We start from the raw sequence: 461,373 nt of genomic DNA, 5'->3' as shown, positions 1-461,373 counted from the left end.
GTAATTTGTTTGGAATTTATTGATGATTTTTTGCAATGCATTGCTTTTTTGCAAATGATCTGATAATTTATATATAAATTTTTGTGGGATTGACATGTGGATGAGTTTATAAAAAATAAAGTTTATTATAAAATTTTTGATAAAAGCTTCAAGCAATCTAGTCATGTTTATAGTAAAAAAAATAAGTCTGGTGTTTCTAATAACTTAGAAATTGTCCAAAATAATAGGTTAGCAGTAGTTAAACATTATAGTACAGAAGATATTGTTATTTTGCAGCAAGTGCATGGCACCCAAGTTGTTGATGCTGATTTAATTACTGATAATGACATTGATCCGGAAGCTGACGGGGTTGTTACTACCAAAAAAAATCTAGTACTAGCAATACAGACCGCTGATTGTGCTCCTGTTTTGTTTAGTAGTAAGGATGGCACGGTTATAGGGGCTGCTCATTGTGGTTGGCGTGGGGCTAAAGCTGGTGTCATTAATAATGTGGTAAAATTAATGCAAAAGAAAGGAGCAACAAATATTAAAGCTCTTATTGGCCCTACTATTCAACAATATTCTTATGAGGTTGATCAGGAATATTATGATAATTTTACAAATCAGCAGCCTAATTACTCAAGATTTTTCATTAGATCTTCGAAAAAAGGACATTATATGTTTGATTTACCAGATTATGTAGATTTTCAATTAGAAAAAGCTGGTATTAAAGACATGACCATTATAGTAGAGGATACCTATAGTAGACCTGAGAGATATATAAGTTATCGACGTTGCTACCACACTGGAGAATTATATAACACCACCATATTATCTACTATTGTAATTAAAAACTAAAAATATAATTTAAGGAGATATCATGAAATCACATAGTTTTACATCTGATGATGCTATACAAAGTTCGGATAAAAATTTACAATTTATAGCAGAATGCTTTGATCCTAAATATGACAAAGATTATAAAAATAAGGCTGAAGTACAAATTAGATTTGACAAGGATATAAAACGTAAAGCAATATTTTATATTGAAACTGCAGACGGAAAGCTAGTAGACCTAGTAGCTCAGTGTAAGGTAGGTAAAGATGATGAGTATGAAGTAACCTATCAAGACATGCATAAGACATTAACCAATGATTATAACTTGTCAGAACAACAAACAGAATATATTTTAGCAGCAAATTATCAAGCTGGTATAGCTGGTGGTATAGCTGGATTTAACAAGTTGAAAACAAAAACATACGATAATTGCTACGATACGGATAATACGAATGTTATAGAGAACGAATGGCTAAGAAATGGTGTTGTGTCTAAGATTATCATAGATAAAGATAATAATCTATCATATGTCGCTGAACAGAAAATTATGTTTGATTGTAGTATGCACGTTTTTCGTCCACATTCATATATCAGAGAGATGGTGGGGACAAAATTTGATAGCCATGACTTTATGGCGGTAAATATTACAGCTACATTAGGAACAGTAGGAGAAGCTGAACCGGCACAGCAAGTAGTAATTGATGTAGCTGGTACTGGAAAGGTCGCTAGTCAAATTATTGATGACCTAAAAACAATAGAAACAAAATGTCCTACCAAAAATCCAACATCAATTATTGAGACTAATGGTGCTTTATCAAAGCAATTAGTAACTGATCCTCTTAATGCTGAACAATATAAAACAGCTGTAACAGAAAGAGTTTCAAAAATTTTACATTCTGAACAAGACGAGACTAAAACAATAACAGCATTAAAAAGACTAGATGGTGTTAAAGAGGCTTTAGCTGATTTGTTAGTAAAACAAATTGACCAAGCAATCGAAGCTCAAAAAGATAAAAAAACCGATAAATTAAGTGCAGAGTCAATTAACGATATTGCTAAAGAAACTGCTAGGCAGTTAAGTAAGTTTATTGATCAGCCAGACGAATATGCAATGAAGAAATTTTCTAAACAGTTAGTAAAAGATCGAGCTGCCTCATCGGGTGTGATAGTTCCTAGGAAAAATTTTATTAAAAAAATTTGTGGATATTTAAAAGATAAATGGCACGGATATTCTGCTGACAAAAGCAAACTACCACTTGAACAATTGCATGACAAAGCAAAAATTGTAGGACAGGCAGCAAAATCACATATGTCATCTAAAATATCAATATCACCACCTCCACATAATAAAAAAGAGGGGGCTAGGACAATTTAGGAAGATATATGTGAGCGTTTACAAAAAAAAAATTTACAAGACGTCTATTAGCGAGAAGGCATGAGCCGACGAAGCAATCTATTTTTGATTGCTTTTATGAATTGCTTAGTCGGTTCAAGATTCCCTCTCTAATAGATGTTGACCACATACGACTTTCTTTCGATAATTGCAGTCTATAACCTCGTACGCATAGTCATAAAACCTTGAGGCATAGGATTGTTCTCGACAAACTCTAGAATTTGTTTGGCATTTGCAAAAGCTGTTTTTGAGGTAGTATCAACTGTTAAATCATATTCACGCAAGCTACTTGCGTGAACTCTGTCTATTTGATCATTCGATAAACCTATAGCACGATCACACCGTAGGATTTCTCGCTCTTGCATCACTGAAAGATCACAAAAAACTCCAACAAAATAGACAATATAGCTACTCAAGGTTTTTATGTAAGATTTGAGGCAGGAATCATCAAATAAGACTTCATCAATAATAATATTATTCCCTCGGCTTGCAAGCAGATTGGCAAAATCTGGCATTACACCAAAAAGTTGTTCAGCTTTTGCTCCACTCTCAACCCGCATGGTTGCAGCACGGTCATTACTTCCTGGCACAAAGGTAAAATATTCACTAGATACTTTATCATTATATGAGCATGGCATCATATTGATAAAACTATCTACACCAAAAGTAAGCCAAGAATCCTTACTTAAATGTTGTATTGATCTTGCGATAGATGTTTTACCGGCAGAACCACATCCATTTAAAAATATAATCTTACTCATATGGTACCTTTGTGATATTCGTCATTGCTACAATAACGCCAAGGTGGAACAGCCAAAGAAACTGGTAAGTTTCTTACAGTAATAACTGTATCTGCTAATGAATAATAATCATCCACCCTAATTAAAGCTATTGCCATGTTCTGATAAGCTGAACATACCACGCCAATTTTTGTATTATTGGCGATAATTTCATCGTCTTTCGCGATATCTAAACTACCAGTATTACCGGAATCTATGTTAATGGATAATTTAAATATTTTTTTTCTTACAACTCCTTGGTATTTTGTTCTGGAAACAACTTCCTGCCCAATATAACAACCCTTACTGTAACTTATAGCATTTAACTCCTCAGCCCCATATTCGATGGGAATAGACCTATTGGCAATTAAATCATCATAGCCATCAACTATGGCAAAATTATATTTATCCTGCTGATATAAGCCTTCTATTCTGGTGGTTGTTAAAAAATCATCTTTATTAATAATTGAACGAAAACCAAGTTGGTTATAACGAGGGTCTTGGTAGCTATTGAGTGGCAATTGCTGCTTTGAGTAAATAACCTGATAGGCGGTAGTTAAGTCATTCACTTCAATTTTAGCACGTAACTTGTACTGCACTAAGTGATTTTTAAATAAATCTGATTGATTAATATTTATATCAATAAAAAACCTCGTTGCCGATAATTTCAATACGAAAAAATCAAACAAATATCTCCCTTGGTTAGTTAGAGCATAGCTATAACAATAATCGTTATTTTTTATATCATTAGTGATCAAATTATGCAAAAAATTCATCGCATCATCACCAGAAACTTCAATGATTGATCTATTTGTTAATATTTCATACATAACTACCAACTATTACATTTTAATTGACTTTGTAACTTTTATAACTACTATAGTATAATGAAGCAACAATTGTTTGCCATAAATTATTTATTATATGAGATGCACTTCCTACTGTACTACTTCTGAATACAAAATGAATGATTTAGTAATAAACCTCAATAAAATCGGTCTTGAACCTAAATATTTCGATGATGTACTATATATTCAAAAAGAACAAGGGGAAAATTTAAATCCTATCGATGTTTTCTTTTTCCCTTTCGGTTGCGTTACTATATGGGGAGCTGAAGAAAGCCAAGAAAAAATGCTCCTTGCAGAAATAGCAGCTCTTAAAACTAATCAAAATGACGAGCTAGTTTCCGACTTTATTTATTTTGATTATGATGAAATTACTGGTAAAACATTTATTGATGAAGAAAAAAACCAAATCATTCTTGCCGATAAATCAACTTTTATAAAATTATCTATCTCGCATGCTTTAGCTCAGTCAGTTAAGCTTAGTGTACTAGAAAAATCGGTAAGTAATCTAATTGTAAAAACCACTCCAATTCAACAAGAACTAGCCAGTACAGGTAGTGTATCACTTTCCAAAAAAGAAATATCTCAACAAATTGGGATATTATTTAACGAACGATATTCAATTAATTTACACAGCGATATATTGGATACTCCTGAATTTTTTTGGCGTCGTCCTAGTTACGAACCTTTATACTTAATGACTGCAGAGTTCCAAGATATTCAAATTCGTCAGAATATTCTTAATAATCGACTAAATATGATTCATGAACTTTACAATATTTTGTCAAATGACTTAAACTGTAAACACTCTACTAGACTTGAATGGATCATTATAATATTGATTACTATAGAAGTTGTGCTATCCCTTGCTCATGACAATCTCTTTTTCAAAATCATTGACTATTTTATAGATAAGATTTGAGATTTTGGATAGAATAAAAAATAACTGATACAACTTATCTACAAAAATAAAAATATTCATCTTTTTATAAAAAAAATATAATAATTACTTAGTGATAACTTAATTTTGAGTTATCATTTATATTATATAAAGTAATATGGTAATTTTTATGGAAATTCTCGATCAACAGTTAAAGTATGAAAACTGTCAATATGCTGATAGGCTACTCAAAAAACTATCTCAGCTGAACCAACAAGTAAGTTCACCAATAGATATTGAGGAGATTAAAAAAGGTATCTGTTACGCAAAAAAATATCATGGTAGCCAAATGCGACAATCCGGTGCCCCATATTATTCTCATCCAATAGAAGTAGCATATATGGTGGCTGAATATACAGCACAAGAAATGCCTGAATTGTTTAGGACTGATATGATTATTACCAGCTTACTACATGATACTATTGAAGATACAATACTTACTGAAAATATTATTGATAAGGTTTTTGGTACGCAGATTGCCAGTCAAGTGGCAGATTTAACTAGGATCAAATCTTATGGGAAGATCAGCTCAGCAGAAACATTAAATTTATTATATAGTCAAAAGAAAGATGATGTTTTATTGATTAAGTTATTTGACTGACTTCATAATATGCAAACTATTGGATATAAATCCCCAGAAAAGATTAAGAAGATAGTTGATGAAACAGTACAGAGTTTTCTAGCTGTATGTATTTATTTTGGTTATATAAAATTGGAAGAGTATTTATTCAAATTATGTTGTAATTCTACATCTGTAGGATATAATATAAACGAGCTAGAAATTACTTATTAAATTATTAATTGCGTAACTTCTCCAACATTTCAAAATGACGCAAGGCAAATCCATACGCCACAAGGAAGGGTACAAATAATATTACTATACCCCAATTACCAAAAAAATCTATTAAATAAACTAATCCAAAAGAAGTAACAATAAACATTATCGCACGTACCACAGCAAATGAGATACTGACACATCTAAAACGTTTAAATACAGGAAACTGCTTATAAAATATTGGAGTCGCTGGAAATACCCTTGGTCCAAATATCACTATAAAGAACTGCAATAATAATAAATGGACAGAAGATTGAATATTATTCAATAAATACGGTAAGAATATAATAGTACTAGCAAAAATTACTAACCTTGTCTTTGAAATTTTTAATGGAGATATCTTATAACTTAAATAAGTATATGCAATACCAATAAGTAGATATGTTATTGCAATAATCAAGTTATGAGCAATAATTTGCTGAGAAGTATAATTGAAGATGGTTTTAAGTATAGTACTACAATGCATATACAGGAAATAAAAACAAATTGGTCCAGTAGACTCAATTGATAAATAAGCCAATATAGTTTTTATATTAATTTTTTCATTTAACATTTCTTGATTAGTAACATCCTTTTTCTCTAGACCAAAAGCGTTAAGTTTCTTTACCAATCTTTTGGTTGCATCAGCAAATTCTGGAGTTTCTCTAAGTCGTGTCCTTGCTACAACTCCAACCATGGCAATCACTGCACCAAACAAAAAAGCATATCGCCATTTAAATCTATATGAAGTAACAAGCGTTGCAACACCTAAAGCGAATACTGCTCCTAGATCAGCAAATATCGAAATGGCAGCAACAACAGGATATTGTATTGGTGGTTTGGTTACTTCTGTTAAATATAATTCTGCCCCTACTACTTCTCCTAAAGATGACATGCCTTGCACTATCCGACAAATAGTGATTAATGCAGAAGCGGTAATACCAATTTGTGCATAAGTGGGCAAACTAAACATCACCAAACAACAAAACGCCATCATGAAAGTTGTGATAACTACCGTAGCTTTGCGACCTACTTTATCACCTATCCAACCAAATAGCACCGCACCAATTGGTCGGAAAACAAAAGTAGCACAGAAGGCGAAAGCCGACAAAATACTAGCTGTATGCGGATCACTTTTGGGAAAAAATAACTCGTTCAACAATACTGCCATATGTATATAAAGCATCAAGTCAAAATACTCTAAAAATGTACCAATTGACAGCAACCCAACCGCTTCTGCTTGCTCCCTAGTTAGATTTCTTTGTTTTCCTTGATATTTTATTCCGGCAGAAACCATAATATTTTACTCCATCAAGTAAGGCTAGCTAACTTTGTTTAATTTTTACATCAGCTAGTCTAATATATAATGGCTCGATAGAGTTAGAAAAATTATACTTTCTAGCTATTTTATCAACTATGTATTGACATATATGCCACGCCTTAATTCTGGTGAAACGCGGTAAGATTATTACATTTTCTAAATCCTTAATCTTGTCGTATATCATCTCTAACCCACTACCAGCACAGACTTTAATAATATTATCTTCTGTATTTAATAACTGCCCAACTTGGTCATAATTTATCAATAAAGGAATAGATGACTGTCCATCTTGATCAAAAACCTGGCTATATAATTGCTCTCTATATGCATTAAGAAAAATAAAAAACTTAAAGGTAACCTTTTTATTATGGTTACTTACTTGTCTAGTGGCTCTCCACCAGGAATACTCAAAATTAGATACAGTAGTACCTATGATATTGGTACTTAGCAAAATGCCTTTTGCTACTGACAACCCTACCCTAATACCGGTAAAACTACCTGGCCCATTCGTAACAGCTAGGTAATTTAAGTCATGATAAGAAAGCTTTGCTATTCTCAGAGCTTCTTCAATCATTGGTACTATTGTTTCAGCCTGCATAGAGGGTCTTAAATCCTCAATATAGGCTAAAATAACTTTGTCTTCAGAAATCGCAACAGATGCACTATTATTTACCGTATCCAATGCTAAAATTTTCATTTATACTATCAACTCTTTAAATCACTTAATTATACCTCTTGCATAACCTAATCTAATTGGTAATTTTGTTGTCAAAACTCGTCTCCGTTCCTCACGTACATCTTAGTACGCTGCGGTACTCGACTTCGTTTTTCCTAAAAATTCCTCAATTATCTTTAGGTTATGCAAGAGGTCTATTATACTAAAATAGTAATGACAATGGAAATAAATAGAGCAATTTTTAGATTGTACGATATTCGTGGAAGCAGTCTGCTGGATATTAATACAACTATTGCTTATAAAATTGGATTTTGTTTTACTAAACTGAGTATATCTAAACAAGGGAACAAAATATTGATAGGGCGGGATGGTAGATTAAGCTCCCCTGCCCTTTACCATGCTTTGGTTAATGGCATTATCTCAGCTGGTGGACAGGCTATCTCAATAGGAGTCGCCCCCTCCCCTGTTTTATATTTTGCTGATAAGATATTTAAGCCACAAGCTAGTATAATGATCACAGGTTCACATAATCCCAAAGATGATAATGGCTTTAAAATGTTATCACAAGGCAAGTCTTTTTTTGACCAACAAATACAGCATTTACTGAATAACATTCTAAGTACTGATTGGTCTAATATGCCTGATAAGTTTGTAGCATCATCTATAGTCAATTCAGGAGAAGTAGATAGCAGGAGCGATGGAGCGACGCCTATAAGTAATAGGCGAGTGACGAGTGACGACGTCACCAACTTCTCATCAATTGACTATATAGTGAAAGAGCTGGATATCACAGCTCTATACATAGATAGGATTTTACAAGAAATAACTATAGAACCTAAAATAAAAGTAGCATGGGATCCAGCTAACGGTGCGGCTGGCAGTATTATTAACTTATTAACGTTAAGGTTACCTAACCAAAATATCGTTATCAATTCAGAAATTGATGGTAATTTTCCTAATCACCACCCAGATCCCACTATTGCTAAAAATCTAGAACAACTAATAGAAGTAGTTAGAACCCAGGATTGTGATATTGGTATTGCATTTGATGGAGATGCCGATCGTATAGCCATTATAAGTAAGAAAGGACGAATAATTTTAGGCGACCAGATTCTTTGTATATTAGCAAAAGATATAATTGATCAAAATCCACAAGCAACTATTATCATCGATATTAAATCAAGTAGTGCCATATTTAATCAGATTAAGTCATATGGCGGAAGACCGATAATGTGGAAAACAGGTCATTCCTTTATTAAAGACAAGATGCAAACAACTAAGGCATTACTGGGCGGCGAAACTAGCGGTCATATATTTTTTGCTGATAAATATTATGGATATGATGATGCAATTTATGCTGCTCTACGGTTTCTTGATTTACTATCAAGATCAGAAAAAACCTTGGACGATATGATAGATGAGCTACCTAAATGTCATAACACCCCCGAAATTAGTATTCCGGTACCAGATGATCTCAAATTTGATATTATTCAGCAAATAAAAAAGGATTTAATCAACCAAAATATCGCTTTCAATGACATTGATGGTATAAGGATTGACTCATCAACTGACTCTAATGCATGGTGGTTACTCCGATCCTCTAACACTGAAGCCAAAATTATCGCTAAATATGAATCAGATAGTTTGGAAGGGCTGAATAGTATAAAATCCGAACTTGCATCTTTACTAGCCAAATATGGTTTAAAGCTAGGTTAATAATATATAGCACTAACCTAATTGTAAATAGTAATAATAGTATAACCAAGTCCTAGGCTCTGTGAACAAAATTTAAATTACTAGATTTCGACTCTTTTTAGCTGCAAATTATAAGATTTTTTTGAAATAGAACTAACTATTCCGGCAAAAATCTTATTAATTTTCGCTTAAAAATACTCAAAATCTAAACAATTAAAATTTTGTTCACAGAGCCTAATAAATAGGATATAATAATGTCATTATGACACATTCAATAGATTTTCGAAAGAAAGTATTTTAAGATATGGCTAATCCATCTCTTCTTTCAACAGTCCCCTAATAGACGCTTGATGAGCAGATTTTTTTCATCATAAGAAAATAGCAAAAAAACCGTGAACGCTCACGTATACAATCGCTGAAACACTAATATATATTAGACTTCCTGCATAAGTCAAAAAAGCCCTCGGGATTTTTATAAGAAACGAAGCCGAGTACCGCAGCGTACATAAACGATTGTTACGGAGCGGAGGCAAGTTTCAACGAAAAAATCACCAACTAGATTGACTTATGCAGGAAGTCTATTGATTAGACAGAGAGTTTTGGACTACAGCTTGTAATCCTTAAAGTTAGGTGGTAGCGAGGGAGGGACTTGAACCCCCGACAAGCGGATTATGATTCCGCTGCTCTAACCAACTGAGCTACCCCGCCATGATGGAAAGAGCTTCAATACAAAAAAAGTAAGCCTCTGTCTTCCTCGCAATGACGCTAACCACATACGATTTTTAAAACGCCCTAGGAGGAGGCTGCCTACGATATAGTCAATTAACCTCTGAATTAGTGCCGAATAAGCACCCATCGTGTTGTCTATTAGCGAGGAGGCGTAAGCCTCCGAAGCAATCCATTGTAATCATTTTTTTGGATTGCTTCATCGACCTACGGTCTTCCTCGCAATGACGTTGACCACTAAAATGTATGCCTAGTATCTTTAACGTTTAGAGAACTGAGTACTTTTTCTAGCTTTATGCTTACCATATTTTTTCCTCTCCACAACCCTTGAGTCTCTGGTTAAGAACCCAGATTTGCGTAGAATACTGTGAAATTCTGGGGCAATTTTATCAAGAGCTCTAGCAACGCCATGTAATACAGCTCCCATTTGTCCTGATTTTCCGCCACCTTTGACAGTACATATTATATCATATTGTCCAGAAGTTTTGGTTACAACGAACGGCTGTAAGAGAGATTTGGTATGAGACTCACGAGTAAAATATTGCTCCACATCTTTTTTGTTAACAATTACCTTACCGCTACCACTTTTTAACCAGACTCTAGCAATTGCATTTTTTCTTCTGCCTGTACCATAAACCTTGTTATCACTGTTTTCTGCAGATGGTTTTTGCTTAACTAACTTACTCTGAACTGGACTGTTCTTAGTGTTTTCACTTTGAAGCTTCAATGTTGTCATAATTCACTATTTTTTATTCTTGGTATTTTTACTTGCAAAATCATAAATTTCTGGCTGTTGAGCTTTATGTGGGTGTTCATTCTCTGCGTAAACATATAGATTACTCATCTGCTTTGATCCCAGAACATTTCGTGTAATCATCCTTTTTACAGAGAGTTTAACGACACGCTCAGGGTACTTACCAGCCAGGATTTTTCCAGCAGTTGTATCTTTTATTCCACCCGGAAAACCAGTATGACGATAATAAATTTTGCCATCTTTAAGAGCTGATTTTTTACCTGTCAAACAAATATGTTTGGCATTAATTATTACTACATAGTCCCCACAATCTAAATGAGGAGTGAAAGAAGGCTTATGTTTACCGCGTAAGATTTTAGCTACTTCACTAGCAAGCCTACCTAATACAAGATCTTTAGCATCTATAACCCACCACTTCTTTTGAATTTGCGATGGTTTTGCAGAATAAGTTTTCACGTTATATATCTTTATTAATTACAATTATACTTGGAAATAGCAAAAAATTGCTGTTTCCACTACCAAATTTCCACTATCCAAGCAGTGAGCTATATTAAATAGCATTATAACCAGTATTTTGTCAAGACAAATTACAATAAATTATACCATAATATAGTCTCTGGACTAATCTACCAATATAATTTTTTTATCAGTAATAACATACATAGCACCACAACAGGTTTTGCCCTGATATTCAATATTTTTAATAATTTTACTAATCACCGGGATGGTACTTAAATTACCATTAATATCTGATTGGAAACTATATAATTCACCTTTAGCAGAGATAATATTTAAACTCCAATCTTTTTCCTCAGTTGTTTTACCAATTATCGGGGCTAAAAATGATGAAGCTTTAACTTTCTTGACATCTTTTTTCCCATCGTTTAGATCTGCTACAAACTTAACTTTACCAAATTCAGTGCTTATGGCAGCCACTTGTCCAGCATTATTTGTTATAAATAAACTATTGCCAGCTAAAGACATTGATTGCACATCATAAGCTTTAGTTTGCCAGAGGATATTAGCAGTCATAATGTCTAGCTTTATTAGCTTACCAGCACTATTAGCTATATATATATGAGAGTTATTGATAATAGGTTTGCATAATATAAAAGCTGCCTCAAAATTTGGTAAACCTATTTCTTGCTGGCTAGATAAATCGTTAGTCCACAAAACTTTGCCGCTATTAGCTTCTAGAGCAATAATTTGCCCTGAATTATAATTTACTATCACATAACCATTTTGTACTATTGGAGCAACATGATAACTTGATGACAAAGTTTCAATTATACCTTCATGTTGCCAAACAAAATTTAATTTCTCAATATTAATCGCTAATATTTGATTAGTTATTGTTTGAACTATAATAGTATGATCATTAATTAATACTGGTTTTATTCTAGTAATATCAGGTAATTCTTTTCTGATTATTTCATGCCCTGACTTACTATCTAAAACTACCAAGAATCTTGAACCATAGGTAACGTATAGTTTATCATTATGGTGTAAGATCCCACCACCAGAATAATAGTCACTTTTGTTAGTACTTATATTGTATGACCACATAATAGATTTGTCTTTCATAGAAAAGGCGGAAACATTACCTTTATTATCTATGGTATAGACAACAGCTTTCTTAAAAATTGGCTCGGCTATTATTTTATGTTTTGTAATAGTATATTCTTTATTTCGAAGCATTTCAGGGCTAAATATATTTGTCTTTACCGTAGTAGAATCTATTTGAATTGCTTCATTACTTTCTACAGATAATCTAGGAGTTAATTCTACAATATTTTTAATTCTTTTAGCTGCAAGATTACAAGAAGTTAGAATCAAAGGTAGTAAGAAAATAATTAATCGTTGTTTTATCATAATTTAGACCTTGTATTATTGTAAGTTTAAAAGTAAAGCTTTAGCCTGCTCTTTAACTACTTGAGTTGTACTTTCTAGTGAGATCAGTTTTTTCAAAGTATTTTCTGCTAAATCTTTTGAGTTGTTTCTAATATACCAAGTTGCTTTGATAATATTTGCTGTACCGAAAAATGGTTTATTTTCATCATCAAAATAATTTAAATATTTCTCGATTTCATTAATGTTTATATCAGATAAATTTGGGTCGTCTATCATTAAACTCAACCAAACTAAACAGGCATATGCACTTGTTAATTCGTCATAATTGTTGTTATCGATAACTTTTTTTAATAAAGTTCTTGCTTCAATAAAATCTCCTTGGTGTATTTTGATACTAGCTTGCTCGATAGCAGCTAAACCACTTACTTTATTATTACTTGTTGTCATTAAATTATCCAAAGACTTTATAGCAAGGTCTTTGTTATCATTAATAAGGGCTATAGATTTAGCTAAAATATCACCTGTCTTTTGGTTATTCTCTATTGCCTTTCTATCACGCCAATTATTTATTAACATAAACAATATTACTATAAGTGTAAGGATTATAGTAATAGGAAGAATTTTTTTAAAGTAATAAAGTTTTTTTTCTTCATTTTTATCACTTAAAACTTCTTGCAAAATGTCAGTCATGATTATTTACCAATTATTATTCACCAACTATTATTCATATATCCTAATGCTTACAAGCAAATTTAATTCTTGCCTCCTTAGCTCTTTTTATTGAGGTTGCTGATCTATTTGGAAACTCTGCTTCAAGTTTATCAAGAATAGAACATGCCTCTTGTATTTTTTTTAGCTCTCCAAGAGATAATGCTAATTTTAGCAGGGAGTCAGAAGCTTTACTCCCTTTTGGCGATTGTTTATAACCTTTTAAATAATTTATTGCGGCTTTATCAAACATCTTACGTCTAAAAAAAGATTCACCATACCAAAAATAAGCATTACTTAACAAAGGACTCTTAGAGTAGTTTTTTAAAAAATTTGCAAATTTTTCTTCAGCATCTGTTAATTTATTATCTTTTAAAGCGGCAAGTGCTAAATCATAAAGTTGTTTATCTGCTGCCACTCCCGAAATAGGTTTTACAACATCAGTAGCAACAACTTCTTTCTCTACTTTTTTAGTAGATGGTATATCAAAGACATCATTAGCCACAGAATCATCTACTAAATTTTTTGATGTATCGCTACTATCTTGGGAATTTGTTACCTCTTGTTTTGTCGAGTTTAAAAATTTCTCTAATTTAGTAATAGTATGTTCTATTATTTCAATTCTGCCGAGTAAATGTTGATTTTCTTTTTCTAAAACATCTAATCTTTCTGCACAATCATTAGATGAATCAAATTTCAAGCTTTTTCTAGTAATTTGATTTTCAGCAAATACTGGCGTAGCAATCAAAGTAATTAATAAATATATAAAAATTGTTCTCATACATTAATGTTTGATTTAAAGGTTATAAAACCAGCTGAGTATACTAGAATTTTTATAGTAATCTATAACTTTTCAGTTCAGCTTGATTTTTTATAGCTAACTCCACCTTACGCATAGCATTTAAGTCATAGGAAAAATAACCTAGCGTCATTGCGAGACCACGTAGTGGTCGTGGCAATCCATTATTTTTGGATTGCTTCGTCGCTACTAAAGTAGCTCCTCGCAATGACGGTTGTGAGGTTAGATTGCCACGCTCATGTACGTTCGCTCGCAATGACGCCAGAAGGTGGATTGCTGCAACCTACTTGCGTGGTTTCGCTAATAGACAACATTAATTGAATTAGTTATATTTATAAATATAGCAGATTTTTTTGCTCCACTAATAGCTGTTTTCATTATTTTTGCGATATTGCTTATTTTTTTATTATTCCCTATTAGGAGGCTGCCTACAATTCTATCAAATTAAGGTGTGCTAATGATAAAATTCTTGCTATAATAAATCAATATATGTGAACGGTAAATGAATAGCTGGATTACCAGAATGTTAATTAATAATATAGAGGTTAGATTAAGTTTTCATGTCTAAAGATAAAATTACAGTGGAAACCTTGGAAAAACAACTCCTTGAAATCCTGCAAACTAAAGATCAAGCTGTTGGTGATAAATTAGTGCCTGTGATTGATAATTTTGTTCACAGAGCCTAGCGGTGGTAAAGAAGGTATACAAACAAAAAGACTTGAAGCAGTAAAAAAAAATTACTCAATCTGACTTAGAAGTAAGAAGGCTAAAGCAAACAGGTCGAGGATAACCCTAATAGACGTCTTGTCCTTTAACTTTTTTTCCGTGAATACCCACACTTAATTCTTATAAAAAAAATACTAAAGATGCTTAGTGGAAGGATTATCACATGCTATAATACACTTTTCATCTAACTAAATATAAGTTAAGTAGTAATTATGGCTAATATATTTAATCTACCAAAAGTGCAAGTTTTTATAAAAAGGCTGCACAAATTTATAGCATATTTTTTGTACAGAAAAAATATTATTATCCTTATAGGAGACAAAGGTACATTTCTTTGTGCTTTGGTTCACAATAAAGTTGTAGGTAATTTATTTGTATCTGCTGAAAAGCAAAATGAATTAGACTCCTATAAAGAATTTTTTGCTAAATTCAAGAAACATTATGTTTTCTTCTTATTAAGCGGTTCTGAATGTCAATTACGTCATGAGCTAGTACCTGTACTACATTCAATAGTAAAAACCAATCCTGTGGAGAAGTTTATTGAGGAGTATTTTCCCCCAGATTATATAGTTGGTTACAATGTTTATAATATTAATACCAGACCTAGTGAAGTGTGGAATACTCTGATTGTATCTAGCCCTTATACTCCACCTTTAAGTAAACTATTGGAGAATCTACTAGCAAGTAATACCCAAAAGTTTGGAGGGGTTTATTTTTTATCTTTAGAGTTGCAAACAATTATCGATAAAATTATAAAAAATGTTGAGAATAATAAATATAGTGAATATTTACAAATTTTTGTATGTATTTTAAATACCAGTGGTATTAAACTTGTTGTTAAACACCAAGGTAATATAATCTCAAAACAAACATTGGACTATCCAGCTGATAAGTCAGATTCATATATTCAGGGTATAATCGAACAAGAAGTGGAAGATTGTTTGATATCTTGTAAAAATTATATTGATAATCTAGCCCTTAAAGTTTGTATAATTTTCATAGTAGACCAAAATTTAAAGTTACTGTTAGAACAATCCAATTTTGCTGGACATCCAGTAATATGTATAGTCAATTCAGGGGAATTTGATAATAAATTTTCAGATGGGATGATCGTTAAATTATTTAATGAACAAAAAAGCTTTCTAGCCTCTAACCAATATTTAGAATCGATAGCTAAACTCAATATTATCAGCTCTTTAGTTTTTAAACCACTTATTACTATAGTAATAATATTGATATTTGCCGCATCTGTTATCAAAGTTAAAACCATAGCAAATTACAAAAAATTGGATCTTTTAAATTCACATTATTTTAGTACTGAACAAGATTATTATAATGTTAAGCAAACTTACCCATATCTTCAAAATACCACTAATTTAGCTGACTTATATGTCTTTGAATCATTATTGCAAATGCCTGTACCAATACCATTTGATTTGTTAGAAAATTTTTTAACAAGTTTGCCACCTGATCTGCACCTAGAAGAGATTAAATGGCAAAGGTTGGATATAGATAACACGTTATCATCATCTAATCAATATATACAAATCGAGATGTCACTAAAACTTATCGCTAATAATATGTTAATTGAAGAGGCTACTAAGCTTTTGGAACAAAAAATTGTGAATTTTAGTAAAATATTTAGCAATAGAGATATTAATTTTACAATATTTACTGAACAAATATTAGATTTACCTAATAGAGTGGTAATACCGACATCGGTTATTATTACTAAAAAGAAAGGATAAAAGATGCTTAAAAATTTTATTATTCACCTAAAAAATGTTATATTTTTTAAGTTTGTTATATGTTGTTTGTGTATTTCTACGATTTTATGGTTGTTGCAAAGTCTTAATAAAGATTATATAGAGTCGATTGCCAAGAATCACAATATTGAAGAATCTCTAGCTCAAGAAATGTTAAAACTATACTCTATAATAAATTCAAAAAACAAAATACTAGAGACATACGCAAGATATTCGAAATTATTATCTATTTCTGCTAGACAAAATTGTTTAGAGCGAGCAAGATTAATAACAAGAATTGATAGCTTGTCAAAAAAACACAACCTAAATGAGCCGATTACTATCTCAATTAAACAAAGATTCTTAAGCGGTGTTAGGTCAGATATGGGAACAAAACAAGATACCATAAGGATAAAGAACTATGATGTTTATATAAGATTTGCTACTAAAGATTTTATAACCTTCTTGACAATTATAAATGAAATATACTCTTGTATGCCGGAAAATACTATTGTACTATCTATAGACGTCAAAAAAGAAGATGTATTAGAGCCCAAGGTTATTTATAAACTATCAACAGAAAGAACCCCTGATATGATCTTTACAAAACTTAACATGCGTATAAGAGAAATAACGGTAAATAAATAAGATTATGGACATCTTCAACAGTATAAATATTTCTATATGCAGAAAAAGCATATGTGAAGAGTTAATTAATAATATAACAAAGCAAGCATGTTTAACACTTGCTAATGTAATAGCTATTGATTACGAAATTAGACTTAAATCAACACCTGAAATTAAGGTTCATATAAATAATTGTATTGGTAAATTACGGGCTTTTTTTGGTCAGAAAGTTATTACCGATGATAGTTTTTCAACAGTATTAATGTTATTTTCGGTAGCAATCTCTGCGGATGCAGTAGACTATCAGGATAGAGATAATATTCTAAACAAATCAGAAGATATAGTAATTGATACAATAATAAATACAAATTTTGGTGAGGCAAATTCTGAAGAAAAGGGAGTAATAAAACAAGTGGTAAAAGATTTATTGGCAGCAAAAAATAGTTATGAATTAACAAATTTTATCCAAGTTGAACCAGAAATATTTCGTACAACGGTAATGCATGCGGTAAAAAAATATCAAAACCCCAAAGAAGTAAGTGATAATATTCAATTAGAAATGAATAGAATAGTAACTGTTACAGCAAAACATAATAAGAAAATGGAAATATTTAAACAAGCAACCAGCAAAATTATAACTGCTATTAGTATTTTAGCAGTTGGAGCTATTAGTGTTGCAACAGCTGGTGCCACATTTGCTTTTATGGTAGTCCCAGCTTCTATTATAGCAATAGAATATGCTCCCAAAATAGGCGAGAAGATTGGTGGGATGATTCTCAGTGCTGATAAATCGATGAGTGAGCAAGAACAAAAAATTACTACGCTAAAAACTAATTTGTCAAAAAATAATAAAGAATTTTTGACCAAACAGCAATCAGTAGAGTATAATATTGCCAAAGAACATCTATTAAATAGTGATATAAAGTCTGTAGCTAATCAAAAATATAACAAATTAAATATAATAAAAACTCAGGTACAGCCTAACTTGCCTAATAAAATATCTTCGCAAAATAGCAAATCTTCAGGACAAATTAAACAAAGGTAACAATATGTTAGCAACTTGGATTCTCCTTATATTTGCCGGATTATTTGAAATAGGTTTTTCTATATCGTTGAAATTGTCAGATGGTTTTACCAAAATAAAACCTATTATAGCTTTTATTGGTTTTTCAATATTAAGTTTTATTTGTCTCAGTAAAACTCTGGATAAGCTACCTCTTGGTACTGCTTATCTTCTATGGACTGGTATCGGAGCGGTAGGAACAGTAATAGTAGGAATAGTGTATTTTAATGAGCCATATTCTGCTATGCGAGTTTTCTTTATTAGCACTATGATAATTTCCATGATAGGTTTGAAGTTATCTTAACCCATTTACCTTAATGGATTGCTTCGTCGGCTTATGCCTCCTCGCAATGACGTTATCTGTCATTGCGAGACCACATAGTGGTCGCGGCAATCCACACTTATTGGATTGCTTTGTCGGCTTGTGCCTCCTCGCAATGACTTTGAGCAATATTACTTATAATAACTATGATCAGGCTTATTTACCCTAAATTTTGGCAAAGTAAAAATATTATTGCCTACTTATTATTACCATTAAGCTGGTTATATCTTTTTGCTAGTTATCTACGAAGGGTCACATCTCGCCCAATAATATTTCCTTGTAAAGTAATTTGCGTTGGTAATATAAGCATCGGGGGTACTGGTAAAACTCAAATAGTGATCTTCCTTGCTAAGCTATTGAAGGCTGTTAATATTGATTTTATAATTATCAGTAAAGGTTATGGCAGTAAGCTTCAAACGGCATTGTTAGTTGAAGCACATCATACAGTAGCAGATGTCGGGGATGAAGCAGTAATGCTGTTAAAATATGGTAGAGTCATTGCTGCAAAGAAAATTCAAGATATAGGTTATTTTATAGAAAAGATTAAGCCAAAGGTGATTATAGTAGATGATTCAATGCAGAATCCTAATTTTCATAAGGATCTTGTTATTCTATCAGTTGATGCTAATAGGTTATTTGGCAATGAATTCTTAATTCCAGCTGGTCCTCTGCGTCAATACCCCAAACAAGCTATTGACAAAGCTGATATAGTTATTTCCGTAGGATCTGATTCTTTTCCCTCATATATAGCTAACCTAAATGTTAAGTCCAACTTACAAACGTCATTGCGAGAAGCTGCTTTAGTAGCTACGAAGCAATCCAGGAAAGTGAATAGAAATGGATTGCTTCGCTCTAGCTTCGCACCTCCTTGCAATGACAGCAATTTACTATGGCTAAGTGCTAATCATATTAGCTCTAAAGAATGTGCCTTTTTTCAAGCTCAAATAGTTCCCTCTATAGACATAGATAAGACAAAAAACTATTTTGCCTTTAGTGGTATAGGCAATCCTGAAAGATTTCTCTCTACCTTAGAAAATTATGGACTGCAGTTAGTTGGTCATAAAATTTTCCCGGATCATCATCAATATTCTACAAAAGATTTAGAATATTTAAAAGAGCAATCAAAAAAATCTAACTCTCTTTTAATAACAACCAGAAAAGATTACGTACGAATATGTGATACTGACTTATCAGTAATATGTTGCGATGTACATCTATTATTAGATAATCAACAATCATTAGTAGATTTAATATATGAAAAAATTATTTAATAATATTAAATACCTACTAGAGTATTTTCTTGTTTTAATAATAGTAAAGATACTAGGAGCATTGGGTATTGACAAATCTGTAAATATTTGTCGATATTTAGCAAGGAAAATAGCCCCTTTGTTACCAGTCAATAAAGTTGCAAAAGAAAATATTCAAAATATTCTTGGCAATAATCTATACACAAATGAAGGGTCTATAAATTCTCAAGCAATCGTTAATCAAGTATGGGAGAATTTTGGCAGTTTTATAGGAGAATTTCCATATGTTAATAAGATGTCAGAGGAAGAATTATCTAGACGAATAGAGATAAGTGGTCTTGAGAATATAATAGAATTCCAGAAATCACAGCAACCATTCTTATTCTTTACCGGACATTTTGCTAATTGGGATTTTGCTCTTAAAATTAGCAATAAATTTTATCATAAATTTGCTATTATCTACCGCAAATTAAATAATCCTTATGTTGACAAACTAATTAACGATACACGTATAAGTAATGATATAAAGCTAATTCCCAAAGGAGCACAAGGTGCAAGAGAGCTAATATCTGCTATCAAATCAGGATATTCCATTGCCATGCTGGTAGATCAAAAAATGAATAATGGCATTGAAGTGCCATTATTAGGACAGCCCGCCATGACTGCTCAAGCAATTGCCAAAATTGCCTTACAGTTCAGCTACCCAATTATACCATTACAAGTGGTTCGCACTAATAGTAATAGCAGTTATTTTAAAGTTATTATTCATCCGCCAATAGAATTACAAAAAACTAATAATAATCAAGCAGATTGTTATAACATAATGGTTACTATTAACCAAATTTTAGGTAATTGGGTTAAAGAAAACCCAGGTCAATGGTTCTGGTTTCATAATAGGTGGAAGAAGAATAATAATAAACATTCAAAGATTAAGTAATTGCAATTACTTAATAAATATGTATACTCTCCTGCTTTGAATGATTGATACCGCAAATATATAGTTAATTCAGGAGAATTTGGTGCTAGGAGCGATGGAGCGAAGCCTATATGGAATAGGCGAGCGACGAGTAACGACGTCACCAATTTCTCATCAATTGACTATACCTGTGGGGATATTCGCCTGCGTACCCCCTTTTACAGTTAAATGCGAGTCGTAGGTAAAACATGCATTTTTATAAAAAAATTAATAAAAAAAGAATGTTATGACAAGGGTAACACCTCCTCAGAAAATTATATCTTTCGCTGAAAATAAATCTGACTTAGAGAAAATTACTCAATTTATTACGGATGGTTGGACAATAGTAAAGTTAATACCTTATGGTAATTATTTTATTGGTGTCATGGAAAAGATGCAGCATGACCACACTATAAATGACCAAGATAGAACTGTTTATATACCTCCAAGAAAAAAGATCATTTTTACTTGAGAGTTTTCTATTTTCTAGACTCTGTGAACAAAATCTAGATAGTCCCTCCGTCATTGCGAGAAGCTACTTTAGTAGCGACGAAGCAATCCAAAAGGATACAAATAGATATTAAGACTTGGATTGCTTCGTCGGCTTACGCCTTCTCGCAATGACGTTTTGTACTTTAACTTTTTTTCGGTGAACGCTCACTATACTGAGCTGGAGAATAATTCTCATCATGTTTGGTCAACAACTCACGAGCTATAAATATGTCATCTGATAGTTTACCTACAGCTATTATTCCTTGATTCTCACGAAACAAAGCTGGTAAAACCCCTTGGTAAGATATTTCTAGGTCTTTAATATCATCGGTAATGACAAAATGCACTTTATCGGCAGTAATTTTTTTAATTGAACCTACTTTAACTAACCCCCCTACCCTAAATTCCTTGCCAAGTTTTAACTCATTAATTTTTGATGGAGGATAAAAAAATACTATATTATCCTCAAGATTATATAATATCATATATACTCCCCCAGCACTGCATAATAGGTAAAATAATATAATTTTTAATCTATTTTTCACCTTTTTTTGCATTAACTAACCTAACCTTAATCTTCTTATAACCTAGCCAACTTGTTACTAACAATAAGCCAAGAGCTAAGAAAGCAAACAGGTATGAAACTAGTAAATAATTCATCTTAATATCTTTTTTGATTTTGTTCCATTATTCTAATAAATTCTATAATCTCTTGAGCTGAACTATCTAAGTAAAAATGCTTTACATATTTCCCTTGTCTATCCATCAGATAAACAAAAGACGAATGATCTAACATATAATCTTCACTATTAGTATCTATTTTAGCATAATACACCTTAAACTTATCAGCCACTTCTTTAATCTGTTGTTCGTTACCTGTTAAACCAATAAATTTAGAATTAAAATGCTTTAAATATTCCTTAAGGACAACCGAAGTATCACGTTTGGGATCGATAGTAATAAAAACAAATTCAACATCAATTTTATATTTATCAAGAGTATTAATGACCTCCATTATCTTTTGCAAAGAAGTAGGACAAATATCAGGGCAATAAGTGAAACCAAAATAAATTAAACTCAATTTTCCTTTCAAACTATCACTATTGAAAATATTACCATCTTGATCAGTTAGCTCAAACTTTCCGCCAATTTGCACATCATCATTATACCCCCCTCCTCTACCAGCAAGAGGCTTCTGCGGTGTATCAAAGGATAACCACAGATAAAATGACACAATAGTTATCAATAACCCCACTGCTATAATAATTCCTATGATAATATTAGACTGACGTTTCTTTTGCATTATATTCTTCTTTATGTTACTTATTTTATAATATTGATAGATTGTCTATTCAATATTTGTGCTACTTCCAATGCTGCGTAAGTAACAATGTTACTAGCCCCAGCACGCTTAAAACATAATAACGATTCTATCAAAGCTGCTTGCCAATTTAAGGCATTGGCATCCGCAGCAAGTCTCAACATAGCATATTCGCCGCTGACCTGATAGGCAAATATATTAGTATTAAAGCTATTTGCCGCCTGAGCTATGATATCCAAAAACATCATACCAGGTTTAATCATAATCATATCCGCCCCTTCAGCCAGATCATGTTCTATCTCTAACATAGCCTCTCTGCTATTGCGTACATCCATCTGATAGGTCGCTTTATCTAGATAAATTGCCTTATTACTGCTCACCGCATCTCTGAATGGCGAATAAAAATTTGAAGCATATTTTGCGGCATAAGATAGTATATTAACATTAATAAAACCTTCTGAATCTAGCATTTGACGTATTGCCATAATCCTACCATCCATCATATCAGATGGGGCTACGATGTCTACCCCAGCCGTTGCTAAAACTAAAGCTTGTTTACACAAAGCTTCAACCGTCTTATCATTATCTACATCACCATTATGTAAAATACCATCATGACCATGCGTAGTATAAGGATCCAGTGCAACATCACATATTACACCAATATCAATGTTAGCCTTTTTGATACTTCGGATAGTCCTACACATTAAATTATCTAGATTATACGCTTCATCCGCATTGTCACTTTTTAACTTTGCCTCTATACAGGGAAAAAGTATTATGGCATTTATGCCATTCTCATAAGCCTGCCTAGCCGTCAATACTACTTGATCAATAGACAACCTATATATACCAGGCATGGTGCTAATCTCCTGACGTTGGTTTTCCCCTTCAACAACAAATAATGCTAGCACCAAATCATTAACGCTAAGCCTATTCTCTGCCACTAATTCTCGTAACCACCGAGTTTTTCTATTTCTTCTTAATCTTACTGTTGGATACATCATATTTCCAATTTTTTAAGTTTAATACACAAATTCAAGATAACTTTAATTGTCCTGAATGCAGGTTATTGACGAATAATGAACTTTTCCATCCTCTCCATAAAATTCTTCAATTATATTTTCATTATTTAACTTCAAAAGACAAAAACCATTTTGTACCCTTATATCGTCATTCTGTACTGGAGTATTCTCATACCAAATCACTTTACTATTAGCAGCATAAGCTGCAGCATTGCCATAAGGAATTGCTGCATGTCCCGACAAACGCACTTTTACATTATCAATATCTTGATAAACTGCAGCACAATGCAGATGCCCATAATACCAATATTTTAGATTATTACCTAAAGCATCCTTAACTTGATTCCAGATAGGCATTGTATCATTATTAACATAATCAAAAACAAAGTGGTGAGTTAAAACGATAGTTCTCTTATTTTTAACAGCAATTTGCTTTAAAAATAATATTTGACTGTCATTTAATCTTCCCTCCATGTAAAAAGTCTTTTTATCGGAAAAATACGCAGAATCAAGACCAACAATAACCCAATAGTTATTTTCTAAAGCAAAGTAACTATTTTGTTGTTGTTCAAAGATTTTATTATCTAAAGTAGTATTAAAATATCCTCTTGCTCCATCAAACATTTCATGATTAGAATTAAGTGTGAAATTACCTTTCGTGCCAATTGGCCATAGTGATAGTAATTTGTCTCTTGATTCTCTAGCAGTTCCTGCGTAATAAACATCTCCTAAATGTATAGAATAGCATGGATTAAGATTTTTAATATTTTTAGAAATAGTTGAAGCAACTGTACTACCATCCCAATCTCCAGTACCAAAATCACCAAAAATGCTTATTGTAGCTTCTTCTGACATTGGTATTATTGCTGGGGATTCTCTAAAAAGAGCAGGATCATCTATATTTTTTAGAAAAGTAATTATAGATTCTGCCCACCCAATATCAAGTGCTTCATATTTACCAAGACCAATAATTTGACCATTAGATCTTACTCGAAATGATTTATCTTTACTTTCTAATATTCGATTAATTTTTTGTATATGCTCGGTATCTTTACCATCAATAATAGACTTAACCAAAGAAAATTCACTTATCTTCTCAACAGAATCAGGTTGTTCAATAAATTCTAAAAGATGATTATTATGCTTTGTCAATAATTCTTTAATATTAGAACCTTCTCCTATATTGCTTAATAATTTTTCAAATCTTATTGCTGTTTCAGCTATATTAACCATAACTTTACCACAACTAAAATTCTCATCTTTTACACCATTCTTTCTTTAAGTTAACACCTATCGCAACAGTAACGGAAAAGCTATCTAGGCTCTGTGAACAAAATTTAAATTACTAGATTTCGACTCTTTTTAGCTGCAAATTATAAGATTTTTTTGAAATAGAACTAACTATTCCGGCAAAAATCTTATTAATTTTCGCTTAAAAACACTCAAAATCTAAACAATTAAAATTTTGTTCACAGAGCCTAGGAGGCTGCCTACGATAACTAATTAATTATATTTTGAGCTATTTTTCGGCGAGAATAAATATGATTTTTCAAGAAAATCATGTTTATTCACAGCTAAAAAGAGCCAAATATAGAATTACTTTAGTTATTGCAGGCAGCCTCCTAGAGCCTTAACCGGTTAGCTATAGTCTATTACCTTTTACTATTTTCAAGCAATATATCACAAAAATTTCTGCCACTAAGTAAAAAAATGTTTTAATTGCATAAAAATCCAATATTTTACATAAAATTAATAAAAATTATCCTTTTTGATATAAATCCGCTTGACTTATACAATAAAATATCATAAATGTGTTAAAATAACAAATATAGGATAGATTATGAAAGTTAATGTGCCTAATCTCAGATGGCATGAAGAGAGAATCTTAGCTCAAAAGAAATAGTAATATTACTCTTTGGTCTAAATTAGTACCTAAAAATTTTAAAATTTCTAATAAAGAGTTAGATACTTCACTTAACACTGATAATTCAGTTCTTTTTAGTCTTTAAAGACTCTCCTACTCTTAAAAGATCTGATTTGTCAAGGCCTCTTTGCTTCTTGCTTTTTGCCTGTCTAATTCTATCAAAGCAGTATCTTTCAACTTATAAGCTGAAGCATAATTAGGGTCATGTTTAATTGCCTTATCAAATTCTGTAATTGCCTCTGGTAATTTATGTGACAGCAGCAAAATTGAACCTTTAGCACAGTAAAGTATAGCATTAAGTTTAGCATTATCAGGATTATATTTAATTGCTAAATCACATTCCTTAATTGCTTCCTGCCATTTACCTAAATGCATTAAAACTCGAGCTCTATTAGAGTGAGACATAAATATTTCAGGTTGATATTTAATTGCTAAATCATACTCTTTAATTGCCTCTTGCCATTTGTTTAAGCCTACCAAAGCGATAGCTTTATTATAATAATTAACAGGATTCTCAGGTTGATATTTTATTGCCAAATCATACTCCTTAATTGCCTCTTCCAACTTACCTTCCTCTGCTAAATTATACCCTTTTTCCCAATGTACACAGCCATCAAGACTACTGGTAACTATTTTATTACGGTTAGCACACCCACTAAATGTTATTAACACTAAACCAATAAAAATTATTAGTTGTTTTATATTAATCATTTTCATAATATTTCCTCTTGTTTGCTTATATTAAAATGTATTTTAACATAAATTTGTTGATATATATCAAAACCAGCTGGATTTAGTTTGTAATCAATTTCTGCTTGCTGCAAATGTTTCAATGCCTTAATGCAATCCTCTAATTTAAGCTTATTTACAGCTTTTTTAAAACTTGCCACATATTTATAAAAAATTGGTGGAGATAGTGATTTTACCGCTACATCTATATCAACACCTGTTTCTAATTTACTCAATACGGTGTATAAATTTAGATAATATCTGATTAATGCTCTGATAATTAGCACTTCATTAATATTTTGTTGTTTTAATTTATTGAATTCTTGTAAAAAATTATCAGCATCTTTTGAGGAAAAATAAGCACATAAATTATCCCCATTTCCCATAAAATCATCACTAACTACCTGCCGTGCATCATCTAAAGTAATTTGCTCTTTATCAAATGTAAAATATACTAATTTATCAATTTCACTAACTAACATTTGGTGATCACCTTTTAGATGAGCTGTTAAATATTTAACAGCATCTTCTTTTATGACCTTACCAACGCTATTACATTTATGCAAAATTATCTTAGCAATTTTTTGTTCATCATCATGATAACAAGCTAGAGAAGCCAAATAAGTTTCAGTTTCAAAGAATTTACGTGTACTAGAAGCAGTCGATAATTCATCAGCAATAAACACTAAGAAATGTACTGAATCTTTACTAAGAGCAAGTTTTAAAGATTTATCTATAGATTCTCCAACTGATCTTACAGCAATCAATTGTTTTTGCATAAAGAAATTTTGGGTATTCACTAAAGTTTCAAGCGACCGAGATTTAATCTCTGAATATTCTATAGAGGTTTTTAGTAAATCAAATTTCTTTACTAAGGCTTTACAAACTTTATCTATATACCCCTTATCTGGACCATAAAGTAACAGAGCCTTAATTTGTCCATTTTCCACCTTATCAAGTAGCTGAATAATTTGTGATAGGTAAAACTTCATCCTTAATGCTGTTTTGTTTAAAATATAAAATTAATCTTTCCAGTATCTCATTCGCTCCTTGTTTTGTAAGGTCTTCCAATGCCTTATCATTATCTACATAACTATGATAAGGTGAAGAAGCTGTACTATAAGAGGTCACATGACGGAATGTTCCTGAGGTAAGATGTTGATTAGTCACAATATCAACTAACCTATATTGAATAGTTTGGCTTACTGTTTCTCTTAACACATCAGAATTTTTTTGAATAATAAGCGGTAAAATTTTGTTAGTAAAATTTACCTTTAATAAATACTTTATTGTTGATGTTGTATATTTTGGTAGAATACTAGACAAATAGTAACAAAATTCTGCCCCAGCAATAGAGTCTATTGGCTCAACTTCAATAGCACTTAATTGGCTTAATTCTTGTAAACTATATTTATTACTATATACAGGTCTTAAACTACAAGAGGTACATAAAAACAAGTAAGTGACGATTACTAATAAACTAAAGCTACTCTTTATCAACTATTACCCCCCTCCTGTTTAGCTAATTCCTGAGATTGCCCATTATCAGCCACTTTGTTTTTATTATAGTTACGCCCTCTAGGGGGACGAGTATAACTTGATTTCTTATCAATATATTTACGATTTGACTTAATGGTATCAACAACATTTTCATTGTCCAACTCAGTTACCACTAATGCCTTATCAGTTTCTTGACTAGAATTAACTTCCTCCTTATCAATTGTTACTTCTACATTTTTATTTAATTCACTGCTAGTTTCTAACTTATCAGATGTTTTCCATTTTTGCTTCTTCTTATTAGGATGAGAAGAGTCTTTATTATTCTTTTCTTCTTGATAATTAGAGGACTGATTTTGAATTAATGGTTTACTAGTAGCCCCAGCATGGCTAGATTTTTTTGGCAATTTTATTTTTTCAATTGAATAATTATCAGAAGTGGCAGATGGATCAACGTGAAATCTTAACTTTAAATTATATTTTTCTTCAATTAGAGATATTTCTGAACGCTTATTATTCAGTAAATAGACGACTGAATGAATATTAGCAAAAACATTTACTAGATCGATATTTTCATTAAAAATTTCATTCTCTATCGTACGTAAAATTAACATAGCATTTGACTCATCTGCTCTAACAAGCCCTTTGCCATTACAATATGAACAAATCGATGAATTCAATTCCAAAAATGATGGTCTTAATCTTTGCCGAGACATCTCAAGCAAACCAAATTGGCTAATATTAGCAGTTTGAATTCTTGCCCGATCTCGACTTAGAAATTCCTTAAAAGATCTCTCAATAATTCTACGATTTCTAGCATCATACATATCGATAAAATCAATAACTACTAAGCCTGATAAATCTCTTAATTTAATCTGCCGAGCAATTTCTCTGGCAGCTTCCAAGTTGGTCTTTAATGCCGTTTCTTCAATATTTCTTTCAGAAGTTGCTTTTCCTGAATTAACATCAATTGAAATAAGTGCTTCTGTTGGGTTTATTACTATATACCCACCAGAAGGTAAAGCAAAAACAGGTTGATATAGCTTAGATAGCTGCTCTTCAACAACAAATTTTGTAAAAATTGGTACTTTATTTTTGTATTCTTTAAGCTTACCAATATCGGTAGGTAATATATCCTTCATGAATTTTACAGCATTTTGATAGGCATCACTACCTTGTATTATCAACTCTTTAACAGTATGATCACACATATCCCGAATGACCTTTTGAATCAGCCCATCTTCTTCATGTATAAAACACGGGGCTATAGATTTAAGGGTACTCTCTCTAATTTTATTCCATAATCTTACTAAATAATCATAATCTCTTTTTACCTCTAAAGTAGTACAACCAGCACCAGCAGTGCGAATTATGATGCTTGACGCATTACTACTATTACCTGAAGTTATTTTAGCAACAATATTCTTAAGCCTTTTTCGTTCATCAGCATTGGATATCTTACGCGATACACCATTCTGCAAAGGAGTATTAGGCATTAAAACGCAATATTTCCCAGCAAGAGACATAAATGTAGTAAACGACGCCCCTTTATTACCTCTTTCCTCCTTGGTAACTTGCACAAGCAGAACCTGACCTTTTTTTATTACTTCTTGAATTTTATATTGCTTTTGTTTATCCTCTTCCTCTTTATCACTTTTTTCTACAGTTATTGTTTCAATATCATTATCTAAAACATCTAAATTAAATTCTACCTGAATTTTTTCGTCCACCAATCTTTCTATAGCATTTAAATCAATTTCTTCACTATCTATTATCAGATTATAATCTCTCTTTGCCTCCAATTCTACAAGATCATCTTGGGTAATATCTGAAAGAGAAATTTCTTGTAACTTATTTATAGAAGGCAAAGATTTAAGGTCAGATGCTGGTATATTATAATAATATGGATGAATTTCAGTGAAAGGTAAGAATCCGCTCTTGTCAGGACCATAATCTATAAAGGCAGCCTGCAGGGCTGGCTCAACCCTTATAACTTTTGCAAGATATATATTACCCTTATTTTGTTGTTTTATGGTCGTTTCATATTCAATATCCTCGATATTGTTATTATGATTTAGTAAAACCACCCTTGTTTCATTAGGAAAGTTAGCATCAACTATAATTTTTTTACTCATTAATTTTTTACTCGTAAATTTTTAGGTATACTCAAATAATTTGTAAACCTAGCAATATTAAAAAATATCTATTTATTATTACAATATTTTAAATTTAATATTAAGTTTTAAATTAGACCTCTTTCAAAACTCGTTTGTGCTGAGGAATTTGTAGGAGACACTTCACCTAGAACCGCAGCGTACTCAAATGTACGTGAGGAGCATAGTACCGGTATCACGCACAAATTACCAACAAAAGCGAGTTTTGAAAGAGGTCTATTGAAAAAACATTTATATTTAAGTACACTAACCTAACCTAACAAATAACTAAAGAAATCTTTACTTAACATGGCTTGACAAAAATAACTAAAACTTAGAAATTTTTAACTACTTATACAAATTCGCTGTTCTATAAATCTAAATTTTATTCATGGTCATAATAAAATTAATTAGACAAATTTTAATGAATAAGCTAATGTACTCTTGGTTACACAAACTTTTTAAATGCCTCTCTATTTAAAAATTTATATACGATGTAATCTAGTTTAGCAAACAATTATTTATGACCAAAAATAATCATTTAAAAACAGCTTTGCTATTGTTTGTTAGTGTATTTCTTTTTGCATGTATTACTTACATCAATGTACTAGTAATACCAGCTTTTCTAGTAAGTAAAGGCTTATCTGGAGAGCAACTAGACCATATCGAATCAATCGAAATGTTAGGTTATATAATAGCTGGTTTATTCTTAACTCCCTTAATTAATAAAATCAGTGATAACAAAACTACTATTGTTAGTTTAGTCTTACTTATCATAGGTATATTAAACCTACTTATGATTAATGATTACACCCTCCTTAAGATCAATTTTATTGTAATGGCATCTGCCTACTACACTTACATAACCACAACTATCATCAAAATAGTGGAGTTAACCAATAACTATAAATACTATAAATATTTTGCTCTTATTATCTTTTCTTGGTTATGGATAGCTGGACAGTTTACTGTCGATTTACTAGCCGAATTTCTAGAATCAGCTATAAATGGGTTATTATTATGTACATTACTTTATAGTTTCATTATTATAACTTGCTTACAAAGAGAGAATATTAACAAAAATACAACTTTAGTTTCTAGATTTTCATTCTTAATTGAGAATATAGAATTACAGATCCTAACAGGCTTTATGGTATCTTACATTACTTTTGATATATTATGGTATTATGAAGAATTTGCTTTAGAGAAAAACTTCCCTGTATCAAAGATAGATACTATTACTCATTATACTCTTATAAGCATATTTTTAATGATATCACCTGTTGTGCTATCATTAAAAATAATCAACAAATATCTTGCTAACTTAATACTGATGATTATCCTCTTAGCCAGCTTTATTCTTTTACCCCACTATGGGGTCACTTTAATAGGCAACATCTATCTCCTTTCTACAATTAGTGTATGTTTATGTGCTATTTTTATTTGTAATATATTAATATTATCCGGTAAATTTGAAGCCCAAGATTTGAGAACCGCACTGGCAATATATTTCACTATGTGTGCTATTGGTATTTATTCTGGATCTTTATCTTCTTATATAGCCCATGGACTTTATGATGGACAAGGTTTTCTATTTTCTACATATACTGTTGTTGGGACTTTTGTACTTTATTATTCTTGGTACTTTTTTAAACGAAAATTATACAGATTTCCTACTTAGAGCGATTAAATAAATCTCTACTGACTCTTTCCGGCTAGAAGATGGTTTAAAATGCTTAACCTTATGAAAATTAAGTTTAATTCTGTTCAAGGCACTATTTTCTGTACCACCTCGAAAAATTTTAGCAATAAAATGCCCTCCCGGCTTTAAAATTTTTAAAGCAAAGTCAATCGCATGCACACATAAGTCAAGAGTCCGAATATGATCAGTTTTCGCATGACCAGTCGTGTTCGCAGCCATATCGCTCATTACAATATCAGCACTGCCATTTAGCATTTTTATAATAGTCTCTTCAGTATCTTCAGCATAAAAGTCTTTTTGCAAACAATCTACATCAATGATTGGCTCAATCTCAAGCAAATCAACGGCAATTATCATACTATTATTACTAGCAGATTCATCAGATTTAATAATTTTGGCAGCAACCTGGCTCCATCCCCCTGGGGCAGCCCCTAAATCAACTAATTTCATCCCTGGTTTTAACAAATTAAATTTCTCATGAATTTCCAGCAACTTATAAGCTGACCTGGATCTGTAACCATCAAGCTTGGCTTTAGCAACGTAAGGATCATTTAATTGGCGTGCAAGCCACTCTTTTGATGAAGTTTTTCGCCTTTTTGCAGTTTTAACGGCAACAAATTTACCTCTAAAACCTAATATGTTAGATGTCATGATCGGCAATCTCTTCAAAATTTTCGCTAGATATTTTAGCAATTCTATCCAATACAGAATTAACAAAACCAACCTCGCCCTCACTCAACATATCATTTGTAATGTCGGTGAATTCATTAATTACCACTTTATTCGGTACATTTGGAAAAAATTGTAATTCACAGATTGCCACACGCAGAAGAGCAAGAAGCAGAACAGGTAAGCTAGTAATTTGCCATTCAGCTGTTAAATGCCTTGATATCATCTTATCAATTTGAGGTAGATTTATAACTACAGACTTTACTAACAATTCAAAATGGCTTATACTTAATTTTACTTTTATTGGTTTATTTAAACTAGCTGTTAGATTGGTTGTTAAACTATTAGCCGCTCTCTCATCTTGATAGAATTGAATAATTTGCTGTATGATTTTTTCTATGTTGTGCTTAGGATCTTCCGGTTTATACTGATAAATTGCTTGTACCGCAGCAATGCGTGCTATCGTTTTGGTGTTAATTTTGGCTGAGGTCATAAAATTTTCAATTATTTGCTACATTATAATCAATTCAGGAGAATTTGGGGCTAGGAACGATGGAGCGACGAGTGACAACGCATAGGCATCAGTTTAAGAAAATAAAGTCATTGCAAGCCACCGTAGGTGGCGTGGCAATCCATTTCTAATAACTTTTGTGGATTGCTTCGTCGACCTTAAGGTCTCCTCGCAATGACGGTTTCTCAATTATTGTTTTCTTAAACTGACGCTTATGAGTGACAACGTTCCCAACTTCTCATCAATTGACTATAGCTATAGCAAAAAAGTATAACTTAGTAAACCTCTTAAAAAAATAATGAGTTGTATGTTATCAATATTTGGATTTATTCTAACCATCAGCCTATTAGTATTTGTTCATGAGTTTGGTCATTATTACGTAGCTAAAATGTTTGGGGTAAAGGTTGAGGAGTTCTCGATAGGTTTTGGCAAGGAACTATTCTCTAAAATAGACAAAGATGGCGTAAAATGGAAAATTTGCACCATACCCTTCGGTGGTTACGTTAAAATTTATGGATTTGACTCTGCAACATTTGAAAAACCCAAATCTTGTAAAAATAATAGACCTCTTCGGAAACTCGCTTATGCTGAGGAATTTGAAGGAGACGCTTCACCTCGAACCGCAGCGTACTCTAGCGTACGTGAGGATTCGAGTACCGCATCATTGTCCAAATTACCAGCAGAAGTAGAGCATCCGAATCCGGCACATTACGCCTTTCTTAGCAAGCCCCTCTATGCCCAATTCTTAATTATAGCCGCTGGACCTATAGCTAATTACTTGTTAGCCATTCTAATATTCACAACTATTTATTTTTCCCACGGTCAAATAGAGATACCACCAATAATTGGTGAAGTGGTAGCTAATTCCCCTGCAGAGCTAGCTGGACTTGCAAAAGACGATAAAATTATTATAGTGAATAATAATAAAATTAACAGTATCGTCGATTTACAAAACAACCTATTAACCAATGGAATCAAGCCTCTCCATCTTTTAGTTGACAGAAATGGTGAGGTTATAGATATTTCTATAATTCCGGTAGAGAAAAAACTAGATAATCATCCTAATCTAAAAAGACCTTATATAGGAATTATTGCTAAAAATGAGCCTATTTATATTAAAATGAATATTTTTCAAAGTATCTATCAAGGATCTGTAGACGTTATTTATATCTCAAATTTAATTTTAGGACATTTTGGACAAATGCTAATGGGGACAAGATCATTAAATGAAATTGGTGGACCAATTACCATTGCCAAAGAATCAGAAAAATCTTTAGAACAAGGAGTAGCAAGCTTTGCCCTATTTGTTGCCATGATATCAATTAATCTAGGTTTACTTAATTTGCTACCAATTCCAGTTCTGGATGGTGGACATTTAGCATTTATAATATATCAAATAATTTTTGGTAAAACACTTAGTGGGGCAATAAAAAATGTTATACTAAGATTAGGTATAGGGATAATTATTTTTCTTATTGTAATTTCTCTGTCAAATGATATAAAAAACTTAGTTTTTAAATGATTAAGTTAACCCGAATAAGTTTTAGACATCCCAGGAGTCATTGCGAGGAGGCATTAGCCGACGAAGCAATCCATTGATTGCTTCGTTGCCGTAAAGCGGCTTCTCGCAATGACGCCAATACTAAATAACTAATCGAGTTAGCTATAAAATCAAAATATTTATTAAAGAAGGTTCTTGTGAAAACAAACGTCAAATCAACTATTAAACTAGCTATTTTGGCAACAACTATTTTATATAATATCTCCGCTTTATCAGCTGAGTATGTTAAAAAAATAACTATTCAAGGTAACAAAAGGATTGAAACCTCAACTATTGAAAATTACTTAAAACTTCGAGTTGGAGAAGAATATAGTTCGTCAAGAGAAAATGAGGCAATCAAAAATCTTTACGCAACATCTTTATTTGAGAATATAACTATTAGACTAGTAAGTGGTGGCAATTTAATAGTTACTGTCTCAGAAACTCCTTTTATTGCTAAGGTAATATTCAAAGGTAATTCTAAACTCAAAACCTCTGTATTATCGAAGGAAACAATTACCATGTCTGGCGAATCAATGAGTCGGGCTAAAATCCAACTGGATGTCGAAAAGATTAAGGAGATGTACAAACGTTCCGGTCGTTATTCGACAACTGTCACCCCACAAATCGAAAAGCTTGAGAATGATCGAGTAAGAGTTACTTTTGATATTGCAGAAGGACCTAAAACAACAGTTAAACAAATTTATTTCCAAGGAAATAATAATTATCGTACTAATGAACTGCAATCTGTTATCCTAACCAAACAATCGAAATGGTTTAGTTTTTTAGAAACTAATGATACCTACGATCCAGACCGTTTGGAGTATGATAAAGAATTACTAAAGGAATTTTATCAATCAGTAGGATTTGCCGATTTTCGCGTTATTTCTGTTACAGCAGAACTGAATCCAACCAAGGAATATTTTACCATTACTTACTCCATTGAAGAGGGAGCAAAATATAATTTTGGCAATATTACTATTGACAATAAATTACCTAACATTGATCTAAATGAAATTAAAAAATATATTAATGTTACCTCCGGCGAAACATTCAATATTAATCGTTTAAATAAAATAACCAATAAACTAACTGCATATTTTGCCAGTCAAGGTTATCCAGGAATTAGTGTTTACCCTGATACAAGCAGCAAAAATCCGGATTATACGGTTGACGTTAAATTTGTTATAGATAAGGCAGATAAAGTGTATATTAATCAAATTAATATTACTAATAATCTCAAAACTGAAGATAAAGTTATTAGGCGAGAATTTAAGATTTCTGAAGGGGATATATTTAATCGTTCTTATATCGAGAAAGGTGATCGAAATTTACGTAATTTAGATTATTTCGAAAAAATATTTATTAGCATCACACCAACTACACGAAAAGACAAATATGATATTAATATTGATGTTGAGGAAAAATCAACATCATCAATTAGTTTTGATGCTGGCTATAACACAGCAGGTGGATTATTCGGACGTGTATCATTCTTAGAACGCAACTTAATTGGTACCGGGAAATTGTTAAATGCTGGAGTACAAGTAGGAAAGAAAAGTATTAGTTACTACGGCGGCATAACTGAACCTCATTTTCTCGATAAAGACTTATCACTAGGTTTCAATGCTTTCAAGAATCATAGTGGTCGAGGCACTTCATTTCTTTCACAAGGAGATCAAAATTATACGTTAAAATCTATAGGACTCAAAACCTCTCTTGGTTATGATATTGCAGAAGATTTAAGTCATGAAATTGACCATACTATTAAAAGAGAAATATTAAGCTCTCCAGGCAATTCGGGTTCTATATTCTTAAATGAACAAATGGGAAAATTCGTAACATCTGCCATTGGGCATACTATCACTTATGATCAACTTGATAGTAGGATTGTTCCTAAAAATGGTTACATTATCAGCGGTACCCAAGAATTTGCTGGTGTTGGGGGAAATAACAGATATTTAAAACATGAACTAGACGGTAAGTATTTTAAATCTTTTATTAATAATAAACTCACTGTAAAACTTTCAAGTAGTGTTGGTGATATTAGGGGCATAGGAGGAAAAACTGTCAGAATTTCTGATCGCTTTAATTTGGGTGATTATAGCCTTAGAGGATTTGCTCCCAGTGGAATAGGTCCTAGAGAAAAAGCAACAAATGAAGGACTTGGTGGAGAAAAATATTATACCGTTTCAACAGAACTTAACTTCCCAACTGGTTTACCAGAAGATTTTAATGTAACTGGTGCTGTTTTTATGGATGTTGGTAGTCTGTGGGGTGTAGGACTAAATTCTAAAAGTGCTTATAGAGCTAATAGTTTTTATAATGATAGATCGCTTCGTGCTTCTGTTGGGGTAGGTTTTATATGGGTCACTCGCCTTGCCCCTATCAGAATGGACTGGGCTTGGCCAATTAAGAAGAAACCTTATGATGATAAGCAAACTTTCCATCTAAAGTTTTCTACGCATTTTTAATACGGAAAAAGCTATAGACGCAATTAGTATTTATCGATGCACTACCGTCATTGCGAGGAGGCGTTAGCCTACTAAGCAATCCATAAAAATTCATATAATATGGATGCTGCGTTGCTACAAAGCGGCTCCTCGCTAATAGACGCTTGGCGAGCAGATTTTTTATTCGTCATAAGAAAATAGCAAAAAAACCGTGAACGCTCACAATTAAAGATATGAAACATTATATTTGGTTAACAATAATAAGCTGTTTAGTAATTAACTACTATTCAACTACTCATGCGTCTAATACAAATGTTGATAGCAGCCTTATGATCCGTAGTCATAGAGGCAATAGCCATATTGACAACAGATTTGCTGCAAGAGTTGCTATTGTAGATATACATTCTATTATAGAACATTCTGTAGCAATCCAGTCTATAAGAAAGGCTGTAGAGCAGATAGGTAAAAAAATTCGACAAGATTTATCAAAGAAGGATGTAGAACTTAAAGGAATAGATAATCTATTAATGGAAAAACGTAACTCTTTAAGTGAATCAGCCTTTGAACAAGAAGTTGATGCTTTTAACAAAAAAGTAAACATAGTACAAAAAGAAATACAAGATAGGAAAGTACGTCTTGAACAGGCTCATTCTGAAGGTTTAGGCAAGGTACACGAAACAACTATAAAAATTATAAATGATTTAGCAGAAAAATATAATCTTGATTTGGTTATACCTAGTACTCAAATTTTATTTGCTAAAAATACCTTAAATATTACCCAAGAAGTGATAGTGGAGCTAAATAATCAATTAAAACATGTTATAATTAAATACGAATAATATAACTAGTATAGGTATATGCATCTCAAGCGTCATGGCTCAGAGCCGCTTTGCGGCGACGCGGCAATCCATATTATATTAATTTTTATGGATTGCTTAGTAGGCTAACGCCTCCTCGCAATGACGTCAGTTTGATACGAATGAATGTTAATCTAATTTGATAGAGGCTATAATGAAAGAATTCAAGCCTATTACAGTGGCTTATGGTGATGGTATAGGTCCAGAAATCATGCAAGCGGTATTATATATTTTAAAGGAAGCTTCTGCTAGAATACGTATAGAAGTAGTGGAAGTAGGAGAAAAATTATACCAGAAGCATTATACTTCAGGGATAGCACAAGATACTTGGCAATCATTGGCAAGAACTAAGATACTTCTAAAGGCACCTATTACCACCCCTCTAGGCGGCGGGTATAAAAGCTTAAATGTAACTCTTAGAAAAGCCCTATCTCTTTATGCTAATGTTCGCCCTGCTATTTCTTATGCTCCTTTTGTTAAAACACTACATCCACATCTAAACGTAGTGATAGTACGGGAAAATGTTGAAGATTTATATGCAGGAATTGAATATCGCCAAACTCACAATGTTTATGAGTCTCTTAAGCTAATCAGCCGAGTTGGTAGCGAAAGAATTATTAGATATGCCTTTGAGTATGCAATAAAAAATAATCGTAAAAAGGTCACATGTTTCAGTAAAGATAATATTATGAAAATGTCTGACGGGATTTTTCATAAGGTTTTTGAGGAAATTGCTAATGAATATAAGCAGATTCAAGGTGACTATTATCTTATAGATATCGGTACTGCCAGGCTAGCAGCCCAGCCAGAATTATTTGATGTCATTGTAACTTCAAATCTGTATGGTGATATTATATCTGACGTATCTGCAGAAATTTCTGGTTCAGTAGGACTCGCTGGCTCTGCTAATATAGGGCAGAATTATGCTTTATTTGAAGCTGTACATGGCTCTGCCCCGGATATTGCCGGTCGTAATATAGCTAATCCTTCTGGTTTGCTTAACGCCGCAATTATGATGCTAGTTCACATCGGACAACATGATATTGCTGCATTAATAGAAAATGCCTGGAAAAAAACCATTGAGGATGGGGTTCATACTGGAGATATCTACAATGACAAAATATCTAGCAGAAAAGTTGGTACTACGGAATTTGCCGATGAAGTAGTGAAAAGGCTAGGTACTGAACCTTCTACCCTCAAAGCAGCCGCATATTCCTCAGTAGTTGCTCAACAACAAACTATTGAACAGATATATTCGATTAATAATAAAGAAGTTAAAGAATTGGTAGGTAGTGATGTATTCATACAGATGGTGGCATTGACTGCCCATGAGGTAGCAGAAAAAATTCAAACTATCAGTTTAGGTGACTTAGAATTAAAAACCGTATCTTCCATGGGACTTAAATTATGGCCCAGAGATGAGAGATTTGAATTATTATCTGATCATTGGTGTTGTCGCTTTATGGCAAGGAAGGATGGAGAAAGAATAACCCATTTATCTATAGCCCATTTACTTGAATCTTTAAGCAAGGCAGAAATAGATTTTATTAAAATTGAGAATCTCTTTGAATTTGATGGGAAAGCAGGGTATTCGCTTGCTCAAGGAGAATAGCTAACCCTGGCTAGTTAAAGATTTAATTTCTGAGGATATTTATGATATTTGTTATTGGTTATGGATTAACCCTACTTGGAATTATAGCAATATTTTCCGGCATTGTTGGGCTTTTTCGATTTCCTGACTTTTATACAAAAATTCATGCTGCCAGTGTAATTGAATGTTGTGGAGTACCTTTATCACTTGTTGGGCTTGCTTTTTTACAACATGATTTTACTAGCTCTTTTAAATTAGTTTTTGCAGCTATATTGATTTTAATATTAAATCCGGTATCTACTCATGCAATTGGCAAGGCTTCCCTATTAAGCCCAAATAACTCAAAAGAATTAAAATGATTGATCGCTTATTTGTTATACCAGACATAATAAATTTCCAACTAGCTAGCTGGTTGCTTGTGGGAATCTTGATATTACTTGTTGTCGTATCAATTAAGCTGATATTTTGTAACTCTTTATTAGAAACAGTAATAATAAACTCTATGTTTAGCTTACTTATTGGTTTATCTTATCTACTGATGGATGCTCCCGACGTAGCAATGACTGAAGTCGCTCTTGGTGCTTGTTTATCTAGCTGTGTATTTTTAGGATTTCTAAGCAAATTGCCAGCCGTACAAAACGACAATCTTAAACCAACACGAGTAATAAGTTCATCAATTATATGCATAATTTTTATAGTAGTACTCGCCTTCGCAGGGATTGATTTATTAGAATATGGAGCGATAGATTCTCCATTGCAAAACCATCTAACCAAATATTATATTGAACATACTAAAAGTGACATTGGCATTCCATCTTTTGTTGCAGCCCTATTAGCTAGCTATAGAGGGTATGATACTCTTGGAGAAACTGCCGTCATTTTAATTGCTGGAATATCGGTATTATTACTATTCTCACAAAAAAATACTAAAGATGCTTAAAAATTTTGTTATTATAAAATATATTACTCTTTTTATCTTACCCTATATATTTTTATACGGTCTATATATTCAAATTAATGGTGATGCATCACCAGGGGGTGGATTCCAGGCTGGTACTATATTTGCTTCTACGATAATTGGTTTTGATTTAGTTCATGGTCAATTTAAATTACGGCAATATTTCTCTACTGATTTACTAGTTGGTATGGCTACTATCGGAGTATTGATCTATGCCTTAACCGGTATGGTATCAATATTATTTGACGATAATTATTTAAACTATTATTCTTTGGCAGATGATAAATTGCTAGCTCAACATATTGGTATTTTTACCATTGAGATTGGTGTTGGACTTTGTGTTGCATCGGTTATGTGTTTGATATATTCTATTATTACTGCAAGTAATATTAGAGAATAATTATATGGAAAAATTTACCAATTACTTAAGAGAACAATTACAAAACAAGGCAGAAGTTACGGAGTATGTGAATGCTGCTTTAGAACAATATTTTCTAGATCGTAATAGGGAATTATTTTTGTCTACTTTAAAAGAAGCTATAGTTAATTTAGGAGAATTGGGTAGTAGGGGTAATTGTAAATTGTCATTCCCGCCCACTATTGTCATTCCCGCGTAGGCGGGAATCTAAGATCCCGCACTGAAGCAGGGATGACACTAAGTCTGATAAGTGACGACGTCACCAACTTCTCATCAATCAATTCTACTATAGTTATATGCATAAACTAATACAACTGATCAAATGGGAATATTTAATTCAAAATCGTATTAATAATCTTAGTAAATATCTATTTATATTCTTTTTATTTTGTATTTTCAGTACTGCTTTAATTAATGACCAAACAGATATTAAAAAATTTGGAATTATTTTTTCAATAATTGTTTTACCGATAGCTCTAATTGGCTTTTCTAGTCTAATATTTCAGCAAGATGTCGAGGACGGAAGTTTAGAGTTACTATTATCTAGCTTCAATGAGAGTGAAATTATTGCCGCTAAATTAATTACCATAATTTTTAGTTCCCTCACCAGTGCTTTATTAAATATACCAATAATTTATATTATCTTCGATCTTGACATGCTAATAGTAAGCTATCTTTTGATCAATCTAACTCTATTATTAATTTTGTCCAGTAGCCTATTAGTTTTAATTGGAGCTGTTCAAAGCTATTTTAGGTCAAATACTAATCTGTTAGCAATATTAATCATGCCGCTACTAATACCCAACATCATACTTAGCGGTCTTGTTTTACAAAATTTTGATAATATCAATCTAATTTTTGTTATGATTGGTATCAATATGCTCCTTGTACCAATAATATTTTATCTCTCATCCTATCTAATTAAGAATATTTACAACATTTAATTTTAATTATACACTATACTGACCCTTGCACTAATAAAAAAATTGTTATTTTTTTACAATTCATGTAATTTCTACTCGTAGATTTTTTAACTATTTTTCGGTAATTATATATATGTGGCAAGCTTTAAGAAGACTAATAGCAGCTAACCCTATGGGAATGTTTTTGTGGACTATCATAGCCAAATGGTACGTTATGATAGCTGTTGCTTCTCTGGTAATATTATTTTGGGTAGCTAAAGGACTCGAACAAATTGGACTTATCAGCTATATAACAACTGCTACCACTGAAATTCTTGATACGTCAAAATCAATTGCTCAACACTGTACTCCAAAATTAGGTCCCAACTTTGAAAGTTTAACCAATTTTTGGAAATGTTTAGGAGATCCACCAAAATATGAGGTTAGAGAAGAAACCGGTGAGAAAGCTTTAGAAGACGGATTAAAGAAGTTATTGCCTAAAGATGGAACTGTACCGGAAATGCTCCCTTACCGCAATCCTTATGACTCTCCTGACAATTCTAACGATAGCGATGGTAAATCAACTGATGGCAAATGAGAATAATATAAGTATAAGTTAGGGTAATCAATAAAAATTAGTATGTTAAAGGATGGATACATTAATGATTTTGCAACAAACAAAGCTGTAGATTTAAAAAAGCCTGAAGAAAAAGTACGACAAGAATATGAAAAGATATTGTATGACGACTATTTTTATGACAAAGAGCAATTAGATATTGAAGTTTCAATACAAATGGGTAGTGCTGTAAAAAAAGCAGATATTGTAATATACAAAGATAAATCAAAAAATAGAAATCAATATAGCGATATACTTGGTATTGTTGAGGTTAAAAAGAAAAGTAGAAAAGATGGTTTAGAACAACTGACGAGTTATATGCAAGCTACTTCTGCTTTGTTTGGAGTTTGGACTAATGGAGAAGAAATTGAATATTTATATAAAAATTCTAAAGGAGAAGTAAAGAAAGATTGTCTATTTAATATACCGAAAAAAGGAGAAACGATAGAAGCAATAGGTAATATAACAAAAGATAAACTAAAACCTGTTAAAAATCTAAAACCTGTTTTTAGGCGTATACTAAATACTTTATATTCTAATACAAATATTAGTAGGAAAGAAAAGCTTGGAAGCGAAATGATTAAACTAATCTTTTGTAAGATTATTGATGAGAAATATGAACTTAATAGTTTGCCAAATTTTAGAATAACAACAGAAGAAATGGAGACAATCAATAATGATAAAAGTGAAAATGAAGAAATTAAAATAGCACAATATGGTAAAGTTAAAAAACGAATACAAAAATTGTTTATAAAAGTAAAAGAAGAATTAGAAGATGATGGAATTTTTATTACAAATGAAGAAATAACACTTGATGCAAAATCAATTGTTTATGTAGTTGGGGAACTAGAGCAAATCGCATTACTAAAAACTGAAAAAGATATAGTAGGGGAGGCTTTTGAAACTTTTGCAGAAAGTAAATTAGTTGGTGAAAAAGGTGAATTTTTTACACCTAGAGAAATTGTAAAGCTTGCAGTGCAAATTTTAGATCCATCCCCAAATCAGACCATTATAGACCCTGCTTGTGGTAGTGGTGGTTTTTTAATATATGCACTTGAACATGTTTGGAAAAAAATGGATCATGATCGAACATATAAAAATTCAACAGATATAAATAGGTTAAAAAAGCAAATAGCCGAAAAGTGTTTTTATGGATTAGAGAAAGAAATAGATTTAGTTAAGATATGCAAAGCATATATGACAATTATAGGTGATGGTAAGAGTAAAATTGTTCAAGAAAATACATTGCCTCCAATTCATGAATTCCAGGTAAAAACAAAAGAATTAATTACAACTCAAAAAGACGGTGAAATTGAACTAAACACTTTTGATTTTGTTGTTACAAATCCTCCATTTGGTAGCAAAATCAAGATTCTAAAAGAAGACTGTAAATATTTTGAATTAGGGCATCAATATAAAAAAGAAGGTAATTCTTTTATAAGAACTAATAAAGTAAAAGAAACTGAACCTCAAGAGTTATTTATAGAAAGATGTTTGCAATTATTAAAAGATGGAGGTAAACTTGCAATAGTCTTACCAGAGACTTACCTTCACGCCCCTTCTAAAAAACACGTTCTAGATTTTTTAGTTAAAAAAAATAATATTATTGCAGTTATAGACCTACCTCATAATACTTTTAGACCTTATTGTAATGCGAAAACTTGTTTATTAGTATTAGAAAAAGGCAAAAGACAAAATAGTGATATTATTATGGCTGTTGCAGAAGAAATGGGGCATGATCATACTGGAAGATTAATTTATAGGTACGATATACAAATGAGGTATTTACAAAAGAAATTTGGGACGATACAGAAACCATAAGAAATGAGTTGTTATCTAAAAAATTCAATAAAAATACCTTTATAACTTCAAGTTCTGATATCACCAATAACGTTTATGTACCACGCTATTACTGGAAAAAAAAAGAAGAAGAAATAAAAGAGATAGCTAATAATCAAAAATTTAAACTTATTACAATTAACGAATTATTAAAGCAAAATATTTTACAAGCATTTAACGGACACGGTTCACCGCCAAGCGAGTATAAAGGGACTGGAACAGTACCTTATGTTAGAGTGGCTGATATAATTAATTGGGAAATTTACAAGAACCCAACTGCATTAGTACCAGAACATATATATCATAAAATCAAAGGTAAGAATGGTTTGTCTTTGCGACAAGAGGATGTAGTCTTTGTTCGTAGAGGAAGTTATAGGATAGGATCTGTTGCAATGATTTCAAAATTTGATACGAATGTTTTATTAACCAATGAAATTACAACTTTTAGAATTATTAATCAACATAACATTTACAATATTACATCGTATTATTTTCTATTTGCTATGTCTCATTCAATTACACAAAAACAGCTATATAACAAAATATTCATAGACACAACTCTACCAAATATAGGAGATAGATGGAAGGAACTTTTAATACCTATTCCGTTAGATAGAAATAAAACTTTAGAGATTTCAAATAAGATTAAAGATACATTTACTCAAAAATGGCAAGCTTTGGACAAACTATCTTTTTTAAGGGATGAGTTTGGTGATATTGTAACATAATTGAATCCATTTCTGAACACTTTTTGGATTGCATCAATGCTACTAAAGTAGCTCCTAGCAATGATGCAATGGCTAAAAACTGTCATTGCGAGACCATGTAATGGTCGTGGCACTAGGCTTAATCCTCCTCGCAATTACGTCTTGTACTTTAGCTTTTTTCCGTGAACGCTCACTAATAAAGTATATAATGCTTTAATCTTAAGCTATCCTTGATTTTTTATTACTTTTATAGTAACATATTACGTAGATATCTATAAATTATACTGAATCAGTTTATGTCAAATACTAATTGTTATGATAAAGCAACTCGTAGAGATTTTATAACCTTAACTGCTAGCAGTATGGTTGTGGTTGGAGCAGCGTGTGCCACCTATCCTCTTGTTAATTCATTTAACCCTTCAGCAGATGTTCTTGCCCTATCTTCAATAGAAGTGGATTTATCTCAAATCCAACCAGGGCGAACTGTTACTGTTAAATGGCAAGGCAAGCCGGTTTTTATTACTAATAGAACTCCAGAAAAAATTGCTGAAGCAAGAAATGTAAATCTCGCCGAGCTAATGGATCCTGAGCTTGACCAAGATAGAGTTAAATCTGGGCATGATAAGTGGTTGGTGACTATAGGCATTTGTACACATTTGGGTTGCGTACCACTTGCAAACCAAGGCGATTATAACGGTTGGTTTTGCCCATGCCATGGCTCTCAGTATGATTCATCTGGTCGGGTTCGCAAAGGACCAGCCCCTTCAAATTTGGCTGTTCCACCATATGAATTTATTTCCGATACAAAAATTAAAATCGGATAATTATTTATGAATGAAAGTAATTATCCTGAGGAATCCAATCCAAACAAATCCAATCCGATCATAGAATGGATCGACTACCGACTCCCTATTTTCTCGTTCTTTAAACATCTAGGCGAATACCGAACACCCAAAAATTTGAGTTACCTATGGAACTTAGGGTCAATAGCTGGTATTGCCTTAGTAATTCAGATAATCACTGGCATTATTTTGGCTATGCATTATACCCCTCACGTCGATTACGCCTTCGAGAGTGTTGAAAAAATTATGCGTAACGTCAATTATGGCTGGCTAATACGTTATATACACTCAGTTGGGGCATCAATGTTTTTTGTTGTCGTTTATCTACATATCTGTAGAGGGTTATATTATGGCTCGTACAAAAAACCTAGAGAGTTATTATGGCATATAGGCATAATAATTTTTCTTATCATGATGGCTACTGCCTTTATGGGATATATACTGCCTTGGGGACAAATGAGCTACTGGGGAGCAACTGTAATCACCAATTTATTTTCAGCTATACCTATCATTGGCAAATCGATAGTTACCTGGCTTTGGGGAGGTTTTTCAGTTGATAACCCTACACTTAACAGATTCTTTGCTTTACATTATTTATTGCCTTTTATTATAGTAGCTTTAGTCTTACTTCATTTAGTAGCCCTACATGTTCATGGTTCAAATAACCCCAAGGGTATCGATGTTAAATCCCCTAAAGATACTATTCCTTTCCATCCATATTATACTGTAAAAGATTTTGTTGGATTTGGTGTTTATTTTCTAATATTTGCTTTTTTTGTCTTTTTCAAACCAAATTATTTAGGACATCCTGACAATTACGTACCAGCTAATCCTTTGGTTACGCCAACTCATATAGTTCCAGAATGGTATTTTTTGCCATTTTATGCTATTTTACGGGCAATACCGTCAAAGCTAGGTGGGGTAATATTAATGTTTTCTAGTATTTTGTTATTATTTGTTTTACCTTGGCTTGACAGCTCAAAAGTTAGAAGTGCCAATTATCGACCAATGTTCCGTATAGCTTTTTGGCTGTTCATAGCTGATTGTTTGGTACTTGGATATCTTGGAGGAAAACCAGCCGAAGACCCTTATATTACCTTAAGTAGATTTGCTGCTACTTACTATTTCTTTCATTTTCTCGTTGCAGTACCACTAATTAGCAAGTATGAGAAAACTTTGCCATTACCGGATTCTATATGAAAGATAATAAAATTACCTCTTATATCAAATTTTACCTGTGTTTGTTAATTTTGTTAGTATCCAATACTATCACTGCCAACGAAGCATTACCTACAAAAAAGATTACTTGGTCATTTGACGGAATTTTTGATAGCGTTGATAGAAAAGCTGCACAACGTGGCTTTCAAGTCTATAAAGAAGTATGTAGTGTGTGTCATGGTCTTTATAATTTATATTATCGTAATCTTAAAGATATAGGATTTTCAGATGAAGAAATTAAAGAAATAGCCAAAAATTATACGGTGCAAGATGGACCCAATGATGCAGGAGAAATGTTTGAAAGACCAGCTCTACCATCTGATTCATTTGTTCGCCCCTACTCTAACGAACAAGCAGCAAGAGCAGCCAATAACGGGGCAGACCCACCTGATTTATCATTGATCGTTAAAGCAAGACCTGATGGGGCAAATTATGTATATTCTATACTTACTGGTTATACTAATCCTCCTGAGAATTTTAAATTAATGCCAGGATTAAGTTACAATCCATACTTTCCGCATAGTCAAATTGCCATGCCAGCTCCACTGACAGATGGACAAGTACAATATATAGACGGAACAAACTCATCGGCAGAACAAATGGCTATGGATGTTACCGTATTTTTACAATGGGCTGCTGAACCTGAAATGGAAAACCGTAAATCTATGGGTTTAAAGGTAATGATATTTTTAGTAATTTTTACAATTTTCTTTTATATTTCTAAAAATAGAATTTGGCAAGATGTCAGGGAACCTAATGAAAAAAGTGGATAAAACTACAGAAAAAGGTAAGCATTCACAGTTTTTTTGCTATTTTCTTATGATGAATATCTCTCCACTACTGTAATATATGGCAAAAGTTTCCACTGGCATCAGATCGATTTTTAGGTTCTTATATCTTGAAAATGTGATATAAGATCCTAGGCTCTGTGAACAAAATTTAAATTACTAGATTTCGACTCTTTTTAGCTGCAAATTATAAGATTTTTTTGAAATAGAACTAACTATTCCGGCAAAAATCTTATTAATTTTCGCTTAAAAATACTCAAAATCTAAACAATTAAAATTTTGTTCACAGAGCCTAGTTAGTAACTGTAAAATTATTATTGACCAAAGCTAATTTTAGCACTTCATCTACAGTTGATACTGATAAAATTTCTAAACTATTTTTTATATTCGGTGGAATATCTTCTAAGTCTTTAACGTTATCTTGAGGTATTATCACCGTTTGTATACCACCTCGGCTAGCGGCTAATAATTTTTCTTTTAGTCCCCCAATTGGTAATACTGTCCCCCTTAGGGTAATTTCTCCAGTCATTGCTACAGTTCTGTTTACCGGTATTTTGGTCATAAGTGAAACAATAGTGGTAAATATTGCACATCCAGCAGATGGACCATCTTTTGGAATCGCTCCAGCCGGTACGTGCAAATGGATATCAAGATCTTTATAATCTTCATACTTTAATCCAAAACTACTAGCTCTAGAACGAAAACAGCTATAGGCTGCTTGAGCAGATTCTTTCATTACATCCCCAAGTTTACCAGTAGTTTTAATATCTCCTTTGCCACGGAATGACAAGGCTTCGATGGTAAGTAATTCTCCGCCAACTTCTGTATAAGCAAGTCCCGTAGTACTACCTATTTGATCTTCTTTTTCAGCTAGACCAAAATTATATTTCCTAACTCCTAAATATTCTTCAAGATTGGCAGATGATATTGATATGCTTTTTATTTTTTTGTTACTCAAAATTCTTTGCAATACTTTTCTTGTAACAGAGCCAATTTCTCTCTCAAGCGATCTTACTCCTGATTCTTTGGTGTAATATCTAATTAATTCTAAAATTGCTCCATCATCAATAGTGAGTTCATTTTTCTTTATTTCATGCATTTTCAATTGCTTTGGTATTAAGTAGTTTTTGGCAATTTGTAATTTTTCTTCTTCAACATAACCAGAAATGTTAATGATCTCCATACGATCAAGTAGAGCTCTGGGCAGATTATAAGAATTAGCTGTTGCAATAAACATTATCTCTGACAGATCATATTCTACTTCTAAATAATGATCAACGAAATTACTGTTTTGTTCAGGGTCTAAGACTTCAAGTAAAGCAGAAGCCGGATCACCTCGAAAATCAGAACCCATTTTATCAATTTCATCTAATAACATAATGGGGTTATTAGTTTTAACTTTTTTTATTAAATTCATAATTTTTCCTGGCATAGAACCAAGATATGTTTTTCGATGTCCCCTAATTTCCGATTCATCTCTAATACCGCCAAGAGCAAATTTAGTATATTTCCTATCTATTGCTTCAGCAATGGATTTGACCAATGAGGTTTTCCCAACTCCTGGCGGACCGATTAAGCATAATATAGGTCCTTTAATTTTTTTAGAACGTTGTAACACTGCTAAATATTCAATAACACGCTCTTTGACTTTCTCAAGACCAAAGTGATCACGATCCAAAATTTCTCTAGTTTTATTTATATCAGTTTTATTATTATCAAATTTCCCCCATGGCATGGCTAATAATGTATCAAGGTAATTACGGACAACTGATGATTCACCTGACATTTGATTCATAAGCTTTAGCTTTTTCAGTTCTGCTTCAGCTTTTTCTTTTGCTTCTTTTGAAAGTTTTAAGGTTTTAATCTTTTTTTCTATATCAGAGAAATCAGATTTATCATGTTCGAGTTCTTTTTGTATAGCTTTCATTTGTTCGTGCAAGTAATAATCACGCTGAGTTTTCTCAATTTGTTTTTTTACTCGCAATTGTAAAGCTTGCTCTGCATCTATTTGAGCCATACTAGATGTTAATGTATCTATTATAGTTTTAATTCGTGATTGAGGTTTGGTCTCCTCTAACAAAGTTTGTTTTATTATTAATGGTACAGTCAAATAAGAAGCTAGTACATTAGTGACATAACTAAAATCTGTTGGATTTTTTGCTATTTCACCAGTTATCGTTTCTATTATTTCTGGATTAATTTTTTTATGAGTCTTAGTATATTTTGTAAATAACTCGATAACATTTGCTGTGGAAACTTTTAAAGATTCTACATCAATTACCTCTTCATCATGTAGTATGCTATATTCAGCTTCAAATATTTCTTTATTAGTGATGTTATGTAGGGTAACCTTATTGATTGCTTCAACTAGAATTTTGGCATTATTCTGTAACCTTACTGTTTGTATAATTTTAGCAATTACTCCTGTAGAATGAAGATCTTGAATATCTGGAGTATCTTGATCTTGTTGTTTTTGTAATACTAATAATATATATCTATTATTATCTATAATTTTAGTATTAAACAAAGCTTTTAGAGACTTTGACCTACCGACAAATACAGGAGCGATCATAGCTGGAAATATCACCATGTCTTTTAATGCGAGTAAGGGTAATTTTTCTTTATTTGTCATATTAAAAACCTTAAGAAATTTATATACTAAAGAGGATGGTAGCTATATAATACCGTCTTACTATGATTTCAAGCTACATTTAGTTTTATATATGCCTTCATCACCTCAATCTTCCAATATCATATCAATAGCAAGCAATAGGGTAAAACAATATCTTCATTTGACCCCAATAGTTCAATCTGAAATTTTAGATAAAATGCTCGGTCATAAAATTTTCTTTAAAATAGACTCGTTACAAAAAACCGGAGCATTCAAGGTTAGAGGGGTATTAAACCACTTATTAGAGTTGCAAGAACAAAATTGTTTACCAAATAAAGTTGTTGCATATAGTACAGGTAATCATGGAATTGGTCTTGCTTGGGTAGCAAAAACCCTTAACCTTAAGGCAAGAATTTATTTACCAGAAAATACCTCTCCAATTAAACAACAAACAGCAAAATATTATGGAGCAGAGGTTATACTAACTAAAACTAGACAAATGGCAGAAGATAAAGCAAAGAGTGACATAGAAAATGATTTTTACTATTTGCATCCTTCCGATAGTGATTCTAGTATAGCTGGGGCTGGTACAATGTGTTATGAAGCATTGCAACAACTAGGATTCAGCCCAGATGCCATTTTTGCTTCTTGTGGAGGTGGGGGGGTGCTTTCTGGATCATATTTAGCGAAAGAATTACTATCTCCATCTAGCTTGCTGATAGGTTCAGAGCCGCTTAATGCCAACGATGCTTTCTTATCGATTAAGCAAGGTTCGATATATAGGTTTACTGATTCACCAAGTACTGTAGCAGATGGTTTGCGTACTTTAGCAGTTTCACCACGTACATTTAATTATCTAAATAAACTCGATGATTTCTTTCTTGCTGATGAACATTCTATATATTATTGGACCGCTTGGTTGATTCATTTGCTACGAATTGCCTGTGAACCATCATGTGCTTTAAATATGGTCGGAGTAGTAAATTGGTTAAAGAAACAGTCAAAACCTAAGAAAGTTTTAGTGCTTATATCAGGTGGGAACATTGATCCTATTATTTATCAGGAGCTTTGGAAGGGAGAATATCTTGCTAATTTGCCTAGGCTCTGTGAACAAAATTTTAATTGTTTAGATTTTGAGTATTTTTAAGCGAAAATTAATAAGATTTTTGCCGGAATAGTTAGTTCTATTTCAAAAAAATCTTATAATTTGCAGCTAAAAAGAGTCGAAATCTAGTAATTTAAATTTTGTTCACAGAGCCTAGGTTATTATAATTACTTATTGTACTCAAATCATTTGAGTATATACACTCTAACAGAAAAGCTATTTAGGTGAGTATGGAGTCCCCCAAGACGTTAATTCTCTATAACGCCAATATTCTTTGTAAATATCGTCTAATTGTTCTATCTGTGCTTTTTCCACACCCCCAGCCCAAGGTTTTGTTCCTGAATAATGTAAAATAAATTTTGTATAATAATTTGTATTGGTTGTGCTTGATCTATAACTAGGTGTATGATTCCATTTATGTGAAATATGGTTAATTCTATCGTTAAAAGCTATATTTATTATATCTTGTTCAAACATTGAAAGAGAACATACAGTATTGTTTAATGAATTTACTAAACAATCTTCCGTTTTATTATTTCTCATATTTTCTAAATTAAACCACATAACACCGGCATTTATATAAAAATACGGTAAAGCATGATTACACCCAAGTTCGTTATGACCAGGATTACCGGCATCATAGCTGCCTGCCACAAAATAATCCGTCATATCAATAGTTTTAAAATAGCTTAAATCTTTTAAAACTATTAAATCAGCATCCAGCGATAATACCGAGGTTAAATTTGGCAAAATTTTACTAAAAAATGGTCTATAGCTTATTAAAAGAGGCCAATCACAATTTTTAAATTTACTTTTTATTAATTCTATCGGCAATAAATTATTATCAACATTTATAAAATTTATTTTGTAAGGCTTTATATCCTGCATAGATGATAGTTTTTCTTGCGATTCTATAGATATAGGGTCTTCCTGATCCATAATAAAATAAAAATCATAGAAGCTATCTAAGTCTGAATTTAACAAAGCTGATGCAATGGTAGTTGCAGCATGTACTGCATACTTATCATTTATAACAAGAGCAATATTAGTAACATTATTAGCATCTATTCCACTTAAATTCAAGGCTCGTTGATAGTTAGCAACGGCTGTCTTAAGGTCTATGTTCGCTTTCTCTAAAACAGAAGATCGACCTAATATATTAATCATGCTAAGCCTATAAAAAGCTTTAGCTGATAATTCAGGAATATTTAATGCTATCAGCTTATTAAGAAAAGCTACTTCATCTTGCATGTAACCACTAAAATATTTTAGTAAATCTTCTTCTTTTAAGTCTTTAATAAAAGAAAAAATCTGTTCCTTATGATCTTTAATAATAATATGAGCTAAATTAAGGGCATATTCTGATTTATATAATAAATCTAAAGAATAGCTGCTATTTTTTATGCCCCTATATAATTCAGCTTTTTCCTTTTTTAAAAGCTGTAAACGTGATAAACAATTGTAACCTTTGGCAATTGATACCCTATCTACCGCTTCTTCAATTTGGAAAAGACAAACCTTTTCAATATAGTCTTTTCTTTCATCAGTTAAAAAATTATTATTTAGATCATTAACCACCATATCAAATTCAAAACGATTTTTTCTTAAATTTGAGTAAATACGAGAGTAAGCATAATCACTTACTCTTTCAACAACTGATATTTTCCCATTTTGAATATTATCATTATTTTGCAGTGACACTAAGTCATTTGAAAATTTTTTTATTTTTATTTTGTCATAAGAATAACCTTTTAATACACATAATATTATTATTAGAAGAGATAATGCATATTTATATTTTTGTAATATTAATTTTTTATTCACTATTTTTCTCAATTTTATTTAAGTGTTCAGACCATATTCAATATAGAATTTGGGATAGCTAAATTAGCCTAAATTCGGTTATATCTATAAGTATAGCAGATTTTTATGCTCCACTAATAGATGGTTTCATTATTTTTGCAGTATTGCTTATTTTTTTTCATTCCCTGACTCAGTAAACATACTATAGTCAATTCAGGGGAATTTGGTGCTAGGAACGATGGAGCGACGCCTATAAGTAATAGGCGAGCGACGAGTGACGACGTCACCAACTTCTCATCAATTGACTATACCCTATAATTTTCATTCTATAAGTATTAAACAGCATAAAAACGTCATTACGAGGAGTGCGGAACCATAACTGTCGAAAATTAGAAGAGGAAGCGGTTTTAGAGGGCATCATGGTAGCTTAAAAGTTGCAAAAGAATAACCGACGTCATTGCGAGGAAACTATAAAGTTGACGAAGCAATCCATAAATTGTAATTTCCACCCACTATTGTCATATATGGACGAGTGAATTTGTCAACCTTACAATTACTTCATTGCCACTAAAGTGCTTCCCCACAATAACACGTATGCCTAATTAAATTTTCACTATAAAATAAAAAGTATATGTTAGCATGAACCGCATTAACGTACAAACTACCAACAGAAGTAGAGTTTTATAAAAACCCTATTGCAACTGAGCCTTAGCTTGAACCACTATATCTGCAAAACCTTGCGGGTTGTTAACTGCCAATTCAGCTAACACCTTACGATCAATATCTATTGCAGCTTTTTTAAGCCCACCCATGAATTGTGAATATACTAAATCATGCTCACGCACTGCTGCATTAATTCTTTGTATCCAAAGCCCTCTAAAATCACGTTTACGATTTCTACGATCCCTATAAGCATATTGTAGAGCTTTTTCAACTTTCTCAATTGCTACCTTAAAGCAATTATTAGACCGCCCTCTATAACCTTTAGCAAGTTTGAGAATTTTTTTATGACGATTTTTTGAAATTTTTCCTGATTTTACGCGTGACATATCTCACCTATTTCCTTGGTTAAATTGTTAAATTCCATATGGAAGGAAGAATTTTTTTAAGTTCTTTGCATCTTGAGTACAGAGAATCGTTGTTCCTCTAAGGTTACGAAGTTGAGCTTTTGTCCGACGTCTCATGAAGTGTTTTTTACCAGCTTGAGTGGCACAAACTTTACCAGTAGCGGTAAGCTTAAAGCGTTTTTTTACAGCTGATTTTGTTTTTAACTTAGGCATTATTAGTTCCTTATATTTGGTATTTTAAGACTGTATAGCAAAAATTAGGCATACCAAAGCCATATTGCTATATGGTGAAATATAATATTTTTTATGAATTATTGCAAGTTAATTTTTTATGCAACACTAGGTTCTGTGAACAAAATTTAAATTACTATATTTTGTTCACAACGCATAATTATTATACAGAGAAAGAGTTACCACACCCACACTTAGTTTTTGCATTGGGATTTCTAATTTCAAAATAGGAACTGCCTAACTCTTCGATAAAATCTATTATACAATCAGCCATGAATGGCTGTGATATTGCATCAATAACCACTTTAGTATTATCTTTCTCTATAACACAATCATCTTTTGTTATGTCATTACTTGGCACGAGGGCGTAATTATAAACAAACCCAGAACATCCACCACCATCAACAATTATTCTAAGAACTAAATTGGGATTATCTTCCAATTTGATTAACTCGCCCACTCTTTTAAAAGCATTATCGGTAATTTCTATTGACATGACATGATTATATTATTAAAGACCCTTAAAATAATCCTAAAAAGCTAATTTTGCAACAGCTTCATTTAAAAACCTTGAAAAGCTTAGTAGGTGATTCTATACTATAGTTAATTCAGGAGAATTGGGGACTAGGAGCGACGAGTGACGACGTCACCAACTTCTCATCAATTGACTATATAGCTAATCCGGTTAACATTATGCCATTAATATTAGCAAGAAGTAGCATCGCACGACAAAGTGATCCTGTCTTGTGTCATCCCCGCGAAAGCAGGGATATTAGATTCCGCACCGAAGCGGGAATGACAATAGTGGGAGGGAATGGCAATTTATGGATTGCTTCGTCGCCTTCGGCTTCTCGCAATGACAAAGTAGCTACCCCAAACGTCATTGCGAGAAGCCGAAGGCGACGAAGCAATCTCTTGTTGCTTTTTGGATTGCTTCGTTGCTACTAAAGTAGCTCCTCGCAATGACAGATGAGGTTATCTAGAACATAATATTAGGAGTTAATATATGCTTGCTTCATATGCAGTAGACCCCAGCAATAGTAGGGGAAGATTGTTTAACGAATATTCTACAGCTTACAGAAATGAATTTGAACGAGATCATGATCGTATAATCCATTCAAAGGCTTTCAGGCGTTTGCAATATAAAACCCAGGTTTTCATTAATCATGAAGGAGATCATTATCGAAATCGTCTTACTCACTCAATTGAAGTTTCTACGGTTGCCCGTTCTATTGCTAAAACCCTTAATTTGTCAAGTGATTTGGCAGAAACTATAGGTCTTGCTCATGATCTTGGACATACTCCTTTTGGTCATGCAGGAGAGGTAGCTCTAAATAAGTGTATGCAAGACTATGGTGGATTCTCCCATAATGCTCATTCATTAAAGATTATTACTAAAGTAGAGAAAAGATATGCAGCTTATGATGGATTAAATTTGACATGGGAAGTGCTAGAAGGAATTGTCAAACATAATGGTCCTTTAATAAATAATATACCTGAATATATAGTAGAGTATGATTCACAACATAATCTTGACTTAACTCATTACTCCTCAGCTGAAGCCCAAATTGCTTCGTTAGCTGATGATATTAGTTATATTTCTCATGATTTAGAAGATAGTGTTGGTGCCAAAATTATTGACTTTAATCATCTAACGGAAATTAAATTTATTGATCAATATGCTTTTGAAATTAAGTCCCAGTTTAAAAACATAACAACAACTCAGCTTATATATGAAGTAGTACGTAAATTAATCAGCGATTTAATTGCTGATTTACTAGTACAAACAAATAATAATCTACAGAAACAGAAAATAATTACAACCGATGATATACGCCATCTTGATTATCAACTTGTTGATTTTACTGATGAAGCAAAAGAGCGTATAGTAAAAATTAAACAATTCTTGTATGATAAAGTATATAAGCATAATAAATTGACCTCGATGCTTTTAAAGTGTCAAAGAATCGTACAAGAGTTATTTAAGATATATATGGATAATATTGATTTACTACCATTTAGTTGGAAAGAATTAATTATACCAGGGAATACAAAATCCAAAGCTGGTATAGTAGCAGATTATATAGCCGGCATGACTGACCGGTTTGCTATTCAAGAGCATCAAGATATTTATTCCTTCAATTCTAATAATATTTAATTTATGAATATATTTAATAAATTACGTAACGATATCATTAGTGCAGGCAGAAAAATATGCGATAATGATGATGTGTTACAATTGGCAGCTGTTGAAATTCCTAAAGATAAGTTCAATGGTGATCTTTCAAGCAATATAGCTATGATTATCGCGGCAAAACAAAATATTAATCCTAAGGAACTAGCTATTAAATTTAAGGAGATATTAACGCCTCTACCATATATTGCCTCTATAGAAGTTGCCGGTCCAGGGTTTATTAATTTTACTATTAAAGCTGATATGTGGCATAACTCTATTAATGACATATTGCTAGATAAAGAGGAGTTTTTTAAGGTTAATTTTGGTAATAATCAAAAGGTCAATATTGAATACGTCTCTGCAAATCCAACTGGCCCTCTGCATATTGGTCATGCTAGAGGAGCTGTGTATGGCGATGCTTTAGCCAAGGTTCTAGATAGTACTGGCTATATTGTTACCAAAGAATATTACCTTAATGATGCTGGTTCCCAAGTGGATGACTTAGCTAACTCAGTTATGTTACGCTATAAGCAAGCATTAACAAAAGAAGATATCGTGATACCAGCAGGGCTTTATCCTGGAGAATATTTGGTAGATATTGGGCAAAAGTTGGTAGAGAAATTTGGGGATAAATTATTAACAATGCCGGATAACGAACGTCATGAACTCGTTAAGGATTTTACAATAGAAGAAATGTTACTGATAATTAAACAGGATTTAAAGGAGCTAGATATTGAACACGAGGTATTTTTCTCGGAGAAATCACTGCATGATAGTGGTAAGATTGAGGAAGTTGTTCAGTTGCTGAGCGTAATGGGGCTAATATATGAGGGGCAGTTACCTCCACCTAAAGGCAATGCAGATGAGCCTTGGGATTCCAGAACTCAGAGATTGTTTAAATCTACTGCTTTTGGCGATAATCAAGATAGACCAATAGAAAAATCAGATGGTAGTTGGTCATATTTTGCCTCTGATTTAGCTTATGCTAAGGATAAAATAGATCGTGGGTTTAATCATTTAGTTTATGTTCTAGGGGCAGATCATTGTGGTTATGTAAAAAGAATTGAGGCGATAGTTAAGGCTCTTGGTAAAGAAAAAGTTAAAGTTGATGTTAAAATTTGCCAGTTAGTAAACTTCGTTGAAAATGGTATTGCTGTAAAAATGTCGAAACGTAGCGGCAATTTTACTAATGTGCGAGATGTAACAAACGAGGTAGGTAAGGACATAATAAGATTTATAATGCTAACCCGTAAGAATGATATTACTCTTGACTTTGATCTAGCAAAAGTAAAAGAACAATCAAAAGATAATCCAGTGTTTTACGTACAATATGCTCATGTTAGAACTATGTCTATATTGGAAAAAGCTAAAGAATCTATGCCAGAAACATATAATAAATTCTTAGAAAAAGAGTATGATTTGTCTTTACTTTCTACTGAAGAAGAAATAGAAATAATTAAACTGCTTGCTTTATGGTCAAAAATTTTAGAGACTTCAGCAAAATATTTTGAACCTCACAGAATAGCTTTTTATTTGATTAATTTAGCTTCAAAATTTCATGCTTTATGGAATTTTGGCAAAGAAAATAATGATTATCGGTTTTTAATTGAAGATAATATAGAGTTGACTGTTGCCCGCCTTGCTTTAGCAAAATCTATTCAAAAAATTATAAAAGTTGGTTTTGATGTTATAGGGGTGACGCCTATGAATAAAATGTAGTATAACTAATCTGATTATAGTCAATTCAGGAGAATTTGGGGCTAGGAGCGATGGAGCGACGCCTATAAGTAATAGGCGAGCGACGACGTCCCCAACTTCTCATCAATTGACTATAGCATTATACTCAAATGATTTGAGTATACACCAAATTCACAAACGTCATTGCGAGCGAACGTACGTGAACGTGGCAATCCATGAAGCTTATTATATGGATTGCTTCGTCGGTCTTATGACCTCCTCGCAATGACGCCAGTTTACTATGGCTAAATGCTGATCGGGTTAGCTATACGTTGTCTGATAAAGTTATTTATAAAAATATGGTTAACCGCATTTTGTTTCGAGTTCTTATTCTTCTCTCAATACTTAGTGGCATTGCATATTTAGTGTATACTAATTATAACCAAGATAGTGGTCAGATAGTGACAATTTACCATGATCAATTGCCGACAAAAATTAAACCACAAGATAGTGGAGGGATAGTAATACCAAACGCCAATAATATAATTTATGAGAACTTACAACAAAAAAAGATTAGCAAACCTATAATATTACAACCTGAACCGGAAAAACCATTAAATATCACTAGACAACAATCAGCACAAAGTGATGAAGATATTGACTCTATAGATACAATTTTATTTGGTATAATAGAAACTGATCAGGTTAAGTATGAGAAACACAAACTAAGTAAAAATGAAGAAGGAACGGAAATAATTTTACCTAATATAATAAAAAATGAGTCTGTACAACAAGAGAATTTAGTAGAACAAATTCCTATTCCAATAGCTCAACAACCTAATTCAAATAAGGCGGGTCTAAATATAATAAAAGTTACTGAATCGCGTCGTAAGATCGATGATACGCAGTTATTAAATAAGTCAAATCAAGGAGGATATAAAATTCAGATAGCTTCGGTAAAATCTGAATCAGAAGCTAACCAAGAGGGGGAAAGAATCAAAAAAAAATATGCGAGAATCCTTAATAATACGGTAATAAATATCAAAAAGATACAATCTGATAAAGGGAGTTTTTTCTATTTAGTCTTAGTAGGTAACTATCAAAATATAAACCAAGCTAAAGCTATATGCAAAAAACTCTCTGATAATCAGCAAGGCTGTATAATCACCAATCGTTGATAAAATTTATCAGCAAAGAAAAAATCAAGGTTTGTGATATTTCTCAATCATCCAATCTACAAATGTATTATCAACAGACTGCTTTTTTAGAGCATATTCATATATTTCTTTTATTAGTGCTGTAAGATTGGTAAATGAAAAGTTTAAATTTTTCTCAGTCAACATATTAATAGTTACACTAGTGGATTTGCTAAAGATTTTCATCTGATCAACAGTCAGCACCTCAAGGTTTACTTCGTTATCAACAACAAGAGCTTCCAAATTAACATCTAAGGCTTTGGCAATTAATTGTAAATTAGTAGCACTAGGGTTTTTTGAACTACCGTACAAAATACTATAAACAGTATTTCTACTTATTCCAGTTTTCTTCTCTATCTCTACTGCATTGATATTTTTTTGAATCATTAATGAGTTAAGTTTGATTTGTAAGTTTACCATAAATAAAGCTTTGTCTATAAAAATTAATATTCTAAATATTAAGGTATATTTATTAAAAAGTAAACAACTAATAATTAATTGTTTTTATAGTCAGACTAGTTTTTGAACCTTAAAAGGTAAAATATTAATTCTTGCCACTTAATAATATTTGGTTTTGTAACTTAAATAGATCAGAGGTTACACTTCTTACCAATTGTAGCATAGCATAAAATTGTTCTTCAGAAAAGGGGTTTTTTTCAGCTGTACTTTGAATTTCTATTATATTTCCGTTACCTGCAAAAACAAAATTGGCATCTACTTCAGCATTGCTATCCTCTAGATAATCAAGATCAACTATGGGCTGCCCTTTATATATACCACATGAAATGGCGGCTACTTGGCTAATTAAAGGGTTAGTTTTAAGAACTTTCCTAGCAATTAATGATCTAATTGCTAGATGAAGTGCAATATAACTACCAGTAATTGCTGCTGTCCTAGTTCCACCATCGGCATTAATTACATCACAATCAATGATAATTTGTCTTTCTCCTAAGGCTTTTAGATCAATTGCCGTACGCATCGATCTGCCAATTAGCCTTTGAATTTCTTGCGTCCTACCTGACTGCTTTCCTTGAGTTGATTCACGTTTCATACGCTGGTGGGTTGAACGTGGCAACATACCATATTCAGCACTTATCCATCCTTGATTTTGCCCTCGTAGAAATGGCGGAACATTTGTTTCATAGGTTGCACTACATATTACATGGGTATTGCCGAACTTAACAAGACACGAACCATCAGCACTAAGCAGAACTGAAGGTTCAATTGAAATGTTACGTAATTGATTATTTTTTCTATCAAAAGCTCTCATAGTTTATTACTTAATTAAAATTGACTTGAAAATACAAAGCTTTACACTATATGTTAAGAAAGTAGATTTTTGCAAGAAAAAAGGCTGTAAATATGGAAAAACAACAAAAGAACAATAGTAATAATCAAGAAATTGATACTGATGCTGAGGAACAATTACTAAATGAAGTAGAAAACCAACCTTCTGATACTCTAATGTTACAAGATAGCTTACAAGAAATTGTTAGTTTGAAAAATCAAATTGAGATTTTGCAGGATAAGTTGCTAAGGACAATAGCCGAATCTGATAATACTAGGAAACGTCTAGAAAAATCAATTGAAGAGGCAAAAGATTATGCCATTGTTTCTTTTGCTAAAGATCTGCTCAGTGTTAACGATAATCTTTCTAGAGCTTTGGAGCATAAGCCACAAAATATGGAAGGTGATCTAGCTAATATTATTACTGGTGTAGAAATGACTAAAAGTGAGTTGACTAGCATACTACAAAAACACGGTTTAGAGTCAATAGAACCATTATTAGGGGAAAAGTTTGATTACAATATACACCATGCAATTTCACAGATAGTATCAGAGGAATATGATCAGGATAGTGTCATAGCGGTTATGCAATCAGGGTATAAGATAAAAGATAGGTTACTTAGACCTGCTATAGTACAAGTATCGAAAAATGGGTGATTTGCTTTGTTGCTACTATAAGTACTCACTTTACGCATTCGTTGGATTGCTTCCAGCCACTAAAGTGGCTCCTCGCTAATAGCGTCAGGTTGTTTTCCCTGTGACTTTTAATGCCATGCGTAAAGTAAGGTACTGAGTCAGGGAATAAAAAAATAAAATATCGCAAAAATAATGAAAACAGCTATTAGTGGAGCATAAAAATCTGCTATATTTATAGATATAACCATTTGTAAAAAATAAATATATAGTTAGATTTATGTCAAATATTAGTCCTAGAGTCGATATTGCCTTTAAAAAAATCTTCGGTGTTGAAGAGAATAAGGATTTGCTTATTTCGCTAATCAATTCGATTGTATCTAGAGAAGATCAAGTGGCAGAAGTACAGCTTCTTAATCCATATAATCCAAAAAATTTCAAGAGCGATAAATTGTCAATTTTAGATATTAAAGCACAAGGAAAAGATGGCAAAAGATTTAATATTGAAATGCAAATTACTGATGAAGCTGATTATGATAAAAGAGCCTTGTATTACTGGGCAAAATTATATACTGAACAATTAAAAATCTCTTCAGGTTATGCTACTTTATCGAAAGCCATTGGTATTCATATATTAAATTTTACTTCTATTCCCAATGAAAAAAAATATCACAATGTATTTCACATAGTAGAAAAAGATAGTGGTTTGTTATATTTCAAAGATTTAGAATTGCATACTATTGAGCTAAATAAATTCACTAATAATCCAAAAGAACAGCTGACGGACATAGTAAAGAAGGTAAAAAACTCTCTTGACATGTGGAGTGCCTTTTTAACAAGACACGATTTGCTAAACAAAGATAATTTACCAAAAGAACTGAATGATGCTAGCCTAAAAAAAGCCCTGACAGTTCTGGATGTGATGAATTTCACTGAGGAAGAACGTGAATCATATGAAGATCATCTAAAATGGATACTTATTGAAGCTAACACTATCAAAAAATTTGAGGATAAAGGCAGAGAAGAAGGTATCCAAATTGGTAAAGCTGAAGGTAAAGTTGAAGGTAGAGCAGAAGGTAAAGCTGAATTAATAAAAATGATGATAGAAAATGGCAGTTCTATTGAGGAAGTAGCGGAAATAACCAAACTATCTGTTGCTAAGATCACTGAACTACTGAAAGTCCTAAGTGGCGGATTATCAGATAAGTTATGATTACTAATTAAAATAAATATAGAGTTAGATTTATGTCAAATATTAGTCCTAGAGTCGATATTGCCTTTAAAAAAATCTTCGGTGTTGAAGAGAATAAGGATTTGCTTATTTCGCTGATCAATTCGATTGTATCTAGAGAAGATCAAGTGGCAGAAGTGCAGCTTCTTAATCCATATAATCCAAAAAATTTCAAGAGCGATAAATTGTCAATTTTAGATATTAAAGCACAAGGAAAAGATGGCAAAAGATTTAATATTGAAATGCAAATTACTGATGAAGCTGATTATGATAAAAGAGCCTTGTATTACTGGGCAAAATTATATACTGAACAATTAAAAATCTCTTCAGGTTATGCTACTTTATCGAAAGCCATTGGTATTCATATATTAAATTTTACTTCTATTCCCAATGAAAAAAAATATCACAATGTATTTCACATAGTAGAAAAAGATAGTGGTTTGTTATATTTCAAAGATTTAGAATTGCATACTATTGAGCTAAATAAATTCACTAATAATCCAAAAGAACAGCTGACGGACATAGTAAAGAAGGTAAAAAACTCTCTTGACATGTGGAGTGCCTTTTTAACAAGACACGATTTGCTAAACAAAGATAATTTACCAAAAGAACTGAATGATGCTAGCCTAAAAAAAGCCCTGACAGTTCTGGATGTGATGAATTTCACTGAGGAAGAACGTGAATCATATGAAGATCATCTAAAATGGATACTTATTGAAGCTAACACTATCAAAAAATTTGAGGATAAAGGCAGAGAAGAAGGTATCCAAATTGGTAAAGCTGAAGGCAAAGAAGAAGGTAGAGCAGAAGGTAGAGCAGAAGGTAAAGCTGAATTAATAAAAATGATGATAGAAAATGGCAGTTCTATTGAGGAAGTAGCGGAAATAACCAAACTATCTGTTGCTAAGATCACTGAACTACTGAAAGCCCTAAATGGCGGATTATCAGATAAGTTATGATTACTAATTAAAATAAATATAGAGTTAGCCTTCAAAAAAATCTTTGATGTAGACAGTCTCCTAGGAGTGATGGAATAAAGCCTATATGTAATATGCGAGCAACGAGTAACAACGTCACCAATTTCTCATCAATTGACTATGATATAAGGAAAAGCTATACTTTGCAGTAATTTATAAAAGAAGAGGAACCATCTTGGATAAAACTATTTTTTGGGTTATTGTTGTTGGCACTATTATAGTAACTTTGACTCTGATCTCTAATATATTGATGCCATTTTTTATAGCTGGGATAATATCATATATATTACAGCCTATAATCGATAATCTGTCGTTACGATATAAATTATCTAGAACTATAGTAGTTTCAGTAATTTCCTTTCTATTTTTTAGCATTTTTGCTATAGTAATTGTAGTGTTGCTGCCTATCATATATCAACAAACAACTTTGCTAATTAGTAAAATTCCAGCTTATAAAGATTATTTACAAACTGAATTAATACCTGTTATTACGGCAAAATTTTATTCAATAGATCCAGATATTGCTGATAATATAAAAAATTCTATTAGTAACTTTGTTAATGGTATATTTTTGTTGATCACAGGGCTTGCTAATAATATTTGGCATGTTACTATGGTAACAATCAATTTATTTGTGTTGATTTTATTAATACCACTTATATTATTTTATTTTTTACGAGATTGGTTAACAATGTCAGAAAATATAAACCTTTTACTACCTTTGAAAGGTAAAAAGAAAATTCTAAAAATATTATCAGCCATTAATACTTCCTTGTCTGCTTATATAAGGGGACAGCTAAATGTTTGTTTATTATTATCAATCTATTACGGAGTTTCTTTGTCGATTCTTGGTGTAGATTTAGGATTATTGTTAGGGGTTTTATCTGGTTTTTCAATAATTATACCATTTGTTGGCATCTTAATATCCTTTTCTCTTACCATGATTGTTAGTTATTTTGCTTTTGGTATGGTCAGTACCTTATTTTATATAATCATTATTTATTTGGTTGGCACAATAGTTGAAGGATATATTTTATCACCGAAAATTATAGGTGATAAGATCGGTCTACATCCTCTTTGGATAATATTTGCAGTTCTCGCATTAGGTAATATATTTGGTTTCTTGGGTATATTATTTGCTATACCAATTGCCAGTATAGTAAAAGTTTTGTTTTTATCTGCTATCGATTTTTATAAATCTAGTAAGTTTTATAAGACTTAAAGATGAGAGATTCCCAACAATATGTATTACCATTATTTGGTAATGATCGATATGTTCTAGATAATTTTATTAATTCACCTTCTAATCAAATCGCATACAATTCAATAAAAAACTGGTCGAGAATTTGGGGCAGTAAACCCTATGAGTTTACAATTTTGCTTTATGGGTCTCCTTCCTCTGGTAAAACATATCTTAGTAAAATATGGCAAAATTTGTCGAATGCATTTTTTATAAAAAAAGATTCAGATATACTTAGTACAGAGCATGTTATGAAGTATAATGCTTTTATTATGGAAGATATAGAATTTTGGCAGGAAAAGAAGGCTCTCCATTGTTTTAATTTAATAAGTGAGTATCGTAAATATTTGTTGATGACTACAGGAAGTTTAGCTAATAATTTTGCATTACAGGATTTATCCTCAAGAATCAATTCTGTTTTAAGATTAGAAATAAAACAGCCAGATGATGAATTGATGAGCAAATTAATTTTTAAGTATTTTTCTGATCAATCGGTTAAGGTATCTGACTGTGTAATTGGATATTTATTAATTAATTTGCCAAGGCAATTTGATCAAATGATAAAATTATTAGGGGCAATAACGCATTATGCATTAGTGCATAAGCGAGCTGTTACTATCTCTCTTATAAAACATGTACTTAAATAGGAAAATTGTATAGTTTTGATTATGTGGTAAAAATGTTATAAAAATTAGTTGATTTCTTTTATATTAGCTATTAACCTATAATTTCAATAATTAGTTTTAGGAAAAATTGATGTCTATAGATGTTCTTGTGGTTGATGATGAAGCAGATATTAGAGATTTAGTCTCAGATATTTTAAAAGAGGAGGGTTTTACTACCAAAACTGCTGCTAATAGCATGCAGGCTTTAAAAATACTTCATGAAAAAACCCCCTCAGCAATTATTTTAGATATTTGGCTGCAGGGTAGCGAGCTTGATGGACTTGGGGTTCTGGAGATAGTAAAAAAACGTTACCCGCTAATGCCTGTGATAGTTATCAGCGGGCATGGTACTATTGAAACTGCAGTAAATGCTATCAAAATGGGGGCCTATGATTATCTAGAAAAACCGTTTAGTCATGATAAGCTAGTGATCTTGTTAAAAAGAGCCTGTGAGGCAACTAAGTTAAAGCGTGAGAATCTTGATCTAAAATCAAAGGTTATTAATAAAACTGAGCTTATAGGTAACTCTCACATTACCGCCAAACTTAAGTCTGATATTGAAAAAGCTGCTTTAGCTACTAGTAGAGTATTTATTCAAGGCAAAATTGGTAGTGGTAAAGAACTAGCTGCTCGGTTAATTCATAAGAAATCAAAAAGGGCTAGTGGATCTTTCGTAATCTTTAGTCCAGTATGTATGGATCCTGACCGTATTCATCAAGAATTATTTAAGGGAATAGATAACCAGGATATTAGACGTCCTTCGATATTAGAAATAGCAAATAATGGCACTTTGTACATAGATGAAATTAGTGGTTTACCAATTTCGGCACAAGTACAATTACTTAAATTTTTGCAAGACCAAATGTTTCATAAGCCAGGAAGTAAACCAATAAAACTAGATATAAGGTTTATTGCTGCAACTTCTAAGACTATACAAAAAGAAATAAGTAAAGGTGAAGTTTTGGAGGATTTATATCATCGATTAAACGTTATTTCCCTAAAAATTCCATCTTTATATGAGAGAAAGGATGATATGTCTGCATTAGTGAAGTATTTTGTTAAGCAACTTTCTAAGTTTTCTGGTTTAAAAACACGTGAGTTTTCTGATGAAACAATTGCCGCTTTTCAAGTTTATAGTTGGCCAGGTAATATAAGGCAATTACGTAATGTAATAGAGTGGACTTTAATTATGAATCCGTTATCTTCAAATAATAATCAAGTGATAAAACCAACTATGATACCACCAGAAATTTTAGTTAATGGTTCTAGTCCTGCAAAGCAGGAAGATAATGTTGATATAATGATCATGCCGTTAAGAGAGGCAAGGGAGGTTTTTGAAAAACAATATTTAGCTGCTCAGATGCATAGGTTTAATAATAATATTTCTAAGACCTCAGCCTTTGTAGGTATGGAACGTTCAGCATTACATCGCAAATTGAAATTACTCAATTTACATATTCCTAGTAATAAATTTAATGACGAGGATTTTTATGACAATTATGAATAAAACAACTTTACCAAGCTCGATAGTGAATAACTATCTGTTAATTGCTAAAGTAATAATGGGGGTAGCAGCTCTTTTTGCTGGGGCACAAATTGTTATTCCTATCCAGCCAGTAGTAATAAACATGCAAACTGTAGTGATTTGTATTATTGCTGTTACTTATAGCCCAAGACTTAGTTTTGCTACGGTTTTAGCTTATATTACAATTCGTGTGATAGGGCTACCAATATTTGCGCTATCAAGTGGATTACATGTTTTGCTTGGTGCAACAGGTGGTTATCTGATAGGATTTTTAATTGCAACTCCTGTGATGGGTATACTTAACAGTAAGTTTTCTGAAAGATTTACTGGAACATACTCACGTCATTTGAGTATATTTTGTACTTGTCTTATAGGGCATCTTATAATTTACTTTTTGGGAGTTAGTTGGTTAGCAACAATTATAGGAGTTAAACAGGCTATTTATAGCGGATTTATAGTATTTATACCGAGTGGCTTAGTAAAGATGCTAATATTTTCTTCTTTATATTACTACTATATAAGAGGTAGAAAGAACACTCTTTAAAATATATATTAGTGAAAGTAATTTTATTTACCTTTGTAGGTATGGAACGTTCTGCTTTACACCGCAAATTGAAATTACTCAATTTACATATTCCTAGTAATAAATTTAATGACGAGGATTTTTATGACAATTATGAATAAAACAACTTTACCAAGCTCGATAGTGAATAACTATCTGTTAATTGCTAAAGTAATAATGGGGGTAGCAGCTCTTTTTGCTGGGTCGCAAATTGTTATTCCTATCCAGCCAGTGCCGATATCCATGCAAACTGTAGTGATTTGTATTATTGCTGTTACTTATAGCCCACGACTTAGTTTTGCTACGGTTTTAGCTTATATTACAATTGGCGTGGCAGGGCTACCAATATTTGCAAAACTATCTAGTGGATTACATGTTTTGTTTGGTACAACAGGTGGCTATCTGATAGGATTTTTAATTGCAACTCCTGTGATGGGTATACTTAATAGTAAGTTTTCTAAAGAGTTTAATAACAAATTCTTAGGAGTGTTTTTTAGCTGTCTCATTGGTCACATTATAATTTTTTCTTTGGGAGTTAGTTGGTTAGCGACAATTATAGGATTTAAACAAGCTATTTATAGCGGATTTATAATACTTATACCAAGTGGCTTAGTAAAAATCCTAATATTTTCTTCTTTATATTATTACATAAAAGGCAGGAAGAATGTCTTATAAAATATTCAAATGCTTCAAGTTATTTGAATATTTTATAGCTAATCTGATTAATATTACTCCAATCCTATGTCATTTCCACGTAGGCGGGAATCTAGAACCCACACTGAAGCAGGATGACATTAGTAACAGGGGTGGTATAGTCAATTCAGGAGAATTGAGTAGCAGAAGCGATGGAGAGACGCCTATAAGTAATAGGCAAGCATTGAGCGACAACATCACCAACTTCTCATCAATTGACTATATCATTTCCTCACTAATAAACATTAGTTTGCTACGGATAAATACTACTCGGATTAGCTATAAGCTAAAATCCTTGATTCTAGCTTCGCTTTTAGTCCTTACCGGATGTTCAGATTCTTCAAGAAATGCAGATGGTTTGTTATCTAATAGTCAAAGTCTTGTTATTAGGAATTATATAGCAGAGCAGAATAAAAATAAGCTACCAGTAAATATTAAAAATAAATTTGGTGCAAATCTTAGGGGGTTAAAGTTAGTAGGTGTTAAACTAACAAATGAGGATCTTTCTGGTGTTGACTTAAGTTTTTGCGAAATATCACGAGTAGATTTTTCAGGAACAAATTTTGAGAATGCAATTTTAACAAAATCTATAATTCAAGAAAGTGATCTTTCTAATACTATATTAAAAAATATATCAGCTTATGGTGCAGATTTTCAAGCATCGATGTTTGAGAATACTCATTTGAGAAATAGTAATCTTATTCAATCAAATCTTGAGGACACTGACTTTGTCAAAGCTAATTTAGACAATATTAATTTTGAAAATGCAAATCTTACTAGAGCTGTATTTGATGAGGCTATGATCAGTAATTCTAATTTTCAAAAAAGTAATTTAGCAAAAGGTAGTTTTAAAAAAGCAGTTATCTCAAATTCTATTTTTTATGGTACAGATTTACGGCAAATATTAGCTAATTACCTCAATATGACTAATTGTTATTGTGAATCTGTGGATCTAACTGGGGTGGACTTTACTGGAGCGGTGATTAGCAATTCAGATTTTACTCATGCTATTATTAATCAAGCTCAATTAAAAAATATAAAGCTTACTAACTCGTTATTTTCTTTCTCTTCTTTTCAGTCTGCGGATTTTACCAACACAATTATTGAAAGTTGTAATTTTAAGAATACCAATTTTAATAATGTACAATTAAAGCAAGTACAAATTCAAAATAGTGTGATGGATAATGCTCATTTTAATGACACTAACATAAAGGATTTATCAATAAAAAATTGTAATAGCATTTTGCTTAAGTTAAATAAAATTAATATTGATAATGTTGATATTGAGAATAGTAATCTTACTGGCATATTATTGAATAATAGCTATGTCAAGCAAGCAACTATTATTAATTCTGATTTGACCAATAGTGAATTAATAAACTCTAATTTCTCTGCTACTAAATTTAATACGGTAAATTTTACTAAAGCACTGATACAAAATACTGTTTTAAATGGGATAAAATTTGTTGATAGCCATTTTTATCAGATAGCTATCATAAATTCAGATTTATCAGAAGTCATTTTTGATAGTTCGCCAATCATAAACTCTCAATTAAATAATGTGAGATATAAAGATAATAATTTTATTAATTCAGATTTCAATAGAAATATTGTATTAAATAGTCAGGACTTTTATAAGTTTAAATCAGTAAATACTATATATTATATAAAAGATTTAGAGCAGGTGAAAGATTTATCAAATATCAATTTACAAGGTTTAAATTTGTCAGGTCTGGCATTTAACCAAACTATTTTCTCAGGCTCTGTTCTTAAAGGTATCGATTTATCTAATGCTATAATCCAGAATTGTATATTACAAAATACTGATCTAACTATGGCAAATCTAAGTAACACAGATTTTAGCAAATCATCTCTTATTGGGAGCAATTTAGAATCTGCTAAACTTTATAATACAAATTTTAATGATACTGATTTAACAAATGTTAATTTTATTAGAGCTTTTGTTAGTAAAATATCTTTAGTTAATGCAAAGCTGGATGGCACCAAAGGTCTTGATGGTCAGGGCAGTAAAAATATAGAATAACTATTGTAAACAATTATTAGGGAATTTTTACTTACTATGGCTCTGTGAACAAAATTTAAATTACTAGATTTCGACTCTTTTTAGCTGCAAATTATAAGATTTTTTTGAAATAGAACTAACTATTCCGGCAAAAATATTATTAATTTTCGCTTAAAAATACTCAAAATCTAAACAATTAAAATTTTGTCAACAGAACCTAGTATTTTATCGACACCAACATTACTATTATCAAAAAACCTGTATGTCGCTTTAGTCTCATGCCACCCCCTAAAGCTGCCATTAATACTACTGCTCGGTCTATCAGAAAATTGCGATAAAATTTTCTTGAACCGTGTGTTTAATCTCTCATCTCCCAAATCTACACATTCTACTTCACTTTCTACCCATTTATTCATATCAATACCAACTTTATGATTTCCTTAGCTGATATTATTACACTATTCCCCCCTCTTGCAACTTGTGGGTAAAGATATGACTCAAATGTACGTGAGGAGCAGAGTACCGGTATCACGCACAAATTACCAGCAAAAGTAGAGTTTTGCAAGAGGTCTATTGATGTTTTTATGCTATTGTGACACTTATATAACAAAAATTGTAGGGTACTATGCTTAAAAAATCCAATAAAAATAAAATTATAATTTACAAGATAGGTAAGTATCTATAAGATCATTATGATTATATAAAAGTTAAATAATATTAAGTATTACTTGTATGTAAAAGAACAATATATCGCTATTTACTGATAGTGGATTAGTTTATATGGCAATAAACCTATTTTAATTGTTGCCTTTCTAGGTTAGATAATATATGACAGTAATCTTTGCATTTGTTAATAATATATATTTGCAAAAATTTAATAATTCATTCATAAGGGAGTTAATTATGGCACGAAAGAATGACTTTATCGAAAAAGCTGACAAATTTATAGGTGAGAAGATCTATTCTTTAAGGCTTGCCAAGGGATTGTCGCGTCAACAACTTGCAAGGGTAATAGTAGTAACACATCAGCAGTTACAAAAATATGAGAAGGGTGTCAATAGAATACCAATGGGTAGGCTAATTCTTATTGCTAAAGCACTAGAAAAAAATATCGATTATTTTTATAATGGTTTAGAAGAGGCTGATAATGTTGAACCTGTACATACTCAACATCAGCGTATGTGTATAGAAGTATCAAGGAATTTTATGAAAATTCGTAACCCTGCACATCAACAAGCTGTTAATGCATTGATACGCTCTTTGATTAAAGAAGATTAGGTAAAATAAAACAGAATGAAAATATTGTAAGATTAAATAGATATCTAAACAATTTAGTGAGCGTTCACGGAAAAAAGTTAAAGTACAAAACGTCATTGCGAGAAGCTACTTTAGTAGCATTGACGCAATCCATTCTTGGTCATTTTATGGATTGCCGCATCGCCGTAAAGCGGTTCCTCGCTAATAGACGCTTGGCGAGCAGATTTTTTATTTATCATAAGAAAATAGCAAAAAACCGTGAACGCTTACCTTCTGGCATTTTTTATCCCGATGATCGTGTTATGTAATTTACAAAACCATAATTAGGCTGCAAAAAATTTTTTATATTGACCTATCAGTGGATGGTTATATAATTCACGGTTTCTATAAAGATAAAATGTATAATGAATAAATTACCAAAAATATTATCTATAATTTGTATATATTTCTTGTTTTTTACCAAAGCTCAGGCAGATGAGATTGAGGCTGATCAGAGATTTTTTTATATTGGGGCGGAAGCCAGCATAGTAGAGCCGGTGGTGAAGAAATTTCGCCATGATTCGGGTACTGACTTTACCTTAAAAAGGTCTAAGATGTATAGCGGTAAGATTGGTTACAGCTTTTATCCGCAAATGGCTATTGAGTTTTCAGCAACGCATCATCCACAATACCAGCTAAATTATGTTTTACCCAAACAAGAGGTTGCCGGTTTAATTATACCACAAACTCCAGGCACCACTAAGATAATTTCCAATTTATATATGCTTAATATTGTATATGATTTTGACAAAATTAAAGAAATAACTCCTTTTATCATATTAGGTGCTGGAATCGCCCAAGTAAAAGTTAGCTCTGCTTCCTCTCGTTGGAACTTAATGGATGTAGAGTATTTTAGAATTAGAAATACTCGTAGTAATTGTTTTGCTTGGCAAGTAGGTCTTGGACTTTCTAAGGAGTTATCTAGTAATTTTAGCATTGATATAGCAGTAAAATTACAAGCTGCTCATTCAATAAAGATTAATTATGATACTTTAGATATGAAAACCCAGCAATTTATACCAGCGACTCCTATCAAAAAAACTATAGGGGTTGGAGAATTTGGTATAGGATTTACTTATAGATTACCAATTTAATGTAAAAAGACTATTAGTGCATTAAGTTTTTTAGTATATAATGCATTTAAATTTAGTGTGGAGAACATATGACTACTAATTTAGAGCTTACCTCAGCTCCTCATAATACATACGATGAACTACCTTATGAAAGCTATCCGTATGCTTTAACCGATCCGTACCACCTACAAACACTTGCTGTGTTATTTGGTATGAAACCACCGGCTGTTGAAACTGCTCGAGTTTTGGAGCTAGGATGTGCTGCAGGCGGTAATTTAATACCTCATGCTGTTAATTATCCTAAAGCACACTTTATTGGAGTCGATCTATCTAAAGTACAAATAGATGAAGCTAATAAACATAAAGAAGGATTAAATCTTAAAAATATAGAATTCCGACATTGTTCTATTACAGATATTGATGAATCATTTGGTAAATTTGATTATATAATTTGTCATGGGGTAATCTCTTGGGTGCCAAAATTTGTTCAGGATAAAATTTTTGAAGTAGGTAATAAAAATTTATCAGATAATGGTATTGTGTATATTAGTTATAATACCTTACCCGGCTGGAATATGATTCGTACTATAAGAGATATGATGCTTTATCACTCAAATACCTTTAATAACATTCAAGATAAAATTGCTCAATCTAGATTATTACTTGAATTCATTAATGATAGCTTGGAAGCTTCCAACTCTCCTTATGCTCAAGTGTTACAAACTGAAGCTAGTTTGCTTGCCAAACAAAATGATCATTATTTGCGTCATGACCATTTAGAAGAAGATAATGTACAATATTATTTTCATGAGTTTATGGATGAGGCTAAAAAAAATAATCTACAATATCTGTCTGATTGTAGTGTCTCTACCATGTATTTAGGAAATATGCCAGCAAAAGCAGTGGAAAAATTACAAGCAATAAATGATATTGTTAGAACAGAACAATATATGGATTTCATTACCAATCGTCGATTTAGGTCGACCTTACTTTGCCATAATAGTGTTAAATTAAATAGGTCTATCAATAACGAAGATATTACTAAATTTAATATGACATTTAATATAGTGCCAGAAAAGCCTTTTGTTGATATAGATCTTAATTCACTTGAACCAGAGAAATTTTTTTATAATGGTAATAAGGATAATAGTTTATCAACATCTTCTCCTTATATGAAAGCGGTACTCTATACTTTCTCTGAGAATATCAATAACCCGATGAGTTTTGATAAAATTGCTGTAAGTAGTAATAAAAAGTTGCATGGAGCAAAATTGAATGAAATAAAGACTGAACTTTTAGCTAACGCCATGAAATTAGTATTACAAGGATATATTAATATAACATTACATAATACTAGGAAGGAAGTAAATCTTGATAAACCTAAAGCATCAAAGCTTATTTCATATCAGGTAACTCATACATCCAATATGTGGGTAACAAACCAAAGACATGAAGTGGTAGCTATCAATCTTTTTGAGAAATTTGCTCTACGATATATGGACGGTAAGCACGACCACAAGCAAATAATTGAATCAGTCATGCAGCATGTTACTTCTGGTGAGATGACCTTAAGCCGAGATGGTAATAAAATAGAGAATATTGATGAAATCAATAAAGAATTAGCATCATTCTTGCAGCCTACATTAACTAAGTTTGTCGCTAATGCTTTGCTGATTTAAAGATAGGATAGTGCTAGGTTCTGTGAACAAAATTTTAATTGTCTAGATTTCGAGTGTTTTTAAGCAAAAATTAATAAGATTTTTGCAGGAATAGTGTATCTATTTCAAAAAAATCTTATAATTTGCAGCTAAAAAGAGTCGAAATCTAGACCCAATTAAAATTTTGTTCACAGAACCTAGTAATATTGCTTAGCCAAATATAAAAAAGATAGCTTTAATTATACAGGATAATGATAGCACAAATATTAGCCCCACTAAGTATAAAATTACAAACCAAAGCCATTGTTTGGATTTCTGAGAAATAAAAATTTTTCTCAATTTACTAATACATTGGGTGATGAGTTGATTTTCCACGGAATATATAATAACAATAAATTGTATAACCTAATATTATCGGTAAAAGTAACGCAGCTCCTACCAACATCAGAGATTGTGATTCGGCTACTGCTGCCGATTGCCATAAAGATATTTGATATGGTACGGTAAAAGGCCAAATGCTTAAAATTAGCCCTAAATAGCCCAGAGTAAAAAGTAAAACTGAGTAACAAAAAGGCTGGTATTCTTTATTTTTATAAAGAGTGGTGAATAACATAAATAAGGTAAAAATAGTTAAAATAGGAATGAATGAGAGATATGCAAAATTAGGCATAGTAAACCAAAATATACGAATTCTCTCGTTTAAAAATGGTACCCATAAACTTACTAGCCCCATAAATAACATAACATAAATTAATACATATGATGCAGATTTACGAGCCCATATTTGCGTATCTTTGTCAGTTTTCATGATCAGCCAAGTACAACCAAGCAGGGCATAACCAAATACCAGAGCAACACCGGTCATCAGAGAAAAAGGGGTGAGCCAATCAAAAGCATCGCCAGCAAATACCCTGCCATCCACTTTAACGCCTTGGATAAAAGCTCCCAGCATAATTCCCTGAAATAAGGCGGCAATGATAGAACCAAAATGGAAAGAATAATCCCATATGTAACGATCCTTTGGAGTCGCTTTAAATCTAAATTCAAAAGCTACCCCGCGGAAAATTAAGCCCAAAAGCATTGCGATAATTGGTATATAGAAGGCTGACATCAAAATTGCATAAGCCAGTGGGAACGCAACAAATAATCCACCACCACCTAAAACTAACCAAGTTTCATTACCATCCCAAAATGGTGCTATGGAATTCATCATTTTATTGCGGCAATCTTGAGTAGGAGCAAATGGAAATAATATACCAACCCCCAGATCAAAACCATCTAGTAATACATACAGAAATATTGCTATGACAATTAGTCCACCCCAAACTAAAGGTAAATCTATATAGGGTGCAAAATTAAGCATGGTTGTTGTTCTCCTCTATTGGATTTCCTAAACTGTGGAAACCGTATGTCTCTTCTTTTGTTATTATAGTAGGTCCTTTCTTTATTAAGTCTATAATATAATAAGTTGCACTGCCAAATATAAAAACATAAACTATCACAAAGGCAATTAATGAAGTAAAGATATATTGCCCTAGTACTGGTGAAGATGCTTCAGATGTTCTGATTATATTATATACTATATAAGGTTGCCTACCAATTTCCGTAACAAACCATCCGGATAGCACGGCTACAAAGCCAGTTGGCGTCATCAACATACACCAATATTGGAACCATTTAGTATCAAATAATCTTTTACGTAAATATAAGACTACGGCAATTACCCCAGTAATTATCATTAACATACCGATTCCTACCATTATTCGGAAACATAAAAATACTATTAATACCGGGGGGCGATTTTCTTTTGACCATTCTTTTAGCCCTTGTACTTCTCCATCTAAGCTATGGGTCAGTATTAAACTAGCAATTTTTGGAATATCTATCGTATATTTTGTTGTCTCTTCTTGAGCTGATGGCCAGCCAAAGACCCTAAGGGCAGCACCTTTTTCTGTATCCCAAATACCTTCCATAGCAGCAATTTTTGCAGGCTGATGTTCTAGAGTATTTAACCCGTGTTGGTCACCAATAAAAAGCTGTATTGGAGCAACAAATACTGCCATCAACATTGCCATACCAAACATGATTTTAGCATGGGCAACAAATTTTTTCTGTACAAGATACCAAGCAGCGACGCCACCAATAACAAAGGCTGTAGTTAAGTATGATGCAACAATCATATGGCAGAAACGATATGGAAATGAAGGATTAAAAATAATTTCTAACCAATTTATCGGATATAAAATATTATCGGCTCGTACTTCATAACCAGTAGGAGTTTGCATCCAGCTATTAGCTGACAGAATCCAAAAGGCAGAGATAATTGTACCAATTGCCACGATTAAAGTAGCAGCAAAATGCATTTTTTTACTAACTTTATTCCAACCAAACAACATCACTCCAAGAAAAGATGATTCCAAAAAGAAGGCAGTAAGCACTTCAAAACCGAGAAGTGGTCCAAGTACATTACCTACCTTATCAGAGAAACCTGACCAATTAGTACCAATTTGGTAAGACAGAACAACGCCGGATACTACCCCCATACCAAAGGTAATAGCAAAAATCTTAATCCAAAATTTATATATTTCTTGGTAAATATTATTGCCAGTTTTGAGCCATAACCCTTCTACTACAGCCAGCCAGCTAGCAAGACCAATTGTGAAGGACGGGAAAATTATATGGAAGCTTATAGTAAAAGCAAATTGTATACGAGATAGTAGATTAGGATCGAATTCCATATGATTATTTCAATTGATATTACAGGTGCATACGTCATTGCGAGAAGGCATAGCCGACGAAGCAATCCATTTTTGGTCATTTTTTGGATTGCATCAATACTACTAAAGTAGCTCTTCGCTAATAGACGTCTTGTTACTTTAACTTTTTTTTCGTGAACACTCTATCCACATCTTTATAGCTTTAAAAATCTTCCCAATCGGATAATTGAAAATTAATTTCTTTAGCTAATTTCCTAATTCTTATAGCTGCCATTTGGACACTAATCAATATCTTTTACGAGACTTACTGGTACTATTTTTGCAGTTACTTTACCTCTTTTGGTAATTAATATTTCTTCACCTTTGCTTGCCCGATCTAGTATTTTAGAAAAATGAGTTTTTGCATCAAAGGCTGACATTGATCTTTCCATATAACCTACTAGTTTATTATAATAGTTTTGATAAAAAAATCTATCTTTAATAATTATCGTAGGCAGCCTCCTAGTATATATAGTTAATTCAGGAGAATTTGGTGCTAGGAACGATGGAGCGACGCCTATAAGTAATAGGCGAGCGACGAGTGACGACGTCACCAACTTCTCATCAATTGACTATAACTTTCAACTTCATCGATAATTCCTTGTATTTCTACTGTTAAACGAGATAATTTCATAGAGATAATCCTAATTTGATATTGATAATTCCGATAATACAATAAGACAAAATCCCCCGGTTGATATTTGATAAAATTTGCCGGCATGATAAATCTTAAAATTTTAGTTTCAGTAGCAGCATTTTTTAGGATTAACTGCCCTAATCTTTCAGCTTCCAGATAAGATAGTATAATAGGTAGCTTTAACACTGGAATAGCTCTATGTGAAAAATTTTCACTATTTATTTGGCAAAAGCCATTATTATAATTATCATATCGATCGATGAAGTTTAGTCCTAGTTTACTGATAATGCTAGTTTTAGAAATCTCCATTTGTTCTAAATAACTATTGCTTGATAATTTAACCAATATTTTTGAACTAATATTACAGAGAGGTGAATATCCACGCTTGGCAAACTTAATTTGCTGCTGATAAGCTATGATATCAAAGAAATATATAATCCTTAGGGAGTTAATAATATCAATACAAGATAAGGCTTTGTTTAATACCAGCCCTTCTACAGATTCATCAACAGTTGATACATCAATATTGTTTAATGGAATACCGCATCTATAAGACAATTCAAGAATTATTGCCGATAAACTACAAGCCCCAAACTTATTATTCACCCAATGTCCTTTTGCCCATAAGTTACCATCTCGCCAAATATTATTATGGGGCCAAGCTGGATAAGGTCTGGCATCCCAAGTCCATAAAAACATTTGTTCGATATATTCTTGTGTTTGCCAATATTCAATAAATCCCCGTATAGCTTTACACTGAATGGAAAAATCAACTTCACCAGTAGAATATTTTGGTACTCCGCCATCAATACATAAAGGATCAAAGAATATATTAGGCTGATTAGTTGCTTTATCAATGGAAGGGAAACCAAACTCTGTAAACCAAATTTTCTTCATTTTTGGTTGCCATTCTGTTGTTATCCCATCAGGATTGCGGTGATAATTCTCCCACCAATGTCTTAAATTCTTCCAAGCATAATCTGCCGATAATTCATGTTGGCTACCATTTTCATCTATAAAGTAATCATATCCTTCACCTGATTGCCAGCCTTTAATGATTTCTTCTGGTGATATGCTGGAATTTACCGTTCTTGTTACAGGAAAATAAGCATCAATACCGACAAAATCTATATATTCTGAGGCAAATAACTTATCTAAATTATGCCATCCGTCTTTTGTATGGTGATATTCTGACCAATCTGCGGCATAAGTGACAAGTACATTGTCACCAACGATATTTTTAACTAATTTTGCTAGTTTTATCAGTTCCATAACAGCAGGAAAATTATTATGTTGATCTCTGATACTAGTTAAACCTATTAACTCAGAACCGATTACAAAACTATCAATATGATCCTTAACTAATTCAGCGTAATGCAGGATAAAATCATTATAACCTTGATCTTTATTAAAAAAATCTACTACCGAACTTACTGAACCTGTAAATGACCCCGCCATGGTTTTTGCCAAATATCCAAAAAAAACATTGGATAAAACATGATTTTAAAGTTTCTACGTTTTAATTCCTGTAAGTAACGTATGATACTCGCATCATTAACAGTACCGCCATATTTAGGAAAATTATCAGCATCTCGTGATACTAGTCTTGCTGTATCACGTAAATATTTACCAACTTGCCATTGTTCCGAATATTGGGTATGCGGATCATTAAATTCTACGGCAGGCTTAATAGTACAGCTTTTAATATCCAAACTATCACCAAACCAACACACCACTGGTGCAATCCATTTGATGTTAGGGCATATAATTTTCATTTGATCCAGGCTATAAACACTATCAGCAATGTTACGATAATTATTGGAATTTATTGGTTTTTTACTGATGATACCATCCAAGGAGTTGGTGATAATCTTATACTGCACCAGGCAATCATAAACAAATTCCCCTGAACCTGGGATAATGTCAACCGCCTCAACCAAATCCTCTACGCTTTTACTTTCAATATTATCAGGAATATTAGCTTTCCTGGTTACTTCAAAGGAGAAATTTGGTATAGAATTATTAAAATCAGCTAATGGTAGCTCTTCAAATACCGCGTAGCTTAATCCTCGAAAAGCTGGCACTTGACCTTGAGGCTCAGCTGCTGCAATTAAGGGATCGGCTATTTGTTCTTCTGATCCTAAATAAAACCTGAATTTATATTGTTCAAGATTGAATAGCTGATCATTAGCCCATACTCTACTAATTTCAGCAATTTCACCTTCACATATGCCAACTGCAAAGGATAAATAATATTCGCATTCTGTTAAATTATGTATGGCGGCAGTTCCTTGAGTATCTGATACGCCTCGCTGTGCAACGCTGGTAATTTGTACTTCCTTAATTTGGTTTGCCCAAATTATTTTACCATTGATCCTTGCCGTACCAAAGACTAACGCTATTGGATGTCCATAAACAGCTTTTGATAGAACAAAACTTTCCCTAATATTTTTAAAATGATAATATTCCTCAGGTTCATGATTTAAATATTCTAAATAATCACCTAATGCCTTACCTGCAAATCGCCCAATAGTCGATAATATCCCACCACCAAAAACACCACCTATGCTACTTCCTATGTTACCTAGAATCTGACCAAACATATTAATATCTTATATTTTTTAGTTAATATAAGATACTATATCACATAATATCTCTGCACTAAGTGTATCGACTCATTTAATTTGCAAAATAAATAAAAATCTGAATTGCCAAGTATCATTGCGAGACCATGTAATGGTCAAAGCAATCCACTTCTAATAACTTTCCTGGATTGCTTCGTCGACCTATGGTCTTCCTCGCTAATAGACGTTGACCACATATGACTTTTAAACTCCTCAGTCTCTCCTGTTTATTTTTGTATAACAGCTGCCACTTCGTCTGCAAAATTTTTATCTTCTTGTTTTATACCTTCACCTAGTTCATATCTTATAAACTGAGTAATTTTAATCGAAGCTCCTAATTCTTTTGCCGCATTATCAATAACTTGAGAAATTGTTAATTTATCATCAAATAAAAAGTTTTGTTCAAGCAAAACAACTTCTGCTAGAAACTTACGTATTCTACCTTCAACCATTTTTTCAATGATATTGTCAGGCTTACCAGAAGCTTTTGATTGTTCAAAGAGTATATCTTTTTCACGTTCAACTAAAGTCTGATCCAAACTTGATACATCTAGACTATAAGGATTATTTGCTGCTATATGGGTGGCGATTTTTTGCCCTAATTCTAGAAGTTTAGCTTTTTCTTTGCTAGTTGACTGTAAACCAACAAGGACAGAAATCTTACCTAGCCCCTCAACCACAGTGTTATGTACATAAGATGCCACCACACCTTCTGAGACCTGTAAGGCATCCACGCGACGTAGATTTAAATTTTCACCAATTGTAGCAATATTGTCTAATATTTCTTCATCAACTGATCTGCCTGTTGATGTTTTTGCTAATTTTAGTGACTGTAAATTTAGTGCTTGTAAATTACTTTGCTGCAAAGCTAATGTTGCAATATTTTTAACCAATTGCTGAAATTTATCATTTCTTGCCACAAAATCTGTTTCTGAATTTACTTCTATAATAACTCCAACATTATCTTTAATGTGTATGGCTGTTAGCCCTTCAGCAGCAACTCTATCTGATTTTTTTGCGGCAGCTGATAATCCTTTTTTTCTTAACCAATCAATAGCTGTTTCAAAGTCTCCTTTTGTTTCAAGCAAAGCCTTCTTGCAGTCCATCATTCCTGCACCAGTTCTCTCTCTTAATTGTTTTACAAGTCCAGCATTTATCATATTATTCTCCTTATTAAGGTTATAAGTTGTTTTAATTGGATTTGGGAAAGCGATGGCATACATCCCTGACTTAAGCAGGGCAGTTAAAAATCGCAGAAAAACAGTCTAAAAACCCAAAATGTCTATTAGCAAGGACGAGCATAGGTCAACTAAGCAATCCACTTCTGGTCACTTTTATGGATTGCTTTGTCGACTTACGCCTCCTCACAATGACACTAGCCGTTTTTCCTATGATTTTTAAACAGACATGACATCTTTCCACCCCGTAAGTACTCTTGTGGTTTGGAGTATACATATCTAGTTATTTTGTTGTTGTAACCACTTCTGTAATTTTCAAAGCTGTGTCAAACTCTGATTTTGCTGCCTCTTGATTATTTAACTCAGAAGTTTTAGAGAATTTCTTGGTTGGTTTTAACTTAGTAATAGCTTTGACATTGGTATTTTTTTCTTCATGAGTAGCTATGCTTCCTAAATCAACACCAGATGCAGCTAAAGCTTCTTCTATACCAGCCAGTACAGCATCGGCAAACAAGCTACAATAAAGTCTAATAGATCTGATTGCGTCATCATTACCAGGGATAGGGTGATCTATATTGTCTGGATTAGAGTTAGTATCAACAATAGCAATTATTGGAATGCCCAACTTTACTGCTTCTTGAATTGCCAAATGTTCTTTATTAGTATCAATTACCACCAGCAAGTTTGGTTTTGTTCCAATATGTCTAATACCACCTAAGGATTTAAGTAATTTATCCTTTTTACGGGTCATTTCCAATATTTCTTTTTTGGTATAAACGGAATATTCTTCTTCGTTTTCTAGAATTTTCTCAAGATTATCCAGCGTTTTTATTGAAGCAGAAATTGTTCCCCAGTTAGTTAACATACCTCCAAGCCATCTGTGGTTAACGTAATATTGCCCACATTTCTCTGTATATTCAGCTATTATATCACTAGCTTGGATTTTAGTACTGACAAATAATATTTTACCATTTTTCTTAACAGTTTCATATATTACATTGAGAGCCATTTGCATTAGGGCAGCAGTTTGTTGTAAGTCAATTACATGAATATCATCCCTGATGCCATAAATGTAAGGTGCCATTTTGGGATTCCAACGTGAGGTTTTATGACCAAAATGCACTCCGGCATCAAGTAATTCTCTGACATTAACAGCTTTTAGTTTAGACATTATTTAATCTCCTTGAAATGTTAGTTATGTACCTCTACCTAATTAGTAACAGGTACTCCTCCGCAAGAGTTGATACCAAAAAAACTGGACTAACAATTAGGCTCTTACGTGTGAATTTTGCTTATTATATTTTAAGCAAAGTTAATTATATATTTAATCAATATATTTGCAAGGAATATAGTTCTTTATCAGCAATTATACTGCTGTTTGATGACTTAAGTATCTTGATAAACATCCTTTCGATGTTTAATAGCAACAATAATAACTGTTTTTATTTCTGACTCAATATCTATATACGACACGATAATCACTCACTCTAAGGCTTCTAGCACTCAACAATAGATTTGGAATGTGTTTTTGTATAACTTCTTTTAGATAACATATTTGGTATTTTATTTCCATGCGTCATCATGATCGTAGGTTTTAACCCCGTCTCTATCAATCTTCTCAGCTACTTTACATAAATAAAATTCTTCACGCATTTCTAGTGCTTCAAGGGCTAGTTCTTGCACTAAACTTGCTACAGACTTGTGTTCTTGATGAGCTAAATAGGAAAGCAAACCTGAGGTTTTTTCTTCAAAAGTGACATTAATTTTTGGGTTTTTAGTTGCCATTATACGTACCTCTATTGAAATTCAACATAAATATAATGTAATACTTTTACATCACTTATGTCAAAGCAACAATTATAAATTCAAAAGACTCATTAATCAACCTTTTCGCCAATTAGTTAATCCATCTGGCTTATCTTCTAGAATAATGCCGTCTTGCAATAAATCTTGGCGAATTTGATCAGCTAATAGCCAATTCTTTTGTAATTTTGCTTGTTGTCGTTTGGCAATCATCTGGAGAATTAGTTCATCATTCATTTCACAGTGGAACCACCTACTCGCTGGCTTGGTCATTAGACCGATAAAATTGCTGCAAGAAAGCAAGTAGGATGCATAGGTGTATTTATCTTCTTCTTTGGTACTGGCAAAAACCAATTTGGCATAATCGTTGATTATTTTAATGGCAAGAGGGGTGTTCAGATCATCAAATAAGCTTGACCAAAATTCTTCTGGGACATTCTGAACATCAAGCTTGTTAATATCTAAATTTTCTATCGCTCTATACCAATAATTTATTGTTTTCTTAGCATCTTCTAAAGCCTTATCGTTGTAATCTAATGGTTTGCGGTAATGGCTGCTCATTAGCAATAATCTAATCACGTCACCTGGGATTTTCTTATCTATCAAATCTTTTACCGTAATAAAATTATTGAGCGACTTACTCATTTTTTCACCATTACAGGTTAGAAACCCATTATGCACCCAATATTTAGCAAAGTAAGAGTTCGGGAAAGCACAGGTACTTTGTGCTATTTCATTAGTATGATGAGGAAAAATTAAATCTGCTCCACCACCGTGAATATCAAAATTTTCTCCTAGATATTTATAGCTCATCGCTGAGCATTCTATATGCCATCCTGGTCTCCCTCTTCCCCAAGGACTATCAAAATTTGCTAATATTTCTTCATCTTTATTGGCTGGTTTCCATAAGACGAAATCATGGGGGTGCTTTTTTGATGGATTATTTTCAATACGTACTCCTTCTAGCATCTCTTCAAGATTACGATTTGATAAATTGGTATAATCTGGAGCCGTAGAAATATCAAAATAAACATGGTTATCTGCAATATAAGCATGGTTTAGGTCAAGTAATTTTTGAATAATCATAATCATATCATCAAGATGCGTGGTAGCTTTTGGCTCGATATTAGGAGACTGGCAACCTAGATATTGCATATTACAATGAAATTCTTCTGTAATTTTAGCTGTTAAGTCAGCAATAGTTATTTTGAGCTCTCTGGCTCTATTTATTATTTTGTCATCAATGTCGGTAATATTACGAACATATTTTATATGATTTTTACCAAATATTTTACTTAGTGAGCGATATAAAATATCGTATACTACTACGGACCTAGCGTTACCAATATGGGGGTGATCATAGACAGTTGGACCGCAAACATACATTTTCACTAGATTATTATCTAGCGGTACAAAAACCTCTTTATTGCGAGTTAGTGTATTATGTAATAATAATTTCATGTTCTTTATCGTTGTATCGGGTTAACTCTAAGGAGCATAATTATATAATATTTATTATTGTTTTATAGTTAATTTTTATGGATATCTACCTAAAATGTCAATTCAAAGAAATTATTTTGAAAAACTGAAAAAACTACCGATTACTTTAATTATTCTTATTAGCATAATTTGTAGTATTGGTTTTGTTGTACTATATTCCGCTTCGGATAGTAATATTCAACCTTGGGCATATAAGCAGATGATGATTTTTTTCCTGTTTATACCAATTGTGATAATTATTACGATTATTGACATAAAATATATATTTAAGTTTTCATATATATTTTATATTGCAGTTATTATCTTATTAGTTAGTGTTGAGCTTTTTGGCTCTATTGCTATGGGAGCAAAACGTTGGATAGATTTAGGAATTATCCGCTTGCAGCCTTCTGAACCGACAAAACTAGCCATAGTGTTAATGTTAGCTAGGTATTTTCATCAATTAAAAACTGATGATTTTACCAGATTTCATAAGATTTTATTGCCTATAATAGCTGTGATAGTACCAGTTTTACTGATAATAAAAGAGCCGGATTTAGGTACTGGAGTGATTACTATCATTATTGCTAGTGTTATTTTCTTTGCTGTTGGTTTTAGAGTAAGAAATTTTATGATAATTGGTATCATCGTTGTTACTTGCGTACCGATTATTTGGCAAGTGATGCATGATTATCAAAGAAAAAGAGTCATGGTTTTTTTGGATCCTGAGAAAGACCCGCTTGGAGCTGGCTATAATATTATCCAATCAAAAATCGCTATTGGCTCTGGTGGATTATGGGGTAAAGGGCTTACCAAAGGTAGTCAAAGCCATCTAAATTTTTTACCAGAGCATCAGACCGATTTTATCTTTGCTACTTTTGCTGAAGAATTTGGTTTTGTTGGTAGTTTGTTTCTATTAATTCTTTATTCGGCAATTATAGTAATTTCATTGATGATTGCTACTAATTGTCGAACAACATTTAGTAAATTGATGGTAATAGGCATAACATCGATCCTATTCAGTCATGTATTTATAAATATAGCTATGGTGATGGGATTATTACCAGTAGTGGGCGTACCTTTACCATTTATATCTTATGGTGGTACAATGATGGTATCAATGCTTATTGGCTTTGGATTAGTAATGAATGCTCAAATACACCAGCATAGTAGTAATTTTTAATTTATTTTTTAGAGGAAAAACAAGAAAACACTAGACCCTAGACAAAAGATTTGTTATAAGGGTAAGGTAAATGTTCCTCGGTAGCTCAGTGGTAGAGCAAACGGCTGTTAACCGTTCGGTCGCTGGTTCGAGTCCGGCCCGGGGAGCCATTCAAGACGAGTAGTAGTTTTTTCGAATATATCAAACGGGAAACGCGGCTTTGTTGCATGAATCGGAATTTGGAGTAAATCGAGTTTTTGAATAAATAAAAAAAGCAGTGGAAATAGTAAAGTTAAGGAGTTAAGATACCCTCTTTTTTTAAGGTAAATATGCCGAACAAACACCAAGATCCTTATCGTCATAAATTTGCCCGAGCTAAATACAAAATCAGTAATTCACGTGAGTACGATCAATCATTAAAAAATCGTGGTAGTCTAATAATTTGGTTTTCAGAGGAAGCGGTAGCAAAATGGAATAATCCCGTATCCGTACATAAGAAGCGCGGCGGTCAAGCGATCTATTCCGATCTTGCTATTGAGACATGCGTGATGCTTGGATTAGTATACAAACAGCATTTACGGCAAACCGAATGTTTTGTAGAATCGATTATAAAACTGCTGCATCTCGAGCTCAAAACGCCTGATTATACTACTATTTCAAGAAGAACAAAAAAACTTAAAGTGTCACGGCGCCGTAGGCCAAATCGTGATCCCGTAACGCTTTGCGTCGATAGTACCGGTATAAAGATTTACGGCGAGCAGGAGTGGCAGGAAGAAAAATACGCGCTGAAAGCAAGGAAATCGTGGAGAAAGCTTCATATCGCCTTTGATGAAAACGGATATATTGCAAGCTCTGAATTAACGACTCACAATATTAGTGATTATGCTACGATAGGCGCATTACTTGAGGAAATTGATAGTCCAATAGATACCGTACTAGCTGACGGAGCATATGACCAACCCTCTACATACAAAGCATTAATCGCCCATCAGAATCAACATGGTAATGAAATTCCTATAAAAGCAGTAGTACCGCCAAACTTAGGGTTCAGAGCAGAAATGCCCGATGACTCTAAATTAAGATTAGACAATATTCGTCTTATGGAACAAGGACGAAAGCGATGGCAAAAACATACCAACTACGGCAGGCGAGCCAAAGCAGAAAACGCTATCTACCGTTACAAATCAATTATAGGAAACAAATTAAAATCTAGAACTTTTTTAAACCAAAAAACCGAAAGTAAAGTAGCTGCTAATATTCTTAATATCATGACAAAACTTGGCATGCCGGATACCAAAAAATTTGCCTGATTTTTGACAAAAATTAAACAACACGTTCAAAATCTGATTCATGCAACAAAGCCTATATTGTATGTATAGGTCGTTGAGATATTGTTGTGATTCAGTGTAATGCATAGATTCTAGGTATTTATTTACAAGTAATTATACTGCATACTAATAATTGTAGCATAACTTACCCTTCAATTCTAACGTACCATCTCATGTTTACGATAAATTAATACCAAGTCAGGCTTAATGTGACAATCTCGACAATTTCTTAATTTTCAACAGGCAAATATTCCATGGTTAAGTTAATCCTTAATCATCTCAAGATTATATTTTGTGTTGCCAAGAGCAGTTTTAGATTATATCAATACCTGGGAGCTCCTCGCAACGACGTGTCGAGTGGTAAGCGCTGAAAGCTTCTTTCCATCATATTTGCCATAATGTATGCTATTATGGCATTCCTGACAAACAACCAAAGTTTTACGATTTCTAGCTATCATCCGCTTTTGCCACTCAGTTTTAATTCTTCTTTTTCGCTCAATATCTGTGAGTTTCCTTATGTTGATGTATAGTAAAAGCAGTTAAGTTATGTTACAGCAAAGAATGCACAAATGGTGTTATACAATTCTTGTGAAAGCCCGATTTTTTGTTTAATCCACCTTTTCATATTAGCCCAAAATTTCTCTATTGGATTTAGGTCAGGAGAGTAAGGTGGTAAAAATATTACCCTACATCCTACTGATTCTATTAAATCTTTAGTCTTCTTAGACTTATGAAAAGCAGCATTGTCTAAAATCACAACTTGACCAGCTATAAGCTCTTTTATCAAAAATTGCTCTACCCAATTATTAAATAGTTCGGTATTACAGGTGCCATTGAATACAAAAGGGGCTATAGATTTATTACCTACCAAACCTGCTATAATATTCGTCCTTTGGTAATACTTCCCACTCTTCTTTGCTTGTAGTGTTTGACCTTTCTTTCCCCAACCTCTATCTTGGGTAATGTTCATCTCTATTCCGCTCTCATCTATATACACAAGCGCATCTGTAGCTAGATCTTTGATATCTTCTAAATACTTACATCGCTTTTCAGCATTAGCTTCCACATAGGTAAAGGCTTTTTTTTATAACTAAATCCCAATTGTCTTAGCCAATATCTTGCCCCACTAGCGCTTATCCCAAATTTCTTACCAATATCTTCCGTTTTGCTATTAGGATTTTCTTCTACATACTTGATAAAATCATCCATTTCTATACTAGGCTTTGCTCCTTTATACTTCCTTGCTTGATAATGACCTTCTTTCTTATACCTTACATGCCATGTATTTACTGTTGTAGGGCTCAATTGAAAAACTCTAGATGCTGACCTTTGACTATTTCCTGCTTCTAGATATTTTATTACTTTTTCTCTTAAATCTATACTGTATGGGCTAGTTGACATTTTTCATTTTATATTATCACAATCACTAACATAACTCAACTGCCTTTACTATACTTCTATTTTTTTGCGAACCGCATAGCTCGCATTCTTGTGCTTTAGTACTTGATGAAGCTGTTAAAACTGAAAAATAGTATAAAAATATATTTTGAAAGTAAATACTATAAGTGTAAAATAAAACGGTAGATATATAAAAATAGTATTTAAATGAACCTTATTACATTCAGCAAAGCCCTACCGGAACATAAAGAGATGATTTTCTCATGGCTTGATGAGCCACATATGCAAGAATTTTGGGACAATAGCCAAGAACATCGTGAGGATATTATTACCTTTGTAGATGGGCGAAGAATGTCTTCGAGTTATTTTGATGGTGTCTTTACGTATTGGATCGGGTACTATGACAATACGCCTTTTTGCTTAATTATGACAGCAGAAGAGTGCATTGATCAAGAAAATTCTGAGCTTAAGAATGCTAATATCTCCAAAACTGGTAAAACTTTCAGTATCGATTTTGGTATAGGTAATAAAGATTTGCTTGGTAAAGGTCTTGCAAGTGATGCACTTACTGCATTTTGTGAATTCTTTAAGTCTGCAGTTGAACCATTGGTAGATAAATTTTTAATTGACCCCGACGAAAACAATCCGCGTGCAAAGCATGTTTATAAGAAGGCTGGTTTTAAGGAAGTAGGGAGCTTTGAAATGCAAGGGGGCTTCTTTGACGGGCATAAATCCTACCTCATGATAAGAGCCTCGTGACGCATCAATCTTTTTCATTATTTTTCTACCTGGAGTTATTTTAGTCTTTTCATGAAGCTAAGAAACGCTGAAGTCAGCTTATAAGAAGTGTGTTGAGCTAATTTATCTAGCACTTGCTGCACTTAGGGTTTATGTTTAGAACATAATATATAAACTGTAATTATGGCTAGAAGCAAAAAGATGGTTTTCTTCGTATATCCTATATCTTATATAGGCTTTGTTGCATGAATCGGAATAGATCGCTTGACCGCCGCGCTTCTTATGTACGGATACGGGATTATTCCATTTTGCTACCGCTTCCTCTGAAAACCAAATTATTAGACTACCACGATTTTTTAATGATTGATCGTACTCACGTGAATTACTGATTTTGTATTTAGCTCGGGCAAATTTATGACGATAAGGATCTTGGTGTTTGTTCGGCATATTTACCTTAAAAAAAGAGGGTATCTTAACTCCTTAACTTTACTATTTCCACTGCTTTTTTTATTTATTCAAAAACTAGATTTACTCCAAATTCCGATTCATGCAACAAAGCCCTTTTTTTCATGAGCCGACCCTAATATTACTTGCAAATTTTTTATATTAATATAGAATCCCTTAATATTGATGTATAAGTGTTTGCATCACTAATAGTTTTATGTCAAGCGTGGTTCTGAAATTGTCCACTACGGCGAGCCATTTTAAATATAATTTAAATTAAGTTGTAATGACCAAAGAAGAGCTAATTAATTTTGAAGGGGTTGTCCTTGAGATTTTACCTAACGCAACTTTTAGAGTGAAGCTAGAAAATGGTCATTTTATTATCGCCCATACTTCTGGTAGGATGCGTAAAAATCGCATTAGGATACTTGTTGGGGATAAGATAACAGTGGAAATGACTCCTTACGACTTAACAAAAGGTCGTGTTATCCATCGTCATTAAGATTTTTCATATTTATGTCAAATATAGAAGGTACTTCTTTAAAACAGCATAATATAGATGTAATTCTAGCATCACAATCGCCGGCAAGGCTTGAATTGCTAAAAAGAATCAAAATATTTCCCACCCAAATTATTCCTGCTAATATCAATGAAACAGAATATTTACGAGAATTACCAAATCAATTAGCGACAAGATTGGCACAGGAAAAGGCAAAAGTTGTTGCCCAACAAATAACTTGTGAAGCTATAATTATAGCAGCTGATACTGTTGTAGCTCGCGGCAGAAAAATATTACTGAAAGCTTTAACAAGTGACGATGTTAGATATTGTCTTAACATTTTATCTGGAAGACGTCATAGGGTTTATACAGGTGTTTGTATAATAAAAAAAACTTCCGAACAACTCCTAACACGACAAAAAATAGTGCAAACTATAGTCAAGTTTAAAAAACTGAGTCATCAAGAGATAGAATTTTACTGTAGCCTAGATGAAGGAATCAATAAAGCAGGTGGCTGCATGATTCACGGCTATGCTGAAGCTTTTATTCCTAGCATATACGGATCGTACTCCAATATTATGGGATTACCACTATTGGAGACCATGCATATGCTTACTTCTTTGGGTTTTAAAAATAGTTCTAAACCTCAATTGTGAACGTTCACGGAAAAAAGTTAAAGTAGAAAACGTCATTACGATAAGACGTAAGCCAAGAAGCAATCTAACCTCACAACCGTCTATTAGCGAGGAGCTACTTTAGTAGCATTGATGCAATCCATAAAAGTGATTAGAAATGGATTGCTTTATCGGCTTACGCCTCCTCGCAATGACGGTGGTATAACTAATCAAATTAGCTTATTAACCTAGCAGATCATTTAATACATTATCACTATTTTCACTCCAAGTAGCTAATATTCCTCGGGCATCCTTGTCACTAGAATTGTGCCATAATATATCCCACTGTTTTTTGAGAGTGCTATTATTTAAAATATCTCCTGTATAATGAATATTAAAAGTCAACATAGCTGATATAGTATCATCCTCTAATAAGCCTAGATTTGAGTTATCTGCTTTTATAATTGGATAACCAAATTTCTCAAGTAGTTTCTGTACTTCTTCAATCCTATTTTTATCCTGTTTTGTTTTATCATTATAAGATATTATAACTTTAGGATTTTCTTTTCTTGAGATAAAAGAATAAAAACCAAGAGATGCTTTAGCAAACCTCTCCCAAGGGAAATATATACCAGTATCTATTTTTCTACCTGGTGCCCAATCACTGTGACCTATTATTAATTTGGGGTTTATTCCATATTTAGATACTAATGTTTTAACTAGTCCAATACTGGCATCTATTTGCTGATTAGTAAAAGGCTCTGTGCCAGAAGCAACGTGTTCAATACCAATGGACCAGCTATTCATGTCATTATCAAGTATTGAACTCACAATATGAGGATTAAGCATACTATTTTCTTTTAAATTATTGGCTTTATCGCCTGATCCATAGAATCCACAGAACCTTGAGTTTATAAGTCCTGGATCAAGGTCACTATCTGGTTCTAATTTTCCTCTGCCAGCATGCCAAGCTCTATACTGATCTGGTACAAGTCGATAAATGGTACCATCAGTATTTATCACATAATGGGCTGAGACATTTGATGTATTCCTGGTAAATACATCGATAGTTTTAACAAAATTACACTCTGTATAATGCATCACTATCCATTTAGCAGCACCATTATTCTTTCTCAAGTTGTAATTATTACATTTTCCTGCTTCAGGTTTCGCTTGAGGATCAGGTGGGATATCATAATTTGTACGTAAATAAGTAGTGTTAATATTGTTATCGCTCATACTGATATTCCTCTTACTAAGTTAATTAGAACAGTGGATGCAAGATTTGTAGCATCTGTACACTTCTATAGTTTGGACTAAAAAAACTCAAAATTGTTGGCTTCAAGTTCTCCATATTAGTATACAATATTTTATGGCTTCACTAAGTGATCTAAAAAAATAATTATAGATTAAGCTGAAATAACAAATTTCTAGTTGCAACAATAGCACGGTCTCAATACAGCACGAAAGTTCTACACTAACTTGAAAAAACAAAAAATAGGGATGTAACTTAAATATAACAAAATAATTATTATTTCAACAAAAGAAAAAAGATGTCTTATTGATTAAATTATTTGACCGACTGCATAATATGCAAACTATTGGTACTAAATCGCCAGAGAAAATTCAAAAGATAAGAAAAGAAACTTTGCTATCTTTTTTTCTTTTCTCACAGTATTTGGAAGCACTTGTACTACCGCCATATAGTCCGCAGTTGACCCCTCAAGAGAATATATGTAGTCAGTAAAGAAAATTTAATTTTTAGACATTGTGCCGCATACTAATCCCGTCTCGTAGCATAATTTTTGCTCCTCTCCATCTGGAAGATAAGTCACGTACTCACGTACTAGTTGTACGCTCCGCTCACTCACCCCTTATTTTACGTTCCAATTCTCCAAATGAGTATACTTCTGAAGTCTCCCCGTCAAAAAACTGCTATGAAGAGCTATATCCTCTTCAAAAAGAATAAACTTTTTATCAAGCAAATTAAGTTGTTTTTTCTTTTCCTCTTTAGTTAAGAAAGAATATTTAATACTATTATAGACGACTTGTTTTAATTGATCATAAGATGGCTTATAACGACTAATAAATAATAAATATTCTTGAGTTAAATTATTGCGTAATACTCCTGCATCATAAGTGCAGATTGCGATTGGCACCCCATAACGCATATATAGCTTGATAGGATGATTATCACCTACGACTTCTAAAATAAATTCATTACTACTTAAATTAATTTCAACAGGTATATTCTTTTCCACTAATGTGCTTATTAGTTGGTAAGGATTAGATTCATGCATAATATCTACTCCATGACCAATACGATTTGCCCCGGCTATAAATATGGCATCCCGAATATGATGACGTAGCCCTTCTGGAGGAACTAGCCCTAATGCTAATTCACCAGCATGCAAAGATAATTTAACATTAGGAAATTTTTGTTTAAGAAAACGAAACATTTTCATATGTAGTATATAATCTTTGATCGCAACAACTGAGTTTTCTGTACCGACTATATTCACCCCAACTATTTTAGGATTATTTTGTGCTAAAGAAAAGGCTGAATACAAACCAGAAAATACCATAGATGGCTTACTTTCACGGAATACATATGGTTGAAACCGCAGAGTAAAGTGATCATTGTCAATATCTTTCGAGGCATCTGTTACTATTGTTGAACAATGAGTAATAGCTTGGTTTATAACTTTATCCTGCTCTAATAATAACGTAGCTTTTGCTAAAACCTGATTAATAGCAAGATCATCTGTATTACTGGTTAACTTATTAATCTCATCTAAAGCAACGTTTGTACTAATAGGGACAAAAGGAAATATAGTTTCTACATATTGTACATTTTCTGCTTCTGCCCTATTCTTCAAATCTATCAAACCATCTTTAATAATATAGTTTTCTAACCAAGCAAAATAGTTAAAACAATCAAAAAATCTGGCATCTGGTGATAATTATTTGTGATAATGATTGTTAAAATTTTCTATTGACCAAAGTGACACGAGCTGATTATATTTGTGTACATCAGCACGTATCTCATCTACAGTCATACATTTTTTCGTAGGTTTTTTAAGAATTTCATAACTGTTAGGATCAATATAAAAGCCTTCCTTCTTAACATAATCTAATAAAATTTCGGCATAAATAGCACCGATAAAATGATGATGAATATCACCACCCTTGGGCAATATATTTACCAACATACCAAGCTCTCCTATAGGGAGAGAATTAGAGGTGATTAAACTATTGTAATAATCACGTGTAATGAGATAATGATTATTTTCATTTGTTTTTACAGTGTCTGCGTGAGTTTGCATATTAAATATATAGTTAATTCAGGAGAATTTGGTGCTAGGAACGATGGAGCGACGCCTATAAGTAATAGGCGAGCGACGAGTGACGACGTCACCAACTTCTCATCAATTGACTATACTAGTAATTAATAATAGTAGAGTAATGAGTCTTAGTGAAATTATGGATTTTATGAAATTTAACATTATTTTCATATGATTGTTCCGTAGTAAAGTGGCGTCTATTAGCGAGGCAGCACATAGGCGTCAGTTTAAGAGAACAATAATTTTCTTAAACTAACGCCTATGCGAGGCAAATGAACCAACAAAGCAATCCATTTCTAATCACTTTCTTGGATTGCATCAATGCTACTAAAATACTTCCTCGCAATAACGTTTTGGGATTTATAACAATACTATTAATTTTAATAATATATATTGTAGCATAATTACTATTCAACACGAACTATATTTTAATGAATTTGCTGTAAAACTATAAAAAAAGTAATATAGACAACTACAAATAAAACTATATATAGAGTGTAATTAAATATGTAGCCTGTTTGCGATCTACTTACCAAAATCCCAAAGTAATTTACTGTTTTGGCAAAACTACTTGGACCAAATCTATCAATGACTCTTTGGTCGATCAAATTCAATAGCTTACTTAAGTTGGCAACTAATCTTACTATCAGCAAGTCATACACTTCATCAAAATAATATTTATGTATCAACAATTTCCTCATAAATGTTATTTTCGCTTTATCAATAATATTCTTATAAAAATAAATACCCAAAACAATACCCATTAATCCCAAAACCATTGGCAATAATTTTATATAAATAGGTGGATGATTTGCTAATTTTTGATAAATATGAATATTGAATATACTATCAAGGAAACAACCATTTGGTTTGTCAAGAGCAAAAATATAATGACCTATCATCCCAGAAACAAGACTACCTACCACTAAAAGATTAAGTGGCAGATTCATGATATTAGGTGATTCATGAACGTGATTAAATTGCTCTATAGTTAATCTAGTTTTTCCATGAAATACTAATAAGATAATTTTCATAGAATAAATAGCAGTCAGAATTGCCGCCACAATTCCAAGAATAAACACTGTAGTACCTATGACCCCACCGCTACTATATGCTAGCTCTAAAATAGCATCTTTTGAATAAAATCCAGCTAAAGGATAAATACCGATCAGTGCCAGTGAGCCGATTAAGAAATTACAGTAAGTAACCGGCATTTTATCTTTCAAACCACCCATCTTAAAAATATCTTGCTGATGACAAGCGTGAATAACACTACCAGCTGATAAAAATAATAAAGCTTTAAAAAATGCATGAGTAACTAAATGAAAAATACCAGCATTATAAGCTGATACACCGCAAGCAAGAAACATATAACCAAGCTGGCTACAAGTGGAATAGGCAATAATTTTTTTTATATCATTCTGAACTATGGCAATAGTTGCCGCAAATATACAGGTAATACCGCCAATAATAGCAATAAAGCTCAATACCCCTACACTATATTCAAATAAATAAGAACACCTAGCTACTAAAAATACTCCAGCTGTTACCATAGTTGCAGCATGAATAAGTGCTGAGACTGGTGTTGGACCTTCCATGGCATCTGGTAGCCATATATGCAAGCCAATTTGAGCCGACTTGCCTATACATCCAAGGAATAATAGCAAACAGACTATGTCAATTATCGATACTGTAAAACCCCATATACTCAATTGTATATTAGACAATAATTGGGCTTTATCAAATACACTAGCAAAATCAACTACCCCAAAATAAACAATAATGGTAATAATCCCCACTATAAAGGAAAAATCCCCTATCCTATTGACGATAAAGGCTTTAATTGCTGCTTTATTTGCCGTTTCTTTTTGATACCAAAAACCAATTAATAAGTACGAACATAAACCAACACCTTCCCAACCAAAAAATAATTGAACAAAATTATCGGCTGACACCAAAGCTAGCATAAAGAAGGTAAATAATGATAAAAATGATAGAAATTTAGGTAACCCCTCATCATCTGCCATATAGCCAAGAGAATAAATATGTACCACCGCTGAAATCCAAGTAACCACTATAAACATAATAGCGGTCAGCTGATCGACATAAATTGCCCAATCGATCTTCATCTCACCAATTACTAGCCATTTTGCTAAAATTAGATGAATAATGGCTTTGTTTATTGCCACATTATAAAATATAAAGCTAGCGAATATTGCCGCTAAACTTATTGCAATAGTGGCAATGCAAGCTGCTTGCTTCTTGCTAAAACACTGACAAAACAAACCATTAATCATACCAGATATTAATGGTAACATTACCATGAATATTGCTAATGCATTTACCATACCAATTCCTAAAATTACCCTTTCATCTGATTCATATCACTTAGTTCTATCGAACCTTTATTTCTAAAATAAACTAATAATATTGCAAGACCTATAGAGGTTTCGGCAGCTGCTATTGTTAAGATTATTATACTAAAAATTTGACCCGATATCTCATGGGCATAAGCAGAAAATGCGACAAAATTGATGTTGACAGCTAGCAGCATCAATTCAATCGACATCAGAATTGTTATGACATTCTTACGATGCATAAACAAACCGACCATTCCTATACTGAAAATCAGTGCCGACAAAATTAAATAATGTTCCAAAGTAATAGTACTAATCATATTGAATTTCTTCCACTCCTTCACTTAAACGCGGTTTAACCATTAATATACAATTATCCTTGTTTTTAGCATGTTGCTTGGCAATATCCTGCCTCTTAACTCCACTACGATGCCTAATAGTTAGAGTAATACAAGATATCATTGCCATAAATAGAATAATACCTGAAATTTGGAAAGGTAAAATATATTCAGTATATAGTACCTGCCCAATAGCATGAGTATTAGAGTCAATTGATGAGAAGTTGGGGACGTTGTCGCTCATCACTCGCCTATTACTTATAGGCGTCACTCCATCGCTCCTAGCCCCAAATTCTCCTGAATTGACTCTAGTATGGTTAGCTATCTCTGAAGAGCCCATATTATCTAAAACTATACCTTGTACACCTAAGCAAATTATCAAAACAAGATCAGCAAACATAATGAGTGCTACAGCCATACTGATCAATAAGTTTTTTTTGAATTGTACAATAATATCCATAAAACGAATATTCAACATCATTATAACAAACAAAAACAATACTGCTACTGCTCCAACATATATTACAACCAACATCATTGCTAAAAATTCTGCTCCTAATAGAATCATTAGCCCTGAACCGTTACAGAAAGTAAAGATCAGCCATAACACAGAATAAACAGGATTTTTACTCATGACCACCAAAACACTACTTATAACCATTAGCCCGGCAAATAAATAAAAAAACATTTCCATAATTATCTACCAGTAATTATTTATATTTATAATCATTATGTAGCTTAATTGCTAATTCTTGCTCCCACATATCACCATTCTTCAATAATTTTTCTTTATCATAAAGCAATTCTTGATGACTAATAGTAGCAAATTCAAAATTAGGACCTTCCACTATCGCATCAACTGGGCATGCTTCTTGGCATAGACCACAATAAATGCACTTAGTCATATCAATATCATATCTAGTAGTACGCCTACTACCATCTGCTCTTTCTTTTGCCTCAATAATAATAGCCTGAGCTGGGCAAATTGCTTCGCAAAGCTTACAGGCAATACAACGCTCTTCACCATTAGCGTAACGCCTTAATGCATGTTCACCCTTAAATCTTGGGCTTATCCGCCCCTTCTCATAGGGATAATTTATCGTTACTTTAGGTTTAAAGAAATACCTCAAAGTTAGACTAAGCCCTGATAGTATTTCAAATAACAAAAAAGACTTCAGGTAATTAATTATTTTCATTTCATTATACACCAAAAATTTGTAGCACTAAGTATGTTTTACAATTTATTTTCTTGTTAGTTTGTTAATTTAACTACGAAAGATATCCAGGGTCATTTTAAATTTTCAATAATTCATTAATTTTAGCTATAGATAGTTTAGTCATTCTCGCTATTTCTTCAATAGAGCTACCATTTTCTATCATCATTTTTATTAATTTAGCTTCTCCCCTAGCTTTGCCAATTCGGATACCTTCTTCTCTACCTTCTTCTTTGCCTTCCCTCCGTGCTTTCTTGAGAGTGTTAGCTTCAATACGTAGCCATTTCAGGTGTTCTTCATATGAATCACGTTCTTCTTCAGTGAAATTCATCACATCCAGAACTGTCAGGGCTTTTCTTAGGCTAGCATCATTTAACTCTTTAGGTAAATTATCTTTGTTCAACAAATCATGTCTCGTTAAAAAAGTACTCCATCTATCAAGAGAGGTTTTTACCTTTTTTACTATGTCCGTCAGCTGTTCCTTCGGATTATTAGTAAACTTATTTAGCTCAATAGTATGCAATTCTAAATCTTTGAAATATAACAAACCACTATCTTTTTCTACTATATGAAACACATTATGATATTTATTTTCATGTAAAATAGAGGTAAAGTTTAATATATGAATACCAATGGCTTTCGATAAAGTAGCATAATCCTCTGCATTCTTTAATTGCTCAGTATATAACTTTGCCCAATAATACAGAGCTCTTTTGTCATAATCATCCGCGTCAGTAATTTGCATTTCGATATTAAATCTTTTGCCGTCTTTTCCTTGGGCTTTAATATCTAAAATTGACAATTTATCGCTCTTGAAATTTTTTGGATTATATGGATTAAGAAGCTGCACTTCTGCCACTTGGTCTTCTCTAGATACAATCGAATTGATCAGCGAAATAAGCAAATCCTTATTCTCTTCAACACCAAAGATTTTTTTGAAGGCTATATCAACTCTAGGACTGATATTTGACATAAATCTAACTCTATATTTATTTTAATTATTAATCATAACTTATCTGATAATCAGTCATTTAGGGCTTTCAGTAGTTCAGTAATCTTAGCAACAGATAGTTTGGTTATTTTCGCTACTTCCTCAATAGAACTACCATTTTCTATCATCATTTTTATTAATTTAGCTTCTCCCCTAGCTTCGCCAATTCGGATACCTTCTTCTCTACCTTCTTCTTTGCCTTCCCTCCGTGCTTTCTTGAGAGTGTTAGCTTCAATACGTAGCCATTTCAGGTGTTCTTCATATGAATCACGTTCTTCTTCAGTGAAATTCATCACATCCAGAACTGTCAGGGCTTTTCTTAGGCTAGCATCATTTAACTCTTTAGGTAAATTATCTTTGTTCAGCAAATCATGTCTCGTTAAAAAAGTACTCCATCTATCAAGAGAGGTTTTTACCTTTTTTACTATGTCCGTCAGCTGTTCCTTCGGATTATTAGTAAACTTATTTAGCTCAATAGTATGCAATTCTAAATCTTTAAAATATAACAAACCACTATCTTTTTCTACTATATGAAACACATTATGATATTTATTTTCATGTAAAATAGAGGTAAAGTTTAATATATGAATACCAATGGCTTTCGATAAAGTAGCATAATCCTCTGCATTCTTTAATTGCTCAGTATATAACTTTGCCCAATAATATAGAGCTCTTTTGTCATAATCATCCGCGTCAGTAATTTGCATTTCAATATTAAATCTTTTGCCATCTTTTCCTTGGGCTTTAATATCTAAAATTGACAATTTATCGCTCTTGAAATTTTTTGGATTATATGGATTAAGAAGCTGCACTTCTGCCACTTGATCTTCTCTAGATACAATAGAATTGATCAGCGAAATAAGCAAATCCTTATTCTCTTCAACTCCAAAGATTTTTTAAAGGCAATATCAACCCTAGGACTAATATTTGACATAAATCTAACTCTATATTTATTTTAATTAGTAATCAGTTTGGTAAATTACCAGTAAACATTAAAACACTTGATACTAACACCACCCAAAATAAAGTAAAAGGTAAAAATACTTTCCAACCTAAACGCATTAACTGGTCGTAACGATATCTAGGTAATGTCGCTCTTATCCATAAGAAACAAAATAATAACAACCCAACTTTTACTATAAACCAAATAAAGCCTGGTATAAAATTCAAGAATTTAATGCCAAAAGGCGGAAAATAACCACCTAAGAAAAATGTTGTGGTCATACCGCTAGCTAAAATCATATTAGCATATTCACCAAGAAAAAATAAGGCAAAACCCATCGAAGAATATTCAACATTATAACCAGCAACCAACTCAGATTCAGCTTCTGATAAATCAAAAGGCAATCTATTAGTTTCTACAAGTACTGATATGAAGAATATTACTGCCATAGGTAACAACATCAAATCAACCCACCAAGGCAATAATTGTTGCCTTTCTATGATTTCTGAAAGATTAAGAGTTCCAGTTGTTAAAAGTACAGTAACAATCACCAACCCTATAGATACTTCGTATGAAATCATCTGAGCCGACGAACGAATAGCCCCAAGGAAAGCATATTTCGAATTACTTGCCCAACCAGCTATGATTATACCATAAACCCCCAACGATGAGATTGCCATAATATATAAAACACCAACATTAATGTCAGCTAACACTAACTTTTTATCAAAAGGTATCACTGCCCAACCAATTAAACTAAGCACAAAGGTAACCATAGGAGCCAAGGTGAATAATATTTTATCAGCTTGTCTTGGTATAATTGTTTCTTTAAATAATAGTTTAACTGCATCAGCAATTGGTTGCAACAACCCAAAATATCCAACGACATTTGGACCTTTTCTTAACTGCATTAAACCTATTACTCTTCGCTCAGCATAGGTAAGATATGCTACACACAGCAAAAGAGGAATAGTGATAGATAGGACTTTCAATGCCACAATAATTAACGGTAATAGATATTGTTGAAATAACGATATCATGCAACTTTTTCCCTTTCTTGTTTTGATTCCAAACACTTTGCCATAGTAATAGATACCCTACTAATTGAATCTGTCATGTAATAATTTATTGGTTTAGTAACTATATCATAGTTAAGTAATTTATCTGTAGAGGTAAATTTTATAAAGTCACCACTCATTATTTCAGAAATATTGGCAAATACTGGAAACTCTGCTGCCAACTTATTTCTTATTTCAACTAAATTATTCATACCAAGATTTAACCCTAAACTACTGGCTAGGTTATTTATAATAAGCCAATCTTCTTTTGCTTGCCCTACTGGACTAGTTGCTGCCCTAGCATATTGTGGTCTTCCTTCAAAATTTAGGTAAATAGCATCTTTCTCTGTATAGCTACTAGCAGGAAAAATGACATTTGCTGCATTTGCTCCATTATCACCGTGATGCCCTTGATATACGACAAAAGATGATTTTATTTTACTCATATCAATCTCATCACTACCTAGTAAATAGACAAATTTGATATCACCTATTTCTGCCTTTTGTAAAATTTCATAAACCCCATTACCACCACCCTTAGCACTAGAATTTTTAGGGCTAAAACCTATATCTAAACTACCAACCATTGACGCATGATTATGCAATATATTAAAACCATTCCAATTCTCTCTAACTATCTTATATTTATCCACCATCTGATGAATGAGTGCCAAAATAGCATAACCATCCTCACGAGAATATACTCCATCACCAATGATTATTATTGGATTTTTTGCAGCTAACAACTCCTTAGAAAATTGATGTTCTCCTGATATTATTGCCTTAATTATTTCAGGGCTAGCCCCTAATTCATTGATAGAATAAGTTTGATCGCTAATATTACCAATTCGAGCTATTTTTAACTTACCCTCTCTTTGTAATATACCAATACTAGCATTAAGGACTGGAGCTATTTGCCTAATATTTGCACCAATTAGCAAAGCAAGATCAGCTTTTTTAAGTCCAGAAATCGTTGTGTTAAATAGATAGTTTCCCCTACTAGATCGGTCTATTTTATAATTAAATTGATTACTATCAAAATTATTACATCCTAGCTTCTGTAACAATGTTTTTAATAAAAACATTGATTCGGTACAGGCGAGTGTTCCAGCGATTGCCACCATTTGATCACCGGCAAGCGATTGTAATTTTTGTGCTACTAGAGCAATGGCATCACTCCAAGAGGCTTCAACTAATTTACCATTTTGTCTGATATACGGAGAATCTAACCTTTGATATTTCAAACCATCATAAGCAAATCGTGCTTTATCGGATATCCACTCATCATTAATGTCATCATTAACCCTAGGTAATATCCTCATTACTTCCTCCCCCCTACTATCGATCCTGATATTACAACCTTGGGCATCAAATACATCTATTGATTCAGTTTTCTTTAGTTCCCAACTACGGGCTTTAAAAGAATAAGGCTTTGAATTTAATGCTCCAACTGGACAAACATCGATAATATTGCCTGACAACTCTGAAGCAAGACTACGCTCAAGGTAAGAGGTAACTTCCATATGCTCTCCTCTATAAAGAGCTCCTATTTCCTCAATTCCAGCAATATCAGTGGCAAACCTTATACATCTTGTACATTGTATGCATCTAGTCATTTGGGTTTTAATCAAAGGTCCCATATATTTATCTTTGACTGTCCTTTTATTCTCCAAAAATCTAGAACGTGCTCCACCATATTTAAATGCTTGATCCTGTAGATCACACTCACCCCCTTGGTCACAAATAGGACAATCTAGAGGATGATTGATCAATAGAAACTCCATTACCCCTTCACGAGCCTTTTTAACGCCAATAGTATTAGTATGGATCACCATACCTGGGGCAACAGGCGTAGCACAAGAGGCGATAGGTTTGGGAGATTTTTCCATCTCTACCAAGCACATACGACAATTACCAGCAATTTTCAAACGTTCATGAAAGCAGAAATGGGGGATTTCTATACCAAGCTTGCTGCAGGCACGAAATACGGTTGTACCCTCTTCTACTTCAATTTCAATATCATCTATAGTAAGTTTTATCATTGATGTTCATATTATAGTTTTATATTACGTCGAAATTATATATTCTTCTATAGTCAATTGATAAGAAGTTGGTGACGTCGTCGATCCTAGCCCCAAATTTTCCTGAATTGACTACAAATTTGAAGAATTGGCTTCGCAAAACTTCGGGATATTCGTGTGTGAGACAAGGTTTATTCCGCTATGCGATCTCCCCTTGTTTATTACCCTTATAATTCAAACTATTTGAAGTATACCATATTATATACTAGTCACTAATCTAAATTTTTCAATTTTACAAAAATAACTTATAACTAAAAATATTTAGCAAATTTTCTACATTATCAGTATCAGCAAGTTTATTATTTTTATATTCTCGACATTTAAGACATTTATGGGTTAAGACCAAACCTTTTTTACCATCTATTTTATAAGAAATTGGTTGCATTAGCCCATTACATCCAGATGCCCTATCCCCAGGGTTAATATCTACATGCTTACTGTAGAAACATATTGAACAATGGTTAGTATAACCATTGCCTTGGATAAATTCACCACACATCTCGCAATTAAAATCTTCTTTATTTCTATAAAACTTTTTTGCTACCATTAACTTAACTTATTATTTGGATATATTTCTTTATCATCCTTTTTACTGAATCATCCAGCAGGAGTTCTTCATAATTAGAAGCAAAATCTAGCCATCTTAAATCATGTGATTCGGCATTTTTTACAAAGCAATCGTTGCAAACGGTTTTTAATAAAAATCTCACATCATAATGATAATGCTCCTGCTCCTTAGCATTACTAGGAATAAAATGAACATCTATATCGTAAATTTGTTTAGAAATTGGCTCAATATCTAAAATTCCAGATTCTTCTTGAGCCTCTTTAATTGCTACAGCTAAAAGATCATTATTACCATCACAATGCCCTCCTGGCTGCAACCATTTACCCAACTTACGATGATGCATCAATAAGAATTTTGTTTTATTAGAATTAAGAAAAAATCCTGAACTAGTAAAATGCCCTTCTTTTGTCTCTCTACTAAAAGGATTTTCACAATTATCTAAAAAGTCTAACATCCTTTGTTTATACTCATTTTCTTCTTGAAAATTGCTGACATAATTTTTTATATTCTCACGCAAGTTCATAATATTTCTTTCCGTCCAATCTCGGTCATTTCTACTACCAGCTGCTTTATTTTTCTTATTTCTGACTTATTTGCGATCAGTAAGGCATCTTTAGTATTAATAATTATTATATTATCCATTCCTATTACCGCAGTAAGCTTATTATTAGAGCTAATATATGAATTGGTGCTATCAATGTTGATCACATCACCTTCACAGTAATTATTGGTTATATCTTTCTCTTGCATTTGCCATAAAGAATGCCAATTACCAATATCATTCCAACTAAAATTGGCTTCTATCATAATCATTTGCCTAATATTTTCGATTATAGCATAGTCTAAAGAAATTGGTGTAATATGTAGATATGGTTCTAAAGCAAGAGTTATATTGTTATAATTTTTAGTTGCAAAATAATATGCTTTATATGCATGTTTAAATAGTTCCTTTTGCCATAATTTAGCCTGCTCTAAAATAAAATCTATATTAAAAATAAAAATTCCTGAATTCCAAAAATATTTGCTATTTTTATATTTGTCATTTTCTTCTAAATAATTTTGTGCCTGTTGAATAGTAGGTTTTTCTACAAATTGTTCAGTTTTATAAATTCTATCTGCTAATAACTTCTTTATCTTAATATAACCATATTCGCTATTTGCAAAACTAGGTCTAATGCCAATAGTACAAATACCAAATTTTTCCAAATAATTCAAAGATTTATTAATAGTATCTAAGTAGTTATTAACATTGTGTATATAATGGTCAGAAGGCAGTAATATAATCGTATCGTAGCCATTATTCTTTGCTTGAATAGCTGATATAATCGCACATGATGCTGTATTTTTAGCCACAGGTTCTATTATTAAATCTGCTTCTATATTTAGCTCTCTAAGTTGCTCCTGTGCTATTGCTTCATAATCCTTAGCAATTATTAAAGTTGGTTTACCTAAAGTTTTATTGGTAATCAAAGTTTTTTGGATTAAACTAAAATTATCAAATATTCTGATGAATTGTTTAGGTTGCATTTGTCTCGATAATGGCCATAATCTTGTTCCTAGACCACCAGCCATAATTACTGGTTTTATTTTCATCGCTATTAATTGTATTAATTTTCAACTAATTCAATTAATAGTATAAAATATATGACAAGTCTACTAAAAATAAATATAAGAAACCTGTATGCACAAAAAAAATAAAAAAACTAATAAGTTTTTCTTTAAAGTAGTTGGGATAATTATAATTATCTATGGTTTATACCGAGGTTATGTAGAGTTTTATGATCACCAATGGAGGTATGTAACTCCTACCGACCAACAAGTACAGAAATATACAATTAGTGCAGATACAGCCTTAAACTTATATCAATTAATGAAAGATACCCATGAAATATTAACTAAGCATAACATAAATTATTGGATTGAGAGCGGTACGCTTCTTGGAGCAGTAAGACACCAAGGTATTATACCTTTTGATGATGACTTAGATATTGGCATAATGCATGCTGATGAAATCAGATTACAAGATATATTAACGGATTTCACAGAGTTAGGTTATAAAGTTCGCCATCAAAGTTTTTACACGATATGTTCTAAGGTTTGTATAGATATCTTTATCTTCCGGCAAAAAGATGACAAGTTTTTATATAGTAATTTTAGAACACTATATAGATTTCCCAATGATTTCTTTTATATAAATGAATTATTTCCACTAAAAAAATATCAATTTGGTGAGATTGAAGTTTATGGTCCTAATGAATCTAAAGGAAATTTAGATAGAGCTTATCCGGAATGGGATAAATATGCTGTAATTCAACAACCGCATAATTTTCATGTTACCCTTTCACCTATTGAACAAAAGACTAAATTTATTTTAACTCCGAAATTATTAGAACCAGCTAAACCAACTGGCCCTTTAGAAAATCAGGTAATTCCCAAACCATTAATTAAATAGTAAATTTTCAAATGTTTTATACTATATTATCATAAAACAATTCAGCACCCTATAGAGCGTTATCAGCTTGTTTCATCAAAATCTGAAATTGATATTGAGTTAGTTGAATTCAACAGAATCGAGGAATTAGAATAAACACGGTTAATATTTGATGTTATAGGATTAATATGTTAGACTATACTTAGTTGTGGATAAAACATCAAAATTTGAAGGCTTAATGAAGTTTCAAAAAGAGTCGGTTATTTTAAATAATGAACAAGACTCTATATTGTTTGCACAAACTATCGCTAAAAATTTAGAGTCTAATAAAATTATAACTTTTTCAGGTGATTTAGGTTGTGGAAAAACATTTATCTGTCGAGAGATTATAAAGCATTTTTGTGGATCTGATACTAATATCAGCAGCCCTACTTTTAATTTGCTACAAATCTACAAGACTTCAAAATTTATGATTTATCATTTTGATCTCTACCGTTTAAATTATTTAGAAGAAATTTATGAACTAGGTATAGAAGAAGCCTTGCAGGGCAATATTTGTCTAATTGAATGGCCAGAAATAATTGAAGAAATATTACCGCTACCTATAACTAAAATTCATCTACAAATACTCGAAGATAATAAACGCTTTTGTAGTATTTATCATTTCTCATAATCTAATACTACAGGGATAAGAATAAGCTTTTAAAGAATGGGTAATAGTAATGTACTAAGTTAGGGAATGAAAAAAATAAGCAATATCACAAAAATAATGAATACAGCTATTAGTGGAGCAAAAAAATCTGTTATATTTATAGATATAACCTAATTCAGGTTATACGAAGTATGTTTGAGTTTCAATTCAACAAAAAATAATTAGTAATGACCATTGATAATATTATTGTATTACTATATTTGATATCGATACTTGTTATTGGTATCTACTATAGATCTAGACTTAGAGGTTTTGCCAATTATGCTACCGTTCAAGACAAGATTAAAAATAGCAAGATATTATTAGTTGCAACTATTTTTACTTCATCGGTTGGCGGGGCTACTACTTTGGGTATTGCGGAAAAAGCTTTTTCTGGTGATTTATCGTATAGTTATGGACTGATACTCTCTCTGCCAGTCGATATACTAATAGCTATTTATCTTGTACCCCAAATAACTAAACATTATGGAGCAGAAAGTGTCGGCGATATAATGGCAAAATATTATGGGGAAACAGGACGTTTTATTGCCGGTATCACAACTATTATGGTATCTATAGGCTTTGTTGCTGCCCAAATTAGTGTTAGTGGATATATTTTTCAATATATTTTAAAAATTAACTACTTAGAAGGAACTTTATTAAGTTATGGGATTGTTATTATCTACACAACTATTGGTGGGTTACAATCAATTATGTTTACTAATTTACTACAATTCTTCGCGATGATAATTGCTTTGCCAATTATTGCAATATGTGGTCTTAATAAAATTGGTATTAGTGATTTTATCAACCAATTACCTATTGAAAAAGTATATTTTATCCATCATAATAATTTTGCCAGTGAGCTATTTATTAATACGATAACCGCTATGCTAGGATTTTATGTAATGAACTTATATCCTATTTTTATTCAAAGAGCTTTAATTAACAATAATGCCAAAAAGACTAGTAATGCTATATATATAAAATCAAGTATATATGCTGTATTTTTAATATTTATAACCTTAAATGGGTTAATCGCCTATAATCTTTACCCCGACTACTCTTCTAATTTAGCATTGCCACACCTAATTGATCAAATAGTTCCTTCAGGGTTACAAGGCTTTGTGATAATTGGCTTACTTGCATCAGTCATGTCTACTGCTGATTCTGATTTAAATGTTACCTCAATAGCTCTAGTGAAAGACTTGTTGAACCCTATTTTTAAAATACAGAATCAAAAAAAATTATTGCTAATTACTAGAATTACTAATGTTGTAATCGGAAGTTTTGCCATAATCATTGCTTTAAAATTTGATAATGTAATTGATCTAGTAGTGTTTATCACCGGGTCTTGGGGACCAATAATATTAGTTCCTCTAATATTTGCCTTTTTCAACATCACTATAACACAAAGAATGATGATTCTATGCGGATTAAGTGGAGCCTCCTCTTTCTTCATTTGGACATATTTTTTTGCTAGTAATTTTCGACTAAAGGGTGTCTTTATTGGTACTATGTGTAGTTTGTTAGTTTTTTGCATAGGGTTACTTAGAAAAAGGCTAGGTTATGTTACAAAATTCTAAACTTATAGGTAGTGATTTAATAAAATATCACCTCGAGAATGCACCCAGCCTGCCTGGAGTTTATAAAATGCTGAAAGCTGATCGGCAAGTTATCTATGTGGGCAAAGCTAAGAATCTAAAAAAACGTCTTACTAACTATATTAAAACCGATCTTGATAATAAAACAATATTAATGATCTCTCTAACGCATTATTTAGAGTATAATGTTACTAATTCTGAGGTTGAAGCTTTATTGCTCGAAGCCCAGTTAATTAAAAAATTTCAACCTAAGTTTAATGTATTACTTAAAGATGATAAGTCTTTTCCTTATATTAAATTACGCTTAGATGTTGATTACCCGCAATTAATTAAATATAGAGGAAAGAACTTATCTGGTGGTGAGTTTTTTGGCCCATTTGTTTCCTCAGAGCAAGTCGATACTACCTTAAAAGAATTACAGAAAATTTTTAAATTACGATCTTGTAGTGATAATTATTTTAACAATCGCAAACGCCCTTGTTTGCAGTACCAAATTGGTCGATGTTCTGCCCCATGTGTTGAGAAAATTAGTAAAGAAAATTATAGTGAACTAGTATGCCAAGTAAAAAATTTCTTAAATGGTAAAACTAAAGAATTACAAAAAACTTTATCTCACAAAATGGAAGAATTAAGTATACAATTACGTTTTGAAGAAGCTGCCGAAATACGAGACCGAATAAAAGCACTAAGTTATATCCAACTAAAATCAACTTTATCTAGTAATTCTATTAAAAACGCTGATGTTATAGCTATTGTTGAAAAGAATAATTATTATTGTATTCAGCTATTTGTATATAGATTTGGTCAGTCTTATGGGAATATAGCGTACTTTCCGTTTCATACGGATGGTAGTAATAAATCAGAAATATTGACACAATTTATAAATCAATTTTATCAAAATGCTCAAATTCCGAGTGAGATAATTATAAATCATCCTATCATTGATCTAGAATTAGTAACCAAGGCTATTAGACAATTGAGTAGGAATAGTAAATTTAACATCAGACTATACTCGAATGATCTGGAGAATGGGGACAATAAACAAGGGGTGAGCGAGCGGAGCGTACATGCGAAGTTTTGCGGAGCCAATTCTTCAAAGCATTCGAGTATAAGATTATTAGAGAATGCTGAGTTTAATGCCCAATTATCACTTAATCAGCATTTAAAACAATTTGCTAAAAATCAAATTATCTTTCAACAAATACAACAATTATTCGATCTGCCTACCATACCAGATAGAATTGAAGTTTATGATAATAGTCACATTATGGGAACATTTGCCGTAGGTAGCATGATTGTTGCTAACCAATCAGGTTTCGATAAAAAAGAATATAGAATTTTTAATATATCTATTCCCCAAGGGAATTCCCAGGGTGATGATTATGAGATGTTAAGAATCGTCTTAACAAGAAGATTTACTAGATTAAAAAAAGAACATCTAACAAATGAGCAGGCAAGTACCAACTTCTCATCAATTGACTATAAAACTTTAATGATTATCGATGGAGGCAAGGGGCATCTATCTGTAGTACAAAAAATAATGAAAGAATTTGATCTTAAAATTCCAGTTGTTTGTATGTCAAAAGGACCTGACAGAAATGCTGGATGCGAACAATTCCATATGCCTGATAAAGAGGCTTTTACAATTGATAAGAGTCTTCCGGTCATGAAATATTTACAGATTTTGCGGGATGAAGCCCATAATTTTGCTATAAAAAACCATAGGCTACGCCGTTCCAAAGCCATTAAAGTTTCTAGTCTAGATGACATAAATTCAATTGGTGTCACCCGAAAGAAAGCCTTGTTACATTATTTTGGCTCATATAAAGCAATATGTGATGCCACTATTGATGAATTATCTAAAGTCAATGGTATAAGCCAAACCATTGCAAAAAACATTTTTACATCGTTACATAATAAATAATAGACCTCTTGCAAAACTCGCTGTAAGCGTTCACGGAAAAAAAGTTAAAGTACACGACGTCTATTAGCGAGAAACTACTTTAGTAGCATTGATGCAACCAAGAGTAATGGATTGCCACGACCACTACGTGGTCTCGCTAATAGACGTTTGGCAAGCAGATTTTTTATTCATTATAAGAAAATAGCAAAAAACCGTAAACGCTCAATAATTTTAAAATTTTTGCTTGACCAATAAAACAAAATATGTCAAAAAGATCATATATTTTATAGAATCTAAAACTATGCCGCTATAGCTCAGAGGTAGAGCACACCATTGGTAATGATGAGGTCGTAGGTTCAATTCCTACTAGCGGCACCACCTACCTCAAAGCTTTTTCATTATATTGCAATAATCTGCTTTTTTATAAAAAATTTTTATGCTGTATATATGCTGTAAAAATAGCAGTATAATTGTCCTGAAAATCCTTCTATAATGATGTTTAGAAGGAATCTATATGCTGCATATATGCTGTAACTTATCTAAGTCTGCTACCAAAAGTAGTAATAATACTGAAACTATCTTCTACCATTTCGTTGGTAATTTTGTGCCACCTGAATGGAGTGATCTTTCTTCCGATAATGGTAAAGTTTTAAGTAAAACTGCTAAGCAGCTCCTATCTTTGATCGTATTTCGCTTACAAATCTATCATAATAATAGCTTATATGAACTTCAGGAAACTTATAACTTCTTTGAACAATCTCTAGGGGTTTGCCAAGAACGGGTTAGACAATGCTTATAGTAAAAGCAGTTAAGTTATGTTACAGCAAAGAATGCACAAATGGTGTTATACAATTCTTGTGAAAGCCCGATTTTTTGTTTAATCCACCTTTTCATATTAGCCCAAAATTTCTCTATTGGATTTAGGTCAGGAGAGTAAGGTGGTAAAAATATTACCCTACATCCTACTGATTCTATTAAATCTTTAGTCTTCTTAGACTTATGAAAAGCAGCATTGTCTAAAATCACAACTTGACCAGCTATAAGCTCTTTTATCAAAAATTGCTCTACCCAATTATTAAATAGTTCGGTATTACAGGTGCCATTGAATACAAAAGGGGCTATAGATTTATTACCTACCAAACCTGCTATAATATTCGTCCTTTGGTAATACTTCCCACTCTTCTTTGCTTGTAGTGTTTGACCTTTCTTTCCCCAACCTCTATCTTGGGTAATGTTCATCTCTATTCCGCTCTCATCTATATACACAAGCGCATCTGTAGCTAGATCTTTGATATCTTCTAAATACTTACATCGCTTTTCAGCATTAGCTTCCACATAGGTAAAGGCTTTTTTTTATAACTAAATCCCAATTGTCTTAGCCAATATCTTGCCCCACTAGCGCTTATCCCAAATTTCTTACCAATATCTTCCGTTTTGCTATTAGGATTTTCTTCTACATACTTGATAAAATCATCCATTTCTATACTAGGCTTTGCTCCTTTATACTTCCTTGCTTGATAATGACCTTCTTTCTTATACCTTACATGCCATGTATTTACTGTTGTAGGGCTCAATTGAAAAACTCTAGATGCTGACCTTTGACTATTTCCTGCTTCTAGATATTTTATTACTTTTTCTCTTAAATCTATACTGTATGGGCTAGTTGACATTTTTCATTTTATATTATCACAATCACTAACATAACTCAACTGCCTTTACTATACTTGAGTTGCAGAAAGCTGGCTTTATTGATCTTCGTAAAGCAACCATAGTCAAATATGGTATTAAGTGCCGTAATGTCCCTTGTATTAAACTGGCAAGAATTTTCCAACCTCATTCTCAAAAAATTTCTACTGAAGATGAAAAATTTTTGCACTCAACTCAAAAAAACTTTGGGGCTAACCCAAAAGAATTTTTGGCTCAACCCCAAAAAAGTTTGGATCACTCTATATATATAGATAATAATAAAGATATATCTAATAAATCTAGATATGACAAATCTAAAATTTTTCAAAATGAAAAAAATCAAGTTGATGGTGATAAAATTGATAACCAGCAACTACAACAACAAAAAATTGAGCAAATTTTACAATTTGAACAAGAATTATCAGATGAAGCACAAGTTGAAAATCCTATGAGAGATGCCTTGCCACTCAGTACAACATTACAAAAAGTTGTTCAGCAAGTCTCACAGAAACGTCAGCCAGTAGGAGAGTCAAATTGCTCCAATAGTTCAGGCATTCCAGTTGTAAACCGTAAAAATAGCTGGTTCAAAAGAAAAAGATTAGCAGATTTTTATCCTCTAACTCAAGAAGATGCTGATTTATTGCAGATTAAATCAAATCGTGAATTTAACTTAGACTTTATTAACAAGTTGCTATTAAAGCTAGCTGACGAATATTCAAATCATCATTTTGGTCACAAGAAAAGTGCTATTGAGCTATATGGCTAAAGCTTTAAGCAATGAACTACGAGAAACTACTCAAGCTAATTCTGGCAATTTCCAATTTAAATCCAATGATGAAAATAAAACTAAAGATCAATACTTACAGGAGATAGAATATAATACTGATACTAGCCAGCAAGCTCAATTAAAACGTAAAATTTCTGGTGTTTTCGATACTGATACAACTTATCAATTACTAACTTCTTGTGCATTTGGTAAAGTGCTAGAAGAGCAAATTCAGCTCAAATTATTAAAAGATATTGCCTTATCAGAACATGTTAAAACTAAAATATTACAGCAAGTACAAATAGTGTATGGTAATAAAATAACAAAGTTACAAATTATGCCATGTAAGCGATCTATGCCAGCAACACAAGGAAATAATACTAAACATGAAAATCAAGCCTATTTGCTTGAGCTAAGTAAGCAATTAAATCCTAATTCGATATGGTATAAAGCTAGAAAACTTTTAATTGAACGATACAACAAATATGTTGATATCGCTACATTCAGTAAATTAATAGTGGTGCAAGAAGATAACATCAATAAAAAAGTAACTCTTAAACCCACTTCAGCTTTTTATGATTATTACATCAGAGATCGTTATGTGCAAGATTTACAAGCCGCCTTTCAAGCTCAAAATTGTAGCTTAGAATTAATTAGCTGGAATGATAATTACAATGTTATTAATTAAAAACTAATAATTTGTAATAATTACTTCATAAGAGGTTTTTCTGTGTTGTAGCATGGAATAGGTAACTTGGATGACATTAATGTTAAAATCTTGGTACAAATTTTTAATAAACTCCGTATCACTATTGGAAATCATAAACTTAACACCTTTACTATCTAATTCCTTAGCAAAATCTCTTAGTCTCATTTGGTCTTGTTCATCAAATGGCAATCTAGTATAAAATTTCTCACCGGACTGGTGATAAGGTGGATCGAAATAGACAAAATCATTTTTCTGCGGTTCAATAAAAGAAAAGTCTATAGCACAAATAGATGTATTAGATAACAGACTGCTACATTGTTGTAATCTAGTAGTAATGTCAGATTTATGATAGTTTCTACCAGAAAAGCCTTGAGATGGCTCACCATTGATATTGATACGATATATTCCTTTAAAGGAATATCTATTAAGATAGATAAATCTTGCAGTAATTTCATTAGGATTGTTACTATTATTATCACTTCTAACTTGATAATAATATTCTTTGCAATGATTTGCTTGATGTGAATCAAGTAACTTACTTATTGCTTGTGGATTCTTTTTAACCGCATTATAAGACGTCACTAAGTCAAGATTAATATCAGATAGATAGCATTTATTAAACATGTGTCGTACTTGGAAAAATAATGCACCACCGCCAAGAAATGGTTCATAATAATTACTTACTCCTGAAGGAATATGTTTAATTAATTGATCAACAATTTTTCTTTTACCACCAACCCATTGGATGAATGGTTGGGTTTTTTCTATAGTTACTGACATAAAGTTATTTATTAAATATTCTATTATAGATTATATCTAAAATAGTCTTAGATGCCAGATAATACTGTAGTTTTAGGTTTTTTTAGTGTTATTATTAGTATAATAAACACTATATATTCTGTTTATTTTTATAATTAAGAATTGCTTTTATTAATTAGCACAATCTAAGTGTCTCATTTGTGCAGCTCTTTATCAGGTTGGACAAAAATCTGTTAAAAACTTGGCAAATCCTCTGTACTGTCAAGAATTATGGCGATATCTGTGTGAATGATGCTGCTAATTAAGGCATGCATCAAGCTCAGAGGTTAAATTTTACTATGCAGGTTTAACCCTTTAACCTCTAGCTTTCTATTTCCATCACTGAAAACAGCAGAGGTATGCTATGACAATTAATAATGAAAATCAACAACAAAATAATTCAACAAATGGAAAAATAAATAATATCATTAATATTGCTGCACAAATACTTAGAGAAGTTTTGCAGAGCAATAATATAACTTATATAGAACTTATCGACGTTCGTATAGGTTTAGAAGAAATTGAAATACTTGGCAAAGTTTTAGAACATAATGAGCTTATAACCGCAATACGTCTTTGCAACAACGATATTGACCTTGAGGGGCTAAGTCGGCTTATTGAACTGTTAGAGAATAATCATAATGTGATTAATATAGATATTGGGTATAATAATATAGGTGTTCAGGGGTTAATCATACTAGGTTCTGTTGACAAAAATTATAGTTAGGCAAGAGGAATAAAAAGTTGCCATAGTAAGAAGAAATGGTAGTTTCTAGTTATCAAAAAAAGGAACTACCAATATGAAGTATTACATAGAAGAACAAGCATGGGAAGTAATTTTATCATTTTTTAAGGAAAGAAATGGTATACACAACAAGAATGAAGAAAAAACGAGACATTTTATTGAAGCAATATGGTTTATTGTTAGAACAGGTTGCCAATGGCGTCTTCTACCTGATGATTATGGTTGTTGGTACAGTATTTATCGCAGATTTAAGAGATGGGTTGACAAAGGTATATGGGAGGATTTAATGGATTATGTTAAAGTAGATGCAGATATGGAATCAATTATGATTGATGCAACTATTGTGAGAGCACATGCTTGCTCATCTGGATATATCAAAGGTAATCAAGAAGAAGCGGCTTTAGGTAGAAGTAGAGGTGGTTTTAGTACTAAAATTCATGCCCTTGTTGATGCCCTTGGTAATCCATTAAAGTTTATACTAACTGCTGGGCAAAGAAATGATATAACTCAAGCGGGAAATCTTACTCAAGATGTTCAGAATACGACTGTGATAGCCGATAAAGGATACGATAGTAGTGCATTTGTAGAAAGTTTAGAAAATAAGGGGTGTGAGATTGTTATACCACCAAAATCTAACCGTAAAGTACAACGTGAATATGATAAACATACTTATAAGGAACGATATTTAATTGAGTGCTTATTTGGTAAAATCAAACATTTTAGGCGTATATTTTCTAGATTTGATAAGGCTCCAGCCACTTTCTTAGCTTTTCTAAATTTCGTTGGAACTTTAATATGGTTACGTTAAAATTTTTGTCAACAGAACCTAGATGAATTTCTAGAAAATGATAAAACCATAAAGCAAATAAGTCTTATAGGCAATGATATTGGTGATGAAGGGGCAGATATACTGGCGGGAACTCTAACAAATAATAAAATTGTAAAGCAAGTGAATATTAGTAGCAATAATATTACTGATAAAGGAGCAATCATACTAGCAAGATTGCTAAAAAACAATAACACTATAAAGAAAATATCTCTTAGTCATAATGATATTGGTGATATTGGAATTGTCCAGCTTGTTAAGGCTTTGGAAACTAATAGAACCATCAGCCAAATAGACCTTAGCTATAACAATATTACTGATAAAGGAGCAATAACACTGGTGGAACTTCTAGAGTCTAATAATAAAATTACAAGCAAAATAATAATAGAGTTCATAGATTTTGACAATGAAAATATTAGTTATCAAGTAGAAGAGCTGTTAACTGAAACTCTAGAAAGCCACAACAAAAAACAGGGGTATAATTTTAAAAATATTCATCTAACTCTTTAATCTGATCAAATTTCATTATTACTATAATATTCTATTATAAATTAGATCTAAAAATAGGCTAAGATGTCAAAGAATAGTGTAGTTTCAGGTCTTTTTTAGTATTATTATTAGTATAATAAACACTATTATTCTGTTTATTTTTATAATTAAGAATTGCTTTTATTAATTAGCACAATCTAAGTGTCTCATTTGTGCAGCTCTTTATCAGGTTGGACAAAAATCTGTTAAAAACTTGGCAAATCCTCTGTACTGTCAAGAATTATGGTGATATCTGTGTGAATGATGCTGCTAATTAAGGCACGCATCAAGCTCAGAGGTTAAATTTTACTATGCAAGTTTAACCATTTAACCTCTGGCTTTCTATTTCCATCACTGAAAACAGCAGAGGTATGCTATGACAATTAATAATGAAAATCAACAACAAGATAACAATAAAATAGAAAATTCTACAGAAAAAAACTGGATTTTACATCTAGCTCCGACAACTGTCACATTAATACCATCAGATCAAGTTGCTCAAATAGCTCCACAAGGAAATTATGTTGATATTATTAAATATAGAGAAATACAACTAAAATTGCAAGAAGCACAAAATAAACTAAAAATAGATGAATTAATGAGAATAGATTTAATTCGCAATATTGGTTATAGTATAGAAGTGCCTTGCAGTGGGATGTTTGCCCTAATAACCGTTCTTTATGAAGTAGAGCAAGACACAGAGAGAAAGCATTATCTAAAAACTATAGTAGATTGTGCTGAAATATTACTTGATTATTCGCGTCATATTCTAGCCTTTTTAAGGCAGAATGCTACAGTAACTGCCATAACCTTAGAAAAATTTAACATAAAAGAATTAGTCAATAACACGATCACTAAAGCCAAGCCAGCATCGATAAGTAAGGGCTTAAATCTTTCCTGTAATTTTCAATATGACATAGCAGAGCATATCATTGGCGATCATTCGAGATTGCAGGCAGTATTAGATCAATTAGTGGGAAATGCTATTAAATTTACTAAAGAAGGTCATGTTATTGTAACAGTTGGGTTATTTCCACTTTTAACTGAAGGAAAAAATACAAGAAACAAGATATTACAAATTATTGTGCATGACACGGGGGGTGGTATCGTTGAGGTAAAGCAGCGAGATATGTGTAAAGAATTAGATGATGCAAATACAATTGCTAAATGTAATAAGGGATTAGGCTTAGGACTAACATTTGTCAAACAACTTATCAATGAAATGGACGGTGAGATTACAATAACCAGCAAAGAGGCTAAGAGTACAACTATTACCTGTCAAATACCAGTGAAATTGTTAGCTAATTAATTAGCAGCAAATCCCAGAATGTGATAAATTACGGCTCTTTATTGAAGCTATATGGTATATGGCTAGGTCTGGTTGCCAGTGGCGTCTTTTGCCATCATATTATGGTTCATGGAGGGCGATTCATAAACGATTCAAGCACTGGAGTGATAAAGGAATATGGTAGAAGGTTACAAAATATTGATATGGAGTGATTACATTGACCAAAACTATACTTGTGTGTAAAGCTAAGCCATTTATGCCTATTCTATATCTCTGTTGGCTTTTAGATAAACTTCCCTTGCGGTTTTAACCGACCTAATAATCAAAGCAAAAGGTAGGTTGACATTATGTTATGTAATTTGTTACTATTAAAAGTAAGCAAATCTTTAACACAACTAATTATAGGAGCAGAACATGGAACAAGAAGCTGTAGGTCAACCGGGGACACGTTCTCTTAATCTCATTTTAAAAAGTAGTATTAAAGAAGATGATCCTTTTAAAGAATCTAAAACAAAGCAAATTACAAGATGGATTTATAGAAATTATGATATTAGTGATCATTTTGAAAATGCAGTGTCAACTGCGATTTCCGAGGATGATTGCTGGATTAATGATAATATCTATGGAAAAAGATTAGATACAAAAGTGTTTGTTCAAAAATTAATAGAGAATAGCTCAAAAAATAATTATGAAACTTTAAGTGCATATTATTGCTATAGTCTAGCTTGTTTAAATTGTTTAGATGAAAAACTAATTTGTGATTTGTTTGAATTAAACAAGGAAATAGGTAAAAGGGTTCATAATTCATCTGAAGATGATGTTTTAGGAGAAAGCTATAGAATATTAGAAAGATTTTGGGGACATTATATTACTAATAAGCTCGAACGAATTCAACAAGAAGATTTAGAATGTAAATATTATGATCGTAATCCAAATATTTATGGATTTAAATCAGCTTACTATGACCATGAACGTGAAGCAGTTGCATTTTTTTATAAAAGACTATTAGAAGATCAAAGTATTTCTGAAGAGAGTAGATTGAATTTACTTGTTGAAGCGGCTTTATATTCTGCAAGTGGTACAGCCGGTAATAGTGGTGTTGATACAGTTATTTTTTGCTTACAGGAAGTAATGGATAATAAGCAGCAATTGGAATTCTTTCTTATGAAATTTAGTAATCCTCGTGGTCCATCAATACTTTATCGATTAATTGCAGAAGGTTATTTTGATACCGTATATAAATTATTTCCGATACAAGCTCAATTTTTCGATATAGAAGAATACAGCAGCTTGTTATCAGTGATTAGTCGTATAGGGCATATTGGATTTCGAGAAAAACTATTAGATGGCATTATAGAATTAGGAAGGAATAAATTTTGGCAGGAATTGCCTGAATTTGATAGTAATGAGTTTTATTTCTTACTGAGAAAGTTTACAGAACATGGTTGTAAGAAAGCTTTTCAAGAACTATGGAAAGCTTATAGTGATGACCAGCGTCAATATGTTTTTTTTGATGATGGTTCTGATAATATAGGTAGAAGTATTTGTAATATTCTTTATAAAAATGGTGACAAAGAATCATTGAAAGAATTTTTATTTTGTTATGCTAAAAATAACAAAGCAGTATTAGAAGATATTAACCAGTTCATTAATAATATAGATATTTTAGTTAATAATTATTATCCCATCGGTGATGTAGATATACAACAAGATAAAAATAATAAATTTATCATTATAAACGATAAGATTAAAAAAACTTTACCACAGTTAATGGAAGTTTTTAATGAAAAAAGAATTATCCAGGATACAAATACTTCTCCTATTTCATCAAATGATGGTAACGATACTATAGGTGATGCAATAGAATGTCTAGGAAGGCTTGATGTTGTAGAATAACAGTAATACTATGTGTTTCTAAGTAAAATGGAGACAAGAAGATCATGAATTAATTATCAAAAATAGGTAAGATATGCAAAATTCAGATAACTCAACAAGTGAAAGATATCCTGAATTAATTGAAATGTTGTTGTCAGGTAAAATTAATGACTTTCAAGAAAGGCTAATGTCGTTTATTAGCCAATTACCAGATAATAAACGTTCAGTTAATAAGCAAGGTTTCTTTCCTTTATTTTGTTTAGGTGGGTTTTTAGTTTTACCTGATACTGCCTTAGGAGAAAAGCTAGGAGTTAAGGAAATATATCTTCGTGTTGAAAAAGCAGGTAGTGTTAAAGTAGTAAAATTAGCTATATCTATCAAAGAACTATCAAAACCTCCAGAGAAGCTAATATTTATAGCATTTTCTGATCATCAACCACCTATTCAATTTACAAAAGGAGAAATTGATCATGTTAATACAGTTCTTCACCATCTTAGTAAAAAAGTCTATTCAGTTGTAATAGATTACCCACAAGAAGTCAAAGTGGAAAAAGTGCAATATAATGATTATTATCAGAGAATACCTAACGCAAAAGTAGACAATACTCCTTTTTGTATAAAAACAAGAGAAAGGAAGAATATAGATAGTTTGATTTATAAACTTGCTGTAACAGAAAAAGAAAAAGTTAGAGATGCTGCTGAAACAATACTTCAATATTTTAGTAACAAAGTTTCCACATATTTAACTCAAATCAATTTTACTAAAGAGTATGAATATCATGCATTGGTATCTGGCTTTTTTGTAATGTTGTTTAAGTATACACATAACCTTAAATGCTATCTAGAATTAGCATTAAGTGAAGGTTTTGCTGATATTGTTGTGTTAGTACGTTCACCTGAGCGATTACCTAATGCTATCCCCATAATTATAGAACTTAAAAAGGGAGGACAAGATATTTTACAAAAAGATAAGGATCAGGCTAAGAAATATGCTGAAGCATTTTGGTATGGACCACAACGAATGATCACAAACAATAAAGATATTGTTTATTCAGTATTGAACTGTGACTTGAACAAGGATAACAGATTGTGGATTCAAGCAGAAACAAAAAATATTGATCATCAACCTTTTTTACAGCTAGCATTACAAACAATTGATGAAACAAAAATAAAAGAACAGCTAAAATATATTTATTATGCCATACCGAATGAAGCTTCAGATTATTATTCTTATACTGTAAAGGCATTATTGGGACAATCTATGCTTGTCAGAACCAAAAATGAACTATGGGAAAGGCATATGTTTGAACATGGAGAAGAAACAGAACGTATTAGCCGAAAAAAACCAATCAAATGGCATGTTTTAGAAGATATAGCAACATTTGGGTTTGTGAATTATAAAAAAAATAAGTTAGTATTGTTTAACATAATTAAAGATAATGCTGACGAGAAAATACTTGCAACCATAAAAGATAAAAAAGTTAATATAGAGAATTTAGTTGGAGAAAATAAAAACATAAAAATAAATGAAATTAACTTAAACCTTAAAAAAGAAAAAGCAAATAAAGGTCACTTTGAAGATTGGTGTAGAAATGTTAAAGTAAACTCTTATGACAATTTAGATGCATATAATATATCTAAAACAGAAGATTTTTCAGGGCAGTTTATTAGACTAGATGTAGATATAAATAAATTAAAAAGTATATTAGCTGATGTGGTGGCAGTGAGGCAAACTACTATACATGCAGAAGATGTTGAACATTACTTGGAGCTATTTAAAAATATAAGTCCAGACTTATTTAAATTTAAAAAATTATTTAACTATGAAATAGATTTTCAAGCTGTGTTACAAGGATTGCTTACATATTATAGTGACTCACAATTTTATGGTGCTAATGGAAGTGGTACGCGTGTTAGCATCATCCCAGAGATGCAATCTGGTGGAGGAGCTCGTATTGATATAGGCATAGCAGAGAAAGATGGATTTATAGCGATAGAACTTAAGTTTGATAAAGACACAACAGCAAATATATTATCAGCCAAAGCTCATGAGGCTGAAGAACAACTAAAGAGATATAAACAACAACCTAATAACATTAAGTCTGTAATAGATAGTGAAACAGCAGCAATAATTTGGGCTGTATTTCATAAAACCGCTGATGCATTAATTGAAGTACGAAATAAATTTGACATTTTTCCAGTAGTTCATAGCTCAATGCATATTATACCAAATGTCTAGCCAGAAGATATCCTAGGACAAGTAGCCCATATTTTCATGGAATAAGGATAACTGAATATATGAACACAAAAAATTCAAATTATGTGAATTCGGGATAAAGAATATAAAAAAGCTTGATTTTTTAGAGGTACAGCTAAGAATAAGGTATATATTTCACATACAAAAATTAGGTTATAGAAACGAATAGCAGTCATCGCAAGCCACGAAGCGGCACAGCTGTCGAAAGTGAGAAGAAGGAGTTTTAAACTGCCATGAATCCCTATATCTAAAGTGATTATAATACAGCTTATCCTGAATTCACGTATAATAGATGCTTATCTTTTAATTCTTGATCAAAAATATCTTTACCAATTTTAGTCCATTGGTTTTTGATATGTGGGGAGTCTGTTAATGCATTTTTTAAAGAAACTAATGAACCAAATAAACTATTAGTAGGTAAGTCATCAAGCTTTGCTTTAGCGATCAATCCTCCCAGTTCAATTAAGCGACGAGTATGCAGTTTTCTTTCTATAATTTTAAGTTTAGCTTCTTTAGTAATAATTTTGGCTTTCTGTTGTTGTAATTTTAATCTTTGTTTTATGACATTATCCATATGAGTAAAAGTATTTTAGATATTATTGTTTACATGTCATGAATGCACAATAAATTTAAGAAGTCCAACATATTTATTTAAGTAGCAATAAAAAATCCTTCATATTTTTTTCTGAACCAGATAATTGATAAACCAAAAGACTACAAGTGATAATAAGATAATAAATAGATAAGAAAATTTTACAACCCCGTTGCCCACCAAACCGTAAAATCAATATAAAAATATAAACAAAGATAATTGTCATTATTGTAAGTAGCAGTGGAAAAGCTACGGAAGAAGGAGGTTATTAACCTAACTTTAGATTAGGTTAATACGCAATATATAAACTAAAGTTTATTGCTTTTTTTGCTGGTTCATTTGATCTGGATTCTGCTCGATGATTTAAAATTTGTATGTTAATGTAATGCAAGATTGAGATAATGAACAGTAAAGAATTATGGCGATACAATTTGCAAGGATCGAGATAGTAAGTAGAAGCTCAGGAGGAAATAGCTGTTGTAAAGCTGCTTATAATGCGAGGATGATTATTAAAGATCAGCAGACTAATGTTACTTATAATTTTGCTAAAAAAGGAGATAACGTTTATCATACAGTTTTACTACCTAGCTATGTAGATGGAAGATTTAAAGACCCTGAAATATTGATGAATGAGGTAGAATGTGCAGAAAAAAGAAAAAATAGCCAGTTATTAAAAGATGTTGTTATAGCCTTGCCTGATGATAAGGAGCTAGATTTACAAGATAGAATAGCCATTACCCATGAAATAATAGAAGAGATGGCATGGGTAAAAAATGGTTTAGGAGTGCAAGTAGATATACATAAACCCCATAATGGAGAACGAAATTGGCATGCTCATCTGCTCGTTACTACTAGGAGATTTACAGAAGACGGTAAGAGTTTAGGAGCAAAAGCAGTAGATTTAAATCCTGAATTTAAAAAAGTTAACGGTAAAGCATTTATTATTCCAGAATCACAGATGATTCATCAGAGAGCCAAAGAAGTAATAAACAGATATTTTGCTAAATTAGGTTTAGAAAATAGAGTGGACTCAATAAGCATGATGCCACAACAACATCTTGGTCCTGTGAGAATGAGAGGCATCATTAATGAAATAGCAGAGCAAAATGATCTACACAAGCTAGCTCATTTAAAAATTATTAAAGATAGTGATGGGGTATTAAATCGTATTATAAGACATCAAGCTATTTTTACTAAACAAGATGTAGTAAGAGCGGTTAAAGAAATTCAAGGGAAAGAGGAAAAGCAAAAGTTAATGCAAGGCGTATTAAATTCAGACAGATTAGTAAAACTATATAATGAAGATGGCAAAGATATTAAATATTACACTACTTGCGACATTCGAGAAGAAGAAACGCGTTTACTTAGAATAGCTAATAAAATTCATGATAATATCAATTATCATATAGTAGGTAATATAGCAAGCTTAAAATAAGATATAGCAAAACTTTATAACATTAGTGAGTCTCAGAGAGAAGCACTACAACATATTTTGCTACAATATAATGGGATAACAATGCTGCGTGGTAGAGCTGGTACTGGTAAATCACAAATACTGGCTACTGCCTATAAACTCGTTACTTACCATGGACAAAATATTATAGGACTTAGCCCTACTAATAAAGCTGTATCAGAGCTAAAAAGTAAGGGTTATCAACAATGTTATACGGTAAAGGGATTTTTATTTAAATTGTATAATGGTAAAATTACTCTGCCAAATAATAGTTTACTAGTAGTAGATGAAGCAGGAATGGTAAGTAATAGTGATTATTTAGAATTATTTAAGATAGCAAGAAGCTCTAACTGTAATTTAATATTAGCAGGAGATGAGAAGCAACTAACCTCAATCGAGCGAGGTGGAATGTTTGAAATATTTGCCAGTACATTTGGTTCATATGTACTCAGTGATATTAGAAGACAAAGCCAGCAGTGGGCAAGAGAAATGGCTTTATGTTTTGCCAAGTCGGATATTGCAGCTGGGCTACTGTTATTAGAGAGGCATAATGGGTTAAAGATTGATCATACTTTGGAAGAATCAATGGCAAGATTAATTAATGATTGGAATAGTAGTAGATTTAATCTGCAAGAGCGTTTAATAATTACTGTAGGTAACCAAGAAGTAGATAGTATTAATCAAGGAATAAGAGAATTATTAAAAGCAAGTGGATTACTAACGGGTAAAGAATATCGTCGCTTTATTCTAGAGTCAAAATCAGATAAGCAATATGAAGATTATATGGTAGGAGATCGTATTTTATTTAAAGTGACTGACAAAGAGCTACAAATAGAAAATGGTGAATTTGCTACCATAGTTTTAGTAAGTGACAATAAGTTTGTAGCTAAAACAGATCAAGGCAGAGAAATAGCATTTAATCCAGAAGAGATAAGTTTTAAACACGGCTACGCTTCTACAGTCTTTAAAACTCAAGGAGCATCAATTAAAGATGTATATGTTTTGCATAATCTAGCTGGTAATGTTCGGAACTCTTATGTTGAGATGACTAGGCATATAGAACAAGTAAAGCTATACTGTAATAGGCAAGCTACAAGAAATATGGCAAGTTTAATATCACAACTTGCTAGAATAGATAATAGACTAGCAAGTATGCATTTTAAAACTTTAGAAGATTTAAACAAAACACATGAAGATAAGAATCCTACTATCATCAATAAACTAGGTAATTGGTTTAAATATGTAGCCAATGACATAGAGGATAGATTGCATAATAATAAGCAATATTATCAACCTAAAGTAACAGCAGAGTCACTTGTTAAAGTAGTAGAAGTTTTGCAGCAGACTAGCATGAATCTTGCTCAAAATAATCAACTGCAAAAGGGTTAAATAACTCTTGTCAAATGTTAACTAATAGTAATAAACAAGAACCAAAAATAAATACTAAATCACAAGAAGATATTATGACAAATAACACTTTTACTCAGGATAATATAAAAGATAAAAATATGACAAATAACATCATTAATTATGATTTAATTAACAAGCAAGAGAGTATAAAGTTAAAGCAATTACTATCTTTAAAAGTTGAAGACATAGCACATAGTCTTCTTGGTAGACCAAATGAGCTTTTATCCAATAATTATATATTACGCTGGGAGAAAGATGGTAAAATAGCAATGAAGATTAAAGGCAGCAAGGCTGGGATATGGTATGATTTTAGTAAAGATGAGGGTGGGGATTTATTTACTTTAGTACAAAGAGAAAGAAAATGTCACTTTGTCGAAGCCAAGAAATATTTACAAGAAATAGTTGGTATGCCAACTGTCCATAAACAAGACCTGCTAGCAAATTTGCCAGCAGATACGCCTTACAGGCAAACTAAAACCCAAAATCAACAGGAACAAGACAAAGAAGCAGCTAAGATAAAACAAGCGGAAGGATTATATGAAAAATCAAGTTCTGTACTATATTCTAGCAATAATAATGTAGCTAGACAATATTTAGGTAAGCACCGTGGAATTAAGACAATATTAGAAAAATTGCAGTTAAGCGGGGATATTAAAACTAACATGATGTGGGATAATGGCAGCAAACAATATTATCCAGCCTTAATTGCCTTCGCACGAGATCAACAAAGTAGAATCACTGGTGGACAATCGATCTATTTAGATAAAGAAACAGCTACTAAAGCTGATATTGCCGTTAATAAACGTTCATTTGGTAAAATTAGTGGTTCTTTTGTAAAAATTCAACAAGATAATCAACAGGAGAATAAGTTAAGGAGTAATATAACAATTATAGCAGAAGGAGTAGAAACAGCTTTAAGCGTGCAGGAAGCAGGTATTAAAGGTAAAATTATCTGTAGCTTAGGGATAAATAATATCAAAAATTATCAGCCTACAACAGGAGAGAAGATAATTATTGCGGCAGATAATGATGGACAAAGTAGCATATCAGTTAATACTGTCACTAAAGCTAAAGAACAATTAGCAAATAAAGGGGCAGTAGTATTGGTAATAATGCCGCAAGATATAGGAGATTTTAACGATATGCTCAAAACTAAAGGGGCAAAATCCATAAAAAATCTTATAGAACCTGAAATAGCAAAATTAACAACAAATGAAACACTAAACGAAAAAACAACTAAATTTACTGAGTCATTAAAACCAATTGACAATAGTAAGACTGATAATAATCAGTCACAAATCACATCTGTAGAGTTAGAGCTTAGAAAATCAGCAAGTAATAATATGTTACAGGAGTTTCAACAGCAGATAAAATCATTGGAAAGATTTACTACCAAAGAGAATATAAATACAGCCTTACAGATATATAAGAAAAAAGGTATAGAATCTTTTATTATCTATAGTAATGATAGTTGTTCTAAAGCTATTGAGCAGAAAATAACAAAAGATTTGCAAATAATGAAAAATAAATTTGATCCTAATTATAATCTTAGTGCTGTTAAATTTTATGATATAGTAATAGATGATTTTAAAGGTAAAAGCTACTTAGTAGCAGAAGATTATTTGGTTGCTATAGGCAAAGATAAACAAGTGATGCAATATATCAACCCACAATCAATAATAGGTAAGGAAATAAAAAATGAATTACAAAATGCAGCAGAGACGCAGAAAAACCAAGTAATAATAGTTAAAGGTACTATATAGATTATATTAAAAATAATAATAATTAACTAATTAAGAATATGTCAAATCAACTAAAACATGATGCATTATTTAAAAAGATAATGGTCAATCAAATAGCAGCTCAAGAATTTTTGGAGCATTATTTACCAGGAGAGGTTAAGGAAATAGTTGATTTAAGCAAAATAACAATAGAGAAAGAATCATTTGTTGAGGATGACCTAAAAAGAGCTCTTAGTGATTTAGTCTATTCTGTTAAGACTAAAGATAATGAGCAAGCCTTTGTTTATGTTTTGATTGAGTCGGAGATAAGACCAAAATATTGGATGGCACTTAAATTATGGAAATATATGTTGCTATTAGCTGAAAGACATAAAAAAGGTAGGAATAAAATACCGTTGATAGTACCAATGGTGTTTTATCATGGTACTAGAAGATTTAATGTGCCAAAGAATTTGTTTGAATTATTTAGCGATCCCAAACTTGCAAAGCAACTAATGTGTGAGGATTATAAGCTAATAGATTTACAAGCAATTTCTGATGATGAGATAAAGCAGAAGCAACATTTCGGTATGTTAGAATTTATGATGAAAAATGTACAGAAGCGAGATATATTGAAGTTGTGGGATGAACTTTTAACAAATTTTAAACCATATATTAGTATAGATAAGGCAACAGGATATATTTACATAAAATCATTTTTATGGTATAGTGACGCTAAGATAGAAGAAGGTAAGCAACAAGAACTAGAGAGGCTAATAGCTAGTCATTTAACTGCAACAGAGGAGAAAGATATTATGAGAACTATTGCTGATAAGTATATTGATGAGGGTATAGAAAAAGGTATAGTTCAAGGTATCCAGATCGGCGAAGCTAAAGGTAAAGCTGAAGAGAGAGTTGAAATAGCAAAAAAAATGTTAGTTCAAGGCTCTGATTTTGCCTTTATTTCTGCTGTAACTGGTCTTGACAAATCTTTTATTCAATCTCTTGCTCAGAAAAAATAATTTATTTTTAGTAATATTTTTGATAATCCAAGAAAAATCTTTATGGTTACTAATAGATTATAAAAAATAAATCCAAATTAGCCGTTTTAAGGGGGTTTATAGTGCAATTCTTTCTTTTTATGCATTTTCTACATGAAATCATTAAAACGCCCTAAAAATGTCTTAAAATAGTTTTTGACATTTTAATGAGTTTGCAAATTCATTGTTAGTTTAGTAATAGGAATATTACCAGAAAGCCTAACATAACAGGTAAGGTCTGGTAGGTTCATAATTTCAGATGGCATTACTAATAATTTCTTTCTCTCTATGTTATTCATGTTTACTCCATCCCGCATAGTGTTAGAGCCATAAGAAAGATTTTCTTGTGTTTCAATGATTTCCTGCTCACCAAGCATTAAAGCAGTTCTATGGGCTGTTTGTTGGTCACTAACTCGAAAAATAAACTTACTGCTAAATAAATCAAGCATCGAGCTACTGCCGGCAGAACCATATATTTCCTCTAGCTGATAAATATTCTGCATACCAGCAACAAAACATCCGCCATATTTACGGGCTTCAGCTAAAGCAACTGGTAAGGCAGGTATTTTTTGTAAGGTTGGTAGTTCATCTACAATAAACCACATATTGTTATTACCACTGGTATTCCTATCCATTAGAGCTTTGATAGCAATACTTATCCAAGCAGCAATTAATGAACGCAATGTTACTCTTTGATTAGGTGTGCTAGTTATAAATAACCAACCTGTTTCAAGTGGATTACTAAACCATCTTCTAATACTAAAATTACCATTAGGCTTTAAATGTTGTAAAGCAGCAATGTTTTTGCCAATAGTTGCCTGAATACCAGAAGATGTCTCAGGTGCATTATTACTTATTATACCTGCTACTGCAGTATTTTTAAAAATTCTAGCAAATTGTCTATTATCGGAATAGATAATGCTATCAATTAGCTTTTTTATATCTTTACTATCTTGATATAATTTTAATCCTTCAGCTAAGACTAGCTCAGCATTCTTAGCAAAAAAATCATCTAACCTAGGATTATAGCCGCTAAAACTACTTGCTATATTATCAAAATCAGCAATCTCATAACAATCATTCCAAGGCAGCCAATGCTCTGTGCAATCTGCAAAGGGGTTAAGTAATTTATCACAACTAGAGTCAAAAAATCTATCAACAAAGCTACCGGTCAAATCAACAATAATTGCTCTATCTTGTTGTCTTCTAATTTGTGGTAGCAATTCATTTAGCAGATTAGTTTTACCACTGCCGGTAGTTCCAGTAATTAGAATATGTTGCCTCTCACTATTTTTAACTAACGGTAGACCAGCAAATTTAATTTTTGAGGCTTTGTTATTTTGATGCAGCATTTTAGCCAACATTTTAGCTTCTACAAAATCTGCTCCTCTAATTTTATCTTTACTAATTGTTTTCTTGCCTTGGTAGATAAAGAAGCTTATGGAAACTATTACCCCAATAGTAAAGATAATTATTCCTTCTAACCAAGCTGAGTGTAATAAAAATTGCCCAATTGTCTTAATCTTTGCTCCGTGAGGTGTAATATACCAAAATTTATGGATAAATTTCTCAGCATTACGATAAACCCAAGCTTTTTGTTCTACATAATAGAATTTGATACCTATTTGATTAGCAGGATAAAAATATTGTCCTACTGCAAGTTTTAACTGAACATAACGTTCTATTATAAAATAATACAAACTAATTAAGGATAATTTCTGATATATACGCCACATTAGCCAAGTGATAGTTAGTACTAACCCAACAATAACAGCATTTATACTTCCTTGCCCAAACATTCTCAATTGATGAGCAAAGATTTGTGAGCCTCGAGTAAAGTTATTTTGATTATGCTGGTTCACGGTGTTGTATCTTTATTTTGCTCATCTCCCTCATCACCAAAATCCTTCGACAATTCCGCCTCCAATTCTTCAATGGTTGGCAGAGCAGTTTTAATATTTTCTGGCAAGTTTTCAGTTAACCTATACTCAGCAAGCCCAATTGGTTTACTCATGTCCCGCAGTGCGTATTCGGCTAGCACATTATTCTTGGACTTACATAAAATAAGCCCTATGGAAGGCTGATCGCTTTCATGTTTTATTAGATCATCTACAGCAGAGAGATAAAAGTTCATTTTGCCAGCATATTCCGGTTTAAATTCCTTATCTTTGAGCTCTAATACCACAAAACAACGTAACTTTAAATGATAAAACAAACTATCTATGAAAAAGTCCTGATTACCTACTTCTAAACGGTATTGTCTGCCTACGAATGCAAAACCATCTCCCAATTCAAGTAGAAATTTTTCTATATGATAGATTAGTGCTTTTTCAACCTCTCTCTCATGAGCTTTATCACCTATGCTTAGGAAGTCAAAAATATATGGATCTTTTAGAGTATAATGGGCTAAATCTGACTGTGGAGATGGCAGTTTATCTTTAAAATTTGTGATAGCCTGTCCTTGACGCTTATGTAAAGCAAACTCAATTTGCATAACCATTATGTTTCTTGACCAACCATATGCAATGGCATGTCTAATATAAAACAAACGAGTTTCTTTATCTGCAACCTTATCTAAAAGAGTCAAATTATGATACCAAGTTAATTGTGCAAGTACCTCTTGCACAAATGCAGAATCAGGATATTCTTCCGCAAATTGCCGCATATATTTCAGATTTCGAGTGCTAAATCCCTTCATTTCTGGAAAAGCAGATATTAAGTCACAACTAAGTTTGTCGATTACTTTTGCACCCCAACCATATTGTTGTTGGCGGTGTAAAATTTCACTACCAATATGATGATATAAGATTATTAGTTCTTTGTTAACTGATAGAGCTGCCTTATAACGGCTTGTAGCTACACGTGCTTTCAACTGTTCTAAAAACTCTTTATATTCTGTAGTGACAATATTTTGATCCATGCTACTTCCTGTAGTTTACAAATTATCTTTTAATATCTTTAATTTCTGTTCAAATTCATCTGCCATACGATTATTATCTAATTTCCTTAGACCTATAATTGTTTTTTCATATTCTTCTATAAGATTAGGTTTATATTTAACAGCCAAGTTAAAATTCGTCTTAGCTTCTTGATGTTTTCTCAAAGATACCAAAGATATACCTTTGTCTAAATAGCTTTCGGCAAAATCAGCTTTATAGTTAATAGCTAAATCATAGTTTTTAATTGCTTCTTGATGCTTTCCTAATTTTTCAAGAGTCACGCCTTTGTTATAGTATGCTTGGACATAATTAGGATCATATTTAATAGCAAGATTATAATTTTCTATCGCATCTTGGAATTTTCTCATATACATTAAAGATATTCCCTTGTTATTATAAGCTTCTACACAATTAGATTGGTATTTGATCGTTATATCACAAATTTTTATTGCCTCTTGATATTTTCCTAAATACAACAAAGATACCCCTTTATTGTTATAGGCATCTGCGTAATCTGGTTTATATTTAATAGCAAGATCATAATTTTCTATTGCTTCTTGGTGTAACCCTAAGTACATTAAAGATATACCTTTGTTATAATAAGCTTCTGGGTAATGTGGGTTATATTTAAGAGCAATATCAAAATTTTCTATCGCTTCTTGATATTTTTTTAATATGTTTAAAATATTCCCTTTATTATTATATGCATCTGCAAAATTAACTTGATATTTAATAGCTAAATCATAAAGGGTTATGGCTTCTTGATATCGTTCTAATTTTCTATAAGACACTCCTTTGTTATTATATGCTTCTGCAATATTTGGGTTATATTTAATAGCCAAATCATAATTTTTAATAGCTTCCTGGTGCTTTTCTAACTCGTTCAAAGCTAACCCTTTATTACAATACGCTTCTGCATAATCTGGTTTATGTTTAATAGCTATATCATAATTTTTGATAGCTTCTTGATATTCTCCTAGTTTAAAAAAAGACCTGCCTATGTTAAAATATTCTTCTGCTAAAATATTCGAATCTTTAATGTTATCTTGTTGTTCTTTCTCATGTTGTTGCTGTTTTGTCTTAATATCTTGATCTAATAACTTATTTGTTTCTGCAATAACAATGCTAGAAAGCATCAATGGTAAAATAGTTATAACAATTAATTTTTTGGTATTTTGCATAAATTTACCCTCAATTATTTTCATTATCCTTTTTATATCCTGGTAGCTTTATATTTCTTTGCTTAATCTTTTCTTGACTGACTCCAAGATTATCTGCTACTTGCTGAGCAGTTCTAACAATAGTAGAGTCTGGAATCTTATTAAATTCATCCTGAACCTGCTGAGTTTTATCTTTTATTTTATCAGGTAACTGATTAAGAGTTTTTATTTTTTCTCCTTCATATTCAGTTGTATTATTTATCAGCACTTGTTCTACACTCTTATCATAAATGTCATTTTTTCTATTATCAATAATAGCTTGATCATTTAATTGCTTGGTATTTTTATCAAAAGTTGATCTTAGCTCTTGTTTAGATGGAATATTGCTACTACTGTTAGAATTAAGAGTTTTAGGTACAATATTGTTAATTTTAGCTATATCTAAAGCTATTTGTTCTGCTTCTTTTTGGTGCGTACTTGCCCATTTAGCTGCCTGTTCTTTGCTGGTAACCCCAGGAATATTTTTTGCTACTATGCTATCCAGTACTGGTTCATTTAAATTACGATCAATAGTAGCAGAGTTTTGTGATACATAATTGATATTATAACTAAGTTGCTCCATATTTTGTTTAGTTTTGGCTATTTCTTGTCCAACAGATTGTTGTTCGGAGAAATTACTATTAAGATTATTACTTAGTGATTGCACATCACTATTAGATTGATTAAGTCTGCCTTCTTTACTAGCACTCTTAATTTTAGATAATGCTTCATTATAGGATTGTTGCTGATTTACTGATTTGCCTTGGTCAATTATTTTTGTCTTTTCTGATCCAACTTTAATTCCTGCACCTATTCCAATATTTCCACCTATGCTTATCTCCGTGCTACTGCTAGTTCCTTTTCTATCGCTACTAGAAGTATGTTCTGTAGCAGACTCGCTATCTGAATTCGTTTGCTGCAAGGCTAAATACTGACTATCAGTAATGCCTATAGATTTAGCTTCCTCATAACTTAATCTTTTACCTATCTCAGTTGTTAAAGATTCTCCTGTTGTTGTCAGATCACTGTACCTATCAGTTAATCCATCAAGATAGCTTTGTGAGTTGGTAAACTGACTTTGATAGCTATCTTGTAATAATTTGGAGGAGCGGTAATTATTGACCAGTGAATCTACTGCTTCAGTAAGCATTTGCTTGCCACTATCGGTGCTGGTAACTCTCATGCCTCCATCATCTATAATACCTCCTGCCATTTGTAGAGTTGGGGCTAAACTCTGCTGGGCAATTGTTCTATTGCCAATATTATAGTTATCCATAGAAATATTATTATCAGCAATGTTTGCTCCTATGCCACTTGCCACTGATATTGGGGAAAATTGGTTAGCAAGCGTGGTGGTAGCATGGACACAGCCCTTTAATACTGCCCAAGATAACATTGGTACTGATGCAGCTAACATCTGGAAGGTAGCGTAACTATGCAGGATCGTTTCAGAAAAACTTCCTTGGGATAAGATATTTAAACCAGTTAATCCACTAGAGCTAGATTTACCAGCTAAACTAATCATCCCCAAACAATGAATGATAGTAAAAAATACCGACCAACTAGCAACCCAGATTATCAATAATAACCAGGTTTTTAGGATATTAAAGCCACCCGGCAGCATTGACATTGGAAATACTATAAAGATCATGCAGGTTACAAGTGCAAAAAATACTGACTGCAATATTGGCATAATACTTGCTGCCATTTCTCCTGCTACTAAATAGCTAAATGATTGTTGAAATAATCCACGAGTAGCATTCATACTAACTAGTTGCGGATATATTCTAGCTAGCGAGAACTTTTCCCGCCAATCATCATAGGATTCACGATTAGCATTTAATAACATTGCTTGTTTCATCCACTGATGAATATCTGTTTGTTCCTTTTTGAGATATCTCAGAGTATCGCTGGTCATAGCTTTTAGTCTATGGTTTAACTGTTCTGGTCTGTCAGATTGTACCCCTATGCTAGAGGCAAATTTAGTTAGTAATCCCTCATGTAACTCTTTATTAATAGCTGCCTTGATTAATGGCGTTACTTGCCTACAAGTTTTAAAACTAATAGCAGAATTACTTGGATCTTTATAATAAATACCAAAATTATTTGGCATGTTTTGTTCTATAAAACCAATTATATCGTCTGTTTTTTGTGCTGCTCCTTTTTTGCCTAAAATATTACCGATAACATAAGGTTTCATAAAACATTGTCGTAAGAACTCTTTACTATTGGTTAAAGTTATTGGATCATCTATTTGGATATCTTTGATTTTACCTACAGCTTTAGCACCAAACATAATACCATTTTTTCTATTAGATAATCCCTCATCTGCAGGCAAAAGATGCTTTTCTAGCATCTCTGATAAAGAATAACTGATTTTCGATGCACTGGAGGCAAAAAAAGCAATCCCAATTGGAATATTATCAATTTTAACAGGAGCATTCATTGATACCTCATCTTTTAACCATATAGTAGCTTTTGGTGTAAATAAGAAGATAAAAATAAAAAAAGATGGAAAAAACCACTCCATGGCAAAAATACCAATATTGCCTTTAAAAATAGCTCTAGTTGCAGCCCAAATACCTCCCAAGGTTAAAGCAAACTTACCTACTGGCATAAAATATTCACTATCAGAAGCAAATACTCTACCTATACCATTAAATATATGCCATAATATATCTCCTCCACCAAATGTATGTATTACGTAATCCATTTTTTGTACTTCTATCTATTCTTGTTTCTAGTGCTACGTCATTGCGAGAAGCCACTTTAGTAGCGACAAAGCAATCCAAAAAAGTGAAAGAATGGGTTGCTTCGGCGGTGCTTCGCACCTTCTCGCAATGACGGTTGAATGTACATCTCTAAAAGCATACTAGCTCCTTTCCTTAGCCATTAAATGTTGTTCTATCAGTCTAGCTCTTCTATCTATCTGATTGCTACTTGTCAGCATGTTACTCCATTTCTCTTGAGCAAAAAGTTGCACACGATCCAAGGCTTTTAAATATTCCACTAAATGCTGGTCAGATACTTGCTTTGCTTTTAGTAAAGTTACTGCCTTCCTCACCTCAGAAGTGACTTCTTTTAAATGTTGCAGTAATAATGTTGCAGTAATGTATAATTAGCAATTAATTCTGATGAACTATCTAAAATAGTTATTCCTGAAATTGATTCTAAAGTAATATAATCATAAATAGGAAATGCCTCACCTATTGAGGACAAGAACATTATATCTACGTTGTTAAACTCACTATTACTTGCTAATTTGCTTTTTAGACCATCCAACTTGGTTTTTGCTTTACCTTGATAAGATTGCTCAGGTAGAATACTAATATTCCGCTGTAATGTTGGATTCAAACAACTACTATTATCACAAGCATAAATTGACGCAGATTCTCCACCTTTAAGATGTGTAATCCAACTTTTCTCATCTTTTGCCAATGAATCAAAGAAATAGACATTTTTATTTTTAACGACAATAGTACCAGTCATCGACATAATTGAACTACGCATATCTACTGGAATACCAGCTTTTTCTGCTGCTTTAATAAAGATATTATAATTATTTAGCATTAATTCCGGGTCTTTATTTTGTGCTTGTTGTAAAGCTTGTTTTTGCTCTAAGTCATTACGACATCTCTTACCAGCAGCAAAATAATCCATACCAGATTGTGCTTGCATATCTTTACAAACTGATTCACGCATGGCTGAATCTTTTGGCAGAATAGAAGCAAAAATCGCTTTAGTTATCTCGCAATCACCCTTAGCAAATTGGTTCATTTCCATCGCTAAATTCCGTAAATCTTTTAAGGAATTCTCGACTTGTGGGGCAAATGTTTTCATACCTAATGAAAATGCATACGCCTTAGCCTGCGTGCCAATATTTTTCATCAACTGTACCAATTCATCTCCTGAAATAATAGAAAAGCTGCCAAGGTAAGCATCTATGCCATTACAGCTCATAGTCAAAGATGGTGCAGTCATGCTAATTGGGTTAAACGATGTTTTGCTGGTACGCATTGATAATCCTCCTGCCGCATAATAACCAGCTGCTTGGTCTTGGTAAGAACCTGGCTTAGTAACATTAGTACTCATACCTTGAAACACATCCCCAATATTCCACGCCAAAGCAGTTGATACCTGAATCAACAATATTATGACTATAATACTAAAATATAAGCCACCACTAATAGTTAAAGTGATATTTTTTATCATTATTTTCATTTTTTACTAAATTTTGATAATGTAGATCAATAGTCACGATATGCTCAATAATCTTATCTTCCGAAATTATTCCTCTAGCTACCGGATATATTCTTTTACCACTACTATCAACCAAATATAACATTGGCACAATATTCTCGGGATTTAAAGCTCGTAATAATCCAGTATCTTTGCTAGTTTTAACATTCTGAAAATTCGTACCATTGTTAGAAACCAACAATAACTGAAAACCATATTTGCTGGCAAATTGCTTAGCAATAGGAGCAAAAGCCTGACAATAAGGACAATTGTTACTCACCTGTAAAATCAAACCCCAATCTTTGGCTAAATTGACTAATTTGTTATTATTTACCTGTTCAGTTGCCTCCTGATATAATTTTTTATGTAAACTATTACTTGGTTCGTTGTTATTTATTAAACTATGATCAATTAAAGTTGCTAATTGCCACATAGCAGCAAATTTTTGTGACTTCTCCATTATTATTTTTTGCCATTTTTGAGCCTTGATGACATTCTCTAAAGTTGGATTATCAAGTGCCTTGCGTTGAGACCTATTAAATTGCTGCTTCAGTGTTTCTATTCTTTGATCATGAGGTTCTTGTTTGACTTCCAATGATAGTTTTGACCTAGAATGTGATGGTGATTTTTGCATTTGTTCCTCATTATACCACAAAAATCCATGCGGTTCTTGCCATGGATTATTAGTAAGATTTCCTGTCTCTGTTCTGCTCATATCGGTAGCTCTTTCCTTGGTAGTAACAGCAAATGATTCTGTTTGCCAATAATTGATTAACATTAAAGTTGTTACTATGGTTATTACTCGACTTATTGTTACACACATTATTACCCACTTACCTTATGCGTGGCATTTAAAAGTCACAGGAAAAACAGCTCGGCGTCATTGCGAGGAGCTACTTTAGTAGCGACTAAGCAATCCAAAAAGTGAACAGGAATGGATTGCTTAGTCGGCTTACAGCCTCCTCGTAATGACGATTAGGAACTTATAATAATATCAAGAACCTATTCTAGTTAGTTATAATTACCCGCTTTAACCACTCAATATGATAAATTATGGTTATTATTCCTGCTATTAATCGGCATTTGCTTCTGTATTACTGGCATTTGATTATTCAACTGTTGTGGAAAACTTTTACCCATCTTATTTTTAGCTTCTATCAATAAATCAGCAAATAATTCTTCCAAATCAAACTTTGAAAAATCTATTCTTTGTAATTCACCTACGGTAAATCCACGACAATTTGGATATTCGCTTGAGCCAAAACCAATACTAAGCTGTCTTTTACCTTGCTCTTGAAAAACCCGTGCCAGCTTGGAATTAAAACAACAATAGGTGGATTTTTTAGTTAAACATTTATTAAATATTGGATCTCGCTGACTACAATAAGTGCCAACAAAATGGCATTGTCCTTTCTCTCGCTTTAAGGCAAGAGCTTTTTCGACAGCTTTGCATCGACTTAATCCCAAATCTTTCCCCCAACCTTTCATAGAAGAACAACAATTAAGGAAATTAAAAATATTCTTCCTACAACCGTTTGTTTCTCCTTTAAATACATAAATTGGATTAGTTTGCATATCTTTCTTCATCTCATTTAACATGGCTAAATAACCAACATTTGATATATCATTATTCTGCTCAATTGTTGGTGTATGACAATCTCCACCAAGACAAAACATCGTGGCACCTGCCAAAGAAGAGCTTAAACTCTTCTTCTCTCCAAAACATGTGTAATTTTTTTGCCATAATAAACAGATATTACCGGTTCTTTTTAAACAATTACTATTTTCCAACTGGCATCCTTGGGATTTTAAATGTTTACAACCATCTTCTGGTTCAGAGTAACATTGATAGCTAATTTTCTCCTTCCAACATGGGCGGCTTATAATATATTTGTCAAAAAATGTCTTATTGCCACTTTCAAGACATCTTCTACTTATTTCATGGCACTCATTTTCTTCTACAACTTGTTCTGACTCCTCATTAATAACTTGCCAATATTCGCCTTTTTCTTTAAATTCTTTTATTTTTTCTCGATACTTATAATTAAGTGCCGTAGCAATAGGCGTGGTTATACTACTAAATAACATGCGGCTCTTCTTATCACTATAGCCAACTTTTACCTCACCAATATTTTCGAGTAAGATATGTTGTCGAGTTGCAATCATCGCTCTTAATTGTTGTTGTACAGTATCATCTTCTTCCTTTATTCTATGATATTCTGCTCTCCACCAATTATCTTTATCGTAATAATATTCCTTAGTTTTTAGTTCAGTCCAAGTATTATCAATATCACCCTTGCTTATCGGCATACTTCGATCTTTCCACTCTCCCCATCCTTCAAATAATCCCCATTCTACGACTAATTGCTTGATAATATCTATCTCAAACTCAACACCTTCCCTGCAGCTCTTACTAATCTTGGTTTTGCTAATTGTTTCACTGGAACTAAAGCTACTTCCTTCAGTATGTATTAACGGATCAGCTTCAATTTTCTGTGAGTTAATTAGTAAAGGATTGTTAGTGTTCAAATCATGTTGTTGCATGGCATTAATTTTTTTTATCTCCATCTGCTGCAACAGCTTACCTTCTTCACTATTATTTAACATATTTCCACCTTTATTAGTTAAATCATGATCTTGCATGTTAGTTAAGTTTGATACATTAGCATCTTTATCAAATATTACCTTATTACCAGTTTGATCAGGATTACCAATCCTTAAGCTATTTCTATATTGCTCTGCCTGATTGTAACTATTTTGCATGCCATATGCTAAAGTACAATTTAAATCTTTGATTATTGACCATAAAATAACCATAATAACTATTAACCAATTACGACAAGTTTTTCTCAATAATTTTCCTCCATGATCTCCATAGCTTTCAGTAAAGGTATATGACCTGTTAATTTTTTGATCAATCCCTGACCATCATCAACTATTATTGCTGGTACAGAAGTAATTTGATATTGCTCAAACAAATTTGGTTCAATGTTGAAACTAATACCAAGTTTATCAACCTTTGATTTAGTTTCAAAAAATGAATTATCTTTTAATCCTCGCATTACTAAAATAGCCCCTATTTTTTGTGCTTCTAAATAATAACTTTTCAGCGCTTGGTCATTCATAGAGAATGATACAAAAATATAGATTTGGGATTTATAGGTTTGAGATTGTGCTACAACATTAAAATTACTTAATAATAAACCCAGTAATGTTAGTATTATAAAATGTTTCATAATACTGCCTCAAACTCCCTTAATCAAAATAAACAGCAGTCTCTACGACGCCAAATCAAGTAACCAAAATCCTCACCTTTAATGGGAAACTCTTTGCCAGCTTGCCAAGTAATTTCTGTTTCACCAATTTTCTTACAAGAAACTACTTCTGGTATTGGATAAGTCATTTGCAATCTATATTGGCTCTTTTTAATTATTGGCATTGGATATTTACCGCATAATCCTTCCTGACCATAATAACCCCACAACATTAACTGCCTATGTAACTTTGCCATGAATTTGGAGACTATCAATACTGAAGTTCCTACCCCGCCATTATGATGCCCTGTTGTTCCAGTAAATGGGTAGATTGAACCCTGACAACCAGCACACCAAAACATTCCATCATTTGATAATTGCCCAGCACTACAACTAATACAATCAGCTATACAAGCTGATTTAGCAATAATATTACCAAATATTAATGCTTCTGGATTTAATATGGCTGACTTCATATCATCTCCCCACAATGGGTCAAATTCAGTGAGGTATGCTACATCTACTGCTAACATCTCTAAACAAGCAAAATCAAGTAAGATTTCTAACCAATACATTACTGGATAAACATACCAATGGACGTGATAAAAGGCTGTACCTTCTATATCATCTCTTACCCCTCTTTGACTACTTGTTCCCAATTGAATGCCACCAAGACTAACCATACACATTGGTGATTTAGTAACATCTACTAGTCGTACTGGCTCCCAAAAACCAATTGGAATACCTGGTACTGGCACAGGGATACCTGGTCTTGGACAAAAACATACTATATTCCTTGGTGACTTTATATCAGCCATAGGACTACCAGCTATTTTTACTCCTGCTATGGTAATGGGGAACAAGCATTTCCAACAAACATCAGTGATAGGATTGACAAATCTTCCTACGCAACCAACTGTTGCATAACAATTGGTCGATGTTAAGAATAATAAAACTGTTATTAATCTTTTAGTCATTTAATTTTATATATATTCAGTTAATATTAATTTCCTTAACCCTGAGTCTTTTACCATCTTGAACTACAATTGCTGGTATTGCTTCAATCTTAAAACGTTCAATTAACATTCCCCCTTGATCAAAGTAAATATCCTGACCTAGCTTTTTACCTAATTCCATAGGACTACCATTGGTTAACACTATTATTCCTTGTTGTGATTTAGCCCAAACTACCTGACTTTGATCATCACCATCAATTAAAATTAGTGGTTCACCCCAACTTACACTATCTAATGGATTAACACTTGTGCCTGCTGGCACTATTATTCTACCATTTTGGTCTTTTATGCTGGTTCTTTGTGTAAAAGTTGGATCATAAGTCCAGCTTCTGTCCTCAGTTGCTTTATGTAATCCTAATACAGCCGCAGGTCTTGCTATTTTCTTCTTTACTTTTTCTTTAAATTCATCTTGCATTTTATCTAATAAACCCTTTTGTTTTGCTAATGTAAGTTTTGTCATAATAACCTCAAGTAGCGATTGTTCAATGATTGGAAAAGTATGACCTCTAATCCCATAATCTTTTATTATTGTTCTATTATCCTCTGCTAAACTATTAGAAGCAAGTATAGTACTAAAACCAAAACTCAAGATTAGTCTCCTTAAACTAAAACTCACAAACCTATATACTCTTTTGCTTTGAAGAATTGTTTTTTGAAAATATCAAGAACTCGCGTGTTCATGTGCTTTTTGTACGCTCCGCTCGCTAGTCTCTCATTTTCAAATCCAATTCTCCAAATCATTCGAGTAGCCCTCTCTCGGTTAAAATATCATTAATTGCCTTCGTGACACTCATTCCTTGCTGCATACGATCTTCTATTGCTTGATAGTCCCTAGCATTAGTTGAAGTCAGTAACAAGGTAAATGGATCAATTATCAGTCTAGCTATTACTCCTTGGACATTAGGGCTATAGATAGCAGCTTCACTATAATGCGGTGGATTTGAGTGAATAGATTGCAACAAATTTATCTTCCAATCCTCATCAACAAAACCTGATAGCTTAGGATTAACCCTCATTGCTTTAAAAGATTCAGGATTTTGTTTTAAGATTATTTTATGTGAAGAATTTTCAAAGGCTTTTTCTGAAGCTGATCCCTCTTGTCTAAAATAGTCGGTTAGTTGTTGAGTGGCTAGAGTAATAGAACCGTTATACTTTCTAGCAATTCTACCAGCTTCCTCAATAAACTCACCTGAACGCTTGCCTGCTAGTAATTTCCATGCCTCATCAATCATAATCAGGAATGGTCTGCTCCTATCACCTTTTACCATTGTCTGATTAATGTGAACTATCATGATTTGCACTATTACTGCTAATAACTCAGGGGCATTACGCAAATGATCAGTTTCAATTACTACTATGTCGGAATTTAGTGACAGTTTAGCTTTGCCACTAAAGAATTTACCGTGTTGCCCCTCTTTGGTAAATGGAAAGAGCATGTTACCCAATTCTTGGGCATACGATTCTTCTCGTAGCAACAGCCAGTCAGCAATATCAGTGATTTCTGCACTACTACCCTTGGCTTGCCAAACTGCAATTAAGGCTTTTTGTAGCATTGGTTGTTGCAAGTCACTAGTGCCATATTGCGGGGCTGCCATGGTCGCTAATATCGATGGAAAACTTGATAAAAAGTCAGATCGGGCTTCATTTGATCGTTCATCATCTCCTTCTGGTACTTCTGAAAATGGATTAATAGAAATTGGCTGCTTAACATCAAATTCTATATATGTTCCACCTAAAATAAGACAACTCCGCTTAAATGACCTACCATAATCAAGAACAAATACTTTACCTCCTACTCCTAAGACTGAGAGCATTAATTCCTGCATAAATACAGACTTCCCTGAACCGGGTATTCCTGCAATACAAAGGTTAAAATTCTCATTAGGAGCTGTACTCTGTGATTTTATTGTAGGTAATAAGGCAGAACCAAAAGGAGACCAATACATAATCTGACCTCGTCTACCAGTCAGTAACATACCGGGAGAACTTAAATCACCTTTCCATTCACCGACTATCGGTAGCAACACTTTACTTTCTGATGAAATAGTTTTTTTACCTCGACCAAGAGAGCTTAAGGCTACTCCTAATCCTCCTATTCTTGAGCCAAATATCTTATTAAACCTATTAGTTATGGAATATGGCATTTCCTCTACTAATTGCATTGGCATTGATGCTAGCACTACTGCTAAATGATCATATTTACAAGGAACAAAATACCAACCACTACGGCGTAACTGAGAACAAAACTGAGATGCTGATTGTTTAGCTTTCTCCTTTTCATCCCACATAATAGCATTCAGATGAATATTTACTACCCGGTCACCACTTTGTAAAGATGCTACCACACCACACATATCATCTGCTTCATGAACTAAATCAGGAAAAAACTTACCCATACCACTAGCTATATTTCTCTCTAATGCTTCACGCTTAGTGACGGCTGTGGTTTTTGCCATTGTTTGGTTTGGTAAGATTTGTAAGCCAAAATGAATTAAAAAATTTGATTTAATATATTCACCACGCCGCATCTCATTGCCTAAAAATAAATCCATAGATGATAATCTCCACTCTAGTGGTCTTTTACTGGCTTCTAAGCTAATGAATGTTTGCTGTTCATTAAGACTTACATAATCTTGTTTTTCACACAAAGAAAAGTTACTTGGCAAAATCTGCTCTGCTAATATCTCATAAGGATTTAATTCTGGTTGTTCGTTTGCAGATAAGCCAAATATTATCCGAATAAACTTTAACAATATTTTTGCATCAACATTTTCAGTTATTAGACCAATTGACTTAAAAGTATCTTGTAAACCTTCTCTTCTCCTTATCATCTCATTGATCTCAATATTGTGCTTTAAGGTAGGAATAGTAACTGAGATTAACAACACTACATCTTTTACAGTTCCGTCTTCTTGTGCTTTTTTCTGTAAAAACTCAGTTCTCTTTCTAGCTAGTTCAATAAAAATTTCACCTTTCCTATGTAATTGCCAACTAGTTAAAAAATGCTCAATATCATCAGAACCAATCATTAATACTTGCAAACTACTGCCATCCGGTAAATTTTCATCATTCTTCAGAAACTCAGCAATTTCTCCTTGAGCTTGTACATTAGTACCAACTAGTGGCCAGCCCAGTAAGACAAACCCTACTGAACCACGATTGAAGAATAGCCCAGAATCTTCGTCATATGATTCATAGACAAAATGCTTCGCTAATCTTTCTCTACTAAAATCTTGGTGTATTATCTTAGCTTTCATTGGTTATTTTCCTACTATTACCATGCTTATTACAACATCTATTTGGCTGATCCTTTTTGTTAGATTTTTCATTATTGCTATTATTAGGATCAAACATTCCCTGATCGGTCATTTTATTTATTTCATATAAAGATTTACATTTTTGTCCCTCAGGAATTGGGCAATCAAAATCACTTTTATAGGGCATTAATGCACAACCACAAATATTAATGCCTACAACGAACAGTAACAAAAAATTAACTAGCTGATTGTTAATACTACCCATCAAAAATTACCTTGCTGCTGTGATGATTGTTCTGATTGCTCCTGCAAATTATTTAGGTTATTATTTTCATATTCCTCCTGTTCATTTTCCTTGATAAAATGCTCTTGTAGTTTAGAGGGTGCTTTAGAAAAATTTTTAACCTTATTAAAATTATTATAATGCTGATTATTTGTTGTATTTTGTGAATAATCGGTAGTAGTTGGCGGTAATAATCTTATATTTTCCTCTACTTCATCTTGTTTTAAATAAAAACCTTTTATAAACACTACATCTACTACTCTACCGGAAGCCACAACAATTACTGGACTCATCGATTCAACACGTTTAATAGCAAAGTCAGCTAATCTATCTAAAGCATTACCAGTGCCAGCATATATGCCTCCTTTTAATGATTCCTTAGGCTTTAGAGCATGCTGTTGACCAGTAATCGGTGATATTGGAAACATACCACTGGTTGCCTGATTCTGAAGAAATTGAGCCATACCACTAAGAACACCATTTAACACCGCCATCCTTGCTACATCAGAGGCTCTATCTACCACCATTCCTTTTATACCAGGTCTGCCATCTTCTCCTATTAACCAACCCTTTACTGCCTTTTCAACAATATCACCATTATGATTCAGCAACGAGATAGTATTTAAGTTACACTTAGCCCTTTCTGACGAAATATCTCCTCTACAATAACCAGTTAATATTGCTTCTTTTATTTGTTCTGTCTTATTTCCTTTAGAAAAAATAGCTGTATCTACTAACCTTAGCATAATAGGCTCATCTTCTGCAGCATTGTTAGTGCCAGTTCCTACTACTGCACCAGTTAGCAAAACATCTCGTGCAAAACTGCCAGTGGTGATGTAATCCTTAACATTTTTTTTACTTGATATCCAGTTCTCTTAAGATAACCAAACCGCCTTTTTATTGGTAAATCTGCTATTATTTGTTCCTTTTGCTCATTTACTAAATCTTGTACTTGCTGATTATTATTTAAATTATTACCATCATATAATATACTATCCTCATTAGGCTTACTTTCTAATAATTCCAATTTTTGTTGAACATCATCAATTTTATTTTTAGTTTCTAAATATTTATTTTCTATTAAACTCTCTAAACGATTTTTCATATCTTTTACTTCATTTAACACTTCTTCTGTCCATCTGACTCTCGGATCTATTGCCTTCTCTATTCCGGACATCTCAGCTCGTGACTTACGATCTTTTGCAAGGCTTGCTAGATTCTCTACTTTACTTTCAGAAACACAATAAAATATTAAGATGGTTATTATTCCTATGCAGGACAAGGAAATTATAGGTTGCTTGCTAATGATATCTATCAATTCTGATAATCTTTTATTACACTCAGATGGTAGCTTACTATCAGCTAATTTACCCTCTATCTTTTCCTGTTTGTCATTTAGCTGTTGATTTTCTTTCATCATTACTTATCTTACTTCAAGACTTTACTAACTTTTTATATGCAGTTATTTATCTTACTTGATTTATGCTTAATTAATCTTCATACCACTAGAGACCCAGTCTAAATAAAAACCTAGAATAATACCAATAGAGACAATAACTCCTGCTAGCCTAATATTACCTCTTGCTACTGCCCAAATAGACGATAGGATAGTTGCTCCTGATATACCAATAGTTTTGACTTTACCGCTAGAGAGTCCACCAATCCGATCTAATTGTCCTTCCAAACTAGCTGCCAATACCATTTCCGGCAAAAAAATATAAGCACAAACTATCATCAATATTACAAAGATAATAAATTCATTAAATTTTTCAGTAGTTGACGTTTTGTACTGGTTGTTATTGATTATTTTTGTATTACTTAGTCTTAGATGCTTGTTTATGCACATCTTTCTCCTCTTTTATGTTAGTTAAATCTTGATTTAAGTCATACTTGATAAGCCTTACAGGGCTTGGGCTCTTGCTAGCAAAACGTAATATTACATCTTGCACCGTACCATTTTCACCGATCAAAGTTAAATACACCTTACTATTACCAACTTGTGGTAAAATAAATAAACAACCTGAATCATGTACTACTACTTCAGCTGCTTCCTTAGGGTAAATAAAAATATCATTAATCTTTTCTCCTTCTATATTAATCCTAGTGGGTGCATCTTTAGCTATCTGTAATTCTAACAAGGAATCATTATGTAACATGTAACCTATAGCATAAGCATTATTAAACCAAAAATTTGATAATAATAGCATTATAGAAAAGACTAGATATTGCTTAATCCTTAACTTGACCACTATATTATTTTGCTTGTTGATAGTCATATTTCTCTCTGGTTAGTTTCTTCCTTAATGCCAGTAAGTAATAATAGGTGATTAGCACCTCGCTTATAAGTTAAAAGATAAGTCTTATCAGTTGCAATATGCTTATTATCACCAAACCAATAACGAAACGTCCCTTGAATTAATACTCCATCATCAGTTACTTTTGCTTTTTTGGAGAAAAAAACAGAAGATACATTAGAACCCTTAACAAATTGTAAATGTTCTTGAAAAAATTTATCTAACTGTTCTGTACTGCTAGAGACTACTTGCATATCAGCTATCTGTCTTTCTACCTCTTCTGGTGAAGTGGTAAATAAACCTTTCATCACAAATATTGCCCATTCCTGTAAGTAAGTTTCATGATAATTTTTTGATGATACTATCATGCGACGATCTGGCTCTATGGCTGGAATTAATAACCATTTCTCTTCTTTACTAATAGCTTTAATTGTTGCAAGTAAACTAGTAACTGCCAGCAATACGGTCACTAACAATAAATGTTTGTTATATTTAACTAGTTGCTGAATTGATGCTTGTTTAAATAACTGATCCATTATTTTCCTACTATTTTACCAAGTAATATAGGGTAACGTGCAGGAGCAGGCAACCACTTCTTTGCTACTAAAAAGCTTTTTAGTAAAAAATATTCTGAAACACGCTTAAACTTCTTAAATGCATAACATAAAGCAATACCAACTATCATGCATGCTAAGCCTAGCTTAGCATTACCACTATTAAGCAATATTATACCAGGTACTACACCTACTAAAGTGATCCCCCACTCGTCTAAACTTAAGCCCATATATTTTAATGGCTTTGATAATGACCAATATAATCTTTGATTTTGATTCAAATTTTGCATAATTTTATTTAACAATCTTTATATTTTGCTAATGTTCTTTATAGCTGTAACTAACCTAATGAATTAAATGCAATATGATACGAGCTTAAAGAACAAATAACTTTAGTACAGTACTCTAACAACTGAGACACTAATAGTTTTATTGTTATTTTGCCAATGAATCATTTATACTAATGGAAGAAATTCTGCAGATAATATAAAACTGCGATAATCGGGAGACATACTGTGTTTATTGAGAAATTAATTATTGATTAATCTCTTGAGGTTTGCTAATGTTGATGAAAATCTAATAATTATAGTAATGTTATGTTTACAAGTGATATAGAGTTAAAAATGGAGTGTTTGAAACTGGCGATTCAATCCAATTGTAGTTGTGATGCGGTAGGTGTGGCAACGAATTATTATAATTTCCTCATAGGACAAAATGATAATATACCATTTGTCCTAGCTTTAACTAATAAAATGAATTTTAATTGAATTGATGGTGCTATTAAGTTTTTATAGCTATAACAGAATTTACTGCTTTATTCATGTATTCATTTAAAAGTTTACCAATGACATATTGGTTTTCTCCAGTCATTGCCATCCAACTTGGTATTGTTCTTCTTGGATCATGTATCCTTAAATCTTGTATTCCTGCTTTTTGACAAATATTAGGGTTCATTAACTTGGTATTGTAATTCCATATTCTTACCGCAAAAAGCCATAGAGATTTTGAGTATTTGCTTAACATATTGATACTGTCTTATTTTTATATCATATTGTTTATCTATAATCTGCTTTAAGCCTATTTTAGCTACTGAGGCTAAATCTTCAGAAGGTTTAGCGATTTTATACTCGATAATCATAGCTTTGTCACCTTTGCCAGCTTTGGGGATCATGATTACATCAGGGCGTCCATCACCTGATTCTTGCTCACTTGATATTATATAGCTCGGTGCTAGCATATTAACAATCCCTAGCATAAAGCCGCTATAAAATAACTCTGCCTTTTTCTCCCCTACCTGATGAAAACTAGTGCTACTGTGCAGCAACTCCCGCATTCTTTGTTTAAACTCCTCTATTTTACCAGCTGGCAGTAAGCTCATTAGCGGATAATATAATGAGCTATCCATTTGTAATTGTTTGCCAAGCCATTGTAGTAATCGAGTTTCATAAATAAATTTTACTTCTTCATTTGGTGCACTTAATTCAAAAATATTTCTTGTTGGCTCAACAGCGGTAGGATTCAAATAACCACTAAATAATAATAAGCTAAACAAACCTGAACGTGAACTAATATCAGCAAAACTTATCTGTTTCATAATAGGAGCAATAATAGCTTTACCAGCAGCTAATAGCTGAATATCCTGCTGCATATCATCAGACAATAAGACATTATCAATCCAACCAGTTCCACCACTGTCAATCCAATAATAATCTAGCTTACCTTTACTTGCCAAGCATCGCATAATAGACCAAGGATTATAGATAATTTCACCACCAAAGCTATAACCATTATACCAACCCTTAACCTCTGCTGGGCTAATAGTAAGTGGTACTTTGCTCAATAACTCTTCTACTTCTCTTGCCGTGAATCCGTAAACTTTGGCAAATGGTTCATCTAACAAACTATATTCACTAACATTATTTAGCCCAGAAAATAACTCAGCTTTGCTAATACGCAAAATTCCTGTAATAACTCCCCGTTCAACTGGCAATTCTTGATCGCCAGTTTCCCTTTTAAAGGTAGATTTCATGATTCCACGAAAAATTTCTAACACTTTCTGAAATTCTGCCTCATTAGTACCAAACCATCTGTAAGCACTATTAATGGGTGTATCATATTCATCAATCAATACCCAAGGTTTTCTATTATAATGTTTGTAAAGCAAATGGCTTAAAATAGCCAAACTATTTTTGATATTGTCTAGAGTTACTTCCTCAAATAAATAGCGATTGAAATCTGCACGTTCATCTGATGCAAGCTTATCACTATTAGCTAAATATCTATGTGACTGAAATAATTTCCGTAACTGGCTTTTTACACCTTGTTCAATATCGTGATAGCTTGAACCTTCCACACTTTTAAAGGTGATGAATATTACGGGGAATTGACCTTGATATTCCACAATAATATATGGATGCTCAGCTATTTTGAGCTTTTGAAGTAATTTTTTTCTACCAGTTGCAAGTCCTAAATCTATTTCTCCACCTGTAAATAATTTGATATTGTTCTGATGCTCTAATGATAAGGGATTGCCATGCTCATCTATTTCTATTTCAAAGAATCTCCTAATCATATCCATGTTCAAGCTCTTACCCCAACGTCTTGGTCGAGTAATTAGAGTCACCGCTCCATTATCCTCTAGCAATTCTTTGATCATTAGGCTTTTGTCAACAAATACATCACTGTTTAATAATAATGTTTTAAAGTCATCAGTGCCAACAAACATCTTTGGCTGATAATTACCATTATTCTGAGTTTTTTTCTGTCATTGCTTTTACTGTTTTCTACTAACTATATAATACTATTATACACTTTTTTATTGTACACTAATAGCAATTAGCAAAATTTTTGCTAATTATAGTAAAGGCAGTTGAGTTATGTTAGTGATTGTGATAATATAAAATGAAAAATGTCAACTAGCCCATACAGTATAGATTTAAGAGAAAAAGTAATAAAATATCTAGAAGCAGGAAATAGTCAAAGGTCAGCATCTAGAGTTTTTCAATTGAGCCCTACAACAGTAAATACATGGCATGTAAGGTATAAGAAAGAAGGTCATTATCAAGCAAGGAAGTATAAAGGAGCAAAGCCTAGTATAGAAATGGATGATTTTATCAAGTATGTAGAAGAAAATCCTAATAGCAAAACGGAAGATATTGGTAAGAAATTTGGGATAAGCGCTAGTGGGGCAAGATATTGGCTAAGACAATTGGGATTTAGTTATAAAAAAAAGCCTTTACCTATGTGGAAGCTAATGCTGAAAAGCGATGTAAGTATTTAGAAGATATCAAAGATCTAGCTACAGATGCGCTTGTGTATATAGATGAGAGCGGAATAGAGATGAACATTACCCAAGATAGAGGTTGGGAAAGAAAGGTCAAACACTACAAGCAAAGAAGAGTGGGAAGTATTACCAAAGGACGAATATTATAGCAGGTTTGGTAGGTAATAAATCTATAGCCCCTTTTGTATTCAATGGCACCTGTAATACCGAACTATTTAATAATTGGGTAGAGCAATTTTTGATAAAAGAGCTTATAGCTGGTCAAGTTGTGATTTTAGACAATGCTGCTTTTCATAAGTCTAAGAAGACTAAAGATTTAATAGAATCAGTAGGATGTAGGGTAATATTTTTACCACCTTACTCTCCTGACCTAAATCCAATAGAGAAATTTTGGGCTAATATGAAAAGGTGGATTAAACAAAAAATCGGGCTTTCACAAGAATTGTATAACACCATTTGTGCATTCTTTGCTGTAACATAACTTAACTGCTTTTACTATATACTATTTTTTCTCAATATTGAAAATCAAGCCTTAACTTTTGTATTCTAGTCAAAATTAATTTATATGTCCTTCTGTGCCTAATAGAGGTGGACTCTCATTTTAGGTATTATTATATTTTTAGATATTAATTCGTTTTCTTTATTCATTCTATAAAATTTAGGATTTTCAATAATTATTCAAGGACTAGGTAAATCCTGATTTGTTGTAGATAAATCAATATCAGCAAGCAAACTCACATCTATATCAATATTATCATTTTGTAAAGCTTGTGTAGCATATTTTATAGCTAGATCATATTGCCTCTTAGCTTTATAAGCAATTCCTAGGTTATGTAAAGAAGCCGCAATATCTGGGTGGGGTTCATCTTTATAGATGAGTTTCCTCATTTCTAGACTTTCCTGATACTTCTCAATCGCCTGATCATATTGCCCCTTAGCTTGATAAGCATTTCCTAGGTTATTTAAAGAATCCGCAATATTTGGGTGGGGTTCATCTTTATAGATGAGTTTCCTCATTTCTAGACTTTCCTGACACTTCTCAATCGCCTGATCATATTGCCCCTTAGAGTCATAAGCAATTCCTAGGTTATGTAAAGAAGCCGCAATATCTGGGTGGGGTTCATCTTTATAGATGAGTTTCCTCATTTCTAGACTTTCCTGATACTTCTCAATCGCCTGATCATATTGCCCCTTAGCTTGATAAGCACTTCCTAGGTTATGTAAAGAATCCGCAATAGCTGGGTGGGGTTAATCTTTATAGATGAGTTTCTTTATCTTTAGGCTTTCCTGATACTTCTCAATCGCCTGATCATATTGCCCCATAACATAATAAGCATATCCTAACATATGCATTAAACTTAAATGCTTTTGTAAATTATTTTGACTTAATGGTGTTTTTAATGCCTCTTCTAATTTGCTTTGTGCTGCTTTATATTGCAGCAATCTGTAATGGACAAGCCCTTGATTACCTAGATTATTTTCATAAAAATTATCTTTCTGAAAGAATTGTTGTTTGCTTGTTTCATCTAATTCTTCATATTGGTCACAGAAATCCTGTAGTCTGCTATGCAATGGTAGGGCAGTATAAGAATATTGAAACAATCCACCGTCTTCTTGTAAATCGTCTTCAGGTAAATGGAATATTTGTTTTGCTTGCTCTTTAATTGCCGATTCATTTTCAGCAGGTTTAGCAAATATTGACATATCTTCTATTTGAGCTTGATGGTGCAGATAGGTCTTTAGTCTTAAAGTAGTAGCAAAACTTATCGCGTTCTTTAGATTGCTTGCTGCTTCTACACTGATCACTCCTTTACTTGCTAATTTATCTACCGTATCCCAGCTACTGTCCCCTACTATACCATAATATAAACCAAGATTGTACACCATCCGATCAGGCAATCTATAGATTTCCTGTTTAACGTCAAATAATCTGCCTTTTGCATCATATAAGTTAGGTCGGAATTTATCTAAATCACCTTTAAACACACTTTCTTTATATTTAAAACTAGATGTTTGTGAAAGATAGTCAATTTCTACCTTACCTTCCTCTAGTAACTTCAAGGCTCTTATCTGACAATTTAATTTATCTTGTGAGTCATCTACATTTTTGTTTAAAAACTCCATTATGTTATTTTGATAATTTTGTACTATTTGTTCATCACCATACACATAGCAAACTTTTTCTAATATATGCGGCAGATTTTTATCTATATGACTTACCTAATTTTGCTCATTACGTACATAAGTCATCATCCCATCTATTGTTTGTACTAAATCATATTCTTTATCCTGATCTATTCTGCCAAGTGGGGTTTTGCCGCCTAAATCCAAGTTCACTGCCCTATGTACTAAGTGGCTCATATCCAAACCATATCTATTAGTTGGAATTATGCTGTCTCCTAAATTGATTACCTTAAAATTTACCAACTGGCTTAGGTTTTTGAAATACTCCCTAACCTTAGGATCATCACTTTGTTGATAATCCTCATTATCGGTAAGAACAGCAAATTCTAAATCTGAATATGGCGTCATTTGCTGCAATGCCATCGAACCAAGTCCTATGACTGCATATTTACAAGGTGGTGCTATAGCCATTTCTTGTTCACTATCACTATATAACTTAGCCAAAAATTTTTTCATTCCATCAGCTGTGTCTTCAAAGCATTTTCTTGCGGCATTTACATATAACTCCTGATATTTTTGTTTTTCTTGTTGATTATCAGTCTTTGCCTTTTGTTGATAATTTTTTTCTATCATTTCCATATTTAGATCAGCTCTGAGTCGCAATTTGGATAATAGAAGTTTATTAGTCGCTGCTTCTTCCCTAACAACAGGCATTTTCTCTTTGTCTCCACCAATTTCTGAAAATATCAACTCTTGTAGGTGGCTTAATTGCTGATATGGGTCTACCAGTTCTTGTTTGATAAATGCATTTTTACTCTCAGCACCTAGCTTTTTATCCAGTATAGTAATGATATATTGATAAAATACTGCCGCCTCAGTGTAATATTTCAGCTCACCACTTAACTCCCCTAGCTTGGTGGTTAAATACCCTAAATCTGTCAGGACTATTACTAAATCCTTTAGATATTCTTGAGTTTTCTTATAAGCTAGTTGTCGAATAAATGGTTTATAATGTCCTACCTCTATTTGTTTTAATTGAGCAATTTTATTTGTGTTACTTATATCTTTTGAACTTACTATCTGTTGTACTTTCTCTCTTGTTTGCCCTATTGTTAGTACTGGAATCTCTTGTATAGGGAGTGTAGATGTGTCCTCTAAGTCAGTGTCAGTCTTTCCAAGTGTTACTTGTTCTTTAAAGAGCTGATAAACCCGATCTTCTTCTCCAAGTTTCTCCTGTAGAAAAGTAAGCTGTGATAAACGTAATTGCTCTGCACCTTGCGGATAAGGTGATGATATGTTAAGGCTAGTATCTAACAGTCTCCTCACTACCTCATCAGCAGTAATCACACCGCAGGATGTATCGTCCGTCATAGATTGTCTGGCATTAGTAAAAGGGCTTTCTGGAGCAGTTACTGATATTACCTGTAAACCACTTGCTTCTATGCTATTTTTAAAAATAGTACTGAGTATGTTGTAATTTTCCCTTGATAATTGTCCACCACCGTAAGGATTGTGAGTGTATATTACCACTGAGACATTATCGCATTTCTTATCAATAATAATTTCTCCAGTAAGCCAGTGGATATTAGTTATGTTATAAGGAAATAATATTTTGGCTTTACAATTTTCTTCTAATAACATTACTGGCATTAATTCATCAAAGACATCCTTCCGATCATCTCTCTTCTTAGGATCAGGAGCAGGTTGTTTTGATTTATCAAAGAAAAAATCTAATGGAAGCTTGCCAACACTATCTACAGCTCCCGAATATAGAACGTAACAAGGATTGTTTTCTGTCCCTAATTTGTTGTTAAGAAGAAATTTATGTTCATTTTTGAATCCCCCAAGACCGTATCTGATGACATTATTAACGTAGCTATCAATATCTCCTTCACTGTAAAGATATTCAGAGTTTACTCTAGGCTGTATGAAGGTTTCTAACGAGTCCAAATAAGAGCTCCTGCAAAATGCAAAAACGATAAGAAAACAGAAGCCGTTTTATCAAATCTTGAGAAAATGCGTCTAAAATTCTTAATCTTTCCAAAAAAACATTCTATTAAATGACGTTCCTTATAAATGTGCTTATCATATTCTCTCTGAACTTTGCGGTTCTTTTTTGGCGGAATTATCGCTATTGATTCTCGCTCTTTGATTGTCTCAACTAAGCTATTCGCATCGTAACCTTTATCAGCTATTATCACTGAATTCGTACCCCCTATTAACAAAGAATCAGCTTGCGTAATTTCATTTCTTTGTCCTGCAGTTAAAACAAATTTCAATGGATTACCAAGAGCGTCAACTAAAGCATGGATTTTTGTAGTAAAGCCACCCTTACTTCTGCCAAGAGCTTCTTGCTCTTGTGAATCCTTGCCATAACCTGCACTACAAGCATGATTTCTAATAATTGAAGCATCAATCATTACAGTTTCCATATCTAGAAAATCTTGTAGCTTTTCAAATAAATATTGCCAAATTCCTTTATCACTCCAGCTTTTAAATCTCATGTGAATAACACGCCAACCACCATATACTGAAGGCAGTAAACGCCACTGACAACCAGTACGCATTATATACCAAATCGCCTCTATAAACTTTCGTATTTTCTTTTCATTTTTTCTGTAATATTAAAAAAATCTGTTCCCAAGTTCTTGATTTTATATGATAATCTATTCCAGTAGTATTGTTGTTTTTTCAGAATCAAACACACACTACCTTTCTATTTCTTCAATATTTAGTTGAAACCTTCACACAGCCTAGACTGTTCTTTGTGTTTCTTTATTCCAACAACGGGATTAATTTTTAGCAATTCCCATTCAATAGCTTTGTTGAATACAGGACTCAATACCTCGAGAAATCTATTAGCACCATATTTACTAGTCTTAGTTAGATTATTAAATATTTCTTGAATATCTACCTTTTGAATGGTAGATATTTTCATAGGATATAAATGGTTTGCATACCTATCCATAGAAGCAGCATAATTTTGCCATCTTTTATTATTAATTTTGCTATGCTCATTTAGATATTTATCATAAAGTTCTTCAAACGTCAGTTCATTAGATAGCTTACTCATACACATCTCGTTTTGTTTTTGGAGCTTCAATTTCATGGAGTAGCTCTTTAATAAAGAGTAATGATTTTACTAACATAATAAAAATCTCCCACAATCATGAATTATATACAACTTTTAACTGTAATATGTTCTTAGTTAAATAGCAAATATTATTTTAAACAGAATTACCAGTTGCAATAAATTTCTTTCAAACCCAGAAGGTCTTAATACCTTTACAAGATAAAAATTACTTAGTTAATTTTAAATATTGACAAATATTCTCAACTCTACTACAGTGAATTTGAATTTTGGATGCTGGACAAAATGCTTAGAAATACTAGGATTGTAAGCAAGGGTATAAGTTTGTGAGAAGATGGGAAGTGCATTTACTATATTTAGTTTATCAATTATTCTTTTCAGCGATAGTTATAATTTCATTAATGGCTTTCTCTACAAATTCTCGTACTGGATCAAAATTCAATTTAGCATAGATTTCTGTTGACCTAGAGTCTTTATGATTTAAAGCTTTACCAATTACATATTGACTTGCACCACTGATTGCCATCCAGCTTGCATAGGTTCTTCTAAGATCATGTATCCTTAAATCTTTAATTCCTGCTTTTTGGCAAAGCCTGCTCCAAGCTTTTTTAGGTTCTCGTAAATGACCAGTGCTACTTCTCTCACTGGGAAATACCCACTCACTGTTAGACTCTCCTTTTCTTTTCTTTAGTATTTTCATTACTATACTTGCTAATATTACAGTATAAGGTTCTTTATTCTTACTCTTTGTCTTTGGAATATACCATTTTTTATCAGCAAAGCTGATATGTTCCCAACGCATAGTAAGTACATTATCTTTACGTGCTCCAGTAAATAAAGCAATTAAGATAAAATCTCGCATTATTTGATTCTTCTCTTCTGCTAAAGCTTGAAAAAACCCTGGTAACTCTTCCCTCATTAAATATCTGTCTCTAGATTCTTCTGTGTGTTTTTTTATTCCAACAGCAGGGTTTAAATTAACTAGCTCCCATTCAATAGCTTTATTAAATATGGCTTTTATCCTCGCTAAAGCCTTATTAGCAGCATATTTCCCAACTTTCGTAGTTTCAGTAAACCATTGCTGAATATCTGTTTTGCTAATAGTAGAGATTGTCCTTGAAAAAAAACACAGGGCATGTCTATTTACCTCATCTACAGAGTCTTGCCAAGTTTTATTGTTATATTTAGCATAATCATTGATGTATTTATCAAATAGTTCTTTAAACGTTAATCCGAGAGATAACTCATTATAAATTTGAGCTTTTCTTATAGCTTTTTTTCTTCTATAGGATTAATCCCTTGAGCAATTTTCTTCTTTAACTTAACTGCTTGTTCTCTTGCTTCTATAACTGATAAATTAGGAAAACGTCCTATTTTAATCCTATGGTACTTTGTTCCTATCGCAATAGCTAAGTAAAATGTTTTACTCTTGCCATAGGATACTATTAAAATTAAACCTTCTTCTTTACTATCTTTATATACATCTCTTTTTTCTTGCGGAGCTGCAATTTGTTCAATATCTTCCGTAGTAAATAATAATGACGATACTAACATATTGATTAGCTTAAATTAGATTAATAATTAATTGTAATATGATTTTTTGCTAATCACAAATCATTTTTAATAAAAAAATCGTTATTCACTATAACAGTAATCATAAAACTATAAAGCAAAACCGTTTCATAAAAATAAACATGGTCTTAGTATTGTTGTTTATAAAATAACTGTTAATTTTAGCAAATTATATGCTGATATATGCTGATATTATTTTAATATTTGACTATATTAATGAGTTATTGACAAATACTATAAAATTAATTACAGTTAAATTTTAATTTGGACTATTCAGGTAAAACATTATAAATACTAGCCTTTTGAGGTGAAATCATGGAGAATATTTGTAGTAAATGTAGTTTCGGTAAAAAGCTAAAAACAGGGTCTCGTCATTGGTAATGGTGTGGTCGAAGGTTCAATTCCTTCTAGCGGCACCATATATCTCAAGCTTTGCAAGCGTTCACGGAAAAAAAGTTAAAGTACAAGACGTCTATTAGCGAGAAGGTGCGAGCCTAGAAGCAATCCATATAACAAGCTTCATGGATTGCCACGACCTACTTGTGCAGTCTCGCTAATAGATGTCTTGTACTTTTCTGCAATTTTTAAATTAGACTTCTTTCGAAACTCGCTTATGTGCAAGGATTTGTAGGAGACACTTCACTTTGAACCACAGCGTACTCAAATGTACGTGAGAAGCAGAGTACCGGTATCACGCACAAATTACCAGCAAGTAGAGTTTCGAAAGAAGTCTATTGCCACGGAATCTATGCGTAAGGTGAGTTGCTAATCTTAAATACAAGGAATGCTACTGATGTTTCATCATAATAATTATTGGCTTAATATCTATAAACCTAAGGGCATCAGCTCAGCAAAGCTTGTTTCTATAGTTAAAAAAAACCTTTTAGGAGTTAAGGTTGGTCATTGCGGAACCTTGGATGTTGAAGCGGAAGGGGTGTTACCTTTGGCAATTGGTGAAGCAACAAAATTGGTACGAATTCTAGTAGATGCAAAAAAAACCTACATTTTTACGGTGCAGTTTGGTAAACAAACTGATACAGCAGATGCCTCAGGTAAAGTAATAGGTGTTACTGATCATATTCCTAACGAAACCGATTGTCATAATATCTGTAAAAAATTCATAGCTACGATTAAACAGCGCCCCCCTGCCTTTTCTGCTATAAAAGTTAACGGTGTTAGATCTTATAAATTAGCCCGAGAAAATTTGGCAGTAGAATTAACCCCTAGAAATATCCAAATATATAATTTGGAATGTCTTAATTTTGATCATCAAAATAATCAAGCTACCTATAGGGTGGAATGCTCTAAGGGAACGTATGTAAGGACTTTAGCAGAAGATATTGCTTTATCCTTGCAAAGTTTAGCATTTGTGCTAGAATTACAGCGTACTAAAGTTGGAATATTTACAGCATGTAATGCTATTAAATTAACAGAACTTGATGAACAAAATCAAGGAATAAAAGAATTTCTTGAAAAAAGAAGTATAAAAATTGAAGCAGTACTGGACGACATCCTGGTACTTGATGCTACTACTGACCAAGCTAAAAAAATTATTTATGGTCAGAAATGTTATTTTGATTGTCTTGAAAAGATTAGACCTCTTCGGAAACTCGCTTATGCACAAGGATTTGCAGGAGACACGGAACGCAAAACCGTAGCGTACATAGATGTATGTGAGGATTTGAGTGCCGGCTCGACGCACAAATTACCAGCAGAAGTAGAGTTTCCGAAGAGGTCTATCGAATTAGTTTGGGTTCGATATCAAGACTCTCTGTTGGCAATTGGTAGTTTGAGTGAAAATTGCTTTAATTCTTTACGAGTATTTAACCTATAAAATAAACATGGAGATTACTGATGTCGGTTACAGCACAGCGTAAGCAACAATTAATTACAGAATATGCTACTAAAGAAAATGATACTGGTTCTAGTGAAGTGCAATGTGCAATTCTAACTGAAAGAATCAGCAATTTAACAGAGCATTTTAAAACTAATCACAAAGATTTTTCCTCGAGAAGGGGATTATTAATGTTAGTTGGTCGTAGACGTCGATTATTAGATTATATCAAAAAACAAAGTTTAAGCAGATATTTGTCGTTGATCAATAAACTAGGAATAAGAAAGTAAAATAAAACCCGGCTAAAAAATCAAAAATTAGCCGGGTTTTTTGTTAATTAAATAAGGAAAAAGAATGTTTGAAGAAATAGTTAAAACAATAGAATTAGGTGGAAGAACACTTGAATTAACGACTGGTAAAATTGCTCGTCAAGCTGATGGAGCAGTTATGGTAAAAATGGGAGGAACTGTCTTATTATGTACTGCCGTAAGTGCCAAAGAGCCAAAAGAAGGGATAGGATTCTTTCCTCTTACTGTTCATTATAAAGAAATGGCATTTGCTGCTGGTAAAATACCAGGGGGGTTTTTTAAAAGAGAAGGTAAAGGATCGGAAAAAGAAGTATTAGTCTCACGCTTGATTGATCGACCAATTAGACCATTATTTCACCCAGCTTTTCTTAATGAAACGCAAGTAATCTGTACTGTTCTTTCATATGACCCTGAGTGTAATAGTGATATATTAGCAATTATTGGAGCATCCGCTGCATTAGCTTTATCTGCAGCACCATATCAACATATAGTAGCAGCCAGCAGAGTCGGTTTGATAGATGGTAATTTTATCCTAAACCCTTCATTTAACCAGTTAAAGACTAGTAAACTAGACTTAGTAGTGGCAGGAACTGACACATCAGTTATGATGGTTGAGTCTGAAGCCGATCTATTATCCGAAGAGCAAATGTTAGAAGCTATTGAGTTTGGTCACAAAGCATTACAGCCTGTAATCGAATTGATTAATGACTTAGTAAAAATTGCCGGAAAACCTAAATTACAGCTTACCAGCTTGTTCCCTGCTAGCTTAAAAGAACAAATTAGCAGCATAGTGCAAGAAGATATTAAGAGAGCTTTTGCTATTAAATTAAAACAAGAAAGACTATTAGCGGTAAAGAACATTTATGATATAATTAAGCGGCACTTTGCAGAAGATATTGCGAATAATAATCTTACTAACTCACAAATTGAATTTGCTCTTAAAGAAGTAGAATCAGAAGTACTGCGTCAGGACGTATTAAAGAAAAATACTCGTATAGATGGCAGAAAGCCTGCCGACATAAGAAACATAGCTTGTGAAATTGCGATATTGCCAAAAACACATGGTTCAAGCTTATTTACTAGAGGAGAAACACAAAGTTTAGTAGTCACTACACTTGGCACTGGTCAAGATGAACAAATTGTTGATAGTTTAGACGGCGAATATAAAGAGCGTTTTATGCTCAACTATATTTTCCCTCCTTATTCAGTAGGAGAAGCAACCCCAGTAAGGGCTCCTGGTCGCAGAGAAATAGGTCATGGCAAACTAGCATGGAGAGCCATTAACCGCATGTTACCAACTAAAGAGCAATTCCCTTATACCATTAGGGTAGTGTCAGAAATTACCTCCTGTAATGGCTCATCATCCATGGCTACTATTTGCGGTGGTTCAATGGCACTTATGGATGCTGGAGTGCCGATCAAAACCCCTATAGCAGGTATTGCTATGGGCTTGATAAAAGAAGACGATAAATTTGTAATTTTATCTGATATTATTGGGGATGAAGATAATCTTGGAGATATGGATTTTAAAGTAGCTGGTGGTACGGAAGGCATAACCGCCCTACAAATGGACATTAAGATATCTGGCATAACATTTGAAATAATGAAGCAGGCTTTAGTTCAAGCAAAGGCTGGTCGTATTCATATTCTACAAGAAATGGATAAGGCTATTAATAAAACCAATAACCATGTTAGCCAATACGCCCCTTGTATTTATAGCTTTAAAATTGATAAAGATAAAATTAGAGATGTTATAGGACCTGGTGGTAAAGTAATACGTGAAATTTGTGATACAACATCAGCTAAAATTGACATAAGTGACGATGGTAATGTAACTGTTTCTGCGGTAGGCAAAGAAAAGCTAGATATGGCAATTGCCAAGATTAAGTTAATTGCCATTGAGCCTGAAATTGGTGGCATATTCAACGGAACAGTTGTCAAAATATTAGAATCCGGAGCGTTTATCAATTATTTAGGTAATCGTGATGGATTTATCCATATTAGTGAGATCTCGAAGGAACGTATTGAGTCTGTGTCTAGTGTTTTAAAACATGGTGATGTGGTAAAAGTTAAACTTATTGGTTTTGACAATAAAGGCAAAGCCAAGTTAACCATAAAAAATATTGACGCTACCGTTACTCCAAACGTTACGACTAATCATAAATCTGAGCCTTATAAAGATAACGCTGATATTAATAACAATAAACGGGAATCTGCCAAAAAATGGCAAAATAACAAACCATCTAATGAAGATGAAACAGTAACTAAAGAACGGAAATACTTTAATTAACTCACACTACTAACCTTTCGTATCAGGAAAGGTTAGTATATTGTTGGAAATAACTTGGTAAGGATGTATCAATTATTATTTCTTTACCAAATATTTTCTCAGGTAAGATTATTTTTTTGGCATGTAGTAACATCTCCTTGGATAAAGTTATTGCTTCTAAAGTTCCATATTTTCTGTCACCTAATATGGGACAAGCTAGCATTTTCGCATGGAATCGAAGTTGATGCATCCTGCCAGTAAGAGGAGTAAACTCAACCAGTGTCAAATCCTTATTTAACTTCTTAAGAAATTTATAGCGGGTTATCGATAATTTACCATTTTCCTCATCATTTTGCACAGTTTCATACGCTCCCCCCCTATTCTTACCTATCATACCACTAATTTCTCCCTCGGATTGTGGAAGCTTACCTAAAACTACCGCTATATAGGTTTTTTGAATATCCTTCTCCTGAAAGGCTTTAACTAATTTTATACTACTCGCATAATTTTTAGCAATTAGCAATATTCCTGAAGTATCTTTGTCTAACCTATGAACTAACTTAAAATCCGCCCCCCGACTATTTAAATATTGCAATGCATCATCTATAGATAGAATTATCTTGCTACCACCTTGGGTGGCAAGACCTGACGGCTTATTGATTGCTATAAGCCACTCATCTTGATAAATTAGATAATCCTTCAACAATTTACCAGCTAGTTTAATCGCTGAACTGGTAAAAACCCTATCAGAAGTTTTCAGAGGTTGTAAATTTAAACCATCCTCTATAAAAATTTGATCACCAACATTTATTCGCAGATTGGCTGCTACCTTACAAGAATTAACCATTATCCTCTTAAACCTTAAGGCACGCTCAATCACCCCTTGAGTAAGACTAGGATATAATTTTTTTAAGTAACGATCCAACCTACAAGACGGTTCTAGATCAACATTTAATATTGCCACTTATGCACTCTTTAATAAAAAATAACTCCACAATATACAAGATAACAGTATAATTGCACAAATCTGATGGAATAAAGCTATTAATACAGGTACTGAATATAAAATAGTAGTTATGCCAGCTAACATTTGTAATAGCAATATACCAACAATGTAATAAGCTGCTTTATTTAATTTAGGATGCTTAGTTTTTATTAAGCTCACTACTAAAAATCCAGCACTAATACAAACTATATATGCTCCCATTCTATGAAAAAACTGAACAACCACAGGGTCGCTTAAGCTATCTATAGTAAGTAGTTTAAACGTTAGTTCTTCAGGTATAAAATTATTACCCATTAATGGAAAGCTATTATATACCTGCCCAGCATCAAGACCTGCAACCAACCCTCCTAAAAAGATCTGTATATAAACTATACTAATAGTTACTAAACAACATAATTTTGTTGAGTTCAAACTTATCGTTTGTTCATTTAGTAAAATATCAAAACTATTATTCATCAGCTGATAGAACAATAAATTATAGATGATAATCGCTATAATCAAATGCCCAGCTAAGCGGAAATGACTAACATATGGCTGCAAAATTAGCCCACTTTTTACCATATACCAACCCATAAATCCTTGAACCGCAAATAATAACAATATCCCCAAATATACTGGTAGTGATCTGCTAGCAATTTGCCTAGTCATCAAAAAATATACCAACGGTATCAGATATAATAAACCAACAACTCTCCCAGCAAAACGATGAATAAATTCAATCCAAAAAATAAATTTAAACTCTGAGAGAGTCATATTAACATTTTTTTGCTTATATTCGACTGATTGCTGATATTTACTAAACTCATCCTGCCACTCAGCATTATTGAGTGGCGGGACAATACCTGATACTGGCTTCCATTCAACAATTGATAAACCAGCATCAGTAAGCCTAGTAAGACCACCCCAAAAAATCATAAAAACCACCATACAGCAGCATGCAGCCAACCAAGGCTTTATTAATAGTTGTGACATTAAACCCATTATCTTTAATATCTATAACATAGCAGATTTTTTTGATCCACTAATAGCTGTTTTATGATTTTGGATAACTTTTCAAATCTTATTGATAGCTGGATAAGTAAAAAGTAAAATATGAGTTAAATTAAGCATAAAATGAACAAGTATGCTTGCTTCAATTCTTTTCGTTACTTTATATATCCATCCATATAAAGCTCCAGCTACTGTAGCTAAAATTACGTATTTTAGTCCTCCTGGATAGTGCATCACTCCAAAGAAAAGTGCAGGTATTAGTATGGCTATATCCTTAGAATATTTATATTTTAACTGACTTAATGATTCTTGGAAAAATCCTCTAAATAATCCTTCCTCAGCAACGCATGTAAAAAATAAATTATTGATTACCCATATCCATAAATTCTGTGGTATCTTTGGTGCAAATTTGATGTACTCAAATGCAATAGATAACACTATTATTACTAATAGAATAATTGGTAATCTATAAGAAACTTGCAAGAGTAATATTTTCAGTTCGCTGCAAGTAGATGCTAAATCTAAAGTTAAACCTATAATAATTAAGCCGACAATTGTCTTATCTAAGTTTAAATATAGTGTAAACGGTAAAGCATCTGGAGTGAATTGTATTTTATCTAAAACTAATAAATTATCAAATCCTGGAATTAAATGTAGTTCTAAAGTTAACCCTAGTACTAACACTAGACTCCATAAGACATATTTCAATTTAGTAGAAGATTTATGATACGAAAATACTAAATAAAAAAACAACACAATTGCTAAAATAGCAAACAGGCTTGCTATTTTACTAACAAAAGATAAGACTAGAGAAATAATTGCCATGGTTTAAATTTGCCTTTTACAGGAAGCCATAATGATATAACACTAATTAATAATGTTATATATGTAAGATATTTTAGCCACATATTTCATCTATAATTGATTTGGGGTAATGTTGCACAGCCTATAGCTAACCAGTTTACTGCATTTCCAATAGTTCATTGATTTTAGTAATAGATAGTCCAGTAATTCTCGCTACTTCTTCAATGGAGCTACCATTGTTTATCATCATTTTTATTAATTTAGCTTCACCTCTAGCTTCGCCTCTAGCTTCTCCGATTCTAATACCATCCTGTACTCCGATTTTAATACCATCTTGCACTCCGATTTTGATACCATCTTGTAGTCCGATTTGAATCCCTTCTTCTTTCCATACTTGAGCTATACTAGGCATAAGTTCTTCTCCTTTTTCTTTAGTTAAACTATTTTTTAATATTTTTTCTAACTCTATTTTATCATTTTGCTCAATAAAGATCAAAGTATACTGTAATAGATTTCTTATATGGTCATAGCCTATTGTTATTTCACTCAATTTAGGCAAGAGATGAGAGATTTCTTGCCATCTTTTCAGTAATTGACGTTCGTGGATGTGTTTGAGGAAAAATAACAAAATCCCAGACCATACTTTTTTCTTGAGTTCTTCATCAGGAATATCATGTACGTTAATAAGCTGACAATCATTTGTCCAAAAGCCTCTGGCTAAATCTGGATGGGTAAATAAATTCCATATATTGAGCGATGCGTTATATTTCTTCTTGCCATTATAAATTATTAGGGGATAAATTAATGGAAGGCTTTTAGCTTTAGGATTAGTAGTTAAATATAGATCACAAATATTAATCATATATTTAAACAACCTAAATGCCATCATTTTATCAACAGTACTTTGATGTTCCAATAGCAAAAAAATATAGCCATCCTGATCATTAAACTTAACAGAAAATAATACATCTGAAATAGTTTCAGAAAGGTCTGACTCAATAAAACTATCTTTTTCTAATTTTAAAGATGTGCTATCGATTAAAGCCAACACATCCTTCGGCAAATGAGTTGCCAAGAATTCTTGAGCAACTATTGGATTCTCCATAGATTTGCGAAAGATTTCGTCATGTTTTGGCTTGTCTAGAGTCATAACTTACATATAAGAAAGAATTTTAGAGAAGTAGGTAACAACATTTTCTACTGTTAACTCTTCTATTATTCCTGTTCTACGATCTTTTAATTCGACCACATCTTTCTCAGAGTTTTTGGAACCAATAATTATTTGGTACGGCGAACCTATAAGATCATGAGTGGCAAATTTTTTACCAGCTCTCTCATTTGTATCATCGTATAATACCTCTATTTTATTTGCTACAAGCTGATCATATAGATTTTGTGATAGTTCATTGCATTTACTATCAAGTATATTCAAATTTAATATTGATACCATAAAAGGAGCAATATTTGGAGGCCATATAATCCCTTTATCATCATGACTTGATTCAATTATAGCGGCTAAAAGTCTTGAAATACCTATACCATAGGAGCTCATTTCCACTGGCACAAGACTCCCATCACTAGCATTTACTAGAGCCTTCATTGCTTTAGAATATTTTGTACCAAGATAAAAAATATGCCCAACCTCTATAGCCTTACTACTAGCAAGATTCTCTTCTGTTAACAAACATTTATCATGAACATGTTTTTCTTCTGCTACCGCATATAAGGATTGTAATTTTTTAATATCTAAATTTTCCTGATCTATTAAAGATAGAAATTTTTTGTCATAAAAAATAGTACTCTCACCATTAGTGGCAAGAATATGGAACTCATGGCTTAAATCCCCACCAATCTGACCATTATCAGCAAGTACTGGGATTACACGGAGTCCTATATCACGAAAAGTTTGCATATATGCTAGATACATCTGATTATAAGTTTTTATCGCACTTATTTGATCTATATCAAAAGAATATGCATCTTTCATTAAGAACTCTCTACCACGCATCACCCCAAAGCGAGGTCTAATTTCATCCCTAAATTTCCACTGAATATGATATAAGTTTTTTGGCAAATCTTTATAGGACTTAATATTATTTCTAAAAATATCGGTAACCATATCTTCATTAGTAGGTCCAAATAATAAAGTATTATCGTGGCGATCTTGGAATTTTAGCATTTCCTTACCATAATTCTCAAATCTTCCAGATTCCATCCATAAAGATGCTGGTTGAATACAAGGCATTAATATTTCAATGGCACCTACTTTATTCATATTAAGTCGAACAATATTCTCAACATTTTTCAGGGCTTTTAATCCCATAGGCAACCAGCTATAAATTCCAGCAGATTGTTGTCTTATCATACCACTTCTAAGCATCAATCTGTGAGAAACTACTTGAGCCTCTACTGGCTCTTCCTTTAGCACGGGTAAAAAATATTTTGATAGTAACATGACTGCTTTACCTCAATGATAACAGTTGTTCTCCCAGCGTAGGCGAGGATTTAGAGATTCTGCACCGGAGCTGGAATGACATCTTTTTTGTTTAAATAACTTGCCCACTGGGTTACATTAGACCTCTTGCATAACCTAAAGATAATTGAGGAATTTTTAGGAAAAACGAAGTCGAGTACCGCAGCGTACTAGGATGTACGTGAGGAACGGAGACGAGTTTTGACAACAAAATTACCAATTAGATTAGGTTATGCAAGAGGTCTATTACCTTTGATTATTTTTTGGCAATAATATTTAGAAATTCATGACGATATTTCTGCTGCTCTAAATATATACCAGTATAATGCATAGTATTCATAATACTATCATTTTGCATAACACCTCTAAGAGTCATACAACTATGTAATGCAGAAATCCTGACCGCAACACCCATAGGCTTAATATATTTCTGTAATGTTTCAGCAATTTGTACTGTCATTTTTTCTTGAATCTGTAATCTTTTTGCAAAAACATCAACTATTCTGGCAAATTTACTGATACCTATTATACAATTATCTGGTATATAAGCTATATCAACTGTACCATTTATTGGTAATAAATGGTGTTCGCAAAAAGAATTAAACTTTATGTCTTTTAATAGAATGAAGTCCTGAAAGTTACCAGTTTCATAAAATTTAGTAGATAATATTTCTTCTACATTTTTATTGTACCCACAAAACATCTCTTGGTAAGTTTTTATTACTCTATCAGGAGTTTTTACTAGCCCCTCTCTATTTGGATCCTCGCCAATAAATCGCAATAAAGTTCTAACTGCCTCTTGGGCTTCTTCTATAGTAGGTTTATTCAAGGTCATTATTTTTATTATACTAATTATTTCAATACCATCTTTTTACCACAAATAACAACAAACATCAAGCCACCAACAATAGCAATTAGTCCTCCACCACCCATTGCCCCCATCAGTAACTTACTGCTAATAGTCATTTCTACCCCTGGCGTTTTTCGCATCACCCCATAACCACCAGCCAAAAGAAGAGCTATAATATGTAACATTTGTCCGATAGTTAAAGTAATAATTGCTGCAGAGGAATATGAATTTTTCTTTTGTTCATTATCACATGCATTGTCACATAAAATAAAGCTAAATCCCATAAATGCCACACTTATTCCAACAATCGAACCATGGTAGTGGGCAGGAACAGTAACGTTCATACTGGTAATTAACACGCCAATAAACCCTCCAGACAAAAATAATATGCTAGAACAAATGATGCTTGCTTTTATAGGAGAATTTCTCATAAGAGAATTTACCACTAGTTTATGATTATGGCTAACTAGCTCATAAAATATTAGTATCAAAGACAGAACTGGGGCTATCCCACCACCATATTTCATTTGTTTGGTATAATATTCTTTGAATTCAGCATCTATAATATCATATGATAAGTGTCCCCAAATAGCTGCAATACTTATCAAAAAATTTAAATATAATAGTAGCAGATATAGCTTGTTAAATTTTAATTCTTTTCCTATCCAAGCATGGCATAACACTGTCATTACTAATATCATAATTTGTGTGTAAATAAATTGCAATAAATGCCCCCCACTCCAGAAAAGCAATTCATAGTAAAATTCTATATCGACTGGCACAAGCCTAATAACTTGTTGTAGTTGATAATAAGAACAAATAAAACATACCCATACTAACACCCACATTATTGCAGTAGAAAGGATAGTAAAATTGATCAATTTTTGACTTTTTAGGGTCTTAATCGTTGCTAGGATGACGTTTGATGAAAATAACAATACCGATACGCCAAATAAACTAATTCCGAGAATAAACATTATATTCTCCAGCATTGGTATGTAATTATTCATTACAGGAAGATTTTGTCCACAAAGTGGTGATAAAGCTATTAGTGCAGTGCCAAAAAATGCTATTATTACATATGTTATACTGGAAGTCGTCGGCTGTAAATTATGGCTCCAAATACATGCTGTAACGGATATCAACCAAACTAGGATTGATAAATTAACATGAATAACCAAAGCTGATTTAAAGATTTCTGTATTAGGAAATAGGGTAACTAATATAGGAGTGCAGAGCATTACCAATATTATTGAATACACCCCAGCAAGAGCAAGCGAGATTACACCATTTCTAAGCCAGCAAATAGCTAATTTATTACGGCTTAATTGATCAATTATATTATTCTCAAGATTCATAAAGAATACTTATGATGGTGGGTTTGAGAAGACTTGAACTTCCGACCTCACGCTTATCAGGCGTGTGCTCTAACCAGCTGAGCTACAAACCCATTAGACCTCTTGCAAAACTCTACTTCTGCTGGTAATTTGTACGTCAATGCGGTACTCGAATCCTCACGTACATTAGAGTACGCTGCGGTTCTGCGTTCCGCGTCTCCTTCAAATTCCTCAGCATAAGCGAGTTTTGCAAGAGGTCTATTACTAAGAGGCGGTCTCCTAGTCTCCGCCTTTAAATATTGGCGGCGATATTCATATACAATTAAGGGGGTTAACTACCCTGAAATGGTGGGCTCGCCGGGATTCGAACCCGGGACAACCTGATTAAAAGTCAAGTGCTCTACCAGCTGAGCTACGAGCCCTAAACATAATGCTTAAAGACAAATTGTGTCCCAAAACATATTCCAATACGCTTTACTTTATCGTTTAAAAAGGCTATCATGTCAACAATTATTTTGGTAAATATCTTTAAATGGTAACTTATGCATTCTGATGTTGCAATTATTATCCCTTCAAGACTTGATTCGGTTAGGCTTCCTAAGAAACCTTTACAATTGATAGGGGAACTGTCAATAATTGAACGCGTTCTAAGGCAAGTACACTTAACCAAACTAAAAAATATTTATGTAGCAACTGACTCAGAAATTATAGCTAAAAAAGTTACTGATTGTGGTGGGCAATTGATTATGACAACCCCAGACTGCCAGACTGGTACTGACCGTGTCTATGAGGCATTTCAGACAATACCTAACAATCATAATATTAATTATATCCTAAATGTCCAAGGTGACATGCCTTTTATAGAACCGGAATCAATTATTAAAGTTATTGAAAGCCTAAAGTCTAGTGACCATGATATTATGACCCCAGTAGTAAAAGTTGGTATAAACGCCGTAAATGGCAATAGTAATGTCAAAGTTATTACTGACCATAATGATAAGGCTCTGTATTTTTCTCGTAGTCTTATTCCTTATGGCTCTGAAGAATTTCTATATCACGTAGGAATGTATGGATTCCGCAAAGAAGCATTAATTAAATTTATAAACTTACCTGTCTCAACTTTAGAATTAAGCGAAAAATTAGAACAACTAAGAGCCTTACAAAATAATATGTCCATAGGGGTATGTTATGTTAATAATATCCCCATTTCTGTTGATACCCCGGAAGATTTAAACAAAGCTATCAAATTTTATCAACAATTTAACCAAGGCTAATATTATCCCGTCTATTAGCGAGACCATGTAATGGTCGAAGCAATCCATTTTCAACCACTCTCCTGGAGTACTTTGTCAGCTACGCCTCGCAATGGCTAGTTGGATTAACTATAGGCAGGAAGTTTAATATCTCAAAACTACATAAGGTAACTATTTTCCCATCCTCAAGCTGAATTCTTATACCCCCATTTTCATCTATATCTTTAAAAATCCCTAAGATTTTTGTGTTTCCATCATTTACACTAACCATCTCGCCCAACTTATAAGCATTTCTAAGCCAATATTGTCTTATTTTACTAAATCCCTGTTCTTTCCATCTACTAAAATATTTTTCAAAATTAATCATCAAGATATCTAATAAATATTCTGGATCTTTTACTTCTATATTCTCATCAGATAAATTGGTTGCCAGTTGCTGAATATTTACAGGACTTTCCTTGATGTTAATACCAACACTTATAATAAGATAATTATTGTTATTTATAGTAATAGATTCAAGCAATACACCAGATACTTTTTTGTCGTTTATCAAAATATCATTTGGCCATTTTAATTTGATAGAATTCACTGAACTGGCTGTAAGAGAAGTAATAGTTTTATACACAACAATAGCCATAACAAAAGATAATTGCGGAAGATAACTGAGATTAATTTGATGCTTTAATAATATACTAACATGCAAATTCCCTAGATTAGAATGCCAAATTTTGTTATTTCTTCCACGCGATTTTGTTTGATTTTTTGCTAATATTACATAACTACCATCAGGACAGCTCTTAGCCATCCTAATAGCTTCAGAGCTGGTACTATCTACTTCATCAAAAACTAGCAACTTATATTTTTTCTGCCAAGACATAATTACCTCATAAAATTCAGGGTGATTTTAAAAGTCGTAGAAAAACAGTATAAAAATCCAAAGCATCATTGCGAGGAACCGCTTTACGGCGACGCAGCAATCCAAAAAGTAACCAAAAATTGATTGCTTCGACCATTACATGCTCTCGCAATGACATATATGTACTCCAAACGCCATTGCGAGAAGGCGTAAGCCGACGAAGCAATTTGTAAGTTAAATATAAACAATTAAAATTTTGTTCACAGACCCTAGCACTAAATTAAAAAATATCAGATAGCTCTGTCGTCATACCATCACCTGATAATACTATATCATTATTAGGTACATCGTCATATAAAGGATTAGCAATATTATTACTTATTGCTTTAGATAAGGAATTTACATTGTTAGATAATTCTTTTAAATTACTACTTATCTTAGGTGACAAATGCACTTGTTGTTGATTATTTAAAGTGTGTAAAGTGCGTAAACTGTCTATATGCCACCGCACTGCATCAACCAAAGAATCTGTGCTTGTCATTTTGAAATCATGGTTTTCTAATAGTGGCTGCATACAAAGCCTTGCAAAAATAACATTTGCAATACCAATATCTGATGCTGTCATACCATTATCATTAGCTATATTTGGTTTTGCTCCCCACTTTAATAACATTTCAGCCATATCATGGCGATTATTTTTTACTGCATAGTGTAATGCAGTATTGCCACTTTTATCTTGATTATCTACATTAGCTTTGGTGAGTAAATGATTTGTTAAATGCATATTACCTGTTTCTACAGCTTTAAATAAGGCATTCTTGTTTAATAAAACTGGTAAACCTCCATAGCGTGCTTTATAAAAAAGTTGTTTCAATGACATATTTACCTCTTAATTATTAGTAATTGATATTCATAAATTTCTTATTCTAAATAAACCGTTTAATACGGTTTATTTAGTTGCTGGCACTATATAATAAAATTTCACCTTATGCAAGCACTTATTTTAATAATTCCATGTTTTCTTGGTTTTTATCATGTTTTTTATTATTTAAAATCTCTCTTGCTTTAGCAAGCCTTATAAACCGTCCAAAAGCAAGAATCATAGAGTCAACAAAACCATCAAAACCAAATACCCAATATCGCCTTATAAAGAATGATTTTAGAAAATAAAAAATAATTTCTGTAGCAATTCTTATTTTTGATGGATTCCTACCTAGTTTGACGAAATCTTCTGCCTGCTCGGAAGAATAAAAATTTGCCTTAGCTACCATTTGCTCAATTGACATGCCAGACCTATGATAAATTATACCATTTAACTCATAGATTTTGTCTTGTGGGTTAATATCTGGGTTAAATAACACCGAATCATGAGTAGTAGTACTCATATTATTAGAAAAACTACTATATTTACGGTTATATAATCTGATGAATTTATGATAAGGAGCAAAGCGACGAACTTTATGATCGTTACGGTGCAATATAACATTTTTAGTACGATAAGCTAAATAATTATCTTGAATATTTGAAGCAAATATAAATTCTATTTCATCCTGTAATTCTTTTGACAGCTCTTCATCAGCATCAATATTTAATATCCAATCATTCTGACATAAACTCTCACCAAAAGTTTTTTGTTTAACATAACCACCCCATTCGTTAAAAATCACTTTGGCACCTAAATTTCTAGCAATTTGTACTGTATTATCAGTGCTACCACTATCAACAACAATAAGCTCCTCGACAATGCCCTTAACACTGTTGATAACTCTTGCCACTCTAGCAGATTCGTTTTTTGTAATAATAAAGGCTGAAATCTTAAGCATATTACCCTTTAACTCATAAAGAAAGAAAAAATTAACAGAAATCCTATAACAAGGCAACTGACAAACCTTAAGCCTTGATATGTTGGTATTAACTCCGGCTGCAAACTTTCACTTACCTCAAAAAAGTACATAGACCTAACTATTTTGAGGTAATAATAAGCTGCTATAATACTGCTACCAATAGCTACAAATGCTATAGTAAATTGCTCCTCTACAATAGCCTGATAAAAAATGAAATATTTACCAAAAAATCCCGCCAGTGGGGGAATGCCAATCATCGAGAACATGATAATCGTAATCTCAGCAGCTAAAGCCTTACGACTATTCGCCAGACCTTTAATATCATCAAAATTTGCCGTATCCGCTTTTTCCCCCAGCAGAGCAATCAGACAGGCAAAAAAGCCTGTAACAGAAGCGGCATAAATAAGCATATACACTAATGCAGCATTATTACCTTGCTCACTATGCAAAGCAATCCCCATCAGAACATATCCAATATTTAGAATAGTGCTATAGCCCATTAGCCTTTTGAGGGAGGTTTGTCTAATAGCCCCACCTGCCCCAACCAACATCGACAAAATTGCCGTTATCTTTATTAAATCAACTGAAATTTGTTTATAATCACCAACTACCATCATCATTATATTTAATAATACCACTACATTGCCAAATTTTGTGGCAGCAGCAAAATAGCTAACTGAAGGAATTGGTGACCCTTCATATACATCTGGCGTCCAAATATGCAAAGGAGCACTAGATAATTTAAAGAAAATACCACTTAAAAAAAGTACTAAGCCAATTATTAAACCAATATTAGGTTGGGCTGATTGATTCAATTTGCATAGAATATTATTATAATCTAAACTACCACCAAATCCGTAAATAAAAGACATCCCGAATAATGTCAAACAACTAATCAAACTACCTAGAATAAAATATTTTAATGCCCCTTCTGATGATTTAATATTGTGTAAACTAAAACCGGCTAGTACATACGCTGCTAGTGCTTGCAATTCCATAGCCACAAATAATAGTAGGAAATTACGAGCCGATATAGTAATAAAAATACCAACAGTCGAAAGTAGCATTAAGGTTATAAACTCTGTCTTAAATTTTTCATTAGTGATTTTACAATAATCATTATAAATTATCATGGTCATCACCGAAAAAAGTAAAACACAAGATTTACAAACACCAGTAAAGCTATTAGTAGCAAAGGAATTACTAAAAGATACTGCCTCACCCTGAACGCAAGCAATAAAAAGTACAATCGATAATAATATCGTAATATTAGTGATGATTCTAGTTTTTTTGATAAATAATACAGCAGATAATTGAGTAAGCAAAGCCAGTAAGGTCAGCATTATCTCAGGCAAAATAATTATAAATTGTGTTAAAATTGGGCTTATCATATTTTAAGTTTTTGGATTTAGTATAATATAAATAGTTAATATATACTATAAGATCACTAGCACTAAGTATAATAGTAAAAAATATTTAATTTTACATGAATTATATAGCTAACCAGGGCAACATTACACCAAATTCACAGACGTCATTGCAAGACCATGTAATGAATGTTTTGATCAATGTTAGTTTAAAATAATATTTGACTTTATACGTCAATGACGTAATAATATTGATATGGAATATATAGAATCTCATTTGTTTAATAAATTGTTAAGTTCATATTTAACTGATGATGATTACGCAGACTTTCAATGGCATTTAGCCTTATACCCTAAATCAGAAGATATTATTCCTGGCAGTGGAAGACTTAGGAAAATAAGATGGATGGCTAAAGAACGAGGCTGAAAACATTCCAGCTGCTATTTTAAAGAAAATAAAAGAGGAGTTAGGATTATGAAAATAAGACGAGATATCGGAACAAAAATTTTACAATCCATTCAAGAGATAAAGACAGGAAAGGGTAATGTACAGAAAATAGAAACAAAAGATGATATAGTGAATATTAGAAAGTACTTACAACTATCTCAAGTAGATTTTGCTGTTTTAATGGGGATTAATGTTAGAACATTACAAGAATGGGAGCAAGGGCGGCGTAAACCTAGGGGATCAGCTATATCTTTATTAAAAATAGCATCTAAACATCCCCAGATTTTTATTAACTAATTCACCTTACGCATAGCACTTAAAAGCCATAGGGGTATGGATAAATACTAATCGGATTAGCTATAATGAGAGAAAGTATTTATATCTATCTTTAAGTGAACACTCTCAAAATATGTTTCTTGGATTGATTATAAATTCAATAATAAAAGCTAAAAAGGTGGCTAGAACCTTAACGGGTTAACTATAATTAATCACTCGAACTCTTGAGCCTGTTAACTATAGCATATATTTCTTTCTTACTGTAGCTTTTGCCGAAATTTTCATTAGCCGTATCTGTAATACTTTTGGCACTCCATCCTTTAGATAAGTACAAATGTATAAATTTTTCTAAGTCATCTGCTAGATTAGCGGCATTAGCCTCTTCAGAAACACCGGAAATTAGCAATACTATTTCTCCTTTAATAATATTCTGTTTATAGAAATTTAATAACGTTTTCTATTAATCCTGACTTTACTTCTTGGTGCAATTTAGTAAGTTCACGTGCTATACATATTTCTCTATTGCCCAAAATAGCAAGAGCCGTATGTAACGATTGCTCTATTCTGCTAGCAGTGTCAAAAAAAATCAAAGTTGCTTTTATGCTAGCTAATTCTGTGAAAATCTTCTTTTTACCTTCAATGGTCTTTGGTAAGAATCCAGCAAATAAAAAACGATCTGACGGTAATCCAGAAATGGGTATAGCGGTGGTTAATGCAGAAACGCCAGGTATAACATCTATGTGATAATTAAGTTTTCTCAACTGCCTAACTAGTTTATAACCAGGGTCAGAAATTAACGGTGTTCCAGCATCAGATATTAGGCTGACTATTTCTCCATTATCAATGAGCTTGCAGATAATCTCTCTTGACTGATTATCACTATGATCATTATATACTTGTAACTTGGTCTTTATATTATGTTTTACTAGTAATTTTTTTGATATTCTGGTATCCTCGCACAGTATTACTGTAGAGTTTTTTAGTGCTTCTAAAGCCCGAAATGTTATATCATCTAAGTTACCAATAGGTGTTGAAACAATATATAGTCCTGGTTTAAAGATCATGATTTAACCCCAATTGCCAATTATCTCTAATTAAGATAAAGTAAGTATTATGAGCAGTATAAAGCAAAAATTTTTAAATATCACCTTATCATTTATATGTCTTGTCTCTTTATTTTCTTGCCAATCTAATAAAGAGGCTATTGTTACTCCTACAACGAAAGAAGTTGTGCAAGAAACTCTAGAAGTGGCAATTTTAATGCCTCTAACGGGAGAAAATTCTACATTAGGTAGACAATATAACCAATTAATTAAAATGGGTCTAGAAGATGGTTTAAAAACTTATGTCCATGTCACTTCTTATGATGGCTCTAATGAGCAGCAGGTACTTGCTGCAATGGATAAAATATTAGCTCGTAAAACAAAAATTATTCTAGGACCATTATATTCAAACCTTACTTCTCTAATTGCCAATAAAGCTAAAACGCATAACATTTTTATAATTACCATGTCTAATAATCCTGTATTGGCAGACCAGAAACTTTTTGTATTTGGGCATGCTCCGTCAAAGCAGCTTACAAAAATAATTAATTACTTTGCAGATAATGATTATAAAAATTTTATCGCCCTGCTACCTTCAGGGCGTCATGCACAAACAACAAATCAACTTATTCAAAATATATTAATTCAGAAAAATTCTACCTTAGTGCGGAGTGAATTTTATGCTAATATACCAGAATCAATAGAAAAAGCAGTGTTAACTGTCTCAAATAGTGTTGATAATTTAAATGAAATGGAGGATACAGAAACTAAACCTGTAATTTATCTGTCGGATGATGGTGAAAATCTAAATTTGCTTTTTGATAGTATTCATAAGCATAATTTAGATAAAAAAGCAATTATAATAGGTGATAACAGAATAAATATTGATTATTCTGAACCGGTGGATATTATCTTCACTGGTTCATTAAATATTGTAAATAGTAATATAATAGAGAGAGCTAAAAATATAGGCATTAATCATTTATCTTTCATGCACGCTGTGGCTTATGATTTGGGAAAAATAACATCAAAATATATATATACTAACTTTACGGAAGAACGATTTTTAGCATCTTTAAATAGTACAGCTCCATATATTGGTATATCAGGTAATATTCACTTTATCGATTCAATAGCCCAAAGAGAATATGATATAATTAAGAGAGAAGACGGCTTGTATAGCACTATTTCGAAAAGTGTTGACGGCTTTTAATACAGTGTTGTTTATTGCTATACCATAGGTTACTGTAAACGGCATAGATGTAAACTATAAGTGTTCATCATTCAAATCTAATAGAATAGTATAAGAAACTAATGCAGGTGCCAATTTCTTAAGTCATTTTAGTATATAACATTAAAAACCGAAGCATAACTTGTCTTGTAGAAAGATTTTTAATATGCTACAAAGACAAAGTAAAATTACGTATTTATAACACTATGTCCATTAGGTTTATATTAGCCCTATATTTGTTTTGCCTTTTTCCTTTATATTCATATGCTAATATGGATGCGGAAATTGCTGAATCACATAAATGTTCAAAGATGTTTCCTTACTTCGAAAAAACACACCAAATTCCTCCTGACACCCTATACTCAATATCTTTAAAAGAATCTGGCAAAAAACATACTGAACATAAAATCATGGTGGTTTGGCCTTGGACTGTCAATGTTGAGGGGAAAGGGTATCATTTTAACACTAAAAGAGAAGCGATATTCTTTGTAAGAAAACAAATTATTCAAGGTAAAGAAAATATTGATGTAGGATGCATGCAAATTAACCTAAAACACCATTTAAAGGCGTTTAACTCCTTAAATCAAGCTTTTGATCCTGAGCAAAACGTTGCTTATGGTGCTAAATTCCTCAAAGCTAAATATGATCAGTTAGGTAGTTGGCACAAAGCCATCGCCTATTACCATTCAGCTACTCATGATCTTGGCTATAAATATAAGCAAGATGTTATCAAGATTGCTAACAATATGGACTTGTATAAAAATTCTGTTAATATGTATAGTGGGAATTACCCTAATAATATAGCTACAACGACCCCAACAAATAAACGAAGCCCTTCATTTGTAAGTAATATTAGGAAATATAAGAGTGGTATTATGGTAGCACTACCAAAAGCTAGCTAGATTAAAATTTTAGGTAATAATTATATTTGATCGTGATAAGTTAAAATTTAACCGTGAAAAAGTGATTCATAATATCGCTAAATGTTGGTTTTTTCAACATGCAGCAGAAGATATTATTGAACGTTTGAGTATTATTGATAAAAAATTTCTCAATATTCTAGATTTAGGAGGGCGTACTGGTCAATTAACAAAACTATTAGTGCAGAACTATAACTATGCTATAATTGTAGTGACTAATGCATCTAATACTATGTTACAATCCTTTGAGCATAATCCAAAATTGCTACTTGATGAAGAAAATTTACCTCTTGAAACAGCTAGTTTTGATCTAGTAACTTTTTCCTTAGGTTTACATTGGATCAATGATGTACAAAATTTTCTGTCACAAATAAAACGTATTTTAAAACCAGATGGTCTATTTATTGCTAATTTTATCGGTGGTAACAGCCTAAAGGAACTACGAATGAAATTTATCGAAGCTGAAATAGCAACAAATCGCCCTCACTTCCAACATGTTTCCCCTTTTATACATTTTGATCACGTCACACCTTTGTTACAACAAGCAGGATTTACAGAGATTATCGTTGATTATGAAAATATTCAGTTGAGCTATAACAGTCCTTTAGATTTCATTAGAGAGCTAAAGAATATAGGAGAATCTGGGGCATTATTGCAAAACCCTCACAACCTAATATCGAAGCAAATGCTTTCTATTCTAAGTAATACTACGTCGACTTTCACCGAGCAAATTAATATAATTAGTTTCATTGCCTCTCCGACTAAGAATAGCATAAAAACTTGTTACCTCCTAAATTGACATTTATTGATAAGATTCTTTATTAAAATGTAGCTAATTAGGATAAATATTATTGCTAATAAAGCACATATATCGCCATATTGGGAGTATAAAGTTTCATATTTCAGCTTATTTGGTAATAAACTATCTATATAACCTACTTCATTGAGAGTTCGTTGTTGAATAATTCTACCTACCGGGTCTATTACAGCCGATATACCATTATTAGCCGTTCTAAGCATAGGAAGACCGTTTTCTATACTACGCATACGACTAATTTGTAAATGTTGGTATGGACCAGAGGAGTTTCCATACCATGTATCATTAGTGACGTTAATAATCACATCTGAAAGTTTATTACTCGTTTGAACGAGATTTGGAAAGATTGCTTCATAACAAATCAGAGGTTTTATGGTTATAGCAGGTTGGTCAATACTAACCAATTGTTTGCTTCCTTCAGTATAATCTAATAACCCAGGGGTTAATTTCTTCAATGGTAATATCCATTTAAGAGGCATATACTCACCAAATGGCACTAAATGAGATTTATGATATTCAAATAATTTATCCCCTTCTTTTGTTAAAGCGTATAAACTTGTATAAATTTCAAAATCATCTCCCTGTTTACCATTATTTGTTATACCACCAGTAATTAAAATTGCCTTTTTATTTTCTAGCATCTTTAATATTTTCATTTTGATTGGTTTATAGTCATATGGTACTACCATAGCAGCTTCCGACCATATAATTAGATCTACGTCACCTGGTTTTTCAGACAATGCAATATGAAGATTTAAATTTTTCCAAAATTCTTCAACGTCCCATTTAGCAATTTGTGGAATAGTTGGCTGAACTAATCGAACTTTTATATTTGAGAAATCGCTAGGATTGTTATGTAGCATTAATAAACCGTAGGAAGTTATTAGAGAAAATATTATTAATGAATTCACTAATAATATTTTTAATAGATTATATTGTTTAGTAAATAGGTGATAAAAACTAGTTGATATATATATTACAATAAAACTTAAACCATATATTCCTATAATACTAGAAGACTGGATGAGAGTATCGGAAAATGAAAAAGCGTATCCAAGTAAATTCCACGGCAATCCGGTAAATATCCATGATCTTACCCATTCAAAAAATACCCAATAAAGGCAAAATATAAACTGATATAAATTATTATTCTTCGCTAAAAATCCTAAACCGCAGGTTATAGCGATGAAACAAGCAAGAATAACTGGTAAACCAAATAACGCCAATGGTATCGCCCACCAAAATTCATCAATATAAACAGTGACCCCTATACTAATCCAGTACATATTGACTAAAAAATGCCCAAAACCAAATATAAAGCCTAATATAGAGGCTTCTTGCCAACTATTAGCAATTTGTACTTGATAACATAGTAGTGCCAAGAAAAATAACCCAGGTACGAAGAAAGTTGGAGCAAAAACTAAACCGCTAACCATACCTGAAATAAGTATAAATATTTTGGATAAAAACATTAGTGCTATATTTTGAAAGTTATTTACAAAAATATACATAATGCTATTGTTTGAGCAAGGTCTAATTATAAAGTATGGAGAATATATGCAAATTGTGGGTTTACTTGATGGTAAAAAAGGACTAATTACAGGCGTCGCTAATAATTTGTCAATATCTTGGGCTATCGCTCAAATGACCAAAGAGCATGGTGCAGACTTAGCCTTCACATATCAAGGTGAAGTGCTTGAAAAACGAGTTATGCCCCTTGCTGAACAAATTGGTTGTAATTTTGTTGTGCCATGTGATGTGACAAGTGAAGAGTCGCTTGATAATTTGTTTAAGACTATTGAACAAAAATGGGGTAAACTTGATTTCTTAGTTCATTCTATCGCTTTCTCTGATCGGAATGAATTAAAAGGTAGGTATATAGATACCACACTGCCTAATTTTCTTAATAGTATGAATATATCATGCTATTCTCTAGTTGCCATGGCAAAACGTGCAGAACCTTTGATGAAAGATGGTGGTAGTATCCTTACCCTAACTTATTATGGCTCCCAGAAGGTGGTTCGTAATTATAATGTAATGGGACCTGTTAAAGCTGCATTAGAATCTAGTGTAAAATATCTTGCAACTGATATGGGGTCAAATAACATCCGAGTAAATGCCCTATCAGCTGGTCCTATGAAAACTCTGGCATCTAGCGGTATTAATGATTTCAAAACTATGTTAGCTTTTCACGAGGCTACGTCACCGTTACGCAGAAATATTTCTCCTGGTGATGTTGCAGGGTCTGCCTTATACTTGCTAAGTAGCTTAGCATCCGGAGTTACTGGTGAAATACACTATGTAGATTGTGGATTTAATACTACAGTGGGAACTAATAATGGACTAATAGAATTATCCTACCCGATAATGCAAGAAAAAAATAATATATAACAGCAAAAAAATCGAATACAGTAAGTCCATTATATATGGTCGGGGCAGAGAGATTTGAACTCCCGACCCTCTGGTCCCAAACCAGATGCGCTACCAGACTGCGCTATGCCCCGAATAAATGATAAAAATTAAACACTTAGTACTAAGTAGATTGATATTGTCTAATTATATAGACTATAATACAAGCCAAATCAATTTTTTTGTTTTAAAAATTCAGCATATTTATAAAATGTCTTCATTACATGCCTCAATATTAACCATATTTCCAGAGATGTTTCCTGGGTCTTTACAATATTCCCTTGCAGGGCAAGCCTTAAAAAAAGATATTTGGTCTTATAATGTGGTTAATATAAAAGATTTCGGGTTAACTAAGCATAAAAATGTTGACGATGAGGCTTATGGTGGTGGTAGCGGGCTAATAATGCGTCCGGATGTACTTGGTAGCTGTTTAGATAATGTTTTGTCTTCAAGCCCTAATACCCCAATATATTACCCATCACCAAGAGGAAAATTATTTAACCAAAATATTGCTCATCAAATTATACAAGAAAAACAAATAATAATTTTATGTGGGCGATTTGAAGGGATTGACGAACGTATAATTGAAGAGTATAATGTTAGAGAAATTAGTATAGGGGATTATATTCTATCTGGTGGCGAGGTGGCAGCTCTGGCTATTCTTGATTGCTTGATTAGATTACTTCCGAATGTATTAGCAAATCAAGATACATTGCAATCAGAGTCTTTTGAGAAAAGTGGTGAGTTTGCTGGATTGCTTGAATGCCCTTTATATACGAGACCAGTAAAATGGAAAAACAGAGAAGTTCCAAGTGTTTTGTTGTCTGGTAATCATCAGTTAATTAGAGATTGGAAAAGTAATCAGTCTATGGAGATTACTAAAAAACGTAGACCAGATTTATTAAATTTTATAGGAGTTTAAAGTGATGAATATTATTGAGCAATTTGAACAACAGCAAATTGCAAAACTAACCGAAAATAAAAAAATTCCTGATTTTAAGGCGGGAGATACTGTAAAGGTTACTGTAAAGATAATTGACCGAACAGTTGAGAAAGATGGTAAGGAAAAATTACTAGAGAGGCTGCAAGTATATGAAGGCGTGGTAATTGCTAGAAGAAATAGTGGAGTTGCCTCTTCTTGCGTAGTTCGTAAGGTCAGTCATGGTGAAGGCGTAGAGAGACGATTTATGATTTTCTCACCGATGGTACATGCAATTGAAGTTGTAAAATATGGTGTAGTACGTCGTGCTAAACTCTATTACCTAAGAAACCTAAGTGGTAAAGCAGCTAGAATTAAAGAAAAACTTCAAGTAAACACTAAAAAAATAAATAAGAAAAAAGTTGTTGCTTAAGAAAGGTCATAGCACCCTACATTTTTTTTGCTATTTTCTTATGAATAACAAATCTGCTCACCAAGCGTCATTGCGAGGAGCTACTTTAGTAGCAACGAAGCAATCCAGGAAAGTAATTAGAAATGGATTGCTTCTTGGCTTACGCCTTCTCGCAATGACGTCTTGTACTTTAGCTTTTTTTCCGTGAACACTCACTTGTGTGGCACAGCCTCCTAGGCTCTGTGAACAAAATTTTAATTGTTTAGATTTTGAGTATTTTTAAGCGAAAATTAATAAGATTTTTGCCGGAATAGTTAGTTCTATTTCAAAAAAATCTTATAATTTGCAGCTAAAAAGAGTCGAAATCTAGTAATTTAAATTTTGTTCACAGAGCCTAAGGCTTAAGCAACTCTTTAGCTGCTTTTAAGCTCGCATCGGTAATGGATTTTCCTGAAATCATGCGGGCAAGCTCAGCTTGTCTTTCCTGAAGATTCAGGCTTTTTACCGTAATTTTAGTAGTTTCATCCAATTGTAGTTTGTTGACGATAATATGCTGATCTGCTTTACCTGCTACTTGAGGTTGGTGAGTAATAACAATCACTTGGGCAATAGAGCTAAGTTTTTTAAGCTTTTCTCCTACTTTATCGGCTACGATACCACCAATTCCTGTATCTATTTCATCAAAGATAATAGTGTCTTTCAGTGATTTATCAAAAAGACAGGTTTTTATGGCTAACATAAACCTTGATAATTCGCCACCAGAAGCAATTTTATCAATAGGTGCAAGTTGCATGCCTGGGTTCGTTGAGGCAACGAAACGTATATTATCAATACCATCAGACATCTTGCATAACAGCATCTGACTAGTTATACCTTCCGGGTTTTGCTTAATTTCTCCTGAAAATTGCTCTCCAACGTTTAGTTCTGCAAAATTTTTATTATTAGCTTGGTTGTTAGCAGGATTATTTTTAGGTACTATTTCTACTTTAAAAATTGCCTTTTCCATTTTAAGCTGTTCAAGCTCTTTTTGCACAGCTAATTCTAGATTTTTTGCACTAATAGAACGCTTGTATGATAAAGCTTCAGCTAGTTCAAAATATTTTTTATATTCTGTTCGCTTATTTATATCTAATGTTTTAGCATTATTGATTTTATTCTTAAGGATATTTAATTGTTGGTTAGAATTATCAAGAAATTCAGGTATTTTATCGCAAGAAATATTATATTTTCGTGCTATATCACGAATTTTAAATAGCCTTTCTTCCACTTCGTCTAAGTTAAATTCATTTCTATCAATGTTATTAATAATATTCTGTAATTTTATACGTGCTTCTTCTAAGCTATTATAGCAATCATCTAAATTTAATGAAATAGAGGCAAATTCTTCGTTTTGCTGTAAGTTACGGTTTATCAAACGTTGAGCATTATTAATTGACTTATTAATTTCAGGGGCTTCAAGATATGATAATATATCTTGGGTCACTTGTATTTCTTTATCACGATTTTGTAAACTACGCCTTATAGTAACAAGCTTTTCTTCTTCTCCTGTTTGGTAATCAAGAGCTTCTAATTCTTTGGTAACAAAGGTTAAATAATCTATTTCTTGTTCTATAGCATCTTTATCTCTGGTAACTTTATTGATTTCTTTGGTAGTTGTCTGTAAAATATCGAAATGCTTTGATAATTCAGCTCTTAAATTTACAAGCTCTCCATAATCGTCTAGAATGTTAATATGAGAGGAAGGAGTAAGAAGGGAAGTATGACTGTTTTGCCCATGAAGTTCAAATAAATAATCGGCTACTTGTTGCAAGGTATTTACCGTCACTACTTGATCATTGATAAGAAATTTTTTGCGGTTGTTAGATTTTTGGATACGTTTTATCAGTAATTCTTGGTCATACTCAATATTAAATTGTTGCAAAAGCTCTTTTAAATCATTATTGAGAGTGAATGTCGTAGCAACTGAACAATAATCACACCCATGTTTTATTACATTATCAGAAAATTTATTACCTAAAGAGAATAAGATTGCATCTAGCAAGACAGACTTACCAGCCCCAGTTTCTCCGGTAATTACACATAGTCCTTTTTCAAACTCTATCTCCAATTCGTCTATCAGAATAAAGTTCTTAACCGAAAGACTTTGTAACATTATATTTCATTCTTTTAAAGAATTATTAACTAGTAAGTAACAATATTTATACCAAGTACTGTCCGGATAGTTATGACCGAGTACCGCGGCATATTTCTTTGCTTCATTGCTAAGCCCTAGCATTAAATAACTTTCCACTAAGCGATAAAGTGCTTCTGGTATATGTGATGTAGTTTGGTAATTATCGACAATAAGCTGGAATCTATTAATAGCAGCTATAGGGTTATTTTGTCTGAGATAATAACGACCTATATCCATTTCTTTACCTGCTAAATGATCATTTACTAGATCAATTTTTAAAGCTGCATCAATTGAATATTTTGTTTTTGGGAAAAGTGTTGTAACATCTTCAAAACTTTTCTTAGCTAAAAAGGTTCTTGATTGATCAAGTTGTACATTCGAGATTTGCATATAATAGGATAATGCCTTCAGGTAATAGGCATATGCAATATCTTCATGCATTGGGTGAAGATTAATAAAACTATCCAACACATCTATCGCTTCCTCATACTGACATGCCAAAAATAAAGAATATGACTGCATTAACTCAGCTTGAGGAGTCATTTTATTGCCAGGGTCTTGATAAAAAATTCTTGAAAATTCTTCGGCAGCTTTCAAATATTGTTGCTTTTCCAGTAAAATAAGACCATCATTGTATAATTCTGGAGCTGGAACTATTAAGTCTTCATCCGTCTTTTTAGTTTTACAACCAGATAGGATTAAGCAGGTAGTGATTGTATAAAATAATAATTTTGCTAATTTCATCATAGAACTTGATAAGTTTTTTAAACTTAATTTATACACGAAACATTAATGAGTATACAAGATTATTTTAAAAATTATTATTTAGCATAGATTTTAAGAGCTATATTGGTACCTCTGGCCGGACTTGAACCAGCACGCCTTTGGGGCTGTAGATTTTGAGTCTACTGTGTCTACCATTCCACCACAGAGGCTAAATATGTCTAATCAGTATAAATAGCTAGATATTTGTACTATGTAAATAAGTTATTGGATTAAAACTAAATTTTTATTTTAGAATTTTCTTCTTGAAAAGAAAAGGTTTGCATCCTATACTATATTAATAGAGATAATAAAATATTCATGGGGTTTCTTATGGTTGATTATACAAAAACTTTTACTACCACTCAGAAAACATATGATGCAGGACTGAGAGAATACATGCTAAAAGTCTATAATTATATGGCTTTAGCTCTTGTGCTAACTGGAGTAACAGCTATTGCTACTATATCATTTGAACCATTAGCCAGACTTTTATTTCAGATTGCACCAAATGGACAGTTTATGGGCAATACTGGTTTGGGAACGTTGGTAATGTTTTCTCCTGTAGGAATTGCTTTGTACTTCTTTATGGGCTTTGGCAAGATGAGTTTAGAAACTACTAAAGTATTGTTTTGGGTTTATGCTGCGTTAACTGGTATGTCCTTAGCATCTCTTGGGCTTATCTATACTGGAGAGTCAATTGCTCGGACTTTCTTCATTTGCTCATCTGTCTTTGGAGCAATGAGTCTTTATGGCTACAGTACCAATAGAGATTTGACTTCAATTGGCTCATTTCTTATTATGGGATTGTTTGGTCTTATCATTGTATCGTTGGTTAACATATTCTTACAAAGTTCCGCTATATATTTTGCAACATCTCTAATTGGGGTTGCTGTATTTATGGGGCTTATTGCATGGGATACTCAAAAAATTAAGTCGATGTATTTTATGTCTGGTGGTGGAGAATTAGGACAAAAAATGTCTATAATGGCTGCTTTTAGCTTATATTTAGACTTTATCAATTTGTTCTTATATCTTTTGAGATTCTTTGGTAATAGAAGAAGCTAGCTATCATTCTCCCCTACTTTAAAGGATTGATTGTTCTTTAAAGTGGGAGGAATGGTATATTATGCACAAAGCCTAATAAAACTAGTTTTTATGGTATAATCTTTATTAGGACCTAAAATCTTATAACTCAAGTCAAAAGCATCTTCATTTAAGAATATATAACTAGCTTGATAAATATCCAAGTTACACTGATGTATAGCTTCAGCCTTGCAAGGACTACCCGAGATAAAATGCATTAGGTAAAATAAAGCATGGTTATTCTCATTAACAAAATATTTAACAATTTTGCTTTGCTCTAGGGAATATAAATATTCCTTAACAGCTCTTACCTTATTGGTATTCCCATAGTACTTAACATCAAGTTCTTCTCTATATAATATACATGGATATTTTGAATATAGAGGCTCCTTGTACTCTATAAAATAAGCCATTCCTTTAGCTATGCCATAATTACCTAAAATTCTCGTAATAGTATAGGTTCCAACTAGGTTGTAGAATATATGTATCATTCCCTCATTCCTTAGCGTCATTATACAATAACCTAGCAATAGCATTTTCTTTACCAATTATAGCAATAATTTCAAAAACACTTGGAGAAGTAATCATACCTGTCATTAAAGACCTAATGGGTGGCATGATATCTGCAAGTTTAATATTATTATCCTTGGCAATTTCTTTAAATTTTATTTGAATTGAGTCTTTATCAAAATTTGCTAAATTCTCCAATTCCTTTATAATTTGATCCAACAAATTTTTATCACAATTATTGATTAGTTCTTTAGCTTCCTCAGAGTAAATAATAGGAACATTAATCAAATAAATCCTAGCTAGTTTTGCTAATTCGACTAAACTGGTACTTCTTATTTTCAAACTTGGCATTGCTTGCCTAATATATTCCTTTTCTTTCTCAGTAACTTGATAATTTTCTTGTAAACTCTGACAAGTCATTTCTGTTAATGTTTGGTCATCAAGCTGACGTAAATAATGAGAATTTAAACTATCCATTTTGGCAAAATCAAGACGAGCTGGCGATTTACCTAGCCCATCAAGGTTAAACCATTCTATAGCTTGGGATCTTGAAATAATCTCGTCATCCTTATAACTCCAGCCTAATCTTAGTAAATAATTGCACAAACTATCAGGTAAATACCCCATATCTTGGTAAGCCTTTACTCCAAGAGCCCCATGTCTTTTAGATAATTTTGCTCCGTCAGTTCCGTGTATTAACGGTATATGTACCATATGTGGTACAGACCAGCCAAAAGCTTGATAAAGTATTTTTTGACGAGCCGCATTAGTTAAATGGTCATCCCCCCTAATAATATGGCTAATCTGCATATCGTGATCATCCACCACTACCGCTAACATATAGGTAGCAGTACCGTCACTACGTAACAACACCATATCATCAAGGTGCGAGTTTTCAATAGTTACATCCCCTTGCAAAGCATCATGGATAATGGTATGACCAGTTCTTGGAGCTTTCAGGCGGATAACTGGGATATTCTTCTGCTCCTGCAAATTAGAAGGTGGCACATCCCGCCAAGGACTTTCGAACAAAAAATGTTGTTTATTAGCTATGGCGTTATTTCTCTGCCTATCTATTTCTTGTTGGGGGGTAAAGCAATAATAAGCTTTTCCTTGATCTAGTAATTTCAGAGCAGCTTTTTTGTATAAATCATTTCTTTTAGACTGAAAAACTACTTCTCCATCCCAGTTTAAACCAAGCCATTTCAAGCCGGAAAATATAGCATCTACTGCATCTTTGGTTGATCTTGCTTGATCAGTATCCTCAATTCGCAGCAAAAATTTACCGTTATGGTGCTTAGCAAATAAATAATTAAACAATGCCGTCCTTGCTCCGCCAATATGCAAAAAGCCAGTAGGAGATGGAGCGAATCTAGTAATTACAGTCATATTTTCCTTTATTTAGTTAAGTAAGCAAAATAATTTACATCTATATCATCACTCAACTGCCAACGTCCATTAACGATATTATAGGTTAAGCCTTTGAGTTCTTTAAGCCCAATATTATTATCATTGAACATCGAGTAAATTTCCGATGGTTTAAGAAATTTATTATGATCATGAGTGTTTTTGGGTACCCAATTAAGTAGGTATTCTGCCATCAAAATAGCTAGCATATAGGATTTTACCGTACGATTAATCGTTGAAATTATAATCATACCATTTGGTTTTACTAAACTAGCCAGGTTTTTTATAAAATCACCAGGATTATCTATATGCTCTATTACTTCTAAACACAGCACCACATCATACTTATACTGTTTTTTATTTAAATCATCTGAATATACTAATTCTTCAACAGTGGATTTAAGATATTGTATATTCAAATTTTGTTCCGAGGCATGCTGTACTGCAATATCTATATTACTTTGCAGAGCATCTATGCCAGTAACTATACCATTTAGTTTACAGAGAGCCGAGGTAATTAATCCCCCGCCACATCCTACATCTAGAATTTCTAAATTTGAACAAGGTAATAGGTCATCCTGTACGTTAAAATGCTCTTTTATCTTATCTACTATATAACCAATACGAATTGGATTTATTTTATGAAGAATTTTAAATTCTCCATCTTCCTGCCACCATTGGTTAGAAATCTTACTAAATTTTTCTAACTCTATTTGATTAATAGAAGATTTTGTAGACATATTCCTTTACTGGTTATAATATTACTAATATTATAACTAACCCGAACAAGTTCTAGAATCCCAGACGTCATTGCGAGGAGGCGTAAGCCGACGAAGCAATCCATATTTCTAGTACTTTTATGGATTGCCACGTCGCCGCTTTGCGGCTCCTCGCTAATAGACATGGTAATACTAATCTGGTTAGCTATACAATAATATATACCACAAAAAATAATTAAGCACTAAGTGCTATTCTCAACTTATTTATTAAAAATCGTATTAAATGCCTCTAATAATATTAACTATAATTCTAATCAGTTTAATTTTTGCTCCCCTTGGTTGTCTAAGTTTATGGAAGAAATATATTTATTTTGGTGATGGTCTGTCGCATGCAAGTTTACTGGCTGGAAGTATTAGTATTCTGATCCATTTGCCTGTTGTTTATTCGGGGTTAGTTGTCGCTATTATTTTTGCTATCTTAGTATTCACCCTAAAAAATAGGTCAGGTGGCAGTAGTGTAGTAATTTTGGTATCAAATTTTATGTTATCTTTGGCTTTGGTAATAAGTTATATGTATCCATTACAGATTAAAATCACTAGCCTATTATTTGGCGATATTTTATCTAGCTCTTTAAATGATATATTGATTTTATCAAGCATATTTGTGTCAGTTATTTTTTTCATTTGCTATTTCTACCGTCAAATTATTCTAATTGTAATTAATAGAGATATTGCTCAAATTAAAGGAATAAAAGTAAGAACCATTGAATTGGCATTTTTGTTACTTTTATCTTTATCAGTATTCTCAACTATTAAAATTGTTGGAGCACTGCTCGTCACTAGTATCTTGCTAATTCCAGCCATGACGGCTAGGATGATTTCTAGTAACCCTGCTCAAATGATTATCAATTCAGTTATCATAGCTTTAACTGTAAATTTCCTTGGTTTAACAGCATCATTATACCTTGATGTACCAATTACACCAATAATTACTGTAATAAATACCATGGTTTATTGTTTGTTCTATATAATTTCACGAGCAAACAAAGTAGGCTTTTCTAGATCATGGTAATTATCAATAAAATGTTATTAATGGACAGATTAAATTATTTAATATATAGCTAACCCAAATAGCTATGCGACTCCTTTGTGTGGATAATTTCCAGATTTTTTTGTCAATTGTTCAAAATGCAATAGCCCATAGGCAAAACCGATGATTGTAGGAATCATAATACACCATAATCCCCAATTGCCAAAATATTCAATAAGATAGACAAAACTAAAAGAGGTAATAACAAACATTAAAGCCCGAGATAAAGCGAATGTCATAGTAGCACAAGTAAAACGTTTAAATACAGGAAAGCTTTTATAACAAATGGAAACAGCAGGACCTAAGCATCCACGAAGTAAGACCATAAAGAATTGAATCAAGAATAATTGGTAAGGAGAATTAACATTATTCAATAAATATGGACAAAAGATGATAAAAATAGAAAATATTATAAGTATAATTCGCACAGTTAATAACGGATATACTTTTAAACTTAAATAAGTTAATATTAACATGACTAACAGCTCTATTATACAGACAATAAAATTATGATGAATGACCTCAGGCATTGTATAACCAAAGCTAGTTTTCAAAATATTACCACAATGTATATACGTAAAATAAAAACATACCGGTGCAGCACATTGTAATAAAAAGAAAGATATTAATGTTTTCTTATTAACTTTTGCTTGCCAAAGGGGATTGTCTTTTAATACAGTTGGATATGTATTAATTCTTTCAAAAACTCTTTTTATTCGACATTTGGCATCAGCAAATTCTGGTACTTCTCTAAGTTTTTTTCTCGCAACAGAACCAACCAATGCAATTACTGCACCAATCCAAAATGCCAGACGCCAGTTAAAACCATGAGAAGTAACAAGTGATGCAATCCCTAAAGCACATAACGACCCTATGACACAGGAAACCCATATTAATCCTATAACTGTATATTGAACTGGTGGATTAATCATTTCAGTTAAATAAAGTTGTGCCCCTGTCACCTCTCCTATAGAAGAGATAGCTTGAACAGCACGGCAAATTATCGCTATCCAAGCTGCCATGCTTCCTATCTGAGCATAAGTAGGCAGATTAGCCATAACAAAACATGATGCAGACATTAAAAAAGTTGTAATGATCACTGTTGACTTACGACCTATATTATCACCTAACCAACCGAATATTAAGGCACCAATAGGTCGAAGAATATATGTAGAACAAAAGACAAAAGCCTTTATTAAATAGGCTGTATGAGAATCGGTAGGTTTAAAAAATAACTCATTAAAAAACTCCACTATATGAACATATAACATTAAGTCAAAATATTCTAGGAATGTACCAACTGAGAGTATTCCTATTGCTTCTTTCTGTTCTTTAGTTAGGCTTCTTTGTTCATGTTGATATCCCATCACCTATTCACCTTATATTTAAATTACCTCATGCTATTTTCTGCTACAACTTGCAGATGGACTTTTAAGGAGTTAAACCCCTGCAAGTAATTTAGTTGATGTTATATAATTCTACAACCACATAGGGGAAAGAATTTTTGACAAAAATTCTTTATGTTTTTGTAACTCTTCCTTAGTTGGTTTGATAACTATAGTATTATTTTTATTTGCCATAGTAGTTCTAACCAACAGCTCATCTGTATTTTGTACCTTTTTACTATTAATGTTAAAACTTATCTGCCTACCTCCAGTAAGCTCAACATAAACTTCTGCCAGTAATGCCGCATCTTTAAGGGCTCCATGCAACTTACGCGAAGAATTATCAATTTTATATCTTTTACATAATGAGTCAAGATTAGCCTTCATTCCAGGAAACATCTTCCGAGCCAAAGCAAGAGTATCAATAGTATTAGCAAGTTCTAAAAAATCTGTATCAGACCTTTTGAGCAGAGACAACTCATAATTAATAAACTTAATATCAAATGTTGCATTATGTATAACAAGCTGGCTGTTACTAATAAACGCTAAAAACTCCTCGGCAATTTCTGCAAAAAGTGGTTTATCTTTTAAGAACTCTCCTGATATACCATGTATTCGATAAGCTTCTGTCGGCATATCTCGTTGTGGATTAATATAAAAGTGAAAGTGCTTACCGGTTAGAACTTTATTAACCATTTCAATAGCCCCAATCTCAACAATCCTATGTCCACTTTTGGGATCTAAGCCAGTTGTTTCAGTATCTAAAATTACTTCTCTTAATTGCGACATTTTAATTTTTGTATTAGTTGAGTTATTTGTTTATCTAAATCTACTATATTAACATCAGTATTAATAACAAAATCTGCTTTTGCTATTTTAATTTGTTGTGACAATTGAATTTGGGATATTTTATTGTAAGTTGTCAAACTAAACCCTTCTCTAGACATTGCACGTTTTAACCTAGATTCTTCTGAGCAGAATGTTGTAACATAAAAATCAAAATATTTATCAAATCCAGCTTCAAAAAGTAATGGAATCTCAGTAAATGTAATTTCTGAATCATTATTTTGCCGTTTAAAAAGAGACAAACTTTCCACTACAAATGGATGAATAAAATTTTGCAATTTGCTTCTTGATAAATCATTAGCATAGATTAGCTCTGCAATTTTTCTTTTATCAAAAATTTTTAGATCAGGCAGTAAGTTAAGAATTATATTTTGTATTGACAGCTCTTTGTAGAGATTCTTAATATATTCGTCAGCAGAAAAAGTCATAAATCCTAAATCAGCTAAATAATTTAAGACAAAAGTTTTTCCTGAAGCATAACTACCAGTAATTCCCACACAGATCATTCTAATAAATATTTTATTTTTCTATAATAAAAAGCCTACATTTATTAGCTAGCTCGATAGTTCTTTCTAGCTCAATAACCATCACTTTTTCTTTCTGTATTGCTACCCCTTTATAACCATAATTAGCTAAATTCTTTATTGTTTCTGGTCCTATTGTAGGTATATCAATTCTAGTATCTTGTCCCTTCTTCATCATTTTAATAAGTACCCCCCCTGTAGAATTCTTACGTAAATATGAACATCTTTTTATTAGATTATCTGTACCCTCCGCTGCTTCAATACCTATAATATATCCATTATCAACAATTACTGATTGTCCTACATCAAGATGTCCTATACTATCCAATAGCTTCATTCCTAACTCAATATCTGTATTATCTGTTGCTGATGGAACAATTATGGTCATAACATCCTTCTTTGCACTCAATATTTCATAACTAGACACTACTTGAAATCCCTTCTCTTCTAGAAAATCTGTTACTACACTAAGAAGTTTATCATCTCCTAAAAATTTTTGTTTCAATATGCGAGCAAGTAGCCTTGATCCCATTAAATCTACTTTAATTGATCTCAAATTAGGACGCTTTACACCACCAGCAAGAATTATATTTTTTACATCATACTTACGAAAATATTCAATTATTGGTCTAACCATACCGATTTTAAAAAATTGGTGGGTAAGATTCTTATACAATATCGGATCCGCTTCTCCTTCTAAGGCTGCGATATAACATTGTCCTCCTTGTTTAATAAAACTCTCAACCAGTGAGATTGGCAATGAACCATTTCCTGCTATAATTCCAACTATACTCACAGGGTTAGACAAATTAGAATGTAAAGCTAGGGGCAAATTTTGGTCAAGTACATTTTTTATAGTTAGAGGATTTGTAGGATGAGAACGAAAAACAAGGAGGAAGCAAGCATATCGTACTCTTTGTATGTGAGTACGTAAATACCACCAAATTTTGTGAAGCCAATTCTTGAAAGTAGAAGAGTATATTTGTAACATTTTAACTGTTTGCCCTATCTTGATCAACTTGTCTTGGCTGACAAAATACTCTGGTACTATCCTGTTTTACAAAGGAAATAATTTGTTCTACAATAGAATTGCCTTTATATCGTTTTAAAACTTTCTCAATCCTATCAGTAAAAATACCTTCGCTAATAAAAAGCTCATCTACAGCTTTTATAGTATCAAGTGTTTCCTGACTATCAAAGCCACGTCTTTTCATCCCAACTAAGTTTACACCTTCAAGAACTGCCCTTTCACTTGTAGCTAATCCAAATGGAATCAAATCTCTTACCACTGCAGACCCACCACCTATCATCGCATGTTGCCCTATACGTACGAACTGCTGAACAGCAGAAAGCCCTCCTATAATAGCATAATCACCAACTTTAACGTGACCAGCTAGGCTAGCATAATTTGCAAAAATTACATTATTTCCTACAGTACAATCATGGGCTATATGTACTCCAACCATAAATAAACCATTATTACCTACAGAAGTAACCATACCACCACCTTTACTACCAGCTTGAATAGTTACATATTCTCTAATAGTATTATTACTACCTATGATAACCTCTGATTTTTCTCCCTCATACTTAACTATTTGAGGAAACTGACCAATAGAAGCAAATGGATATATAACTGTATTAGCACCAATTTTTGTTTTCCCCTCTATAACTACATGTGATTTTAGCTCAATATTATCTGCTAAAACCACCTCTGGTCCAATAGTACAAAAAGGACCTATTCTGACATTTTTACCAATTGAAGCCCTTGGATCTACTATGGCAGTTGCATGTATAGCTGGTAAAATCATCATTAATTCCTATTTTTAAACATTGCAGTAAATTTGCTCTCTGCAACTATCTGATCATCAACTTTAGCATTACTTGAAAATTTCCAAACAGAACCTCTATTTTGTTCTATTTTAGCATAAATATGTAATGTATCGCCTGGTTCAACAATTTTACGAAATTTTGCCTCTTCAATAGACATAAAGAATATCTCCTTATCTTTTGTAAAATCCATTGATTTTGCTACTAAAATAGCAGAAAGCTGAGCCATAGCCTCAACAATTAACACACCGGGCATTACTGGTCTTGTTGGAAAATGACCAGTAAATTGTGGTTCATTAAAAGTAACATTTTTGATACCAACAATTGATTCATTAAGCTTAAATTCTAACACCTTATCTATTAATAAAAATGGATAGCGATGAGGCAACATTTCCATTATTTCTATAATATTAATTTTCATCTATATTCCGTTTCTTTATAAGCTGTTTTATAATTATTGATTGTCTATGCCAGTCCCTAATCGGTACGGCAGGAAACCCACTAACTGTTACTCCTGGTTCAACATCTTTTATCACCCCAGCTTTTGCTGCTACTTGAACTTTATCACCTAGTACTATATGTCCGGCTAGTCCTGCTTGCCCTCCAAGAGCACAATATGCTCCTATTGTAGTACTACCTGATATACCGACCTGTGCGACAATAATCGACCCCCTTCCTATTATAGCATTATGTCCTATCTGCACTAAGTTATCTATTCTACATAAATCTTCTATTACTGTATCATTCATTGATCCTCTATCAATAGTAGTATTACTACCTATTTCAACATTATTACCTATTTTAACTATACCAGTATGGAAAATTTTCTTGTGAACCCCTTTATCTGTTGCAAAACCGAAACCATCTTGTCCAATTCTTGCTCCAGATAATATTACCACATCATCACCTATTATGCTGTAACTTATTGAAACATTTGAGTATATTAATGCTCTATTACCTATTACCACTCCATAATCTATACTCGTCCCAGATTCTATAACGCAATTATCACCTATTACAACATGATCTTCAATAACAACATTATGTCCTATATAACAATTATTTCCTATAGTGGCAGAATCCGAAATATAGGCAGATTGCATAATTTTGTTAGGATAAGTCTTTGCTTTACTATAGAACAAATCCACTAATTTTGCATAAAAGAAATACGGATTCTTTACTTTTAATAAAACTGTTCGATTATTAGATTCTTGTGAAAAATTCTCCGGAACTATGCAACATGAAGCTTTAGTGTTTTGGAATTGAGCAATATATTTGCTATTACTTAAAAAACTTATATCACCAACATCAGCCTCTTCTAACGACTTAATATCATGGATTAGCAAGTCACTGGAGTATAATATTTCAGCGTCTATTAACTTTATAATTTCCGATAATTTATAAGAGGTAGATTTCTTATAAAAACGTGGATTTATCATAGTTACTTCTTTTTACAAAATGATGGGAATAGTATTATAAATGCATGATGGGGGCAGTATAAACGTCAGTTAAAAAATATTCAAGTTTTCTTACAATAATTTATATTGTCTAATAGCAAAATCGTTAACTGATTAAATTAGAATGTTGATATTTCTTTGCAGGAAGTCTAATTTAACTTATCTCGAATTATATTATACAAATATTTATACTTGAACTTATTCAGTTTATCTGATATGTATTACCTTGGATAGGTGTCCGAGTGGTTTAAGGATCTAGTCTTGAAAACTAGCGTGCGGGCAACCGTACCGTGGGTTCGAATCCCACCCTATCCGCCACTTCCGTACGAGTTGTCGTTTTTTCAAAAATATCGAACGGGAAACGTAGAGAGGTCTCAAGTTTTTTGCCATTCAGTTCAAGGGTCTGAAATACGAATTTTATCATTTTGCGTTTTTGGGGTATTTCAGAACCCTGAAAAGTTTTATACGTTTCAGAGGCTAGAGTCATCAGCATTGTATCTGCCAGTAAATTTAAGAAATTACATCAATCTGATACTGTAGTGCCACTTCTTTACCACAAAAAGCCATTAAATTGATCCACCATTAATTTAGAGTATAAATTAGTAGAGAAAATTCAAAACAAACAAAACCTTTAAAATTAGTATAGTATTTTGTAATAAAAATGTGAGACGGTTTACGTTATACATAATTGCTATTGGGTAAAAGTGATAGGGATGAAAAACATTGAATGGTAGCCATTTTTAACTCTGTCAAGGTTCGGAAATCAGACACTAGGGTGTACCATTCTTCGATTTTGGTACATTTTACGAACATATCAAACGGTGGACGTAGCTTAAAGTCTAGCTTCCCGCCTTTTATTTCCAGGTTAGCAAATACTAAATTTATCAATTTACGTTTTCCTTCGGCAGTGGAACCTTTGAAGGCTTCTGCCGCTCCGGAAGGCAGTTCTATTAAGTTGATCAGGCATTATGAAAATTTATCATCGGCATTGTCGTGACTTGCTATTTCTCTGGCAATATCTTCACGTTTTTCTTCATGTTCTGCTTTTGTAATATTGCCATCCAAAAATAAATCTGTTAGCCTATCCATACGCTCCTATGAAAACCTTGGGCAATTTTTGCTAAGCTTTTAATATATGAGATTACTTCACCAAGGATAAAGCAATATGAATTCTGTAAATTAATGTTGCTTTATCATTCCACTTGGCTATCATTTCTTCAGTAATTTTAGTTGTCGCCCACCTTCTACCACTTACATTAATTGGCAATTTGCGTTAAATAATATGACAATACGTTTTCCACTTGAAGCTCACACTAGAAACAAAATTAATACAAGACTACAAAATCTTGGCTGGATATTAGATCAAAATAATCCGCTATGTAATGTCTTTCAAGAACAGGCAAAAACTGAAATGCAGAATACTAGGCTAATGGGAAATAAGCCTGATTATATCTTGTATGAATCTGGAACAGATATACCAATTGCAGTTATTGAAGCAAAAAAACCGGGAGAATATTTGGATAAAGGTATGAATCAAGCTATAGAAAAATATGCTAAACCTTTACAGATTCCTTTAGTTTTTGTCTTTAACGAGACTTTCGTTCTTGCAAGACATACACTACAGAGTAGACCTTTAAAGATTGATGGAGAAGAATTACAGGATTTTGTGGATCAATTTACTTCATTACGATTTATAAATGAAGGAGCAGAAATTCTATCAACACCAAAAGGGATAAATTTTACTCGCGATGAGTTAATGGATACTTTTAAATCAGTAAACAATTTATTGAGAAAAGAGGGGCTAAGAGATGGTTACGAAAGATTTTCAGCTTTTTCGGAAATCCTTTTTCTAAAATTGATAGATGAATATGAAACCCTTACTGACCATGTTAAAGGAATAAGAAGACTGGAAGATCGGTTTTTATGGAAAAATTTTATTAACAAATATTACAATGATAATCAGGCTTTATTAGATTTTATTTCAGATTCAGTGTGGAAGAAATTACGTGAGCTATATGGTAGTATTTTCATCTCCCCCTTTACCATTAAAAAAGCTACAACATTGAGATATATTATAGATTTGATTGATCCAATTAATTTAACATCTACAGATACAGATATTAAGGGAGATGCTTTTGAATATTTCCTAAAAACTGTCACAAATGGCAATAAAGACTTAGGCGAATATTTTACCCCAAGACACATTGTACGTAGCATGGTCAATATAATAAAACCACAATATGGCGAAACAATTTACGATCCATTTTGTGGGACTGGTGGCTTTTTGTTGGAATCTTTTAAATATTTATCATCTCGGGCAGATACAACAAATAATGAAATACTTGAATGGATTAGAAAGAAGGCATTACATGGAAGAGAGTTAACTTCAACAACAAGGGTAGCCAAAATGAATATGATTCTATTTGGCGATGGACATAGCAACATAGAGCAAATGGATAGTCTCGAAAAGCCAGTAAAGGAAAAATATAATATTGTATTATCTAATATTCCTTACTCACAGGAAACAGAATATGGTTCGTTTTACTCAATACCAACAAAGAATGCCGATGCCATTTGCATGCAACATATTTATGAGTCTCTAAAACCAAATGGCAGAGCAGCTGTAGTGGTACCAGAAAGTTTTTTGTATGAAGATGGGGCAATAGGTAAAACTCGTGAAATGATTGCCAAAAACACCCAAAAATTTTCTGTCATTTCACTACCAAGGGGTGTTTTTATGCCATACACGCCAACTAAAACAAATATTATATATTTTCAAAAAGGTGGACAATTTAAAAAAGCATATTTTTTTATTGTCAATAATGATGGTTTTGAGTTAAATACTGGACGTAAACCTATAGAAGGGTATAGTGATATCAAAAAGCTTCTTAGCGAAATAGATGAGCCAACGCAAATTCAAGGACAAGCTAATACTGTAGATAGAGAAATAATAAAGCAAAGTGGCAATTGGAATTTAAGACCTTTTTACTATATGGAAGATATACCACAAGTTAAGGGCGAATTGATACAACTAAATGACAACTTAATTGAAGAAATTACAGATCGCATCGATCCTTTAAAAAACTCAGACTTAGAATACAAAATCATTGAAGTCTCACAAAATGGTATATTTCTTGGCGATATAATGCGGGGTCATGAAGCTACCCAAAAATATAAGCCTGTAAAAATCGGTGATATAGTGTATAATCCATATAGAATTAATATAGGTAGTATTGGGGTTGTCCCTCCACATCTAGATGGGGCATTTGCAAGCCCAGCATACGTTGTTGTGAGATGTAAAAATGCAAACTATAGTCCATTTTATATTGTATCAATTTTGAAACAACCAAGATTTCTTAAGGTTATAATGAATTACTCGCTTTCTTCAGCTAGAGCAAGTCTGCCATTTAGTGAGCTTATTCGTATTAAAATACCCAAACTTAATGATAAAGATATAAAAGAGGTCAAGAATCTTGAAAAAGGTTTAATTAAGCAACTGCAAGAAAGCAGTGATAATTTTGAAAAAATAAATCGGATAGTTAGTAAGTTATTGTAAAGGTTCTGATATTGTAAATTCTGCCTTGTAATCTTATGCGAATTTTTTATAAAATTATTTACAATTTACAAGTAGAAGAAAAATAGGCAAAATAATTATGCACAATAAGATATGGCACTGTTAACAAAATAATTTGATATAAAGATAAAGGTATGGTAAGAATAATTGAGCAATAAAGAAAGTTTAATTAGGTTCAAATATGGAGGAAATAAGGAAATACCCAATTAGTGAAAGCAAATTTAAAGAATTGATAGAGCCAATAATAAAAAGAGAACTCAAGAAACCAGGACGCCAACGAAAGTGAGTCATTATAAATTTTTTTGTGGCGTTCTGTATGTACTGAGGACAGGAGTACCCTGGCGTGACCTTTCATCAGAATATGGAAATTGGCACACAATCTATACAAGATACAAAAGATGGAGTGAGAATGGATTCTTTTGGCACTTGTTGTACCACCTTCAAAGTGTTAAACAGTTGTTAATGGATATAGTATTCGTTGATGGCTCAATTGTACCATTACATCGACTGGAGTAGGTGCTTTAAAAAAATAAAGGTTTACAATCGACAGGGAGGGGTAGGAAGGGAATAGGTACTACAATCCATTTAGCAATTACCAGTAATGGTTGTATTAACTGCCAATTATTTCCCGCTCAAAGGCAGGATTGCAAAACGGTTGAGCAATTATGGCAAGACTGACCTTGGGAAGAAATTGACTTTGTTGTTGCGGACAAGGGATACTATAACGGCAATATTAGAGATTTTATTAAATCAAAAATGCTATTCCCGTTATTCCATATAAAGGAGTTTATTTGCCTAATAACTCCAATTTAACACCAAAGGATTTTTATGATACCAAAATTTACCGCAAACGACATATTATTGAAAGGCTTTTTGGCAGACTTAGGAAAATAAAAGAATTGCCCAGATATAGTCAATTCTTAACGCAACATATACTGCCTTGTTGATTATCTCCTTTTGTCTTGCCTAACTTTTACTATTAAAACATGCCACCCCTGCAAGAAAAAGCAGGGGTGGCTAATAAAGCTTATTCGTAGGCAGTCTCCTAGTGGTATTAGAAGTCCATACCGCCCATGCCACCCATACCACCGCCCATACCACCACGTGGCATAGCAGATTCATCTTTATCAGCTGGTTCATCAGTAATAAATGCTTCAGTAGTAATAATCAAAGAAGCAACTGATGCTGCATCTTGCAAAGCAGTACGCACGACCTTAGTTGGATCGATAATACCAGCCTTAATCATGTCAACATAAGTCATATCTTGAGCATTGAAGCCAAAGTTTTTATCTTTGCTATCAGTAAGTTTTCCAACTACAATAGCTCCATCCATACCAGCATTCTCTGCAATTTGTCTTACTGGAGCTTGCAAAGCCTTCTTAACGATGTTAATACCAGCCTGTTGATCTTCATTAGCACTTTTTAGCGACTCTAAAGCTCTTGCCGCATAGAAAAGAGTAACACCGCCACCAGCAACAACGCCTTCTTCCACGGCAGCTCTAGTAGCATGCAAAGCATCTTCTACACGATCTTTTCTTTCTTTTACTTCAACCTCAGTAGCACCACCAACTTTTAAGACAGCTACGCCACCAGCAAGTTTAGCTAAACGCTCTTGTAATTTTTCTTTATCGTAATCTGAACTAGACTCATCAATTTGTGCTCGAATTTGAGAACAACGAGCCGCGATGTCTGCCTTACTACCAGCACCATCAATTATGACAGTATTTTCTTTGGAGATAGTAACTTTTTTAGCAGTACCTAGCATTTTGATATTAACATTTTCAAGCTTCATACCAAGATCTTCACTGATAAGCTGACCACCTGTTAAAATAGAGATATCTTCCATCATGAATTTTTTTCTATCGCCAAATCCAGGAGCTTTAACTGCAGCAACTTTTAACCCACCACGTAATTTATTCACTACCAGGGTAGCAAGCGCCTCTCCTTCTACATCTTCAGCAATTACTAATAAAGGACGTCCTGATTGCACTACGGCTTCAAGCACTGGTAACATTTGCTGTAAATTTGATAATTTCTTTTCAAATAATAAGATAAAAGGATTTTCCAATTCAGCTACCATCTTTTCGGAATTAGTAACAAAATATGGTGATAGATAACCTCTATCAAACATCATACCTTCAACTACATCTACTTCAAAACTAAAATTCTTAGCTTCTTCAACGGTAATTACCCCTTCTTTACCAACTTTTTCCATTGCTACGGCAATTTTTGCACCAATTTCTGTATCACCATTTGATGAAATAGTACCAACTTGAGCAATCTCCTCTTGGCTACTGATTTTTTTACTAGCTTTCTTAATTTCTTCAACTATTAAATTAACGGCTGAATCTATACCACGTTTTATATCCATAGGATTAAAGCCAGCTGCTACCGCTTTGTTACCTTCCCTTGCTATTGCTTGAGTTAGAACAGTTGCGGTAGTTGTTCCATCACCAGCAACATCAGATGTTTTACTTGCCACAGATTTTACTAATTGAGCTCCCAAATTTTGGGCTTTGTCTTTTAGTTCAATGGCTTTTGCCACTGTCACACCGTCTTTGGTTAATCTTGGTGATCCGAATGACTGTTCAATTGCAACATTTCTACCTTTTGGACCTAATGTTACTTTTACGGTATCAGCTAAAATATCAATACCTCTTAGCATTTGTTCACGTGCATTTGAGCCGTGTCTTATTAATTTTGTTGCCATATTATATTCTCCTTACAAATTAAATAATTCTTATAATAATTTAGATAAATTATTAACTAATTATGCCCATGACATCACTTTCTTTCATGATTATCAGATCTAAACCATCAACTTTAACTTCAGTACCAGCCCATTTGCCATATAGTACTTTATCGCCTACTTTAACTTCTAATGAGTGGATAGTACCATTCTCCCCTCTCACTCCTTTTCCTACAGCTATTACTTCCCCCTGCATAGGCTTTTCCTTAGCTGTATCAGGGATAAAGATTCCCCCGAGTGTTTTTTCTTCTTGTTGAATTGGTTTTACCGCAATTCTATCATGCAACGGTCTAAAAGACATTCTTACCTCCATAAAATTAATACTTACACATTGTGTATTCTATATATGCTTGGTTTTGTAACAGTTCAAGGGATAAAAGAAAAGTTTTCAATTAATTTCAAAGTAATTATACGCTATGTTCAATTTTTTTATACGATACGAGACTTAATTTTAAATAATATTAGAAGAAAAGCTTTTGTGTCAATGTAAAAATACTGTACAAACTAATCAGGTTAGTTGTACAAATAGGAGGGGTTATGTTTGAATTAGAACAAAAATATATTGGATTAGTAGCTGGAGTAGATGAAGCTGGTAGAGGACCGCTAGTTGGCCCTGTAGTAGCTGCATCTGTTATCATTGATCAAACAAAAATCATAAATGGTATCAAAGATTCCAAAAAACTTACTAGAGAAAGGAGGAATTTGTTATACGAACAAATAACTCAAAATTATATTTGGTCTGTTGGTATAGTGTATCACGATGAGATAGATATAATTAATATCCTTGAAGCAACTAAAAAGGCTTGTACTATATCAGTAGCAAATCTTTCTGTTAAACCGGATACAGTATTAATAGATGGTAACATGAAATTTAACGATCCAAGATTTATTAGTATAGTAAATGGCGATAATTTATCGATTTCTATTGGAGCAGCATCTATTATTGCAAAAGTTACTAGAGATCGTTTATTACTTGAATATGCCAAAGAATTTCCAGAATATATGTGGCACAAAAACTTCGGCTATGGGACGAAAGAGCATCTAAACGCTATAAGCATTTATGGTCTTTCGTCTTATCATAGAAAAAGTTTTAAGATAAAAAGCTTTCAATCATAAATGAAGTAGTTGAGATTTAATCTTACATTTAGTAAAATAAACAAATTATTAAATGGAGATTAAAATGAATTTAAATCAGAAAATAATAAGACCAAAAATAGGATTACTTGAACTAGCAAAAAGCTTAGGAAATGTATCTAGTGCATGTAAGACAATGGGGTATAGCAGAGATAGTTATTATAGATTCAAGGAATTATATGAGAATGGTGGCGATGAAGCCTTGTATGAAATAAGCCGTAAGAAACCCATATTGGCTAATAGAGTTGATCCTATTGTAGAGAAAGCGGTATTAGACATGGCAATAGAGTACCACGCTTATGGTCAACTTCGTGTATCGAACGAATTAAAAAAAGATGGGATTTTAGTATCTCCCGGCGGCATTAGATCTATCTGGCTTAGGAACGATCTCAATAATCTTAAGAAACGGCTAGTAGCTTTAGAAACTAAAATGGCTCAGGATGGCATTATACTTACGGAAGCTCAATTACGTGTCTTGGAGAATCATAAGAATCTTAAAGAGGCACATGGGGAAATAGAGACAGAACATCCAGGCTATCTTGGTTGTCAAGATGTTTACTATGTTGGCAACTTTAAAGGAATAGGTAAGGTTTATGGTCAAACTTTTATCGATAGCTATTCCAGGGTGACGGATGCCAAATTATACACAGACAAAACAGCTATAACCTCTGCTGATATGTTAAATGATAGAGTTCTACCTTGGTACGAAGAACAAGGTATTCCTATACTACGTATATTAACTGATCGTGGTACTGAATATAAAGGAAATATAGAACATCATGCCTTTGAATTGTTTTTAAGTATTGAAGGAATAGAACCCACCGTTACAAAAGCATATTCCCCTCAAACTAACGGGATATGTGAGAGGTTTCATAAAACCATGAAAAATGAGTTTTATGATACTGCAATGAGTAAAAAGATTTACAATTCACTTTTTGAATTGCAAAAAGATCTTGATACCTGGTTACATTATTATAATAACGAACGTCCTCATTCCGGCAAGTATTGCTATGGTAAAACTCCAATGCAAACCTTTAAAGATAGTAAAAAATTAGCGTTTGAAAAAAATAATGAGATCTTGTATCTTGAACACTTATCTGACAATCTAATAAGTTAATTTATGGGGTCTGTAAGATCAAATCTTGACTTCTACACAATCTGCTCGTCAAGCGTCTATTAACGAGGAGCCGCTTTGTGGCGACTCGGCAATCCAAAAAATGACCAGGAATGGATTGCTTCTTGGCTTAAGCCTTCTCGCTAATATACGTATTGTACTTTAACTTTTTTCCGTAAACGCTTACTACAACTTTTTGACTAAGCAGTTATCTACTATTACTCTCTCTTGTTTTTAGATGTGCTTTAAAATTTATCACAGGTTTTTCTGTTGGTTTTTTATGGGTAGAATCTTCACTAAGTTTCCTCAACCCTTTTACCGCTTCTATGATAGCATCCTTATCAACAGCAAGTTGAACAGGCTTCGCCTGTACCTTCACTCCTACCGCCGGGGGTTTGTTTACTACTGGTTTAGGTAGTTGAACACCAGCTGCACCAGGCATAGGTGGAGGAGGTGGTGGTATTGGTACTCCTCCTTCCTTATTAAGCTCAACCTTAGGAGGAACTTTTGCACTTGCTACTTGCTTTTCTGCTTCTGCTTTCAGTGCAGCTGCTATTCTTGGAGCGTCTATTTCGTCTTGTCTAGCTTGGCGTGCTATCTCATCTTTTCTCAGCTTGTCAAATTCAGCAAACTCTTTAAGATGTTCAGGCGAGTCTGGCTTAAATTCCACTTCCCCAGCTTTTACCATCCGTGCCTCAAGCTTTTTCTTCAATTCACTTACCATATCATCTACTGGTTCTGCAACTACTTGATTTACTGACTTCTTCTCCTTACCTAGAGCTGCCAAAGGATCAAGTGGGGTAGATGCCGGTGGTGGTGGTGGTGGTGGCGGTGGCGGTGGCGGTGGCGGTGGCGGTGGCGGTGGCGGTGGCGGTGGCGGTGGAACACCTGGAACATTATTAACTGTTACCTGCACTGACAGCGGCATAACTGTCGGAGTGCTAGTTGTCACCTGCACTGGTGGCATAGTTGGAGCTACAACCTGTGCTGGAACAACATTTTGTATAGAGGTTGTTTCTGCCACTACTAACGGTTCTGTTGTAGATATCACTGTTTGAGGTTTAGGAGTTTCCACCAAAGACGGTTGCACCGGGGTTTCTTTTACTGGAATAGTTGTAGCTATTTGTTCCTGCACAACTTGTTCCTGTATAGTTTGTTTCTGTATATCCTCAGTTCCCTTGACAAAATCTTCTGTTGCTTGTTGTAATTTTTCTTGATGTTGTTTACTAAACGGAGATTTTAAAAAATTAACGAAAGGGATGAACCATGATTTAAACCATGCCTTTATTTGAGTACCAATTGACGAACGACTCTTAATGCTCTCAGCTTTTTCTTCCAACTCTTTTATATCTTTAGCTGTTACATTTTGAAGTGAGTTACTTTTTTCCAAGACATTCATCGCACCAACTAGAATCTCAGCCATATCGTCTAAATCTTTTTTTTCGGCAGAAAATACTGGCAAATTAGTACTCACTGCAATTACAGCCTCAGCTACCTTATTCACAGCTTCATTGGCAACAGTTAAACTTGTATCATTTTCATTACCACTTTTCATAACAACACTCATAAATTAATTTATATTCTTAAATCCACCTATACAATATAACTTTATTAATCCAACTAAGTCAAGCCTTCTGGCTAAGAAAAAATTACTTACTGATAAAATTTATATTGTTTTTATGCCAAGTCTATTTCAATAATGTAGACTAAAACTTACAAGACTATGAATATCATAGTTTAATATGTCTATCACTTTATTGAATTTATCACCTCTATATCTATATTGGAAGGTGGGGTGATCACTTCGCCAACTCCTCGCGGTAATTTAGTATACTTTACTATATCTTCTTGTATTGATCAACAGATGGTTGGTTAAATGGATCAATTTTCAAATGATTTGCCATTAGCATAGTACTCAACATTGTATGAATAATTTGATCTACAATTACATACTCATCAATATGTACAAAATTCTCTAACATCACTGGTCGTTTAACTTGCACTAATGCATTATATATATTGTTAGCATGAGCAGCTAGACTCATTGCCATATCTGAGTTATCTTTGTTGTTAGTAATAACTTTATAAAATTTATCATCCGGACCTTCTAAATAAAGTTGCAACTGACTGTGCTGATCGAATGTGCCTCTTGCTATTATAGGAGTTATACCAAAACCATTCTTGCCAAGCGATTCAGCTATAATTTGTTGCTGCCATCTACATAAACCATCTAATTGGTAACTATAATTAAACATAACTAACATATGTCTATTTAAAGAATATTGATTGAGGTAGTGTTCAGCTATCTCACAAATATTAGACTTTCTGCAAAACTCTACTTCTGCTGGTGATTTGTACGTCGATTCGGTACTCGAATCCTCACGCACCCTATAGTACGCTGCGGTTCTCCGTTCCGAGTCTCCTTCAAATCCCTCAGCATAAGCGACTTTTGCAGAAAGTCTATCAGAGCCATCAAGGATAATATCTGATATTTTCTGGGAAGCAGCTGCAACGACTTTATCTATATCAATTCCTACAATTGCCGCTGGTAGCAAAGAAGCATTAGAAATTACGCCAAATCTTCCACTACTTACATTATCATGTTCTAAACAATTTGCCCCAAAAGACCTCGCTAAATTATATAACAAGCTATTATTAAACGGTACTATTACATACACATTTCGAGGAGAAACACGCAAAACTTCTAAAACATACTTAGTTAATAAATAGGTTTCATTGGTATTCCCAGACCTACTCAATGAGAAAAACACAGTTTTATCTAAGTTAACTACTGATAATTTTTTATCAATTGCCAACTGATCTAAATTATCAAGGTATATTAGCCTTTTAGTAGCTACTGCCTTCATACTTAACAACGCTCTAACATTTAGGCAAGACGCACCAAAACCTATAATAATCACAGTATCATATTTTGCAGTAAGCTGAGCGGCAAGATACTTTATTGCATCTTGCTTGATCAGATCAAACCTTAAGAAATCATGTTTATTAGCTTTAATTTGTAAAATAAGATTATTATACAGTTTGCTAAACATTTAGTCTCCGCTTAATATGCTAATTCGATAAATAACTTTACCTTACACATAACCCCCATGGCAATTTAAAAATTGCAATGACGCTTGAGGCTTATGTATTCCTTACAATGACGTATGTGTGTATTCTCTTAAATTTAAATTCTTCCTAATAATTCAAACATAGTTTTGCCAATATCAGCTGGTGATCTAGTGATAGTAACTCCTGCACTCTGTAGTGCCTCCAACTTTTGTTCAGCTGAGCCCTGTCCATTAGAAATAATTGCCCCAGCATGCCCCATTCTTTTCCCTTCAGGAGCGGTAATACCAGCAATAAAACTAACTATTGGTTTTTTAATCTTTGAACTTTTTATTAATTCAGCAGCTTTTTCCTCAGCATCTCCACCTATTTCACCAATCATAATAATCGATTCGGTTTCATCATCTTTTAAAAACATTTCAATACAATCAACAAAATCAGTACCGTTAACTGGATCTCCACCAATACCAATACAGGTAGATTGACCAAGACCAGTAGCTGTAGTCTGTGCTACTGCTTCGTACGTTAAAGTACCGGAGCGAGATATAATGCCAACTCTTCCTCTCTTATGAATATAACCAGGCATTATGCCAATTTTACACTCGTCAGGGGTAATAATGCCGGGACAATTAGGACCAATTAATCTAGTTTTTGATCCAACTAATGCCCTTTTAACCTTTATCATATCAAGTACTGGTATACCCTCTGTAATACACACTACTAATTTAATTCCTGCATCTATAGCTTCCAAGATCGAATCAGCAGCAAATAGTGGTGGAACGTAAATAACGCTGGCAGTAGCCCCAGTTTTTTCAACTGCTTCATGTACTGTATTATATACGGGTAGATCTAAATGAGTATTACCACCTTTTCCAGGTGTCACTCCTCCTACCATCTTAGTGCCATAATTGATGGCTTGTTCAGAATGAAAAGTCCCTTGTGAACCAGTAAAACCCTGACAAATTACTTTTGTGTTTTTATTAACTAATATTGACATACATGCCTTTTCCGTATTTTTTAAGATAATGATTAAAATAGCCCTCTTTTGAGACTAAGAAGCTGCAATAAAGTACCCTTTTAATTTTACAAAACATCTTGGGTTATAACAGAACCCAATCTTAATTAGTTCCTAGAAATTAAAAAATTATTTTGTTACAATGATTAATTTAATAATTTACTGTACTTTCAGTAATTCATTGATTTTAGTAATAGATAGTCCAGTAATTCTCACTACTTCTTCAATAGAGCTGCCATTGTTTATCATCATTTTTATTAATTTAGCTTCACCTCTAGCTTCTCCGATTTTAATACCATCCTGTACCCCGATTTTGATGCCATCCTGTACTCCGATTTTGATGCCATCCTGTACTCCGATTTTGATGCCATCCTGTACTCCGATTTGGATCCCTTCTTCTTTCCATACTTGAGCTATACTAGGCATAATTCCCTCTCCTTTCTCTTTAGTTAAACTATTTTTTAATATTTTTTCTAACTCTATTTTATCATTTTGCTCAATAAAGGTCAAAGTATACTGTAATAGATTTCTTATATGGTCATAGCCTATTGTTATTTCACTCAATTTAGGCAAGAGATGAGAGATTTCTTGCCATCTTTTCAGTAATTGACGTTCGTGGATGTGCTTGAGGAAAAATAACAAAATCCCAGACCATACTTTTTCCTTGAGTTCTTCATCGGGGATATCATGTACGTTAATAAGCTGACAATCATTTGTCCAAAAGCCTCTGGCTAAATCTGGATGGGTAAATAGCTCCCATATATTAAGCGGTGCGTCATATTTCTTTTTTCCATTGTATAGCACTAGGGGATAAATTAATGGAAGACATTTAGATTTAGGATTAGTAGTTAAATATCGATCACAAATATTAATCATATATTTAAATAACCTAAATGCCATCATTTTATCAACAGTACTTTGATGTTCCAATAGCAAAAAAATATAGCCATCCTGATCATTAAACTTAACAGAAAATAATACATCTGAAATAGTTTCAGAAAGGTCTGGCTCAATAAAACTATCTTTTTCTAATTTTAAAGATGTGCTATCGATTAAAGCCAGCACATCCTTCGGCAAATGAGTTGCCAAAAATTCTTGAGCAACTATTGGATTCTCCATAGATTTGCGAAAGATTTTGTCATGTTTTGGCTTGTCTGAGGTCATAATTTCCCAGGGTGTTTATGGCACTAAAATTAAAAAAATTATTTTGTAATAATGCCTAAGTTCATACAATTACTTTACCGCAGCAACAATTTTAACGGCAGCATCAGCTAAATCATTTGCAGCGATTATTTTTAAACCAGAATTTGCTAAAATATTTTTACCTAATTCAAAATTGGTACCAGCTAAACGTACAACCAGTGGAACTTTGATACCAATCTCTTTTACTGCAGCAATAATCCCTTCAGCAATTATATCGCAACGCATTATACCACCAAAAATATTAACTAAAACTCCTTGTACATGCATATCTGATAAAATTATTTTTAGTGCTTCTGTCACTTTCTCACGATCAGCTCCACCGCCAACGTCTAAAAAATTTGCTGGATCAGCACCATAAAGCTTGATAATATCCATTGTTGCCATAGCTAATCCAGCACCATTTACCATACAACCAATAGTACCATCCATCTTGACATAACTAAGACCAAGGCTATTTGCTTGCATTTCAAGAGCATTTTCTTCATCACTGTCTCGCATATTTAAAATATCAGGATGTTTAAATAATGCATTATCATCAAAGTTAATCTTAGCATCAAGTGCCAATAAACTACCATCCGATTTTGTTATTAATGGATTAATTTCAATTTGGTTAGCATCAGTTGCTATAAAAGCCTGATAGGTTGATTCAACAATTTTCATCATTTGTTTAGCTTGTTCATTTTTAAAGCCAAGCTTGCATGCTATTTGACGACAATGAAATGGTTGTATACCCGTTGCCGGATCAACTGATACTTTGATAATTTTCTGTGGGGTATTATGAGCAACTTCTTCAATATCTACACCACCTTCCGTAGAAGCTATAAAAGTTACTTTACTATTACTACGATCAAAAACAGCACTAAAATAATATTCTTTTAGAATATCACAGCCAGATTCAATATATAAACGACGAACCTTTTGCCCAGCAGATGATGTTTGATGAGTTACTAGGTCAATTCCAAACATCGCGTGAGCTGCCTTCTTTGCCTCTTCTTTGCTTTTTACAACTTTTATACCACCAGCTTTTCCCCTACCACCTGCGTGAATTTGGGCTTTAACCACATATATTTCTGCTTCTAAACCATCAATTAGCCTATCAATATCTTCTTTTTGCGATATCACAACTCCTGTAGAAGTAGGTATACCATATTGTCTCAAAATCATCTTTGCTTGGTATTCATGAATATTCATTTTTGTAATTTTTTAAATAATTTAATCTTAGGTTTTTATATATCTATAAATATAACAGATTTTTATGATTCACTAATAGCTATTTTCATTATTTTTGCAATATTGCTTATTTTTTCATTTCCATAAATATGGATTGCCACGCCCTACTTGCGTGATCTCGCTAATAGCCGATTTATAAACACAGGCGTCATTGCAAGAAGCCGAAGGCTACGAAGCAATCCACTTTTAAATCATCCTGTATCATTACTCCATATCCTCTAATCTAGATTAAACATCTAAATTAATTACATTCAAGGCATTTGCTTGAATAAATTGTCTTCTAGGTTCAACAATATCTCCCATTAATGTTGAAAAAATTACTTCAGCACTATCTTGTTCATGTACTTTAACTTGCAATAAAGTTCTTCTTTCAGGGTCTAATGTTGTCTCTCCTAACTGATCAGAATTCATTTCTCCAAGACCTTTGAAACGCTGAATAGCTATACCTTTTTTTCCGCTTTCCAATATATAATTCAGCAGCATACTAGGCAGTGTAATAATATATTCCTGGTTTTTAATTAATAACTTTGTTGGTTCAATAAATAAATCTACAAGTGGGATAAATGATTTGGCTAGCTGAGTAAACTCAAAAGATTCAAGCTGTTCTTTCAATAAAAATTTACTTTCTTTTTGCCCCCGAACAAAGCGGAAAAATTCTATTTTATTGGTGCTAACTACAAATTGCCAATCTGTTTTATCAGGTGATATATCACCAAGATTTAAAATATTCAAAGCCTGGTTTATTTCATTTGTCTTATCTGCCGCAAATATTTGATTACCTAACAAGTCTTTGATAGCTAAACATTCTGCAATTTGCCGATTAAATTTTTTGCCAACTTGATCAAGTAATGTAACGAACCGGATAGCTTTCTTGATTATCTCCTCAAGATCAGAACCACTGATCTCTCGTCCATCATACAACATAATTGTTGCATCACTAATAGTATTTTTTACTAAATAATCTTGCAAAGCTTGTTCATTTTTCAAATAAAAATCGTTATTGCCTTTTTTTACCTTATATAAAGGCGGCTGAGCTATATATAAATATCCTTTATCAATTAATTGCCGCATATGCCGGTAGAAGAAAGTAAGCAATAAAGTTCTGATGTGCGAACCATCAACATCAGCATCAGTCATAATAATTATTTTATGATATCTTAGTTTATCCAAAGAAAAATCTTCATTACCAATAGCTGTCCCAAGAGCTGTTATTAACGTTCCTACTTGCTCAGAATTTAACATTTTATCAAATCTAGCTCTTTCAACATTCAGGATTTTACCTCGTAATGGTAAAATTGCTTGGAACTTTCTGTCTCTACCCTGCTTTGCTGTACCGCCAGCCGAATCTCCTTCAACAATAAATAACTCCGAAAGAGCCGGGTCTTTTTCTTGACAATCAGCAAGTTTTCCAGGCAAGTTTGAAATTTCAAGGGCTGATTTTCGACGAGTTAATTCCCTTGCTCTTTTGGCTGATTCTCTAGCAGTTGCCGCTTCAATAATTTTATTAATAATTATTTTTGCGTCACTAGGATGCTCTTCAAACCATTCTAAAACCTTAGTATACACAGCATTTTCTACGATAGGACGGACTTCAGAACTAACTAATTTATCTTTAGTTTGTGATGAAAATTTGGGGTCAGGTACTTTTACTGATAAAATACATGACAATCCTTCTCTAGTATCATCCCCTGTGAAGTTTACTTTACTTTTTTTATTGAGTCCAATATTCTCGGTATAAGTTGTGATAACTCTGGTAAGAGCTGCTTTAAAGGCAATAAGATGCGTACCGCCATCACGTTGTCTTATATTATTAGTAAAACATAAAATATTTTCATGATATGAATCATTCCAATTCATTGCCAATTCAAAAGTAACCCCTGTTGCCTGATTATTAGTATTGAGTGATATACATTTATGTAATGAAGTTTTAGCTTTATCTATATATTTAACATAAGCTTCTACACCACCAGTAAAGCAAAATTCTACTTCTTGCTGTTCAGCAAAACGGTGATCCTTTAATAATATCCTAACACCAGAATTTAAAAATGCTAGTTCTCTAAGTCTATGCTCTACAGTAGCAAAATTAAACTCTATCATGCTAAAAGTGGTAATAGATGGGAAAAAAGTAATCTCTGTACCGCTTTTTTCTACTGACTCCCCTTTTAGTGCGAGTGATGTTTCAGTAGCTCCATCTCTAAATTTTATAAAATATTCCTTATTATCTCGCCAAATTCTAAGTTCTAACCACTCTGATAGGGCATTTACCACAGATACACCAACACCATGCAACCCACCAGATATTTTATAAGAGTTTTGGTCAAACTTACCTCCAGCATGCAATTGGGTCATAATAACCTCAGCTGCTGATATACCTTCTTCTTCGTGGATATCAACAGGTATCCCACGTCCATTATCACGCACTGTTACAGAGCCGTTGGCATTTAGGATTACTCTAATTAGATCACAGTGACCAGCTAAGGCTTCATCGATGGCATTATCAACCACCTCGTAAATCATATGATGTAATCCTGAACCATCATCAGTATCACCAATATACATACCAGGTCTTTTCTTAACTGCCTCAAGACCTTTTAAAACTTTGATGGAGTCAGCCCCGTATTCTAATTCTGCTATTGATTTTTGTTGATTATCTGACATATCCTACATTAAATAAAAGATAACTATACAGCAAAATTACAGCAAGTATATATTTTTCAAGTAGTTTATTAACAAATATTATTTTACTAAAAATATTTATTGTTTATTATCAGTCTAATGTTAAATTATAGCTAACCTGATTAGTTATGCTTCTGTCTATTAGCGAGGAAGTGTAAGTCCTGGTTAGCTATATCTTATAAAAAACTTCATAGAGTGTACACAACAATGACAAAACTAATTTTTAAAGATGTTTCATCTGTAATGGATGATTACGATGTTTTTTTATTTGATCTTTGGGGAGTGGTAATAGAAGGCAATCAGCTTTATCCTGGGGTAGTTGACAATATTAACAAAATAATTAAACAGCAAAAGAAGGTTTTTTTTGTTACTAATGCTCCACGCAGCAGGGACTCCTTATTTAACAAAATTAATAAGATTTGGGGTATTAACACAACAGAAGAAATGGTTTTTAGTTCTGGTGAAGTAGCCATCAATATGATACTAGAAAGTGATAAAAGATTTGGCATCAAAACCCCTGTGGTTTATCATCTTGGTCAAGATGACAATGATTTGCTGAATGAATTGCAGATACCTATTACCACAAATATAAATGAAGCTAATATTTTTCTGTTAACGCTCCATCGCGATGAAAGAAAAGATTTAGATTTAGATGAGTTTGATGATTTATTTAAAACTGTAGTAAAAAGAAACATAATTACTATATGTGCCAACCCAGACCTTGGAATTGTGCAACAAGGCATACGAAGATATTGTTCTGGATATTTTGCGGCAAAAATAAAGCAATTTGGTGGTGAGGTAATTTATAGCGGCAAACCACATCTAGAGATATATCATGCAGTATTAAACCAATTACCCGATATTTCATTGAAACGTATTCTTATGATAGGTGATACTTTCTTTACTGATATTTTAGGAGCAAATAACCTGGGAATTGACTCAGCTTTAGTACTAACAGGTAATGCAACAATATTTCATAGCCAATATCATACTATCGAAGAAAAATTACAACATTTGAAAATTGCCGCGACTGAACAGGAAGTAATGCCAAATTTTGTTATTCAATTGACCACAAATTCATTATAACAACTTTTATAGCTAACCCGTTAAGGTTCTAGACAACCTTTCCTCCGTCACTGCGAGTAGCTACCTTAGGCTACAACTACTCGCAATGACGTCTTGTACTTTAACTTTTTTTCCGTGAACACTCACTATAAATATGTCAAAGAAATTTCTCCCATATTCTTTAAGCTTTATTAGGATTTGGTAATATTACTAACTAAAAATTAACTTTTTTACTTTTAATATTAGTTCTTTTTGTTATCATTAACAGTAAAGCTACTAAAGATGAAAAAATGATAAGGTATTAACAAGAACAAAGAAGTTTAACTAGAGGACAAAAAGAAGCTATAGGAATACTGTCCATTGGTACATTTCTAGAATATTTTGACTTAATGTTATATGTCCATATGGCAGCGTTTCTTAATGAGTTATTTTTTGAACCTACTGATTTTCAGACAACCTCTTTAAGAGAGAATTTTATCTTTTGTATTACATTTGTTTTTCGACCTATTGGTGCCTTAATATTCGGTTGGTTGGGTGATAATATAGGACGTAAGTCAACAGTAATCATCACAACTTTTTTGATGAGTGCATCATGTTTTGCGATTGCTAATCTGCCTACTTATGCCCAGATAGGAATCACAGCAACTTGGATTATGACAATTTGCCGTATTATTCAAGGGATGGCTTCTATGGGTGAAATAATAGGGGCAGAGCTTTATTTAACTGAAACGATTAAGCCACCAGCCCAATATGCAAGTGTGGGATTGATGTGGATTTTTGGTACCCTAGGGGGTATAGGTGCTTTAGGGGTTGCAGCACTTGTTACTTCTCATGGCTTTAACTGGCGTCTGGCATTTTGGATAGGTGCAGCAGTTGCATTAATTGGTTCTGTTGCGAGAGATAAACTTAGAGAAACAACAGAATTTGTTGATGCCAAACGTCGAATAAAAAGAGTTCTTGAAAGAATTAACGCAGATCCAAGTATCTTAAAAGACAATCCCGTTTGGCAAGCAAAAGTTAATAGGAAAACACTAATTGGTTTCTTTTTATTACAATGTGTTACACCGGTATGTTTCTATTTTATCTATATATATTGTAATAATATTTTAAAAAATAGCTTTGGTTATACAATATCTGAGATTATATATCATAATTTTATTGTCTGTATAATGGAACTCTTAACCACATCAATATTATGTTATTTAAGTTTAAAAGTGTACCCATTATTAACCATAAAAATTATACTCATAATATGTTCTATTTTTATTATATTTTGTCCGTATTTATTGAATAATCTTAATGCTCCTTATCAGTTATTTCTGATTCAATTTTTTATGCTTTTATTGCAAGAGTGCGTAGGTTCTGCTGGCCCTATTTTTTATAAAAGCTTTCCTGTATTTAAACGTTTTACCTGTGCTACTATGACATTCGCTGTATCTCGGGCTTTAATGTTTGTTGTCACCTCTTTTGGTTTTGTCTATTTTATTGACTATTTTGGCAATTGGGGATTATGGGTTATTATGATTCCTACGATTATCGGTTTTGCATATGGGCTATTTCATTTTGAAAAATTGACAAAAAAACTGTGAACGCTCACCTAATCTTTTTGTCATGTATTTTTTGGACTAGAGATAATCCGCTAAATATACATATATAAGCTGCTAATGAATATATACATTTAAATAATACTTCTTGGTAAAATATCGATAAAACTCTACTTGTAGAGAATATATTTATGAAAAATCCTAACATCACAACACCATCTACAATGGCACACACTATCAAACTAATAAAATTCCTGGTATTAAAAGAATATGCTGATGCTGACTTGAGATGTAAAAATACACTTGTACTACAATATGTTGACAGCAATACAGAGACAAAAGCTGCAAACACAACTCCCTTAATAACACGACCATTAATATAATAATCGAAATTCCATAACAAACCAAAGCCTACTATTGTACACAATACTACAGCAATCATAGCTTTTTTCTTGCCATATAGTTCAGATATAATATTCGTAGTTAAAGCTAAAAACACAAATACTAAAGAACACTGAGATATTTTATTAAAGAAATTTAATAAATAAGTAAATATACAAAGTAATGTCACTAGTGGCATGTAAAATTTATTGTTAATATGGTGCATATTCCTTTCCTCTTTTTTGGGTCTAATTTTAGATAACCTGAATTCAGTATAACAAGTTATTGCAAATTAGGTTATACTCTTCTGCTTTGAAAAATTGTTTTTTGAAAATATCAAGGACTCGCATACTCACGTAGCTCATCTACGCTGCATATGCTCGCCCCTCATTTTCAAATCCAATTCTCCAAATCATTTGAGTATATATATAAATATAACAGATTTTTATGATCCGCTAATAGCTATTTGATTATTTTTGCAATATTGTTTATTTTTTTGTGAGCGTTCACGGTTTTTTTTTGCTATTTTCTTATGATGATGAATAAAAAATCTGTTCGCCAAGCGTCATTGCGAGGAGCCGATTTGCAGCGACGACAATCCAAAAAATGATCAAGAATTGCTTCGTCGGCTACACCTTCTCGCAATAACGTCTTGTAATTTAACTTTTTTCTGTAAACGCTCACATTTTTTTATTCCCTAACTCAGTAATTACTATTACCCATTCTTTAAAAATACTTATTCTTATCCGGAATTGAGGTTATTTAGAGAATATTATCACTCCTCTCCACTTCCTTTCAAACACTTTTTTATGTCGAACTGAGATTAGATAATAACATAGTTGAATGATTTAAAGAACTGAAATTGAATGGTATACTCAAATGATTCTAATAATTGGAATATAAAGATTTAATGTCAAATTGCATAGCCTTCAAAGAAATTTGTATTGCAAGCTTGGCAGTGACTTACTCTCCCATGCCTCAGGGCATAGTACCATCAGCGCTACAAGGTTTCACGTTCGAGTTCGGTATGGGGTCGTGTGTTTCACTTGTGCTATAACCACCAAGCTAGCAATACAAATTTTTTACATCATAAGTCAACAAATATCTTTTACAACTCTACTTCTGCTGGTAATTTGGACAATGATGCGGTACCCAAATCCTCACACACATTATAGTATGCTACGATTCTGCGTCCGCGTCTTCCTTCAAATCCTTGCACATAAGCGAGTTTTGCAAGAGGTCTAGTTGGTAATTTTGGCGTCAAAACTCACCTTTGCTCCTCACGTACGTCTATGTACGCTGCGGTACTCGATTTCGTTTCTCCTAAAAATTCATCAACTATCTTTGACAGCCTCCTAGAAGGCAAATAAAAAAATTTAATGTTGATAAAACTGAAAACTTGGTATGTTTTTTACAGAATTAATGCTGCACACAAAGTACAACCTCAGCAAAGTAAATCAATCGAGCTATTAGTACCAGTTAGCTACACACGTTACCGTGCTTCCACACCTGGCCTATCAACGTGGTGGTCTTCCACGGCTCTGATAGGGAAGTCTAGTTTTGAGGTAGGTTTCCTGCTTAGATGCATTCAGCGGTTATCCTTTCCGTACTTAGCTACCCAGCTATGCCGCTGGCGCGACAACTGGTCCACCAGAGGTACGTCCACCTCGGTCCTCTCGTACTAAAGGCAGATCCTCTCAAACTTCCTACACCCACGGCAGATAGGGACCAAACTGTCTCACGACGTTCTAAACCCAGCTCACGTACCACTTTAATCGGCGAACAGCCGAACCCTTGGGACCTTCTCCAGCCCCAGGATGTGATGAGCCGACATCGAGGTGCCAAACGATTTCGTCGCTATGGACGCTTGGAAATCATCAGCCTGTTATCCCCGGAGTACCTTTTATTCGTTGAGTGATGACCCTTCCACTCGGGACCACCAGATCACTATGACCGACTTTCGTCTCTGCTCGTCTTGTCAGACTCGCAGTCAGGCTAGCTTATGCCATTGCACTCTAATAGTTGATTTCCGACCAACCTGAGCTAACCATCGCGCGCCTCCGTTACTCTTTGGGAGGCGACCGCCCCAGTCAAACTACCCACCATGCATTGTCTCGGATCCTGATTCAAGGATCGCGGTTAGATATCAAGAATCAAAAGGGTGGTATCTCAAGGGTGACTCCACAGTGGCTTGTGCCACCGCTTCATAGTCTCCCACCTATCCTGCACATCTAATTCCTAATACCAGTGCAAAGCTATAGTAAAGGTTCACGGGGTCTTTCCGTCTAACCGCGGGAACTCCGCATCTTCACGGAGAATTCAATTTCGCTGAGTCGATACTGGAGACAGCGGGGAAATCGTTACGCCATTCGTGCGGGTCGGAACTTACCCGACAAGGAATTTCGCTACCTTAGGACCGTCATAGTTACGGCCGCCGTTCACTGGGACTTCAATTCAGAGCTTGCACCCCTCCTCTTAATCTTCCAGCACTGGGCAGGCGTCAGACCCTATACTTCGTCTATTGACTTTGCAGAGCCCTGTGTTTTTAATAAACAGTCGCTACCCCCTAGTTTGTGCCACCTATAAATGGTTGCCCATTCACAGGTCATCCTTCTCCCGAAGTTACAGATGCAATTTGCCTAGTTCCTTCAGCATCGTTCTCTCAAGCGCCTAGGTATACTCTACCTGTCCACCTGTGTCGGTTTGGGGTACGGTCTTTAACGAGGGTGTTATTTCCTGGAAGATATTCACCGCACACGCAATCCAATAAGCGTATACAATTTACTATCTCCGTCACATCCCTCAGGTTCAGGAATATTAACCTGATTCCCATCGATTACGCCTTTCAGCCTCACCTTAGGAGCCGACTAAGCCTGCGCAGATTAACTTTACGCAGGAACCCTTGGACTTTCGGCGAGAATGTTTCTCACATTCTTTATCGCTACTTATGTCAGCATTCTCACTTCCGATACCTCCAGCAAACTTCACAGTTCACCTTCACAGGCTTACGGAATGCTCCGCTACCATCTGCACTATTAAAGTGCAAATCCGCATCTTCGGTACATGACTTGAGCCCCGTTACATTGTTGGCGCAGGAAAACTTATTTAGACTAGTGAGCTATTACGCTTTCTTTAAATGATGGCTGCTTCTAAGCCAACATCCTAGTTGTTTTGGTTTTCCCACATCCTTTAACACTTAGTCATGATTTAGGGACCTTAGATGGCGGTCTGGGCTTTTTCCCTCTCGACTATGGACCTTAGCACCCATAGTCTGTCTGCTATGCTGTACTCGTCGACATTCGGAGTTTGGTTGAGTTTGGTAAGTCTGTAGGACCCCCTAGCTCATCCAGTGCTCTACCTTCGACGGTAATCGCTATAACGCTCTACCTAAATAGATTTCGCGGAGAACCAGCTATATCCGAGTTTGATTAGCCTTTCACCCCTAGCCACAGCTCATCCCCTACTTTTTCAACAGTAGTGGGTTCGGTCCTTCAGCGGATATTACTCCACCTTCAACCTGGCCATGGCTAGATCACTCGGTTTCGGGTCTAATTCATCTAACTAAAATCGCCCTATTCAGACTCGCTTTCGCTACGCCTACACCTAACGGCTTAAGCTTGCTAGATAAACTAAGTCGCTGACCCATTATACAAAAGGTACGCCGTCACAGAACATAAATGTCTGCTCCGACTGCTTGTAAGCATTCGGTTTCAGGTCTATTTCACTCCCCTTATCGGGGTTCTTTTCACCTTTCCCTCACGGTACTTGTTCACTATCGGTCACTAGAGAGTACTTAGGCTTAGAGGGTGGTCCCCCTATGTTCAAACAGGATTTCACGTGTCCCGCCTTACTCAAGGACTCCAAAACTTTTTACCTATAAGGGGCTATCACCCTCTATGACCAACCTTTCCATGTTGTTCTAGTTTTTATTCTGAAGCCACTGGCCTGGTCCGCATTCGCTCGTCACTACTAACGGAGTCTCGGTTGATGTCCTTTCCTCCAGCTACTAAGATATTTCAATTCGCTGGGTTTGCTTCGCATAGCTATGTATTCACTATACGATACCTGCTAAGCAGGTGGGTTTCCCCATTCGGAAATCTTCGGATCAAAGCTTATTCGCAGCTCCCCGAAGCTTATCGCAGCGTATTACGTCCTTCATCGCCTTCTAGTGCCAAGGCATCCACCAAATGCTCTTATTTTATTTACTTTAATTTTTTCAAACTTGAGATTGTACGATGTGTACAGAACTAATTCTGCACCATTACAGTATCCACTCGCGATCATAGAATTTTTATTAATCGCAGTGTGTATTTAGTTTTCAGCTTTATCAACTTGTCAAACAGCTACAGGATTTATTTACCCTGTGTGAAGTTTTATACCGATTATTCAAAACAATGTCAAACATTATTTTATAAATAATTCCAGAGGCAGGCTAAAGTTACAACTAATAACAAAAAATACTACATTATAAAAACGAATAATTGTCATTGCGAGGAGCTACTTTAGTAGCGACGAAGAATCTATGAGGGCAATCATTAGACCTCTTGCAAAACTCGCTTATGAGCAAGGATTGAAGGAAACTCGGAACCACAGCACACTCTAATGTAAGTGAGGATTCGAGTACCGCATTGACGTACAAATTACCAACAGAAGTAGAGTTTTGCAAGAGGTCTATTTTAGTCTCTCGATTTGCTCTTTAGATAAGCCTGTTAATTCAATGATCTCATTAATAGTATTATGTTTAAGTAGCATAGTTTTTGCTATAACTTTCATTGCCTCGACTCTACCCTCGGCTCTACCCTCGGCTCTACCTCTAGCTTCTCCTCTGGCTTCTCCTCTAGCCTCTCCGATTTTAATACCATCTTGTAGTCCGATTTGAATCCCTTCTTCTTTCCATACTTGAGCTATACTAGGCATAAGTTCTTCTCCTTTTTCTTTAGTTAAACTATTTTTTAATATTTTTTCTAACTCTATTTTATCATTTTGCTCAATAAAGATCAAAGTATACTGTAATAGATTTCTTATATGGTCATAGCCTATTGTTATTTCACTCAATTTAGGCAAGAGATGAGAGATTTCTTGCCATCTCTTCAGTAATTGACGTTCGTGGATGTGTTTGAGGAAAAATAACAAAATCCCAGACCATACTTTTTCCTTGAGTTCTTCATCGGGGATATCATGTACGTTAATAAGCTGACAATCGTTGATCCAGAAACCTCTAGCTAAATCTGGATGGCTAAATAAATTCCATATATTGAGCGATGCGTTATATTTCTTCTTGCCATTATAAATTATTAGGGGATAAATTAATGGAAGGCTTTTAGCTTTAGGATTAGTAGTTAAATATAGATCACAAATGTTAATCATATATTTAAATAACCTAAATGCCATCATTTTATCAACAGTACTTTGATGTTCCAATAGCAAAAAAATATAGCCATCCTGATCATTAAACTTAACAGAAAATAATACATCAGAAATAGTTTCAGAAAGGTCTGACTCAATAAAACTATCTTTTTCTAATTTTACAGTTGTGCTATCGATTAAAGCCAGCACATCCTTCGGCAAATGAGTTGCCAAAAATTCTTTGGCAACTATTGGATTCTCCATAGATTTGCGAAAGATTTCGTCATGTTTTGGCTTGTCTAGAGTCATAATAAAATTTACTTATATATTCACCTTACCCACATCTATTAGCAAAACCACGTAGTGGTCGTGGCAATCCCCCCAAAAAAAATGATTATAATTGCTTTCCTTACTTTGCTAGAGTTCCGCTATGCTCTCTTTTACTTCGCTCTATCAATATTGCTTGACCAAGCTTAGATGCTGGTACTGGTGAGGCAATTTCTATTTTTTTACAGTGGCTTTAGTTAAATCTGCATTTTTTAACAAAGGATTTGCTTTAACTTCTTCTTTTATATCACCAACAACTTTTATCTTATCTAAATTTATTGTTTTTTCTGGATGCTTTTTGTTATATTCCTGAATTGCTGGCAGAAGTGTAATTAAAGTACTGCCATCAACGGTAACCCCTTCAAAGTCTATATGTTCTTTAAAAATAGCTTTCTTAAAAGAACATCCTTTAAGTACCGCACCTTTAATCGAACATTTGCCTAATGTTACCTTATTAAAGTTAAATCCTTCAACTTCGAAATTATCTAGGTTCATATCAACGGTCTCAAAAGACAATCCTCTTAAATCTTTATTACTTAAGGAATAATCCAGTATCGGTGAATATTCATTAGATAGACGAGCTTGTTGACTATACTGATAAGCCCGCTCTTGAAAAATTTTAGACAAATCTCTTTTGTCATTTGGTTTAAGATTAGGCAAAATATCTGTTATCATCTTGCTCATTTCTTCACCAATTACTTTTCCACGTGTTGAATTAGACACAAAATGCTTTTGAAAATTATGCTTCAAAATATTAGCGACAGCTCCTACAGCTAAAGTTAGAACTCTTTTATCAAATAATAAGCCCATCAATGGACGAACCATTGCCCCATATTCTTTTTTACTATATGCAGTAGTTATTGCTCCTAGCTCTTTAGAATGATCCCCTAATACCTTAACAACTGCTTCACCTTTCAGTTTTAGTTTTTTACCCATCTTGGTTTCATTAAGAAATTTCTCAACCACAGGACCGAGATCTTTAGCATGTTTTATTAAAAGATCGGGAATTTCCTTCTGTAAAACCTTTTTGACATTAGGATTATCTTTATTAAATTTAATAAGAGAATCGACTAATTTACTAACCTTTTCTGATTGTTCAGATTTAGGTGCGTTCATAATATCTTTAGTTTGCTCAATGATTAGCCTTAAACCATCTTTGTCTTTTAAACAATTTTCAGTAAGCTCTGTTACTATCGGCAAGACATCAACAATAAACGGAATAGTTGCGGCTGTTGCATCATATACAAACTTAGGGTTCAAACCATAAAATCGTAAATTTTGTTGAACTTCTGGTTTATCCAAAAACTCTAGAATATTTCCTTTATTTTTAACAAAATATTGCGGTAGAGTATGTTTTAAGTCATAAGATAGACTTTGAACAACCTTATCAATATTATCCACAATAGACGATACCATAGCTTTTTGCGTTAGTATTATTTCTTCTTTTCTGTCAGAAGATAAATTTCCACCACCAGTCAACAGCTCTAAAGCAAGGTCTTGATGCTTCATATACAACTCATAGATTCCAACCACTTTAGGAGCATGAACTAATATTGTGCTACTTGCATTAATTGCCAGTGATATAGTATCGTCAAAAAACTCTTTTGACACGAATCTAGTAAATTTATCGTCTAAAATGTACTCAGCAATTTGGGTAATTTCTTTTTGATTAACTGGACTGCGTAAAAACTCAACTAAGTCTTTCTTGACCACTGCTACCACTTGAGGACTAACAAATATTTCCAAAGCATTTTTTATGATATTATGTCCTGATTTCTTATCAGGAATTATAAGATTCTTACAAATTTCTTGTACTTTTTTGTTTGATTCTCCTTCTAACACCCCACTTACTAAATTTACTGATAACGGCACTATTCTTCTAATAAAATCTTTATCTACTTCATCAAGTATATTAGTACCAACTTTCTTCTTGCCAACAGTAGGATTTAATACAGCCTTTAAAACTGGCAATACAGAATATTGGGCTATAATATCTTTCAAAAGATTAGATTGTTCTTCAGTCAAACTAGTAACATATCTATCAAGTACTGTACCAGCACCCTTGATCAAATGAGATGCATACTCCACTTGTTCTGTTCGTAATTTTTGTCTTGCTTCAACTAGCAACTCACCACTTGATAATTTTGAACTCACTTCTTGAAATTTAAGGAAATTTGCATACATATCTTTTACATCAGGCATATTCATAACAGTTGAAGGTAATGCATTAATAGCATCAAAAAAAAACGCTCCAGCCTCTTTTAACAGACCTACAACAATATTCGGTGAATTATCTTTTTTCCGTTGCAATTCTACCTGCTCAAGTATTATTTGCTGTTCTTGGAGCTTCTGCGGGGTAATTTCTTGACCATTTTGAATAAATTTGCCTTGTAAATCACGCAAATCGCTACCGATAATATTAGTATCAACATCGATTATCGCTTTAGCCATATTAGCCTCAGCTAATTTGGCTGCCCGTAAATTAACTCCTTCTAACCTAACCTTTTAGGCTTGAACTTTTTCCAATATTGCTTTTTGTAGGTTTGATCTTGTAAGATCAGCATTGGTAAAATTTACCTCAGTAAAATCGGCTTGCTGAGCTTCCATACGTCTTATTATACTATCCGAAAAATCAGCCTTCTTGGCATGAACTTTTGTTAGTGTACTATAACTTAAATTAATTCCGTGGGCTTTGGCTCCTTCTAAAACAGCTTCGGTTAAATTAGCACATGTTATGTTAACATCTTCTAAAATCGCATTCCTAAAATTTGCCTTTTGGGCATTCACACTGTCCATATTAGTTCGAATAAAATTCACCCCTTCAGCATTAATCTTTGTTAAAATAGCTTCTTCTAAATTTGCCCCACCCAATTTGACAAAACTATCTAACTCAGCTTCTGATAAATCTATACCTTTTCCTTCTATACCGTTTAGTATAGTGTTTTTAAATTGTGCTTTATGTGCCTTAGCTTTACTTATTAAAGCATTCGATAAATCACTATCTATAACTTTACACTCCATTAAAACGACCTGCTCTAATATTGTATGCTGCATTTGTACTTTTCGTAAATCTGCTGAGATTAAAGAAATACCCTCTAAATTTGCATGATTAAATGTTGAATTAGTAAATTTTGCACGATCCCAGTTACCATTTTTTATATTCACATAATCAAAATTAGAGTCGCTTATCAAAACTTCCTGACCATTAGAACTAGACATAAAAGCATGAACAAACTGGCTCTGATCAGTGATCGTTGATTTACTTAGATTACTGTTAAAGAAATTTGCGTTATCTGCTTTAACTCCAACAAAATTAGCCGCTACCAGCTCCGCACCTTCAAAGCTTGCTTCACTAACATCAGTACCATTAAACACGCATCCGGATAAAACGGAACCGGAGAAAACAGCCCCTCGCAAATCCGCTCCTGAAAAATCTAAGCCAGATAAATCCACCCTATCATGCCATTCATTATTAGTAGAAGTATCAACTCTACTTGAACAATCTGCAATAATTCTTGCTCCTGCCTTTATCTGCGATTGCTCTAATTTGCTTTTAGCAAAATCATTTAAACTTAAATCTTTATCAGCCTTTCTCCTCTCTAAATATTTCTCTATATCCTCTCGAGCTAGACGTACATATTGAGTTTCTTGATCCCGCTGTTCTTTAGTTGACCCTCGTACATAAGCTGGATCAAAAATACAGCTCTCACTGTCAAAAATATTTTGAAAAGTTTTATGCATTACATTATCTTTTCTAGGAAATATTTTTTGCTCAACCATTAGCTTCAACTCTTTTACTAATCTGTCATATTGCTTATTACCAGTTGCACGCCCCCCAATTGCCCATGCTGTTTCTTTATATCCTAAATTTGCATGTGCATCACTTACTTCTTTTGTCTTACTATTTATAAGTTCCTTCTGCTCTTTTTGGCGAACTAAATCACTTTTTATATCAGCATATTTTCTGCCTAAAGAAGAGGTCGTACTGAATTTTATTCCTTCAATATCATGCTCCTTACCCATTTGAGAATATCCCTTATAACCGTCAGAGAACTGACAATTAGCAAGATCAGCTCCTCTAAAATCTACATTTCTTAGAACAGTATTTTCGAAATAAGCCTGATTAAAATCAACATCGCAAAATACCGCATCAGCTAAATTACATCCTCTAAAAGTAGTATTTTTAAATATACAACCAGTAAAATCTCCTCCACTTAGATCGGTTATAGTATCAGTTATATTATCAGATACACCAAAAATCATATTAGACAAATCCGCCGCTACCACTACATTCTTATCAGAAAAATATATGTTCTTTAAATATTGGTTAAGACTCAAACTTCCCTTAAGGTCGTCTGCCAAAGCTGCATGCTGAGCTGCAATATATTTCCCTATATCCTCAATAGTAGGGCGATATTTCTCAATTTTAACAGCAATATTATCAAAAACAGATTTTTCTTTTACCATAACTTCCACTCCTAATTACTTTTGTGCTTACCATACTATAACTTAGAGATTTAATAACAAACGATCTGGATTTTCAATTAATTCCTTGATTTTCACAAGAAAAGTAACAGCTTCCTTACCATCAATAATACGATGATCATAAGATAAAGCTACATACATCATCGGACGTATTTCTATTTTGCCATTAACCACTACCGGTCTTTCTTCAGTCTTATGAAGACCTAAAATACCTGATTGAGGAGGATTAATAATAGGGGTTGATAATAATGAGCCATAAACACCACCATTGGAAATAGTAAAAGTTCCTCCTGATAAATCAGACATCGATAACTTTCCTTCTCTAGCCTTTTTACCCAGACCGGCAATTTCTTTCTCAATACCAGCAAAACTCAATTTGTCAGCCTGCCTGACTATTGGTACTACTAACCCCTGCTCTGTTCCTACTGCCACCCCAATATCGTAATAATTCTTATACAGAATCTCATCCCCTTCTATTTCAGCATTTACCGAAGCTACTACTTTCAGAGCTTCAATAGTAGCTTTTACAAAGAATGACATAAACCCCAGCTTAACACCATGCTTCTTCTCGAACTCTTCACGATACTGCATACGCAAATTAATAACTTTCAACATATCAATTTCATTAAAAGTTGTTAAAATAGCTGCGGTATTTTGTGATTGTTTCAAACGATCTGCAATAGTCTTACGAAGTCGCGACATTCTAACGCGTTCTACCGCCCCTGCATTTGCCAATGCAATATTGCTCACAGGTGATTCAGTTGCCTGTATAGATGAAGTTGTTGTTGGACTATTTATAAATCCTAATACATCTCCCTTAGTTACCCTACCCTCTCTACCAGTACCTTTTATATCATCTAAGGACAGTTTATTTTCACTCACTAATCTTCGTACAGAAGGTGGGGAAGCAATGCTGTTTATATTTGCAGGTTGTTGTACCTCTTTACCTGACGTGCTAGGTAAAGCTACAGCAGAAACTGCTCCTTCGGTAATTTGCCCAATGCTATCACCGACAGATACCGTATCTCCCTCATTCTTAAATATTTTGCTTATTACCCCAGATGAAACTGCATTTACTTCCAACGTAACTTTTTCTGTTTCAAGCTCTAAAAGTAGCTCATCCACTTTAACCACATCTCCTTGTTTTTTATGCCACTTGGCAATAGTAGCCTCTGATACTGACTCTCCAAGGGATGGAACTGTAATTTCAATAGTCATATTATTTTATTCTCCAATTATATTCTACATTATACTATATATTATCTTCCCCACTAATAGCAAAAATTGTTTTAGCACTCAAATGATGTTAAAAACATCTATTTTTTGCAGTCATTTTAGTATACTATTATTTTATTTATACTCAAATGATTTGGAGAATGGGGACAATAAACAAGGGGTGAGCGAACCGAACGTACATGAACACAAATATTTGCGAAACCAATTCTTCAAAGCAAAAGAGTATACCACTAAGTAATATATTATAGGAATGCAATGAAAGATCGGAAAGAAATTGAGCCATATATGGCATATAAGCCTACTCAGGTATATAATGTCTTGAAAAATTTATCTAAAAGACAAGGATATAAACTATCAGCAGAGACATATGAAAATCCGGGAAATCCTGAAAATAAAATCAATTATTATCTTACAAAGGACAATAATTATATCACTACCCCATCTCATGATGCTCAAAAAGGTAGTCCACTTACAACAACTGCAGCCCCATTAAAGGATACACTTGGAGTATTAAACCAAGATACTAATTGGAAGAGAGCAATAATTCCTATTTGTCAGTCTAACAAATATTTTCTTGGATTGTTGACAAGAAAACACTTCACATATTTAGAGTTGAATAAAGATAACGCTGGGAATATAACATCTCATCATCATGATTCCAAAGGATGGCTTAGTCGTTTTTATCCACTAAAACCAATTAGAAATTTACTAGAAGAAACATTTGGAAAAGATAGAGTTACCTTTAAATCATCATATCTAGGTCATCAAAAAATAGCTGATAATATAAATTGCGGTCGATTCATCCTGTCTTATATAAAAGACATTATTACTTCGGGTTCTATTAAAAATAAAATAAATCCTCAAACTCAAACAAATTTATTTAGTGATTTTGACACAACAATTAACAACCCACCTAGCAATTCACCTAAGGAGGAAAAGATTTCACCTAAAACTAAAGTTCCAACACCATCTCCTCCCAATATGGTAGACCGCGTATCTCGCATTAGTAAAAAACCTAATAGTTCAGCAAGAACACATTAACTGGTATACTCTTCTGCTTTGAAGAATTGGCTCCGTAAAACTTCGGGGCATTCGCGTACTCACGTAGGTTTACTACGCTCCGCTCGCTCACCCCTTGTTTTGCGTTCCAATTCTTCAAATCAATTGAGTATATAGTCAATTCAGGAGAATTTGGGGCTAGGAGCGATGGAGCGACGCCTATAAGTAATAGGCGAGCGACGAGTGACGACGTCCCCAACTTCTCATCAATTGACTATAGCACTCCTCCTACCATCCATATCAGCAAATACCTCTTCCCACGATCCAACAGTTGCAGCTTTGGTATATTCGGTTACCCTTGCTTCAAAGAAATTAGTATGCTCCATACCGTTTAAGATTTCATCAAGCCAAGGCAACGGATTATTATCAATTAAATAAATTTCTTTAAGTCCAAGCTGCATTAATCGGCGATCAGCAATATAACGAATATATTGTTTTACTTCTCTAGCGGTTAACCCTTCAATACCACCAACTTCAAATGCTAGTTCAATAAAGGCATCTTCAAAATGGACAATAGTAGCACAAGCTTCATACAGACGACCACGAACTTCCTCAGTCCATACTTCAGGATTTTCCCTAATAAAAGTTTTAAATAACATAATGATTGAATCAGTATGTAACGTCTCATCCCTTACTGACCAACTAATGATTTGCCCCATACCTTTCATTTTATTAAAACGAGGAAAATTAAGCAAAATAGCAAATGAAGCAAATAGCTGTAATCCTTCAGTAAATGCCCCAAATACTGCTAAAGTTGTAGCAATATCTTCTTTTGTTTCTACCCCAAAACGTTGCATATAGTCGTATTTATCTTTCATTTCTCTATATTTAAGAAATGCTGAATATTCAGTTTCTGGCATACCTACAGTATCAAGCAAATGAGAATAAGCCGCAATATGAATTGTTTCCATATTAGAAAATGCTGATAACATCATCAGTACTTCCGTTGGCTTAAATACCCTGGAGTAATGTTTCATATAGCAATTATTTACTTCAATATCAGCTTGAGTAAAGAAACGAAATATTTGAGTTAATAGATGTTTTTCTCCAGGAGTTAAATTATATTTCCAATCTTTTATATCATCAGCTAGCGGCACTTCTTCTGGTAACCAATGAATTCGTTGTTGAATATGCCACGCTTCATAAGCCCATGGGTAAGAAAACGGTTTATAGATTGGACTAGCATCAAGTAAAGACATATTATATTTCCTTTTTTTAAGTTTATTTGACTTTTAATTATACACCTCATTGCGAGGGGGGCTTTGCAACACCGTCATTGCGAGGAGCTACTTTAGTAGCGACGAAACAATCTATATGACAAGCTTCATGGATTGCCACGCTCACATACGTTCGCTCGCAATGACGTACCTATTAATTCGTCATTGCGAGAAGTGCGTAAACACGACGGAGCAATCCATATGACAAGCCTAGATAAATCAAAAATTATTGACAGGCTAAACACTCATCATATTTAGAAGACTCTTCTTCTTGTTTTTTCTTATTAGCTATTTCAATATCTTTAAAATCTACTTTCTTGACATCGTGTGATACTTTATCGGGTCTTTGAATTGAGGTTGATCTACAATAATATAAACTCTTTACTCCTTTTTTCCAGGCTCTAAAATGGATATTATTTAAGTACATCTTACTTACATTACCTGCTAAGAAAAGATTTAGAGATTGAGATTGCGAAATATGTGGCGTCCTATCTGCTGCTAAATCAATAAGCCAATTTTGATCAATCTCATGTGCCGTTTTAAAAACCTCTTTTTCATGAGCAGATAAAAAAGTTAAATGTTGAACCGAGCCTTCATGCGTGGCAATTGATGACCAAACTTGATCATTATTAAAGCCTTTGCTACTTAATAATTTTTCTAAATATTTGTTACGTACATTAAAAGATCCGGTAAGAGTCTTTTGAATAAAACTATTAGCAACAAATGGTTCAATTCCAGGCGAACTATTACCAGCAATAATTGAGATTGATGCTGTGGGAGCAATAGCTGTTTTATTACTAAAACGCTCTTTACTACCTACTTCATCTGCATCAGGACAAGCCCCACGTTCATCAGATAAAATTACGGAAGCTCTATCAACTTCTTTATGAATATGTTCAAATATTTGGTTATTCCAAACCTTTGCCATTACTGATTCTACCGGTACATCCTTTAATTGTAAGAATGAGTGAAAACCCATAACCCCTAACCCTACGCTACGTTCACGCATGGCTGAATATTTTGCTCGCTCCATGGTGTTTGGGGCTTTAGTGATAAAATCTTCAAGCACATTATCTAGAAAACGCATGGCGGTAGGAATAAACTCTGGATCATTTTGCCAATCATCAAAATATTCTAAATTTACCGAAGATAGGCAACAAACAGCAGTTCTCGCTTTACCCAAATGATCAATACCAGTTGGTAAAGTAATCTCACTACAAAGATTTGAAGTTTTTACCTGTAGCCCAAGTTTTTTATGATGTTCAGGAATATATTTATTGATAGTATCAATAAATATTATGTAAGGTTCTCCAGTTTCTATTCTAGTAGTTAATAACTTCACCCATATCTCTCTTGCCTTAACTACCCGTACAACTTTTTTAGTATCAGGGCTAATTAAAGAAAAATCCTCATCATTTTCTACTGCTCGCATAAAGGCATCTGTTACAGCTATACCATGATGAATGTTCAAAGCTTTACGATTAGTATCACCACCTGTATGACGTCTTAAATCGATAAATTCCTCAATTTCTGGATGGTCAATTGGTAAGTATATAGCAGCACTACCACGTCTAATTGATCCTTGGGAAATAGCTAAGGTCATAGAATCCACAACTTTGACAAATGGAATAATGCCAGAAGAAGTGCCTTTGCCTTTAATTTCCTCATTAATCGAACGAACGTTGCCCCAGTAGCTTCCTATACCACCACCACGCGAGGCTAACCAAACATTCTCCGTCCAAAGGTCTATAATACCTTCTAAACTATCATCTGTTTCATTCAAAAAACAAGAAATAGGCATCCCTCTATCAGTTCCACCATTACTAAGAACTGGAGTGGCTGGCATAAACCACAGCTTGCTTATATACTCATATAATTGCTGGGCATGTTGGGTATTATCAGCATAGTAGCTAGCAACTCTAGCGAATAAATCCTGAAAATCCTCTCCGGCTAATAAGTACCTATCCTTTAGGACGGCTTTACCAAAATTAGTCAATAAATTATCTCGTTTCTTGTCAATTTCTATAGGAAATTTAGTATTTGCTTGCGTTGTCATGTTGTATTTCTTAGTTTTTGAATTAAGTTGTGATTATAACTGAATTTGATTATAATAAATGAAAAAAATCTAAATTATAGCAGATTTTTATTTTAACACTAAATACAAGGTGTCATTGCGAGAAGGCGTGAGCCAAGAAGCAATCTAACCTCACAACCGTCATTGCGAGGAGCTACTTTAGTAGCATTGAAGCAATCCATTCATGATCATTTTTGGATTGCCGCGTTGCCGCAAAGCGGCTCTGAGCCATGACGTCTTGATTTTTCAGTCTACTATCCATCATATATGCTCAACATATTGGTCTTAAGTAATTGACTTACCCTAACTGTTCATCTTGTACTTCCAACACTTCCAGCCCTTTTATTCTTTTAAAATCCCGTACATTTAAAGTTAATACAGAATGACCATTTGCTATTGCATATGCTGCAATAATTGCATCATGAGACCCCAGCGTTATATTTTCCATGAATAAATTATTTAAAATCTGTGCGTATACTCTCGCTTCTTCAGTACCAAAAGGTATAACGGCAATTGTACTAATTATATTATATGCTCTACAAAAGCGGACTTTTTTATACGCCTCTCTTCTGTATTTGCCCTATTTGCCCCTATTAATAACTCAGTTACCGTAATGCTACTAATATATATTGTCTGACTAATATTAAATTGAGAAAAATTAAGTTTTTTTCTTTCCAGTGCTATAATTACAGAACTATCAATTACTAATCCCATTTAATTATATCTCCTTTAATTTTCATTTTTTTTACCTTAGCAATTTCTTGTTCAAATTTCAATATCTCCTCTTCTGATAAATGTGGTCCATTCTCAAAAAATTCATTTAATTCGCCCAACGTAAGCGTCGGCTTGTTTTGTGTTGGTACTAGCCTTGCCACTATACTTGTTCCTTTTTTAATATCAAAACTTTCTCCTTGATAATGCACTCGTCCAATAATGTCTGAAAAAGATCGCGCCATATCTGTTACTGTAATGACTTTTGGCATTAATTCCCCACTCTTTAATTGTAATCATCTGCCCCCATATTGTCATTATTTCGACCATTACATGGTCTCTCAATGACGTCTTGGATAAGAATGCTCACTTCTAATCACTTTCCTAACTATACAATTTTAAGAAATTCTTCCAATTCTACTATAGTGCAAACATTAATCAAATTAAATTTATGGTCAGTTTTTTTCAGCATATTCGTCAAAACCTTACCTGCACCGATTTCAACTATTTGTTCTATTTCTAGATTTTCTAATTTATCTAAAGTTTGACGCCACCTTACTCTACCACAAATCTGTGAGATTAAATTTTTCTTTATCTCTATAGGATTAGTTGTTGGTTTGGCTGTAACGTTTTGTACCACCGGAACAAACGGTTTGTTAATTGTTATTTTATCTAAAGCTTGTGCCATTTTATCTTCTGCTGGCTTCATCAAACTACAATGAAAAGGACTACTTACATTTAATTTAATAGCTTTGTATCCTAAATCTTTTACAATAGACATTACCCGCTGCACTGCCATAATCTCACCGCTAATTACTATTTGCCCCTTTATATTATCGTTAGCTATATCAAAATTGGTAATTTCTTTCACAATCTCTTCCAGCTTTTCCAGAGGAATGCCTATACATGCTGCCATTAAACCTTCACCTAGCGGATAGGCTTCTTGCATGGACTTACTACGTACCGCTAGCAATTCGGTAGTTACTTGTAGATTTATACTTTCTGCTGCACATAATGCACTATATTCTCCTAAAGAATGACCAGCAACATATGAACACAGATTACTAATATTGCTATTTGTTTGTTGTTTAATAACATTCACTATTGCCATAGAGATGGTCATTAGTACCGGTTGGGCATTAATTGTTAAAGTCAAATCTTCACTTGATCCATTAAAGATAATATGACTTAATTTTCTGCCAAGAGTATCATCGACAATTTCAAAGGTCTCTCTTGCTACTTGAAAATTATCATAAAACTCTTTTCCCATACCAACTACTTGCGATCCTTGACCTGGAAAGACAAATGCTCTATTCATAATAACACCTTATAATAATTATAATTTACATACTGCCGATTATGAGAATTCAGACAATACTGTCAATGATTTTAATCATTCTAGAACTATTAACATCAGAGTCAATGGCATTGATCTATGATAAAGATACTTTTATTAAAAACACTTTTACCCATCTAGACAACAAAGAATGGCAAGATTGTGAAAAGATGGCAAAAGCTTCAAAAGATCAAGCTTTAATCAAAATTGTCATGTCTCAACAGTTCTTAGACCAAAATTATAAAAAGAATAATTTTGCATCGGTAATAAAATTCATACAAGATAATCCCCACTGGCCACATATCAACAAACTAAAGGAGAGAGCTGAACAATATCTAAATTACGATACAGACAAAACTTTAATCATAAACTGGTTTAATAAAAACGAACCAATCACGCCTTTAGGTCATAAGTTCTACGCTTTAGCTGCTAAACAATTAATAAAAGATCAACAGAAATTAGCAAAAATTATAAAAAATGGTTGGATTTATGGCGTCTTTACTGCTCCAGAAGAAAAACAATATTTAACTAATTTCAAAAATATATTACGTGAAGAAGAGCATGTGAAAAAAATTGATCAATATTTATGGGAAACCGATATTAATAGTGCCAAAAAATATATGCACTATGTAAGTAATGGCTATAAACAAAATTTCCTTGCCCAAATTTCTATACTAAACCAGTCCAGTGACAGTGAAAAACTTTTTCAAAAACTATCAGAAAAATATTATACTCCTGCTTTATTATTTCACTATTTGGATTCCAAAAAAAAAGATATCCCCACCAGCAAAAGTATTACTCTATTTAAAAAAGTTAAGCTAGATAACATACATTCTGCCCGTTGGGGTCGCCTACAATCCTATTACGCCAGAGAATTTATTGACCAAAAAGATTTTGCCAATAGCTATAAAACAATTACTATACCTCTTGCTGTAAGCCATGAATATATCAGAGAAGCAGAGTGGCTTAGTGGTTGGCTTGCTCTTAGATTCTTAGATAAGCCTGACCTTGCTTTAAGTCATTTTAATAAATTTATGAAACTTGCAACAAAGCCATTAAGTATATCAAGGGGACAATATTGGCTAGCTAGAACATATCAAGCAAAAGGGGATTTAAAACAAGCAAATAAATTTTATAATATGGCGGCTAAATATTCTGATCGTTTTTATGGGCAGTTGGCAAATATTGAGCTTAAAACGAATCACTTAATTCTACCACAAAAACCTAAGTCCATTAAGCCTAATTTGGAAAATAGTGAAATTATTAGAGCCATAAAACATTTAATTAAATATGGTAAGTATAGTTTAGCTTTTTTATATGCTGATACGGCTATTAGAAAATCATCAGAGCCATCTGAAATTTTATTAATTACTAAGCTAATTAGTAGCTATGATAATATTTTCCATATGGTAGAAATAGCAAGAATCGCTTGTCAATATCATGTTTTTATTAAAGATTATGCTTTCCCTATCACGCATATAAAGGCAGTAAAAACCTCTCCTGTAGAGAAAGCTTTAACATATAGTATTATCAGACATGAATCGGGTTTTAATCAATACACCATTAATGACGCTAAAGGTCATGGGCTAATGCAACTTGAAAAAGCTGCTGCCTGTGATACTGCAGAATCTCTTAATCATCAATGTAACATTAAAAAACTAACCACTGATCCTGAATATAATATTATGCTAGGTAGCAATTATTTAAAAACACTGTTACAACGATTTGATGGGTCATATATTCTAACTATCGCATCTTATAACGCTGGTCCTAATACCATATCAAAGTGGATTGATCTATTTGGTGATCCACGAAAGCTAAAAAATTTATGGCAAGTAATTGATTGGATTGAGCTAATACCATATCCTCACACTAGGAATTATGTGCAGCGTGTGTTGGAAAATATACAAGTTTATAGGACTATAATTAATAAAAATAATAATTTAAAATTAAAACAAGATCTTTTAACTTAGTGGTAATACAATTATATTGTATAATTTAGGAAGGATACTTATGAAATTATCAAAAAATAAGAAACAAAAAAACTATACTCTGCTATATATACTTGTGATTATGATTATATTAGTGTATTTTGTAACTTTAATAAAGCTTTCGAGTTAAAATTATGAAAAGAAAAGCTACCATTGGACTCTTTATAGGCGTTGTTCTATTATTAGGAATAATAATTTTTATAATTAATAATAAAGTTGAATCTGAAAATAATGTAGATAATACTATGTTAGAAATTGTAACAGTCATAAAAAACCATAGATTTGAGCCTGATGTTATTACAGTACCTAGTGGTAAGAAAATTCGTTTTATTATCCATAACCGAGATAATACTGTAGAGGAGTTTGAAAGTCATGATCTGCACCGCGAAAAGATCATTATGCCAAATGACTCTATAAATATAATACTTGCCCCTTTAGCTCCTGGTAAATATGATTTCTTCGGAGATTTTCACCAAGAGACGGCTCAAGGGGTTCTCATTATTAATTAAATTTATTTATGGTTTAAATGTTTAAAATAGCGTTAGTAGTATTTAGAGAATGTCTGGAAATAGCTTTGTTGCTTGGGGTAATACTTGCCGTAACAAAACAATTAGAAAAATCTAGAATTTATATAATTGCTGGAGTTATGCTTGGCACAGTATCTGCTGCATTATTCGCGTTCTTCACTCGCACTATATCCATATCATTTAGTGGTATGGGTGATGAGATATTCAATTCTGGAGTTATTTTACTAACAGTTGTGTTAATTGGTTGGACCATAGTATGGATGCAAGGTTATGGTATTAAGATAAAGCGACATCTTAATGATTTGTCTGTAAAGATTAGTAGCGGCGATAGTAGTTATATAATGCTAATATTGATTGTTGCAGCAACTATTCTTCGAGAAGGAATGGAAATTATTTTATTAGTTTACAGTATTTCCTCAGTTGAAGTAATTGACGCTAATAGTTATCTACTAGGGTTAATTATTGGTATGGTTAGCGGACTAACACTTGGTATTGTTATATATTTAGGTTTTATAAAATTAGCAAACCAACAATATATATTTCGTATATCTTCAATTTTACTAATGCTTATTGCCAGTGGCTTTGCAGCAGAAGCGGCTGGTATATTAACCTCTTCAGGAATTATTACTATTCTGCCCGACCAGCTTTGGGATAGCTCATGGCTAGTTTCTGATAACAGCATTTATGGTAAATTTCTAAATATGATTACTGGATATATTGCTAAGCCTAATGGCTTACAAGTCATTTTTTATATTTGTACTCTAGGATTAATTAATATCTTCATACAAATAAAAATCAGATGCACAAAAAACTAGTAACAGAGAAATAAACCTAATTTATGCTTAATTTTTTATCAGAAATTGCTCCGCTTATAGCGTTTTTTATTGGCTATTTTTATGGCGGTAGCATGCAAAGTGCAACGTTATATATACTTATTACTTCAATTATTTGCGTTAGTTTGTGTTATTTTATAGAAGGCAAAGTTTCAAGATCATTATTAATATCTTCTGGAGTGTTATTAGTCTCAGCTAGTATAGTTTTGATCAGTGGTAACTCTATGTATATCAAGATCAAGCCAACTATTCTATATTTAATTTTTGGTGGGACATTTTTTATCAGTGCAGTAAGAAATAAGGCATTTATGAAATATATGTTTAATCATTTTATTCAACTTGAAGATAAAAATTGGAATATTTTAAGCTATAGAACCGCAGCTTTCCTCTTGTTCATGGCAGTATTAAATGAAATAATATGGCGTAATTTTGCAGAATCTACATGGGTTATATTTAAAATATTTGGAGCAATACCTATGATGTTCGTTTTCCTATTGCTACAAATACCTTTTATCTTAAAGAACAAACTGCCAGATTCAACAGATGACACGTGAGTGTTTACGAAAAAAAAACCGTGAACGCTCACAATATATTTACTACTAAAGATTATAATTTTCCTACTATTTCAAACCATATCCGATAGAATCTCAGTACAACATCCCTTTATTTTTCGTTTCAATTATTCAAATCATTTTACCACATATATCTATAAATATTAAGATAGTTTAAAATATTTATAAATTTTTATCTCGAAACTATTAGTACAACCATAAAAATCATTATACTTCTTAGGTTCTGCATGCAGAACCTAATTAAAATCAATATAATGGTAATAAATTTATGGTAAATAAAGTAAATATATCTTCTAATGTTATTAAGTTCCCATCCCCATTTGAACGCCTTAAATCATACACTAATTCACCTGATGTCATGTTACGTAAAGCTATTATTACTCAGGCAATTATTGATGCAACCAATATATCAGAACTCCGTGCTGCAAAAAAGCTAGAACAAGAAGCAAAATCATGGATTTTTGGTGACGGCGAATCTTTTAAGACAACTTGTATGGAAGGTGATATTGAACCATCTTTTGTGGTAAGAGTAACCAAGGAAATTATAAGACTACATAGGAGTAAATCTAGTTTTAGGAAGCAATCACAACAAAATTCAGTAGATAGTAAAAATAAAAAACCATCATTTAAAACAAAACAATAGACATATTTTTTATCTATAAAATACTATAACAAATATGTTATAATTTAGGTAAAATTACGACTATGATCTCGCCTTTTAGTTGAATATCAACTAGCACAAATAGCTTAAAGTAAGTTCTAGGGCTTATATTTTAGCTAAAGCAATTATCAAGCCATTATAAAAATTCAAAATAATGGCTTGAAATTCATATGATTATACAGTAGTTGTATAGATAGTTGGGTATATACTCAAATGATTTGAGTATACTACGAGACTGCCTGCGATAACTAATTAATTATATTTTAGCTTAACTTGACTAAATTAAAAGGGGATTTTATGCAAATATCAGTATCAGGTCAACATATTTCTATTGGCAATTCTTTGCAAGACTATGTAAAAAGTCGTACTACGCAAGTAGCAGAAAAGTATTTTTCTACTATAGTGAGTGCAAACGTGCATTTCTCTAAACAAGGATTCCAACTGGTTTGTGACATTGTAATGAATGATGGCACAGGCAGGCATATTGTATTGAAAGGTAATGCTGCTTCAGATGACATATATTCAGCATTTGACACCACTCTTTCTCGCCTTGAAAAACAGCTTAGAAAGTACAAATCTAAACTCAAGGATCGTCATGATAGAATTAAAATATCCGAGGCAGCACCTAAAGCAGTCAAATATACTATAACGCCTCATGAACATGAAGACGAAGATAATGTACCAGCCTCTGATAATCCTGTAATTATCGCAGAAAAATCTGTAGAAATATTAACTTTATCAGTAAGTGAGGCCGTTATGAAAATGGATCTTGAAAACCTTCCTGCTTTAATGTTTCAAAATAGTAATACTAATCGTATTAATATAGTTTATTACCGTCGAGATGGCAATATATCTTGGATAGATTCAAAATAGACTAATTTAAATTTATTCAGTAAATTTAGACTGGGTAATTAAAAGTCGTGTGTGGTCAACGTCATTGCGATGGGGCGTGAGCAGACGAAGCAATTCTGTTTTTGATAAGAAGTTGATGACGTCGTCACTCCTGCTACCCAATTCTCTTGAATTGGCTATATCCGTCATTGCGAGGAAAACCATAGGTCGACGAAGCAATCCATAAAAGTAACCAAAAATGGATTGCTTCGACCATTACATGGTCTCGCAATGACGGAAAAGCTATCTAAAACCCTCTCCACCTTCTAACTTTCAACAATTGTGGCAGGGGTATCCAGTACGATTAGATTAGTCATAGATTAGCATCCCACCTTTCATCAATTGGGTTAAGTATATCACCTTTAATTTCAGCCTTTCCCTTTAACATTCCAAGTAAAGATAGTTTCGTTTTACAGTCAATTGATAAGAAGTTGGTGATTTCTTTAGAACCTAGGAAACCAATAAAATAAATAACCACCATAATATTATTCTTTTTTTAGTTGTTTATTTGCTAAATTGAGTAATTTTTGATCAAAAGAAAGAATGGGTAAATCTGTAGTAACTGCTTTAGCTAGAAGAATACAATCAACTATATGCAAATTATATTTTAAATAATAATCTAAAGCTAATAAAAAATAGTTCTTATCACTTTGAATTCCTTTATAAGTTAGCATCTCAGATAAGGTCAAAGTTATTTTATCCCTGGGAACTTTATAGAAAGAAGATAAGACAAATATTACCTCCGTAAATACTGTTTGTTCAATTATAAGAGTAATATGACCGGTTTTAGCTTGTTCAAATATTTCTTTGGTTTTACTAAACATTTCTGGATTATCGGCAATAAGATAACGAAGGATAAAGTTGCTATCACAAATATATTTCACTTCACTACCTTATTAGCTTCTTTAGAATAGGTATTATCAAGCCATGCTTGTTGTCTGATTTCATCAAATGAAGGTTCTGAATCTTTACGATAAATAGAAAGAGCTCCCCCAAGGTCACAGACAGGGGATAATATTAATTGATTATTATCATTAACCTCTAAGGTAACAATGTTAGATTTTAAAATATCTCTAACTTTCTTTGGTAAGACAATCTGCCCCTTAGAACTAATAGTAAACGTATTAATATACATTTGGATAATACCTAAATAGTTAATTTATATAATATTTTATTATAGTAAAATAAATTACTAAATACAAGTATTTTCATATAAAGTAAGATAGATTATAAGAGTACACAACTTGTGCAAAATTAATATTAAATTGTTTTCATATTAGATCAGTTAATTTCTTACTTATAGATTTAAGGATGTATTTAGTAATTATTACTATATAGTCAATTGATAAGAAGTTGATGATGTCGTCACTCCATCACTCCTAGACCCCAATTCTCTTGAATTGGCTATATCCGTCATTGCGAGGAAGACCTTAGGTCGACGAAGCAATCCATAAAAGTAACCAAAAATGGATTACTTCGACCATTACATGGTCTCGCAATGACGATATAGTTAATTCAGGAGAATTTGGGGCTAGGAACGATGGAGCGACGCCTATAAGTAATAGGAGAGCATTGAGCGACGACGCCCCCCAACTTCTCATCAATTGACTATAATGGTTTGTTGCAAAGCAGTTCCTCACTAATAAGCAGGAACTTTAGTAAAAATAATAAAAATATTTCTATAAAACACTTAGTGCACATTATAATTAGTATATACTCAAATCATTAGAGTAAACATGACCCCATTTTTTAACTATAACCCAGATAATAAGGTAGCCGTTCTTGCTCTTAAGGTTAAAGCTAATGCAAAGGCAGATAAGATAGGCGAGTTTATGATAATTAATGATAAACATTATCTAAAATTATTTATAAAGTCAGTTCCAGAGGATGGTAAGGCTAACCATTCTATTATCAATTTTCTATCTAAAAAATGGAAAATTAATAAAAATAATTTTGAGATAATATTAGGTTGTACTAATAGCTTAAAATTATTAGCAATAAAAAATATTGAATTAGACTATTTAAATTTGCATTTAAAACACTATATTAATAACATTAAATAGTATTATAGGACTTGACTATGACCCAAGAAAAAAAGAAGTTTGACGCTGAAGTTGGTAAGATTTTGAACTTAATGATCCATTCTCTTTATACTAATAAAGAGATTTTTATGCGTGAGTTAATATCGAATGCTTCTGATGCTTGTGATAAATTAAGGTATTTAGCACAAAGTGATGCCAAACTTATTGCAGATGATCCTACCTTTAAAATTACTGTGAGAATTGATAAAGATAAAAAGCAGATTGTTATTAGAGATAATGGTATTGGTATGAACCGAGAAGATTTGATCGATAATCTAGGAACTATTGCAAAATCTGGTACAGGAAATTTCTTAAACAACATGTCTGGAGATGCTAAAAAAGACAGTATGTTGATAGGGCAATTTGGCGTTGGGTTTTATTCAGCTTTTATGGTTGCTGATAATATTACTGTTACCTCAAGAAAAGCAGGAGAAGAGAAAGCTTATGTTTGGCAGTCAGATGGTCTTGGAGAATATATTGTAGATGATTTTGATCATGATTTCACTAGGGGAACTGAGGTGGTTATTCACGTTAAGCCAGAAGAAGACAGTTATATTGATCATTTTAGATTGAAGCATATAGTTAAAAGTTATTCTGATCATATAGCCATACCTATATATTTTATTGATGAATCAACTAATAATGAAATACAACTTAACTCAGCTTCAGCATTATGGACAAGACCTAAATCTGATTTGACTTTTGAACAATATAAAGAATTTTATAAAGCTTTGTCTTATTCGATGGATGATCCTTGGTTAACTATTCATAATAAAAATGAAGGTACGGTTGAATTTACTAATTTGTTATTTATTCCATCAACTAAGACTTTCGATTTATTTCACCCTGATCGTAAGAGGAGAGTGAAATTATACATCAAGAGAGTTTTTATTTCTGATGAGAATGTAGATTTAATACCTTCTTACCTAAGATTCCTAAGAGGGGTAGTAGATTCAGAGGATTTACCTCTTAATATTAGTCGTGAATCTTTGCAGCATAATAGTACTTTAGAGAAGATTAAGTCAGCAATAACCAAAAGAGTTTTAGGTGAACTCAAAAAGAAAAAAGATGAGTCTATAGAGGAATATAGCAACTTTTGGAGCAATTTTGGTGCTGCTTTAAAAGAAGGATTGTGTGAGGCAACTAGTGATCATGATAAATTGCTTGAGACCTGTATATTTAAAAGTAGTCTTTTAAGTAAAATGATTAGCCTTGACGATTATATTAGTAACTTTAAAGAAGGACAGAATACTATATATTATCTTAGCGGCGATGATTCAGCAAAATTACTTTCTAGCCCTCAAATAGAAGGATTCTTAAGTAAAAATATAGATGTACTTCTGTTTACTGATACGGTTGATGATTTTTGGGTTAATGTTAATAGTAGCTATAAGGGTTATGCAATTAAATCAGTTACTAGGAGTGATATTGATTTAGAAAAATCTGAGCAAAAAACTGAAGAAACAAAAGAAGACAAGGATGAGTACACTAAATTAACAGAATATTTTAAAGAAATATTAGGTAAATTAGTAAAAGATGTAAGGATTTCTAAAAAACTTACTCTAAGCCCTGCTTGTCTGGTAGTTGGTGATGGAGCGATGGATATTCGTATGGAAAGATTCTTAATTGAGCAAAAACAGTTAATGGCATCATCGGCTAAAATACTTGAGTTAAATCCTAAGCATAAAATTATTGAGAAAATTAACGCTGGTATAATCTCAAATAGTAAAGACTATGCTAACGAGGAGTTGGTAAAATTAATGTATGATCAAGCATGTATTCTAGAAGGTGAGCCAGTCAATGATACTGGTGAATTTGCCAAAAGACTCAATGATATTGTACAAAAAGCTATCTTATAAGCTGAGCTTGGAAATCAATGCTAACAAGAAGTGAGCATTTACGGAAAAAAAGTTAAAGTACAAAACGTCATGGCTCAGAGCCGCTTTACGGCGACGCGGCAATCCAAAAAATGATTAGAAATGGATTGCTTCGCCGGCTTACGCCTTCTGGCAATGACGCTTGTGGCGAGCAGATTTTTTATTTATCATAAGAAAATAGCAAAAAAACCGTGAACGCTCACGAAGTGACTACATATTCTCGATTTATGCAGCAAGTTTATCTTTCAATACTTCAATTAATTTATTAATTGCCTCATCAGGATTTATATTCTCAAGAATTGCAAGTTCCCCAGCGAGCCTATTTAATGCTGATTCATAAATAGTTCTTTCACTATAAGATCTATCACTATCAACATTCTTGTAGAGATCTCGTACCACTTCCGCTACAGCTACTATATTACCAGAATTTATTTTACTTTCATATTCTTGTGCTCTTCTACTCCACATCCTATTACCTTGCTTAGCTTTACCCTGAAGTGTTGAGTATATTATAGTCAGGTCAGTTTTGCTAACAAGTTTTCTGAGACCCGAAATAGTCGCTCTATTTACAGGTACTTTTAGAATCATTTTGTCTTGGGGAAACGATATTACATAAACCCTAATATCAGTACCAGCTATGAGTTGCTGTTCTACATTTACTATTTCTCCAACTCCATGGGATGGATATACAATTCTTTCTCCTACTTTAAATTCAGATGACATTGACATGCTTACTCCTTTCCATTATAAAAACTTAAATTATAGTCAACTAATTTGAATTTGCCTAAGAAAGTTGTTCCTCACCCTAAATGTTCTGTCAATAGAACCTAGGAATCAAATCCAACTGAATTAACCATTAGTTCTTTTGCAAACTCACTATACTAAAGATGATAACATAACTGTAGAGTATAACATATTTTGGAAGAATAACAAAGTGTAAGTTGTAAAATTAAGGTACCCCTCTTTAAAACTTTCTTCAGAATAACCTATAAGCTTTATGATTATACTCTTTTGTAAAATATTATAGCTAATTCGGTTAGCTATATTTTCTTAACTATTAAACTTGCATTAGTTCCACCAAAGCCAAATGAGTTAGAAAGTACGTAATTAATTTTTGCCTTTCTAGCTTCTAAAGGAACTAAGTCTATTTTTACTTCTGGTATCGGTTTATGTAAATTTAGAGTTGGCGGAGCAATTTGATCCTGTATGGCAAGAATTGAGTATATTAACTCTACGCTACCAGTTGCTCCGAGCAAATGACCGATAGATGATTTCGTTGACGACATAAGAACCTTCGGGTTGACATCCAAAAATAATCTTTGGACAGCTAGTAACTCAATAGTATCACCAACCTGTGTAGAAGTCCCGTGGGCATTGATATAATCAATAATACTTGCATCAATTTTTGCATCTTTAAGAGCATTAAACATAGCTTTATAAGCACCTCTTCCATCAGGGTGAGGAGAAGTCATATGATAAGCATCTCCAGTAGAACCATATCCAACAATTTCAGCATAAATCTTAGCATTTCTACTAATAGCATGCTCATATTCTTCCAGTACTACAACTCCAGCCCCTTCCCCCATTATAAAGCCATCACGTTCTTGATCCCAAGGTCTTGATGCAATTTCAGGTGTAGAATTATATTTAGTAGATAACGCCCTTGCAGCAACGAATCCCGCCACTCCAACCGGAGTAACCGGGGCTTCGGCTCCGCCAGCAATCATAACGTCCACATTACCATATTGAATCATCCGCATAGCATCTCCTATGGCATGAGCCCCAGTGGAGCAGGCTGTTGCTACTGCTTGATTTGGTCCAGTAAATCCGTATTTAGTGGAAACATGACCTGAAAGAAGATTAATTAATGAGGCGGGGATAAAAAATGGGCTAACTTTGCCATTATTTTCTTTATGAAACTTTACTGACGTCTCTTCTATCATCTTAAGTCCACCGATTCCTGAACCAAGTATTAAACCTGTTCTATCTCCTGATAATTCATCTTGTACTTGCCAACCACTATCCTCGATTGCTTCAGTAGCTGCTGCAATACCATATTGGATAAATAAATCCATCTTATGTACATTACGAGGGTCAATAGATTTTTCCGGATTAAAGCCGCTATCAGTTGAATGATCCACAATACCAGCTATTTTACAAGCAAGGTTAGAAGTATCAAATCCGGTAATTGCCTTAATACCGCTACGCCCCTCTATGATACCATTCCAAGAGGGTTTCACCCCAACTCCCAGTGGGGTAACTAGTCCAATACCAGTTATAACGACTCTTCTAGTTGACATAATTATAACTTATGAATTATTATTTTTTTTTATATATTGCACCACATCAGAGACAGTTAAAATTTTACTAGCCTCTTCATCTGGTATATCACATTTATACTTTGCTTCTATTGCCATCATTAATTCAACTATATCTAAACTATCTGACTTAAGATCCTCAACAAATCTAGATTCAGGAGTAATTAAATCCTTCTTTACTTTTAATGTGTTAGCAACTATTTCAATAACATCTTGTTCGATAATATTTTCATCCATAATTAGAACCTCATAACATAAATTAAATTTAGTAAAACATTCAAACTCTAGCCACTTATAACAACTGTGTATATACTCAAATGATTTGGAGAATTGGATTTGAAAATGAGGGGCGAGCATACGCAGCGTACATGAGGTACGTGAGTATGCGAGTCCCTCATTTTTAAAAAACCATTCTTCAAATCATTTGAGTATAGAATAAACATAATTTCATACATAAGTAAGTTTCGAGTAGATCGATACAACAATTTCAAACTTCTAGCATAAAAATATATTTTATGCCAGCGGAAAATAAACAAGACGATAGCATTGTTTATAAATCTTCACATTTAAAGATATCTATCACCTAACCTGTGAGTGTTAACGGTTTTTTGCTATTTTCTTATGATAAATAAAAAATCTGCTCGCCAAACGTCATTGCAAAAAGGCATAGCCAACGAAGCAATTTTTAATCATTTTTTGGATTGCCGCGTCGCCGCAAAGCGGCTCCTCGCAATGACATCTTGCACTTTAACTTTTTTCCGTGAACACTCACCATAACCTAATCTTTTTAATTTTATGCTTTACAATAATAAGAAACCATAGTTGTTTCTTATTATATAATTGTTAACTTATTACATTATTATATACGCCTTTTCTTAATAATAGAAATAATAATGCCAAACGACAAAAGAATAATTGTCATAGCCAGTGTAGTGTAAGATGGAATATCAATAACATGTTCAGCGAATATTTTTATACCAATAAATATTAATATTAATGCTAGCGAATATTTTATATAACTAAATTGCTTAACAACATTAGCTAAGCACAAGAATAAGGCACGTAAACCTAATATGGCAAAAATATTAGAAGTATAAATTATATAAGGATCCTTAGTGATAGCAAATATTGCTGGTATACTATCAATGGCAAACACAATATCCATGACTTCTATCATTATTAATGATGCAAGAAGAGGGGTAATACTGATACCTTTGCTGGTTTTAATAAAAAATTTGTAACCAGAAATTTTTGGAGTAAGACTAAAGTATTTTTGTAGAATTCTATAAATAGAAGATTCTTGCACTTTTAAATTTTTATTTGATAGATAAAAAGTTTTTATACCTGTAATTATAAGGATAATCGCAAAAACATATAATAACCAAGAAAATTTTGAGATAACAATGACCCCTAAATATATAATTATACCTCTAGAAACTATAACCCCTAGAATCCCCAAAAATAATATTCGGTGTTGATAGATCAAAGGAATAGAAAAAAACTGGAAAATCATTAAAATAATAAAAATATTATCCAATGACATGGCTTTTTCTATAAAAAAACAAGTATAATATTCCCGGGCTTTTTCTCCTCCCATATCAAAGAAAATAAAAATACCAAAGAGGCATGCTATAATTAAGTAAAAAAGACTAAAATAAATAGTTTGGCGAAAGGTTAATACCTTATTTTCTTTGTTGGCAAAACCAAGATCATAGATTAGCAAACCTGCAATCACTATACAAAAAATAATCCACGTCAAATTCTCCTCCTATAAACCACTATAATAACTTGAAGAATTGGTTTTTTAATATGATTTGGTGTTAGGCTCTTATATCTTGAAAATGTGATATAAGAGCCTAGTTTACAAAAACTAAGCATTACCCATTCGTGAAGTAAAGTGAGATTCTTTGATACCAAGATTTTGCAAAGCATTGTGCCACTTATGTTCTGGATGACCAGAAAAAATAAACTCTCTATCACAATCTGTTATTATCCACAAATTATCCTTAATCTCTGCTTCAAGTTGCCCTGCTTTCCAAGAAGTGTAACCAATAATAAATAAACTATTTTTAGGACCATGACCAGAAGCAATATCATGAGGGATTTGGGGATTAGAGCTAACTGCTAAATGATTCTGAAACTTCAATAGTAAATTCTCGTTATAATCATCAGAATGCAGGAAGAATCCACGTTCATGCTCAACTGGCCCTCCCAAATATATAGGCATCATAATATTATTATCTAGCCGATCATCAGCTATTTTAAAGAACGATTTTATTTCTATATGATTCACTAAATTATTAAAAATTAAGCCCATCGCTCCTTCTGCTGTATGAGACAGCATATAAACAAGTGACTTATTAAATATACCATCAAGCATGTAAGGAGTAGCTATCAAAACCTTACCAGATAGATTATCAAAAATTTTATTATTTTCATTCATAATGTTTATTGTATTGTTAAATTTATTTAGTCTATAATTATATTAATACACTAGCTTTTAGATACATATAGTGTTAAATTACGCCTATTCAATAAAAATTTGAAATATGATAATAAATATATCCTACACTTATTCTAAACCTAAAGTAATTTTTAGAAAAGTCTAATGTTTACTTGGTTTGATATAACAATACTGGCAATTATTACCGCCTCATCAATGCTCGGAGCCTATGGGGGACTAATAAAACTTACTATTAGGTTACTCGGCTTTATATTTTCAGTTCTTTTTGCCTATTACTTATCTCTATACATTGCTGAAATTATTACTCGATATTTTATTAACCATATTGCATTGATAATTACCTCTGGAGTTATTTCATATATTATATCTTTGATCCTATGCTCTTTCTTAACCCATCAATTTCTTTTGATAATTTCCTTTATAAGTGGTGGAATCATTGACAAATCTCTAGGTCTAGCCGTCGGCATGCTTAGAGGTATGATTATTTGTTTGTTCATATTCCTAGTCCTAATAATTTTCTTTTCTGGTAGTTATTTACAAGCAAAAACCCTAAAAGACGTTATACAAAATACTAATATTGATAAATATCCAAAATGGCTTAAAGAATCCGCAACTACTCCCTATCTAGATAATTTAAGTAAAAATCTTATAAAGACTCTACCACAAAATAGTTTGGAATCCATTAAATTACCCATAAAATCAGAGATTGTTGATACTACAAATGTGTTAAAAGAATCACAATCTACAGAATCTCCCAATAAAATAGAAAAACTTCCTGAAGATCTTAGACAAGAACTTGATGAAGTGCTATCAAAAAAAGTAAATAATTATGACTAAACTACCGTTATATTCTGGTTAAACTATGCGTCATTGCACATAGGCGTCAGCAATTGTTAAAAAGCGTGCAATAATGATCCACTAAATGGGTTAATGTGCGTTCAACATTATTGCACGCTTTTTAACAAGTGTATATTGATGTAATATTTTGTAACATAATGTCACTTGCATATAAGTGGTTAAAATACTAAAATCAATTTAATTTTTAAAATTAGTAAAATTGACCAATGCAAGTATCAATACTAAACCCTGTAAGTTGTTATGGGGTAGGCGTTCATTCCGGTAACATTACTCAGTTGACTTTAAGACCAGCTGTAGAAAATACTGGCATTGTTTTTGTCAGGACTGATGTGCGGCAAGAAATAAATTTTATTCAAGCTAGTTGTTTGAATGTCTCAGAGACTTCTTTCTCTACTACCATAAAAAATGAACATAATATTTCCGTTTCAACTATAGAGCATTTAATGGCAGCTCTTTGGGGATGTGGAATTGATAATTTAATAATTGAAATCGATGGTTCTGAAGTACCAATAATGGATGGTAGCAGTAAAGCTTTTGTTTTTATGATAGAATGTGCTGGGCGACAATTACAAAATGCTCCAAAAAAATACCTAAAAATCTTAAAAGAAATTAGGGCAATTCACAAAGATTGCGAGTTAGTGTGTAGCCCTGCTCATAGTATGACAGTTGATATGACAATAGATTTTGCTAGTAAAGCTATTGGCAAGCAAAATTTACTCTTCTCAGAAAATGAATCTTTTAAAAATAATATTGCTGATGCTAGAACTTTTGGATTTATCCATGAACTTGAATATTTAAAAAGCAAAGGGCTGGCACGTGGGGCATCTCTCGATAACGCTATAGGTATAGATCAAGATATTATAATAAATCACGATGGGCTTAGATATACTGATGAATTCGTGCGGCATAAACTTCTTGATCTATTCGGAGATTTATATACTACAGGAGGGTATCTAATAGCTAACATCACTGGTTATAAAACCAGCCATGCTCTGAACAATCAATTTTTACGACAAGTATTTAGTGATCCTACTGCCTATCAATGGGTTAGTAATAGAGAAATTTAGGTTAGTAGTGTGAACACTCACGAGTCTATTATGCCTTTGAAAATATCCTGTATAATTCGCTTAGTAAAGTTGCAAACTCAATTTGATCAAAACCTTTCTTAGAAATAATTATTATTGCCCAGCTATTGGGTTTAATTTGTGTTTCTTTACTTAGAAGCCTAACTAAATGCCTGATACGCCTCTTAATTTTATTGCGAATAACAGCGTTTCCTAATTTTCTTCCGGCTTTTATGCCAAAAAGCAATAAAACTTCACCAGATTTCTTACATAGCCGTGTTTGATTGGTAGTCTTGCCACCAGCATTATTCCTTGCATTTAATTTTGCAAGAAGCTTAGTAAAATCTTTTGCTATTACTGTGATAAAATAAGGACTATAGAACTTTTTGCCTAACTTATTAACTAGGTCAAATTCTTTTTGATTTTTTAGAGATAAAATAAGCACTGCCTATGCTGATAACTTCTTTCTGCCTTTTGCCCGACGCTTCCTTAAAATCTCTCTACCACCAACAGTTGCCATTCTTGCCTTAAACCCATGCCTTCTTTTTCTTACTAAATTGCTAGGTTGAAATGTGCGTTTCATAAATTCATATCCAATACAAAGGAACAGATTTACTTATACAATAATGACACTAAACTGTCAATAAAATATAAATTTATCTTTTAAGGAACTGATAGATTGCTGTATTATATTTCTTGATAGAATAAATTTTAATAACATTATTTAAATGAACTAGGGCGTATGGCAAGACCCGACTTTACCAATTCAAGAAATATCATCAAAGAAATTATTAGAGTTGATCGCGCCGGAGAATACGGTGCAAAACGAATTTATGAGGGACAATTAAATTATTGTAGAAACCATCAAACCTATCCTACAATAAAACATATGATGCAGCAAGAAGAAGTGCATTTAAGCTACTTTACTAACTTGTTATTACAAGGTAATGTTAGACCAACGATCTTAATGCCATTTTGGCATATTATTGGTTATGTACTTGGTAGTGGATCAATATTAATAGGAACAAAAACTGCCATGCTACTAACCCAAAGTGTAGAAGAAGTGATTGAACAACATTATCAGAAGCAAATAGACTATCTCGAAGAATATAATTTAGAAAAAGAATTGTTAGATAGTATAAAGCAATTTCAGTCTGATGAAACGGAGCATAAAGATATAGCTCTAGTGCAAGGTAGTAATGAAGTAGTATTTGCCCCCCTAATTAATAAAATTATCAAGTTAATGTGTAATATAGCTATTAGTTTGAGTAAAAAAATTTAATGATACCATCAATCAGAATCTATAATGGGCTAGGTACATCGAAGGAAAGCTTGTATCATACCTTTAATAGTTTTGTTCATTATGTTTCAACAAAATATCATATAAGTTATATTTCTGCAGAAGAAATTATAAGAGGAGATTGGATTGATAATACTAGTTTACTTATTATTCCAGGAGGAAAAGATAGATGCTATGCGGAACATCTTAACGGCAAAGGCAATAAGCATATACAAAACTATTTAATGCAAGGTGGTAGTTTTCTCGGAACATGTGCAGGAGCATATTATAGTGGTACTTACCTAGAATTTGCTAAATCTTCCCCCATAGAAGTAGTAAGCACTCGAGAACTTGCCATATATCAGGGGGGTGTCATAGGTCCAGCCTTATGTAAGTATTACTATAATTCAAATAAAGGAGCAAGAGCCGCTAGGATAATCTTAAATACTCCTAATCTTCCTGAAGATTCTATGGTTTTTTATAATGGAGGAGGCTATTTTTTAGATGCCCAAAATGTAGCTAATACAAAAATTATTGCTAATTATGAAGATTGTAAGGCAGCTATTATAATGTGTAAACTCGGTAGGGGCAGGGCTATTTTAAGTGGAGTGCATTTTGAGTACGATCCTTATCTAATGCGACATTCTAAATTACTCAATCCTATTATAGGTTCATTAATTAAACATAATAAGTCAAGAATTATGTTAGTTAAACATATTTTAAATATGTTGTTTATTAAAACAGAATAAGTGCGTTCTAATGGTGAGCTTTCACAGTTGTTAAAAAGCGTGCAATAATGACCCAGTAAATGGGTTAATGTGCGTTCAATTTTGCCCCACCCTAAAAGTGGAAAATCGTAGCCTTATTAACCCATTATTTTCAACCTATACTTCTATTATTCAATTTAAATAATAGGAGTATTAAATCAGAGTGTTAATAATGGAAAATAAAAGAATTGCCATGCGTTTTGACAAGCTTGATTCCACCTTCCTCAGCTTTATCGCATTGGCTCTTGCTAAATTATTTAAATTATTTTGTTAACAGTGCCATTAGATTTAATCTTATAACTGGAATTTATAATTTTGAGCTCATATGATTAGTTTCGAAAGAAGTCTATTGACAATTTACATTTAGTAGAGGGAACTAATACTAATTATCTTTGAATATAGGATTAGCTATAAGTTTTATCTTTTAATAATTCAGCTATTGCCTGATAAGATTTAATAGCTTTTTCTGGATCAGTGGCAATCATTTCTGCTCCAAGCTTCTCATTATTACTCATATTCCATAAACGACAATTATCAGGGCTGATTTCATCTGCCAACATTACCATAAATTCTTCACCATTGAACACTCTACCAAATTCTAGTCTGCATTCAACAAGTCTTATTCCAATACCTGCAAATAATCCACTTAAAAAATCATGTATTCTGATGGCCTGATGTTTCACTGCATCAATTTCTTGCTTATTTAACCAACCAAAATTCAGTATTTGATGCTCATTAATTATAGGATGCTTTAATTCTCTGCTTCTAACTCTAAAATCGATAATTGGGTGATCGAATACATATCCTTCTTCCATAGAGAACTCTTTTACAAACCTGCCACATGCTACTGTAGAAATCGATATTTGAATGGGGAAAATATCCACAGATTGTATTAATTGTTCACGCATATTCATTTTTTCAATTAGGTGGTTTTCTATCCCAACCATATCAAGCTTACTCATTATAAAGGATGAAATATTATTATTCAGTACCCCTTTACCTGAAATATCAAAAATTTCACCATTTTCTAAAGTAATTTTGTCAGTAAAGGACATAATAAAAGCAAAATCTTCTTGTGACTGATAAAGAACTTTACTTGATCCTTGATATAATTTTTGTTTCATTGGAAGAATAACGTTAGAAAAATAGATTAAATAAATATTTTATGCTAATCCAGCTAGCCGTAATTGCTATAACAGCTATAATGAGACCAACTATAGAAACCATAAACCCAAGAAATATAGTTAATCCATCTCGATTTAAAAGACCTAATGCCATTATAGTAATACCAAATGCAGGTATAGCATTAGTTAGAGGTAAAGGTATTGATATGGCAATAGCACAAATTAGCGATACTAAACCAATAAATTGTTCGCAATATATAGAGGTTGCAAAACTAAATCTTGGTCGTATATATTTTTCCACCAATTTAATTTTTGGCACAATCTTGTTACTTATATTAATAAGTATATCATTGCTAATTTGATAGTTATTAATTTTGGATGGTAAAGAAACTTGTCTCAAGCCAAGCAACATCTGCATCGATAAAACGATCAAGGGAATCCCTACTATAGTAGTAAAACCCGGAGGATACGGCAGGGGAATTGCAATTGGTATGGCAAAAAAAAGCATCGTTAGTAGAAGACCATTTTCATGAAAGTCAGTTAACAATTCACTGATTTTAGTCTTTCCTTTTTTTTCTTTTTGTCCTAATTTACAAAAAATACTAGATACTTTAGCTCTATCTAGTTGTTTATTTTTTGCAGTAATATTAAACATATCCACTTAAGTTTTTTGTAAGTTATACTATAATTTTAGATTATTAGGAAATAATTAATAATCAAGAAATAATCCCATCAATGGTTTTCCTAAATTCTGAGAAGCTATAGCTGAAATGTAACACAATTGGAATAGATTTAGCAAAGAATATTTTTTATAATTGTCAAGCTTTGCAGAGATGCAAAAAATGATAAAATATGCTATTCTAAAGAAAGAGGCAGTGATATAGTCAATTGATGAGAAATTGGTGACGTCGTCGCTCAATGCTCACCTATTACTTATAGGCATCACTCCTGCTACCCAATTCTCGTGAATTGACTATAACTAATTATGTGGTTTAAAAATTATGTCTGTGTTACCTATTGTGACTGCTCCGGATTCAAGATTAAAACAAAAATCTTTGCCCGTAGGTACAGTCAATGATACTATAAGAAAGTTGATGGATGATATGGTTGAAACCATGTATCATGATCATGGGGTAGGGCTTGCAGCAATTCAGATCGGAATAGTTAAGCGTATATTAGTGGTTGATTTACAGAAGAATGACGACACAGAAAGAACTGTAGATTTTTATCCGTTATTTATCGTAGATCCAGAAATAATAGACAAATCTAAAGAATTAGTTGTAGCAGTAGAAGGATGTTTGTCTTTACCGGAGCAACAGATTGAGGTAGCAAGGTCTGAGTCTATAAGTATAAGGTTCTTAGACTATAACAATATACAGCAAGAATTAAAAGCTGATGGTTGGCTTGCTAGGGTTATTCAACATGAGATGGATCATTTAGATGGTAGGTTGTTAGTTGATTATTTAAGTAATATAAAAAAGGATATAGCGTTACGTAAATTAAAAAAGCTAAAAAATAATAATTTATGAAAGTAATTTTTATGGGTACGCCAGAATTTGCTGTACCCACTCTTAGGGAGTTAATTAACAGCAACAACCACCCGGTGGTTGGCGTATTTACTCAAGCTGCAAAATCTAAAGGAAGAGGGCTAAATGAGGTAGCATCGCCTGTACATCTCTTAGCATCAAAATATAATATTCCAACTTATACCCCTAAAACTTTGAGGACAGAAGAAGTAACCCATTTAATTAATTCAATTGAGGCGGATATAATAGTGGTAGTTGCTTATGGGTTTTTAATACCGCAAGTTATCCTGCAAGCTAAAAAATATGGATGTCTTAATATTCATCCGTCAAGTTTACCACGTCATAGGGGGGCAGCTCCACTACAACGTACTATTATAGAAGGTGATTTAGAAACTTCTGTATGTATAATGCAGATGGATGAAGGGCTGGATACTGGTGATATTATATTGCAGCATTCATTGTCACTTTCTCCTAGAATAACTTTACCAATTTTGCATGACCAATGTGCAAAAATAGGAGCAGATTTATTGATTAAAACCTTAGATAATATTGATAATTTACCAAAAATTATCCAGGATAAGAATGGGGTAACTTATGCTCATAAACTTAAGAAAGAAGAAGGGAAGATAGATTGGTGTGAGACTGCCTACAAAATAGATTGTAAAATTCGAGGTATGAATCCTTGGCCTGGTGTATATTTTGAATATAGAGGTAAAGTTATAAAGATTCTGGAAGCGTATTATAACGATTTGGATATTAATTTGCCACCTGGTACCGTAGTTAATAATAACAGTGTTTTGGAGGTAGCTTGTGGTAAAGGTACTTTGATCATCCAGAAATTACAGCAAGAAGGAAGAAAAATCTTAAACGCAGAAGAATTTATGCGTGGTTTACAAAGCCCTATAACTAGACTACCTTGCTATTAAATATCTGAGGGGCAACCTTCATATAATCAAAAGTGAATTCTTTTAAAAAACGGTAAATTCTTATATGCACCCCCTTCTGTTACTAATCTTAGAACAATAATTTTAATTTTAGCGAACCTTGATGGTGGGAATATTTATTATTAAAAACTAAATATTCATATGCTGCCATAATTTCTGCTAGTTGACATTTTATAGTAATAGTTCCGCCAATTTTATACTGGTATTTAGCCGCCTCTTCAAGTAATAATACTTCCTCCCTATTGTTAGATCGATCTGACTCTATCTGCATATGCAGATTCTTTTGTTTGTTACGCAAAAACTTTTCGACTTCCATATATAGCCCAGGAACCATCTGGCTAGTATTATTAACATTCATTGGCATAATTACTCCAAACCCTATAAGCCCAGAAGTTCTTCTGCCATTACTAGCTGCAACTAATAGGCTTTGTGTTTTAAAACTTGCATTATATCTAGCAATATTATATCCTCCATATTTAAACCCAATATATGGGACAATTGATACTCTGCTAATCCCTGAATTATAAGCAATTATTGCTTTGCTACTATAGGAAGTATCAGCAAATTTAGCTTTAACTAGCTGATTATACGCTGATAATTTTGTAGAAACATTACCCAAAGCAAGAGAAAGAAAACCCTGTAATATTACTTTTTCCGACAAATTAGTTTGACCATATATCGACATTACATGGGTATGTACAACAATTTTGTTAATACGATTCTTATATTTAAAATTGGAGAGAACATAGTTATAAGCTCCCCCAATAATACTACCACTTGGCAACTCTATATCCTCGCCAATAGTTACCGCACTAATTTTGCCAGTATACCCATTTAACATGCTTTTACCATTATACTTAGCTTTCCCAATCGTGCCACTAATCCACAAATTTTTAGGAACAATATTAACGTCATCGCCAGAGCTAAGGACGGTAAGATTGTTTAAATACCTTAAATTGGTTAATCTTAAATCAATAGTTGAATTTGTAAATTCATAAGACAATATAACTATTTCATTTACCGCTAAGGCAATATTTCTTATTATTTCTTTTTGTAATAGTACTATGTCATCGGTGTTAGTTGTTGTAATCACAGCTGCTTCTGGTTGTGGAGATGCAGCTTCTCCTTCTGAAGTATCTTTTACTTTTGGAGTAGCTTTTACTTCTGGAGTGGCTTCTCCTTCTGGAGTAGCTTCTCTTTCTGGAGTAGCCTCTCCTTCTGGAGTAGCTTCTCCTTCTGGAGTAGCTTTTACTTTTGGAGTAGCTTCTACTTCTGAAGTAGCTTTTACTTCTGGAGTAGCTTTTACTTCTGGAGTAGCTTTTACTTCTGGAGTGGCTTCTACTTCTGAAGTGGCTTCTCCTTCTGGAGTAGCTTTTACTTTTGGAGTAGCTTCTACTTCTGAAGTAGCTTTTACTTCTGGAGTAGCTTTTACTTCTGGAGTGGCTTCTACTTCTGAAGTGGCTTCTACTTCTGAAGTGGCAGCTTTTTCTGGAACGATTGGCTCTTCTTGAACTACTCCTTCCACTGGAGGTGACATCGTATTAACATTCGGATGGCTATGAATTGGTATTACAGATTCAGTATCTTGGCTAATCACTGACTCGCTCGGGGTATTGGCAGAATCTAATGATGTGAACAAATTATCAGAATTATCATTAATCTCAACAAAAGAATCTGTGTCATGACCACTAGAACCTATTAACGAACTATTATCAGAATTATCATTAATCTCAACAAGAGAATCTGTGTCATAATCTAAGTTTATTACCTTATAATTGTCATGAATAGTTAAGTTTACTTCCTTATAAATATGGGGGACATCATTCCTTTCAACAAGAGAATCTGTGTTTTGATCACTTGAGTCTGTTCCGCAATTATCACAGGAGTCTCTTAATAAATTATTTGGAGATACATTTACGGTTGCTGATGCAGGTGGCGTATTAACAAATGGCTGTGATATTTGCTCTATAGGTTCAGTATCTTGACTAATCGACTTGCTTTTATCGTAATCTATTAATAGTATAGAACCACCAGGAATGAGCATTCTAGGGTTTTCTTCAAAATTTTTAAGCACACTTTTAAAAGCATTTGATAAATATTCATGTGGAGGTTTAGCTAATACTACAGAAACATAGAGTATATTAACATAAAAACAACTCAATATAAGACATTTAATTACCTTCTTTATTCCTGTAAAAGTTTTATCTAATATTGACATATTGATATTACTTCCAATTCATTACGTTCAGTTAGTGAATACCTCTATTTAATAAATGAGTACTCAAACGTTACTGTCAGGCAATAATTGAAATAGTATCATAGTATTATCCGTTGTCTAGACAAATCTTGTCCACAGACCCTAGGCTCTGTGAACAAAATTTTAATTGTTTAGATTTTGAGTATTTTTAAGCGAAAATTAATAAGATTTTTGCCGGAATAGTTAGTTCTATTTCAAAAAAATCTTATAATTTGCAGCTAAAAAGAGTCGAAATCTAGTAATTTAAATTTTGTTCACAGAGCCTAATATACCTCCTGAGAATTATCTTTTTCAGGTGAGCTATTATGGAAATCATCATTATCTTGGGTCTCTTGTTGATAATCTAATATCTGTATATCATGAGTTTTGAATGCTTCCATAATACTACCAGAAGAGGTAATTTTACCGGTTTGTGGATTTACTGGTAATAATTTAATCGATTCTGGTATTTTAAACGCCAGTGAAGGGATATCAGAATATGCCTTTTCCATAAAGTCGATAAATATTGGCAAGGCAACACTTGACCCTGTGGCAGTTTTTCCAAGTGTTTTTGGTGTATCATAGCCAATATATGTTCCAACAATTATTTTGGGAGTAAAACCAATAAACCAAGTATCCATACTATCATTGGTGGTACCGCTTTTACCAGCTATAACCTTACCAAGTTTCTTTGCAGCTATTGCGGTACCTCTTTCAACTGCTCCAGTAAGAAATGAGACAATCTGATAATCACTTGCCTCATCGGTAATCATTCGACAATCTGGTTGAGACAAGATAGGCGGTGATACGTTATCAGTAAGCTGGGAATCAGATACACTACAATTTTCACATTCTCTATTGTCTCTACGATAAATTATTTTACCGTTACGATCTTTAATGAGTTCGACAAAATGTGGGGTGACTTTTTTCCCTGAATTGGCAATTATTGCATAAGCGTTGGTCATTCTTTCTAAGGTAGTTTCAAGTGTCCCAATTACTATAGAAGGAAATTTCTTTGGCTCATCATTAATGCCGAATCGCTTGATTATTTCAGCAACTTTGTTTAGTCCTATAGATTGGGCTACCCTAACTGTAACAGGGTTCCGTGATTTCTCAAGACCTGTACGCATAGTAATTAAACCCAAAAAATCCCCTTTGTAATTTTTTGGTCGCCAAACTGGCATACCAGGACCTTGTGGAACCTCTACTTTACTATCTTCAAAAATTCTATTTGGCTGGATGGCGTTTTCTAAAGCAGCCAGATAAACAAAAGTTTTACTGAGTGATCCTGGTTGTCGTAAAGCCTGAGTAACACGATCAAATTTACTAACCGCAAAATCATACCCACCAACACTTGCAAGCACTTGCCCTGTTGTAGGGTTCATCACCATAATAGCCCCATTAACAGTAGGAATTTGCCTTAAAGAGTAATTAGCATTTACTTTTTCAACTACTATAACATCCCCTTTCTGCAAAAGAGTTTTTGCAGATTTAAGGTTATTTTTCGCCCATTTCATTTCTGATAAAGCTATTTTGGACTTACTCAAGTCGCAAAGACCAATTTCCGCTTGATTATCTGAAACATTTAATACTACCGCCAATTGATATTCTAGAATGGCGGGTGGCTTTGTTAGTTTATTTAAATTATCTTGCCAGTTATTTATATCTATATTAGTGATAACTCCTCTAAAACCATGTTTTCTGTCATATTCTCTTATACCTTTTCTAAGAGCATTTTCTGCAGCTTGCTGCATATTAGCATCAAGTGAGGTAATGACTGTTAAGCCTCCGGTATAAAAATATTCTTTACTGCCAATTCTGCGAATAACTTCTTCCCGTACTTGCTCAGCATAATAACCGGCGGTAACGGTTTCGCTACGATCCCGCTTTTGTAAAGTAATTGCCGTATCTATTGCCTCTTTTGCTATTTCTTGCGTTATATAACCATCTTCCAACATTCTAATAATGACATAATCTCTACGCTCTTTTACCCTGGCATAATTTCTTTCCGGGTTAAAATTTGATGGAGCTTTTGGTAACCCAGCAATAAAAGCTGATTCAGCAAGAGTTAAATCGTCAATAGATTTATTAAAATAATTTTGAGCAGCCATGGCAACTCCGTAGGCTCCCCTACCAAAAAATGTTTGATTAAGATATAGCTCCAAAATTTGATCTTTAGTAAAGGTTTTTGAGACCATATAGGATAAAATTGCCTCTTTAATCTTACGTTCTATCGATACCTCGGAGGTTAATAAAAAATTCTTAACTACTTGCTGGGTAATAGTTGACCCTCCTTCCACCCTACGGTGGTGTACAATATTAGAAATATTTAGTATTGCTGCTCTGATTATGCTTATAATATCAACTCCTGAATGTTCAAAAAAATTCTTATCTTCAGCTGAAATAAAAGCCTCTATAAGAGAGCGTGGCACACTACTAATAGGTACAAAAACTCTACGTTCTAAAGCATATTCCTCCATTAATTTTCCATTTTGGGCATACACTCTTGTTACCGATGGTGGATGATAATCGGCAAGTTGTGAGTAGTCCGGTAAATCCTTAGAGTAATTATACAACAAATATATACAAGCACTAATAGCTATTAGCCCTAATATTAAAAATAATTTAAAAAATACGTAAAAAAGTTTGAACATCGTTATATTATCAATTTATTACAGAGGTTTAGGAGGCTGTATACTCAAATATGAAATATGATAAAGCACTATAGAGACTATCAACCTCGTTATATAAATGTTTGTTATAGTCAATTGATTAGAAGTTGGTGACGTCGTCACTCGTCGCTCGCCTATTACTTATAGGCGTCGCTCCATCGTTCCTAGCACCAAATTCCCCTGAATTGACTATACCTATACATCTATCAACTTTTTTTATTTTATGTTTTACTTTACTATCACCACTCAAGTTCCTGCCAATTGCACTCAAAGACAAATTCTGACTATATCGCAAGCCTTCTGCAACATCAAGTAACGCATTTAAACGATTATTTGTATAAAAGGACAATGTTCTTTTATTACTTCATTTAATACTGTTTTTACATCCATAACCTAACTATCTCCATCATCATTAAATAATGATGATATTCTATCAATTCTTGCTATTTTGCAACAATTTCCTGGGGATGCATCAGCTCGCAATGACGGGCTATTGCAAGGCGTTCGTAGTGACGTCTTATGGTAAGTAATGGTTATATCGTCACCATAGCCTGTTACAGAGAGAAAGATTGTCCTAAATATACTTCCTTTACTTGATAGCTTGTAGCTATTTCTTGTGGTGTTCCTTCTAATAGTACTTTTCCATTGTAAATGACGTATGCCCTATCAACTATATTGAGGGTATCTCTAACATTATGATCAGTGATTAAGATGCCGATATTGCGGTTACGTAAGTGTACGATCAAATTTTTAAGATCCTCAATCGCTAGTGGATCAATACCTGCAAGCGGTTCGTCAAGCATAATAAATTTAGGGTCTAATGCTATTGCTCTTGCAATTTCTAGCCTACGCCTTTCTCCGCCGGATAATCCTGTTGCCGGCATGTCTTGTAGATGGAGAATAGAAAATTCTTTAAGTAAATCTAATGTTTTTTGTTCGATAATTTCTTGATCATTTTCTAAAGCCTCTAGCATTAATCTAATATTATCTCCGACAGATAACCCACGAAAAATTGATGGCTCTTGAGGAAGATAGCTAAAACCAAACCTAGCTCGTAAATAAATTGGTAAATGAGTAATATCATGATCGTTATAAAATAATGCCCCACTATCTGGCTTGGTAAGCCCTATAATAATACTAAAACAGGTAGTTTTACCTGCACCGTTTGGACCAAAAAGACCAACTATTTCTCCTGTTTTTAATTGAAGAGATACGTCGTTTAATATCACCCTCTTATTATAAGATTTTGAAATACTATTTACTTGTAATTTATCTATTATTAAAGGTGACATAATTCTTTGTTCCAATTAATTCTTGGATTTACTATAATTTACATTATTGAGTTTGGTATAATATACTAGCTTGTCGGTTTTTATAATACCATTTTTATTTTGTACTATTACGTCACCAAGCAGGACTAGCTCTTTTCTTTCCACAAAATATTTGGCAGAAGTAGCAATTAATAATTCCTGACCATCATTCCTCTTAGCAATCAATCTTGACGGTATGGATATGTAATTAATAGTTTTTTTATTATCAACTATTTTATAAAAAATTTCTAAATTAGTTGTTTTCACCATTATATCATCAAACCATAAAATCACCTCACCCGTAAAAAAAGCTTGCTGTTTAGTCTGGTCAATTACTAAATTATCAGAATTAATATACAATTTATCCATACTAGAATGTTTTGAGTATGGATGTTCTCCATAAACTATTGCTGAGTTCATTATTAAGAAAAGCAACATACAGCAAATCATGCTAAAAATCTGATACATCAATAATCGTTGATACGCTACCTTTGAAATTTATAATATTATTGTCATTTGTGGAATTAAAATTATCAGAAGTAATTTGACAATTTTTATAAGACAATATCACGCCTGTTCTACTAAATGTTTCTTTATTTAGTAAATTAAGTTGGGCTTCTTGTGCTTTTAATATGCTTTCTCCTAAAAAAAACTGGACATCATCTCTTAATTCTAACATATGACTATTCTCATTCAATATACCATTTTTTGCATTGATCACTAATAGTTTATTGTTATTTATTTTATATTTAGCGTTAATTTCTTCTAATGCATATTTATTATCTAAAGTCCTAACCGCTTGTACAGCCTGAATTTGATAAGGATTTAAGTTTTTATTTACCCCATTAAAAGTTGAATTTGAAATTTTTATTTCATAATTTGTTTTATCACTTGGGGTAAAAGAGCTATTCCCACTATTGTTTTCAATTAATTCTAAATTATTATTAATGGGATTAAAATTGATATAAATTAAGTATAAGGTTAGTACTAGCCCTAAACAAGATAAGATTTTTGATATACTAATTGAACGTCTATAAGATGAAATGATTGCACTACTACTTTTATCGATGAAGGGAATTTTAACCATAGTACTACCAACATTATCATGGACATTCATTAACTAATTCCTGCCCGAAGTAAGTCATGGATATGCACAATACCAATAACTATATTATTTTCAGTTACCGGTATGCTAGTAATTGATTTGCTATTCATGACACCTAAGACCTCTCCTGCTAATTTCGAGGAAGAAATTTGTTGTGGATTAGCAGTCATTACATCGCATGCATATTTCATATTTATTTTATCGTTAATATGTCTACGTAAATCTCCATCTGTTATAATACCAACCAAACTTAAACCTTTATCTACTACTATAGCACATCCAAGGCTTTTTTGATTCATAACTAATATAGTATCAGTAAATGAAGTATCGGCATATACTAAAGGCAACTGATCTTTTACCCTCATTAAACTTTCCACCTTGATAAGATTAGCTCCAATCTTTCCTCCAGGATGATATAGCCGAAAATCATCTTCCGAAAAACCTCGAGCTTCATGTATAGAAGTGGTAAGTGCATCTCCAAGAGATAACATCATTATTGCGGAAGTTGTCGGAGCTGCAATATAGGATGCTTCATTAATTCTTGGTATTAATAATAAAAAATCGCTATTGATTGCTATAGTAGAGTTGGCATTCATAGTCATGGCAACTATCTTTATAGAAAATCGCTTACAATATTTCATTATATCAAATAATTCTTTGGTCTCTCCTGAATTAGATAACATGAAAATTAAATCGCCTTCAGTTACCATCCCAAGATCACCGTGGCTAGCCTCAGCTGGGTGCAGATAAAAAGCAGCCGTACCAGTAGAAGCAAAACTTGCTGCTATCTTATGGGCTATATAACCACTTTTTCCTATACCAGTTAAAATAATCCTGCCTTTACAATTAATTATATGATCTACTACATTGTCAAAACAACTAGGAATATTATTAGATAATTCAATTAGTGCAGTAGATTCTTTTAATATAACTCTTTTGGCAACGTCACGATGATAGTGCATTTTTACTCTAACCCTAACAAATTATATATCAAACCTTATACCAAGCGTTACATTATGACCTTTATAAGGCAATGACTTAATATAATTCTCTTTTGTGCTACCAAAATCTTTCCAACTATAAGCTATCTCAACTTTTACCACAGGAGCTAATTTGGCAGCAACTCCAAGAGTAAGATGGTAAACTAGATTATTTTTTTTGTTAGTAGAAGTTGAAGCACCAAGCTTATTATTACCGATAATTTCGTTTTTCAGCTGACCAACCCCAGCACCAAGCCCAATAAAGAATTCACAAATACTTATATCAAAAACATCGACATAACCACTAAGCACTAAAGTAGTAATTTGGGATTTAATTTTTGAGTCTGTACCGGCAAAAAAATACTTTGATTGCTGATTAGCAAAAAAATTAAGCATAAGATCAGCTCTAACATTATCTAGAATGTAATAACCTGCACCTCCTCCGGCAACAATACCAGCCATATTATGTTTTAATTTTTTATCATTTAACTTAACATTATTCATTTTACTTGTCCCAACTTCAGCTTTCAAATAAAATTGATTTTCAATAGCCCAAGAAGAGACAGAAAATAACAGTGAAATGCTGGTGATCGTTAGTAATAATAAATTTCTCATGATTCTATTTTTTTATTTAAAGTTTACTATAAATTATACTTATTAGCCAGCTTATTTTGTAAAATAACCAAGTACACAACAAAAAAAAGGGCTAAAAAGTCCCCTTTTTTGTAGAATAAAGTAATGAATCGATAAACTATTGATTATTAGATATCAAAATCTTATATACTCAAATGATTTGAATAATGGAGACAATAAACAAGAGGTGAAGATTTATTGGTATGATAAAACGTTTCAAAATTATCACTAACAAATATTGAAATAGGCATAAAAGGTTTGGTCTTAAATTTAATCTTATAGCTGGAGTTTATAATTTTGATTTCATATGGGGTTGCGACGTATAATCTCTTTTTTTTCGAAAAGTTAGTAAGTAGGTTTAGGAAAGAGGTCTAATGGTTGCACTGGTAGCGTTAATACAGAAGATCATTATGATTGCAAACGTTAAGTTACGTGATTTACTAGCTCTACAGAAGCAATAAAAATTTAAATTAAATTTATTTAAATTTTTATTACTCATATAAGTTGATTCATAAAATTAGTATAAATCTGGATTGCTTCGTCGACCTACGGTCTCCTCGCAATAACGCTTGGGTTGTAATTATAATAATGCATGTTGCCAATCGCTATAAAACTTATCTAAATTAAGCCTTATTCTTTTAACGCGTTCAGCGATGATTATCGAATATATTGTTTTAAGAGTGATCTCAAAATCATCATTAATAACCACGTAATCATAATATTTAGCATATTGTACTTCTTTGGTTGCCAATTTCATACGCAACTCTATCGCTTCTTTACTATCTTGCCCTCTATTTTGAATTCGTTGTTGCAAAATACTAGGAGTTGGTGGTAGAACAAAAATTGTAATCACATTTGATAAGATTTTTTTTATGGATTTTGTACCCTGCCAATCTATATCAAATAAAACATCTAGCCCTTGACTTAGTAGCTCTTCTACAACTTTTTTAGGCGTTCCATAATAATTATTATAAATATTTGCATATTCAAGGAATGCATCTTGTTCAATTAATTTATTAAATTCCTCTTTGGTCTTGAAATAGTAACTTACTCCATCAATCTCACCTGTCCTAGGTGTTCTGGTGGTTGCAGAGATGGATAATCTAAGATTACTGTCTATTTTTAAAGCTGCTCTTGCTAAGCTGGATTTACCAGCAGCCGAGGGGGAAGATAAAATAACAGTTAATCCTTTACTTTTCAGAGATAGTACCATATTTATTATTCTTTTATAACAGTGACTCTGAATATACTCGAATAATCTTTTGATTGAAACGAAAAAGTAAACAGATTACCCTTACTAAAAAATTGTTTGTACACAAATCTTTTTAATTACAGCCTTCTGCTTTATAAAGAATCAATAAATTTAATTGCTGGTGATATTCTTATATAACAACAAAATTTTATCTTTTAACATTAATTTTTGTTTCTTCAACTGTTTGATTTTAGTATCATCCTGCAAATGTAAAAATGCAGCGTTTATTAGTCTTTGTAAATCATCATGTTTTTTTTGTAAGCTTTGTATATGATTATTGATATTCATTTTTAAACTCCATAATCAGTTAAAAACTAGGATTTCTATAAGGTCAACTTTATAAAACCAAATACTATTTTAATACAATATAATATACTTTAAAAGGAAAAAATATAACTATGACTGCTAATAATAAAAAAAAATTGCTTGTGGCAATCTCTGGAGCTTCTGGAGCCATATATGGTATAAGATTACTTGAGATTTTACGGCAATTAAATATTGAAAGTCATTTAATTATCTCAAAATCTGCCCATTTGACTATACTACATGAAACAGATTACTCTATACAACAAGTACAAGAGCTAGCAGATTATTATTATAATATTTCTGATATTGGTTGTAGGATTGCTTGTGGTTCTTTTAGGACATTTGGTATGATCATAGCTCCATGTAGCATGAAAACTCTCGCCTCAGTTGCTTGCAGCATTGAGGATAATTTAATTAGTAGAGCAGCAGGTGTTATACTGAAAGAACAAAGAAAATTAGTCTTAATGATTAGAGAAACTCCTTTACATAGGGGGCATTTAGAGAATATGTTGAAAGTAACGAGTTATGGCGGGATAATTGCTCCTCCAGTGCCGGCTTTTTATAACTTACCAGAAACCTTGGATGATATAATAAATCACTCAATTGCTCGAGTGCTTGATATTTTTGACATTGATAGTGGTTTAATAAAACGTTGGGATGGGCTAAAATAACCTATTAGTGTTTGAAAAATATATGCTATAATTTTAGGTTCTGTGAAGTTTTCTAAATTAGAAACCTTCACAGAGCCTAGTGACGTTTTGAGGGTTAACAATGCAACAAAGTTTTAACAAAATACTAAAAGGCTATCAAGTTTTTAGGAAAAAATATGCGGATGGTAATAAATCTGTCATGCAGAGTCTATCCCGTGATGGTCAACAACCAAAGATTATGGTAGTTGCTTGTTGTGATTCTCGAGTAGATCCAGCGTTAATATTGCAATGTGATCCGGGAGATTTATTTGTTGTCCGTAATGTGGCAAATATTGTTCCCCCTTATGAAAAAGATACATATCATCATGGTACGAGTGCTGCCTTAGAATTTGGAGTTTGTTTTTTAAGAGTTGAACACTTAATTATATTGGGACATAGTCAATGTGGAGGAATCCAGGAATTATTAACTAGTGATGATTCACAGCAAAATGATTTTATAACTAACTGGGTTTCTCTAATAAAAACACCTAATTTTAGACAATATAATGCTGATGATTATACAAAATTAGCACTTAAACAATCATATCAAAATTGTATGATGTTTCCATGGATCAATGAACAAGTAAGCAGAAAAGAACTAATTATTCATTTATGGTTTTTTGACATAAAAACAGGGAGAATTTTTACTTATTCTGATAAACAAAGCTCATATATACCCCTTGCATGAGGTGTGAGCGTTCAAAGTTTTTTTGCTATTTTCTTATGATGAATAAAAAATCTGCTCGCCAATCGTCTATTAGCTATAAATCGTAATTTATATAACAAAGCCCATTAATTTTTTGATTTCAACAAGAGTTTTAGCAGCAGTAATTTTAGCTTTATCTGCTCCGTTATGTAGTGTAGTTATCAGATAATCTTGGTTTTTCATTAGCTCTACATATTTACCATGAATGGGAGCTAGAGTTGTGATGATAATATCAGCTAGCTCCTCCTTAAATTTGGCAAAACCGGCATTTTGGTATTGATCAACTATTTTGTCAACATTAGTACCAGATAAACTGCAATAAATGTCAATTAAATTGCTGATTTCTGGTCTATTTTGAGGATCATAACTGATTTCCGCTAAATGATCTGTTTTAGCTTTTTTAATTTTTTGGTAAATTTGATCTGGGCTATCATTTAAATTAATACGAGATAAATCAGATGGATCAGATTTACTCATTTTTTTACGACCATCTTTTAAGCTCATTATTCTTGATGAGCCTTGAATTAATGGTTCAGGTAATTTTAGGACATCCCGATTGAATTTCCGGTTGATAATAGCCGCAATATCTCTGGTAAGTTCTAAATGCTGTTTTTGATCATCGCCAACAGGTACTATGTCAGCATTATATAATAATATATCAGCTGCCATCAATACTGGATAAGACAATAATCCTAAGCCAGCATTTTCCTGGTCTTTTCCAGCTTTGTCTTTAAACTGAGTCATACGTTTAAGCCAACCAAGTGGGGTAACGCAATTTAATATCCAAGCAAGTTCCGTATGTTCCTTCACCATACTTTGTGCAAATATGGTAGTTTTCTCTGGCACAAGCCCTGTTGCTATATATATAGCAACAGTTTGCAATATAGAAGAGTTTAGTTCTATGGGTGAGCGATCTATAGTAATAGCATGTAAATCGGCTAAAAAGAACAAGCAATTATACTCATCCTGAATTTTAGACCAATTAACAATTGCTCCGAGATAGTTCCCTAAATGCAGATCCCCAGTCACTTGACATCCGGATAGAGCTGTTTTTTTCATTTAATTTCTCCAAATAATTATACTATGGATAGAAGTAATCTTATGTGTTATTATATATCTATTATACATTTGTTATATATCTGTTATATATCTATCTATTCATTATTAACAAATGAGTTAACCATATATGTTTTGGCGTTTAAGAGTATTAACATTTTATGCACTACTTGCTATATTTACCATTACATTCTTCCTTATATGTTACATACCCGTAACATTTTTCAATGTCAACTATTATATAAGATACAAGATAGGGTTTATTTTTTCCTATGTATTTATTTGGCTGGTTAAAATCTTTTGTGGTTTAAAATACCAGGTTGTTGGTCTAGACAAATTACCTTCATCTCCTTCCATAGTATTGTCTAATCACCAATCATGCTGGGAACAAATATTTGTACAATTAATTATACCTGAACATTCTTGGGTATTAAAAAAAGAGTTATTTAATATCCCGTTATTCGGCTGGGGGTTGAAAATGGTTAAGCCAATTGCTGTAGACCGTAATGCTAATATCTCGGTTGGTCAAATCTTAAGAGAAGGACAGGAAAAGATAAAAAGTGGTTTATGGTTGGTTATCTTCCCTGAATCCACTAGATTTAAACCAGAACAAAATGCTAAATTTAAACCTAGTGCAGTAAAATTAGCTTCATTGGCAAAAGTACCGATAGTGATGATGGCTCACAATGCAGGGGTATATTGGCCAAGGGGCTTTTGGATTAAGAAGCCAGGGGTAATTCAAGTAAAGATAATTGATGTTATCCCGGTAGAGGAAATAGAACAATCTGATGTTCGACAGCTTACTGAAAAGATAGAGCAAGTGATTAATACCGAAAAACAAATATTATTTGAACAAACTTATAAAAATAAACATGATCTTTCAGAGATTTTTAAGAAAGTTGATTAATTAATTTCTGGCAAGGTATAGTCAATTCAGGAGAATTTGGGGCTAGGAGCGATGGAGCGACGCCTATAAGTAATAGGCGAGCATTGAGCGACAACGTCACCAACTTCTCATCAATTGACTATAAGTGTTCACAGAGCCTAGTTAACGGTAGTTTCAAAGATTACTAGCAGCAAATTGCCAATTAATCATATGCTCTATATAAACTGAAACATAGTCTGGACGTTTGTTTCGGTAATCTATATAGTATGCATGTTCCCAAACATCACAGTTAAGCAACGGTTTCATAGACTTAGTAATAGGCGTTTCAGCATTACTAGTCTTTACTATCTGTAATTTTCCATTATTAGAGATTAGCCATGCCCAGCCACTAGCAAATTGACTTATTGCCGCTTGCTTAAATTCAGTAGCAAAATTCTCATAACTACCAAAATCTTTATTTATCTGCTCCAACATCATACCAGTAGGTTTTCCACCACCTGAAGGCTTAATAGAATGCCAAAAGAAACTATGGTTCCATATTTGTGCAGCATTATTAAATATGGCTGCTTCATCTGGCTTGGTACTTGCGTAAATTATTAACTCTTCCAAACTCTTCTTTTGTAATTCCTGATTATTTTGCAACAAATTATTCAAGTTAGTTACATATGCTTGGTGGTGTTTCCCATGATGGTAATCAAACGTTTCAGGGGAAAAATGTGGTACAAAATCACCTTTACCATAAGGCAATTCCGGCAAAACAAAAGGATAGGATTTTTGGTTGGATTGGTTGCAATATATCATAATTTCCTCATATTTAGCATAAAAAGCTTACATTTTCAATATAGCCTGTTTTAAAATTAATGTTCTTTATAATTTTTAGTATAGCACAAAATTTTCCAGCACTAAGAGATAGATTTAGGTAAGTCTATTAATAACTCTTCAAATTGTTGATTATTGGAATATTCTAGAGTAATCTTGTCTTTTATTTGGTTTTTAAACCAGGTAATTTGTCTTTTTGCATATTGCCTGGTTTTAATTTGTGCTAGATTTAAGGCAGTTTGTAAAGTAATTTCATTATTTAGATAAGATAATATTTCTCGCAGACCAATGGTTTTTATTGCAGAAGATATTATATCGGGAAAGTTTTCTTTAATTAGAGCTACTTCTTCAATTGCTCCTTCATTAAATATTTTTTCTAACCTAGTATTACATGTTTGATAAAGAAATTCTCGCTCCGGATGTAGAAAAATTACTTTAAAGTCAAATTCTGGAAGAATGGGTATATTCTGTGTAGCTTGGAAAGTAAATATAGATTGCTTGGTTTGCATAAATACTTCATAGGCTCTTATAACCCTCTGACTATCATGCTTATTTAATTTCTGGCTAGCCAATACATCAAGCTCTTTTAGTTGATTAAAGAATTGACATGAGCCAATCTTAGAGTGCAACTCTCTAACATATTGCCTAATCTCTGGAGATATTGTGGGTATTTCATTATAACCAAAAAGCAGTGAATTAATATATAACCCCGTACCACCAACAATTATTGGTAGCTTACCTCTATTACGGATGTCTGTAATTTTCTCAAGAGCATGATTTACATATTGTATTACTGAAAATTCTTGATCTACTGATAAAAAGTTATAAAGATGATATTGTATCTCGTCTCGGTATATTGGTGATGGTGAAGCAGTAATAATAGGGACATGCCTATATATCTGCATAGAGTCGCTGTTAACTATCTCGCCATCATATATTTTGGCTAAATAATGTGCCAAATAAGACTTACCACTAGCAGTAGGTCCACATATAACTAACATTTTCTTTTTTTGCATTAAATGTATATACTCAACAATAAAAAATCAACAATGCACAAATAAGATAAAAAAATTATACCATGAAAAAAATAATATATCTAGATGTATGACAAGACCGGCGTTCCTAATTGCTTTCTTTACAACAATTGTCCGTTATTATGATTATGCTCTTTTTGGTCTATCAGCAACTATTTTATCCAAGAACTTTTTACCATTAGGATCAAATGATCAACAAATATTATTATTTTTTGCTATATTTAGTATAGCTGTAATAGCTCGTCCCATTGGTTCTATCATTTTTGGTTTTATTAGTGATAAATATGGTAGAATTGTCTCAGTGAGAATTTCGGTATTTTTAGCTACTATCTCGACAATTCTTATCGGGTTAACTCCTAATTTTGATAAAATTGGTATAGTGGCAACAATAATTTTAATATTTTGCCGTATGACATTTTTTATGAGTTTAGCGGGAGACAGTGATGTAATAAAAATTTATGTTGTAGAAAAAGTGGGTAAGGCAAGTAAAAATTGTGCTAGTGGTATTGTATCATTTTGTAGTCAGGTTGGAGCATTGCTTGCGGCAACAATTTACCATTTTTCTACAGAGTTTGAGTCAATTGCTTATTTATGGCGAGCGAATTTTATTATTGGTGGAATTTTTGGCTTAATTATTATATTCCTGAGGCACTATTTTCATGAAAGCGAAGAATTTTTAAAATCTAGAAAAGATCATAAATCTGCTGATTATAACTTTTTTTATTTGGCAAAGATTATCAAAAATTTGCCTAGCAAATTTATTTTAGCAATATTAATCAGTGGCTGTATAGGGGGTATTTACCATTTTCTCATTTATTTTTGGGGAGTCTTTGCTGTAAAAAGTGCATTGGTTATGAATAGCCATCAATCTCAAATTATCAATATAGTTTTAATAAGCATTTATGCTAGTATGTCGGTGTTGTCTGGTTTTTTAGCCGATAGGTTTTATCCTAAAAAACAAATTATCATCTCACTATCATTAAGTTTGTTAGTGATAATTATTGTACAATTGCTATTATATATGAAAATCTCGGTAATTTACTTTCCGGTAATACTTATCGGACTTGCTCCATTTTACGTAGTGCCATTACAAATTATTATCCAATCTATGTTTGTAACTAATATTAGGGCTAGAATGTGTAGCCTATCTCATTCACTTGGTGGAATGATACTTTCATCGACAACGCCATTTTTTTGTATGTTATTATGGCAATATTTTAATTCAATATACTTAGTGCTAGGATTTTTTATGTTATTATTACTAATATTGTGCAGTACAGTAATTTATCTGTATAGTGCAAGAGTTATAACAAATTACCAAACTGAAGGAGCGAATTTTGCCAAAAAAACATAATCTAATAAATTATGACTATAGTGCCTATAGTACTTTAAGACGGCTAGTAGTTGACCATATAAAACCCTATCTAAAACAGATTGGGGTGGCAGTATTGTTTATGGTAATTAACGCTTGCTGTAATGCTTATATTGTTAAATTAGTCCAACCAACCATTGACCAAATATTTTTAACACATAATCGTCAAATGTTATTATTCTTACCGTTAATGGTAGTACTAACATTTACTATTAAGGGGATTGCTGAATATTATTCAAGTTATTTAATTAAATTTATTGGTCAGAGAATTTTAACTGATTTGCAAATTAAAATGTATGAACATCTATTATTTGCCGATATTCTGTTTATTCAATCTCAATCATCGGGGCGTTTAATATCACGTTTTACTAATGATATTTCGATGATGCGTGGTGCAGTATCGAATATACTGGTATGTTGTGCCAAACATTTTTTAACAGTAGTAGGTCTGATCATAGTGATGTTTAAGCTAGAACCTAAGCTATCTTGTATTGTGTTTATGACATTTCCAGCAGCAATTTATCCAATACAAAAATTAGGACGGAAAATTCGCAAAATATCAGGTCAAGCTCAAGAGGAATTAGCTAATTATACTTCAAGGTTAGATGAGACTTTTGGGTCAATTAAAATTGTTAAATCTTTCTTAGGAGAGAAAATTGAAAGCAATCGAGCTTTATTGATCTCCAGTAATATTTTACGTTTTCTAAAAAAAACTGCAAAATTGGATGCACTGATCTCGCCACTTATGGAAATATTAAGCGGTATCACAGTTGGAGGACTTATCTGGTATGGTGGACTATTAGTCATAGAAGGAGAAACTACTCCAGGAGCATTTTTTGCTTTTATTACAGCTTTTACTACAGCTTATAGACCTTTTAAGAGTTTAGTATCTTTAAATATGAACCTACAAGAGGGTATTGCTGCAGCAAGAAGAATATTTAATATTCTAGATACTGAACCTATTATCAAAGATAGTGTAAATGCTCGAACTGTTCAGTTGGTTAATCCATCAGTAATTTTTAACAATGTAGAGCTAAAATTTAATAATAAAGTAGCTTTAAAGCATCTGAATTTACAATTAATGCAAGGGAAGACTACAGCTGTTATAGGACGTTCTGGTAGCGGTAAAACTTCATTAGCTAATTTATTAGTAAGATTTTATAACCCAACTAGCGGGCAAATTTTAATTGATGATTACGATATTAAAGATATAAAAATTGACTCTTTAAGACGGCAAATCTCTTTAGTAACGCAAGATACTACATTATTTGACACTAGCGTTGCAGAAAATATTGCTTATGGTAACCCAGATGCCACTCGCAGTGAAATTATTACTGCAGCAAAATATGCTGATGCTGATGAGTTTATTTCACAGCTTCCATCCGGCTACGACACGATGATTGGTAATCAAGGTTTAACACTTTCAGGGGGGCAACGTCAACGTTTGGCGATAGCCAGAGCATTTTTGAAGCCAGCAGCAATTTTAGTTTGGGATGAGGCAACAAGTTCGTTAGACCAAAATTCTGAGCGATTAATTTTAAATTCTTTAGTAAATATTCGCAAAGGTAAGACTACCTTAATTATAACCCATCGTTTATCGAGTATTAAGGATGTTGATCACATAATTGTTATGAAATCTGGTATGATATTTGAGCAAGGAACTCATTCACAGCTTATAGAAAATAAAGCAGAATATTATAAATTATATCATAAAAAATTAGAGGAGGGGGAGAAATAAATGTTTACTCAATACCCAAAATCTTATGGATTTGTATAGAAAGGCGATAACCATACTTAAGTGCCAAATCAATAGCCAGTTGTTCATTCTCTTTATTTAGCAATGGGTTGTTTTGATCCATAGGCTGGATAAATACTGGTATATTATATTTACTTTGCCCGACTTCAGGTATGTTAGAATATTCTGGTATATTTTTAGCTACTAAGAATTTTAGAGCATTAATGCGAGATAATAAGTCATCCCGCAATAGGGAATAACCATTTTTTGTAGCCCCATTTTTTGTAGCTTTGGGGGAGCAGATTATATGCACTTTATCCGGAAGATCACGATATAATGTGCCATTAGTTTCTATTTGCACCAAATAATCTAGATATATTAATTTATGACATAATAATTCTATAGGTTGACGAAAAGGCTCGCCACCAGTTATAACCACTAATTTAATATTAATTGTAAGTCTTTGGACTTCTTCGATAATATTATTAATAGTCAATATATTAAAATCTTCAAATTCAGTATCGCAAAAATTACAAGCTAGATTGCATCCACCAAGCCTAATAAAGACAGCAGGCATGCCGACAAAAGGACCTTCTCCCTGAATAGTCTTAAAGATACTTTTAATCTCTAGGCTAGTCCCGTCATTAAATATTGCTGCCCTTTTGGGATTTTGTCCAAACATAAAATATAGTATAAAAGATTCATTGTGGAAGTAATATGCTGACAAACTTAGTTTTAGATAAGTCAACTATAGGTTTTACAAGAACATTTTCTGAATTTGCTTTGTTTACGTAACCAACTGTTATGCCATAAGGATAAATATTTCCATAACCAGAGGTTATAACTTTCTCGCCTTTTTGCACTAAGTGGTTTTTTGGTAAATAGAGTATTTTACTACCGTTACCATAACCACTCATGATACCTTTTTCTTTTGAAGAGGTTGTAGTGATCGGAATTCTAGAATTCACGTCATTAACTAAAATTATCTTAGAATAATTGTTGCTTACCTGTATTACTCGTCCAACTAATCCTTCACTGTTGGTAACTATTTGATCAATTGCCACACCATGTTTTGCCCCAGCTGACAGTAAAGCAGTTTTACTGAAGGGATTTAATGAGACGCTTAACAATTTAGCACTAACATAGCTATATTGCTCTTCTTCTATAACTGATAATAGTTGTTTTAGCTCTCTATTTTCAGATTGGATTAAATATATATCACTCTGCAAGCTTCTTAATCTTGCCACCTCTAATTGTAATTCAATATTTTCTCTTGCTAAGTCCCGTAAATAAATAAAATTTTGGGTTATTAGGTTAATTTGTTTAAATACATTTTCATGAATTAGCAAGCCACTAAACATAACATGTCCAACGATTTCAAGAGACATAGAAGAGAGTCTTTTGGGAGTAGCAATAAATAAGTAAAGCGAAGATATGATAAAAACTAAAACTATACCGCGTTTCGCGGCAACAAGTATAAATTTAGATAACCCTAATATTCTACTAGGATTCTTTATTCTATTTGCCAGTAATGCCATTTGTTAATCTTGTTTAAATAACACATGCTTTAATTTTTGAAAATCTTCCAGTACTTTTCCCGTGCCAAGAGCTACGCATGATAAAGCTTGTTCAGCAACAATTACCGGTAATTTAGTTGCTTCTTTTAGAACATGATCTAGGTTTCGAAGTAATGCCCCACCACCAGTCATAACAATCCCCTTATCTACAATATCCGATGAAAGTTCAGGGGGGGTACATTCCAATGCTACTTTTACTGCGTCAACAATTTGGTTGACTGGTTCAATTAGACTATCAGCAATTTGTTTCTCGTTTAGTAGCATTTCTTTAGGGATGCCATGAATTAAATCCCGCCCTTTAATTTCCATTACTCTTGGTTCTAAACTATCGTCTACATAAGCAGCACCAATCTGCTTTTTAATTTTTTCTGCTGTAGCTTCACCGATTAGCAAATTATAATGCCTTCTAATGTAAGAAATAATAGACTCATCCATTTTATCACCACCAACCCGCACTGATCTAGCATATACAATACCGCCTAATGATAGGACGGCTACTTCTGTTGTTCCACCGCCTACATCAACAATCATTGAACCAGTTGCTTCTGTCACTGGCAAGCCAGCACCGATTGCTGCTGCCATAGGTTCCTCTATAAGATACACATCTCTACCACCCGCACTCTCTGCTGCTTCTTGGATGGCTCTACGTTCAACGGGTGTAGAACCTGAGGGTACACAAATTATAATCATTGGACCAGTAAATGAGCGGCGACTATGTACTGTTCTGATAAAATGCTTTATCATCTCCTCAGCCCCCTTAAAATCAGCTATAACCCCATCTTTTAGTGGTCTCTTAGCTTCAATATCGGTTGGGGTACGTCCTAACATATTTTTTGCTTCATGACCAAATGCATATGGTTTAAATGCTCCATCCACTTTAATCAATGCAACTACAGATGGTTCGTTTAATACAATTCCTTTGCCTTTGACATACACTAAAGTATTAGCAGTACCAAGATCTATTGCCATATCACTTGCAAATCTACTGAAAAATTTTGTTAGCATTTTTATTTCTCCAAAGTCTTAAGTTCTAACCATCTTATATCAATTCTCAAGATTAAATACATTTGAATATATCAAATTTTCTTAGAATGCATAATAACAAAATTACTGAAAAATAATATACATATATTTGGTAATAAAATAGCTAAGAAAGGAGGAGTTGCATTATATGCAAGTATTTTAAACAACACCTCTAATAAAGAATAAATAATAAAACCTAAAAATAAACCAATTACTAAAATTTTTTCCTGAGAATTATCACGTTGCCTGAGGCTAAAAAAGCATGCTGCTAAAATTACGGTAGTAGCCATAATTATAGGTTTAAATAACTGTTTATAGAAATAAATCTGATAGTTAGTTATTGGTAAACCAAATTTTACTAATTGCTTAATTGTATCTGGTAAATCCCAAATAGCAATCATCTCAGGAGTTATAAAACTATTTAGTAAGTTACTTATTGACAAATTTGTTGGAACGGTAAGATGTTCATATTTTTTGAAGCTATTATCATCTGAAAATTTTACGGAAGTTAGTGTAAAATTATTATCTATTAAAACGCCATATTGCGCATCAATTCTTTTTATAAAATTATTTTCATTATCCAAAGATAATATAATAATCTTATTTAACTTATTATTCACTACATCAATAGATCCAGCCTGAATAATTCTTTTATTGCCTTGGTAATTTTCAAGAAATAGTAGCCCCGATTTTGATATGCTAAGGTTAGTAGCTGGCTTTTTAAGCAATTCTGCTTTTAAAGATTCATATTTATGTAAGCCGAGTGTACCAATAGGGTTACATATAGTTATTAATATTATACCAAGAATAATCGCTGCAAAAAACGGAACAGTAATAACCCGCCAAATATGTATACCATTGCATAAAATAGTTATTAATTCGTTATGTTTAGTTAGTCTTCTTAGAAAAAATAACATTGCAATAAAGCTAAGCAGAGAAGCTACTTCATTAACCAAGTAAGGTATTTTATATAACACTAGTTTCCAAAAAGAATGTGTAGGAATATAAATATCTTTAAATTTCTGTAAAAGATCAAAGATATTTGAAAGAATTAAAACCCCAATAAGCAGAAGCAATATACCGATAAAATAGCTACAATATAGTCTAAATAGGTAAATTGAAAGTATTCTGAAATTAATCATTTTAAAATAAACCTTTCACCTATTGATTTTTGGTGGGCCCGGCAGGACTTGAACCTGCGACAACACCGTTATGAGCGGTGGGTTCTAACCAACTGAACTACAGGCCCTTTTATAACGATTGATAAGTTTTATATAATTATTAGCTTTCTAAGTCTAGTAAAATTTGTATAACACTTGAAAAAGTTTCAATTAATTAGTTACTTCCGACAGTATCCTAGGCTCTGATCAATTTTCTGCCATAGTTATTTTGTTTTATAGCTATAATAATATATTGCTTTAAAAAACATGATTCCCAATGTCCAACTTGAGATTATTAATTCTATTATTTTATATTTTGTGGCTAGCTCTGGATTTACAGCGTGCATATACCCAAAAAAATATTTGGTTGAAAAAATGATGATTATCAATATAAATGGTTGCCACGAACCTGGAATAATTATTTTATTATTATTAATTTGCATAGGTGGTTTGTCAAAAAATTGCCAATTAACAATAATAGAGATAATTAGTACTATAGTAAAGGCAGTTGAGTTATGTTAGTGATTGTGATAATATAAAATGAAAAATGTCAACTAGCCCATACAGTATAGATTTAAGAGAAAAAGTAATAAAATATCTAGAAGCAGGAAATAGTCAAAGGTCAGCATCTAGAGTTTTTCAATTGAGCCCTACAACAGTAAATACATGGCATGTAAGGTATAAGAAAGAAGGTCATTATCAAGCAAGGAAGTATAAAGGAGCAAAGCCTAGTATAGAAATGGATGATTTTATCAAGTATGTAGAAGAAAATCCTAATAGCAAAACGGAAGATATTGGTAAGAAATTTGGGATAAGCGCTAGTGGGGCAAGATATTGGCTAAGACAATTGGGATTTAGTTATAAAAAAAAGCCTTTACCTATGTGGAAGCTAATGCTGAAAAGCGATGTAAGTATTTAGAAGATATCAAAGATCTAGCTACAGATGCGCTTGTGTATATAGATGAGAGCGGAATAGAGATGAACATTACCCAAGATAGAGGTTGGGGAAAGAAAGGTCAAACACTACAAGCAAAGAAGAGTGGGAAGTATTACCAAAGGACGAATATTATAGCAGGTTTGGTAGGTAATAAATCTATAGCCCCTTTTGTATTCAATGGCACCTGTAATACCGAACTATTTAATAATTGGGTAGAGCAATTTTTGATAAAAGAGCTTATAGCTGGTCAAGTTGTGATTTTAGACAATGCTGCTTTTCATAAGTCTAAGAAGACTAAAGATTTAATAGAATCAGTAGGATGTAGGGTAATATTTTTACCACCTTACTCTCCTGACCTAAATCCAATAGAGAAATTTTGGGCTAATATGAAAAGGTGGATTAAACAAAAAATCGGGCTTTCACAAGAATTGTATAACACCATTTGTGCATTCTTTGCTGTAACATAACTTAACTGCTTTTGCTATATAAAAAATAACATTAAATCTTTTACACTAGAATATCCTTTTATAGAAAATAACAGGAGCAATAAATGATCTTGGTGGTGATATAACTCTTTGCTTAGTTGCTTTAACTCCTATAAAAATTAAGTAACCAAATAATAAATATACATAAAATGGCGTAGCCTTTAAAAAATATAAGATTTGCATGTTTATTCCTTATAAACTTAAATGATTAACATATAACTAGCCCGACTAACATTACTCTGTCCTTGAGAGGAGGCGTGAGCCGACGAAGCAATTTCTAATCAACTTTTATGGATTGCCGCGTCGCCGCAAAGCGGCTCTGAGCCATGACGTTTGGGATATCTTACGTGATCTCGCTAATAGACGGGTAAGCTAAATATACTCAAATCATTTGAGTATATTTAAACTTCTGAGAGTTTTCTTGCTTCATCAGCCGATATTAAAGCTTCAATAAATTCGTCTAACTGCCCGTTTTTTACGACATCTTCTATTTTGTAGAGAGTTAGGTTAATTCTATGATCAGATACTCTACCTTGCGGAAAGTTATAGGTACGAATTCTTTCCGATCTATCACCAGAACCAACTTGACCTTTACGTGCTTCTGCTCTTTCCATATCTTTTTTATATCGCTCTGCTTCATAAACCCTAGAACGAAGAATTTTCATAGCCTTAGCTTTATTTTTATGCTGTGATTTTTCATCTTGTAAGGCAACAACAATACCAGTTGGTAAATGGGTAATCCTTACCGCTGATTCGGTGGTATTGACGTGTTGTCCACCGGCTCCCGATGCTCGATATGTGTCAATTCGTAAATCTTTGTCATCGATCTTAACGTCTACATCTTCTGCTTCAGGCAAGACGGCAACGGTAGCTGCCGAAGTATGGATCCTACCACTTGACTCAGTCTCAGGGACTCTTTGCACTCGGTGGACGCCTGATTCGAATTTAAGTTTAGAAAATACATCTCGTCCTTGAATTAGGGCTGATGCTTCTTTATATCCGCCAATACCAGTATCTGAGATTGATAATATTTCAAAACGCCAACTTTTTAATTCGGCGTATCTGTGATACATATTAAATAAAGTTGCTGCAAATAATGCCGCTTCTTCTCCACCGCTACCAGCTCTTACCTCAATAATAGCATTTTTTGTATCAGCTTCATCTTTTGGTAGTAAAGAGAGTTTGACTGCCCTTTCTAGTTTGGGCATCAGGGCTTCTAAACGATGTATTTCATCATATATCATCGACTGCGTATCATGGTCTAAATTTGCTTCTTGTGCCATTTCTTTGATATCGCGTAACTCGGATGTAGATTTATTATATTCATTAATTGTTTGAACAATTGGCTCTAATCCAGCATACTCCTTTGATGCTTTGATAAATTCTTCTCCGACTATACCAGTGCTTAATTTTTTTGATAATTCCTCGTATTTATTTAAGATTTTTGTTAGATTATCAGAAAAGCTCATAATTTATTCTATGATTTAAGTTTTAAGTTGTGATGAAGATAAGATGCAAATCAGAAATTATATAAGCATCAATGCAGGGCTTTCTATAAATTTTTTGAATGAAGCTAAAAATTTGGCTCCAACAGCACCATCAACAACTCTGTGATCAGAAGAAAGGCTAACATCCATCATAGTAGCAACTTTTATCTGATCATTGTCAACTATTGGACGTTTTGAGCTTGCTCCTATTGCTAGGATACAGCTTTGTGGTGGATTTATTATAGCATTAAAGCTCTTAACACCGTACATACCTAGGTTAGAGACGGAAAACCCGCCCCCTTGAAATTCTTCAGGAGTTAATTTATTATCCCGGGCTTTTTTTATAAGAGTTTGTAATTCGCGGGATAATGTCACCAAATCTTTTTGATCGGCATTTCTGACGATAGGTGTTATAAGACCGTTATCGATTGCTACAGCAACTGATACATCGACGTTGTTATAATATCGAATAGCAGATTCATCCCAACTGGCATTTGCTTCCGGTACAATTTTTAGAGCTTTGGCTACTGCTAAAATAACAAAATCATTGACAGAAATTTTAATATTACTCTCTTCTATCAGCGATTTATTGATATCTTCTCTAATATCAAGCAACTTATCCATATTACATTCTATTGATAGATAGAAATGTGGGATGGTTTGTTTAGATTCAAGCAAACGTTTAGCGATGATTTTACGAATATTGTTATTGGGGACAGCCCTGTACTCCTGGTTATTTCTGTTCACCGCCCTAATCTTACCACTATTTGTTGGTTGCACTAAGTAGGATAATACATCTTTTTTAATTATTCTGCCATGTGGTCCACTACCTTGAATATTTGACAAATCAATATTATCAATAGCTGCTAATCTTCTAGCCAAAGGCGAGGCATATATCCTAGCAGTATCTTTTATTGTTTTGTTTTCCGGAGTTAAATTAACTGATTTACTTTCCTCTACAACTATTGCGGGCTTTGCAGATGGTTTAGCAGCATTATCAATATTTGATATAAAATTATCCAATAAGCTTATATCTTCACCTTCTTCAAGCAATACAGCGATAAGTGAGTTGACCGCTACATTCTCTGTACCTTGTGGTACAATTATTTTAGCAAGAATCCCTTCTTCCACAGCTTCCACTTCCATAGTAGCTTTATCTGTCTCTATTTCTGCTATAACATCCCCTGGAGCAACCTTATCTCCATCTTTTTTCAGCCATTTGGCAATATTCCCTTCAGTCATAGTTGGGGATAGAGCAGGCATGAGAATCTTAATTGGCATAATATTAATTCTAATTAGTTCGTTAGTATTTTTGTTGTATTAGGACTGACTAACATAATTATCTGTTTACCTTCCATTTTAGGAGCAGAATCAATCTTAGCCAAACCTTCTAGTTCTAACAATATACGGTCAAATAACTTCATACCAATATCGTTATGGATAATCTCTCTACCTTTGAACCATAAGGAGATTTTTACTTTGTCACCTTCCTTCAAAAAATCTTTGATTTTACGAAGCTTTACATCAAAATCCCCCTGACTAATGTTTGGCTTAAACTTCATCTCTTTAAGGACAATAATTCTTTGTTTTTTCCTGGAATCTTGTATACGTTTTTTACTATCATATTTAAACTTACCAAAATTCAACACTTTACAGACAGGAGGCTCAGCATTTGGTGAGATTTCCACCAAATCTAAAGCAACCTTTCCGGCATACTCCAAAGCTTCCTTGATATTGACGATGCCAAGCATCTCACCATTTTCACCGACTAAACGAACTTGACTAGCCCTAATTTCCCTGTTAGCCTTCGGAAAATTACTATTCTTAACTCCAGAAATAAAACTTCTCCATAATTATTGTTTAAATAAAATTGTATTATTACTCAAATTACTTTGAGCATATAACTAACCCATTCTAGTTAACTCGTCATTGCAAGGAGTACATAAACCTCAACTGTCATTGCGAGAAACTACTTTAGTAGCATTGAAGTAATCTATTTCTTAATGAAGAATGGATTGCTTCGCTCACATATGTTCGTTCGCAATGACGGAGTGCTAGTGGACTCACAATGACATTTAGCTATATTCAAAATACCACTTACGTTAAATAGCGGGTATTCTGATCTTTCACAAGCTTTACTAGATTTTCTAAAGAAATAATTTCTTGTTGATCAGATCCGAGTTGTCTTATAGTCACAGTATTATTTGCCATTTCCTGTTTACCAACAACAGCTATTATAGGCACTTTATCATTAGAAAAACAACGTATTTTATAATTAATCTTTTCAGGCGAAATATCAATATCTGACCTTACCCCTTCACTAACCAATAATTTATGCACCTCAAGTGCATAATCATTTAAATCACTAGTGATGGTAGCAATAGCTACTTGTACAGGAGCTAACCATAGAGGGAATCGTCCGGCATATTCTTCAATTAATATGCCAATGAATCGTTCAAAAGAACCAATCACAGCCCTATGCAACATTACTGGTCTCTTTTTCTCACCGTTTGCTGCAATATAGTGGGCATCAAGACGTTCCGGTAAGACAAAATCAACTTGTAGAGTACCGCATTGCCATTCTCTACCTATTGAATCTTTAAGACAAAAATCTAGTTTTGGCCCATAAAATGCCCCATCACCAGGGTTTAATATGTAAGAATAACCGGCTTCTTTTACGGCACTTTTTAGAGCATTTTCGGCTTTATCCCAAACTTCATCACTGCCAGCCCGCACCTTAGGACGATCTGAAAATTTAATTTTTATATCCGAAAAACCAAAATCTTTATAAATCTCGGTTAAGAGACTACAAAATTTTACTGTCTCACTGTTAATTTGCTCTTCAGTACAGAAAATATGGGCATCATCTTGCCTAAAAGCCTTTACTCTCATCAAACCATGCAGTGCTCCAGATGCCTCGTTTCTATGACACAAACCAAATTCAGACATACTCAATGGTAAATCTCGATAACTTTTGATACCTTGCTTAAAAATCTGCACATGACATGGACAATTCATTGGTTTCATAGCCAGCGTTTTATCATCAGCAAGATTTAGAGCAAACATATCTTCTCTAAATTTTTCCCAGTGACCAGAAGATTCCCACAAGCTTTTATCAACAAGTACCGGAGTTTTTACCTCAATATACCCCATTTTTCTGATTTTATTTCTGATATATTGTTCGATAATACGGTATATGCTCCAACCCTTATCATGCCAAAATACCATACCTTGAGCTTCTTCCTGAAAATGGAACAAATCAAGTTCCCGCCCTAATTTTCTATGATCACGTTTCTCTGCCTCTTCAAGCATATACAGATAATTGTCCAACTGCTCTTTTGTTGCCCAAGCTGTACCATAGATTCTTTGTAGCATAGGATTTTTACTATCACCTCGCCAATATGCACCTGCCACTTTCATTAATTTGAAATGTTTAATGAAGCCAGTTGATGGAGCATGCGGACCACGGCACAGATCAACAAAATTGCCTTGCCGATATAATGTAATATCCTCATTTGCCGGAATTTCTGAGATTATCTCGGCTTTATAATGTTCACCAATTGATTTAAAGAATTCTATAGCTTGATCACGGTTCCATAGTTCTCTAGTGATTTTCTCATTTCTTTTAACAATCTCATGCATTTTTGCTTCTATCTTCAGCAAATCTTCCGATGAAAAAGGTTGCTCCTTAGCAAAATCATAAAAAAAGCCATTTTCAATAGCGGGTCCTATAGTTACCTGGATATTGGGAAATAATTCTTTAGCCGCTTCAGCAATAATATGAGCTGCATCATGGCGTAATATTTCCAAACATTCTGGATCTTTGCTGGTAAGAATTCTTAAATTACAATCAGATTCTATAGGTAAACTTAAGTCCTTTAGCTCATTATTTATCTCAATAACTAAAGCATCTTTTGCTAGAGAAGTCGAGATTTGACTAGCTATCTCCAACCCCGTAATATTTTTTGTAAATTGTTTTTGAACTCCATCTGGAAAAGTAATATTAATCATTTTATCTTATCTAATTTCAATGCCTCCATATTATATTGTTAATAGTTTATATTCAACTTAAATTTTAATGAATTCCTCACTAACAGACTTAGGGAATAAAAATTATAGTAGCAATGAATTGTCATCAATTGTTGGTATAGCTCCATATGCTTGTGATAGTACATAGGCGTCAGTCTAAGGAGAAAAGAAAACATGCTATAAACCGCATATCTGAACGGTTGAAGACCTGTTTTTTTCCTGGATTTTTGAGCAAGTTTTTTTAATTTAGATGATGTAAAAAAACCTTTTATTTTTTTATATACTCATTTTGAGGATTCCTTATTAATTGTGTGCGTGAATCATCATTATACAATCTTAAGTCATATCTCCCTACAGCTTTTTCATCTCGTTTTCCTTAAACTGACGCTTATGCGTATGCTCGCCCCTCATTTTCAAATCCAATTCTTCAAATCATTTGAGTATATATCTGCTCTCAACCCCTATTTAATACTGCTGTTCAGTTAGAGGGATTATGCAGCAAATAGTCAACTCTTCCTCCACTATACCTCCTAGCCATAGCTTCCTTCGAGACTAATTTGCTGTTGCCTTTCTGATCAAGCAACTAACATTATTATTTTGCTCATCAGAGATTTCCAATGCTGTTCTATAATGATAATCAGTAGCCTTAATGTTTACCCCACGCATAATCAAAAATTTTGCTATATAATAATTGCCAGTTTCTGCAGATTCATGCAAAAGAGTGTAATTATCATCCCCCCTTTTTTGGATGATTAAATAATTATCCAAAAGAACCCTAAGAGTAAATAAATTATTTTTGCTAACTGCTTCAAATGCTCTATCTGTTGCATCATTTACTATACTATTAGTAATATGCACGTCTCTATTATAATTATCAATAAACCTATTTATTATCTTTCTTTGATTCTCTCTATGCTCACTATCATAAATTCTCTTAAACATTTGAATAAATGCATACATCGCCATTTGATTTAATCTTGCCTCTTCTGTAAGCTCTCCTAATACTATATCATCATCTGGCAAAAATAACATTTGTTTTTCATCTTCTATGAACAGAGCCATTTCCGGTGATATTTCTTTAATGGTAATAGTTGCACTCTTGGCAATTGGAATAGTTTTATTTGGCTGTTTCTTATCTAGTTCTTTTTCTTCTTTAACTAAATTACTATCTTGCTTTTCGTCAATGTTACTAGACTCATCTGGTTGCTTATTCTTTTTTACAAAGACTGGTACAGGCGTTTGAGTTTGCGGTGTCTCAGCAACTGGAGAATCCTTTGTGAGAATCGGTGTAATATCAGGCTTAGTCATTTTAGGTTCAGTATTTTCCTTAGGTAATGCTGGTATGATAGGATCAGCTGCTTGTGGCTCAGTAGGCTTTTTTTCTTGTGAAGAAGGCGCTATATCTAGATTAGGCGTAACCACTCCCTTATTATCTTCACTACCTATTTGCGGCAACTCTACTTGATTTTTCTCTTTATCAGGCATAGTTACAGGCGGTATAATAGTGGTAGTTACTTCGATATCAGACTTATTGTCACCAGACAGCGAATCTATCTGATCTCCAGCTATCTGGGGTTTAGGCAAAATAGGTGACTCAATAGGCTTAAGGGGTACAGTATCTTGACTCTCTATATTTTGATTTTCAGTTGGTGGCAGGGTAGGAGAATTGTTGTTAATATTATTATTGTTGTTTTTACTGGATTCTTCTAGCTCAATTTTCTGGGACGGAATTTTATCTAATTGATCCGATTTTTTTGGGTTATTTATTTTTTTATCATATAGAGTATTGTCTAGAATTGGTAATTTATTATTTCCTAAATCAATGAAAGAATCTGTCTCCCCTTCTTCTTTACTAGCTTCATTACTGGTATTTTGTGGTGTAGATGCTGGTTTTATTGGTTCTGGTACTTGATCATCCGTTTTCTTGGAGGGCATAAATTGTTGTATTTCTTTCATTAAAGAATCTGTCTCTTGTGAATCTTCTTTGTGTTTATTCACTTTCTCATTTTCTAATTGTGGCAACGTTGGAGACGGCAGGGGTGGTGGAGCAGAATAAGCCCTATCTATAAACAAAGAAATAGTTATTAGAAGGGTTACTAAGAATTTCCTGTAGCTTAATCTAGCTAATAATTTTAGAATGACGAAACCCCTACTATCATTTCCAAGAGTTCTATTAAAGTACATTAGAATTCTCACGTTATTTTATATTATTAGCTCGCATTACGCTGATTATAACATAATTTACTTCTTGCACTAAGTCATTTCTGATCATTTGGCAATAACTTTTGAATCTCTTTTTCTACTAACTGCTTTACTAATAAAGGCAAGTTTTTATCTAACCATTGACTCAATTGTGGTCGTATCATCTCAACAATTAGATCCTCTAACGTTTTAACCTTAGAGTTTGAAGCATTTATATTAATCTCTCGAGCTGTTTTCGAGAAATGTTGGAAAATCTTAGTAGTTTCTGCTGCAGATTTATCGGATATCAAGGATTCCTGCAATAGTTCTTCTGCTAATTGACTATGTGTACTATCCTCTTCTAGCTTATCTTCTTCATTCCAAGCTATATTAGTCAATTCTAATATATCGTCATCATTAGATGGGGGTTCATTACGATTATCAATCATTCCCTTAATTGATTTCAGTATCTCTTCAACTGACATATCTTGGTTTTTGTTATGGTCTTTACTCATAATTAAAAACCTATAATAAGTTTTTTCTTGAGTCCTTTAAACTCATCTTCAGGAGTAAAATATTTAACTTTTAATTTCAAGCTTTTTGCAGTTAATTCCCCTAGTAAAGATTTTATTTGGTAAGCCGCTAAAATAGAGTCTCTACATGCATCAACTTTTGCTATCTTAGTATTATATAATTTTTCTTCAGCAGTTAAAACTTCTAAGATTGTTTTGGAACCAACAATTTCCTCCTGCATTATCCCATCATAAGCTATTTGAGCCGCTTCTACTCCTTGTGATGTGGCGATAATTTTAGATTTTGCTGCTTCAAATCCTTCCCAACTACCAATAGCACTTGCTCGTATTTGCTTTATTGTGTCATCAAGTTGAATAGCTGCACTCCTAGTGCTATTTTTAGCTTTCCTAATTTTTGAATATTCGCTACCCCCATGAGAATAAATAGGTATGTTAACTGATAAAGTTGATGTAGTACTTCTGCTATTATTAGTCATTGGAGTCTCTGGGGTATAGATGTTTTTACCAGACTCAATTTTAAAATTTACCTTAGGCAGAAGTTCAGCCATTGCTGCTATTTGGGCAGCTTTATGACTTCTAACACTATGTCTTGTACTGTCTATGCTAGGATTAACATTTACTGCCTTCTCTATTAAAGCATCTAATGAATTAGGTAAGTTGTCCGGCATAGGAGGCATAGCAATATCATCCGCTTCTATACCAAAAACTCGACTAAAGGTTGCTTTTGTTGCTTGATAATTAGCATATACGTTTAATCTATTAGTCTCAGCCACTGCAAGGCTTGCCTTGGCACTAGCTAAATCTATTGATGTTGCTTCACCTAATTTTAGTTTTTCTTCAATGGTTGCTAATTGATGTTTGTTAGTTTTTACACTAATTTCAGAAATCTCATATTTCTCTTTTGCATCATAACAATCGAGATAATTTTTTATTAAGCTTAAAAGAACCCTCTGTTCTTCCGCATAATATTTAGCACGCGATGCTCTAAAAGCTGACTGAGCAGATTTCAAATTTGCAACACTACTACCACCACTAAATATAGGCTGCTCTAATATAAAAGTGTTTTGTTGTGATTTTGTCTCTTTTTTAGAAGAATTAGGAGCATATTGACTATTCGGTTTATTCTTACTAATGTTAGAGTTAATATTATAAGATATATTAGGCATAAAACCTGAGAAAGCTGCAGAAAACTGTTCAATCTCACTTAAAAAGTTTTGTCTAATGATTTGTAATTCGCCATTATTATTGTATGCACTAGATAAAGCATCAGGTAAGTCGACAGCAAAAACCGAATAGTTGAACAAAATGATAATGGCAAAATGTGTAAATTTATACATAGTTGATTTTCTAAATATGTTTATGTTAAAAAAATTTGCTAGCTTCTGCAATAAGTTAAAGATATCATTGATCTAAAAATTGACCTATTTGTGATAAAGCCAATATGTAACATATCAAAAACTAACCTTAAGAGCAACATAACAGTGTTAAACTATAGTTTTTATTTGTATTATCTTTAAGCACAGATGGTAAATTATCGATTCAAAAATTTAAATATAAACAATTTATTATGCCTAATATATATTCTCTCCTTGCAGAAAGTGCTTTACCTAGTATCTTATCGAACACTTCTATTGCTAGTACTATAAAGCAATTGAAATTTGATTCTATGAAAACACTCAAAATGTTTTCCAGTAACTTAAAGCGTATAAAAAAAAGAGCTGGCTATATATATGACATATTTGTAGATTCAGATTCGAATGATCAACAACAAAATCGAGAAATAGCTGAATATTTCAAAGAAACAGTCGGCAATTCCTTAGATGAATTAGACCTATATCTTGACGAACAAGAACAAGTAAAGGAGGAAATGTTGTTTTTTGAAAGTACTTTCATTGAATACATAATAAACATTCTTGAAAGTATTTTACAGTTTCAAAACAAACTAAATGCCTCGTATCCTGGAGCGTCAGAAAAGATTATCGATTTTTGTGGAAATTTATTAATTGCTTTAATATCTATACAAATGCCGATAGTTGGTTTGGTACTCAAAGGAAGTGGCTTGTTAGATTCGGTAAAATCTTTTCTCAGTACGGAAAATCTAACAAAGACAGTAGATAATTGGAAGGCAAAACTAGGAGTAGTTGAAGAAAAATTAGTAAGAATAGAAAAACATCCAGACCTTAAAGAAAAATACTGTAAAGCTAAACAAATTGCTGAAATAGCAGAAATAACAGGAGTTTCACCTGTAGCTGTAGCAGAATTAGGGTTAGATGTAGACTCTTTGAAGAAGATTAATAAATCGGTTAGACAAGAGCCAAAAGAAAAAGAGTATTTTAAAAAACTTGTTGACTTGTCCGAAGAATTTCCTTATAATAAGAGTGGTATAATTGGGGTTATCAGTGCTATACGTGATGGTGCGAGTAAAATCCTTGGAAATATGCCAAACAAAGAAAAATATCTAAAAAATTTAATCGAACCAGAATTATGTAGTATAAAAGGAAACCTCCTCTCTACATTAAGTCCTAATAAAACTGTCATTGAAAAGTTAGATTGTTGTTATAAAGCAACAAAAAATATATTTACTATCACATCTCAAATACAAGAAGCAGTCAAATTAATACCCAACAGAGAAAAAATCACCACAGCTTTTGTAAATTTAGTTAAAGACAAAACAAAAAATATTGTCCCTACACAGTTTTTGCAAGATCTTACATCATTAAACACTACTTTAAAACCGCTATCCAAACTAGTACAGATTGGTAATGCTATGAAAGTAGTACTTGGCAATAGCAATAACAAAGCCCAAAGCACAGGACGGGAAAAGTAATAGATGTTATAGTCAATTGATGAGAAGTTGGTGACGTCGTCACTCGTCGCTCGCCTATTACTTATAGGCGTCACTCCATCGTTCCTAGCACCAAATTCTCCTGAATTAACTATACCCTTGCGAAACTTACTATTACCGACAAACATTTGGTCAGCAGGAACACGCACCACCGTCTATTAGCGAGGAATCACTTTAGTGGCGACGAAGCAATTGTAAGTTAAAAGTATTGTTAAAAAGTCTTCTAAGGTATTGGAAGGTCAACTTGCATTTGAACCGGTACAATCTCTTAAAGATACTCTTGATTCTCTTTTGACCAAAGTTAAATAGGATTCAGAATGGTAAAAAAAAAGTAAGCATTGGTACAATGCATCTTGCTTATATCAAAATTCTACAAAATTTTGATATAACTTAAAATTCAATCTTATATACAAAAGTTATAATGAACATCATCTAGTACAAACTATTTGACCATAATGATTCAAGAAATTCTTGTACTGGCCAAATCGTTACAGTTTGAGTTCCAAAAGTCTCAATCCTTTTTCTGTCAGTAGTAGATATGACGTTTAACATTGCTCCATAATCTTGCCCAAACAAAAGAAGTCCTTTTATATCTCTAAATGTAATATTAGATCTAGTTTTAACTTCAAAAGCTTGATTTCCTAATATAAAATCTACTTCATGTCCTTCAGAATCACGGTAGTAAAATAATTCTTCCCTAATGTTAAACATAACCTGATATAGTTTTAGTTCAAGAAAAATATAATGTTCAAAAGCTTTACCAGCTTCTGATGAATAAAATCCAGTAAAAGTATATTTAGCTAGATAATTTGCAACCCCAGTATCAAATAAATAAAATTTTGGTATTTGTGTAATAATCTGTCTGTTTTTACGCTTAGCGTATGGGTACAAAAAATATCCTATATACATGTCTTCTAGAATTTCAAAATAACTTTTTGCTGTTGCTTTATTAACTCCACAATCTCGAGCAATATTAGTAAAATTAATCATTTCAGTATTACTTAAAGCAACAACATCTAGAAACTTTATGAATGGATCCCTTCTTCGAATGTTAGCCTCTAGCTGCACTTCATTAATCAAGTAATCATATACATAAGCAGATAGTGATTTTGAAGCAAATTCAGAAAAATAATGAGCAGGTATTAAACCTCTATTAAAAATTCTATCCCAATTTAATTCTTTAATCTCTGAATAGCAAAAAGGAAACATTTGATATCTCCATGCTCTACCGCCAAGCAGGTTAGAACCAGACGATTTTAACTTTCTAGAACTAGAACCACAAAGTATAAAACTTACTCCTTTTATGTTTTCTATCATCCAATGAACTTCATTAAGAATCTGGGGAATTTTTTGTATTTCATCTATTACTATAACCATTCCGCATCTTTTTTCTTCTGGTATAGCAAGAATTTCTAAACGAATATAGTGAGGGTTTAATGAATACTTTGCAAAAACTTCACTTTGTAATAAATCGATGAAAATTGCATGAGGAAATTTTTGATGTAAAAATGTTGTCTTACCAGTTTTTCTTGCTCCCCAAAGAAACGCTGATTGTCCCTGTGGTAAGTCTAAATTTAAATATCTTTTTACAGTCATCATAATATCCAAATATTCCATATTTGGATATTATGATGACAAATTATAGGATACGTCAAGTTAATTAATTAAAAAAGAAAACTAAAGATGGTTTTCTTTTTTAATTAATTAACTGACGTATCCTATAATTATGTGAATTATCAATAAGGGAACTAGCAACATTTATGTAGGAATGTGGCATAAGTGTTAAAAAGCGTGCAATAATGACCCACTAAATGGGTTAATGTGCGTTCAATTTTGATCCACCCTAAAAGTGGAAAATCGTAGTCTTATTAACCATTATTTTCAACCTATACTTCTATTATTCAATTTAAATAATAGGAGTATTAAATCAGAGTGTTAATAATGGAAAGTAAAAGAAAAATACTAGTGCGTTACCACCGTGGCGAGTCAATACGCTCAATCAGTCGTGAATTAGATATTGCACGTAATACTATAAGAAGCATTATTCGTTCCCAAGGTAAAGTTAAAATAGGTTGAAAATAATGGGTTAATAAGACTACGATTTTCCACTTTTAGGGTGGATCAAAATTGAACGCACATTAACCCATTTAGTGGGTCATTATTGCACGCTTTTTAACACTTGGAATCATTTACTTCATTTTTACTTTTAGTAATGAGCTGATTTTTAGTAGCAGAAGGAGGGAAGGGATTGTTGTGATAATAATAAATGTAAAAAAGTTTTGCCATCCGAATTGTACAACAATATATCCTGAAAGAGCTGGAAAAATCGATCGTGAAAATCCCATCATAGAAGTGAAAAACGAATATTGTGTAGCACGAAATTTACCTTGACAAATTGAAGCAATAAAAGCAATGTAGGCTGTCATAGTCATTCCACCAGTTATACTCTCAAAACCTGTTGTAATAAAGAATAAAGGTAGATTTTTACCATAAATCTCTTGCAGAATAAATAAGGTATGTGCTATGGCATGAATTACTCCAAATATCAGCAAGCTATCCAAGATATTCTTTTTTCTCATCACTGAGCTAGCTATTAGCCCACCAATTATTGCAGATATTATGCCAAAAAATTTCCCTGCACTAGCTATTTCAAATTCGTTATAACCAATATGTATCAGAAAAGGATTAATCATCATACAAATAAAATCATCTGGTAATCTATATAAAATAAGGAAGATTATTATTAAAAAGATTAAATAAAAAGATCCTACAGGTCTCAAGATATTTTGTATAAAGTTTGAACTATTTACCTTATAATCCTGATAAATTTGGGAAATTAAGTCATGCTTTAATCGTAAGATACTCATAACTAAAATAGCAGAGCAAACAAGTACAGAAATGGCAAAGATTTTATATATATTATTCCATCCCAAGTAGCTTGATAGATAAATAGCTCCGGAACCTGATATTAGCATACCGATACGATAGCCAAAAATATAAATTCCAGAAGCTGCCCCTTGAGATTCTTTGGCAATAATTTCAGTTCTAAATGCTCCTAGGACAGTATCTTTAGCTGAACTTAAAAATGATATTATTAATCCTACCAGTGCAAACAATATTAGACTATGATGAGGATCCATGGTACTTAAAAGAAAAATAGCAAATGCCAACAAAATTTGAATCAGACAAATCCAAGATAATCTATGACCAAGTAGCTTACTTAACCAACCTAACTTTACAGTATCAAAAATAGGAGCCCATAAAAAATTGATAGAATAAGGTATTACGATAACAGCAAACATTCCAATAGATTGTAAATCAATATTTTCTTTAGCAAGCCAATAGTTTAAGGTATTGCCTGTAATCATTAAGGTAAATCCGCTAGTTAAACCAAACAACCAAATAATGAACAATTTTGAAGGAGTTAACATAAGTATCTATTGAGAAAAAGTAAACGTTCATGGAAAAAAAGTTAAAGTACAAGACGTCTATTAGCGAGAAGGCGTCAACTTAAAAAAACAATATTGAAAAACCATCATTGCGAGGGGGCGTTAGCCGACGAAGCAATCCACTCTTTTATGGATTGACACGCCACCTACGGCATACCATACAATTTTTATACATTAACTAATAATTCTACAATTTTCTCAAATTGTAATAAATATTCTTGTTCTTTATCAAGATCTTTTAATTTAAAGCTATTACTCATTTGTTCATCATCACCAACAAAAATAACATATTTAGCTTTCTGTAGATTAGCCCGGATCATTCTCTTGGCTATTTTGCCTTTGGCGTCTAAGGTAACAGAAATATTTTTTTGGCGTAATTGATTGGCTAAGATTAAACAATATTCTAAATTATTGTCACTAATAGGAAAGATAAATACTGGTCTGGCTTTAGGTATGTTGTATTCTCTCATTAAAGCAAGCCTTTCGATTCCAGCAGCAAAGCCAATGGCTTTTGTCTCTGACCCGCCCATAATTTTGCTCAACCCATCATATCTTCCACCAGCAAGAATTGTCGACTGACTGCCAAGTTTGCTAGTAGTAAACTCAAAAGTTGTATGGCAATAATAATCAAGCCCCCTTACTAGCCTTGGGTTAATGATATATTTTACATTCAGTAAATCTAAGTATTTTAGTACATCGTCAAAATATTTTGCAGTATCACTATTATAGTATTGAGACATTAACGGGCTATTCGCAACTATTTTTCTATCATTTTCATCTTTTGAATCTAAGATCCGCATCGGATTTCTGACGAGTCGCTTTTGGCTATCTTCTGATAATTCTGACTTATAATCATTGAAATACTCTACCAGCTTTTGTTGGTAGATGGTACGAGTTGCAGCACAACCAATTGAGTTTATTTCTAAAGTTGTATCTTTATCTATTTCTAAAGCCTGAAGAATATCTAAGGCAAGCCTAATTGTTTCAGCATCGTTACTCGAGCCTTCTTCTCCACCAATATACTCAAAGTTTATTTGATGAAATTGCCTTTGTCTACCAGCCTGTGGTCGGTCATAACGAAATACTGGACCGCTTGAAAAGAACTTAATAGGTAATGTTTGTTGCAGGTTATTAGAGATAAAAGCCCTAATAATACCGGCTGTAAACTCAGGTCTAAGAGAAATATTATTATCACTCTTATCAAGGAAATTGTACATTTCCTTGCTTATTACATCAGAAGTCTCTCCAAGTGTACGATCAAAAACTTTACTATATTCAATTATCGGCGTACTCATGGCTTGATAACCATAAAGTTCACCAATATGTTTTGCTGTGTTAATTATATAATCGTGAATTATATAATCCGCAGGCAGTAGCTCTTTAGTACCACGTAATGGTTGTAGTGCATTACTCATACAAATTAAACTTGTCGTTTCATAAAGAACAATCTAAGAATATACAGAACAAACATTAGTGCAAACCAATATATTAATAATTGCCCTGCAATCATCAAATTAAAGTTACTATCAAACATTTGTATAGATAGTAAATATAAGCAAGCTATTAAAACAAATGGTATAATGATACATGCAGCAGGACACTTAAATGGTCTTGGAACATTTGGCATTTTTATTCTAAACAACATGACTATTACAGCAATTACTGAGTAATCGATTAGAGCCCCCATAGATGATAACTGAAAAAGAATTGCAGATGGACAAAATCCTCCTAATAATGCAGCAAGAGCAGAAAATATTAAGATAGTAATATAAGGACTATCGTATTTTGCATGCAGTTTTGCAAAACTCTTTGGCAATAACCCATCTCGGGCAATTACATAAAAGATACGAGATGTACCATAAATATTCATCATCAGTACTGTAGTCATACCGCATACTGCTCCAGTAGCAACGATGGCAGACCCAATATTACTATTATTCAAGCTAAGAGCGTAAGCAAGTGGTTGATCGTTATTAAGTTGATCAAAAGGGGCTATACCAGTGACTAGTCCAGCTATTAGAACATATACTATCGTTGCAATTACTAATGAGCCAATAATACCAATCATTAAATCCCGATTTGGATTTTTGCATTCTTCAGCTGTAGAGGCTAGAGTACCAAAGCCTGTCATAGCAAAAAGTAGGATAGACGCCCCAACTAGCATATTATTAGCACCAAAAGGCAGAAAATTATGCCAATTTGTGACGTCAAAATGTGGGGTGGCAGATAGGATAAAAGCAAATATAGCTGCCATTTTTAAAAAAACTAAAATAGCATTTAGCTTTTTGCTATCTTTTGTTCCTAAATATAAAATAAAAAAGACAAATACTACAATAAGAAAAGCTGGTAAATTTATTATTCCACCATTGCTAGGAACGGTAGTTAAAGCTTTAGGTAAATCTATTCCGCCTGCTGACAATATACCCTGAGCATATCCTGACCAGCCAGCTGCAACCGCACCAGCAGCAAAACCGAGTTCTAATATAATAACGCTACCAATTAACCAAGCAAATATTTCACCAAAAGCTACATAAGAATAAGTATATACACTGCCGGAAGTCGGTAACATGGTAGCAAGCTCTGTATAGGCAAAGGCAACAAAAATACATGTTCCACCAGCAATAGCATATGATAGCATAACTGCTGGACCGGAATATTTAGCTGCAATTATGCCCGTGGTCACGAATACACCCGTGCCTATTATAGCCCCAAGACCTAATAATATCAGATCAAATGCCCCTAGAGTTTTGCTAAGACCACTAGTCTTCCCTAGCTCTTTTATTGATTCAAAACTTTTTCTTGTTAAAAAACTCATTAATCTCTCCAATTTTAATAATAGAAAATACTAAAAGTATTTATGAAATTTCTCTAGTAATCCATCCCCCACCAAGAACTCGAGCATTATCATATATGACACAAGCCTGACCAGGAGTTACAGCTTTCTCTGCAGACATTAACTTCACCCTAATTTCTGTATTACTTATCCTACTAATCTTGGCAAAGGTAGCAGGACGAGTCGAACGAATCTTAACTTGTACCTCAACTTCCTCTTGGACAACCATTTCTTTACCAAGCCAGTTAACATTCTTAATAGTAAATTCGGTAGAATCTAATGCCGAATCTGGACCAACATAGACAATTTTTGTATTAGGGTCAATTCTTACTACATAAAGTGGCTCATGAAAAGCTATTCCAAGTCCACGACGTTGACCTATAGTATAGTTGATGATACCATTATGTGTCCCAAGTTCAAAGCCGTCTACATGGATTATTTTACCTTTTTCATTAACATCAGTTCGGATATTACTAATTACCTTCCTATAATCACCATCTGGTACAAAACAAATATCTTGGCTATCGGGCTTATCTGCAACGCCTAAGTTAAATCTAGTAGCAATATTTCTTGTTTGCTCTTTGCTTAATTCTCCCAAAGGAAAAGATAGATAATTTAGTTGTTCTAAAGTAGTTGCAAACAAAAAATAACTTTGGTCTTTGGCAATATCAATACCAGTATGTAATTCTGCTCCATCTATACCTTCGACTTTCCGAACATAATGACCGGTAGCAAGACAGTCAGCTCCTAAATCTTTTGCTACTTTTAGTAAGTCCTTAAATTTAACTGACTGGTTACATTGTACACATGGCGAAGGTGTTTCGCCTCTAATATAACTATCGGCAAAGTTATAAATTACTGATTCTTTAAATTTAGACTCGTAATCCAGTACATAATGCGGAATATTTAACATATCCGCCACCATTTTTGCGTCATAAATGTCTTGCCCAGCACAACAAGCATTCTTTTTCTTGGTGGCTATGCCGTGATCGTATAATTGTAGTGTTATACCAATGACTTTATGTCCTTGTTCACAAAGCATAGCAGCTACTACTGAGCTATCAACCCCCCCAGACATTGCAACTACTATTGTAGATGGATTACTTATTTTATTACTCATTGCATTATGGTAATTATGTTATGGTAAATATAGAATTACTCTAGTTATTGCAGGCAGTCTCCTAGGCTCTGTGAACAAAATTTAAATTACTAGATTTCGACTCTTTTTAGCTGCAAATTATAAGATTTTTTTGAAATAGAACTAACTATTCCGGCAAAAATCTTATTAATTTTCGCTTAAAAATACTCAAAATCTAAACAATTAAAATTTTGTTCACAGAGCCTAGATAAAAGAAACAATACATTAACCTAAATTCGATATAACAAGTTATGCCAAATTCAGTTATATATAGCAGATTTTTTTGCTCCACTAATAGCTAATTTTCATTATTTTTGCGATATTGCTTATTTTTTTACTTCCTAACTCAGTACATTACTGTTACCCATTCTTTAAAAGGCTTATTCTTATCCCGAATTGAGGTTACATTATAATAGGCTTTTAAATTGCCCTGAATTTTATAATCATCCATCATTCTTAATGGCATTGTTGCATGAATAGAAATAAAGCTTGAGTTACGTGAGTGTTGACGGAAAAAAGTTAAAGTACAAGACGTCATTGCGAGCTAACTTACGTGGTCGTGGCAATCCATTGTTCTTGGATTTCTTCTTGGCTTACGCCTTCTCACTAATAGATGTCTTGTACTTTAACTTTTTTTCCGTGAACGCTCACTCACAACTTATCGTTCAATATGCCGTTCTAAAGAATTACTTCTTTGCAATTTCTTCTGGTGGGTAAGGTTACTCTCTTTTTGCGATAAATCTGGCACAGATTTACTTTTTCGTAATTGTTCTATAACCGCAGGTGTTACGATTTCCTCAGCAGATTTCTTGGCAGCCCCCATAGCTTTAGTTAATGAACTATCACCTTTGACCTCAGGTTGTTTATAAAAAGGATCATGTGCCCTACCAAAATCTTTTAAAAAGCTTACCATACCTTTTGCCGCTGATACCAGTATATTACTATTTTTTTTCTTTTCTTTAGTTTCAGTTTCTTGTTCACTAGGCTTTTCATTAGATTTATCTTCCAGCTTATTTACTGCTGCATGCAGCATAACTCGTTTTTGCTCATCAGTTAATTTTCTATAATCTTTGTCGTGGCTTATTTCAGTTAAAGCTTCTTGATATATATCAAATTTATTTTGTTTTTGTTCATCAGTTAACTTGAAATAATCTTTATCTCGGATCAACTCAGTCAAAGCAGCAGTTTGAATATTTTGTTTTTGGGCGATTTCACGCAGCTCTTGTAAATTCTGATAATTGGCAACATCACTCTTACGGAGTTCACCATTAATATTAATTTTAAATGCTGTGACAAGATCAGCTGATTGTTTTTCAGTTAACCCTGAGGTAATCAAAGTAACCGCTGCAGCCGTACCAGATTTAACCGCTGCAGCAATCTTAACAGGATTACCAGTGCTAGCTGCAACTATATTAGATGCTAAACTAGCTGCGCTCTTAATATTATCCATAAAAAATTTACTTGTACTAAATGCCATTTCTGCTTTGGAAGATACGTGATGATAATGTCTATTTTCTTCACCTGGGACAGATGTGGGGACATATAATTTATTTTCCAACAATTGAGCTAATTTGGAATCCAGTGTTAATAAATATTGTTGTTTGCTTATATCTCTTCGATTCTGCATTAACAGATCATTTTCTTGGGCAAGTTTACGAAGCTTTCTTATTTTAATAGTCTCAGCTACCATTCCGCCAGCTACCCCAACTAATGTTACTGCAGCCATAGCTAAGGCTATAGGGGGTGATATCCCAGCTAATACTACTATTGCAAGTGTAGTCGTAATAACACGACTTACAGCACTACCAAGTACAATTTTGCCTAATCTTGTATTTAACAGCCAATCTATAGCCTTGAAAGCCTTGGTCTTTTTTGTCCACTCCCAAGCAGAAACTATGTAAGAGATAGCTCTTTTTATTTTTGATTCTGTCTTTATTTCTTTATTTTCTTGTTCTAAAGATTTTAGAAATTCATTTGAAATTCTAATCTCATTTGTTTTAACCGATTTTAATTTCTCACTTTTTTCTTGCTCAATTATCGACAAATCATCCTTACTTCTTACTGCTTTTGCAGGAGAAGTAGCTGCTAACTTATTTGCACGTTCAAGCTCCATATCATCAAGGCTTTTTACAACCCTTGCTTTTCTTTCTTTTGGTTGAATTATTTGATTATCTAAAGAATTACTTAGTACTTCATCTAGAGGCAACACTTTTGATTCATCTGGCTTCTCTTGACCACTAAAATCTTCATTTATAGACTCCTCAATTGCAGTACTATTCGCCTCAGAACTTTTAAGGTTTTCAAACAACGTAGATTCTTTTTCATCATATATCATAATGCACCACACTCCAAATATAACATAAAGTTAAAGACTGATTCTATAGCTTTTCTGTCTATTAGCGAGGAACCACTTTCGACAATTGTGCTACTTTAGTGGCAACGAAGCAATCCAGGAAAGTGATTATATTTGGATTGCTTCGTCACAGCGAAGCTGCTCCTCGCAATGACGCATAGGCGTCAGTTTAAGGAGTAAGTAAAACAGTATATCTGCACATAAGCGTCTATTAGCGAGCCACCGTAGGTGGCGTGGCAATCCATAAAAGAGTGGATTGCTTCGTCGGCTAACGCCTTCTCGCAATGACGGCTTTCCAATTATTACCTTCTTAAACTGACACCCATGCACAATAACGGGGTATAGCTATCTACCTATACCAGTTTTTACCGATAATGTTTTTTGTATCGTTCCCTTAAGCTTGCTTGTAGCTTTTTTGATATTATTCCATGCTCCCTTTTGCGTGTCATCATCTTTAAGAATAGAAGTGAACACCGTTCCCATACTTTTTAAGAAATTTTTCAAATCTTTTGTAAACGATACATTTTTATTGAATGGAACCTTATCATGCAATTTTTCAAAAATCTCTCCTGCTCCAGCAGCGTCTTTCGCTTCTTTTAACCCTTCTTTCACTGCCTTAATTACAGGAACAAATATATCCTTTATATCGCCTTTTAAATCTTTTCCTTCTTTTTCTAAAGCATTAAGCATATCCGCACCAACTCTTTTAACTTCTTCAAAAGTACTTGGAGGCTTTATTTCATCACGGATTTCTCTACGCAAACTTTTAGCCTCTTTAGCAAGACCTTCTTTTATAGACTTAACTTCTTTTAATAACTTATCTGCAAGTCCCATAATTCCTCCTTTAGGTTATAATGATTTCTAATATTCTTCCGACTCCATTTCTATCGTCAACTAGTTTGCTGTGAATCAATAAGCGATTTAGGTTTTTTCGTATCAATTGATAAGGCGTGTAACCCACTAGCTAACTCATCTGCTAAAAGATTGTTAATCATTTTATGTTGTTCTAGCAAGCTTTTTCCTATAAAAGCTGTTGAAAAAATTTTAACCCTAAAATGGCTTTCAGTAGTTCCACCAGTATGGCTAGCATGTTTGGAACTTTCATCAACTATTTCGCAATAATGTGGTTTTAACACATCTAATTTGCTTTTTATTCTATTTATTTTGCTCATAATTTTATAATATAAAACTTTTACTTGTATCATTCTACTAGGATTTTAGTATTTAGTAAATTTATATTATTTGAGTTATGGTGAAATTAGATACGAAAATTAGAAATTTACAGTTTGAGCTTGATAAAGTAGAGCGTGGATATTGCATCTCTTTTAAGCTATTAAATTATGACGAATTAAATGCTATGATGGCAAAAGACATTCACATAATTGACAAACTTAATAAAATTATTTCTGAAATTTGCAATGAATTAATTAGCAATTTTGTCACATCAATTTATAAACACATTGAACATGATCGAATATTATTAGTTCTACCGATATTAGATCCAAATCTAGTTAAAGAAATTGCCCTAAAAGCACATTTATTATCCCAGCTTTATGTTGATGATCTATTACCTACAGTTTATATGAATTGTAGTATTGCTAGCATAGAATTTCCCAAATTTAGCAATAAAGCTGAAGAAATTTATAATTTATTGAACTGGCTAATTTCTTATCCAGGTGACCAAAATTATTATCGTGAGTATGACTCTAAATATTATAATATAGAATACATTAAAGAGTCCAATAAACAGCTTAATCTCTTAAGAAAGTCCCTATTAAACAAAACAATGGTTTTTGCTTATCAGCCAGTTATTGACCGTAAAACAATGAAAGCTCATTACTATGAATGTTTATTAAGGATTCCTGATACAAATAACTATCTATGTTCTGTAGGAGCAATAATCCCAGAGGCTGAAAAGAAAGGTTTAATTTTTATAGTAGATCAAGTAGTGCTAGAAATGGCAATCAAAGAATTAGATGCTAACCCAGACTTGATGCTATCAGTTAATATTTCAAATATTGGCACATTAGATTCTCCTTTGCTAGTAATAGCAGAAAAATTATTACAAACATATGATGTTTCAGGAAGATTAATTATCGAAATTACTGAGACTAGCCTTAATCAGCATTATCAACAAATAACGTATTTTATGCACAGATTAAGAAAATACGGTTGCAAATTTGCTTTAGATGATTTCGGCTCTGGGTTTACTTCATTTAAGCAATTACAAAATTTGCCAATAGATATTCTTAAAATTGATGGTAGCTACGTACGTAACATCACCAGCGATCTGCAAAGTCAAGACTTCATTAAAAGATTAATTAACCTCTCTGAGGATTTGGGTATTCAAACTGTAGCAGAATTTGTTGAGAATGGTAAAATTGCCAAATTCTTAATCAATCTAAAAATAGATGCTATGCAAGGCGATTTCTTCTCACCTGCCTCAGTTAATAGAATAAAATAATCAGATATTAGTAAAGCAATTGAATTAGGTGATAATATATGAGTGAACGTTCACGCATCATTGCGAGGAAGCGTGAGCCGACAAAGCAATCCATAAAAGTGATTAAAAATAGATTGCTTCACGCTACTAAAGTATCTCCTCGCAATGACGCTTGGATGATTTTTTATACAGCAACCAATGGATAATAAAAAATATTAAACTAGTAATTACCCAAGTAGTATTACTAATTAGATTAAATATTGTATCTTTTTCTACTTTTTGCATATAATTTGTTTTTTCAAGACTTATCTTTTTGTCTATTTCTATTTTACTTAATAATCTAATCTTTTCCGCTTCCTGTGGATTCTTCGAATTAATAAAGTTCTCGACAGAGTTAAATTTAGCTATATCATGATTATACTTATATTCTGGTAATACTAGACTTGCAATATTTTGCATAACTTGCACCAATGTGAACATAAGAGTCAGGCTAGCAAAAAGACAAATTATCATGCTGTAAAGTTGTAATAAATTTTTAAACATATTGCGTCACAATTATAAAATGATACTATTTTTTAGTTAGCTCAGATAAATGAGTTTTTCTTTAAACGCATCAATCGTTCTCATTAACTCTCTTTTACCGAACCAGTCACTTTTACTAGTTTAATTTACTTAAATGATTAATGCAACAGAATCTATCTACTATTTGTATTAGATTTTTGCCTAGTTACTGATGATTTTACTGGAGTGCTAGGTAGTGCTTTTCCTGGTCTAACCTTTTGCAAACTCTGCTTTATTTTTTTTGCCTTTAATTCGTGTTTTCTTAATTCTTGTACCTTTTTAAGTGCTACTAATGGTTCATTTAGCTTCTTAACATCTGCTTGCATTTTCTCTAATGTCATTTGTTGGTTCTGCTGCTTAGAAGAGTCTTGAATTTGTGGATTACCAAGGAGTCCTTTAATATTATCAACAATAACATCTATAATAGCACTTACAATTTTTGCAAACCAACTTTGCTTAGATTTTGTCATTGATGGGTGTAAGGTATCTCTATCACTCTTATCGGATTTAGACGGTTCTTTAACTAATGGCTCTGGCGATGTTGCAGGAGAATTAGCCTCTAACTTATTATCCTTTGGACGGACAGCTACTTTATCAACTACTTTCGTTGTTGGTTTTATCGACTGAGGTTGTTTAGTCTCATTGTCTTTTAATTTCTCAACTTTCTTTTTTGGTTTTTCAACAGTTGGTGTTGAATCTTTTAACTTTTTAAGCCTAGCCTCTAATTCTTCGACAGTTGGTACTGGCGCAGGATTTTTTAATGCTTCTTCCGTAGGTCTTGGATCTACTTATAGCTTTAAGTCTAGCCTCTAATTCTTGATCTTTTTGTTTCCCTAATGCCGCACTTTTCTTATCTAAATTAACTTCAGACTGCATTTCCTCTATTAATTTATCTACTTCCTGCTCAGAACCAGAACCAGCAATTCTATCTAATGAATCATTGAATACGTCCGCCACTTTTTCGACTTTAGATAATTCTATATCTAAATCGTCAGATACTTTTTCAAATTCTTCATCAAGATTTTGTATTTTATTACTCAAAGAATTAGATTTTGTATTTTTCTTGGACATATTATAACCAATTAGTTATTTTATATACTTGTATTAATTATAATCTATTCTATTAGTTCCTACTAGTAATTTCACTAAAATATATATTTTTTTAAGTCTTTATACTTGTAAAATTGTTAATTTTGTGATATACATACTATGCTATAATTGGTAGCGTTTAATTCCTTCGATCAACTAGCTAATGCTCACACAACAAGCTATTCCTTCTCCCCCATTATCAAACAAGCAGCTACTTGCATTTTTTGCAATGACAGTCGGAATGTTTATGGCAATATTGGATATTCAAATTGTTGCCAGTTCTTTATCAGTTATTGCCTCGGGACTTTCTGCTTCTAGCGATGAATTATCCTGGGTTCAAACGTCATATCTTATAGCGGAAGTGATTATAATCCCAATAACTGGTTTTACCGCTAGACTTCTTTCTACTAGAATTTCTTATTTTATTGCTGCTTTAGGCTTTACTGTCATGAGTATCCTATGTTCGTTGGCAACCAACATAGAAACAATGATTATTTTTAGAGCTTTACAAGGATTTTTTGGTGGAGCAATGATACCAACAGTCTTTAGTACAATATTTATAATTTTTTCTGTTGAAAAACGCCCAGCAGTTACAGTGATAGTAGGACTAATCGTAACGATGGCTCCAACACTTGGCCCAACACTTGGAGGCTACATTACTGAATATTTATCTTGGCATTTTATGTTTTTACTCAATGTAATACCTGGTATTTTTGTTTGTGTAATCGTATATTTATATGCTGATTTTGACCAACCTAATTACGATTTGCTTAAAAATTTTGATTTTCTTGGCATTATTTTGCTGGCTATTACTCTTGCTTCTTTGCAATATGTTTTAGAAGAAGGAAATAAAAAAGGCTGGACAGAGAATAGCTTGATATTATTCCTTATCATCCTGACTGCTGTTGGGTTCATTACGTTAGTTATTAGAGAACTAACATTTTTTAATCCAATCTTAGATTTAACAGTTTTTGTTAACAAAAATTTTACTTTTGGTTGTGTTTATTCTTTTGTTATAGGTATAGGACTCTACGGTGCAGTATATTTATTACCTTTATTTTTATTTACCATAGCTGGTTTTAATACTGTACAAATTGGTTTTACTATGATGATTACGGGTATCAGGCAATTTCTATCGGCTCCACTTGCCGGAAGGATGCTGGGTTCCGGAATAGATTTAAGAATTATGCTGGCTATTGGTCTTTCTATGTTTAGTTTAGGATGCTATTTAAATAGTTTTTTAACAGCTGATGCTAAATTTGTTGAGTTTTTCTTACCGCAATTTATTAGAGGATTGGCGATGATGTTTTGCTTTTTACCTACCAATAATCTTGCTTTAGGGAGTATGAGTAAAGACAAGATAGGAAATGCTAGTGGTTTATATAATCTTACTCGTAATCTTGGAGGAGCCGTTGGTATTGCAGTTATTAGTACTCTTCTTACAGATAAAACTAAGATTTTTAGTCAATATCTAAATGAGAATATTTCATCCACTTCACCTTCCGCTATAATGAAGTTACAGTTTATGGGGCAATTATTAGATGGCAGAGTGGTTGATCCAGAAAAAGTATCGTATTTTTTATTAGCCAATAATATAAATAAGGAAGCATTTGTCATTGCGATAAATAGCATATTTGGTATTATAAGTGCATTATTTTTTATGGTAATGCTCTTTCTACCATTTACATCAACTGTTAGAGGTGGAAAAGGATATGATGCACACTAGAATCTTTACTTTAATTGTGTTGTTATTGACATTGTTTGGTCTAACAGGCGTACCTACAGATATTTTTACATTGTTGATTTCCTTGAGTATTGTCGGTATAACTTATCTTTTTGCAATAAAACTCCATTTAATGCCCCGTAGGGTTTATTTAAATTATCATTCTATACTATATTTTATTTGGCTAATTAAAGAAATACTGCTATCTAGCTTAGGGGTAATGAAGATTATCTGGCGGAAGAATCTTAATTTACAACCAGTTTTTGAATGGATTGATTCGGAACAGAGAAACGATATTAGTCGTGTAATATATGCTAATTCTATTACCCTTACACCAGGAACTGTAACGCTTGACATAGCAGATAATATGTTATTGGTGCATGCTCTGGAGCAATCATCAATTGACAATTTAAAGTTTGGTGATTCTACTATGAGCAAAAGGGTGCAGCAGATTTGGTGTCGTGACAAAGAGGCATGAGCCGACGAAGCAATATAACAAGCTTCATGGATTGCCATGCTCACGTACATTCGCTCGCAATGACGCATAAGCATCAGTTTAAGAAAACAATAATTGAGAAACCGTCATTGCGAGGAGACCGTAAGGTCGACGAAGCAATCCAGAAATGATTAAAAATGGATTGCCACGCCACCTACGGTGGCTCGCAATGACGTATGTGCCTATAGCAAGACCACGTAGTGGTCAATGAAAAAAAATAAGCAATACCGCAAAAAAAATGAACACAGCTATTAGTGGAGCAAAAAAATCTGTTATGCTTATAGACATAACCTAATCAGGAATAAGGAGTTATGGACAAAAACTTTAAACAAACCAGCTTTTTATTTGGTAGCAATGCTATCTTTATAGAAGAATTATATCAACTATATTTATCAGATCATACAGCAGTTGATAAAAGCTGGCAAAATTATTTCCAAAATATTGAAAATAATAATAGCCATCAGGTTACAAAAAGCATTGCTCATATTATCACTTCGCCTTGTGAAAGAGGGGGGGGGCTTGATACGGATTTTTCTACTGTTACTAACAAGCTCAGAGTAAAAATGCTGATTGCCAGCTATCGCAAATATGGACATTATTTAGTAAAACTAGATCCATTGAATCTTGAAGCTCTTAAAACTAAAAGTCAGTTGAAGCTTAATATAGAAGATTTTGGTTTTACTAAAGATCAGTTGAATAATATTATAGAAATTGATGATCAATTTTTTGGAATAAAATCATGTGCAGTTAGTGAACTGGTTAATTTGCTCGATCAAACTTATGCTAAAGATATTGCTATAGAGTTTGATCATGTGACAAATGAAGATGAAAGAACCTGGCTTTGTGAACAAATGGAAAGTAACATTCAAACTTTTAATGTATTAACACAAGATAAGAAGGATATACTACAAGATCTAGTGGAAATTGAGGGATTTGAACAATATCTACACACAAAATTTCCTGGGGCGAAGCGTTTCTCAGTAGAGGGGGGAGAGGCAGCTGTAGTAGCTATAGATAAAGCTATAGATATGTCTATTGTTCATGGAGTAGAAGATGTCGTAATAGGTATGGCACATCGAGGAAGACTTAGTACCTTAACTAAGGTAATGACTAAACCTTATAAAGCTATTCTATCTGGATTTATGACTGGCAGTATCTTGTCAAATAATTTAGGTATTTCGAGTGATGTAAAATATCATATTGGCTATTCGTCAGATCGAATAAGAGGTCAATCTAAGGTTCACCTCTCTATGGCAGATAATCCTTCACATTTAGAAGCGATAAACTCAGTGGTAGCTGGTAAAGTACGAGCAAAACAGGACAACATTCAAGATGTTAATCGTCAAAAAGTAATGGGTATTTTAGTGCATGGTGATACTGCTTTTTGTGGTCAAGGTGTAGTAGCTGAAAGTTTATTTATGTCGAATTTAAAGGCTTATCATGTTGGTGGAACTATTCACTTTGTTATTAATAATCAGCTTGGCTTTACAACAAATAGTTATGATACCAGACCAAGTAGATATTCTACTGAATTTGCTAAAATAATTAATAGTCCAATTTTACATGTAAATGGTGATAATATTCAAGCTGTACTCAAAGCTACTAATATGGCAGTGAATTACCGACATAAATTTGCTAGAGATATAGTCATTGAGATCATATGCTATCGTAAATACGGTCATAATGAAGGTGATGAGCCTATGTATACTCAAGGTGCTATGTATAATGTAATAAAAAATAAACAATCCCCAGCAACAGTTTTTGCCAATGAACTGATGGCAGACGGAATAATTGACCAAAATCATTTTCCGACGTTAAAAGAACAATTTAAACTAAAATTAGACCAAGAATATGAACATGCCAAAAATTATCAACCACAAGCTCAGTACTTAGAGGGGTTATGGTCTGGTTACACTAGGTCAAATGCTAAAATACTCTCTACTGGTGTTAGTAAAAATACTTTAAAAGAGCTTGGTATAAGGCTTTGTCAAATACCAAAAGATTTCCCTTTAAATCCTAAACTTGTAAAATTATTTGAATTAAGAGCAAATATTTTAAAGCAAGATAAACCCATCGATTGGGCAACTGCAGAGCAATTAGCATTTGCCAGTCTATTAAATTCAGGTACCAGAATACGTTTTACTGGTCAGGATTCTGAGCGTGGCACTTTCTCTCACCGCCATGCAGTATTGCATAGTCAGGTAGATGGTAGTACTTATACACCATTAAATAATTTATCGCAAAGTCAAGCAAACTTTGAAATTGCTAACAGTAATTTATCTGAATATGCGGTTTTAGGTTTTGAGTATGGCTATTCATTAGTTAATCCAAAAAATTTAGTAATTTGGGAAGCTCAGTTTGGCGATTTCGCTAACGGAGCTCAAATAATTTTTGACCAATTCATTTCCAGTAGTGAAAACAAATGGCTCAGAATGAGTGGTATAGTAGTGCTACTACCACACGGATTGGAAGGGCAAGGTCCAGAGCATAGTTCTGCAAGATTTGAGAGATTTTTACAGCTTGCTGCTGAAGATAATATTCAAGTTACCTATCCTACAACCCCAGCCTCATTTTTTCATTTATTACGTCGTCAAATATACAGTAATATTCGTAAACCACTAATAGTAATGTCACCAAAATCTTTATTAAGACATAAAATGGCTGTATCCCCTCTATCGCATATTGATGAGAATACAAGCTTTGTACCTGTACTAGACGAAATTAATGAGACGATAAATGCCAAGGAAGTAACACGAGTTATATTATGTAGTGGCAAGGTATATTATGATTTATTAGAAAAAAGAGAAGCAAAAACTATTTCAGATATGGTAATTATTAGAGTTGAGCAATTATATCCGTTTGAAAAAGATGTTATCATTAAAATATTAGGTAAATATAATAAGGCTAAGGAGTTTATTTGGTGTCAAGAAGAATCTAAAAATATGGGAGCGTGGAATTTCATTAAAGACCACTTAAATGACACCCTAAAAGATATGTCAATTAATAATCAATTTAAATATGTTGGTAGAAATGAATCTGCTTCACCTGCCGTTGGTGCACTTAACATACATAATGAGCAGCAAGAAAAATTACTTGAAGAAGCCTTGGGCAAATAGTTAAGGGATTGCCACGACCACTACGTGATCTCGCAATGACGATGGTTGTTTTTTCTACGACTTCTAAACTATTCTGGGATATACTGCTATAAAGCCAATAGTTGAAGAATATAGTTAAATAAATTGAGATAAGAAAAAATATGAATGAACAAACCAAAGATAACAAATAGTAATGTAATTTTCCTGAAACCATTCACTAGGAGCAAAAAAATGAATAAATATTTTATAATATTAATATTATTAATACTGCCGCATACTTCATTTGCTCAACAACAAATATCTAATTTTGTTACACCAGTTACTTATTTTGTCGATCATATCAAACAATTAAATCTACTTAAGACTAATTTAATTAAATATCGACAGGCAAGTATTATAGGAACCAGTGGCATGGGAAAAACCCAACTTGCTAGAATGTATTGTTATGAGAATCAAAATGACTATAAACTTATTTGGTTTATTGATTGTAATTTAGATATTAATCAAGAACTACTAAAGCTAGCCAAAGCTATTAATAGTACGGCTAATAACTCTACTAAATCTAATCTAATATCAGAAGATATAAGATTAGTCCGAAAAGAACTAATGAATTATTTATCAAATCAAGATAAATGGTTACTGATATTTGATAATCTAAAGGTAGGTAAAAATAAGAAAGTTCAGGAGTTCGTTGATTGGGAAAATAATGGGCATGTTATATTTTGTTCCCAAGATAGTGAAATATTACCGAATATAGTCCAAATGACTGCCTTTGCAAAAAGTGACGTTAGTATTCTTGCTAACAATATTTTAGAAAATAATGATCCAAAGGTAGTAGAATTCTTGAGCGAAGAATTTGCTGGGTATCCTATCATGATAGTACAAGGGGTACAATTATTAAATAATGTAAAAGGTTTAGATAAAGCCGGGTATAAGGAAAAAATTCAACAATCAACAGATAGAATTCAATTGAACATTATGTTAATTATCAATGAATTAAAACCAAATGCTAGAAAATTATTAAATAAAATAGCTTTAATAAATAATCAAAGTTTTTCAAAAGAATTACTAAGTTTTATTACTGATGATCAAAGTACATTGAATGATGTTCTTTACCAATTGTCTAAATTTGCCTTAATATCTAATATTGACCATAATGACACTAATCCGATCTTTGAAATGCACGATGTTGTTGCTCAAAAAATAACTGAAATTAATGGTAATCAGAATAATAAAATTTATTTAGAGGATATTATTACTCAACTAATGAGTTGTATACCAAAGAGCATTATAAAATCCCAGATTTTCAGAAAATCGAAAACTATATATGAAAATCTTGAAATACTTGCTAGAAATGCTGAAAAATATAATTCAAATATATATAAACTTCTGCAACTAAATATACACCTAATGCCGCAATATACTACTTATTTCGATTACCGTAATGCAGAAAGATTAGTTAATTGGTTTAATAAAAATGATCAACAAGGTACTGGTAAGTTTAAATTATGGTTGATGAATAATGATGAGAAATATGCATATGCGAAGTACCTACAAGGAGCAGCTGTGTATCATAGTTTGAATTCTAATCATAGGATGGCAATAAAATATTTTGTAAGATCACAAGAAATATCTAATAATTTGCAAGGTTATGAGTCATACAAATGGACTTTATTTCATAATTTAGCAATATGTAATATTATGTTAGGACAGGTTCAAGAAACAGAAAAAAACATTCAAATTATAGAAAAAATGTTTAATGAAGGCTTGATTGATAAAAGTGACCTAGGTTATATACATGGGGCTAAGGCAAGGTTATTATTTATACAAGGGAAATATACTGAATCATTAGAGCAAGATAATAAATCTATAGAAACATTCATTAAAAATGGGCTAAATCCTGATGATCTATTGCTTATGCCTCATTATCTAATTAAAATAGAAATATTAAATTATTTTGAAGAATACCAACAAGCATATGCTCAAACTAAAAAATTACTTAATTTATGTAAACATTGCAAAACTCCTGAAGCACTTGGTTGTATTTATAGTATAATGGCAAGAAGTGAGTTAGGATTAGGCATGCTAGATCAAGCTTCAGAGCATGTTAACCAGGCTATCTCCATATTTTTAGCCGATGAACGTAAGAATCCTAAAAATGCAGATTATTCGGAAGATTCAGAGCTAGCAGGAAGCTATGTAGTGCAAGGTGATATTTTATTTGCTCAAGATAACATAAAAGCAGCAATAGAGTCCTATAATAAAGCTTATACCATATATTATTACTTATATAGGGATAATCGTAAAAATGTAGCTCAGGTTAGTTATTTATATAGCCAAGGAGCAAAAGCTGCATGTAAAGCAAAAAATTTATTTAGTTATAAATTTTTTGGTAAACCACAAGTAAAGGAATTCGGAGTAGATCACCCCAATACTGTATCTATGTTTGAGTATTGTAAACAATATGATATGGATTTATGGACAAAAGGAAACTAGATTTTATATATAGATATTTAATAATATTAATATTATTAATAATGCCTCTTAATTCATTTGCCCAGAATCAAATATCTAGCCAGGTATCTAATTTTGTTGCACCAGTTACTTATTTTGTCGATCATGTTAAACAACTAGCTTTGCTTACAAATAACTTAATTAAATATCGACAAGCAAGTATTATAGGCACCAGCGGCATGGGAAAAACCCAACTTGCTAGAATGTATTGTTATGAAAATCAAAATAACTATAAACTTATTTGGTTTATTGACTGTAATTTAGATATTAATCAAGAACTACTAAAGCTAGTCAAAGCTATTAATAGTACGGCTAATAACTCTACTAAATCTAATCTAATATCAGAAGATATAAGATTAGTCCGAAAAGAACTAATGAATTATTTATCAAATCAAGATAAATGGTTACTGATATTTGATAATCTAAAGGTAGGTAAAAATAAGAAAGTTCAGGAGTTCGTTGATTGGGAAAATAATTGGCATGTTATATTTTGTTCCCAAGATAGTGAAATATTACCGAATATAGCCCAAATGACTGCCTTTGCAAAAAGTGACGTTAGTATTCTTGCTAACAATATTTTAGAAAATAATGATCCAAAGGTAGTAGAATTCTTGAGCGAAGAATTTGCTGGGTATCCTATCATGATAGTACAAGGGGTACAATTATTAAATAATGTAAAAGGTTTAGATAAAGCCGGGTATAAGGAAAAAATTCAACAATCAACAGATAGAATTCAATTGAACATTATGTTAATTATCAATGAATTAAAACCAAATGCTAGAAAATTATTAAATAAAATAGCTTTAATAAATAATCAAGGTTTTTCAAAAGAATTACTAAGTTTTATTACTGATGATCAAAGTACATTGAATGATGATCTTTACCAATTGTCTAAATTTGCCTTAATATCTAATATTGACCCACAGGAAGCTAATCCGATCTTTGAAACGCATGATATTATAGTCCAAAAAATAGCAGAGATTAATGGTAGCAGGAATAATAAAGCTTATTTAGATGACATCATTACTAAATTAATGAATTATGTACCAAAGAATATATTACAGGGTCGTATTTTCAGAAGTGCTAAAACTATACAAGAAAATCTTGAAATAATTTTAAAAAATTCAGAAAGATATAAATCAAATATACATAAACTTATGGAACTTAATTTACAATTAATGGTTCAATATCACAATTCTCTTAATTATTATGACGCAGAAAAAAAGGTTAACTGGTTTAACGAAGCTGATCAGCAAGGAAAATTTAAATTATAGTTAATGAATAATGATGAAAAATGTACATATGCAAGGTATATAAAAGCAATAGGTGATTATCATAGAGGTTATTTTAATTATAGGATGGCAATAAAATATTTTATAAGAGCAAAAGAAATATTCGATAATGTGAAAGGGGATGAGTCTTCAAAAGGGTATCTATTTTTTGCTTTAGCAATGTGTAATATTGCATTAGGACAAGTTCAAGAAACAGAAAAAAATATTCAAATTATAGAAAAAATGTTTAATGAAGGTTTAGTAAATAAAAGTGACTTAGGATATATATATAGTGTTAAGGGAATATCATTATTTGTGCAAGGAAAATATACTGAATCATTAGAGCAAGTTAATAAAATTATAGAACTATGTATTAAAAATGGGCTAAGTCCTAATGACCTATTTCTTATTAATCCTTATTTATTTAAAGTAGAGACATTGAATTATCTTGAAGAATACCAAGAAGCATATGTTCAAGTTGAGAGATTATACAATTTGTGTGAATCTTCCCAAAAAGTACCTCCTGCAATATTAGGTTGGATTTTTACCCAAATGGCAAGAAGTGAGTTAGGGCTAGGTAAACTAGACCAAGCCTCAGATCATGTTAATAAGGCTATCTCCATATTTTTAGACGATGAACGTAGGAATCCCAAAGGGGCAGATTATTCGGAAGATCCAGATTTAGCGGCTAGTTATGTAGCACAAGGTGATATTTTATTTGCTCAAGATAACATAAAAGAAGCAATAAAATCCTATAATAAGGCTTATACCATATATTATTATTTATATAAGGATAATCGGAAAAATGTGGCTCAAGTTAGTTATTTATATAATCATGGGTCGAAAGCTGCATGTAAAGCAAGAGATTTGCATAGTTACAAGTTTTTTGGTAAACCACAAGTAAAGGAATTCGGAGTAGATCACCCCAATACTGTATCTATGTTTGAGTATTGTAAACAATATGATATGGATTTATGGACAAAAGGAAACTAGATTTTATATATAGATATTTAATAATATTAATATTATTTATAACTCCCCTTAATTCATTTGCCCAGAATCAAATATCTAGCCAGGTATTTAATTTTGTTGCACCAGTTACTTATTTTGTTGATCATGTTAAACAACTAGCTTTGCTTACAAATAACTTAATTAAATATCGACAAGCAAGTATTATAGGCACCAGCGGCATGGGAAAAACCCAACTTGCTAGAATGTATTGTTATGAAAATCAAAATAACTATAAACTTATTTGGTTTATTGACTGTAATTTAGATATTAATCAAGAACTACTAAAGCTAGTCAAAGCTATTAATAGTACGGTTAATAACTCTACTAAATCTACTCTAATACCAGAAGATATTGTATTAGTACGAAAAGAAATAATGAGCTATTTATCGAGTCAAGATAAATGGTTAATAATATTTGATAATCTGAAGGTAAGTGAAAATAAGAAAGTTCAGGAATTTGTTGATTGGGAAAATAATGGGCATGTTATATTTTGTTCCCAAGATAGTGAAATATTACTGAATATAGTCAAAATGACTGCCCTTGCAAAAAACGACGTCAGTATTCTTGCTAACAATATTTTAGAAAATAATGATCCAAAGGTAGTAGAATTCTTGAGCGAAGAATTTGCTGGTTATCCTATCATGACAGTACAAGGGATACAATTATTAAATAATGTGAAAGGTTTAGATAAAGCCAAATATAAGGAGAAAATTCAACAATCAACAGATAGAATTAAATCGAACATTATATTAACTATCAATCAATTAAAACCAAGTGCTAGAAATTTATTAAATAAAATCTCCTTAATAAATAATCAAGGTTTTTCAAAAGAATTACTAAGTTTTATTACGGATGATCAAAGTACCATAAATGATGATATTTATCAATTGTCTAAATTTGCCTTAATATCTAATATTGACCCACAGGAAGCTAATCCGATCTTTGAAACGCATGATATTATAGTCCAAAAAATAGCAGAGATTAATGGTAGCAGGAATAATAAATCTTATTTAGAGGATATTATTACCAAATTAATGAATTATATACCAAAGAATCCACTAAAAGCTCGTATTTTTAGAAATGCTAAAACTATACAAGAAAATCTTGAAATAATTTTAAGGAATTCAGAAAAGTATAATATAAATATATATAAAATTATGGCTCTTAATTTGCAAATAATGGTTCAATATCATAATTCTCTTAATTATTCTATTGTAGCAAAGAAGGCTATTTAGTTTAATAAAGCTGATCAGGAAGGAAAATTTAAATTATGGTTAATGAATAATGATGAAAAATATACATATATAAGGTATATGCAAACAATAGGTCTTTATCATATAAGTTATTCTAATTATAGGGCGGCAAGAGAATGTTTTATAATAGGACAAGAAATATTTGAGAATGTTGCAGGTTATGAATCTTACAAATGGACTTTATTCTATAATTTAGCAATATGTAATATTATTTTAGGGCAGGTTCAAGAAGCCGAAAAAAACATTCAAATTATGGAAAAAATGTCTAGTGAAGGTTTAATGGATCAAAGTGAACTAAGCTATATACATATACTTAAAGCACAGTTATTATTTATACAAGGAAAGTATACTGAGTCATTAGAACAAAATAGTAAAACTATAGAAAATTTCATTAAAAATGGTCTAAGTCCTGATGATCTATTTTTTATACCTCTTTATACACTTAAAATAGAAATATTAAATTATCTTGGAAAATACCAAGAAGCATATGAGCAAGCTAAGAAATTGTATAATTTATGTAAACATTGCAAAGATCCTGAAGTACTTGGTTGTATTTATAGTGTAATGGCAAGAAGTGAATTAGGATTAGGCATGCTAAATCAAGCCTCAGAACATGTTAACAAGGCTATCTCCATATTTCTAGTCGATGAACGTAGAAACCCCAAAAATGCAGATTATTTGGAAGATCCAGATTTAGCTGCTATGTATGTAGTGCAAGGTGATATTCTATTTACCCAAGATAATATAAAATCAGCAATAGAATCCTATAATAAAGCTTATACCATATATTATTACTTATATAGAGATAATCGTAAAAATATGGCATATGTTAGTTATTTATATAGTCAAGGAGCTAAAGCTGCATGTAAAGCAAAAAACTTATTTAGTTATAAATTTTTTGGTAAACCGCAAGTCAAGGAGTTTGGCATAAATCATCCTAATACTGTATCTATGTTTGAGTATTGTAAACAATATGATATGGATTTATGGGCGAAAGAAAAATAGATTAAGATATGTATACTTTTCTGCTTTAAATAATAGGATTCCTTTTATAAAATGAATGAATTACAACAACAAGCATCAGACCCACAATATTCTGTTTGGGTCTCTGCCTCAGCTGGCACAGGCAAAACCAAAATCCTAACAGATAGAGTACTCAGATTACTAATTAGTGGGACTCCATTTAACAAAATCTTATGCTTAACTTTTACTAATGCAGCTGCCCTTGAAATGCAGAGTAGAATTAGAAGTAAACTTGCTAGATTTGCTGTAGATGGAACTACTAAATTGACTAAAGAGTTAGGTTTATTGCTTACTAGGGAGCCTTTAGAAAGTGAGGTGCAATATACCAAGACTTTATATTACAGGCTACTAAACTCTGAAGATGGGATTAACATTTATACTATTCATGCTTTTTGTCAAAAGATGCTTAAATTATTTCCTTTAGAATCGAGTATCAATCCAGAATTTCAGATTCTTGATGATATTACAGCACAAGGGGTTATTAACAAAATAAGAAACCAAATTTATTTAGATCCAACTTATAACGAGCTGATTAGTTTCTTTTTGACAAACTTCCATGAAGTAACTATCAATGATATTTTCTCTGAAATAATCCAGCAAAAGATTAAGTTTAAGAAACTATTTGCTAAGCAAGTGGATTACAAAGAACATCAAACTATTAGTTCCTGTATTCCTGGACAATTACCAAGTATTTATGGCAAGGCTCGGCAATTACTTGCAAAATACTCAATAGCTATTAACCTAGATCAAGAAATTCAACTATTTTTTCTTACTAAAGAAGGTACTAAGCGTAAGAATATGCTGTCTAAATCTATAGCAACAAACTATCCAAAATTATTGAATGAACTTGAATATATTCAAGAAAAAGTTTTTCAGTTAGAGCAACAAACTAAAGTGCAAGATATGGAAAATTATTCAAATTTGTTGTGTAATTTAGCAAAAATTTTTCTTGATAAATATGAGTCCTACAAAACTGAGAACAGCTTACTGGATTATGATGATTTAATTTATTTAACCCAATTATTATTAACAGATGATACTACCAAAAATTGGGTGTCATATAAACTTGATGGTGGGATTGAGCATTTGCTTGTTGATGAAGCACAAGATACTAGCCCTGAACAATGGAGCATTATCACTGCAATTATAGCAGAGTTTTATTCTACCACTAAGCATAAAAAGAGTACTATTTTTGTCGTAGGCGATGAAAAACAGTCGATTTTTAGCTTCCAAGGAGCAAATCTTAGCTCTTTTAATTCTGTTAATGCAAATTTATGTAAAAAATTCTCTGAGGCAAATAAGAATTTCAAAAATATTACTCTTGAATGGTCATATAGGTCTACTGAAAAAATTATCGATATTGTCTATCTAATTTTACAACAAATTAAAAACACTACCCCTCAATTATTTACCTCTGAGAATCCTAAAATTTTGCCATTTCGTCAAAATGATAAAGGTATAGTAGAACTCTGGCCAATAGTTAGAGGAGAGAAAGAGACTAAATTATTTTGGCCCTTACCAGAAGAGCATAATAAATCCAAATCTGCTCAGCAAGTACTTGCGGAACAAATCGCTAATTTTATAAAAAGTCAGATAGCAAGCCAAAAAATTCTACATGCTACTAATTCTGAAGTTAAAGAATCAGATTTTATGATTTTGGTACGTAAGAGAGATGAGTTGGTTTTTGAAGTTATTAATTGTCTTAAGCAACATGGTTTACAAGTAGAAGATGTTGACCGAATCACTTTAGATAAAAGTTTGTCAGTATTAGACTTAATAGCCATAGCAAAATTTGTGCTACTACCTCAAGACGATTTGAATTTGATTGGTCTATTAAAATCCCCAATAATCGGCATGGGTGAACAAGAACTACAGTTGCTTGCAATTTCTCGTGGCAAAAATTCTATATGGGAATATCTGCAAAATATACCAGAATATACAAATATATATAATAAACTATGTTATTTTTTACAAATATACAAAGTTGCCAATTGTGGAAATTTTTTCTCATTGATTGTCGATTGTTGGGATATTAGAAAAATTCTAGTTGAATCTAATGGATTTGATAGTAATGATGTAATAAATGAATTGATATATTTAAGTATAAATTATGCTAATAATATCGATAGCTCACTGCAAAACTTTGTTTATTGGTTTGAAAATAACAAAATTGATATTAAAAGGAACTTAGAATCGTCAAGTAAGATAAAAGTTATGACCGTCCATGCTTCTAAAGGGCTACAAGCACCTATTGTTATCCTGTGTGATACTAGCTCAGTGCCAACTAATAGCAATAAATTTATCTGGGATCAAGATGGTATAGTCAATTCAGGAGGAGTTAGTGCTAGGAGCGATGGAGCGACGCCTATAAGTAATAGGCGAGCATTGAGCGACGACGTCACCAACTCCTCATCAATTGACTATAAAATGTTCTCTGTCCCCCAATCATCTAATAGCCCAGAATTTTTTAAAGCTCTCAAGGAACAGGAACAACAAAAAGACTTACAAGAATATATCAGACTACTTTATGTGGCAATGACCAGAGCAGAAGATCATTTAGTGATATGTGGTTATCAGTCAAATAGTAATAAGCTGCCACAAGATTGTTGGTATGAGTTAGTCTCTAGAGTAATGAATATGCATGGTAAACTATATGAAAATGGAGTTATAGTTTATGAAACAACTAAAGAGTACACAGGTTACCTTCCTGGTGAAAATAAGGAGGACATTAAAGAAAGTGACAATGACCCAATAGCTGACAAGAAGTTGATAGAATGGCTACCAAATCTTTCTGTTATTAATAAAACCACCAAAGGTGCCAAGCAAAATTATTCAGTTAATTCGCCTCTTATAGTTAATGATCATTTGGAATATGGTAGGATATTTCATAAAATTCTAGAAGATGCCGTAAAGATTAATGATTTTTCTAGTATGAACACCCATCCATTTATTGGTAAATTACCAACAATGTTACAAGAAAAAATTCACAAAAATATTGACAAGTTACTGAATAATCTAGAATTTATGGCACTTATTTCTCAAGAGCTAAAAACTGAAGTACCGATAGGGATAAATCTAAATGATGGTGTTAAGATAGGAAGGATTGATTTACTTGCCATCGATAAGGGAAAGTTAACCATTATTGATTATAAATCTGATGCTAATCCACCTAAAAATTGTCAACTAGTTAAGGAGTCTTATATTGATCAATTGAATTTTTACCGACATCTATTAGCCAAGCTGTATCCTAACAATGAAATTATTTGCAAAATTTTATGGCTAGAAGATGCCAGCTTCATGACTATTAGTTAACCGTAACGGATGAGTGTTCACGGAAAGAAAGTGAAAGTACAAAACGTCATTGCGAGAAGGCGTAGCCGACGAAGCAATTTCTAATCACTTTTTTAGATTGCTTCATCGTGCGGTTCCCGCACTCCTCGCTAATAGACGCTTGGCGACTCAGATTTTATATTTATCAATAAGAAAATAGCAAAAAAACCGTAAACGCTCACATTTTTTATTGCTTAAAGGTAAGTGAAACTTTATATTTATATAATATTTGTATTTTAATTTAACTTAAAAAGTATATCCAGACTTATGCATAATATCCTTATAGTCATAGTTTCATTATTGTTAATATCATGTTCAGAAGAAAATGATAAATCTAATAATGAAAACAAGCAACCTGATAATAAGGTCGAGGTGATTCAGGCAGAGGCGGTAAAACAAGAAAATAATGACAACCCTGCTAATGATAAATTAGACATAATAGTAGATAATCAGAAAGTAGACCAGCAAGACCCTGCGACTTCAACTGATAAGGAGGAGCCTTTAGGGACAACAAATAATTCTGCAAAAGCTGAATCTGCTGATGTAAAAACTGATGCACAGGTTGCTAGCATACAACATATGCCTTATAAGCCAACGTTCAATGTTAGCCAAAATGATATAGTTCTTGGTAATGTTAAGGCAAATGTAGTGGTAGTTGAGTATTATTCTCCAACTTGTCCACATTGCGCTTATTACCATGACACAATTTTACCGAAACTTAAAGAAAAATATATTGACACTAATAAAATTGCTTACATAATTCGTGAATTTATTGGTAATAAACAGGATTTAGATGCAGCAATTTTACAGCGCTGTCAAAATAATACAGATAGTTTTCTTAAATTCCAAAGTGTAATATTGTCGCAACAAGATAAATGGGGAAGCAGTAATAGATATCGTGAATTGCTAACAAATATAGCTCAAATTGGCGGAATGTCAGCAGAAACTTATGCTAAATGTCTTAATAATAACCAGATTGTTGAAATATTACTTGCCAATACTAACCTTGCTGCTAGTGTCCCAAATTTTGTTGGTACACCTGCATTCTTTGTTAATGGCATACAGACCAGCGGCTATGATTTACAAACTATCTCTAAGACAATTGATAAAGCGTTGGAAAACTCTACTACTCACCCTATACCTAAATGATAGGAATATATACATGTGGAACAAAAAAAATTAGAAGAATTAAAAGATATTCAAGAAAGAGTTAAGAAACTTAAAACAAATAATCCTCGATGTCCTAAGCTTAATCCAGAAAAACAAATTGATGCGTTTGCTATTGCATTAGATTTGGTTTCTAGCGTGATGTTGGGGTTAATTGTTGGTTTTACATTAGATAAATTGTTTCATTCTAAACCATTTTGTATTATAATATTCTTATTGATAGGAATGCTTGCAGGTTTTAGAATAATTTGGCAAAAATTAAATATAAGAAATAATGTCCCATAGTCCTTTAGATCAATTTGCAATAAAGAAACTAGTAGAAATTAACTTATTTGGTTTTGATATTAGTTTTACCAATTCCAGTTTGTATATGGTACTTGCTGGGGTTATAGCTCTGTTGTATTTTTATTTAGCTTTAAAATCAGAAAAAATTATTCCGTCTAGATTACAGCTTAGTGCTGAAATAATTTATGATATAATTACAGTGACGTTAAATCAAAATGTTGGAGAGAAGGGGCGTAAGTTCATACCATTTATTTTTACCTTGTTTATGTTTATTTTATTATGTAACTTACTTGGAATGATCCCTTACGGATTCACTGTTACTAGCCATATAGCGGTAACCTTCGCCTTAGCAATTATGATATTTTTTATGGTGACAATTATTGGTTTTATTAATCATGGTCTGCATTTTTTATCAATATTTTTACCTAAAGGTACGCCTATTTGGTTAGCTCCGCTGATGATCGTAATAGAATTATTTGCATATTTAGCAAGACCCATAAGTTTATCTTTAAGATTAGCGGCTAACATGATGGCAGGACATGTATTATTAAAGGTGATGGCAGGATTTATAGTTTCATTAATGATTTTCCTTAAATTCTTACCAATCCCCCTAATTGTTATCCTTATTGGATTTGAAATTTTTATAGCAATACTTCAAGCTTATATATTTACAATTCTTGCTTGTGTATATTTGAATGATGCTGTAAATTCACATTAGAAATTTTTATTAGGAGTTTATATAATATGGACATAACGTCTCTAAAATTTATTGGTGTAGGTCTTATGGCTATTGGTATGCTAGGTGCCGCCATTGGTGTCGGTAATATATTCAGTGCATTGCTAACTTCAATTGCTCGTAACCCTTCAGCTGCTGAACAATTACAAAAAGTAGCATTAATTGGTGCAGGGCTTACTGAGGCTATGGGTTTATTCTCATTTGTAATTGCAATTTTGCTAATATTTATTTAAGATAACTATGCCTCAGTTTGACGTTGTTTTTTATTATTCACAAATCTTTTGGTTGGTAGTTGCTTTCAGTTTCTTATACCTTCTAGTTCATAAGTTCATCGTACCGTTAACTGAAAAAATTCTTAAGAATAGGAAAGATTATATAGATACTAATGTTGCTAGTGCAGAAGATCTTGCAGCAAAAGCTGATAGTCTGCACAAGCAATATGCTAGTAAGCTGGAAGAAACATCAAATATCGTAGAAAATATTAAGAAAGAAGCTAAAGATGCGATGGAAGCTGCTTTTTTGTCAAAAAAAAAGCAGCTCCATAATGAATTGAAAGTACAAATTGAAAATAATCGTCATGACATAGAAACAATTAATAAATCTTTTTGGCTTGATGAAAATGATGCATGTGTCAATTTAGCAAAATTATTAATTCAAAAAATTACTAATCAACAGGCTGATATAGAATTACTAAAAAAGTCTTACAAAAAGATAAAATAATGGGATAAAATGATACAATTATTTGACGAAAGATTTTGGCTGGCTATTTGCTTCCTAATTTTTGTATATTTAGTCTATAGACCGATAAAAAATATAATTTTAAAATCATTAGATGACAAAATTGTTGCTATCAAAAACCAAGTCTTAGAAGCCCAAAAGCTTAACGAAGATATGACCTTACTATTTGAAGATGCTGTAAAACAAATACAACAGATTGAGGTTCTAAGAGAAGAAATGCTCAAAGATGGCAAAGAAACTGCCAATAATCTAATTGAACAACAAAACGCAGAAATTGATAAGTTTCTAGAAAGCAAGAAACTTGAGACTATAGATTTAATGAATAGGCAGAAACTAGAAGCTTCTCAAATGCTACGGTCTGAGTTTTGCGATAAAATGGTAGAATTGGTAGCTACATATATGCAATCTACAAAAAATAATAGTATGTCAGACAGTGAAATAGCCAAAAATCTCATGGAAAATTTACCTTCTGAAAAATTTGTAAGAGGTTGAGATTTGAACTTACAAACCAGCAATTATAAGTGATCGTTCACGGAAAAAAAGCTAAAGTACAAGGGGTCTAATCTAATTATATGTTGATTGCCACGACCTACTTGCATGGTCTCGCAATGACATGTATGCAGCCCAAGTGTCATGGCTCAGAGCTACTTTAGTAGCGACAAAGCAATCCATAAGAATTAGTATAGATACATCAAGACTATATGGATTGCTTCGTCGACTCACGCATCCTCGCAATGACGTTTTTATGCTGTTTAATACTTATAGAATAAAAATTGTAGGGTACTGATGTCCCCAACTTCTCATCAATTGACTATATGGATAAAACAATTAAGTTAAGTAAATATGACAAAAAAATATAATATCGCAGTGATTGGGGCAACAGGTAATGTTGGACGAGAAACTCTAGAAATTTTATTTGAGAGAAGTTTGCCAATTAATAATATCTATGCTATAGCATCGAGTGAATCTAATGGTAAAGAGGTTAGTTTTGGAGATGGTACTATAAAAATATCTGATATAGATAGTGTAGATTTTAGTAAAATTGATATTGCTTTTTTTTCAGCCGGATCAGAAATATCAAAGAAATATATACCCATGGTTACCAAGCAAGGCTGCGTAGTTATCGATAAATCATCATTTTTCAGACTTGATCCTGATGTTCCTTTGATAGTTCCAGAAGCTAATCTGGCTAGCCTAAAAGATTATACTATTAAAAATATTATAGCTAATCCAAATTGTTGTACTGTTCCTATAGCTACCGCGTTAAAGCCTTTGGATAATGCTGTAAAGATTAAGAGACTGGTTATATCAACCTATCAGTCAGCTTCCGGAGCAGGCAAAAAAGGAATGGAAGAGCTGTATGAACAAACCAAGGCAAAATATGTTTTTAAGGACATTGAACCTAAAGTTTTTCCACATCAAATAGCTTTTAATTTATTCCCGCATATAGGTAGCTTTAATAAAGATGGTTCTACTAGTGAAGAATCTAAGATCGCCCTGGAATTAGAAAAAATTATAGGAACACATGCTAAAGCTAGTGTAACTTGTGTTAGAGTACCGGTGTTTGTTGGTCATGCTATTTCAGTTAATGTTGAATTTAGTGGGGCAATAAATGCGGAAGAAGTAAAAGAGATTCTTAAAGAATCAGACTCTATTGAGGTTAATTGTCATTTAGATCCAATACAATATGTCACTCCCAAAGATGTAGTAGGTACGGATATGGTCTATGTCTCACGAATTAGACAAGATCATAGTCAAAAAAACACCATTAATTTATGGATTACAGCCGATAATTTACGTAAAGGAGCAGCTTTAAATGCTGTGCATATTGCTGAAGAGCTAATCAAGTATATTTGACAAATAATCAGAATAAATTGTGGATAAATTTGTGGGTAAATAAAAAATACTTATTTTGGCTAACTATGCTAAGGTCAGTTTTATATGTTATTGATAGCCAAGATATGTTGCCATAATTGCTTAAAGTATAGATTAAAGCTCGTTAACATTTTAATTAAAAATATATAAAAAGTCAATATAATTTTCTAACTTTTACTTAGTGCATAACTTTTATGGTGTATAATTAAATTAATTAATCAATAATAAAATAATGAGACAAATACAAATAATTTCCGTTGGTAAACTTAATAATTATTATCAGCCAATTGCCAGAGATTATCAAAAATTGATAAAATATAATATAAAATCCACAGAAATTTGTTATTCAAAAAAATTACCAGCTGAACAAATCAAACAATTTGAAGGTAAATTAATTAATGAATTTTTAGAAGAAAAATCCTGTAAAATAGTACTAAACATTATTGGTAATGGTTATAATAGTCATGAATTTACAAAATTAATAGCAAATAATTTGCAATCAGGCAAAAATATACAATTTATTATTGGCGGTGCATTCGGTTTAGATAAATCGATTCTTGAACAAGCAAATATCCATCTTAGCCTTTCAAAAATGACTATGCCCCATCAAATGGCAAAAATAATATTATTAGAGCAAATATATCGGACTCAGACCATAATAGAAAACCATCCATATCATAAATAGGTATACTACTCTATGAAATTTAACAATTATCTTTTACATATTAGGCTCCTAACAATTCATACAATCTTCCTACCAGTTATTTTTATGTCCTTATCAGCATTTGCTAATTCAGAGTTCAACAAGAATAATGCAGAATTTATTAATTTATTGAAAGATACAAAAATTACTGTTGTTGCTCCCGCTTCAGGAGCCAGCAATGAACTATTATCTAATTTGAGAAATATTGCTTCGTTAAAACTAAATATTCCAAATGATTGCTTTAAAGGAAAAAGCCTATTCCATTCTTCCGATGATCAAACAAGATTATTATGTTTGGAAAAGGCCTTAACTGATCAATCAAATAACGTAATATGGGCTCTTCGTGGGGGATATGGTTCAGCCAAATTAATTCCTGACTTGCAACGCTTAAAGAAACCGATAAAGGAAAAGTTTTTTATAGGATTTAGTGATATGACAGCTTTACATATTTTCTTTTCGCAAGAATGGGGGTGGAAGACAATTCATGGTAATGGTATCGTTGAAATACTTAAGCCAACTAAAGATCGTCAAAATTTTATAAAAATAGCAAAAATAATTTCTGGTAAAGAAACTCAAGCTAAAATTAAAGGATTATCAGCACTTAACCTTGCGGCAAAATCCAGTAAAATCGTTACAGGTAATCTTACGGGCGGTAATCTAAGCATTGTACAAACATCTATAGGTACATCATGGCAAATAAAAACGGCAAATAAGATACTTTTCTTGGAAGATGTTTATACAAAGCCATACCAACTAGATCGTATCTTATATCATTTAAAACAAGCAGGGCTGTTAGAACGAGTAAACGCTATAATATTTGGAACTTGTGGAAATGATAACGAGACCATTATTAGGACTCTTACTGATTTTGCTGCTACCTTAAAAATCCCAATATTTAAGACCAATAGATTCGGTCATGAACGAGTTAATGATCCAATTATCTACAACACTGATACAAAAATTATTGTTACTGATGGTAATCAGTTTGAATTAATAATGCAATGCTATTAAATAATCTCAACATAGTTGAGCCAAAAATGACCATAAATGGATATATTATACCATACTTTTAACTTACAATTGCTTCGTCGGCTACGCCTTCTCGCAATGACGTTTTTATGCTGTTGTAATACTTATAGAATAAAAATTGTAGGGTACTATAGTATGCGAGTCCCTGATATTTTCAAAAAACAATTCTTCAAAGCAGAAGAGTATAGCTTACAATTCTTCAAATAATTTGCATATATCTATTAGTGTAGTTGATTTTTATGATATATTGCTATATTAGGAATGGTAGAAACAAAATAAATATGTTGAGTAAAATGCATAAATATAGAACGCATAATTGTAATGAATTGCGATTGAGTGATGTCGGAAAAAGAGTAAAATTATCTGGCTGGGTACATAGAAGAAGGGATCATGGTAATTTGGTATTTATTGATCTTAGGGATCATTTTGGTATCAGCCAGTTAGTATTTACTGATCAAGACCCAAGTTTAATGGATGCTGCTAGTCGGTTAAGGTATGAATCGGTCATAACTATTGTCGGTAAAGTGGTAGCAAGGCTTGATGACACAATAAATGACTCATTAACGACAGGTAAAATTGAAATATTGGTAAGTGAGTTTATAATTGAGTCTAATGCCGAAGCTCTACCATTATTGGTGAATTCTGAACAAATTTCTCCCGAAGAAACTAGGTTAAAATATCGTTTCCTAGATCTTAGGCGTGAAAAGTTGCATAATAACATTATGCTAAGATCGCAAATTATTGCTCATCTACGTCAGATTATGACGCAGGGTGGTTTTACTGAATTTCAAACACCAATCTTAACTGCCAGTTCACCAGAAGGGGCTAGGGACTTCTTAGTACCCAGCCGATTACACCCTGGGAAATTTTATGCTTTACCGCAAGCTCCTCAGCAATTCAAACAATTGCTTATGGTATCAGGATTTGATCGTTATTTTCAGATAGCTCCTTGTTTTAGAGATGAGGATGCAAGAGCTGATAGGTCGCCAGGTGAATTTTATCAATTGGATATAGAAATGTCTTTTGTTACGCAGGAAGATATATTTAATACTATTGAACCGGTGATGTATGAAATATTTAGCAAATTTTCTGATAAGACAGTATCAAATACCCCTTTTGTCCAAATTCCATATGAAGAAGCAATGTTAAAATATGGTACTGATAAGCCAGACCTTAGAAATCCGCTAATCATTGCCGATGTTACCGAATTATTTAGAGAGTCTAATTTTACTATTTTTAAAGAAAATATAAAAAATGGCTCTGTTGTAAGAGCGGTGCCAGCTCCTAAAACTTCTACTTTACCGAGAAGCTTCTTTGATAAAATGGCAGAATTTGCAATTTCCGAGGGGGCAAGTGGGCTTGGTTACATCCAGTTTCTAGAAGATGGACAAGTTAAAGGGCCTATTGTTAAATTTTTAACAGAGGAACAATTATTAAACTTAAAGTCTTTAGCAAATCTACAAAATGGTGATACTGTCTTCTTTACTAGTGATAAAGTTGATAAAGCCTCTAAACTTGCTGGTAAGATTCGAACTAAATTAGGCGAGGATTTAGCTTTACTTAAAAAAGATTGTTTTGAGTTTTGTTGGATAATAGATTTCCCATTTTATGAATTAAATGAGCAAACTAAAAAAATAGATTTTAGCCATAATCCATTTTCTATGCCCCAAGGTGGTATGGAGATATTAGAATCAGCTAAAACAATAGATGATCTACTTGCCATTAAAGCATATCAATATGATATTGTTTGTAATGGTATTGAATTATCTAGTGGAGCAATTAGAAATCATAAACCGGAAATAATGTATAAAGCTTTTGAGATTGCTGGATATCCTCCAGAAATTGTTGATAAAAGATTTGGTGGAATGATCAGAGCATTTAAATTTGGTGCTCCGCCACATGGTGGAATAGCCCCTGGCATAGATAGGATTGTTATGTTATTAACCGATTCAACCAATATTAGAGAGGTGATAGCTTTTCCACTAAATCAACAGGCGGAAGATTTATTGATGAATGCTCCTGATTATATTGATGAAAAAGCTTTAAAGGAGCTTAATATTAACTTATCACCTTCAGTGAAAAATAAACTACTAGCTGAAGGAGCTTAAATAAGATGAAAAGTGAAAAAAAATCAAAAAATAAAATTATCGGAGCATTTTTAGGAACGATTATTGAATATTATGACTGTAGTTTATACGGTTTTTCCGCCGGAATTATTGCCGTCAAATTTTTTCCGAATGCTGATTATATAACTAGTCTAATAAATGCTTTTGCTGTTTATGCGATGGCATATCTATCAAAACCTATTGGCTCGCTAATTTTTGGCTATATAGGAGATATTTATGGGCGTAAGACGGCATTAACTATAACTATAATAGGCATTGTGATACCTACTATGGTTATAGGGTGTTTGCCAGAATATTCGTCTATTGGGGTTTGGAGTACGGTAATTTTGGTTTTGTGCCGCATTATGCAAGGTATTTTTGTAGCTGGAGAATATGACGGAGCAGCTATTTACGTTATCGAACATTTAGGGGAGAAATACCGATATACAGCTTCAGCGATAACTCGTTGTACTGGAGCTTTAGGATTTTTACTAGGAATTGGGGTAACCAATTTTTTTAGTGCTCATATTTTCCCAGACTGGGGCTGGCGTATTCCTTTTTTAATCAGTTTACCTTTAGCTTTAATTACTCTATATTTCCGTCGTAAATTAGATGAAACACCAGAATTTAAGAAAAATCAAGCAAATGGAATAAGGGTTCAAAGCCTAGCTTCTTTAGTTAACAAACAGTGGCGAATCATTTTGATGGTAGTATTTCTTGCTGGTGGATTTGGAGTGGCACATCAACTACCTATTACCTTTATGAAACAATATTTACCTATGGTTCTACCACAAACTAGTTTTATTATGAGTACGTTTTCAGTTTTAATAGTCATGTGTTTTGCAATTGCCATGCCTATTTCCGGCTTATTTGCTGATCGATTTAATCAAATGATAGTGTTTAAGATCAGTCTATTTGCTACTCTTGTAGCTAGTCTATTATTTATTATTTCTGTTAACTATCAAATGGTTAATCTGGCTTTAGGCTCTTGTTTAATGCTTGCTTGTTTTGTTGCCCCTTTCAACGCTCTTGCCCATGGTACTATGGTAAAAGCTTTCGCTGTTAATGATCGCTACCGGGCAATAAGTCTTGGTCATACTATGGGGTCAATGTTGATGTCTGGCAGTGCAAATTATGTATGTCTAGTATTAATGAGATATCTAAACTTTAAATTATTCCCCATGATATATCTTATTTTCTTTGTGATATTAGCCTATTTGATGGTAAGGCGTTTTGAGAAAGATTATAAAAGAAAAATCAAGTTACAAATTGATATTAATTTGTAACTATGCATACTCAAATGATTTGTGAGAGTTCACGGAAAAAAGTTAAAGTACAAGACGTCATTGCGAGCTGATTTATATTCATTCAACAACCCGAAAAATCAACTTGTTAGTCTTTTTGTAATTTCATCTTTATTGAGCAGAGGTAATATTACTGACATTTCTGGTCCAGATGTCATTCCCGTTATAGCAAGTCTTAAAGGTAGGAATACTTCTTTACCTTTTTTACCAGTTATTTCCATAATTCTTTTAGTCCATATGCTCCAACTATCGATGGTTATTGGTTCGTCTATTAATAAGGTAGCTGCTTGTTTTAAAAACTCTTTATCTAATCCTTCAACTTTAGAGGGGGAATAACAAATATTCCACCAATCTTTTATTTCGTATAATTTTTGTAAATTACCTCTAACTGCCAACCAGAATTGCTCATTTATTTGTTCAGCTTTAATCTCTTTTAAGCGATCTTTTACTTCATCAAAACTCAAGCTAATTAGTAATTTATGATTTAAACGCTCTAGCTCTTCTGGTAAATAAGTTGTTGGACTTTTAGAAAAATTATTAATGTCAAACTCTTTTATTAGCCCATCTAAATTTTTAAATGGTATAATAGGCGATGATGAGCCAAGCAAACTAAAGAAACTATTAATTGCCATTGATTCTAATCCAATTTTATCCCTTAGAGAGGCAATCTCAAATCCCCCTATTCTTTTAGATATTTTTTCATCCCGACTGATAACTAGGCTAAGATGAGCAAAATTTGGTACCTCTGCCTCTAGAGTTTCAAACATTTGCACATGAATGGCAGTGTTAGTTACATGATCCTCGCCCCGAACAATATCGGTAATGCCATAATCAATATCATCAACAACCGAACAAAGCATATAAGTCATACTGTTATCTTCTCTGATAACTATCGGATCACCAATATTCTTGCCTTCATATTTAACTTCACCCTTAATCATATCTTGCCAAATAATTGGAGTATGCGATACCAAGAATCGATAATGTGGTTTTCTTCCTTGACTAATATAGTCATTTATTTGTTGTTCAGTAAGGTTCAAAGCCGCACGATCATATATTGGAGGAAGCCCTCTAGATAGTTGTAACTTACGCTTTAATTCCAGCTCTTCCTGGGTCTCAAAACAAGGATATAATTTATTTTTTTGTAATAATAATGCTTTTACCGCTTCATACTTATCAAATCTATCAGATTGACAAAAAGTTTGATCCCAGTTAAGTCCTAAAAATTTAAAATCCTCTTCAATGGCATGTTTGTATTGTTGTTTGCTACGTTCAAGATCGGTATCATCAAACCTTAAAATAAATATGCCATTATGCTTTCTAGCATATAACCAATTTATCAGAGCTGTCCTACTATTACCTATATGCAACATACCAGTTGGTGAAGGGGCAAATCTTGTGATAACTTTTCTCATAATTTTCTAACTGCTTATTTTGCTTTTTTAGACTCCCTGCATAAGTCAAAGATAGTTGAGGGATTTTTAGGAGAAACGAAGCCGAGCACCGCAGCGTACATAGACGATTGTTCGGAGCGGAGGCGAGTTTCGACGACAAAATCACCAACTAAATTGACTTATGCAGGGAGTCTTTTCTTTTTTGTTACTTTTTTTGCAGCACCAGTCCTTGTCCTAATATTCTTTTTAGGAATTGCTGTTACCACTACTTCTGACTTATCAGTATCTTTTTCCGGTTTATTCTTCAGCCTATTATTACTAGCCTCAATTATTTCCACAGCAGTTTCTAATGTGATGGTAAAAGGATCGTATCTTTTCGGTATCGAAATAAACCTATCAAGATATTTAAGATACGGACCATATCTACCTATACCCAGTATAATCTCTTGATGAGATTCAGGGTGCAGGCATAACTTAACCGGTAACTCAAGAAGCCTTAGAGCCAAACTAAGAGTCACGTCATTTTGTGCTACTGACGGTGGCAATGACACACGCTTTGGTTTTTCACCCTTGGCAATTGGTTTGCTAGTCTGTACATAAAAACCATATGGACCTTTCTTTAATAAAACATCATGACCCTCTTTATCTACTCCTAATAATTTGTTCTCTTCAGCCATATCAACAATATCACTATTCTTCGAAGTAATTTGTTTTTTGAAAGTACATTCAGGATAGTTACTGCAAGCTAAAAACGCTCCAAACTTACCAAGTTTCAGACCTAATTGCCCTGTAGAACAGGATGGGCAATTTTTCGAATTGTTACTTTCTGATTTTTCTCCAAATAGGTGATAATCTAATGCTTGTTCAACATAAAGAATTATATCAGATATTTTCTTATCACTAACTATTTCTACGTTATTATTAAACCCATCCCAGAATTTTTTTAGTAAATTTTTCCATTCTATTTTACCTTCTGCCACTTCATCTAAATCATTCTCCAGATCAGCTGTAAAATCATATTCAACATATTTTTTGAAAAACCCTGTCAGAAATGTTGTCACTAAACGCCCTAATTCCTCTGGAAAGAAACGTTTTTTCTCAACAACCACATAGTTCCTATCTTGCAATACTGATATAATAGAAGCATAAGTAGAAGGACGACCAATCCCAAGTTCTTCAAGCTTCTTGACGAGACTGGCTTCAGAATATCTTGGTGGTGGTTCGGTGAAATGCTGTGCTGGATTCACTGAAGTTGTAGTTAATTTTTCTCCTTCTTGTAGTAATGGTAGAAGTCTATTTTCTTCTTCCGTTTCATCATCTAGACCCTCACGATAAATTTTGTAAAAACCATCAAAGGCAATAATTGAACCAGTTGCCCTGGCGGTGAATTCTTTATTTTCTGTATCAAGCTGAGCGACCACCAAATCAATAATAACATTTTCCATTTGGCAGGCTATCGTTCTTTTCCAAATCAAGTCGTAAAGCCTATAATAATCTTTATCTAATGTATCCTTTAATTTTTCTGGTAACAGAGTAACATTGGTTGGTCTAATAGCTTCATGAGCTTCTTGAGCATTCTTGGCTCTAGATTTATAAACTCGCTGGCTAGCTGGTAGATATTTATCACCAAAATTCTTATGTATCAACTGACGTATTTGTTCAACAGCCTCACTAGCAAGGGTAGTACCATCAGTTCTCATATAGGTAATCAAACCTATCGTTTCATTACCTATATCCATGCCTTCGTAAAGCTTTTGAGCAATTTGCATAGTTTTTTTAGCAGTAAACCCTAATTTTCGAGCTGCTTCTTGCTGTAACGAAGAAGTAATGAAAGGCGGTTGAGGCTGACGTTTTTGCTGCTTTTTTTCTAAAGCTGCAATGTGAAAATTCTTTGATTTTATTTCTTTGACTAGATCATTAGCTGCCAATTCATTAATAATTGAGAATTTCTCTAATTTATTACCATTGACATGAGTTAATCTCGCTAAAAACGGTTCCTTATTACTATTCAGAACATTAAGGGTAATATCCCAATATTCTTGCGATTTAAAATGCTCAATTTCATCTTCTCGCTCACAAATAAGTCGGAGTGCTACAGACTGAACTCTACCTGCTGATCTACATCCTGGCAATTTACGCCATAATATCGGTGATAAAGTAAATCCTACCAAATAATCCAATGCTCTCCTTGCTTGTTGAGCATTAACCAAATCAATATCAATATTTCTTGGGTTGTCCATTGCATGTAAAATAGCTTTTTTGGTAATCTCATCAAATGCTACTCTCTTAAAGAAATCATTAGATTTAATCAAGTTTTTTTCTTTTATTATTTCTGCAACATGCCAGGCAATTGCTTCTCCTTCTCGGTCTCGATCTGTTGCTAGATAAACCATTGTAGCTTTGGCAGCATCCTTAGTTATTGCTTCAACATATTTTTCTGCTTTATCTGATATAACATATTTCATGGCAAAATCTTCATTTGGCAGAACTGAACCATTTTTAGATGGTAAATCTCTAATATGTCCAAACGAAGCAATAACCTTAAAATCACTATCCAGATACTTATTTATCGTTTTCGCCTTTGCCGGCGATTCTACTATTACTAATTTCATATTTATTTATAAATTAAAGATATCTTGTTGCCAGGATATCTGGTTATTTTTCCAGCCAATTCTAGTTCTAATATTATCATATATATAGCCGGCAAAGGTAGCTGTGTTTGATGTAAACAATCAAAATCTATAGGAGTTGAAGATAAAAGCTCCTTAACCCTCATACGCATATCGTTGGTAATTAGATTAGCATATTTTATATTTAACGATTTAAACTGATTATTTTCAGCTGAATCATTTGCTATATCCTTAGATTTACTAACAACCTTGGTAAAATGTGGTAAGTTAGTCACTATATCCTCAGTAGATTCCACCATATGAGCTCCTTCCTTGATAAGTTTATTAGTACCCTGACACCTAGGATCCAGCGGGAATCCTGGTACGGCAAATACTTCTCTATTTTGCTCTAAAGCAAACCTTGCTGTTATTAATGATCCAGATTTTAGACTTGCCTCAATTACTACTGTTCCAAGAGATATACCAGAAATTAATCGATTACGCTGTGGAAAATGTTGCCCAAGTGGTTTTGAACCTACTGGTAATTCAGCAATTATCAAGCCATTTTGTTGGATTTGCTCAAATAATTTAACATTCTCTGGGGGATAAACATAATCAATTCCTCCAGCTATAACTCCTATTGTTTTAGAGGTATTTACTTGATGCACTGCTGTATCAACACCTCTGGCAAGTCCAGAAACCACTATATAATTTGCATCAGTCAATTCCTTAGCAATTTTAGCAGCAAAGGCACGACCATTTACTGAAGCATTTCTTGCTCCAACAATTGCTAAACATCTTTCGTGTGCTAATAACCCGATATTGCCCTTATAACTTAATATTGGCGGGCAATCAAAAATCTCTAACAATAACCTTGAATATTCTGGAGATTTATAGGTAATAATCTGAGCATTATGCTTTTGCAACAATTCAAGTTCTTTACTTGCATCACTCTGAGAAAATACCTTTACTGGCTTAGAACGCCCACCTCGCACAGAAAATTCTTGTATGTTGTCAATTGCAACACTACTACTACCAAATAACTTTATTAAACTCCAAAAAGTTCTTGAACCAACATTTTCGCTCCTAATTAGTCTTAGAATATCAATAGTTTCTTTTGTATAAGATACTGGGTTAGTATCCAAAAATAGCTCCTTCAGCATCAATTGACTATATATTAGTGAATCAACTTTAATTGGCAACGTTATAAATCCGGTTAGTATTTAGCATCAGCGTCATTGCGAGCCGCCGTAGGTGGCGTGGCAATCCATAAAAGAGTAGATTGCTTCGTCGGCTAACGCCTTCTCGCAATGACGGATTTCCAATTATTACCTTCTTAAACTGCCGCATATGCACAATGACAGCACGATGGGTGCTTATTCGGCACTAGCTCAGGTTAATTGACTATAGCTATAAATTCTCTGCATTAGAAGCTAAGTAATCTGCCACTCCTTTATGCGAAGGAGTAATACCCTCATCACCTTTATGCCATCCAGCTGGACATACTTCGCCATGTTTGATATTATAGTCTATAGCATCGATCACTCTTATTACTTCATCAATATTTCTACCAATTGGCAAATCATTAACTAGCAAATGCCGAACTATAAATGCTTCATCAATAACAAAAGTACCACGCAGTGATATTCCATCATCGTGCAGTACATTATAACTATGTGAGGCACTCTTTTTAAGATCTGACACCATAGGAATCTGGATATTACCAACACCACCTTTATTGTAGGGGGTATTCTTCCAAGCTAAATGCGAAAAATGCGAATCAACACTTATTGCCACTAATTTTGTATTTCTCTCAGTAAATTCCCCTAGCCTATTATTAAAGGCTATAATTTCTGACGGACAAACAAAAGTAAAATCAAGAGGATAAAAAAACAACACCACTTTATGATCCTTAGCATAATTTCTAAGATTAAATTCAGATTCTATACTATTATCAGGCATAATAGCTTTAGCTGTAAAATCCGGAGCAGCTTTGCCAACGAACACTTGCATTAAAATTCTCCAATTAATAATGATTAAAAACATTTATTATGATACACAAAATTATAACCTATTACAATACCAAATCCAAAATAACTCAACTAATAATTTAAAAATTACTAGAATTTTAGATTATTAGACCTTTTACTTGCGATTTCCATAATTTTTTGTACAATTTACTGTTTTTCAATAATTCCTCATGTGCTCCATCTTCAACTATACTACCTGCATCAAAAACCAAAATTCTATCCATATTTAACAAAGTTGATAATCTATGGGCTATAACTAATACAGTTTTATTTTGCATTAAGTAAGATAGAGAATCTTGTATTAAGCTCTCAGTTTCACTATCTAAACTGCTTGTTGCTTCATCAAGGATTAATATAGGAGCATTCTTTAATATTGCCCGGGCGATTACTATCCTCTGTCTTTGACCACCTGACAAATTATTACCCCTTTCACCGCATAAGCTTTGGTACCCTTCCGGCATGGCAGCAATAACTTGATGTATATGAGCTGCTTTTGCCGCCTCTATTACTTCTTCTAAGCTAGCATCTTTTTTTCCATATCTAATATTATCGATAATTGTCCTATGAAATAGGATTGGTTCTTGTGGTATTATACTAATATTATCTCGCAAAGAGTCTTGAGTTACATATCTAATATTTTGCCCATCAATTAAAATTTCTCCTTGGTCTATATCATGCAACCGTGTAATAAGATTGATAAAAGTTGTTTTTCCTGAGCCAGAAAATCCTACTAATCCGACCTTTTGTTGACTCAAAATTGTAATAGATTTATTCTCAAATAAATTATTATTATGGTAATATTTAAAACTAACATTTTTAAATGCTATCTCACCTTTTGCAACCCTTAGAAGATAGGGATTGTCAATATCTTTTATAATATGAGGTTTCATCAATGATAAAGTTTGATGAAAAGAACCAAATTCTTCAAACATATCCCCTATTTCCTGCGTTAAATCCCAAATTTCAGTAGTAACAGTCATACACAGAGTAAGTATCAAGACACAATCTCCTATAGTTATTTGCATTTGACTACGAAGCTGTGCCAAATAATAAATCATGATAAAAATCATTATAGCACAGATTATTCCTAGTACGTTACGTAGCTTCCACATGAAAAACTGCATAATTTGTTCATTGACTATCACATTATCTATTCTTGCTTCTAGATTTTGACGTTCAAATTTATGAGAAGTAAACATCCGTACTGTACTAATATTGGCTATCAAATCCACAATCTTACCGGCAACTATTGATTTACTTCGGGCATAATTTACTGAATATTTATTTACTGTACTTGAACAAATAACAGTAATTCCTATAAAAACACAAATAAATATCAGGAATATAGTGGAAAATATTTGATGAACCGAATACATAGCTACTAGAGAAAAAACAATTATAGCTAGTTTATATATAATTTTTTCACCAAATAACGATAGAACCATTTCGAAAGACCTAGAAGCTTCAGTAATACGATTGGTAATATGACCAGCAAGGTTTTCTTGAAAGAATTTATGGTTATGATACTGAGTATAATTATACATCTCATCTAGTATCTGTCCTTTGATATAGGGTATTGTTTTTAGATAAACATAATCATAAACCCGCCATATAACATTGACACCCATCCACCAAACTGCATATATTATTGCCCAAGACATCATAGAGGAAGGTAGATATTTAGCTTCTTCATCAGAGAAAGACTCTAGCAAATTTATAATTTTTTGGAGCAATACACTATCAATAGCAGGTATCATTCCCAACATTATGCATAACAAACCTAAAACGATTAGTTTAATTTTTCTTTTCTTTAAGAAATAGAAAAATAGCCTTATTGACGAGTTTGAAAAATCAATATTTCCTAGCACTACACACACCTCATTATAAAAAAACTAATTATACTAAAATTAACCTAATAACAAACCTTGCCACTTTATTACAAAACTGCTATAAAACAGTACAGAATATCTGAAGTTATCTAGAATGAAAGAAAAAAACATACCTATTTTGAATAGCCTAACTAAGAAAGCTACCAATTCATTAGATACTGATAATAATCCTTTTTTTAATGTTAGATATATTTGTCAATCAACTACTCTAATTACTGAATCTATCCAAAAAGGTTTTGATGTTGCACAGTTATCTAATGGAGACATTACAGTCACGGAAATTAAAACAGTAAATGTTCACTATAATTGGGATAATGTTAAACAAAAATTTGTTAAAATACACCAAAATTAGAATTATATACTAAATATACTTAGTGTGCGTATAATATAGTGTATACTATAATGAATGACTCGAGTAACTTAATTTATGAGGATAATATGATACTTAAGAATATAATAGCCATCATTGCTGTTAGCCTATGTTTTAGCATATCAGTCTGTTTTGCCGCTACATCAATGGAAGCAACAGCCTCTATTGAGACACTAAATGCTTGGGCAAGACCTTCCATATCAACTGCTATTGGCAAACGTAATAATTCTGCGATATATCTTGAGATAGTTAATAATTCTGATACAAATTATAATTTAGTAAATGTTTCTTCCGATGTCGCTAACAGGGTTGAATTACATAGAAGTTTTGTTGATGAAAAAGGTGTTAGCAAAATGGTAAAACTTGATAAGCTAGTCATCCCAACTAAAACTAGCGCTGTTTTACAACCAGGTGGTATGCATATTATGCTTTTGGATTTAAAGACCATACTAAAAGTTGGTGATAAATTTGATTTATTCTTATATTTCGATAACAACATTCAGAAAATTGTACAAGTAGAAGTAAAGACAAAATAGTTATTATTCATTTTAACCACTACTTTAAAAGTTACTTAAACACTTTTGAAGTAGTGATAAGTTAATAGTCAACTCTAAGGAAATACAGCCCACATGCCGGAGCCTTTGCTCCCGCTATTTCTCTTTTCTTTGCATTCAGAACTCTTTGGATATCATCTTCCTGCCATATATTACGTCCAACTAATACTAAACTACCAACAATATTTCGAACCATATTATGTAAAAAAGAGCGAGCAAAAAAATATATTTTTATTTCTTCGTTTTTTTGGGTAATAATTAATTCGGATAAGGTTTTTATAGGTGACTTTGCTTGGCAAAATTTGCCTCTAAATGAGCTAAAATCATGATGTCCTATGAGGTAGGAAGCCCCGCGTCTCATTGCTTCAACATCAAGAGGTTGTTTTATCCACCAAGCACGGTTTAAATCTATTATAACTTGGCTAGGTCTATTGATAATTCTATAGACATAATGACGTTCTAAAGCAGAAAATCTTGCATGAAAATCTTTGTCTACTAGAACACAATCAACTACCGCTATATTATAATCTCTCACAAAATAGTTGATAGCCTGCATAACTTTATAAGGGTGCATATATTTCACTAAATCAAAGTGGGCTACTTGCCCTAAAGCATGAACCCCGGCATCAGTCCTACCAGCTCCGTGAACTGCTACTTTTTCACCAGTAAATTTGTATATCCCGTCTTCCAATGTTTGTTGAATAGATATAGCACCACTCTGCTTCTGCCAGCCAACAAAAACCGTACCCAAATATTCAATGGTAATTTTATATCGATAAACATCTAAATTCTTATCGATCTGCAAAATTGATGGATTGTCATTATCACTCTCATGCTCTTTAATATAGTCAATTGATAAGAAATTGGTGACATCGTTACTCGTCGCTCGCCTATTACATATAGGCTTCACTCCATCTCTTCTGCTACCCAATTCTCCTGAATTGACTATATCATCATCGTGCAAACAAGAATCTAAATCAAAACACAGTATCATAAAAATCTCTTCACTGGGAATTTTGTTGTTCTAGGAAGCTGCCTACGATAACTAATTAATTTCGAGAACTGGTATCAGACAGCCTCCTAAGCAGGCATTATATATGAATTTTATGACTTATGCTAGCTTGTATAACGATAAATGATTGACTCTTTTACTGGTTTAGGATACTTTCTAAAATACACTACTAATTTTTATAGTGATAGTTACTAGGAGACTATCGGAGATAACTAATTTGTTCACAGAAAATTATATGTATAAGCTAATATTACTATATATTTTTTTTATAAATATATCACAAGTAAATGCTGCTGATTTTACCATAGAGCCTTTATCTGAATCATCGAAACAAGAGATGATCAAGAAAAAAGTGTAGCATGATGGATGTCCAGTTGCTCTAAATCGATTAAGAGTTATTAAATTCCCTTATTATGATTTTAATTCTGTAATACATCATGATGGAAAACTAGTTGTTCTTGATGCTGTTTCTGAGCATGTTGTCGTCATTTTGAAAAGAATATATGATTTAAAATACCCTATTGCTAAAGCGCGTACTGTTGAAGATTATGATGGCGATGATGACAAAAGTATGGCAGATAACAATAGTTCTAGTTTCAGTTGTCGTGAAATTACAGGGGGTGGTTTACCTTCCGTACATTCATACGGTCTTGCGATTGACATTAATCCAATTCAAAATCCTTATCTTTCTATTCCAAGTGACATAAGTCAAGCAGGGGCTGTTACTGTAAAACCTGCGGAAGGATCAAGTTATCTCAATCGAACCAATATTAGACCTGGGATGAGTGAAGTAATAATTGATCTTTTCGCTGAGAATGGTTTTAGTGTTTGGGGAGGAAAGTGGAACACTCCTATAGATTGGCAGCATTTCCAAACATCTCGAGCTATGGCACAATTATTAGCCATTATGAACTATAATGATGGTTGTGCTCTTTTTAAGCTCTATGCTAAAACGCCGCAAATGCTTAACAAAATTGATCCTAATAACAATCAATTTGTTGAGCTTTATAAAAAAGACTCTAACAGGTTTATGCAATGTTTAAAAAAATTACCAGAAATATTAAGCCTAACGCCAGATCAGGCATATGATATTTTATCAAAATGTATTGTAAATCAGTGATTAATACATTAGGGTCTTATAATTTGCAGCTAAAAAGAGTCGAAATCTAGTAATTTAAATTTTGTTCACAGAGCCTAGGCTTACGCCTTCTCGCAATGACGTCTTGTACTTTAACTTTTTTTTCGTGAACGCTCACGTTAAATGAAATTTTGTGGTTAAATACTAATCGGAGTTAGCTATAAGAATCAATAAAATCTAAAGTATCAGTGATTAATTCTATTATGTTATTATACATGTTAGGTCTTTCATCTTCATAATCTAACAAATCACATAAATTTACTAAATCAACTAATTTTGCTTTTTTTTCCCAATCTGAGTCTAGGTTCACAGAGCCTAGTAACTTTGACATTTTTGAGTATCCAGAAATAAAGCTATCTTTTAACTGTTTATCAAATAAATGTTTAAATCTAAATAAAGTTGCAATATCACCATACACTGAACCAGAATAAGCAAATTCCCAATCTAATATTCCTGATAAAATTAATGTTCCGTCTATATTTTTAACTAAAATATTAGAAGGTTTAAAATCACCATGCACTAATTGATTACTATATTCCTTAGGAAAAGAGTTTTCATATGAAATAATTTTATTTTTTAAACTATGAGCAAATATAATTTATAAATACATTATATCCATTATGTTTGGTAGTAATTTTGCTGATTGATAAATTTGCATCAAGTAAACCACTTTCTTGGAACTTATAGGTACTCAAATGTCCTAAAAATTCACCAAGTTTACTATATATTACTAGTATTGAGTCTAAAAACGAAGGATCAGTTAAAAAATCTGATAATAAACTGCCTTCACGATATTCTACAAAACCACAAAAATAGTTTGTTATTTCATTTATAGGATTAAAACTAAGAAATTTTGGAACTAAAGGTTCATTATGGAGTAAATGTGAAAGTTTAAATTCTTTTTTACCTAACTCTATATCTCGAACATTAATACGTAATATAAACTTATCTCTATTCTCGAATTCAATAATATAATTTGTATTAGCAAGACCATGTTCTGCCTTGGTAACAATAAACTTATCTTCCCTAATTAAAAATTTTTTACACAAATTTTTAATTTCTTTGAATCCAAGATCAAAAAATTTATTTCGGCGTTCCCATTCTAACAATTTCTCCATACAGATTCTTCTAATAAAGCCTATCTCATAATTATAACAAGAAAGATATACCCATACGTAAGTATAATAGCCCTCTTCGAAAACTCGCTTATGCACAAGGATTTGAAGGAGACGCTTCACCTCGAACCGCAGCGTACTCTAATGTACGTGAGGATTCGAGTACCGCATCATTGTCCAAATTACCAGCAGAAGTAGAGTTTCCGAAGAGGTCTAATGGATAATATCTTTCTTGTTAAAACGTTATAGCAATAAACCTATGCCAGACTATAATATTTTATAGTGAAAGCTCTAAGAAAATTAAGAATTATTACACGCTTCCTTCATTTTCTTACCAGCTCTAAAGACTGGTTGTTTATAAGCAGCAATATGCATTTTCTCACCAGTTTTTGGATTGCGACCTTCACGTGCAGCTCTACTTTGTATGTGAAAAGAGCCAAACCCCACTAGGTTAACGTCCTCACCACGACTAAGTGCTTTAAGTACACTATCTACAACCCAAGTAAGGGCTTTTTCTGCATCAGTTTTTGAATGACCTGCTTCAGCCATTAATGCTACTAATTCTCCTTTATTCATATGATTAGCTCTCCAAATAGATTGTTAACATTATCAGACATTAATGTATTTATTATACCAAGATGCCAGCAAGACTTATTAATCTCGTTGCCTAGATTATATCAGACACTAAACTGACTGCAACTGAGACTTATTTAGAATTTTTGAATATAATTATTTTCTAGTCTAATTGCAAAAAATTGTATCTATTTTACATCAAATTAGTTTCTTATACTGTAATTAGCATGTGTTTACACTAGCAACTACAATACAAAATTGGTCAAAAATAACTTTTGAAATTAATCGCTATTATATTTTATGTTGGTTTAAATGAAATGATTAGTTGAAAATCTAAATAGTTTATATATTATATATATTATAATTTAATATATATAAGGTAACTTTTATGCTCACTAGACTATTTTACATATTATTTATTTTAATTTTCGACTTAAATGTTAATGCTAATCCAACTCCCTTAGGTTTTGAATTAAATAAAGCAGTTATATCAGACGTAGAGAAAGTATATCATATCACCAAAAAAGAACAGAATCATTGGGAAGGGTATAATTATTATGTCAATGTTAGAGATGTCAAATTAGAGGGGCTTACTAAGCTACTAATAATATGTAATGATGATAATATTATCCAAGCAGTAATCTTAACGATAGATAAAAGTAAATTCACAGAATTTTATCAGTTACTTTCAGAGAAATACAAACTTACCTATAGCCAGAATCCTAAGTTGGGTGATAAAGAAATTAAATTTGCAGATAGTGATTGTACCATAATATTAGATGCTCCTCATCTTAGCTTTAGTATGGATCTTATATACATAACAGATGAATTTCTAACAAAATTTAAAGGCAAGCAAAAAGAAGAAGAAAATCTGAAGAAAACAAGAGATAAAGAATTGCTATAGTTCAATAGACCTCTTGCAAAACTCTACTTCTGCTGGTAATTTGTACGTCGATGTGGTACTCGAATCCTCACGCATGCTAGGCTCTGTGAACAAAATTTTAATTGTTTAGATTTTGAGTATTTTTAAGCGAAAATTAATAAGATTTTTGCCGGAATAGTTAGTTCTATTTCAAAAAAATCTTATAATTTGCAGCTAAAAAGAGTCGAAATCTAGTAATTTAAATTTTGTTCACAGAACCTAGAGTACGCTGCGGTTCGAGGTAAAGCGTCTCCTTCAAATCCTTACGCATAAGCGAGTTTTGTAAGGGGTCTAATTATAAAAACCATCGACAAAAGAAAATAATTCAGTGATAATCTTTGTTTGTGTTTTAAAAAACTAGGTTGCTGTTCACAACCTAGGGCAGTTTAGTTGTTTTTTTATGACTTTATAAACTGCCCTGCCAAAAATTTATAATAAAAACTATTATGTTGTCTCTTATGCTAGAAAATAGTGTTGTTACTAATTTAGTAAATCAGGAATTTTCAGTTACTGAAATTTCTACTAAGATTAAGGAATTGCTAGAAAATAACTTTGGTTATATTAGAGTAAAGGGAGAAATTTCTAGTCTTAAGATAGCAACTTCTGGTCATGGGTATTTTAATCTTAAAGAAAATACAGCTGTTCTAGCCTGCACTTGTTGGCGTCCGGTACTTGCCAAGATTCAATTTACACCAGTTGACGGTATGGAAGTGGTAGCTATTGGCAAACTCTCTGGATATGCAGGGAATTCACGATATCAGCTATCGGTAGAGGCTCTTGAGCCTGCTGGTCTTGGGGCTATTATGCAAATTCTCAAGGAATTGCAAGCAAAATTAGAAAAAGAAGGTATCTTTAATAAACCAAAAAAACCATTACCTTTTCTGCCTAATAAGATTGGTGTAGTTACCTCAATGACTGGGGCGGTAATTAGGGACATTATACATCGTATTAATGATCGCTGTCCATCTCATATACTAATATGGCCAGTTACTGTTCAAGGTGGAAATGCTGCAAGTGAAATTGCTGGGGCAATTGAAGGATTTAATAAATTAGAGCAAAATATAAAACCTGATGTTATAATTGTTGCAAGAGGTGGGGGTTCTATAGAAGATTTATGGGCATTCAATGAAGAAGTAGTAGTACGTAGCGTATTTAGCTCAGATATTCCTATTATTTCGGCAGTGGGGCATGAAGTAGATAATACTTTAATCGATTTAGTAGCTGACAAGAGAGCTCCTACTCCCACCGCTGCAGCTGAATTTGCCGTACCTGTACTTTCTAGCCTTAATTATACAATAAGTTCGTATTATGAGACCTTACTTAACCGTATTATTCAGCTAGTTAAATATCAACAGCAAGCCGTTAACTCCAATACTGACATTTCCAGAAGTCTAACTACTTATATAGATTATAACCAACAACTTCTTGATGAACTAAGTTTTAGATTAATGGATTCTTTGCCAAATTTACTTAGATTTAAAGTGACAAAACTTGACTCACTGAATATAGAAATATTAAATCCTCTGAAAATAGTTGACTATAAGTCGTTAGAATTAGACCATCAATTTAATTATACACTAAAATCTATTAGCACTAAGTTAAAAAATTATGAGCATCAACTAAATTTAAATAATTTACTACTTACCAGTTTAGACTATAAAACTGTATTAAAACGTGGTTTTACAGTAATTAAATCCGCAGATAAAGAATTCATAACATCAAAAGTTATGGCAAGCAAAAAACAAGAATTTAATATTAAATTTTTTGATGGTGATATATTAGTCCACACTATAAAATAGTGTATACTCTAATTAACTTGAAGTAGAATTTAATGAGGAGAGTTGTACACCATGCAAATATTTAAGAGTATCATCCCAATTATTATTATCTTACAAAACTTTTTTGCCTTTGCTGATCATAAAGTTGCTGATCCTACGGTGAATAGTACTCAAATATCTAATAATCTCATTGATACATATTTTACTCAATGTACTGAAGAAATAGCTGATAAAGAAAGCTTGCTTGTTGATTGGTATCCATTGGAACCCTACCAGTTTAGTTCTATAACTAGAAGTGGTAACTATAATGTCACCGGTTTAGATATTGAATTAATCAATGTTATTAGTAGTAAAATTAACATTGGCATACAATATACTGATTCTGCCTGGGAACAAGTAATACCCGATATCCAACAAGGTAAAAGTGATATGGTGCCAGGACTTACTTATACCGAGGAAAGAGCAGCCTTTGCCAATTTTTCTATCCCATATCGACTTGCAGAAATTTCCTTATTTACTTTACGTTCAGCAAGAAAACATCTACATTTTAATAATACGAATGAATTCTTAGCTCAGATACGTTTACTAAATTTTCGTCTCGGTATAACTAAAAAAGCTGTTTTTGGTGATGCGAGAACGACTGACTACCTAAATCAGGTGAGTAATAACGACATCATCATTAAATATGGCAGTAATGCAGAGCTATTTAAGGGGCTACTACGTAATGAAATTGATGGGTTTCTTGCTGATAGGATCGCAGGGGTAGCTCTTGCCTTAAACTATATAGAAAAAGATCAAATAGAAGAGATCCCTACTGGTATTAAAACCCCTGTACATTTAATGTTTAGTAAGAAAACCGTATCTCCTAATTTAGTCGCCAGGTTTAACAATTCAATTAAAGAATTTATCAATAGCGATGAATATAAAAAAATTGTTAGAAAATATATATATCATACCTTATTGCCAAAATCTATTGATTCAACATGGTGTCATATTATTGGAGTTATAGGAAGTATAGCATTCGCAATTTCTGGTATCGTTATATCAGCAAAAACAAACGCTACGCTGTTTACTACTTTTGTATTAGCAATGTTACCATCCTTACTAGGATGTATTTTACTCGATATTATAGTACACCATACCGATAATAATATAAGTATTGTTTTAACTCCATATTATACTTTTCGTGTTTTTATAATAGTGCTTATTGGCTTCTCTGCCATTAAATTGCTAGCTTATTATAACAAGCAATTATATGAGGATAATTTTATCCAAAAAATGCGTAATAATACTCTTATTGTTTGTGATTCCTTAGGGCAATCATCTTTTATGATAATTGGTGTTATAGTTGTAATTGTACAAAGAATTGAACCGTTAGAGTTTTGGGGAACATGTTTTGCCTTTTTGACTTCTAGTGCTGGTATAATGCTCAGGAATTTAATTTGTAAACATGATAGAAATATGGAGTATATCCCTAGAGAAATTAATTTTGAAATATTAATATTGTGGGGTGCGATCTTTAGTATATTATTAGATTCTTATGCTTGTAAGCCTGATTATAGTACAATAAAATACTCTATTGTTACAGTATTTATAGGAGCTGTTGTTAGTAGACTTTTAGTCTACTACTATAATATCCCAAACTTAACTTTTCGTTCGGATAATACAGAAATTCCTACAGATAATATAAAAACAAACTAAATAAGTAATGGAAATGATCGAGATAATGAACAAATTTTTAAATATAATAATAGAAAACTGATGCCAACGGAGGTTTTTACAAATTTATTCAAGGAAGTTATATGTACAAATTTATAGATTTATTCTGTGGTATTGGTGGTTTCCGTATAGCTCTTGAAGAAAAAGGGATGGAGTGTGTTTTTCATCCGATATTGATAAAGATGTGCAAGAAACTTATAAAAGGAATTTTGGAGAAAAACCAATGGGAGATATTTCAGAGATTTCTGAACGCAAAATACCAAAACATGATATTTTATGTGCCGGTTTTCCTTGTCAACCTTTTAGTATCTCCGGTAAACAGAATGGTCTACATGATATAAATGGTAAATTGTTTTATGAAATAATTAGAATATCTTTGCTATTGATAGTAGATTGGTAACAACAATAAATGAAAAACTTTAAATGAAGAGTCTTAAATGAAAATAGCTACTTGGAATATTAATTCCATAAGAATGAGACTACAACATTTACGTGACTTTTTAACGGAAGTAGATCCTGACATTGTTTTGCTACAAGAAATAAAGTGTGAGACTGAGAAATTTCCTTTTGATGAATTATCGGACTTAGCGTATAATTTTTATGTGCATGGTCAAAAATCCTATAATGGTGTTGCTATTTTATCAAAATTTTCAGCTGATGAAGTGATAAAAGACTTTCCGGCGATTAATTGTATTGACCAAGCACGAATGATAGAAATCACTGTACAAACTCCAATAGGTTTCTGTAGTATCACTTCTTTATATGCCCCTAACGGTTCATTGGTGGGTAGTGATAAATTTGAAATGAAATTAGGGTTTTATGACAGTTTAATTAATTACTTACAATCCAAGAAATCTCTTGATACTAAGATAATAGTTGGAGGGGATTTTAATATTGCTCCTTTTGATATTGACGTATACTCAGTAAAAGAGCTACAAAATACTACTTGTTTTACTAATGAAGAAAAACAACGATTGAGAATTATTTTAAATTCTGGGTTTGAAGATTTATATAGATTATCAAACCCTACTAAACAAGAATTCTCTTGGTGGGATTACAGAGCAGGCTGTTTTGAACAAAATAAAGGTATGCGTATTGATATGATACTTGCCTCGAGCAATGTTGCAGATTATTTAGATAATTGCTACATGTATTATAATTTACGAGCTAAAGTTAAACCTTCTGATCATATACCCGTTGTCGCCATCATTTAGTTAAATCTATTAACCAGAGGTTCCATAATACTTCAGAAGCTATCTGCGCAGGTACGAATTTTTTTACAAGAGGTTTCTGAGCATTATCTCTTTAATATTATGCTGGCTATTTTTTTTGGTAGCATAAGTATATTCGCTAATATTTTTGCATACTTATTAAAATAATAGATATCATAAGTGTTTAGTATTTTATAAGTAAACAACCCTAGAGTATAAGGTGCTATTAATAAGTTTTTTATAAATAATTTGATATAACTAAAACATTTATCAAATTTAATATCTATTACTGTAACGAGTCTCATTTTTGATAAGTAATTATCTAATTCCCTACTGATATCATGAGAATTAATATCCCAATTAATTATATTATTAATATCTTTAACTTTCTTAAAAAATTCTAAATTAGTCTTGCTAAGAGGACTGACTTGCAAAATACGATCTCTATGACCTTTTAGCATATGAAATAACATTTTATTCATTATTAATCGCTTATTGTATAAGGTGGCATCATTAGTTTGCAAATAACTTAGAATATTGAGAATTATCTTTTCATGATCATGGATTTTAAATCCTGTTGCCGCAATGGATTGGGCAGGTCTGCCTATATAATATTTATAAAGTGGTATATCTAAATACAGAACCTGTTTAACATATTGTATAGCTTTAGCATTATACTCCATATCTACATAAAAACATTTTTCAGTTAGTATCATATTAGATTTCTTAAGAATATCAGTTTTATAAGTTGAAGTTGATAAAATTGGCCCCCAATAATCAAATTTTATTTGGTCAAAAATTAAGATTTGTTTAGACGGAAGATGTGTATAACAATCCTCACTTCTTATAGCACTATTAGCTAATATGTCATACGATAATTCATGTAAGATTAAATCAACATCGAACATATTTAAATATTTTAGGAAATTATCTAGCCCTTGAGTATCTACCCAATCATCTCCATCCACTATTTTAAAATATTTTGACTTAGTATGTTTAATACCAGCATTTACTGCTCCACCATGCCCCTTATTGCTTTGATTTATAAGTGTTACAATAGTTGGAAATTTATTTTGGTACTCTTCAGCAATTGATTGAGTGTTATCAGTTGAGCCATCATTTATGACTAATACTTCTAGTAAATGCTTATTCTCACAAGATAAAATAGAATTTAAGCATCTTGGTAAATAACGCTCAATATTGTAAACAGGAACACATATACATAATAATTTTATTTGCTCATGTTCTATAGGTTTAATATAAAATTCTTGTTCATTTTGAAATAATTGTAATTCTTTTTCCAAAATCATTTTACGTGAAAATTTAGAAGAAACATCATAAGACATTTTCTCGCTTAACTCTAAAAATCTATCTGGATTGTAAAATAAATCCTCAATAATATTAGCATAAGACTCAGGATTTTCTATATCATTACTTAAAGTACCATAAGAAGGATTAATAAATTCTGGGACACCACAAACATTAGAACTAACCAACACTAAACCAGAGCTTACTCCTTCTAAAGAACTAACCCCCATACTATCAAGTCTTGTTGGATGGAATATTATACCACAATTTTTATGAAGTTCACTAATTTGAGCATGAGTATGAAATCCTTGAATAAAATGCACATTAGGCAATCGTATTTTTTCTGAAAAATCTTTAAATAGTACCCCATCTCCATAAATAAAAAAGTTTAGTTGATTAAAAAACTCTTTGTTCTGAAGAATAGTGATGGTCTCTATTACTAGATCTAAAGCATAGTTATTATAATTATCGAATTTTCTTAAAGTGAATATGTTTAACCTATCATTTGAATATTTCTTAACGTATTTAAATATATCAGTATCTATGCCATTTGGAATTATGGCAAAATTATTGAAATTAGTATTTATATATTTCTCAGATTTTGCCTTTAACCAATTACTTACAAAAATCCATTTTATATTCTTATTATTTGCATATTTTTTATACATTAAATCTTTTGTTCTTATTCGCTGAGGTGTAACGTAGGGGTTATACACCCAACCATAAGCCATGCAAAATGATTCTTGATACCTATAAAGTATTTCAGCACCATGAGTATAACAATAAATTTTTATACCATAATAAAGAATTACACTATCAATAATATCTTGTAATTCCTCGTTAATAAAATGAATTATAACTCTCTTAAAATTAGAATTAGTTATTATATTTTTTAAAAAACTTAAACTATTATAATAAACTTTTATACCATCAAATTCATTTATAAAACTATTATTATCATCACAACAAAAAACTTCTGACTTAATATTATGATTGGTAAAAGCTTTAATAGAAGTATGAACAAAACAAAAATTATACAGGTTTGCAGAACTAGGATATCCAGGAGAAATTATCAATGTATCAGCTGTAGAAACAGGATTGTCAAATTTACTTTTTTTAGTTATGTAATAAGTAAATTGTTTTATTTTAACTTCCGTGTTAGCTTTTAAGATAAGCACAATTTTAAAACATTCTAAATTAGATAAAGGGATTTCTAATTCTGAATTTAAAAACGTCAATTTTCCAGCAACTGTAAAGGATATTTCACCCTTAACCAAAGTTCCTTTATTGACCAAACTAATAAATTGTTTATCCTTAAATAGGATAAACTGCCTATCTATAGTTATAGACCTTAGTTCATTTGATGAGTTAATGATTGTGATATTATCATCTTCTTTATTATGTTTTACATATAAACCATTAAGTTTATTAGTTGGTAACGTAATAATTTTTTGTTTTAGGTCTATGGGGAGGGTCATTCTCAAATAATTATAAAGCTGTTATTTTAGTTAATGATTCTATATCTTCAAACTCCTTTAAGGCTCTTAATATTATATCATCCATATCATAATATCGATACTCAGCTAGTCTTCCGATCAGCCTTAGATTAGAAAAATTTTTAGCTATTTCTTTGTATTTATTAAACAATTCACTATTACAATCTTTGGGTATTGGATAATAAGGTATATCCTTCTCAGGGTTAGTTCTATCATATTCTTGTGGGTATTCATACATCAGTACTGTCTTCTTGTTATTAGGTACCCTCATAGTATGATTATACTCAGTAATCCTAGTATATAATTCGGTATTGGGGTAATTTACAGTAGTTACCCGTTGTAATAAAGCTTCATCATGTGTTTCAGTTGTGAATTTTAATGATCTGTACGGCAACTCCCCTAAATGATAATTAAACAATTCATCTATAGGACCAGTATATATTATATTACCTTCATATTTTTGTCCTTTAAAAAGGATTGCTTTATTATTAAGGTCTATTTTCAGTAAATCTTTAGAGTCGATATTTAGTAAAATATCAATATTATCGTGACTTAACATTTTCTCAAACATTGCCGTATAACCTTCAACTGGTAAAGCTTGAAAACTTTGTTGAAAATACCTATCATCATAAGAAATATGTACAGGAACTCTAGCCGTTATGGTCTCAAAATCCAAATTTTCTGGTTTATCACCCCATTGTTTTACTGTATAGTTTAAATATAATGTTTCAAATATAAAGTCCCCTAACGCTCTTATATCACCATCATCAAAATTTCTTAGCTTAGAAACGGATACTTTAGTCTCCATACCAAAGTTTACGATTAACTTATCTTTATATAATATGGCTTTTTCAACTGGCAATAGAAGCTCTAAAGAGGTTAGATTAAATGGTACTGGCACTAATTGATCGTTTATTTTAGCTAAAACCTTATGTTGGTATGGATACCAATGAGTAAAATTACTTAAATAATTTTTTACTTTATCTTCATTGGTGCGAAATAGATGGGGACCATATTTATGAACCAATATATTATTAATATCTTTATAATCATACATATTACCAGCGATATGGGGTCTTTTTTCTATGACCAACACCCTTTGGTTAAGCTGCGAAGCTATTCTTTCTGCAAGAATAGAGCCAGCAAAACCACTACCAACTATTATATAATCGTATATAATCATAAACTCGGGTTAAATAAATTTTAAAAATTACAACATAATGATTTATTTTGATAATATGTCAAGTGCGAATTGGATACATCTAACAATATTAAAGTATATTATATTTTGTACTGGCAGGTGGGTCAATATTATTGACTAACTATGATAAATACCATAATACGCAGCTAAAAATAGAATAAGTGGACTTGTTAATAGTTAAAATACTATATTTTACTTTAATTAGCAATATTCTTCTTATGAGGTTGCTATGAATTAGCTGAACCAGATCAGATGTATACAACATAATTAAATATATATACATGCAAAAAAAACTACTTTTTATTATAGATCCTCACCCAGAAGCAATAAAAATGGCACCCTTAATTCAAAAATCCAAGGAATATAAAAATTGTAAAACTATTGTGTGCATAACAGCTCAACACAGAGGAATGCTTGATCAAGTATTAACTTTTTTTAACATTACTCCTAATTATGATCTTAATCTAATGAAACCAAATCAAGATTTATTTGATATAACAACTTCAGGGCTTATGAGGTTAAGAACAGTTTTAGAAGAAGTTAATCCTGATTTGGTTTTTATCCAGGAAGATACTACCACAGCTTTTATAGGTGCTTTAGCTACATTTTATCATAAAATGTAGACTTATTTAATTTTACTGTCTAGCTCACGGAATACTCCAACTTCTTTCCATAAGTCCCTATTTCCTATAACATAAATAACTTCTTTAGCACGGGTAACTGCTACATTTAAGATGTTAGGAAATTTGCCTACCCATACTCGACTGCCACCTTGGCCTGATCCTTGTGCCCCTAATACTAAAATTACCGCTTCAGCTTCTCGACCTTGGGCAGTATGTATTGTTCCAACTCGCTCATTAAGCCAAGAATAGCTATCTGTAGTTATCCAAGATTCTAAAATATGACTATCTTTTATAATTTTGCGTAAATTATTCGCAACAACTCTAAAAGGTGTTACAATATACAGATTTGGCTGTATTCCAGCATTCTTTAATGTACCTAATAGTTCAAGTACCTTTTGCCCTTCTTCTGGACACCACTTATCTAACGCTTCTCCTTGAATATCAAACCATTTAGAAGAACCAAGACATTTACGTATTGCAGAGCTACTATCAGAACTCTTGGCATGAACCATAGATTCTCCATAAGCAATTATATTAGAAATATCAAACATAGGATTTCCACAACGTCTATGTACTAGTAAAGGCACACCAACCAAACGACTTCCGTGCTTAGTATCAAATTCATAAATATATGAATTTGCAGAATCTGATAGGGTCTGCACTGATGCTTCTGGTGCATTAAAACGTTTTGGATCTACCGAAAATTGTTTACATATACTTTTTGTTAAATTGTCAGGTAAATCAACCACTGGTTCTATTTGTAGAGGATCCCCTGTCACTACAACACGTTTTGTCCTCATTATAGCCCCTACAGCAGCTTGCGGCAAAGCCTGCCCAGCTTCATCAATAATAAGCCATCCAAGAGAATTGGCAGGGAGATCCTTTAACATTTTCTCTACAGATGCAAAAGTTGTTGATACACTAGGAACTACAAGGAAGAAAGATGCCCATAAGTCTAGTAAAAAATCAGTGGTGCTTTTATCTATTACGTTAAAAGAATCACTAAAAATTTTCATCATAGCTCCAAGGTTATGATGTAAAGGTTTGGCTGCTGCATCTATAAATGCTTTATGTAGTTTTATAGCGGAAATAAACACCTCATCGCGTAATAATTGTGTCTTTCCGTTACACCATGGGGAAACTAGGTGCATTTCTTCAGAGGATTTTGCAAATAAACTACTATCAATCAAATGATTTTCAAATTCTTTAGAGGATGTTACAATCTTTTTCTTTTTATAATTAAGATGAACAACCTTTTGCCTTATCTTTTTCCTTTCTTCTCTCCAGGCACGAAATGAAGGAGTATTTAGAATACACCAAATAATATGTGGTTTTAATTTATCATGTTTTAATAAAAAATCTTCTACTTCCTCTCTCTTTCCTAACTTTTTTTCTAAATTTTCTAACTTTTCAACTAAATTTCTTGTTTCTTGTAATTTAGAGAGTTTATTTCGACTTGTTTTTAATGCTTCTTCAAAATTTTCTTTAGCTTCTTTCCAACATTCTAAAGCTTCACTGTGACTAGACGGTGGGTTATTTTCTTTAATAATTATAGGTTTCCTAGTTTCAAGGACTTTTTTGCCCTCTGAATCTTTAATCTCGAATTTCTGAGGTTTTCCATTTATTTCTGCTAAATATGTTGAAAAGCTAAAATCCTTATCCAACCAAAATTTTTCATTAAAATTCTTACAATTAGTCATATTGCCAAGTACTGCTGCAATCAAACCCCAACTTTCACCTCCAAGTAATGAATCAGATAGAGCTTTAAAATAACACAAATCATTTGCATCATTGGCAATGGCTTTTAAACTAGGTAATTCAGTGCTAATATTTTCAACAGCCTTATTGTTAGATGAGGCGATTAATATTTCAAAACCTTTTAGCCTTTCATCTAATTTGTAAAGCTTGAACCACCCCTTTCCTGCTTGTATTTTTTCCCCTGAATCAATAAAAGCTTCTTCAGGATCAGCAAAATTCAGTAATGCTTCTGCTCGTTCTGCAACTAATTTTGCCACAATATCACGTAATAAAGTTGTTTTTCCTGTTCCTGGTGGTCCATTAATTGCAAGAATTCCACTGTCTTTTAGTTCGGTCATAGATAAATTAACTGCAGCCTGTTGAAGTAATACTAAATGATGTCGTCCTAATCCAGGCCATCTTGCTGAAGGAATGTTTTTAGGGGAAAGAATATTTTGTAAAACTGTCTTATCTAGGATATTTTGACGTTTTAGGTCATTCACACCTAAATATTGTAAGAGGTTTGTTGAAGCACTTGAAGTATCTTGGTTTTGAGCTAAAGTATTAGCAATTAAAGTACTAGCTTTTGCTAAATCATTTAGGTAAAAGCTGTTAAGTAATACAGTCTTAGTAGGACCATCTTTTTCATTTGATTCAGGATCATCTTTTTTTCTTAATTCGTAAGTTCGGAGAGCAAATTTTTTATTTATTAGCATTTCTGCTGATATACCATAAATATTATTAGTAAGGTAAGTATAAGCCTCATCTATCATTATTTTATTCAAGGGAAGCTCTTCGCCATTTTCATCTTTTTTACGTAAGATTCTATCAAAAGCTATTTCCATTTTTTGTTTAACTAATGCCCAGTCACTTAAGTTTTCAAGACTATTTTTTAACGCTTGAGGAGCACCCCATGCAAAACTTGATAGATTAACAGATATATTATTTTTAAGAAGATAGCCATATTGATCTATAATAATTACACCTGTAATTGCTTCTCCTGATACCTGTTTTGACTCAACATTTGTATCACCATATTTTTTAACTAAAGCAGAAAATACACTCTGAAGACTAATCGAACCCATTATTATTTGGTAGAATAATTTTTTCTCAGGAGGTACTTTTTCGCCACCATTCTCCCATGGTAGTCCATTATCTAATAAAGCAACTAAACTTTCTTCTCCTCCTACTAAGTCTTCTGCTTTATGAAATGATTGAGGTGACAATACTTCCAAAACAGTCCAAGCTGATAAGACGTTACTTGCTTCTTGCATAGTTAATGGTTTCATTTTGTTAGTAATTTAATGTTCTAAGAAATCTGCCCAGCTTATTTAAGCATGTATGCATTTTAGAAAATATATCGCCAACTCGTGTAAAATAATAATAATTTAAAAGTTTGGTTGTAAAACTTTTGATTATTCATTATATTTGTAACTTAATAGTCTCACACCACGATATTTACTATTTTCAAGGGTATTATGATAATCTTTCTTTTTTGCCAAAATTCTCCTGTAATATAATTATAAATCAAAGGTTTGCTGATAAATCTCATTTGCTGGCAAACCAATAGCAGTTATATCAAATTTAAGAGATGGAATTACTTTGCTTTCTGCATTGTGGATTCTAAAGTTAATGCTATAACCACGGTTAAATACGATGGTTTTTGAATATTGACCACCATTCTTATTGTTTATTGTATTAATACATGTTGGATGCTTTGTACGCTTGGTAGATAAGGTATTATTCAAATTAAACCCTTGCACAATAATCCGTTTTTTTCCTTCTCTAATAATTTTGTAAAAATCAAAACGTCCCATGATAAAAGATATAATTGTCTTACAAAGTTCAATTTCTTTTGTCTCGCTGATGGCACACACCCTACTTATTTCATTGATCCATGCATCCAATATTGGCCAATAAAAGCGAGATGGTTTATCAATAACATCCCTCCATAACGCAGTTCCATTAGAATCATTTTTAATTTTAGTTAACTCATCAAAGATTGCTGTGGCAGTGATCCAATATTCATCACTACAACCCGAATCATCAATACCCCATTCTTTAATAAAGTTAGCTGTTCTTGATAATCTTGGGTGTTTTAAGGCTTTGTGATTATTTTTACAAGATATGCCGAATGTTTTGCCATTTATTGTTATCAATACATCACGTACATCACCCTGCTTACCTGCAATATCACTATTAAATGAAATTAATCCATCGTTACCAGATTCAAAGAAGGTCTTTTCTTTCAACAGAATATGCTCAATGGCAATAGTAGCTGCATTTAGCAAATTAGATTTTTCCTTATCTGCTATTTTATAGAATGCTTTTTCATTAATTTCTGAGTAGACATTTTCTTCAATTGACATATTTGTTTGTAATTTAAGTACTAAGCCTACCGCCCACTCGAAAGCTCTGCCATTGTTTGTTTGTGTAGCCATTAGCCCTCCAAATCTTCTCTAATTGTTTTGGCTACCCAGTACGCCAAATTTACTGGCACAGCATTGCCAATCATTTTATAGCCGTTTCTGATATTGGTATAAATGAACTCATAATCATCTGGGAATGCTTGAATTCTGGCACATTCTCGAACGGTTAATCTTCGATATTTATTTTCATAACCAGGAGCGAATTTTCTTAATTCTTGTCCATCAATTTTTATCATTTTAGGAGCTTGTGGGTGAAATGGAATATGCCTATCTGTTGCCAAAATAGTAAATGATTGTTCATCCCAACCTCGCACTCGATTTCTTGACATAAAAATTGGAGAATAGCCCGAATCAATTAGCTCATGATTCTTAACTTTTTTGGTTGTTCCAACTTTTAGATTAGCTAGATCACCTATCACCTGTTTTAAAGTAATTTTGGTTCCCAAAGGTTTAGGAAACTCAAATTTTTTGTTCAAAGATTTGTGATAGCCAACTATAAAAACACGTTCACGATCTTGGGCTACGCCATAATCACTTGCTTTTAACAACTTCCAACTAACTTCATAGTCTTCTTTTTTGAACATATCTATGATATTCATAAAGGATTCAATATTTCTTGAATGAATTATTCCATGAACATTTTCTGCAACACAAAACTTTGGCTTCACATGTCTAATAACCCGGATATATTCGTGAAATAATTGCCCCCTTAGATCGTCAAACCCACGCCTAGCCCCAGCTTCTGACCACGATTGACATGGCGGACCACCAATAACACCTATTGCATCGTCTGGAATATCTTCATCTGGAATATCCAAAATAGAACGCCCGTCAAACTTTGATTCAGGAAAGTAGTTTTGATAAGAAGGAGCAATTGTTTTATCATATTCGTTTGCCCAAATTGTCTTAAACCCAGCTTTTTCAAAACCAATATCTATACCACCTGCACCAGCAAATAATGAAACAAGAGTAATATTTGACGCATATTTTTTTTGCTTTGCTGTTTTAACTGTAGCATCTTTTATTGACATTGTCTTTCATTCAATAGTTATTTTTTATTCACACCACGATATTTACTATTTTCGAGGGTATTATGATAATTTTCTTAGGCTCTTTGCCGTTTAAATGTTTTTGTATCTCGGGTAATTGCATTACCATATTCTGAATCTCAATATTGCTCGTTACGTTGGCAAATTCTTGTGTAGCTCTCAGTTTGCCATTAACTTGGATAGCCATGGTATAAGATTCTAGCTCCAGCAATGATTCATCGAAAGAAGGCCAGGAAGTTTGATATAATCTTTCCTTACTACCTAATTTTTGCCAAATTTCCTCTGTAATATGTGGAATAAATGGGTTAAGTAACATAACCAAGACTCTAAACCCCTCTTTAACACTATAGTCAATTGATGAATTGACTATATCAATATTGCCTTCCTTGCCCTTAGATATTTCATCTGACAAAGCATTAAATAGTTCCCGCATTCTTGCTATGGCTTTATTTAGCTTAAAATCCTTTAACTCTTCGGTAACATGTTTAATAGTGTAGTGGGTAAGCTTTGTTAATTTATTTGATTTATTACTAGAACCTTCCGTTATTTCACTATTAATTAGTATTTCTGCCATATTTTCTAGCTTACTAATAAAACGAGAACAGCCTTCAAGACCATTTGCCGACCATTCAAAATCTTTCTCTGGCGGACTATCGGAGAGGACAAATAGCCTAATAGCATCAGCACTATGGTTGGTCAATATTGATTCTAAATCCATGACATTCTTTTTGGATTTACTCATTTTTTCTATTCGTCCTTGAACTACTTCTTCTCCAGTATTTTTATTAATCCACTTATCAGACTGTTTTATTACCTCATCTGGGTAAAGCCAATTATTATTAGCATCTTTATAAGTAGCATGTAGAACCATACCCTGAGTTAGCAAATTATTAAAAGGTTCGCGAATACTAAGATAATCTTGTTCGTTCATTACTTTGGTAAAAAATCTGGAATAAAGAAGATGCATTACTGCATGTTCAATTCCACCAATATACTGATCAACAGGTAACCAATAATTACATGCTTGCTTATCGGTTATATCTTTTGCTGCCACGTTACAATAACGGGTGAAATACCAAGAAGACTCAAAGAATGTATCTAACGTATCAGTCTCTCGAATAGCTTGTTTTTGGCATTTTGGGCAATTAGTATCTTTCCAAGTAGGATGCAAATCAAGAGGGTTGCCATTTCCATAAAATGTAACATCGCTTGGTAGAGTTATTGGTAAGTCTTTTTCAGCTACTGGCACAGTTCCACAAACTGAGCAATATATTATTGGGATAGGACAGCCCCAATATCTTTGTCTAGACACTCCCCAATCCTTCAGACGGTAGTTAATAGTACGTTTTCCTAAACCACGTTTTTCAAATTCTTCTATAGATTTTTGTTTAGCATCCTGAACAGCAAGATCATTCAAAAAGTCTGAGTTGATCATCATACCATCACCCGTGTAAGGCTCCGAGTATACGTCCATTTGAACATCTTTGTTAATTACTACCTGCTTTATTGGCAAGCCCATTTTCTTTGCTAATGCATGATCTCTTTCATCATGAGCTGGACATCCAAAAACCGCCCCAGTACCATAATCCATTAGTACGAAATTTGTTATTATGACAGGAATAATAATTGTCGAATCAAATGGGTGAATGGCAAAAAGGTTAGTATACACCCCTTCTTTTTCAGCTTTATCTACTGCAGCATTAGTGTGTAATTGTGAACATTTTTCAATAAACAACACCATATCGTTATTTTTATTCACCAATTGCCCAATTATTGGGTGATTATAGGCTATTGCAACAAAACTTGCTCCAAAAATAGTTTCTGGTCGAGTAGAGAACACTTCTATATTAGCTTGATGATCTTTAATTTTAAAAGTAAAATTTGCTCCTTCCGATTTACCTATCCATTTTTCCTGCATAGATTTAACAGAATCAGGCCAAAATTCCAGTTTCAAAATTTCATTTAATAGCTCTTCAGCGTAATTAGTAATTTTTAAAAACCATTGTTTTAAATATTTTTTTTCAACTAAAGCACCTGAACGCCATCCACGACCATCTACTACTTGTTCATTAGCTAAAACAGTATTATCAACAGGATCCCAATTTACTAAAGATTCTTTTTGATAGGCTAAACCTCTATTATAAAGTTCTAAAAAGAATTTTTGTTCATGCTTATAATAATCTGGATCACAAGTTGTTATTTCTCTCGACCAATCATATGAAAAGCCAATTGATTTTAGCTGATCTCGCATAGTTGCGATATTTGAATAAGTCCAGTCTTTAGGATTAGAGTTATTATTAATGGCAGCATTTTCTGCTGGCAAACCGAAAGCATCCCAACCCATGGGATGCAATACGTTATAGCCTCGTGATTTCATAAAACGAGCGATACAATCTCCAATAGAATAGTTACGTAAATGTCCAACATGAATTTTCCCAGAAGGATAAGGTAACATTTCAAGTACGTAATATTTAGGCTTATCGCTGTTGTCTTTTGCGGCAAAAGCTTTTTCTTCAAGCCAAATTCTTTGCCATTTTTTCTCAATATTTTTCATAATTTACACGTTAGTTATTAGTATTTTATCATGACAATTTAAAAGTCATAAGAAAAACAACCGATGTCTATTAGCGAAGAAGAGCTTAGGTCGACAAAGCAATCCAAAAAGTTATTAAAAATGGATTGCCACGCTCACATACGTTCGCTCGCAATGACGCCTTGGATTTTTAGACTATTTTTTCTGAGACTTTTAACTGTCCTGGCATTTATAACAAGAGTATAACATTATTTTTTCCCTGCACTAATATATAATTCTCTAGCTTTTCGTAAAATTTTATCTTCTATGTTATTAACTAGGTCTGGGACAGTATGATTGTCTAGCCAGTTACCATTTTTAAGTGTTTGTTCAAATATTCTTACTTGAATTGCATCCGGACTAATAACGTTATCCTTTATAAAAATATTTATTTTAAATCGAAAATCTGATTTTCCTTTTGGACTATACCACTCAGTAATAATAACTCCACCAATTGAATCGCTTGAAGCAAGAGGTACAAAACTTAATGTTTCTATAGAAGCCTGCCATAAATATTTATTGATGTTACCTATCTCCGTTTTGGTAGATTCATTCTTGATTCTGCCCGGTCTAAATATCAAACCTTCTCCGCCAACTATCGAACCCATTTCCTCCATCTGTCTTTCTTGTTCACTTTCTGGATAGTTTAAATCTCTAGCAATTGCCAAAGTTGGACAAAATAATAAGCTTGACATTATCCCAATAATTGTTCTTTTAAAATGTTCTTTCATAAATTATATATTTTTATAACCATTTGTTGTTTGTTTTAGACAATTTGCTGTCAGTGTATCATAGGAACCACATGATGTAAAGATAGCCCTGTGTTCTTTAACGGCAATTCTTATTATGGAACTAAAGTAATTGTAATAGCCTTTCCTAATAAAATATTTGTTGTTTAACTTCTTGATTTAAAATATTTTACATAAAACAATAAATTACATTGTATTGTCATGAAGTCAATAAACCAGTTTATTTTGCTGTCATTATTATCAGCATTACTGACTAGCTGTAGTAACACTTGTAAAAACTGTACTCCAGATTTGTTATTTAAACAAATTGGTTTTTCACCTCAACCTTATATAAATACACAATATAGGGCATTTTATGTTTTGGGGGATAGTCTATCTGATACTGGGGCGATTATTGGAGTATTTAACAATATGTTAAGTTTTGTAAAACAAGAATTTGATACTTTAAGGTGGATTGATAATATCTATTTTTCTCCACCATTTTACAATGAAAGATCCTTTAGTAATGGTCCAATGGCTGTTGAGTATGTGGCTAAGGGTCTAGGTTTACCGATGACACCTGGGTGGAGCTTCAACATAACCCCAGAACTTAAACAATGGATCGCAGAACAAAAGGCCAAAGAATCATCCATATTGATCGAAGATATTCTACAAGGAGCACGCACAAAAAATATGGCTCATGTTCTTGCTACATATGATAAAATTGGAAACAATTATGCTGTTGGAAATTCCATGGCGTCTGTTGGTAAATCGTTGCCATATACCTTATTGTTTAACCAATTCCAACTGAAAAATCAACTTAATGCCCTTATTAAACATCATCCTAATATTGGAGCAGATGACCTGTTTATAATTATAATTGGTGGGAATGATATTAAAGCTGCTGTGGTTGATGAAGCTCCCACTAAAATAATTGATGAGAGTATTAATGAAATATTTAATGATATTAATCTTTTAGTAACAAAAAAGGTCAAGCATATAGTAGTATCTAATGTCCCAGATATTGGAACAACTCCATATTTTGTTGACACCAATAAACAGATATTAGCCACAAATTTAACACAAGATTTTAATCTAAAATTAAATAATGGAATAGAGAGTTTGAAACAAAACACCATGGAGTTAATATAAAACTACTAGACATTAGGAATATATTTCAAAATGTACGTGCTGATTACAAACAGAAAGGCAACAATATATCTCAACCTTGTGTATGGGATATAGCTAATAAGCGTAATACTATGCTGTTACTAGAGTTAGTATTAACAGGAGAATTAAGAGTTACCTATAATTTCCCATGTAGTAAGTACAAGATTTGCAACTATCTATTTTTTGATTCTTTTCATCCAACCGTATTGTTGCATAAAGTTGTCGGTGATACTTTATTTGACCTCATAATTACTAACAATGATTTATAATTTCTTGGCAAAGTTTAAGGGATTGTTTAGAAAGATAAATTTTTTGGATTGCCGCGTCGCCGCAAAGCGGCTCCTCGCAATGACGTAGTAATGCTAGACATATTAGCTATACCCAACAACTGCTATCAATATAGTTGTCAAAGTTTTTTATTTTTATACCAGTAACATTTACACCAGTAATGCTGAATTGCAGTAAAAATAAACCCAAAAAACAGCCAAAGAATGGTACTGTATAATGCATCTTTACTAAAGAAAATCTCATAAAAACCTATATTATGCTCAATTAGGTAGATTATCACTCGAAGCATAATAGTCATATGCAACGTTTCCCTGATTACATATAACATATCTTTAGGATCCCACTTAAACATAATTAACCTCAACATTCGACATAAGCACTAAATAAAATATATACTTGAAACGGTTCTTATAGCTAACCTGACTAACATTACTACGTCATTACGAGAAGCTACTTTAGTAGCATTGATGCAATCCATTTTGGGTTAGTTTTTTAGATTGCTTCGTCGCTACTGAAGTAGCTCCTTGCAATGATGCTTGGCGAGCAGATTTTTTATCTATCATAAGAAAATAGCAAAAAAACCGTGAACGCTCACATATAGTTGTCAAAGTTTTTTGTTTTTATACTTATAGTAATAATCAATAAACCCAAAAAATAGTAGGGGAATGGTATGGCATAATGAATATTTAATAAAGAAAATTTCATAAACACCTATATTATTTTCAATTAGATATGTTATTACTCGAAGCATGATAGTCATATACAACGTTCCCCTGATTACATATAACAGATATTGATCCCACTTAAACATAATTAACCTCAACATTCGACATAAGCACTAAATAAAATATATACTTGAAACGGTTCTTATAGCTAACTTGACTAACATTACTATGTCATTGCGAGAAGCTACTTTAGTAGCATTGATGCAATCCATTTTTGGTCACTTTTTGGATTGCTTCGTTGCCGCAAAGCAACTTCTTGCAATGACGTCTAATTATTTCTATATTATACACCTAAATTCTATATAACAAGTTATATAGAATTTAGATTAATTATTAGTGAGGAAAATCTAAATGACCAAACGTATCCCCATGGTGACCTGTTATTGATACACTAAAAGAAGGTTCTCCTTTACATGCATCAACTACCATAGCCGCCGGTGCAGCTCTGATTAAGAATTGGCCAGCAGCTACCGGATTGGTTGCAGCAGTAATAGTACCAGCAGTTAAAACTCCCGCCATCCAGGGGAGATTTTAACGTTAAGCTTATCAGTAGGAGCTAATGGCGAATAATCTATGTTACCCCAACAATTGTTTGTGTATACAGTAGGTTGTGAGTCTTTAACCCTCAGCGGTATTCCTAAGATATTTGTAAACTTATCTTTACTCATAACATCCTCCTTATATTTAATATTAATAATTAATTATATTATGAAAACAACTATTTTTATAATTAAATATAGAAACATCTATCATCATATTTAAAAGTGTATATAAAAATTTTAGGTAATACAAGTGATTTTACTAAAATTTTTGAAAAATTATTATCACAAATATTTTGAATTGATATATAGTTAACTCGATTAGTATTTACCATAACAAACTGGTATCTATTAGGCGAGGAGCCATTTTAGCACAACCATCGAAAGCTAGAAGAGGAAGCGGGTTTAGACAGAGGAGTTGAAAAGTCGTATGGGGTCAACGTCATTGCGAGGAAGACCGTAGGTCGACGAAGCAATCCATAAAAGCAACCAAAATGGATTGCTTCGTTGGCTCATGCCTCCTCGCAATGACACGGTTATTTTTCCGTAACTTTTAAACTGCCATGATAACCTCTAAAACCTCTTCTTCTAACTTTCGACAACTGGGTCGCTTTAGTGGCAACAAAACAACCCAGATAATTAATGTAGGCAAAACATGAAAAAGTTATTATTTCTAATCTGTTTGTGTTCTACTATTGCTACAGCAAGTGAACCTAACTATTATCCTAATAGGCTTAATTGCTGTAAGATTACTAAGAGTACAATAAATGATTATGAACCGCTAGAGTTTCAATCATCCAATAACTTACTTAGAAGCACAGGTCAACAATCGGTCTATCGTGGTACAAAAATTATAGTGAAGGGTATATTGTTAGACCAGCATTGCGTTCCAGTATCAGATGCAAAAATATATTTATGGCAGGTTGGAAGTGATGGAAAATATCCCTATATACCACTTCGTACTCGTATCAATAAGAAAATGCTAAATCTTGGAAGTCAATCAAGTTTTACCGGCTCTGGTACGGCTACTACCAATAATAAAGGGGAATTCTATTTTGTTACTATATACCCTAGTAAAATTGGTCGTGAAACTGCTAATGTAAACATTAGAGTTGAGCATTTGGATCTTGGACAATTACAGACTAAGTTATATTTATCTAACTCAATGGTTGATTTAGATAATTGCGGAGAAGTTAGCCATGTTCTGACTAGTGTTCATAGTGGCATCAAAACTTATGAGTTTAAGGTTGTGATGCCAGGACGAACATTCAAAAGATATTAACGGTTGGATTATTTACATCCGCAGCAATCTTCTACAATGGGCTTTTCTAATGGCTTTTTTAGTCCACAAGAAGTTAAAATTAAGCAGCTTAATAATATTAGAGGTAAAAAAATATTGTTTTTCATGATAATTAATAAATTAGTTGGCAATAATTCTATTGTTTATAGGTATATTAAAAAATATAGTAAACTGTTTTTTTTGATTGTAGCATACTTATTGTGCATCACTAATAGTTTTGCATTAGATTATAGCAAGTCAGGCGTAAAAATGCTTGATTCATCTCCCGTTCCAGATACGGTATTTTTTTTCGATGATAAAGGTGAAAAATATTCTCTTGATAATTTTGAAGGAAAAACGATATTATTGGTATTCTGGGCAACATGGTGTGCATCTTGTGTTAAGGAAATGCCAGATTTAGATATATTGCAAAAAGATTTTAGAAAGCTACCATTTGCTATAATTCCTGTATCACAAGACTACCAAGGCATAGAGGTTATACAAAAATATTATAAAAATTATGATATAAGATATTTACCAATCTATCATGATTTTAGGAATCAATTATTTAAAGCTCTTTCAATAGTTGGTATACCAACTGCTGTTCTAATTAGCCCAGATGGAAAAATGTTAGTAAGTTTTGTTGGTATTATTAATTGGTACGATACAGAAATTCGGAATATTATTTTGTCAAATATTCCTGGGAATCATCCAGAACCCAAGAATAGTTACCGTGAACAAACGATTAATCAACCGGTTAATAAACAGTTAGCACCTAAAGAACAGAAAGATAAAAAACTAGAAGTACAACAAAACATAAAGGAAGATCATAATGCTTCTGAAGAAACAAAAAAGGAGTAACCAATGCATAAAGCACATAATAAAAATTCAATTGCTGACACGAAATTTGAACAGGTAATTGCTAAACGTCAAGTAGGTAAGTTAGAACAATTATTTTCCTTGTTACCTATAATAGGTTCTGGGGCATCGAAGCCAGTGGTTGCGGTTCTTCGCCTTAGTGGAGTTATCGGTAAAGTAAGCTCAATAAAATCAGGGATAACTATTGAGTCACTACATGAGTTAATTGACAAGGCTTTTCAAATCAAAAATCTTGAGGCCCTATGTTTAAGTATAAATTCTCCAGGTGGTTCACCTGTGCAATCTGAGCTGATTAGTAAACGTATAAGGTTGTTAGCTCAGGAAAAGAAAATACCCATTTATAGTTTTGTAGAAGATGTAGCAGCATCTGGTGGATATTGGCTTGCCTGCATTGGTGATCAAATATATGCGTCTAGGAGTTCAGTTATTGGTAGTATAGGAGTTATTTCGTCTGGTTTTGGGTTCCCCGCTGCTATCGATAAGCTTGGTATAGAAAGGAGAGTCTATGCAGAAGGTAAGAATAAATCTATCCTTGATCCATTCCAACCAGTACAAAAGGAAGATATTAAAATTATTAAGCATCTACAAAAACAGATTCATCAACATTTTATAGATTATGTTAAAGAACGTCGAGTCGGTAAATTAACTCAAGAAGATGATATTTTATTTAATGGAGAATTCTGGTCTGGACAAACTGCTGTTGATTTTGGTTTAATTGATGGTATAGATGATATGTATAGTTTCATAAAAAAGAAATATGGGGATGTAACTATTAAATATGTAGCTAATAAACAATCATGGATTAAGAGAAAGCTTGGTATGGTCAGGCAGGATTTCGTACAAGAATTTTCTGATACATTGATTGAATCGATAGATAATAAAATTACCTATGATAGATTTAATATACGGTAATAGATTGCTTCGTCGACCTTAGGGTCTCCTCGCAATAACGTATATAAGTAATGCTAATCGGGTTAGCTATAGAAATAATAAAAATATTTTTCACAAAACACTTAGCGTACATTATAATTAGTATATACTCTTCAAAGCAGAAAAGTATACTTATACGTTATTGCGAGACCACGTAGTGGTCGCGGCAATCCACATTCATTAGAAATGGATTGCTTCGTCGCTACTAAAGTATCTCCTCGCAATGACGAGTTATAGATCATACGTCATTGCGAGCGAACGTATGTGAGCGTGGCAATCTATGGAGCTTATCATATGGATTGCTTCGTTGACCTCATGGTCTCCTTGCAATGACGGTTGTGAAGCTTGCAATATCTTTCAACGTCATTGCTATGACGCTGTCGGAATACTCAACTTTTAATAACTTACAATAATAAATTATGAATTTTATCGATGAAGCTAAAATATATTTAAAAGCGGGTAATGGTGGTGATGGAGCGGTTAGCTTCCATCGAGAGAAATATATCGATATGGGAGGACCTGACGGTGGAGATGGTGGTCGTGGTGGCAGCATTATTTTTAAGAGCAATTCTCATATTAATACTTTAGTAAATTTTAGGTATAAACTACATTTTAAAGCAGAAAACGGTGAAAATGGTAAAGGTTCAAACCGAACTGGTAAATCTAAACCAGCTTTAGTCCTACAAGTACCAGTTGGAACACAAATATTTTCAGAACATAATGATGTTCTACTATATGATTTTACTTCAGATGAACAGATTTTTGAAATAATTAAAGGGGGAAAAGGAGGGCTTGGTAATAGCCATTTTAAGTCATCGATCAATCAAGCTCCGAGACGTAGAACTGAAGGTATCATCGGGGAAGAGATGTGGATAAATTTACAACTCAAACTACTTTCAGATGTTGGTCTTATAGGTTTACCTAATGCAGGGAAGTCCACTTTTCTTGCAGCAACGACATCAGCAAAACCTAAAATTGCTGATTATCCATTTACCACACTAAGCCCAAATCTTGGTGTTGTTTACGTAGATGATGAAGAATTTGTGATAGCTGATATCCCAGGTTTAATAGAAGGAGCCCATTTGGGACATGGGCTTGGTGATAAGTTCCTAAAACATATTGAGAGGTGTAATTTATTGATTCATCTGATATCAGCAACAAGTGATAATTTGTTGGCTGATTATCAAACTATTAGGAATGAGCTTGAATCATATTCAAACTTATTAAAAAATAAGACAGAAATAATCTGTTTAAATAAGTGCGACATTTTGTCAGAGGAAGAAGTTCAAGACAAAATTACCAAATTACAAAAAATTACCAGTGAGGAGATTTTTGCAGTTTCTGCCTATACAAAAACTGGATTGAATAGAATAATAAAAAAAGCCCTTGGAAACATAAAAAACACAAGACTCCACAAATAATCATGTTATTCGTGTATACTGATCATAAATAAAAGGTTGCAATAGTAGAAAGAATATAGTAGGGTTTTTGTATTATGAATAAAGCATATATCACTAAACATAATTGATATTTGACAATCAACAATAAAGGAAACTTTATGGCACTATAAGTGATCAAAGGTAACGCAGATAATAGGATTTCAGTACCATAATTAACAAAAGGATTAACTGGAATTATGGCTGCTGATAAAGGTTATATCAAGAAAATTTGTTCTTAAATTTATATGAAAGAGGCTTAAAAATGATTCATGGAATTAAGAAGAATATGGAAAATAAATTAATGGATTTAAAAGAAAAAGCATTACTTCGAAGGCACGGCTTAATTGAAACAGTTTTTGATTATCTAAAAAATAAAATGGATATTGAACACACTAAACATAGGTCTTCGATAAATGCCTTTGTCCATATATTATCTACTCTTGCTACCTATTCGTTAAAAAAACATAAACCTTCAATAAAACTTGACTTTAATCTACATATTCACAACATCCTTATCCCGACATTAATTACAAGATACCTTAAACTCTTACAACCGCTTAGTTAACCAAACAACATTGTATAACAAGCTGATTCTGTGTGTTAAAACCCTGCTATATCTATCACTTTTATACTCTGATACCGCTTTTGTTAGAGATAGTTTTTCTAATAGGTTTATATGCATATATCCTTTTTGGAGTTGTTCTCACAGGCATTAGACCTGAAGTCCTAGGACTTAATGCCACATAATAACTGTATCTCTCCAATTTAACCCAAACACTAGCGTATCTATGCAGGTATAAACATTCTGGAAATAACGAATTATTTTTTTATAAAAATGGAGAACTATGGCTAAAAAACAAAAATTCTTAAAAAATTTGCTGACCAGTGTATCAGTTGCCTCTGTTATAGCAAGTATGGGATGGAACAATGTTGCTTTTGGAGTAGCTACGACCCATGGTTTTAGGATGCTCAGTAAGAAGGATATTGCGTTATCAGATACGGCAGATAAGAAGAACTGGAAAAAAGTACAGAAGAATGGTAATTCTGTGGGAGATTATACTGCGGCACCTGGGGATAACACTGCATTTCTCTATAGTGCTCCTGTTACACTTGATGCTAATGTACATGATCATATAATTGCTGCTATCAATCTAGTTGGCAACAAACCTGGCATGCTTACGGTTAATGAAAATTTATCAATCGGTTCTATAGTGAGAGGTGAAAGAGCACAAAAAGATAATATAAAAAACGTGTTACCTATAACTATAGCAGCTGGTAAAACCTTAACTTTAACCGGTACTAAAGCTATAGATACAAAGCATGGTTTCACTACACATGAAAATACCTATACTGCATTGGGTAACATAATCCTTAATGGAGCAGACTCAACTCTTGTAATTCGACCTGCTAACGATTATGCTGGTAATCCCGGAAATATATCACTCACTGGTAATATCACTACAAATATTGATCGTGAGGGAATATTAACTTTCGCAGGAGCTGCTACAGTAACTGGGAATATTGGTGAGAATAATGCTTTATTATTTATTAATATTAATGGTGGTGATGTTGACTTACAACAAGATGTTTCTACTGAAACGCTCTACTTTGCTGTTGCCAATAGAACTGTAAAAATTGGTGGTAATTTTACAGGTGAAGTTTATTTTGCTAATGCTTGCACTTTAACATTTTACGGTGCTAATTCTCATAGTTTCAACGCAACAATAGCTAATGGTGATAATGGTATTTTAAATGTTCAGACTAACCTCGTAGCTACTAATGCAGATATTGGTAATATTAAGATTATAAATATTGGTATTCCCGGTGAGGTTGGTCCCCCTGTTGTTGATTCTACTGCTAAGGTTCTAGCAATAAATGCCTCAGATAATAATGTTCATCTCCTTACTCATGTTGATGCAGAAGTTAATTTCTTGCATCCAAACTCAAGATTAGAATTATTTACTATAAGACAGGATCGAATTATAACCTTTGAGAAGGACTTACCAGGGCATGTTGGTGGTGGTGGAATAGTATTGATGGGTGGTATCGGAGATGCTACTTTAACTGTACAATCTAAAGATAACAAAGCTCTTGGTGCAGACACTCAAAAGCTAGGACACATTGCAGCCTTTGGTAAGGTGACCATCAAAGGAGATAATGCTAATAAACTTGATATTAGTAACACGGGGAAATTGAGCATTGTTCATGATACAGAATTTGTTACAGAATTTACCGATGAGAGTTGTACTTCAGCCGCGATTGGTCAAATCGATATTGGACAATCTTATACTGGTGCTGCTGGTGGTGTTGGTACTGCTGTTACTGGTCCAGCAACTTATGTACTGGATGCCAAATATGGTGATTTTCATATTTTAACTGATGCCACTCATCGAATTAATTTCTTGGATCCAGATGCTAAATTAATATTACGGAATAGTGATAATGATGACAAGACCATAACTTTAGCAAATAATTTGGTTCCAATTAATGATAAAGAAGGTGTAGTTGAGTTTAATTCTGCTGTTGCTAACACAATGTTGACGATTAATAAAATAGGAGTTGCTAGTTTAGGTGATGCTAATTTTAAGCTAAATAAGATAAATTTCTCTGGTGATGGGAATATTAATATCGCTCCCACCATATATGCTCATACTATAATATCAGATATAGCTGGTACGGTAACAACAAACGGTATTAATGGTAGTGTGATTCTCAATGCTGCTGGTCAGCTAAATGGTAACGTTGATGGTGGTGTGATTTTTGATGCTGTGGGTGCTAAGTTAGATGGTAACGTTACTGGTATTGTGATTTTCCATACTGCTGGTGGGCAGTTAAAAGGTGACGTTACTGGTCATGTGGGTTTTGCTGCTGATGGTACTACGACTGGTAACGTTACAGGAATTGTAACTGTTAATGGGGGCAATAGTACTGTTGGTGGTTCAATTGGTAGCGTAGTTTTTACTGGTAATGGTCAATTAGCTGCCAATAAGGGTGTCACAGGTGATGTAGATTTTAATAATCATGCAGGTACAGTTAATCTGGCAGATAGTAAGACAATCGGTGGTACTATCAAAAAGGGTGAAAATGCAACTTTAGTGTTTGCAGGGGCTGGAGAAGTAAGCAAGCCAATTGAGAAGTTAAAACTATTACAAGCTGGTAATGGTAATGTAAAATTAGCCACTGGTGATTATGGCATTACTGAAATCCAAGGTAATGGCGTGGGAACCTTAACTTTTGCTAGTGGTTTTAATTTAGCAGGTGGTATTAACTTGACTGGTGGACATGCAGTTGGTTTAATATTCGAGGGAAATAGCAGAATTAGCGGTGTTGTCGGGACAGAAACGAATCCCGTCGGTAATATCCAAATCAAAGCTGGTATTGTCACATTTGATGATCTCATCAATGCTAAAAATATCCGTATACTAGGTGGTGCAACTGTTGAGATTACTAAAGATGTCAATGCCAACAATATTAATGGACTAGGTATAGTTAAATTTAATAACAAAAAAGATATTGTCATTAATAGCCAAATAGGGGCTAATATTATAGAAATAGCCGGATCAAATGTAGAAACTATTCAAACATTTTCAGCGGTTAATGTTCACTTCTCTAGTGCTCAAAATGCAACTTTAATCTTAAAAGATAATAGTATTATAAGTAACATTACAACAGCTGGCAATGGTTTACATAGTCTAGCATTAAATGCAAATCTTGCCATTGTAGGTGATGTTGGCTCAGATAGCAACAGATTAAAAGAGATTAAATTACAAGGTGATCAGACTATTAGCATTACTAACAGTAATCTCTATGCTGCTGTGTTAACTACAACTTCTGATAGTAGTAAAGTAATATTTGAATCGAGTGGTAGTGTTGCTTATGGTAATCTAGGATCAGATACCCTTAGATTGCTTGATGTAACTTTTGATAGTAATTCTAAGGTGAAAGATGATGTTTATTCCAAGAAAATAACCATTAATGCTGATAAAATGGCAAGTTTTGATGGTACTAATACAAGAACTATATCAATACCAGGAATACCAAGGTTATTGAAGGAGTTTACCTATAGCACAGAAATTGTTTCGGAAGAGATAAATGCTGAAGACTCATCCAAGATGAAATTTGATAATGCAGCCTTGATTAACGCACCAATTAATGGTGGACAGGTGATATTAGCAGATAATGTATGGTTTAAAGAAGAAGTAAAGTCAGCCGCCTCTGTAACCTTTGCTCCAGATAAGTATGTAATATTAGAAAAAAATATTGCGTTTTCTAACATTGAAGCCAGTCAAGCTAAGATAATTATCTTGTCTGAAAAACAAGCTATCACTGGTGAGTTAGCAGCTAAAGATTTAACAATAGATCTTGGAACTAATCAATTAAAATATGCTGGTAATACCAAACTGACAGGAGAGCTAAAATTACACAGTTTCTATGACTCATCAAAATCGGTAGGTGGTAATATAGAAATTCAGAGTAATGGTAAACTGGATCTATCACAACTAGACAAATTGCTCATAACAATAGCAGGACGGACTGATGTTAACAAAATTTCTGACGATACTAAATATATTCTGATTTCGTCAGTTGATGGTAATGGTATTAGTACCTTGGATCCAAGTAAAATTACCTTAGATTCAATAAGTGAACAAAACCGCTTTGTCAGTTGGACTATTGATCCTAACAATCTGACCCTGCATGCAAAGGACATTTCTAAGGAAGTTTTAGAGAAAGAATTTACTGATAAGCCTAAAGAAAAAAAGCAGTTTATTAAGCAATTGGAGAAGGCAGCGGAGGCAGATCCTAACTGTGATGCTGCTAAGTTTAGAAATGACCTTGGTTGTATGGATAAAAATAATGCCCAATTGGCAATGGAGAAACTATTGTCTAGTAATGAAAATTTAACTTCAATGAAAGATGGTCTAGAAAGTTTAACATATGTAATAAGTGAAGCAATTTTTCAAGCTACCCACCAAATTACTTTAAGGTCTGGAAACATGCAGGTTCCTGTAGCATCGGGTGATGATGATAAGGTAATATTATATGGAGTATGGGGTAGTCCATTTTATAGTATTGCTGACCAAAAAATGCGAAAAGGAGTTAGTGGTTATAAATCAAAGTCAGCTGGTGGGATAGTTGGCTTCGACAGTTTAATAAATGATAATTTGCTAATTGGTGCAGCTTATAGCCAAATTAACACAAAAATGTCTCATAAAGATCAGAAAATTGGTGATAAAACTAGTGGTAATACTAATGTCTTTTCCATATATGGTTTATATAAATTCTCGGCTAATTGGTTTGCTGAAGCGATAGCATCATATGGCATAACTAATGTTAAAAATTCGAAAGGACGTGTACTCCCAACTGATAAGATAGCTGTTACTACTCTAGGTACAGCTGTTGCTAAATATAAATCTACTTCTTATAGTGGGCAACTACTTACCGGGTATAATCACCAACCTTCTGAAAAGTTAACCATTACGCCAATAATTGGGCTAAGATACTCACAATTTATGGATGCCGATCATGTGGAAAGTGGTACAGCATGCCAAAACCTAATTGTTAAGAATAGGTTGTACAATAAATTTGAAGGTATTTTGGGTCTAAGAACTGCAACAAACATACAACTTGACCAATTACTGCTAATACCAGAATTGCATGGCTACGTTAATTATGACTTCAAAGGAAAATCACCCATAATTGAGGCAAGGTTAGGTGGGATGAATGAACCATTACAAACCAAATCAGTTAAATCTGCTAAGATATTCTTCACTGTTGGTACTAGTTTAGCTGCAAAACACAATATGATGGAATATAGCGTTGCCTATAACGCTAACATTGCCAATAAATATATTGGTCACCAAGGTAGTTTGAAAGTTAAAGTGAATTTCTAGGGAGTAAAAATTGGATTGCCAAGCGTCACTGCGAGGAAGGCATATATGTGTCCCGAATGTCATTGCAAGAAGGCATAGCCGACGAAGCAATTCCTAGACACTGTTAACAAAGGTGTAATTTAATAGCAGCAAGAGCGATAAAAGAGAGGAAAGAAAGATCATCTTTTTCATATCGGACAGCAAGCCTCCGATTTTCTTTTATTTTTCCAAAGAATCTTTCAATAGCTCCTCTAAGTTTGTATTTTTCCCCTAACTTCGGAAAATAGTTAAAGATAAGTGCAGCAGAAACATTGAGTATATTATTTCAACAAAAGAAAAATGATGTTTTATTGATTAAATTATTTGACCAACTACATAATATGCAAACTATTGGTGCTAAATCTCCTGAGAAGATTAAGAAAATTGTAGAGGAGACTCTTAAGAGTTTTATAAGTGTTAGCATGTGTGAGCAAAACGATTAGAAAATATATTAACTAATTTATGTTACAAATATTTATTAGGTACTGAATTGCCATTAGAGTCTACAACAATTATTCAACATAAATACCAGCTTCCTGCTCTAACTTTTGAAAATGACGTAAAGCAAAAGCAAATCCTACATTTATTGGAACCATAATAATTAATAATCCCCAATGACCAAGATATTTTGTTAAAAATAAAATTCCAAAAGAAGTAATAACATACATCAAAGCACGTGATACAGCATATATCATACTGTTATAAGTATAACGTTTAAAGACTGGAAAATGTCTAAAAAATATTGATGCAGCTGGTACTCTACCAATAGCAAACATTGCAAGAAAAGTTTGAAATAAAAATAGGTAAAATGGCTCGGTTATGTTATCCAGAATATAAGGAGAAAATAGTATAAAAATAGAAAATATTACTACTTTCACTTTTAGAATTTTCAGTGGATATATCCTATAACTTAAATAACTTATAAATAACATAGCAGCCAACTGTATCATTGAGACAATAAAATTTTGATGTATTACTTGTTCTGCACTATAGCCAAAAGAACTTTTTAGGAGGCTGCCACAATGTACATAAGCGAAATAAAAACATCCTGGCCAGACGCAATTTACTATAAATAAATATAATACTGATTTTTTATTAACTTTTTTTTGCCATATGGGATTATCTTCTAAGCTAGCTATATCATTATTAGTTTCTTCAAAAACTTTCTTGATTCGGCGTTTGGCATCAGCAAATTCTGGTGTTTCTCGTAAGGTTGTTCTGGCAACAGACCCAACCAACGCAATTGCTGCACCAAGCCAAAATGCTAGACGCCAATTAAATCCATAAGGCGATGTAACGAACGAAGCAACTCCGAGTGCAGTTGTTGTCCCGATAACAGAAGCAACGGCAATAAAAGCTACTGCTGGATATTGTATAGGAGGTTTTATAGTCTCTGTTAAATAAAGTTCTGCTCCTACTATTTCGCCTACTGATGACATGCCTTGTAGTACGCGACAAACCGTAATTATTATGGAAGCAGCAATGCCAATTTGGGCATAAGTTGGAACATTAGCCATGATGACGCATGAAATTGCCATCATAATAGTGGTAATAATAACCGTTGCTTTTCGTCCTGCTCTATCCCCAATATAACCAAAAATTAATGCACCAATTGGACGAAAAACAAAAGTAGAACAAAAGGCAAAAGCTGTTAGCATAGATGCAGCAAAAGCTTCATATTTAGGAAAAAACAACTCATTTAATAATACCGCTAAATGGACATATAGCATCATATCAAAATACTCTAAAAAGATACCTATTGATAGTAACCCAACAGCTTCTTTTTGTTCTCTTGTAAGGTTGTTTTGCCGATCAGGGATAATTCTGGTGTTTTCTTGAACTAATGTACTCATAATTAACTCGAATAATTGTTTTCTTCGGAATAAGTAGCCGAGTTTCTAAAAGCAATAGGTAAATCGCCACACTCTTTTACCAACTTTTCAAAATACAATAGCCCGTAAGCAAAACCGATAATTATCGGAATTAGAATAACCCATAATCCCCAATTGCCAAAATATTCTATAAGATAGATAGAACCAAAAGAGGTAACAACACACATCAAAGCCCGAGATATAGCAAATGTCATGGTAGCACAGGTAAAACGTTTAAATACCGGAAATCTTTTATAAAGAATGGGGAAAGCAGGACCTAAACATTCATGCAATAACGCCATAACGCATTGCATCAAAAATAACTGATAAGGAGCATTAATATTATTCAATAAATATGGACAAAATATGATAAAAATAGAACTGATGATCAGTATAATTCTTATGATTGACAATGGATATATTTTAAAACTTAAATAACATAAGATTAACGCGATTACAAGCTCCATTAGACAGACAATAAAATTATGATGAATAACCTCAGCCGTTGTATAACTAAAATTAGTCTTAAGAACAGTGCTACAATATACATAAATAAAATAAAAAGTTACCGGTCCAGCACATTCTAATAAAAACAAAGCTATTATGGTTTTTTTATTAACTTCTTCTTGCAATATGGGATTATCTTTTAAGGTAGCTGTATCAGTATTAGTTTTTTCAAATATTCTTTTTATTCGACGTTTAGCATCGGCAAATTCTGGTGTTTCTCGCAAAGTTGTTCTGGCAACAGAACCAATCAATGCCACTGCTGCACCAAGCCAAAATGCCAGACGCCAGTTAAAACCATGCGAAGTAACAAGTGATGCAATGCCTAATGCCCCTAACCCCCCTAAAGCAGTAAAAACTCTTAATAATCCCACACTTACATATTGAGCTGGTGGCTTAAGTGTTTCCGTTAAATAAAGATCTGCACCTACTAATTCGCCCATAGAAGACATACCTTGCATAATACGACATATGGTCACTATCCAAGCCGCTACACTTCCTATCTGGGCATAAGTGGGCAAATTAGCTATGACAGTACATGAGGTAGCCATTATAAAAGTTGTGATGATTACTGTTGATTTACGCCCTATATTATCGCCTAACCAACCAAATATTACTGCCCCAATAGGTCGGAAAACAAAGGTAGAACAAAGAGCAAAAGCCATCATTAAATAGGTTGTGTGAGGATCAGTCGGCTCAAAAAATAACTCATTAAGAAACGCTGCCATATGGACATATAACATTAAGTCAAAATATTCGAGGAATGTGCCAATTGATAGTAAGCCAATCGATTCTTTTTGTTCTTTCGTAAGGCTAGTCTGGCGATTAGGGATAATCCTGGTGTTTTCTTGAACAGGTTTACTCATAATTGACTCAATGTTACTGTTGACTTCCAATAGTTCATATTTCCCCGGTGTTACTTTTATCTGCTTGTTTAATTACTTAATTATATAATAGTTGATGATTTGACTAATGATAGCAAGGAAAAATAGTATAGAAAAGTTAAAATAATAATTCACATGCTTCCAGCCAGGACGTTTAGTTTTCCCAGTTATACAAAAATCATCAACTTCTTCTATAAAAGATTTAAAATCCTTGTTTTCTTTAACTAATCTATTAGCCATATCCCAATCAATTTCTAATCTTTCTTTAGCAGGAATTAGTATTCGACCTTTTTCAACCGGCTCTTCTATATTTAATAAAATAAATCCTATGCCATGTCTAGGTTCTGTTGACAAAATTTTTAACGTAACCATATTAAAGCTCCAACAAAATTTAGAAAGGCTAAAAAGGTGGTTGGGGCTTTATCAAACCTAGAAAATATATGCCTAAAATATTTGATTTTACCAAAGAAACATTCAATTAAATGGCGTTCTTTATAAATATGTTTATCATATTCACGTTGTACTTTACGATTAGATTTTGGTGGTATAACAACCTCACCCCCCTTATTTTCTAAGCTTTCTACAAACGCACTACTATCATATCCTTTATCGCCTATCACCGTCGTATTCTGAACATCTTTAGTAAGATTTTCAGCCTGAGTGATATCATTTCTTTGCCCAGCAGTTAGTATAAACTTCAGTGGGTTACCCAATGCATCAACGAGGGCATGAATTTTAGTACTAAAACCACCTTTGCTTCTACCTAAAGCTGCTTCCTCTTGATTACCTTTAATATATCCAGATGAGCAAGCATGTGCTCTTACAATAGTTGCATCAATCATCATTGATTCCATATCTACATCTACTTTAACATGATCCATTAAAGCTTCCCATATACCTTTGTCAACCCATCTCTTAAATCTGCGATAAACACTGTACCAACAACCATAATAATCAGGCAGAAGACGCCATTGACAACCTGTTCTAGCAATAAACCATATTGCTTCAATAAACTGTCTTATTTTTTCCTCATTCTTGTTGTGTATAGCTTTTTTTTTCTTAAAAAATGATAAAATTGCTTCCCATGCTTGGTCTTCTATGTAATACTTCATATCGGTAGTTTCTTGGTTTCGATAACTAGAAACTACCATTTCTTCTTACTATTGCAACTTCTTTATTCTCCTCTGATAACTTAACATAAAATTTTGTCAACAGAACCTAGCAGCAAGGATTTCTAGTTCACGTAAAGTATCTTCTTTACCTTCTACTAAAGAAGAAGCTACTAAATATCCATAATGAGCCCATGAGGAATTTGATAATGCTTGAAAAAAAGATTGCCTCACATTGGTACTAATTAATTGCTACTTTTACCTCAAAAGACCAAAGCTTAGCTTTTTTATCGGCAAATTGTTTAACGCAATTTTTAGTCACTAGTGCCCAATCTTTAGTAAGATCCTCCATCCCCACTAGATCAGGATATAACCATTTATTACCGTTAGTACCCTTACGATTTGAAGAACATTTTTCATTAATAGGCATGTTATAAATACTAAGTTCCTGCCAAAGAAATTCTGAAAGCTTTAGATGCACTTCTTGTTCTTTTATGTTTGCCCCTTTTTCAGCATCTTCTATCTCTACCTGCTCAGTTTCTTTAGTATAATAATATCTACGTGGATAGTCTTCTTTTTTAATATTAGGTTCCTGATTTTGTATGCCTTGAAACCAATTTTTATGCATCTCTCCACTAAGGATTTCCAACATGACTTCAGCCTTTTTCAATGGATCATTTATATTATTCAGTGTTTCGTTTTTACTTCTTTCTGCTTTCTTTTTGACTTCCTCAGGATAAGTTTTTACTAGCCATTCAGCTATTTGAATAGGAGTAAATTTTTGTTCCTCATTGGCTTTAAGAAAGCCAATAATTGCTTTGTTACGATTAAATTCCATAAATAATCCCACTAATTTTATAAGTCATTAATAAAATAATAATCAAAATAGCAAAGAATTTAAATATAATTGCAGTTATTACCTTTAAATTTAAATGTAGTGGTAATATTACAACTTATGCATTTTTAACAAATATCCAATCGTTATTGGAAGACTCGGTTTCGCTATATTGATAGTTTTGCTTAGAAAAGTGTTTTAATTTTTCAGGGAGGTCTATAAGATTTTCTGCAATAAAATTAAACATGCTGCCCCTAGCCTTTTTGGAGTTTATTGCTATTATTTGTAATTTATTGTTTCTTCTTTCTTTAAAATATATATTAATTACTGGATATTTAAGATCATTCTGATTGATGACGCAGGAATATTCATTGGAGGCTAGGTTGATGAGGTATTTATTTTGATGAGTTGCTAATATTTGATTTATATAATTGGTAATATCGTTTTGCCAGAAATTTGATAATTTTTCAAAATTTGGCAATTTTGTTGACATTTCTAGTCGATAAGGTTTTATTTTTTCAAAAACTCTTAGTGCACCGTATAAACCTGATATAATTAACGTGTGTCCTTGCAAGAAATCCCACTGTTCTGCGGTAAAATTCCGCCTATCAATGTTATTGTAAACATCCCCATCATAGGCAAATATCGCTTGCTTCTGAGGTTGATTATCAAAATCTTGAAATCTATGATAATTAAGCTCAGCCAGTTTATCGCTAACCCCCATTAACTGCTTAATCTGATTTTGTGACAAATTTTTACATATTTGTAAAAGAACTTGTGTTTTAGTAAAAAAATGGGGTTGCATACTCTTCTGCTTTGAAGAATTGGCTCCGCAAAACTTCGGGGTTTCCGCGTGCTCACGTACTAGTTGTACGTTCCGCTCGCTCACCCCTTGTTTTACGTTCCAATTCTCCAAATCATTTGAGTACACCGATGGCAACCCCACTATTTGAGAAGTAAAATCTTGAGTTTTAGCTGGTGAGATTATACTGAGCATGCTACTAACTATACATAATAATCTTTACAACTTTACTGACTCAAGCAACTTTCTAACTCCATCTACTGATTTGTTAAATAAATTTTGCTCTTCAGTATTTAATTTTATTTCTACTATTTTTTCTACGCCATTTTTACCAATAATAACCGGCACACCGACATACATATTTTTTACTCCATATTCCCCTTGAAGATAAGCAGCACAACTTAATATTTTGCGTTTATCTTTTAGATAACTCTCTAACATTTCGATAGCAGATGTTGCCGGAGCGTAATAGGCAGAACCAGTTTTAAGTAGTGAAACAATTTCTCCACCACCATTTCTGGTACGATCTATTATTGCGTTAATACGTTCCTTCGTTGACCATCCCATTTCTACTAAATCTAAAACTGGTATCCCATTAATTGTTGAATACCTAACCAAAGGAACCATTGAGTCACCATGCCCTCCAAGGACAAAACTACTAACATTTTCTACAGAAACATTAAATTCATGAGCCAGGAAAAGGTTAAATCTGGCTGAGTCAAGTACCCCCGCCATACCAACTACTCTATTGCTAGGTAGCCCACTCTCTTTTAACATTACATAAACCATAGCATCAAGCGGATTGGTTATAACAATAACAAAAGCGTTCGGTGCATATTGCTTAATATTGCTAGCCACAGTTTTTATAACAGTGCTATTAACATTAATTAAATCATCACGACTCATTCCGGGCAAACGTGGCACTCCGGCTGTAACAATTATAGCATCTGAACCTGCTATATCTTTATAATCATTAGTACCTGTGGTAATTGCATCCGACCCTGTAATAGCTCCAGCTTGTGATATATCTAAAGTCTTACCCTGCGGAAAGCCTTGAGATATATCAAACATAACTACGTCACCAAGTTCTCTTAGACTTATCAAATGTGCAAGTGTTCCACCGATATTGCCACTACCAATTAAAGCAATTTTTGTTTTTTTACTCATACTTCCTCCTGAAAAGTATTTTATGAATTCATTGAATCAAAGAATTCTGTATTAGTTTTAGTATTTTTAAGTTTATCAATTAAAAACTCTGCTGCATCTATAGTCCCCATTGGATTAATGATTCTACGAAGAACCCACATTTTGGTTAGAATTGCTTTATCAACCAATAACTCCTCTTTACGTGTGCCAGATTTAGTAATATCAATCGCAGGATAAATACGTTTATCAGCTATTTTGCGATCGAGAACTATTTCAGAATTACCAGTACCTTTAAATTCTTCAAAGATCACCTCATCCATACGCGAACCAGTATCAATTAAAGCAGTTCCTATTATAGTTAATGAACCACCATTCTCAATATTTCTTGCTGCTCCAAAGAATCTTTTTGGTCGTTGTAATGCGTTTGCATCAACCCCCCCTGTGAGAACTTTACCAGAAGATGGGACAACAGTGTTATAAGCTCTGGCAAGTCTTGTTATTGCATCAACCAATATTACCACATCTTTTTTATGTTCTACTAACCTTTTAGCTTTTTCAATAACCATTTCTGCAAGCTGAACGTGCCTGATAGCTGGTTCATCAAAAGTTGAGCTAACTACTTCACCACGCACTGAACGCTGCATATCAGTAACTTCTTCTGGACGTTCGTCGATTAACAACACAATTAAAAATACTTCTGGATTATTGGTGGTAATAGCATGGGCGATATTTTGCAATAGAACAGTTTTACCAGTTCTTGGTGGAGCAACAATCAACGCCCGTTGTCCTTTACCCATAGGAGCCACCAATTCAATTATTCTGGTACTAAAATCCTTGCTATTATCTTCTAGTTCTAATGATAATTTTTCTTCAGGATAAAGTGGAGTCAAATTATCAAAATGTACTCTATGATATGCCTTAGAAGGCTCTTCGAAGTTAACTTTATTTACTTTCAGTAATGCAAAATAACGTTCTCCTGGTTTTGGAGCCCTAATTTGCCCTTCTACCGTGTCCCCTGTACGTAGTCCAAAGCGACGAATCTGACTTGGAGAAATATAAATATCATCAGGACCGGCGGAGTAATTTACCTCTGGGGATCTAAGAAATCCAAACCCATCAGGTAGAATTTCCAGTACACCTTCTCCTGAAATCAAATCACCCTGCTCAACAGATTTCTTAAGTATAGCAAAGACTAGCTCTTGTTTTAGCAAGGCACTAGAGTTCTCAATATTAAGATTTTCTGCTTGTACTTGTAATTCTTCAGGTGATTTTCGCTTTAATTGTTTAAGATTGATGATAACAACACCATCTTTATTAGGACTATCATACTTGATACTATTATTGTAATGATTATCATATGGTTCTTTACTATCAGTCACTGTATTTCTTGTCATATTTTATTTTCTTTAGATTAGTTAAGATTAGACTGTTCTAGAAGGCTGCCTGCAATAACTAAAGTAATTCTATATTTGGCTCTTTTTGGCTGCAAATAAACATGATTTTCTTGAAATAGGTACACTATTCCTCCAAAAATCATATTTATTATCGCCGAAAAATAGCTCAAAATACAATTAATTAGTTATAGCAGGCAGCCTCCTAGAAATTTTATTATTTCAGGTCATTTTGTTGTCAAAATCAATCGAGGAAATCATTGTGTACATTTATTAAGTACTAGTTACGATTTTTCGATTAATTTTTTATTAAAAATTCCTCTCTCATGGCTAGTTTTGAAAAGAGGTTTATTTCTTAAAAACCGGGAAAATCATGAAACCTACGAAAGATTAAGGTTTAGACTACTACTCTAATAATTTGAGGAATTAGTATCACAAAATTCCAACAACCCAGCTAGGAGGCGGTCGGAAATAACTAATTAGTTATCGCAGGCAACCTCCTAGGCTTAAGTAGAACATAGAGAGCATTTATATTTTCGGGTAACTAACTTAATTTTGGGAATTGATACTAGTACTAAGTATTTATCAAATTATTTTACATTTGTCAAACATATTTACATAAACAACCATCCAAAAATAATTAAAAAGTTACAATCAATAGCTGAACATACTCAAATCACTTGAGTATACCAGTATTATTTATTTTTACTTCTTATATCAGCAATTATTTTTTGCAATTGTTCTAGATCCATCATTCCTGCCATTAATTTACCATTAATAATATAGGCAGGAACTCCCTGTATTCTTAAACCTTTTGCTAATTTAACATTTTTGTCGAGAAGATTGTTTATCTCCCCTTTATTAATTTCTTCTGCGATTATCTCAAGATTTAAATCATTTGCTAAAAGCAATTTTTCTACAGATTCTTTGGTAATAGGTTTTAGCTCCATTAAACCATTGTGAATATCCTGAAACTTATCAGGAGTTGTCTTATAAACAGCCAAAGCAATAGTTGCTGCATAATTAGATGCATCACCAAGAAGTGGATATAGTTGCAAAACAACCTTAATGTTCGCATCTAATTTGATTAACTGATTAATAAAATGACTACCTTTTTTACAATAACTACAATTATAATCATAAAAAGCAGCAATGATTATATCACCATTCGGATTACCAAGTACTGGAGATGCAGGAGAATTCTCTATTTCAGATTTATTGTCTCTGATATATTCACCAGTTTTTATTTCCATTTCCTGCATTTTACGTCGTTGGAGACCTTCTATTGATTGAATTATTACTTCAGGATTATTTAGTAAATATTCTTTTACAATTTGCTCGGTTTTCCTCACTTGTTCTTTTTGATCTAATAATTGCTGATCTGCAGTATCAATCGAAACAGTAGCAGAAACAGGATTAGGAGTCTTCATAGTTTTATAAGCAAATAATGCTATTAGGACAACGACAATAATCAATAATATTTTACTAATAACATTATGCATAATATCTTTTCTATTCAATATATTTAGGTTTAAAAAAAAGTTTATACTCAAATAGAGAATCAACAATTACACTGTATATCAATTTTTCTATTAAACATGAGTTCCTTACCTTATCAAAGTATTCTAATTGCTTTTCTATAATTTTCAAGCATTTTAGTTATTTGCCGATAATTTACTTTACCTATTGGTAGAATCGGTATTTCTTTAACATGGATAATCTCTGGCAAATATTTTGTTAATTCAGTATTTTGTCTCGGATATGCTGAATTTTTATGCATCATTTCTATAAAATTTTCCCTATTTATAGTCTGACTGGTGGTAAAGAGAAAAATTTGTCTGTCTTTATTACCATCATCAGAACAAATAGCCACATGTCTACTATCAACATCAATCATATTAGCTAATTCCTCTATTAATACCAACGAGACTACTTCTTCTATTGCAACAAATTGTTGAACACGACCTAATAAGGTAAGATAACCATCTTTATCAATTTTTGCAACATCCCCAGTATCATACCAGCCCAGACCCAAATTTTCTGATGATGTCGGATGAATAACTCCAGGATTATTAGAGTGCATATAGCCAAGCATGATATTTGGCCCCTTAATAAATAGTTGTCCCCCCTCTTCTATTCCGTTAATTGGTTTAATATAATATTCTATTTTAGGCATCAAACGACCTACACTTCCACCACGATAATGCATGGGAGTATTACACGCTATTATTGGAGCTGTTTCAGACGCCCCATATCCTTCAAAAATTCTTATACCAAATTTATCGAGCCATAATTGCCTTGTTTCTTTCCTAAGTTTCTCACTACTGGCAAACACGTATCTTATAGAATAAAAATCATAAGGATGAGCACAGGTGGCATAATTATGTAAAAATACATCTGTACCAAATATAATCGTTGCTCCGATATCATATATTATCTCAGGAACACTCCGATAATGCAAAGGAGAAGGATAAAGAAAGGCTGGTATACCGTTAAGCGTCATCATTATTGTGCCAGATAAACCAAAACAGTGAAATAATGGCAAAGCCATAAAGGCAAAATCATCTAGACTAAAATGTAACTTAGCTAGAACCTGGCATCTATTAGCTTGCAGGTTTCTATGCGACAATACTACAGCCTTAGGAGAAGCTGAAACGCCTGAAGTAAATACGACAACTGACGGATCATTGTCATCATAACTAGCACACATATTGCTATAATAACTCTGTGGGAAAAAGCTAGCTATCATAGCCTTAATTCTTAAATATAAAGTAACTCTTGTTGTTAAATCTTCAAGATAAATGACTTTTATATTAACTTCTAAGATCTTTGCCAACATTTCTTGCAACCCAGTTTTTTCAACAAATTGTTTTGAAGTATAGACGGTTTTCACTGACGTTGTTTTGCACGATGCCACTACATTGCTAACATCACTCATATAATCAATCATGACCGGTCGACGGGAACAGGCTTGCATAGCATAAAAAGTAACAATCGTTTCAACCATGTTAGGTAGCATAATACCTATATACTCAGCTACTTCTGTATCCTGTTTTATTAAATTTGCTAAAGTAAAAGATTGTAATATTAATTGACGATAGGTAACAGACTTATCATCAATATCTTGTATTATTTTTTTGTTAAAACCATAAGCTTTTGCTGTTTCAAGGAGAGACTGAAATATAGTATTCTGGTAATCAGAGCTTTCAAATATCATATCAGTCATAATATCATAAAGAGCCTGACCTATATATTTACGCTTTTCCCTATTATCCATATTCTGATTAGCAGGAGACTTTACTGGTGGTAAAATAGTGATAGTAACCTTAGGAAATATCCGTGTTTTTAGTATATTTTTAAGTTTAGAAAAATTAGTAAACTGTGTACCATCTATTCTTACAGGTAAAATTGTTGCATCAGCTTTTTCAGAGATCATGCCAGGTCCTTCATATATCTTCATTAAGGAACCAGTAATACTTATTCTTCCTTCGGGAAAGATAGCAACTTTTTTATCTTTTTGCACTTCCCTAATCAAACTCTTTATAGCCATTGCATTAGCGGGATCAACTGGTAGAGTTTTTGCCATCGTTAAAAATGGTTTTACCCACCACACTTTAGCCATATTTGTATTAATGGCAAAAGTCATTTCTTCAGGTAAATAAGTTACCAGTAATGCAGGATCAAGATATGAAATATGATTGGCGATAACTACTGATCTTTTGCCAGCTTTATAAAAATTTTCAATACCTTTTACTTCTACTCTGTACATGCAATCAAAAATAAATTTTAAAATAGCTCGGTTAACAGCAAAAGGTACTATTTTTACTTCAGGAATTAATTGATAAATATAATAAGCTACCACTATGTTAAGTATGCTAATAAATAATATAACCGATGGTATCGAATATTCCCAATAGAATAACAACGAAAGTATTGCAGTAGACCCAGCCATAAATACAGCATTAGCAAAATTATTTATAGCAATTATTCTACTACGATGAGCTGAGGAGCTAAGATATTGTAATACTGCAAAAAGCGGAACAATATATAACCCCGCAATAGCAGCTATAAAAAATAAATCTATAATAATCCGCCAATTATGCTTTTTAGATAAAAAGACAAATATACTCTTTAATTGCTCCGGTTCATAATGAACCGCACTAATTCGACTGGCGAAAAATAAATCAATACCAAATATACTGACACCAATCGCTGAAACAAAAACATATTTCGTGGTAATTTCATTCCCCAAAATCTTACTACACCAAAAAGAACCAACCCCTACTCCAATTGAAAATGTGGCAAGAAACAAATTAGCAACATTTTCATCTGCTCCAAAAGTATTTTTAGCAAGAGCTGGAATTTGGGCAAGTATTGCCGCACTGATAAACCAAAACCAAGATATACCAAGAATTGCTAAATATACTTGCTTTTTAGATTTGGCATATTTAATCATTTCTATATTTTCGCGAAATAAATTTAATTTTATTTTAATTTCACAATTAGAATTATTTGATTTTGGCATAAAATAACTAGCAATAACGCCAATTACAGCAATCATTATCAGAATAGTGATTATTAAATTGCCACTTATAGTGTAGTATCCTCCAATAATAGTACCAACTAAAATGGAAATAAATGTTCCCGCCTCAACGAATCCATTAGCTCCCAATAACTCATTTCGATATAAATGATCTGGCAAAACACTATATTTGATTGGTCCAAAAAATGCCGAATGTATACCCATAAACAATATAGATAAAAACAGTATTAATAAACTATTATCAAAAAATCCATAAGTAGCAAAAAGCACTATGGTTAGTTCAAATAATTTAATGATTTTAACTAAAGTTGATCGCTCATACCTATCAGCTACTTGCCCTGCAATACTTGCAAATATTACAAAAGGTAATACAAAGATAGTATTAGCAGCGAGTACAAGTAATTGGGCTGATTCCACCAATTGACTAGATAGTTTATAGGTAATTAATATAATTAACGCATTCTTTAGTATATTATCATTCATACAACCACAAAATTGTACTATGAAGATAGGCAAAAAACGCGTATCTCGAAATAAATATAACCGATTTGATGACATGCTTTCTCCAAAGACATTATAATGGCGGTATAGTATGCAATTCCTTGCTTTATGTCAAATAATCTAATTCAAACCACCTATTATATAGTCAATTCAGGAGAATTGGGTAGCAGGAACGATGGAGCGACGCCTATAAGTAATAGGCGAGCATTGAGCGACGACGTCACCAACTTCCCCTGAATTGACTATATTACATGATGCCTTTTCCCATGGTAGCTAAAGGGCGAATAGAGGCAAGATGGTTAAATATTTTTTCCTTAGTAACTGCCTCATCATATCTTGACTGTATCCTAATCCAAAAACTATCTGATAAACTGAAATACTTTGCCAATAACAGAGCAGTTTCAGTACTAATATTTCTTTGTTTGTTTACAATCTCTGTTATTCTATTAATTGGTACTTCAATATCTTTAGCTAATCTATAAGCCGAAATACCAAAAGGTTCCAGGAATTCAGTCTTAAGTATTTCGCCAGGGTGTACCGGATTAATTTTATACATATAAGTTACCTTTTATTTATGATAATCAATTATTTCTAATTCGTAAGCATCACCATTGTTCCAAACAAAGCATATTCTCCATTTATCATTAATTCTAATACTATACTTATTAGCTCTGTCACCTTGCAATTTCTCTAATCTATTTGCAGGGGGTATCATTAAATCATCTAAGATATTTGCTGCATCAATCATTGCAAGCTTAATAAGAGCCTTTTTTGATATTTCAAAGAATTGCTTATCACAAATATGTTCCTCAAATAATATATTTGTCTTTTTACACTTAAAGCTTCTTATCATAGAAGATCATATTTACAGTTATCATTATATAATATATAAATACTTACGTCAAACATAAGTATTAATTAGACAGGCTATTTAAACTAAGTTAGCTCTAAAGCGGCTTCTTCTAGCGTATTAATTTGATCTCGTATTTTTGCTGCCTGTTCAAATTCCAAATTACTAGCTTTTGAGTACATTTCTTTTTTTAATTTATTGATATGAGCTTTTAATTTCACTGGATTATCCAATAATATATGAGCTTGTTTTTTATTACCTAACTTACTATCCAGTTTTTCTAATTTAATTAGTGCATGGATATGATTATTAATTGTTTGGGGTATTATAGAATGCTGTCTATTATATTCTTCTTGAATTTTTCTTCTCCTATATGTATCACTTACTGCCTTATCAATAGATTTGGTGATGCGATCTGCATAGAGTATTACCCTTCCTTGACTATTCCTTGCAGCTCTACCAATAGTTTGAATTAACGAAGCTTCCGAGCGTAAAAAGCCTTCTTTATCAGCATCGAGTATGGCAACAAGTCCACATTCTGGAATATCTAGACCTTCTCGCAATAGATTAATACCAACAATAATATCTATAGTACCTTGGCGTAAATCTTTGATGATTTCAATACGCTCAAGAGTATGAATATTAGAGTGCAAATATGATACTTTATACCCTAGTTCTTGCAGATAATTTGTTAAATCTTCTGACATTTTTTTAGTTAATGTTATCGCTAAAATACGAAATCCTTTCTTTATTGTCGATTGAATTTCGCTTAGCAAATCTTCAACTTGGTTAGTTGCTGGTTTTATAATACATTCTGGGTCAAGTAACCCTGTGGGTCTGATGATTTGCTCAACCATAACCCCTGCTGTTTCGTCCAATTCAAAAGGTCCCGGTGTAGCCGAAACAAAAACCGTTTGAGGTCTAAAATCTTGCCATTCCTCAAATTTTAATGGTCTATTATCTAAGGCTGACGGAAGACGAAACCCATGTTCCACTAGTACGGTTTTTCTAGCCCTATCACCATTATACATTGCTCTAATTTGTGGAACAGATACGTGACTTTCATCAACAAATAATAAAGCATCTTTAGGTAAATATTCAAATAGGGTTGGTGGTGGCTGTCCATTTGCTTTACCAGTTAGAAACCGAGAATAATTTTCAATACCTTTACAACTACCAGTCTCCATCATCATTTCCATATCATATTGGGTACGTTGATTTAACCTTTGAGCTTCTACTAACTTACCATGTGTATTAAAAAATTCTAAACGTCGTTGTAACTCCTCTTCAATTTGTGATATGGCGTTTTGTACTACTTGTTTAGGTGTTACAAAGTGCGATTTAGCATAAATCACAGCTTGCTCCAATTTAGCTAATTTTTCACCTGTAAGCGGATCAAATTCGCTGATATATTCCAGTTTATTATCAAAAAATGACAATCGCCAAGCTTTGTCGTTATAATGTACTGGGAATATATCAATATTATCACCTTTTACCCTAAACGTACCACGCTCAAATCCCACATCATTACGCTTATATTGTAAGCTTACTAGGTCACTGAGCAATTTATCTCTAGCATAAATTTCCCCAGACTTAAGGCTTATAGTCATCTGATAATAAAGACCCGGTGAACCAAGACCATAAATACAAGAAACAGAAGATACAACAATTACATCCCTACATTCTAAAAGAGACCTAGTAGCAGAGTGTCTTAATAAATCTATCTGTTCATTTATCGAAGAATCTTTTTCTATATAAGTATCGGTTTTTGCAATATATGCTTCGGGTTGGAAATAATCATAATATGATACAAAATATTCAACGGCATTATTTGGAAAAATTGCCTTCATTTCTGAATAGATTTGGGCAGCTAACGTTTTATTATGAGCCATAATAAGTGATGGTCGACCGGTTCTCTCAATAACATTTGCCATAGTAAAGGTTTTACCGGAACCAGTAATGCCAAAAAGTATTTGTGAAGGCAATCCCGATTCAAGCCCCTTAATGACTTCATTAATTGCTTTTGGCTGATCGCCAGCTGGACTATATTTAGATACTATCGAAAAATTATTTATCATTAATTTGTAACTTGCTAGTTTGTTATTATATGTAGATAATAGTTTTATAACCAATTAAATAGGATAATTTTTATGAAAAGCATATTTGTCACGGTCATTATTTATACATTAACACATTGCCCCTATTGCACTAAGGCCAAAACGCTACTTAATCAAAAAAATATATCTTACGAAGAAATAATCGTAGATAATTATAATGAGAAGCAAAGATTAGAGCTACAGCATAAAGCTAGTGGACAACGTACATTACCACAAATATTCATTAATGGTAAGCATATTGGTGGGTGCGACGCTCTTTATGAACTTGAAAAAGAAGGTAAACTAGATGAATTAGTGAAATAATACCAGCAAATAAATTTGTTGGATAATTTCTTCTGTCCATTCTTTTATACTTCTTACTAATAACCTTAATTCTGAATAAAAATAAACCTTTTAAAGGATGGGTAATAGTAATGATCATTAAAAAGGGCAGTATACATAAATAGATTTTGTAGCGAAGCATATACCACCTACTATTTATGGAAATAACTAATTTTGCTAACTCTAATAAACTGATTGTTACAAATGATTGAAATAACTTGCAAGAGATATTAGATATGGATTACGATAAATTTTTTGATGATAATAAAATGTATCATGTTGATTTGCAGTTAGAGTTAGATGAGATCAAGGAAATTTATGAACAAGAAAAGACTGAGATAGAAGGGATTACTGTTTAGTGATAATTATACGAAATAGTTGAGATTTAATCCTACATATTTCAAGAAAATTATATTTATTAGTAGCAAAATAGCTAGGTTCTGTTGACAAAATTTTTAACGTAACCATATTAAAGCTCCAACAAAATTTAGAAAGGCTAAAAAGGTGGTTGGGGCTTTATCAAACCTAGAAAATATACGCCTAAAATATTTGATTTTACCAAAGAAACATTCAATTAAATGGCGTTCTTTATAAATATGTTTATCATATTCACGTTGTACTTTACGATTAGATTTTGGTGGTATAACAACCTCACCCCCCTTATTTTCTAAGCTTTCTACAAACGCACTACTATCATATCCTTTATCGCCTATCACCGTCGTATTCTGAACATCTTTAGTAAGATTTTCAGCCTGAGTGATATCATTTCTTTGCCCAGCAGTTAGTATAAACTTCAGTGGGTTACCCAATGCATCAACGAGGGCATGAATTTTAGTACTAAAACCACCTTTGCTTCTACCTAAAGCTGCTTCCTCTTGATTACCTTTAATATATCCAGATGAGCAAGCATGTGCTCTTACAATAGTTGCATCAATCATCATTGATTCCATATCTACATCTACTTTAACATGATCCATTAAAGCTTCCCATATACCTTTGTCAACCCATCTCTTAAATCTGCGATAAACACTGTACCAACAACCATAATAATCAGGCAGAAGACGCCATTGACAACCTGTTCTAGCAATAAACCATATTGCTTCAATAAACTGTCTTATTTTTTCCTCATTCTTGTTGTGTATAGCTTTTTTTTTCTTAAAAAATGATAAAATTGCTTCCCATGCTTGGTCTTCTATGTAATACTTCATATCGGCAGTTTCTTGGTTTCGATAACTAGAAACTACCATTTCTTCTTACTATTGCAACTTCTTTATTCTCCTCTGATAACTTAACATAAAATTTTGTCAACAGAACCTAGAATTAGGTTACTTTAAAAGCTTTAACATAATCTAAACCATTGTAAATAATATTTAATAGAAGGTATAAAATGCTAGAAAATAATTCAGAACAAGAAGATGTATGGCGTAATGAATTGGGGGAAACATATGAAGAGCAGGAGAGTCGTTTAGATCGTGAAGAATCTGTTAGAAAACGCAATGCCATTATATTTGTTTTTCTTCCTATGCTAATTGGATTTCTAACATTTACTTATTTTTTCCTTAATTCAATAGAAGAAAAGAACAAATTGATGAAGCAACAGCAATCAACAACTATCAATAATACTCAAGATACAAAGAAAGAAAATAATTGAATTATATATTAGACTTACCTAGGCTCTGTGAACACCACTCAACCGTGAGTGTTCACGGTTTTTTTACTATTTTTTCTTAACAAACTTGTGGCGAAGACTCTATTTTGGTCACCTCAAAATCCAGTTTTGTAGCCTGTCTTTAAAGGTTTTTCACCATCGTTTCCTGGTAATGACCTCTGGGCTGTATATACTTCTATTAGTGAGACCACGCAAGTAGGTCGTGGCAATCCACATTTATTAATTATTTACGAATTTCCATTGACTAAAATAGATAGCGGTAATATAATGTCGACTTAGTTTTGTTAAATTTTAGTTAGGATATTTTTCATGTTCGCAATCGTCAAAGCAGGCGGAAAGCAGTATAAAGTCGGCAAAAACAGTGTAATCAAAATAGAAAAAATTGACGGTGAGAGAGGTGCAAAAATTCAACTTGATCAGGTGTTGATGATTGGTGAAGATTTCAAACCATCTTTTATAGGTACGCCAATGGTTCAGGGAGCTCTTGTTACTGCTGAAATTATTAACCAGTTTAGAGATAATAAGGTTATTGTTTTTAAGAAAAAACGTCGCCAGAATTATCGTCGTAAGAATGGTCATAGGCAGGAATTAACTGAACTAAAAATATTAGACATTACTAAACTATAACGGGATTTATTTAAGGGTATTATAGATGGCAACCAAAAAAGCTGGTGGTAGTTCTAGAAATGGTAGAGACTCAGCCGGTCGTAGATTAGGTGTTAAAAAATATGATGGGCAATATGTCATATCAGGTAATATAATTGTTAGGCAACGTGGTACTAAATTTTATCCAGGCAAAAATGTTGGGCTTGGAAGAGATCATACGTTATTTGCCTTGGTTGCAGGTAAAGTAGAATTCTCTACTAGGAGAACCCATAAAATAGTTAATGTGGTATGATATAGATTCCCACTTTCGCGAGAATGACACTAATCAGATTTTATGTCAATAATAGTTCAGAAATTCGGCGGAACTTCCGTTGCTAATATTGCAAGGATAAAAGAAATCATTCCAATTATTAAGTGGGAAAAGCAGCATGGTAATCAACTAGTAATCGTAGTTTCGGCTATGGCTGGTGTTACCAATCAGCTAGTTACTTTATGCAATGAAGTTTCTAGTCTTAAGACCGATTCAGAATTGGCGGAATATGATGCCGCTCTTTGTAGTGGAGAGATGGTAACAGCGTCCTTACTCGCCCTTGAGTTACAACAACAAGGCATAGATGCAAGATCTGTGCTAGCATGGCAGTTACCTATCTTAACCAATGATAATTACAGCAAAGCTTTGGTTGAACAAATCTCTACTAGTTTATTAACAGAATGTATTAAGCAAAACATCATCCCGGTAGTTGCTGGATTCCAAGGTGTTACCAATAATAATCGATTGGCGACGCTTGGTCGAGGAGGATCAGATACTACCGCCTCGTTAATTGCAGCTGCTATACAAGCTGATAGATGTGATATATACACTGATGTAGAAGGGGTTTTTACTGCTGATCCGCGGATTGTTCATGGGGCAAAGAAATTATCACAGATTAGTTTTGAGGAAATGCTGGAATTTGCATCTTGTGGGGCGAAAGTGTTGCATCCACGTTCCTTAGAAGCGGCTATTAGATATAACGTACCCATACGCGTTTTATCGTCGTTCTCACTACCATTATACCATGAAGATAGTGGTACACTAATAACATCTAGAGAAAAAATTATGGAAAATAAAAAAATTACCGGCATTACTTCCAACAAAAATTTATTAAAATTAGTAGTAAATTCCGCTCAATTAACTTTTTCTAAGATATGTAACCTCATTTCTGACTATAATATTCACCTAGAATTAATGGAAAATATTGAAGAAAATAAACAGTATAGTTTTATTATCCAACTATCTGATAAAAATAAATTACAGCACTTACTAGATGATCTAAAAAATACTAATCAGATAAATAATTTTATTATCGACAGTCAAATTTCTATAGTATCGATCATTGGTCACGGCATTAAACATGATCATAACTTGCTTGGTATAATATTAACTGAACTGGAAAAAGAAAATATATTAGTGAAAATGATACAAATTTCGGAAATTAAAATTTCTATCATAATAAAAGACCTCGACACTGAAAAAACTATACGTTGCTTACACCAACTATTTGAATTAGATAAATTAAATTAAGCAGGGTTATTATGTTTAATAAACATAAATTTGCAGAACTTATTGTAACTTTTTTCTATGTAGGTAAAATAAAATATTGTCCTGGTACATTTGGCTCTCTGGCTGCTTTCCCTTTGTGCTACTGGATATTATATCTTTCCATGCAAGCAGAACTTATTAGTATCTTTATTATCGCTTTTTTGATTTGCCTGTTACTATTTATATTAGGCACATATTTTTCCTCAATATATATACAATATAGTAAGCAAGATGATCCAAAAGAAGTGGTGATTGATGAGGTAGTGGGTCAAATGCTAACATTAATATTAAGCTTTCCTTCCGTTTTTTTTATGAATTATTCAGGACTTACAAAATATTTAAGTTCACCTGTACTAAATTTTATCTTTTTATTGGCTTTACCTTTTGCTCTGTTCAGATTATTTGATATTATCAAACCATGGCCAATAAATTGGCTTGATGCCAATATTAAAGGTGGTATTGGCGTTATGGTAGATGATATTGCTGCAGCAATTTTTGCTTCAGTTATGCATTACGCTATCACTTTTAGTCTAATAGATTGGTTTGGCTAAAGCATAAGAGTATACTCCACTGAATCGATTAATGGAGTAACCAATAACTTATAGCCATATTCTGTAATTAAGTAGTAAGTGTAATATTCGTGAACATTTTCTATAGTTATACTCGAATGATCTGAAGAGTTGGCTCCTGCAAATACTTGCGGGATATTCGAGTATACATCCTTAATAATTCTTTTTCCAAGCAAAATATCTATTTTATTCTGATCAAATTTGAGATTTGTGGCTATTACTACAATTTTCATACCAATAAATTTATCATGTTGTATCTCCAGCTCAACTTTAATAATAGCATTTTTGGATAGATTATTAGACGCTACAACAATTAAACAGATAATAATCTGGGCTATATGGTCATTGATATCTGTGCTATATAACCTTGTAAATATTAGTTCAATATTATGATTTTTTGATTTTACAAAATCAGTAGCTAATCTATTAACTTCTACAATAGAAGTTTTGCTATTCTCAGAAGCTAGGGAATATAAATAACGATAAAACTGTAAAGAGCGTATCAGCCTATTAGTACTATCCTGAATCAGTTTAATAGCTTTTTCTTGATGTTCTATAGTTTTTATTAAGTCAATACTATTATCTATAACCCCTATTGTTCCTGCAAAATCATGACATATTTTTTCATTTAAAGCTTGGCTCAGCCTTATTAAACTTGAGCTTATTGAATTTAACATAAACTGTATTTTTAATAAACTCGTTTAGCTGGCGGAATTGCCGCTACTTCATCTGTTAAAGTTGTAAGAGTTACCGGTTTATAATCTAGTTTGACATTACCTTGTTCGTCAATCCAAGCCAGTGTATGTTTCATCCACTCCTCGTCGTTACGTTCTAAATAATCCTCCCTAGAATGAGCCCCTCTACTTTCCTTTCTATTGGCAGCAGAATGCATAGTAATTACTGCTTGGTCTAATAAATTAGCTAATTCTAATGCTTCAACCAAGTCGCTATTCCATATTAATGATTTATCATTGATCTGAATATCAGCATATTCCTTTCGTGCCTGATCAATCAGTTCTTTTCCTTGATCTAGAACTTCTTGAGTTCTAAATACTGCTGCATGGTTTTGCATAATTTTTTGCATTTTGAGTCTTAGATCAGCTACTGGTATTTCTCCTTTAGCATGACGTATACCGTCAAATCTGCTAATTATTTTATCCAATATTGATTGAGGTAGAACCTTATGTGGTTGCCCCGCTTTAACAATTTCAGCAGCTTTTTTTGCTGCCGCCCTACCAAATACCACTAAATCAAGCAAAGAGTTCGATCCTAATCGATTAGCTCCATGTACTGAAACGCAGGCAGCCTCACCAATCGACATTAATCCAGGAATAATTTTATGATGATTATCCTGATCTTTATCAATAACTTGCCCATGGTAATTTGTTGGTATTCCCCCCATATTATAATGTACTGTTGGTAATACCGGTATTGGCTGGGTGTTAACATTAACCCCAGCAAAAATCTTTGCTGTTTCGGAAATACCCGGTAAACGTTCGTGAAGAATTTCCGGCGATAAATGATCTAAATGAAGGAATACATGATCTTTATGCTCACCTACGCCTCTATTTTCTCTGATTTCCATGGTAATAGCTCTTGAAACCACATCTCTTGAAGCAAGGTCTTTAGCGGCTGGAGCATATCGTTCCATAAATCTTTCACCATTGGCATTTACTAAATAACCGCCTTCTCCCCTAGCACCTTCTGTAATTAAGCAACCAGACCCATATATACCAGTTGGATGGAATTGAACAAATTCCATATCCTGCAAGGCAATGGAGCTTCTTGCCACCATTCCCCCTCCATCACCGGTACAAGTATGAGCACTTGTGGCAGAAAAATAAGCTCTACCATATCCGCCAGTAGCTAATACTACTAAGTGAGAATGAAAACAATGTATTGTCCCATCATCAAGATTCCAAGCAACTACCCCTACACATTCTCCATTATTCATTAACAAATCAATGGCAAAATATTCAATAAAAAATTGAGCTTTATTTTTTAAAGCTTGTTGGTATAAAGTATGTAATATGGCATGACCCGTACGATCTGCTGCAGCACAAGTCCTTTGGGCAGCTTGTCCCTTGCCATAATTTGTCGTCATACCACCAAAAGGACGCTGATAAATTTTACCTTCTTCTGTTCGTGAGAAAGGTACCCCATAATGTTCAAGCTCCAGTACCGCGGCAGCTGCATGTTTACACATATACTCAATCGCGTCTTGATCACCCAACCAATCCGAACCCTTTACGGTATCATACATATGCCAACGCCAATCATCTTGCCCCATATTACCAAGAGAGGCACTGATACCACCTTGTGCCGCTACAGTATGGCTTCTAGTGGGAAAAACCTTGCTAATACAAGCAGTACTCAACCCCTCTTTTGCCATACCAAAAGTTGCCCTAAGACCAGCTCCTCCAGCTCCAACTACCACTACATCAAATTGATGGTGGACAATATTATAAGATTTAGTAGACATTCATAAATTCCTTTTATTCCAAATAATACTCAAATAATTTTAACCTATAGCTAATCCGGCTAATATTATTCAGTCTATTAGCAAGGAGTAGCGAAACACGATTAAGCAATTACTTTCCTGGATTGCCGCGTCGCCACTAAAGTGGCTCCTCGCAATGACGATTTATAAACCCAAGCGTCATTGCGAGGAGGCGAAAGCCGACGAAGCAATCCATTTAGCTATAGTATAGCATAAAATAATGCTACCACTAAGAATGCAATCGTTATAATACAAAATATTTGCAAAAATATAATTAACCCAATACGAAGCTTGATACAACTAATATAATCCTCAATTACCACTCGCATACCAAGCATGGCATGATAGAAGGTGGTAATAATCAATATGCCCAAAGGCACAATATTGTAAGGTTTCTGTAAAGTACCAACAAAATGAGTTAAATCCTTGCCAATATTACATTTAATAAAGACTATTAGCCAAATAGAGCAAATTGCCAAAATAATAGCAGTGATTCTTTGATGTAACCAGTGACTAGAGCCACTTTTTGCCGAACCAACTCCTTTAGCTTTTGCTAAATCTGTCCTTAAATTAGTATTCATATAGAGACCATAAATTAAATTGACTATAACAACCAAAAAGCTAATGTCATAACTATTGAGGCTATTACAACAAACCAGCCTGTGAAGTTAATAGCTCTTATTGAAAAGCAACGCCCACTATCCCAAATTAAGTGACGCACCCCATTACATAAATGGTAAAACCAGGCAAAACTTATAAATATTGGAGGGATTTTAAATAAACTACATTTAAAGAACTGTAAATATTCAGGATTAAATTTGCTAAAAGACAATAAAATAAAACACCATATCAATACTGATAGTGCAAAAAATAAGCCTATCCCCGTCATACGATGCACAATAGACAAAACAGCACTGATCTGTTTTTTATATATTGTTAAATGAGGAGAAGTTGGTCTGCTATTATAAATTTCCTGCTTTGTTTTTGTCATATATTTTGTCATAAATTATATTTTATAGTAAAAATCGTTGTTTATGGTACAATAAAAATGTCATCTCAATTCCAACTGTGATGCCATGTACGGATATACCCTATATAGAATGAACAACAATAGGGAAACCCAAAATGAAATATAACATAATAGGAATAGATTTAGCAAAAAATATTTTTCATTTCCATGGAGCAATGATAATTTTTAGCTCATTAACCACTTCTGCAACTCTTTAGGTTAATTGAGTATATTCATATGCTAAAACATAACCATCTCATGAAAACTTTTGTTGACAAAATTGAGGAAGGTAGTACTATTGCTGTTTTTAATTTAAGATAGCAGAAATTTGAAAGTTGATTTACCACTTTTAAAGTTTTTGTTAAATAATATCAAAGGATAAATTTTATATGAAAGTTGTAAGTTCGTTAAAATCTCTAAAGAAAAGAGATAAAGATTGCCAAGTTGTAAAAAGAAAAGGTAAAATTCTTGTAATAAACAAGAAAATTAAAAGGTTTAAAGCTAAGCAAGGTTAGATAATTTAGAAATTTCATAGTTGTTGATTAAATTTCTAAGATTTAATTTTAGATGGAGGCTCTTATGCAAAATACTAATTTGATAATCGTTGCAGTAGGTCTACTTGTAGTATTTATTATATTCTTTGTTTATAAGAAGAGCAAGAATGCGTCTGTTAGTATGCTTATCAAGGATACTAATAATGCACAAGAGCTTAATGCACCATTTAATAAAGCAGATAATACCAAAAAGCTAACTCTAAAAGAAAAGGTTGAGCTATCGTGGAAGTTCTTATATGAAATTACAGAATCAATTGTTAATAAATTTTCTAAAAAGGATGTAGAATTAGTAAATCATCTTGGTCACACATTGTTAAATAACGGGATGAAGTATGAGCATGTAGTAGACCTTGGTATTAAACAACAAGTTACATCAAGAGCTGCAAATATTGAACAACAAGCCCATTCTCAGTCTCAGAAATCTTTGGGTAAATAAGCACTAATAACGGTATTTTTGACAGCAAGATTAATTGTGAGCGTTCAGGAAAAAAAGTTAAAGTACAAGATGTCTATTAGCGAGAAGGTCACTTTACAACATTACGTCATTGCGAGCTGATGTATCCCCAGGAAATTGTTGCAAAATAGCAAGAATTGATAGAATATCTTCATTATTTAATGATGATGGAGATAGTAGGTTATGGATGTAAAAACAGTATTAAATGAAGTAATAAAAGAACATTGTCCTTTTATACATAATAATCGTTTAAATGCGTTACTTGATGTTGCAGAAGGCTTGCGATATAGTCAGAATTTGTCTTTGAGTGCAATTGGCAGGAACTTGAGTGGTGATAGTAAAGTAAAACATAAAATAAAAAAAGTTGATAGATGTATAGGTGTTTATAAAATTTTCTTTATTAAATATTCATTATGCCATACCATTCCCCTACTATTCTTTGGGTTTATTGGTTATACAATTGATTATCACTATAGGTATAAAAATAAAAAACTTTGATAAATAGATTTATCTAGGCTCTGTGAACAAAATTTAAATTACTAGATTTCGACTCTTTTTAGCTGCAAATTATAAGATTTTTTTGAAATAGAACTAACTATTCCGGCAAAAATCTTATTAATTTTCGCTTTAAAATACTCAAAATCTAAACAATTAAAATTTTGTTCACAGAGCCTAGGCAAGTCTAGTATAAACCCAAACATGAAAGAACCATTATCGATATATATACACTGGCCATTTTGTTTATCAAAATGCCCATATTGTGACTTCAACTCTCATGTTTCAGATAAAGTAGACCATGATGATTGGCTGAAATGTTATGAGTTGGAACTGAATCATTTCAAGGATACTATAGGTCATAAATATATAAAATCTATTTTCTTTGGTGGTGGCACCCCATCTTTAATGAAGCCATTTGTTGTTGAAGGAATCATTAGCAAAATAGCAAATCTAGCAACAATAGATGAGCAAACAGAAATTACTTTAGAAACAAATCCTACTTCATTTGAGACCGAGAAATTTAAAGACTTTAGATTAGCTGGAATAAATAGGGTGTCAATTGGCGTTCAGTCTTTAGTGGAAACTGACTTAAAGAGTTTAGGGCGACAACATGATGTGGGGCAAGCAATCAAAACTATTGAGACAGCTCGCCGCATTTTCCCCAGAATATCTTTTGACCTAATTTATGCAAGAAGTAACCAAACTCTAGAAAGTTGGAAAAAGGAATTGACCAATGCCATGGAACTTGCCTCAGGTCATATCTCATTGTATCAGTTAGTAATCGAAAAGGGTACGTTATTCTATAAATTATTTAATGATGGAAATCTGACTATACCAAGCTCAGATCAAGCAGCCGATCAGTATGAATGGACTAACTTGTATTTAAAGTCTCAAGGATATCTTAGATATGAAATATCAAATTATGCTATATTAGGTCATGAATGTAAGCATAATTTGACATATTGGCAATATAATAATTATTTAGGTATAGGTCCAGGTGCTCACAGCAGAGTTAATATGTACGATAGTGATTTTACATCTAATCTCTATAGTATCATGATGTGGCATAAACCAGAAAAATGGTTACAAACTGTTAATAGTTTGGGATGTGGCATTCAACATATCAATAAACTTTCTATGCAAGAAATAATTGAAGAAATGTTGATGATGGGACTACGTCTTGAAAAGGGTATAAATATTGACATTATACAAAAAAGAACAGGTAAACAATTATTTGAGATTTTGGATATACAAAAGGCAACATACTATAAAAAGCTAGGTTTACTTCAGTGGGATGAGGAGTTAGGCGATAAAGGTCATATTAATCTTACAAGTAAAGGTCTAATGTTACACAGTTATATAGTACCAAGGTTGTTTCCATAAAAACCACCAACTAGTAGGTTGTCGGCAGTACTCGAGATTTTTTTACTATTTTCTTATGGTGAAAAAATCCGCGAACACTTACAAATTATTTTGGTTTCCTTAAAAAAGCTGGAATATCATGGATATCAACGTCTACATCGCTCTTTTGAGAAATTGGAGGAATGTGGTTTTTGATTTGCTCTTGATTTTGATTATTATTGGATTTTAGTGAATTCCACATTCTACTGAGTAAAGATGCTTTGGCATCATTGCTACTTATAGTTGGCTGATTTGGTATATTAATTGATGTCGCCTGAACGTTTAAGTTTAAAGTCTGTACTCCAGAATCTACTAAACTAGCTTTTTCACCGGTATATTGGGCAAAATCTGGAATTTCTTCTAAAACTGTTGTCTCTATTAAATCATGGTCACTAGCTACTTGTTCACAACTTGCAGGACTACTAGTTACTGATTCAATAGGTTGGGATTTGTTGCTTATTACTTGATCAGCATCAATACCAGTAGCAACTACCGATACTCGAATAACGCCATTTAATTCTTGATTAAACGTCGAACCAAAAATAATATTAGCATCGCTATCCCCTACTTCTTCTCTAATTCTATTAGCCGCACTATCAACCTCAAATAAGGTCATATCCGCACCACCAGTAATGTTAATTAACACCCCTCTAGCACCACGCATTGAGTTATGATCTAATAGTGGATTAGAGATAGCCGCTTCAGCTGCCTTAACCGCTCTATCCTCACCAGATGCTTCTCCCGTACCCATCATAGCTTTACCCATTTCGCTCATCACTGTTCTAATGTCAGCAAAATCTAGGTTAATAAGACCTGGCATGATCATCAAATCAGTAACCCCTCTGACTCCGGCATGTAATACATCATCTGCCATTTTAAAGGCATCGGCAAAGGTAGTATTTTCATTTGCTATACGAAATAAATTTTGATTTGGTATTACTATCAAAGTATCAACAAATCTTTGTAGTTCTAGTAAACCTTGTTCAGCAGTTTTAATTCTATGTTTTCCTTCAAAATGAAAAGGTTTAGTGACTACCCCCACAGTAAGAATTCCTAGCTCCTTAGCGATCTTTGCCACAACCGGAGAAGCCCCTGTACCAGTACCTCCACCCATACCGGCAGTGATAAACACCATATTGCTACCTTCTAAATGCCCCTTAATCTCGTCAGCTGATTCTTCAGCTGCTAAAGCCCCGATTTCTGGAGACGCACCAGCTCCAAGACCTTTAGTAATCGCAACACCTAACTGTATTTTGTTGTCGCATAATGAATGTTCGAGTGATTGTGCATCAGTATTGGCAACGACAAAGTTTGCTCCTTGCAATTTGGCAAGTAGCATATTATTTATTGCATTACCACCAGCTCCTCCAACACCAAATACTGTGATAATTGGTTTAAGAATTACATTTTCTGGTGCTTTGAGATGTAAAGCCATAATAATATTTTACCTGTTAAATATAAATTGCTTTTAGTATAATAAAGAATCTAAAAATTTCTACTATAAAATAGATTTCATAAAGAGCATCAGTCTAATTATACCATATTTTTTGCTACCACTAAGCGATCAAACTCCTCACCTGATAAAAAATTTAATTTTATAGCAGCTTCTCTTAAAGTTATACCTTCTTGATAGGCTTTTTTTGCAACTTTTGCCGCATTATCATAACCTATATGCGGATTTAAGGCTGTCACTAACATCAGCGATTGCTCTCTCAGCTTATTAATACGTTCTATATTCGGCTCTAGACCTTCAATACAATGCGTAACAAAACTATTTATGCTAGCAGAAATCAACTCTATTGACTGCAAAATATTATAAATTATAACAGGCTTAAAGGTATTTAGCTCAAGATGACCGTTTGATCCGGCTATAGCTACTGCAAGATTATTGCCCATAACCTGCACACAAACCATAGTCAATGCTTCAATTTGTGTTGGATTAACCTTACCTGGCATAATTGAAGAACCAGGCTCATTTTCCGGTAAATGTAATTCACCAAAACCACATCTTGGTCCCGATCCTAACAACCTAATGTCATTAGCAATTTTCATTAAACTTCCTGCTATGGTATTTAGTGTACCAGAAAATTCTACTAATGCATCATGAGTAGCTAATGCCTCAAATTTATTAGCAGCACTTTTGAAAGGATAATTGGTATATGCAGCAACTTGATCAGAGAATTTTACAGCAAATTCTTTACGGCAATTAATACCAGTCCCCACTGCAGTTCCACCTTGTGCTAAAAAATATACTCTTTTTAGTGATTCCTCAACTCGTTCTATAGCATAGGCTATTTGCGTTACATAACCAGAAAATTCTTGCCCAAGCGTTATTGGCGTAGCGTCCTGCAAATGAGTGCGTCCTATCTTAACTATATTATTCCAAGCTGTAGCTTTGGTATTTAACGCCGAATGTAGGCTGGTTAATGCTGGAATTAATTGTTGTTTACTAGCGAGTATGGTTGCGATATGCATAGCAGTTGGAAACGAATCGTTGGATGATTGTGCCATATTTACATGGTCATTTGGATGAATTGGCGACTTACCACCCTTCTTGCCTACTAATTGTTCATTACCAATAGAGGCTATTACCTCATTGATATTCATATTAGTCTGAGTACCAGAGCCAGTCTGCCATACTACTAAGGGAAATTGATCATCAAATTCCCCTTTTAATATTCTAGAGGTAGCTTGATCTATTGCTTCTGATATTTCAGGCTTAAGATCGCCTAATTCTTTATTGACCTTTGCTGCACATTTTTTTAAAATTGCTAGTGCCTTAATCAACTGAATAGGCATTTTTTGATCGCCTATCTTAAAATTCTCAAGAGACCTTTGAGTTCCTGCCCCCCAGTAAAACTGATCGTCTACTTTGATTTCTCCAAATGAATCGGTTTCAATCCTATAATTTTTCATATAAATTTTTCTTTTTTGATCTTGTTGTATTTAGTAGTTAACCCGGAAAGGTTTTACCCCAAATCGTCATTGCGAGGAGCCACTTTGGTGGCGACGCGGCAATCCAAAAATGATTAGAAATGGATTGCTTCGTCGGCTTACGTCTCATCGCAATGACGGTGTATTGCAAAGTGGCTCCTCGCTAATAAACTTTTGTGAATTTGGCTTAATGCTAATCAGCTTAGCTATAGTTCACTTAATCTTTATACAATAGGATTACCTTCATCATCAGTATTCAAAGATTGTTCATCAAACATGAAGAAAAAGGCTTTAATACTATTATTAGGGGTTTCTATGAATATAGCCCCATCTTGATAAATGCCATTATCTTTACTGTGTGGGTTATAGTTCCCCTGATTCAGATGTATATCATGTATACCTCTAGGAGGAAGTTGAGAATGTTGTTGTTTTAACTGTAGTCCATAAGGTACTACCACCCTTGTTTCAGTATCATCATAAGACTCACCTAAAATACATATCTTTGTACCACGGATAATATGCATGTCTAGCAAAGATGAAATTTCTTGCCATGATTTTGCTAAAGTATTCTTTAAATAATCTATTTGAAAAATTCCACTACGGAGATAATCAAGCCTAGAGGCATGAGTTAACTGATCCAAGCTAAATAATCCTTCATCTCCTAATTTAGCTAAATTAGTTAACAACTCATTATTATTCAACTGATCGACATAGTATAGCTTAACATTAGCTCTAGAATCAGACTGGATATCTATATTTACTTGATAGTCTAGTTTGTTGGCTTGTACTATAATATTATGATGAGTCTCTGTGTGTTTTGTACGATCTTCTAAATCCTGTGATACGATTCCTTTTAGATAGGAATAGTTTGCCAACATAACAATATCCTTTATAAGTGTTAATTTATATTATATCAACTTACCAGTGAGTCAATCATTTTAAGATATATTTGTTGTTTTGATAATCCAGTAAATTCAATATAGATGCATCAATCTAAATATTTTTGTTTGAGATAGTTTAAAAATATTTCCGATTGAATTCGATCTTCACCCGTAGCGTCTTTAATTAATTCAGTAGTACTTTTTAATGAGCCATAGTTTCTAAGATTATTATTCAAGAATTGGTTTATACCTTTGAATTCTCCTCTGGTGATTTCTTTTTTTATGTTATGATTCACTTCTTGTGCTTTTTTCATCAGCATTGAAGCAATAATTGCTCCGTTAGTATAAGATGGGAAATAACCAAAGCTGCCCATTGGCCAATGTATATCTTGTAAGCATCCGTTTGTATCTGTTTGTGGAGTGATTCCTAAATATTCTTGCATCTCATTATTCCAATAATGTGGCAAATCATCCAAAGTTAGCTCTCCGCTAATTAATAATTTTTCTAGTTCAAACCTAACTATTACATGCATTGGATAAGTAACTTCATCTGCTTCTACTCTAATAAAACTAGGGGATACTCTAGTCATTAATTTATAAAGATTTTCTCCAGAATATTCTTGTCCTTTGAATGCAAACTCATCCTTAAGTAACATTGATAGAAATTCACAAAATTCTCGTGATCTGCCTACTTGCATTTCCATAAATAAAGACTGACTTTCATGGACAGCCATACCTTTAGCCTTGCCTACAGGTTGGTTCTTATATTTGCTAGGCAAGTTCTGTTCATATAAAGCATGACCTGTTTCATGTATAATTCCCATGATCCCTGAAATAAAATTACGTTCATCATACCTATTAGTTAATCTAATATCATCAGGAGTGCCTTGACAAAATGGATGAGCCGATTCATCTAATCTACCCTTAGTGCAATCAAACCCCATTATTACCATAAGCCTTTTGGCAATTAGTTTTTGTTGTTCTTTATTAATAGGGTCAACTATAGGCAGAACATGTTCTCTACTTTGTTTTTCTACTACCTGACTAATTAATTGCGGTATGGTTTTTTTAATATTATTAAAAACTACTTTAATTTCATCTATTTTACGCTCAGGATCATATGTGTCAAGTAAAGCATCATATATTGTGCAATTTAGGGTTTTAGCTTTAGATTTCGCCATTTCTTGTACGGAATCTAATACTGCTTGTAGGTAAGGTTTAAGTGATAGGTAGTCATTATTCTTTTTAGCATTTCGCCAAATTAACTCACATTTTGCACTAGCAGTAACATATTTTTTTCTTAAATCATCATCTATACAGTTAGATTCTACGATCCGTCTTTTTGTTTCTTGTAAATTTGCTAATTGCCAAATATCTAGCATATTTTGCTTTTCAGAAACAGCCTGTATTAATTCACCGAGTTTTGGTGATTTTAATCTAGAATGTGCTATGGAAGATAATAGTGATATTTCGTTTGTTCTACTATCAATCGATCCTTGTGAAATGTTTACTGCGATATCCCAATAAAGTAGACTAATCACGTTATTAATTTGAGAAATTTGCTCTAATTCTTGTTCTAACAATGCATAATGTTTCATATAATTATTCCCTAATTCAAAAATTATTTTAGCTATTTTTATAGTATACTAGTTTAGCGGAAATCACTATAATAAATACAAAAACTTGATTTTTTTACATATATAACTAACCCGACTAACATTACTTTCAATTCACAGCGTCATTGCGAGGAGTGCGGAAACCGCACGACGAAGCAATCCACAAAAGCAACCAAAATGGATTGCTTCGTCGCTACTAAATTAGCTCCTCGCAATGACGCTGTGAATTGAAAGTAATGTTAATCGGGTTAACTACAATTATCCAAATTCCGGATAATTAATTATAACAAATTTATGTTATTATAAATTGACCATTATGAAAAACACATATTACATTACTACACCGATTTATTATGTCAATGATATACCTCACATAGGGCATGCTTATACAAGTGTTGCATCTGATGTAATAGCAAGATTTATGCGTTTATCAGGTAAAGATGTGATGTTTTTAACAGGTACTGATGAACATGGTCAGAAGGTAGAAAAATCGGCTATTGCCAAAAATGTTGAGCCGCAAATATTTACTGATACGCTGTCCGAAACTTTTCAGACATTAATGCATTCAATGAACATTTCTAATAATGATTTTATTAGAACCACAGAAGCTAGGCATAAGCAAGCGGTAAGTAGTTTGTGGCAGACATTACTTGATAATGGTGATATTTACCTAGGTAACTACAAAGGTTGGTATTCTGTACGTGATGAAACATTTTATAATGAATCAGAATTAACAGCCGACGGATTAGCTCCAACTCAAGCTACTGTTGAATGGCTTGAAGAACCAAGTTACTTTTTTTCTTTATCAAAATGGCAAGATAAATTATTGGATTTTTACGATGCCAATCCTGATTTCATCAGACCAAATACCAGGCGTAACGAAGTTATTAGCTTTGTGAAATCAGGGCTGCATGATTTTTCTATATCGCGTTCTAGTTTTAACTGGGGGATTAAAGTGCCCAATGATAAACAGCATATAATATATGTATGGCTTGATGCGTTAACAAACTATATTTCAGCTTTAGGATACCCAAATGATACAAGCCAATATAATAAATTTTGGCCAGCTGATGTGCATGTGGTTGGTAAAGATATATTACGCTTTCATGCAGTATACTGGCCAGCATTTTTGATGGCAGCAGGGTTGCCGTTGCCAAAATGTATTATGGCACATGGATGGTGGCTTAATGAGGGGCAAAAAATATCGAAATCTATAGGAAATGTAATTGACCCACTGCAGTTAATAAAAGAATTTGGTTTAGATCCAGTTAGATATTATTTGATGAGAGAGATAATATTTGGCTCAGATGGAAGTTATTCTCGAAGTGGTTTTGTTAATAGAACCAATAGTGAGTTATCTAATAAAATTGGTAATTTGTTGCAAAGAACTCTAGCCTTTGTTTATAAGAATAATGATGCAAAAATTCCGTTAATTAGCCAAGAATCTATCAATAGCATTTATGAATCATTTTTAATTAAAACGTCACAACAAATTATATCAGAAAATTTAATATTTATGGATAGATTTGATATGAATTCGGTGTTAGAAAATATTATTACTTTAACTGAAGAAGCAAATATTTACATAGATCGAGAAGCCCCTTGGCAGTTAAAAAAAACTGATCCTATAAAGATGGCGGAGGTGCTATATACGCTACTTGAAACGCTAAGATATATTGCTGTAATGTTGCAGCCATTTATCCCTGATTCAGCTAGTAAAATGCTTGATCAGCTTGCTGTGCCAGAGAGCCAGAGAATGTTTAAACATTTAACCAAGGAGTTTAGTTTAACTCCAGGCAGCAGCATCAGTCAACCAGAAGCTATATTTCCAAGATTTCAGGAGATATTTAGTGCAGATGACCAAAATATATAGATATATAGATTTACCAATTACTCTAACATCTTCAAATCATTTGAGGATGTTATTGATAGCGGATGGCAACTTCTTAACAGGTTTATATTTTGTTGGGCAGAAACACATGCCAATTTTAAGCAGTGATTATCATGAGCAGCAAAATTCTAGCATATTTGATCAAACTTACCGAGAGTTAATAGAATACATAAATGGTGCTAGAAAGGAATTTACCATAGCTTACCGTTTCACTGGAACTAATTTCCAAGAAAAAGTATGGTTTGCTATCTCTGCTATCCCTTATGGTAGAGTGATAAGCTACAAGAATATTGCGGAGCTAATATTTGCTCCTAAAGCTGTGCGTGCAGTAGCAAATGCTGTAGCACGTAATGCTTTGTCAATTATAGCGCCATGTCATAGAGTTATAGGTACTGATGGCAAATTAACTGGCTACGCTGGGGGGCTTGAGATCAAGAAGAAACTTTTAGAACTAGAAAAAAGTTAAGTGTTATTAGCTAATAGACACCAGTTTACTATGGATAAATACTCATCAGGTTAGCTATAACAATTCACCATATTTTAATTGATATACCCTATGCATTTTACTTGCCATTTCATGATTATGAGTTACCACAATAATAGAAGTATTCTTTTGATTGACAGTTTTGAGCAATAAGTTAAAAACCTCGTTAGCTGTATTAGGATCTAGATTACCGGTAGGTTCATCAGCTAAAATAATTTGAGGATTATTAATTAAACTACGGGCAATAGCTACTCTTTGTTGTTCGCCACCAGATAACTCACCCGGCATGTTATGTATTTTATTAGCCAGTCCTAACTCTACTAATAACTCTTCTGCTTCCCTAAAAGCTGATTTATGATTATTACCAATAATTAATTTTGGCATTGCTACATTCTCTAAGGCAGTAAAATCTTTGAGTAAATGATGTCGTTGATAGATAAAACCTATATTATGCAATCTTATTATATGAGCATAATTCTGGGAATAATTTATTGAATTTATTTCTACCACACCACTATTCGGGGTATCAAGTAAACCAGCTATATGCAGTAAAGTTGACTTACCACTACCAGAAGAACCTATTATTGCAACTAATTCCCCTTGCATTACAGTTAAGTTAACATTACTTAATACTTCAACAATAGATTTTCCCTGCTGATATTTTTTAGAAATATTTTTTAATGTTAATACAGCTTTATTCATAACGAAGGGCATCCACAGGATTCAATTTAGCAGCTTTATATGCCGGATAAATTGTTGCACAAAAACATAAAACTATAGAAATACTTGCCACTAATGTTATATCTTCCATTTTTACCTTCGATGGTAGACTATATAAATAATAAATTGCTGCTTCAAAAATTTTAGTACCAGTTATTTTTTCCAAAATATTTTTAATAGACTGAATATTATAAGCAAAGCTTGTACCCAATATTATACCTAAAACAGTACCTGGCACACCGATAAACATGCCGTTACAAATAAAAATAAGCATAATCTGCCTAGTACTTGCACCAATAGTACGCAGTACTGCAATATCTGAGGTTTTGTCTTTAACCAACATAAACAAGCTAGAAACGATGTTAAAGGCTGCTACCATAATAATTAAGGAAAGAATAGTAAACATTGCTACTCTTTCAACAGCTAAAGCATTTAGAAACTGTAAATGCGATTTTTGCCAACTTATCACTCGTAATTTTGAGCCTAAAATATTTTGTATCTCCCAAGCAAAAACTCCCGCGTTACTCGGTTCTATTGTTATTACCTCGATTAGATTAATAACTTCACCAAAAGACAAGAAATTTTGTGCGGCAATAAGCGGCATTAAAATAGTTGCTGCATCATAATCATACGCTCCGCTAGTGAAAGTAGCCACAACCATGAACTCTTTAGATCTAGGCATACTACCAAAGGCAGTAGAAATTGAATTAGGAGAAATTAATTTTATTTTGTCTCCTGCTTGAATTCCTAGGTTATAAGCAAGTTCATTACCAATTGCCACCACATCTTTACCAGAAAAATCAGTAAAATCTCCGGTATTAACATTTTGTAAAATCTGATTTTTATATTTGAGTTCACTTAAATCTATACCTTTAATTACCGCACCACTATTTGCTCTGTTACCTAGTGCTAGAGCTTGACCCACAACGCTTGGAGAAATATGTTTTATATAATTCTTACTAAGTAACTTTTTGTTAATTTCATCATAATTTGCTATAGAACGTGATACTGGGGTTATGCTAATGTCGCCATTAAGCCCAATAATGTTTTTAGTTAATTCATAATGAAAACCGTTCATAACGGACATGACCACGATCAATGCAGCAACGCCAATGGTTACACCGATCAAAGAAAAACCAGAAATAATAGAAACAAATCTCTCATTCTTCTTGGCTCTAAAATATCGAACTGCTACTTTTAGAATAAAATTATTTTTTATCATTATTATAATTCAGATTTATTAAAAATCTTATCTTCTTGCAATAGTTTATAACAGAAAATCAATGCTATAACTATAGTGATGCACATAACAATTGCTAATGACGTAAAATTACCCTGATAAAAATAGCTAGCCAATTGCAAACATATTGTTGTAATAATCAATCTTCCTGAGATAAATATAGCATTAAACCTGGCTTTAGCATTTGGTATGCTATCTAAGGCAAGAGGGAATAATATATTACAAGGAAATATGCCACCAATTGCCACTAATTGTACTACTATTGTTATTGTTAATGGATCATTAGTTTTAAGTATAACCAAAATTATAGCAGCAATTATAAAAGCTACCAGTGCTGCAATACTAAAGAAAAAACATCTTTTCTGTCCAAACTTGTTTAATAAATACCCACTGCTAAAACTAAAAACTGAAAATATTGCCGCCAATGCTCCTTGATATAGACCAAATTGTTGAATAGGCACCCCTAAATCTCGCATATACAAGATAGGAGCAATACCAATAAACACCCAATAAGCTTGAAATAAAAAAATCAGGGTTATTAGATAATAGATAGCTTTTTTGGACTTAAAGACTACGCTATATTCTCTTAGGGATATTTTTACATTATCATTTGCCTGCCCTTTGGGAATAAATAATATGCCGATTATCAAACACAAGACTCCCAATATTAACAGTATAGCAAAATTACCTCGCCAACTAAGCAAAAAATTTACATAACTTCCTACTACCGGTGCACAAGCCATAGCTAAGGTAACAGTACCATTTAAAGTGCCCACCATTTGTTGTTGTTGTTCGACCGAATATATATCAGCAAGTACTAGATAGCAAAGCACCGCTACTCCAGATATACCAGCCCCTTGCAGGAATCTACCAAATAATATCATATAATAATCCATGGCAAACAGGCAAAATACACTGCCAATCACAAATATTACAAGACCTATAAGAATAATTACTCTTCTACCAAACCTATCTCCTAAATTTCCAACAATTAGAGCTGTGAAACAATGGGCTATAAGATTTATTCCTAGTAAAAATTCGACCTTAAAAGTAGAAATATTAAAGGCATCTTGTAAATCTGGAAAACTAGGGACAAATAAATCTACCTCAGCCCCAGCCAAAATTTCCATAATTATAATAGCAATAAACAAATTCATAAAACCACACTTTCGGATTAGAAAATGAATATATTATATTTGAAACATGTCTAATAGTTTTCAACTTATTTTGCGGGTCTGTTTCCACAGAAATAACAAGAATTCAGCTATAACTAAGGAATGCAACGGGAGAATAACAAGAAGACGAAATGTCCAGGAATGATACCACTTTTCACAGTGTCGAAAGAAAGAGCTGGTATAGAAAATATCCTATACCAGCCTGTAGAAGAAAAGAAATTATTTCTTTTCTTCTTTCTTGTCGTCTTTTTTCTTCGTGTTTGTTGTATCTTGGTCACCCGCAGTTTCTTCTTGTTGCTGATCCGTAGCAGTTGAATCTTTTTTATCAGAAGGCGAACTCGCAGCAAAAGCAGAAATAGAGAAAGCCAAAGTTAGAATAACAGTTAATAAATTTTTCATAGTAAACCTCATTTTTTGTACTGGTGATTCTAGCTTAAAATGTATAATATTCAAGTCAAATAATTGATAAAATTGCCTTCCGATATAAAAATAAATTATTAATATGATAACTATGTGTCATTTTAGTTAAAATATCTATTATTATAATGGTTCTTTACAAATTTATTGATTGTTCTTGGCAGATTATTTTATAGATTTCACTTTTTTCTAACAATTTAACATGAGTATCCCGTGCAATTAACGTTCCATGGTCAATTAATAAAATTTCATCAGCCTGTTCTATACTTGAAATACGATGGGCAATCGATAATATAGTTTTGCCTTTCATTATTTCTTGCAATTTACTCAGTAATTTTTGTTCATTTTCGCTATCTAAAGCACTCATTGCTTCATCTAAAAGTAAAATTTCTGGGTTATATAGAATTGCTCTACTGATAGCTATTCGTTGTTTTTGTCCTCCAGATAATCTAATACCCTTTTCACCAATTTCAGTATCTAGTCCTTCTTTAAGATTTTGGACAAAATCCATTATTCCTGTGCTATTAGCTGCTTCTATTATTTCTTCCCTACTCGCATCAGGTTTAGCAAAAGCAATATTTGACCTAATCGTACCAGAAAAAATACTTGAATCTTGTGGAACATAGGCAATCATACGTCTTATCTGATGGTCGTGAGTCTTTGATATATCTTGATCAGCAATTCTAATTATTCCTTTCTCAGGAAAATAAAATTTTAACATTAATTGCATAATAGTACTTTTACCAGCCCCCGATCTGCCAACTATGCCAATAAACTTACCTTTATCTATCTTAAATGACAGATCATCTATAACTAAATTGTCTAATCTTGATGGATAGACAAAACTTACATTATCAAACTCTATACTCAAAGAAGATTTATTATCTTGATAATCATCCATTGGAATATTTGTACGTTGATTGTTGGAAGTATAATCTATAAGAGCAAAAACCCTTTCCGAAGCTACAAGAGATGAGTGTACCTCACTTAAAAGCTCAAAAATACCTCCACTACTTATGCCAGCGATTATAGCATAATAAATAAATGATATCATTTGACCTGATGATAAATGACCCTGTGCTATATCTCTGCTACCTATCCATATAACTATAGTGATAGAGAATAATATAACTGAAATAGCCAAAGCAAAAAATACCGAACGGATTTTTAATCGACCTGCTGCATGTTGTAAATAATCAGAAATTTGCTTATTGAAAGCCGCTACTTTATTTGCCTGCTGATTAAAGGCTTGTATTGCACAAATATTTGATATGCTCTCTTCTAAATTAGCGGTAATATTAGCTTGTGATTGGAGAACATTTTTTGATAAATTTCGTACATATTTGCCAAATTTTATTAGTGGTAGCAATAATAATGGTATAGTAATAATGACAATCGCAGCGAGTTTAGGACTCTGGCAGAACATTAAGATAATTCCACCAATTAGCATTATTGAGTTACGAACAAAAAAAGAGAGAAAATTGACAATCAACTTATAAATAAGTTCTATATCTACACTCAGGCGGGAGATGATATCACCAATTTTGAGATCCTCAAAACAAACAATATCGAAATTAATTATGTTACTGTAAGCCTCTTGCCTAATTTGACTAACGATTTTTTCAGCAATATTATTAATGAAATAAGAACGGAAAAAACTACCCGTACTAAAAATTAATATTAAAATACTAATATATAATATTGATTGGTTGATTGATTGTAGATAATTTTCTTTCAAACCGCTATCGATTAACTGCCTAAAAGCTCCACCTATTGCTAGCAAAGAAATTGACACACATAATAATGCCAACATGACAATTGCAATATCTAATTTATAGAACTTTAAATAGTTGATAAATCTACAAGGAATTGTCTTATGCATTACAAACATAATTTTGTTATTTGCTGTGGTGCCGGATGTCGGATTTGAACTGACGACCTACCGCTTACAAGGCGGTTGCTCTACCACTGAGCTAATCCGGCAAATAAGAAAAAGCTCGTGTGATCTTTAATGTCATTGCAAGGAGATACTTTACAACACATCGTCATTGCGAGGAGGTGTAAACCTCCGAAGCAATCCATTTCTAATCACTTTTATAGATTGCCACGTCGCCGCTTTGCGGCTCCTCGCAATGACGTTTTTTAGACTTATAATTACTTCTTCAGCTTACGCCTTTTCGCAATGACGTATGTATCTATAACCGTCATTGCGAGACCATGTAATGGTCGAAGCAATCCATTTTTAAAACCTTTATGGATTGCTCGTCGGCTAACGCCTCCTCGCAATGACAGCATGTTATTTAAGCTTTTTTCAACTCTTTCTTAGGAGGCTTTATTTTACGATTATTAATTTTTATTTCCATTTTCTTTTTGATCGAGGCTGGGAGTGCTATACCTGCTTCTTCAATAAACCTCGCCACACGCTCTGTAGGTTGAGCACCAGTACTTAACCAATATTCTATACGATCAGACTTTAGAATTACACGATTTGCATCACCCTTGACAAGCATTGGGTTATAAGTACCTACCTTTTCCAAAAAGTCACCATCTCTAGGAGCTGTTGCATTTGCTACAACCACTCTATAATGGGGACGCTTTTTTGCTCCACCTCTTGCCAAACGAATTTTTGTTGCCATATATTCCTACTATTTCACTACTTAATCTTTTCTTCTTTAAAAGGAACGTGTTTCCTAACTACCGGATCATATTTTTTAAATGCTAACTTCTCAGTTTGGGTTTTAGGGTTGCGCTTCTTTACCAAAAAATACCCTGTACCAGCTGTACTAACAAGTCTTACCAAAACATTTTTATTTTTTTTAGCCACAACTAATCAAACCTTTTTGTATTATTTTTCTGTAGTATTTACAGATTTTCAGTCATAATATAAAGTAAGCCAACAAATAGTCAAGAGTAAAATAGCCTTCTTGGTTCGATTGTTTGTCATCCTAAATTTATTTCAGATATGAATTGTTATCAGAAAAAATGATTAAACTTATATCATCCATATATTTCCTTACATTTTTTATCAATATTATATTCTTCGCCTAATAAATATATAAGAAATATAATGCTAGTAGGTAATAGAATTTGAATTTGGAATATTGCTATATCATCCACAATAGAGTTTTTATCCATTTTAATAATGTCTTTTATATACTCAAAATGATCCTTTGTTAATATTACTACAGTTATAGTGAAACACATATAAGCTATAATCCATAATAACTGATTAGATGCCTTATAATATATCCATTTACGATCAAATGATTGCATGCATCTTTTTATTCTAGATTCAGCTTCTATAATAGAAAAAGGTATTACTATTAACATTGCTAATGTTATATAGAATATATTAATATTATCTGAATTTTTTGGATTAACTATTTCAAAAAATCTTATTACAAACAAAGCAATGGAAGATGGGAGTAGTATATAAACATAAACTAAAATTAAACTAGTTACATAAGCTTGTAAAAACTTATAGAATCTAGCAAAAGTCTGATTCATTGTACATAATATGTACACTACCATTAACACCCATGATGTTAATATTCCTAGCATGTATTGATATTCTATCTCGTTACCACCTTGCTTTATAATAGAGTTTCTTATATATGAAGTGAAATGTTGAAAAACAAGTGGCACCCTAATTACTAGTTCAATACTAATTATTACTACTACAACAAATATGAATAATAATATTACTATGTTTGTAATACTTTGCATTATAGGAGATTTATATATTATACATACAAATATATTAAGTAGAACAAAAAGTACAAGTGCTGTCATTTTATATTGATAAAGAAATAAGTGTACAAATATTACCAGTAAACTTATTATAGCTAAATATTGTCCAAACAGATCCTGATATAAAACTAGTTTTCTCTCTTAAATCTTTCAACCAAGAAAGAAACTTATATACTAAACCAGGTTTCCAACCACTAACATCATGTAATCCTATAATTGGCTGAATAGCTTTCTTAAGATTATCCACCTCTGCACATAAATTTGTTATTACATTTTCAATATTCATTTTCATTACTACTTATGTTGTGATAAAATATTATACAAAAGTGAAAATTATTAATATAAAATTTTTGATCTTGTGTACTAAATAAAAGAAATTCATACCAAGCATGAAGCAAATTCTAAGCCATTTACATACCCGTATATCTTTTTCTAACTATAAGTCATAGAGAATATGGCTTGTAGCTGAAGTTCAAATGGCTCTGGGGGTACACAGTTATATGTTTTTCTTGCTAAACTTTATGATTTTTGCTACTAAATAATAACTAAAAAATGAAAAAAATAAGCAATATCGCAAAAATAATGAAAATAACTATTAGTGGATCAAAAAAATCTGTTATATTTAGATATATCTAAAACATATTCGGGTTAGCTATACAACTAACAACTAATTTTTATAGGATTATATAATGAGTTATTTAAAATCTTTTCTTCACCTAATATTATTAGTATTTGTAATAAACCCTACCGCTCAAGCTAGGTGGAGTAGCTATGAAGATGCCCCTATTGAGTTTAAATTTTATAACGACGATATTAATATTAACCAAGATGGCACTTCTGAAACAATAACGGAAATGCATGCAAAAATACTAAAAGAATCAGGGCGTGATGCTTTTTCCCAATATCGCTTGACTTATAACGAATATAGTTCTCATATTTCTATATTAGAAGCTAAAACTATTTATCATGGACAAGAATATATAGTCACTAAAGATATGATTGAGGATAAACCACTAGCCTTTTTTGGTAAAGGTTTTGATCAATTAAGACAAATAACCATATCATTTCCTAAAGCAGAACTTGGAGCAGAAATATATTTAAAATATAAGTATGTTGAAACAAAAGTTCCTGTAGATAATTTTTATGGTACTAATTTATCTTACGGTATGGGCAGTTATTTTCATGCAAGTCATACTAAGATCAATTCTAAATTACCTCTAAACATTAAAGTAAATGATCCAAAAGGCGTATTAAAAGTTATTAAAGACGCTGAAAGTGATTTTCATTCGGCAGAAATTATCTTAGAAAAACCTGTTTACAATGCCCTAACAAATGAACCAGATAATGGTATATTAAATATTAAGCATACTACTTGGGTATCCTTGTCAAGTTTAACCAAATGGCAAGACTTGGCTAAACAACTTGCTCCTGGGTATTCTAGCGTAATTAACCAACCACTTCCTGCAATTTTCATGAATATAGCTGAATCTGCTGTAGACAAGAACACCGATGAAGAAAAAATTAATTTTGTCACTTCTGCATTAAATGAAAAAATCCAATATATGGGTGATTGGCGAACAGTATCAGGTCGTTACTTTCCTAGAGATTTAGAAAAAATAGCCAGTTCGCAAATTGGTGATTGTAAAGATTTTTCTGCAAGTACTGCTGCTATCTTGCAAAAACTTGATTATAAAGTTCAACCTATTTTTGTAATGCGAGGTATTACTAATTTTTCTAATCCAGATGCCTTACCTAACATGGGAAATTTTAATCATGCGATGCTTAAAGTAACTAACAAAAAAGGTAAAGTATATTGGATTGATCCAACAAATCTTGTTAGTATGGCACAAGGAATTTTCCCAGATATTGCTAATAAGATAGCATTGCTATTAGATACTCAAGAAGCCGATTATACAAAGATTACCAATATACAGCCTGAAAATTCACAAATTATATCATGCGAGGAATTAGTTATAAAAAATAATATTGTAGAACTGTCTGGTCAGTTTGATCTGAAGGGAGAAGCAGCATCAGGCATGAGTGGTTGGGGATTATATTATTCAACTGAACAGTTAAAGGATTTTACTTTCCGTAGGTTGAGTGGAGAATATCTTAATGAAGAAGACAAAAAATTCTTAGAATTACCTGATCTTACTTCTCGTATTGTTAAAGATCTTACAATCAAATATGCATTACAGCAAAGAAATAGAATTTCTAAAACAAATATGGGGGTTGCTTTAACTTCAAAGTCTAGTAGATCGGATGATATCATCCATACAGCTTCTGATCAAATATCAGACATCTTTATAGGTATGCCTGAAACTAACAAGAAATATATGACTATCAAAAATATTATAGTTAAAGATTGTAAAAAATTAAACTTTGAGATTGATACTCCCTGGATATATGTGAATAGATCATGTAAATATCAGGATAAAGATACTGTATTCACAGATATAATAACCATAAAAAAGAGCTTGATTACCCAGGAAGAATTAAAAACTTCTCAGTATAAAAATCTTAAAACTAAGTTAGAAAATGAATTTGCTCGAGTTGCGATAATATTAGGTGAGTAACTAGGCTCTGTGAACAAAATTTAAAGTATAAGATGTCATTGCGAGAAGCCGCTTTGCGGCGATGCGGCAATCCAAAAAATGACCATGAATGAATGCTTCTTGGCTTAAGTTTTCTTGCTAATAGACGTCTTGTACTTTAACTTATAAATCTATTCAATAATGTAATAATAAAGTCACATCAATGTGAGAGAACATCACTATAAATCTATATGCTGCTTTTCATAGCTTTCATGTCGCTCTTGCGATTCAATACACAAAGTTGCAACGGGTCTTGCTTCTAAACGTTTTAAACCAATTGGTTCTCCAGTTTCTTCGCAATAGCCATATTCATTTTTTTCTATCCTTACCAAAGCCTCTTCTATTTTATCAATAAGCTTACGATACCTATCTCTTGTTCGTAACTCTAGTGCCGTATCCGTTTCAATTGATGCCCGATCATTAAAATCTGGCTCATTCCAATTTTCTTCCTTGAGATGGTTTAAGGTCTCCCGCGATTCTTCCAACAAAGAACGTTTCCACTCAAGAAGTTTTTGTCTAAAATATTCTAACTGTTTAGGGTTCATATATTCTTCATCGTTAGAAGGCTTATATCCTTCCAGTAAGGTAATTCTAGACATATAGGTTTCTCAATATTAAAAGTATGGATAATATAACGTATAACTAAAAATTATGGCAAGAAGATTATAATATTTTGCTATCAGATTTTGATATTGGGTGGGCATTATTATAAATATTCTCCAAATGTTTTAGACTAACCTTAGTATAACGCTGGGTAGTTGATAAGCTTTTATGCCCAAGTAATTCCTGAATAGACCTTAATTCTGCTCCATTTTCAAGTAAGTGTGTCGCAAAACTATGCCTAAAGGAATGAGCTGATAAATGCTCCGGTAAACCATAGAAGCGACGTAATCGTATCAATTCACGATTAAACACTGGAGCTTGTAATTTTTTACCCAACTTACCTAGAAATATTGGATCTTTTTCACCGATACTATAAGGTAATTTATTTAAATATTGTTCTATAAAATCTTTAGCTATTGGCGTCCATGGTATTATCCTCTCCTTTTTACCCTTTCCTGTTATTTTTATAAACTCTAAGTCTTGTAGATGAGATTTAGTTATCGATAATGCCTCAGATATTCTAAGCCCAGCAGCATAAATAAGCACTAATAGGGCTTTATTTCTCAATTCAATCCATTCTAAATCAGTAAAATTATCAATATGTTCAATAGATAATTGAGCGTCATCCTGCGATAAAGATTTAGGTAATATTTTAGCTTTCTTAGGACTTTTGATGGAAAAAATGGCATGGCAAGTAATATTAGTGGTCTTTTCTAGATATTTATAAAAATTCTTGATCGCCGACAATCCTCTAGAATTAGAAGCTGCTAGGTAATTATCTTGCTGCCTTTTAGAAAGCCAGCTCCGTACTAGCCTTATATCAACTTGCCTTAGAGAATTAATGGTTATGATTTCCGAGTTATAATGATTTAGGAAATTTAGGAAATTTTCTAAATCATTTTTATAAGAAATTATCGTATGTTCCGAACAGTTTCTTTGTAATTTCAGATATTTATGCCATTTATCTATCAGCTCTAATATTCCTTGTTGTTTTTTTTGAATCATCGATTATTTACCTATACAAAAATTACTAAATATTTCCCCTAACACTTCTTCAACGCTAATCTTACCAGTAACATTACTCAAACTTCTAATAGCCATTCTAACATCTTCTGTAGCTAACACTAAGTCATTTTCACCATTAAAATTCTCATTATTGAATTTTTTTAAATATTCCAAGGCTTTTTCTATAAATGCTCGTTGACGTTGTCTAGTAATATGCGGGGTTTCAGTTAAACCAGCTATATTACGAGCAATATTTTCAATTTCCTTTAACAGACTATCCATCCCAATATTATCTTTTATAGAAATCTTTAAATAATTTTTCTTTAATTTATTGCTATACATATCTATTTGACACTTATCATCTAGCAGATCAATTTTATTAATCAATATTATTGTATTGTCATCAATTAAATTATCCAATGAGGGTGAGTTGCTTAATTTTACCGCATCAAGCATAACTATTTTGATATCAGCCATTCTTGCTGATTCAATTGCCCGTTTGATGCCTTCTAATTCTATTAAATCATTACTATCCCTTATGCCAGCTGTATCTTGTAATATAATTGGATATCCTCCAATATCTAGATGTCCCTCAATTATGTCACGAGTTGTCCCCTCAATATTTGAAACAATGGCAACATCTCTTTGCATCAAAAAATTAAGTAAGCTAGATTTACCAACATTAGGAGCTCCTAAAATGGTTAATTTAATGCCTGTTCGAAGTAATTCCCCCCGTCTATTATCGTCAAGATGTTTTATTATAGCATATTTAAGTTCACCACTAAGAGTCATAACCCTATTTAATATTTCTTGCGGAATATCTTCATCGGGGAAATCAATATAAGCTTCTAGTAAACCAATAATAGTCAGTAAAGTTTGTCTCCACCCATTATAAAGTGTTTCAAGTTCTCCTCCAACTTGCTTAACCGCCTGCCTATGTTGCCAAACAGTTTCAGCTTCAATTAAATCGGCAATACCTTCTGCCGCAGTTAAATCAAATTTACCATTTAAAAACGCCCTACGGGTAAATTCCCCAGGCTCTGCCATTCTTAAACCTTCGATGGTTAACAATGTTTCAGTTAGCATGGCAGCAATTGCTATACTGCCATGAGTATATATTTCTACTACATCTTCTCCAGTAAAGCTAGCTGGAGCTTGGAAGTATGCTACAATTGCTTCATCAATTAATTCTTGATTCTTAGGGTTGATAAGTTTTTTACAGTACATGACCCTAGGAATAAACGTGGCATTATCATTTTTAATTAGGTGTTTTAATGCAACCAAGCTTTTAGAACCAGAAATACGAAATACTGCAACACCAGCTTTTCCTGGTTTAGAGCTTTGAGCAAAAATAGTTTCCATGATGGTGCGAGCCTCTTGCTAAGTAATTTATTTTAATTATAATACATTAAATAGCTTAGTCTGGGATAAGAATTATGCTAATCTAAATAAGTTTTTGAGAGTACAGGCATTATTGTGAAGAGAACGAGGATATCTATAAATTGTCATTCTCGTGTAGGATGTCATCCCTGCGAAAGCAGGGATCTAAAAAGCTTGAAGTATTATAGATTCCCGCCTACGCGGGAATGACAGGGAGAAGCGAGAATGGCAAAAAACAGGATTGCCACGCTCACATACGTTCGTTCGCTAATAGGCGGAGTAATACTAATGGGGTTAGCTATATAATGCTTAATCTTTGAAACAATAATAAAGTTTGGTAACAATATGACAATAGAAAAAGTTACAATAAATAGGGTTGCAGAGAGAGTGTCTTTATCTTTAAGTAGACTTACTTGTCAAGTGCCTAATTATAAATCAGAAATTTTATCATTAAGTAAGGTAAAAAGTGGAGAACCACTTTTTAATAAATTTATACAAAAATTTTTAGTTTATATTCCTGTAGATTATAGGTTTAGAGATAGACAAGAATTATTTGGCGAGTTTGCTTATAGTGCTTTTCAGTTCTTTAAAGAAAAGCAACCTAGTAAAAGGAAATTGCAGATTGTCAGTACGATAATTGAAAATAATCCTGCTATTAATATTTTGTTATTGAACGAAAATAAATCATTCATAGTTGATTCGATTATTTGTTTGTTAACAACTCTCAACTTGAAAGCTAAATTTTTACTCCATCCTGTTATAGCTTGCGTAAGAAACAATGATGGTCATTTACAAGAAATATTGGATGTAAAGCAAGATAGTGACGAATCTTTAGTACATATAACTATTTTAGGAAATTTTGATCAGAGCGATATCAATTCTTTAGAAAATTCTTTAAATAAAACTTTAGATCAGGTCGATACTACTCATAATGTGTGGTCTAAATTATTGAACAGAGTAACAACGATTTCAAATGAGATTCAAAATAATCAACAATTACACAATAACTATTTAGATTATAATGAGTCTATAGATTTCTTAAATTGGCTAAAGGATGATAATTTTACTTTTTTAGGTATGATTAACTTTGATCTAATTTCCAAAGATTTTTCCTCAGAGGAGGGTGTCCAGAAAATATGGCAAGGACAAGATACTAAAAATGAAGTTATTGATATTATTGAACGCTCAGCAAGCCCATTACATAACAATAAATTAGTCATTTTAGGTAAAATTAATACCCTATCAAGTGTACATAGAAATAACTTAGTAGATTATATTTTAATCAAGAAGATCGATCGGGATAAAAAGTATCTTTCAGGTAGCATAATTTTTGGTTTATATAGTTCTGCAATATATTACCAGCTAATTACCGATATTCCTATATTGAGACAAAAGCTACAATTCGTTCTAGATAAATCTGCCTTTCCGACTGATGGATATAATACCAAAAAGCTTAAAAGTATAGTTCAATCTCTACCGAAAGAAGCTTTGATACAGATTGATGAAGGTGATCTATACTGTATGTGCTTACATGTACTTTCAGGTATGATGAGTAGAAAACTAAAATTATTTATTCAACAAGATTGGTCTGGTTCTTTTATTAATATCATAATATTCTTATCAAGAGATCGTTTAACACCAGAAGTACATAGTGCCATAAATTGTTATTTATCCGATACACTTAATGGGGTAATACTATCAGATTATATGGCAGAAGTGGCAGAAAATTTTTCATATTTATTTGTTACGTTAGAGGTGCAGAATAAAAATAGCCTTAATTTTGAAGTTGAAATAATAGAGCAAGAATTAGATAAACTTTCCACTCGTTGGAGTGAAGATTTTTATCATAAATTATGTAAAAATTTTGGTGAATATCAGGGAGGAGTAAATTTTAAACTTTTTGATCCAATTTTTCCTATTGATTATAGAGAGAAATTTAATGGGCAAACAACTTTAATAGATATTGAGTATCTAAAAGAGGCAAGTATTTATCACAAGCCTATATTTAATTTAATTACTATAAATAATAGTGAATTCCAGCTAAAAATTTACAGTCCTGCTCCCAAATTAGCTCTTTCCGACCTACTACCATCTATAGAAAATTTGGGATTCAAGGCTATAGATGAACAAAGCTTTGCTATAAAAGGAACAGAAGATATTAGACTTCCTGCAAAAGTCGCTTATGCTGAGGGATTTGAAGGAGACTTGGCACGCAGAACCGCAGCGTACTTAAAGGTACGTGAGGATTCGAGTACCGAATCGACGTACAAATCACCAGCAGAAGTAGAGTTTTGCGGGAAGTCTATTAAAGAGAGTTGGATATATGAGTTTACTCTCGAACCATTAATAACTATTGAAGGCAATATTGATTTGCTTAAAGCCAATGTAGAAGAGGCTTTAGATAAAATATCTCTCGGACTTTTAGATAATGATTCTTTAAGCAAATTAATAGTGTTATCAGGATTTAATTGGTGGCAAGTTAAGTTAGTCAAATCATTAACTAGATATTTACATCAAACAGGCTTTATCTATGGTAAGGGTTATGTTCAACTGACCTTAATAAAGCATTTTCTATATACTAAAATGCTAGTTGATTTGTTTGATGCTAAATTTAATCCGGCAAACTCTTCAGATGAACGTACAAAAACTATAAAAGACAGTATCCTTAGCTATCTTAATAAAATCACTAGTAGTAGTGAGGATAAGGTTTTAAGGCATATGTTTGGTACTATTGAAGCTATTGTTAGAACTAATTGCTATCAATCTAGTTCTAATTTACAGAATGGAGACAACAAACATAATATAGTTTGTAAAAATTATTTTTCTTTTAAATTTGATTCAAAAAAAGTTCCTAATTTACCTTTGCCAGTGCCATTTGCTGAAATATTTGTTTATGCTAATGATTTTGAAGCTATTCATTTACGAGGTGGCAAAGTATCTCGTGGTGGTATTAGATGGTCTGATAGAGGAGAGGATTATAGAATAGAAGTATTAGGGCTAATGAAAGCACAAAGTACCAAAAATTCGGTCATTGTGCCTTTTGACGGCTCAAAAGGTGGGTTTTTCGTTAATTTCACTGATGATAATATGACTCGTCAAGAATATATGGCAAGAGTTATAGAATGTTATAAGAATTTTCTCCGTGGTTTACTTGATATCACTGATAATATAGTTAATGGCAAAATTATCCAACCGCAAAACACTATTATCTATGATCAGGAAGATCCATATTTAGTAGTTGCAGCAGATAAAGGTACAGCAACGTTCTCAGATCATGCGAATAGTATATCTGCTGAATATAATTTTTGGTTAGGCGATGCTTTTGCTTCCGGGGGATCAGCCGGTTATGACCATAAGAAAATGGCTATTACTTCAAAAGGAGCGTGGATTTCTGTAGCAAGTCATTTTTATGCTATGGGTATTGATGTGCAAAAAGACCCTATTACCGTTGTTGGTATTGGTGATATGTCTGGAGACGTTTTTGGTAATGGTATGCTTAGGTCTAATGCAGTAAAACTTGTTGCGACATTTAATCATAAACATATATTTATTGATCCACAACCTGATCCGATTATTAGTTTTAATGAACGTATGAGATTGTTTGAGTTACCTACATCAAATTGGTCTGACTATAATCAACAGTTAATTTCAAAAGGTGGAGGGGTTTTTGAGCGAAGTAGTAAATCTATTTTGTTATCGGCAGAAGCTAAATTATTGCTAAAGATAGATGTTGACCAACTAACCCCAGAACAGCTGATTAGAACTATTTTACAAGCAGAAGTTGATTTGATATGGAATGGTGGTATAGGAACCTATATAAAAGCTTCGACAGAAAGTCACCTAGATATAGGCGATAAGGCAAATGATAATCTGAGAGTCAATGGTAAAGATATTAGAGCTAAAGTAATAGGGGAAGGTGGAAATATTGGCGTATCGCAACAAGGTAGAATAGAATATAGCAAGCTCGGTGGACAGATAAATACTGATTTTATTGATAATTCAGCTGGTGTTGATTGTTCAGATCATGAAGTAAATATAAAAATCGCTCTTAATCAAGCTATGGTTTCTAAAAAAATCAGTTTAGAAGAACGTAATAAACTACTGTTTACTATGACCAAACAAGTTGAAGAGTTGATATTAGTTGATAATTATAAGCAGAATCAAGCGATTAATATCATGCAATTATCTCGTATTTCGACTATCGAAATATTTAGCCAATTTATTGATACTTTAGAAGAAGAAAAATTAATTGATCGAACTGTTGAGTTCTTACCAACTAGGGAAGAGTTAAATAGAAGGGCTCTTAATAATGAAAGTATAACTCGTCCTGAGCTTTGTGTATTACTTTCTTATAGTAAACGCTCAGTCTATCATGATTTAATAACAGCAACATTCTCAAAAGATAAATATTTTGAGTCTTATCTGATTAATTACTTTCCAGCACTAATGCAAGAGAAATTTCGTGAAGAAATTTTATCTCATCCACTTAAGCATGAAATTATTCGAACCGTTGTAACAAATAAAATTATTAATCAGTTAGGTGGTCCATCACTTAATCTTATAAAACGTGACACTGGTGCTGCTCTTTGTGATATAGTTCGTTCATATACCATTATTTGTGAAATTTTTGATTTAGATAATTTATGGACTATAGTGGAATCTCTAAGTGCTATAGAGTATAAAGTTAAAATTGACATGTTTACTGAACTTGCTAAAATTATGCGTAGAGGTATCTCATGGTTTTTAAAGCATATAAAACATCCTATCAATATTAGTGATACCATTGATGAATTTTATGAACCATCTAGAATGCTTAGCAAAGTGGTGAGTAAATTTCTCTTAGGAGAAGCTAAAAATAAATTCGATGATAAAGTTAAGCAATATGCTTTGTTGGGAGTGAAAGATGAGATAGCTCAAAGGGTCGCGACTCTCGATAGCTTAGTGTCAGTTTTTGACATAATCTATATTGCAAAAAGAACCCAGGCTACAAATAATGATGTTGCTAGTTTATATTTTGCTACTGGTAGCAAATTTAGTATTGATTGGCTTCGTAAATCTTGTGATAAACAGCTAAATGATTCTTATTGGAATAGATTATCAACGCAATCATTGAAAGATGACTTGTATGATAAACAAAGACAATTATTAACTAAAATAATTAACAAATCCAAAGTAAATATTGATTTAGATTTATGGATTGATAATAATATAGATTCTGCGTCTATTTTCCTAGATTTTGTCAAAGCAATTAGATTGCAGGAAAATATTGACTTAAATATTTTAATTTTAGCAAATAAGAAGTTTGAAACCTTTTTGCGTAAACTTGAGTAGCGTGTTATGTCGTCATCCCTAAAACAAGCAAGAATAGAGTCTGGCAAAACTCTTGAAGAGATATCTGATTATTTGAAAATTAGAAAGCAATATTTAGAGGCTCTTGAAGAAGGAGACCTAAATTCAATGCCAGCGGAAGTTTATGTGAAAGGTTATCTTAAGTTATATTCAAATTATTTAGGGATAGTTTTGGATACAGGTGAGGAAGATGAGCAGGAACTCCCTAAAGATATTGACTTCAAAAATAGGGCTGGTTCAATGGCATCTGATTATAAATGGAAAAAACAGCTCATTATAATTTCTATTTTAACATTAATAATAATTCCAATAATTTTTCACTTAATATTACCATATGAATGACAATAAATACTGATTTGTTACTTAAATTAATGCAAGAAGTGGATCAAGGGATTGAAGGTCTTTTGTCGGATATTGCGGAGCAGCATCAAGAAATTAATAGACTGAAAGATGAAAATAAACATCTCAAGGATAATTATACAAAAATACTTGAACAAATAGCTGTATATATTGCTGAACTGGAAGAAATAAAACACAAAAATACATAACATAGATGTCTATAGTAACAATAATACTAGGTAGCAAAACTTTCCAACTAGCATGTAGTGATGGATCGGAAGAAGAATTGTGCAATCTTGCAGCCAAGTTAAATGAAAATATTACCCAGATAAAAAAGGCTAGCCCATCAGCATCATTTGAACTATTATTAGTTATGTCTGCCTTAAGTTTACAGGAACAAGTACAAAATTTGACTAATAAAATTGCTAAAATCGATGGTGATAAAATACCTTGTGAAGAAGAAAAATTTGCAGAAACGTTAAGTACTATAGCAGGATATTTAGAAGAACTTGCACGAAAGATTGGAAAGTGATATTATCATAAAATACTTGGAATATTTACTTAAAAAACACTCTGTATAGTCAATTCAGGAGAATTTGGGGCTAGGAACGATGGAGCGACGCCTATAAGTAATAGGCGAGCGACGAGTGACAACGTCCCCAACTTCTCATCAATTGACTATAAAACAGAAGAGCTACTTGGTTCGTGAGCTTAACGTATTGCCCCGGGACTATAATTTTTACTATTAGGAAACATTCCTGTCTGAGTCTATTATGCAGATATATGGATTCCATTTATATATACTAGGTTCTTTGAGGATATTAGGCAACGACCAAAGTGGTTCATTTTTTTTAGGCAATTTTTGTGTTATACTACATCAACAGGATTCTTACTAATAATAGAGTGCGGTCTGCTCTATTAATGTTGGTAGGCTGCTTTACTACTTTATTACTAGTAACTTATAATCCAGACGATCCTTCCTTTAATTCTGTGACAGCCAAATATCCAAGCAATTTATTAGGTTATTTTGGTTGTTATTTGGCGGATATTTTTTACCAATTTTTTGGTATAGCGTCGTTTATTTTACCCATTTGTTGTTTTTTTTGGTCTTTGAGTGTGTGGCGTTTAGAGAAAAAATGGGTTACCATCCGGATAATGGTGATGCTGCTTTCAATTATATCATTATCGATAGTCTGCACTAAGATAAAAATTGATTATTTACCGGCTGGTGCCGGCGGAACAGTCGGTACTATTATTTACCCACTAGTCAAACAATTAGATGCTAGAGCCGATTATGCTTTAATTATTGTCACGTTTATTTTATTATTTTTACTGGCAGAGATAAAATTTTCAGCTTTTTGGAATGCTATAATTAAATTACTCAAACTAGTACCTTATAAAAAAATTATATTCTTACCTACAATATCAACAAATAGCAACTCAACTAAACCAGTTTTGATAAAAAGGGCTCCTTTTATTAATCAAGAAGAAGCTTCATATGCTGACAAAATGGATGTATCCTCAGGGAAAAATAATGATCCACAATCTCATTATTTAAAGAAACAATCTGCATCAAGAAAAGAAAATGACCAATTACCAGACTTACCACCTATCGAATTATTAAAGCAAGCTGATAGCCAAAATATAAAAGTGGAAACTTTATCAGAATTACAACATAATGCCCAAATATTGCTGACTGTTCTTAATGATTTTGGTGTTAAAGGTCAGGTCATTAATATTAATCAAGGTCCGGTTGTCATCTTATATGAATTTGAACCAGCTGCCGGTACTAAATCTTCTAGGATTATAGGTTTATCAGACGATATTGCCAGATCATTATCTGCAATATCAACTAGAATAGCTGTAATACCGGGTAGAAACGTTTTAGGTATTGAATTACCAAATAAACAACGAGCTTTCTTTTGTCTAAGAGAATTAATTGAAACACCAGAATATCAAGATAATAGCATTATGCTACCATTGATTTTAGGTAAAGATTTAGCTGGCAAGCCTTTTGTTGCAGACTTAGCAAAAATGCCCCATTTATTAGTTGCAGGTACGACTGGTTCAGGTAAATCAGTGGCAATTAATGCGATGATAATTTCCCTACTTTACCGTTATACCCCAGAAGAATGTCGGTTAATAATGATCGATCCTAAAATGCTTGAATTATCAACCTATGATGGCATACCACATCTCCTAACCCCAGTGGTTACCGAACCAAACAAAGCGGTAGTAGCCCTTAAATGGGCAGTAAAAGAGATGGAAAATCGTTATAGAGCAATGTCAAATATTGGGGTAAGAAATATAGCTGGTTATAATGCTAAAATTTTGGAAGCTGCATCAAGCGGTAAAATATTAGAGCGTTCTATCCAAACAGGATTTGATTCAGAAACCGGCAAGCCTATTTATGAAACAATTGAAATGAATATGGAGAAATTACCGTTCATTGTAGTAATTGTTGATGAAATGGCTGATTTAATGCTGGTAGCTGGCAAGGATATCGAATTATCGATACAACGTCTTGCTCAAATGGCAAGAGCTGCAGGTATTCATATTATCATGGCAACTCAGAGACCTTCTGTTGATGTTATTACTGGGGTAATTAAAGCTAATTTTCCAAGTCGTATCAGTTTTAAAGTAACTTCTAAGATTGATAGTAGAACTATTCTTGGTGAACAAGGCTCTGAGCAGTTACTCGGTATGGGAGACATGCTTTATATGGGTAATTCGTCAAAGATTACCAGGGTTCATGGTCCATTTGTTGATGATAAAGAGGTAGAGAAAGTAACCGAATATTTAAGAGCAACAGGAACTCCTGAATATCTTTCAGCAGTGACTCAACAATTAGATGATGATGAAGTAAATGTCGAAAGTTCTGGAGATGATTCAACTAATGACGAAACTCTATATAAAAGAGCGGTACAAATAGTACAATTAGAACGAAAAGTATCAATTAGCTATATACAAAGATGTTTACGAATTGGTTATAATCGAGCTGCTACTCTTGTGGAGAAAATGGAACAAAATGGTGTAATATCCCCTCCTAACCACACTGGTAAAAGAGAAATATTATTGCCAGAAAGTTAGTGAGTGTTCACGGTTTTTTTGCTATTTTCTTATGATAATAAAAAATCTGCTCGCCAAACGTCTATTAGCGAGGAGCTGCTTTGCAGCGACGCGGCAATCCAAAAAACTAACCAAAAATAGATTGCTTCGTCGCTACTAAAGTAGCTCCTCGCAATGACGTTTTGTACTTTAACTTTTTTTTTGTGAAAGCTCACCATTATATTTCCCTGATTTGTTTAAATACTAACTTTTTTTCTCTAAATATGTTTATTTTATGAAAAAAATTCGCTATAGATCGTGGCTTTGACATATCGCGTTTGTAGCTTTGTTTAGTCATTGATCCATAATTAGAAATTAAAGATGGTATAACTTCATAGTAATATACTTTATATAATCCTTTCATTGTTTCCATAGTTGTTAAATATCCCCATTTCATAACCTGTTGAGGTACTCTGGCTAGAGCTTCGATACAGGCAATTGTTTCTTCGACTTCAGGGTTACTATTTTTATAAACATCTGCGACTGGTGCTAAATTAAATTTCATATCTTCAATCATAGCTCTAATCATTAGCCCCATATATTGTTCTTTTGCGAATCTATTAATAAAGAGTAGTTTTCTTCTATTAACGGAAAATAAAAATTTCTGTCTATAGATCAATGCAAATAATCTTACCCAATAAACCCTTATGCCATGAACCTTGTTCTTATTATAAAATTCTACCTTCTCTTCATAATTAATCATTTGCCTCATCCCCATCGAGAGAAGATTAGCTAATAATTTATTACAATTAGTAATATCATCCTTCCTCGCCTGTTTTACATGAGGCGTTGCTTTTGTTCCAGAGAAATTTGCTGAATGACGACTTATTTGACGACCACTCGCATCTCTTTTAATATCGGCAAAATGCCCAAGCTCTTGTCCAGCTATAACTTGTAATCTAGCAACCGCTGCCCATCCATCACCATAAGTTGGATGAGTTTTATCATTTTCAGCAAATGGATTGCCACCGCAAGATACAAAGACTGCAACATTCTTACCGTCAGTACTTTGCATACCACTATTGGAACCAGAACGCTGCCAATCAACTATATCCATCATATCGCCAATATTATGGGAGTAAGTAATAAATACTTGAACCTGATCATGCAGTAACCACCTAATAACTATAGGATGAGCTGACTGAACAAAAATCCTTGTTAATCTTTCAGTAACTAATGGGTTAACTGGCTGCAATTTTTGAATTTGTTTTTTCAAATCTGTATAAATCGATGCCAATTTTTTATCGGATATAGAAGATTTATATAAAGACCTAAATAACTGATTAGTTTGTTCAATTAAATTTGGTTCTGTTATTTCCTCTTTACTTACCATCAAACTAATATTGAATTTTGGATCAGAGAACCTTGCAAAATTGCAGCTATTATCGGTATCTATTCTAAGTTTACCTGATTTGATTAATTGCTGAGCTAATTGTTCATATTCTATCTGCATATCTTCAGGATAGATAGCAGGAACCTTATCAAGTATATGATAAATTGAACTCATAATAGTACCAAATATATTACTATATAGCTAACACGGAAAGGTTTTAACCACAGTGTCATTGCGAGGAGACGCTAAAAGCGGCGACGCGGCAATCCAGAAAAGTGAATAGAAATGGATTGCTTCGTCGACCTTAGGTCTCCTCGCAATGACGATGTATGGATAAATCTTAATCGGGTTAGCCATAAAAAATCTCAAAAAATTTATCCTTAATAACTTCATCAAATTGCTTTAACGTTATATCAACACCAAGTTTCTTTAACGAGGTTACCGGCACATCCCTTAACCCACAAGCAATAATTCCGGAGAACATATCAAGATTTGTTGAAATATTTACAGCAATACCATGATATGCAATCCATTTTCTAACCCTAACGCCTATTGAGGCAATCTTTGCCGGTACACCGTTTTCTTTTACCCATATTCCTACCATACCATTAATAGTAAAAGCTTTGATCCCAAAATATAACAGGCTATTTATAATCCATTCCTCCAATAATTTAATATATAGCTTTAAATCTTTTTGCCCCCATTCTGATGCTAAATCAACAATAGGATATATAACTCTTTGTCCGCTACCATGGTAGGTAAATTTTCCTCCCCTATTAGTATAAATTACTGGTATATCTCCAGGGTCTAGCAATTCATTTGCCTTAAAACTAGTACCTGCGGTATAGATATCCTTATACTCAACTAAATAAACAACCTCTTTCGAGGATTTATTGATTAAACTGGCAACCTTATCTTCCATTAATTTTACCGTATCTTCATATTCTGAAAGACCTGATAAGGTAACAAATTGCACCATAATTAGTAAGATATTTTATATTTAAGGAATATTATAATACACAAATAGGCTACCACTAAGAACTAAAATAGATAAAATGAAATAATAATGCAGAAGTAGAGTTGTGCAAGAGGTCTATTCAATTCTTAAGAGCAAAACAGTGTCTTAGACTCAAGATATCATAGTTTTGGCAGCTTTTATGCCAGAATTTTTAGCATCTTTTGAATCGGAAGTTTCGCTATGAAAAACTATTTTACTGCCATCAAAATTGGCAAGCATAAACTCTGTATGAATAACCTTATCACGTATACTCAAATCATTTGAGTATACATATGTTGAATAAGCAGCTATAGGGGTTTTACAATCTGCATCTAAATATTCTAAAAATGCTCTTCCCGCCTTCATTAGTTCCCATGTTTCAAGATGGTTAATTTTATTACATATCTCCTGCATTTTGTTATCATTTTTTCTTATCTCTACCGCTATAACTCCCTGCCCTACAGATGGCAACATCTCTTTTATATCTATTAAGTGGCAATATTTTTCATCAAATAGCCCCAATCTTTTCAAACCACTATAAGCGAGAATGGTCGCATCAACATCACCTTGCATTAATTTTTTTATTCTTGAATCAACATTTCCTCTAAAAGTAACAATTTGTAAATCAGGTCTTTTTCTTTGTATTAGGATTTTTCTACGTACTGAGGATGTACCAACTATGCTGGCAAAAGGCAATTCTTCTATTGATTTATAGTTCAAGCAGACAAATACATCTCGTGCATCTTCTCTCTCAAGTACAGCACATATCATCAATTCTGACGGTAATTTACAAGGTACATCTTTAAAGGAATGTACAGCTAAATCAATTTCTTCATTTATAAGAACAGCTTCTATTTCTTTTAAGAATAAAGCCTTCCCACCTACATCATACAAATTTTTATCCTTAATCAAATCGCCAGATGTAACTATTGGGACTATTTCATAATTTATCTGTGGATAATGAATTTTAATTTGGTCAATTACTAAACCTGTCTGAATCAAAGCCAGAGTACTTCTTCTTGTACCTATTTTTATTACCTTCTTCATCGATGATTTATTGTCAGTATATTATATTAACTACAACTTCATCATTCTTTAAAACTTGATTTGTTGATGAAAATTCCTCAACAAATTCTATTTTATGAGAAGATGTAACATTTTTAAGGTCTATCGTTAAGTCATTAGGAAGTTTTTCTCCTATAATTTCTAGTACCTTAATATCAGCTTTAACTGACAAATTCTTTTCTGCTTTAGCTTTTCTAACCAAATCTAGTACTTTAATAAGCCTATCAGGCTGAATTTGATCTACCGGGAAAGAGAAATTTTTGATTTGAGACCAATTACCTCGACTATGGATAGATTTTGTACTATATAATATTTGCCAGATTTCTTCTGTTATATGCGGTAAGAAAGGAGCTAATAATTTGAGTAAAATTTTTATCGAATAATATAAAGTGATTATAGCACTATACTGCCCTCTATTGTCTGAGCTATCCATGTTATAAGCTCGGGTCTTAGTGATTTCAAGATAATTATCACAAAATACTGACCAAAAAAACTTTTCTATTAACTCCATAGCATCGGTATATTCATAATTGTGCATATCTGATTCAACTTTATCTACTAACTCAACTAGTTCTACTATTAACCATTGGTCAAACTTGTGACAAATTTTGCTTTCTATATCAGGAATTTGGACATTTTTATCTAATGTATCTAATTTGTCAAAATGAATAGCCGCAAATTTGCAAGCATTCCATAATTTATTAACAAGTCTCTTCCCATTTTTCATTACCTCTTCAGAGTAAACAGTATCCGCTCCAAGCCTAGATTTAGAAGTCCAATAACGCATTACATCAGCCCCATATTGCTCAAGTAATTTTTGTGGTACAATAATATTCCCTTTAGATTTTGACATTTTGCTACGATCGAATGCAAGGCACCACCCACTAATCATAATGTTTTTCCAAGGTAGGGTATTTTCATGCAATTGGGCTTTAAGTATTGTGTAAAAAGCCCATGTTCTAATAATTTCATGAGCTTGCGGACGCAAATCATCTGGAAATAATTTGTGGTGACGCTCAGCATCTACGTTAAACTTTTCAGATATACCGTGACTACTTAATTGCGGTGAGATTGCACTAGTAGCCCAAGTATCCATAACATCATAATCTGGCTCTACCTCTTCTCGCGAATAGCCAATTGGTAAATCTTTGGTTGGGTCTACTGGCAGTTGTGTTATATCTGGAAATATAGCTTTGCCTACTTCTCCAACTCGTTTAGAATACCAAACAGGGAATGGCACGCCAAAATAGCGTTGACGACTTATACACCAATCCCATGATAGACCATTTATCCAGTTCTCAAGCCTAATTTTCATATTTTGGGGGTGCCAGTTAATTTCATTCGCTCGTTGCATTAAAATATCTTTATGTTTTATCGTGTGAACAAACCATTGCGGTATGGTAAGTATCTCTAGTGGAGCCCCTGACCGTTCAGCACATTTTACTGTTTGAGTAATTTCTACTTGTTTAACTAATAAATTTTTCTCTTTTAAGATTTCTATAATTTTACTTCTAGCATCTTTTATTTTTAAGCCATTTATCTGATTATAAGAAGATGAATTTGATAATTCGTCTGATAAATCTATGATACCTTTTTTATCTATAATAATTTTTATAGGTAAATTATGAACTCTCCACCAAGTTATGTCGGTTACGTCACCAAAAGTACAGCACATAACAAGCCCGGTTCCTTTATCTATTTGAACTAAATCATCTGCTAAAATAGGTACTTTAACATCAAATAGCGGTGTTATGGCAAATTGACCTTGCAAATGTTTGTATCTATCATCATTTGGGTTATAAAATACCGCAACGCAAGCTGGTAACAATTCTGGTCTAGTAGTAGCAATAATAATCCTCTCACCCTTACTGGTCTGGAAAATTATATCATTCATCATTGAAGTTTTTTCTTGGTCTTCGATATCAGCTTGTGCTAAAGCCGTTTGATCAACTGTATCCCACAATATTGGTTGATTATTGCGGTAAACTTCCCCTTTATTGACTAAGTCTAAAAATGACATTTGTGATATTTTTTGTGATAATGGATTAATTGTCTGATATTCCAAATTCCAATCAACCGATAAAGCCATTTGATTAAATAATGAGCGAAATTTTTCTTCTTCAGAAATAACAACTTCTTTACATATTTCAATAAATTGCTCTCTTGCCATATTTGTTGCTTTTATCTGCCTTTGTTTTTCAACTAAACGTTCGGTAGGTAAACCATTATCATCAAAACCGATTGGATAAAAAATATTTTTACCTAACATCCGTTTGAAACGAACTATAAAATCAGCCTGGGTATAACTATAAACATGTCCTATATGCAGTTGCCCTGAGACTGTTGGTGGTGGAGTATCTACTACAAAACTATTTTCCCTTGTTTCATTTTTATCCCAAAGATAAATTTTTTGTTCTTGCCAAAATTTTTGCCATTTTCTTTCGCTTTCACTAAAGCTATAATCTTTTGGAAATTCTGTCATAATAAGACTATTATAATTAAATTAAACCAAGATATATCATAATTAATAGTAATGCCAAATAAAATTTTCCTAAGTTTCAGTTTAATGAGGTTGCAAAATCCTACTGGCTATCTGTTAGTATTCTTCTCAGCATGCTTTGGGGTACTTCTTACCAATATTACAATATATAATTTAGTAAAATTATTACTATTATTCTTTATCGGAAGTGTCGTTACCAGAGGAGCTGGTAGCGTTCTTAACGATATTTTTGACAAAGATTTTGATAAATATGTGTTACGAACAAAAAATAGACCTTTGGCTAATGGCTCATTGAAAGTAAGTGACGCGATGATTTTGTTAATTATATTATCAATTATTTCCTTAGCCATTTTATTATCATTAAATAAAACAGCCATTTACTTAGGGTTTTTCTCCTGCATCATGATCATTTTATATCCACTAATGAAGAGAATTACTTTTTTCCCACAAATATTTCTAGGGCTAACATTTAATGGAGTCTTGATTGGTAATAGTGCAGTAATTGATAAAATATCACTAGAAGCTGTTATTATGTATATTGCCTGCTGTTTTTGGACTATTGGTTATGACATTATTTATGGCTTTATGGACATAGAGTACGATAAAAAGATTAATCTCAAATCAATGGCATTATTTTTAGAAAAGAAAAACTATAAACTGCATCTATATGTTTATTATACCATTTTCATAATATTATTCATAATTGCTAAAATTATAGCAGCTCATCACCTTAACTATATAGCTATCCTTTGTGCTTATATGATGCTGATTTGGCAGGTAATAACATTAGAAATTTCAGACCCACAAAACTGTCTTACTAGATTTAAAAATAACAATTATGTCGGTTTGATTTTGCTCTTAGGTTCGTTAGACTTAACTATGTGAGTGTTCACGGTTTTTTCTTATGATGAATAAAAAATCTGATCGCCAAGCGTCATTGCGAGACCACGTAGTGGTCGTGGCAATCTATTATTCTTGGATTGCTTCGTCATCTTACGCCTCCTCGCTAATAGACAGCACGATGGATGCTTATTTGGCACTAATTCAGGTTAATTGACTATACCAGCACCAATCCACCATTAACATGGATAGTTTGACCAGTGATATAAGAAGCTTTGTCACTTGCTAAAAAAGCTACTACATTTGCAACATCTTCGGGGTTTCCCAAAGTTTTCAGAGGAATTTTTTGCATTATAGCTTCTTTTTGAGTTTCATTTAATTTATCGGTCATATTTGATTTAATAAAACCAGGAGCAACTGCATTAACTGTGATCCCTCTACTTGCCACCTCAAGGGCTAGAGACTTTGTCATACCTATCATCCCAGCTTTAGAAGCACAATAATTTGCTTGCCCCGGATTACCAGAAACTGCCACCACAGATGCTATATTAATTATTCTACCATAACGAGTTTTCATCATTTTTTTTATCGCTTCACGATTTAGAATAAAACTAGCTTTTAAGTTTATATTTATAACTTGCTCAAATATCTCATCGGACATTCTTATTGCTAGCATATCGTTGGTGATTCCAGCATTACAAACTAAAATATCTATTTGTTCAAGATTAGCTACCAAGTTATTACATTCCTCACTATTGGCTAAATTGCATGGTGCTATCGTATAATTATTTTTTAAATTATTACCCAATTCTTGTAGTTTTTCTTGGTTACTACCACTAATTATTACATGGCTACCAAGAGAGTGCAATAGCTTGGCAATGCTACCACCAATTGCTCCAGATGCTCCAGTAATTAGAGATTTTTTATCAGTCAAGTTTATCATTTTAGCTCCAATTTGTAGTTATTTTTTGTCATTCCAGCGTAGGCTGGAATAGGTATGACATCTAACTTTCTTGCTATTCCATCCCACTAGGATATTAAATATTTGTTATTCATCCTCTTCCATAATTACCGTTTCACTATCAAAAGTAATATTAGTATTATTAGAAGATTTTTGACGAATTAGCTGTTCTATTTCATAGCAGATAGCAGGGTGTTCTTTTAGGTAATGTTTAACATTTTCTCTACCTTGTCCTATACGAATATCTTTATAGGAAAACCAAGAACCAGACTTTTCTACTATTTCCAATTTAACGCCAAGGTCTATTATCTCGCTTTCTTTAGAAATACCACTACCATACATTATATCAAATTCTGCAGTTTTGAATGGTGGTGAGACTTTGTTCTTAACAACCTTGACCTTAGTTTGACTACCTACTACTTCATCTTTATCCTTGATTGATGAGATTCTTCTGATATCTAGCCTTACTGAGGCATAAAATTTTAAAGCATTTCCACCTGTGGTAGTTTCTGGACTGCCAAACATGACGCCTATTTTCATTCTAATTTGATTAATGAAAATAATTACACAATTAGTTCTGGAAATTGATGCGGTGAGTTTCCTAAGTGCTTGGCTCATTAATCTAGCTTGTAATCCCATATGGGAGTCACCCATTTCTCCTTCAATCTCTGCTTTAGGTACAAGAGCAGCAACACTATCTATAATGACCATATCAACAGCCCCAGAGCGTACTAGAGTATCGGTTATTTCAAGTGCCTGTTCTCCAGTATCTGGTTGAGAAATAATAAGCTCGTCAATATTTACTCCCAATTTTTTGGCATATGCTGGGTCTAAAGCATGTTCTGCGTCAATAAAAGCACAAGTGCCACCTTTCTTCTGTGCTTCAGCAATTACATGTAAAGTTAAGGTAGTCTTTCCCGAACTCTCTGGTCCAAAAATTTCAATAATTCTTCCCTTAGGTAAACCGCCTATACCAAGTGCTATGTCAAGTCCTAGCGATCCTGTTGGTATTGCCTCAACGTCTACAGCCCGGCGTTGACCTAGTTTCATAACCGAACCTTTGCCGTAACTTTTTTCAATTTGGCTAAGTGCAGCAAGTAGTGCTCTTTCTTTGTCTATAACATTCATTTTTAGAATCTGCTAAATAAAATCTGGTTAAATTTATAAAGTAACATACGAGAGAAATCCAGTAAAATAATATCACGGCGATTTACAAACCACAACTAAAAATAGAAATATATTCATTCCTTATTCCTTGATATTTTCTTCTTATAGCTAACCCTTGCTGTCATTGCGAGGAGACCATAAGGTCGACGAAGCAATTTCTGGTCACTTTTTTGGATTGCTTCGTCGACCTACGGTCTTCCTCGCAATGACCGTTGCATTCCCCTTCTTATGGATTATTATCCATTTTTCTATAATTTAGTGCTTCGGCAATATGTATCTTATAGACGTTGCGAGAACCTTCTAGATCGACTATAGTTCTTGCAACTCGTAAGATTCTATTATATGCCCGCATTGATATACGAAATTTTGTAGCGGCTTCGTTAAGCAAATCTTTTCCATCATCAACTGGTAGTGCATATTCAATAAGCAGTTGCCCATCCAAACGGTTATTTGTTTTGATATTATATCCTTCATATCTAGTTTGTTGAATATTGCGAGCTATTTCAACCCTATTGGCTATTTGTTCAGACCCTTCTTCTGTATCGCCTTCTATTAAACTATAATTATATGAGTCAATAGAGCCTACATTTATATGTAGATCAAATCGATCCATGATTGGACCGGAAATACGCATCTGATAATCACTACCACATTTTGGAGCTCTTGAACATGCTTTATGCGGATCGCTTAAATAACCGCATTTACAAGGATTCATTGCGGCTATTAGCTGAAAGTTAGCTGGATATTTAATATGCGAATTTGATCTAGCAATTAGTATTTCTCCAGTTTCAATTGGTTGCCTTAGAGATTCGATAACATTAGGTGGAAACTCTGGTAATTCGTCTAAAAATAATACCCCATTATGGGCTAATGAAATCTCACCTGGCTTTACTCTTTTACCCACGCCACCACCGACCATCGCTGCTATCGAGCAGGAATGGTGAGGAGCACGAAAGGGTCTAACCCTTGATAGTTTGCCATTTGCTAACTTGCCTGCAACGCTTGCTATAGTACTGCACTCTAATATTTCTTCGGGTCGCATTTTGGGTAATATGCCAGGTATACATTGTGCCAACATCGATTTCCCAGTACCAGGTGGACCAAACATTAATAGATTATGGCTACCTGAAGCTGCTATTTCTAAAGCTCGCTTGGCTGTTTTCTGCCCTTTGATCTCTTTAAAGTCAGGGTAATTTATGATGCTAGTGTCAATTTCCAATTCTGGTGATGATAATATTTGCAGACCTTTAAAATGATTAACTAACTCTATTAAATTACTTGCTACCAAAATATTATTATTGCCAGACCAGGCAGCTTCCTGACCATTCTGTTTTGAACAAATTAGCCCTTTATTTCTAGCTGCAGCACCAATAGCAGCAGGCAAAGCTCCACTGACAGGTAATATAGAACCATCTAGAGATAATTCCCCTATTACTAGATATTCTTGCATTTCCTCAGCTGGTAAAATTTTCATACTGCTAAGTATGGCACAAGCAATAGCAAGGTCAAAATGACTACCCTCTTTAACCAAATCAGCTGGAGCTAAATTTATAAGTATTTTCTTGGCAGGTAGGGCAAGACCTATCGAAGACAAGGCTGCTCTAACCCTCTCTTTAGATTCACCAATGGTTTTATCAGCCAATCCTACTATAGTAAAATTAGGTATACCTGGCGATATCTGTACTTGCACATCGACATCAATAATGTCTATACCACTAAAGGTTAAACTACCAAGATGAACTATCATTTACAAAATAAATTTTACTAAATCCAGATCTTTAATAATTTTTGATAATTGCTGGTCAACAAAATGCTCATCCATAACTACCTTTTTTTCTTTCATGTCACTTGCATTGAAACTTATCTCCTCTAATAAATTTTCTAAAATAGTATGCAATCTCCTTGCTCCAATATCTTCAATTTCTAAATTAACTTTTGCTGCATAAGTAGCAATTTTATCTATTGCCTTATCGGTAAATTTTAATTCTACCCCTTCGGTAGCGATTAAGGCTGAATATTGTTTTATTAAGCTTGATTCTGGTTCAATCAAGATTCTTACCATATCTTCTTTAGTAAGTGAGCTTAACTCTACTCTAATAGGTAGCCTTCCTTGCAACTCAGGCAATAAATCAGATGGTTTTGATAAATGGAAAGCACCTGATGCTATAAATAATATATGGGCAGTTTCTATAGGACCATATTTGGTATTAACTGTTGTACCCTCAATAATAGGTAGCAAATCTCTCTGTACCCCCTCTCTACTAATCTCTGAGCTTTTCCCCTCAGCTCTTGAGGTGATTTTATCAATTTCATCCAAAAATACTATACCATCACTTTGTACTAGCACTAATGCATCTTGAGTAATTTTTTCTTGATCAATCAATTTATCTGACTCTTCAGCCGAGATAGTTAACATAGCATCTTTAACCAGCATTTTCTTGTTTTTTGTTTTACTAGTACCGATAGCTTTGCTAATCATATCAGAGACGTTTAACACGCCCAGAGCAGCTCCTGGCATACCAGGAATCTCAAAATTACCACCAAATATGTTACCTGAATCTGTTATATTGATCTCAATTTCAGTATTGTCAAGCTCACCTTTTTCAAGCTTAAGACGGAATTTCTCTCTAGTTTCAACTGATGCCGACTTGCCAACTAAAGCATCCAAGATTCTTTCTACAGTTTTTAAAGTTGCATTAGCAATAACTTCTTTTTTAGCATTAGCTTTTTGGGTATTAACAGCTATTTCCACTAAATCTCGTATTATTGACTCAACGTCTCGTCCAACATATCCTACTTCAGTAAATTTGGTTGCTTCTATTTTAAGAAAAGGTGAGCCACTAAGTTTAGCAAGACGCCTAGCGATTTCAGTCTTACCTACACCAGTTGGACCAATCATTAAAATATTTTTTGGAACTATCTCTTGACGAAGTGGTTCGGCTATATTCCTACGCCTACAACGATTTCGTAAAGCGATCGCCACAGCTTTTTTAGCCTTATACTGTCCGACGATGAATCTATCAAGTTCAGCTACGATTTTAGAGGGAGTTAATCCCATATATTTAGCAGGAATTTCCACTGATTTAGGTGGAGTTCCCACAGGTTTAACCTGAGTTTTCACAGATTTAGCAGGAGTTCCCGCAGATTTTTTCTTAATACTAGTACTCATATAACTTTTTCTAAAATAATGTTATGATTAGAGAAAACACAGATGTCAGCTGCAATATGCATTGATTTTAAAGCAATCTCTTCGGCAGTTAGGTTATTATCAAAAGACATTAAACCCTTGCTACTTGCCAATGCATATAATCCACCAGAACCAATGGCAGCAACATCACCATCAGGTTCGATTACATCACCATTACCAGTTAAAATTAATATATTTTTTTGATCTGCAACAATCATCATTGCTTCAAGTTTACGTAAATATTTATCGCTACGCCAATCTTTGGCAAGTTCTACTGCACTTCTCACTAACTGGTATGAATATTTTTCTAGCTTTAATTCTAATTTTTCAAATAAAGTTAGAGCATCTGCCGTAGATCCAGCAAAGCCAGCAATAATACTCTTATTGAACATGGTTCTTAATTTTTTGGCTGTGGATTTTAAAATTGTATTACCATGGGAAACTTGACCATCAGCGGCAATTACAACCTCTCCACCTTTTCTTAAACACAGTATAGTAGTCCCGTGTAATGAGTTATCTGACATAAATAATCTTCTAAATATTGATGTTTAGTTGTTTTTTTATTATTATGGTGTTTAAGTAATCATTCAGTACCATAATTACAAGACTCTCTTATGAATATTTATTCAATATATGTTAATCCTCAAAAAAAAGATAATGATTTTATCATTATTAAGCAGGGTTTTTCGTTGTTTGCTGCATTTTTTAATATGTTTTGGGCACTATATCATAGAATGTGGATAGCACTAATCATTACTTTAATAATAAGTATAGCTATATCAAGTTTAGGTTTTGCTCATTTTACTTTTGCCAGTCGAATAGCCATTATGTTGATATTTGGTTTTTTCAGTGCTGATATGAGAGAATATGATTTGCAACGAAAGAAATACCAACTTGAAGAGGTAATATTAGCAAAATCTGAGATAGAAGCTGAATTAAAATTTTTAAAACACTTAAGTAGGTAATAAGAATTAGAGTATAATGAATATGTATGATAAAAACAATGTTTTTGCGAAAATTATTGGCAAGGATATACCAGCAGAGATAATATATGAAGATGAGAATCTAATAGCGTTTAACGATATAAATCCTGTAGCTCCGGTACATGTAATAGTTATACCAAAAAAGGAATATGTTGATTATAGTGATTTTATCCTTAAAGCTTCCAGCGATGAAATTAAAAATTATTTCACCAGACTATCTTACATTGCGTCTCTAGTGGGTTTAGAGCAAGATGGCTACCGTTTAATTACCAACAAAGGTGCTATATCCGGACAGAGTGTGTTTCATTTTCACTTCCATATTATTGGTGGAAGAACTATTTCTAAGTTGGTATAGGTTCTAGAAAATAGTGGATTGCCACGACCACTATGTAGTCTCGCAATGACGCTCTGCGAACAGATTTTTTACTCATTATAAGAAAATAGCAAAAAAATCCGTGAACACTCACGTCAATATAAAACTTCCTAAAAATTAATAGCCCTCCTATCTACAGCCAAAGCTGCTTCCTTTATGCCTTCGCTTAGAGTAGGATGAGCATGACAAGTTCTTGCTATATCTTCTGAAGAAGCACCAAATTCCATAAATGCTACAAGCTCTGCAATCATAGTACCAGCTGAAGGACCTATAATATGTGCTCCAAGTACTTTATCCGTTACGCTATCAGCTAATATTTTTACCATCCCATCGGTAAAACCTGTGCTTCTCGCTCGACTATTTGCCAAAAATGGAAATTTACCAACCTTGTAATCAATCTTAGCTTCTTTTAATTGCTCTTCAGTTAAACCAACACTTGCCACCTCTGGCCAAGTATAGATGACACTTGGAATAAGGTTGTAATTAACATGACCTGCTAAACCTGCCATAATTTCAACGGCAGCAACAGCTTCCTCTTCTGCTTTATGAGCGAGCATAGGTCCAGCAATTACATCACCGACAGCATAAATATTAGGAATTATTGTTTGGAACTGATCATTAACCGTAATTCTATTTTGTTTGTCCGTTTTAATGGCTAATTTATCTAGACCTAAATTTGTTGTATGGGCTTTCCTACCAACAGCTAATAGCACTATATCAGCACTAATTTGCTGCACTGAGGAGTCAGTTGTTTGTTGTATATTTAAAATAACTTTTCCTGCTTTTTTTTCAGCAGACAGGACTTTAGTGTTCAATCGCAATTCAATAGATTGCTTTTGTAAGATTTTAGTAAATTGACTGATAATTTCTTTATCTAAAGCTGGCACAATAGTTTCAGCATACTCAATAACCGTTACTTTAGAACCAAGCCTGTTCCATACCGAACCAAGCTCTAAACCGATATAACCCCCTCCAATTACTACCATAGTTTCCGGAACTTTAGCAAGACTCAAGGCTCCCGTTGATGACACTATATATTCCTCATCAACAGTAATATTGGGCATTTCAATAATATCAGAGCCAGTAGCAATTAGAATATTCTTAGCCGATATTTGTTCAACTGATGCACCATTAGTAATTTCTACAAGATTGGCTGAAATAAACTTGGCACTTCCCGTAAATTTAGTGATTTTATTTTTTATAAACAAACCTTCTATGCCTTTGCATAAGTCTGATACTACCTGACTTTTTTTAGTCATCATTTTCTGTAAATCAAGTTTGGCTGAGGTTATAATGCCAATATCGGCACAATGGTTCAATACTTCATGATATTTCTCAGAAAAATTTAGTAATACTTTGGAAGGAATACAGCCAACATTTAGGCAAGTACCACCAAGCGTCACCCTTTTCTCTATACAGGCAACCTTCATACCCAACTGGGCTGCTCTTATTGCTCCTGTATAACCAGCCGGACCACCACCAATCACTATTAAATCAAATTCTTGCATATATTTTCTCCATAATAATAGCATTATAGACTATAAATATACCAACACTAATAGTTTCTAAAAAAATAATTGCTTTTTAATTCTTCAAAATCATTAAATAATGTGGTACATCCTTAAAATAGCCTGTAGATGGAGCAAAACTATCAACTATTTTGAAACCAGCTTTTTTATAGGCACTAATTGCTTTATGGTTTGATTCACTAGGATCAATTATCCAAGTGCTAACTTGTTTTGTTGTATTTATAAATCTTGCTAAGGTCATTGAGCTTAAACCCAATCCTAGGCTCTGTGAACAAAATTTAAATTACTAGATTTCGACTCTTTTTAGCTGCAAATTATAAGATTTTTTTGAAATAGAACTAACTATTCCGGCAAAAATCTTATTAATTTTCGCTTTAAAATACTCAAAATCTAAACAATTAAAATTTTGTTCACAGAGCCTAGAAAATTTTCTTGTCCTATCATAAAATCTATAGTCCAAGTGATTTCCTTAGGTTTAACCCAAGGTAGTAGATGTTCTGGTGTAGAGTCGTTTGCATCTGATGTCATTATTAACGCATAGGGTTGTATATCATAAAAGCCTAGCCAATAATCAAAAATATCTTTCGTACCTTGCAAGTAATTCTGTAGGTTTTCCAATAGATCGCTACTATTGTCCCAATAATTTTTAATGTGTGGTTTATCAAGCCAAGATTTTATTAAATCTTCATCCCGTGATTGAGCTAGGCAAAAACTTATCTTAGCATCATTTAGTTCTGTATATTTACTCATATCAAACTATGTATTTATAGATTGCTTCGTCGGCTACGCCTTCTCGCTAATAGACGTCTTGTACTTTAACTCTTTTTCCGTGAACACTCACATTTGTTATTTCATTTAAAAAATAAATGTCCCGCTGAATATTTATGAAGAATACTTGCAATAAGTGTCTGATAAGGTAGCCCTTCATAAGCTGCCTTTTGCTTGATACGGTTTAAATCACTGCTAGAAATACGAATATTGATACGTATGTCTTTTTGTAAATAGTTGGTTGCAGCCTTTATAGCCTTTTCTTTTTCTTCCTTAATGGTTTCGATTGTACGCCATTCATTATTTTCAAAAGAGCTTAATAATAATTTTTCCTCTTCATCAAGCAGTATTTTTGAAGAATTATGGTTTTTATTTCTCATTGTTTTTCGTCTCCTTTAAATATTTTTTAGTAGCTTTACGGCTTGGAATAATTGTCTTAAGAAAAATTGTTCCATTATCTTCAACGACAAAAGGAACAAGATAAACATAAAAATTAAACTCAATGAGATACATTTTTTGGTTAGGGTATTTTTGAGAATTATGATGCTCAATTATATCTAGCAAACAATTATTTTCAATAGCTGCAATTATTTCTTCAAAACTTATATCTCTTTCCTGTATGAGCTTATAATTTTTTTCAGATGAAAAATTATAGTTATATTTTTTTGTCATTTGTATAATATTAATGACAATGTATGCCTTATGTCAATATATAATTTTGTGAACGCTCACGACTATAGACTACTTCCCCGCCTTATTTGCCAATACCCAATTACTATCTAAGTAATCATTGCTATATTTAGCTAAATATTCCTGATATTTACCTTTAAAATCAGTAATAGTTTGGTGGGATAGTGCAATAATCCTTGTGGCTATACTGCTAGCAAAATCTCTATCATGAGTTACCAATATTAGAGTACCTGGGTAGTTAATTAGTGAATTTTTTAGCATATGCTTAGATTCAATATCTAGGTGATTGGTGGGCTCGTCTAGCACCAATATATTACCTTCTTCCAAGATAATTTTGGCTAATAATAAACGAGCTCCTTCTCCACCGCTCAAATTTAAAATATTCTTAGTTACTTCATCTTTACGGAATAATAATTGACCTAATATACTACGCAACGTATTGTCATTCTCAGTAGGTATTTGGTTGGATAACCAATCAATAACGTTGATATTTTCATTGAGTAATTCATGATGATCCTGAGCAAAATAAGAAATCTGAGTTTCATATCCCCATTCATAACTTCCCAAATCTGAGAATATTTTACCAAGAAGGATTTTTAGTAAAGTAGATTTACCAATACCATTTGGACCAATAATAACAATTTTTCTCCTCTTGTTACAGTAAAACTTACATTATTTAATATTTTTTTATTCTCATAATTTTTAGAAATACCCTTAACTTGTAGCACTAATTTTCCAGATGGTCTTTTTTGCTTAAAATTAAAATACGGGCTAATACGTGAACTTTTTTGTATATCAGGTAATTCCATTTTCTCTATTTGCTTTTCTCGTGAGCTACTTTGCTTAGATCTGCTAGCGGAAGCCCGGAATTTATCGACAAAAACCTGCATAGTAGCAATTTTTTTCTCTATATTAGTAAGATACTTAAGCTTTTGATCAGCAATTAGCTGTTTATCGCGAATAAAAATATCATAATTACCAGTATAAGTTTTGATGGTACCGTAATCTATATCAAGAATATGGGTAGAAATATTATTAAGAAAAGCCAAATCGTGCGAAATAAATACTAAAGCACCTTTGAATTTTTGTTTTAGATAATTTTCTAGCCAATAAATCGATACTATATCAAGATGGTTGGTCGGCTCATCAAGTAATAATATATCAGGATTGTTGAATAAACTTTGGGCTAGTAATACTCTAAGTTTATAACCGCCGGACAAAACGGATAATGGTTGATGATGATATTTTTCTTGTATCCCTAAACCTAGAAGTAACTCAATGGCAAAAATTTCTGAGATATATCCATCATTATCAGCAATAATTTGTTCCAACTCACCTAGCCGATAACCACTTTCCTCATCACATTGTTCACCCTCTAGCTGATCATTTTCTAATATTTTTTCCTTTTCTTGCAAAGCCTGCCATAATTCGCTTCTACCAGCAATAACAGTATTAATAATTGAAGTATTTTCATAAATAAATTGATCTTGTTTCAAGCAACCAATACGAGCCTTCTTAACTATATTTACTTCACCAATGCTTGCTTCCTCTTCTTTAATTAGAACTTTAAAAAAAGTAGATTTACCAGCACCATTCGATCCAACAAGCCCATATCTATTACCATTTTTGATATGAACATTTACGTCGGTAAATAATATTTTTGCACCATAACTCATGGCTAAATTAGTTGCGATAATCATAAAGTATAATTAGGTAATAATGTGCCATTTTTTAATTTTAATTTAACCTGCTTAAGTGATCTCGGATCTGCCTCGATTACTTCAAGTTCAACCTGTTCCTCAATATCAATTTTAATACCAACCGAAGGCACATTACCTACTTTTGCTAAAACTAAGCCACCAATTGTATCGAATTCATCATTTTCTGTTTTTAACTTCACTCCAAGAGCCAATTCAAGATCTTCAACTTTCACCCGAGCATTTGATAAAATGGTATTACTATTGATAATTTTGAAATTATCATTATCCGACTTTTTATCATGCTCATCATCTATTCTACCAACTATCTCTTCCATAATATCTTCAATGGTGACAATACCATCAGTTCCACCATATTCGTCAACAACTATAGATATCTGCACACGATCTCTTCGCATTTTCGCTAATAAATCTATCAATTTCATTGAAGGAGCAGAAATGATAGGTTTACGAATTATTCCTTTCAACGACATATCTTGCTTAGTAACAAGTATCTTAAACAAATCTTTTATATGAATAAAACCAATTATATTATCCAACGTTTCATCATACACTAACGTTCTAGTATGAGGTATTTTGCTATTAAGTATTTTGCTTAACTCCTCCACGCTAGTGGTTAATTTTACTGCCTTAATGTCAGATCTAGGAATCATTACATCTTCTACAGTTTTATGACCAAATTTCAAAAGATTCGTGAAAATCTTTTTTTCTTCTAATGCCATTTTCTTGCTGTTAGATTTTAGCTTTTTAATAGTATAATAAAAATTATCCTCTATCTTTTCTCCAAAAAACAGACGAAAGAACCAAGATTTAAGAATATCAAATTTTGAAGGATTTGTAAGCATAGCCTTTTTAGAGTTAATAGAGGGAATATCTTCTTTTTTCACATAACCTAGCATAATTGTTAATATGGAGAAACAATAGCAAAATCTTTTAATATTTCTACTTCTAAATTTTCCATAATAGTTGCTTCTTCGTCATTTTGGTGATCGAAGCCAAGTAAATGCAAAACACTATGTACCAAAAGATGTATAAAATGATCTCTAAAGCTTTTATTTTGACTTATTGCTTCACTCTGAATTATTTCATACCCAAAAGCTATGTCTCCTAAATACATATAATCTAAGTTAGGAGTAAATTCAAGTAGATGCCGAAAGTCTAATTCTATATCAGGAAATGATAGCACATTTGTAGGTTTCCCCTTACCACAAAATTGGCTATTCAAATTTAACATTTCATTATTATCAGTTAGTAATATCGCTAGCTCAAACCTTGCAACTCCTTTAAAATTCTTATATCTACTTAGTATAGCACACGTAACCTTCTTCACTAATAGTTTATTGATAAATTTATGATTTTTCCAATCTTGATAAGTGCGAATAATTTCCACATTGATTTTCATAATATAATTTGTTGTTGAATATGGCTGAGCAAATATAACTTCTGCAGTTGATTTAAGTAGATTTAATTATATAGCTTTATAATAAATTTACACCAATTTTATTTAAATTTTTATTGCGAAACATAGCTGATCCATATTACGAGCTTTATGGATTGCCACGCTCACATACGTTCGCTCGCAATGACTCTTAGAGTTCAGCTTTTTTCATACAAAATCTTTAAAAACGTATAAGATATTGCGTAAAAAATTAAACTATATATAATGTCAAAATAATTTTTAAATAGGAGAAACATTATGACCGCCCCTAATATACCAAGAATATTGAAAATAGTAGAAAAAATAGAAGATTTAGAAGCAATAGAAGCAGTAAAAGAATTACAAGCTGTAGAAGCAGTAGAAGAATCACAAGCGGCAGAAGCAGTAGAAGAATTAGAAACAGCAGAAGAATTACAAGTGGTAGAAGCAACAGAACCTACTATAGTTGTTACCAATTCGACTTTTGGAGAATCATTAACTGCAAGGGCAGGAGGGCATACTATCACTCTTACAGGGCATGATTTCTATATCCCCTTTTTATCTCTTGCCCCTAATGGTCGCCTAGAATTTAACTATGATGGCGAGGATTATAGCATAGACGTTCTAGGAAATATGGATATTACTTTATTATGATAGCACCTAATTCAATAGGTTTTGCTATAAATAAATCTAAGCTATTGAAACATAGGCAACGAAGTAATTCAAAAAGTAACTAGAATTGCTTCGTTGTAGCAAAAATACTCCTAGCAATTACGAATATATATGGTCTGTAAATGCCATACGTAAGATGAGTCATTAAAATCAATAAACTTCATAATTTCTAGCAAAATTATTTCTTATTCAGCTATAATCCTGATTTAAGCAATTAAAATAAGTTGATGATAAAAATAGGCAATATTCAGCTACCTCATTCGGTGATATTAGCCCCAATGTCGGGGGTTACTGATTTACCATTTAGAAAATTAGTACGAAAATTTGGTGCAGGTCTGGTAATCTCTGAAATGGTTGCTAGTAGGGCAATGATTATTGAAACAAGGCAATCTTTGCAAAGATGTGCGATTATTCAAGATGATGCTACTGGTTCATGCGTACAGATTGCTGGATGTGAGCCCGATATAATAGCAGAATCAGCTAAAATGAATGAGGATATGGGAGCCAAGATTATTGATTTAAACTTTGGTTGTCCAGCTAAAAAAGTAGTTGGCGGCTATTCTGGTTCTGCTTTAATGCGAGATGAGAAATTAGCGGCAAAAATCTTAGAAACTACAGTAAAAGCGGTAAAAATCCCAGTAACTTTAAAAATGCGTACTGGCTGGGATGAACAAACTAAGAATGCCCCAAATTTGGCAAAAATAGCCTATGATGCTGGTATACAAATGATCACCATTCATGGTAGGACAAGATGCCAGTTTTATTCTGGTCAAGCAGATTGGGAGTTTATAAGACAGGTTAAGGATGCGGTAAAGATTCCCGTTATCGCTAATGGAGATATTACCTCATTATCTAAGGCTAAGGAATGCTTACAAAAATCGGGGGCTGATGGTATAATGGTTGGTCGAGGAGTATATGGTAGACCGTGGTTTATTTCTCAAATAGCCCATTATCTTGCGACAGGAGAAGAACTTCCATCTCCTTCAATGGCAGAGCAGCTAGAGGTGATATTAAGTCATTATGATGCCATGCTAGAGTATTACGGGAACGATACCGGCGTTCAGCTAGCGAGAAAGCATATAGGTTGGTATAGTAGTGGTTTAGCAAATTCAGCAGAATTTAGAGGTGGGGTTAACATAATGCTTGATCCCGTTAAGGTTAAAGACAAGATAGCTGAATTTTATGAAAAATGTTTTTAACCTTGTAACCCCTCATCTCTTAAGCAATACTATTCCCTCTAGAGCGATTATTGCTCCTAATAGCAGAAGATGTAACAGAACGAGGTAGAGATGTAGAGGAAGTTATGGTTTTTTTTATATCCTGAACTTTTTGCTTGATTTTTTCGATGTTCATTGTTTTTGCTTGCCCCTCACGTAATTTTGCTCCCATATCTTGAGATTGTTCAGTAGTAAGAATCTTCTCACCTTTTGCCATTTTAATTAAATTATCTACAATGAAAGGTCCACAATCTTTATCGTTTTGTTGTTGTTTAGTCTTTAAATCAACGATTTTAGCATTATCAGGACAAACTTCTTTAATCATATCTAGTAACTCCTGTCGTTGATCTATAGGCGTTCCCATAGGATCATTATAGGTAAATACTATCTTATTATCCCTATCCTTAGTGATTGCTAAACTAACCCAGTGTTCATGTCCCGTATTAATTGGCATAACAGCAGAGTCTTTTCCACTATTTACCGATGCGATAGCTTCAAACATAACATGTCGTAACATTTCATTTTTATACTGATCCGAAGCTAGTGATACAGCTAGTTGGATAGAAACATTTTCGTTTAATGAGGCTTTTAGTAAACTGGATATATCCAAATCATTATACCAATAATTCTCTTTTGTTAGATTATTTTCCTGAGAGTATTCTACCTTGTTTTGTTTTGTTGGTATCGGTATCGCTTTTCTCCCTTCATTTGCCATTTGTTTAAAAGCATTGACAACTCTCTTAAGGACATTTTCTGGTTTATGTTCATTTATATTCTCTTGCATATCAAGAATAGTTCCGCTATCAATGCCAGGAACATCTTCCCTTTGTCTAACTTCAGCAGTAATATCAGAACTTCTTCCCTGACCTTGACCTAATGGGATGCAACCATTAGTAAAATTTTCAATAGTGTATCCCTGTTGAGGCGGTACAGTATATTTAGCTTGCTTGGCAATATTCTGAAGCTTCTGCGGATCAGATAGGTCAAAATATATATCAATAGGATTTATTTCTGTTCTACCAATATCTTTTTGGAATTGTTGAGATAATTGTGATATATAATTTTCCAGTTTTTTAGCTCCACCAACTTTATCTTTTAAAATTTCTTCAACTTCTAACTTAATACCTAATTGTTGATCTTCGTTAATGATATCAAATTTGTTTGCAATAATATTAGCTACATCATCGATAGATGAAGGATTGCTGGCTATAATTACCCTAGTATTACCTAAGTCTTTTGCTGCTTTTACTACCTCAGTTAATCTCTCTTTATTAGGTAATCCCCCTGACAATAATATATTAGGAGGTCTGTTTAGAATCTCTGACTCTATTAAATTGCTAACTGGCATAGATTGGATGTGCGAAGTTTTTTCTTTTGCTACATGCTTTTCAGCCACAGCCCTAATTTGGTCATTAGCATTGGCAAAAAACACATGATTGACCCCGGTAAGAAGAGCTTGCCAACTAGATTGTAGATTTTGAGCTTGTGAGTTATAATTGCTAAAGGTTAAACAAACCTTGACCCCTAAGTTTTTTAAATTCGTTAAATCATCTTCATCAAATAACGGTTTTTCCATATTTGAATTAAATTGTATATTAAGTATAGGTGTTTTTCCTAGATTCTCAGCTTTATCAAATATTTCACTTACTATATTTTCCTTATCTAGTTTACCATCTTGCATGTGGGGTTTAAGCTCAATAGTTGATATTGCTGAGCTAATTTTAGACATATTGGTACTATGCTGAATTTCTTGGCTTTCATGGCTACCGCCAATATTAAATAACACTACATTATTTTCTCCTTCCTTTGCTAATGACATATGTACCTCTAATTAACTATAATATCCAATGGCTGTCAGTTTAAACTAAAAAACAAGCAAGGTCAATTCTTCAAAGCAAAACAGCATATTAGTTGTATAATAATCTCACCCCCTTTAATAATATACTATTATAAACATGCACTAATATATTATTTATTGGTAGAGTTGATTAAATGGTAATAGTAATTGGCTATAAAAATAATATAGGGGAAAATAATGCATTGGAATGATGTTGACGAAATTGCTATGAGCTTAGAAGAAAATTATCCGGATGAAGATATATCTGAATTAACACTAAAAGATCTTGAAGACTTAATAAAATCATTAAGTGATTTTGACGATCATGAAATTGAACCAAATAAAGAGGTGTTAAAAGAGATTCTTGAAGCTTGGAGAGAAATGAAAGATGGTCATTTTGAGGGTTAATAGTAAATTTTTTAAATTGTAAGATTAAATGGAGATTTATGGTAAAAATTGTACTAGTCCTGACTTAATCTGACAATAAGTAATAATCAGGCAGCTTGATAAGTACACATCAAGTCGTCTGATATTCTCTATACATAATTGATTTTACTAAATCTACATTTTTACTAAGTTGATTCCAGGCATAGCAAGCATTAGAAACGATATCTTCGTATACACCGTAACATTGATTAGATAGGAAGTGATTTTTGATCCACTGCCAAATTTGTTCCATCGCATTTAATTCCGGTGCATATGGCGGAAGCGGTACCAAGGTAATGTTACTTGGAATAATTAATTTTTTCGCTGCATGCCACCCGGCATTATCTGTTAATAATGCAACATGCCTACCAGAATAGTCAAAGAAAATTCATCTAAGAACTTATTTGCCTAAAGAAGCTCTATTTTTAGTTGGGAAAGCTTTTTACAATATAAAACAAACAATGGTAATAAAAATTTTGTTTTACCCGACTTCTTTATTGGTACTCACGCTAATATACCTGTATCCCACTACTCACTCGAGATACAGGACGCTATAGTTAATTCAGGAGAATTTGGTGCTAGGAACGATGGAGCGACGCCTATAAGTAATAGGCGAGCGACGAGTGACGACGTCACCAACTTCTCATCAATTGACTATATAAAACATATTTCCCTAAACTGCAACTTATAACTCCTTAAAGGCTTGTTGCTAAATACTATCATATATCAGACAATTATCTATAAATATATCAAATTTGATGTATACATGATATATATAGCATCTTACTTCAAAAATTATCCTAAATGCGAATTTTCTGCAATTTATTGATTATTAAAATTATTATTTTATTGCCGGTTTGTGCTTTGGCACAAGTTGAACAGCAAGGAATAAACAAACAGTTTAGCTTTTTGTCAACAGATTATATTGAATATAACCACAAGGAACAATTTATTTATGCTAAAGGTAATGTTCAAATTATATTGGATAGTTATTTTCTAACAGCTAATTCCTTGATTTACGATATAGAACAAGATACATTATGGGCTGAGGGGAATGTTAAAATTACAGATCAGCAAAATAGAGTTATTTTGGGAGAATTTGTCATATTAAAAGATAAGTTAAAGGCAGGAATAATTTCAGATTTTATTTTATATTTTGGTGATAATACTCTTTTAGCAGCAAAATTAGCGGAAAGAGTTAATAAAGATGTTTTTCGTTTGCATAATAGTACCTTTACCCCATGTAAAATACTATGCAACCAAAAACCTATTTGGCAAGTTTCTGCCAAAAATACTGAAATAGATCTTAATAAGAACATAATGGTTTATAAGCATCTATTTTTTGAGATATATGGTGTCCCAATCTTCTATACACCATATTTTTCTCATCCAACACCTAAGGCTCCTGCAAAATCAGGAATATTGATGCCTGAATGGCGGGATAACGCTTTGGGGATACCACTATATTATAGAGCTAAATCCAATCTAGATTTTACTCTAACTCCTAGGTTTTTTTGGAAAAAACATGATACTACATATACGATTTTTGAACTAGAAACTCGTTACAAACCAAATGAAAGTGATTATATATCTTTAGATGCTAACTATGGTAAAGTACCCTACTCTTTAAATGATGATGATATAACGATAAAAGACACTAAGGTAAACTCATATTATCTATTAAGCAATGGTAACTTCATCAAAAATGATTATCGATACGGATTTAGGCTGGAACGTACTTCTGATAAAGCCTACTTAAAAAACTATTATAATAATTATACTTCATATTTGACATCTAAGTTATATTTGGAACATGTCAATAATTACAATTACTCATTAGTGGAGGGGATGTATTTTGAAGGATTGGGAATAAATGATTCTAGTAGTACCAGTCCATTAATTTTCCCCAAGGTCAGAACCAAGAATGTTATACCTTTAAATGATGATGAAACTACTAACCTAGTCGTTGAAAATAATGCATTAATCTATAAAGAAAAAAGCGGAAGAGAACTAGGGCAAGTTGCATTACAACTGGCAGTGGATAATAATTTCTTAACTTCATCTGGTCATTTATTTAATGTTACCTTACGGAATAGAGCAGATGTCTATTTTATTAATCACCTATATTTAAATGATTATAGGACTAACAAGGTTCTCACTAGAAATATACCAGAAATTCAAAATACTTGGCGTTATCCATTAGCTGGATCAATCTTTGATAAAACTAATCTGTTTGTTGAACCAATTATATCGGCAACTATCGGACGTAAACATAATTCTAATAAGAAATTTTCTTTTATCGATCCATCAAAATATGAACTATCAGAAAATAATATATTCAGTTCGAATCGCTATAGTGGTATAGATTACCATGAATTTGGCAATAGATTAAGTTATGGCGTTAACTCTTCTATACTTTCAGAACAAAATTATTCAAGTGTGTTTCTAGGACAGACCTATAATACTAATCTTATTAATAGTAAATCTGTTGATAATATTGAAAATGTTGGAAGAATTTCCAGTAGTTTTTCTGATAAAATAGAATTGTTCTATAGATTTAGAAAAAGTAAGAATTTTAAGCCCATTAGAGATGAATTAGGTGGAAGCCTTAATTCTAAGACAATTCAGTTAACTGCTGGATTTGTTCAGATTTCAAATTTACGGAAATATTATTCTACAGATGAATTAATTGATAACAAAGTAAGACAACTTTACTATAATCTCACTTATCAATTAGCAGAAAATTGGTCAGTTGCCTATGATATGAGAATAGATTGGTCAAAAAACAAAATAAATATTCTTTCTAAGAGTATCCAGGTGACATACTTGAATGATTGTGTTAGAATAGCCGGAAAACTTTCAGACAATTATATGGGAGATAGTAGTCGGGGGATAAAAAAGACTTTTGCTGTTCCTACTATTTCTGTAGGTTTAAAAATATTAAATATGTGAGCCTAAAATATGAAGAAGTTAAATATGAAGCATTTAGTTTGTTTAGTTACCATCATTTTTAATCTAACTATAGCAAAAGCAGAGTTATCAAATATAGTTGCATTAGTTAATAATGAGCCAATTACCTTACATGAATTTCTAGCTAGAAAACACATGATTATGGCACTTAACAATATCCCCAATCCTGATTCTCAAACAAATAAGCGGCTTGATAAGATGGCAATTAACAGCATGATTGATGATGTATTGCTTTATCAGTCTGCAAACGGTAAGAAAAGTTCTGATAGTGAGATAAATGAATCTATAAGAACCATTGAGCAACGTAATAAAATGCCAGAAGGGCAGTTAATAAAGTTTTTGAAAAGTAAATCTGTAGATATTAATAATTTTAAATCCCAGATAGGTGCCGAAATTATCAAAATGAATATTTTATCTAGTATTTCAAGATCAGTTGCTATTAGTGCAAAAGAAGTTAATGATATAATATTAGCGACAAATTCAAAAGATGCAGAAATATCAGCACAGCTTTTTACTTCAAAAGATAAAGATGATAAAACTTTGCAGAAGATGTACTGTTTACAAAAACGTCTTAAAAATTGTTCTGATGTCAAAGAATCTTTATATAAAGATTTTTCTACATTAGAGGTAATTAATCAAAATTTAAGTACTCTAGATTCTACGCTGCAAACAATTCTCAGAGATTTAAATACAGGAGAAAAAAGTAATGTTTTCGAGATGCAAGATGGATTTAAATTAATCTTAATGTGTGATAAGCAGATGATTAATGTTACTAGCGATGAAAATAATTACGTAGTAAATTTGTTAGCTAATAAGAAAATGTCACAAAAATCACAAAAATACTTTGAAGATATGCGTAAGAAAGCATATATCAAAATAATGCTACCTTTGTGATCTTAAATAATTTAAATGCCTTACCTTCAATTGCAAAGCATGCTAGCAAACATGGTATTACTCCTATTAAGAAATATGGTCAAAATTTCATTTTTGATAGTAGCCTATGTGATAAAATAGTTCGAGTTAGTGGGCTGCAAGAAAATGATTTGGTCTTAGAAATTGGCCCTGGTACAGCCGGACTCACTAGAGCTATTCTTGCCTACAACCCTAAATCTTTAACTGTTATTGAAACTGACGTTAGATGTATACCTTTACTTATGGAAATAAGAGAATTGTCCCCTAATCTGCACATTATTCATTCGGATGCTACTAAATTTGATCTATCAGCTTTAAGTACTATAGTCAATTCAGGAGAATTTGGGGCTAGGAGCGATGGAGCGACGCCTATAAATAAT

General features: G+C 32.7%; 423 protein-coding genes, 10 tRNA genes, 2 rRNA genes and 18 pseudogenes (2 of these 453 running past the window's edge). 188 read left to right on the top strand and 265 right to left on the bottom strand.

What is annotated here, in order from left to right; translation table 11 throughout:
* Positions 1 to 96, bottom strand: partial view of a glutamine synthetase gene (locus AAGD42_RS06190; RefSeq protein WP_341750899.1) — the beginning only. 714 nt of this gene lie to the left of the window's left edge; 96 of the gene's 810 nt are visible here — the first part of the coding sequence; its start codon is at positions 94 to 96; its stop codon lies off the left edge, out of view.
* Between AAGD42_RS06190 and pgeF the strand changes: the two genes are divergently transcribed.
* Together pgeF and AAGD42_RS06180 are read left to right on the top strand one after the other, a co-directional pair.
* Positions 97 to 837, top strand: a complete 741-nt coding sequence (gene pgeF / locus AAGD42_RS06185) for a peptidoglycan editing factor PgeF (RefSeq protein WP_341752652.1) — start codon at positions 97 to 99, stop codon at positions 835 to 837.
* Positions 838 to 859: 22 nt separating this feature from the next.
* Positions 860 to 2,191, top strand: coding sequence for a hypothetical protein (locus AAGD42_RS06180; RefSeq protein ID WP_341752651.1), 1,332 nt, complete (start codon positions 860 to 862; stop codon positions 2,189 to 2,191).
* A 173-nt stretch (positions 2,192 to 2,364) separates the two neighbouring features.
* Here the strand turns inward: AAGD42_RS06180 and AAGD42_RS06175 are convergent, their stop codons facing one another.
* Complete coding sequence (locus tag AAGD42_RS06175; protein WP_341752650.1) at positions 2,365 to 2,970, bottom strand: chloramphenicol phosphotransferase CPT family protein; 606 nt, start codon at positions 2,968 to 2,970, stop codon at positions 2,365 to 2,367.
* Positions 2,967 to 3,818: a YgfZ/GcvT domain-containing protein gene (locus AAGD42_RS06170; RefSeq protein ID WP_341752649.1), complete on the bottom strand. Its 852-nt coding sequence runs from the start codon at positions 3,816 to 3,818 to the stop codon at positions 2,967 to 2,969. Before AAGD42_RS06170 ends, AAGD42_RS06175 begins: the two co-directional genes overlap by 4 nt.
* Before the next feature lie 133 nt (positions 3,819 to 3,951).
* Here AAGD42_RS06170 and AAGD42_RS06165 point away from each other — a divergent pair, with 133 nt between their 5' ends.
* The 3 genes from AAGD42_RS06165 to AAGD42_RS06155 all read left to right on the top strand — a co-directional run bounded on the left by AAGD42_RS06165 (position 3,952) and on the right by AAGD42_RS06155 (position 5,566).
* Entirely contained in the window at positions 3,952 to 4,755 is an 804-nt protein-coding gene (locus AAGD42_RS06165) for an RMD1 family protein (protein WP_341760728.1), read from the top strand.
* A gap of 148 nt (positions 4,756 to 4,903) precedes the next feature.
* Positions 4,904 to 5,374 carry an HD domain-containing protein gene (locus AAGD42_RS06160; protein ID WP_341752647.1) on the top strand — a complete coding sequence of 157 codons (471 nt, stop codon included), beginning with the start codon at positions 4,904 to 4,906 and terminating at the stop codon, positions 5,372 to 5,374.
* 9 nt (positions 5,375 to 5,383) lie between these two features.
* Complete coding sequence (locus AAGD42_RS06155) at positions 5,384 to 5,566, top strand: hypothetical protein (protein WP_341752646.1); 183 nt, start codon at positions 5,384 to 5,386, stop codon at positions 5,564 to 5,566.
* 4 nt (positions 5,567 to 5,570) lie between these two features.
* Here AAGD42_RS06155 and AAGD42_RS06150 read toward each other — a convergent pair whose 3' ends face one another.
* Together AAGD42_RS06150 and tsaB are read right to left on the bottom strand one after the other, a co-directional pair.
* On the bottom strand, positions 5,571 to 6,884 hold the full coding sequence (locus AAGD42_RS06150) for an MFS transporter (RefSeq protein WP_341752645.1): 1,314 nt from the start codon (positions 6,882 to 6,884) through the stop codon (positions 5,571 to 5,573).
* Between the two features lie 28 nt (positions 6,885 to 6,912).
* Positions 6,913 to 7,605, bottom strand: a complete 693-nt coding sequence (gene tsaB / locus AAGD42_RS06145; protein WP_341752644.1) for a tRNA (adenosine(37)-N6)-threonylcarbamoyltransferase complex dimerization subunit type 1 TsaB — start codon at positions 7,603 to 7,605, stop codon at positions 6,913 to 6,915.
* A gap of 198 nt (positions 7,606 to 7,803) precedes the next feature.
* On the opposite strand from tsaB, the gene AAGD42_RS06140 reads away from it, so the two are divergent.
* Entirely contained in the window at positions 7,804 to 9,300 is a 1,497-nt protein-coding gene (locus tag AAGD42_RS06140; protein ID WP_341752643.1) for a phosphomannomutase/phosphoglucomutase, read from the top strand.
* Positions 9,301 to 9,910: 610 nt separating this feature from the next.
* On the opposite strand, the gene AAGD42_RS06135 is transcribed toward AAGD42_RS06140, so the two are convergent.
* From AAGD42_RS06135 to ybgF, 6 genes are all read right to left on the bottom strand, one after another.
* A tRNA-Met gene (locus AAGD42_RS06135) sits at positions 9,911 to 9,987 on the bottom strand.
* A 277-nt stretch (positions 9,988 to 10,264) separates the two neighbouring features.
* Positions 10,265 to 10,741: a 30S ribosomal protein S9 gene (gene rpsI / locus AAGD42_RS06130; RefSeq protein WP_341749912.1), complete on the bottom strand. Its 477-nt coding sequence runs from the start codon at positions 10,739 to 10,741 to the stop codon at positions 10,265 to 10,267.
* Between the two features lie 6 nt (positions 10,742 to 10,747).
* Positions 10,748 to 11,215 carry a 50S ribosomal protein L13 gene (gene rplM, locus AAGD42_RS06125; protein WP_341752642.1) on the bottom strand — a complete coding sequence of 156 codons (468 nt, stop codon included), beginning with the start codon at positions 11,213 to 11,215 and terminating at the stop codon, positions 10,748 to 10,750.
* Positions 11,216 to 11,380: 165 nt separating this feature from the next.
* Positions 11,381 to 12,628 (bottom strand): PQQ-binding-like beta-propeller repeat protein, encoded by a 1,248-nt coding sequence (locus AAGD42_RS06120; RefSeq protein WP_341753411.1) that lies wholly within the window; start codon positions 12,626 to 12,628, stop codon positions 11,381 to 11,383.
* A gap of 18 nt (positions 12,629 to 12,646) precedes the next feature.
* Complete coding sequence (locus AAGD42_RS06115; RefSeq protein WP_341752641.1) at positions 12,647 to 13,300, bottom strand: DUF2659 family protein; 654 nt, start codon at positions 13,298 to 13,300, stop codon at positions 12,647 to 12,649.
* A gap of 43 nt (positions 13,301 to 13,343) precedes the next feature.
* A complete protein-coding gene (ybgF, locus tag AAGD42_RS06110) occupies positions 13,344 to 14,099 on the bottom strand; it encodes a tol-pal system protein YbgF (RefSeq protein ID WP_341752640.1) in 756 nt (251 codons plus the stop codon).
* Between the two features lie 956 nt (positions 14,100 to 15,055).
* On the opposite strand from ybgF, the gene AAGD42_RS06105 reads away from it, so the two are divergent.
* From AAGD42_RS06105 to AAGD42_RS06075, 7 genes are all read left to right on the top strand, one after another.
* Entirely contained in the window at positions 15,056 to 16,591 is a 1,536-nt protein-coding gene (locus tag AAGD42_RS06105; protein ID WP_341752638.1) for a hypothetical protein, read from the top strand.
* Between the two features lie 3 nt (positions 16,592 to 16,594).
* Positions 16,595 to 17,236: a hypothetical protein gene (locus AAGD42_RS06100; protein WP_341752637.1), complete on the top strand. Its 642-nt coding sequence runs from the start codon at positions 16,595 to 16,597 to the stop codon at positions 17,234 to 17,236.
* A 4-nt stretch (positions 17,237 to 17,240) separates the two neighbouring features.
* The gene (locus tag AAGD42_RS06095) at positions 17,241 to 18,260 is read left to right on the top strand and encodes an RP853 family protein (protein WP_341752636.1); all 1,020 of its coding nucleotides are present in this window, start codon (positions 17,241 to 17,243) and stop codon (positions 18,258 to 18,260) included.
* Between the two features lie 4 nt (positions 18,261 to 18,264).
* Positions 18,265 to 18,582, top strand: coding sequence for a DMT family transporter (locus AAGD42_RS06090; RefSeq protein WP_341749902.1), 318 nt, complete (start codon positions 18,265 to 18,267; stop codon positions 18,580 to 18,582).
* A gap of 164 nt (positions 18,583 to 18,746) precedes the next feature.
* On the top strand, positions 18,747 to 19,871 hold the full coding sequence (lpxK, locus tag AAGD42_RS06085; RefSeq protein WP_341752635.1) for a tetraacyldisaccharide 4'-kinase: 1,125 nt from the start codon (positions 18,747 to 18,749) through the stop codon (positions 19,869 to 19,871).
* Positions 19,855 to 20,787 carry a lipid A biosynthesis lauroyl acyltransferase gene (locus AAGD42_RS06080; RefSeq protein ID WP_341752634.1) on the top strand — a complete coding sequence of 311 codons (933 nt, stop codon included), beginning with the start codon at positions 19,855 to 19,857 and terminating at the stop codon, positions 20,785 to 20,787. Before lpxK ends, AAGD42_RS06080 begins: the two co-directional genes overlap by 17 nt.
* A gap of 265 nt (positions 20,788 to 21,052) precedes the next feature.
* Positions 21,053 to 21,277, top strand: coding sequence for a DUF2674 domain-containing protein (locus tag AAGD42_RS06075; protein ID WP_341749899.1), 225 nt, complete (start codon positions 21,053 to 21,055; stop codon positions 21,275 to 21,277).
* A 163-nt stretch (positions 21,278 to 21,440) separates the two neighbouring features.
* Here AAGD42_RS06075 and ccmE read toward each other — a convergent pair whose 3' ends face one another.
* The 9 genes from ccmE to AAGD42_RS06030 all read right to left on the bottom strand — a co-directional run bounded on the left by ccmE (position 21,441) and on the right by AAGD42_RS06030 (position 29,928).
* Positions 21,441 to 21,854 carry a cytochrome c maturation protein CcmE gene (gene ccmE / locus AAGD42_RS06070; protein ID WP_341752633.1) on the bottom strand — a complete coding sequence of 138 codons (414 nt, stop codon included), beginning with the start codon at positions 21,852 to 21,854 and terminating at the stop codon, positions 21,441 to 21,443.
* Positions 21,832 to 21,957, bottom strand: a complete 126-nt coding sequence (locus tag AAGD42_RS06065; RefSeq protein ID WP_341752632.1) for a hypothetical protein — start codon at positions 21,955 to 21,957, stop codon at positions 21,832 to 21,834. Before AAGD42_RS06065 ends, ccmE begins: the two co-directional genes overlap by 23 nt.
* Before the next feature lies 1 nt (position 21,958).
* Positions 21,959 to 22,600: an SCO family protein gene (locus AAGD42_RS06060; RefSeq protein ID WP_341750930.1), complete on the bottom strand. Its 642-nt coding sequence runs from the start codon at positions 22,598 to 22,600 to the stop codon at positions 21,959 to 21,961.
* A 20-nt stretch (positions 22,601 to 22,620) separates the two neighbouring features.
* Positions 22,621 to 23,622, bottom strand: coding sequence for a porphobilinogen synthase (hemB, locus tag AAGD42_RS06055; RefSeq protein ID WP_341753410.1), 1,002 nt, complete (start codon positions 23,620 to 23,622; stop codon positions 22,621 to 22,623).
* Between the two features lie 45 nt (positions 23,623 to 23,667).
* Positions 23,668 to 24,876, bottom strand: coding sequence for a hypothetical protein (locus tag AAGD42_RS06050; RefSeq protein WP_341752631.1), 1,209 nt, complete (start codon positions 24,874 to 24,876; stop codon positions 23,668 to 23,670).
* Between the two features lie 790 nt (positions 24,877 to 25,666).
* The gene (locus tag AAGD42_RS06045) at positions 25,667 to 26,284 is read right to left on the bottom strand and encodes a tetratricopeptide repeat protein (protein ID WP_341752630.1); all 618 of its coding nucleotides are present in this window, start codon (positions 26,282 to 26,284) and stop codon (positions 25,667 to 25,669) included.
* Positions 26,281 to 27,288, bottom strand: coding sequence for a DNA polymerase III subunit delta (holA, locus tag AAGD42_RS06040; protein ID WP_341752629.1), 1,008 nt, complete (start codon positions 27,286 to 27,288; stop codon positions 26,281 to 26,283). Before holA ends, AAGD42_RS06045 begins: the two co-directional genes overlap by 4 nt.
* Positions 27,251 to 27,796, bottom strand: coding sequence for a hypothetical protein (locus tag AAGD42_RS06035; RefSeq protein WP_341752628.1), 546 nt, complete (start codon positions 27,794 to 27,796; stop codon positions 27,251 to 27,253). Before AAGD42_RS06035 ends, holA begins: the two co-directional genes overlap by 38 nt.
* Positions 27,793 to 29,928: an Rne/Rng family ribonuclease gene (locus AAGD42_RS06030; protein WP_341752627.1), complete on the bottom strand. Its 2,136-nt coding sequence runs from the start codon at positions 29,926 to 29,928 to the stop codon at positions 27,793 to 27,795. Before AAGD42_RS06030 ends, AAGD42_RS06035 begins: the two co-directional genes overlap by 4 nt.
* 541 nt (positions 29,929 to 30,469) lie before the next feature.
* Between AAGD42_RS06030 and AAGD42_RS06020 the strand changes: the two genes are divergently transcribed.
* The gene (locus tag AAGD42_RS06020; RefSeq protein WP_341752626.1) at positions 30,470 to 31,627 is read left to right on the top strand and encodes a hypothetical protein; all 1,158 of its coding nucleotides are present in this window, start codon (positions 30,470 to 30,472) and stop codon (positions 31,625 to 31,627) included.
* Here the strand turns inward: AAGD42_RS06020 and AAGD42_RS06015 are convergent.
* Positions 31,607 to 32,299 (bottom strand): RlmE family RNA methyltransferase, encoded by a 693-nt coding sequence (locus AAGD42_RS06015; RefSeq protein WP_341752625.1) that lies wholly within the window; start codon positions 32,297 to 32,299, stop codon positions 31,607 to 31,609. The two genes, AAGD42_RS06020 and AAGD42_RS06015, sit on opposite strands and share 21 nt — an antisense overlap.
* Entirely contained in the window at positions 32,289 to 32,810 is a 522-nt protein-coding gene (nusB, locus tag AAGD42_RS06010; protein ID WP_341750921.1) for a transcription antitermination factor NusB, read from the bottom strand. Before nusB ends, AAGD42_RS06015 begins: the two co-directional genes overlap by 11 nt.
* A gap of 325 nt (positions 32,811 to 33,135) precedes the next feature.
* Between nusB and rseP the strand changes: the two genes are divergently transcribed.
* The 14 genes and pseudogenes from rseP (at position 33,136) to AAGD42_RS05940 (ending at position 47,542) form a co-directional block, all read left to right on the top strand.
* Complete coding sequence (rseP, locus tag AAGD42_RS06005; protein ID WP_410520929.1) at positions 33,136 to 34,350, top strand: RIP metalloprotease RseP; 1,215 nt, start codon at positions 33,136 to 33,138, stop codon at positions 34,348 to 34,350.
* Positions 34,351 to 34,526: 176 nt separating this feature from the next.
* Positions 34,527 to 36,842, top strand: a complete 2,316-nt coding sequence (bamA, locus tag AAGD42_RS06000) for an outer membrane protein assembly factor BamA (RefSeq protein WP_410520928.1) — start codon at positions 34,527 to 34,529, stop codon at positions 36,840 to 36,842.
* 212 nt (positions 36,843 to 37,054) lie between these two features.
* A complete protein-coding gene (locus AAGD42_RS05995) occupies positions 37,055 to 37,660 on the top strand; it encodes an OmpH family outer membrane protein (RefSeq protein ID WP_341752623.1) in 606 nt (201 codons plus the stop codon).
* Between the two features lie 172 nt (positions 37,661 to 37,832).
* Complete coding sequence (locus AAGD42_RS05990) at positions 37,833 to 39,290, top strand: NADP-dependent isocitrate dehydrogenase (RefSeq protein ID WP_341752622.1); 1,458 nt, start codon at positions 37,833 to 37,835, stop codon at positions 39,288 to 39,290.
* A 41-nt stretch (positions 39,291 to 39,331) separates the two neighbouring features.
* Positions 39,332 to 39,628 carry a Na+/H+ antiporter subunit G gene (locus AAGD42_RS05985; protein ID WP_341752621.1) on the top strand — a complete coding sequence of 99 codons (297 nt, stop codon included), beginning with the start codon at positions 39,332 to 39,334 and terminating at the stop codon, positions 39,626 to 39,628.
* Positions 39,625 to 40,627 (top strand): annotated as a pseudogene (locus AAGD42_RS05980) (DUF4040 domain-containing protein). The gene AAGD42_RS05985 and the pseudogene AAGD42_RS05980 overlap by 4 nt, the downstream one beginning before the upstream one ends.
* A 4-nt stretch (positions 40,628 to 40,631) precedes the next feature.
* The gene (locus tag AAGD42_RS05975) at positions 40,632 to 40,844 is read left to right on the top strand and encodes a hypothetical protein (RefSeq protein ID WP_341750914.1); all 213 of its coding nucleotides are present in this window, start codon (positions 40,632 to 40,634) and stop codon (positions 40,842 to 40,844) included.
* A 97-nt stretch (positions 40,845 to 40,941) separates the two neighbouring features.
* Positions 40,942 to 41,589 (top strand): heme exporter protein CcmB, encoded by a 648-nt coding sequence (locus AAGD42_RS05970; RefSeq protein ID WP_341752620.1) that lies wholly within the window; start codon positions 40,942 to 40,944, stop codon positions 41,587 to 41,589.
* Positions 41,590 to 41,701: 112 nt separating this feature from the next.
* Positions 41,702 to 42,145, top strand: coding sequence for a DUF2670 domain-containing protein (locus tag AAGD42_RS05965; RefSeq protein WP_250312108.1), 444 nt, complete (start codon positions 41,702 to 41,704; stop codon positions 42,143 to 42,145).
* A gap of 42 nt (positions 42,146 to 42,187) precedes the next feature.
* Positions 42,188 to 43,984 (top strand): restriction endonuclease subunit M, encoded by a 1,797-nt coding sequence (locus tag AAGD42_RS05960; protein ID WP_341752619.1) that lies wholly within the window; start codon positions 42,188 to 42,190, stop codon positions 43,982 to 43,984.
* A gap of 8 nt (positions 43,985 to 43,992) precedes the next feature.
* Positions 43,993 to 44,730 carry a hypothetical protein gene (locus AAGD42_RS05955; RefSeq protein ID WP_341752618.1) on the top strand — a complete coding sequence of 246 codons (738 nt, stop codon included), beginning with the start codon at positions 43,993 to 43,995 and terminating at the stop codon, positions 44,728 to 44,730.
* A 275-nt stretch (positions 44,731 to 45,005) separates the two neighbouring features.
* Positions 45,006 to 45,533: a ubiquinol-cytochrome c reductase iron-sulfur subunit gene (gene petA, locus AAGD42_RS05950; RefSeq protein ID WP_341752617.1), complete on the top strand. Its 528-nt coding sequence runs from the start codon at positions 45,006 to 45,008 to the stop codon at positions 45,531 to 45,533.
* Between the two features lie 6 nt (positions 45,534 to 45,539).
* Positions 45,540 to 46,751 carry a cytochrome b gene (locus tag AAGD42_RS05945; protein ID WP_341752616.1) on the top strand — a complete coding sequence of 404 codons (1,212 nt, stop codon included), beginning with the start codon at positions 45,540 to 45,542 and terminating at the stop codon, positions 46,749 to 46,751.
* The gene (locus AAGD42_RS05940) at positions 46,748 to 47,542 is read left to right on the top strand and encodes a cytochrome c1 (protein WP_341752615.1); all 795 of its coding nucleotides are present in this window, start codon (positions 46,748 to 46,750) and stop codon (positions 47,540 to 47,542) included. Before AAGD42_RS05945 ends, AAGD42_RS05940 begins: the two co-directional genes overlap by 4 nt.
* Before the next feature lie 307 nt (positions 47,543 to 47,849).
* Here AAGD42_RS05940 and lon read toward each other — a convergent pair whose 3' ends face one another.
* Entirely contained in the window at positions 47,850 to 50,189 is a 2,340-nt protein-coding gene (gene lon, locus AAGD42_RS05935; protein WP_341752614.1) for an endopeptidase La, read from the bottom strand.
* 91 nt (positions 50,190 to 50,280) lie between these two features.
* On the opposite strand from lon, the gene AAGD42_RS05930 reads away from it, so the two are divergent.
* A complete protein-coding gene (locus AAGD42_RS05930) occupies positions 50,281 to 51,315 on the top strand; it encodes a serine/threonine dehydratase (RefSeq protein WP_341753408.1) in 1,035 nt (344 codons plus the stop codon).
* Positions 51,316 to 51,489: 174 nt separating this feature from the next.
* Here AAGD42_RS05930 and AAGD42_RS05925 read toward each other — a convergent pair whose 3' ends face one another.
* The 4 genes from AAGD42_RS05925 to erpA form a co-directional block, all read right to left on the bottom strand.
* Positions 51,490 to 53,097 carry a glycosyltransferase family 8 protein gene (locus tag AAGD42_RS05925; protein ID WP_341752613.1) on the bottom strand — a complete coding sequence of 536 codons (1,608 nt, stop codon included), beginning with the start codon at positions 53,095 to 53,097 and terminating at the stop codon, positions 51,490 to 51,492.
* A gap of 671 nt (positions 53,098 to 53,768) precedes the next feature.
* A complete protein-coding gene (rplT, locus tag AAGD42_RS05915; protein ID WP_341752612.1) occupies positions 53,769 to 54,125 on the bottom strand; it encodes a 50S ribosomal protein L20 in 357 nt (118 codons plus the stop codon).
* A gap of 27 nt (positions 54,126 to 54,152) precedes the next feature.
* Positions 54,153 to 54,356 (bottom strand): 50S ribosomal protein L35, encoded by a 204-nt coding sequence (rpmI, locus tag AAGD42_RS05910; RefSeq protein ID WP_094648668.1) that lies wholly within the window; start codon positions 54,354 to 54,356, stop codon positions 54,153 to 54,155.
* A 181-nt stretch (positions 54,357 to 54,537) separates the two neighbouring features.
* On the bottom strand, positions 54,538 to 54,870 hold the full coding sequence (gene erpA, locus AAGD42_RS05905; protein ID WP_094649311.1) for an iron-sulfur cluster insertion protein ErpA: 333 nt from the start codon (positions 54,868 to 54,870) through the stop codon (positions 54,538 to 54,540).
* A gap of 510 nt (positions 54,871 to 55,380) precedes the next feature.
* On the opposite strand from erpA, the gene AAGD42_RS05900 reads away from it, so the two are divergent.
* The 3 genes from AAGD42_RS05900 (at position 55,381) to AAGD42_RS05890 (ending at position 59,405) form a co-directional block, all read left to right on the top strand.
* Positions 55,381 to 56,532: a deoxyguanosinetriphosphate triphosphohydrolase gene (locus AAGD42_RS05900; RefSeq protein ID WP_341752611.1), complete on the top strand. Its 1,152-nt coding sequence runs from the start codon at positions 55,381 to 55,383 to the stop codon at positions 56,530 to 56,532.
* A 3-nt stretch (positions 56,533 to 56,535) separates the two neighbouring features.
* Positions 56,536 to 58,269, top strand: coding sequence for an arginine--tRNA ligase (gene argS / locus AAGD42_RS05895; RefSeq protein ID WP_341752610.1), 1,734 nt, complete (start codon positions 56,536 to 56,538; stop codon positions 58,267 to 58,269).
* A gap of 383 nt (positions 58,270 to 58,652) precedes the next feature.
* Positions 58,653 to 59,405: an SPOR domain-containing protein gene (locus AAGD42_RS05890; RefSeq protein ID WP_341752609.1), complete on the top strand. Its 753-nt coding sequence runs from the start codon at positions 58,653 to 58,655 to the stop codon at positions 59,403 to 59,405.
* 24 nt (positions 59,406 to 59,429) lie between these two features.
* On the opposite strand, the gene AAGD42_RS05885 is transcribed toward AAGD42_RS05890, so the two are convergent.
* Positions 59,430 to 59,843, bottom strand: coding sequence for a helix-turn-helix transcriptional regulator (locus AAGD42_RS05885; RefSeq protein WP_341752608.1), 414 nt, complete (start codon positions 59,841 to 59,843; stop codon positions 59,430 to 59,432).
* Positions 59,844 to 59,967: 124 nt separating this feature from the next.
* Positions 59,968 to 60,693, bottom strand: coding sequence for a ribonuclease PH (gene rph, locus AAGD42_RS05880; protein WP_341760727.1), 726 nt, complete (start codon positions 60,691 to 60,693; stop codon positions 59,968 to 59,970).
* Between the two features lie 92 nt (positions 60,694 to 60,785).
* On the opposite strand from rph, the gene grpE reads away from it, so the two are divergent.
* The 9 genes from grpE to AAGD42_RS05835 all read left to right on the top strand — a co-directional run bounded on the left by grpE (position 60,786) and on the right by AAGD42_RS05835 (position 70,280).
* Positions 60,786 to 61,367, top strand: a complete 582-nt coding sequence (gene grpE / locus AAGD42_RS05875; protein ID WP_341760726.1) for a nucleotide exchange factor GrpE — start codon at positions 60,786 to 60,788, stop codon at positions 61,365 to 61,367.
* 256 nt (positions 61,368 to 61,623) lie between these two features.
* Positions 61,624 to 62,556, top strand: a complete 933-nt coding sequence (locus tag AAGD42_RS05870) for an Rpn family recombination-promoting nuclease/putative transposase (protein ID WP_341752605.1) — start codon at positions 61,624 to 61,626, stop codon at positions 62,554 to 62,556.
* Positions 62,557 to 62,588: 32 nt separating this feature from the next.
* Positions 62,589 to 63,533, top strand: coding sequence for an Rpn family recombination-promoting nuclease/putative transposase (locus AAGD42_RS05865; protein WP_341752604.1), 945 nt, complete (start codon positions 62,589 to 62,591; stop codon positions 63,531 to 63,533).
* Positions 63,534 to 63,726: 193 nt separating this feature from the next.
* Positions 63,727 to 64,773 (top strand): AI-2E family transporter, encoded by a 1,047-nt coding sequence (locus AAGD42_RS05860; protein ID WP_341752603.1) that lies wholly within the window; start codon positions 63,727 to 63,729, stop codon positions 64,771 to 64,773.
* A gap of 2 nt (positions 64,774 to 64,775) precedes the next feature.
* Positions 64,776 to 65,438 carry an HdaA/DnaA family protein gene (locus tag AAGD42_RS05855; RefSeq protein ID WP_341752602.1) on the top strand — a complete coding sequence of 221 codons (663 nt, stop codon included), beginning with the start codon at positions 64,776 to 64,778 and terminating at the stop codon, positions 65,436 to 65,438.
* A gap of 106 nt (positions 65,439 to 65,544) precedes the next feature.
* The gene (locus AAGD42_RS05850) at positions 65,545 to 66,963 is read left to right on the top strand and encodes a sigma-54 dependent transcriptional regulator (RefSeq protein ID WP_341752601.1); all 1,419 of its coding nucleotides are present in this window, start codon (positions 65,545 to 65,547) and stop codon (positions 66,961 to 66,963) included.
* The gene (locus tag AAGD42_RS05845) at positions 66,947 to 67,525 is read left to right on the top strand and encodes a biotin transporter BioY (protein ID WP_341752600.1); all 579 of its coding nucleotides are present in this window, start codon (positions 66,947 to 66,949) and stop codon (positions 67,523 to 67,525) included. The genes AAGD42_RS05850 and AAGD42_RS05845 overlap by 17 nt, the downstream gene beginning before the upstream one ends.
* Positions 67,526 to 67,648: 123 nt before the next feature.
* Positions 67,649 to 68,218, top strand: coding sequence for a biotin transporter BioY (locus AAGD42_RS05840; protein ID WP_341752599.1), 570 nt, complete (start codon positions 67,649 to 67,651; stop codon positions 68,216 to 68,218).
* Positions 68,208 to 70,280, top strand: coding sequence for a pentapeptide repeat-containing protein (locus AAGD42_RS05835; protein WP_341752598.1), 2,073 nt, complete (start codon positions 68,208 to 68,210; stop codon positions 70,278 to 70,280). The genes AAGD42_RS05840 and AAGD42_RS05835 overlap by 11 nt, the downstream gene beginning before the upstream one ends.
* A gap of 167 nt (positions 70,281 to 70,447) precedes the next feature.
* Here AAGD42_RS05835 and AAGD42_RS05830 read toward each other — a convergent pair whose 3' ends face one another.
* On the bottom strand, positions 70,448 to 70,675 hold the full coding sequence (locus tag AAGD42_RS05830; RefSeq protein WP_341752597.1) for a transposase: 228 nt from the start codon (positions 70,673 to 70,675) through the stop codon (positions 70,448 to 70,450).
* Positions 70,676 to 71,162: 487 nt separating this feature from the next.
* On the opposite strand from AAGD42_RS05830, the gene AAGD42_RS05825 reads away from it, so the two are divergent.
* The 3 genes and pseudogenes from AAGD42_RS05825 to AAGD42_RS05815 form a co-directional block, all read left to right on the top strand.
* Complete coding sequence (locus tag AAGD42_RS05825) at positions 71,163 to 71,537, top strand: helix-turn-helix domain-containing protein (protein WP_341750987.1); 375 nt, start codon at positions 71,163 to 71,165, stop codon at positions 71,535 to 71,537.
* 383 nt (positions 71,538 to 71,920) lie between these two features.
* A complete protein-coding gene (locus AAGD42_RS05820) occupies positions 71,921 to 72,649 on the top strand; it encodes an outer membrane protein (RefSeq protein ID WP_341752596.1) in 729 nt (242 codons plus the stop codon).
* 101 nt (positions 72,650 to 72,750) lie between these two features.
* A pseudogene (locus AAGD42_RS05815) lies at positions 72,751 to 74,307 on the top strand (methyltransferase regulatory domain-containing protein); the annotation flags it as partial.
* Positions 74,308 to 74,629: 322 nt separating this feature from the next.
* Here the strand turns inward: AAGD42_RS05815 and cydB are convergent.
* From cydB to cysS, 9 genes are all read right to left on the bottom strand, one after another.
* Positions 74,630 to 75,649, bottom strand: a complete 1,020-nt coding sequence (cydB, locus tag AAGD42_RS05810) for a cytochrome d ubiquinol oxidase subunit II (protein ID WP_341752595.1) — start codon at positions 75,647 to 75,649, stop codon at positions 74,630 to 74,632.
* Positions 75,642 to 77,024: a cytochrome ubiquinol oxidase subunit I gene (locus tag AAGD42_RS05805; RefSeq protein ID WP_341752594.1), complete on the bottom strand. Its 1,383-nt coding sequence runs from the start codon at positions 77,022 to 77,024 to the stop codon at positions 75,642 to 75,644. Before AAGD42_RS05805 ends, cydB begins: the two co-directional genes overlap by 8 nt.
* Positions 77,025 to 77,284: 260 nt before the next feature.
* The gene (locus tag AAGD42_RS05800; protein WP_341752593.1) at positions 77,285 to 77,434 is read right to left on the bottom strand and encodes a type II toxin-antitoxin system Phd/YefM family antitoxin; all 150 of its coding nucleotides are present in this window, start codon (positions 77,432 to 77,434) and stop codon (positions 77,285 to 77,287) included.
* A 158-nt stretch (positions 77,435 to 77,592) separates the two neighbouring features.
* Positions 77,593 to 79,137 (bottom strand): glycoside hydrolase TIM-barrel-like domain-containing protein, encoded by a 1,545-nt coding sequence (locus AAGD42_RS05795; protein WP_341752592.1) that lies wholly within the window; start codon positions 79,135 to 79,137, stop codon positions 77,593 to 77,595.
* A complete protein-coding gene (locus AAGD42_RS05790) occupies positions 79,110 to 80,282 on the bottom strand; it encodes a hypothetical protein (RefSeq protein WP_341752591.1) in 1,173 nt (390 codons plus the stop codon). Before AAGD42_RS05790 ends, AAGD42_RS05795 begins: the two co-directional genes overlap by 28 nt.
* 248 nt (positions 80,283 to 80,530) lie before the next feature.
* Entirely contained in the window at positions 80,531 to 81,463 is a 933-nt protein-coding gene (tsf, locus tag AAGD42_RS05785; RefSeq protein ID WP_341752590.1) for a translation elongation factor Ts, read from the bottom strand.
* A gap of 301 nt (positions 81,464 to 81,764) precedes the next feature.
* On the bottom strand, positions 81,765 to 82,652 hold the full coding sequence (gene rpsB / locus AAGD42_RS05780) for a 30S ribosomal protein S2 (protein ID WP_341752589.1): 888 nt from the start codon (positions 82,650 to 82,652) through the stop codon (positions 81,765 to 81,767).
* A 392-nt stretch (positions 82,653 to 83,044) separates the two neighbouring features.
* Entirely contained in the window at positions 83,045 to 83,266 is a 222-nt protein-coding gene (locus AAGD42_RS05775; RefSeq protein WP_341750732.1) for a hypothetical protein, read from the bottom strand.
* 96 nt (positions 83,267 to 83,362) lie between these two features.
* On the bottom strand, positions 83,363 to 84,745 hold the full coding sequence (gene cysS, locus AAGD42_RS05770; protein WP_341752588.1) for a cysteine--tRNA ligase: 1,383 nt from the start codon (positions 84,743 to 84,745) through the stop codon (positions 83,363 to 83,365).
* A gap of 100 nt (positions 84,746 to 84,845) precedes the next feature.
* Between cysS and rodA the strand changes: the two genes are divergently transcribed.
* The 3 genes from rodA (at position 84,846) to AAGD42_RS05755 (ending at position 87,235) form a co-directional block, all read left to right on the top strand.
* Positions 84,846 to 85,946 (top strand): rod shape-determining protein RodA, encoded by a 1,101-nt coding sequence (rodA, locus tag AAGD42_RS05765; RefSeq protein ID WP_341753407.1) that lies wholly within the window; start codon positions 84,846 to 84,848, stop codon positions 85,944 to 85,946.
* A 74-nt stretch (positions 85,947 to 86,020) separates the two neighbouring features.
* A tRNA-Asn gene (locus tag AAGD42_RS05760) sits at positions 86,021 to 86,095 on the top strand.
* Between the two features lie 159 nt (positions 86,096 to 86,254).
* Positions 86,255 to 87,235, top strand: coding sequence for an IS5 family transposase (locus tag AAGD42_RS05755; RefSeq protein ID WP_341752587.1), 981 nt, complete (start codon positions 86,255 to 86,257; stop codon positions 87,233 to 87,235).
* Between the two features lie 176 nt (positions 87,236 to 87,411).
* On the opposite strand, the pseudogene AAGD42_RS07170 reads toward AAGD42_RS05755, so the two are convergent.
* The 4 genes and pseudogenes from AAGD42_RS07170 to AAGD42_RS05740 form a co-directional block, all read right to left on the bottom strand.
* Positions 87,412 to 87,480: pseudogene (locus tag AAGD42_RS07170) on the bottom strand (type II toxin-antitoxin system mRNA interferase toxin, RelE/StbE family); the annotation flags it as partial.
* 90 nt (positions 87,481 to 87,570) lie between these two features.
* Entirely contained in the window at positions 87,571 to 87,771 is a 201-nt protein-coding gene (locus tag AAGD42_RS05750; protein WP_410521053.1) for a hypothetical protein, read from the bottom strand.
* Between the two features lie 26 nt (positions 87,772 to 87,797).
* Entirely contained in the window at positions 87,798 to 88,319 is a 522-nt protein-coding gene (locus AAGD42_RS05745; RefSeq protein WP_341749620.1) for an IS630 family transposase, read from the bottom strand.
* Positions 88,283 to 88,654 carry a helix-turn-helix domain-containing protein gene (locus AAGD42_RS05740; protein WP_341749594.1) on the bottom strand — a complete coding sequence of 124 codons (372 nt, stop codon included), beginning with the start codon at positions 88,652 to 88,654 and terminating at the stop codon, positions 88,283 to 88,285. Before AAGD42_RS05740 ends, AAGD42_RS05745 begins: the two co-directional genes overlap by 37 nt.
* A gap of 204 nt (positions 88,655 to 88,858) precedes the next feature.
* Here AAGD42_RS05740 and AAGD42_RS05735 point away from each other — a divergent pair, with 204 nt between their 5' ends.
* Positions 88,859 to 89,410, top strand: coding sequence for a GNAT family N-acetyltransferase (locus AAGD42_RS05735; RefSeq protein ID WP_341752585.1), 552 nt, complete (start codon positions 88,859 to 88,861; stop codon positions 89,408 to 89,410).
* A 135-nt stretch (positions 89,411 to 89,545) separates the two neighbouring features.
* Here AAGD42_RS05735 and AAGD42_RS05730 read toward each other — a convergent pair whose 3' ends face one another.
* A complete protein-coding gene (locus AAGD42_RS05730; protein WP_341752584.1) occupies positions 89,546 to 89,836 on the bottom strand; it encodes a transposase in 291 nt (96 codons plus the stop codon).
* A 283-nt stretch (positions 89,837 to 90,119) separates the two neighbouring features.
* Between AAGD42_RS05730 and infA the strand changes: the two genes are divergently transcribed.
* Positions 90,120 to 90,335, top strand: coding sequence for a translation initiation factor IF-1 (infA, locus tag AAGD42_RS05725; RefSeq protein WP_341752583.1), 216 nt, complete (start codon positions 90,120 to 90,122; stop codon positions 90,333 to 90,335).
* A 14-nt stretch (positions 90,336 to 90,349) separates the two neighbouring features.
* Positions 90,350 to 90,988 (top strand): nucleoside triphosphate pyrophosphatase, encoded by a 639-nt coding sequence (locus AAGD42_RS05720; protein ID WP_341752582.1) that lies wholly within the window; start codon positions 90,350 to 90,352, stop codon positions 90,986 to 90,988.
* Between the two features lie 201 nt (positions 90,989 to 91,189).
* On the opposite strand, the gene AAGD42_RS05715 is transcribed toward AAGD42_RS05720, so the two are convergent.
* Entirely contained in the window at positions 91,190 to 92,185 is a 996-nt protein-coding gene (locus tag AAGD42_RS05715; protein ID WP_341752581.1) for an N-acetylmuramoyl-L-alanine amidase, read from the bottom strand.
* 289 nt (positions 92,186 to 92,474) lie between these two features.
* Between AAGD42_RS05715 and AAGD42_RS05710 the strand changes: the two are divergent.
* Positions 92,475 to 92,630, top strand: a pseudogene (locus AAGD42_RS05710) (guanosine polyphosphate pyrophosphohydrolase); the annotation flags it as partial.
* A gap of 190 nt (positions 92,631 to 92,820) precedes the next feature.
* On the opposite strand, the gene AAGD42_RS05705 reads toward AAGD42_RS05710, so the two are convergent.
* Together AAGD42_RS05705 and AAGD42_RS05700 are read right to left on the bottom strand one after the other, a co-directional pair.
* A complete protein-coding gene (locus tag AAGD42_RS05705) occupies positions 92,821 to 93,834 on the bottom strand; it encodes a hypothetical protein (protein WP_341752580.1) in 1,014 nt (337 codons plus the stop codon).
* A 75-nt stretch (positions 93,835 to 93,909) separates the two neighbouring features.
* On the bottom strand, positions 93,910 to 94,272 hold the full coding sequence (locus tag AAGD42_RS05700; protein ID WP_341752579.1) for a hypothetical protein: 363 nt from the start codon (positions 94,270 to 94,272) through the stop codon (positions 93,910 to 93,912).
* Here AAGD42_RS05700 and AAGD42_RS05695 point away from each other — a divergent pair.
* Complete coding sequence (locus tag AAGD42_RS05695; RefSeq protein WP_341752578.1) at positions 94,261 to 94,398, top strand: palindromic element RPE2 domain-containing protein; 138 nt, start codon at positions 94,261 to 94,263, stop codon at positions 94,396 to 94,398. The genes AAGD42_RS05700 and AAGD42_RS05695 overlap by 12 nt on opposite strands.
* A gap of 320 nt (positions 94,399 to 94,718) precedes the next feature.
* Here AAGD42_RS05695 and nuoL read toward each other — a convergent pair whose 3' ends face one another.
* From nuoL to AAGD42_RS05640, 11 genes and pseudogenes are all read right to left on the bottom strand, one after another.
* Positions 94,719 to 96,638, bottom strand: a complete 1,920-nt coding sequence (nuoL, locus tag AAGD42_RS05690) for an NADH-quinone oxidoreductase subunit L (RefSeq protein WP_341752577.1) — start codon at positions 96,636 to 96,638, stop codon at positions 94,719 to 94,721.
* Positions 96,639 to 96,652: 14 nt separating this feature from the next.
* Complete coding sequence (nuoK, locus tag AAGD42_RS05685) at positions 96,653 to 96,967, bottom strand: NADH-quinone oxidoreductase subunit NuoK (RefSeq protein ID WP_250310654.1); 315 nt, start codon at positions 96,965 to 96,967, stop codon at positions 96,653 to 96,655.
* A 78-nt stretch (positions 96,968 to 97,045) separates the two neighbouring features.
* Positions 97,046 to 97,679: pseudogene (locus AAGD42_RS05680) on the bottom strand (NADH-quinone oxidoreductase subunit J); the annotation flags it as partial.
* Positions 97,680 to 97,695: 16 nt separating this feature from the next.
* Positions 97,696 to 98,175 carry an NADH-quinone oxidoreductase subunit NuoI gene (nuoI, locus tag AAGD42_RS05675; protein WP_250312165.1) on the bottom strand — a complete coding sequence of 160 codons (480 nt, stop codon included), beginning with the start codon at positions 98,173 to 98,175 and terminating at the stop codon, positions 97,696 to 97,698.
* 103 nt (positions 98,176 to 98,278) lie between these two features.
* Positions 98,279 to 99,172 carry an Rpn family recombination-promoting nuclease/putative transposase gene (locus AAGD42_RS05670; RefSeq protein ID WP_341752575.1) on the bottom strand — a complete coding sequence of 298 codons (894 nt, stop codon included), beginning with the start codon at positions 99,170 to 99,172 and terminating at the stop codon, positions 98,279 to 98,281.
* Between the two features lie 50 nt (positions 99,173 to 99,222).
* A complete protein-coding gene (locus tag AAGD42_RS05665; RefSeq protein ID WP_341752574.1) occupies positions 99,223 to 100,056 on the bottom strand; it encodes an Rpn family recombination-promoting nuclease/putative transposase in 834 nt (277 codons plus the stop codon).
* Between the two features lie 100 nt (positions 100,057 to 100,156).
* Positions 100,157 to 101,173, bottom strand: a complete 1,017-nt coding sequence (gene nuoH, locus AAGD42_RS05660; RefSeq protein WP_341752573.1) for an NADH-quinone oxidoreductase subunit NuoH — start codon at positions 101,171 to 101,173, stop codon at positions 100,157 to 100,159.
* Positions 101,170 to 103,233 (bottom strand): NADH-quinone oxidoreductase subunit NuoG, encoded by a 2,064-nt coding sequence (gene nuoG, locus AAGD42_RS05655; protein ID WP_341752572.1) that lies wholly within the window; start codon positions 103,231 to 103,233, stop codon positions 101,170 to 101,172. The genes nuoH and nuoG overlap by 4 nt, the downstream gene beginning before the upstream one ends.
* 271 nt (positions 103,234 to 103,504) lie before the next feature.
* On the bottom strand, positions 103,505 to 103,819 hold the full coding sequence (locus AAGD42_RS05650; RefSeq protein ID WP_341750743.1) for an RNHCP domain-containing protein: 315 nt from the start codon (positions 103,817 to 103,819) through the stop codon (positions 103,505 to 103,507).
* A 4-nt stretch (positions 103,820 to 103,823) separates the two neighbouring features.
* On the bottom strand, positions 103,824 to 104,363 hold the full coding sequence (locus AAGD42_RS05645; protein WP_341752571.1) for an NUDIX hydrolase: 540 nt from the start codon (positions 104,361 to 104,363) through the stop codon (positions 103,824 to 103,826).
* Positions 104,360 to 105,433 carry a mannose-1-phosphate guanylyltransferase gene (locus AAGD42_RS05640; RefSeq protein ID WP_341752570.1) on the bottom strand — a complete coding sequence of 358 codons (1,074 nt, stop codon included), beginning with the start codon at positions 105,431 to 105,433 and terminating at the stop codon, positions 104,360 to 104,362. Before AAGD42_RS05640 ends, AAGD42_RS05645 begins: the two co-directional genes overlap by 4 nt.
* Before the next feature lie 88 nt (positions 105,434 to 105,521).
* Here AAGD42_RS05640 and AAGD42_RS05635 point away from each other — a divergent pair, with 88 nt between their 5' ends.
* The 6 genes from AAGD42_RS05635 (at position 105,522) to AAGD42_RS05610 (ending at position 111,268) form a co-directional block, all read left to right on the top strand.
* Complete coding sequence (locus tag AAGD42_RS05635; protein WP_341752569.1) at positions 105,522 to 106,292, top strand: LicD family protein; 771 nt, start codon at positions 105,522 to 105,524, stop codon at positions 106,290 to 106,292.
* A gap of 217 nt (positions 106,293 to 106,509) precedes the next feature.
* Positions 106,510 to 106,944: a tRNA (adenosine(37)-N6)-threonylcarbamoyltransferase complex ATPase subunit type 1 TsaE gene (tsaE, locus tag AAGD42_RS05630; protein WP_341752568.1), complete on the top strand. Its 435-nt coding sequence runs from the start codon at positions 106,510 to 106,512 to the stop codon at positions 106,942 to 106,944.
* 206 nt (positions 106,945 to 107,150) lie between these two features.
* On the top strand, positions 107,151 to 108,548 hold the full coding sequence (locus AAGD42_RS05625; protein ID WP_341750751.1) for a sodium:solute symporter: 1,398 nt from the start codon (positions 107,151 to 107,153) through the stop codon (positions 108,546 to 108,548).
* Positions 108,532 to 110,490: an excinuclease ABC subunit UvrC gene (gene uvrC, locus AAGD42_RS05620; RefSeq protein WP_341752567.1), complete on the top strand. Its 1,959-nt coding sequence runs from the start codon at positions 108,532 to 108,534 to the stop codon at positions 110,488 to 110,490. The genes AAGD42_RS05625 and uvrC overlap by 17 nt, the downstream gene beginning before the upstream one ends.
* 282 nt (positions 110,491 to 110,772) lie before the next feature.
* Positions 110,773 to 110,847 (top strand) — tRNA-Thr (locus tag AAGD42_RS05615).
* 136 nt (positions 110,848 to 110,983) lie between these two features.
* Entirely contained in the window at positions 110,984 to 111,268 is a 285-nt protein-coding gene (locus AAGD42_RS05610; protein ID WP_341752566.1) for a hypothetical protein, read from the top strand.
* A 14-nt stretch (positions 111,269 to 111,282) separates the two neighbouring features.
* On the opposite strand, the gene AAGD42_RS05605 is transcribed toward AAGD42_RS05610, so the two are convergent.
* Both AAGD42_RS05605 and AAGD42_RS05600 read right to left on the bottom strand, forming a co-directional pair.
* Positions 111,283 to 111,804 (bottom strand): IS630 family transposase, encoded by a 522-nt coding sequence (locus AAGD42_RS05605; RefSeq protein WP_341749620.1) that lies wholly within the window; start codon positions 111,802 to 111,804, stop codon positions 111,283 to 111,285.
* A complete protein-coding gene (locus AAGD42_RS05600; RefSeq protein ID WP_341749594.1) occupies positions 111,768 to 112,139 on the bottom strand; it encodes a helix-turn-helix domain-containing protein in 372 nt (123 codons plus the stop codon). Before AAGD42_RS05600 ends, AAGD42_RS05605 begins: the two co-directional genes overlap by 37 nt.
* 59 nt (positions 112,140 to 112,198) lie before the next feature.
* Here AAGD42_RS05600 and AAGD42_RS05595 point away from each other — a divergent pair, with 59 nt between their 5' ends.
* Both AAGD42_RS05595 and AAGD42_RS05590 read left to right on the top strand, forming a co-directional pair.
* Positions 112,199 to 112,921 (top strand): hypothetical protein, encoded by a 723-nt coding sequence (locus tag AAGD42_RS05595; protein WP_341752565.1) that lies wholly within the window; start codon positions 112,199 to 112,201, stop codon positions 112,919 to 112,921.
* The gene (locus AAGD42_RS05590; protein ID WP_341752564.1) at positions 112,914 to 113,609 is read left to right on the top strand and encodes a hypothetical protein; all 696 of its coding nucleotides are present in this window, start codon (positions 112,914 to 112,916) and stop codon (positions 113,607 to 113,609) included. The genes AAGD42_RS05595 and AAGD42_RS05590 overlap by 8 nt, the downstream gene beginning before the upstream one ends.
* A 3-nt stretch (positions 113,610 to 113,612) precedes the next feature.
* Here AAGD42_RS05590 and AAGD42_RS05585 read toward each other — a convergent pair whose 3' ends face one another.
* Positions 113,613 to 114,410 (bottom strand): Dam family site-specific DNA-(adenine-N6)-methyltransferase, encoded by a 798-nt coding sequence (locus AAGD42_RS05585; RefSeq protein ID WP_341752563.1) that lies wholly within the window; start codon positions 114,408 to 114,410, stop codon positions 113,613 to 113,615.
* 382 nt (positions 114,411 to 114,792) lie between these two features.
* Between AAGD42_RS05585 and AAGD42_RS05580 the strand changes: the two genes are divergently transcribed.
* From AAGD42_RS05580 to AAGD42_RS05550, 7 genes and pseudogenes are all read left to right on the top strand, one after another.
* The gene (locus AAGD42_RS05580) at positions 114,793 to 115,155 is read left to right on the top strand and encodes a hypothetical protein (protein ID WP_341752562.1); all 363 of its coding nucleotides are present in this window, start codon (positions 114,793 to 114,795) and stop codon (positions 115,153 to 115,155) included.
* Between the two features lie 73 nt (positions 115,156 to 115,228).
* Complete coding sequence (locus AAGD42_RS05575; RefSeq protein ID WP_341752561.1) at positions 115,229 to 115,981, top strand: IS5 family transposase; 753 nt, start codon at positions 115,229 to 115,231, stop codon at positions 115,979 to 115,981.
* A gap of 48 nt (positions 115,982 to 116,029) precedes the next feature.
* The gene (locus AAGD42_RS05570) at positions 116,030 to 116,509 is read left to right on the top strand and encodes a hypothetical protein (protein WP_341760789.1); all 480 of its coding nucleotides are present in this window, start codon (positions 116,030 to 116,032) and stop codon (positions 116,507 to 116,509) included.
* 394 nt (positions 116,510 to 116,903) lie between these two features.
* Positions 116,904 to 117,836, top strand: a complete 933-nt coding sequence (locus AAGD42_RS05565; protein ID WP_341752559.1) for a sensor histidine kinase — start codon at positions 116,904 to 116,906, stop codon at positions 117,834 to 117,836.
* Between the two features lie 28 nt (positions 117,837 to 117,864).
* Positions 117,865 to 117,996: pseudogene (locus AAGD42_RS05560) on the top strand (transposase); the annotation flags it as partial.
* A gap of 233 nt (positions 117,997 to 118,229) precedes the next feature.
* Positions 118,230 to 119,711, top strand: a complete 1,482-nt coding sequence (locus AAGD42_RS05555; RefSeq protein ID WP_341752558.1) for a hypothetical protein — start codon at positions 118,230 to 118,232, stop codon at positions 119,709 to 119,711.
* Positions 119,712 to 119,784: 73 nt separating this feature from the next.
* Positions 119,785 to 121,929 (top strand): hypothetical protein, encoded by a 2,145-nt coding sequence (locus AAGD42_RS05550; RefSeq protein ID WP_341752557.1) that lies wholly within the window; start codon positions 119,785 to 119,787, stop codon positions 121,927 to 121,929.
* A 286-nt stretch (positions 121,930 to 122,215) separates the two neighbouring features.
* Here AAGD42_RS05550 and AAGD42_RS05545 read toward each other — a convergent pair whose 3' ends face one another.
* Positions 122,216 to 122,521 (bottom strand): conjugal transfer protein TraD, encoded by a 306-nt coding sequence (locus AAGD42_RS05545; protein ID WP_341752556.1) that lies wholly within the window; start codon positions 122,519 to 122,521, stop codon positions 122,216 to 122,218.
* 436 nt (positions 122,522 to 122,957) lie between these two features.
* Here AAGD42_RS05545 and AAGD42_RS05540 point away from each other — a divergent pair.
* Positions 122,958 to 127,165, top strand: a pseudogene (locus AAGD42_RS05540) (AAA family ATPase).
* 38 nt (positions 127,166 to 127,203) lie between these two features.
* Entirely contained in the window at positions 127,204 to 128,145 is a 942-nt protein-coding gene (locus AAGD42_RS05535; RefSeq protein ID WP_341752555.1) for an Rpn family recombination-promoting nuclease/putative transposase, read from the top strand.
* Positions 128,146 to 128,327: 182 nt separating this feature from the next.
* Here the strand turns inward: AAGD42_RS05535 and AAGD42_RS05530 are convergent, their stop codons facing one another.
* From AAGD42_RS05530 to AAGD42_RS05445, 17 genes and pseudogenes are all read right to left on the bottom strand, one after another.
* Positions 128,328 to 129,962, bottom strand: a complete 1,635-nt coding sequence (locus AAGD42_RS05530) for a type IV secretion system DNA-binding domain-containing protein (protein ID WP_341760788.1) — start codon at positions 129,960 to 129,962, stop codon at positions 128,328 to 128,330.
* Positions 129,963 to 130,021: 59 nt separating this feature from the next.
* Positions 130,022 to 131,083 carry a YhcG family protein gene (locus AAGD42_RS05525; protein WP_341752554.1) on the bottom strand — a complete coding sequence of 354 codons (1,062 nt, stop codon included), beginning with the start codon at positions 131,081 to 131,083 and terminating at the stop codon, positions 130,022 to 130,024.
* A gap of 15 nt (positions 131,084 to 131,098) precedes the next feature.
* Entirely contained in the window at positions 131,099 to 132,283 is a 1,185-nt protein-coding gene (locus tag AAGD42_RS05520) for a tetratricopeptide repeat protein (RefSeq protein ID WP_341752553.1), read from the bottom strand.
* Positions 132,284 to 132,293: 10 nt separating this feature from the next.
* Entirely contained in the window at positions 132,294 to 135,014 is a 2,721-nt protein-coding gene (locus AAGD42_RS05515; RefSeq protein ID WP_341752552.1) for a conjugal transfer protein TraG N-terminal domain-containing protein, read from the bottom strand.
* A 159-nt stretch (positions 135,015 to 135,173) separates the two neighbouring features.
* Positions 135,174 to 136,513, bottom strand: a pseudogene (locus tag AAGD42_RS05510) (conjugal transfer protein TraH).
* On the bottom strand, positions 136,485 to 137,363 hold the full coding sequence (locus AAGD42_RS05505) for a conjugal transfer protein TraF (RefSeq protein ID WP_341752551.1): 879 nt from the start codon (positions 137,361 to 137,363) through the stop codon (positions 136,485 to 136,487). The pseudogene AAGD42_RS05510 and the gene AAGD42_RS05505 overlap by 29 nt, the downstream one beginning before the upstream one ends.
* Positions 137,364 to 137,578: 215 nt before the next feature.
* On the bottom strand, positions 137,579 to 139,393 hold the full coding sequence (locus tag AAGD42_RS05500) for a conjugal transfer protein TraN (RefSeq protein ID WP_341752550.1): 1,815 nt from the start codon (positions 139,391 to 139,393) through the stop codon (positions 137,579 to 137,581).
* A complete protein-coding gene (gene trbC / locus AAGD42_RS05495; protein ID WP_341752549.1) occupies positions 139,390 to 139,776 on the bottom strand; it encodes a type-F conjugative transfer system pilin assembly protein TrbC in 387 nt (128 codons plus the stop codon). Before trbC ends, AAGD42_RS05500 begins: the two co-directional genes overlap by 4 nt.
* 23 nt (positions 139,777 to 139,799) lie before the next feature.
* Positions 139,800 to 140,771 (bottom strand): conjugal transfer pilus assembly protein TraU, encoded by a 972-nt coding sequence (gene traU / locus AAGD42_RS05490; protein ID WP_341752548.1) that lies wholly within the window; start codon positions 140,769 to 140,771, stop codon positions 139,800 to 139,802.
* A gap of 16 nt (positions 140,772 to 140,787) precedes the next feature.
* On the bottom strand, positions 140,788 to 141,399 hold the full coding sequence (traW, locus tag AAGD42_RS05485) for a type-F conjugative transfer system protein TraW (protein WP_341752547.1): 612 nt from the start codon (positions 141,397 to 141,399) through the stop codon (positions 140,788 to 140,790).
* A gap of 148 nt (positions 141,400 to 141,547) precedes the next feature.
* Entirely contained in the window at positions 141,548 to 144,067 is a 2,520-nt protein-coding gene (locus AAGD42_RS05480; RefSeq protein ID WP_341752546.1) for a TraC family protein, read from the bottom strand.
* Positions 144,057 to 144,332 (bottom strand): conjugal transfer protein TraV, encoded by a 276-nt coding sequence (locus AAGD42_RS05475; RefSeq protein WP_410520927.1) that lies wholly within the window; start codon positions 144,330 to 144,332, stop codon positions 144,057 to 144,059. Before AAGD42_RS05475 ends, AAGD42_RS05480 begins: the two co-directional genes overlap by 11 nt.
* Positions 144,332 to 145,767 (bottom strand): annotated as a pseudogene (locus AAGD42_RS07165) (TraB/VirB10 family protein). The gene AAGD42_RS05475 and the pseudogene AAGD42_RS07165 overlap by 1 nt, the downstream one beginning before the upstream one ends.
* A gap of 69 nt (positions 145,768 to 145,836) precedes the next feature.
* Complete coding sequence (locus AAGD42_RS05460; protein ID WP_341752543.1) at positions 145,837 to 146,196, bottom strand: hypothetical protein; 360 nt, start codon at positions 146,194 to 146,196, stop codon at positions 145,837 to 145,839.
* Positions 146,165 to 146,626 (bottom strand): hypothetical protein, encoded by a 462-nt coding sequence (locus tag AAGD42_RS05455; RefSeq protein ID WP_410520926.1) that lies wholly within the window; start codon positions 146,624 to 146,626, stop codon positions 146,165 to 146,167. Before AAGD42_RS05455 ends, AAGD42_RS05460 begins: the two co-directional genes overlap by 32 nt.
* A complete protein-coding gene (locus tag AAGD42_RS05450; RefSeq protein ID WP_341752542.1) occupies positions 146,623 to 147,180 on the bottom strand; it encodes a TraE/TraK family type IV conjugative transfer system protein in 558 nt (185 codons plus the stop codon). Before AAGD42_RS05450 ends, AAGD42_RS05455 begins: the two co-directional genes overlap by 4 nt.
* Complete coding sequence (locus AAGD42_RS05445) at positions 147,180 to 147,488, bottom strand: hypothetical protein (RefSeq protein WP_341752541.1); 309 nt, start codon at positions 147,486 to 147,488, stop codon at positions 147,180 to 147,182. The genes AAGD42_RS05450 and AAGD42_RS05445 overlap by 1 nt, the downstream gene beginning before the upstream one ends.
* A 306-nt stretch (positions 147,489 to 147,794) precedes the next feature.
* On the opposite strand from AAGD42_RS05445, the gene AAGD42_RS05440 reads away from it, so the two are divergent.
* Positions 147,795 to 147,965, top strand: coding sequence for a hypothetical protein (locus AAGD42_RS05440; RefSeq protein WP_341752540.1), 171 nt, complete (start codon positions 147,795 to 147,797; stop codon positions 147,963 to 147,965).
* Between the two features lie 13 nt (positions 147,966 to 147,978).
* Here the strand turns inward: AAGD42_RS05440 and AAGD42_RS05435 are convergent, their stop codons facing one another.
* Together AAGD42_RS05435 and AAGD42_RS05430 are read right to left on the bottom strand one after the other, a co-directional pair.
* Positions 147,979 to 148,152: a hypothetical protein gene (locus tag AAGD42_RS05435; protein ID WP_341752539.1), complete on the bottom strand. Its 174-nt coding sequence runs from the start codon at positions 148,150 to 148,152 to the stop codon at positions 147,979 to 147,981.
* Positions 148,142 to 149,923, bottom strand: a complete 1,782-nt coding sequence (locus tag AAGD42_RS05430) for an AAA family ATPase (protein ID WP_341752538.1) — start codon at positions 149,921 to 149,923, stop codon at positions 148,142 to 148,144. Before AAGD42_RS05430 ends, AAGD42_RS05435 begins: the two co-directional genes overlap by 11 nt.
* A 183-nt stretch (positions 149,924 to 150,106) precedes the next feature.
* Between AAGD42_RS05430 and AAGD42_RS05425 the strand changes: the two genes are divergently transcribed.
* From AAGD42_RS05425 to AAGD42_RS05415, 3 genes are read left to right on the top strand one after another with little or no spacing between them, the layout of a single operon-like run.
* Positions 150,107 to 150,478 (top strand): helix-turn-helix domain-containing protein, encoded by a 372-nt coding sequence (locus tag AAGD42_RS05425; protein ID WP_341749594.1) that lies wholly within the window; start codon positions 150,107 to 150,109, stop codon positions 150,476 to 150,478.
* Positions 150,442 to 150,630, top strand: coding sequence for a hypothetical protein (locus AAGD42_RS05420; RefSeq protein ID WP_341760724.1), 189 nt, complete (start codon positions 150,442 to 150,444; stop codon positions 150,628 to 150,630). The genes AAGD42_RS05425 and AAGD42_RS05420 overlap by 37 nt, the downstream gene beginning before the upstream one ends.
* Entirely contained in the window at positions 150,561 to 150,962 is a 402-nt protein-coding gene (locus AAGD42_RS05415) for an IS630 family transposase (RefSeq protein ID WP_341760723.1), read from the top strand. Before AAGD42_RS05420 ends, AAGD42_RS05415 begins: the two co-directional genes overlap by 70 nt.
* Before the next feature lie 197 nt (positions 150,963 to 151,159).
* Here the strand turns inward: AAGD42_RS05415 and AAGD42_RS05410 are convergent, their stop codons facing one another.
* The 7 genes and pseudogenes from AAGD42_RS05410 to AAGD42_RS05380 all read right to left on the bottom strand — a co-directional run bounded on the left by AAGD42_RS05410 (position 151,160) and on the right by AAGD42_RS05380 (position 157,250).
* On the bottom strand, positions 151,160 to 151,717 hold the full coding sequence (locus AAGD42_RS05410; RefSeq protein ID WP_341753403.1) for a tetratricopeptide repeat protein: 558 nt from the start codon (positions 151,715 to 151,717) through the stop codon (positions 151,160 to 151,162).
* 12 nt (positions 151,718 to 151,729) lie between these two features.
* Positions 151,730 to 152,650 (bottom strand): tetratricopeptide repeat protein, encoded by a 921-nt coding sequence (locus tag AAGD42_RS05405; protein ID WP_341752537.1) that lies wholly within the window; start codon positions 152,648 to 152,650, stop codon positions 151,730 to 151,732.
* A 51-nt stretch (positions 152,651 to 152,701) separates the two neighbouring features.
* Positions 152,702 to 154,555 (bottom strand): hypothetical protein, encoded by a 1,854-nt coding sequence (locus AAGD42_RS05400; RefSeq protein ID WP_341760722.1) that lies wholly within the window; start codon positions 154,553 to 154,555, stop codon positions 152,702 to 152,704.
* Positions 154,543 to 155,220: pseudogene (locus AAGD42_RS05395) on the bottom strand (IS5 family transposase); the annotation flags it as partial. The gene AAGD42_RS05400 and the pseudogene AAGD42_RS05395, both read right to left, overlap by 13 nt.
* A gap of 137 nt (positions 155,221 to 155,357) precedes the next feature.
* A pseudogene (locus tag AAGD42_RS05390) lies at positions 155,358 to 155,675 on the bottom strand (phage integrase SAM-like domain-containing protein); the annotation flags it as partial.
* A gap of 385 nt (positions 155,676 to 156,060) precedes the next feature.
* Complete coding sequence (locus AAGD42_RS05385; protein ID WP_341752533.1) at positions 156,061 to 156,615, bottom strand: site-specific integrase; 555 nt, start codon at positions 156,613 to 156,615, stop codon at positions 156,061 to 156,063.
* A gap of 347 nt (positions 156,616 to 156,962) precedes the next feature.
* Complete coding sequence (locus tag AAGD42_RS05380) at positions 156,963 to 157,250, bottom strand: Arm DNA-binding domain-containing protein (protein ID WP_341752532.1); 288 nt, start codon at positions 157,248 to 157,250, stop codon at positions 156,963 to 156,965.
* Between the two features lie 811 nt (positions 157,251 to 158,061).
* Here AAGD42_RS05380 and truB point away from each other — a divergent pair.
* The 3 genes from truB (at position 158,062) to pnp (ending at position 161,700) form a co-directional block, all read left to right on the top strand.
* Positions 158,062 to 159,102 carry a tRNA pseudouridine(55) synthase TruB gene (truB, locus tag AAGD42_RS05375; RefSeq protein ID WP_341752531.1) on the top strand — a complete coding sequence of 347 codons (1,041 nt, stop codon included), beginning with the start codon at positions 158,062 to 158,064 and terminating at the stop codon, positions 159,100 to 159,102.
* A 20-nt stretch (positions 159,103 to 159,122) separates the two neighbouring features.
* A complete protein-coding gene (rpsO, locus tag AAGD42_RS05370; protein WP_250311643.1) occupies positions 159,123 to 159,392 on the top strand; it encodes a 30S ribosomal protein S15 in 270 nt (89 codons plus the stop codon).
* Between the two features lie 64 nt (positions 159,393 to 159,456).
* Positions 159,457 to 161,700, top strand: a complete 2,244-nt coding sequence (gene pnp, locus AAGD42_RS05365) for a polyribonucleotide nucleotidyltransferase (RefSeq protein WP_341752530.1) — start codon at positions 159,457 to 159,459, stop codon at positions 161,698 to 161,700.
* Between the two features lie 22 nt (positions 161,701 to 161,722).
* On the opposite strand, the gene AAGD42_RS05360 is transcribed toward pnp, so the two are convergent.
* From AAGD42_RS05360 to AAGD42_RS05315, 9 genes are all read right to left on the bottom strand, one after another.
* Positions 161,723 to 162,637, bottom strand: a complete 915-nt coding sequence (locus AAGD42_RS05360) for an RluA family pseudouridine synthase (RefSeq protein WP_341753402.1) — start codon at positions 162,635 to 162,637, stop codon at positions 161,723 to 161,725.
* Positions 162,638 to 162,643: 6 nt separating this feature from the next.
* Positions 162,644 to 163,657: a COX15/CtaA family protein gene (locus tag AAGD42_RS05355; RefSeq protein ID WP_341750756.1), complete on the bottom strand. Its 1,014-nt coding sequence runs from the start codon at positions 163,655 to 163,657 to the stop codon at positions 162,644 to 162,646.
* Between the two features lie 81 nt (positions 163,658 to 163,738).
* On the bottom strand, positions 163,739 to 164,500 hold the full coding sequence (locus AAGD42_RS05350) for a CPBP family intramembrane glutamic endopeptidase (RefSeq protein ID WP_341752529.1): 762 nt from the start codon (positions 164,498 to 164,500) through the stop codon (positions 163,739 to 163,741).
* A 136-nt stretch (positions 164,501 to 164,636) separates the two neighbouring features.
* Complete coding sequence (locus AAGD42_RS05345) at positions 164,637 to 165,629, bottom strand: Rpn family recombination-promoting nuclease/putative transposase (RefSeq protein WP_341752528.1); 993 nt, start codon at positions 165,627 to 165,629, stop codon at positions 164,637 to 164,639.
* A gap of 3 nt (positions 165,630 to 165,632) precedes the next feature.
* The gene (gene proS, locus AAGD42_RS05340) at positions 165,633 to 166,934 is read right to left on the bottom strand and encodes a proline--tRNA ligase (protein ID WP_341752527.1); all 1,302 of its coding nucleotides are present in this window, start codon (positions 166,932 to 166,934) and stop codon (positions 165,633 to 165,635) included.
* A gap of 274 nt (positions 166,935 to 167,208) precedes the next feature.
* On the bottom strand, positions 167,209 to 167,787 hold the full coding sequence (folE, locus tag AAGD42_RS05335) for a GTP cyclohydrolase I FolE (protein WP_341750760.1): 579 nt from the start codon (positions 167,785 to 167,787) through the stop codon (positions 167,209 to 167,211).
* A gap of 17 nt (positions 167,788 to 167,804) precedes the next feature.
* Positions 167,805 to 169,160: a cbb3-type cytochrome c oxidase subunit I gene (locus AAGD42_RS05330; protein WP_341752526.1), complete on the bottom strand. Its 1,356-nt coding sequence runs from the start codon at positions 169,158 to 169,160 to the stop codon at positions 167,805 to 167,807.
* A 15-nt stretch (positions 169,161 to 169,175) separates the two neighbouring features.
* Positions 169,176 to 169,252, bottom strand: a tRNA-Ile gene (locus AAGD42_RS05325).
* A gap of 233 nt (positions 169,253 to 169,485) precedes the next feature.
* Positions 169,486 to 169,561 (bottom strand) — tRNA-Lys (locus AAGD42_RS05315).
* A gap of 120 nt (positions 169,562 to 169,681) precedes the next feature.
* On the opposite strand from AAGD42_RS05315, the gene AAGD42_RS05310 reads away from it, so the two are divergent.
* Entirely contained in the window at positions 169,682 to 170,413 is a 732-nt protein-coding gene (locus AAGD42_RS05310) for a 3-deoxy-manno-octulosonate cytidylyltransferase (protein WP_341752525.1), read from the top strand.
* 79 nt (positions 170,414 to 170,492) lie between these two features.
* On the opposite strand, the gene AAGD42_RS05305 is transcribed toward AAGD42_RS05310, so the two are convergent.
* From AAGD42_RS05305 to nuoN, 4 genes are all read right to left on the bottom strand, one after another.
* On the bottom strand, positions 170,493 to 171,269 hold the full coding sequence (locus AAGD42_RS05305; protein ID WP_341752524.1) for a biotin--[acetyl-CoA-carboxylase] ligase: 777 nt from the start codon (positions 171,267 to 171,269) through the stop codon (positions 170,493 to 170,495).
* A gap of 259 nt (positions 171,270 to 171,528) precedes the next feature.
* Positions 171,529 to 172,128 (bottom strand): ankyrin repeat domain-containing protein, encoded by a 600-nt coding sequence (locus AAGD42_RS05300; protein WP_341752523.1) that lies wholly within the window; start codon positions 172,126 to 172,128, stop codon positions 171,529 to 171,531.
* Positions 172,129 to 172,246: 118 nt separating this feature from the next.
* Positions 172,247 to 173,071 carry a glycosyltransferase family 2 protein gene (locus AAGD42_RS05295; protein ID WP_341752522.1) on the bottom strand — a complete coding sequence of 275 codons (825 nt, stop codon included), beginning with the start codon at positions 173,069 to 173,071 and terminating at the stop codon, positions 172,247 to 172,249.
* An 8-nt stretch (positions 173,072 to 173,079) separates the two neighbouring features.
* Positions 173,080 to 174,483, bottom strand: a complete 1,404-nt coding sequence (gene nuoN / locus AAGD42_RS05290) for an NADH-quinone oxidoreductase subunit NuoN (protein ID WP_341752521.1) — start codon at positions 174,481 to 174,483, stop codon at positions 173,080 to 173,082.
* A 253-nt stretch (positions 174,484 to 174,736) separates the two neighbouring features.
* On the opposite strand from nuoN, the gene AAGD42_RS05285 reads away from it, so the two are divergent.
* Together AAGD42_RS05285 and AAGD42_RS05280 are read left to right on the top strand one after the other, a co-directional pair.
* Positions 174,737 to 174,886 (top strand): hypothetical protein, encoded by a 150-nt coding sequence (locus AAGD42_RS05285; protein WP_341752520.1) that lies wholly within the window; start codon positions 174,737 to 174,739, stop codon positions 174,884 to 174,886.
* Positions 174,887 to 174,934: 48 nt separating this feature from the next.
* Positions 174,935 to 175,204, top strand: a complete 270-nt coding sequence (locus AAGD42_RS05280; RefSeq protein ID WP_341752519.1) for a helix-turn-helix domain-containing protein — start codon at positions 174,935 to 174,937, stop codon at positions 175,202 to 175,204.
* Between the two features lie 187 nt (positions 175,205 to 175,391).
* On the opposite strand, the pseudogene rsmI reads toward AAGD42_RS05280, so the two are convergent.
* Positions 175,392 to 176,247: pseudogene (gene rsmI, locus AAGD42_RS05275) on the bottom strand (16S rRNA (cytidine(1402)-2'-O)-methyltransferase).
* A 49-nt stretch (positions 176,248 to 176,296) separates the two neighbouring features.
* Here rsmI and AAGD42_RS05270 point away from each other — a divergent pair.
* From AAGD42_RS05270 to AAGD42_RS05260, 3 genes are all read left to right on the top strand, one after another.
* Complete coding sequence (locus tag AAGD42_RS05270; RefSeq protein WP_341752518.1) at positions 176,297 to 177,439, top strand: penicillin-binding protein activator; 1,143 nt, start codon at positions 176,297 to 176,299, stop codon at positions 177,437 to 177,439.
* A gap of 290 nt (positions 177,440 to 177,729) precedes the next feature.
* Complete coding sequence (locus AAGD42_RS05265; protein ID WP_250311434.1) at positions 177,730 to 178,359, top strand: lytic transglycosylase domain-containing protein; 630 nt, start codon at positions 177,730 to 177,732, stop codon at positions 178,357 to 178,359.
* Between the two features lie 73 nt (positions 178,360 to 178,432).
* On the top strand, positions 178,433 to 179,176 hold the full coding sequence (locus tag AAGD42_RS05260; protein ID WP_341760787.1) for a methyltransferase domain-containing protein: 744 nt from the start codon (positions 178,433 to 178,435) through the stop codon (positions 179,174 to 179,176).
* On the opposite strand, the gene lnt is transcribed toward AAGD42_RS05260, so the two are convergent.
* Positions 179,161 to 180,666: an apolipoprotein N-acyltransferase gene (gene lnt, locus AAGD42_RS05255; RefSeq protein ID WP_341752517.1), complete on the bottom strand. Its 1,506-nt coding sequence runs from the start codon at positions 180,664 to 180,666 to the stop codon at positions 179,161 to 179,163. The two genes, AAGD42_RS05260 and lnt, sit on opposite strands and share 16 nt — an antisense overlap.
* Positions 180,667 to 180,751: 85 nt before the next feature.
* Between lnt and AAGD42_RS05250 the strand changes: the two genes are divergently transcribed.
* A complete protein-coding gene (locus AAGD42_RS05250; RefSeq protein WP_341752516.1) occupies positions 180,752 to 181,585 on the top strand; it encodes an enoyl-ACP reductase in 834 nt (277 codons plus the stop codon).
* Positions 181,586 to 181,621: 36 nt separating this feature from the next.
* Here AAGD42_RS05250 and AAGD42_RS05245 read toward each other — a convergent pair.
* Positions 181,622 to 181,698: transfer RNA gene (locus tag AAGD42_RS05245), tRNA-Pro, on the bottom strand.
* 116 nt (positions 181,699 to 181,814) lie between these two features.
* Here AAGD42_RS05245 and trmD point away from each other — a divergent pair.
* Positions 181,815 to 182,525, top strand: coding sequence for a tRNA (guanosine(37)-N1)-methyltransferase TrmD (trmD, locus tag AAGD42_RS05240; RefSeq protein WP_341753400.1), 711 nt, complete (start codon positions 181,815 to 181,817; stop codon positions 182,523 to 182,525).
* Positions 182,526 to 182,529: 4 nt separating this feature from the next.
* Positions 182,530 to 182,955 carry a 50S ribosomal protein L19 gene (rplS, locus tag AAGD42_RS05235; protein WP_250311664.1) on the top strand — a complete coding sequence of 142 codons (426 nt, stop codon included), beginning with the start codon at positions 182,530 to 182,532 and terminating at the stop codon, positions 182,953 to 182,955.
* Between the two features lie 373 nt (positions 182,956 to 183,328).
* Here the strand turns inward: rplS and recN are convergent, their stop codons facing one another.
* From recN to AAGD42_RS05220, 3 genes are all read right to left on the bottom strand, one after another.
* Positions 183,329 to 185,086: a DNA repair protein RecN gene (gene recN, locus AAGD42_RS05230; RefSeq protein WP_341752515.1), complete on the bottom strand. Its 1,758-nt coding sequence runs from the start codon at positions 185,084 to 185,086 to the stop codon at positions 183,329 to 183,331.
* A 6-nt stretch (positions 185,087 to 185,092) separates the two neighbouring features.
* Positions 185,093 to 185,851: an outer membrane protein assembly factor BamD gene (locus AAGD42_RS05225; RefSeq protein ID WP_341753399.1), complete on the bottom strand. Its 759-nt coding sequence runs from the start codon at positions 185,849 to 185,851 to the stop codon at positions 185,093 to 185,095.
* Positions 185,852 to 185,957: 106 nt separating this feature from the next.
* Positions 185,958 to 186,042, bottom strand: a tRNA-Leu gene (locus AAGD42_RS05220).
* Positions 186,043 to 186,202: 160 nt separating this feature from the next.
* Between AAGD42_RS05220 and AAGD42_RS05215 the strand changes: the two genes are divergently transcribed.
* A complete protein-coding gene (locus tag AAGD42_RS05215; protein ID WP_341752514.1) occupies positions 186,203 to 186,937 on the top strand; it encodes a Bax inhibitor-1/YccA family protein in 735 nt (244 codons plus the stop codon).
* 59 nt (positions 186,938 to 186,996) lie between these two features.
* Here the strand turns inward: AAGD42_RS05215 and AAGD42_RS05210 are convergent, their stop codons facing one another.
* From AAGD42_RS05210 to ubiG, 3 genes are read right to left on the bottom strand one after another with little or no spacing between them, the layout of a single operon-like run.
* Positions 186,997 to 187,446, bottom strand: a complete 450-nt coding sequence (locus AAGD42_RS05210; protein ID WP_341752513.1) for a DUF6314 family protein — start codon at positions 187,444 to 187,446, stop codon at positions 186,997 to 186,999.
* Positions 187,447 to 187,450: 4 nt separating this feature from the next.
* Entirely contained in the window at positions 187,451 to 188,854 is a 1,404-nt protein-coding gene (gene gltX / locus AAGD42_RS05205) for a glutamate--tRNA ligase (RefSeq protein WP_341752512.1), read from the bottom strand.
* 8 nt (positions 188,855 to 188,862) lie between these two features.
* Positions 188,863 to 189,612: a bifunctional 2-polyprenyl-6-hydroxyphenol methylase/3-demethylubiquinol 3-O-methyltransferase UbiG gene (gene ubiG, locus AAGD42_RS05200; RefSeq protein ID WP_341752511.1), complete on the bottom strand. Its 750-nt coding sequence runs from the start codon at positions 189,610 to 189,612 to the stop codon at positions 188,863 to 188,865.
* 262 nt (positions 189,613 to 189,874) lie between these two features.
* Between ubiG and AAGD42_RS05195 the strand changes: the two genes are divergently transcribed.
* Positions 189,875 to 190,663 carry a metal ABC transporter permease gene (locus AAGD42_RS05195; RefSeq protein ID WP_341752510.1) on the top strand — a complete coding sequence of 263 codons (789 nt, stop codon included), beginning with the start codon at positions 189,875 to 189,877 and terminating at the stop codon, positions 190,661 to 190,663.
* Positions 190,664 to 190,725: 62 nt separating this feature from the next.
* On the opposite strand, the gene AAGD42_RS05190 is transcribed toward AAGD42_RS05195, so the two are convergent.
* From AAGD42_RS05190 to lpxD, 7 genes are all read right to left on the bottom strand, one after another.
* The gene (locus tag AAGD42_RS05190) at positions 190,726 to 192,051 is read right to left on the bottom strand and encodes an MFS transporter (protein WP_341752509.1); all 1,326 of its coding nucleotides are present in this window, start codon (positions 192,049 to 192,051) and stop codon (positions 190,726 to 190,728) included.
* Between the two features lie 108 nt (positions 192,052 to 192,159).
* Positions 192,160 to 192,855 (bottom strand): DNA polymerase III subunit epsilon, encoded by a 696-nt coding sequence (gene dnaQ / locus AAGD42_RS05185; protein ID WP_341752508.1) that lies wholly within the window; start codon positions 192,853 to 192,855, stop codon positions 192,160 to 192,162.
* Positions 192,843 to 193,418, bottom strand: a complete 576-nt coding sequence (gene coaE / locus AAGD42_RS05180; protein ID WP_341752507.1) for a dephospho-CoA kinase — start codon at positions 193,416 to 193,418, stop codon at positions 192,843 to 192,845. The genes dnaQ and coaE overlap by 13 nt, the downstream gene beginning before the upstream one ends.
* A 13-nt stretch (positions 193,419 to 193,431) precedes the next feature.
* Positions 193,432 to 194,427: an LpxI family protein gene (locus AAGD42_RS05175; protein ID WP_341752506.1), complete on the bottom strand. Its 996-nt coding sequence runs from the start codon at positions 194,425 to 194,427 to the stop codon at positions 193,432 to 193,434.
* A 1-nt stretch (position 194,428) separates the two neighbouring features.
* Positions 194,429 to 195,247, bottom strand: a complete 819-nt coding sequence (lpxA, locus tag AAGD42_RS05170) for an acyl-ACP--UDP-N-acetylglucosamine O-acyltransferase (protein WP_341753398.1) — start codon at positions 195,245 to 195,247, stop codon at positions 194,429 to 194,431.
* 2 nt (positions 195,248 to 195,249) lie between these two features.
* Positions 195,250 to 195,687: a 3-hydroxyacyl-ACP dehydratase FabZ gene (gene fabZ, locus AAGD42_RS05165; RefSeq protein WP_341752505.1), complete on the bottom strand. Its 438-nt coding sequence runs from the start codon at positions 195,685 to 195,687 to the stop codon at positions 195,250 to 195,252.
* Positions 195,677 to 196,705: a UDP-3-O-(3-hydroxymyristoyl)glucosamine N-acyltransferase gene (gene lpxD, locus AAGD42_RS05160; protein WP_341752504.1), complete on the bottom strand. Its 1,029-nt coding sequence runs from the start codon at positions 196,703 to 196,705 to the stop codon at positions 195,677 to 195,679. The genes fabZ and lpxD overlap by 11 nt, the downstream gene beginning before the upstream one ends.
* 246 nt (positions 196,706 to 196,951) lie before the next feature.
* Here lpxD and AAGD42_RS05155 point away from each other — a divergent pair.
* Positions 196,952 to 197,041 (top strand) — tRNA-Ser (locus tag AAGD42_RS05155).
* A gap of 648 nt (positions 197,042 to 197,689) precedes the next feature.
* Here AAGD42_RS05155 and AAGD42_RS05150 read toward each other — a convergent pair.
* Positions 197,690 to 197,812, bottom strand: coding sequence for a hypothetical protein (locus tag AAGD42_RS05150; protein WP_341752503.1), 123 nt, complete (start codon positions 197,810 to 197,812; stop codon positions 197,690 to 197,692).
* A gap of 193 nt (positions 197,813 to 198,005) precedes the next feature.
* Here AAGD42_RS05150 and AAGD42_RS05145 point away from each other — a divergent pair, with 193 nt between their 5' ends.
* Positions 198,006 to 200,279 carry an N-6 DNA methylase gene (locus AAGD42_RS05145; RefSeq protein ID WP_341752502.1) on the top strand — a complete coding sequence of 758 codons (2,274 nt, stop codon included), beginning with the start codon at positions 198,006 to 198,008 and terminating at the stop codon, positions 200,277 to 200,279.
* A 246-nt stretch (positions 200,280 to 200,525) separates the two neighbouring features.
* Complete coding sequence (locus AAGD42_RS07160) at positions 200,526 to 200,813, top strand: transposase (protein ID WP_410521052.1); 288 nt, start codon at positions 200,526 to 200,528, stop codon at positions 200,811 to 200,813.
* A 538-nt stretch (positions 200,814 to 201,351) separates the two neighbouring features.
* Here AAGD42_RS07160 and groL read toward each other — a convergent pair.
* The gene (groL, locus tag AAGD42_RS05140; RefSeq protein WP_341752501.1) at positions 201,352 to 203,007 is read right to left on the bottom strand and encodes a chaperonin GroEL; all 1,656 of its coding nucleotides are present in this window, start codon (positions 203,005 to 203,007) and stop codon (positions 201,352 to 201,354) included.
* 52 nt (positions 203,008 to 203,059) lie between these two features.
* The gene (locus AAGD42_RS05135; protein WP_250312214.1) at positions 203,060 to 203,347 is read right to left on the bottom strand and encodes a co-chaperone GroES; all 288 of its coding nucleotides are present in this window, start codon (positions 203,345 to 203,347) and stop codon (positions 203,060 to 203,062) included.
* A 236-nt stretch (positions 203,348 to 203,583) separates the two neighbouring features.
* On the opposite strand from AAGD42_RS05135, the gene AAGD42_RS05130 reads away from it, so the two are divergent.
* Positions 203,584 to 204,162 (top strand): ribonuclease HII, encoded by a 579-nt coding sequence (locus tag AAGD42_RS05130; protein ID WP_341752500.1) that lies wholly within the window; start codon positions 203,584 to 203,586, stop codon positions 204,160 to 204,162.
* A 64-nt stretch (positions 204,163 to 204,226) separates the two neighbouring features.
* Positions 204,227 to 205,297 (top strand): IS481 family transposase, encoded by a 1,071-nt coding sequence (locus AAGD42_RS05125; RefSeq protein ID WP_341752499.1) that lies wholly within the window; start codon positions 204,227 to 204,229, stop codon positions 205,295 to 205,297.
* A gap of 205 nt (positions 205,298 to 205,502) precedes the next feature.
* On the opposite strand, the gene AAGD42_RS05120 is transcribed toward AAGD42_RS05125, so the two are convergent.
* The 6 genes from AAGD42_RS05120 to gyrB all read right to left on the bottom strand — a co-directional run bounded on the left by AAGD42_RS05120 (position 205,503) and on the right by gyrB (position 214,469).
* Entirely contained in the window at positions 205,503 to 206,849 is a 1,347-nt protein-coding gene (locus AAGD42_RS05120; protein ID WP_341760721.1) for a hypothetical protein, read from the bottom strand.
* A 283-nt stretch (positions 206,850 to 207,132) separates the two neighbouring features.
* A complete protein-coding gene (locus AAGD42_RS05115) occupies positions 207,133 to 208,347 on the bottom strand; it encodes a palindromic element RPE1 domain-containing protein (RefSeq protein ID WP_341752497.1) in 1,215 nt (404 codons plus the stop codon).
* Positions 208,348 to 208,481: 134 nt separating this feature from the next.
* Positions 208,482 to 209,360: a succinate--CoA ligase subunit alpha gene (gene sucD, locus AAGD42_RS05110; protein WP_341752496.1), complete on the bottom strand. Its 879-nt coding sequence runs from the start codon at positions 209,358 to 209,360 to the stop codon at positions 208,482 to 208,484.
* A 177-nt stretch (positions 209,361 to 209,537) separates the two neighbouring features.
* Positions 209,538 to 210,542 carry an Rpn family recombination-promoting nuclease/putative transposase gene (locus AAGD42_RS05105; protein WP_341752495.1) on the bottom strand — a complete coding sequence of 335 codons (1,005 nt, stop codon included), beginning with the start codon at positions 210,540 to 210,542 and terminating at the stop codon, positions 209,538 to 209,540.
* A 69-nt stretch (positions 210,543 to 210,611) separates the two neighbouring features.
* A complete protein-coding gene (gene sucC, locus AAGD42_RS05100; protein ID WP_341752494.1) occupies positions 210,612 to 211,772 on the bottom strand; it encodes an ADP-forming succinate--CoA ligase subunit beta in 1,161 nt (386 codons plus the stop codon).
* A 267-nt stretch (positions 211,773 to 212,039) separates the two neighbouring features.
* Positions 212,040 to 214,469, bottom strand: a complete 2,430-nt coding sequence (gene gyrB / locus AAGD42_RS05095; RefSeq protein WP_341752493.1) for a DNA topoisomerase (ATP-hydrolyzing) subunit B — start codon at positions 214,467 to 214,469, stop codon at positions 212,040 to 212,042.
* A gap of 225 nt (positions 214,470 to 214,694) precedes the next feature.
* Here gyrB and AAGD42_RS05090 point away from each other — a divergent pair, with 225 nt between their 5' ends.
* Entirely contained in the window at positions 214,695 to 215,573 is an 879-nt protein-coding gene (locus AAGD42_RS05090; RefSeq protein ID WP_341752492.1) for a TIGR01459 family HAD-type hydrolase, read from the top strand.
* A gap of 383 nt (positions 215,574 to 215,956) precedes the next feature.
* The gene (locus AAGD42_RS05085) at positions 215,957 to 217,141 is read left to right on the top strand and encodes an MFS transporter (protein WP_341752491.1); all 1,185 of its coding nucleotides are present in this window, start codon (positions 215,957 to 215,959) and stop codon (positions 217,139 to 217,141) included.
* Positions 217,142 to 217,145: 4 nt separating this feature from the next.
* Here AAGD42_RS05085 and AAGD42_RS05080 read toward each other — a convergent pair whose 3' ends face one another.
* The 4 genes from AAGD42_RS05080 to AAGD42_RS05065 form a co-directional block, all read right to left on the bottom strand.
* Positions 217,146 to 217,703, bottom strand: coding sequence for a VUT family protein (locus tag AAGD42_RS05080; protein ID WP_341752490.1), 558 nt, complete (start codon positions 217,701 to 217,703; stop codon positions 217,146 to 217,148).
* A 724-nt stretch (positions 217,704 to 218,427) separates the two neighbouring features.
* Positions 218,428 to 218,542: ribosomal RNA gene (gene rrf / locus AAGD42_RS05075) — 5S ribosomal RNA — on the bottom strand.
* A gap of 43 nt (positions 218,543 to 218,585) precedes the next feature.
* Positions 218,586 to 218,741: a palindromic element RPE1 domain-containing protein gene (locus AAGD42_RS05070; RefSeq protein ID WP_341760720.1), complete on the bottom strand. Its 156-nt coding sequence runs from the start codon at positions 218,739 to 218,741 to the stop codon at positions 218,586 to 218,588.
* Between the two features lie 184 nt (positions 218,742 to 218,925).
* Positions 218,926 to 221,685, bottom strand: a 23S ribosomal RNA gene (locus AAGD42_RS05065).
* 378 nt (positions 221,686 to 222,063) lie between these two features.
* On the opposite strand from AAGD42_RS05065, the pseudogene AAGD42_RS07155 reads away from it, so the two are divergent.
* Positions 222,064 to 222,153: pseudogene (locus AAGD42_RS07155) on the top strand (palindromic element RPE1 domain-containing protein); the annotation flags it as partial.
* On the opposite strand, the gene AAGD42_RS05060 reads toward AAGD42_RS07155, so the two are convergent.
* The 4 genes from AAGD42_RS05060 to odhB all read right to left on the bottom strand — a co-directional run bounded on the left by AAGD42_RS05060 (position 222,149) and on the right by odhB (position 228,853).
* Entirely contained in the window at positions 222,149 to 223,132 is a 984-nt protein-coding gene (locus AAGD42_RS05060) for an Rpn family recombination-promoting nuclease/putative transposase (RefSeq protein WP_341752489.1), read from the bottom strand. The pseudogene AAGD42_RS07155 and the gene AAGD42_RS05060 overlap by 5 nt on opposite strands.
* Positions 223,133 to 223,324: 192 nt before the next feature.
* Positions 223,325 to 225,601, bottom strand: coding sequence for a hypothetical protein (locus tag AAGD42_RS05055; protein WP_341752488.1), 2,277 nt, complete (start codon positions 225,599 to 225,601; stop codon positions 223,325 to 223,327).
* Between the two features lie 54 nt (positions 225,602 to 225,655).
* Entirely contained in the window at positions 225,656 to 227,617 is a 1,962-nt protein-coding gene (locus AAGD42_RS05050; RefSeq protein WP_341752487.1) for a pentapeptide repeat-containing protein, read from the bottom strand.
* Positions 227,618 to 227,659: 42 nt separating this feature from the next.
* On the bottom strand, positions 227,660 to 228,853 hold the full coding sequence (gene odhB / locus AAGD42_RS05045; RefSeq protein WP_341752486.1) for a 2-oxoglutarate dehydrogenase complex dihydrolipoyllysine-residue succinyltransferase: 1,194 nt from the start codon (positions 228,851 to 228,853) through the stop codon (positions 227,660 to 227,662).
* Between the two features lie 273 nt (positions 228,854 to 229,126).
* On the opposite strand from odhB, the gene AAGD42_RS05040 reads away from it, so the two are divergent.
* Complete coding sequence (locus tag AAGD42_RS05040; RefSeq protein WP_341752485.1) at positions 229,127 to 229,912, top strand: hypothetical protein; 786 nt, start codon at positions 229,127 to 229,129, stop codon at positions 229,910 to 229,912.
* A 224-nt stretch (positions 229,913 to 230,136) separates the two neighbouring features.
* Here AAGD42_RS05040 and AAGD42_RS05035 read toward each other — a convergent pair whose 3' ends face one another.
* The 5 genes and pseudogenes from AAGD42_RS05035 to fabD form a co-directional block, all read right to left on the bottom strand.
* Positions 230,137 to 231,129: a ribonucleotide-diphosphate reductase subunit beta gene (locus AAGD42_RS05035; RefSeq protein ID WP_341752484.1), complete on the bottom strand. Its 993-nt coding sequence runs from the start codon at positions 231,127 to 231,129 to the stop codon at positions 230,137 to 230,139.
* Positions 231,130 to 231,373: 244 nt separating this feature from the next.
* Complete coding sequence (locus tag AAGD42_RS05030; protein WP_341752483.1) at positions 231,374 to 233,203, bottom strand: ribonucleoside-diphosphate reductase subunit alpha; 1,830 nt, start codon at positions 233,201 to 233,203, stop codon at positions 231,374 to 231,376.
* 316 nt (positions 233,204 to 233,519) lie between these two features.
* Positions 233,520 to 233,935, bottom strand: a pseudogene (locus AAGD42_RS05025) (PIN domain-containing protein).
* Positions 233,926 to 234,204 (bottom strand): antitoxin, encoded by a 279-nt coding sequence (locus AAGD42_RS05020; protein WP_341752482.1) that lies wholly within the window; start codon positions 234,202 to 234,204, stop codon positions 233,926 to 233,928. Before AAGD42_RS05020 ends, AAGD42_RS05025 begins: the two are co-directional and overlap by 10 nt.
* A 116-nt stretch (positions 234,205 to 234,320) precedes the next feature.
* Complete coding sequence (fabD, locus tag AAGD42_RS05015) at positions 234,321 to 235,250, bottom strand: ACP S-malonyltransferase (RefSeq protein WP_341752481.1); 930 nt, start codon at positions 235,248 to 235,250, stop codon at positions 234,321 to 234,323.
* A gap of 68 nt (positions 235,251 to 235,318) precedes the next feature.
* Between fabD and AAGD42_RS05010 the strand changes: the two genes are divergently transcribed.
* The 6 genes from AAGD42_RS05010 (at position 235,319) to hpf (ending at position 240,725) form a co-directional block, all read left to right on the top strand.
* Entirely contained in the window at positions 235,319 to 237,241 is a 1,923-nt protein-coding gene (locus AAGD42_RS05010; RefSeq protein ID WP_410520964.1) for a lytic transglycosylase domain-containing protein, read from the top strand.
* A gap of 152 nt (positions 237,242 to 237,393) precedes the next feature.
* Positions 237,394 to 237,768 carry a cupredoxin domain-containing protein gene (locus AAGD42_RS05005; RefSeq protein WP_341752479.1) on the top strand — a complete coding sequence of 125 codons (375 nt, stop codon included), beginning with the start codon at positions 237,394 to 237,396 and terminating at the stop codon, positions 237,766 to 237,768.
* 17 nt (positions 237,769 to 237,785) lie between these two features.
* On the top strand, positions 237,786 to 238,601 hold the full coding sequence (locus AAGD42_RS05000) for an FTR1 family protein (RefSeq protein WP_341752478.1): 816 nt from the start codon (positions 237,786 to 237,788) through the stop codon (positions 238,599 to 238,601).
* A 23-nt stretch (positions 238,602 to 238,624) separates the two neighbouring features.
* Positions 238,625 to 239,173, top strand: coding sequence for a septation protein A (locus tag AAGD42_RS04995; protein ID WP_341752477.1), 549 nt, complete (start codon positions 238,625 to 238,627; stop codon positions 239,171 to 239,173).
* A gap of 286 nt (positions 239,174 to 239,459) precedes the next feature.
* A complete protein-coding gene (locus AAGD42_RS04990; protein ID WP_341752476.1) occupies positions 239,460 to 239,834 on the top strand; it encodes a hypothetical protein in 375 nt (124 codons plus the stop codon).
* 315 nt (positions 239,835 to 240,149) lie between these two features.
* Positions 240,150 to 240,725 carry a ribosome hibernation-promoting factor, HPF/YfiA family gene (hpf, locus tag AAGD42_RS04985; protein ID WP_341752475.1) on the top strand — a complete coding sequence of 192 codons (576 nt, stop codon included), beginning with the start codon at positions 240,150 to 240,152 and terminating at the stop codon, positions 240,723 to 240,725.
* Positions 240,726 to 241,056: 331 nt separating this feature from the next.
* On the opposite strand, the gene AAGD42_RS04980 is transcribed toward hpf, so the two are convergent.
* From AAGD42_RS04980 to AAGD42_RS04970, 3 genes are read right to left on the bottom strand one after another with little or no spacing between them, the layout of a single operon-like run.
* Positions 241,057 to 241,224 carry a hypothetical protein gene (locus AAGD42_RS04980; protein WP_341752474.1) on the bottom strand — a complete coding sequence of 56 codons (168 nt, stop codon included), beginning with the start codon at positions 241,222 to 241,224 and terminating at the stop codon, positions 241,057 to 241,059.
* Between the two features lie 4 nt (positions 241,225 to 241,228).
* Positions 241,229 to 241,627 (bottom strand): PIN domain-containing protein, encoded by a 399-nt coding sequence (locus tag AAGD42_RS04975; protein WP_094649822.1) that lies wholly within the window; start codon positions 241,625 to 241,627, stop codon positions 241,229 to 241,231.
* Entirely contained in the window at positions 241,624 to 241,878 is a 255-nt protein-coding gene (locus tag AAGD42_RS04970) for an AbrB/MazE/SpoVT family DNA-binding domain-containing protein (protein ID WP_094649821.1), read from the bottom strand. Before AAGD42_RS04970 ends, AAGD42_RS04975 begins: the two co-directional genes overlap by 4 nt.
* 601 nt (positions 241,879 to 242,479) lie before the next feature.
* Between AAGD42_RS04970 and AAGD42_RS04965 the strand changes: the two genes are divergently transcribed.
* Together AAGD42_RS04965 and htpG are read left to right on the top strand one after the other, a co-directional pair.
* Positions 242,480 to 242,806, top strand: a complete 327-nt coding sequence (locus tag AAGD42_RS04965; RefSeq protein WP_341752473.1) for a DUF167 family protein — start codon at positions 242,480 to 242,482, stop codon at positions 242,804 to 242,806.
* A 17-nt stretch (positions 242,807 to 242,823) separates the two neighbouring features.
* Positions 242,824 to 244,683 (top strand): molecular chaperone HtpG, encoded by a 1,860-nt coding sequence (htpG, locus tag AAGD42_RS04960; RefSeq protein ID WP_341752472.1) that lies wholly within the window; start codon positions 242,824 to 242,826, stop codon positions 244,681 to 244,683.
* A 243-nt stretch (positions 244,684 to 244,926) separates the two neighbouring features.
* On the opposite strand, the gene AAGD42_RS04955 is transcribed toward htpG, so the two are convergent.
* The 5 genes from AAGD42_RS04955 to AAGD42_RS04935 form a co-directional block, all read right to left on the bottom strand.
* Positions 244,927 to 245,430, bottom strand: coding sequence for a CarD family transcriptional regulator (locus AAGD42_RS04955; RefSeq protein WP_341752471.1), 504 nt, complete (start codon positions 245,428 to 245,430; stop codon positions 244,927 to 244,929).
* A gap of 311 nt (positions 245,431 to 245,741) precedes the next feature.
* Positions 245,742 to 247,001 (bottom strand): beta-ketoacyl-ACP synthase II, encoded by a 1,260-nt coding sequence (gene fabF / locus AAGD42_RS04950; RefSeq protein WP_341752470.1) that lies wholly within the window; start codon positions 246,999 to 247,001, stop codon positions 245,742 to 245,744.
* 9 nt (positions 247,002 to 247,010) lie between these two features.
* Positions 247,011 to 247,256 carry an acyl carrier protein gene (acpP, locus tag AAGD42_RS04945; RefSeq protein ID WP_341752469.1) on the bottom strand — a complete coding sequence of 82 codons (246 nt, stop codon included), beginning with the start codon at positions 247,254 to 247,256 and terminating at the stop codon, positions 247,011 to 247,013.
* A 622-nt stretch (positions 247,257 to 247,878) separates the two neighbouring features.
* On the bottom strand, positions 247,879 to 248,778 hold the full coding sequence (locus AAGD42_RS04940) for a TerC/Alx family metal homeostasis membrane protein (RefSeq protein WP_341752468.1): 900 nt from the start codon (positions 248,776 to 248,778) through the stop codon (positions 247,879 to 247,881).
* 111 nt (positions 248,779 to 248,889) lie between these two features.
* Positions 248,890 to 249,462, bottom strand: a complete 573-nt coding sequence (locus AAGD42_RS04935) for a YqgE/AlgH family protein (RefSeq protein WP_341750354.1) — start codon at positions 249,460 to 249,462, stop codon at positions 248,890 to 248,892.
* A 165-nt stretch (positions 249,463 to 249,627) separates the two neighbouring features.
* On the opposite strand from AAGD42_RS04935, the gene AAGD42_RS04930 reads away from it, so the two are divergent.
* Positions 249,628 to 250,320 carry a CvpA family protein gene (locus tag AAGD42_RS04930; RefSeq protein ID WP_341750355.1) on the top strand — a complete coding sequence of 231 codons (693 nt, stop codon included), beginning with the start codon at positions 249,628 to 249,630 and terminating at the stop codon, positions 250,318 to 250,320.
* Positions 250,321 to 250,547: 227 nt separating this feature from the next.
* A complete protein-coding gene (lpxC, locus tag AAGD42_RS04925; protein WP_341752467.1) occupies positions 250,548 to 251,408 on the top strand; it encodes a UDP-3-O-acyl-N-acetylglucosamine deacetylase in 861 nt (286 codons plus the stop codon).
* A gap of 28 nt (positions 251,409 to 251,436) precedes the next feature.
* Here lpxC and rnpA read toward each other — a convergent pair whose 3' ends face one another.
* On the bottom strand, positions 251,437 to 251,850 hold the full coding sequence (gene rnpA / locus AAGD42_RS04920; RefSeq protein ID WP_341752466.1) for a ribonuclease P protein component: 414 nt from the start codon (positions 251,848 to 251,850) through the stop codon (positions 251,437 to 251,439).
* 3 nt (positions 251,851 to 251,853) lie between these two features.
* The gene (gene rpmH / locus AAGD42_RS04915; RefSeq protein WP_094648876.1) at positions 251,854 to 251,988 is read right to left on the bottom strand and encodes a 50S ribosomal protein L34; all 135 of its coding nucleotides are present in this window, start codon (positions 251,986 to 251,988) and stop codon (positions 251,854 to 251,856) included.
* Between the two features lie 159 nt (positions 251,989 to 252,147).
* On the opposite strand from rpmH, the gene AAGD42_RS04910 reads away from it, so the two are divergent.
* Both AAGD42_RS04910 and AAGD42_RS04905 read left to right on the top strand, forming a co-directional pair.
* A complete protein-coding gene (locus AAGD42_RS04910) occupies positions 252,148 to 252,687 on the top strand; it encodes a demethoxyubiquinone hydroxylase family protein (RefSeq protein WP_341752465.1) in 540 nt (179 codons plus the stop codon).
* Positions 252,687 to 253,433, top strand: a complete 747-nt coding sequence (locus AAGD42_RS04905; protein ID WP_341752464.1) for a BPL-N domain-containing protein — start codon at positions 252,687 to 252,689, stop codon at positions 253,431 to 253,433. The genes AAGD42_RS04910 and AAGD42_RS04905 overlap by 1 nt, the downstream gene beginning before the upstream one ends.
* Before the next feature lie 422 nt (positions 253,434 to 253,855).
* Here the strand turns inward: AAGD42_RS04905 and AAGD42_RS04900 are convergent, their stop codons facing one another.
* Together AAGD42_RS04900 and AAGD42_RS04895 are read right to left on the bottom strand one after the other, a co-directional pair.
* Positions 253,856 to 254,575 carry a phosphoribosylaminoimidazolesuccinocarboxamide synthase gene (locus AAGD42_RS04900; protein ID WP_341752463.1) on the bottom strand — a complete coding sequence of 240 codons (720 nt, stop codon included), beginning with the start codon at positions 254,573 to 254,575 and terminating at the stop codon, positions 253,856 to 253,858.
* A gap of 13 nt (positions 254,576 to 254,588) precedes the next feature.
* The gene (locus AAGD42_RS04895) at positions 254,589 to 255,230 is read right to left on the bottom strand and encodes an exopolysaccharide biosynthesis protein (RefSeq protein ID WP_341749887.1); all 642 of its coding nucleotides are present in this window, start codon (positions 255,228 to 255,230) and stop codon (positions 254,589 to 254,591) included.
* Between the two features lie 346 nt (positions 255,231 to 255,576).
* On the opposite strand from AAGD42_RS04895, the gene def reads away from it, so the two are divergent.
* Both def and fmt read left to right on the top strand, forming a co-directional pair.
* A complete protein-coding gene (gene def, locus AAGD42_RS04890; RefSeq protein WP_341749888.1) occupies positions 255,577 to 256,104 on the top strand; it encodes a peptide deformylase in 528 nt (175 codons plus the stop codon).
* Positions 256,101 to 257,027, top strand: a complete 927-nt coding sequence (fmt, locus tag AAGD42_RS04885; RefSeq protein WP_341760719.1) for a methionyl-tRNA formyltransferase — start codon at positions 256,101 to 256,103, stop codon at positions 257,025 to 257,027. The genes def and fmt overlap by 4 nt, the downstream gene beginning before the upstream one ends.
* A gap of 88 nt (positions 257,028 to 257,115) precedes the next feature.
* Here fmt and AAGD42_RS04880 read toward each other — a convergent pair whose 3' ends face one another.
* The 10 genes from AAGD42_RS04880 to AAGD42_RS04835 all read right to left on the bottom strand — a co-directional run bounded on the left by AAGD42_RS04880 (position 257,116) and on the right by AAGD42_RS04835 (position 267,521).
* Positions 257,116 to 259,263: an autotransporter outer membrane beta-barrel domain-containing protein gene (locus AAGD42_RS04880; protein ID WP_341752461.1), complete on the bottom strand. Its 2,148-nt coding sequence runs from the start codon at positions 259,261 to 259,263 to the stop codon at positions 257,116 to 257,118.
* Between the two features lie 302 nt (positions 259,264 to 259,565).
* On the bottom strand, positions 259,566 to 261,935 hold the full coding sequence (locus tag AAGD42_RS04875) for a penicillin-binding protein 1A (protein ID WP_341752460.1): 2,370 nt from the start codon (positions 261,933 to 261,935) through the stop codon (positions 259,566 to 259,568).
* A 118-nt stretch (positions 261,936 to 262,053) separates the two neighbouring features.
* Positions 262,054 to 262,302, bottom strand: a complete 249-nt coding sequence (locus AAGD42_RS04870; RefSeq protein WP_341752459.1) for a palindromic element RPE2 domain-containing protein — start codon at positions 262,300 to 262,302, stop codon at positions 262,054 to 262,056.
* A gap of 205 nt (positions 262,303 to 262,507) precedes the next feature.
* Positions 262,508 to 263,230 (bottom strand): LPS export ABC transporter ATP-binding protein, encoded by a 723-nt coding sequence (gene lptB, locus AAGD42_RS04865; RefSeq protein WP_341751089.1) that lies wholly within the window; start codon positions 263,228 to 263,230, stop codon positions 262,508 to 262,510.
* Positions 263,231 to 263,260: 30 nt separating this feature from the next.
* On the bottom strand, positions 263,261 to 263,683 hold the full coding sequence (locus AAGD42_RS04860; RefSeq protein ID WP_341760718.1) for an LptA/OstA family protein: 423 nt from the start codon (positions 263,681 to 263,683) through the stop codon (positions 263,261 to 263,263).
* Positions 263,684 to 263,714: 31 nt separating this feature from the next.
* Positions 263,715 to 264,380, bottom strand: coding sequence for an LPS export ABC transporter periplasmic protein LptC (gene lptC / locus AAGD42_RS04855; protein ID WP_341752457.1), 666 nt, complete (start codon positions 264,378 to 264,380; stop codon positions 263,715 to 263,717).
* The gene (locus AAGD42_RS04850) at positions 264,380 to 265,330 is read right to left on the bottom strand and encodes a KpsF/GutQ family sugar-phosphate isomerase (RefSeq protein WP_341752456.1); all 951 of its coding nucleotides are present in this window, start codon (positions 265,328 to 265,330) and stop codon (positions 264,380 to 264,382) included. The genes lptC and AAGD42_RS04850 overlap by 1 nt, the downstream gene beginning before the upstream one ends.
* A 21-nt stretch (positions 265,331 to 265,351) precedes the next feature.
* On the bottom strand, positions 265,352 to 265,963 hold the full coding sequence (locus AAGD42_RS04845; RefSeq protein ID WP_341752455.1) for an outer membrane protein: 612 nt from the start codon (positions 265,961 to 265,963) through the stop codon (positions 265,352 to 265,354).
* A gap of 598 nt (positions 265,964 to 266,561) precedes the next feature.
* Positions 266,562 to 267,194 (bottom strand): guanylate kinase, encoded by a 633-nt coding sequence (gmk, locus tag AAGD42_RS04840; protein ID WP_341752454.1) that lies wholly within the window; start codon positions 267,192 to 267,194, stop codon positions 266,562 to 266,564.
* A 150-nt stretch (positions 267,195 to 267,344) separates the two neighbouring features.
* Positions 267,345 to 267,521, bottom strand: a complete 177-nt coding sequence (locus tag AAGD42_RS04835) for a DUF465 domain-containing protein (protein WP_094648802.1) — start codon at positions 267,519 to 267,521, stop codon at positions 267,345 to 267,347.
* 110 nt (positions 267,522 to 267,631) lie between these two features.
* On the opposite strand from AAGD42_RS04835, the gene AAGD42_RS04830 reads away from it, so the two are divergent.
* Together AAGD42_RS04830 and AAGD42_RS04825 are read left to right on the top strand one after the other, a co-directional pair.
* A complete protein-coding gene (locus AAGD42_RS04830) occupies positions 267,632 to 268,210 on the top strand; it encodes a UbiX family flavin prenyltransferase (protein ID WP_341752453.1) in 579 nt (192 codons plus the stop codon).
* 100 nt (positions 268,211 to 268,310) lie between these two features.
* Positions 268,311 to 268,916 carry a carbonic anhydrase gene (locus AAGD42_RS04825; protein ID WP_341749985.1) on the top strand — a complete coding sequence of 202 codons (606 nt, stop codon included), beginning with the start codon at positions 268,311 to 268,313 and terminating at the stop codon, positions 268,914 to 268,916.
* A gap of 87 nt (positions 268,917 to 269,003) precedes the next feature.
* Here AAGD42_RS04825 and trpS read toward each other — a convergent pair whose 3' ends face one another.
* Positions 269,004 to 269,993: a tryptophan--tRNA ligase gene (gene trpS / locus AAGD42_RS04820; protein WP_341749986.1), complete on the bottom strand. Its 990-nt coding sequence runs from the start codon at positions 269,991 to 269,993 to the stop codon at positions 269,004 to 269,006.
* A gap of 127 nt (positions 269,994 to 270,120) precedes the next feature.
* Here trpS and AAGD42_RS04815 point away from each other — a divergent pair, with 127 nt between their 5' ends.
* The gene (locus AAGD42_RS04815) at positions 270,121 to 270,897 is read left to right on the top strand and encodes a lysophospholipid acyltransferase family protein (protein WP_341752452.1); all 777 of its coding nucleotides are present in this window, start codon (positions 270,121 to 270,123) and stop codon (positions 270,895 to 270,897) included.
* Positions 270,898 to 271,050: 153 nt separating this feature from the next.
* Here the strand turns inward: AAGD42_RS04815 and AAGD42_RS04810 are convergent, their stop codons facing one another.
* Together AAGD42_RS04810 and miaA are read right to left on the bottom strand one after the other, a co-directional pair.
* On the bottom strand, positions 271,051 to 271,677 hold the full coding sequence (locus AAGD42_RS04810) for a superoxide dismutase (protein WP_341752451.1): 627 nt from the start codon (positions 271,675 to 271,677) through the stop codon (positions 271,051 to 271,053).
* Positions 271,678 to 271,778: 101 nt separating this feature from the next.
* Entirely contained in the window at positions 271,779 to 272,711 is a 933-nt protein-coding gene (miaA, locus tag AAGD42_RS04805; protein WP_341752450.1) for a tRNA (adenosine(37)-N6)-dimethylallyltransferase MiaA, read from the bottom strand.
* 88 nt (positions 272,712 to 272,799) lie between these two features.
* On the opposite strand from miaA, the gene AAGD42_RS04800 reads away from it, so the two are divergent.
* Positions 272,800 to 274,083: an MFS transporter gene (locus tag AAGD42_RS04800; protein ID WP_341752449.1), complete on the top strand. Its 1,284-nt coding sequence runs from the start codon at positions 272,800 to 272,802 to the stop codon at positions 274,081 to 274,083.
* Positions 274,067 to 275,839 carry an ABC transporter ATP-binding protein gene (locus AAGD42_RS04795; protein ID WP_341752448.1) on the top strand — a complete coding sequence of 591 codons (1,773 nt, stop codon included), beginning with the start codon at positions 274,067 to 274,069 and terminating at the stop codon, positions 275,837 to 275,839. Before AAGD42_RS04800 ends, AAGD42_RS04795 begins: the two co-directional genes overlap by 17 nt.
* 4 nt (positions 275,840 to 275,843) lie before the next feature.
* Here the strand turns inward: AAGD42_RS04795 and AAGD42_RS04790 are convergent, their stop codons facing one another.
* The 5 genes from AAGD42_RS04790 to AAGD42_RS04770 all read right to left on the bottom strand — a co-directional run bounded on the left by AAGD42_RS04790 (position 275,844) and on the right by AAGD42_RS04770 (position 279,685).
* Positions 275,844 to 276,518, bottom strand: a complete 675-nt coding sequence (locus AAGD42_RS04790; protein WP_341752447.1) for a 7-carboxy-7-deazaguanine synthase QueE — start codon at positions 276,516 to 276,518, stop codon at positions 275,844 to 275,846.
* 19 nt (positions 276,519 to 276,537) lie between these two features.
* Complete coding sequence (gene mreC / locus AAGD42_RS04785) at positions 276,538 to 277,374, bottom strand: rod shape-determining protein MreC (RefSeq protein ID WP_341749996.1); 837 nt, start codon at positions 277,372 to 277,374, stop codon at positions 276,538 to 276,540.
* 3 nt (positions 277,375 to 277,377) lie between these two features.
* Positions 277,378 to 278,418: a rod shape-determining protein gene (locus AAGD42_RS04780; RefSeq protein ID WP_341752446.1), complete on the bottom strand. Its 1,041-nt coding sequence runs from the start codon at positions 278,416 to 278,418 to the stop codon at positions 277,378 to 277,380.
* 71 nt (positions 278,419 to 278,489) lie between these two features.
* Complete coding sequence (locus AAGD42_RS04775) at positions 278,490 to 279,578, bottom strand: LptF/LptG family permease (RefSeq protein WP_341752445.1); 1,089 nt, start codon at positions 279,576 to 279,578, stop codon at positions 278,490 to 278,492.
* A 30-nt stretch (positions 279,579 to 279,608) separates the two neighbouring features.
* Positions 279,609 to 279,685, bottom strand: a tRNA-Ile gene (locus AAGD42_RS04770).
* A 458-nt stretch (positions 279,686 to 280,143) separates the two neighbouring features.
* On the opposite strand from AAGD42_RS04770, the gene AAGD42_RS04765 reads away from it, so the two are divergent.
* Both AAGD42_RS04765 and AAGD42_RS04760 read left to right on the top strand, forming a co-directional pair.
* Entirely contained in the window at positions 280,144 to 280,515 is a 372-nt protein-coding gene (locus AAGD42_RS04765; protein ID WP_341749594.1) for a helix-turn-helix domain-containing protein, read from the top strand.
* On the top strand, positions 280,479 to 281,000 hold the full coding sequence (locus AAGD42_RS04760) for an IS630 family transposase (protein ID WP_341749620.1): 522 nt from the start codon (positions 280,479 to 280,481) through the stop codon (positions 280,998 to 281,000). The genes AAGD42_RS04765 and AAGD42_RS04760 overlap by 37 nt, the downstream gene beginning before the upstream one ends.
* A 45-nt stretch (positions 281,001 to 281,045) precedes the next feature.
* On the opposite strand, the gene AAGD42_RS04755 is transcribed toward AAGD42_RS04760, so the two are convergent.
* From AAGD42_RS04755 to AAGD42_RS04720, 8 genes are all read right to left on the bottom strand, one after another.
* On the bottom strand, positions 281,046 to 281,201 hold the full coding sequence (locus tag AAGD42_RS04755) for a hypothetical protein (protein WP_341760717.1): 156 nt from the start codon (positions 281,199 to 281,201) through the stop codon (positions 281,046 to 281,048).
* Between the two features lie 218 nt (positions 281,202 to 281,419).
* Positions 281,420 to 282,487: a peptide chain release factor 1 gene (gene prfA, locus AAGD42_RS04750; RefSeq protein WP_341752444.1), complete on the bottom strand. Its 1,068-nt coding sequence runs from the start codon at positions 282,485 to 282,487 to the stop codon at positions 281,420 to 281,422.
* A gap of 57 nt (positions 282,488 to 282,544) precedes the next feature.
* A complete protein-coding gene (locus tag AAGD42_RS04745) occupies positions 282,545 to 283,786 on the bottom strand; it encodes a pyruvate dehydrogenase complex dihydrolipoamide acetyltransferase (protein WP_341752443.1) in 1,242 nt (413 codons plus the stop codon).
* 14 nt (positions 283,787 to 283,800) lie between these two features.
* Entirely contained in the window at positions 283,801 to 284,343 is a 543-nt protein-coding gene (gene infC, locus AAGD42_RS04740; RefSeq protein ID WP_341760786.1) for a translation initiation factor IF-3, read from the bottom strand.
* A gap of 259 nt (positions 284,344 to 284,602) precedes the next feature.
* Positions 284,603 to 286,516, bottom strand: coding sequence for a threonine--tRNA ligase (gene thrS, locus AAGD42_RS04735; protein ID WP_341752441.1), 1,914 nt, complete (start codon positions 286,514 to 286,516; stop codon positions 284,603 to 284,605).
* A gap of 570 nt (positions 286,517 to 287,086) precedes the next feature.
* Positions 287,087 to 288,718, bottom strand: a complete 1,632-nt coding sequence (locus AAGD42_RS04730; protein ID WP_341752440.1) for a hypothetical protein — start codon at positions 288,716 to 288,718, stop codon at positions 287,087 to 287,089.
* 74 nt (positions 288,719 to 288,792) lie between these two features.
* Positions 288,793 to 289,230: a DUF2497 domain-containing protein gene (locus tag AAGD42_RS04725; protein WP_341750252.1), complete on the bottom strand. Its 438-nt coding sequence runs from the start codon at positions 289,228 to 289,230 to the stop codon at positions 288,793 to 288,795.
* Between the two features lie 2 nt (positions 289,231 to 289,232).
* Positions 289,233 to 290,585: a TolC family protein gene (locus AAGD42_RS04720; RefSeq protein ID WP_341752439.1), complete on the bottom strand. Its 1,353-nt coding sequence runs from the start codon at positions 290,583 to 290,585 to the stop codon at positions 289,233 to 289,235.
* Between the two features lie 230 nt (positions 290,586 to 290,815).
* On the opposite strand from AAGD42_RS04720, the gene AAGD42_RS04715 reads away from it, so the two are divergent.
* Entirely contained in the window at positions 290,816 to 292,075 is a 1,260-nt protein-coding gene (locus tag AAGD42_RS04715) for a hypothetical protein (RefSeq protein WP_341752438.1), read from the top strand.
* A gap of 450 nt (positions 292,076 to 292,525) precedes the next feature.
* Here the strand turns inward: AAGD42_RS04715 and AAGD42_RS04710 are convergent, their stop codons facing one another.
* Positions 292,526 to 293,689: an ATP-binding protein gene (locus tag AAGD42_RS04710; RefSeq protein WP_341760716.1), complete on the bottom strand. Its 1,164-nt coding sequence runs from the start codon at positions 293,687 to 293,689 to the stop codon at positions 292,526 to 292,528.
* 345 nt (positions 293,690 to 294,034) lie between these two features.
* Here AAGD42_RS04710 and AAGD42_RS07150 point away from each other — a divergent pair, with 345 nt between their 5' ends.
* The gene (locus AAGD42_RS07150; RefSeq protein WP_410520924.1) at positions 294,035 to 294,169 is read left to right on the top strand and encodes a hypothetical protein; all 135 of its coding nucleotides are present in this window, start codon (positions 294,035 to 294,037) and stop codon (positions 294,167 to 294,169) included.
* Between the two features lie 113 nt (positions 294,170 to 294,282).
* Here AAGD42_RS07150 and AAGD42_RS04705 read toward each other — a convergent pair whose 3' ends face one another.
* From AAGD42_RS04705 to AAGD42_RS04670, 8 genes are all read right to left on the bottom strand, one after another.
* A complete protein-coding gene (locus tag AAGD42_RS04705) occupies positions 294,283 to 295,524 on the bottom strand; it encodes an AmpG family muropeptide MFS transporter (RefSeq protein WP_341752436.1) in 1,242 nt (413 codons plus the stop codon).
* Positions 295,525 to 295,709: 185 nt separating this feature from the next.
* Positions 295,710 to 296,957 (bottom strand): histidine--tRNA ligase, encoded by a 1,248-nt coding sequence (hisS, locus tag AAGD42_RS04700; RefSeq protein WP_341752435.1) that lies wholly within the window; start codon positions 296,955 to 296,957, stop codon positions 295,710 to 295,712.
* A gap of 5 nt (positions 296,958 to 296,962) precedes the next feature.
* Positions 296,963 to 298,357: an amino acid permease gene (locus AAGD42_RS04695; protein WP_341752434.1), complete on the bottom strand. Its 1,395-nt coding sequence runs from the start codon at positions 298,355 to 298,357 to the stop codon at positions 296,963 to 296,965.
* Between the two features lie 40 nt (positions 298,358 to 298,397).
* A complete protein-coding gene (gene mnmA / locus AAGD42_RS04690) occupies positions 298,398 to 299,495 on the bottom strand; it encodes a tRNA 2-thiouridine(34) synthase MnmA (protein ID WP_341752433.1) in 1,098 nt (365 codons plus the stop codon).
* Positions 299,496 to 299,859: 364 nt separating this feature from the next.
* The gene (locus AAGD42_RS04685) at positions 299,860 to 300,051 is read right to left on the bottom strand and encodes a hypothetical protein (RefSeq protein ID WP_341752432.1); all 192 of its coding nucleotides are present in this window, start codon (positions 300,049 to 300,051) and stop codon (positions 299,860 to 299,862) included.
* Between the two features lie 120 nt (positions 300,052 to 300,171).
* Complete coding sequence (locus tag AAGD42_RS04680) at positions 300,172 to 301,848, bottom strand: hypothetical protein (RefSeq protein ID WP_341752431.1); 1,677 nt, start codon at positions 301,846 to 301,848, stop codon at positions 300,172 to 300,174.
* A gap of 363 nt (positions 301,849 to 302,211) precedes the next feature.
* Entirely contained in the window at positions 302,212 to 302,700 is a 489-nt protein-coding gene (locus AAGD42_RS04675) for a hypothetical protein (protein WP_341752430.1), read from the bottom strand.
* Between the two features lie 56 nt (positions 302,701 to 302,756).
* Positions 302,757 to 303,038, bottom strand: coding sequence for a BolA family protein (locus AAGD42_RS04670; RefSeq protein ID WP_341752429.1), 282 nt, complete (start codon positions 303,036 to 303,038; stop codon positions 302,757 to 302,759).
* A gap of 77 nt (positions 303,039 to 303,115) precedes the next feature.
* Here AAGD42_RS04670 and AAGD42_RS04665 point away from each other — a divergent pair, with 77 nt between their 5' ends.
* Positions 303,116 to 304,330, top strand: a complete 1,215-nt coding sequence (locus AAGD42_RS04665; RefSeq protein WP_341752428.1) for an EAL domain-containing protein — start codon at positions 303,116 to 303,118, stop codon at positions 304,328 to 304,330.
* Between the two features lie 126 nt (positions 304,331 to 304,456).
* Here the strand turns inward: AAGD42_RS04665 and AAGD42_RS04660 are convergent, their stop codons facing one another.
* The 3 genes from AAGD42_RS04660 to AAGD42_RS04650 form a co-directional block, all read right to left on the bottom strand.
* Positions 304,457 to 304,768 (bottom strand): hypothetical protein, encoded by a 312-nt coding sequence (locus AAGD42_RS04660; protein WP_341760715.1) that lies wholly within the window; start codon positions 304,766 to 304,768, stop codon positions 304,457 to 304,459.
* 236 nt (positions 304,769 to 305,004) lie between these two features.
* Positions 305,005 to 305,340: a hypothetical protein gene (locus tag AAGD42_RS04655; RefSeq protein WP_341752426.1), complete on the bottom strand. Its 336-nt coding sequence runs from the start codon at positions 305,338 to 305,340 to the stop codon at positions 305,005 to 305,007.
* Between the two features lie 244 nt (positions 305,341 to 305,584).
* Complete coding sequence (locus AAGD42_RS04650) at positions 305,585 to 305,941, bottom strand: hypothetical protein (RefSeq protein WP_341752425.1); 357 nt, start codon at positions 305,939 to 305,941, stop codon at positions 305,585 to 305,587.
* 181 nt (positions 305,942 to 306,122) lie between these two features.
* Here AAGD42_RS04650 and AAGD42_RS04645 point away from each other — a divergent pair, with 181 nt between their 5' ends.
* From AAGD42_RS04645 to AAGD42_RS04550, 20 genes are all read left to right on the top strand, one after another.
* The gene (locus tag AAGD42_RS04645) at positions 306,123 to 307,685 is read left to right on the top strand and encodes a DHA2 family efflux MFS transporter permease subunit (RefSeq protein WP_341760714.1); all 1,563 of its coding nucleotides are present in this window, start codon (positions 306,123 to 306,125) and stop codon (positions 307,683 to 307,685) included.
* Positions 307,672 to 308,160, top strand: coding sequence for a Na+/H+ antiporter subunit E (locus tag AAGD42_RS04640; protein WP_341752423.1), 489 nt, complete (start codon positions 307,672 to 307,674; stop codon positions 308,158 to 308,160). Before AAGD42_RS04645 ends, AAGD42_RS04640 begins: the two co-directional genes overlap by 14 nt.
* A 329-nt stretch (positions 308,161 to 308,489) precedes the next feature.
* Positions 308,490 to 311,294 (top strand): 2-oxoglutarate dehydrogenase E1 component, encoded by a 2,805-nt coding sequence (locus tag AAGD42_RS04635; protein ID WP_341752422.1) that lies wholly within the window; start codon positions 308,490 to 308,492, stop codon positions 311,292 to 311,294.
* A gap of 210 nt (positions 311,295 to 311,504) precedes the next feature.
* Complete coding sequence (locus tag AAGD42_RS04630) at positions 311,505 to 313,769, top strand: tetratricopeptide repeat protein (protein ID WP_341760713.1); 2,265 nt, start codon at positions 311,505 to 311,507, stop codon at positions 313,767 to 313,769.
* Positions 313,751 to 315,061, top strand: coding sequence for a hypothetical protein (locus tag AAGD42_RS04625; protein WP_341752420.1), 1,311 nt, complete (start codon positions 313,751 to 313,753; stop codon positions 315,059 to 315,061). Before AAGD42_RS04630 ends, AAGD42_RS04625 begins: the two co-directional genes overlap by 19 nt.
* 3 nt (positions 315,062 to 315,064) lie before the next feature.
* Positions 315,065 to 316,051, top strand: coding sequence for a hypothetical protein (locus AAGD42_RS04620; RefSeq protein ID WP_341752419.1), 987 nt, complete (start codon positions 315,065 to 315,067; stop codon positions 316,049 to 316,051).
* Entirely contained in the window at positions 316,033 to 317,304 is a 1,272-nt protein-coding gene (locus AAGD42_RS04615; protein ID WP_341752418.1) for a hypothetical protein, read from the top strand. Before AAGD42_RS04620 ends, AAGD42_RS04615 begins: the two co-directional genes overlap by 19 nt.
* 42 nt (positions 317,305 to 317,346) lie before the next feature.
* A complete protein-coding gene (locus AAGD42_RS04610) occupies positions 317,347 to 318,327 on the top strand; it encodes a hypothetical protein (RefSeq protein WP_341752417.1) in 981 nt (326 codons plus the stop codon).
* A 51-nt stretch (positions 318,328 to 318,378) separates the two neighbouring features.
* Positions 318,379 to 321,657, top strand: coding sequence for a UvrD-helicase domain-containing protein (locus AAGD42_RS04605; RefSeq protein WP_341752416.1), 3,279 nt, complete (start codon positions 318,379 to 318,381; stop codon positions 321,655 to 321,657).
* A gap of 285 nt (positions 321,658 to 321,942) precedes the next feature.
* The gene (locus AAGD42_RS04600; RefSeq protein ID WP_341752415.1) at positions 321,943 to 322,824 is read left to right on the top strand and encodes a DsbA family protein; all 882 of its coding nucleotides are present in this window, start codon (positions 321,943 to 321,945) and stop codon (positions 322,822 to 322,824) included.
* A gap of 15 nt (positions 322,825 to 322,839) precedes the next feature.
* Positions 322,840 to 323,127, top strand: a complete 288-nt coding sequence (locus tag AAGD42_RS04595) for an AtpZ/AtpI family protein (RefSeq protein ID WP_341752414.1) — start codon at positions 322,840 to 322,842, stop codon at positions 323,125 to 323,127.
* Positions 323,117 to 323,845 (top strand): F0F1 ATP synthase subunit A, encoded by a 729-nt coding sequence (locus AAGD42_RS04590; protein WP_341749929.1) that lies wholly within the window; start codon positions 323,117 to 323,119, stop codon positions 323,843 to 323,845. Before AAGD42_RS04595 ends, AAGD42_RS04590 begins: the two co-directional genes overlap by 11 nt.
* Positions 323,846 to 323,871: 26 nt before the next feature.
* A complete protein-coding gene (locus tag AAGD42_RS04585; RefSeq protein ID WP_341749928.1) occupies positions 323,872 to 324,096 on the top strand; it encodes a F0F1 ATP synthase subunit C in 225 nt (74 codons plus the stop codon).
* A 7-nt stretch (positions 324,097 to 324,103) separates the two neighbouring features.
* Positions 324,104 to 324,583 carry an ATP F0F1 synthase subunit B' gene (locus AAGD42_RS04580; RefSeq protein WP_341752413.1) on the top strand — a complete coding sequence of 160 codons (480 nt, stop codon included), beginning with the start codon at positions 324,104 to 324,106 and terminating at the stop codon, positions 324,581 to 324,583.
* Between the two features lie 9 nt (positions 324,584 to 324,592).
* The gene (locus AAGD42_RS04575) at positions 324,593 to 325,093 is read left to right on the top strand and encodes an ATP F0F1 synthase subunit B (RefSeq protein ID WP_341752412.1); all 501 of its coding nucleotides are present in this window, start codon (positions 324,593 to 324,595) and stop codon (positions 325,091 to 325,093) included.
* A 351-nt stretch (positions 325,094 to 325,444) separates the two neighbouring features.
* Positions 325,445 to 326,458: an aspartate-semialdehyde dehydrogenase gene (asd, locus tag AAGD42_RS04570; RefSeq protein WP_341752411.1), complete on the top strand. Its 1,014-nt coding sequence runs from the start codon at positions 325,445 to 325,447 to the stop codon at positions 326,456 to 326,458.
* A gap of 250 nt (positions 326,459 to 326,708) precedes the next feature.
* Positions 326,709 to 327,161 (top strand): 23S rRNA (pseudouridine(1915)-N(3))-methyltransferase RlmH, encoded by a 453-nt coding sequence (locus tag AAGD42_RS04565; RefSeq protein ID WP_341749924.1) that lies wholly within the window; start codon positions 326,709 to 326,711, stop codon positions 327,159 to 327,161.
* A gap of 84 nt (positions 327,162 to 327,245) precedes the next feature.
* Positions 327,246 to 328,190 carry an LD-carboxypeptidase gene (locus AAGD42_RS04560; RefSeq protein ID WP_341753397.1) on the top strand — a complete coding sequence of 315 codons (945 nt, stop codon included), beginning with the start codon at positions 327,246 to 327,248 and terminating at the stop codon, positions 328,188 to 328,190.
* A gap of 311 nt (positions 328,191 to 328,501) precedes the next feature.
* Positions 328,502 to 330,316, top strand: coding sequence for an aspartate--tRNA ligase (aspS, locus tag AAGD42_RS04555; protein ID WP_341752410.1), 1,815 nt, complete (start codon positions 328,502 to 328,504; stop codon positions 330,314 to 330,316).
* 5 nt (positions 330,317 to 330,321) lie between these two features.
* The gene (locus AAGD42_RS04550; RefSeq protein ID WP_341752409.1) at positions 330,322 to 331,599 is read left to right on the top strand and encodes an MFS transporter; all 1,278 of its coding nucleotides are present in this window, start codon (positions 330,322 to 330,324) and stop codon (positions 331,597 to 331,599) included.
* Positions 331,600 to 331,697: 98 nt separating this feature from the next.
* Here the strand turns inward: AAGD42_RS04550 and gltX (AAGD42_RS04545) are convergent, their stop codons facing one another.
* The 5 genes from gltX (AAGD42_RS04545) to AAGD42_RS04525 form a co-directional block, all read right to left on the bottom strand.
* Entirely contained in the window at positions 331,698 to 333,032 is a 1,335-nt protein-coding gene (gltX, locus tag AAGD42_RS04545; RefSeq protein ID WP_341752408.1) for a glutamate--tRNA ligase, read from the bottom strand.
* Between the two features lie 158 nt (positions 333,033 to 333,190).
* On the bottom strand, positions 333,191 to 335,623 hold the full coding sequence (topA, locus tag AAGD42_RS04540; protein WP_341752407.1) for a type I DNA topoisomerase: 2,433 nt from the start codon (positions 335,621 to 335,623) through the stop codon (positions 333,191 to 333,193).
* A 2-nt stretch (positions 335,624 to 335,625) separates the two neighbouring features.
* Positions 335,626 to 336,765, bottom strand: coding sequence for a DNA-processing protein DprA (dprA, locus tag AAGD42_RS04535; protein WP_341752406.1), 1,140 nt, complete (start codon positions 336,763 to 336,765; stop codon positions 335,626 to 335,628).
* A gap of 265 nt (positions 336,766 to 337,030) precedes the next feature.
* The gene (locus AAGD42_RS04530; RefSeq protein ID WP_341752405.1) at positions 337,031 to 337,633 is read right to left on the bottom strand and encodes a peroxiredoxin; all 603 of its coding nucleotides are present in this window, start codon (positions 337,631 to 337,633) and stop codon (positions 337,031 to 337,033) included.
* A 115-nt stretch (positions 337,634 to 337,748) separates the two neighbouring features.
* Positions 337,749 to 339,518, bottom strand: a complete 1,770-nt coding sequence (locus AAGD42_RS04525; protein ID WP_341760712.1) for an ABC transporter ATP-binding protein — start codon at positions 339,516 to 339,518, stop codon at positions 337,749 to 337,751.
* Positions 339,519 to 339,633: 115 nt separating this feature from the next.
* Between AAGD42_RS04525 and AAGD42_RS04520 the strand changes: the two genes are divergently transcribed.
* Together AAGD42_RS04520 and AAGD42_RS04515 are read left to right on the top strand one after the other, a co-directional pair.
* Entirely contained in the window at positions 339,634 to 339,891 is a 258-nt protein-coding gene (locus AAGD42_RS04520; RefSeq protein ID WP_341752403.1) for a DUF2671 domain-containing protein, read from the top strand.
* Between the two features lie 86 nt (positions 339,892 to 339,977).
* Entirely contained in the window at positions 339,978 to 340,445 is a 468-nt protein-coding gene (locus tag AAGD42_RS04515; RefSeq protein ID WP_341752402.1) for a copper chaperone PCu(A)C, read from the top strand.
* 61 nt (positions 340,446 to 340,506) lie between these two features.
* Here AAGD42_RS04515 and truA read toward each other — a convergent pair whose 3' ends face one another.
* Positions 340,507 to 341,262: a tRNA pseudouridine(38-40) synthase TruA gene (truA, locus tag AAGD42_RS04510; RefSeq protein WP_341753396.1), complete on the bottom strand. Its 756-nt coding sequence runs from the start codon at positions 341,260 to 341,262 to the stop codon at positions 340,507 to 340,509.
* A gap of 448 nt (positions 341,263 to 341,710) precedes the next feature.
* On the opposite strand from truA, the gene AAGD42_RS04500 reads away from it, so the two are divergent.
* Both AAGD42_RS04500 and AAGD42_RS04495 read left to right on the top strand, forming a co-directional pair.
* Positions 341,711 to 341,833 (top strand): hypothetical protein, encoded by a 123-nt coding sequence (locus AAGD42_RS04500; protein ID WP_341752401.1) that lies wholly within the window; start codon positions 341,711 to 341,713, stop codon positions 341,831 to 341,833.
* Between the two features lie 132 nt (positions 341,834 to 341,965).
* On the top strand, positions 341,966 to 342,595 hold the full coding sequence (locus AAGD42_RS04495) for a M15 family metallopeptidase (RefSeq protein ID WP_341752400.1): 630 nt from the start codon (positions 341,966 to 341,968) through the stop codon (positions 342,593 to 342,595).
* Between the two features lie 172 nt (positions 342,596 to 342,767).
* On the opposite strand, the gene AAGD42_RS04490 is transcribed toward AAGD42_RS04495, so the two are convergent.
* Together AAGD42_RS04490 and AAGD42_RS04485 are read right to left on the bottom strand one after the other, a co-directional pair.
* Positions 342,768 to 343,178, bottom strand: coding sequence for a phosphotransferase (locus tag AAGD42_RS04490; protein ID WP_341760785.1), 411 nt, complete (start codon positions 343,176 to 343,178; stop codon positions 342,768 to 342,770).
* 16 nt (positions 343,179 to 343,194) lie between these two features.
* Positions 343,195 to 343,731, bottom strand: a complete 537-nt coding sequence (locus AAGD42_RS04485) for a hypothetical protein (RefSeq protein ID WP_341752398.1) — start codon at positions 343,729 to 343,731, stop codon at positions 343,195 to 343,197.
* Between the two features lie 71 nt (positions 343,732 to 343,802).
* Here AAGD42_RS04485 and AAGD42_RS04480 point away from each other — a divergent pair.
* A pseudogene (locus AAGD42_RS04480) lies at positions 343,803 to 343,943 on the top strand (palindromic element RPE1 domain-containing protein); the annotation flags it as partial.
* Between the two features lie 85 nt (positions 343,944 to 344,028).
* On the opposite strand, the gene AAGD42_RS04475 reads toward AAGD42_RS04480, so the two are convergent.
* Complete coding sequence (locus AAGD42_RS04475) at positions 344,029 to 344,304, bottom strand: HU family DNA-binding protein (RefSeq protein WP_341748604.1); 276 nt, start codon at positions 344,302 to 344,304, stop codon at positions 344,029 to 344,031.
* 385 nt (positions 344,305 to 344,689) lie between these two features.
* Here AAGD42_RS04475 and AAGD42_RS04470 point away from each other — a divergent pair, with 385 nt between their 5' ends.
* A complete protein-coding gene (locus AAGD42_RS04470; protein ID WP_341752397.1) occupies positions 344,690 to 345,205 on the top strand; it encodes a hypothetical protein in 516 nt (171 codons plus the stop codon).
* On the opposite strand, the pseudogene AAGD42_RS04465 reads toward AAGD42_RS04470, so the two are convergent.
* Positions 345,203 to 345,274: pseudogene (locus AAGD42_RS04465) on the bottom strand (palindromic element RPE1 domain-containing protein); the annotation flags it as partial. The gene AAGD42_RS04470 and the pseudogene AAGD42_RS04465 sit on opposite strands and share 3 nt — an antisense overlap.
* A gap of 407 nt (positions 345,275 to 345,681) precedes the next feature.
* Here AAGD42_RS04465 and xseA point away from each other — a divergent pair.
* From xseA to xth, 4 genes and pseudogenes are all read left to right on the top strand, one after another.
* Positions 345,682 to 347,022, top strand: coding sequence for an exodeoxyribonuclease VII large subunit (gene xseA, locus AAGD42_RS04460; RefSeq protein WP_341752396.1), 1,341 nt, complete (start codon positions 345,682 to 345,684; stop codon positions 347,020 to 347,022).
* 51 nt (positions 347,023 to 347,073) lie between these two features.
* The gene (locus AAGD42_RS04455) at positions 347,074 to 348,702 is read left to right on the top strand and encodes a transporter substrate-binding domain-containing protein (RefSeq protein ID WP_341752395.1); all 1,629 of its coding nucleotides are present in this window, start codon (positions 347,074 to 347,076) and stop codon (positions 348,700 to 348,702) included.
* A gap of 101 nt (positions 348,703 to 348,803) precedes the next feature.
* Positions 348,804 to 349,120, top strand: a pseudogene (dcm, locus tag AAGD42_RS04450) (DNA (cytosine-5-)-methyltransferase).
* Between the two features lie 37 nt (positions 349,121 to 349,157).
* Positions 349,158 to 349,934 (top strand): exodeoxyribonuclease III, encoded by a 777-nt coding sequence (gene xth / locus AAGD42_RS04445; protein ID WP_341750398.1) that lies wholly within the window; start codon positions 349,158 to 349,160, stop codon positions 349,932 to 349,934.
* 83 nt (positions 349,935 to 350,017) lie between these two features.
* Here the strand turns inward: xth and AAGD42_RS04440 are convergent, their stop codons facing one another.
* Both AAGD42_RS04440 and glf read right to left on the bottom strand, forming a co-directional pair.
* Entirely contained in the window at positions 350,018 to 352,717 is a 2,700-nt protein-coding gene (locus AAGD42_RS04440) for a glycosyltransferase (RefSeq protein WP_341752393.1), read from the bottom strand.
* A gap of 10 nt (positions 352,718 to 352,727) precedes the next feature.
* On the bottom strand, positions 352,728 to 353,918 hold the full coding sequence (gene glf / locus AAGD42_RS04435) for a UDP-galactopyranose mutase (RefSeq protein WP_341752392.1): 1,191 nt from the start codon (positions 353,916 to 353,918) through the stop codon (positions 352,728 to 352,730).
* A 299-nt stretch (positions 353,919 to 354,217) separates the two neighbouring features.
* On the opposite strand from glf, the gene AAGD42_RS04430 reads away from it, so the two are divergent.
* Positions 354,218 to 354,559: a UDP-N-acetylglucosamine 2-epimerase gene (locus AAGD42_RS04430; RefSeq protein WP_341752391.1), complete on the top strand. Its 342-nt coding sequence runs from the start codon at positions 354,218 to 354,220 to the stop codon at positions 354,557 to 354,559.
* A gap of 2 nt (positions 354,560 to 354,561) precedes the next feature.
* Here AAGD42_RS04430 and AAGD42_RS04425 read toward each other — a convergent pair whose 3' ends face one another.
* The 5 genes from AAGD42_RS04425 to AAGD42_RS04405 form a co-directional block, all read right to left on the bottom strand.
* Positions 354,562 to 357,585 (bottom strand): AAA domain-containing protein, encoded by a 3,024-nt coding sequence (locus tag AAGD42_RS04425; protein WP_341752390.1) that lies wholly within the window; start codon positions 357,583 to 357,585, stop codon positions 354,562 to 354,564.
* A gap of 231 nt (positions 357,586 to 357,816) precedes the next feature.
* Positions 357,817 to 358,737: a HaeIII family restriction endonuclease gene (locus tag AAGD42_RS04420; RefSeq protein WP_341752389.1), complete on the bottom strand. Its 921-nt coding sequence runs from the start codon at positions 358,735 to 358,737 to the stop codon at positions 357,817 to 357,819.
* Positions 358,737 to 359,756, bottom strand: a complete 1,020-nt coding sequence (locus AAGD42_RS04415; RefSeq protein ID WP_341752388.1) for a DNA cytosine methyltransferase — start codon at positions 359,754 to 359,756, stop codon at positions 358,737 to 358,739. Before AAGD42_RS04415 ends, AAGD42_RS04420 begins: the two co-directional genes overlap by 1 nt.
* A gap of 28 nt (positions 359,757 to 359,784) precedes the next feature.
* Positions 359,785 to 362,328 (bottom strand): leucine--tRNA ligase, encoded by a 2,544-nt coding sequence (gene leuS / locus AAGD42_RS04410; protein ID WP_341752387.1) that lies wholly within the window; start codon positions 362,326 to 362,328, stop codon positions 359,785 to 359,787.
* Positions 362,329 to 362,555: 227 nt separating this feature from the next.
* Positions 362,556 to 363,077, bottom strand: a complete 522-nt coding sequence (locus tag AAGD42_RS04405) for a DUF3576 domain-containing protein (RefSeq protein ID WP_410520922.1) — start codon at positions 363,075 to 363,077, stop codon at positions 362,556 to 362,558.
* Between the two features lie 219 nt (positions 363,078 to 363,296).
* Between AAGD42_RS04405 and AAGD42_RS04400 the strand changes: the two genes are divergently transcribed.
* Positions 363,297 to 364,226, top strand: coding sequence for an SGNH/GDSL hydrolase family protein (locus AAGD42_RS04400; RefSeq protein WP_341752386.1), 930 nt, complete (start codon positions 363,297 to 363,299; stop codon positions 364,224 to 364,226).
* A gap of 393 nt (positions 364,227 to 364,619) precedes the next feature.
* Here the strand turns inward: AAGD42_RS04400 and AAGD42_RS04395 are convergent, their stop codons facing one another.
* From AAGD42_RS04395 to AAGD42_RS04385, 3 genes are all read right to left on the bottom strand, one after another.
* Positions 364,620 to 364,775 carry a hypothetical protein gene (locus AAGD42_RS04395; RefSeq protein WP_341752385.1) on the bottom strand — a complete coding sequence of 52 codons (156 nt, stop codon included), beginning with the start codon at positions 364,773 to 364,775 and terminating at the stop codon, positions 364,620 to 364,622.
* Between the two features lie 815 nt (positions 364,776 to 365,590).
* Positions 365,591 to 365,776, bottom strand: a complete 186-nt coding sequence (locus AAGD42_RS04390; protein WP_341752384.1) for a hypothetical protein — start codon at positions 365,774 to 365,776, stop codon at positions 365,591 to 365,593.
* A complete protein-coding gene (locus AAGD42_RS04385) occupies positions 365,761 to 365,925 on the bottom strand; it encodes a hypothetical protein (protein WP_341752383.1) in 165 nt (54 codons plus the stop codon). The genes AAGD42_RS04390 and AAGD42_RS04385 overlap by 16 nt, the downstream gene beginning before the upstream one ends.
* Before the next feature lie 526 nt (positions 365,926 to 366,451).
* Between AAGD42_RS04385 and AAGD42_RS04380 the strand changes: the two genes are divergently transcribed.
* From AAGD42_RS04380 to AAGD42_RS04350, 7 genes are all read left to right on the top strand, one after another.
* Complete coding sequence (locus AAGD42_RS04380) at positions 366,452 to 367,078, top strand: dioxygenase (RefSeq protein WP_341752382.1); 627 nt, start codon at positions 366,452 to 366,454, stop codon at positions 367,076 to 367,078.
* A gap of 123 nt (positions 367,079 to 367,201) precedes the next feature.
* On the top strand, positions 367,202 to 367,936 hold the full coding sequence (locus AAGD42_RS04375) for a TlpA disulfide reductase family protein (RefSeq protein WP_341753392.1): 735 nt from the start codon (positions 367,202 to 367,204) through the stop codon (positions 367,934 to 367,936).
* A gap of 3 nt (positions 367,937 to 367,939) precedes the next feature.
* A complete protein-coding gene (locus tag AAGD42_RS04370; protein WP_341752381.1) occupies positions 367,940 to 368,866 on the top strand; it encodes a S49 family peptidase in 927 nt (308 codons plus the stop codon).
* A gap of 437 nt (positions 368,867 to 369,303) precedes the next feature.
* Positions 369,304 to 370,305 carry a GTPase ObgE gene (obgE, locus tag AAGD42_RS04365; RefSeq protein ID WP_341750773.1) on the top strand — a complete coding sequence of 334 codons (1,002 nt, stop codon included), beginning with the start codon at positions 369,304 to 369,306 and terminating at the stop codon, positions 370,303 to 370,305.
* Positions 370,306 to 370,552: 247 nt separating this feature from the next.
* Positions 370,553 to 370,888 carry a transposase gene (locus AAGD42_RS04360; RefSeq protein WP_341760711.1) on the top strand — a complete coding sequence of 112 codons (336 nt, stop codon included), beginning with the start codon at positions 370,553 to 370,555 and terminating at the stop codon, positions 370,886 to 370,888.
* Positions 370,889 to 371,168: 280 nt separating this feature from the next.
* Positions 371,169 to 376,214, top strand: coding sequence for an autotransporter domain-containing protein (locus tag AAGD42_RS04355; RefSeq protein ID WP_341752379.1), 5,046 nt, complete (start codon positions 371,169 to 371,171; stop codon positions 376,212 to 376,214).
* A gap of 290 nt (positions 376,215 to 376,504) precedes the next feature.
* On the top strand, positions 376,505 to 376,675 hold the full coding sequence (locus AAGD42_RS04350; RefSeq protein ID WP_341752378.1) for a hypothetical protein: 171 nt from the start codon (positions 376,505 to 376,507) through the stop codon (positions 376,673 to 376,675).
* 69 nt (positions 376,676 to 376,744) lie between these two features.
* Here the strand turns inward: AAGD42_RS04350 and AAGD42_RS04345 are convergent, their stop codons facing one another.
* From AAGD42_RS04345 to AAGD42_RS04295, 11 genes are all read right to left on the bottom strand, one after another.
* Positions 376,745 to 378,085: an MFS transporter gene (locus AAGD42_RS04345; RefSeq protein WP_341752377.1), complete on the bottom strand. Its 1,341-nt coding sequence runs from the start codon at positions 378,083 to 378,085 to the stop codon at positions 376,745 to 376,747.
* Between the two features lie 2 nt (positions 378,086 to 378,087).
* The gene (locus AAGD42_RS04340; RefSeq protein ID WP_341752376.1) at positions 378,088 to 379,473 is read right to left on the bottom strand and encodes an MFS transporter; all 1,386 of its coding nucleotides are present in this window, start codon (positions 379,471 to 379,473) and stop codon (positions 378,088 to 378,090) included.
* A 72-nt stretch (positions 379,474 to 379,545) separates the two neighbouring features.
* Positions 379,546 to 379,863, bottom strand: a complete 318-nt coding sequence (locus tag AAGD42_RS04335) for a hypothetical protein (protein ID WP_341752375.1) — start codon at positions 379,861 to 379,863, stop codon at positions 379,546 to 379,548.
* Positions 379,851 to 380,603: an IS5 family transposase gene (locus AAGD42_RS04330; protein WP_341753391.1), complete on the bottom strand. Its 753-nt coding sequence runs from the start codon at positions 380,601 to 380,603 to the stop codon at positions 379,851 to 379,853. The genes AAGD42_RS04335 and AAGD42_RS04330 overlap by 13 nt, the downstream gene beginning before the upstream one ends.
* Positions 380,604 to 380,699: 96 nt before the next feature.
* Positions 380,700 to 380,834 (bottom strand): hypothetical protein, encoded by a 135-nt coding sequence (locus AAGD42_RS04325; protein ID WP_341752374.1) that lies wholly within the window; start codon positions 380,832 to 380,834, stop codon positions 380,700 to 380,702.
* A 7-nt stretch (positions 380,835 to 380,841) separates the two neighbouring features.
* Positions 380,842 to 381,438, bottom strand: coding sequence for a hypothetical protein (locus AAGD42_RS04320; RefSeq protein WP_341752373.1), 597 nt, complete (start codon positions 381,436 to 381,438; stop codon positions 380,842 to 380,844).
* 115 nt (positions 381,439 to 381,553) lie between these two features.
* A complete protein-coding gene (locus AAGD42_RS04315; protein ID WP_341752372.1) occupies positions 381,554 to 382,432 on the bottom strand; it encodes a YaaA family protein in 879 nt (292 codons plus the stop codon).
* A 24-nt stretch (positions 382,433 to 382,456) separates the two neighbouring features.
* Positions 382,457 to 383,404 carry a malate dehydrogenase gene (gene mdh / locus AAGD42_RS04310; RefSeq protein ID WP_341752371.1) on the bottom strand — a complete coding sequence of 316 codons (948 nt, stop codon included), beginning with the start codon at positions 383,402 to 383,404 and terminating at the stop codon, positions 382,457 to 382,459.
* A 20-nt stretch (positions 383,405 to 383,424) separates the two neighbouring features.
* The gene (rho, locus tag AAGD42_RS04305) at positions 383,425 to 384,777 is read right to left on the bottom strand and encodes a transcription termination factor Rho (protein ID WP_341750781.1); all 1,353 of its coding nucleotides are present in this window, start codon (positions 384,775 to 384,777) and stop codon (positions 383,425 to 383,427) included.
* 692 nt (positions 384,778 to 385,469) lie between these two features.
* Positions 385,470 to 386,276, bottom strand: a complete 807-nt coding sequence (locus tag AAGD42_RS04300; RefSeq protein ID WP_341752370.1) for a DsbA family protein — start codon at positions 386,274 to 386,276, stop codon at positions 385,470 to 385,472.
* A gap of 113 nt (positions 386,277 to 386,389) precedes the next feature.
* The gene (locus tag AAGD42_RS04295) at positions 386,390 to 389,875 is read right to left on the bottom strand and encodes an acyl-[ACP]--phospholipid O-acyltransferase (protein WP_341752369.1); all 3,486 of its coding nucleotides are present in this window, start codon (positions 389,873 to 389,875) and stop codon (positions 386,390 to 386,392) included.
* Between the two features lie 51 nt (positions 389,876 to 389,926).
* On the opposite strand from AAGD42_RS04295, the gene AAGD42_RS04290 reads away from it, so the two are divergent.
* Positions 389,927 to 390,055, top strand: a complete 129-nt coding sequence (locus AAGD42_RS04290) for a hypothetical protein (protein WP_341752368.1) — start codon at positions 389,927 to 389,929, stop codon at positions 390,053 to 390,055.
* Between the two features lie 10 nt (positions 390,056 to 390,065).
* On the opposite strand, the gene AAGD42_RS04285 is transcribed toward AAGD42_RS04290, so the two are convergent.
* From AAGD42_RS04285 to uvrB, 3 genes are all read right to left on the bottom strand, one after another.
* Positions 390,066 to 390,374, bottom strand: coding sequence for a HigA family addiction module antitoxin (locus tag AAGD42_RS04285; RefSeq protein WP_341752367.1), 309 nt, complete (start codon positions 390,372 to 390,374; stop codon positions 390,066 to 390,068).
* Between the two features lie 12 nt (positions 390,375 to 390,386).
* Positions 390,387 to 390,671, bottom strand: coding sequence for a type II toxin-antitoxin system RelE/ParE family toxin (locus AAGD42_RS04280; protein ID WP_341752366.1), 285 nt, complete (start codon positions 390,669 to 390,671; stop codon positions 390,387 to 390,389).
* 83 nt (positions 390,672 to 390,754) lie between these two features.
* Positions 390,755 to 392,743, bottom strand: coding sequence for an excinuclease ABC subunit UvrB (gene uvrB, locus AAGD42_RS04275; RefSeq protein WP_341753390.1), 1,989 nt, complete (start codon positions 392,741 to 392,743; stop codon positions 390,755 to 390,757).
* 75 nt (positions 392,744 to 392,818) lie between these two features.
* Between uvrB and grxC the strand changes: the two genes are divergently transcribed.
* Positions 392,819 to 393,088, top strand: coding sequence for a glutaredoxin 3 (gene grxC / locus AAGD42_RS04270; protein ID WP_341752365.1), 270 nt, complete (start codon positions 392,819 to 392,821; stop codon positions 393,086 to 393,088).
* Between the two features lie 254 nt (positions 393,089 to 393,342).
* Positions 393,343 to 393,465, top strand: coding sequence for a hypothetical protein (locus AAGD42_RS04265; RefSeq protein ID WP_341752364.1), 123 nt, complete (start codon positions 393,343 to 393,345; stop codon positions 393,463 to 393,465).
* A 96-nt stretch (positions 393,466 to 393,561) separates the two neighbouring features.
* On the opposite strand, the gene AAGD42_RS04260 is transcribed toward AAGD42_RS04265, so the two are convergent.
* On the bottom strand, positions 393,562 to 394,314 hold the full coding sequence (locus tag AAGD42_RS04260; protein ID WP_341753366.1) for an IS5 family transposase: 753 nt from the start codon (positions 394,312 to 394,314) through the stop codon (positions 393,562 to 393,564).
* Positions 394,315 to 394,493: 179 nt separating this feature from the next.
* On the opposite strand from AAGD42_RS04260, the gene AAGD42_RS04255 reads away from it, so the two are divergent.
* The 5 genes from AAGD42_RS04255 to AAGD42_RS04235 all read left to right on the top strand — a co-directional run bounded on the left by AAGD42_RS04255 (position 394,494) and on the right by AAGD42_RS04235 (position 397,511).
* The gene (locus AAGD42_RS04255) at positions 394,494 to 394,757 is read left to right on the top strand and encodes a hypothetical protein (RefSeq protein WP_341750790.1); all 264 of its coding nucleotides are present in this window, start codon (positions 394,494 to 394,496) and stop codon (positions 394,755 to 394,757) included.
* 327 nt (positions 394,758 to 395,084) lie between these two features.
* Positions 395,085 to 395,402 (top strand): 50S ribosomal protein L21, encoded by a 318-nt coding sequence (gene rplU, locus AAGD42_RS04250; RefSeq protein ID WP_341750791.1) that lies wholly within the window; start codon positions 395,085 to 395,087, stop codon positions 395,400 to 395,402.
* 25 nt (positions 395,403 to 395,427) lie between these two features.
* Positions 395,428 to 395,673, top strand: a complete 246-nt coding sequence (gene rpmA, locus AAGD42_RS04245) for a 50S ribosomal protein L27 (protein ID WP_341750792.1) — start codon at positions 395,428 to 395,430, stop codon at positions 395,671 to 395,673.
* A gap of 42 nt (positions 395,674 to 395,715) precedes the next feature.
* Positions 395,716 to 396,942 (top strand): aspartate kinase, encoded by a 1,227-nt coding sequence (locus AAGD42_RS04240; protein WP_341752363.1) that lies wholly within the window; start codon positions 395,716 to 395,718, stop codon positions 396,940 to 396,942.
* Positions 396,943 to 396,953: 11 nt separating this feature from the next.
* Positions 396,954 to 397,511, top strand: a complete 558-nt coding sequence (locus tag AAGD42_RS04235) for a phosphatidylglycerophosphatase A (RefSeq protein WP_341752362.1) — start codon at positions 396,954 to 396,956, stop codon at positions 397,509 to 397,511.
* Here the strand turns inward: AAGD42_RS04235 and AAGD42_RS04230 are convergent.
* From AAGD42_RS04230 to sdhC, 4 genes are all read right to left on the bottom strand, one after another.
* The gene (locus AAGD42_RS04230; protein WP_341752361.1) at positions 397,508 to 398,206 is read right to left on the bottom strand and encodes a hypothetical protein; all 699 of its coding nucleotides are present in this window, start codon (positions 398,204 to 398,206) and stop codon (positions 397,508 to 397,510) included. The two genes, AAGD42_RS04235 and AAGD42_RS04230, sit on opposite strands and share 4 nt — an antisense overlap.
* 11 nt (positions 398,207 to 398,217) lie before the next feature.
* Positions 398,218 to 400,011 (bottom strand): succinate dehydrogenase flavoprotein subunit, encoded by a 1,794-nt coding sequence (gene sdhA / locus AAGD42_RS04225; protein WP_341752360.1) that lies wholly within the window; start codon positions 400,009 to 400,011, stop codon positions 398,218 to 398,220.
* Between the two features lie 218 nt (positions 400,012 to 400,229).
* Positions 400,230 to 400,610: a succinate dehydrogenase, hydrophobic membrane anchor protein gene (gene sdhD / locus AAGD42_RS04220; RefSeq protein WP_094649480.1), complete on the bottom strand. Its 381-nt coding sequence runs from the start codon at positions 400,608 to 400,610 to the stop codon at positions 400,230 to 400,232.
* Positions 400,611 to 400,633: 23 nt separating this feature from the next.
* A complete protein-coding gene (sdhC, locus tag AAGD42_RS04215; protein ID WP_250312241.1) occupies positions 400,634 to 401,020 on the bottom strand; it encodes a succinate dehydrogenase, cytochrome b556 subunit in 387 nt (128 codons plus the stop codon).
* A 407-nt stretch (positions 401,021 to 401,427) separates the two neighbouring features.
* Between sdhC and ykgO the strand changes: the two genes are divergently transcribed.
* The 4 genes from ykgO to hemW all read left to right on the top strand — a co-directional run bounded on the left by ykgO (position 401,428) and on the right by hemW (position 403,927).
* Positions 401,428 to 401,553: a type B 50S ribosomal protein L36 gene (ykgO, locus tag AAGD42_RS04210; RefSeq protein ID WP_094648811.1), complete on the top strand. Its 126-nt coding sequence runs from the start codon at positions 401,428 to 401,430 to the stop codon at positions 401,551 to 401,553.
* A 64-nt stretch (positions 401,554 to 401,617) separates the two neighbouring features.
* Entirely contained in the window at positions 401,618 to 402,028 is a 411-nt protein-coding gene (locus tag AAGD42_RS04205; RefSeq protein WP_341752359.1) for a DUF2660 domain-containing protein, read from the top strand.
* Positions 402,029 to 402,229: 201 nt separating this feature from the next.
* Positions 402,230 to 402,544: a hypothetical protein gene (locus AAGD42_RS04200; RefSeq protein ID WP_341752358.1), complete on the top strand. Its 315-nt coding sequence runs from the start codon at positions 402,230 to 402,232 to the stop codon at positions 402,542 to 402,544.
* Between the two features lie 201 nt (positions 402,545 to 402,745).
* A complete protein-coding gene (hemW, locus tag AAGD42_RS04195; protein ID WP_341752357.1) occupies positions 402,746 to 403,927 on the top strand; it encodes a radical SAM family heme chaperone HemW in 1,182 nt (393 codons plus the stop codon).
* A 474-nt stretch (positions 403,928 to 404,401) separates the two neighbouring features.
* Here hemW and ftsZ read toward each other — a convergent pair.
* The 4 genes and pseudogenes from ftsZ to AAGD42_RS04175 all read right to left on the bottom strand — a co-directional run.
* A pseudogene (gene ftsZ, locus AAGD42_RS04190) lies at positions 404,402 to 405,380 on the bottom strand (cell division protein FtsZ); the annotation flags it as partial.
* Between the two features lie 98 nt (positions 405,381 to 405,478).
* Positions 405,479 to 406,861 carry a class II fumarate hydratase gene (gene fumC / locus AAGD42_RS04185; protein ID WP_250311871.1) on the bottom strand — a complete coding sequence of 461 codons (1,383 nt, stop codon included), beginning with the start codon at positions 406,859 to 406,861 and terminating at the stop codon, positions 405,479 to 405,481.
* A 242-nt stretch (positions 406,862 to 407,103) separates the two neighbouring features.
* Entirely contained in the window at positions 407,104 to 407,757 is a 654-nt protein-coding gene (locus AAGD42_RS04180; protein ID WP_341752355.1) for a DUF2278 family protein, read from the bottom strand.
* A 110-nt stretch (positions 407,758 to 407,867) separates the two neighbouring features.
* Entirely contained in the window at positions 407,868 to 409,358 is a 1,491-nt protein-coding gene (locus tag AAGD42_RS04175) for a carboxypeptidase M32 (protein ID WP_341752354.1), read from the bottom strand.
* A gap of 334 nt (positions 409,359 to 409,692) precedes the next feature.
* Between AAGD42_RS04175 and metG the strand changes: the two genes are divergently transcribed.
* Positions 409,693 to 411,249 carry a methionine--tRNA ligase gene (metG, locus tag AAGD42_RS04170; protein WP_341753352.1) on the top strand — a complete coding sequence of 519 codons (1,557 nt, stop codon included), beginning with the start codon at positions 409,693 to 409,695 and terminating at the stop codon, positions 411,247 to 411,249.
* On the top strand, positions 411,233 to 411,733 hold the full coding sequence (locus AAGD42_RS04165; RefSeq protein WP_341753351.1) for a methylated-DNA--[protein]-cysteine S-methyltransferase: 501 nt from the start codon (positions 411,233 to 411,235) through the stop codon (positions 411,731 to 411,733). The genes metG and AAGD42_RS04165 overlap by 17 nt, the downstream gene beginning before the upstream one ends.
* Positions 411,734 to 411,787: 54 nt before the next feature.
* Here the strand turns inward: AAGD42_RS04165 and AAGD42_RS04160 are convergent, their stop codons facing one another.
* The 10 genes from AAGD42_RS04160 to AAGD42_RS04115 all read right to left on the bottom strand — a co-directional run bounded on the left by AAGD42_RS04160 (position 411,788) and on the right by AAGD42_RS04115 (position 419,339).
* On the bottom strand, positions 411,788 to 412,453 hold the full coding sequence (locus AAGD42_RS04160; protein ID WP_341750814.1) for an ABC transporter ATP-binding protein: 666 nt from the start codon (positions 412,451 to 412,453) through the stop codon (positions 411,788 to 411,790).
* On the bottom strand, positions 412,446 to 413,693 hold the full coding sequence (locus tag AAGD42_RS04155) for a lipoprotein-releasing ABC transporter permease subunit (protein WP_341753350.1): 1,248 nt from the start codon (positions 413,691 to 413,693) through the stop codon (positions 412,446 to 412,448). Before AAGD42_RS04155 ends, AAGD42_RS04160 begins: the two co-directional genes overlap by 8 nt.
* A gap of 2 nt (positions 413,694 to 413,695) precedes the next feature.
* The gene (locus tag AAGD42_RS04150; protein WP_341753349.1) at positions 413,696 to 414,868 is read right to left on the bottom strand and encodes an MFS transporter; all 1,173 of its coding nucleotides are present in this window, start codon (positions 414,866 to 414,868) and stop codon (positions 413,696 to 413,698) included.
* 237 nt (positions 414,869 to 415,105) lie between these two features.
* Positions 415,106 to 415,297 carry a hypothetical protein gene (locus AAGD42_RS04145; RefSeq protein ID WP_341760710.1) on the bottom strand — a complete coding sequence of 64 codons (192 nt, stop codon included), beginning with the start codon at positions 415,295 to 415,297 and terminating at the stop codon, positions 415,106 to 415,108.
* Positions 415,298 to 415,439: 142 nt separating this feature from the next.
* The gene (locus tag AAGD42_RS04140; protein WP_341753348.1) at positions 415,440 to 417,185 is read right to left on the bottom strand and encodes an ABC transporter ATP-binding protein; all 1,746 of its coding nucleotides are present in this window, start codon (positions 417,183 to 417,185) and stop codon (positions 415,440 to 415,442) included.
* 26 nt (positions 417,186 to 417,211) lie between these two features.
* Positions 417,212 to 417,286 (bottom strand) — tRNA-Thr (locus AAGD42_RS04135).
* Between the two features lie 317 nt (positions 417,287 to 417,603).
* Complete coding sequence (gene rpsP, locus AAGD42_RS04130; protein WP_341753347.1) at positions 417,604 to 417,939, bottom strand: 30S ribosomal protein S16; 336 nt, start codon at positions 417,937 to 417,939, stop codon at positions 417,604 to 417,606.
* 17 nt (positions 417,940 to 417,956) lie between these two features.
* Positions 417,957 to 418,127, bottom strand: coding sequence for a 50S ribosomal protein L33 (gene rpmG / locus AAGD42_RS04125; protein WP_094649033.1), 171 nt, complete (start codon positions 418,125 to 418,127; stop codon positions 417,957 to 417,959).
* Between the two features lie 173 nt (positions 418,128 to 418,300).
* On the bottom strand, positions 418,301 to 419,029 hold the full coding sequence (locus AAGD42_RS04120) for a hypothetical protein (protein WP_341753346.1): 729 nt from the start codon (positions 419,027 to 419,029) through the stop codon (positions 418,301 to 418,303).
* Positions 419,030 to 419,096: 67 nt separating this feature from the next.
* Positions 419,097 to 419,339: a hypothetical protein gene (locus tag AAGD42_RS04115; RefSeq protein WP_341753345.1), complete on the bottom strand. Its 243-nt coding sequence runs from the start codon at positions 419,337 to 419,339 to the stop codon at positions 419,097 to 419,099.
* Positions 419,340 to 419,742: 403 nt separating this feature from the next.
* Between AAGD42_RS04115 and AAGD42_RS04110 the strand changes: the two genes are divergently transcribed.
* Positions 419,743 to 421,629, top strand: coding sequence for a DUF3857 domain-containing protein (locus AAGD42_RS04110; protein ID WP_341753344.1), 1,887 nt, complete (start codon positions 419,743 to 419,745; stop codon positions 421,627 to 421,629).
* A 197-nt stretch (positions 421,630 to 421,826) separates the two neighbouring features.
* On the opposite strand, the gene dksA is transcribed toward AAGD42_RS04110, so the two are convergent.
* The 3 genes from dksA to mnmE all read right to left on the bottom strand — a co-directional run bounded on the left by dksA (position 421,827) and on the right by mnmE (position 424,617).
* Positions 421,827 to 422,246, bottom strand: coding sequence for an RNA polymerase-binding protein DksA (dksA, locus tag AAGD42_RS04105; RefSeq protein WP_094649386.1), 420 nt, complete (start codon positions 422,244 to 422,246; stop codon positions 421,827 to 421,829).
* A gap of 64 nt (positions 422,247 to 422,310) precedes the next feature.
* Positions 422,311 to 423,255 (bottom strand): tyrosine recombinase XerC, encoded by a 945-nt coding sequence (locus AAGD42_RS04100; RefSeq protein ID WP_341753343.1) that lies wholly within the window; start codon positions 423,253 to 423,255, stop codon positions 422,311 to 422,313.
* Between the two features lie 3 nt (positions 423,256 to 423,258).
* Positions 423,259 to 424,617, bottom strand: a complete 1,359-nt coding sequence (mnmE, locus tag AAGD42_RS04095) for a tRNA uridine-5-carboxymethylaminomethyl(34) synthesis GTPase MnmE (protein WP_341753342.1) — start codon at positions 424,615 to 424,617, stop codon at positions 423,259 to 423,261.
* 363 nt (positions 424,618 to 424,980) lie between these two features.
* Between mnmE and AAGD42_RS04090 the strand changes: the two genes are divergently transcribed.
* From AAGD42_RS04090 to AAGD42_RS04065, 5 genes are all read left to right on the top strand, one after another.
* Positions 424,981 to 429,966, top strand: a complete 4,986-nt coding sequence (locus tag AAGD42_RS04090) for an NAD-glutamate dehydrogenase (protein WP_341753341.1) — start codon at positions 424,981 to 424,983, stop codon at positions 429,964 to 429,966.
* A 6-nt stretch (positions 429,967 to 429,972) separates the two neighbouring features.
* Positions 429,973 to 430,326, top strand: coding sequence for a helix-turn-helix domain-containing protein (locus tag AAGD42_RS04085; RefSeq protein WP_250312000.1), 354 nt, complete (start codon positions 429,973 to 429,975; stop codon positions 430,324 to 430,326).
* Positions 430,323 to 430,532 (top strand): hypothetical protein, encoded by a 210-nt coding sequence (locus AAGD42_RS04080; protein ID WP_341753340.1) that lies wholly within the window; start codon positions 430,323 to 430,325, stop codon positions 430,530 to 430,532. The genes AAGD42_RS04085 and AAGD42_RS04080 overlap by 4 nt, the downstream gene beginning before the upstream one ends.
* 5 nt (positions 430,533 to 430,537) lie before the next feature.
* Positions 430,538 to 430,855: a cell division protein ZapA gene (locus AAGD42_RS04075; RefSeq protein ID WP_094649410.1), complete on the top strand. Its 318-nt coding sequence runs from the start codon at positions 430,538 to 430,540 to the stop codon at positions 430,853 to 430,855.
* 332 nt (positions 430,856 to 431,187) lie between these two features.
* The gene (locus AAGD42_RS04065) at positions 431,188 to 433,413 is read left to right on the top strand and encodes a DNA translocase FtsK (RefSeq protein ID WP_341753339.1); all 2,226 of its coding nucleotides are present in this window, start codon (positions 431,188 to 431,190) and stop codon (positions 433,411 to 433,413) included.
* Between the two features lie 196 nt (positions 433,414 to 433,609).
* Here AAGD42_RS04065 and AAGD42_RS04060 read toward each other — a convergent pair whose 3' ends face one another.
* The 4 genes from AAGD42_RS04060 to AAGD42_RS04045 form a co-directional block, all read right to left on the bottom strand.
* Entirely contained in the window at positions 433,610 to 434,938 is a 1,329-nt protein-coding gene (locus AAGD42_RS04060; RefSeq protein WP_341753338.1) for a DUF2748 family protein, read from the bottom strand.
* 175 nt (positions 434,939 to 435,113) lie between these two features.
* Positions 435,114 to 435,743, bottom strand: a complete 630-nt coding sequence (gene lipB, locus AAGD42_RS04055) for a lipoyl(octanoyl) transferase LipB (protein ID WP_341753337.1) — start codon at positions 435,741 to 435,743, stop codon at positions 435,114 to 435,116.
* A gap of 150 nt (positions 435,744 to 435,893) precedes the next feature.
* Positions 435,894 to 436,808 carry a hydroxymethylbilane synthase gene (hemC, locus tag AAGD42_RS04050; RefSeq protein WP_341753336.1) on the bottom strand — a complete coding sequence of 305 codons (915 nt, stop codon included), beginning with the start codon at positions 436,806 to 436,808 and terminating at the stop codon, positions 435,894 to 435,896.
* A 13-nt stretch (positions 436,809 to 436,821) separates the two neighbouring features.
* Complete coding sequence (locus tag AAGD42_RS04045; protein WP_341753335.1) at positions 436,822 to 439,308, bottom strand: valine--tRNA ligase; 2,487 nt, start codon at positions 439,306 to 439,308, stop codon at positions 436,822 to 436,824.
* 45 nt (positions 439,309 to 439,353) lie between these two features.
* On the opposite strand from AAGD42_RS04045, the gene ubiA reads away from it, so the two are divergent.
* A complete protein-coding gene (gene ubiA / locus AAGD42_RS04040; RefSeq protein ID WP_341753389.1) occupies positions 439,354 to 440,211 on the top strand; it encodes a 4-hydroxybenzoate octaprenyltransferase in 858 nt (285 codons plus the stop codon).
* 172 nt (positions 440,212 to 440,383) lie between these two features.
* Here ubiA and fabG read toward each other — a convergent pair whose 3' ends face one another.
* The 5 genes from fabG to hslV all read right to left on the bottom strand — a co-directional run bounded on the left by fabG (position 440,384) and on the right by hslV (position 446,005).
* Positions 440,384 to 441,109, bottom strand: a complete 726-nt coding sequence (gene fabG / locus AAGD42_RS04035; protein WP_094648950.1) for a 3-oxoacyl-ACP reductase FabG — start codon at positions 441,107 to 441,109, stop codon at positions 440,384 to 440,386.
* Between the two features lie 105 nt (positions 441,110 to 441,214).
* On the bottom strand, positions 441,215 to 442,255 hold the full coding sequence (recA, locus tag AAGD42_RS04030) for a recombinase RecA (RefSeq protein WP_341753334.1): 1,041 nt from the start codon (positions 442,253 to 442,255) through the stop codon (positions 441,215 to 441,217).
* A 265-nt stretch (positions 442,256 to 442,520) separates the two neighbouring features.
* Positions 442,521 to 444,041, bottom strand: coding sequence for a YifB family Mg chelatase-like AAA ATPase (locus AAGD42_RS04025; RefSeq protein WP_341753333.1), 1,521 nt, complete (start codon positions 444,039 to 444,041; stop codon positions 442,521 to 442,523).
* On the bottom strand, positions 444,042 to 445,352 hold the full coding sequence (gene hslU / locus AAGD42_RS04020; RefSeq protein ID WP_341751030.1) for an ATP-dependent protease ATPase subunit HslU: 1,311 nt from the start codon (positions 445,350 to 445,352) through the stop codon (positions 444,042 to 444,044).
* Between the two features lie 107 nt (positions 445,353 to 445,459).
* Positions 445,460 to 446,005, bottom strand: a complete 546-nt coding sequence (gene hslV, locus AAGD42_RS04015) for an ATP-dependent protease subunit HslV (protein WP_341750858.1) — start codon at positions 446,003 to 446,005, stop codon at positions 445,460 to 445,462.
* Between the two features lie 90 nt (positions 446,006 to 446,095).
* Between hslV and AAGD42_RS04010 the strand changes: the two genes are divergently transcribed.
* Together AAGD42_RS04010 and AAGD42_RS04005 are read left to right on the top strand one after the other, a co-directional pair.
* Positions 446,096 to 446,446, top strand: a complete 351-nt coding sequence (locus AAGD42_RS04010; RefSeq protein ID WP_341753332.1) for a DUF2628 domain-containing protein — start codon at positions 446,096 to 446,098, stop codon at positions 446,444 to 446,446.
* Positions 446,447 to 446,468: 22 nt separating this feature from the next.
* Complete coding sequence (locus AAGD42_RS04005; protein WP_341753331.1) at positions 446,469 to 446,819, top strand: HIT domain-containing protein; 351 nt, start codon at positions 446,469 to 446,471, stop codon at positions 446,817 to 446,819.
* A 128-nt stretch (positions 446,820 to 446,947) separates the two neighbouring features.
* Here AAGD42_RS04005 and lpdA read toward each other — a convergent pair whose 3' ends face one another.
* The 9 genes from lpdA to ybeY all read right to left on the bottom strand — a co-directional run bounded on the left by lpdA (position 446,948) and on the right by ybeY (position 452,944).
* Positions 446,948 to 448,345 (bottom strand): dihydrolipoyl dehydrogenase, encoded by a 1,398-nt coding sequence (gene lpdA, locus AAGD42_RS04000; RefSeq protein ID WP_341753330.1) that lies wholly within the window; start codon positions 448,343 to 448,345, stop codon positions 446,948 to 446,950.
* 76 nt (positions 448,346 to 448,421) lie between these two features.
* On the bottom strand, positions 448,422 to 448,607 hold the full coding sequence (locus AAGD42_RS03995; protein WP_341753329.1) for a hypothetical protein: 186 nt from the start codon (positions 448,605 to 448,607) through the stop codon (positions 448,422 to 448,424).
* 149 nt (positions 448,608 to 448,756) lie between these two features.
* A complete protein-coding gene (locus AAGD42_RS03990) occupies positions 448,757 to 449,116 on the bottom strand; it encodes a GNAT family N-acetyltransferase (protein WP_341753328.1) in 360 nt (119 codons plus the stop codon).
* Positions 449,117 to 449,217: 101 nt separating this feature from the next.
* Entirely contained in the window at positions 449,218 to 449,514 is a 297-nt protein-coding gene (locus AAGD42_RS03985; RefSeq protein ID WP_250311347.1) for a hypothetical protein, read from the bottom strand.
* Complete coding sequence (locus tag AAGD42_RS03980; protein ID WP_341753327.1) at positions 449,504 to 449,806, bottom strand: BrnT family toxin; 303 nt, start codon at positions 449,804 to 449,806, stop codon at positions 449,504 to 449,506. Before AAGD42_RS03980 ends, AAGD42_RS03985 begins: the two co-directional genes overlap by 11 nt.
* A 69-nt stretch (positions 449,807 to 449,875) precedes the next feature.
* Complete coding sequence (locus tag AAGD42_RS03975) at positions 449,876 to 450,442, bottom strand: ATP-binding cassette domain-containing protein (RefSeq protein WP_341753388.1); 567 nt, start codon at positions 450,440 to 450,442, stop codon at positions 449,876 to 449,878.
* Positions 450,421 to 451,524, bottom strand: coding sequence for an ABC-F family ATP-binding cassette domain-containing protein (locus tag AAGD42_RS03970; protein WP_341753326.1), 1,104 nt, complete (start codon positions 451,522 to 451,524; stop codon positions 450,421 to 450,423). The genes AAGD42_RS03975 and AAGD42_RS03970 overlap by 22 nt, the downstream gene beginning before the upstream one ends.
* On the bottom strand, positions 451,521 to 452,441 hold the full coding sequence (locus AAGD42_RS03965) for a hemolysin family protein (RefSeq protein WP_341753325.1): 921 nt from the start codon (positions 452,439 to 452,441) through the stop codon (positions 451,521 to 451,523). The genes AAGD42_RS03970 and AAGD42_RS03965 overlap by 4 nt, the downstream gene beginning before the upstream one ends.
* Before the next feature lie 5 nt (positions 452,442 to 452,446).
* Positions 452,447 to 452,944, bottom strand: a complete 498-nt coding sequence (gene ybeY, locus AAGD42_RS03960; protein WP_341753324.1) for an rRNA maturation RNase YbeY — start codon at positions 452,942 to 452,944, stop codon at positions 452,447 to 452,449.
* A gap of 294 nt (positions 452,945 to 453,238) precedes the next feature.
* On the opposite strand from ybeY, the gene AAGD42_RS03955 reads away from it, so the two are divergent.
* Positions 453,239 to 453,613, top strand: a complete 375-nt coding sequence (locus AAGD42_RS03955; protein ID WP_341753323.1) for a hypothetical protein — start codon at positions 453,239 to 453,241, stop codon at positions 453,611 to 453,613.
* A 245-nt stretch (positions 453,614 to 453,858) separates the two neighbouring features.
* The gene (gene dusB / locus AAGD42_RS03950) at positions 453,859 to 454,830 is read left to right on the top strand and encodes a tRNA dihydrouridine synthase DusB (RefSeq protein ID WP_341753322.1); all 972 of its coding nucleotides are present in this window, start codon (positions 453,859 to 453,861) and stop codon (positions 454,828 to 454,830) included.
* A gap of 19 nt (positions 454,831 to 454,849) precedes the next feature.
* Here dusB and AAGD42_RS03945 read toward each other — a convergent pair whose 3' ends face one another.
* Positions 454,850 to 456,667 (bottom strand): Ulp1 family isopeptidase, encoded by a 1,818-nt coding sequence (locus AAGD42_RS03945; protein ID WP_341753321.1) that lies wholly within the window; start codon positions 456,665 to 456,667, stop codon positions 454,850 to 454,852.
* A 216-nt stretch (positions 456,668 to 456,883) separates the two neighbouring features.
* On the opposite strand from AAGD42_RS03945, the gene iscX reads away from it, so the two are divergent.
* Positions 456,884 to 457,093, top strand: a complete 210-nt coding sequence (gene iscX / locus AAGD42_RS03940) for a Fe-S cluster assembly protein IscX (RefSeq protein ID WP_341750846.1) — start codon at positions 456,884 to 456,886, stop codon at positions 457,091 to 457,093.
* Between the two features lie 109 nt (positions 457,094 to 457,202).
* Here the strand turns inward: iscX and AAGD42_RS07145 are convergent, their stop codons facing one another.
* On the bottom strand, positions 457,203 to 457,499 hold the full coding sequence (locus AAGD42_RS07145; protein WP_410521051.1) for a transposase: 297 nt from the start codon (positions 457,497 to 457,499) through the stop codon (positions 457,203 to 457,205).
* A gap of 416 nt (positions 457,500 to 457,915) precedes the next feature.
* Here AAGD42_RS07145 and AAGD42_RS03935 point away from each other — a divergent pair, with 416 nt between their 5' ends.
* The 3 genes in view from AAGD42_RS03935 to rsmA are tightly spaced (at most 24 nt apart) and all read left to right on the top strand, a layout consistent with a single transcriptional unit that may run on beyond the window.
* Positions 457,916 to 460,063, top strand: coding sequence for an LPS-assembly protein LptD (locus AAGD42_RS03935; protein WP_341753320.1), 2,148 nt, complete (start codon positions 457,916 to 457,918; stop codon positions 460,061 to 460,063).
* Between the two features lie 24 nt (positions 460,064 to 460,087).
* A complete protein-coding gene (locus AAGD42_RS03930) occupies positions 460,088 to 460,975 on the top strand; it encodes a hypothetical protein (protein ID WP_341753387.1) in 888 nt (295 codons plus the stop codon).
* Positions 460,975 to 461,373 carry the 5' portion of a 16S rRNA (adenine(1518)-N(6)/adenine(1519)-N(6))-dimethyltransferase RsmA gene (gene rsmA, locus AAGD42_RS03925; protein WP_341753386.1) on the top strand. 555 nt of this gene lie beyond the right edge of the window, so 399 of the gene's 954 nt are visible here — the first part of the coding sequence; the start codon lies at positions 460,975 to 460,977; the stop codon falls past the right edge of the window. Before AAGD42_RS03930 ends, rsmA begins: the two co-directional genes overlap by 1 nt.

The sequence above is a fragment of the Candidatus Tisiphia endosymbiont of Dioctria linearis genome, from assembly GCF_964026545.1.
Lineage (GTDB): Bacteria > Pseudomonadota > Alphaproteobacteria > Rickettsiales > Rickettsiaceae > Tisiphia.
This window is presented reverse-complemented; position numbering and strand designations above follow the sequence as displayed.

Bases quoted from the DNA above. Each gene is read 5' to 3' on its own strand.
- nuoH (WP_341752573.1), bottom strand. From the start codon at position 101,173: ATGATATCGTTATTTCAACAATATCTATTACCGTTAATTATTGTGGCA.
- AAGD42_RS04115 (WP_341753345.1), bottom strand. From the start codon at position 419,339: ATGAATATTGAAAATGTAATAACAAATTTATGTGCAGAGGTGGATAAT.
- AAGD42_RS06050 (WP_341752631.1), bottom strand. From the start codon at position 24,876: ATGGTTAATATAGCTGAAACAGCAATAAGATTTGAAAAATTATTAAGC.
- rph (WP_341760727.1), bottom strand. From the start codon at position 60,693: ATGAGAGCTTTTGATAGAAAAAATAATCAATTACGTAACATTTCAATT.
- AAGD42_RS04370 (WP_341752381.1), top strand. From the start codon at position 367,940: ATGCATAAAGCACATAATAAAAATTCAATTGCTGACACGAAATTTGAA.
- AAGD42_RS04935 (WP_341750354.1), bottom strand. From the start codon at position 249,462: ATGAATGAAAATAATAAAATTTTTGATAATCTATCTGGTAAGGTTTTG.
- AAGD42_RS05555 (WP_341752558.1), top strand. From the start codon at position 118,230: ATGGAACAAGAAGCTGTAGGTCAACCGGGGACACGTTCTCTTAATCTC.
- rpmH (WP_094648876.1), bottom strand. From the start codon at position 251,988: ATGAAACGCACATTTCAACCTAGCAATTTAGTAAGAAAAAGAAGGCAT.
- AAGD42_RS04205 (WP_341752359.1), top strand. From the start codon at position 401,618: ATGCAAAATACTAATTTGATAATCGTTGCAGTAGGTCTACTTGTAGTA.
- ykgO (WP_094648811.1), top strand. From the start codon at position 401,428: ATGAAAGTTGTAAGTTCGTTAAAATCTCTAAAGAAAAGAGATAAAGAT.
- AAGD42_RS05800 (WP_341752593.1), bottom strand. From the start codon at position 77,434: ATGGAAAGATCAATGTCAGCCTTTGATGCAAAAACTCATTTTTCTAAA.
- AAGD42_RS04455 (WP_341752395.1), top strand. From the start codon at position 347,074: ATGCAAATATTTAAGAGTATCATCCCAATTATTATTATCTTACAAAAC.
- cydB (WP_341752595.1), bottom strand. From the start codon at position 75,649: ATGCTTAATTTTGCACCCTATATAGATTTACCTTTAGTTTGGGGTGGA.
- AAGD42_RS05030 (WP_341752483.1), bottom strand. From the start codon at position 233,203: ATGACAACGCAAGCAAATACTAAATTTCCTATAGAAATTGACAAGAAA.
- AAGD42_RS05145 (WP_341752502.1), top strand. From the start codon at position 198,006: ATGACAATACGTTTTCCACTTGAAGCTCACACTAGAAACAAAATTAAT.
- AAGD42_RS05885 (WP_341752608.1), bottom strand. From the start codon at position 59,843: ATGGTAAACTTACAAATCAAACTTAACTCATTAATGATTCAAAAAAAT.
- AAGD42_RS06105 (WP_341752638.1), top strand. From the start codon at position 15,056: ATGGCTAATATATTTAATCTACCAAAAGTGCAAGTTTTTATAAAAAGG.
- AAGD42_RS04340 (WP_341752376.1), bottom strand. From the start codon at position 379,473: ATGAGTAAACCTGTTCAAGAAAACACCAGGATTATCCCTAATCGCCAG.
- AAGD42_RS05845 (WP_341752600.1), top strand. From the start codon at position 66,947: ATGACAATTATGAATAAAACAACTTTACCAAGCTCGATAGTGAATAAC.
- leuS (WP_341752387.1), bottom strand. From the start codon at position 362,328: ATGAAAAATATTGAGAAAAAATGGCAAAGAATTTGGCTTGAAGAAAAA.
- AAGD42_RS06160 (WP_341752647.1), top strand. From the start codon at position 4,904: ATGGAAATTCTCGATCAACAGTTAAAGTATGAAAACTGTCAATATGCT.
- AAGD42_RS04300 (WP_341752370.1), bottom strand. From the start codon at position 386,276: ATGCATAATGTTATTAGTAAAATATTATTGATTATTGTCGTTGTCCTA.
- hemC (WP_341753336.1), bottom strand. From the start codon at position 436,808: ATGAAGAAGGTAATAAAAATAGGTACAAGAAGAAGTACTCTGGCTTTG.
- AAGD42_RS04625 (WP_341752420.1), top strand. From the start codon at position 313,751: ATGGACAAAAGGAAACTAGATTTTATATATAGATATTTAATAATATTA.
- AAGD42_RS04965 (WP_341752473.1), top strand. From the start codon at position 242,480: ATGACCCCATTTTTTAACTATAACCCAGATAATAAGGTAGCCGTTCTT.
- AAGD42_RS03985 (WP_250311347.1), bottom strand. From the start codon at position 449,514: ATGAGAAATAAAAACCATAATTCTTCAAAAATACTGCTTGATGAAGAG.
- AAGD42_RS04670 (WP_341752429.1), bottom strand. From the start codon at position 303,038: ATGAGCAAAATAAATAGAATAAAAAGCAAATTAGATGTGTTAAAACCA.
- lpxC (WP_341752467.1), top strand. From the start codon at position 250,548: ATGCAAGTATCAATACTAAACCCTGTAAGTTGTTATGGGGTAGGCGTT.
- AAGD42_RS04980 (WP_341752474.1), bottom strand. From the start codon at position 241,224: ATGGTGGTTATTTATTTTATTGGTTTCCTAGGTTCTAAAGAAATCACC.
- AAGD42_RS04640 (WP_341752423.1), top strand. From the start codon at position 307,672: ATGATGCACACTAGAATCTTTACTTTAATTGTGTTGTTATTGACATTG.
- AAGD42_RS04590 (WP_341749929.1), top strand. From the start codon at position 323,117: ATGTCCCATAGTCCTTTAGATCAATTTGCAATAAAGAAACTAGTAGAA.
- AAGD42_RS04100 (WP_341753343.1), bottom strand. From the start codon at position 423,255: ATGATTCAAAAAAAACAACAAGGAATATTAGAGCTGATAGATAAATGG.
- AAGD42_RS04780 (WP_341752446.1), bottom strand. From the start codon at position 278,418: ATGCTAACAAAATTTTTCAGTAGATTTGCAAGTGATATGGCAATAGAT.
- sucD (WP_341752496.1), bottom strand. From the start codon at position 209,360: ATGTCAATATTAGTTAATAAAAACACAAAAGTAATTTGTCAGGGTTTT.
- AAGD42_RS03990 (WP_341753328.1), bottom strand. From the start codon at position 449,116: ATGAGTAAATATACAGAACTAAATGATGCTAAGATAAGTTTTTGCCTA.
- AAGD42_RS04745 (WP_341752443.1), bottom strand. From the start codon at position 283,786: ATGCCAATTAAGATTCTCATGCCTGCTCTATCCCCAACTATGACTGAA.
- AAGD42_RS06115 (WP_341752641.1), bottom strand. From the start codon at position 13,300: ATGACTGACATTTTGCAAGAAGTTTTAAGTGATAAAAATGAAGAAAAA.
- AAGD42_RS03930 (WP_341753387.1), top strand. From the start codon at position 460,088: ATGAAGCATTTAGTTTGTTTAGTTACCATCATTTTTAATCTAACTATA.
- coaE (WP_341752507.1), bottom strand. From the start codon at position 193,418: ATGATCTGTGTGGGAATTACTGGTAGTTATGCTTCAGGAAAAACTTTT.
- AAGD42_RS04815 (WP_341752452.1), top strand. From the start codon at position 270,121: ATGTTTTGGCGTTTAAGAGTATTAACATTTTATGCACTACTTGCTATA.
- AAGD42_RS05040 (WP_341752485.1), top strand. From the start codon at position 229,127: ATGAAAGATCGGAAAGAAATTGAGCCATATATGGCATATAAGCCTACT.
- AAGD42_RS04200 (WP_341752358.1), top strand. From the start codon at position 402,230: ATGGATGTAAAAACAGTATTAAATGAAGTAATAAAAGAACATTGTCCT.
- AAGD42_RS05790 (WP_341752591.1), bottom strand. From the start codon at position 80,282: ATGTTTGGTCAGATTCTAGGTAACATAGGAAGTAGCATAGGTGGTGTT.
- AAGD42_RS04655 (WP_341752426.1), bottom strand. From the start codon at position 305,340: ATGACAAAATCTAAGCAAAGTTGGTTTGCAAAAATTGTAAGTGCTATT.
- AAGD42_RS05055 (WP_341752488.1), bottom strand. From the start codon at position 225,601: ATGGCTAAAGCGATAATCGATGTTGATACTAATATTATCGGTAGCGAT.
- AAGD42_RS06015 (WP_341752625.1), bottom strand. From the start codon at position 32,299: ATGACATCTAACATATTAGGTTTTAGAGGTAAATTTGTTGCCGTTAAA.
- AAGD42_RS04895 (WP_341749887.1), bottom strand. From the start codon at position 255,230: ATGTTTAATATTACTGCAAAAAATAAACAACTAGATAGAGCTAAAGTA.
- AAGD42_RS04680 (WP_341752431.1), bottom strand. From the start codon at position 301,848: ATGATATATGATGAAAAAGAATCTACGTTGTTTGAAAACCTTAAAAGT.
- AAGD42_RS05825 (WP_341750987.1), top strand. From the start codon at position 71,163: ATGGCACGAAAGAATGACTTTATCGAAAAAGCTGACAAATTTATAGGT.
- AAGD42_RS05175 (WP_341752506.1), bottom strand. From the start codon at position 194,427: ATGTTACAAATATACTCTTCTACTTTCAAGAATTGGCTTCACAAAATT.
- AAGD42_RS05035 (WP_341752484.1), bottom strand. From the start codon at position 231,129: ATGTCTTTACTTGATGCTAGTCCAATCTATAAACCGTTTTCTTACCCA.
- AAGD42_RS04165 (WP_341753351.1), top strand. From the start codon at position 411,233: ATGACCAAAATATATAGATATATAGATTTACCAATTACTCTAACATCT.
- AAGD42_RS05445 (WP_341752541.1), bottom strand. From the start codon at position 147,488: ATGCAAAATTTGAATCAAAATCAAAGATTATATTGGTCATTATCAAAG.
- rplS (WP_250311664.1), top strand. From the start codon at position 182,530: ATGAATATTATTGAGCAATTTGAACAACAGCAAATTGCAAAACTAACC.
- rplT (WP_341752612.1), bottom strand. From the start codon at position 54,125: ATGTCACGCGTAAAATCAGGAAAAATTTCAAAAAATCGTCATAAAAAA.
- AAGD42_RS04240 (WP_341752363.1), top strand. From the start codon at position 395,716: ATGTCAATAATAGTTCAGAAATTCGGCGGAACTTCCGTTGCTAATATT.
- AAGD42_RS03935 (WP_341753320.1), top strand. From the start codon at position 457,916: ATGCGAATTTTCTGCAATTTATTGATTATTAAAATTATTATTTTATTG.
- AAGD42_RS05515 (WP_341752552.1), bottom strand. From the start codon at position 135,014: ATGGATTACGTAATACATACATTTGGTGGAGGAGATATATTATGGCAT.
- glf (WP_341752392.1), bottom strand. From the start codon at position 353,918: ATGATTATATACGATTATATAATAGTTGGTAGTGGTTTTGCTGGCTCT.
- AAGD42_RS04285 (WP_341752367.1), bottom strand. From the start codon at position 390,374: ATGTATAAAATTAATCCGGTACACCCTGGCGAAATACTTAAGACTGAA.
- cysS (WP_341752588.1), bottom strand. From the start codon at position 84,745: ATGAAATTATTATTACATAATACACTAACTCGCAATAAAGAGGTTTTT.
- AAGD42_RS04775 (WP_341752445.1), bottom strand. From the start codon at position 279,578: ATGATTAATTTCAGAATACTTTCAATTTACCTATTTAGACTATATTGT.
- lpxK (WP_341752635.1), top strand. From the start codon at position 18,747: ATGATCAGGCTTATTTACCCTAAATTTTGGCAAAGTAAAAATATTATT.
- AAGD42_RS05775 (WP_341750732.1), bottom strand. From the start codon at position 83,266: ATGGCAACTAAAAACCCAAAAATTAATGTCACTTTTGAAGAAAAAACC.
- AAGD42_RS03995 (WP_341753329.1), bottom strand. From the start codon at position 448,607: ATGACCTTAGCAAGATTTATAAATACAACAAAACAAGTTAGCACTTGG.
- nuoN (WP_341752521.1), bottom strand. From the start codon at position 174,483: ATGATAAGCCCAATTTTAACACAATTTATAATTATTTTGCCTGAGATA.
- AAGD42_RS04375 (WP_341753392.1), top strand. From the start codon at position 367,202: ATGATAATTAATAAATTAGTTGGCAATAATTCTATTGTTTATAGGTAT.
- AAGD42_RS05380 (WP_341752532.1), bottom strand. From the start codon at position 157,250: ATGTTAGTATCGTCATTATTATTTACTACGGAAGATATTGAACAAATT.
- sucC (WP_341752494.1), bottom strand. From the start codon at position 211,772: ATGAATATTCATGAATACCAAGCAAAGATGATTTTGAGACAATATGGT.
- nuoK (WP_250310654.1), bottom strand. From the start codon at position 96,967: ATGATTAGTACTATTACTTTGGAACATTATTTAATTTTGTCGGCACTG.
- AAGD42_RS05820 (WP_341752596.1), top strand. From the start codon at position 71,921: ATGAATAAATTACCAAAAATATTATCTATAATTTGTATATATTTCTTG.
- fumC (WP_250311871.1), bottom strand. From the start codon at position 406,861: ATGAAAAATTATAGGATTGAAACCGATTCATTTGGAGAAATCAAAGTA.
- AAGD42_RS04230 (WP_341752361.1), bottom strand. From the start codon at position 398,206: ATGTTAAATTCAATAAGCTCAAGTTTAATAAGGCTGAGCCAAGCTTTA.
- fmt (WP_341760719.1), top strand. From the start codon at position 256,101: ATGAAAGTAATTTTTATGGGTACGCCAGAATTTGCTGTACCCACTCTT.
- AAGD42_RS05130 (WP_341752500.1), top strand. From the start codon at position 203,584: ATGTTTGAATTAGAACAAAAATATATTGGATTAGTAGCTGGAGTAGAT.
- AAGD42_RS06175 (WP_341752650.1), bottom strand. From the start codon at position 2,970: ATGAGTAAGATTATATTTTTAAATGGATGTGGTTCTGCCGGTAAAACA.
- AAGD42_RS04075 (WP_094649410.1), top strand. From the start codon at position 430,538: ATGTCTATAGTAACAATAATACTAGGTAGCAAAACTTTCCAACTAGCA.
- iscX (WP_341750846.1), top strand. From the start codon at position 456,884: ATGCATTGGAATGATGTTGACGAAATTGCTATGAGCTTAGAAGAAAAT.
- obgE (WP_341750773.1), top strand. From the start codon at position 369,304: ATGAATTTTATCGATGAAGCTAAAATATATTTAAAAGCGGGTAATGGT.
- AAGD42_RS04685 (WP_341752432.1), bottom strand. From the start codon at position 300,051: ATGACGTCTTGTACTTTAACTTTTTTCCGTCAACACTCACGTAACTCA.
- AAGD42_RS04155 (WP_341753350.1), bottom strand. From the start codon at position 413,693: ATGATAAAAAATAATTTTATTCTAAAAGTAGCAGTTCGATATTTTAGA.
- AAGD42_RS04530 (WP_341752405.1), bottom strand. From the start codon at position 337,633: ATGCAAGTGTTCGTTGGCAAAGCTGCTCCGGATTTTACAGCTAAAGCT.
- AAGD42_RS04515 (WP_341752402.1), top strand. From the start codon at position 339,978: ATGATACTTAAGAATATAATAGCCATCATTGCTGTTAGCCTATGTTTT.
- AAGD42_RS04630 (WP_341760713.1), top strand. From the start codon at position 311,505: ATGAATAAATATTTTATAATATTAATATTATTAATACTGCCGCATACT.
- AAGD42_RS04400 (WP_341752386.1), top strand. From the start codon at position 363,297: ATGAAGTCAATAAACCAGTTTATTTTGCTGTCATTATTATCAGCATTA.
- nuoG (WP_341752572.1), bottom strand. From the start codon at position 103,233: ATGATAAAACTTACTATAGATGATATTGAAATTGAAGTAGAAGAGGGT.
- AAGD42_RS06090 (WP_341749902.1), top strand. From the start codon at position 18,265: ATGTTAGCAACTTGGATTCTCCTTATATTTGCCGGATTATTTGAAATA.
- AAGD42_RS04850 (WP_341752456.1), bottom strand. From the start codon at position 265,330: ATGCACTATCATCGTGACGTTGCCAAAAGAGTTATATTAAAAGAATCT.
- groL (WP_341752501.1), bottom strand. From the start codon at position 203,007: ATGGCAACAAAATTAATAAGACACGGCTCAAATGCACGTGAACAAATG.
- mreC (WP_341749996.1), bottom strand. From the start codon at position 277,374: ATGGCATTACTGGCAAATAGAATAAAGAATCCTAGTAGAATATTAGGG.
- AAGD42_RS03965 (WP_341753325.1), bottom strand. From the start codon at position 452,441: ATGCTAGGTTATGTGAAAAAAGAAGATATTCCCTCTATTAACTCTAAA.
- AAGD42_RS05585 (WP_341752563.1), bottom strand. From the start codon at position 114,410: ATGTCAGTAACTATAGAAAAAACCCAACCATTCATCCAATGGGTTGGT.
- AAGD42_RS05265 (WP_250311434.1), top strand. From the start codon at position 177,730: ATGGATGCGGAAATTGCTGAATCACATAAATGTTCAAAGATGTTTCCT.
- AAGD42_RS04150 (WP_341753349.1), bottom strand. From the start codon at position 414,868: ATGAATTTGTTTATTGCTATTATAATTATGGAAATTTTGGCTGGGGCT.
- AAGD42_RS03955 (WP_341753323.1), top strand. From the start codon at position 453,239: ATGACCGCCCCTAATATACCAAGAATATTGAAAATAGTAGAAAAAATA.
- AAGD42_RS04330 (WP_341753391.1), bottom strand. From the start codon at position 380,603: ATGAAGTATTACATAGAAGACCAAGCATGGGAAGCAATTTTATCATTT.
- AAGD42_RS05545 (WP_341752556.1), bottom strand. From the start codon at position 122,521: ATGGATAATGTCATAAAACAAAGATTAAAATTACAACAACAGAAAGCC.
- rpsI (WP_341749912.1), bottom strand. From the start codon at position 10,741: ATGACAACATTGAAGCTTCAAAGTGAAAACACTAAGAACAGTCCAGTT.
- AAGD42_RS03970 (WP_341753326.1), bottom strand. From the start codon at position 451,524: ATGATTATCGCAACTAATTTAGCCATGAGTTATGGTGCAAAAATATTA.
- AAGD42_RS07150 (WP_410520924.1), top strand. From the start codon at position 294,035: ATGGAAAGTAAAAGAAAAATACTAGTGCGTTACCACCGTGGCGAGTCA.
- AAGD42_RS04085 (WP_250312000.1), top strand. From the start codon at position 429,973: ATGTCGTCATCCCTAAAACAAGCAAGAATAGAGTCTGGCAAAACTCTT.
- AAGD42_RS04335 (WP_341752375.1), bottom strand. From the start codon at position 379,863: ATGGTTACGTTAAAAATTTTGTCAACAGAACCTAGACATGGCATAGGA.
- AAGD42_RS06065 (WP_341752632.1), bottom strand. From the start codon at position 21,957: ATGAATTATTTACTAGTTTCATACCTGTTTGCTTTCTTAGCTCTTGGC.
- metG (WP_341753352.1), top strand. From the start codon at position 409,693: ATGAAAAACACATATTACATTACTACACCGATTTATTATGTCAATGAT.
- folE (WP_341750760.1), bottom strand. From the start codon at position 167,787: ATGACCTTGAATAAACCTACTATAGAAGAAGCCCAAGAGGCAGTTAGA.
- AAGD42_RS04080 (WP_341753340.1), top strand. From the start codon at position 430,323: ATGACAATAAATACTGATTTGTTACTTAAATTAATGCAAGAAGTGGAT.
- AAGD42_RS04280 (WP_341752366.1), bottom strand. From the start codon at position 390,671: ATGATAAGAAGCTTTAAGTGTAAAAAGACAAATATATTATTTGAGGAA.
- AAGD42_RS04320 (WP_341752373.1), bottom strand. From the start codon at position 381,438: ATGGAATTTAATCGTAACAAAGCAATTATTGGCTTTCTTAAAGCCAAT.
- AAGD42_RS04710 (WP_341760716.1), bottom strand. From the start codon at position 293,689: ATGACTGTAAAAAGATATTTAAATTTAGACTTACCACAGGGACAATCA.
- AAGD42_RS05990 (WP_341752622.1), top strand. From the start codon at position 37,833: ATGAAAGAATTCAAGCCTATTACAGTGGCTTATGGTGATGGTATAGGT.
- AAGD42_RS04140 (WP_341753348.1), bottom strand. From the start codon at position 417,185: ATGCATAAGACAATTCCTTGTAGATTTATCAACTATTTAAAGTTCTAT.
- fabF (WP_341752470.1), bottom strand. From the start codon at position 247,001: ATGTCAACTAGAAGAGTCGTTATAACTGGTATTGGACTAGTTACCCCA.
- AAGD42_RS05305 (WP_341752524.1), bottom strand. From the start codon at position 171,269: ATGTCTTGGCAGAAAAAATATAAGTTGCTAGTTTTTGATGAAGTAGAT.
- AAGD42_RS05830 (WP_341752597.1), bottom strand. From the start codon at position 70,675: ATGAATAAATGGGTAGAAAGTGAAGTAGAATGTGTAGATTTGGGAGAT.
- AAGD42_RS04430 (WP_341752391.1), top strand. From the start codon at position 354,218: ATGCAAAAAAAACTACTTTTTATTATAGATCCTCACCCAGAAGCAATA.
- acpP (WP_341752469.1), bottom strand. From the start codon at position 247,256: ATGGATGAAAATATTATCGAACAAGATGTTATTGAAATAGTTGCTAAC.
- AAGD42_RS04970 (WP_094649821.1), bottom strand. From the start codon at position 241,878: ATGTATATTAATACGTTTACTATTAGTTCTAAGGGGCAGATTGTCTTA.
- argS (WP_341752610.1), top strand. From the start codon at position 56,536: ATGAATATATTTAATAAATTACGTAACGATATCATTAGTGCAGGCAGA.
- AAGD42_RS05355 (WP_341750756.1), bottom strand. From the start codon at position 163,657: ATGTCACAACTATTAATAAAGCCTTGGTTGGCTGCATGCTGCTGTATG.
- ybgF (WP_341752640.1), bottom strand. From the start codon at position 14,099: ATGAGAACAATTTTTATATATTTATTAATTACTTTGATTGCTACGCCA.
- AAGD42_RS06095 (WP_341752636.1), top strand. From the start codon at position 17,241: ATGGACATCTTCAACAGTATAAATATTTCTATATGCAGAAAAAGCATA.
- AAGD42_RS05535 (WP_341752555.1), top strand. From the start codon at position 127,204: ATGTCAAATCAACTAAAACATGATGCATTATTTAAAAAGATAATGGTC.
- AAGD42_RS04830 (WP_341752453.1), top strand. From the start codon at position 267,632: ATGACTGCTAATAATAAAAAAAAATTGCTTGTGGCAATCTCTGGAGCT.
- AAGD42_RS05565 (WP_341752559.1), top strand. From the start codon at position 116,904: ATGACAATTAATAATGAAAATCAACAACAAGATAACAATAAAATAGAA.
- ubiG (WP_341752511.1), bottom strand. From the start codon at position 189,612: ATGTCTACAAAATCTTCTATTAATCAAATAGAGTTAGAAAAATTTAGT.
- AAGD42_RS04560 (WP_341753397.1), top strand. From the start codon at position 327,246: ATGTCCTTATCAGCATTTGCTAATTCAGAGTTCAACAAGAATAATGCA.
- AAGD42_RS06080 (WP_341752634.1), top strand. From the start codon at position 19,855: ATGAAAAAATTATTTAATAATATTAAATACCTACTAGAGTATTTTCTT.
- AAGD42_RS05600 (WP_341749594.1), bottom strand. From the start codon at position 112,139: ATGTCAACTAGCCCATACAGTATAGATTTAAGAGAAAAAGTAATAAAA.
- AAGD42_RS05740 (WP_341749594.1), bottom strand. From the start codon at position 88,654: ATGTCAACTAGCCCATACAGTATAGATTTAAGAGAAAAAGTAATAAAA.
- AAGD42_RS05425 (WP_341749594.1), top strand. From the start codon at position 150,107: ATGTCAACTAGCCCATACAGTATAGATTTAAGAGAAAAAGTAATAAAA.
- lon (WP_341752614.1), bottom strand. From the start codon at position 50,189: ATGACAAATAAAGAAAAATTACCCTTACTCGCATTAAAAGACATGGTG.
- AAGD42_RS06155 (WP_341752646.1), top strand. From the start codon at position 5,384: ATGCAAACTATTGGATATAAATCCCCAGAAAAGATTAAGAAGATAGTT.
- AAGD42_RS04470 (WP_341752397.1), top strand. From the start codon at position 344,690: ATGCTCACTAGACTATTTTACATATTATTTATTTTAATTTTCGACTTA.
- AAGD42_RS04730 (WP_341752440.1), bottom strand. From the start codon at position 288,718: ATGTACTTTAATAGAACTCTTGGAAATGATAGTAGGGGTTTCGTCATT.
- topA (WP_341752407.1), bottom strand. From the start codon at position 335,623: ATGAAATTAGTAATAGTAGAATCGCCGGCAAAGGCGAAAACGATAAAT.
- AAGD42_RS05150 (WP_341752503.1), bottom strand. From the start codon at position 197,812: ATGGATAGGCTAACAGATTTATTTTTGGATGGCAATATTACAAAAGCA.
- AAGD42_RS05985 (WP_341752621.1), top strand. From the start codon at position 39,332: ATGATATTTGTTATTGGTTATGGATTAACCCTACTTGGAATTATAGCA.
- AAGD42_RS04090 (WP_341753341.1), top strand. From the start codon at position 424,981: ATGACAATAGAAAAAGTTACAATAAATAGGGTTGCAGAGAGAGTGTCT.
- AAGD42_RS05635 (WP_341752569.1), top strand. From the start codon at position 105,522: ATGCACAAAAAAAATAAAAAAACTAATAAGTTTTTCTTTAAAGTAGTT.
- AAGD42_RS05385 (WP_341752533.1), bottom strand. From the start codon at position 156,615: ATGAGGGAAGAGTTACCAGGGTTTTTTCAAGCTTTAGCAGAAGAGAAG.
- AAGD42_RS04990 (WP_341752476.1), top strand. From the start codon at position 239,460: ATGGTAAATAAAGTAAATATATCTTCTAATGTTATTAAGTTCCCATCC.
- AAGD42_RS06150 (WP_341752645.1), bottom strand. From the start codon at position 6,884: ATGGTTTCTGCCGGAATAAAATATCAAGGAAAACAAAGAAATCTAACT.
- AAGD42_RS05085 (WP_341752491.1), top strand. From the start codon at position 215,957: ATGGCAGCGTTTCTTAATGAGTTATTTTTTGAACCTACTGATTTTCAG.
- AAGD42_RS04485 (WP_341752398.1), bottom strand. From the start codon at position 343,731: ATGGAGAAATTGTTAGAATGGGAACGCCGAAATAAATTTTTTGATCTT.
- hpf (WP_341752475.1), top strand. From the start codon at position 240,150: ATGCAAATATCAGTATCAGGTCAACATATTTCTATTGGCAATTCTTTG.
- miaA (WP_341752450.1), bottom strand. From the start codon at position 272,711: ATGCAAAAAAAGAAAATGTTAGTTATATGTGGACCTACTGCTAGTGGT.
- hemW (WP_341752357.1), top strand. From the start codon at position 402,746: ATGAAAGAACCATTATCGATATATATACACTGGCCATTTTGTTTATCA.
- AAGD42_RS05940 (WP_341752615.1), top strand. From the start codon at position 46,748: ATGAAAGATAATAAAATTACCTCTTATATCAAATTTTACCTGTGTTTG.
- AAGD42_RS05865 (WP_341752604.1), top strand. From the start codon at position 62,589: ATGTCAAATATTAGTCCTAGAGTCGATATTGCCTTTAAAAAAATCTTC.
- AAGD42_RS04620 (WP_341752419.1), top strand. From the start codon at position 315,065: ATGAATAATGATGAAAAATGTACATATGCAAGGTATATAAAAGCAATA.
- AAGD42_RS04380 (WP_341752382.1), top strand. From the start codon at position 366,452: ATGAAAAAGTTATTATTTCTAATCTGTTTGTGTTCTACTATTGCTACA.
- AAGD42_RS05080 (WP_341752490.1), bottom strand. From the start codon at position 217,703: ATGCACCATATTAACAATAAATTTTACATGCCACTAGTGACATTACTT.
- lpxA (WP_341753398.1), bottom strand. From the start codon at position 195,247: ATGATTTTACCAGCTATACATGCAACTGCCATAGTAGATCCAAGGGCT.
- AAGD42_RS05345 (WP_341752528.1), bottom strand. From the start codon at position 165,629: ATGACTCTAGACAAGCCAAAACATGACGAAATCTTTCGCAAATCTATG.
- petA (WP_341752617.1), top strand. From the start codon at position 45,006: ATGTCAAATACTAATTGTTATGATAAAGCAACTCGTAGAGATTTTATA.
- AAGD42_RS04390 (WP_341752384.1), bottom strand. From the start codon at position 365,776: ATGGCGGGAGTTTTAACTGCTGGTACTATTACTGCTGCAACCAATCCG.
- AAGD42_RS04295 (WP_341752369.1), bottom strand. From the start codon at position 389,875: ATGTCATCAAATCGGTTATATTTATTTCGAGATACGCGTTTTTTGCCT.
- fabZ (WP_341752505.1), bottom strand. From the start codon at position 195,687: ATGAAAATTAATATTATAGAAATAATGGAAATGTTGCCTCATCGCTAT.
- AAGD42_RS05195 (WP_341752510.1), top strand. From the start codon at position 189,875: ATGCCTCTAATAATATTAACTATAATTCTAATCAGTTTAATTTTTGCT.
- gmk (WP_341752454.1), bottom strand. From the start codon at position 267,194: ATGGTACTATCTCTGAAAAGTAAAGGATTAACTGTTATTTTATCTTCC.
- AAGD42_RS05210 (WP_341752513.1), bottom strand. From the start codon at position 187,446: ATGATACATATATTCTACAACCTAGTTGGAACCTATACTATTACGAGA.
- AAGD42_RS05670 (WP_341752575.1), bottom strand. From the start codon at position 99,172: ATGTCAAATATCAGTCCTAGAGTTGATATAGCCTTCAAAAAAATCTTT.
- xth (WP_341750398.1), top strand. From the start codon at position 349,158: ATGAAAATAGCTACTTGGAATATTAATTCCATAAGAATGAGACTACAA.
- AAGD42_RS04835 (WP_094648802.1), bottom strand. From the start codon at position 267,521: ATGAATATCAATAATCATATACAAAGCTTACAAAAAAAACATGATGAT.
- AAGD42_RS04930 (WP_341750355.1), top strand. From the start codon at position 249,628: ATGTTTACTTGGTTTGATATAACAATACTGGCAATTATTACCGCCTCA.
- AAGD42_RS04800 (WP_341752449.1), top strand. From the start codon at position 272,800: ATGACAAGACCGGCGTTCCTAATTGCTTTCTTTACAACAATTGTCCGT.
- AAGD42_RS05625 (WP_341750751.1), top strand. From the start codon at position 107,151: ATGACCATTGATAATATTATTGTATTACTATATTTGATATCGATACTT.
- AAGD42_RS04255 (WP_341750790.1), top strand. From the start codon at position 394,494: ATGCTAGAAAATAATTCAGAACAAGAAGATGTATGGCGTAATGAATTG.
- AAGD42_RS05525 (WP_341752554.1), bottom strand. From the start codon at position 131,083: ATGGATCAAAATATTGTCACTACAGAATATAAAGAGTTTTTAGAACAG.
- AAGD42_RS04765 (WP_341749594.1), top strand. From the start codon at position 280,144: ATGTCAACTAGCCCATACAGTATAGATTTAAGAGAAAAAGTAATAAAA.
- AAGD42_RS04860 (WP_341760718.1), bottom strand. From the start codon at position 263,683: ATGAACTCAGCAATAGTTTATGGAGAACATCCATACTCAAAACATTCT.
- recN (WP_341752515.1), bottom strand. From the start codon at position 185,086: ATGTTACAAAGTCTTTCGGTTAAGAACTTTATTCTGATAGACGAATTG.
- AAGD42_RS04520 (WP_341752403.1), top strand. From the start codon at position 339,634: ATGAAAGAAAAAAACATACCTATTTTGAATAGCCTAACTAAGAAAGCT.
- AAGD42_RS05650 (WP_341750743.1), bottom strand. From the start codon at position 103,819: ATGGTAGCAAAAAAGTTTTATAGAAATAAAGAAGATTTTAATTGCGAG.
- AAGD42_RS05575 (WP_341752561.1), top strand. From the start codon at position 115,229: ATGAAGTATTACATAGAAGAACAAGCATGGGAAGTAATTTTATCATTT.
- pnp (WP_341752530.1), top strand. From the start codon at position 159,457: ATGTTTGAAGAAATAGTTAAAACAATAGAATTAGGTGGAAGAACACTT.
- AAGD42_RS04160 (WP_341750814.1), bottom strand. From the start codon at position 412,453: ATGAATAAAGCTGTATTAACATTAAAAAATATTTCTAAAAAATATCAG.
- aspS (WP_341752410.1), top strand. From the start codon at position 328,502: ATGCATAAATATAGAACGCATAATTGTAATGAATTGCGATTGAGTGAT.
- AAGD42_RS04425 (WP_341752390.1), bottom strand. From the start codon at position 357,585: ATGAAACCATTAACTATGCAAGAAGCAAGTAACGTCTTATCAGCTTGG.
- tsaB (WP_341752644.1), bottom strand. From the start codon at position 7,605: ATGAAAATTTTAGCATTGGATACGGTAAATAATAGTGCATCTGTTGCG.
- AAGD42_RS05640 (WP_341752570.1), bottom strand. From the start codon at position 105,433: ATGAAAATAAAACCAGTAATTATGGCTGGTGGTCTAGGAACAAGATTA.
- rho (WP_341750781.1), bottom strand. From the start codon at position 384,777: ATGACAAGAAATACAGTGACTGATAGTAAAGAACCATATGATAATCAT.
- odhB (WP_341752486.1), bottom strand. From the start codon at position 228,853: ATGACTATTGAAATTACAGTTCCATCCCTTGGAGAGTCAGTATCAGAG.
- asd (WP_341752411.1), top strand. From the start codon at position 325,445: ATGACAAAAAAATATAATATCGCAGTGATTGGGGCAACAGGTAATGTT.
- AAGD42_RS05610 (WP_341752566.1), top strand. From the start codon at position 110,984: ATGCTGCATATATGCTGTAACTTATCTAAGTCTGCTACCAAAAGTAGT.
- AAGD42_RS05590 (WP_341752564.1), top strand. From the start codon at position 112,914: ATGGCTAAAGCTTTAAGCAATGAACTACGAGAAACTACTCAAGCTAAT.
- AAGD42_RS03945 (WP_341753321.1), bottom strand. From the start codon at position 456,667: ATGTCATTAGCAAAGGAAGGAGAAAATAATGTAGTGTTATTTAATATT.
- AAGD42_RS05550 (WP_341752557.1), top strand. From the start codon at position 119,785: ATGCAAAATTCAGATAACTCAACAAGTGAAAGATATCCTGAATTAATT.
- AAGD42_RS06180 (WP_341752651.1), top strand. From the start codon at position 860: ATGAAATCACATAGTTTTACATCTGATGATGCTATACAAAGTTCGGAT.
- AAGD42_RS04675 (WP_341752430.1), bottom strand. From the start codon at position 302,700: ATGGGACTTGCAGATAAGTTATTAAAAGAAGTTAAGTCTATAAAAGAA.
- AAGD42_RS04315 (WP_341752372.1), bottom strand. From the start codon at position 382,432: ATGCTCAGTATAATCTCACCAGCTAAAACTCAAGATTTTACTTCTCAA.
- tsf (WP_341752590.1), bottom strand. From the start codon at position 81,463: ATGATAAATGCTGGACTTGTAAAACAATTAAGAGAGAGAACTGGTGCA.
- rpsB (WP_341752589.1), bottom strand. From the start codon at position 82,652: ATGTCTAAACTAAAAGCTGTTAATGTCAGAGAATTACTTGATGCCGGA.
- prfA (WP_341752444.1), bottom strand. From the start codon at position 282,487: ATGAGCTTTTCTGATAATCTAACAAAAATCTTAAATAAATACGAGGAA.
- AAGD42_RS04600 (WP_341752415.1), top strand. From the start codon at position 321,943: ATGCATAATATCCTTATAGTCATAGTTTCATTATTGTTAATATCATGT.
- sdhA (WP_341752360.1), bottom strand. From the start codon at position 400,011: ATGTCTACTAAATCTTATAATATTGTCCACCATCAATTTGATGTAGTG.
- rpsO (WP_250311643.1), top strand. From the start codon at position 159,123: ATGTCGGTTACAGCACAGCGTAAGCAACAATTAATTACAGAATATGCT.
- AAGD42_RS05900 (WP_341752611.1), top strand. From the start codon at position 55,381: ATGCTTGCTTCATATGCAGTAGACCCCAGCAATAGTAGGGGAAGATTG.
- AAGD42_RS05435 (WP_341752539.1), bottom strand. From the start codon at position 148,152: ATGAACCCTAATATTTGTCAAAAAGCAGGAATACAAGATTTAAGGATA.
- AAGD42_RS04575 (WP_341752412.1), top strand. From the start codon at position 324,593: ATGATACAATTATTTGACGAAAGATTTTGGCTGGCTATTTGCTTCCTA.
- trbC (WP_341752549.1), bottom strand. From the start codon at position 139,776: ATGAAACATTTTATAATACTAACATTACTGGGTTTATTATTAAGTAAT.
- grpE (WP_341760726.1), top strand. From the start codon at position 60,786: ATGGAAAAACAACAAAAGAACAATAGTAATAATCAAGAAATTGATACT.
- AAGD42_RS04500 (WP_341752401.1), top strand. From the start codon at position 341,711: ATGTATAAGCTAATATTACTATATATTTTTTTTATAAATATATCACAA.
- tsaE (WP_341752568.1), top strand. From the start codon at position 106,510: ATGAAGTTTCAAAAAGAGTCGGTTATTTTAAATAATGAACAAGACTCT.
- AAGD42_RS05505 (WP_341752551.1), bottom strand. From the start codon at position 137,363: ATGTGTGTAACAATAAGTCGAGTAATAACCATAGTAACAACTTTAATG.
- AAGD42_RS04260 (WP_341753366.1), bottom strand. From the start codon at position 394,314: ATGAAGTATTACATAGAAGACCAAGCATGGGAAGCAATTTTATCATTT.
- AAGD42_RS06020 (WP_341752626.1), top strand. From the start codon at position 30,470: ATGACCAAAAATAATCATTTAAAAACAGCTTTGCTATTGTTTGTTAGT.
- AAGD42_RS04755 (WP_341760717.1), bottom strand. From the start codon at position 281,201: ATGCAAATCTTATATTTTTTAAAGGCTACGCCATTTTATGTATATTTA.
- AAGD42_RS04790 (WP_341752447.1), bottom strand. From the start codon at position 276,518: ATGTTTGGACAAAATCCCAAAAGGGCAGCAATATTTAATGACGGGACT.
- AAGD42_RS06075 (WP_341749899.1), top strand. From the start codon at position 21,053: ATGACAAGGGTAACACCTCCTCAGAAAATTATATCTTTCGCTGAAAAT.
- AAGD42_RS05450 (WP_341752542.1), bottom strand. From the start codon at position 147,180: ATGGATCAGTTATTTAAACAAGCATCAATTCAGCAACTAGTTAAATAT.
- thrS (WP_341752441.1), bottom strand. From the start codon at position 286,516: ATGATTAATATTACTTTTCCAGATGGAGTTCAAAAACAATTTACAAAA.
- AAGD42_RS04875 (WP_341752460.1), bottom strand. From the start codon at position 261,935: ATGTTCAAACTTTTTTACGTATTTTTTAAATTATTTTTAATATTAGGG.
- AAGD42_RS04565 (WP_341749924.1), top strand. From the start codon at position 326,709: ATGAGACAAATACAAATAATTTCCGTTGGTAAACTTAATAATTATTAT.
- nuoL (WP_341752577.1), bottom strand. From the start codon at position 96,638: ATGGTAAATGCATTAGCAATATTCATGGTAATGTTACCATTAATATCT.
- lipB (WP_341753337.1), bottom strand. From the start codon at position 435,743: ATGGTGCAATTTGTTACCTTATCAGGTCTTTCAGAATATGAAGATACG.
- rpmI (WP_094648668.1), bottom strand. From the start codon at position 54,356: ATGCCTAAGTTAAAAACAAAATCAGCTGTAAAAAAACGCTTTAAGCTT.
- traU (WP_341752548.1), bottom strand. From the start codon at position 140,771: ATGACTAAAAGATTAATAACAGTTTTATTATTCTTAACATCGACCAAT.
- AAGD42_RS04810 (WP_341752451.1), bottom strand. From the start codon at position 271,677: ATGATATATTGCAACCAATCCAACCAAAAATCCTATCCTTTTGTTTTG.
- AAGD42_RS04005 (WP_341753331.1), top strand. From the start codon at position 446,469: ATGTATGATAAAAACAATGTTTTTGCGAAAATTATTGGCAAGGATATA.
- AAGD42_RS06030 (WP_341752627.1), bottom strand. From the start codon at position 29,928: ATGAGTAAAAAAATTATAGTTGATGCTAACTTTCCTAATGAAACAAGG.
- AAGD42_RS05855 (WP_341752602.1), top strand. From the start codon at position 64,776: ATGAGAGATTCCCAACAATATGTATTACCATTATTTGGTAATGATCGA.
- AAGD42_RS05995 (WP_341752623.1), top strand. From the start codon at position 37,055: ATGAAACATTATATTTGGTTAACAATAATAAGCTGTTTAGTAATTAAC.
- AAGD42_RS05330 (WP_341752526.1), bottom strand. From the start codon at position 169,160: ATGAATCTTGAGAATAATATAATTGATCAATTAAGCCGTAATAAATTA.
- AAGD42_RS05730 (WP_341752584.1), bottom strand. From the start codon at position 89,836: ATGCCGAACAAACACCAAGATCCTTATCGTCATAAATTTGCCCGAGCT.
- sdhD (WP_094649480.1), bottom strand. From the start codon at position 400,610: ATGAATACTAATTTAAGGACAGATTTAGCAAAAGCTAAAGGAGTTGGT.
- rpsP (WP_341753347.1), bottom strand. From the start codon at position 417,939: ATGGCAACAAAAATTCGTTTGGCAAGAGGTGGAGCAAAAAAGCGTCCC.
- AAGD42_RS05115 (WP_341752497.1), bottom strand. From the start codon at position 208,347: ATGTTTAGCAAACTGTATAATAATCTTATTTTACAAATTAAAGCTAAT.
- AAGD42_RS06170 (WP_341752649.1), bottom strand. From the start codon at position 3,818: ATGTATGAAATATTAACAAATAGATCAATCATTGAAGTTTCTGGTGAT.
- AAGD42_RS05455 (WP_410520926.1), bottom strand. From the start codon at position 146,626: ATGACTATCAACAAGCAAAATAATATAGTGGTCAAGTTAAGGATTAAG.
- AAGD42_RS04605 (WP_341752416.1), top strand. From the start codon at position 318,379: ATGAATGAATTACAACAACAAGCATCAGACCCACAATATTCTGTTTGG.
- AAGD42_RS04175 (WP_341752354.1), bottom strand. From the start codon at position 409,358: ATGAAACATTATGCATTGTTAGAACAAGAATTAGAGCAAATTTCTCAA.
- AAGD42_RS04355 (WP_341752379.1), top strand. From the start codon at position 371,169: ATGGCTAAAAAACAAAAATTCTTAAAAAATTTGCTGACCAGTGTATCA.
- AAGD42_RS04550 (WP_341752409.1), top strand. From the start codon at position 330,322: ATGAAAAGTGAAAAAAAATCAAAAAATAAAATTATCGGAGCATTTTTA.
- gyrB (WP_341752493.1), bottom strand. From the start codon at position 214,469: ATGTCAGATAATCAACAAAAATCAATAGCAGAATTAGAATACGGGGCT.
- ccmE (WP_341752633.1), bottom strand. From the start codon at position 21,854: ATGCAAAAAAAGGTGAAAAATAGATTAAAAATTATATTATTTTACCTA.
- AAGD42_RS05805 (WP_341752594.1), bottom strand. From the start codon at position 77,024: ATGGAATTCGATCCTAATCTACTATCTCGTATACAATTTGCTTTTACT.
- AAGD42_RS04010 (WP_341753332.1), top strand. From the start codon at position 446,096: ATGAATATTTATTCAATATATGTTAATCCTCAAAAAAAAGATAATGAT.
- AAGD42_RS04120 (WP_341753346.1), bottom strand. From the start codon at position 419,029: ATGCAAAGTATTACAAACATAGTAATATTATTATTCATATTTGTTGTA.
- AAGD42_RS04440 (WP_341752393.1), bottom strand. From the start codon at position 352,717: ATGACCCTCCCCATAGACCTAAAACAAAAAATTATTACGTTACCAACT.
- AAGD42_RS05735 (WP_341752585.1), top strand. From the start codon at position 88,859: ATGAACCTTATTACATTCAGCAAAGCCCTACCGGAACATAAAGAGATG.
- AAGD42_RS05135 (WP_250312214.1), bottom strand. From the start codon at position 203,347: ATGTCTTTTAGACCGTTGCATGATAGAATTGCGGTAAAACCAATTCAA.
- AAGD42_RS04720 (WP_341752439.1), bottom strand. From the start codon at position 290,585: ATGTATAAATTTACACATTTTGCCATTATCATTTTGTTCAACTATTCG.
- AAGD42_RS04995 (WP_341752477.1), top strand. From the start codon at position 238,625: ATGCTTAATTTTTTATCAGAAATTGCTCCGCTTATAGCGTTTTTTATT.
- AAGD42_RS04615 (WP_341752418.1), top strand. From the start codon at position 316,033: ATGGACAAAAGGAAACTAGATTTTATATATAGATATTTAATAATATTA.
- AAGD42_RS04290 (WP_341752368.1), top strand. From the start codon at position 389,927: ATGTCAAATAATCTAATTCAAACCACCTATTATATAGTCAATTCAGGA.
- grxC (WP_341752365.1), top strand. From the start codon at position 392,819: ATGAAAAGCATATTTGTCACGGTCATTATTTATACATTAACACATTGC.
- AAGD42_RS05945 (WP_341752616.1), top strand. From the start codon at position 45,540: ATGAATGAAAGTAATTATCCTGAGGAATCCAATCCAAACAAATCCAAT.
- AAGD42_RS05975 (WP_341750914.1), top strand. From the start codon at position 40,632: ATGGAAAAATTTACCAATTACTTAAGAGAACAATTACAAAACAAGGCA.
- AAGD42_RS05440 (WP_341752540.1), top strand. From the start codon at position 147,795: ATGTTTACAAGTGATATAGAGTTAAAAATGGAGTGTTTGAAACTGGCG.
- AAGD42_RS04665 (WP_341752428.1), top strand. From the start codon at position 303,116: ATGGTGAAATTAGATACGAAAATTAGAAATTTACAGTTTGAGCTTGAT.
- AAGD42_RS06100 (WP_341752637.1), top strand. From the start codon at position 16,595: ATGCTTAAAAATTTTATTATTCACCTAAAAAATGTTATATTTTTTAAG.
- AAGD42_RS06045 (WP_341752630.1), bottom strand. From the start codon at position 26,284: ATGAAAATGATTAATATAAAACAACTAATAATTTTTATTGGTTTAGTG.
- AAGD42_RS04475 (WP_341748604.1), bottom strand. From the start codon at position 344,304: ATGAATAAAGGAGAATTAGTAGCATTAATGGCTGAAGCAGGTCATTCA.
- ybeY (WP_341753324.1), bottom strand. From the start codon at position 452,944: ATGAAAATCAATGTGGAAATTATTCGCACTTATCAAGATTGGAAAAAT.
- AAGD42_RS05520 (WP_341752553.1), bottom strand. From the start codon at position 132,283: ATGCAAAATACCAAAAAATTAATTGTTATAACTATTTTACCATTGATG.
- trmD (WP_341753400.1), top strand. From the start codon at position 181,815: ATGTCTTCATTACATGCCTCAATATTAACCATATTTCCAGAGATGTTT.
- AAGD42_RS06165 (WP_341760728.1), top strand. From the start codon at position 3,952: ATGAATGATTTAGTAATAAACCTCAATAAAATCGGTCTTGAACCTAAA.
- AAGD42_RS05715 (WP_341752581.1), bottom strand. From the start codon at position 92,185: ATGAGCGATAACAATATTAACACTACTTATTTACGTACAAATTATGAT.
- AAGD42_RS04905 (WP_341752464.1), top strand. From the start codon at position 252,687: ATGATACCATCAATCAGAATCTATAATGGGCTAGGTACATCGAAGGAA.
- AAGD42_RS05090 (WP_341752492.1), top strand. From the start codon at position 214,695: ATGACAAAACTAATTTTTAAAGATGTTTCATCTGTAATGGATGATTAC.
- AAGD42_RS05700 (WP_341752579.1), bottom strand. From the start codon at position 94,272: ATGCAAACTCACGCAGACACTGTAAAAACAAATGAAAATAATCATTAT.
- infA (WP_341752583.1), top strand. From the start codon at position 90,120: ATGACCAAAGAAGAGCTAATTAATTTTGAAGGGGTTGTCCTTGAGATT.
- mdh (WP_341752371.1), bottom strand. From the start codon at position 383,404: ATGAGTAAAAAAACAAAAATTGCTTTAATTGGTAGTGGCAATATCGGT.
- AAGD42_RS05580 (WP_341752562.1), top strand. From the start codon at position 114,793: ATGACAATTAATAATGAAAATCAACAACAAAATAATTCAACAAATGGA.
- AAGD42_RS06060 (WP_341750930.1), bottom strand. From the start codon at position 22,600: ATGCAAAAGAAACGTCAGTCTAATATTATCATAGGAATTATTATAGCA.
- AAGD42_RS04725 (WP_341750252.1), bottom strand. From the start codon at position 289,230: ATGAGTAAAGACCATAACAAAAACCAAGATATGTCAGTTGAAGAGATA.
- AAGD42_RS04265 (WP_341752364.1), top strand. From the start codon at position 393,343: ATGGATTACGATAAATTTTTTGATGATAATAAAATGTATCATGTTGAT.
- AAGD42_RS05795 (WP_341752592.1), bottom strand. From the start codon at position 79,137: ATGGCGGGGTCATTTACAGGTTCAGTAAGTTCGGTAGTAGATTTTTTT.
- AAGD42_RS04645 (WP_341760714.1), top strand. From the start codon at position 306,123: ATGCTCACACAACAAGCTATTCCTTCTCCCCCATTATCAAACAAGCAG.
- AAGD42_RS04580 (WP_341752413.1), top strand. From the start codon at position 324,104: ATGCCTCAGTTTGACGTTGTTTTTTATTATTCACAAATCTTTTGGTTG.
- gltX (WP_341752512.1), bottom strand. From the start codon at position 188,854: ATGACTGTAATTACTAGATTCGCTCCATCTCCTACTGGCTTTTTGCAT.
- AAGD42_RS05005 (WP_341752479.1), top strand. From the start codon at position 237,394: ATGAAAAGAAAAGCTACCATTGGACTCTTTATAGGCGTTGTTCTATTA.
- uvrC (WP_341752567.1), top strand. From the start codon at position 108,532: ATGTTACAAAATTCTAAACTTATAGGTAGTGATTTAATAAAATATCAC.
- nusB (WP_341750921.1), bottom strand. From the start codon at position 32,810: ATGACCTCAGCCAAAATTAACACCAAAACGATAGCACGCATTGCTGCG.
- gltX (WP_341752408.1), bottom strand. From the start codon at position 333,032: ATGAGAAAAGTTATCACAAGATTTGCCCCTTCACCAACTGGTATGTTG.
- AAGD42_RS05530 (WP_341760788.1), bottom strand. From the start codon at position 129,962: ATGTTTGGGCAAGGAAGTATAAATGCTGTTATTGTTGGGTTAGTACTA.
- AAGD42_RS04715 (WP_341752438.1), top strand. From the start codon at position 290,816: ATGCCTAATATATATTCTCTCCTTGCAGAAAGTGCTTTACCTAGTATC.
- proS (WP_341752527.1), bottom strand. From the start codon at position 166,934: ATGTTACTATCAAAATATTTTTTACCCGTGCTAAAGGAAGAGCCAGTA.
- AAGD42_RS05870 (WP_341752605.1), top strand. From the start codon at position 61,624: ATGTCAAATATTAGTCCTAGAGTCGATATTGCCTTTAAAAAAATCTTC.
- erpA (WP_094649311.1), bottom strand. From the start codon at position 54,870: ATGTCAATAGAAATTACCGATAATGCTTTTAAAAGAGTGGGCGAGTTA.
- AAGD42_RS05430 (WP_341752538.1), bottom strand. From the start codon at position 149,923: ATGTTTGTTGGCACTGATGACTTTAAAACATTATTATTAAACAGTGAT.
- AAGD42_RS05060 (WP_341752489.1), bottom strand. From the start codon at position 223,132: ATGACTCTAGACAAGCCAAAACATGACGAAATCTTTCGCAAATCTATG.
- AAGD42_RS04025 (WP_341753333.1), bottom strand. From the start codon at position 444,041: ATGATAGTTCATCTTGGTAGTTTAACCTTTAGTGGTATAGACATTATT.
- hemB (WP_341753410.1), bottom strand. From the start codon at position 23,622: ATGTATCCAACAGTAAGATTAAGAAGAAATAGAAAAACTCGGTGGTTA.
- AAGD42_RS04415 (WP_341752388.1), bottom strand. From the start codon at position 359,756: ATGTCAATAAAAGATGCTACAGTTAAAACAGCAAAGCAAAAAAAATAT.
- mnmE (WP_341753342.1), bottom strand. From the start codon at position 424,617: ATGGAAACTATTTTTGCTCAAAGCTCTAAACCAGGAAAAGCTGGTGTT.
- AAGD42_RS04045 (WP_341753335.1), bottom strand. From the start codon at position 439,308: ATGACAGAATTTCCAAAAGATTATAGCTTTAGTGAAAGCGAAAGAAAA.
- AAGD42_RS04900 (WP_341752463.1), bottom strand. From the start codon at position 254,575: ATGAAACAAAAATTATATCAAGGATCAAGTAAAGTTCTTTATCAGTCA.
- lnt (WP_341752517.1), bottom strand. From the start codon at position 180,666: ATGTTTTTATCCAAAATATTTATACTTATTTCAGGTATGGTTAGCGGT.
- AAGD42_RS05930 (WP_341753408.1), top strand. From the start codon at position 50,281: ATGCCTTCATCACCTCAATCTTCCAATATCATATCAATAGCAAGCAAT.
- AAGD42_RS05280 (WP_341752519.1), top strand. From the start codon at position 174,935: ATGAAAATAAGACGAGATATCGGAACAAAAATTTTACAATCCATTCAA.
- holA (WP_341752629.1), bottom strand. From the start codon at position 27,288: ATGAAGTTTTACCTATCACAAATTATTCAGCTACTTGATAAGGTGGAA.
- AAGD42_RS04405 (WP_410520922.1), bottom strand. From the start codon at position 363,077: ATGAAAGAACATTTTAAAAGAACAATTATTGGGATAATGTCAAGCTTA.
- AAGD42_RS04610 (WP_341752417.1), top strand. From the start codon at position 317,347: ATGAATAATGATGAAAAATATACATATATAAGGTATATGCAAACAATA.
- htpG (WP_341752472.1), top strand. From the start codon at position 242,824: ATGACCCAAGAAAAAAAGAAGTTTGACGCTGAAGTTGGTAAGATTTTG.
- AAGD42_RS04660 (WP_341760715.1), bottom strand. From the start codon at position 304,768: ATGCAAAATATTGCAAGTCTAGTATTACCAGAATATAAGTATAATCAT.
- AAGD42_RS04585 (WP_341749928.1), top strand. From the start codon at position 323,872: ATGGACATAACGTCTCTAAAATTTATTGGTGTAGGTCTTATGGCTATT.
- dksA (WP_094649386.1), bottom strand. From the start codon at position 422,246: ATGTCTAGAATTACCTTACTGGAAGGATATAAGCCTTCTAACGATGAA.
- rpmA (WP_341750792.1), top strand. From the start codon at position 395,428: ATGGCAACCAAAAAAGCTGGTGGTAGTTCTAGAAATGGTAGAGACTCA.
- AAGD42_RS04345 (WP_341752377.1), bottom strand. From the start codon at position 378,085: ATGAGTACATTAGTTCAAGAAAACACCAGAATTATCCCTGATCGGCAA.
- AAGD42_RS05350 (WP_341752529.1), bottom strand. From the start codon at position 164,500: ATGGCAATTATTTCTCTAGTCTTATCTTTTGTTAGTAAAATAGCAAGC.
- AAGD42_RS04845 (WP_341752455.1), bottom strand. From the start codon at position 265,963: ATGAGAAATTTATTATTACTAACGATCACCAGCATTTCACTGTTATTT.
- AAGD42_RS04705 (WP_341752436.1), bottom strand. From the start codon at position 295,524: ATGTTAACTCCTTCAAAATTGTTCATTATTTGGTTGTTTGGTTTAACT.
- AAGD42_RS04060 (WP_341753338.1), bottom strand. From the start codon at position 434,938: ATGAGTTCAATTTATCATATACTTGATAAGGTTCCTGCTATCTATCCT.
- rplU (WP_341750791.1), top strand. From the start codon at position 395,085: ATGTTCGCAATCGTCAAAGCAGGCGGAAAGCAGTATAAAGTCGGCAAA.
- AAGD42_RS05250 (WP_341752516.1), top strand. From the start codon at position 180,752: ATGCAAATTGTGGGTTTACTTGATGGTAAAAAAGGACTAATTACAGGC.
- AAGD42_RS03980 (WP_341753327.1), bottom strand. From the start codon at position 449,806: ATGACAAAAAAATATAACTATAATTTTTCATCTGAAAAAAATTATAAG.
- sdhC (WP_250312241.1), bottom strand. From the start codon at position 401,020: ATGACAAAAACAAAGCAGGAAATTTATAATAGCAGACCAACTTCTCCT.
- AAGD42_RS05215 (WP_341752514.1), top strand. From the start codon at position 186,203: ATGGTTGATTATACAAAAACTTTTACTACCACTCAGAAAACATATGAT.
- AAGD42_RS05970 (WP_341752620.1), top strand. From the start codon at position 40,942: ATGCATAAACTAATACAACTGATCAAATGGGAATATTTAATTCAAAAT.
- trpS (WP_341749986.1), bottom strand. From the start codon at position 269,993: ATGAAAAAAACAGCTCTATCCGGATGTCAAGTGACTGGGGATCTGCAT.
- AAGD42_RS04955 (WP_341752471.1), bottom strand. From the start codon at position 245,430: ATGTCAATGTCATCTGAATTTAAAGTAGGAGAAAGAATTGTATATCCA.
- AAGD42_RS05835 (WP_341752598.1), top strand. From the start codon at position 68,208: ATGTCTTATAAAATATTCAAATGCTTCAAGTTATTTGAATATTTTATA.
- def (WP_341749888.1), top strand. From the start codon at position 255,577: ATGTCTGTGTTACCTATTGTGACTGCTCCGGATTCAAGATTAAAACAA.
- AAGD42_RS04635 (WP_341752422.1), top strand. From the start codon at position 308,490: ATGGACAAAAACTTTAAACAAACCAGCTTTTTATTTGGTAGCAATGCT.
- AAGD42_RS05295 (WP_341752522.1), bottom strand. From the start codon at position 173,071: ATGCTTAAGATTTCAGCCTTTATTATTACAAAAAACGAATCTGCTAGA.
- AAGD42_RS05270 (WP_341752518.1), top strand. From the start codon at position 176,297: ATGAGCAGTATAAAGCAAAAATTTTTAAATATCACCTTATCATTTATA.
- dusB (WP_341753322.1), top strand. From the start codon at position 453,859: ATGATAAAAATAGGCAATATTCAGCTACCTCATTCGGTGATATTAGCC.
- truB (WP_341752531.1), top strand. From the start codon at position 158,062: ATGTTTCATCATAATAATTATTGGCTTAATATCTATAAACCTAAGGGC.
- AAGD42_RS05050 (WP_341752487.1), bottom strand. From the start codon at position 227,617: ATGGTAAAAGAAAAATCTGTTTTTGATAATATTGCTGTTAAAATTGAG.
- AAGD42_RS04110 (WP_341753344.1), top strand. From the start codon at position 419,743: ATGAGTTATTTAAAATCTTTTCTTCACCTAATATTATTAGTATTTGTA.
- AAGD42_RS05460 (WP_341752543.1), bottom strand. From the start codon at position 146,196: ATGTGCATAAACAAGCATCTAAGACTAAGTAATACAAAAATAATCAAT.
- AAGD42_RS05105 (WP_341752495.1), bottom strand. From the start codon at position 210,542: ATGACCTCAGACAAGCCAAAACATGACAAAATCTTTCGCAAATCTATG.
- AAGD42_RS05120 (WP_341760721.1), bottom strand. From the start codon at position 206,849: ATGAAAAGTGGTAATGAAAATGATACAAGTTTAACTGTTGCCAATGAA.
- AAGD42_RS05310 (WP_341752525.1), top strand. From the start codon at position 169,682: ATGCATTCTGATGTTGCAATTATTATCCCTTCAAGACTTGATTCGGTT.
- AAGD42_RS05965 (WP_250312108.1), top strand. From the start codon at position 41,702: ATGTGGCAAGCTTTAAGAAGACTAATAGCAGCTAACCCTATGGGAATG.
- AAGD42_RS04825 (WP_341749985.1), top strand. From the start codon at position 268,311: ATGCAACAAAGTTTTAACAAAATACTAAAAGGCTATCAAGTTTTTAGG.
- recA (WP_341753334.1), bottom strand. From the start codon at position 442,255: ATGAATGTTATAGACAAAGAAAGAGCACTACTTGCTGCACTTAGCCAA.
- AAGD42_RS04650 (WP_341752425.1), bottom strand. From the start codon at position 305,941: ATGTCCAAGAAAAATACAAAATCTAATTCTTTGAGTAATAAAATACAA.
- AAGD42_RS05125 (WP_341752499.1), top strand. From the start codon at position 204,227: ATGAATTTAAATCAGAAAATAATAAGACCAAAAATAGGATTACTTGAA.
- AAGD42_RS04395 (WP_341752385.1), bottom strand. From the start codon at position 364,775: ATGAGATTTTCTTTAGTAAAGATGCATTATACAGTACCATTCTTTGGC.
- AAGD42_RS05480 (WP_341752546.1), bottom strand. From the start codon at position 144,067: ATGAAAGCTAAGATAATACACCAAGATTTTAGTAGAGAAAGATTAGCG.
- AAGD42_RS04910 (WP_341752465.1), top strand. From the start codon at position 252,148: ATGGCAAGACCCGACTTTACCAATTCAAGAAATATCATCAAAGAAATT.
- AAGD42_RS05225 (WP_341753399.1), bottom strand. From the start codon at position 185,851: ATGAAATTAGCAAAATTATTATTTTATACAATCACTACCTGCTTAATC.
- rseP (WP_410520929.1), top strand. From the start codon at position 33,136: ATGTTATCAATATTTGGATTTATTCTAACCATCAGCCTATTAGTATTT.
- hslU (WP_341751030.1), bottom strand. From the start codon at position 445,352: ATGGGATTAACTCCCTCTAAAATCGTAGCTGAACTTGATAGATTCATC.
- AAGD42_RS04385 (WP_341752383.1), bottom strand. From the start codon at position 365,925: ATGAGTAAAGATAAGTTTACAAATATCTTAGGAATACCGCTGAGGGTT.
- AAGD42_RS05960 (WP_341752619.1), top strand. From the start codon at position 42,188: ATGTTAAAGGATGGATACATTAATGATTTTGCAACAAACAAAGCTGTA.
- AAGD42_RS05300 (WP_341752523.1), bottom strand. From the start codon at position 172,128: ATGTCATTGAAACAACTTTTTTATAAAGCACGCTATGGAGGTTTACCA.
- AAGD42_RS05840 (WP_341752599.1), top strand. From the start codon at position 67,649: ATGACAATTATGAATAAAACAACTTTACCAAGCTCGATAGTGAATAAC.
- AAGD42_RS05720 (WP_341752582.1), top strand. From the start codon at position 90,350: ATGTCAAATATAGAAGGTACTTCTTTAAAACAGCATAATATAGATGTA.
- lpxD (WP_341752504.1), bottom strand. From the start codon at position 196,705: ATGATAAATCCACGTTTTTATAAGAAATCTACCTCTTATAAATTATCG.
- AAGD42_RS04235 (WP_341752362.1), top strand. From the start codon at position 396,954: ATGTTTAATAAACATAAATTTGCAGAACTTATTGTAACTTTTTTCTAT.
- lpdA (WP_341753330.1), bottom strand. From the start codon at position 448,345: ATGCAAGAATTTGATTTAATAGTGATTGGTGGTGGTCCGGCTGGTTAT.
- fabG (WP_094648950.1), bottom strand. From the start codon at position 441,109: ATGATAAACTTGACTGATAAAAAATCTCTAATTACTGGAGCATCTGGA.
- AAGD42_RS04180 (WP_341752355.1), bottom strand. From the start codon at position 407,757: ATGTTGGCAAACTATTCCTATCTAAAAGGAATCGTATCACAGGATTTA.
- lptC (WP_341752457.1), bottom strand. From the start codon at position 264,380: ATGAATGTCCATGATAATGTTGGTAGTACTATGGTTAAAATTCCCTTC.
- AAGD42_RS05020 (WP_341752482.1), bottom strand. From the start codon at position 234,204: ATGCCAAAAGTCATTACAGTAACAGATATGGCGCGATCTTTTTCAGAC.
- xseA (WP_341752396.1), top strand. From the start codon at position 345,682: ATGCTAGAAAATAGTGTTGTTACTAATTTAGTAAATCAGGAATTTTCA.
- AAGD42_RS04420 (WP_341752389.1), bottom strand. From the start codon at position 358,737: ATGGCTACACAAACAAACAATGGCAGAGCTTTCGAGTGGGCGGTAGGC.
- fabD (WP_341752481.1), bottom strand. From the start codon at position 235,250: ATGAATAGAGCATTTGTCTTTCCAGGTCAAGGATCGCAAGTAGTTGGT.
- AAGD42_RS05475 (WP_410520927.1), bottom strand. From the start codon at position 144,332: ATGGGTAGTATTAACAATCAGCTAGTTAATTTTTTGTTACTGTTCGTT.
- AAGD42_RS05000 (WP_341752478.1), top strand. From the start codon at position 237,786: ATGTTTAAAATAGCGTTAGTAGTATTTAGAGAATGTCTGGAAATAGCT.
- AAGD42_RS04880 (WP_341752461.1), bottom strand. From the start codon at position 259,263: ATGTCAATATTAGATAAAACTTTTACAGGAATAAAGAAGGTAATTAAA.
- AAGD42_RS04695 (WP_341752434.1), bottom strand. From the start codon at position 298,357: ATGAGTTTTTTAACAAGAAAAAGTTTTGAATCAATAAAAGAGCTAGGG.
- dnaQ (WP_341752508.1), bottom strand. From the start codon at position 192,855: ATGTCGCAATTAAGAGAAGTAATTTTAGATACTGAAACAACTGGCTTA.
- AAGD42_RS06140 (WP_341752643.1), top strand. From the start codon at position 7,804: ATGGAAATAAATAGAGCAATTTTTAGATTGTACGATATTCGTGGAAGC.
- hslV (WP_341750858.1), bottom strand. From the start codon at position 446,005: ATGTCAGATAACTCATTACACGGGACTACTATACTGTGTTTAAGAAAA.
- hisS (WP_341752435.1), bottom strand. From the start codon at position 296,957: ATGAGTAATGCACTACAACCATTACGTGGTACTAAAGAGCTACTGCCT.
- AAGD42_RS05755 (WP_341752587.1), top strand. From the start codon at position 86,255: ATGCCGAACAAACACCAAGATCCTTATCGTCATAAATTTGCCCGAGCT.
- mnmA (WP_341752433.1), bottom strand. From the start codon at position 299,495: ATGAGTAATAAAATAAGTAATCCATCTACAATAGTAGTTGCAATGTCT.
- AAGD42_RS04145 (WP_341760710.1), bottom strand. From the start codon at position 415,297: ATGAGGTTTACTATGAAAAATTTATTAACTGTTATTCTAACTTTGGCT.
- AAGD42_RS05645 (WP_341752571.1), bottom strand. From the start codon at position 104,363: ATGAACTTGCGTGAGAATATAAAAAATTATGTCAGCAATTTTCAAGAA.